430 protein-coding genes, 26 tRNA genes, 9 rRNA genes, 1 other RNA gene, 1 pseudogene, 7 riboswitches and 1 other annotated feature (2 of these 475 only partly in view) are annotated in these 461373 nt (G+C 37.8%); of the genes and pseudogenes, 109 read left to right on the forward strand and 358 right to left on the reverse strand.

The genetic code is table 11. From position 1 onward, the window contains the following. On the forward strand, positions 1-377 hold the 3' end of the coding sequence (locus tag NYE73_RS19920) for a site-specific integrase (RefSeq protein WP_259949764.1). Its footprint begins 787 nt before the window's first position; only the last 377 of its 1164 coding nucleotides appear in the window; its start codon lies off the left edge, out of view; the stop codon is at positions 375-377. A 146-nt stretch (positions 378-523) separates the two neighbouring features. Here NYE73_RS19920 and ssrA read toward each other — a convergent pair. The 17 genes from ssrA to secG all read right to left on the reverse strand — a co-directional run bounded on the left by ssrA (position 524) and on the right by secG (position 17728). Further along, positions 524-879, reverse strand: a transfer-messenger RNA (tmRNA) gene (ssrA, locus tag NYE73_RS19925). 194 nt (positions 880-1073) lie between these two features. Further along, positions 1074-1997 carry a DMT family transporter gene (locus tag NYE73_RS19930; RefSeq protein WP_131521159.1) on the reverse strand — a complete coding sequence of 308 codons (924 nt, stop codon included), beginning with the start codon at positions 1995-1997 and terminating at the stop codon, positions 1074-1076. A gap of 209 nt (positions 1998-2206) precedes the next feature. Continuing rightward, positions 2207-2515, reverse strand: a complete 309-nt coding sequence (locus NYE73_RS19935) for a Zn-ribbon domain-containing OB-fold protein (protein WP_259949768.1) — start codon at positions 2513-2515, stop codon at positions 2207-2209. Between the two features lie 3 nt (positions 2516-2518). Further along, on the reverse strand, positions 2519-3652 hold the full coding sequence (locus NYE73_RS19940; RefSeq protein ID WP_259949770.1) for a thiolase C-terminal domain-containing protein: 1134 nt from the start codon (positions 3650-3652) through the stop codon (positions 2519-2521). Next, positions 3649-5130, reverse strand: a complete 1482-nt coding sequence (locus tag NYE73_RS19945; RefSeq protein ID WP_259949772.1) for a class I adenylate-forming enzyme family protein — start codon at positions 5128-5130, stop codon at positions 3649-3651. Before NYE73_RS19945 ends, NYE73_RS19940 begins: the two co-directional genes overlap by 4 nt. Before the next feature lie 11 nt (positions 5131-5141). Next, the gene (locus NYE73_RS19950; RefSeq protein ID WP_259949773.1) at positions 5142-5618 is read right to left on the reverse strand and encodes a PPC domain-containing DNA-binding protein; all 477 of its coding nucleotides are present in this window, start codon (positions 5616-5618) and stop codon (positions 5142-5144) included. Next, positions 5611-6360 carry an SDR family NAD(P)-dependent oxidoreductase gene (locus tag NYE73_RS19955; protein ID WP_009373217.1) on the reverse strand — a complete coding sequence of 250 codons (750 nt, stop codon included), beginning with the start codon at positions 6358-6360 and terminating at the stop codon, positions 5611-5613. Before NYE73_RS19955 ends, NYE73_RS19950 begins: the two co-directional genes overlap by 8 nt. A gap of 14 nt (positions 6361-6374) precedes the next feature. Further along, positions 6375-7700 (reverse strand): TRAP transporter large permease, encoded by a 1326-nt coding sequence (locus tag NYE73_RS19960; RefSeq protein ID WP_259949776.1) that lies wholly within the window; start codon positions 7698-7700, stop codon positions 6375-6377. Beyond that, entirely contained in the window at positions 7697-8194 is a 498-nt protein-coding gene (locus tag NYE73_RS19965) for a TRAP transporter small permease (RefSeq protein ID WP_054549534.1), read from the reverse strand. Before NYE73_RS19965 ends, NYE73_RS19960 begins: the two co-directional genes overlap by 4 nt. 11 nt (positions 8195-8205) lie before the next feature. Beyond that, positions 8206-9231 (reverse strand): DctP family TRAP transporter solute-binding subunit, encoded by a 1026-nt coding sequence (locus NYE73_RS19970; RefSeq protein ID WP_066037103.1) that lies wholly within the window; start codon positions 9229-9231, stop codon positions 8206-8208. A 163-nt stretch (positions 9232-9394) separates the two neighbouring features. Further along, entirely contained in the window at positions 9395-10495 is a 1101-nt protein-coding gene (locus NYE73_RS19975; RefSeq protein ID WP_259949779.1) for a CdaR family transcriptional regulator, read from the reverse strand. A 45-nt stretch (positions 10496-10540) separates the two neighbouring features. After that, positions 10541-11881 (reverse strand): (Fe-S)-binding protein, encoded by a 1341-nt coding sequence (locus tag NYE73_RS19980; RefSeq protein WP_259949782.1) that lies wholly within the window; start codon positions 11879-11881, stop codon positions 10541-10543. Then, positions 11868-13283, reverse strand: a complete 1416-nt coding sequence (locus tag NYE73_RS19985) for an FAD-binding oxidoreductase (protein WP_259949785.1) — start codon at positions 13281-13283, stop codon at positions 11868-11870. The genes NYE73_RS19980 and NYE73_RS19985 overlap by 14 nt, the downstream gene beginning before the upstream one ends. Before the next feature lie 237 nt (positions 13284-13520). Continuing rightward, positions 13521-13985 (reverse strand): SsrA-binding protein SmpB, encoded by a 465-nt coding sequence (gene smpB, locus NYE73_RS19990; RefSeq protein WP_009373233.1) that lies wholly within the window; start codon positions 13983-13985, stop codon positions 13521-13523. A 71-nt stretch (positions 13986-14056) separates the two neighbouring features. Continuing rightward, complete coding sequence (rnr, locus tag NYE73_RS19995) at positions 14057-16528, reverse strand: ribonuclease R (RefSeq protein WP_048390899.1); 2472 nt, start codon at positions 16526-16528, stop codon at positions 14057-14059. A gap of 38 nt (positions 16529-16566) precedes the next feature. After that, positions 16567-17313, reverse strand: a complete 747-nt coding sequence (locus NYE73_RS20000) for an alpha/beta hydrolase (RefSeq protein ID WP_004228103.1) — start codon at positions 17311-17313, stop codon at positions 16567-16569. Between the two features lie 187 nt (positions 17314-17500). Continuing rightward, entirely contained in the window at positions 17501-17728 is a 228-nt protein-coding gene (secG, locus tag NYE73_RS20005) for a preprotein translocase subunit SecG (RefSeq protein WP_004228101.1), read from the reverse strand. Between the two features lie 205 nt (positions 17729-17933). On the opposite strand from secG, the gene NYE73_RS20010 reads away from it, so the two are divergent. The 7 genes from NYE73_RS20010 (at position 17934) to dltD (ending at position 25495) form a co-directional block, all read left to right on the forward strand. After that, positions 17934-19181, forward strand: coding sequence for a DUF5050 domain-containing protein (locus tag NYE73_RS20010; protein ID WP_259949790.1), 1248 nt, complete (start codon positions 17934-17936; stop codon positions 19179-19181). A 148-nt stretch (positions 19182-19329) separates the two neighbouring features. Continuing rightward, a complete protein-coding gene (locus NYE73_RS20015) occupies positions 19330-20976 on the forward strand; it encodes an alkaline phosphatase (protein ID WP_259949792.1) in 1647 nt (548 codons plus the stop codon). A 279-nt stretch (positions 20977-21255) separates the two neighbouring features. Then, positions 21256-21393 (forward strand): teichoic acid D-Ala incorporation-associated protein DltX, encoded by a 138-nt coding sequence (locus NYE73_RS20020; protein WP_004228095.1) that lies wholly within the window; start codon positions 21256-21258, stop codon positions 21391-21393. 18 nt (positions 21394-21411) lie between these two features. Then, the gene (gene dltA, locus NYE73_RS20025; RefSeq protein WP_259949794.1) at positions 21412-22887 is read left to right on the forward strand and encodes a D-alanine--poly(phosphoribitol) ligase subunit DltA; all 1476 of its coding nucleotides are present in this window, start codon (positions 21412-21414) and stop codon (positions 22885-22887) included. Then, a complete protein-coding gene (dltB, locus tag NYE73_RS20030; RefSeq protein ID WP_259949797.1) occupies positions 22884-24047 on the forward strand; it encodes a D-alanyl-lipoteichoic acid biosynthesis protein DltB in 1164 nt (387 codons plus the stop codon). Before dltA ends, dltB begins: the two co-directional genes overlap by 4 nt. A gap of 42 nt (positions 24048-24089) precedes the next feature. After that, on the forward strand, positions 24090-24323 hold the full coding sequence (gene dltC, locus NYE73_RS20035; RefSeq protein WP_016994756.1) for a D-alanine--poly(phosphoribitol) ligase subunit 2: 234 nt from the start codon (positions 24090-24092) through the stop codon (positions 24321-24323). After that, the gene (dltD, locus tag NYE73_RS20040; RefSeq protein ID WP_259949799.1) at positions 24320-25495 is read left to right on the forward strand and encodes a D-alanyl-lipoteichoic acid biosynthesis protein DltD; all 1176 of its coding nucleotides are present in this window, start codon (positions 24320-24322) and stop codon (positions 25493-25495) included. Before dltC ends, dltD begins: the two co-directional genes overlap by 4 nt. Before the next feature lie 402 nt (positions 25496-25897). Here dltD and NYE73_RS20045 read toward each other — a convergent pair whose 3' ends face one another. The 10 genes from NYE73_RS20045 to NYE73_RS20090 form a co-directional block, all read right to left on the reverse strand. Continuing rightward, on the reverse strand, positions 25898-26428 hold the full coding sequence (locus NYE73_RS20045; RefSeq protein WP_115673017.1) for a DUF6241 domain-containing protein: 531 nt from the start codon (positions 26426-26428) through the stop codon (positions 25898-25900). A 310-nt stretch (positions 26429-26738) separates the two neighbouring features. Then, positions 26739-28031 carry a phosphopyruvate hydratase gene (gene eno, locus NYE73_RS20050; protein WP_048390885.1) on the reverse strand — a complete coding sequence of 431 codons (1293 nt, stop codon included), beginning with the start codon at positions 28029-28031 and terminating at the stop codon, positions 26739-26741. Positions 28032-28033: 2 nt separating this feature from the next. Next, positions 28034-29575 carry a 2,3-bisphosphoglycerate-independent phosphoglycerate mutase gene (gpmI, locus tag NYE73_RS20055; protein WP_103118783.1) on the reverse strand — a complete coding sequence of 514 codons (1542 nt, stop codon included), beginning with the start codon at positions 29573-29575 and terminating at the stop codon, positions 28034-28036. Next, entirely contained in the window at positions 29568-30329 is a 762-nt protein-coding gene (tpiA, locus tag NYE73_RS20060) for a triose-phosphate isomerase (protein ID WP_048390882.1), read from the reverse strand. The genes gpmI and tpiA overlap by 8 nt, the downstream gene beginning before the upstream one ends. A 19-nt stretch (positions 30330-30348) precedes the next feature. Then, entirely contained in the window at positions 30349-31533 is a 1185-nt protein-coding gene (locus tag NYE73_RS20065) for a phosphoglycerate kinase (protein WP_026023505.1), read from the reverse strand. 542 nt (positions 31534-32075) lie between these two features. Further along, entirely contained in the window at positions 32076-33092 is a 1017-nt protein-coding gene (gene gap, locus NYE73_RS20070; protein ID WP_004228061.1) for a type I glyceraldehyde-3-phosphate dehydrogenase, read from the reverse strand. Positions 33093-33218: 126 nt separating this feature from the next. Next, a complete protein-coding gene (locus tag NYE73_RS20075) occupies positions 33219-34271 on the reverse strand; it encodes a sugar-binding transcriptional regulator (protein ID WP_048390878.1) in 1053 nt (350 codons plus the stop codon). Between the two features lie 175 nt (positions 34272-34446). Beyond that, complete coding sequence (locus NYE73_RS20080) at positions 34447-34569, reverse strand: hypothetical protein (RefSeq protein WP_004228055.1); 123 nt, start codon at positions 34567-34569, stop codon at positions 34447-34449. 261 nt (positions 34570-34830) lie between these two features. Beyond that, positions 34831-35064, reverse strand: coding sequence for a glutaredoxin family protein (locus NYE73_RS20085; RefSeq protein ID WP_048390876.1), 234 nt, complete (start codon positions 35062-35064; stop codon positions 34831-34833). Between the two features lie 52 nt (positions 35065-35116). Further along, positions 35117-36034 carry a DMT family transporter gene (locus NYE73_RS20090; protein WP_054549561.1) on the reverse strand — a complete coding sequence of 306 codons (918 nt, stop codon included), beginning with the start codon at positions 36032-36034 and terminating at the stop codon, positions 35117-35119. A gap of 122 nt (positions 36035-36156) precedes the next feature. Here NYE73_RS20090 and NYE73_RS20095 point away from each other — a divergent pair, with 122 nt between their 5' ends. Then, positions 36157-37527, forward strand: a complete 1371-nt coding sequence (locus NYE73_RS20095) for an aminotransferase-like domain-containing protein (protein WP_259949809.1) — start codon at positions 36157-36159, stop codon at positions 37525-37527. Positions 37528-37581: 54 nt separating this feature from the next. Here the strand turns inward: NYE73_RS20095 and NYE73_RS20100 are convergent, their stop codons facing one another. The 3 genes from NYE73_RS20100 to NYE73_RS20110 form a co-directional block, all read right to left on the reverse strand. After that, positions 37582-39855, reverse strand: a complete 2274-nt coding sequence (locus NYE73_RS20100) for a S9 family peptidase (protein WP_259949810.1) — start codon at positions 39853-39855, stop codon at positions 37582-37584. Positions 39856-40002: 147 nt separating this feature from the next. Next, positions 40003-40752: a TPM domain-containing protein gene (locus tag NYE73_RS20105; protein WP_259949811.1), complete on the reverse strand. Its 750-nt coding sequence runs from the start codon at positions 40750-40752 to the stop codon at positions 40003-40005. Beyond that, positions 40752-41333 (reverse strand): LemA family protein, encoded by a 582-nt coding sequence (locus tag NYE73_RS20110; protein WP_259949813.1) that lies wholly within the window; start codon positions 41331-41333, stop codon positions 40752-40754. The genes NYE73_RS20105 and NYE73_RS20110 overlap by 1 nt, the downstream gene beginning before the upstream one ends. Positions 41334-41466: 133 nt before the next feature. On the opposite strand from NYE73_RS20110, the gene NYE73_RS20115 reads away from it, so the two are divergent. Further along, positions 41467-42081 carry a spore coat protein gene (locus tag NYE73_RS20115; RefSeq protein ID WP_004228038.1) on the forward strand — a complete coding sequence of 205 codons (615 nt, stop codon included), beginning with the start codon at positions 41467-41469 and terminating at the stop codon, positions 42079-42081. Between the two features lie 51 nt (positions 42082-42132). Here the strand turns inward: NYE73_RS20115 and NYE73_RS20120 are convergent, their stop codons facing one another. The 4 genes from NYE73_RS20120 to NYE73_RS20135 all read right to left on the reverse strand — a co-directional run bounded on the left by NYE73_RS20120 (position 42133) and on the right by NYE73_RS20135 (position 45020). Beyond that, positions 42133-42855, reverse strand: coding sequence for an amino acid ABC transporter ATP-binding protein (locus NYE73_RS20120; protein WP_048390865.1), 723 nt, complete (start codon positions 42853-42855; stop codon positions 42133-42135). Further along, positions 42852-43562, reverse strand: a complete 711-nt coding sequence (locus tag NYE73_RS20125) for an amino acid ABC transporter permease (protein WP_004228035.1) — start codon at positions 43560-43562, stop codon at positions 42852-42854. The genes NYE73_RS20120 and NYE73_RS20125 overlap by 4 nt, the downstream gene beginning before the upstream one ends. An 86-nt stretch (positions 43563-43648) precedes the next feature. Next, positions 43649-44446 carry a basic amino acid ABC transporter substrate-binding protein gene (locus NYE73_RS20130; protein ID WP_004228033.1) on the reverse strand — a complete coding sequence of 266 codons (798 nt, stop codon included), beginning with the start codon at positions 44444-44446 and terminating at the stop codon, positions 43649-43651. Between the two features lie 499 nt (positions 44447-44945). Further along, a tRNA-Arg gene (locus tag NYE73_RS20135) sits at positions 44946-45020 on the reverse strand. A gap of 309 nt (positions 45021-45329) precedes the next feature. On the opposite strand from NYE73_RS20135, the gene clpP reads away from it, so the two are divergent. Next, positions 45330-45920: an ATP-dependent Clp endopeptidase proteolytic subunit ClpP gene (clpP, locus tag NYE73_RS20140; protein ID WP_004228025.1), complete on the forward strand. Its 591-nt coding sequence runs from the start codon at positions 45330-45332 to the stop codon at positions 45918-45920. Positions 45921-45974: 54 nt separating this feature from the next. Here clpP and NYE73_RS20145 read toward each other — a convergent pair whose 3' ends face one another. From NYE73_RS20145 to NYE73_RS20210, 14 genes are all read right to left on the reverse strand, one after another. Then, positions 45975-46232, reverse strand: coding sequence for an HPr family phosphocarrier protein (locus NYE73_RS20145; RefSeq protein WP_004228023.1), 258 nt, complete (start codon positions 46230-46232; stop codon positions 45975-45977). Between the two features lie 112 nt (positions 46233-46344). Further along, entirely contained in the window at positions 46345-47292 is a 948-nt protein-coding gene (whiA, locus tag NYE73_RS20150) for a DNA-binding protein WhiA (protein WP_004228019.1), read from the reverse strand. Between the two features lie 65 nt (positions 47293-47357). Continuing rightward, the gene (locus NYE73_RS20155) at positions 47358-48353 is read right to left on the reverse strand and encodes a gluconeogenesis factor YvcK family protein (RefSeq protein ID WP_054549565.1); all 996 of its coding nucleotides are present in this window, start codon (positions 48351-48353) and stop codon (positions 47358-47360) included. A gap of 4 nt (positions 48354-48357) precedes the next feature. Then, the gene (gene rapZ, locus NYE73_RS20160; RefSeq protein ID WP_054549566.1) at positions 48358-49251 is read right to left on the reverse strand and encodes an RNase adapter RapZ; all 894 of its coding nucleotides are present in this window, start codon (positions 49249-49251) and stop codon (positions 48358-48360) included. A 9-nt stretch (positions 49252-49260) separates the two neighbouring features. Continuing rightward, positions 49261-49728: an NUDIX hydrolase gene (locus NYE73_RS20165; RefSeq protein WP_048390859.1), complete on the reverse strand. Its 468-nt coding sequence runs from the start codon at positions 49726-49728 to the stop codon at positions 49261-49263. A gap of 348 nt (positions 49729-50076) precedes the next feature. Then, complete coding sequence (trxB, locus tag NYE73_RS20170; RefSeq protein ID WP_259949818.1) at positions 50077-51021, reverse strand: thioredoxin-disulfide reductase; 945 nt, start codon at positions 51019-51021, stop codon at positions 50077-50079. Between the two features lie 162 nt (positions 51022-51183). Further along, a complete protein-coding gene (locus NYE73_RS20175) occupies positions 51184-52707 on the reverse strand; it encodes a tetratricopeptide repeat protein (RefSeq protein WP_048390855.1) in 1524 nt (507 codons plus the stop codon). Positions 52708-52797: 90 nt separating this feature from the next. After that, on the reverse strand, positions 52798-53415 hold the full coding sequence (hisIE, locus tag NYE73_RS20180) for a bifunctional phosphoribosyl-AMP cyclohydrolase/phosphoribosyl-ATP diphosphatase HisIE (protein WP_048390853.1): 618 nt from the start codon (positions 53413-53415) through the stop codon (positions 52798-52800). Next, entirely contained in the window at positions 53412-54173 is a 762-nt protein-coding gene (gene hisF / locus NYE73_RS20185; protein ID WP_259949819.1) for an imidazole glycerol phosphate synthase subunit HisF, read from the reverse strand. Before hisF ends, hisIE begins: the two co-directional genes overlap by 4 nt. Continuing rightward, positions 54167-54799: an imidazole glycerol phosphate synthase subunit HisH gene (gene hisH / locus NYE73_RS20190; RefSeq protein ID WP_048390850.1), complete on the reverse strand. Its 633-nt coding sequence runs from the start codon at positions 54797-54799 to the stop codon at positions 54167-54169. Before hisH ends, hisF begins: the two co-directional genes overlap by 7 nt. Beyond that, entirely contained in the window at positions 54796-55395 is a 600-nt protein-coding gene (gene hisB / locus NYE73_RS20195; RefSeq protein ID WP_004227994.1) for an imidazoleglycerol-phosphate dehydratase HisB, read from the reverse strand. Before hisB ends, hisH begins: the two co-directional genes overlap by 4 nt. 4 nt (positions 55396-55399) lie before the next feature. Continuing rightward, a complete protein-coding gene (gene hisD, locus NYE73_RS20200; protein WP_259949820.1) occupies positions 55400-56674 on the reverse strand; it encodes a histidinol dehydrogenase in 1275 nt (424 codons plus the stop codon). A 42-nt stretch (positions 56675-56716) separates the two neighbouring features. Next, positions 56717-57352 carry an ATP phosphoribosyltransferase gene (gene hisG, locus NYE73_RS20205; RefSeq protein ID WP_048390844.1) on the reverse strand — a complete coding sequence of 212 codons (636 nt, stop codon included), beginning with the start codon at positions 57350-57352 and terminating at the stop codon, positions 56717-56719. After that, on the reverse strand, positions 57345-58517 hold the full coding sequence (locus NYE73_RS20210; RefSeq protein WP_054549570.1) for an ATP phosphoribosyltransferase regulatory subunit: 1173 nt from the start codon (positions 58515-58517) through the stop codon (positions 57345-57347). The genes hisG and NYE73_RS20210 overlap by 8 nt, the downstream gene beginning before the upstream one ends. Before the next feature lie 562 nt (positions 58518-59079). On the opposite strand from NYE73_RS20210, the gene NYE73_RS20215 reads away from it, so the two are divergent. Continuing rightward, complete coding sequence (locus NYE73_RS20215) at positions 59080-59283, forward strand: hypothetical protein (RefSeq protein WP_048390840.1); 204 nt, start codon at positions 59080-59082, stop codon at positions 59281-59283. Between the two features lie 93 nt (positions 59284-59376). Here the strand turns inward: NYE73_RS20215 and NYE73_RS20220 are convergent, their stop codons facing one another. From NYE73_RS20220 to NYE73_RS20290, 15 genes are all read right to left on the reverse strand, one after another. Beyond that, positions 59377-59919: an acyltransferase gene (locus NYE73_RS20220; protein ID WP_048390838.1), complete on the reverse strand. Its 543-nt coding sequence runs from the start codon at positions 59917-59919 to the stop codon at positions 59377-59379. A 5-nt stretch (positions 59920-59924) separates the two neighbouring features. Continuing rightward, positions 59925-60566, reverse strand: a complete 642-nt coding sequence (gene ppaX / locus NYE73_RS20225) for a pyrophosphatase PpaX (RefSeq protein WP_048390836.1) — start codon at positions 60564-60566, stop codon at positions 59925-59927. 13 nt (positions 60567-60579) lie between these two features. Next, positions 60580-61401: a prolipoprotein diacylglyceryl transferase gene (gene lgt, locus NYE73_RS20230; protein ID WP_004227978.1), complete on the reverse strand. Its 822-nt coding sequence runs from the start codon at positions 61399-61401 to the stop codon at positions 60580-60582. Between the two features lie 43 nt (positions 61402-61444). Continuing rightward, positions 61445-62380, reverse strand: a complete 936-nt coding sequence (hprK, locus tag NYE73_RS20235; RefSeq protein ID WP_004227974.1) for an HPr(Ser) kinase/phosphatase — start codon at positions 62378-62380, stop codon at positions 61445-61447. Positions 62381-62522: 142 nt separating this feature from the next. Then, positions 62523-62846, reverse strand: coding sequence for a cytochrome c551 (gene cccB / locus NYE73_RS20240; RefSeq protein WP_048390832.1), 324 nt, complete (start codon positions 62844-62846; stop codon positions 62523-62525). A 48-nt stretch (positions 62847-62894) separates the two neighbouring features. Beyond that, the gene (locus tag NYE73_RS20245; protein WP_004227970.1) at positions 62895-63737 is read right to left on the reverse strand and encodes a YitT family protein; all 843 of its coding nucleotides are present in this window, start codon (positions 63735-63737) and stop codon (positions 62895-62897) included. A gap of 163 nt (positions 63738-63900) precedes the next feature. Beyond that, positions 63901-65178, reverse strand: a complete 1278-nt coding sequence (locus NYE73_RS20250) for an EAL and HDOD domain-containing protein (protein WP_340815696.1) — start codon at positions 65176-65178, stop codon at positions 63901-63903. Between the two features lie 117 nt (positions 65179-65295). Further along, a complete protein-coding gene (locus tag NYE73_RS20255; RefSeq protein WP_048390828.1) occupies positions 65296-65943 on the reverse strand; it encodes a VTT domain-containing protein in 648 nt (215 codons plus the stop codon). A 249-nt stretch (positions 65944-66192) separates the two neighbouring features. Next, complete coding sequence (locus tag NYE73_RS20260) at positions 66193-67740, reverse strand: fatty acid--CoA ligase family protein (protein WP_048390826.1); 1548 nt, start codon at positions 67738-67740, stop codon at positions 66193-66195. 142 nt (positions 67741-67882) lie between these two features. Then, positions 67883-69817, reverse strand: coding sequence for an FtsX-like permease family protein (locus tag NYE73_RS20265; RefSeq protein WP_066037085.1), 1935 nt, complete (start codon positions 69815-69817; stop codon positions 67883-67885). Continuing rightward, on the reverse strand, positions 69789-70565 hold the full coding sequence (locus tag NYE73_RS20270) for an ABC transporter ATP-binding protein (RefSeq protein WP_004230460.1): 777 nt from the start codon (positions 70563-70565) through the stop codon (positions 69789-69791). The genes NYE73_RS20265 and NYE73_RS20270 overlap by 29 nt, the downstream gene beginning before the upstream one ends. A gap of 12 nt (positions 70566-70577) precedes the next feature. Next, positions 70578-71003 carry a hypothetical protein gene (locus NYE73_RS20275; RefSeq protein ID WP_048390821.1) on the reverse strand — a complete coding sequence of 142 codons (426 nt, stop codon included), beginning with the start codon at positions 71001-71003 and terminating at the stop codon, positions 70578-70580. 11 nt (positions 71004-71014) lie between these two features. Further along, a complete protein-coding gene (locus NYE73_RS20280; protein WP_048390819.1) occupies positions 71015-71998 on the reverse strand; it encodes a sensor histidine kinase in 984 nt (327 codons plus the stop codon). After that, entirely contained in the window at positions 71998-72702 is a 705-nt protein-coding gene (locus NYE73_RS20285; protein ID WP_004230457.1) for a response regulator transcription factor, read from the reverse strand. The genes NYE73_RS20280 and NYE73_RS20285 overlap by 1 nt, the downstream gene beginning before the upstream one ends. Before the next feature lie 100 nt (positions 72703-72802). Then, a complete protein-coding gene (locus NYE73_RS20290) occupies positions 72803-73795 on the reverse strand; it encodes a lipoate--protein ligase (protein WP_048390817.1) in 993 nt (330 codons plus the stop codon). A gap of 144 nt (positions 73796-73939) precedes the next feature. Between NYE73_RS20290 and yhfH the strand changes: the two genes are divergently transcribed. After that, positions 73940-74065 carry a protein YhfH gene (gene yhfH / locus NYE73_RS20295; RefSeq protein ID WP_004230455.1) on the forward strand — a complete coding sequence of 42 codons (126 nt, stop codon included), beginning with the start codon at positions 73940-73942 and terminating at the stop codon, positions 74063-74065. Positions 74066-74468: 403 nt separating this feature from the next. Here yhfH and NYE73_RS20300 read toward each other — a convergent pair whose 3' ends face one another. The 6 genes from NYE73_RS20300 to NYE73_RS20325 form a co-directional block, all read right to left on the reverse strand. Beyond that, positions 74469-76658, reverse strand: a complete 2190-nt coding sequence (locus NYE73_RS20300) for a YhgE/Pip domain-containing protein (protein WP_259949834.1) — start codon at positions 76656-76658, stop codon at positions 74469-74471. Positions 76659-76790: 132 nt separating this feature from the next. Next, positions 76791-77363 (reverse strand): TetR/AcrR family transcriptional regulator, encoded by a 573-nt coding sequence (locus NYE73_RS20305; RefSeq protein WP_009373269.1) that lies wholly within the window; start codon positions 77361-77363, stop codon positions 76791-76793. A 121-nt stretch (positions 77364-77484) separates the two neighbouring features. Continuing rightward, on the reverse strand, positions 77485-78009 hold the full coding sequence (locus tag NYE73_RS20310; RefSeq protein ID WP_004230451.1) for a FixH family protein: 525 nt from the start codon (positions 78007-78009) through the stop codon (positions 77485-77487). A gap of 3 nt (positions 78010-78012) precedes the next feature. Further along, positions 78013-79401: a sensor histidine kinase gene (locus NYE73_RS20315; protein WP_048390812.1), complete on the reverse strand. Its 1389-nt coding sequence runs from the start codon at positions 79399-79401 to the stop codon at positions 78013-78015. Then, positions 79398-80081, reverse strand: a complete 684-nt coding sequence (locus NYE73_RS20320; RefSeq protein WP_004230448.1) for a response regulator transcription factor — start codon at positions 80079-80081, stop codon at positions 79398-79400. The genes NYE73_RS20315 and NYE73_RS20320 overlap by 4 nt, the downstream gene beginning before the upstream one ends. Then, on the reverse strand, positions 80081-80929 hold the full coding sequence (locus tag NYE73_RS20325; RefSeq protein ID WP_259956430.1) for a YncE family protein: 849 nt from the start codon (positions 80927-80929) through the stop codon (positions 80081-80083). The genes NYE73_RS20320 and NYE73_RS20325 overlap by 1 nt, the downstream gene beginning before the upstream one ends. Positions 80930-81232: 303 nt before the next feature. On the opposite strand from NYE73_RS20325, the gene NYE73_RS20330 reads away from it, so the two are divergent. Continuing rightward, on the forward strand, positions 81233-82318 hold the full coding sequence (locus NYE73_RS20330) for a glycosyltransferase family 2 protein (RefSeq protein WP_112116627.1): 1086 nt from the start codon (positions 81233-81235) through the stop codon (positions 82316-82318). 179 nt (positions 82319-82497) lie between these two features. Further along, positions 82498-84960 carry a beta strand repeat-containing protein gene (locus tag NYE73_RS20335; RefSeq protein ID WP_340815698.1) on the forward strand — a complete coding sequence of 821 codons (2463 nt, stop codon included), beginning with the start codon at positions 82498-82500 and terminating at the stop codon, positions 84958-84960. Positions 84961-85099: 139 nt separating this feature from the next. On the opposite strand, the gene hemY is transcribed toward NYE73_RS20335, so the two are convergent. The 3 genes from hemY to hemE all read right to left on the reverse strand — a co-directional run bounded on the left by hemY (position 85100) and on the right by hemE (position 88661). Beyond that, positions 85100-86521, reverse strand: coding sequence for a protoporphyrinogen oxidase (gene hemY / locus NYE73_RS20340; RefSeq protein ID WP_048391734.1), 1422 nt, complete (start codon positions 86519-86521; stop codon positions 85100-85102). A 14-nt stretch (positions 86522-86535) separates the two neighbouring features. Continuing rightward, complete coding sequence (gene hemH, locus NYE73_RS20345) at positions 86536-87456, reverse strand: ferrochelatase (RefSeq protein ID WP_048391736.1); 921 nt, start codon at positions 87454-87456, stop codon at positions 86536-86538. Positions 87457-87611: 155 nt separating this feature from the next. Further along, entirely contained in the window at positions 87612-88661 is a 1050-nt protein-coding gene (gene hemE / locus NYE73_RS20350) for a uroporphyrinogen decarboxylase (RefSeq protein WP_048391738.1), read from the reverse strand. A 233-nt stretch (positions 88662-88894) separates the two neighbouring features. On the opposite strand from hemE, the gene NYE73_RS20355 reads away from it, so the two are divergent. Then, positions 88895-89413 carry an antibiotic biosynthesis monooxygenase family protein gene (locus tag NYE73_RS20355; protein WP_048391740.1) on the forward strand — a complete coding sequence of 173 codons (519 nt, stop codon included), beginning with the start codon at positions 88895-88897 and terminating at the stop codon, positions 89411-89413. 68 nt (positions 89414-89481) lie between these two features. On the opposite strand, the gene NYE73_RS20360 is transcribed toward NYE73_RS20355, so the two are convergent. Further along, positions 89482-90663, reverse strand: coding sequence for an ABC transporter permease (locus NYE73_RS20360; protein ID WP_066037078.1), 1182 nt, complete (start codon positions 90661-90663; stop codon positions 89482-89484). Beyond that, positions 90647-91396 carry an ABC transporter ATP-binding protein gene (locus tag NYE73_RS20365; RefSeq protein ID WP_066037077.1) on the reverse strand — a complete coding sequence of 250 codons (750 nt, stop codon included), beginning with the start codon at positions 91394-91396 and terminating at the stop codon, positions 90647-90649. Before NYE73_RS20365 ends, NYE73_RS20360 begins: the two co-directional genes overlap by 17 nt. A 104-nt stretch (positions 91397-91500) precedes the next feature. On the opposite strand from NYE73_RS20365, the gene NYE73_RS20370 reads away from it, so the two are divergent. From NYE73_RS20370 to NYE73_RS20395, 6 genes are all read left to right on the forward strand, one after another. Continuing rightward, positions 91501-91914 carry an HIT family protein gene (locus NYE73_RS20370; RefSeq protein WP_048391747.1) on the forward strand — a complete coding sequence of 138 codons (414 nt, stop codon included), beginning with the start codon at positions 91501-91503 and terminating at the stop codon, positions 91912-91914. A gap of 148 nt (positions 91915-92062) precedes the next feature. Beyond that, the gene (locus tag NYE73_RS20375; protein ID WP_259949846.1) at positions 92063-92599 is read left to right on the forward strand and encodes a tryptophan transporter; all 537 of its coding nucleotides are present in this window, start codon (positions 92063-92065) and stop codon (positions 92597-92599) included. A gap of 134 nt (positions 92600-92733) precedes the next feature. Beyond that, positions 92734-93129: a YtxH domain-containing protein gene (locus NYE73_RS20380; RefSeq protein ID WP_048391751.1), complete on the forward strand. Its 396-nt coding sequence runs from the start codon at positions 92734-92736 to the stop codon at positions 93127-93129. Between the two features lie 157 nt (positions 93130-93286). Further along, complete coding sequence (locus NYE73_RS20385) at positions 93287-93847, forward strand: HTH-type transcriptional regulator Hpr (protein ID WP_004230760.1); 561 nt, start codon at positions 93287-93289, stop codon at positions 93845-93847. Between the two features lie 205 nt (positions 93848-94052). Next, positions 94053-94598 carry a DUF3267 domain-containing protein gene (locus tag NYE73_RS20390; RefSeq protein WP_016992098.1) on the forward strand — a complete coding sequence of 182 codons (546 nt, stop codon included), beginning with the start codon at positions 94053-94055 and terminating at the stop codon, positions 94596-94598. A gap of 70 nt (positions 94599-94668) precedes the next feature. Next, positions 94669-94854: a hypothetical protein gene (locus tag NYE73_RS20395; protein WP_008173337.1), complete on the forward strand. Its 186-nt coding sequence runs from the start codon at positions 94669-94671 to the stop codon at positions 94852-94854. Between the two features lie 245 nt (positions 94855-95099). Here the strand turns inward: NYE73_RS20395 and NYE73_RS20400 are convergent, their stop codons facing one another. Then, positions 95100-95204 (reverse strand): YjcZ family sporulation protein, encoded by a 105-nt coding sequence (locus NYE73_RS20400; protein WP_004230765.1) that lies wholly within the window; start codon positions 95202-95204, stop codon positions 95100-95102. Positions 95205-95347: 143 nt separating this feature from the next. On the opposite strand from NYE73_RS20400, the gene NYE73_RS20405 reads away from it, so the two are divergent. Next, a complete protein-coding gene (locus tag NYE73_RS20405; RefSeq protein WP_048391754.1) occupies positions 95348-96328 on the forward strand; it encodes a peptidylprolyl isomerase in 981 nt (326 codons plus the stop codon). Between the two features lie 62 nt (positions 96329-96390). Here the strand turns inward: NYE73_RS20405 and NYE73_RS20410 are convergent, their stop codons facing one another. The 4 genes from NYE73_RS20410 to NYE73_RS20425 form a co-directional block, all read right to left on the reverse strand. Next, positions 96391-97695: a methyl-accepting chemotaxis protein gene (locus NYE73_RS20410; RefSeq protein WP_259949853.1), complete on the reverse strand. Its 1305-nt coding sequence runs from the start codon at positions 97693-97695 to the stop codon at positions 96391-96393. A gap of 165 nt (positions 97696-97860) precedes the next feature. After that, positions 97861-98796 carry a 3'-5' exoribonuclease YhaM gene (gene yhaM / locus NYE73_RS20415; protein WP_048391758.1) on the reverse strand — a complete coding sequence of 312 codons (936 nt, stop codon included), beginning with the start codon at positions 98794-98796 and terminating at the stop codon, positions 97861-97863. Further along, positions 98793-101681, reverse strand: coding sequence for an ATP-binding protein (locus NYE73_RS20420; RefSeq protein ID WP_259949857.1), 2889 nt, complete (start codon positions 101679-101681; stop codon positions 98793-98795). Before NYE73_RS20420 ends, yhaM begins: the two co-directional genes overlap by 4 nt. Before the next feature lie 4 nt (positions 101682-101685). Further along, the gene (locus NYE73_RS20425; protein ID WP_066037075.1) at positions 101686-102900 is read right to left on the reverse strand and encodes a metallophosphoesterase family protein; all 1215 of its coding nucleotides are present in this window, start codon (positions 102898-102900) and stop codon (positions 101686-101688) included. Positions 102901-103158: 258 nt separating this feature from the next. On the opposite strand from NYE73_RS20425, the gene NYE73_RS20430 reads away from it, so the two are divergent. Further along, the gene (locus NYE73_RS20430; RefSeq protein WP_036075853.1) at positions 103159-103344 is read left to right on the forward strand and encodes a YhzD family protein; all 186 of its coding nucleotides are present in this window, start codon (positions 103159-103161) and stop codon (positions 103342-103344) included. A 52-nt stretch (positions 103345-103396) separates the two neighbouring features. Here the strand turns inward: NYE73_RS20430 and NYE73_RS20435 are convergent, their stop codons facing one another. Then, complete coding sequence (locus tag NYE73_RS20435) at positions 103397-104179, reverse strand: enoyl-CoA hydratase (RefSeq protein ID WP_048391764.1); 783 nt, start codon at positions 104177-104179, stop codon at positions 103397-103399. Between the two features lie 138 nt (positions 104180-104317). Here NYE73_RS20435 and trhO point away from each other — a divergent pair, with 138 nt between their 5' ends. Further along, positions 104318-105289: an oxygen-dependent tRNA uridine(34) hydroxylase TrhO gene (gene trhO, locus NYE73_RS20440; protein ID WP_259949862.1), complete on the forward strand. Its 972-nt coding sequence runs from the start codon at positions 104318-104320 to the stop codon at positions 105287-105289. Between the two features lie 6 nt (positions 105290-105295). Here trhO and NYE73_RS20445 read toward each other — a convergent pair whose 3' ends face one another. Together NYE73_RS20445 and NYE73_RS20450 are read right to left on the reverse strand one after the other, a co-directional pair. Further along, positions 105296-105418: a hypothetical protein gene (locus tag NYE73_RS20445; RefSeq protein ID WP_255349860.1), complete on the reverse strand. Its 123-nt coding sequence runs from the start codon at positions 105416-105418 to the stop codon at positions 105296-105298. Between the two features lie 13 nt (positions 105419-105431). After that, complete coding sequence (locus NYE73_RS20450) at positions 105432-107081, reverse strand: FAD-binding dehydrogenase (RefSeq protein WP_048391767.1); 1650 nt, start codon at positions 107079-107081, stop codon at positions 105432-105434. Positions 107082-107485: 404 nt separating this feature from the next. Next, positions 107486-107727: a binding site (T-box leader), on the forward strand. Positions 107728-107887: 160 nt separating this feature from the next. Between NYE73_RS20450 and serA the strand changes: the two genes are divergently transcribed. The 3 genes from serA (at position 107888) to NYE73_RS20465 (ending at position 111014) form a co-directional block, all read left to right on the forward strand. After that, positions 107888-109501, forward strand: coding sequence for a phosphoglycerate dehydrogenase (gene serA, locus NYE73_RS20455; RefSeq protein WP_016992109.1), 1614 nt, complete (start codon positions 107888-107890; stop codon positions 109499-109501). 96 nt (positions 109502-109597) lie between these two features. Next, a complete protein-coding gene (locus NYE73_RS20460) occupies positions 109598-110101 on the forward strand; it encodes an RNA polymerase sigma factor (protein WP_233732853.1) in 504 nt (167 codons plus the stop codon). Next, entirely contained in the window at positions 110091-111014 is a 924-nt protein-coding gene (locus NYE73_RS20465; RefSeq protein WP_115674058.1) for a hypothetical protein, read from the forward strand. Before NYE73_RS20460 ends, NYE73_RS20465 begins: the two co-directional genes overlap by 11 nt. A 44-nt stretch (positions 111015-111058) precedes the next feature. On the opposite strand, the gene NYE73_RS20470 is transcribed toward NYE73_RS20465, so the two are convergent. The 5 genes from NYE73_RS20470 to NYE73_RS20490 form a co-directional block, all read right to left on the reverse strand. Then, complete coding sequence (locus NYE73_RS20470) at positions 111059-111847, reverse strand: HAD family hydrolase (protein WP_048391774.1); 789 nt, start codon at positions 111845-111847, stop codon at positions 111059-111061. A 132-nt stretch (positions 111848-111979) separates the two neighbouring features. Beyond that, positions 111980-112228 (reverse strand): DUF3006 domain-containing protein, encoded by a 249-nt coding sequence (locus NYE73_RS20475; RefSeq protein ID WP_048391776.1) that lies wholly within the window; start codon positions 112226-112228, stop codon positions 111980-111982. Further along, positions 112215-113402 (reverse strand): MBL fold metallo-hydrolase, encoded by a 1188-nt coding sequence (locus tag NYE73_RS20480; RefSeq protein ID WP_259949872.1) that lies wholly within the window; start codon positions 113400-113402, stop codon positions 112215-112217. The genes NYE73_RS20475 and NYE73_RS20480 overlap by 14 nt, the downstream gene beginning before the upstream one ends. A 69-nt stretch (positions 113403-113471) precedes the next feature. Continuing rightward, positions 113472-114818 (reverse strand): GntP family permease, encoded by a 1347-nt coding sequence (locus NYE73_RS20485; RefSeq protein WP_259949875.1) that lies wholly within the window; start codon positions 114816-114818, stop codon positions 113472-113474. Next, complete coding sequence (locus NYE73_RS20490; protein ID WP_103118804.1) at positions 114819-115958, reverse strand: glycerate kinase; 1140 nt, start codon at positions 115956-115958, stop codon at positions 114819-114821. Between the two features lie 165 nt (positions 115959-116123). On the opposite strand from NYE73_RS20490, the gene NYE73_RS20495 reads away from it, so the two are divergent. Then, entirely contained in the window at positions 116124-117221 is a 1098-nt protein-coding gene (locus NYE73_RS20495; protein ID WP_054548653.1) for a CdaR family transcriptional regulator, read from the forward strand. Positions 117222-117243: 22 nt separating this feature from the next. Here NYE73_RS20495 and NYE73_RS20500 read toward each other — a convergent pair whose 3' ends face one another. Then, the gene (locus NYE73_RS20500; RefSeq protein WP_259949878.1) at positions 117244-118749 is read right to left on the reverse strand and encodes a coproporphyrinogen III oxidase; all 1506 of its coding nucleotides are present in this window, start codon (positions 118747-118749) and stop codon (positions 117244-117246) included. A gap of 165 nt (positions 118750-118914) precedes the next feature. Between NYE73_RS20500 and NYE73_RS20505 the strand changes: the two genes are divergently transcribed. After that, positions 118915-119313 carry a hypothetical protein gene (locus tag NYE73_RS20505; RefSeq protein ID WP_054548655.1) on the forward strand — a complete coding sequence of 133 codons (399 nt, stop codon included), beginning with the start codon at positions 118915-118917 and terminating at the stop codon, positions 119311-119313. A gap of 50 nt (positions 119314-119363) precedes the next feature. On the opposite strand, the gene NYE73_RS20510 is transcribed toward NYE73_RS20505, so the two are convergent. The 4 genes from NYE73_RS20510 to NYE73_RS20525 all read right to left on the reverse strand — a co-directional run bounded on the left by NYE73_RS20510 (position 119364) and on the right by NYE73_RS20525 (position 122704). Next, complete coding sequence (locus NYE73_RS20510; RefSeq protein ID WP_259949880.1) at positions 119364-120275, reverse strand: copper amine oxidase N-terminal domain-containing protein; 912 nt, start codon at positions 120273-120275, stop codon at positions 119364-119366. 119 nt (positions 120276-120394) lie between these two features. Continuing rightward, positions 120395-121057: a ribonuclease H family protein gene (locus tag NYE73_RS20515; RefSeq protein ID WP_048391789.1), complete on the reverse strand. Its 663-nt coding sequence runs from the start codon at positions 121055-121057 to the stop codon at positions 120395-120397. Positions 121058-121198: 141 nt separating this feature from the next. Further along, positions 121199-121546 (reverse strand): YlbF family regulator, encoded by a 348-nt coding sequence (locus NYE73_RS20520; RefSeq protein ID WP_004230811.1) that lies wholly within the window; start codon positions 121544-121546, stop codon positions 121199-121201. Between the two features lie 15 nt (positions 121547-121561). Beyond that, positions 121562-122704, reverse strand: a complete 1143-nt coding sequence (locus NYE73_RS20525; protein WP_259949881.1) for a DUF445 domain-containing protein — start codon at positions 122702-122704, stop codon at positions 121562-121564. Between the two features lie 208 nt (positions 122705-122912). Here NYE73_RS20525 and NYE73_RS20530 point away from each other — a divergent pair, with 208 nt between their 5' ends. The 4 genes from NYE73_RS20530 to NYE73_RS20545 all read left to right on the forward strand — a co-directional run bounded on the left by NYE73_RS20530 (position 122913) and on the right by NYE73_RS20545 (position 126546). Beyond that, positions 122913-123116: a YheE family protein gene (locus NYE73_RS20530; RefSeq protein WP_048391848.1), complete on the forward strand. Its 204-nt coding sequence runs from the start codon at positions 122913-122915 to the stop codon at positions 123114-123116. Between the two features lie 171 nt (positions 123117-123287). Then, the gene (locus tag NYE73_RS20535) at positions 123288-123704 is read left to right on the forward strand and encodes a hypothetical protein (RefSeq protein ID WP_259949882.1); all 417 of its coding nucleotides are present in this window, start codon (positions 123288-123290) and stop codon (positions 123702-123704) included. A gap of 428 nt (positions 123705-124132) precedes the next feature. Beyond that, positions 124133-125452: a hemolysin family protein gene (locus NYE73_RS20540; RefSeq protein WP_004230815.1), complete on the forward strand. Its 1320-nt coding sequence runs from the start codon at positions 124133-124135 to the stop codon at positions 125450-125452. A 191-nt stretch (positions 125453-125643) separates the two neighbouring features. Then, positions 125644-126546: a cation diffusion facilitator family transporter gene (locus tag NYE73_RS20545; RefSeq protein ID WP_048391796.1), complete on the forward strand. Its 903-nt coding sequence runs from the start codon at positions 125644-125646 to the stop codon at positions 126544-126546. Positions 126547-126563: 17 nt separating this feature from the next. Here NYE73_RS20545 and NYE73_RS20550 read toward each other — a convergent pair whose 3' ends face one another. Both NYE73_RS20550 and NYE73_RS20555 read right to left on the reverse strand, forming a co-directional pair. Next, positions 126564-127301, reverse strand: coding sequence for an effector binding domain-containing protein (locus NYE73_RS20550; RefSeq protein WP_054548658.1), 738 nt, complete (start codon positions 127299-127301; stop codon positions 126564-126566). 65 nt (positions 127302-127366) lie between these two features. Continuing rightward, entirely contained in the window at positions 127367-128293 is a 927-nt protein-coding gene (locus NYE73_RS20555; RefSeq protein ID WP_054548659.1) for a helix-turn-helix transcriptional regulator, read from the reverse strand. A 555-nt stretch (positions 128294-128848) separates the two neighbouring features. Between NYE73_RS20555 and NYE73_RS20560 the strand changes: the two genes are divergently transcribed. Further along, positions 128849-129970 carry a response regulator gene (locus tag NYE73_RS20560; RefSeq protein WP_103118812.1) on the forward strand — a complete coding sequence of 374 codons (1122 nt, stop codon included), beginning with the start codon at positions 128849-128851 and terminating at the stop codon, positions 129968-129970. A gap of 48 nt (positions 129971-130018) precedes the next feature. Here the strand turns inward: NYE73_RS20560 and NYE73_RS20565 are convergent, their stop codons facing one another. Further along, entirely contained in the window at positions 130019-130666 is a 648-nt protein-coding gene (locus tag NYE73_RS20565) for a response regulator (RefSeq protein WP_054548661.1), read from the reverse strand. A 12-nt stretch (positions 130667-130678) separates the two neighbouring features. Beyond that, positions 130679-131794 carry a GAF domain-containing sensor histidine kinase gene (locus NYE73_RS20570; RefSeq protein WP_054548662.1) on the reverse strand — a complete coding sequence of 372 codons (1116 nt, stop codon included), beginning with the start codon at positions 131792-131794 and terminating at the stop codon, positions 130679-130681. A gap of 188 nt (positions 131795-131982) precedes the next feature. On the opposite strand from NYE73_RS20570, the gene NYE73_RS20575 reads away from it, so the two are divergent. Together NYE73_RS20575 and NYE73_RS20580 are read left to right on the forward strand one after the other, a co-directional pair. Continuing rightward, positions 131983-132408: a disulfide formation protein C gene (locus tag NYE73_RS20575; RefSeq protein WP_259949889.1), complete on the forward strand. Its 426-nt coding sequence runs from the start codon at positions 131983-131985 to the stop codon at positions 132406-132408. A 54-nt stretch (positions 132409-132462) separates the two neighbouring features. Then, entirely contained in the window at positions 132463-133302 is an 840-nt protein-coding gene (locus NYE73_RS20580) for an RluA family pseudouridine synthase (protein ID WP_048391809.1), read from the forward strand. Positions 133303-133344: 42 nt separating this feature from the next. Here NYE73_RS20580 and NYE73_RS20585 read toward each other — a convergent pair whose 3' ends face one another. Continuing rightward, entirely contained in the window at positions 133345-134175 is an 831-nt protein-coding gene (locus NYE73_RS20585) for an aldo/keto reductase (protein ID WP_281217497.1), read from the reverse strand. Positions 134176-134254: 79 nt separating this feature from the next. Next, on the reverse strand, positions 134255-134425 hold the full coding sequence (locus NYE73_RS20590; RefSeq protein WP_004230831.1) for a hypothetical protein: 171 nt from the start codon (positions 134423-134425) through the stop codon (positions 134255-134257). Between the two features lie 391 nt (positions 134426-134816). On the opposite strand from NYE73_RS20590, the gene NYE73_RS20595 reads away from it, so the two are divergent. Next, on the forward strand, positions 134817-135662 hold the full coding sequence (locus NYE73_RS20595; protein WP_054548665.1) for a VOC family protein: 846 nt from the start codon (positions 134817-134819) through the stop codon (positions 135660-135662). A 37-nt stretch (positions 135663-135699) separates the two neighbouring features. Here the strand turns inward: NYE73_RS20595 and trmL are convergent, their stop codons facing one another. After that, positions 135700-136173, reverse strand: coding sequence for a tRNA (uridine(34)/cytosine(34)/5-carboxymethylaminomethyluridine(34)-2'-O)-methyltransferase TrmL (gene trmL / locus NYE73_RS20600; protein WP_004230835.1), 474 nt, complete (start codon positions 136171-136173; stop codon positions 135700-135702). Positions 136174-136357: 184 nt separating this feature from the next. Then, positions 136358-137488: a tRNA epoxyqueuosine(34) reductase QueG gene (gene queG, locus NYE73_RS20605; protein ID WP_103118816.1), complete on the reverse strand. Its 1131-nt coding sequence runs from the start codon at positions 137486-137488 to the stop codon at positions 136358-136360. 59 nt (positions 137489-137547) lie between these two features. Between queG and NYE73_RS20610 the strand changes: the two genes are divergently transcribed. The 3 genes from NYE73_RS20610 to NYE73_RS20620 all read left to right on the forward strand — a co-directional run bounded on the left by NYE73_RS20610 (position 137548) and on the right by NYE73_RS20620 (position 140646). Further along, on the forward strand, positions 137548-138237 hold the full coding sequence (locus NYE73_RS20610) for a B3/B4 domain-containing protein (RefSeq protein WP_259949890.1): 690 nt from the start codon (positions 137548-137550) through the stop codon (positions 138235-138237). A gap of 15 nt (positions 138238-138252) precedes the next feature. Beyond that, positions 138253-138762: a hypothetical protein gene (locus NYE73_RS20615; protein ID WP_048391820.1), complete on the forward strand. Its 510-nt coding sequence runs from the start codon at positions 138253-138255 to the stop codon at positions 138760-138762. Positions 138763-139059: 297 nt separating this feature from the next. Continuing rightward, positions 139060-140646 carry a catalase gene (locus NYE73_RS20620; protein WP_259949891.1) on the forward strand — a complete coding sequence of 529 codons (1587 nt, stop codon included), beginning with the start codon at positions 139060-139062 and terminating at the stop codon, positions 140644-140646. Between the two features lie 42 nt (positions 140647-140688). Here the strand turns inward: NYE73_RS20620 and NYE73_RS20625 are convergent, their stop codons facing one another. Together NYE73_RS20625 and NYE73_RS20630 are read right to left on the reverse strand one after the other, a co-directional pair. Beyond that, positions 140689-141090 carry a cytidine deaminase gene (locus NYE73_RS20625; protein ID WP_259949892.1) on the reverse strand — a complete coding sequence of 134 codons (402 nt, stop codon included), beginning with the start codon at positions 141088-141090 and terminating at the stop codon, positions 140689-140691. 14 nt (positions 141091-141104) lie between these two features. Then, positions 141105-142010: a S66 peptidase family protein gene (locus tag NYE73_RS20630; RefSeq protein WP_259949893.1), complete on the reverse strand. Its 906-nt coding sequence runs from the start codon at positions 142008-142010 to the stop codon at positions 141105-141107. A gap of 121 nt (positions 142011-142131) precedes the next feature. On the opposite strand from NYE73_RS20630, the gene NYE73_RS20635 reads away from it, so the two are divergent. Continuing rightward, on the forward strand, positions 142132-143031 hold the full coding sequence (locus NYE73_RS20635) for a DMT family transporter (RefSeq protein WP_259949894.1): 900 nt from the start codon (positions 142132-142134) through the stop codon (positions 143029-143031). A gap of 20 nt (positions 143032-143051) precedes the next feature. Here NYE73_RS20635 and nagB read toward each other — a convergent pair whose 3' ends face one another. Then, complete coding sequence (gene nagB / locus NYE73_RS20640) at positions 143052-143765, reverse strand: glucosamine-6-phosphate deaminase (RefSeq protein ID WP_259949895.1); 714 nt, start codon at positions 143763-143765, stop codon at positions 143052-143054. Positions 143766-143951: 186 nt separating this feature from the next. Here nagB and NYE73_RS20645 point away from each other — a divergent pair, with 186 nt between their 5' ends. Further along, positions 143952-144698 carry an arylamine N-acetyltransferase family protein gene (locus tag NYE73_RS20645; RefSeq protein WP_112116655.1) on the forward strand — a complete coding sequence of 249 codons (747 nt, stop codon included), beginning with the start codon at positions 143952-143954 and terminating at the stop codon, positions 144696-144698. A 38-nt stretch (positions 144699-144736) separates the two neighbouring features. On the opposite strand, the gene NYE73_RS20650 is transcribed toward NYE73_RS20645, so the two are convergent. Then, positions 144737-145822: an S-layer homology domain-containing protein gene (locus tag NYE73_RS20650; protein ID WP_259420064.1), complete on the reverse strand. Its 1086-nt coding sequence runs from the start codon at positions 145820-145822 to the stop codon at positions 144737-144739. Between the two features lie 82 nt (positions 145823-145904). Continuing rightward, the gene (locus NYE73_RS20655) at positions 145905-146264 is read right to left on the reverse strand and encodes a VOC family protein (protein WP_048391834.1); all 360 of its coding nucleotides are present in this window, start codon (positions 146262-146264) and stop codon (positions 145905-145907) included. Between the two features lie 165 nt (positions 146265-146429). Here NYE73_RS20655 and NYE73_RS20660 point away from each other — a divergent pair, with 165 nt between their 5' ends. Genes NYE73_RS20660 through NYE73_RS20670 form a run of 3 tightly spaced genes read left to right on the forward strand, consistent with a single transcriptional unit; the run spans position 146430 to position 148540 of the window. Further along, positions 146430-147026, forward strand: a complete 597-nt coding sequence (locus NYE73_RS20660) for a TetR family transcriptional regulator C-terminal domain-containing protein (RefSeq protein WP_259420063.1) — start codon at positions 146430-146432, stop codon at positions 147024-147026. Then, positions 147027-147728, forward strand: a complete 702-nt coding sequence (locus NYE73_RS20665; RefSeq protein WP_259420062.1) for an SGNH/GDSL hydrolase family protein — start codon at positions 147027-147029, stop codon at positions 147726-147728. Positions 147729-147730: 2 nt separating this feature from the next. Then, on the forward strand, positions 147731-148540 hold the full coding sequence (locus NYE73_RS20670) for an SDR family NAD(P)-dependent oxidoreductase (RefSeq protein WP_259949897.1): 810 nt from the start codon (positions 147731-147733) through the stop codon (positions 148538-148540). 40 nt (positions 148541-148580) lie between these two features. Here the strand turns inward: NYE73_RS20670 and NYE73_RS20675 are convergent, their stop codons facing one another. Both NYE73_RS20675 and NYE73_RS20680 read right to left on the reverse strand, forming a co-directional pair. Next, entirely contained in the window at positions 148581-149255 is a 675-nt protein-coding gene (locus tag NYE73_RS20675) for an ABC transporter ATP-binding protein (RefSeq protein ID WP_048391842.1), read from the reverse strand. A gap of 2 nt (positions 149256-149257) precedes the next feature. Beyond that, positions 149258-150289 (reverse strand): ABC transporter permease, encoded by a 1032-nt coding sequence (locus NYE73_RS20680; RefSeq protein ID WP_259949898.1) that lies wholly within the window; start codon positions 150287-150289, stop codon positions 149258-149260. Positions 150290-150787: 498 nt separating this feature from the next. Here NYE73_RS20680 and NYE73_RS20685 point away from each other — a divergent pair, with 498 nt between their 5' ends. Continuing rightward, the gene (locus NYE73_RS20685; RefSeq protein WP_259949915.1) at positions 150788-150910 is read left to right on the forward strand and encodes a beta-lactamase family protein; all 123 of its coding nucleotides are present in this window, start codon (positions 150788-150790) and stop codon (positions 150908-150910) included. 378 nt (positions 150911-151288) lie between these two features. Here the strand turns inward: NYE73_RS20685 and NYE73_RS20690 are convergent, their stop codons facing one another. The 36 genes from NYE73_RS20690 to NYE73_RS20860 form a co-directional block, all read right to left on the reverse strand. Then, complete coding sequence (locus NYE73_RS20690) at positions 151289-151996, reverse strand: LytR/AlgR family response regulator transcription factor (RefSeq protein WP_131521058.1); 708 nt, start codon at positions 151994-151996, stop codon at positions 151289-151291. Between the two features lie 2 nt (positions 151997-151998). Beyond that, positions 151999-153375, reverse strand: coding sequence for a sensor histidine kinase (locus tag NYE73_RS20695; protein ID WP_259956432.1), 1377 nt, complete (start codon positions 153373-153375; stop codon positions 151999-152001). Further along, the gene (locus tag NYE73_RS20700; protein ID WP_131521057.1) at positions 153359-153511 is read right to left on the reverse strand and encodes a cyclic lactone autoinducer peptide; all 153 of its coding nucleotides are present in this window, start codon (positions 153509-153511) and stop codon (positions 153359-153361) included. The genes NYE73_RS20695 and NYE73_RS20700 overlap by 17 nt, the downstream gene beginning before the upstream one ends. Next, complete coding sequence (locus NYE73_RS20705; RefSeq protein WP_205445574.1) at positions 153511-154074, reverse strand: accessory gene regulator B family protein; 564 nt, start codon at positions 154072-154074, stop codon at positions 153511-153513. Before NYE73_RS20705 ends, NYE73_RS20700 begins: the two co-directional genes overlap by 1 nt. A 161-nt stretch (positions 154075-154235) precedes the next feature. Further along, the gene (locus NYE73_RS20710; protein WP_340815704.1) at positions 154236-154826 is read right to left on the reverse strand and encodes a hypothetical protein; all 591 of its coding nucleotides are present in this window, start codon (positions 154824-154826) and stop codon (positions 154236-154238) included. Between the two features lie 8 nt (positions 154827-154834). Further along, positions 154835-157216 (reverse strand): ABC transporter permease, encoded by a 2382-nt coding sequence (locus NYE73_RS20715; protein WP_259949902.1) that lies wholly within the window; start codon positions 157214-157216, stop codon positions 154835-154837. Further along, a complete protein-coding gene (locus NYE73_RS20720; protein WP_375543423.1) occupies positions 157209-158009 on the reverse strand; it encodes an ABC transporter ATP-binding protein in 801 nt (266 codons plus the stop codon). Before NYE73_RS20720 ends, NYE73_RS20715 begins: the two co-directional genes overlap by 8 nt. After that, entirely contained in the window at positions 157987-159828 is a 1842-nt protein-coding gene (locus NYE73_RS20725) for an ABC transporter ATP-binding protein (RefSeq protein WP_340815705.1), read from the reverse strand. The genes NYE73_RS20720 and NYE73_RS20725 overlap by 23 nt, the downstream gene beginning before the upstream one ends. Further along, on the reverse strand, positions 159821-160333 hold the full coding sequence (locus tag NYE73_RS20730; RefSeq protein ID WP_131521052.1) for a hypothetical protein: 513 nt from the start codon (positions 160331-160333) through the stop codon (positions 159821-159823). Before NYE73_RS20730 ends, NYE73_RS20725 begins: the two co-directional genes overlap by 8 nt. Positions 160334-160335: 2 nt before the next feature. Beyond that, positions 160336-160827, reverse strand: coding sequence for a MauE/DoxX family redox-associated membrane protein (locus NYE73_RS20735; RefSeq protein ID WP_131521051.1), 492 nt, complete (start codon positions 160825-160827; stop codon positions 160336-160338). Further along, positions 160824-161207 (reverse strand): MauE/DoxX family redox-associated membrane protein, encoded by a 384-nt coding sequence (locus NYE73_RS24735; protein WP_375543424.1) that lies wholly within the window; start codon positions 161205-161207, stop codon positions 160824-160826. Before NYE73_RS24735 ends, NYE73_RS20735 begins: the two co-directional genes overlap by 4 nt. A 102-nt stretch (positions 161208-161309) precedes the next feature. Continuing rightward, on the reverse strand, positions 161310-161630 hold the full coding sequence (locus NYE73_RS20740; RefSeq protein ID WP_259955591.1) for a hypothetical protein: 321 nt from the start codon (positions 161628-161630) through the stop codon (positions 161310-161312). A gap of 307 nt (positions 161631-161937) precedes the next feature. Next, positions 161938-162177 (reverse strand): hypothetical protein, encoded by a 240-nt coding sequence (locus NYE73_RS20745; RefSeq protein ID WP_131521049.1) that lies wholly within the window; start codon positions 162175-162177, stop codon positions 161938-161940. A 75-nt stretch (positions 162178-162252) separates the two neighbouring features. After that, positions 162253-163980, reverse strand: coding sequence for an asparagine synthase-related protein (locus NYE73_RS20750; protein ID WP_259949909.1), 1728 nt, complete (start codon positions 163978-163980; stop codon positions 162253-162255). Beyond that, positions 163977-164399, reverse strand: a complete 423-nt coding sequence (locus NYE73_RS20755) for a lasso peptide biosynthesis B2 protein (RefSeq protein ID WP_227744937.1) — start codon at positions 164397-164399, stop codon at positions 163977-163979. The genes NYE73_RS20750 and NYE73_RS20755 overlap by 4 nt, the downstream gene beginning before the upstream one ends. Continuing rightward, on the reverse strand, positions 164392-164652 hold the full coding sequence (locus NYE73_RS20760; protein ID WP_131521047.1) for a PqqD family protein: 261 nt from the start codon (positions 164650-164652) through the stop codon (positions 164392-164394). Before NYE73_RS20760 ends, NYE73_RS20755 begins: the two co-directional genes overlap by 8 nt. An 892-nt stretch (positions 164653-165544) precedes the next feature. Then, positions 165545-165625: transfer RNA gene (locus NYE73_RS20765), tRNA-Leu, on the reverse strand. A 47-nt stretch (positions 165626-165672) separates the two neighbouring features. Then, a tRNA-Cys gene (locus NYE73_RS20770) sits at positions 165673-165746 on the reverse strand. 8 nt (positions 165747-165754) lie between these two features. Further along, positions 165755-165829 (reverse strand) — tRNA-Gly (locus NYE73_RS20775). Between the two features lie 5 nt (positions 165830-165834). Continuing rightward, positions 165835-165909, reverse strand: a tRNA-Gln gene (locus NYE73_RS20780). A gap of 4 nt (positions 165910-165913) precedes the next feature. Next, positions 165914-165989: transfer RNA gene (locus NYE73_RS20785), tRNA-His, on the reverse strand. A gap of 35 nt (positions 165990-166024) precedes the next feature. Next, positions 166025-166100 (reverse strand) — tRNA-His (locus NYE73_RS20790). A 12-nt stretch (positions 166101-166112) separates the two neighbouring features. After that, positions 166113-166186: transfer RNA gene (locus NYE73_RS20795), tRNA-Trp, on the reverse strand. Positions 166187-166199: 13 nt separating this feature from the next. Next, positions 166200-166283: transfer RNA gene (locus NYE73_RS20800), tRNA-Tyr, on the reverse strand. A gap of 9 nt (positions 166284-166292) precedes the next feature. Further along, positions 166293-166368 (reverse strand) — tRNA-Thr (locus NYE73_RS20805). A gap of 13 nt (positions 166369-166381) precedes the next feature. Beyond that, positions 166382-166454 (reverse strand) — tRNA-Phe (locus tag NYE73_RS20810). Positions 166455-166469: 15 nt separating this feature from the next. Continuing rightward, positions 166470-166545: transfer RNA gene (locus tag NYE73_RS20815), tRNA-Asp, on the reverse strand. Positions 166546-166548: 3 nt separating this feature from the next. After that, a tRNA-Met gene (locus tag NYE73_RS20820) sits at positions 166549-166623 on the reverse strand. Positions 166624-166649: 26 nt separating this feature from the next. Further along, positions 166650-166725: transfer RNA gene (locus tag NYE73_RS20825), tRNA-Val, on the reverse strand. Positions 166726-166740: 15 nt separating this feature from the next. After that, positions 166741-166815: transfer RNA gene (locus NYE73_RS20830), tRNA-Glu, on the reverse strand. 24 nt (positions 166816-166839) lie between these two features. Then, positions 166840-166931: transfer RNA gene (locus NYE73_RS20835), tRNA-Ser, on the reverse strand. A 5-nt stretch (positions 166932-166936) separates the two neighbouring features. Then, positions 166937-167013 (reverse strand) — tRNA-Asn (locus NYE73_RS20840). 16 nt (positions 167014-167029) lie between these two features. Beyond that, positions 167030-167145, reverse strand: a 5S ribosomal RNA gene (gene rrf / locus NYE73_RS20845). Between the two features lie 112 nt (positions 167146-167257). Next, positions 167258-170185 (reverse strand): 23S ribosomal RNA (locus NYE73_RS20850). 182 nt (positions 170186-170367) lie between these two features. After that, positions 170368-171919: ribosomal RNA gene (locus tag NYE73_RS20855) — 16S ribosomal RNA — on the reverse strand. The 16S, 23S and 5S rRNA genes sit together here with 16 tRNA genes alongside, the layout of an rRNA operon. A 349-nt stretch (positions 171920-172268) precedes the next feature. Continuing rightward, positions 172269-173156: a nucleotidyltransferase-like protein gene (locus NYE73_RS20860; protein WP_016994017.1), complete on the reverse strand. Its 888-nt coding sequence runs from the start codon at positions 173154-173156 to the stop codon at positions 172269-172271. A gap of 149 nt (positions 173157-173305) precedes the next feature. Here NYE73_RS20860 and NYE73_RS20865 point away from each other — a divergent pair, with 149 nt between their 5' ends. Then, positions 173306-173656 (forward strand): YgzB family protein, encoded by a 351-nt coding sequence (locus tag NYE73_RS20865; RefSeq protein ID WP_048394737.1) that lies wholly within the window; start codon positions 173306-173308, stop codon positions 173654-173656. Positions 173657-173678: 22 nt separating this feature from the next. Here the strand turns inward: NYE73_RS20865 and perR are convergent, their stop codons facing one another. The 3 genes from perR to bcp form a co-directional block, all read right to left on the reverse strand. After that, complete coding sequence (gene perR, locus NYE73_RS20870) at positions 173679-174122, reverse strand: peroxide-responsive transcriptional repressor PerR (protein ID WP_004230508.1); 444 nt, start codon at positions 174120-174122, stop codon at positions 173679-173681. 121 nt (positions 174123-174243) lie between these two features. Next, entirely contained in the window at positions 174244-175188 is a 945-nt protein-coding gene (locus tag NYE73_RS20875; protein WP_048394740.1) for a D-2-hydroxyacid dehydrogenase, read from the reverse strand. Then, positions 175185-175661 carry a thioredoxin-dependent thiol peroxidase gene (gene bcp, locus NYE73_RS20880; RefSeq protein ID WP_048394742.1) on the reverse strand — a complete coding sequence of 159 codons (477 nt, stop codon included), beginning with the start codon at positions 175659-175661 and terminating at the stop codon, positions 175185-175187. Before bcp ends, NYE73_RS20875 begins: the two co-directional genes overlap by 4 nt. A 129-nt stretch (positions 175662-175790) precedes the next feature. Between bcp and NYE73_RS20885 the strand changes: the two genes are divergently transcribed. After that, positions 175791-177077: a glutamate-1-semialdehyde 2,1-aminomutase gene (locus tag NYE73_RS20885; protein ID WP_259951040.1), complete on the forward strand. Its 1287-nt coding sequence runs from the start codon at positions 175791-175793 to the stop codon at positions 177075-177077. Positions 177078-177212: 135 nt separating this feature from the next. Beyond that, positions 177213-178301 (forward strand): FUSC family protein, encoded by a 1089-nt coding sequence (locus NYE73_RS20890; RefSeq protein WP_048394747.1) that lies wholly within the window; start codon positions 177213-177215, stop codon positions 178299-178301. Between the two features lie 126 nt (positions 178302-178427). On the opposite strand, the gene NYE73_RS20895 is transcribed toward NYE73_RS20890, so the two are convergent. The 18 genes from NYE73_RS20895 to mutY all read right to left on the reverse strand — a co-directional run bounded on the left by NYE73_RS20895 (position 178428) and on the right by mutY (position 198256). Next, positions 178428-179462, reverse strand: coding sequence for a toxic anion resistance protein (locus NYE73_RS20895; protein ID WP_259951039.1), 1035 nt, complete (start codon positions 179460-179462; stop codon positions 178428-178430). A 22-nt stretch (positions 179463-179484) separates the two neighbouring features. Then, positions 179485-181116: a YceG family protein gene (locus NYE73_RS20900; RefSeq protein ID WP_259951038.1), complete on the reverse strand. Its 1632-nt coding sequence runs from the start codon at positions 181114-181116 to the stop codon at positions 179485-179487. Between the two features lie 95 nt (positions 181117-181211). Further along, positions 181212-182024: an HAD family hydrolase gene (locus NYE73_RS20905; RefSeq protein WP_054549028.1), complete on the reverse strand. Its 813-nt coding sequence runs from the start codon at positions 182022-182024 to the stop codon at positions 181212-181214. Positions 182025-182035: 11 nt separating this feature from the next. After that, the gene (locus tag NYE73_RS20910) at positions 182036-183136 is read right to left on the reverse strand and encodes a cysteine protease StiP family protein (RefSeq protein ID WP_259951037.1); all 1101 of its coding nucleotides are present in this window, start codon (positions 183134-183136) and stop codon (positions 182036-182038) included. After that, positions 183133-184491: a phosphoribosyltransferase family protein gene (locus NYE73_RS20915; protein WP_259951036.1), complete on the reverse strand. Its 1359-nt coding sequence runs from the start codon at positions 184489-184491 to the stop codon at positions 183133-183135. Before NYE73_RS20915 ends, NYE73_RS20910 begins: the two co-directional genes overlap by 4 nt. Then, positions 184472-185665: an HpcH/HpaI aldolase/citrate lyase family protein gene (locus NYE73_RS20920; protein ID WP_054549025.1), complete on the reverse strand. Its 1194-nt coding sequence runs from the start codon at positions 185663-185665 to the stop codon at positions 184472-184474. The genes NYE73_RS20915 and NYE73_RS20920 overlap by 20 nt, the downstream gene beginning before the upstream one ends. A 321-nt stretch (positions 185666-185986) precedes the next feature. After that, on the reverse strand, positions 185987-186562 hold the full coding sequence (locus tag NYE73_RS20925) for a TerD family protein (protein WP_016994007.1): 576 nt from the start codon (positions 186560-186562) through the stop codon (positions 185987-185989). Positions 186563-186596: 34 nt separating this feature from the next. Next, a complete protein-coding gene (locus NYE73_RS20930) occupies positions 186597-187178 on the reverse strand; it encodes a TerD family protein (protein WP_048394760.1) in 582 nt (193 codons plus the stop codon). 30 nt (positions 187179-187208) lie between these two features. Beyond that, positions 187209-187826: a TerD family protein gene (locus tag NYE73_RS20935; RefSeq protein ID WP_259951035.1), complete on the reverse strand. Its 618-nt coding sequence runs from the start codon at positions 187824-187826 to the stop codon at positions 187209-187211. Between the two features lie 277 nt (positions 187827-188103). Next, complete coding sequence (nikC, locus tag NYE73_RS20940; RefSeq protein ID WP_054549024.1) at positions 188104-189000, reverse strand: nickel transporter permease; 897 nt, start codon at positions 188998-189000, stop codon at positions 188104-188106. Positions 189001-189012: 12 nt separating this feature from the next. Then, a complete protein-coding gene (locus NYE73_RS20945) occupies positions 189013-190017 on the reverse strand; it encodes an ABC transporter permease (RefSeq protein ID WP_259951034.1) in 1005 nt (334 codons plus the stop codon). Positions 190018-190242: 225 nt separating this feature from the next. Then, positions 190243-191859, reverse strand: a complete 1617-nt coding sequence (locus NYE73_RS20950) for an ABC transporter substrate-binding protein (protein ID WP_054549023.1) — start codon at positions 191857-191859, stop codon at positions 190243-190245. 30 nt (positions 191860-191889) lie between these two features. Beyond that, complete coding sequence (locus NYE73_RS20955; RefSeq protein ID WP_259951033.1) at positions 191890-192870, reverse strand: ABC transporter ATP-binding protein; 981 nt, start codon at positions 192868-192870, stop codon at positions 191890-191892. Further along, positions 192845-193858, reverse strand: a complete 1014-nt coding sequence (locus NYE73_RS20960; protein ID WP_115674528.1) for an ABC transporter ATP-binding protein — start codon at positions 193856-193858, stop codon at positions 192845-192847. The genes NYE73_RS20955 and NYE73_RS20960 overlap by 26 nt, the downstream gene beginning before the upstream one ends. Positions 193859-194154: 296 nt before the next feature. Continuing rightward, the gene (locus NYE73_RS20965; RefSeq protein ID WP_311198649.1) at positions 194155-195900 is read right to left on the reverse strand and encodes an ABC transporter ATP-binding protein; all 1746 of its coding nucleotides are present in this window, start codon (positions 195898-195900) and stop codon (positions 194155-194157) included. Between the two features lie 179 nt (positions 195901-196079). Then, complete coding sequence (gene ntdP, locus NYE73_RS20970; RefSeq protein WP_004230486.1) at positions 196080-196631, reverse strand: nucleoside tri-diphosphate phosphatase; 552 nt, start codon at positions 196629-196631, stop codon at positions 196080-196082. Positions 196632-196949: 318 nt separating this feature from the next. Further along, entirely contained in the window at positions 196950-197129 is a 180-nt protein-coding gene (locus tag NYE73_RS20975) for a gamma-type small acid-soluble spore protein (protein WP_004230485.1), read from the reverse strand. A gap of 77 nt (positions 197130-197206) precedes the next feature. Then, on the reverse strand, positions 197207-198256 hold the full coding sequence (gene mutY, locus NYE73_RS20980) for an A/G-specific adenine glycosylase (RefSeq protein WP_048394777.1): 1050 nt from the start codon (positions 198254-198256) through the stop codon (positions 197207-197209). Positions 198257-198453: 197 nt separating this feature from the next. Here mutY and NYE73_RS20985 point away from each other — a divergent pair, with 197 nt between their 5' ends. Continuing rightward, entirely contained in the window at positions 198454-199440 is a 987-nt protein-coding gene (locus NYE73_RS20985) for a metal-dependent hydrolase (RefSeq protein WP_048394778.1), read from the forward strand. 36 nt (positions 199441-199476) lie between these two features. Here the strand turns inward: NYE73_RS20985 and NYE73_RS20990 are convergent, their stop codons facing one another. From NYE73_RS20990 to recX, 3 genes are read right to left on the reverse strand one after another with little or no spacing between them, the layout of a single operon-like run. Next, positions 199477-199746: a YfhJ family protein gene (locus tag NYE73_RS20990; RefSeq protein WP_048394780.1), complete on the reverse strand. Its 270-nt coding sequence runs from the start codon at positions 199744-199746 to the stop codon at positions 199477-199479. Then, on the reverse strand, positions 199747-200076 hold the full coding sequence (locus NYE73_RS20995; protein WP_036076977.1) for a YfhH family protein: 330 nt from the start codon (positions 200074-200076) through the stop codon (positions 199747-199749). Then, on the reverse strand, positions 200073-200876 hold the full coding sequence (gene recX / locus NYE73_RS21000; RefSeq protein ID WP_036219262.1) for a recombination regulator RecX: 804 nt from the start codon (positions 200874-200876) through the stop codon (positions 200073-200075). The genes NYE73_RS20995 and recX overlap by 4 nt, the downstream gene beginning before the upstream one ends. 205 nt (positions 200877-201081) lie before the next feature. Here recX and NYE73_RS21005 point away from each other — a divergent pair, with 205 nt between their 5' ends. From NYE73_RS21005 to rlmD (NYE73_RS21015), 3 genes are all read left to right on the forward strand, one after another. Next, positions 201082-201990, forward strand: a complete 909-nt coding sequence (locus NYE73_RS21005; RefSeq protein ID WP_048394782.1) for a TIGR01777 family oxidoreductase — start codon at positions 201082-201084, stop codon at positions 201988-201990. Positions 201991-202057: 67 nt separating this feature from the next. Next, complete coding sequence (locus tag NYE73_RS21010) at positions 202058-202882, forward strand: polysaccharide deacetylase family protein (protein WP_009371550.1); 825 nt, start codon at positions 202058-202060, stop codon at positions 202880-202882. 37 nt (positions 202883-202919) lie between these two features. After that, the gene (gene rlmD / locus NYE73_RS21015; protein WP_259951032.1) at positions 202920-204299 is read left to right on the forward strand and encodes a 23S rRNA (uracil(1939)-C(5))-methyltransferase RlmD; all 1380 of its coding nucleotides are present in this window, start codon (positions 202920-202922) and stop codon (positions 204297-204299) included. Between the two features lie 325 nt (positions 204300-204624). Here the strand turns inward: rlmD (NYE73_RS21015) and NYE73_RS21020 are convergent, their stop codons facing one another. Beyond that, positions 204625-205260 carry a hypothetical protein gene (locus NYE73_RS21020; protein ID WP_259951031.1) on the reverse strand — a complete coding sequence of 212 codons (636 nt, stop codon included), beginning with the start codon at positions 205258-205260 and terminating at the stop codon, positions 204625-204627. A 238-nt stretch (positions 205261-205498) separates the two neighbouring features. Next, entirely contained in the window at positions 205499-206683 is a 1185-nt protein-coding gene (locus NYE73_RS21025; RefSeq protein WP_259951030.1) for an MFS transporter, read from the reverse strand. Positions 206684-207054: 371 nt separating this feature from the next. Here NYE73_RS21025 and NYE73_RS21030 point away from each other — a divergent pair, with 371 nt between their 5' ends. Next, positions 207055-207240 (forward strand): SE1561 family protein, encoded by a 186-nt coding sequence (locus NYE73_RS21030; protein ID WP_016995373.1) that lies wholly within the window; start codon positions 207055-207057, stop codon positions 207238-207240. 40 nt (positions 207241-207280) lie between these two features. On the opposite strand, the gene NYE73_RS21035 is transcribed toward NYE73_RS21030, so the two are convergent. Further along, positions 207281-208081, reverse strand: coding sequence for a YwqG family protein (locus NYE73_RS21035; RefSeq protein ID WP_115674534.1), 801 nt, complete (start codon positions 208079-208081; stop codon positions 207281-207283). 188 nt (positions 208082-208269) lie between these two features. Between NYE73_RS21035 and NYE73_RS21040 the strand changes: the two genes are divergently transcribed. Together NYE73_RS21040 and NYE73_RS21045 are read left to right on the forward strand one after the other, a co-directional pair. Next, positions 208270-209808, forward strand: a complete 1539-nt coding sequence (locus tag NYE73_RS21040) for a fumarate hydratase (RefSeq protein WP_048394791.1) — start codon at positions 208270-208272, stop codon at positions 209806-209808. 272 nt (positions 209809-210080) lie between these two features. After that, a complete protein-coding gene (locus tag NYE73_RS21045) occupies positions 210081-211985 on the forward strand; it encodes a heavy metal translocating P-type ATPase (RefSeq protein ID WP_259951029.1) in 1905 nt (634 codons plus the stop codon). Between the two features lie 174 nt (positions 211986-212159). Here NYE73_RS21045 and NYE73_RS21050 read toward each other — a convergent pair whose 3' ends face one another. Both NYE73_RS21050 and NYE73_RS21055 read right to left on the reverse strand, forming a co-directional pair. Further along, entirely contained in the window at positions 212160-213077 is a 918-nt protein-coding gene (locus NYE73_RS21050) for a YihY/virulence factor BrkB family protein (protein ID WP_259951028.1), read from the reverse strand. Positions 213078-213099: 22 nt separating this feature from the next. After that, the gene (locus NYE73_RS21055; RefSeq protein WP_115674536.1) at positions 213100-213426 is read right to left on the reverse strand and encodes a YtxH domain-containing protein; all 327 of its coding nucleotides are present in this window, start codon (positions 213424-213426) and stop codon (positions 213100-213102) included. A 177-nt stretch (positions 213427-213603) separates the two neighbouring features. Here NYE73_RS21055 and NYE73_RS21060 point away from each other — a divergent pair, with 177 nt between their 5' ends. After that, a complete protein-coding gene (locus NYE73_RS21060; protein WP_004225580.1) occupies positions 213604-213825 on the forward strand; it encodes a DUF1128 domain-containing protein in 222 nt (73 codons plus the stop codon). 55 nt (positions 213826-213880) lie between these two features. On the opposite strand, the gene motB is transcribed toward NYE73_RS21060, so the two are convergent. Continuing rightward, on the reverse strand, positions 213881-214645 hold the full coding sequence (gene motB / locus NYE73_RS21065) for a flagellar motor protein MotB (RefSeq protein ID WP_048394798.1): 765 nt from the start codon (positions 214643-214645) through the stop codon (positions 213881-213883). Beyond that, positions 214629-215432 carry a flagellar motor stator protein MotA gene (motA, locus tag NYE73_RS21070; protein WP_004225583.1) on the reverse strand — a complete coding sequence of 268 codons (804 nt, stop codon included), beginning with the start codon at positions 215430-215432 and terminating at the stop codon, positions 214629-214631. Before motA ends, motB begins: the two co-directional genes overlap by 17 nt. A gap of 191 nt (positions 215433-215623) precedes the next feature. Between motA and NYE73_RS21075 the strand changes: the two genes are divergently transcribed. The 3 genes from NYE73_RS21075 (at position 215624) to NYE73_RS21085 (ending at position 217884) form a co-directional block, all read left to right on the forward strand. Next, positions 215624-216865 (forward strand): aminopeptidase, encoded by a 1242-nt coding sequence (locus NYE73_RS21075; protein WP_259951026.1) that lies wholly within the window; start codon positions 215624-215626, stop codon positions 216863-216865. 140 nt (positions 216866-217005) lie between these two features. Further along, positions 217006-217140, forward strand: coding sequence for a hypothetical protein (locus NYE73_RS21080; RefSeq protein ID WP_004225590.1), 135 nt, complete (start codon positions 217006-217008; stop codon positions 217138-217140). 180 nt (positions 217141-217320) lie between these two features. Further along, entirely contained in the window at positions 217321-217884 is a 564-nt protein-coding gene (locus NYE73_RS21085) for a beta-class carbonic anhydrase (RefSeq protein WP_004225593.1), read from the forward strand. Between the two features lie 72 nt (positions 217885-217956). Here NYE73_RS21085 and NYE73_RS21090 read toward each other — a convergent pair whose 3' ends face one another. Then, the gene (locus NYE73_RS21090; protein WP_054549012.1) at positions 217957-218544 is read right to left on the reverse strand and encodes a GNAT family N-acetyltransferase; all 588 of its coding nucleotides are present in this window, start codon (positions 218542-218544) and stop codon (positions 217957-217959) included. A 159-nt stretch (positions 218545-218703) separates the two neighbouring features. Beyond that, positions 218704-219528, reverse strand: a complete 825-nt coding sequence (locus tag NYE73_RS21095; protein WP_048394803.1) for a polyphosphate kinase 2 family protein — start codon at positions 219526-219528, stop codon at positions 218704-218706. A 199-nt stretch (positions 219529-219727) separates the two neighbouring features. Here NYE73_RS21095 and NYE73_RS21100 point away from each other — a divergent pair, with 199 nt between their 5' ends. Next, positions 219728-220441 (forward strand): hypothetical protein, encoded by a 714-nt coding sequence (locus NYE73_RS21100; protein ID WP_048394805.1) that lies wholly within the window; start codon positions 219728-219730, stop codon positions 220439-220441. A 29-nt stretch (positions 220442-220470) separates the two neighbouring features. On the opposite strand, the gene map is transcribed toward NYE73_RS21100, so the two are convergent. Beyond that, on the reverse strand, positions 220471-221226 hold the full coding sequence (gene map, locus NYE73_RS21105; protein WP_054549011.1) for a type I methionyl aminopeptidase: 756 nt from the start codon (positions 221224-221226) through the stop codon (positions 220471-220473). 162 nt (positions 221227-221388) lie between these two features. Then, positions 221389-221949 (reverse strand): energy-coupled thiamine transporter ThiT, encoded by a 561-nt coding sequence (gene thiT, locus NYE73_RS21110; protein ID WP_259951024.1) that lies wholly within the window; start codon positions 221947-221949, stop codon positions 221389-221391. A 134-nt stretch (positions 221950-222083) separates the two neighbouring features. Then, a riboswitch (TPP riboswitch) is annotated at positions 222084-222191 on the reverse strand. A 125-nt stretch (positions 222192-222316) separates the two neighbouring features. Between thiT and NYE73_RS21115 the strand changes: the two genes are divergently transcribed. Beyond that, entirely contained in the window at positions 222317-222640 is a 324-nt protein-coding gene (locus tag NYE73_RS21115) for a DUF4870 domain-containing protein (protein ID WP_054549009.1), read from the forward strand. Between the two features lie 55 nt (positions 222641-222695). After that, entirely contained in the window at positions 222696-222818 is a 123-nt protein-coding gene (locus NYE73_RS21120) for a hypothetical protein (protein ID WP_004225603.1), read from the forward strand. Positions 222819-222858: 40 nt separating this feature from the next. Here the strand turns inward: NYE73_RS21120 and NYE73_RS21125 are convergent, their stop codons facing one another. The 9 genes from NYE73_RS21125 to NYE73_RS21165 form a co-directional block, all read right to left on the reverse strand. After that, positions 222859-225939: an AAA family ATPase gene (locus tag NYE73_RS21125; RefSeq protein WP_259951023.1), complete on the reverse strand. Its 3081-nt coding sequence runs from the start codon at positions 225937-225939 to the stop codon at positions 222859-222861. Continuing rightward, positions 225936-227093 carry an exonuclease SbcCD subunit D gene (locus NYE73_RS21130; RefSeq protein ID WP_054549007.1) on the reverse strand — a complete coding sequence of 386 codons (1158 nt, stop codon included), beginning with the start codon at positions 227091-227093 and terminating at the stop codon, positions 225936-225938. The genes NYE73_RS21125 and NYE73_RS21130 overlap by 4 nt, the downstream gene beginning before the upstream one ends. A 140-nt stretch (positions 227094-227233) precedes the next feature. Next, positions 227234-228136: an SGNH/GDSL hydrolase family protein gene (locus tag NYE73_RS21135; protein WP_259951022.1), complete on the reverse strand. Its 903-nt coding sequence runs from the start codon at positions 228134-228136 to the stop codon at positions 227234-227236. Between the two features lie 31 nt (positions 228137-228167). After that, entirely contained in the window at positions 228168-229397 is a 1230-nt protein-coding gene (locus tag NYE73_RS21140; protein ID WP_004225611.1) for an aminopeptidase, read from the reverse strand. Between the two features lies 1 nt (position 229398). Next, positions 229399-230547, reverse strand: coding sequence for a DEAD/DEAH box helicase (locus NYE73_RS21145; protein WP_004225614.1), 1149 nt, complete (start codon positions 230545-230547; stop codon positions 229399-229401). Positions 230548-230762: 215 nt separating this feature from the next. Next, complete coding sequence (locus NYE73_RS21150; protein WP_066038221.1) at positions 230763-231464, reverse strand: aspartate/glutamate racemase family protein; 702 nt, start codon at positions 231462-231464, stop codon at positions 230763-230765. Continuing rightward, on the reverse strand, positions 231461-232693 hold the full coding sequence (locus NYE73_RS21155; RefSeq protein ID WP_257962114.1) for a carboxylate--amine ligase: 1233 nt from the start codon (positions 232691-232693) through the stop codon (positions 231461-231463). The genes NYE73_RS21150 and NYE73_RS21155 overlap by 4 nt, the downstream gene beginning before the upstream one ends. Positions 232694-232748: 55 nt before the next feature. Beyond that, complete coding sequence (locus tag NYE73_RS21160; RefSeq protein WP_259956480.1) at positions 232749-233798, reverse strand: C39 family peptidase; 1050 nt, start codon at positions 233796-233798, stop codon at positions 232749-232751. 150 nt (positions 233799-233948) lie between these two features. Then, complete coding sequence (locus NYE73_RS21165) at positions 233949-235445, reverse strand: class I adenylate-forming enzyme family protein (RefSeq protein WP_257962115.1); 1497 nt, start codon at positions 235443-235445, stop codon at positions 233949-233951. A 244-nt stretch (positions 235446-235689) separates the two neighbouring features. Between NYE73_RS21165 and NYE73_RS21170 the strand changes: the two genes are divergently transcribed. Next, on the forward strand, positions 235690-236283 hold the full coding sequence (locus tag NYE73_RS21170) for a metallophosphoesterase family protein (protein WP_048394823.1): 594 nt from the start codon (positions 235690-235692) through the stop codon (positions 236281-236283). A gap of 40 nt (positions 236284-236323) precedes the next feature. Here the strand turns inward: NYE73_RS21170 and NYE73_RS21175 are convergent, their stop codons facing one another. The 6 genes from NYE73_RS21175 to NYE73_RS21200 all read right to left on the reverse strand — a co-directional run bounded on the left by NYE73_RS21175 (position 236324) and on the right by NYE73_RS21200 (position 240008). Beyond that, positions 236324-238075: a methyl-accepting chemotaxis protein gene (locus NYE73_RS21175; protein WP_004225627.1), complete on the reverse strand. Its 1752-nt coding sequence runs from the start codon at positions 238073-238075 to the stop codon at positions 236324-236326. Positions 238076-238356: 281 nt separating this feature from the next. Then, positions 238357-238941 carry a DUF305 domain-containing protein gene (locus NYE73_RS21180; protein ID WP_004225628.1) on the reverse strand — a complete coding sequence of 195 codons (585 nt, stop codon included), beginning with the start codon at positions 238939-238941 and terminating at the stop codon, positions 238357-238359. Positions 238942-239043: 102 nt separating this feature from the next. Continuing rightward, the gene (locus tag NYE73_RS21185) at positions 239044-239232 is read right to left on the reverse strand and encodes a cysteine-rich CWC family protein (RefSeq protein WP_259951019.1); all 189 of its coding nucleotides are present in this window, start codon (positions 239230-239232) and stop codon (positions 239044-239046) included. 78 nt (positions 239233-239310) lie between these two features. Next, a complete protein-coding gene (locus NYE73_RS21190) occupies positions 239311-239508 on the reverse strand; it encodes a hypothetical protein (protein WP_048394825.1) in 198 nt (65 codons plus the stop codon). A gap of 12 nt (positions 239509-239520) precedes the next feature. Then, on the reverse strand, positions 239521-239730 hold the full coding sequence (locus tag NYE73_RS21195; RefSeq protein ID WP_004225632.1) for a hypothetical protein: 210 nt from the start codon (positions 239728-239730) through the stop codon (positions 239521-239523). A 44-nt stretch (positions 239731-239774) separates the two neighbouring features. Next, the gene (locus NYE73_RS21200) at positions 239775-240008 is read right to left on the reverse strand and encodes a hypothetical protein (protein ID WP_066038217.1); all 234 of its coding nucleotides are present in this window, start codon (positions 240006-240008) and stop codon (positions 239775-239777) included. Between the two features lie 133 nt (positions 240009-240141). Here NYE73_RS21200 and NYE73_RS21205 point away from each other — a divergent pair, with 133 nt between their 5' ends. Continuing rightward, positions 240142-240636: a L,D-transpeptidase family protein gene (locus NYE73_RS21205; RefSeq protein ID WP_048394827.1), complete on the forward strand. Its 495-nt coding sequence runs from the start codon at positions 240142-240144 to the stop codon at positions 240634-240636. A 39-nt stretch (positions 240637-240675) separates the two neighbouring features. Here the strand turns inward: NYE73_RS21205 and NYE73_RS21210 are convergent. After that, positions 240676-240975, reverse strand: a pseudogene (locus NYE73_RS21210) (DUF2935 domain-containing protein); the annotation flags it as partial. After that, a complete protein-coding gene (locus NYE73_RS24740) occupies positions 240966-241049 on the reverse strand; it encodes a hypothetical protein (RefSeq protein WP_375543421.1) in 84 nt (27 codons plus the stop codon). The pseudogene NYE73_RS21210 and the gene NYE73_RS24740, both read right to left, overlap by 10 nt. A 264-nt stretch (positions 241050-241313) precedes the next feature. On the opposite strand from NYE73_RS24740, the gene NYE73_RS21215 reads away from it, so the two are divergent. Then, positions 241314-242987, forward strand: coding sequence for a ribonuclease J (locus NYE73_RS21215; protein ID WP_054548998.1), 1674 nt, complete (start codon positions 241314-241316; stop codon positions 242985-242987). A gap of 44 nt (positions 242988-243031) precedes the next feature. Here the strand turns inward: NYE73_RS21215 and NYE73_RS21220 are convergent, their stop codons facing one another. Then, entirely contained in the window at positions 243032-243685 is a 654-nt protein-coding gene (locus NYE73_RS21220; RefSeq protein ID WP_066038216.1) for a hypothetical protein, read from the reverse strand. 211 nt (positions 243686-243896) lie between these two features. Between NYE73_RS21220 and NYE73_RS21225 the strand changes: the two genes are divergently transcribed. Further along, positions 243897-244286 (forward strand): helix-turn-helix domain-containing protein, encoded by a 390-nt coding sequence (locus tag NYE73_RS21225; protein ID WP_004225641.1) that lies wholly within the window; start codon positions 243897-243899, stop codon positions 244284-244286. A gap of 41 nt (positions 244287-244327) precedes the next feature. Here the strand turns inward: NYE73_RS21225 and NYE73_RS21230 are convergent, their stop codons facing one another. Beyond that, the gene (locus NYE73_RS21230; RefSeq protein WP_048394836.1) at positions 244328-245203 is read right to left on the reverse strand and encodes a radical SAM/SPASM domain-containing protein; all 876 of its coding nucleotides are present in this window, start codon (positions 245201-245203) and stop codon (positions 244328-244330) included. A 196-nt stretch (positions 245204-245399) separates the two neighbouring features. On the opposite strand from NYE73_RS21230, the gene NYE73_RS21235 reads away from it, so the two are divergent. Next, positions 245400-245813, forward strand: coding sequence for a hypothetical protein (locus NYE73_RS21235; protein ID WP_048394838.1), 414 nt, complete (start codon positions 245400-245402; stop codon positions 245811-245813). A 201-nt stretch (positions 245814-246014) separates the two neighbouring features. Here the strand turns inward: NYE73_RS21235 and NYE73_RS21240 are convergent, their stop codons facing one another. The 3 genes from NYE73_RS21240 to NYE73_RS21250 form a co-directional block, all read right to left on the reverse strand. After that, positions 246015-247418, reverse strand: coding sequence for a SpoVR family protein (locus NYE73_RS21240; RefSeq protein ID WP_066038215.1), 1404 nt, complete (start codon positions 247416-247418; stop codon positions 246015-246017). 44 nt (positions 247419-247462) lie between these two features. Then, complete coding sequence (yhbH, locus tag NYE73_RS21245) at positions 247463-248620, reverse strand: sporulation protein YhbH (protein ID WP_048394843.1); 1158 nt, start codon at positions 248618-248620, stop codon at positions 247463-247465. A 264-nt stretch (positions 248621-248884) separates the two neighbouring features. Then, complete coding sequence (locus NYE73_RS21250; protein ID WP_066038234.1) at positions 248885-250780, reverse strand: PrkA family serine protein kinase; 1896 nt, start codon at positions 250778-250780, stop codon at positions 248885-248887. Positions 250781-250992: 212 nt separating this feature from the next. Between NYE73_RS21250 and NYE73_RS21255 the strand changes: the two genes are divergently transcribed. Together NYE73_RS21255 and NYE73_RS21260 are read left to right on the forward strand one after the other, a co-directional pair. After that, a complete protein-coding gene (locus NYE73_RS21255; RefSeq protein WP_259951018.1) occupies positions 250993-251988 on the forward strand; it encodes a M23 family metallopeptidase in 996 nt (331 codons plus the stop codon). 262 nt (positions 251989-252250) lie between these two features. Next, complete coding sequence (locus tag NYE73_RS21260) at positions 252251-253945, forward strand: methyl-accepting chemotaxis protein (RefSeq protein WP_259951017.1); 1695 nt, start codon at positions 252251-252253, stop codon at positions 253943-253945. A 56-nt stretch (positions 253946-254001) separates the two neighbouring features. Here NYE73_RS21260 and NYE73_RS21265 read toward each other — a convergent pair whose 3' ends face one another. The 6 genes from NYE73_RS21265 to NYE73_RS21290 all read right to left on the reverse strand — a co-directional run bounded on the left by NYE73_RS21265 (position 254002) and on the right by NYE73_RS21290 (position 260044). Further along, positions 254002-254676: a hypothetical protein gene (locus NYE73_RS21265; RefSeq protein ID WP_054548995.1), complete on the reverse strand. Its 675-nt coding sequence runs from the start codon at positions 254674-254676 to the stop codon at positions 254002-254004. 137 nt (positions 254677-254813) lie between these two features. Next, positions 254814-256304: a sodium:solute symporter family protein gene (locus NYE73_RS21270; protein ID WP_066038212.1), complete on the reverse strand. Its 1491-nt coding sequence runs from the start codon at positions 256302-256304 to the stop codon at positions 254814-254816. A gap of 21 nt (positions 256305-256325) precedes the next feature. Further along, entirely contained in the window at positions 256326-257078 is a 753-nt protein-coding gene (locus NYE73_RS21275; protein WP_009374257.1) for an SDR family NAD(P)-dependent oxidoreductase, read from the reverse strand. Further along, entirely contained in the window at positions 257068-258819 is a 1752-nt protein-coding gene (locus NYE73_RS21280; RefSeq protein WP_009374258.1) for a methyl-accepting chemotaxis protein, read from the reverse strand. The genes NYE73_RS21275 and NYE73_RS21280 overlap by 11 nt, the downstream gene beginning before the upstream one ends. Before the next feature lie 105 nt (positions 258820-258924). Next, positions 258925-259010: riboswitch (cyclic di-GMP riboswitch) on the reverse strand. Between the two features lie 203 nt (positions 259011-259213). Next, on the reverse strand, positions 259214-259408 hold the full coding sequence (locus tag NYE73_RS21285; protein ID WP_004225659.1) for a hypothetical protein: 195 nt from the start codon (positions 259406-259408) through the stop codon (positions 259214-259216). A gap of 141 nt (positions 259409-259549) precedes the next feature. Beyond that, on the reverse strand, positions 259550-260044 hold the full coding sequence (locus tag NYE73_RS21290) for a YehS family protein (protein WP_048394854.1): 495 nt from the start codon (positions 260042-260044) through the stop codon (positions 259550-259552). A 186-nt stretch (positions 260045-260230) separates the two neighbouring features. Between NYE73_RS21290 and NYE73_RS21295 the strand changes: the two genes are divergently transcribed. Further along, positions 260231-260434: an alpha/beta-type small acid-soluble spore protein gene (locus tag NYE73_RS21295; RefSeq protein WP_004225662.1), complete on the forward strand. Its 204-nt coding sequence runs from the start codon at positions 260231-260233 to the stop codon at positions 260432-260434. 70 nt (positions 260435-260504) lie between these two features. On the opposite strand, the gene NYE73_RS21300 is transcribed toward NYE73_RS21295, so the two are convergent. Continuing rightward, a complete protein-coding gene (locus NYE73_RS21300; RefSeq protein ID WP_004225665.1) occupies positions 260505-261701 on the reverse strand; it encodes an MFS transporter in 1197 nt (398 codons plus the stop codon). Between the two features lie 302 nt (positions 261702-262003). Continuing rightward, a complete protein-coding gene (locus NYE73_RS21305) occupies positions 262004-263341 on the reverse strand; it encodes a trypsin-like peptidase domain-containing protein (RefSeq protein WP_259951016.1) in 1338 nt (445 codons plus the stop codon). 293 nt (positions 263342-263634) lie between these two features. Between NYE73_RS21305 and NYE73_RS21310 the strand changes: the two genes are divergently transcribed. Further along, on the forward strand, positions 263635-263955 hold the full coding sequence (locus tag NYE73_RS21310; RefSeq protein WP_069481407.1) for a general stress protein: 321 nt from the start codon (positions 263635-263637) through the stop codon (positions 263953-263955). A gap of 223 nt (positions 263956-264178) precedes the next feature. Here NYE73_RS21310 and NYE73_RS21315 read toward each other — a convergent pair whose 3' ends face one another. The 5 genes from NYE73_RS21315 to NYE73_RS21335 all read right to left on the reverse strand — a co-directional run bounded on the left by NYE73_RS21315 (position 264179) and on the right by NYE73_RS21335 (position 269240). Next, complete coding sequence (locus tag NYE73_RS21315; protein WP_259951015.1) at positions 264179-264838, reverse strand: zf-HC2 domain-containing protein; 660 nt, start codon at positions 264836-264838, stop codon at positions 264179-264181. Then, the gene (locus tag NYE73_RS21320; protein ID WP_259951014.1) at positions 264825-265319 is read right to left on the reverse strand and encodes an RNA polymerase sigma factor; all 495 of its coding nucleotides are present in this window, start codon (positions 265317-265319) and stop codon (positions 264825-264827) included. Before NYE73_RS21320 ends, NYE73_RS21315 begins: the two co-directional genes overlap by 14 nt. 264 nt (positions 265320-265583) lie before the next feature. Continuing rightward, positions 265584-266552 (reverse strand): tRNA dihydrouridine synthase, encoded by a 969-nt coding sequence (locus NYE73_RS21325; protein WP_259951013.1) that lies wholly within the window; start codon positions 266550-266552, stop codon positions 265584-265586. 307 nt (positions 266553-266859) lie between these two features. Then, complete coding sequence (locus NYE73_RS21330; RefSeq protein WP_259951012.1) at positions 266860-267843, reverse strand: bile acid:sodium symporter family protein; 984 nt, start codon at positions 267841-267843, stop codon at positions 266860-266862. 11 nt (positions 267844-267854) lie between these two features. Next, complete coding sequence (locus tag NYE73_RS21335) at positions 267855-269240, reverse strand: FAD-binding oxidoreductase (protein WP_112116704.1); 1386 nt, start codon at positions 269238-269240, stop codon at positions 267855-267857. A 225-nt stretch (positions 269241-269465) separates the two neighbouring features. Here NYE73_RS21335 and NYE73_RS21340 point away from each other — a divergent pair, with 225 nt between their 5' ends. Next, positions 269466-270191 (forward strand): FadR/GntR family transcriptional regulator, encoded by a 726-nt coding sequence (locus NYE73_RS21340; RefSeq protein ID WP_259951011.1) that lies wholly within the window; start codon positions 269466-269468, stop codon positions 270189-270191. Positions 270192-270412: 221 nt separating this feature from the next. On the opposite strand, the gene rlmD (NYE73_RS21345) is transcribed toward NYE73_RS21340, so the two are convergent. The 17 genes from rlmD (NYE73_RS21345) to NYE73_RS21425 form a co-directional block, all read right to left on the reverse strand. Continuing rightward, positions 270413-271780 (reverse strand): 23S rRNA (uracil(1939)-C(5))-methyltransferase RlmD, encoded by a 1368-nt coding sequence (gene rlmD / locus NYE73_RS21345; protein WP_259951041.1) that lies wholly within the window; start codon positions 271778-271780, stop codon positions 270413-270415. A 109-nt stretch (positions 271781-271889) separates the two neighbouring features. Further along, the gene (cydS, locus tag NYE73_RS21350; RefSeq protein ID WP_004225690.1) at positions 271890-272012 is read right to left on the reverse strand and encodes a cytochrome bd oxidase small subunit CydS; all 123 of its coding nucleotides are present in this window, start codon (positions 272010-272012) and stop codon (positions 271890-271892) included. A 13-nt stretch (positions 272013-272025) separates the two neighbouring features. Next, positions 272026-273051 carry a cytochrome d ubiquinol oxidase subunit II gene (locus NYE73_RS21355; RefSeq protein ID WP_259951010.1) on the reverse strand — a complete coding sequence of 342 codons (1026 nt, stop codon included), beginning with the start codon at positions 273049-273051 and terminating at the stop codon, positions 272026-272028. After that, positions 273048-274394 carry a cytochrome ubiquinol oxidase subunit I gene (locus tag NYE73_RS21360; protein ID WP_259951009.1) on the reverse strand — a complete coding sequence of 449 codons (1347 nt, stop codon included), beginning with the start codon at positions 274392-274394 and terminating at the stop codon, positions 273048-273050. The genes NYE73_RS21355 and NYE73_RS21360 overlap by 4 nt, the downstream gene beginning before the upstream one ends. A 12-nt stretch (positions 274395-274406) precedes the next feature. After that, complete coding sequence (locus tag NYE73_RS21365; RefSeq protein WP_004225696.1) at positions 274407-274529, reverse strand: hypothetical protein; 123 nt, start codon at positions 274527-274529, stop codon at positions 274407-274409. Between the two features lie 298 nt (positions 274530-274827). After that, positions 274828-275742 carry a diacylglycerol kinase gene (locus tag NYE73_RS21370; protein WP_004225701.1) on the reverse strand — a complete coding sequence of 305 codons (915 nt, stop codon included), beginning with the start codon at positions 275740-275742 and terminating at the stop codon, positions 274828-274830. Between the two features lie 72 nt (positions 275743-275814). Beyond that, positions 275815-276378 carry a thioredoxin family protein gene (locus NYE73_RS21375; RefSeq protein ID WP_048394872.1) on the reverse strand — a complete coding sequence of 188 codons (564 nt, stop codon included), beginning with the start codon at positions 276376-276378 and terminating at the stop codon, positions 275815-275817. Between the two features lie 157 nt (positions 276379-276535). Next, positions 276536-277963, reverse strand: coding sequence for an Asp-tRNA(Asn)/Glu-tRNA(Gln) amidotransferase subunit GatB (gene gatB, locus NYE73_RS21380; RefSeq protein WP_048394874.1), 1428 nt, complete (start codon positions 277961-277963; stop codon positions 276536-276538). 1 nt (position 277964) lies between these two features. Continuing rightward, complete coding sequence (gatA, locus tag NYE73_RS21385) at positions 277965-279428, reverse strand: Asp-tRNA(Asn)/Glu-tRNA(Gln) amidotransferase subunit GatA (protein WP_004225706.1); 1464 nt, start codon at positions 279426-279428, stop codon at positions 277965-277967. Positions 279429-279452: 24 nt separating this feature from the next. Next, positions 279453-279740 carry an Asp-tRNA(Asn)/Glu-tRNA(Gln) amidotransferase subunit GatC gene (gatC, locus tag NYE73_RS21390; RefSeq protein ID WP_004225708.1) on the reverse strand — a complete coding sequence of 96 codons (288 nt, stop codon included), beginning with the start codon at positions 279738-279740 and terminating at the stop codon, positions 279453-279455. A gap of 233 nt (positions 279741-279973) precedes the next feature. Next, a complete protein-coding gene (locus tag NYE73_RS21395; protein WP_048394876.1) occupies positions 279974-281113 on the reverse strand; it encodes a CamS family sex pheromone protein in 1140 nt (379 codons plus the stop codon). Between the two features lie 121 nt (positions 281114-281234). Beyond that, a complete protein-coding gene (gene ligA, locus NYE73_RS21400) occupies positions 281235-283238 on the reverse strand; it encodes an NAD-dependent DNA ligase LigA (protein WP_048394879.1) in 2004 nt (667 codons plus the stop codon). Between the two features lie 14 nt (positions 283239-283252). Next, positions 283253-285505, reverse strand: a complete 2253-nt coding sequence (gene pcrA / locus NYE73_RS21405; RefSeq protein WP_112116710.1) for a DNA helicase PcrA — start codon at positions 285503-285505, stop codon at positions 283253-283255. Between the two features lie 32 nt (positions 285506-285537). After that, complete coding sequence (locus NYE73_RS21410) at positions 285538-286227, reverse strand: heptaprenylglyceryl phosphate synthase (protein ID WP_054548982.1); 690 nt, start codon at positions 286225-286227, stop codon at positions 285538-285540. Between the two features lie 111 nt (positions 286228-286338). Beyond that, positions 286339-286659, reverse strand: coding sequence for a YerC/YecD family TrpR-related protein (locus NYE73_RS21415; protein ID WP_004225717.1), 321 nt, complete (start codon positions 286657-286659; stop codon positions 286339-286341). Positions 286660-286674: 15 nt separating this feature from the next. Continuing rightward, entirely contained in the window at positions 286675-287730 is a 1056-nt protein-coding gene (locus NYE73_RS21420) for a DUF3048 domain-containing protein (RefSeq protein ID WP_311198648.1), read from the reverse strand. A 68-nt stretch (positions 287731-287798) separates the two neighbouring features. Continuing rightward, positions 287799-289520, reverse strand: coding sequence for an adenine deaminase C-terminal domain-containing protein (locus tag NYE73_RS21425; RefSeq protein ID WP_054548980.1), 1722 nt, complete (start codon positions 289518-289520; stop codon positions 287799-287801). Between the two features lie 200 nt (positions 289521-289720). Between NYE73_RS21425 and NYE73_RS21430 the strand changes: the two genes are divergently transcribed. Next, a complete protein-coding gene (locus NYE73_RS21430; protein ID WP_053075731.1) occupies positions 289721-290146 on the forward strand; it encodes a YgaP-like transmembrane domain in 426 nt (141 codons plus the stop codon). A 106-nt stretch (positions 290147-290252) separates the two neighbouring features. Here NYE73_RS21430 and purD read toward each other — a convergent pair whose 3' ends face one another. From purD to NYE73_RS21585, 31 genes are all read right to left on the reverse strand, one after another. After that, positions 290253-291509 (reverse strand): phosphoribosylamine--glycine ligase, encoded by a 1257-nt coding sequence (purD, locus tag NYE73_RS21435; protein ID WP_257962133.1) that lies wholly within the window; start codon positions 291507-291509, stop codon positions 290253-290255. A gap of 81 nt (positions 291510-291590) precedes the next feature. Then, complete coding sequence (purH, locus tag NYE73_RS21440) at positions 291591-293117, reverse strand: bifunctional phosphoribosylaminoimidazolecarboxamide formyltransferase/IMP cyclohydrolase (protein WP_066038207.1); 1527 nt, start codon at positions 293115-293117, stop codon at positions 291591-291593. A gap of 112 nt (positions 293118-293229) precedes the next feature. After that, the gene (gene purN / locus NYE73_RS21445; protein WP_004225729.1) at positions 293230-293799 is read right to left on the reverse strand and encodes a phosphoribosylglycinamide formyltransferase; all 570 of its coding nucleotides are present in this window, start codon (positions 293797-293799) and stop codon (positions 293230-293232) included. Continuing rightward, positions 293799-294854: a phosphoribosylformylglycinamidine cyclo-ligase gene (gene purM / locus NYE73_RS21450; protein ID WP_048394892.1), complete on the reverse strand. Its 1056-nt coding sequence runs from the start codon at positions 294852-294854 to the stop codon at positions 293799-293801. Before purM ends, purN begins: the two co-directional genes overlap by 1 nt. Positions 294855-294938: 84 nt before the next feature. Next, complete coding sequence (purF, locus tag NYE73_RS21455; protein WP_054548976.1) at positions 294939-296363, reverse strand: amidophosphoribosyltransferase; 1425 nt, start codon at positions 296361-296363, stop codon at positions 294939-294941. Continuing rightward, on the reverse strand, positions 296339-298573 hold the full coding sequence (gene purL / locus NYE73_RS21460; RefSeq protein WP_259951007.1) for a phosphoribosylformylglycinamidine synthase subunit PurL: 2235 nt from the start codon (positions 298571-298573) through the stop codon (positions 296339-296341). The genes purF and purL overlap by 25 nt, the downstream gene beginning before the upstream one ends. Continuing rightward, positions 298560-299243: a phosphoribosylformylglycinamidine synthase subunit PurQ gene (purQ, locus tag NYE73_RS21465; RefSeq protein WP_048394895.1), complete on the reverse strand. Its 684-nt coding sequence runs from the start codon at positions 299241-299243 to the stop codon at positions 298560-298562. Before purQ ends, purL begins: the two co-directional genes overlap by 14 nt. Before the next feature lie 2 nt (positions 299244-299245). Then, complete coding sequence (purS, locus tag NYE73_RS21470) at positions 299246-299494, reverse strand: phosphoribosylformylglycinamidine synthase subunit PurS (protein ID WP_004225741.1); 249 nt, start codon at positions 299492-299494, stop codon at positions 299246-299248. A gap of 2 nt (positions 299495-299496) precedes the next feature. Beyond that, positions 299497-300207: a phosphoribosylaminoimidazolesuccinocarboxamide synthase gene (purC, locus tag NYE73_RS21475; protein WP_048394896.1), complete on the reverse strand. Its 711-nt coding sequence runs from the start codon at positions 300205-300207 to the stop codon at positions 299497-299499. A 128-nt stretch (positions 300208-300335) separates the two neighbouring features. Continuing rightward, entirely contained in the window at positions 300336-301631 is a 1296-nt protein-coding gene (gene purB / locus NYE73_RS21480) for an adenylosuccinate lyase (protein WP_004225746.1), read from the reverse strand. A 13-nt stretch (positions 301632-301644) separates the two neighbouring features. Beyond that, complete coding sequence (gene purK, locus NYE73_RS21485) at positions 301645-302769, reverse strand: 5-(carboxyamino)imidazole ribonucleotide synthase (RefSeq protein WP_004225748.1); 1125 nt, start codon at positions 302767-302769, stop codon at positions 301645-301647. Beyond that, positions 302766-303254 (reverse strand): 5-(carboxyamino)imidazole ribonucleotide mutase, encoded by a 489-nt coding sequence (purE, locus tag NYE73_RS21490; protein ID WP_004225751.1) that lies wholly within the window; start codon positions 303252-303254, stop codon positions 302766-302768. Before purE ends, purK begins: the two co-directional genes overlap by 4 nt. A gap of 207 nt (positions 303255-303461) precedes the next feature. After that, positions 303462-303560, reverse strand: a riboswitch (purine riboswitch). A gap of 93 nt (positions 303561-303653) precedes the next feature. Beyond that, complete coding sequence (locus NYE73_RS21495) at positions 303654-303848, reverse strand: NETI motif-containing protein (RefSeq protein ID WP_036076850.1); 195 nt, start codon at positions 303846-303848, stop codon at positions 303654-303656. A 140-nt stretch (positions 303849-303988) separates the two neighbouring features. Continuing rightward, positions 303989-304255 carry a hypothetical protein gene (locus tag NYE73_RS21500; protein WP_066038204.1) on the reverse strand — a complete coding sequence of 89 codons (267 nt, stop codon included), beginning with the start codon at positions 304253-304255 and terminating at the stop codon, positions 303989-303991. Positions 304256-304404: 149 nt separating this feature from the next. After that, positions 304405-304520 (reverse strand): 5S ribosomal RNA (gene rrf, locus NYE73_RS21505). Positions 304521-304631: 111 nt separating this feature from the next. After that, positions 304632-307559: ribosomal RNA gene (locus NYE73_RS21510) — 23S ribosomal RNA — on the reverse strand. 181 nt (positions 307560-307740) lie between these two features. After that, positions 307741-309292 (reverse strand): 16S ribosomal RNA (locus tag NYE73_RS21515). A gap of 423 nt (positions 309293-309715) precedes the next feature. Beyond that, positions 309716-311017 carry an NCS2 family permease gene (locus tag NYE73_RS21520; protein WP_004230532.1) on the reverse strand — a complete coding sequence of 434 codons (1302 nt, stop codon included), beginning with the start codon at positions 311015-311017 and terminating at the stop codon, positions 309716-309718. A 131-nt stretch (positions 311018-311148) separates the two neighbouring features. Further along, positions 311149-311250: riboswitch (purine riboswitch) on the reverse strand. A 209-nt stretch (positions 311251-311459) separates the two neighbouring features. Next, the gene (locus NYE73_RS21525) at positions 311460-312128 is read right to left on the reverse strand and encodes an MOSC domain-containing protein (protein WP_259951121.1); all 669 of its coding nucleotides are present in this window, start codon (positions 312126-312128) and stop codon (positions 311460-311462) included. 174 nt (positions 312129-312302) lie between these two features. Beyond that, positions 312303-313856: a glutamine-hydrolyzing GMP synthase gene (gene guaA, locus NYE73_RS21530; RefSeq protein ID WP_036076059.1), complete on the reverse strand. Its 1554-nt coding sequence runs from the start codon at positions 313854-313856 to the stop codon at positions 312303-312305. A 155-nt stretch (positions 313857-314011) separates the two neighbouring features. Continuing rightward, positions 314012-314113, reverse strand: a riboswitch (purine riboswitch). A 32-nt stretch (positions 314114-314145) separates the two neighbouring features. Then, complete coding sequence (locus NYE73_RS21535) at positions 314146-316329, reverse strand: DUF4129 domain-containing transglutaminase family protein (protein WP_259951120.1); 2184 nt, start codon at positions 316327-316329, stop codon at positions 314146-314148. Then, the gene (locus NYE73_RS21540) at positions 316326-317507 is read right to left on the reverse strand and encodes a DUF58 domain-containing protein (protein WP_259951119.1); all 1182 of its coding nucleotides are present in this window, start codon (positions 317505-317507) and stop codon (positions 316326-316328) included. The genes NYE73_RS21535 and NYE73_RS21540 overlap by 4 nt, the downstream gene beginning before the upstream one ends. Then, positions 317504-318448, reverse strand: coding sequence for an AAA family ATPase (locus NYE73_RS21545; protein ID WP_048395021.1), 945 nt, complete (start codon positions 318446-318448; stop codon positions 317504-317506). Before NYE73_RS21545 ends, NYE73_RS21540 begins: the two co-directional genes overlap by 4 nt. Positions 318449-318642: 194 nt before the next feature. Beyond that, positions 318643-319323 carry an ABC transporter ATP-binding protein gene (locus tag NYE73_RS21550; RefSeq protein ID WP_103118863.1) on the reverse strand — a complete coding sequence of 227 codons (681 nt, stop codon included), beginning with the start codon at positions 319321-319323 and terminating at the stop codon, positions 318643-318645. Beyond that, the gene (locus NYE73_RS21555) at positions 319320-320120 is read right to left on the reverse strand and encodes an ABC transporter permease (protein ID WP_054548854.1); all 801 of its coding nucleotides are present in this window, start codon (positions 320118-320120) and stop codon (positions 319320-319322) included. The genes NYE73_RS21550 and NYE73_RS21555 overlap by 4 nt, the downstream gene beginning before the upstream one ends. Next, the gene (locus tag NYE73_RS21560) at positions 320120-320572 is read right to left on the reverse strand and encodes a nitrous oxide reductase accessory protein NosL (protein ID WP_231595734.1); all 453 of its coding nucleotides are present in this window, start codon (positions 320570-320572) and stop codon (positions 320120-320122) included. Before NYE73_RS21560 ends, NYE73_RS21555 begins: the two co-directional genes overlap by 1 nt. Continuing rightward, on the reverse strand, positions 320569-321840 hold the full coding sequence (locus NYE73_RS21565) for a right-handed parallel beta-helix repeat-containing protein (RefSeq protein ID WP_241489960.1): 1272 nt from the start codon (positions 321838-321840) through the stop codon (positions 320569-320571). The genes NYE73_RS21560 and NYE73_RS21565 overlap by 4 nt, the downstream gene beginning before the upstream one ends. A 58-nt stretch (positions 321841-321898) precedes the next feature. Further along, positions 321899-322522: a nitrous oxide reductase accessory protein NosL gene (locus tag NYE73_RS21570; protein WP_054548895.1), complete on the reverse strand. Its 624-nt coding sequence runs from the start codon at positions 322520-322522 to the stop codon at positions 321899-321901. A gap of 205 nt (positions 322523-322727) precedes the next feature. Then, positions 322728-323048, reverse strand: a complete 321-nt coding sequence (locus NYE73_RS21575; protein WP_048395004.1) for a hypothetical protein — start codon at positions 323046-323048, stop codon at positions 322728-322730. A 159-nt stretch (positions 323049-323207) separates the two neighbouring features. Continuing rightward, positions 323208-324032 carry an ammonia-dependent NAD(+) synthetase gene (gene nadE / locus NYE73_RS21580; RefSeq protein WP_054548856.1) on the reverse strand — a complete coding sequence of 275 codons (825 nt, stop codon included), beginning with the start codon at positions 324030-324032 and terminating at the stop codon, positions 323208-323210. 18 nt (positions 324033-324050) lie between these two features. Further along, on the reverse strand, positions 324051-325511 hold the full coding sequence (locus tag NYE73_RS21585; RefSeq protein WP_259951117.1) for a nicotinate phosphoribosyltransferase: 1461 nt from the start codon (positions 325509-325511) through the stop codon (positions 324051-324053). Positions 325512-325823: 312 nt separating this feature from the next. Between NYE73_RS21585 and NYE73_RS21590 the strand changes: the two genes are divergently transcribed. Both NYE73_RS21590 and NYE73_RS21595 read left to right on the forward strand, forming a co-directional pair. After that, on the forward strand, positions 325824-326165 hold the full coding sequence (locus NYE73_RS21590) for a P-II family nitrogen regulator (RefSeq protein WP_016995352.1): 342 nt from the start codon (positions 325824-325826) through the stop codon (positions 326163-326165). A 14-nt stretch (positions 326166-326179) separates the two neighbouring features. Further along, a complete protein-coding gene (locus NYE73_RS21595) occupies positions 326180-327478 on the forward strand; it encodes an ammonium transporter (protein WP_016995351.1) in 1299 nt (432 codons plus the stop codon). Between the two features lie 179 nt (positions 327479-327657). On the opposite strand, the gene NYE73_RS21600 is transcribed toward NYE73_RS21595, so the two are convergent. Next, on the reverse strand, positions 327658-328158 hold the full coding sequence (locus NYE73_RS21600; RefSeq protein ID WP_048395000.1) for a methylated-DNA--[protein]-cysteine S-methyltransferase: 501 nt from the start codon (positions 328156-328158) through the stop codon (positions 327658-327660). Positions 328159-328252: 94 nt separating this feature from the next. Here NYE73_RS21600 and NYE73_RS21605 point away from each other — a divergent pair, with 94 nt between their 5' ends. The 3 genes from NYE73_RS21605 to NYE73_RS21615 all read left to right on the forward strand — a co-directional run bounded on the left by NYE73_RS21605 (position 328253) and on the right by NYE73_RS21615 (position 330782). After that, positions 328253-328984, forward strand: a complete 732-nt coding sequence (locus NYE73_RS21605; protein ID WP_016995349.1) for an ABC transporter ATP-binding protein — start codon at positions 328253-328255, stop codon at positions 328982-328984. After that, a complete protein-coding gene (locus tag NYE73_RS21610) occupies positions 328981-329733 on the forward strand; it encodes an ABC transporter permease (RefSeq protein ID WP_054548857.1) in 753 nt (250 codons plus the stop codon). The genes NYE73_RS21605 and NYE73_RS21610 overlap by 4 nt, the downstream gene beginning before the upstream one ends. 74 nt (positions 329734-329807) lie before the next feature. After that, positions 329808-330782, forward strand: coding sequence for a proline dehydrogenase family protein (locus tag NYE73_RS21615; RefSeq protein ID WP_048394992.1), 975 nt, complete (start codon positions 329808-329810; stop codon positions 330780-330782). A 44-nt stretch (positions 330783-330826) separates the two neighbouring features. Here NYE73_RS21615 and NYE73_RS21620 read toward each other — a convergent pair whose 3' ends face one another. From NYE73_RS21620 to NYE73_RS21665, 10 genes are all read right to left on the reverse strand, one after another. After that, complete coding sequence (locus NYE73_RS21620; RefSeq protein ID WP_048394990.1) at positions 330827-331438, reverse strand: response regulator transcription factor; 612 nt, start codon at positions 331436-331438, stop codon at positions 330827-330829. 16 nt (positions 331439-331454) lie between these two features. Beyond that, the gene (locus tag NYE73_RS21625; RefSeq protein ID WP_419776226.1) at positions 331455-332603 is read right to left on the reverse strand and encodes a sensor histidine kinase; all 1149 of its coding nucleotides are present in this window, start codon (positions 332601-332603) and stop codon (positions 331455-331457) included. 130 nt (positions 332604-332733) lie between these two features. After that, positions 332734-333765, reverse strand: a complete 1032-nt coding sequence (locus tag NYE73_RS21630; protein ID WP_054548858.1) for a fatty acid desaturase — start codon at positions 333763-333765, stop codon at positions 332734-332736. 109 nt (positions 333766-333874) lie between these two features. Next, a complete protein-coding gene (locus NYE73_RS21635; RefSeq protein WP_259951116.1) occupies positions 333875-334375 on the reverse strand; it encodes a GNAT family N-acetyltransferase in 501 nt (166 codons plus the stop codon). A 94-nt stretch (positions 334376-334469) separates the two neighbouring features. Beyond that, positions 334470-337901 carry a methionine synthase gene (metH, locus tag NYE73_RS21640; RefSeq protein WP_054548860.1) on the reverse strand — a complete coding sequence of 1144 codons (3432 nt, stop codon included), beginning with the start codon at positions 337899-337901 and terminating at the stop codon, positions 334470-334472. Continuing rightward, entirely contained in the window at positions 337894-339741 is a 1848-nt protein-coding gene (locus NYE73_RS21645; protein ID WP_259951115.1) for a bifunctional homocysteine S-methyltransferase/methylenetetrahydrofolate reductase, read from the reverse strand. The genes metH and NYE73_RS21645 overlap by 8 nt, the downstream gene beginning before the upstream one ends. An 89-nt stretch (positions 339742-339830) precedes the next feature. After that, a riboswitch (SAM riboswitch) is annotated at positions 339831-339931 on the reverse strand. A 99-nt stretch (positions 339932-340030) separates the two neighbouring features. Beyond that, positions 340031-341425, reverse strand: a complete 1395-nt coding sequence (locus NYE73_RS21650) for a protoporphyrinogen oxidase (protein WP_112116728.1) — start codon at positions 341423-341425, stop codon at positions 340031-340033. Between the two features lie 239 nt (positions 341426-341664). Further along, on the reverse strand, positions 341665-342957 hold the full coding sequence (locus NYE73_RS21655; RefSeq protein WP_048394980.1) for a globin-coupled sensor protein: 1293 nt from the start codon (positions 342955-342957) through the stop codon (positions 341665-341667). Positions 342958-343587: 630 nt separating this feature from the next. Then, positions 343588-344874: a tetratricopeptide repeat protein gene (locus NYE73_RS21660; RefSeq protein WP_259951114.1), complete on the reverse strand. Its 1287-nt coding sequence runs from the start codon at positions 344872-344874 to the stop codon at positions 343588-343590. Positions 344875-344946: 72 nt separating this feature from the next. Then, a complete protein-coding gene (locus NYE73_RS21665; protein ID WP_054548865.1) occupies positions 344947-345963 on the reverse strand; it encodes a YdcF family protein in 1017 nt (338 codons plus the stop codon). A gap of 184 nt (positions 345964-346147) precedes the next feature. Here NYE73_RS21665 and NYE73_RS21670 point away from each other — a divergent pair, with 184 nt between their 5' ends. Together NYE73_RS21670 and NYE73_RS21675 are read left to right on the forward strand one after the other, a co-directional pair. Next, positions 346148-346609: a hypothetical protein gene (locus NYE73_RS21670; RefSeq protein WP_048394976.1), complete on the forward strand. Its 462-nt coding sequence runs from the start codon at positions 346148-346150 to the stop codon at positions 346607-346609. Beyond that, positions 346597-346884: a DUF2653 family protein gene (locus NYE73_RS21675; protein ID WP_054548866.1), complete on the forward strand. Its 288-nt coding sequence runs from the start codon at positions 346597-346599 to the stop codon at positions 346882-346884. Before NYE73_RS21670 ends, NYE73_RS21675 begins: the two co-directional genes overlap by 13 nt. Positions 346885-346933: 49 nt before the next feature. Here NYE73_RS21675 and NYE73_RS21680 read toward each other — a convergent pair whose 3' ends face one another. The 4 genes from NYE73_RS21680 to NYE73_RS21695 form a co-directional block, all read right to left on the reverse strand. Then, a complete protein-coding gene (locus NYE73_RS21680; protein ID WP_048394973.1) occupies positions 346934-347302 on the reverse strand; it encodes an ion channel in 369 nt (122 codons plus the stop codon). 88 nt (positions 347303-347390) lie between these two features. After that, positions 347391-349016 carry an S-layer homology domain-containing protein gene (locus tag NYE73_RS21685; protein WP_259951113.1) on the reverse strand — a complete coding sequence of 542 codons (1626 nt, stop codon included), beginning with the start codon at positions 349014-349016 and terminating at the stop codon, positions 347391-347393. 109 nt (positions 349017-349125) lie between these two features. Continuing rightward, on the reverse strand, positions 349126-350292 hold the full coding sequence (locus NYE73_RS21690) for an endonuclease Q family protein (RefSeq protein ID WP_259951112.1): 1167 nt from the start codon (positions 350290-350292) through the stop codon (positions 349126-349128). A 72-nt stretch (positions 350293-350364) separates the two neighbouring features. Continuing rightward, on the reverse strand, positions 350365-350535 hold the full coding sequence (locus NYE73_RS21695) for a hypothetical protein (RefSeq protein ID WP_175400775.1): 171 nt from the start codon (positions 350533-350535) through the stop codon (positions 350365-350367). 181 nt (positions 350536-350716) lie between these two features. Here NYE73_RS21695 and NYE73_RS21700 point away from each other — a divergent pair, with 181 nt between their 5' ends. The 3 genes from NYE73_RS21700 to NYE73_RS21710 all read left to right on the forward strand — a co-directional run bounded on the left by NYE73_RS21700 (position 350717) and on the right by NYE73_RS21710 (position 352037). After that, a complete protein-coding gene (locus tag NYE73_RS21700; protein ID WP_048394966.1) occupies positions 350717-351295 on the forward strand; it encodes a TetR family transcriptional regulator in 579 nt (192 codons plus the stop codon). Positions 351296-351369: 74 nt separating this feature from the next. Further along, positions 351370-351723 (forward strand): DMT family transporter, encoded by a 354-nt coding sequence (locus NYE73_RS21705; RefSeq protein ID WP_048394965.1) that lies wholly within the window; start codon positions 351370-351372, stop codon positions 351721-351723. Continuing rightward, positions 351723-352037 carry a DMT family transporter gene (locus tag NYE73_RS21710; protein ID WP_259951111.1) on the forward strand — a complete coding sequence of 105 codons (315 nt, stop codon included), beginning with the start codon at positions 351723-351725 and terminating at the stop codon, positions 352035-352037. Before NYE73_RS21705 ends, NYE73_RS21710 begins: the two co-directional genes overlap by 1 nt. A gap of 81 nt (positions 352038-352118) precedes the next feature. Here the strand turns inward: NYE73_RS21710 and dapF are convergent, their stop codons facing one another. The 3 genes from dapF to NYE73_RS21725 are packed head-to-tail and all read right to left on the reverse strand — an operon-like array spanning position 352119 to position 354872. Continuing rightward, a complete protein-coding gene (dapF, locus tag NYE73_RS21715; protein WP_259951110.1) occupies positions 352119-352976 on the reverse strand; it encodes a diaminopimelate epimerase in 858 nt (285 codons plus the stop codon). A 52-nt stretch (positions 352977-353028) separates the two neighbouring features. After that, positions 353029-353820, reverse strand: coding sequence for a heme ABC transporter ATP-binding protein (locus NYE73_RS21720; protein ID WP_131522345.1), 792 nt, complete (start codon positions 353818-353820; stop codon positions 353029-353031). A gap of 5 nt (positions 353821-353825) precedes the next feature. Next, positions 353826-354872, reverse strand: coding sequence for a FecCD family ABC transporter permease (locus NYE73_RS21725; RefSeq protein WP_066038133.1), 1047 nt, complete (start codon positions 354870-354872; stop codon positions 353826-353828). 146 nt (positions 354873-355018) lie between these two features. Beyond that, positions 355019-355205, reverse strand: a riboswitch (cobalamin riboswitch). A gap of 153 nt (positions 355206-355358) precedes the next feature. On the opposite strand from NYE73_RS21725, the gene NYE73_RS21730 reads away from it, so the two are divergent. Further along, entirely contained in the window at positions 355359-355955 is a 597-nt protein-coding gene (locus NYE73_RS21730) for a biotin transporter BioY (protein WP_048394956.1), read from the forward strand. A 103-nt stretch (positions 355956-356058) separates the two neighbouring features. Then, entirely contained in the window at positions 356059-356628 is a 570-nt protein-coding gene (locus tag NYE73_RS21735; RefSeq protein WP_048394955.1) for a YdhK family protein, read from the forward strand. 42 nt (positions 356629-356670) lie between these two features. On the opposite strand, the gene NYE73_RS21740 is transcribed toward NYE73_RS21735, so the two are convergent. From NYE73_RS21740 to NYE73_RS21765, 6 genes are all read right to left on the reverse strand, one after another. Then, a complete protein-coding gene (locus NYE73_RS21740) occupies positions 356671-357372 on the reverse strand; it encodes a response regulator transcription factor (RefSeq protein ID WP_259951109.1) in 702 nt (233 codons plus the stop codon). Further along, positions 357350-358744 (reverse strand): sensor histidine kinase, encoded by a 1395-nt coding sequence (locus NYE73_RS21745; protein ID WP_181574612.1) that lies wholly within the window; start codon positions 358742-358744, stop codon positions 357350-357352. The genes NYE73_RS21740 and NYE73_RS21745 overlap by 23 nt, the downstream gene beginning before the upstream one ends. 483 nt (positions 358745-359227) lie before the next feature. Continuing rightward, complete coding sequence (locus tag NYE73_RS21750; protein ID WP_259951108.1) at positions 359228-359770, reverse strand: NADPH-dependent FMN reductase; 543 nt, start codon at positions 359768-359770, stop codon at positions 359228-359230. 63 nt (positions 359771-359833) lie between these two features. After that, on the reverse strand, positions 359834-360451 hold the full coding sequence (locus tag NYE73_RS21755; protein ID WP_004224402.1) for a nitroreductase family protein: 618 nt from the start codon (positions 360449-360451) through the stop codon (positions 359834-359836). A gap of 70 nt (positions 360452-360521) precedes the next feature. Continuing rightward, positions 360522-361505: a ring-cleaving dioxygenase gene (locus NYE73_RS21760; protein WP_259951107.1), complete on the reverse strand. Its 984-nt coding sequence runs from the start codon at positions 361503-361505 to the stop codon at positions 360522-360524. A gap of 50 nt (positions 361506-361555) precedes the next feature. Continuing rightward, on the reverse strand, positions 361556-361990 hold the full coding sequence (locus tag NYE73_RS21765) for a MarR family winged helix-turn-helix transcriptional regulator (RefSeq protein ID WP_004224400.1): 435 nt from the start codon (positions 361988-361990) through the stop codon (positions 361556-361558). A 152-nt stretch (positions 361991-362142) separates the two neighbouring features. Here NYE73_RS21765 and NYE73_RS21770 point away from each other — a divergent pair, with 152 nt between their 5' ends. Further along, positions 362143-364137, forward strand: coding sequence for a catalase (locus tag NYE73_RS21770; RefSeq protein ID WP_048394948.1), 1995 nt, complete (start codon positions 362143-362145; stop codon positions 364135-364137). A gap of 47 nt (positions 364138-364184) precedes the next feature. Here the strand turns inward: NYE73_RS21770 and NYE73_RS21775 are convergent, their stop codons facing one another. From NYE73_RS21775 to NYE73_RS21785, 3 genes are all read right to left on the reverse strand, one after another. Then, positions 364185-364649: a YusW family protein gene (locus tag NYE73_RS21775; protein ID WP_048394947.1), complete on the reverse strand. Its 465-nt coding sequence runs from the start codon at positions 364647-364649 to the stop codon at positions 364185-364187. Positions 364650-364754: 105 nt separating this feature from the next. Continuing rightward, the gene (locus NYE73_RS21780) at positions 364755-366962 is read right to left on the reverse strand and encodes a YcdB/YcdC domain-containing protein (protein WP_259951106.1); all 2208 of its coding nucleotides are present in this window, start codon (positions 366960-366962) and stop codon (positions 364755-364757) included. A gap of 128 nt (positions 366963-367090) precedes the next feature. Beyond that, positions 367091-368263, reverse strand: coding sequence for a glycosyl hydrolase family 18 protein (locus NYE73_RS21785; protein ID WP_412758724.1), 1173 nt, complete (start codon positions 368261-368263; stop codon positions 367091-367093). A gap of 604 nt (positions 368264-368867) precedes the next feature. Between NYE73_RS21785 and NYE73_RS21790 the strand changes: the two genes are divergently transcribed. Both NYE73_RS21790 and NYE73_RS21795 read left to right on the forward strand, forming a co-directional pair. Further along, the gene (locus NYE73_RS21790; RefSeq protein WP_048394944.1) at positions 368868-369287 is read left to right on the forward strand and encodes a hypothetical protein; all 420 of its coding nucleotides are present in this window, start codon (positions 368868-368870) and stop codon (positions 369285-369287) included. A 12-nt stretch (positions 369288-369299) separates the two neighbouring features. Continuing rightward, positions 369300-374390 (forward strand): DUF4132 domain-containing protein, encoded by a 5091-nt coding sequence (locus NYE73_RS21795; RefSeq protein WP_259951104.1) that lies wholly within the window; start codon positions 369300-369302, stop codon positions 374388-374390. 43 nt (positions 374391-374433) lie between these two features. Here NYE73_RS21795 and NYE73_RS21800 read toward each other — a convergent pair whose 3' ends face one another. Together NYE73_RS21800 and NYE73_RS21805 are read right to left on the reverse strand one after the other, a co-directional pair. Beyond that, complete coding sequence (locus NYE73_RS21800) at positions 374434-375165, reverse strand: hypothetical protein (RefSeq protein WP_048394942.1); 732 nt, start codon at positions 375163-375165, stop codon at positions 374434-374436. Further along, entirely contained in the window at positions 375158-376495 is a 1338-nt protein-coding gene (locus NYE73_RS21805) for an ATP-binding protein (RefSeq protein ID WP_259951103.1), read from the reverse strand. The genes NYE73_RS21800 and NYE73_RS21805 overlap by 8 nt, the downstream gene beginning before the upstream one ends. Before the next feature lie 149 nt (positions 376496-376644). Between NYE73_RS21805 and NYE73_RS21810 the strand changes: the two genes are divergently transcribed. The 4 genes from NYE73_RS21810 (at position 376645) to NYE73_RS21825 (ending at position 383339) form a co-directional block, all read left to right on the forward strand. Next, entirely contained in the window at positions 376645-377106 is a 462-nt protein-coding gene (locus tag NYE73_RS21810; protein ID WP_009374122.1) for a hypothetical protein, read from the forward strand. Between the two features lie 524 nt (positions 377107-377630). Then, on the forward strand, positions 377631-379379 hold the full coding sequence (locus tag NYE73_RS21815) for a methyl-accepting chemotaxis protein (protein ID WP_054548886.1): 1749 nt from the start codon (positions 377631-377633) through the stop codon (positions 379377-379379). Between the two features lie 136 nt (positions 379380-379515). Beyond that, positions 379516-382686, forward strand: a complete 3171-nt coding sequence (locus NYE73_RS21820) for a non-ribosomal peptide synthetase family protein (protein ID WP_259951102.1) — start codon at positions 379516-379518, stop codon at positions 382684-382686. Next, a complete protein-coding gene (locus tag NYE73_RS21825) occupies positions 382683-383339 on the forward strand; it encodes a 4'-phosphopantetheinyl transferase family protein (RefSeq protein ID WP_259951101.1) in 657 nt (218 codons plus the stop codon). Before NYE73_RS21820 ends, NYE73_RS21825 begins: the two co-directional genes overlap by 4 nt. Positions 383340-383418: 79 nt before the next feature. On the opposite strand, the gene NYE73_RS21830 is transcribed toward NYE73_RS21825, so the two are convergent. From NYE73_RS21830 to groES, 5 genes are all read right to left on the reverse strand, one after another. Further along, the gene (locus NYE73_RS21830) at positions 383419-384429 is read right to left on the reverse strand and encodes an ABC transporter substrate-binding protein (RefSeq protein WP_259420394.1); all 1011 of its coding nucleotides are present in this window, start codon (positions 384427-384429) and stop codon (positions 383419-383421) included. A gap of 10 nt (positions 384430-384439) precedes the next feature. Continuing rightward, on the reverse strand, positions 384440-385201 hold the full coding sequence (locus NYE73_RS21835) for an ABC transporter ATP-binding protein (RefSeq protein ID WP_259951100.1): 762 nt from the start codon (positions 385199-385201) through the stop codon (positions 384440-384442). Positions 385202-385205: 4 nt separating this feature from the next. After that, entirely contained in the window at positions 385206-386285 is a 1080-nt protein-coding gene (locus NYE73_RS21840; protein ID WP_054548891.1) for a FecCD family ABC transporter permease, read from the reverse strand. A gap of 353 nt (positions 386286-386638) precedes the next feature. Beyond that, a complete protein-coding gene (gene groL / locus NYE73_RS21845) occupies positions 386639-388270 on the reverse strand; it encodes a chaperonin GroEL (RefSeq protein WP_004224361.1) in 1632 nt (543 codons plus the stop codon). Positions 388271-388399: 129 nt separating this feature from the next. Beyond that, positions 388400-388684 carry a co-chaperone GroES gene (gene groES, locus NYE73_RS21850; RefSeq protein WP_004224358.1) on the reverse strand — a complete coding sequence of 95 codons (285 nt, stop codon included), beginning with the start codon at positions 388682-388684 and terminating at the stop codon, positions 388400-388402. Between the two features lie 171 nt (positions 388685-388855). Here groES and NYE73_RS21855 point away from each other — a divergent pair, with 171 nt between their 5' ends. After that, positions 388856-389620: a CPBP family intramembrane glutamic endopeptidase gene (locus NYE73_RS21855; protein ID WP_036075465.1), complete on the forward strand. Its 765-nt coding sequence runs from the start codon at positions 388856-388858 to the stop codon at positions 389618-389620. Positions 389621-389697: 77 nt separating this feature from the next. Here the strand turns inward: NYE73_RS21855 and tatC are convergent, their stop codons facing one another. From tatC to NYE73_RS21870, 3 genes are all read right to left on the reverse strand, one after another. Then, the gene (gene tatC / locus NYE73_RS21860; RefSeq protein ID WP_048394925.1) at positions 389698-390522 is read right to left on the reverse strand and encodes a twin-arginine translocase subunit TatC; all 825 of its coding nucleotides are present in this window, start codon (positions 390520-390522) and stop codon (positions 389698-389700) included. Between the two features lie 17 nt (positions 390523-390539). After that, positions 390540-390725: a twin-arginine translocase TatA/TatE family subunit gene (locus NYE73_RS21865; protein WP_008176991.1), complete on the reverse strand. Its 186-nt coding sequence runs from the start codon at positions 390723-390725 to the stop codon at positions 390540-390542. A gap of 165 nt (positions 390726-390890) precedes the next feature. Beyond that, entirely contained in the window at positions 390891-391526 is a 636-nt protein-coding gene (locus tag NYE73_RS21870; protein ID WP_004224350.1) for a redox-sensing transcriptional repressor Rex, read from the reverse strand. 253 nt (positions 391527-391779) lie between these two features. On the opposite strand from NYE73_RS21870, the gene NYE73_RS21875 reads away from it, so the two are divergent. Next, complete coding sequence (locus NYE73_RS21875; RefSeq protein ID WP_259951099.1) at positions 391780-393723, forward strand: ABC transporter ATP-binding protein; 1944 nt, start codon at positions 391780-391782, stop codon at positions 393721-393723. Positions 393724-394157: 434 nt separating this feature from the next. Here NYE73_RS21875 and tsaD read toward each other — a convergent pair whose 3' ends face one another. The 6 genes from tsaD to NYE73_RS21905 all read right to left on the reverse strand — a co-directional run bounded on the left by tsaD (position 394158) and on the right by NYE73_RS21905 (position 397834). After that, positions 394158-395174: a tRNA (adenosine(37)-N6)-threonylcarbamoyltransferase complex transferase subunit TsaD gene (gene tsaD / locus NYE73_RS21880; protein ID WP_048394920.1), complete on the reverse strand. Its 1017-nt coding sequence runs from the start codon at positions 395172-395174 to the stop codon at positions 394158-394160. After that, entirely contained in the window at positions 395174-395626 is a 453-nt protein-coding gene (gene rimI / locus NYE73_RS21885; protein ID WP_054548892.1) for a ribosomal protein S18-alanine N-acetyltransferase, read from the reverse strand. The genes tsaD and rimI overlap by 1 nt, the downstream gene beginning before the upstream one ends. Beyond that, the gene (tsaB, locus tag NYE73_RS21890; protein WP_048394916.1) at positions 395619-396326 is read right to left on the reverse strand and encodes a tRNA (adenosine(37)-N6)-threonylcarbamoyltransferase complex dimerization subunit type 1 TsaB; all 708 of its coding nucleotides are present in this window, start codon (positions 396324-396326) and stop codon (positions 395619-395621) included. Before tsaB ends, rimI begins: the two co-directional genes overlap by 8 nt. Next, entirely contained in the window at positions 396323-396772 is a 450-nt protein-coding gene (tsaE, locus tag NYE73_RS21895) for a tRNA (adenosine(37)-N6)-threonylcarbamoyltransferase complex ATPase subunit type 1 TsaE (RefSeq protein WP_048394914.1), read from the reverse strand. Before tsaE ends, tsaB begins: the two co-directional genes overlap by 4 nt. Before the next feature lie 180 nt (positions 396773-396952). Then, positions 396953-397291, reverse strand: coding sequence for a hypothetical protein (locus NYE73_RS21900; protein ID WP_048394912.1), 339 nt, complete (start codon positions 397289-397291; stop codon positions 396953-396955). A 467-nt stretch (positions 397292-397758) separates the two neighbouring features. Continuing rightward, positions 397759-397834: transfer RNA gene (locus NYE73_RS21905), tRNA-Asp, on the reverse strand. 209 nt (positions 397835-398043) lie between these two features. Here NYE73_RS21905 and NYE73_RS21910 point away from each other — a divergent pair. Further along, positions 398044-399108 carry a M24 family metallopeptidase gene (locus NYE73_RS21910; RefSeq protein WP_054548894.1) on the forward strand — a complete coding sequence of 355 codons (1065 nt, stop codon included), beginning with the start codon at positions 398044-398046 and terminating at the stop codon, positions 399106-399108. A 159-nt stretch (positions 399109-399267) separates the two neighbouring features. Here NYE73_RS21910 and rrf (NYE73_RS21915) read toward each other — a convergent pair. From rrf (NYE73_RS21915) to acpS, 23 genes are all read right to left on the reverse strand, one after another. Next, positions 399268-399383: ribosomal RNA gene (rrf, locus tag NYE73_RS21915) — 5S ribosomal RNA — on the reverse strand. 192 nt (positions 399384-399575) lie between these two features. Beyond that, a 23S ribosomal RNA gene (locus NYE73_RS21920) occupies positions 399576-402503 on the reverse strand. 181 nt (positions 402504-402684) lie between these two features. Further along, positions 402685-404236: ribosomal RNA gene (locus tag NYE73_RS21925) — 16S ribosomal RNA — on the reverse strand. Between the two features lie 198 nt (positions 404237-404434). Next, positions 404435-404508: transfer RNA gene (locus NYE73_RS21930), tRNA-Gly, on the reverse strand. 17 nt (positions 404509-404525) lie between these two features. Continuing rightward, positions 404526-404602 (reverse strand) — tRNA-Arg (locus NYE73_RS21935). Positions 404603-404624: 22 nt separating this feature from the next. After that, positions 404625-404710, reverse strand: a tRNA-Leu gene (locus tag NYE73_RS21940). A gap of 66 nt (positions 404711-404776) precedes the next feature. Further along, positions 404777-404849 (reverse strand) — tRNA-Lys (locus NYE73_RS21945). Positions 404850-404864: 15 nt separating this feature from the next. Beyond that, positions 404865-404939: transfer RNA gene (locus NYE73_RS21950), tRNA-Gln, on the reverse strand. A gap of 5 nt (positions 404940-404944) precedes the next feature. Continuing rightward, positions 404945-405020 (reverse strand) — tRNA-Asp (locus NYE73_RS21955). A 30-nt stretch (positions 405021-405050) separates the two neighbouring features. Further along, a tRNA-Glu gene (locus NYE73_RS21960) sits at positions 405051-405122 on the reverse strand. A gap of 1 nt (position 405123) precedes the next feature. Then, positions 405124-405200: transfer RNA gene (locus NYE73_RS21965), tRNA-Asn, on the reverse strand. Between the two features lie 91 nt (positions 405201-405291). Next, positions 405292-405753 (reverse strand): SprT family protein, encoded by a 462-nt coding sequence (locus NYE73_RS21970; RefSeq protein ID WP_115674575.1) that lies wholly within the window; start codon positions 405751-405753, stop codon positions 405292-405294. A 67-nt stretch (positions 405754-405820) separates the two neighbouring features. Next, complete coding sequence (locus NYE73_RS21975) at positions 405821-407992, reverse strand: Tex family protein (protein ID WP_311198642.1); 2172 nt, start codon at positions 407990-407992, stop codon at positions 405821-405823. 135 nt (positions 407993-408127) lie between these two features. Beyond that, entirely contained in the window at positions 408128-408913 is a 786-nt protein-coding gene (gene sigB, locus NYE73_RS21980) for an RNA polymerase sigma factor SigB (RefSeq protein WP_066038032.1), read from the reverse strand. Further along, positions 408891-409361, reverse strand: coding sequence for an anti-sigma B factor RsbW (gene rsbW / locus NYE73_RS21985; protein WP_016993413.1), 471 nt, complete (start codon positions 409359-409361; stop codon positions 408891-408893). The genes sigB and rsbW overlap by 23 nt, the downstream gene beginning before the upstream one ends. Next, on the reverse strand, positions 409361-409693 hold the full coding sequence (locus tag NYE73_RS21990; RefSeq protein ID WP_016993414.1) for an STAS domain-containing protein: 333 nt from the start codon (positions 409691-409693) through the stop codon (positions 409361-409363). Before NYE73_RS21990 ends, rsbW begins: the two co-directional genes overlap by 1 nt. Before the next feature lie 63 nt (positions 409694-409756). Continuing rightward, entirely contained in the window at positions 409757-410707 is a 951-nt protein-coding gene (locus NYE73_RS21995) for a PP2C family protein-serine/threonine phosphatase (RefSeq protein ID WP_048394289.1), read from the reverse strand. Between the two features lie 58 nt (positions 410708-410765). After that, positions 410766-411167, reverse strand: a complete 402-nt coding sequence (locus NYE73_RS22000) for an anti-sigma regulatory factor (RefSeq protein WP_048394287.1) — start codon at positions 411165-411167, stop codon at positions 410766-410768. 361 nt (positions 411168-411528) lie between these two features. Then, the gene (locus NYE73_RS22005; RefSeq protein WP_004232054.1) at positions 411529-411879 is read right to left on the reverse strand and encodes a type II toxin-antitoxin system PemK/MazF family toxin; all 351 of its coding nucleotides are present in this window, start codon (positions 411877-411879) and stop codon (positions 411529-411531) included. A gap of 4 nt (positions 411880-411883) precedes the next feature. Then, on the reverse strand, positions 411884-412147 hold the full coding sequence (locus tag NYE73_RS22010) for a hypothetical protein (RefSeq protein WP_004232053.1): 264 nt from the start codon (positions 412145-412147) through the stop codon (positions 411884-411886). Between the two features lie 301 nt (positions 412148-412448). Next, a complete protein-coding gene (gene alr, locus NYE73_RS22015; protein ID WP_066038031.1) occupies positions 412449-413570 on the reverse strand; it encodes an alanine racemase in 1122 nt (373 codons plus the stop codon). A 178-nt stretch (positions 413571-413748) separates the two neighbouring features. Beyond that, positions 413749-414807, reverse strand: coding sequence for a LolA family protein (locus NYE73_RS22020; protein ID WP_048394283.1), 1059 nt, complete (start codon positions 414805-414807; stop codon positions 413749-413751). A 124-nt stretch (positions 414808-414931) separates the two neighbouring features. Beyond that, entirely contained in the window at positions 414932-415285 is a 354-nt protein-coding gene (gene acpS / locus NYE73_RS22025) for a holo-ACP synthase (RefSeq protein WP_048394281.1), read from the reverse strand. 65 nt (positions 415286-415350) lie between these two features. Here acpS and NYE73_RS22030 point away from each other — a divergent pair, with 65 nt between their 5' ends. Then, positions 415351-415974: a rhomboid family intramembrane serine protease gene (locus tag NYE73_RS22030; protein WP_048394279.1), complete on the forward strand. Its 624-nt coding sequence runs from the start codon at positions 415351-415353 to the stop codon at positions 415972-415974. A gap of 60 nt (positions 415975-416034) precedes the next feature. Here the strand turns inward: NYE73_RS22030 and NYE73_RS22035 are convergent, their stop codons facing one another. The 8 genes from NYE73_RS22035 to NYE73_RS22070 form a co-directional block, all read right to left on the reverse strand. After that, on the reverse strand, positions 416035-416610 hold the full coding sequence (locus NYE73_RS22035) for a GNAT family N-acetyltransferase (protein WP_054549589.1): 576 nt from the start codon (positions 416608-416610) through the stop codon (positions 416035-416037). Between the two features lie 112 nt (positions 416611-416722). After that, a complete protein-coding gene (locus tag NYE73_RS22040) occupies positions 416723-418189 on the reverse strand; it encodes a PH domain-containing protein (RefSeq protein ID WP_259950597.1) in 1467 nt (488 codons plus the stop codon). After that, positions 418182-418661, reverse strand: coding sequence for a PH domain-containing protein (locus tag NYE73_RS22045; RefSeq protein ID WP_259950596.1), 480 nt, complete (start codon positions 418659-418661; stop codon positions 418182-418184). The genes NYE73_RS22040 and NYE73_RS22045 overlap by 8 nt, the downstream gene beginning before the upstream one ends. Positions 418662-418797: 136 nt before the next feature. Beyond that, positions 418798-420327 (reverse strand): DEAD/DEAH box helicase, encoded by a 1530-nt coding sequence (locus tag NYE73_RS22050; protein WP_259950595.1) that lies wholly within the window; start codon positions 420325-420327, stop codon positions 418798-418800. Between the two features lie 352 nt (positions 420328-420679). Continuing rightward, entirely contained in the window at positions 420680-421372 is a 693-nt protein-coding gene (locus NYE73_RS22055; protein ID WP_259950594.1) for an alpha/beta hydrolase, read from the reverse strand. A gap of 75 nt (positions 421373-421447) precedes the next feature. Further along, positions 421448-422815: a UDP-N-acetylmuramoyl-tripeptide--D-alanyl-D-alanine ligase gene (locus NYE73_RS22060; protein ID WP_115674570.1), complete on the reverse strand. Its 1368-nt coding sequence runs from the start codon at positions 422813-422815 to the stop codon at positions 421448-421450. Between the two features lie 11 nt (positions 422816-422826). Then, a complete protein-coding gene (locus NYE73_RS22065) occupies positions 422827-423906 on the reverse strand; it encodes a D-alanine--D-alanine ligase (RefSeq protein WP_048394267.1) in 1080 nt (359 codons plus the stop codon). Between the two features lie 223 nt (positions 423907-424129). After that, entirely contained in the window at positions 424130-424882 is a 753-nt protein-coding gene (locus tag NYE73_RS22070) for a hypothetical protein (RefSeq protein WP_048394266.1), read from the reverse strand. A gap of 353 nt (positions 424883-425235) precedes the next feature. On the opposite strand from NYE73_RS22070, the gene NYE73_RS22075 reads away from it, so the two are divergent. Then, positions 425236-426423 carry an FtsW/RodA/SpoVE family cell cycle protein gene (locus NYE73_RS22075; protein WP_036079404.1) on the forward strand — a complete coding sequence of 396 codons (1188 nt, stop codon included), beginning with the start codon at positions 425236-425238 and terminating at the stop codon, positions 426421-426423. A gap of 57 nt (positions 426424-426480) precedes the next feature. Here NYE73_RS22075 and NYE73_RS22080 read toward each other — a convergent pair whose 3' ends face one another. Next, a complete protein-coding gene (locus NYE73_RS22080) occupies positions 426481-426618 on the reverse strand; it encodes an Lmo0850 family protein (protein ID WP_004232019.1) in 138 nt (45 codons plus the stop codon). Positions 426619-426986: 368 nt separating this feature from the next. Between NYE73_RS22080 and NYE73_RS22085 the strand changes: the two genes are divergently transcribed. Both NYE73_RS22085 and cls read left to right on the forward strand, forming a co-directional pair. After that, entirely contained in the window at positions 426987-428147 is a 1161-nt protein-coding gene (locus NYE73_RS22085; RefSeq protein WP_115674569.1) for an MFS transporter, read from the forward strand. Between the two features lie 186 nt (positions 428148-428333). Continuing rightward, entirely contained in the window at positions 428334-429791 is a 1458-nt protein-coding gene (gene cls / locus NYE73_RS22090; RefSeq protein ID WP_048394260.1) for a cardiolipin synthase, read from the forward strand. Positions 429792-429840: 49 nt separating this feature from the next. On the opposite strand, the gene NYE73_RS22095 is transcribed toward cls, so the two are convergent. The 4 genes from NYE73_RS22095 to NYE73_RS22110 all read right to left on the reverse strand — a co-directional run bounded on the left by NYE73_RS22095 (position 429841) and on the right by NYE73_RS22110 (position 432806). After that, entirely contained in the window at positions 429841-430620 is a 780-nt protein-coding gene (locus NYE73_RS22095) for a M15 family metallopeptidase (protein ID WP_066038026.1), read from the reverse strand. Positions 430621-430769: 149 nt separating this feature from the next. Continuing rightward, on the reverse strand, positions 430770-431018 hold the full coding sequence (locus NYE73_RS22100) for a hypothetical protein (RefSeq protein ID WP_259950587.1): 249 nt from the start codon (positions 431016-431018) through the stop codon (positions 430770-430772). Between the two features lie 55 nt (positions 431019-431073). Continuing rightward, positions 431074-431835, reverse strand: a complete 762-nt coding sequence (gene yidC / locus NYE73_RS22105; protein WP_004232011.1) for a membrane protein insertase YidC — start codon at positions 431833-431835, stop codon at positions 431074-431076. A gap of 176 nt (positions 431836-432011) precedes the next feature. Continuing rightward, positions 432012-432806 (reverse strand): helix-turn-helix transcriptional regulator, encoded by a 795-nt coding sequence (locus tag NYE73_RS22110; protein WP_048394255.1) that lies wholly within the window; start codon positions 432804-432806, stop codon positions 432012-432014. Between the two features lie 505 nt (positions 432807-433311). Here NYE73_RS22110 and NYE73_RS22115 point away from each other — a divergent pair. The 3 genes from NYE73_RS22115 to NYE73_RS22125 all read left to right on the forward strand — a co-directional run bounded on the left by NYE73_RS22115 (position 433312) and on the right by NYE73_RS22125 (position 437133). After that, positions 433312-433962 (forward strand): LytTR family DNA-binding domain-containing protein, encoded by a 651-nt coding sequence (locus tag NYE73_RS22115; RefSeq protein WP_004232004.1) that lies wholly within the window; start codon positions 433312-433314, stop codon positions 433960-433962. A gap of 352 nt (positions 433963-434314) precedes the next feature. After that, on the forward strand, positions 434315-435835 hold the full coding sequence (locus tag NYE73_RS22120) for a succinate CoA transferase (protein WP_004232003.1): 1521 nt from the start codon (positions 434315-434317) through the stop codon (positions 435833-435835). A 155-nt stretch (positions 435836-435990) separates the two neighbouring features. Next, positions 435991-437133 (forward strand): MFS transporter, encoded by a 1143-nt coding sequence (locus tag NYE73_RS22125; RefSeq protein WP_066038025.1) that lies wholly within the window; start codon positions 435991-435993, stop codon positions 437131-437133. Positions 437134-437150: 17 nt separating this feature from the next. Here the strand turns inward: NYE73_RS22125 and NYE73_RS22130 are convergent, their stop codons facing one another. From NYE73_RS22130 to NYE73_RS22185, 12 genes are all read right to left on the reverse strand, one after another. Then, positions 437151-437459, reverse strand: coding sequence for a hypothetical protein (locus tag NYE73_RS22130; RefSeq protein ID WP_004232000.1), 309 nt, complete (start codon positions 437457-437459; stop codon positions 437151-437153). A gap of 499 nt (positions 437460-437958) precedes the next feature. Then, positions 437959-438240, reverse strand: a complete 282-nt coding sequence (locus tag NYE73_RS22135) for a GNAT family N-acetyltransferase (protein WP_009370656.1) — start codon at positions 438238-438240, stop codon at positions 437959-437961. Between the two features lie 228 nt (positions 438241-438468). Then, a complete protein-coding gene (locus NYE73_RS22140) occupies positions 438469-439383 on the reverse strand; it encodes a DUF1002 domain-containing protein (protein WP_048394252.1) in 915 nt (304 codons plus the stop codon). Between the two features lie 158 nt (positions 439384-439541). Then, the gene (locus NYE73_RS22145) at positions 439542-440399 is read right to left on the reverse strand and encodes a CvfB family protein (RefSeq protein ID WP_048394250.1); all 858 of its coding nucleotides are present in this window, start codon (positions 440397-440399) and stop codon (positions 439542-439544) included. Between the two features lie 29 nt (positions 440400-440428). After that, positions 440429-440848: a transcriptional regulator MntR gene (gene mntR / locus NYE73_RS22150; protein WP_004231993.1), complete on the reverse strand. Its 420-nt coding sequence runs from the start codon at positions 440846-440848 to the stop codon at positions 440429-440431. 122 nt (positions 440849-440970) lie between these two features. Beyond that, a complete protein-coding gene (locus NYE73_RS22155) occupies positions 440971-441267 on the reverse strand; it encodes a late competence development ComFB family protein (RefSeq protein ID WP_369700627.1) in 297 nt (98 codons plus the stop codon). Positions 441268-441437: 170 nt separating this feature from the next. Beyond that, the gene (locus tag NYE73_RS22160; RefSeq protein ID WP_066038024.1) at positions 441438-443561 is read right to left on the reverse strand and encodes a heavy metal translocating P-type ATPase; all 2124 of its coding nucleotides are present in this window, start codon (positions 443559-443561) and stop codon (positions 441438-441440) included. After that, on the reverse strand, positions 443542-443913 hold the full coding sequence (locus NYE73_RS22165) for an ArsR/SmtB family transcription factor (protein ID WP_103118897.1): 372 nt from the start codon (positions 443911-443913) through the stop codon (positions 443542-443544). The genes NYE73_RS22160 and NYE73_RS22165 overlap by 20 nt, the downstream gene beginning before the upstream one ends. Positions 443914-444055: 142 nt before the next feature. After that, positions 444056-446425: a penicillin acylase family protein gene (locus tag NYE73_RS22170; protein ID WP_259950585.1), complete on the reverse strand. Its 2370-nt coding sequence runs from the start codon at positions 446423-446425 to the stop codon at positions 444056-444058. Positions 446426-446882: 457 nt separating this feature from the next. Further along, complete coding sequence (locus tag NYE73_RS22175; protein WP_259950584.1) at positions 446883-447638, reverse strand: exodeoxyribonuclease III; 756 nt, start codon at positions 447636-447638, stop codon at positions 446883-446885. Positions 447639-447690: 52 nt separating this feature from the next. Next, positions 447691-448605, reverse strand: coding sequence for a UDP-N-acetylmuramate dehydrogenase (murB, locus tag NYE73_RS22180; RefSeq protein WP_048394238.1), 915 nt, complete (start codon positions 448603-448605; stop codon positions 447691-447693). 219 nt (positions 448606-448824) lie between these two features. Then, complete coding sequence (locus NYE73_RS22185; protein ID WP_004231981.1) at positions 448825-449130, reverse strand: winged helix-turn-helix transcriptional regulator; 306 nt, start codon at positions 449128-449130, stop codon at positions 448825-448827. A 359-nt stretch (positions 449131-449489) separates the two neighbouring features. On the opposite strand from NYE73_RS22185, the gene NYE73_RS22190 reads away from it, so the two are divergent. Then, entirely contained in the window at positions 449490-450017 is a 528-nt protein-coding gene (locus NYE73_RS22190; RefSeq protein ID WP_048394236.1) for a YceI family protein, read from the forward strand. Between the two features lie 34 nt (positions 450018-450051). Next, the gene (locus NYE73_RS22195) at positions 450052-450417 is read left to right on the forward strand and encodes a DUF2500 domain-containing protein (RefSeq protein ID WP_048394234.1); all 366 of its coding nucleotides are present in this window, start codon (positions 450052-450054) and stop codon (positions 450415-450417) included. A 31-nt stretch (positions 450418-450448) separates the two neighbouring features. On the opposite strand, the gene NYE73_RS22200 is transcribed toward NYE73_RS22195, so the two are convergent. The 3 genes from NYE73_RS22200 to NYE73_RS22210 form a co-directional block, all read right to left on the reverse strand. Beyond that, positions 450449-452809 (reverse strand): bifunctional 2',3'-cyclic-nucleotide 2'-phosphodiesterase/3'-nucleotidase, encoded by a 2361-nt coding sequence (locus NYE73_RS22200; RefSeq protein ID WP_112116763.1) that lies wholly within the window; start codon positions 452807-452809, stop codon positions 450449-450451. Positions 452810-453112: 303 nt separating this feature from the next. Next, the gene (locus tag NYE73_RS22205; RefSeq protein WP_004231976.1) at positions 453113-453739 is read right to left on the reverse strand and encodes an FMN-dependent NADH-azoreductase; all 627 of its coding nucleotides are present in this window, start codon (positions 453737-453739) and stop codon (positions 453113-453115) included. Between the two features lie 178 nt (positions 453740-453917). After that, positions 453918-454625 carry a DsbA family oxidoreductase gene (locus NYE73_RS22210; RefSeq protein ID WP_112116765.1) on the reverse strand — a complete coding sequence of 236 codons (708 nt, stop codon included), beginning with the start codon at positions 454623-454625 and terminating at the stop codon, positions 453918-453920. Positions 454626-454750: 125 nt separating this feature from the next. On the opposite strand from NYE73_RS22210, the gene NYE73_RS22215 reads away from it, so the two are divergent. Continuing rightward, complete coding sequence (locus NYE73_RS22215) at positions 454751-456130, forward strand: FAD-dependent oxidoreductase (protein WP_066038018.1); 1380 nt, start codon at positions 454751-454753, stop codon at positions 456128-456130. 41 nt (positions 456131-456171) lie between these two features. On the opposite strand, the gene NYE73_RS22220 is transcribed toward NYE73_RS22215, so the two are convergent. Beyond that, positions 456172-457098, reverse strand: a complete 927-nt coding sequence (locus NYE73_RS22220; protein WP_054549605.1) for a manganese-dependent inorganic pyrophosphatase — start codon at positions 457096-457098, stop codon at positions 456172-456174. A gap of 425 nt (positions 457099-457523) precedes the next feature. On the opposite strand from NYE73_RS22220, the gene NYE73_RS22225 reads away from it, so the two are divergent. After that, on the forward strand, positions 457524-458354 hold the full coding sequence (locus tag NYE73_RS22225) for a GNAT family N-acetyltransferase (RefSeq protein WP_259956452.1): 831 nt from the start codon (positions 457524-457526) through the stop codon (positions 458352-458354). Between the two features lie 109 nt (positions 458355-458463). Here the strand turns inward: NYE73_RS22225 and NYE73_RS22230 are convergent, their stop codons facing one another. Both NYE73_RS22230 and NYE73_RS22235 read right to left on the reverse strand, forming a co-directional pair. After that, positions 458464-459330 (reverse strand): MurR/RpiR family transcriptional regulator, encoded by an 867-nt coding sequence (locus NYE73_RS22230; RefSeq protein WP_103118902.1) that lies wholly within the window; start codon positions 459328-459330, stop codon positions 458464-458466. A gap of 316 nt (positions 459331-459646) precedes the next feature. Continuing rightward, positions 459647-460876 (reverse strand): MFS transporter, encoded by a 1230-nt coding sequence (locus tag NYE73_RS22235; protein WP_259950580.1) that lies wholly within the window; start codon positions 460874-460876, stop codon positions 459647-459649. 204 nt (positions 460877-461080) lie between these two features. On the opposite strand from NYE73_RS22235, the gene thrC reads away from it, so the two are divergent. Then, positions 461081-461373 carry the start of a threonine synthase gene (gene thrC, locus NYE73_RS22240; protein WP_004231969.1) on the forward strand. It continues 760 nt past the right edge of the window, so the window shows 293 of its 1053 coding nt (coding positions 1-293); the start codon lies at positions 461081-461083; the stop codon falls past the right edge of the window.

A 461373-nucleotide genomic window follows, 5' to 3' on the forward strand; every position in this document is an offset into this window, starting at 1 on the left:
TGGATGAAACGTCAATGTCTTTACTATTAAAATGGAAGTTCCAGCAAAGTAAGATTTATTTAGAAAAAGGCATTAATACATCTAATAAAAAACAACTCGTATTTAGCAATAAACATAACCGCTTCATTCAACCTGTTCAAACGCAAAAGTGGCTCCATAAAGTAATTGATAAATACAAGCTTCAGCCTATTACTACACATGGTTTACGCCATACCCATTGCTCATTATTATTTGAAGCGGGTGCAAGTATTAAAGAAGTACAGGAGAGGCTAGGACATACAGATGTTAAAACGACAATGGATATTTATACGCATGTAACCAAGAAAACCAAAGCTAGCACAATTGAAAAGTTTGATGCATACATCAATTCACGCTAATTCTTTGACCTAATTTTGACCTAGTTTGACCCTAAAAATGACCCAAAACCGTTTGATATCAGTTGAAAGTTTTTGAAATAAAAAAAGCGTCAAACCCTTGATATATCAAGAAATTTGACACTTTTTGAAACTATATTGTTTCCAATGTATGGAGACGGCGGGAGTCGAACCCGCGTCCAGAAACTCCAATACTTCAGCTTCTACGCGTGTAGTTTGCCTATTTACGATTCACGTAACATTATGCCGACAAACAGGCGTCCTGTACGCTAACCTGGAAATCTCTTGCCGATGACTCAGGTGGCACCATCGACCGTATCCCACTAAAGTTGGGCCCCACGTTCTCTACATGGGCGATAGAGAGGCAGAGCGCTTACGAGCTTACGCTGCGAAAGCTAAGTTTTGTTGTTTGCCAGTTATTATATAACTGTCGTTGATGACGGAGCCGAGCCCTCCGACGCGCGACCAAAGCTTGAACCATCCCTGTCGAATCCGTAACGTCCCCGGATATAATCCGGTTATAAACCGTTCGGACAACGCTGCATAAGGCAGGTTGTAAATGAACATCGTATGAGTAGATGCTCACTGGCATGTGTTACTATTATAAAATAAATAGCTTAAAACATCAAGTAGAGACACTTTATAAGTTGGATCAGCGTTCTTATAGAAGCCTTGGAAAAGTTGAGCATCTCTACTTTTCTAACATTCTAGTTTATCGCGATTTTTTTTCCTTTGAAGAAGTCTTTCCTCTAAATTGCTTGTACCGATTATAACGCCTGAAATAATAATTAAACTGCCGATAAATTGTTGCAGTGTAATGATTTCATGTAAAAATAAGGCCGCTCCAATGAGTGCGAATATGGTATTGAAATTCACAAAAATAGCGGATTCCGCTGCACCAATGTGTTTTATACATAAATTATATAGTGTATGTCCGATCGAAGTAGCTAAAATAGCGGACATGAAAAATACGAGCCATATGAAAGGGCTGAAGGATACAAAAGCCCCGTAGCTTCGAAGGCTTGTAGCGAATGTGAAAATTAATAAGAGTGATGAGCCTATGAGAAGCATCCAGCCTGTCATCAGCATGGGAGAGATGACTTCCGTGGCACGGCGAATTGCAATAAAGCTAAAGGCCTGCAAAAAGAATGACATAAAGACGAGAAAATCACCTAGCTGTAAATTCGTTAGCTCGGTAATGTCGTCCACCACTGCGAATAGCACGCCAACTCCACCAAGTGCAAAGCCAATTAATTTAGATTTTGTCATAACCGTGTCTTTAAATAATACGGCAATAAGTGCCGTGAAAAGTGGACTTAAGCCACTAATAATGGCTGTTTTCATGGCTGTTGTTTGAACGATGCCATATGCTAAAAAGACATGGTGACAAATGACGCCGAAAAAACAACCAATGAATATGTACTTAAATGGCATTCCTTTTACATAAAGCGGCTGCTTCGTTAGCTTTAAAATAATAAAAATCGTAATAGCTGCAAGAAAAATACGCGCCGTTTGTATCGTTAATGGATCGCCATTGGAAACAATTACTTTTAGCCATGTAACATTCATACCCCAAAGAAACATAACGAAAACTAAAATGGAATAAACCTTTGCATTTGCCAAGTCATCACCTCCTGTTTTATTCGATCGCAAGATAAGTAGCCTCTCTATGTTCAATGGGACATCAGGCTAACACCTGCAGCAGGACCCAAATTGAAATTTGCCTCAATAAAAGGAGCATTTATAATAAGTCTAGTAGACTATTCATAAGAAAGTAGGCCGCCAGGAAAGACATCGCCTTCCAAACAGCCTACCATACTTCATACTCATCCTTAAGCAGTTCTCACCTTTTGATAAATGTATGTTCCATCTTTCATTTCATCAAGCTGTACGGGGTCACCGATTTGGACATTTTCTTGAATGCGCACTGTTAGCTTGGCTGTTGAATCCTTTAGCTGTACTAGTGCCACAGTATACGGTGCCAAATGGGCATATTCTGCTGGTGCAATATGAATGACCGTAAAGCTGTACACGGTTCCCTCATCTGGGACTTCTCGTTCGTTTTTAATTTCTTGGCGGCAGGTGCTGCAATACACTTTTTTCGTTACTGATTCTACACCACAGCATTCATAAATCTTCATCTGCTACACCCTTTCTAATATGTGGACAACCGAATAAGAACCAGTGCCACCTAAATTTTGTGCAAGTGCTAATCGCGGTCGTTTTTCTAGCTGGTTTGGTGCGTGTCCGCGTAATTGTAGTACTAATTGGTAAAACTGTGCCACACCTGTTGCGCCAATAGGATGTCCTCTCGATAAAAGACCTCCGCTTGTATTAACAGGCTTTTCTCCGTTCACGCGCGTTTTTCCTTGCTCAATAGCAAGCCAACCTTCTAATTTCGGGAAAAAACCAAGCTCTTCAATGGCTAGCATTTCAGTCATGGAGAAGCAATCGTGAATTTCCACAACATCAATATCCTCAGGACCAACCCCTGCTTTTTCATAGGCTTGCTGACCTGAAATGCGAATCGCTGGTAATGATAATAAATCAATGGCATCCTGCATCATTGTCGGTCCTGAAGCCTGTGCAGATGCTACTATTTTAATATCCGATGGCTTACGAGATAACACAACTGCTGCTGCTCCATCTGTAATAGGTGAACAATCGAATAAACCAAGTGGATCTGTAATCATGCGTGCATTCATTATTTCTTCGAGTGTTGCTGGTTTTTGGAATTGGGCTAATGGATTTTGCAATGCATTCTCACGGTTTTTCAACGCTAATTTTGCTAAATGGGATTTATTTGCACCTGTCTCATGGAAGTAGCGGTTTGCGACTACGCCAAAAAATCCTGGGAAAGTTAGACCTGCATAACGTTCGTTTGTCGTCTGATCCATTGCAGAGTTAATAAATTGCGTGACAGTGGCGGTTGGGGCATGCTTCATTTTTTCTACACCGACAACTAAAACGCTTTCATATTCGCCACTTAATATACCTAAAATACCTTGTCGTAATGCAATACCACCTGATGCACAGGCACCCTCTAATTTGGCTGTAGGAATGGGTCCGAGCCCTAGGTCATTTGCTACGATCGCACCTAGAATTTCTTGATTGGCTAAGCTACCTCCCATATAGTTACCAACAAAAACCGCATCGATTTTTAAGTCTCTTGCCCCATCTAGCGCCTCTTTACTAGCAGTGAGCATTAAATCCTTCAATGAAGCATTTTCATTGTTACCGAACTTCGTCATGCTTACACTATGAACATATACCGTCATTGTGTCACCTCCATATGCTGTTTTACTAGCTCACGCTTTAATATTTTCCCGTAGGAGCTTTTTGGTAGGGCTTCTACTACGAAAATTTCTTTTGGCTTTTTAAAGCTCGCTAAATGTTGCTGACAAAGCTCGATTAAGGCATCATTCTCAATTTCCCCACGGCCGTTTGGCACGACATAGGCGATAATGGATTCGCCCCATTTGTCATCTGGAATACCAATTACACATGTTTCCTTGACGAATTCATGCCTGTTCAACACTTCCTCTACTTCTCGCGGATAGATATTTACACCACCTGAAATAATGACCTCCTTTTTACGGTCCACGATCGATAGGTAGCCATGCGCATCTAGCTTGCCTAAATCGCCTGTATGAAGCCAGCCATCACGTAATGTTTCAGCAGTCGCCTTTTCGTTATTCCAATAGCCTTGCATAATAAGCGGGCCCTTTGCCGTAATTTCGCCTATTTCTCCTACTGGACATTCATTGCCCTCAGCATCCACGATTTTCACATCAACAAATGGTCCAACTCTACCACATGAATCAAGGCGGGATGGTAAATCTTCGCGTGGCATCATCGAAATGCACATCGGTCCCTCTACTTGACCATAGGTTTCTACAAATTTTGTTCCTACTTTATCTAGTGCCTCTTGCAACTTAGCAGCAGCGATCGGTGAGCCTGCCATATTAATCGATTTAATGGTACGAAGCTTCTGCGGGTCGAACTGATCGTGCTGAATCATAAGGTTGACCATCGTTGGGACTAGGAAAATGATTGAAATACGGTCCTGCTCTAATAAATGAACAAATTGCTCTGGCTCAAATTTATCGTAAATAACTTGTGTTAAGCCATAGAGCCATGCCACATGACTTAAAAAGTTTGCCCCGTGTGTCAGTGGTGCGACGTGACCGAGCATATCCGTATAGTCAACCTCACACGCTATTGCTAAGGATAGGGCTCCACTAACCATATTGCGATGTGACAGCATAACACCTTTCGGATTACCTGTCGTCCCTGAAGTATACATAATGGCCATCGTATCATTTTCTTCCACTTCATTTTCATGGGACTGCCCTTTAAACTGTTTCACTACTAGCTCATACGGTTCTCCACAATAAAGAATTGGAAAGTCAATTTGTAGCGGATCAATTAATGATTTTTCACCAATCATCAGACTCATACCTGAATCCTTCACCTGATACTCATGTTCTTTCGGATGCAAGCGGTAATTAAGTGGGACTTTAATAAGACCATATAAAGAAACAGCTACATCAAGTTCTATATGCTCTAATCTATTTGACATTAAAATACCTACGCGCTCTCCTTTTTGTAAGTTAAGGCTTTTAAAATAAGCTGTTAGAGCATAGGCCCGTTCCATCAAATCGGCATAGGAAATCGCACGATCTTTGAATTTAACTGCTATTTTATCTGGATACGCTCGAGCCGATTTCAGTGCTAATTGGCCAATTGTACTCATTTATCTTCCCCCTATTCATCAAAATGAAAAATTAGAACCCCAAATTGTTGATCCTTCCGTCTTTTCGGTATCGCCTCTCTTAATGGATAGAGGATGAATTCGACTGTGATAGCGATTTCATTTTCTCCTTCAAGAAAATGACCACCAGTAAAATATTGATCACAATCGACAAAAGATCCATGGAAATGAATATCTAAATCATTCGTCTCCATATCTATCCCAATAAACCCTAAACCAGAAATAAGTTCGACCGGAGAGGTAGTTTGCCGTTTTGGTGAATAAACAATGGTCCCTTGCTTTTCACCTCTTTGAACTTGGACATAGGTAGCCTGCTTTAGGGATCCCATGCATTGAAATTGCCCTCCCTTTACCCCAAAGTGATTGCAAACCTCTTTCATCCCAGTAAATAAATCCGTTCCTGCTTTCAATCTTCCGATAATTCTATCCGTAGGTCGGTCATACAAAGCTTGCCAACGAGAATTATCCAATACTAATCCCTCCATCTACCTTTAACACCTGAGCAGTTGCATAGCTAGCCTCCCTCGATGCAAAGTATAAGACAGCACTTGCAATATCATCAGGTGTGCCGATACGCTTAATAACCTGCTGATCTAAATTGTATGGAACCCCTGTTGTAATACCTGTTAAGGTTGCGCCTGGTGCCACGGAGTTACAAGTAATATTAAGTGGGCCAAGCTCTTTTGCTACCCATTTCGTAAGGGCAATTACCCCTCCTTTTGATGCAGCATAAGCTGGACCTGATCGACCTGTACCATCTTCACCAGATGTAACACCACCGTTTAAACCTGAAACTGAGCTAATATTAATAATCCGACCATATTGAGCATCCTTCATATGTGGGTAAACACATGCCTGGGTAAACATAAATGTTGCTTTTAAGTTCGTATCAAGATCACGCGACCATTCCTCAAAAGTCATTGTTTCAATATTTTTGCGACTACATGTCCCAGCATTGTTCACCAAAATATGAATCTCTCCATACTTTTCAACTGTGCGATTGACTGTTGCTTTCACAAACTCTGCATCACGAATATCTCCTAAGCATTCTAAATAGCTGTCATGTGCTAGTTTTTCAATTGTCTTCTCACATGAATTTAAGTCAACTAAAACAACATGTACCCCTTGCTTTGAAAGCTGGACTGCAACTGCTTGTCCAATCCCACTTGCTGCTCCTGTAACAATCGCTACATCATCTTTTAATGTCATCATAGTTTTCCCCTTTGCTATTTAATATTTAATAAATCTGGTAAAAATGTTGATAGAGAAGGTATATAGGTTACAAGTAATAAAACGATAACCGAAGCAACAATAAACGGGACCACTCCTTTGGAAATTTGAATGATATTAGCCTTTGACATACTTGCTGCAACATATAAATTCAAGCCAACAGGTGGTGTAAATAAGCCGATTGCTAAGTTAATTGTCATAAACACGCCAAATACAGCTGGGTCTACATCGAGCATTAACATAATTGGAAGTAATATCGGGACGAATATATAAAACGCAGAAATGGCATCAATAAATGCACCCGCAATTAATAAAATAATATTTACTAGTAGTAAAATAATGATTTTATTATCTGTTAAACCTAAAACCGTATTTGAAATAGTAGAGGCGATTTGCTCTGTTGTGACAATATAGGCAAAGACAGAGGCGGCACTTACGATAATCATTACAACAGCTGTTTGTAACGCCGACTCAATAAAAATACGATACATCATTTTTATGTAGCCTTTTCGATGAATGAACAGTCCGACAATTAGTCCATATACAACCGCAATAACTGCTGCTTCTGTTGGTGTGAAAAACCCTCCATAGATACCCCCTAAGATAATGACAGGAATCATTAATCCTGGTAGTGCCTTTATAAATGCATCCCAACGTTCTTTTCCTGTACTTTTTTGCTTAGTTGCTTCCACAGAGTCATTAAAAATACCCTTTTGAATATCACGTTTGCGGACATACATCCCAGCAATAAACAAACCGATACCTACTAAAATACCTGGTATAACCCCTGCCATAAAAAGACGGTTAATTGTAATTGGGATTTGATCTCCTGCTACTACTGCAAAAATAATGAATGCAATCGATGGGGGAATAATAATACCTATCGCACCCGCACTCGCCACTAACCCACCAGCAGTTTCTTTACGGTAGCCGTTTTTCACCATTGCTGGAATGAGAATACCTCCAATTGCAGCAACTGTGGCTGGACCAGACCCTGAAATAGCAGCGAAGAAAATCGCTACTAATACCGTTACAAGTACAATCCCACCTTTACGATGTCCTACTAATGTTTGTGCAAAGTCGATTAAACGCTTGGAAATTCCGATATGGTCCATAATGACACCAGCTAAAATAAAGAATGGAATCGCTAATAGCGTAAACTTTGCCACGCTCGTATACATAATATCTGTTAGTGCCTCAAAACCAGATAGTCCTTGTGATGTAAATAGGACTACCATTGAGGATACCGCTAAGGAAGCAGCGATTGGTACCCTTAAAAATACGAGCAATATAAAGGAGCCAAAAAGTAATAATGCTATCATACGAGCTCATCCCCTTTCGCTCCATTCCCTTCATTACTCACTGCTTTATACTCTTCTAACATTGCTTGAACTGTACGAATTAAGCACAGTAATGCACCTAGTGGTAATGCCGAAGATAAAATCCACTGCGGCATCCCTAAGGCTGGTGTTGTTTGATTAATCTGCATTTGGAACAATACCATATCAATGCCGTAATAAAGTAATACTGCAAACAATACACCACTCGCTACTGATGAAATAATGACAATCGCCTTTTTTGTCAGCTTGTTCCCTTTATCGAACAATAAGGTAAAACCAAGGTGTGCGTATCTCCGCACACCTAATGCTGTCCCAACAAATGTAAGCAATACTAACAAATTAACTGTGATTTCTTCTGTAAAAGAAAGGGATAAGTTGACTAAATTACGAGAAACAATGTTTACAAATGTTATAAATGTAATCGCTGCAAATGTAACGCTTAATATAATCTCTTCAAAGTAGTCTAAGAATTTCATATGTTTCCCCCTTATGGCGTAAACGCTTTCAGTAAATCTTCTCCCCAAATATCTGTGTATTTATCATAAATAGGCTGAACAGCTTTTTTAAACGCTTCCAATTCTGCATCTGTTGGCGTATAAACATTCATTCCTTTAGCTTTTAAATCTTCAATTTGTGATGCTTCTTTTTCACGTGCAATTTTCACTTGATATGCAGCTGCCTCTTTACCTAGTCGATCAAATAATTCACGGTCTGCATCACTTAAAGAATCATAGAGCTTTTTATTCATACCTAACACTAATGGATCATATGAATAGTTCCACAATGTTAAGTAATCCTGAACTTCGTCTAGCTTTGACGAAGCAATAACATCAATAGGATTTTCTTGCCCATCAATCGTTCCTTGCTGCAATGCTGTAAACACTTCTGAGAATGTCATGGTTGCAGGATCTGTTCCTAATGAACGGTATAAATCTGTGTACATGGTAATACCAGGTATACGAATCTTTAATCCATTTAAATCTTCTGGTAGCTTAATTTCACGCTTACTATTCGTTATTTGACGGAAACCATTTTCTCCATAGCCTAAAGCTTGTACTCCCTTTTCAGCTAAAAGTCCCTTAAGCTTTTCTCCCCCTTCTCCATTAAACACTTTATCTACCTCTGAATGATCCTTAAGTAAAAAAGGTGCACTTGTCACACCAAAACGTTGATCTAAAATCGAATAAATAATCGTAGAGTTAAATGTTAAATCAATTGAACCCTTTGCTAAGCCTTCAACAGCCTTACCAGAATCTCCCCCAGATAATTGTTCATTCGTAAATACTTCAATTTTAATGCGACCATCTGTTTCTTTATCCATATCATCTGCCAGTTTTTTTGCTGCCTCATACCATGTTGATGAATCTGATACTGTGACAGACATTTTTAATTTATATGACTTTTCTTTATCATCAGCATCCCCGCTACTGCTACCACCACAGGCAGCTAGTATTGCTGATACGATCAAGAGCATAGCCAAGAGAAGATTTCTCCCTTTTAAAAATTTCCTCATAAAATATCCCCCTACTCTTTTTATATTAGATTCTATAATTATTTTATAATTCCGAAAAATCTAAATATATATTCTTAGGGGATAAAAAGTTACATGATAATTGAGTGATTTTTGTCTCTAATAAATAAAAAACATACAAATAACAGCATTTTTAAGTATTTAATTAGATGCTTTTTCTTTTTCGAAACAGCAAAATAGCAATCATTAATTCCAGTTTGTTTTCATTATTATTAATATCAATCTTTAAAAGCTTTTCTATTTTTTTTAAGCGATATTTTAATGTATTTTTATGAATATGAAGGGCATCAGCAATTTCCTGTAAGCCTCCTTTACTTTTTAGCCACATTTCTAGATTGTATATTAGTTCTTCTTCCTCTATTAAAGAACCAATTGTTCTGCCGATGAAATGGCCAACCTTTTGTTCATCAAGGTCGGACAATAGTAACTCTAATTTCAAATCCTCTTCAAATACTATTTGTCTATTTTCTATAGCAACTGTTAACGCTATATTTGCTTCATTATAGGATGCATTTAGCTCAAAGAAGGAATGTGAGTTGCCGACGCCTATAAATATATCGTCATCATATAGCTTTATCAGTTTACGGTTAAATGAATGAAGTGTTTGCTCTAAATGAATACGCGTTATGTTTGGGACAAGCAGCACTAGCTTATCAAAGCTCCATTGAAAAATATGTAATTGAGGATGGATTATTTGAATTGCTCGCAAATAATCCACCCCCTTCTCATCGATTCTCCTATTCAATTGAATAATAATAATTCTATTGTAGAGCTCTGTATCAATATTTAGCATTTCCGCTCGTTGCTCTAGCAACAATTGATTTACCTGGCCATTTAATAAATCTAGCAGGAAGAGCTCAAACATTTTGGTCTCTCGTTCTTTTTTACGGTGCATTAAAAAATCTTCCACAAAAAACTGTGTAATTTTCTGAACAAGCTTCCCGTATTTTTCTATTTCCACAGGTTGTCCAGTAACACCAATTACTCCGATTGATGTATCTTCAATAACTAATGGCATGACAAGACCCTCACGCACACCCTTCAATTGAACCGACAGTTCCTTCGTCATATGCATGACTTCTTTGTTTTTCATGGCTATTAAAGCACCCTCATGAAATTGATTCATCCTCGACATGTCTGTGCTGGCAATAATAAATCCATTATGATCGATTACAACAACATTTTGATCAATCAACTCACCAAGCTCTCTTACAATTTTTGTGCCAATTATTTGCAAATCAAACATTGTGCCACCCCCCATAAAGATTAATATACTGATTATGCCGAAAATTTAGTATATTTTAGCTATTTTACTACAGTTTTCTATGCTCTTGTAGATAAAATCAACAATATGTGCGGCTTGCATGCTTGCTTCTAGATTTTCTTTATGGATACCAGATTGAATTTGCAGCAAGCAACCAGGATTGGCTGTGACAATCACTGTAGGCTGTAGCGCCTTAATCGTAGCCATTTTTGTAGTTAAAATATTATCTGCTGATGCAGGCTGCAATAAATTATATATTCCTGCTGAACCACAACATGTATTGGCATTTGGCAGCTCTTTAAAGTGCACATTCGGTAGGGCCTGTAAAATCATTCTTGGCTCATTGAAGATTTTATTAACATTGCGTAAATGGCAGGAATCCTGATAGGTTACAAGAGTCTTGTTTACTTGTTGTGGCAAGGTTGCTAAATAATCCAGTAGCCCAGCTTTGACAAGCAGACTTGAAATATCAATTGTCTTCTTTGAAAATCGAACTGCTTTTTCACGATAGCGTTCATCACTATGTAAGTGCTTTTCATATTCCTTTAAGAAAGCACCACAACCACCTGCGTTATTAACAATATAGGTATAATCATCTGAATCAAATAACTCTACATTACGAATTAAGTTTTGCTTACCACGCTTTAGCTCACCACTATGCCCATGGAGAGCCCCGCAGCAACTTTGATTATCTGGAATAACGACATCAACACCAAGCAATTGTAGCAAGGACACCGTTTTTTCGTTTGTTTCCTTATAAAGTGTATCCATTAGACAGCCTGTAAAAAAGGCCACCTTCATCGAAGCTGTTTTTACCTTCTTTAATGGCTGTACCTTTTTAGCTACGGGTGGTAAAGATGCCTCCATTGTTTTTAAATGCTTTGGGAATAAATTTAAAAAGCCAATTTTCCGTACAGCTTTTTGTAGACCTGTTTTTTGATAAAGATGCACTAGACTAACTGCATGCTCCATATTTTTTTGCTTGACGAAAAGATGATTGAAAACAATTTTTCTTGTTGTTTTTTCTACGAAGGAAGATTGCTTCACTTCTTGTACGGCTTCACGGGTTTGCTCGATTAAAGCACCATACTGTACACCAGCTGGACATGCCGGCTCACATGCGCGACATCCTAAACATAAATCGAATGATTGTTCTACAGATGCATCGAAAGGTACAATCCCGTCACGTACTGCCTTCATCAAGGCAATGCGTCCACGTGGTGATTGTGCCTCATCCTGCTCCATGTGAAGATAGGTCGGACAGCTTGGCAAACAGAAGCCACATCTCATACAGTCGAGCAATAGATTTTCATCGACATGTGTCTGGAAGGATTGCTGCATTTGCTGTTGTACGTTAGTTACCACCATGTACCACCACTCTTTTCTTCGTTTCTTTAGCAAAGACTTTGCCAGGATTCATAATATGGTTAGGATCGAAAGTTTGCTTAATGTTTTTCATTACATTAATACCGATAGGACCAATTTTCCATTCTAAATAAGGTGCTTTCATTTCACCTACACCGTGCTCCCCTGTAATCGTGCCACCTAGCGACAGTGCTGCCTCAAAAATTTCCGAAAATGCCGCTTCCACACGGTGCATCTCCTCTTCATCTCGCAAGTCTGTTAAACATGTAGGATGCAAATTTCCATCCCCTGCATGACCAAATGTGGCAATATTGACATTGTACTTTTCGGATATATCATTGATTCTCATCACCATTTTGGCCAGCTCTGATCGTGGTACTGTGGCATCCTCTAAAATAACTGTCGGTTTTAATTTTGCTAATGCTGATAATGCGACACGTCTTGCTGTTTTAATTTGCTCCGCTTCCTGTGCATCTTTTGCAATTTGCGTAAAGAGAGCTCCATTTTCTTCAGCGATTCGTACCATTTCTTTGACATCTTGTTCTACTTGATGCATTTCACCATCCTGCTCAAGTAATAGCATTGCTTCTACATCTGTTGAGAGTCCAATTTTCATATACTGCTCGACGGCGCTAATTGTTTTTTTATCAAGAAATTCTAGCGTTACGGGAATGATTTTATTGGCAATAATACTAGAGACTGTTCTCGCTGCATTCTCTAAGGATTCAAAGTATGCGATGCTCGTCATTTTATATTGTGGCAACGGAATAAGCTTTAAAGTAATCGCTGTTACGACACCCAATGTTCCCTCTGCTCCAACAAATAATGATGTGAGGTCATAGCCCGCTACGTCCTTTGCTAGTTTGCCACCTGTTTCTAAAATATCCCCGTTTGGTAAAACAACTTGTAGACCTTTGACATAATCCTTTGTTACACCATATTTTAAGCCACGCAAGCCACCTGAGTTTTCACTAACATTGCCACCAATCGTAGAAATTCTCATGGAGCTTGGATCAGGAGGGTAAAATAAACCATGTGCTTCGACGAATGTACAAAGATTCTCAGATATAATGCCAGGCTGGACTGTAATCGTTAAATTTTCCTTATCGAAATTTAAAATTTGATCCATTCTATTAAATAAAATCACTACGCCCCCATCGTAAGGCACCGTTCCTGCTGCAAGATTTGTTCCAGAACCTCGCGGAATAATTGAAATTCTATATTCATTACATACTTTAATTACCTCTGCAATTTCCTCTGCATTCCCTGGTGAAATGACAAGATCAGGTAAGCGCTGAAAATTTGCCGTTGCATCATAGGAATATGCTAAAAGCTGTGCAGTTGAGTTTTTAATGTATTTTTCACCAACAATGTGCGTAATTTTTTCGATAACTGTTTTATTCATAATGCTCACCTCGAATTGAGATATTTATTACTACAATTTTAATTGTTAGAATTTTCTAAACATATGTCTTGTAAGATAAAAAAAGTGTAATAAATTTTAATTTTTTTGTGTTATAAGACCAAAAAAATAGAAGTTATCGGACAAATTCCAATCAACTTCTAGTATTTATACTATTCTTCCATAAAATATAAAAAGCTGATGAGAAAGTGGCACTTGCCTGCTTTCTCATCAGCCTTTTTAACGCTGGCGTTCCTTGAAGGCACGTTCCATCTCGCGTTTGGCTTCTTTTTTGCGCATGTCGCTGCGCTTATCGTAATCTTTTTTCCCTTTACCAATGCCGATTAGGAGCTTGGCGTAGCCATCCTTGATGTACATTTTCAGTGGAACGATTGTGTAGCCGTCACGTTTTACGGCACCGACTAGCTCGCCGATTTGCTTTTTGTGGAGCAGCAGCTTGCGGGTGCGTAGTGGATCGTGATTGAAGCGGTTGCCTTGTTCAAAGGCGCTAACGTGCATATTGTTGATCCATGCCTCACCATTGCGGACGCGGACAAAGGAGTCTTTCAGTTGAACTTTGCCTGCACGGATGGATTTGATTTCTGTACCTGTTAGGACCATGCCTGCTTCGATTGTTTCTTCGATGAAGTAATCGTGGCCTGCTTTTTTGTTTTGTGCTAATACTTTACCAGAACCTTTTGCCATATCTTTCACCCTCTACTTAAAAGGTTGAGCTTAAGCGAAAGCACCCTTTCAATGGATACTTTCGCTTAGGCTTATTTACGTTTTGTTTTTTTCTTTTTGCCTTTTTTGGCAATGCCCTCATAGAACTTTTGCTTTTGCTTCACGCGTTTTTTAGGACCTGGGCTTGAGTCATCTTTGCGACGTCCACGTGGATCACGGTCACTTTCGCGTCGTTCACCTTGCTTTGATGAGCTACGAGTTCCACGGTCATCCTCTTGACGACCACCTCTACGATTGCCACCACGTCCGCCTTTTTCCTCATCACTGCGTGTGCTTCGGCGACTGCGTCCACCTTTGTTATCGCTGTAATTTTTACGTGCATGAATAACAGTTGGTGCTGCTTTGCGTGTTCGTCCATATGAAGTTACCATTCCAACGATTTCAAAGTCAATGGATGACTCCTCAATAATGACATTTGCCACACGAACTGTCACTTCATCACCAATACGGAATTGGCGATTTGTTCGTTCCCCGATCATAATCATTTGACGATCATCGAAGCGGTAGTAATCATCTGTCATATTGCTAATATGGACAAGTCCTTCGATGGTGTTTGGTAGCTCCACGAAAATACCGAAGTTTGTAATGGATGAAACAATTCCTTCGAATTCTTCGCCAATTTTGTCGGACATATATTGTGCTTTTTTCAGTGCGTCTGTATCACGTTCTGCATCAACAGCACGACGTTCACGCTCAGATGTGTGGTCAGCAATTTCATCCATTGCCATACTCCACTGTGCTATGGTTTCTCTCGATGTATCCTTGTTAATTAAATACGTACGAATTAAACGGTGTACAACTAAGTCAGGATAACGACGAATTGGTGATGTGAAGTGTGTATAGAAATCCGTTGATAAGCCAAAGTGTCCAAGACTTTCTGGGTAGTACTTCGCCTGCTGCATTGAACGTAGGAGCATCGTTGAGATAACAGGCTCCTCTGGCATACCTTCAATTGCCTTCAAAACATCCTGTAATGCCTTAGGATGAACGGTATTACCAGTACCTTTAATTAAAATCCCGAAATTCGTGACAAATTCAAAGAAGCGTTGAAGCTTTTCAGGCTTTGGATCTTCGTGAATACGGTATAGAAACGGTACATTCATCCAGTGGAAGTGCTCTGCCACTGTTTCATTGGCAGCTAGCATGAAATCTTCAATTAATTTCTCCGCTACTGTTCGTTCACGTAATTCAATATCAACGGGCCATCCTTCTTCGTTTACGATCACCTTGGATTCTTTGAAGTCAAAGTCAATAGCTCCTCGCATTTCGCGTTTACGGCGTAAAATACCAGATAGCTCAGCCATGTTTTTAAACATTGGAACAAGTGGCTCATAGCGTTCAATTAGTGCCTCATCCTGCTCCTCTAAAATCTTGTAAACGTCCTTATACGTCATACGCTCAGTCGTTTTAATGACGCTTTGGAAAATTTCGTGTGCAACCACATTACCATTCGCATCAATAATCATTTCACAGGATAGTGTTAAACGGTCAACCTGTGGATTTAATGAACAAATGCCGTTTGATAAACGATGTGGAATCATTGGAATGACACGGTCTGTTAAATAAACACTTGTCGCACGATCGTAAGCTTCAATGTCAATGACCGAGCCTTGCGTTACATAATAACTTACGTCTGCAATATGTACGCCAAGCTTATACGTTCCATCTACATTTTTCGTTACGGTTACGGCATCATCTAAATCCTTTGCATCTGCCCCATCAATTGTCACAATCGTTTCATGACGTAAATCACGACGCCCTACTAAATCGGCCTCGGTAATTTCATCTGGTACACGCTGTGCAGCAGCAATGACTTCATCTGGGAATTCAGGTGGAATGTCATGCTTATATAATATGGATAAAATGTCCACACCTGGATCATTTTTATGCCCTAAAATTTTTGTAATATAGCCTGTGGCGGATTTTAAATCCTCTGGCCATGTTGCTACCTCAACAACAACCTTATGTCCATCGACAGCTCCTAATGTATCTCCTTTGGCAATAAAGATATCCATTGGTAGCTTTTTATCGTCTAGAACAACAAAGCCGAAGCCACGGTTAGCCTGGAATGTGCCGACAAAGCTTGTTTGACCACGCTCAACGACCTTTGTTACCGTCCCCTCGCGTCGATCACCAAATGATTCCTTTAAAACACGAATCAGAACGATGTCTCCGTTAATGGCACCGTTAATTTCATGCGGCGGAATGAACACATCATCCATGCCCTCGACATCAGGTGTCACGAAGCCAAAGCCCTTCGCATGTCCGATAAATTTACCTCTTAGTAAATTCATACGCTCTGGTAGGCCATAGCGATTGGAGCGAGAGCGTACAACTAAGCCTTGCCCCTCCATGCGGACAAGTGTTTTCACAAGCTCCTTGAACTCCTCCGCATCCTCAAAGCCGAATTCATCCTCGATTTCACCGACGGTTAGTGGTTTATAATCATCTTTGCTGAAAAAATCGAGTAAACGACTTTGTAGTGTATCTTTTTGGTCTTTCATACATATTCCCTCCTTCATGAGAAAATCCTATTTATTATTTATTGTGCCCAATTTAGGCTTTCTAAAAAGCGATAAATGTCCTCATGTAATTGATCTTTTTCTTGATCTAATGTAATAACATGTTTTGAGTTTTCATACCACTTGATGTGCTTTTCAAGTGACTCAGTTTGATTATATATAATGTTGGCAGATTCTGTCTCTATTACTTCATCATTTGTAGCTTGTACGACGAAAATAGGCGCGTAAATCATGTCAATTTCTTGACGAGTGCGAGCTATAAATTCTCGTAGCTGCTGTAGAGATGGCATGCCTTTGTCAGCAATGCTTGCAACTTCAGCTTCAATTTGCTCTTCCTGTTTCCCTTGGAACTTTTTATAGTCCCTTGCATATTTCAAGACACCCTCAAACATAACGTCGGTTGTACGCATTGTCATAGGGGCACACATTGTCACAATTCCTTTAACAGGATTATTTAATGCAACGTTTAATGCCATAACACCGCCTAATGAAAGGCCAGCAACGGCTATTTCCTGATAGCCAGCATCCTGTAACTGTTTGTAGGCGGCAATAACATCCTGCCACCAGTCTGCTGGACCTGTTGTGATTAGTTCTTCTGGTTCCACACCGTGACCTTTATAGTGAGGTGCTAATGTAGTATACCCTTTTTTCTCTAAAAATCTACCAAGCATTCGTACGTCTGCAGAGCTTCCTGTGAAGCCGTGTAATAATAAAACAGCACGTGGTCCTGCCTGAAAGAAAAATGGCTGTGATAATGATTTGTTCACTGTAAGCACTCCTTCATTCTAAAACACTTATACATACTATACCCATTCTCGTCATCCAATGATGCCCAGCGGATGACATTGGTTATTGCATTACCATTCATTTTTTACTCCAGAGAGAGAATTTACCATTTAACAATGATAAAAGAAAACGCCCAACCAATTCGGTTAGGCGATATATCTTCAACTATTAGATTTTTGTAATAGCGATTGCTAATAAAAAGAACACTATAGCTAACACAATTGTTGCACGGTGAAGGATTAAATCCATACCACGTGCTTTTTGCTTTCCAAATAGTTGCTCAGCTCCACCCGAGATGGCACCTGATAAGCCTGCACTTTTACTAGATTGAAGTAATACCACAACGATTAACGCTAATGATACGATAACTAATGAAACTAATACTACTGTATGCATTCACTGCACCTCCCGAACTTTGAAACATCACAACAGACTATATTATAACAAAAAAAGGTTGTGATGACAAACTTCGCTTTATGTTTTGCTGGAAATTTTCCGCCTCATGCTTCCATCCTTGTCGACTTATGCTACTATTTGTGGATGTCACTCCCTATAAATTAAATTATAATGGCAAAAATGAATTTTTTTGGAGGGTGGGAAAATGAATAAAAAAATAGCAGCGCTGCTTGTGCTATGCTGCATGATTCCGTTTCTTACTGCATGCTCAAGGGCCATTGACCTACTTCTTGAGGAAGAGGATGTAACAACTACGACCTTAGCAGAAGAAACAGAGAATGATATGAAGAAGCCAGAAAGTAAAGCGTTATCTGCCTCTTTTTCACCTAATGATCTTTTTTCAACCTCATTATTTAAGGATGATCCTGCCTTACTACAATTCACTAAAAAAGTCGAAAAACAAGTAGCAAAGTTTGAACAGCACTTTGAAGTCCCTTATACCGGGAAGCTAAACTTCGAAGATTTTGAGGTGCAGCTGAATGACTTAAATAGCCTGCTTTCTTTCGTTGATCCCTATACAGCTGGTTATTTTCTTACTTATGAATGGACGGCTTGGGAAACCGAGGATGGCTATTTGGTAGAGTTGTCGATTGATTACTTAACAGATGCCAAAAAGGAGCAAAAGGTCGATCAATATGTAGAGGCTTTTGCTGATCAGTATATTACGACAGATATGACAGATTTTGAACGTGCTAAAATCATTAATGATACGGTCGTACAATTAGCCACTTATACAGAACAAGGCTCTACTGAGGGACAAACGGTTTTTGAGCTGATAGACGAGGAAACTGCGGTATGTCAAGCCTATGCTCTACTAGCTTATCGCCTACTATTAGCATCGGATGTAGAAGCTAAATACGTATATGGCTATAGTGAGGATCAGCTGCATGCTTGGAATTTAGTCAGTATCGATGGCAATTGGTATCATCTTGATACAACGTGGAATGACGTGGATTCAGCGGAGCCTTATGCGATTTCCTATGAATACTTTTTAGTCAGTGATGAAAAACTAAGCCAAGATCATTTATGGGTAAAAGAAAATTATTTTACTGCTACAAATAACAATTATGATTTTATGCATGATATGTGGTATGCCAATACTGTGGATGATGTGATTTATTATAATAGTATCAATGATAATATGGTCTATTCCTATAATTTAGACACAAATGAAAACAATCAAATTACAGAAACGGCATGCTATTATTTAGCTACTTATGATGATTCCATTTATTGCAGTGACTATGACAATGCCGGTTATTTAACAAAAATTAATGTCCAGGACGGCTATGAAGAAGTCTTATTTGAAGATGAAGTCCTCAATTTGTACATTGAAGAAGACATTTTATATTATGAAACAATTGATGGCGCACAACATCAGGAAAATTTGTAATGCCCCAAAAGAATCTGTGTGACTTTTACACAGATTCTTTCCTTCCCCAATATTTACATAATTACCATATTCCATTAACAAACCTTTAACGCTAGCTTTACACCATTCCTTTACACTTACAATTGAATTCACCTAAAGGAGGAAAATCATGAAATACGCAAAAAAATGGACTTCATTGTTCTTAGCAGGTGCAGTGACTTTATCCGCAGTTAGTATCCCACAGCAAGAGGTACATGCAGCCGAAGTAAAGAAACCGACGAATGTCATTATGCTTGTGATGGATGGTAGCAGTAATAATGCTGTCACCCTTTCTCGCTGGTATAAAGGTGAAAGCCTAGCAATGGATGAAATTTTATCGGGTGCTATGCGCACATATTCTGCTGAATCTGCCATTACCGATTCCGCGCCTGCTGCGACAGCATTAGCAACTGGGCATAAATCGAACGATAAATATATAGGTGTGCTGCCCTCTGTGATCAACTCCCCTGGATTAACGCAAATCGCTAAGGAAGATGCCTTCCGACCTGTAGCCAATGTGCTAGAAGGAGCTAAACAGCAAGGTAAGGCTACTGGATTAATTTCTACTTCCGAAATTCAACATGCTACACCAGCTGGTTTTTCTGCACATGTCAACAATAGAAGTCAATATGGGGATATAGCAGAGCAGCAGGTTTATCAAAATATTGATGTTGTCTTAGGTGGTGGACTGGAATCACTATCACCAGGCACATCGAAAAACGCTCGTCAAGATGGCGAGGATTTAATCAAAGTTTTGAATGAAAAAAATTATGATCTCGTTAAAACGCGCGATGAGCTATTTAACAGTCAATCCTCAAAAATTTGGGGAAGCTTTGCGCCAAGTGCACTTGCTTATGATTTAGATCGTGCTAAAACAAGAGCATCTGAGCCTACACTTGCTGAAATGACAAATAAAGCAATCAATACGCTGAAAAAGGATGAGGATGGCTTCTTCCTCTTTGTAGAAGGTAGTAAGGTTGACTGGGCTGCACATGCCAACGATACTATTGGTATCATTAGCGATATTTTATCATTCGATGATGCAGTGAAAGAAGCGGTTGATTTTGCGAAGGAAGATGGTAATACTTTAGTCATCGCAGTAACTGATCATGGAAATAGTGGCATTACGATGGGGAACGCTAACACAACTAGTACCTATTCCAACATTCCAGTCTCTGCGTACATCGACCCGTTAAAAAAAGCTACAATGACCATTGAAGGAGCTTTAAGCCAACTAAAAGAAGATCGCTCGAATTTAGTTGAGGTCGCTGCTCTTTATGGCTTAGATTCATTAACAGAGGACGAGCTTAAAACATTACAGTCTGCTAAAGACTTAGGCAATGAAATGGTAAAAATGCTAGCCAATCGTGCAAACATTGGTTATACAACAGGTGGCCATACGGGCGAAGATGTATTCTTATATTCATTTGGTCCTTCTAAATTGACAGGATTAGTAGAAAACACTGATTTAGCCCATACAATGGCACGCTTTATGGGCTTTGACTTAAACACATTAACAAATGATTTATATGTGCCTGCAACGAAGGCATTTACGGAAAAAGGATTTACAACAAAAATTGACTTATCGAATAAAGAAAACCCAACATTTATTGCACAAAAAGCAGATGTTACAGTGAAAATTCCAGTCAATAAAAACACGATGATCTATGAACAAACTTCAACAAACACGGCAAAGACTCATACATTTGATACAATCAATGTCTACAATGGCTCTGAATTTTATGTATCTAAAAAAGTTATTAATGAAGTGAAATAAAAATAATAGCGCGAACATAAGTTGAGATTATTCCCTTATGTTCGTGCTTTTTTTACATAACTAAACCAGGCAATAATTTGTAAACTCTACATATCCCCCCAAAACCTTAAATTTACCTTAAATTAATCTTATGATTTACTGAATTCATCTTAATTCAGCAACATTTTTCTCCACATTCCGTCAAATCAGTGTTAAAAACATAAGGTAAGGATTTTTAACTAGTAAATTACTATTTTTTGAAAGTTTAATCCTATACTTTTTTTCATTGGAGGTGGACAAATGCAATCCATCAAAAATAATGAGTATCTACGCTTTATTGGCTTCACGTTGTTTTATTTGATTGTTTTGGTACTGTTGTTTCTTATACATGGCTTCCATGATATGAACGCTGGACCATTTATATATACGGAATTTTAAATAAAGGAGATTAAAAATATGTTAAGTATTTTGGCAGCTATTGAACGTGTGGCCCTCCAGCAGCCACAAAAAACTGCTTATCAGACTCACAATGCCTCCTTAACTTATAGTGAGCTTTGGCATTTATCGGATCGTCTTGCCGATTATTTAATGAAGCTTAAGTTGCGGAGACAACAGCCTATTGTCATTTATGGACATATGTCCCCCCTACAAATTGTTGCGTTTATCGGAGCTGTAAAAGCTGGCCATCCATATGTGCCTGTTGATTCGTCAACACCATCAGAAAGATTACAGCTCATTACAGAAGCTTCTGGAGCAGGTTTAGTATTGACAACAGAGCTATTACAGATGCCGTTGAACCTGCCAGTTATGGCAGTGCATGATATTCTGGATGCCTCCTCAAAGGACGTGATCCTATCATCCGCAACATGGGTTCGAGATGAGGATATCCATTATATTATTTACACTTCTGGTTCAACAGGTCAACCAAAAGGGGTACAAATAACAGCTCGTAATCTAACACACTTTGTTAGGTGGATGCAGGAACACTTCCCTTTACAGCAAGACGGCGTATTTTTAAATCAAGCACCTTATTCCTTTGATTTATCTGTTATGGATCTCTACCCAGCTCTTGTTGGTGGACACACGCTTTATGCGATTACACAGCAAGAAATTGCTAATCCAAAAGCATTGTTTGATTCATTAGCGATGTCAAATACTCGTGTATGGACTTCTACACCTTCCTTTGCCAAGATGTGTTTGATGAACAAAGAATGGGATCAAAAACTCATGCCTGCATTGGATACTTTTTTATTTTGCGGAGAGGTTTTACCGATAGCAGTATGTAACGAGTTAATGCTTCGTTTTCCACAGGCAACAATTTATAATTTATATGGTCCTACAGAAACAACCGTCGCTGTATCCTATGTAAAAGTAACAAAAGAGCTAGCAGCACACTTCGAACAATTACCGATTGCCCCTATAACGGAGCCAAACGTTTCTGTAGCAGAAGATGGAGAAATTATTATTTCAGGGCCAACCGTTAGCGCAGGGTATTTGGGAGCGCCTGAATTAACAGCGAAGGCTTTCTCGATCGTGGATGGCGATCGCATCTATCAAACGGGTGATATAGGCTATAAGCAGGATGGTTATTTGTTCTTTTCAGGTCGTAAGGATTTCCAAGTGAAATTACACGGCTATCGTTTAGAGATTGAAGAGATTGAAAAACAAATCAATAACCTGCCACCTGTTTCAAGTTGTGTTGTTGTACCTGTTTATAAAGAGAAGGAAATCATTTCTCTTAGTGCCCATATTGTTTTACGTGAGCCATTAACAGGAGCAGCCTTCAAAACGACAAAGCAATTGAAGGCACTTTTATCGGCGTACTTACCTGCCTATATGATACCGAAAACGTTTAAATATATGGACGCTTTACCACTAAATCCAAATGGTAAGGTAGATCGTAAAGGATTGGCGGTTATGGAGACAGTATGACGCCTTATGGAAATATAGCATTTTTTGTGATCATCGGACTTTTATTACTACCTACCATCCTCCTAGGGTTACGAGGCAAATCTTCGAAACGCTATAATCTTTTTGTTTCGGTCATTGTCTTAGCATTAATCTTCGGACATTCAATGAATGGGACCATCTCGCTCGTATTATTTACTGTCTTTCAGGTAGTACTTATTGTGGCTTATCAGCGTTACCGACTTCAGCAAAATAGCGGAACCATTTTTATAATAGCAGTGCTTTTATCCATATTACCCCTGATTCTTGTGAAGGTTTTGCCGATTCTCGGGTTACATCATGTATTTGGCTTCCTAGGTGTATCCTACATTACGTTTAAAGCGGTGCAAATGATTTTAGAAACTCGTGATGGCTTGATGAAAGAGAAAATTTCGGTAGTAGAGCTAGTCTATTTCTTATTATTCTTTCCTACCGTATCATCGGGACCTATTGATCGTTGGCGTCGTTTTACAAAGGATTTTCATACCGTACCTTCCTCGGAGGATTACCAAAAGCTGCTATTGAGTGGCATTAACTATATTTTTGTCGGCTTTTTATATAAGTTTATTTTGGCTTATTTAATTTACAACTACACGCTTATTTATTTGCCTAACCATACGTATAACTATTTGACACCCTTTCAGGGACAGCTAGCGTATATGTATATGTATAGCTTTTACTTATTCTTTGATTTCGCTGGCTACAGTGCATTTGCTGTTGGTGTGAGCCGACTAATGGGTATCCAAACACCGATTAACTTTAATCGCCCTTTCGCCAGCCGCAATATTAAAGATTTTTGGAATCGTTGGCATATGAGCCTTTCCTTCTGGTTTAGGGATTATGTCTATATGCGCTTTGTCCTTTGGATGACAAAGAAAAAATGGCTAAAAAATAAATTTGCTATTTCGTATATAGGCTTCTTTTTACTATTCTTTTTAATGGGTATTTGGCATGGTCTGGAATGGCACTTTGTGGTCTATGGACTCTATCATGCCCTATTGATTATCAGCTTTGATAAATTTGAACGCTGGAATAAAAAGCATAAGCGTTGGCCAAAAAATAAATGGACGCATGCTATTGGCGTAATCATTACGTTTCATGCTGTATGCTTCGGCTTTTATATTTTTTCTGGCACATTATTTTAAACAAAGGGCTATAAGAGCCTGTTCACTAAAGGAGAATTATTAATGGATCAACAACAAGTTTTAGAAATGCTAGTCGAGTTATGTGAAGATGAAATTATTGTAGAAAATCCAGATATTGATTTATTTGAAGAAGGTTTACTAGATTCGTTTGGGACAATTAATTTATTAGTTGAAATTGAAAACCGTTTTAATATTTCTGTCCCTATTACTGATTTCAATCGTGAAGAATGGAATACGCCTAATCGAATAGCAGGGAAATTAGCTGAAAGACAATGATCAAAAAAGGCTTTCTTTCTTTATTTATTGCATTTGCTCTTTTTACTGGCTTTGTCTTTTTTCCTAATGCTTGGATTAAAGCATGGATATCCAATGAGGATGTGGAGCAAGCCAAAACGAACATGTCTCCACTTGTATTTCAGGGCACATATTTACAGGAGCGAATGTTGCAGGAGCCTAATTCCATGCCACTTTATGGCTCCTCGGAATTAAACCGTTTTGATCCGTTCCATCCATACAATTATACGCGAGCAACTGATGCTCCGTATTCGACATTTATGATTGGGCGTGGAGGCATGCAGTCCATTACTCACTTCTTGAATTTCGCAGCACAAGAAAAGAATTTAAAGGATAAAAAAGTGGTCTTTATCATCTCCCCTCAGTGGTTTACAGAGAAGGGCATGGGTGAATTTCACTTTTCACCGAATTATTCCATGTTACATGCTTATGATTTAGCCTTTAATCAGGAGATGGATGCCAACCTTCGTAAAAGAGCAATGGAGCGCCTACTTGAATTTGATACTGTCAAACGAGATCGCCTCTTAAAGACCATGTACCAATATCAAATGTCTAACGGTAAGGAAAAACCAATTACTGGACGTATGGCCATGGTCGCGGGGCGTTTCCACAAGGAGTTACTAGAAAAGAAGGATTTATATTATTCCATTTTCCCACGTAAAGGTCATGCATTAAAAAGTAATGACAAGCTGATTGCCAATCAAAGCTTTGAGCAACAATTGCAGCATGCAGAGGCATATGGGGAGAAGCGTGTATCCAACGACTATATGATTGAAGATCGCGCCTATCAGCGACTTGTAAATGCTAAATTTTCAAAGTTTAAAGATATACGAAAAAAAGAGGATTATACAAACTCTCCTGAATATGAGGATTTCCAACTAGTTATCGATGTTTTAAAGGATGCAGGTGCCAAACCACTATTCGTCTCCATTCCAGTTAATGGCTATTGGTATGATTATAATGGCTATCCTGAGGAACGTCGTCAAAAGTATTACGATAAAATGGAGCAAGTATTAAAGGATGCAAAGGTTGCCTATGTTGATTTTTCAGATCATGAATATGATCCTTACTTTATTATGGATACGATTCATATTGCCTGGAAGGGCTGGGTCTATCTCGATCAAGAACTAGATCAGCATTGGTCACAGCCATAACAATAGTCAGGACAGTCTAATATTAGTAGACTGTCTTTTCTTATTATCGTAAGAGACCTTTTATGTAAAGCGCCATTTGCTCACTTATCTCATTTAGGTTTTTCAATAGCTTCACTAAATTGTTGAACCTGCTCTGTATGATCATTTGAAGCTACTTCAATTTGCTCCATGCTTTCCATAAGTGCTTGAATATTACTCGTAATCGTTTTAGAGAGGTTTCAATTTGTTCTGTTGCTGTAGCTGTCTCACTAGAAAGCTTCCTTACCTCTTTGAAACCTGCACCGTATTGGCCTGCCATGCCGCTTCACGTTAATCTTTTTTATATGTTAAAATGCCTCAAAGTTAATTCAAACTTTGAGGCATTTTTTGAAATTCGTCTATTTAGCTTTCGCAAAATGGTATTCAATATAAGTCATATTCTAAATTGTGTTGAATATAAGCTTGCTCTTCTGATGGAGTTAATAGACGAATTGCTTTCCCTGAAGCTTCTTCATCGCCGCCTTGCATTTCCCATATGGAATTGTGGTCGTCAACTGCATTTGAAAAATCACCCTTCGACCATCTTTCCAATATTGAAATGTAAAGCTCTTTATATTTATAATTGCTTTCTTTGGCTATAGCTAACAATCGGTCAACCTTTTCTTGTGTTATTTGCTCGTGACCCCATTTTATTTCCGCTTCAACCTTCTGATGAGACATACTATGAATGGTTTCGTTCATTTTGTGTTCTATTAAGTCATCTGGATATATTTCATTTTCTTTTTTTAGAACAGTTCCATCCTTAGAAGTTACTTCAACATATCCAGCGATTGTTTTTTCTTCCTCGGGAGTAGATTTATTCATATGCTCAGTGAATTTGATGTAACCAAATGCTCCACCGAAAATAATTAATATTACAATGATACTAATAACCGATTTGGTTTTTCTCTTCATGTTATTACCCCTCAGTAATTTTTTATCATTATGTAAATATGGTTGATATTAGTTAATTAGGTTAAATAATAACAGAATGTTGTAATAGGTTTCAATGAATAGATACTTAATGTCCACCGCTTTCGGTTGTTCTAATTGAATAAGCTTACTCTGTAATTAGATAAGTAACTAAAAAACCCCCAATCTACAAGTGTTTATCACACTTATAAATCAGAGGTTGAAGCAATACATAAGCCTAAATGTACAACATGGTTCAAATATAAAAGCTGTGTATTACTAAATTCAAAGTATTTTCTCTTCAATCAAATACTTATTTTAAGTTATAGAATGAATTTAAACCAAGATACTCTGCTGTTGAACCAAGTTGATCTTCGATGCGAAGAAGTTGGTTGTATTTAGCTACACGGTCTGTACGTGATGGAGCACCTGTTTTAATTTGACCAGCATTTGTTGCAACAGCGATATCAGCAATTGTCGCATCTTCTGATTCACCAGAACGGTGAGAAATAACCGCTGTGTAGCCTGCACGTTTCGCCATTTCGATCGCTTCAAATGTTTCAGTTAACGTACCGATTTGGTTTACTTTGATAAGGATGGCATTTCCTACGCCTTGCTCAATACCTGCTGATAATTTTTTCGTATTTGTTACAAATAGGTCATCACCTACTAATTGTACGCGATTGCCGATACGGTCTGTTAATAGCTTGTGTCCAGCCCAGTCGTTTTCGTCTAAGCCATCTTCAATTGAAATGATTGGGTATTTATTTGTTAACTCTTCGTACCAATCTACCATTTCCTCAGAAGTTTTGACAACACCTTCACCATCTAAGTGGTATTTGCCATCTTCTTTATTGAATAGTTCAGAGGATGCTACGTCCATTGCAAGTTTCACTTCGTCACCTGGTTTGTAGCCTGCTTTTTCAATCGCTTCTAAGATCACTGTAATTGCTTCTTCGTTAGAGCCTAGGTTTGGTGCAAAACCACCTTCATCACCTACTGCTGTGTTGTAGCCTTTTGCTTTTAGAACAGCTTTTAGGCTATGGAAGATCTCAGCGCCAATACGTAATGCATGACGGAATGATTCTGCACCAACAGGCATAACCATGAATTCCTGAATGTCTACATTGTTATCAGCGTGAGCACCACCGTTTAGGATGTTCATCATTGGTACTGGTAATTGCTTAGAATTGAACCCACCAAGATATTGATAAAGAGGTACATCTAAATAATCTGCCGCAGCATGTGCAACTGCCATGGATACACCTAGAATTGCGTTGGCACCAAGCTTGCCTTTGTTTTCTGTGCCATCTAGCTCGATTAAAGCTTTGTCGATGACTACTTGATCAAGAACAGAATAGTTACCTTCTAATTCTTCCGCAATAATTGTGTTTACATTTTCAACTGCTTTTAATACACCTTTGCCTAGGTAACGAGATTTGTCACCATCGCGTAATTCTACCGCTTCGTATTCACCTGTTGATGCACCTGATGGTACGATTGCGCGGCCAAATGCGCCTGATTCTGTAAATACTTCAACCTCTACTGTTGGGTTCCCACGTGAGTCTAAAACTTCGCGCGCATAAACTTGTGTAATAAATGGCATAATTAATTCTCCTCTTTTTCAATTAATGATTGTCCTGTCATTTCAGTAGGCTGTGACACCTCTAATAATTCTAACATGGTTGGCGCTAAATCGGCTAAAATACCACCATTTCTTAACATTATATTTGGTTTTGTCACAATTACTGGAACAGGATTTGTTGTATGAGCTGTCATTGGCTCACCTGCTAAAGTTAACACTTCATCAGAGTTGCCATGGTCAGCTGTAATAATAGCTGCGCCACCTTTTGCAAGGAGTGCGTCTACTACTTTCCCTAAGCATTCATCTACTGCTTCAATGGCTTTAATTGTTGGCTCCAGCATTCCACTATGACCAACCATATCAGGGTTGGCAAAGTTAAGAATAATGCCATCAAATTTTTCAGCCGCAATTTCTGCAAGTAAGGCTTCTGTCACCTCATAGGCAGACATTTCAGGTTTTAAATCGTATGTCGCCACCTTGGGAGAAGCAATTAAAATACGTTCCTCACCAGGGAATTTTTCCTCACGTCCACCACTCATAAAGAATGTAACATGTGGATATTTTTCAGTTTCCGCAATCCGCAACTGTGTTTTCCCATTCGTCGCTAATACTTCACCAATTGTATTTTTCAAGTTGTCATTTTCATAAGCAACCTGAGCGTTGACTTCATCACTATAGTGTGTGAAGGACACAAATTTTAAATTCTTTGGATGATTTGCAGATATAGCAAAGCCATCGAATGCTCCATTTGTAAAAACTGTTGACAGCTGAATGGCACGATCGGGACGGAAGTTAAAGAAAATCACTGCATCATGATCGCCAATTGTTGCTACTGGCTCACCATGCTCTTGAATGCTAAATGGGATGACAAATTCATCTGTTACCTCACGCTCATAGGATGCTGCTACACCACTTTTAGCACTTTCTGCTGTTTGACCGACGCCATCCACCAGTACATTGTAAGTCAGTGCCACACGATCCCAACGTTTATCGCGATCCATTGCATAGTAACGTCCATGAATAGAAGCAAATTGCCCTATGCCTATTTCAGCCATTTGCTTTTCCGTTTCTTCGATATAGTCTAATGCTGTTGTTGGACCAACATCACGACCATCTAAGAAGCCATGTATATAAACTTCCTCTAATCCTTGCTGTTTAGCTAGCTTTAATAGTGCAAACATATGCTCATAATGACTATGAACACCACCGTCTGATAATAAGCCCATAACATGTAGCTTTGACTGATGAGCTTTCACATGTGCTACTGCATCTAAAAAGGCTTGATTCGTGAAGAAATCTCCATCACGAATAGATTTATTTAAGCGTGTTAAGCTTTGATAGACGATACGTCCTGCACCGATATTTAAGTGCCCCACCTCAGAATTCCCCATCTGTCCTTCAGGTAATCCAACGGCTTCTCCCGCTGCTGTTAATGTCGCATGAGGAAATTGATGCCAATATCGATCAAAATTTGGCTTATTGGCCTGTGCTACTGCATTCCCGAATGTTTCATCTCGAAATGCAAAGCCATCTAAAATAATTAATGCTACTGGCTTTTTAGGCATTTGCTGCCGCCTCCAATAATGTTAAATAAGATTCTGGTTGTAAGCTTGCTCCACCAACTAAAGCACCATCAATATGTTCTTTGGATAAAAGCTCCTGAATGTTATCAGGCTTAACACTGCCACCATATTGAATGCGCACGGCATTCGCAGTTTCAGCATTATATAGCTCTTCTACTACTGCTCGAATCGCTCCGCATACTTGATTTGCATCGTCTGCCGTAGCCGTTTTACCAGTACCAATCGCCCAAATCGGTTCATACGCAATGACCATGTGCTCTACTTGCTGTGCTTCAAACCCAGCAAGTGCTGCTTTAATTTGGCCAGCCACTTTTTGCTCTGTTGTGCCTGCTTCACGTTCTTCTAGTGTTTCGCCACAGCAAATAATAGGTACGATAGTATGTGCAAGTGCTGCTGCTACCTTCTTATTAATCGCTTCATCTGTTTCATTGTAGTATTCGCGACGTTCAGAGTGTCCTAAAATGACATAGTCAACATCCACACTTGCTAGCTGTGCTGGACTAATTTCACCCGTAAAAGCACCTTCATTTTCATAGTGCATAGTTTGTGCACCAATTGCCAGCTCTGACTCACTAGCAACTTGCACAAGTGTAGGTAGGTAAAGAGCTGGTGCGCAAATAACAGCATCTACTTTGTCATTGGAAGGAAGTTTTTCTTGTACAGCATCTACAAACTGAATAGCCTCTTCAAATGTTTTAAACATTTTCCAGTTACCTGCAATAATTGGTTTACGCATCATTTTGCCTCCGATTAGCTTATTTATCGTTTAGTGCTACAATCCCTGGAAGCTCTTTGCCTTCCATTAATTCTAAGGAAGCACCACCACCTGTAGAAATATGATCCATCTTATCTGCTACTTCAAATTTTTCAACTGCTGCAGCTGAATCACCGCCACCGATTACTGTGTAGCCAGCTGTTGTTGCCATTGCATCAGCAACTGTTTTTGTGCCGTTTGCAAATTTGTCCATTTCAAAGACACCCATTGGTCCATTCCAAATGATTAATTTAGAGTTTTTGATAACTTCTGCATAGTTTGCAGCCGTTTTAGGTCCAATATCTAGACCCATCCAATCAGCTGGAATAGCATCTACATCAACGATTTGTGTTTCAGCATCCTGTGAAAATTCATTTGCCACAACAGCATCGACTGGCATATGTAATTGCACACCTTTTGCTTTTGCCTTCTCAATAAAGGACTTTGCTAGCTCAATTTTATCTTCCTCTAGCAATGATTTACCGATATCGTGGCCTTGTGCCTTAATAAATGTAAAGGATAAACCACCACCGATAATTAAGTGATCTACTTTTTCTAAAAGGCTTTCAATAACACCAATTTTATCTTTTACTTTGGCACCACCAATAATGGCTGTAAACGGATGCTCAGGGTTAGACAATGCCTTACCTAGTACATCTAATTCCTTTTGCATTAAGAATCCAGATACAGCTGGAATATGCTTAGCAATTCCTTCTGTAGAAGCATGAGCTCGGTGGGCTGCACCAAAAGCATCATTAACATAAATATCTGCTAGCTGAGCAAATTGCTGTGCTAATGTAGGATCATTTTTCTCTTCACCAGCATGGAAGCGTACATTTTCAAGCAGTAGAATATCTCCATCTTGCATGTTTGCAACGGCTTCTTCCACCGCTTGCCCAATGGATTCATCAAGCTTCGTAACAGGCTTGCCCATTAATTCCGCTAAGCGAATGCCAACAGCCGTTAAACGCATATCCTCTTTTACTTCACCTTTTGGACGACCTAAGTGAGAAGCTAGAATAACTTTAGCACCCTGCTCTACTAAATACTCAATTGTAGGAATAGCTGCACGAATACGCGTCTCATCGGTAATAGCACCGTCTGCCATTGGTACATTAAAATCTACACGTACAAAAACGCGTTGACCCTTAACATCAATATCTTTCATTGTTTTCTTATTTAACATGAAGAAACTCCCTTCAAAGTTTGTTTTAGTCTTACACCCTTGTGTTTTACCCATCTTGGCTCTACACCATGCTTACTAAATTGAATAGTCATTTTGGTAATTTTTCAGCGTCACTATCTCGTGTAAGTATGATTCTCCAACTTTTGATAATGAACCCTAATACTTGTTTTTATAGTAGCAAAAGTTAACTGTTATGTCTTGCAATCAACATGTATCAATTACGCCTCAGCGTAATTGCGTCCAGATTTTTTTGAACTTGCTCGAAACATTCCTCTTCAAAATCTGTGACATTCGCTGAGGCTTTTATCTTGATTCAGTCGGTGATTGAACACCAATGAATCAAGAGAGTCATTTGTGTAATCATCTCATTACCTATAGAGGTGGGGTTTTCTGCTGAATCTAGAAAAAAAGGAGTAAGGGTTATCCCTTACTCCCAATACCCTTGTATATTATATCTATTCGATATTATAAAGGCTATACTTTTTGTACATAAAAAGCAGTAATATGTCACACTTTTTACTCAAAATGTCGAAATATGATACTTATTTATGGTTTAAGCCTTGTTCAGCAATGTATAAAGCTAGGTCCATTAAGCGAGTAGAGTAACCAATTTCGTTATCATACCAAGCTAAAACTTTCACCATTTTGTTTTCTAACACCATTGTTGAAAGGCCATCTACCGTAGAAGAATAATGGTTACCGTTATAATCAATTGATACCAATGGTAGCTCATTGTAATCTAAAATGCCTTTTAATTCATTTTCAGAAGCTTCTTTTAATGCTGCATTAATTGTTTCTTTCGATACATCTGCTTTTAGCTCTACAACTAAGTCAACACATGATACGTTAGGTGTTGGCACACGCATAGAGAAACCATCTAGCTTACCTTTTAATTGTGGTAATACTTTTGATACAGCTACTGCTGCACCTGTTGTTGTTGGAATCATAGACACCGCTCCAGCACGTGCACGACGAGGGTCAGAGTGTGGGAAGTCTAGAATTCGTTGGTCATTTGTATAAGAGTGAATTGTTGTCATCATACCACGTTCAATGCCAAATTTCTCATCAAGCACTTTAGCTACTGGTGCTAGACAGTTAGTTGTACAAGAAGCATTGGAGATCACATCATCAGTTGCTGGGTTATAATCCTCATGGTTTACACCCATAACAAATGTAGGCATTGCGCCTTTTGCTGGTGCCGATAGAATCGCTTTTTTCGCCCCTGCTTCAATATGCTTGCCTACTTCTTCCATTGAACGGAATCGACCAGTACATTCAAGCACTACATCTACGCCTAATTCGCCCCATGGTAATTGGGCAGGATCTTTTTCAGCATATACTTTTACACGTTGACCATTTACTACGAAAGAATCTTCATCTGCATTGACTTCAGCATCATAGATACCGTGTACTGAATCATATTTCAATAAGTGCGCAAGCTGACCAGCATCTGTTAAGTCGTTTACGGCTACTACTTCAAATTCATCATGCTTCATTGCCTCACGAAATACTAAACGTCCAATACGTCCAAATCCATTAATCGCTAATTTTAATGCCATTGTTAATTCCTCCAATAATGTGTGATGTCTGTCTCTATGAATAGAGACATCAAAATTTACTTTATGCTCATTCAAAAAATGCTTTAGCACTTTCTGAGATCGAGTGACATGTTTACAACTTTGCCATCATTCAAGATGCTTATTTTCTATAGAAGATATTTTAGCAGCAATTGCTTTGGCCGCTGCTTCATCTGTTACAAATATGGTTTGCTTAGGTGCTACTTTGAAATAAGAAAGCATTGCATTGACCTTCTGTTTTCCTGCTGCAACAGCAATGACCTGCTCACTGTTTTGTACCTGCTCAAGCTGGATACCAATTGTCCGTATACGATGTACTATTTCTCCATCGGCATTGAAATAATAACCGAAAGCCTCACTCACAGCGCCTTTTTCCTCAAGAATTCGCAAATCCTCAGGAGATGAGTTGCGACGAATCGCCATTTCCTCTGCAGAGCCAATCCCATGAATGACGCAATCTGCTTGATCATAGAAGGCCATCATTTCTGTTACCATCGGCTCTGTTAGCATCGCTTGATAAGCTTGCTCACTTAAATGCTCTGGTAAAAATAAAGTACGGTATTGTGTTTCCATTTGCATGGCAAATGTTGCAACAAGTGTATTGGCCTGCATTTGCATTTCATGTCCAATCCCCCCACGTGCAGCTACAAAAGTGATATCCTTTTGTCCGTCTAAAGGATGTAAAAACTGTGCAAGTGAGGCAACAGATTTTCCACCAGTGACAGCTACAACTTGCTCATCAAAAGCAGCCGACATAAATTGCAATGCTGCTTCTTTGCCTAGCATGCTTAGGATTGTATGATCCTCATTGTAATCACCAGGAACTACGACTACACGTTGAATGCCAAAGTGGCTTTCAAGCACTTTTGCAAGCTGGGTTAAACCAGACCATTCATAAACGATAGCTCTTAATTTTTCAATGACTATATCACCATCATCTGTACATACCATACCCGACTTTTGCGCATCTAATAACCCTTGTTCACGTAAAATATCAGTTTCTTTGCGTATTTCTCTTTCTGTCATTTTCAGTGAATCAGCTAGTGTACGTCGCCCGATTGGTTGCATAAGTTGAACGGCTTGCAATATTCGATATCTTGCTTGCAGAAGCGGATACATTTCAGGAAGTAGCCTTTGCTGTGCCTCTGGAACAGTTAACATATCTATCTACTCCCCTAATTAATAGTGGTGGGTTTGTTTTTAACCCACTTAATTATTTTGTGTCCCACTTATGCTTTTATTATAATATGCATTGTTTTAAAGTGCAAGTAGTTGTATTGTTCTGGATAAAAAAAAGCCTCATAGCTCTAAAAACAGCTACAAGACTTTGTTGAACTTATTTAGTGAAAGATAAAATCGCATTCTTTTTAAAACCTTCTAAAGCTTTTGTTGCTTCAGTTTTATTTGTAAATTCAAAAATACGAACGTCCTTTTTCTCAAATACTGTAATAACCCACATTGTAAAATCTCCCTTCACATCATTCATTTTTGTAATATAACAACCACTAAAATTTGTGATACATTTGCTAAACTGTTTTATAACAACTTCTTACTTGATACCTATTCTACTCCGATTTTTAGGAAAAGAAAGTCTAATGTGAAGGTCTTCACAAACTGTTCAAATTCAAACCGCTTTCATTGAACAATTTGTGAATTGTGAGAATGACAGCTAATAATAAAGTCATTTATACCGTTAATAATTCTTTATACTTTCAGTAGATTAACTGCCTAATCGCTCCATTAACGTGGCATAATCTAAATGACCATACTGAATGACGACACCCTCTTTTTCAACTACCGGAATCATTAGCATATATTTTTCATGTATACGATCATCCTGCTCTATATCAATTATTTCAATATCAAATAGAACATCTTCCTGAACAAGCTTTAATGTCTGTAATCCTTCTACACATAAAGGACAATTCGCCCGACTAAAAAATTGAATCTTCATAGATAGCACCTCCTCCTTTATTATAAACGATGTGGCAATGTAGAAACGGCTACTATTCTTTGATGATGTTTATTTGAGCTGTCTTAGCATCCTTCTTTGTAATGGTTGTATTTTTGCCAACAATGACGGAAATCACGACAATCATTGCCACGACGATCGTAAACCAAGAGATGGATTCATTTAAAAATAGCGTAGCAAAAAGAATCATTAAAAATGGCTGTAAATATTGGATCTGACTAACTCTTGCAATACCTCCTAAAGCCATTCCCCCATACCAAGCAACATATGCTAAAAACTGACTGACAACAGCTAAATATAACAGGCTAACCCACGCTGTAAGAGGGGCATGTAGCATTTCCAAGGAAAATTGGGAAATGACAGGGACAATAAAAAAGGGAGCCGCCATCAAAATAGCCCAAGCAATCACCTGCCAGCTCCCTAATTCCTTCGCTAACTGTCCTCCTTCTGCATAGCTAAGACCTAATATTACAACTGCTGCTAATAATGCTAGATCTGCCATATGTAATTGGCCTAAGCCTAAAAAGCTAGCATAAATAATAACGGCTATAGCCCCAATAACACTCGATAACCAAAACTTAAATGAGGGACGTTCACCTGCTCTGAATAAAGCAAAGCCCGCAGTCGCTAAAGGTAAAAGTGCTAATTCTACCGCTCCGTGAGAAACTGGTAACCTTATCATTGCCCAAGATGTAAGTAAAGGAAACCCTAATACAGCGCCAAAGGATACTATTATCAAGCTTTTAAATTGTCTAGCAGTCGGTAGTCTTTCTTTTCTTACAAGTAAAACAATGGCTACGATGAACGCCGCAATGACAGCTCTCCCCAATCCTACAATCGTCGCTCCAAAATATGGTACAGCTGTACTTGTTGCGGGTAACGTTAGACTAAAGCAAATTACGCCCACAAATCCTAACAGCAAACCTATTTTTTCTTTTCTTTTATCCTGCATGTTCTCATCCTTTCATTTTCCTCTCCATCTGTCCCTGGTATAATCCATAGTAAGTGGCGCTATCTCAAAAATAAACAGAATTTTCTACCAACTGTCCTGGTACAGATAAAGGAGGAAGGATGATGATTGCAAAATATTTAGAAGTTGTAGAGGACATTAAAGAGCAGCTTGCTAATGGTGTGCTCCTTGCAGGCAGTAAACTACCTTCCGTTCGACAACTGTCTGAGCAATTTTCCTGCAGTAAAAATACAGTGATAAGAGCGTATAATGAATTAGAAAAGGAGCATCTTATTTTTTCCAAACCCAAAAGTGGCTATTATGTTGTGAATAACATAGAGCAACCAACTACAAACCAACAAGTTATTGATTTTTTATCAGCTGGCCCAGACAAAAGCATTATGCCCTATATTGAATTTCAGCATTGCATCAATCAAGCTATTGACACATATAAAGAAGAATTATTTAGTTATAGTGATCAGCTAGGGCTTTACTCGCTGCGTGTACAATTGGCTAAGTATCTACAGGACTTACAGGTCTTTACTGAACCTGATCGATTATTTGTTGTCTCGGGCTCACAGCAAGCATTACATTTACTAGCGGCAATGCCTTTTCCGAATGGTAAAAATAATATATTAATAGAACAGCCTACCTATTTTGGTTTTATAGAATCTGTCCATCTGCAACAAGCTACAACTTTTGGGATTGATTTAACAATGGAGGGCATTGATTTAGATCGTCTTGACTATATTTTTCGCAATAATGACATTAAGTTTTTTTATACTGTGCCGAGATTCCATAATCCTCTTGGTCATAGCTATACAAATGACGAAAAAAGAAAGATTGTGGAATTAGCAGAAAAATATGATGTTTATATTGTGGAGGATGATTTTTTAGGAGATTTAGATCCTAATAAAAAAGCGGATCCGTTTTTTTCTTTTAATCCCACTGGCAGGGTTATTTATATTAAAAGCTTTTCAAAGGTATTTCTTCCGGGTTTAAGAGTAGCGACAGTCGTCCTTCCCACTATAATGACAAATCATTTTCTACGTTATAAATTTAGTGCTGATTTCAATAGCTCTGTGCTCTCGCAGGGTGCCTTAGACATTTATTTAAAAAGCGGTATGTTTAATAGTCATATTAAAAAGATTAAAGAGCTTTATGTAAGAAAAATGAGCGTTTTACAGGAGGCTTGCGAATCATTACTTCCCACCTCTACTAACTATACGAAACCAGTATCAGGCTTTTATCTTTCCGTTGTTCTTCCTGATAATGTAAGTGCTAGGCAGGTGGTTCATTTATTAAAGGAAAAAAATATATTGATGGATGACGCTGCTAGAATGTATCTACCAGAATTTAAAAAAGATAATCTTATTCGTTTAAGTATTTCTCAGGTAGATGAACCATTAATTTATACTGGTATTGAGGAACTAGCACTGTGCATTTCATCATTTGAACGTAAAATGCGCTATCCAAATCCCATTCACCTATTGTAATAAAAAAAGGCATTGATTGTGAGCAAGCTACACATCAATGCCTTTCGTTTTAAATTATTTTAAATGACTATCGAAGAATTTTACCATGGCATTATAGAATTCAATTCTATTTTCTTCATTTGCAAAGCCATGTCCTTCATTATCTTTTAGCATGTACTCTACATCCACACCTCTAGCGCGTAAGGCTTCCACAATTTGATCGGATTCTGCTTTGTTTACACGTGGGTCATTTGCTCCTTGTGCGACAAATAATGGTGTTTTGATTTTATCTGCATGGAAAACTGGTGAAACAGCAGTTAACAATTCTTTGTCTTTCTCTGGATGACCTACGCGCTCATAAAACATGTTACGCATAGTTTCCCAGTAAGGAGGGATGGTATTTAATAATGTAAATATGTTAGATACCCCTACATAATCAACTGCAGCAGCATATAAATCAGGTGTATACGTAATACCCGCTAATGTTGCATAACCACCAAATGATGCCCCATAAATACCGATGCGATCAGGGTCTGCAATGCCTTGGTCAATTGCCCATTGGACACCATCAGTGATGTCATCTTGAATCTTCAGACCCCATTGCTTATTACCAGCCTGAAGGAATTCTTTACCATATCCAGTTGATGAACGGAAATTCACCTGTAGCACTGCATAGCCACGATTAGCTAATAATTGTACTTCTGGGTTGAAGCCCCACATATCACGTGCCCAAGGCCCACCATGAGGATTGACAATAAGAGGGAGATCTTTTGCTTCTTTATTTTTCGGTAAAGTTAAATAGCCATTAATCGTTAAGCCATCTCGGCTCTTATATGAAATTGGATGCATTTCTGCCAGTTCATTCGGATTTAACCAAGGGCTTAAAGTGGCCAACTCGGTTAATTCATCTGTCGTAGAATCGTAATAATAATATTTTCCATAGACAGTATCACTTGAAACACTCACAATAAATTTGGTCATTTCTTTATTGTAATCATTGATACCAAGCTCACTTTCATGCACATTCAGCTTGCTTTGGATTTTACGGAAAAGCTTTTCAAAGTTCTCGTCAAAGAATTGGTAATGTGGTTTATCTGTTATATACGCACCATATAGCAATTTATCGTGTTCGGCACTATATAAGACACCAGAAACATCTACTTGATCATTAGACATAATTACTTCTTCATTACCTTTTAAGTCGTATTTCACAACTTCTACTTTGTCTCTACCTTTGTTAGATGTAGCGTAAATGTATTGATTGTCTTTTGAGAAAGCTAGTGGCATTACTTCATCTCCAGCTTCCATTTCAATAAATGGCTTGAATTCATCCTTTTCAGAATCTCGATAAAGGATCGTTCCTTCCACACCATCTGAGGCTACGGCAATTCGCACATTTCCATTGCGATCGGCTAGCCAGCTCGTAATATTACCCGGATTTTTTGCAACGTGAGTTGTTTCCCCAGTCTTTACATTCAACTTGTAGACATCAAAAACTGTTGCATCTTCCTTATTCATCATGATAAGAATTTCATCTTTAACACCCTGTAGGCCACTTAATATCCCAACTGTGACATTTGGATATGGCGTTAGATCTTTTTCCTCAGAGCCATTAAATGTTGTAGAATAAATATGGAAGTTTTCATCTCCACCTTTATCCTTTACGTAGAGTAAATTATTATCCTTCCAGTAAAATCCTGCAACGTCTCGATCTTTTGAATTGGAAACACGAACAGGCTCACTATCATCATTCATCTTTTTCACGAAAACATTCGCTCTGTTCTCCCAAGCAGAGGAAAAAGTAATGTAATTGCCATCTGGCGAAAGTTCATAACCAAAATTACCAGGATTTTTCATAAAGTCTTCAACTGAAATTTCCTTTACACCTTCATGATTGGAACCATTTTTTATTTGTTTTGCATTGTTTAATATTTTTACTGCATCTTTTTTTGAAATTGCTTCTGTATTTAATGATAAGCCATTAAATAAACCAATCTTATTGGCCTTCTCTAAATAGTCAGCAAGTGAAGCTTCTTTTTCTTCTTTATTTAACGCTCTAACTAAAATACGAGCCGCTTCATCACGTTTAATTGTCAAACTTAAATCTGTGAATTCTCCAGCCTTGACCCATTTATCAATAATTTGTTGACGCATTGAATCTGAACCGTGCTGGAATGTTAAAGTTGTTACAGCTAAATTCAAAAATTCCTGCGCTGACACATGTTCTTCTTGTGCTGTTACTGTGCTATTAGTTTCATTTGCAGCACGGACTTCTTGCATTGTTGCAGGAATAACTACAGAGGTTGTTAAAATAATTGCTAACGATGCAGATAAAAATCTTTTTTTCAAAATGATTCCTCCCTATATCAGTTTACGCTATATCGTTTGTCGATATATTTAAATTATAACAATTCTAGCATTATTGTCAATAATTGAGAGGTTTTTAATTAAGCCAAAATGAAAGCGAACTATATAGAATAGTTCGCCATACCTCTATTAAAATTTCCTGCTTGCTCCCCCACCAGCAGAAGATCCGCCACCAAATCCGCCAAAGCCCCCTCTACTCGAATGTCCTCCACCAAAACTTCCTGGATAACCGCCATAGCCTCCAGAGCGAGGACCTCCGCCGCCTTTCGAAAAGAATGAATAGATAATAATAACAACGATAATGATTAGGATAATTAACCAAGTGGGTATGTCATCCTCTTCTTTTGTTTGCTCTGGCAAATCACCGTTCCAATTATACTCTTGGGCAACAGCGCGGAAAACTTCAGAATAGGTTGCTTGAAAAGCTTGGTCTAGATTACCAGCACTTGCTGAGGGATAAAATGCATTATCTAAAATGCGTCCTAATTTACCATCTGGTAATGCTCCTTCTAGTCCCTGACCCACGGCAATTACAACGTCGTTATTTCCTTCCCCTTGACCTAAGGTAGCTAAAATTAGGACACCGTTATTTTTATCCTTGTCACCAATGCCCCATGACCGAATCAATTTTGTCGCATACATTTTCGGCTCTTGTCCATGAAGACTATCAACTGTGACTACCATGATTTCAGCACCCGTGCCTTGATCCAACTGCTCAGAATATTGATTTATCTCTTCTTTGACATTCGCAGAAATTACATTGGCAAAGTCATGTATATACGTATTTTTCATCGGTGATGGCATCGTTGCTTCTGCTAGATTCGAGAAAAAAAGAAGCAACGAACAAACGATGATCATCTGTACAATGCAACGTTTCATTATTGTGTACCCGATTGACTAAAATCGATAGATGGTGCTTTGTCCGCTCCTGCTGTGGCTTTAAAGTATTCTTTTTGTTCAAAGCCAAACATCCCTGCCATCAAATTCCCCGGGAAACGTTTAACATGTTTATTGAATTGCTGCACCTCATTATTGTAATCCTCACGTGCTACTGCCAGACGATTTTCTGTACCTGCTAGCTCATCCATTAACTGGCGGAAGTTTGCATCTGCCTTTAAGTTTGGGTAATTTTCTACAACTACTAGTAAACGACTAAGAGCGCCAGTTAAAGCATCATTGGCAACAGCTTGCTCCTCTGGTGAGCTTGCACTTCCCATTTGTGCACGTGCCTCCGTAATATTCGCTATCACCTCTTGCTCATGATTCGCATAGCCTTTCACAGATTCCACTAGATTGGGAATCAAATCATAGCGACGTTGGAGCTGATTTTCAACTTGTGCCCATTTAGAATCAACATTTTCCTCGGCTGTCACCAGACTATTGTATTTAGGTATAAATAATAAGGCGATTACAACAAGAATGATGACAATTATTCCAATTGGTCCAAGTAACTTTTTCAATTTTAATCCTCCTTGACTTGCTTTTCCTTCTATCTTTAGTCTACATTTTTACCTTTACATTTATACCGTATGAAATTGAATTGACACGACATACTAAATACTGCAACAAAAAATTATTGAGGAGGCGTTTTTTTTGTCACAATCGTTTTACAATGAATCATCAAACCAAACAAATTTAAATCAACAACATAGCCTAAATCATGGTGGACATGAAATGATGGACATGCATGAAACAATTGGCGAAATTATTGCAGGTATGAACCAAGCGATTATTTTGCGTCCCCATGTAAAAGATCCTGAATTACTCAACATTTTGGATCGCCAATATAATTTCACTCTTGGTATGTACAATACGATCGTAGAGTCCTTTAAAACAGGACACGATCCATCTGTTCCAACAGGACGCTACCAAATGGAAACAGGAAATGATTTCAAATATGGCCTAAATCCTGGTCAACCAAAAAAGCCGATGCAAAACGCTAATGAAATTAATGATGAAGCTATTTCTGGATTTTTACTTGGAGCTCAAAAAGGAGCAGCGAAATGTATGACAACTGCTGCGTTGGAGACAACAAACCCTGTAGTTCGTCGCGTTGTTGCGGATAGTATTCCTAACTGTATTGAAATGGGATACGAATTATCCATTTATCAAAATAAACACGGCTATTATCAGGTGCCTCAGTATTCCCAACAGGATATGCAAACGATGCTGAATGCATTCGACACAACATCTAATCCCCTTCATTAAATAAGAACAGCACAAAAAAAGCGAACGAGCATGTCGTTCGCTTTTTCAGCTTTATAATACTTTTCCTAAAAACGCTTTCGTACGGTCGCTTTGGGGATTGCCGAATAGTTCCTCTGGAGACCCTTCTTCTACAATATAGCCCCCATCCATGAAGACTACTCGATCACCTACTTCACGAGCAAAGCCCATTTCATGTGTCACAACTACCATTGTCATCCCTTCAGCTGCTAGATTTTTCATAACATCTAGCACCTCTTTTACCATTTCAGGGTCAAGTGCTGAAGTTGGCTCGTCAAATAAAATAGCTTTTGGCTTCATTGCTAAGGCACGAGCAATCGCCACACGTTGTTGCTGACCACCTGATAGCTGCTCAGGATAATTATAGGCCTTGCTGTCGAGCCCGACCTTTTTTAATAGCTCATGTCCTAAAGCTTCTGCGTCTGTACGATTCATTTTACGAATTTGCATAGGTGCCATCGTGACATTATCGATAACTGTCATATGCGGGAATAAGTTAAATTGTTGAAACACCATACCCACTTCAGCGCGAATTTCATTGATATTCGTTTTAGGATCATTAATTTTTACATTTTCAATATAAATAGCACCATCCGTTACTTCTTCTAACATATTGATGCAACGGAGAAATGTACTTTTTCCTGAACCAGACGGCCCAATAACACAGACAACTTGTTTTTCTTGAATTTCATAATCGATTCCTTTTAATACTTCAAGCTTGCCAAAGTATTTGTGTAGGTTTTCAATTTTTATCATCTAGCTTCCCGCCCTTCTACCTTAGCTTTACGAGGGACATAGCTATTGCTAAATCGTTTCTCGATAAATGCTACAATCTTCGTTACACCATATGTCAACACTAAATATAATAATGCTGCAACGATATACGGTTCCCAGAAGCGGAAGCTTGCACCAGCTACGACCTTACTAGCGTATAAAATATCTGGTGCTGCAATTACAGTTACGAGTGAAGAATCTTTTAATAATGCAATAAATTCATTGCCCAATGGCGGAATCATACGTCTAAATGCTTGAGGTAAAATGACCTTACGCATCGCTTGGTTATGCGTTAATCCAAGAGAGCGAGCAGCCTCCATTTGCCCTTTTGCAATACTTTGAATCCCTGCACGGAAAATTTCCGCATTATAAGCAGCACAGTTTAAAATAAGCGCTGTAATCCCTGATACCATATAACCTAAAGAATGACCAAAAATTGTTGGAATAACTGCTAAGTGAATTAACAAGATTTGTACAAGCATCGGTGTTCCACGGAATAAATCGATATATAGTTTAGATGGCCAATAAATCCATTTTTTACTCGATAATTTTCCAAGGCCTAAAAATAGTCCTAATAGAATACCGCCAAAATAACCACTAAGTGTCAAAATAAGTGTTACGCCAATACCTCGTATAAACATATCTCGGTAGTTCCAGACAATGTCCCAGCGTAAGTCAAAGATGTCCATCCGAAAACCCCATTCCCCTTTAAATTACAATTAATAAATGAGCTGTTAGCACAGTTACTATGTTAGTAGCATCATTTCATTCATTTTTATTGAAAATCAATGCCTGTAATTTCTTTTAATTTACCGTTTTCTTTAATCTTTTTAAGACCTTCGTTTAATTTATCTAGCAATTCTTTATTCCCTTTTTGAACCATGAAGCCATAGTATTCTTTTTCGAATGCATCATCTTCAATTACTTTTAGTTTTTGATCTGGGTGAGCTTTGATATATTCATAAACTACTGCATTATCTCCGATAGCTGCATCAACATTACCATTTAGCATCTCTTGGATAGCGATTGGCTGACTTTCAAAAGCCATAATATTTGTACTTGCTTCCCCTTGTAGCTTTTTCGCTGCCATATGACCAGTTGCATTGATTTGTACAGATACTTTTTTATCTTTTAATTCATCAAGAGATTTAATCTTTGAATCTTCTTTCACAACAATTAATAACTGAGACTCATAATACGGTTCTGTAAAATCAAATGATTCTTTACGCTCTTCCGTAATTGTGATTCCAGAAGCACCGATATCTGTTTCACCGTTCTTAATTGTTTGGAACACTGGCTCCCATCCAATATTATTCCACTCAACCTCAAAGTCCATCTCATCTGCGATAGCTTGTAGAATATCGACATCAATCCCTACAATTTTCCCTGAATCGTCAACAGATTCAAATGGTGCAAAAGTTGCCTCAGTACCTACTTTGTAAACTTTTTTGCCATCTCCACCATCTTCTGAAGATGAGCTACCTGAAGATGCATCATCTTTTGTACCACAACCTGCAAGTGCTAATGTTAAAGCTGCAATAATCATCAGTAACATCCAACCTGTTTTTTTCATTGTATTTCCCCCTAGTTCGATAATTTTCCGAATTACGTATTATTTTTCGCAATTCGGAAATGTTAGACTATTAGGTCAATTATATTAACATTATAGTATTTAGACAACAACTTTTCGCATAAAATTAAATATTTTTTCATATAAATTTATAATAAATTCATATAATTTGAAAAAACATGTATAAATAACAAGAAAATTAACCTAAAACTAATATATATACAATAAGAACCATGCCAAATTTCGATAAATTTAGGCAAAAAAAAAGAATCCCCTCAGATAGGATTCTTTTTTTTCGACTATTACTAGTCTCACGTACAGTATGTTCACTAAAAAATAATTTGGAGTTGTTGCTTTTTTGAAGGTTTGAAAGGAATAAATAGGGGAATAATGCCAACTAGGACAGTATTCCCTTTATTCTTCCTCTCGATCTCCAGTAAGCAGGCTGCTAAACTACTTATTAGGAGATGAGCTATAACAGTATATCAATTGATCAGTAAAATGGCGCCCTCGGAGGGAATCGAACCCCCAGTGCAAGAACCGGAATCTTACGTGTTATCCATTACACCACGAGGGCAAAAGACACAAAAAAAAAGTACTCACTCTAGGCTTACGAAAAGCATGATGTAGATAACCCTCATTTTTGAAGCATACCTGCAAAATAGTGTCCTGTACTTTAAACCTTATAACCTTAATCATTATACAAGCCTATCCTATATAATTCAACCATAGAATGCAAAAACAATTTATTTTTTTTAATTTCACTTTAGCAGGGTTAATATTTGACCTTCCCTGACTATAATGTGTATGATAAGGATACAGCTGAAATACAAAGGAAAATTTTCAGCAAAGGTATTCGAATTTAGCTTTTTAAGGAGGATTTAACATGAATTTAATTCCTACAGTTATTGAACAAACTAGTCGTGGTGAGCGTGCATATGACATTTATTCACGTCTACTTAAAGACCGTATTATCCTTTTAGGAAGTGCTATTGATGACAATGTTGCTAACTCCATTGTCGCTCAGCTTCTTTTCCTACAAGCAGAAGATCCAGATAAAGATATCTCTCTTTATATTAACTCACCTGGCGGATCCATTACGGCTGGTATGGCTATCTATGACACAATGCAAATCATTAAACCACAGGTACAAACAATTTGTATTGGTATGGCTGCATCAATGGGTGCTTTCCTACTTGCAGCTGGAGAACCCGGTAAACGTTTTGCCTTACCAAATGCTGAAGTCATGATTCACCAACCACTAGGTGGTGCACAAGGTCAAGCGACAGAAATTGAAATTGCTGCTAAACGTATTCTATTCTTACGTGAGAAATTAAATGGCATTTTATCTGAACGCACTGGTCAACCACTTGAAGTCATTGCAAGAGACACAGATCGTGATAACTTCATGACTGCTGAACGTGCAAAAGAATACGGTTTAATCGATCATATTATGCACCGTAGCGATAATAAATAAAAAATAGAAGGCATCACAGAATTGCTCTGTGATGCCTTTTGTATTTAATGAATGTTAATCTTCATTTTCAATAATTGTTGCCAATGCTGTAACCGCTTGCTCAGCATCGTTACCTTCACTGCTTAAAGTCACTTCGGTACCTTTAGCAACTGCTAAGCTCATAACACCCATAATGGATTTGGCATTTACTTTTTTCTCATCTTTTTCTAGAAAGATATCAGCACTAAAACGATTTGCTTCTTGCACAAATAGTGCTGCTTGTCTAGCTTGTAGTCCTAATTTTAATTTAACCTGGACTCTTCTCTCAATCATTCTCAAAACTCCCCTTCACTACCGTTCGTCTATTAGTTTTATCTTACCTTACTTACTGGCAAAAGAACAATAAGCGATTAGCATGACATTCATACCTGAAAAGTATGATAACTTAACCACCTATTTTTTCACCACGCCTTAATGCATCCGCAATCTCATCAATTTTTCTCAATCGATGGTTAACACCTGATTTACTAACCGTTCCACTAGATACCATTTCACCAAGCTCTTTTAATGTCACATCTTGGTATTCAACACGGAGACGTGCTATTTCACGAAGCTTCTCCGGTAGTTGATCAAGACCAATTGAATTTTCAATAAATCGAATATTCTCAACCTGCCGTAATGCTGCTCCAATGGTTTTATTTAAATTGGCAGTTTCACAGTTCACAATACGGTTGACACTATTACGCATATCTCGCAAAATCCGAACATCTTCAAATTTCATCATAGCCTGATGCGCTCCAACAATATTAAGGAAATCTGAAATTTTTTCTGCTTCTTTTAAGTAAGTTACAAAGCCTTTTTTACGTTCAATTGTTTTGGCATTGAGTTCAAATTCATTCATCAAATCCATTAATGCCTCACCATGTTCTTTATATAAAGAATAAACCTCTAAATGATAAGCCGATGTTTCTGGATTATTGACGGAACCTCCTGCTAAAAAGGCTCCTCTTAAATAAGCTCTTTTTTGGCCGCTCTTTTGAATGAGCTTTCTTGAGATAGTATGGTTAAATTGAAAGTCGTCTGAGATGATTTCTAAATCAATTAATAGCTCACGCGCTCCTTCTCTTACACGGCATATATACACATTATTTTTTTTCAATCGCATTTTCTTACGAACAAGTAATTCAACATTGTACGGATACAATTTTTTCATAATCGTATATAGTCTTCTGGCAATTGCAGCGTTTTCGGTTTGCACGTCTAAGCTTAGTTGTTTATTTGCAAAGGATAATGAACCATTCATACGAATTAGGGCAGAAACTTCTGCTTTCATACAATGATTGTCCGCTTCTATTTGTGTCAATTCTTTTTTTGTTTCAGAAGCAAAAGACATATCACGCCCCCCTTTCAATCATGATTTCTATGTATATGTTCATCTTACCATATACAATAAAGCCATTATGTTTCTATTATTGGTCCTCTTACTTTTTGATGGTAAATATCAGCATAATCTACCAGCCATTCTGCAACATTTGTAGCATTATGTCGAACCGTTCCATCAGGTCGAATTGTAGCAATGTCTCGTTTGATAACTTCTAAACCCATACTTTCAAGCTTTGCTACGTCAAATGTTACTGGTTCCGCTCTTTCTTCTTTATACAGTTCTTTTACAGGGTTAGGGAGTTCTTCATCATTTACTAAAATGGAATCGATAAAATCATGGCCAACATGCTTATGTATGGCTGTTACATGATCGCCTGCTGTATAAGAAATGGTTTCACCCTTTTGTGTCATTAAATTACAAACATATATTTTTCTTCCTTTAGCCTTAACAACTGCTTCACCTATTTCCTTAACAAGCAAATTCGGAATAATACTTGTATATAAGCTTCCTGGTCCTATTAAAATATAGTCTGCACGAAGTATTGCACGAATAGCTTCTGGCAACGGTTGCACATTTTCAGGTACTAAAAAAACGCGATTAATGCGTTTCGTCGCTGTCGGGATTTTTGATTCTCCCTCGATAATTGAACCGTCCTCAAGCACAGCATGTAAGGTGATTTTTTTATTAGCTGCTGGAATAACTCGACCATGAACTTTTAAAACCTTTCCCATCTCACTGATAGCATGATTGAAATCACCAGTAATATCAGTAAGGGCTGTAAGCATTAAATTCCCTAAGGAGTGACCTCGTAAGTCTTCAGATGCCGAAAAACGGTATTGAAACATTTGCTCTACAAGGGGCTCAATATCTGATAATGCTGCAATCACATTACGTACATCGCCAGGCGGTGGGATATCGTAATCATCACGTAAACGACCTGAAGATCCACCATCATCTGCTACTGTTACAATAGCAGTAATATCAAATGGGTGATGCTTCAGACCGCGAAGTAACGTGGAGAGCCCTGTGCCACCACCAATTACCACAAGCTTTGTTTGCTTTTTCCCCATTCACTCATTCCTTTCTACGATTAATATCACGATGCGTAATAACCGTATTTTCCTTGCCCGCAAAATATGCACCAAAAAATTCTGCTAATGTCACGGAGCGATGCTGGCCCCCAGTACAACCAAAAGCAATAACAAGCTGTGATTTACCTTCTTGTCGATAGAGAGGAATCATAAAGTCTAATAAATCCGTCAGTTTTTGTATAAGGATTTGCGTATCTTCCAACGCTAACACATAAGAAGATACCTCTGTTTGAAGACCCGTTTTTGGACGTAGCTCCTCCACATAGTATGGGTTTTTAAGAAAACGAACATCAAACACTAAGTCCGCATCAATCGGCATACCATGTTTAAAGCCAAAGGACATAATGTTAACGGTAAAAATAGTATCTGCCTCACTTGCAAATTCTTTTACGATTTTTTCACGTAATTGCTTTGGTTTCATGTTAGATGTGTTATAAACAAAATTGGCACGACCCTTTACTTCAGATAAAAGTACTCGTTCCTGTTTAATTCCATCTAGAGGTAAACCATTCACTGCTAATGGATGTGCACGTCTCGTTTCTTTATACCGTCTGACTAATGTGGCATCATCTGCATCTAAAAATAAAATACGAGCAACAATATCGCCTTCTTTTAGTATATGGTCTAATGCGCCAATTAGAGCATCAAAAAAGTCTCCTCCGCGCATATCCATTACTGCTGCAATTCGGGTACTGTTTTTACCAGAATCTCTTAATAAGGTTAAAAAAGTTGTAAGTAACGCAGGTGGTAAATTATCAATACAGTAATACCCTAAATCCTCAAAGCTTTGAATAGCTACTGTTTTCCCAGCCCCAGACATTCCTGTAATAATAACCAATTCATGTGTACTTTGTTGGCCTTCAACCACCACTGTCATGCAACTCCTTTATTGTTCTTTTGAAATTTGTATTTTCTGATGAAGTAATTCAAAATTCGTTGTATAGTCAAACGTGCCATACTGAATGCCTGATTGCGAAACAGCAAATTGTAAATTAGTTCGATCTCCTTCAGCCATTGGCAAATGTGCTAAATCCTCTACTGGGTGCCATGCAAGTTTGCCTTCTCTTGTTTCTTCGAATGGTACTCCATCTACATCCTTTGCAACAAATGTATAGAGCATCCATTCATCCACTACGTCATTGTTTTCTTTAATGATCATCGTATAAACACCCTTTAAATGAACATGTAAAGGTATGACGTTTGTCTCTTCTTGAAACTCTCGAATAGCAGCCTCGAAGATTGACTCGCCACTCTCCATTTTCCCTCCTGGAGCTACATACCAGCCTCGTCTTGGTTTCTGAAGTAATAATACTTTACCGTCTTTTACGGCAATTAAATTTGCAATTCTTTGCATAGGCACACCTCTAATCACTTTTGCATTCTACTCTTCATTATAACAAGACCTTGTAAGTTTTGTCCTCATTTACAACTCTTGTACGCAGACAATTAACAATTTAGTTCTATTCAAAGATAACCATTTCATCTTGGGCGAAATTTACGTTTATCGTGATATTATTATTTGATTTTTTACACATAAAAAAGTAGGTTGCTCCCACCTATTGGAGGCGGAAACAACCTACTAAACAAAATAAAAGGGGGATTGCTAATTACATTTTTAATCATACACCTTTTATATGTCATTCAAGTTACAGCAATATTAAAACCACATTAAAATTGTATTTTTTTCCTTAAAATAGCCCTATTAGGCATTAATTTTCTCTAATAGCTCTTCTACATAATGTTGAACAGCTTGCGCGGCAATACTACCGTCACCAGTTGCTGTTACAATTTGACGAAGTGATTTTTCACGAACATCTCCAGCTGCAAAGATACCTGGGATTTTTGTTTCCATCGTTTCGTTTGTCAAAATATAGCCAGCCTCATTTAAAATACCTAATGACTCAAATGGTTTCGTTAACGGAAGCATACCTATATAGACGAAAACACCATCTGTAGCAAATTCAGATTCTGTACCATCGACAGTTGATTGTAGTGTTACACTGCCAACTTTACCATTCGCTTCATTGATTTCTTTTACAGTTGCATTCCAAATGAAATCAATTTTTTCATTGGCAAAGGCACGATCTTGGAGAATTTTTTGTGCACGTAATTTATCACGACGGTGGACAATTGTCACTTTATCAGCAAAGCGAGTTAAATAAACACCCTCTTCAACAGCTGAATCTCCGCCACCTACGACAACTAGATTTTTTTGTTTAAAGAATGCTCCATCACATACTGCACAGTAGCTGACACCACGGCCACCAAGCTCTTTTTCACCAGGCACACCCATTTTTTTATACTCAGCACCAGTGGTGATAATAATGGCACGTGTTTTATATTCTTTTGCACCTGATTTAATTGTTTTATATTCTTCTCCATCGATGACTTCCGTTACATCACCATAGGCATATTCAGCACCAAATTTTTTAGCATGCTCAAACATTTTTGTAGAAAGCTCTGGTCCTAAAATTGTCTCAAAACCTGGGTAGTTTTCTACTTCTTCAGTGTTTGCCATTTGTCCACCAGGAATGCCACGTTCAATCATTAAAGTAGACAAATTTGCACGAGATGTATAAACAGCGGCAGTCATCCCAGCAGGACCTGCACCAATAATTACTACATCATAAATTTTTTCTTCCGACATAAATACTTCCCCCTAAACAGAATACTTTTTATCTTCATTCAACCAATACATATAACGTCATCTATAGAAGAAGATCAATGACGCTAAGGAAAAATTGGTGATAGCGTTAGTATGTTCATCGTATGTGAAAGTATAAAGTTATTCAACTATGTTGCTCACACATTAATCATGACTGTTTGGCAAAAACGTTAAGATTTCGTCAATATACTTTGATAAAGTAGATACAGAAACTCCATATTGCTGCGCAATTTCCTTTTTTGTCACTTTAAGCATTTGTGAAGATCTGAATAAATAATCATTTGCTCCTGCAATTGCTGTTGGATTTGTAAAACGATAATTTTCTATTAAAGCTTGTTCACATAGCACAAACCACATTTGAAACAGCGGTACAATTAATGATGATAGCTTTCCATATTGTTCTAATAAAATTTCTGAGACCTGTACTGATCGTAAAAAGCTTGCTTCTACTTTATTTTTCTTATCAAATTCATGTCCAAGTGCATAAGCTAAAAACAATTTTTCAAAAGAGCCTAATTGTTCAATATTAATCCATTTCGGATGGGCGATAATTTCTTGCTTATGCGCTGTACCTTTCAGTAAAAATAAACCAAAAATGCGCTCACTCGTATAAGTGCTCTCTAATTTTTCAACGATAAAATCACGATCATGCTCCAATGCATCAAGTCCAAATTCATTTTCTTGTTGGCGCCAAGGTTCGAAGCCCTCTTTGTCTGGGTCTAGCTCTAGAAGCTGATCCCACGCACTTTTCGAAATCTCCTCATGACCTGAGAAATAAGCAGCATGTGACAGCCAAAAGTAAAATCCTGCATCTCCTACATAGCCTCTCTTTTGCATGCTGCGCAACCATTTATAGGCTAATTCATATTGGCTGATTAAGGCTAAGGTAGCACCAAGTTTATAACGATGCTCCCAAGTATAGGGTTGAATTTTAACAAGAACATTTAACAGTTCTTGTAAATCATCTTCATTTTTTTCATAATACGCAATTACCGTTAAATTGCATAATGCATGTAGATTGCCCTTATTTTCACGTAGCACTGTATGCAAGAGAGCCTTTGCTTGCTCTTCTTCTCCAACATAAAAATAAGCGAGTGCTAGATTATTATAGGCTGACCAAAATGCTGGTCGATCTTCAATTAAATCTTCTAAAATAGTAATAGCTTCAGGAAAATCTCCCTTTTCCATACAACGACGAGCTTGCTCCTGACGATATAAATCCTCACCAGAGCCTTCAAGCTCTTCAAAATCATCTTGCTCAAAAGCGACAAACTCTAATATTTCTGCTGCTTCATCGGCATAAGCACCCTCAGGTTCTAGCTTTAAATATTCTTCTGCAAAGCGTTTTGCATCATGCATGATTCCTACACACCCTGATACTTCTGCCATGTAAAATATGATTTCTGGATTATCTGGATCAATTTGATAGGCGCGACGAAGTAGGTCATACGCTTCCTCAAAACGTTGACCTTCTAACTCTACTATGGCTAACTGCAAGATAATCATTGGATCGTCGGGACTTAAATCTACCGCACGCTGTAAATATTTATAGGCTTTATTCATTTGTCCACTGTTCATTGCTTGAATTGATTTCTTATAATAATAGTCGCCTGTTGGAATGAACGACACTATATTCGATTGAGTCTCATTTTGACGTTTCTTTTCCAATATATTTCCTCCGAAACAAGAAATAAGGAACGTATTCTACGTTCCTTTACACAGTAACTCCTATTATACCACACAATCAATAATATGCTGTTATTTCTCCTCGTGACGTTTTTCCAACACATGCAGAACATCATAAATGCTTACTTTTTGTTCTTGTAATAATACGAGTAGGTGATAAATTAAATCAGCTGCCTCCCATTTTACTTCCTCAGCATCTCGGTTTTTGGCACCAATGACCACCTCTGTTGCTTCTTCCCCAACCTTTTTACAGATTTTATCAATGCCCTTATCAAATAAATATGTAGTGTACGCTCCTTCTGGCATTTCCTGCTCTCGCTTTTCGATGACACGAGCAAGTTTAGAAACGATGTCCACAGAGCCTACCTTCTCTTTTTGCTGAATAACCTCAGTGAAGCAAGAAATTGTCCCATTATGACATGCTGGCCCTGTCGGTAGAACCTCCACTATTAAAGCATCTTGATCGCAATCCGCTTTGATTGAAACCACCTGTTGTGTATGGCCACTTGTTGCTCCCTTATGCCAAAGCTCTTGACGGGAACGAGAATAAAACCAAGTTTCCCCTGAGTCAATTGTTTTAGCTAATGACTCCTTATTCATATAAGCTACTGTTAATACCTCTTTTGTATTGGCATCTTGTACTACAGCTGTAACAAGACCTCTCTCATCAAATTGAATGTTCTCTATCATCTTACTGCCACTCCTTTTGCACGTAAGTATTCCTTTACTTGCGCTACACTTGTTTCTTTATAATGGAAGATAGAGGCTGCTAGTGCAGCATCTGCATCTACCTCTTGTGCTAATACTTCGTAAAAATGTTCGGCATGTCCCGCTCCACCACTAGCAATCACAGGGACTGTCACAGCTTCACGCACTGCTTTGGTTAAGGCTAAATCAAAGCCTGATTTTTCTCCATCTTGATTCATACTTGTTAATAAAATCTCACCAGCTCCTAAGCGTACAGCCTCTTTGGCCCACTCAATGGCTGACCAAGGGGTTTTGTTGCGACCACCATGTGTATAAACCATCCATGTGCTATCTTCCTCACTATAGCGAGCATCGATTGCTACAACAATGCATTGTGCGCCAAAGTAATCAGAGCCTTCCTGTATAAGGGCAGGTCTTTCCAGCGCGGATGTATTCACTGAAACTTTATCAGCACCCGCTCGTAAAATACGCTTCATATCATCCAACGTACGAATACCTCCGCCAACAGTAAAGGGTATGGCAAGCGTAGCCGCTGTTTGACGAACCACATCTACCATCGTTTCTCGACCTTCATGTGATGCAGAAATATCTAAAAATACAAGCTCATCTGCTCCTTGTTCATCATAGAACTTCGCAAGCTCCACTGGATCTCCTGCATCACGGATAGAGACAAATTGTATACCTTTTACAACACGACCTTCTTTCACATCAAGACATGGAATAATACGTTTTGTTAGCATGCCTTCACACCTTCCAACCATTGCTCTAATAAATAAACACCTAATTCCCCTGATTTTTCAGGGTGAAATTGCATGCCAGTCACAGAACCATTCATCACAATACCAGGTACTTGAATGCCGAAGTAATCAGCATAGGCAACAAGCTCTGATTCTACGATATCTGTTGCATAAAAGGAGTGAACAAAATAGACATGCTTCGCTGATACTTCATTGTGTAACCATGCAGGACGATTTGTCACAATTAGTTCATTCCACCCCATATGTGGTACTCTGTATGCTTGGCCCTCTTGGCTACCACTAAAGCGTTTAATACACCCCTTGAAAAACCCTAGCCCTTTTGTTGGGGTTACTTCATCACTTTGCTCGAATAATAATTGCATACCTAGACAAATTCCTAAAAGTGGACGGTTTTCTCTTTGTGCCTTCTGTAAATATTGATCTAAGTTTGTTTCAGCTAAACGCTTTCTGGCATCAGGGAATGCACCCACCCCTGGTAATAAAAGTGCGTCAGCTGTATCTAATGCCTTCTCATCAGCAGTTATAATAACTTCACAGCCTAGCCTTTTTAATGCCTGCTCCACACTAAATAAATTACCCATTCCATAATCAATGACACCTATTTTCACGTCAACAGCCCCTTAGTCGATGGTACGCCTTTAACACGCGGGTCAATTTCCACTGCGGCATCAATCGCACGTGCTAATGCTTTGAAAATTGCCTCAATAATGTGATGTGTATTCTGTCCATAAGGTACAATTACATGAACGTTCATCCTTGCCTCAAGGGCAAATTTCCATAAAAATTCATGCACTAATTCTGTATCAAACGTTCCTACTTTTTCTTTTAATGCTGGCACACGGTACTCTAGATGAGGTCGATTCGAGCAATCGACCACTACCTGAGCTAGTGCGTCATCCATCGGTACAAAGGCGTTACCATAGCGTTTTATGCCTTTTTTATCACCAAGTGCTTCTCGAACAGCCTGTCCTAATACAATACCAAGGTCCTCTGTTGTATGGTGATCATCAATATAAGTATCGCCATTTGCATGTATTGTGCCGTTAAATAGTCCATGCTTAATAAATAAGTCAAGCATATGGTCCATAAACCCCACGCCTGTTTGGATATCTGCCTTGCCTTCACCATCTAAATCAATTGCTACAGAAATTTGCGTTTCATTCGTTGTACGCTCTATCTTTGCATATCGTTTCTTTTCTGTCATCGTCCTATTCCTTCTCCCATCCACGTGATTCCACTGCACGAGCATGGCCCTCTAAGCCTTCCATACGCGCTAAACGTGCAATTTTTGGTGCGTTGTCTCTCCAGGTTTTTTCACTATAGTAAACAATACTTGATTTTTTCACAAAATCATCAACATTTAAGCCACTCGCAAAACGAGCCGTACTATTAGTTGGAAGTACATGATTGGTCCCTGCAAAATAATCACCAACTGGCTCAGAACTATACCGACCTATAAAAATACCACCAGCATGTCTTATTTGCTCAACTAACGCCTCTTCATTTTCCATCACAATTTCTAAATGCTCTGGTGCTAATGAATTAATGGCTTCCACTGCATCTGCCAATGTTTCAGCTACATAAATTACCCCAAATTTCTCTATGGAAGCACGAGCTACTTCTTGACGCGGTAAGTTCAGCAGCTGCTTCTCTACTTCCTCAGCTACTTTTTTGGCTAATTGCTCTGAGGTTGTGACAAGAATTGAACAAGCTAGTGGATCATGCTCTGCTTGTGATAAAAGGTCTGCAGCAATTTCATCAGGATAGGCTGTGTCATCAGCCAGCACAGCAATTTCACTCGGTCCCGCAATCATATCAATGGCTACTTCTCCAAATACCTCACGTTTGGCAAGTGCCACATAAATATTTCCTGGACCTGTTATTTTATCGACTGGGGAAATTGTTTCCGTGCCATAGGCAAGTGCAGCTATTGCTTGTGCCCCACCAACTTTATAAATCTCATCAATCCCTAAAAGGTGAGCCGCCACAAGTACACCTGCTGGTAGTTTCCCATTTGGCCCTGCAGGTGAAGTAATAACAATACGTTTCACCCCTGCAACCTGCGCTGGTATTACATTCATCAAGACTGATGAAGGGTAGGCAGCTGTACCACCTGGAACATATAGTCCTACTGCATCTAAAGCTGTTACCCGTTGGCCTAACCAAGAACCATCTCCCAGTTCTAGGTGATACCCTGAACGTATCTGTTGTTCATGATAAAAACGAATATTTTCTGCTGCTTCCGCTAAGTCTTTATATAGTTGAGGATCGAGTTCACTTACTGCTTCTTGTATTTCTTCTTCAGAGACACGTAAATTTTTAGGGACATAGCCATCCCATCGCTCAGTATAGGTGCGTAACGCCGCATCTCCCTGTGTCTTAACATCCGAAAGCACTTGTCGTACAACTTTTATTTGTTCTTCATTTCCTCCTTCAAGTGGTCTTTTTAAGGAAATGCCTTTTTCAAGCTTTGTTATTTTCATAGGATTAATCCCCTTTAGTCCTTCATATGTAGCTACAAATGATTACTTTTTCTGCTCATTTACACATTTCTTTAACCGCCTCACAAGATCAATAATACGCTCACCTTTCATACGATAACTTACAGGATTTGCAATTAATCGAGAAGAGACAGCCGTAATAAATTCATATTCTACTAAGCCGTTCTCTTTTAATGTACGACCTGTAGAAACAATATCGACAATTCGATCAGCTAAGCCAATCATTGGTGCTAATTCAATAGAACCGTTGAGCTCGATGATTTCCACTTGCTCTCCAATGCCTTTGTAGTACTTCATGGCAATATTCGGATATTTCGTAGCAATTCTAGGCGCAATCTCATTCATGGAGGTGTTTGGTAGGCCTGCAGAAGCGATATAGCAATTACTAATTTTCAAATCAAGTAATTCGTGCACTTCTCGCTGTTGCTCTAACAATACATCCTTACCAGCAATACCAATATCAGCAACACCATGTTCAACATAGACAGGAACATCCATTGGCTTTGATAAAATAAAGCGAATTTTTTCCTCTGGTATTTCAATCATTAATTTACGTGACATTTCTACTTCTTCTGGTAAATTAAAACCTGCCTCTAACAACATTTGATATGCCTCTTCAAAGATTCTTCCTTTGGGCATTGCAATCGTTAATTCATTCACCGCCAACTTCCTCCTGTCCAACTACCACCACTTCTGTAAAGTATGCTAAAAAGGCCGCCTCATCGACTAGACTACTACGTAACTGCAAAGTAGCTAATTTTCCTGCTGCTCGTAAATTTTTAACCTTTAGTAAAGCTTCCTCAAATTGTTCTTCTTCAAAAAGAACAACTGTTGCTTCCTGTCGTTTCACTGATTGCCCGTTTAATGTTTCTAATAAACGATCCACACGAATACTAAATCCTGTAGCACCAACCTTTGAACCAAAAACTTCTAACAAGCCATCATAACGACCACCATTTCCTAATAAAAAGCCACTTCCCACAGCAAATACTTCAAATAGCATACCCGTGTAATAACTCATATGACTCGAAAGTGTGAAATCGAAAGCTACATAATCAGCTAAATCAGCCATTTCAAGTAGTTGAGCAAGTTGTTGCATATATTCTAATGCATCATTTTTGCGGACATATTTTTCAATATCTCGTATATCTCTGACATTCATGGCTTCTTCAATAAATTGTAAGAGGGCATCGGATTTAGCTTTAGGCAGATGAAATGACTCTACTGCTTCTTCAAACCCTACGTAATTTCGTTGGACAAGCAATGTTCTAAGCGTTGTTTGCTGTTCGATACTCTCTGTGTAATCTTGTAAAATGCAATTTAATATACCAGCATGTCCAATTGTGATTTTAAACTCTTCCAATTTAAAATGCTTTAATAGCTCCATTGCTGTTACAATAACTTCTGCATCAGCAAAAACTGATTGATCACCTATTAACTCAATCCCCATTTGATCAAACTCAGCAGGCCTGCCTCCCTCTGCTTCCTGAGCTCGAAAAACGCTTGCAAAATAGGCAAGACGTAGTGGGATCATTTCCTTTAATAGTTTCGATGTAGCTACTCGAGCAATCGGTGTAGTCATGTCAGGTCGCAGCACTAACGTATTTCCTTGGCTATCCACTAGCTTAAATAAATGAGCATCAGCAATCGCTGAAGCCTTCCCCACTGTATCGAAATACTCCACCGCAGGCGTTTTAATAAACTCATAACCCCTTTTATATAAAAAGTCTCTGCCCGCATGTCTAACTGCTTCAACTTTCTCATAGATTTGCGGGAATGTATCGCGCATTCCAAGTGGCTTTTCAAACATTTTTATCGACGACATATGGACACTTCCTTACATTTCACTTTAATTCACTAGAGTATTAGAGAATTAGATTATGAAAGAATTTTAACTTATTTCATTAATACAGTCAACGATATCCTTATTAATTATCGAAATCTTTAAATACTTATTATTCTGTTAATTATACACATTGAATTGCAAAGACTTCCAAAAAAAGCATGACTCATTTTACTTATAATTTGACAAAATACTTTAGTGACAATGAGAATATGTCTAAATTGTGACAAACCAATTTTTAATCACTTTAAGTATTCGCTAAAAATTGATAATGATTCTCTCTTAACAAATCATTGATAAAAATAAAGAGTTTTCAATAGAGTATTCTCAATATCGAAATCCAATAATTATATCTATATAATTATTTTTAGCCAATCACTTAAAATGATTCTCAATCTCATTATCATCAATAATACTTTTATATCAATACATTTATTGATTATTACTCTCATTCTATTTTACTTTTTACATTTCAAAAAACTTAATATAGAATAGCATTAATAACAAAAAGAACCACATACACTACGCATTGGAGGGATTTATTATGGCATGTCCATTCGTACAAATTAGTGAGCAAATGATCGTTAGTATTTGTAAAGGCGAGTTTTATCCTGGTGACAAGGTAACACTTCACACAATTGAAGACATTGATGGGACTGCAATTAAATCAACTTTTGTTGAAACAACTTGCTTAGGTGATCATGACACTTGTGAATTCAAATCAGATTATGACGCAGCTCATGCTTAAACAGTAAAAGCTACTCCAAAAACTAGTGTTTTTGGGAGTAGCTTTTTATGCAAAAAACTCACGAAGTATATCACTATACTACGTGAGTTTTTATTATTTCTTTGGTGTACACCACTCTACAGCCTCATTACGTTTGCGCTCAGCCATTTGTTCAGCAGTATATATTATTCGCATTGGATTACCCCCTGCTAAACAGCCTGCTGGCACATCCTTATGTACAAGAGTGGCAGCTGAAACAATGGCACCATCACCAATTGTTACACCTGGTAAAATAGTTGTATTTGCCCCTATCATTACTTCTTTTCCGATATGAACATCACCTAAGCGATATTCCTCTATTAAATATTCATGCGCTAAAATGGTTGTATTAAAACCAATCACAGTATTGTCTCCAATGAAAATACGTTCAGGAAACATGGTATCTGGCATGACCATTAAGGCTAATGACGTTTGCTTACCAATAGTCATGTTTAAAAAAGTACGATATAGCCAGTTTTTCACACGTAAAAATGGTGTGAAGCGTCCAACTTGAATGACAATGAAACACTTCATCACCTTCCAAAAGGACACCGTGTCATATATATTCCAAAGTGAATTGGCTCCTTCGACACGGTAACGTTCTGTCTTACGCGCCATCTACCTTACCCCTCTTTCACAATATCAAATAAATCTGACATATGCTGCAACATATATTCTGGTTGATACTGCTGTAAGTAAGCCTCTCCCTTAATTGCCCAAGCAACACCCGCTGCTCTTACACCAGCACGATGTCCAGCTTCAATATCGTGCGAATTATCACCAATCATAATCGCATAGTCTTTTTCTATCCCTAATCGTTCCAACGCAAGCAATACTGGCTCTGGATCAGGCTTCACATTGTTCACATCATCTGTACCAATACGCACATCAAATAGATGCGTTGCACCAAGAATAGCAAGTCCACGATCGATGGTCTCATTACGTTTCGTCGAAACAATAGCCAATTTTATACCTTGAGCTTTTAACTGCTCTAGAGTTGACACAACATCAGGATATTGGCTGACTAGGTCATCATGGTGTGCAATATTCCAAGCGCGATACATCTCTATCAAATCGTCTTCTTCACCTGGTGCAATGTCATTAAATGTCTGTTTCAATGATGGACCAATGAATTTCAGGCAATCTTTTGGCGAATATTGCCCGGGAAATCGCTCATTTAATACATGCATAAATGTTTGAATGATTAAATCATTTGTATTTAGTAAAGTCCCATCGAAATCAAATAGTAGTGCCTTAACAGCCATCTTTTACAACCCCTTATTTATTATCCAAGTATTTTACGGCTGGTTTCACCTTTATTCTACGATAAATAATTGCACCTAGACCAACTACAATACCGATAATGGATACAACCTGTGCTGAACGTAAATCTCCCACTAAGTAAAGGCTATCTGTGCGCATTCCTTCGATATAGAAACGACCAATTGAATACCAAATTAAATAGCTAAAGAATATTTCTCCACGATGTAAGTTCACTTTACGCAAAACTAATAGAATAATAAGCCCAATTAGGTTCCAAATCGATTCATATAAAAAAGTGGGATGAACATATGAACCTAATTCTTCAATATACATTTGATTAATAATCCAGTCTGGTAGCATTAGGTTTTCTAAAAATGCTTTCGATACCTCGCCACCATAGGCCTCTTGGTTCATAAAGTTGCCCCATCGACCAATAATCTGGCCGATTAAAATACTAGGTGCTGCAATATCTGCTACTCGTAAAAAGCTTACATTTTTTATACGAGTATATATGTAAGCTGTGACAAATGCCCCGATGAGTGCACCATGGATGGCAATACCACCATTCCATATCTCTATGATTTTGCCTGGATTTTCGCTATAGTAATCCCATCGCATTGACACATAGTAAATACGTGCACAGATAATGGATATAGGAACTGCCCATAATAATAAATCTGCAAGAAAGTCTTCAGGCAGACCTCGCTTAACGGCCTCTCTTTGCCCAACAACATAAGCTAAAATGATTCCCGACACAATCAGCAATCCATACCAACGAACTGGAATTGGTCCTAAATGAAAGGCAATCGGGTCAATTTGCAATAGTAATAAATCCATCTTCTACTCCTCTCAATATGTCATGAACAATGTTGTTCGCTTTTTAATCGTCTAACACATCATTTGATGAAATCACTTCATCTAAACGTCTTGAAAATTCCTCTGCCGCATTGACGCCCATTTTCTTTAAACGATAGTTCATCGCTGCCACTTCAATAATAACGGAGACATTGCGTCCAGGTCTTACTGGAATTGTTAGTTTTGTTAGTTCCGTGTCAATTATTTTCATTTTTTCTTCTTCTAAGCCCAATCGATCATAAACTTTTTGTGGATCCCATATTTCGAGCTCAATGATGAGGGTAATACGTTTATAGGGGCGTACTGCACTTGCACCAAAGAGTGTCATAATGTCAATAATGCCAATGCCTCGTATTTCCAATAAGTGCTCTAACAAAGGTGGAGGGCTTCCAATTAATAGGTTTTCTGATTCTTGACGAATTTCAACACAATCATCAGCAACTAAACGATGACCCTTTTTTACAAGCTCAAGTGCTGTTTCACTTTTACCTACGCCGCTTTTACCGATTATAAGCACACCAATGCCATACACATCGACAAGTACTCCGTGTGCTGCTGTCATTGGAGCTAAGCGCCCCTCTAAGTAGTTCGTCAATCTACTCGAAAATTTGGTTGTTGTCATATGTGTTTTAAACACAGGTACATGCTTTTCGTTTGAGGCCTGAATAAGTTCCTCTGGTACTTCTAAATCTCTAGAAATAATAATAGCAGGTGTATCCTGTGAACAAAGTAAACGCATACGCTCAAGCTTAACATCCGCTGGTAGCATTTCAAAAAAGGAAAGTTCAGTCTTGCCAAGCAATTGTACACGATTTGCTGGATAATGAGTAAAGTATCCTGCCATCTCAAGCCCTGGTCTTGAGATATCACTTGTCACAATTGTCCTGCCTATTCCTTCTTCACCAGCTAATAACTCTAATTTAAATTTCTCCATAACATCTCTTGTTAATACTACGACCAATGAAAAAGCCTCCAATCAATGGATAAGGTTCATCTTATTTTAGCATGTCTATGTGTAAAAGAAATGTATTTACTCTCAATACAGCGTTTACTTGCACTAAAAAAACTAGCGGCTCTCCAGCCCGCTAGTTTTTAAAAAGCAATTATTTTTGAGTTGCTAACCATTTAGCAACAGCTTCAGCATCTGCACCTTTTACTAATCCTGCAGGCATGCCGTTTTTACCATTATTTATAATATCTAAAATTTCTGATTCAGACAAACGTGAACCTACATCATTTAATGCTGGACCATTTGCACCTTGTAGCTCGCCACCATGACAAGTAACACAAGATTTCATCGCTATTGCTTCGCCATCTGGCTCTGTAGCAGTCTCATTACCATTATTTGATGCAGTTTTATCTCCGCCGCCACATGCTGCTAAGAAGATTGCTGATCCGAACACTAATGTTAACATTGCTTTTTTCATTAGTACCCCTCCTCATAATAAATACCTTACGCCGCCATTATACCAAAATTATGCACGTTTGAAACCTTCTCCTAATACCTCATATGCATCAGAAACGATAACAAACGCTGATGGGTCAACGCTTTTAATGAGTTGTTTCAGCTTTGTGAATTCTGTTTGATAAACAACAACCATCAGAACTGGTCGTGCTTCTCCTGTATACCCTCCAATTGCTGGTAACTTCGTTACACCACGATTAATTTCAGCATAAATGGCTTCCCTTACCTCATCTTGTTTCAATGTAATGATATAGACCATTTTAGACTGACTAAAACCTAGCTGAATAATATCAATCGTTTTTGTGGTAACATAAAGTCCAATCAGAGCATACAAACCTTTTTCTAAGTCAAAAACAATTGCTGCACTAATTGCGATAACGCCATCTATTAACAGCACACTTGTTCCAAGCGACAATCCTGTAAACTTCGTAATGATTTGCGCCAGTAAATCAGTGCCACCAGTTGAAGCATTCCCCTTAAAGACCAGTCCTATTCCTAGGCCAACAACAATTCCACCAAAAAGAGCACCCAATAAAGGATTATCAGTCCACGGCTCCCAGCTATTTGTTAATAAGACGATAAAAGGTAATGTAATTGTCCCAATAAAGGATTTTATTCCAAATTTTTTGCCCAATAATAAAACACCAGCAATAAAAAGCGGAATGTTAAATGCATACTGAACAATTCCCGGATTCCAACCAAATAAACCATGCAAAATCGTACTTATTCCACTTACCCCACCTGAAGCGACTTGATTTGGTAATAAAAAGACATTAAAACCAATAGCAATTATTGCCGCTCCTACAATGACATACACATACTCCACAATGCTATCTCTCACATCATGTTTCATTTCCCCACGCCCACTTCAACTATCAGAATTTTTTAAAGACGAGATGATTATAGCAAATACTTTTAGCATTGAGAACTTCATCATGATGAAGGGATACTAGATTGAGGAAGGTATAAAATAAGCTATCTTACAGTATTCAATAAGATAGCTTTGTTGATTTGGTTTAAAATGATTTTTCTGCCCATTCGATGGCTTCATAATATAAAAGATCAATGTCAACTAACTGAATATTCAACTGTACAGCTAGCTCTTCTAATCGTGGCCAATCAAGTTTACTTAACGCAATACTAAACTCCAAATATGGGGTCATTTCCGTTTCAAAGCCTAAAATGGTATTCGTAATAGCCTCTGAGAATGGTAGCTGCTGTAAAATAACATTCATCGGTCTTTGAAGTAATGTATCAATTAGAGAAAACATGCCGACTAAAAAATATTCTGAGAAATTCTTTTTATAAGCAAGCTTAGCTAGTTTTTCACAAACCTTAGCTCGGAATAAAGACGTACACATCACTTCTTTAAAAAGATCAGAATCAGCATCAATATCAATTTCACGCATGGCCAATAAATAAATCCATTTTCGTAAATTGGATACGCCCAATAACACAATCGCTTGCTTGATGGAGCGCACTTTAGATTTAGAACGTTTAGATGAGTTATTAATCATTTGCAATAATTTGTATGTCAATGAAATATCACGTTCAATATTTTCCGCTAACAAATGAATATTTGGTTCTTCCTCTTTTAGTAAAGAGATAATGTGAATATATTGAATCGCATTTGCTGGAATGTCTGTTGCTCGTATTATTTGCGGTTGTTCAAAAAAATAACCTTGAAATAAAACATAGCCTGAGGATTTAGCGACTTCAAATTGATGACGCGTCTCTACCTTTTCAGCGAGCAAATGAATATGTGGAAATTTCTCCTTAACTTTATTTTCGATTTCCATTCTTTTTACGATGGAAGAAGCTAAAAAATCCACCTTAATATAATCAATTTGTTCAAATAATTCATCATAAACTTCCACCTGATCATCCATCATAAAATCATCCAAGGCAATTTGAAACCCCTGTTTTTTTAGCTCAATTACACGCTCCACTAATTGAGAGGTAAGTGGAACATCCTCTAATATCTCAATCACTACCTGTGAGGGATTTAAAAATTCATGTATAGAGCTCATCAATAAGTTTTCAGTAAAATTAACAAAGCCAGGCTTACCTTTCGTTACCTCTTCAAAACCAATTGAAAGAAATGAGTTCACAAGTACATCAATCGTTGCTGCATCTGAATCGACCATTGGAAAGGCATTTACACTTTTGCTACGGTATAACAATTCATATGCAACGACTTGCTCATGAAGATTAAATATAGGCTGTCTGCCAATGAATACTTCCATTCCATTGTCCCCCATTTCTCCATTTTCTAGTAATTTATAGTATAACATTTTTTACGACCTGATGCTTATACTTCAAGCTAACTTAACATGCCAACTTGGCTTTTTCAGCAAATAATAAAGAAAGGACAGTCCCTGTGATGATGAATCACTTAAGGACTGTCCATATTATTTACCGACTTTGGATTTTATTGCACCGATCACTGCAGGCACAACTGATATAAAGATAATCAGAATCAGTACAACTGAGAAGTTATCTTTAATAATTGGAATATTCCCAAAGAAGTAACCTAATAACGTACAACTGAATACCCATAAAATTGCACCAAAAATATTATAAAATAAGAAATAACTATATTTCATTTTACTTGCACCCGCCACAAACGGGATAAATGTACGAATAAATGGCATGAAACGTGCGATTACGATCGTTTTCCCACCATGTGTATTAAAGAATTTTTCAGCTGCTTCCATACGCTCTTTCTTAACAACTCTACCGAGGAGGCTCTTTGGCGGAATAGATGTCCCTACCTTATGTCCAATATGATAGTTCATCGTATCTCCCAAAATAGCTGCAGCTAAAAATACAGGGATTAAAATCCACATATCGAATGCGCCCATTGCCGCAGCTAATGTTCCACTTGCAAATAACAAGGAATCACCAGGTAAGAATGGGAAAATAACAACCCCTGTTTCTACAAAAACAATCGCAAATAAAATAAGATAGCTCCAATTGCCAAAATCACGAATAATTTCTTCTAAATGCACATCGATATGCACAATAAAACTTATTAACTCCTTAATGAGTTCTAACATGTTTTTGTATGCTCTCTTTCAATAGTATTTTTACCTAAAAGCTTTGACGTGGCTTCACCTCAAAGGGTTCCAGTTTTGTACGTCTTTTTACATTACTTCCTCACTATATGACAAGCTCTTGAAAAGTATGTAGAAGATTTCACAAGTTTGATTTTATCACTTACAGACATCTACTCTCAACTGATTTTACTATTATACGAATAATGTACAAAAAAAGAGCTACCATTTTTCAATAGTAGCTTTTCTCGTTTAAACTTTTTCTTTTAATGAGCGTCTTAGTATTTTTCCTGTTGTGTTTTTTGGTAGTTCATCCAGTATTTCAATTACTTTCGGAACCTTATACTTCACCATATGTTTAGCACAATAGGATAGTAGATCGTCTGTTGTAGTAGCAGCCACTTCTTTCAACACAACGTAGGCATGTACAGCTTCCCCTAAGTTAGGGTCTGGGAAGCCTACCACCGCTGCCTCTACAATATTATTATGGGCAAACAGCACTTCCTCCACTTCCCGAGGATAAACATTAAAGCCCCCTACAATAATCATATCCTTTTTGCGGTCAACAATGTAAAAATACCCTTCTTCATCTACCTTTGCTAAATCTCCTGTATAGAGCCAGCCGTCACGAATCGCCATCGCCGTTTCTTCAGGCATTTTATAGTATCCCTTCATCACATTTGGACCACGTACAATTAGCTCTCCAACTTCGCCCACAGGTACTTCCTGACCATTAACATCAACAACTCTATTCTCGACATTGCTAATGGATGTTCCAATAGAGCCAGCTTTACGATCACGATCTAATGGGTTAAAACATGTCACGGGTGAAGCTTCGGATAAGCCATAGCCCTCTGACACACGCACATTAAATTTCTGTTCGAAATTATGTAGTAGCGCAACAGGCAAGGAGGCACCACCTGAAATAGCTAAACGAATTGTCGAGAAATCTTCAGGATTGCCCTCAGGTAATTGGTACAAGAAATTATACATAGTAGGAACACCAGCAAATACCGTTGCTTTTTGCTCTCGTGCTAAAGCGAAAATTTCGCTAGGGCTAAAGCGTGGTGCAAGTAAAACTGTTGCCCCACTTAATAAAGGCGCATTCACCACTACCGTTAAGGCAAATACATGGAATACAGGTAGTGTCGCAATAACACGGTCCTCTGCATTAATGCCTAAATAATGCGCAACATCACGTGCATTTGAGTACACATTGCCATGTGTCAGCATGGCTCCCTTTGGACTACCTGTAGTTCCTGAAGTATATAAAATAATAGCATTGTCATCCTCTGCAACTTCAACAGGTTGTAAAGATTGAGTGGTTTTGGCGATTACATGTGTAAATAAATGTGTTTTTTCTTGTGCTTGTGGTGATAAAGCTGCCACTTTTTCCGCTATATCTGGTGTGGTTTCACAAACTATAAATGTTTTTACCTGTGGAAATGCTTGTACACCTTTTTCAACCAAGGGTAGCAACATATCCAGAGCAATGACTGCTTTTACATCTCCATTATGCAAAATGTAAGAAATTTCATCCGGTGTATAGATTGGATTAACAGGTATTGCTGTTGCCCCTAAGCGCATTGTTGCATAGAGTGCAATTAAGTAGTGTGGCGTGTTGCCGAGTAAAAACGCCACATGATCCCCTTTTTCAACGCCTAAATCTTGTAATCCTTTTGCAAAGCGGCCAACTGTATGCTCAAATTCCCCGTAAGTCGTATCTTTCCCCATAAAATGATACGCAACTTTTTCAGGTTGTTCTGCTGCCTGTTGACGAACACGTGAAACTAAATTCAATTACACCATCCCCTTATCGTATAAAATGAATCGTTATTCAGTAATATTATATAAGAAATATATCTAAAAAACAATGAGTCTTTTTATCTCATGTCATAAATTACGTTAAATAATTCATTTTTTTCTCTTTTAAACCATTACTTCATGAGCGAATATGGGAGATATAGCGCCATCGAATTAAATAAAAATAAACCACTTGTATTAATACAAAAAAGCCAAAAGCAAAGAATACTTCTTTTACAATCGATATATTCGCAATGTCCCTTAAAATACCTTGAACCATTAGAAAAGCAAAGGCACTATGCATCATCGCAACACCCCAAGGTAAAAAGAATTGGGGAAACAAATGGCGATTAACTAGCTTTTTTAACTCTGTATCTGTTAAACCCATACGTTTTAATACATCAAATTTACGCTTTTCACGTTCGAGGGATGTATGCAATTTAAAATAGATAAAGCTACCAGCCGCAAGTAAAAATACAGTGGCTACTAAAACACCCACTAATGTAAATAATGAGTAGGTAGCTAGTATATAAGAATAATTTAATCCTGCATTTTCAAAGTAAAAAGGGCTAAACTTATCCTTTTTAATAAAATATAAATTGGATTCTAGATGATCGATATCCTTACCAATATCCTTCGTTTCCATCCATTGAGGAATAACAAATGTAAATAGATGATAGCTTGGTTGAATAATGTCTTGATCGGAAATCGGATGAATAAGCTTCGCGAAGTCTTCATCACTAATGACAATCGAATTGACACTGACAATCGAGCCTGGAAACACTATTTTTGGATAGACACTATCAATAGTGAGCGGTATATTGTTTTCTTCTAAAACAGTATGCACAACTCGATCTTTTAATTTTTTTAGGGAATCCTCAGAATAAGGAATGAATACTGCCTCACCTGCTTCCAAATTCAATAATGGATAACTGTAGGAAGAAAGCAGGACGTTCATATCGGACTCTCGAAAAACCTCCACTTCATTTCGAGTGAAAGAGGAGGTTTGCTTCACAACAATAAAACGGGATAGCTGATAAGATAAACCTTTCTCCTCTAATTGCAGCCTTAAAGAATTGATATGCTCCCGTTCATATGGATTATCGACATCCCCTTTATAAACCAGCCCGAGTGGATTTAATCGATCATATTGCGTTGTGTAGGAGGACATTGTTGCTAAAACACCAACAGATAAAAATGCAAGTGTCGATACCATCGTCACAACGAAAAACATTTTCACGTTATCCATCATTATATGCGTTTGTTCTGCTAGCGATAGTAGACGGTAGCGTTGCCAATGATATTTGCGTTTCCCACGTGCTAAATCTAAAAAACAAGGTACAGAATCACTGAAAAAATAATAGGTGCCAAATGTTGCGGAAAATGGTATTAACAGCGTTAGCCCAATTAGTGATGTATGTCCGACAACAAACGCGAGAATATACGTCGTTACAATTAAAGCAATACCATAGAAAGCTCGTATTTTGGAATACGTTGTTAAGCTATTTAAATAATCACTGCCTTTTATAAGATCTCGTAATTTTCTCTCTCGTGTAAAATACACACTAATAAAGGAAATGACGAAAAATGCACTTGTGAAAACACCAATCGTTAATAAAAATGGCTCCCATGAAATATAGAGTGGTAAATCTTCTAAATGTAAAATTTCCCGAACAATCATAAAAAAGAATTTTGAAAAGGAGAAACCAAAGACAATACCTACAATAATGGAGCCTGTTCCAATAATCATTGTCTCTAAAAAGACAAGTTTATTCATCTGACGTTTTTCCATTCCCAAGTGCAATAAAATAGCAAATTCATGTGATCGGGCCTCTAAAAAAGCACTCATGGAATAATATAAAAAGAATAATGTAAACAGGACGAGAACAATTTCAGCCCCCACCATCCCAATGAGAGACATCTCCCCTAATATCCCACGTTCAATATCAGGGTGAAACATCAGCATGGAATAGATAAAAAATACAGCCACAGAAAAAAAGCTTGCCATGAAAAAGGCGCCATATATCCGGCTGTTCCGCACGACATTACGGTAAGCGAATTGTCGAAAGGTCACCTACTTGCCCTCCTCCTAGTAAGCTCAAAACATTTAAAATACGTTGGAAAAACATCTGACGGCGGTCATCTCGATAAATTTCATTAAAAAATTCACCATCTTTAATGAATAACACTCGATCACAATAACTTGCTGCAATTGGATCATGCGTGACCATCACGATTGTCGTTTGTTTATCCTGATTCACCTTTGTCAATAGTTCAAGCACATCACGTGAAGAATTTGAATCTAAATTACCTGTAGGTTCGTCCGCTAAAATGAGACTAGGATTATGAATAAGCGCACGACCAATTGCTGTTCTTTGTGCCTGTCCCCCAGATATTTCATTTGGACGTTTATGAAGGAAGGAAGTTAAATCTAGCTTTTCTACAATACTTGCCAGACGCTCCTCCATTACCTCTAGGGGCTGTTGATCTAACGTTAAGGGCAACACGATATTTTCCTCGACCGTCAGCATATGCAAAAGGTTGAAATCCTGAAACACAAAGCCAAGCTGTCTTCTTCTAAAATAGGCAAGCTCTGTTGCATTCAACTTATGTGGATTCATTCCATCTAAAATGATTTCTCCACTAGTTGGTTCATCGATGGTCGAAATAATATTCAACAATGTCGTTTTACCGCTTCCTGAGGGCCCCATAACAGCTAAAAACTCGCCTTCTTCCACGTCAAAGCTCAATTGATTTAATGCACGATGCGTTACTTTACCTTCGTACACTTTTGTCACATCTTTAATTTGTAAAATAGGCATACTTCATTCACCTTATTTCTTCATTAATTCTAAGGATTGAGGTAAAAGCCACTGTAAAACGACCTCAAAACCAATGTGAAAATGAGGCTCTGTTAAAGCCAGTATTGACTCTTCCTCTACTAAACTAAAGCAATGCTCCCCAATAATTACATCCCAAGCATCCATTTCTCCCTCTACGATTTCCCCACATACAGTATAATACCCACTATACATAATCTGTTGACCGTCTACAGGAAAAGCATTCAATAATGTTGGTTGCTGTAAGTTTAACCCAAGGCTCTTTGAAAAATGCAGTAGTTCTTCATCTAACTTTTCATTTGCCAGGATAAAATTTTGATAGGCTAATGGATCTCCCGCTTGCAGATGTGTCATATAAAGCGCATTTGTTTTCTCCTTATCGATTGTTAGTTTCCAATCTTCTATACGTACCTCTACCATCCTAGTGCCCCCTAATTTGTAAATGTTACTGTCACAATCGTCCCTTTTCCTACCTCTGATGTAATAGCCAGCTCATGCCCTAGCTTTTCACAGATTTCTTTGGCTAAATAAAGGCCCATTCCAGTTGATTCACCTGTTTTCCGCCCATTTTCGCCAGTAAAAAAGGCTTTCGTAACACGAGAAAGATCGGAAGCTGGAATCCCAATACCCTCATCACAAATCGCAAGTTGTACATAGTCATCCTTTTCAATGGCAGAAATAACAATTTTTTTATTGGCTTCAAACGTGTATTTCACTGCATTGGTGATAAATTGTCCAAGAATGAAACGAAGCCATTTTGAATCACTGGCAACAATTAGATCGTCGTCAATATGAATTTCCGGGAAAACTCTTTTCGTAATAAATAAACGTTTATTTTCATTAACAGTTGCAGTTACAATACCTTTTAACGCAACTCGCTCTACTTGCATATCATCCTCAAAATTTTCTAGGCGTGCATTAACAAGTACCATGTCCAATCCTCTACGCAAGCGATCGATTTCCTCCTGAACATTCTTTTTATCAAGAGGTCGGTCATCTTGTAATAATAATTCAATCACTGAAATAGGTGTTTTCATTTGATGGACCCACTGGTTCATAAATTGATCATGCCTTTTTTGACTTGCATATAAAGCATGCAGCTCATGTTGATAAAGTCGATACAATTCATGCATATACTTCTCAGTTTGTATAGCTTCTGGCGTTTTTGCATTTTTTTGTAGCACATCCTCCATTGCTGATGGAAGCTGAGTTATCTTCAATAAGTAGCGTTGCCGCATTAAATAGCGGACAAGTAAAAAAGATGCTAATAGCACAAGGCTAATACAAAAAGAATAAATAGCCGTATCAATATTTCGAAAACCGTCTAGTGCATAGATAACCATGATGAAGCCAACTAATAAGAGCTGGAACACAATAAATGATGCATAATCACGTAAAAAAAGCTTCCAGCCCACTATAGCTCACCTGCACTTAATATGAATCGATAGCCTGCACCACGTACCGTTTCGATTGTTGACGATATATGATAATCCGCTAACTTTTTTCGAACTCGGGTCATATTCACATTCAAAGTGTTTTCATCGACAAATGCTTGATCGTCCCAAAGCTCCTCTAACAATTGCTCACGCGAAACTACTTTCGGTGCATTGCCCATCAATAGCTCTAAGATGATACATTCTTTTTTCTGAAGTGGAATTTCTAAATCATTTTTATGTAGCTCCATTCTTTCTAAATGAAGTACAAGCTGTCCTTGCTTGATTGTCCGTTCTTCTTGCCTTGCTGCATATTCACCATATGTACGGCGTAGATGACTACGGATTTTAGCCAACACAATTTCGTAGTTAAAAGGCTTTGTAATAAAATCGTCGCCCCCATTTTCAAGTGCAAAGATTTGGTCCATTTCTCCTGAGCGTGCAGAAATGAAAATTATCGGACATGTTGTATGCTGACGTAGCTGGCGACACCAATAATAGCCATCATAAGCGGGTAAATTTATATCAAGCAGCACCATATGTGGATTAAATGCTGTAAATTCTTCTATAAGATGATCAAATTCTTGAATTGTTGCAACTTCGTATTGATATTTTCTAAGCGTTTCCGCTAGTAATGATGCAATCTTGACATCATCTTCAACTATGAATATTCGATGCTTTTCCATATCAACACTCCTTTCTTTCTATATTGTATCAAAAAAAGGTTCGACGACATAATTGTCAGCGAACCTTTAGGCTAAAACATTACATGAAACCGTATTTTCCTTAATAAATTAATTGTAAAAAGTCCTCAGTTGAAATTCCACCAAAATATGTAGGGATATCAATGTCTGCTAATGCCTTAGCAATTGCAGCTCTGTCATAGTTTGTCCCAACTAAGCGCTGTTCTATATCAGCCATATCACCGACACCAAAGAAATCTCCAAAAATATGCACTTCTTCCATCACACCATGATTTACTTCTAGACGAATATCAATGCCTCCTGTTGGGAATCGGTGTGTTTTTTGAATATTAAAGCGAGGTGATTTCCCAAAATTCCACTCCCAAGTTTGATAGCGTTCCTCTGATAGCTTGTGGATATTTGCCCAATCATCTTCGGTTAGCTCATAATAACGAATATTTTCTTCCCCGCCAAAAATGGATTTTAAAATTTCAAGGCGGAATTCCTCAACTGTCATTTGCTCTTTTAAAAACTCTGAAATGTTTGCTACTCGTGAGCGAATTGATTTAATACCTTTTGATTCGATTTTATCCTTTTTGACCTTTAAGGCTGAGACAACCGCATCGATTTCTGTATCAAACATCAATGTACCATGGCTGAACATACGTCCTTTTGTAGAGAACTGAGCATTTCCTGAAACTTTACGTCCCTCTGCTAGTATATCATTACGTCCTGAGAGCTCTGCATTCACACCCATTTTTGCTAGAGCGTCAACGACTGGTTGCGTGAATTTTTTATAGTTCATAAAGCTATCGCCATCATCATTTGTAATAAAGCTGAAGTTAAGATTGCCTAAATCATGATAAACAGCACCACCACCTGAAAGACGGCGCACAACAATAATGCCATTGTCCTCTACATAGTCTGTATTGATTTCTTCAATCGTATTTTGGTTTTTACCGATGATGATAGACGGTTGATTAATGTAGAAAAGGAGCACTGGCTCTTTCTCAACGTCCATTGTTTTTAACAAATACTCCTCAATAGCAAGATTAATGCGTGGATCATGGATCCCTTTATTATCAACGAAAATCATAGTTCACGTTTCCTCCTTCACAAAATATCCATATTTATTTTACCGTAAATTAGGCATTTTGTGTTGACGAAAAGCATCTGTTATAATACACTAGAAAATATCAAAACAGTAATAGTACAGATGAACTTAAAGGAGGAGTCCACAATGTTAGAAAACGTAGTTGAATTTTTCAAGAATTTACCTGCTAAGCAATGTACTGAGTGCGGTGAAAAAATGGAAGAACAAAGCGAATGCTACAGCAACACTTGTGAAAAATGTAACCACCTATAAGCATTTGCCTATTCTGATATAGTCATATACGTGCCCCACACGTAGCAATCATGACACCCTTCATCATATTTTGATGAACCCTTAATTAAATCTCTTACACTTACAAAAAACAACAGCTGATACGCTCATATCAGCTGTTGTTTTTATGTTGTTGAAAAAGACAATCACTAGCAGTGAAAGACATTTTGGCAAAGTAAGGGGTTTTCTTTCTGCCAGCGCCTAGAGTGAGCAGCTCACTACTCGCCCTTAGAAAGCACGTAGCCTGCAATGGAATCCATACTCTTTTTCATAAAATTTCTATAGATTGCTTTGTTTTCATTTATGTCATGTGAGGCTGAAGAATTATTACATAACCCCAATAAACAACAAAGCACTCACCGTACATTAGGTGAGTGCTTCATGATTAGTTTTCTTCAGCTACTTTAGAGTAACGTTTATTGTGCAGTAGCATAAAGTAACCAAATGTGATCGCTAAGAATGCTACTAAGAAGCCAGCTAGAACTCCATAGTTTTGCATTAAGAATGACGTATCACCAGTAGAAATACTTGATTTAAATGCTTGAACTGTATATGTCATCGGTAATAGCTTGTTAAATACTTGTAATGGTGAAGGTATTAATTCTAATGGGAATGTACCTGCACTTGTTGTTAATTGTAAAATTAGTACAACAATTGCCATGAAACGACCAGGGTCACCAAAGATCGAAACAAGCATTTGGATTAAGGCTAAAAATACATAGCTTGTTAATAAGGCTGTTAAAATAAAGTAGCCCATGTTATTCACTTCGAGGCCTAGACCCCATTTGACAATAACTACTGTTAGTAATGTTTGCACTAAACCTACGACTGCTAGTACAGTCACTTTACTTGTAAACCAAGATGCCCCGTTTTTAGGACGAATAGCAGGTTCAACAAGTGGGAACACAATTGAAATTAATAATGCACCTACGAATAAACCTAGAGAAATAAAGTACGGTGCAAAACCTGTACCATAGTTAGGAACATGGTTTACAGACTCTTTTTCAACTTCAACTGGACTACCTACCATATCATACGTGTCTTGATTTGCTTTAACTTCATTTGCTTTTTCACTAGCCTCACCTAATTTACCAGATAAAGTAGCTGTACCATCTGCAAGCTCCGTAGAACCATCTGCTAGTGTTGCAGATCCTTGTGCTAGCTCACCAGATTTTGAAGCAAGTGTTGAAGTACCTTGATTTAATGTTGTTGTACCATTCGCTAATTCATTTAAACCAGATGCTAATGTTTTTGAACCTGTTACAGCTGTATTCACACCTGCATGTAGTTCACCTAATTTTGCAGCTAATGTAGCATTACCTGCTTGTAGACCTTTTGCACCTTCCAATAAAGCATTACTTTTAGCTGTTAATGCATTCGCACCAGCTAGCACTTCTGCTTGACCTGCTGCAATTTGAGTTGCCCCAGAGCTTACTTGATTGGCACCAGCTTGTAATTTTTCTGTACCAGCTGATAAGGATGTTAAACCGTTATGCACACTAGCACTACCTGCCTGCAGTTCCGCTAATGTTTGTTTCAACGCTGCTGCTTGCTCTTCAGGCATTGAAGCCATCATCGTTTGTAATTGATTTGATAGAGCTGTAATGCCTGCCTCTACTTTTGCAGATCCCGCTGTTAATTGAGTTGCTGCACCATTCAATGCACCGGCATTCTCAGCAATAGATGCTGCACCTGCACTAATTTGCTGTTGTTTGTCGTTTAAAGTGTTTAAACCAGCACCAACTTTTGCAACACCTTGTGTATATTGTGATAACCCCTGTTCAAGGCTCGTTGCTCCATTTGCAGCTTGCTGTGCACCCTGTTGTAATTGAACAGTACCATCTTGTAGTTTGACTAAACCACTAGATAAGTCATTCGCGCCTTTTGCGGCATCTCCTGCACCTTTTGTTAATTTATCAGTACCATTTGATAGTTCAACTGTGCTCGATGCTAGTTGCTCCAGATATCCTTTTAAATCTTTTGCACCTTTCGCTACTTTTTGTGCACCCTCATCTAGCTTATTTGAGCCATCTGCAGCTTCTGTAAAGCCATCTCCAAGTGTTGCAATGGAATCAAATAATTTTTCAGCATAAGTCGCTGATACTTGAGAATTTACTTCAGCGCGTACACGATCCATTGCAGTCTCACCAATTTGAGCACCAAGGAAGTTCAATCCCTCGTTTGGAATGTAGTTCATTACTAATTTTGATGGTTTGTCATCTAATAGTGTTGTTGCATGTTCAGAGAAATTTGTTGGAATTTCTAAAATCATATAATAGTCACGACTATTTAAGCCTTTTTCAGCTTCATCTTTTGAAACTTCTATAAAGTTAAATTGCTCGCTATCTATCAATTTATCGACCAAGGTATCCCCTAAGTCTAATTTAACGCCATCCATCTCAGCACCAGTATCCTCATTAACAACAGCTACTGGAAGATTAGGAAGCCCCGCATAAGGATCCCAAAACGCCCATAAAAACATACCCGCATACATTACTGGAATAAATAATACAGCAATGATTGACACAAGCATTTTTCTTGTTTTAAAGATCTTCAGCCACTCAGCTTTAATCATATAATATCCTCACTCCTAAACTATTTGACCGAAAACGTCATTTGGTCATTTTCATTCAAAAAAAATAATCAACCTCGACAAATTGCAAAAAGAGCACTTGATTCAATACTTATACAGCTGTATTTTATCGAATCAAGTTAAAATCAAACCTCGAAAGATAGTTTCCTTAAAAAGATTAAGAATCTTTTCTTCAGGGATTACATCACCATGTAACTCATGCCAATCGACAACAAAAGCAAGATATGCCTTCAGCAATAAGTAACTAACTAGCTCCGCATCACACTCTCTAATTTCACCTTTATTAATACGTCGTTGTATTAACTCTGCGACATACGATAAGATTTCAGTCTCGATACGTAGTAGCACCTGTTTAACTGCTGGTGTTCGTAATTCTTTTTCTTCCTCGATTAGCTTTGCAAATAAAAGATGTTTTTCTCGGAACTGTAGCATTTTCATTAAAGCATTATGCGCATTATCCATAAAGCTTGCTGATGCATCCAACACTGCATCTGCTTCCGCTTTCATCTCTCGTACAAGTGACATTGCGATCTCTTGAAATAAAATTTCTTTATTTGCAAAGAATGTATAAATCGTACCTTTACCGACATTGGCGATTTTAGCCACTTGCTCCATTGTTGTTGCCTTGTAGCCAAACAATGTAAAAGATTTTGCAGCTGCTTCAAGAATTTCCTGCCTACGATCCATTAGTAACATCCTTTCTAGTTAGGTTATGTACATCTCTCGTACACTTCAATAAAAATGACCAGAAAACCATTTCGGTCATCTGGTCATTATCATATTCCTATTTCAAAAAAATTGCAAGCCTTTAATGATGATTTTTTTCATCTTTTTTCTCTTCCTCATGATCCATATCATCTGAAGTGTCATTATTATGATCCATCATGTTATTATCCATGCTGTTATTGGCTTTTTCATCCTCTGGGACAACCTTTGTCATATCAGGGCTTCCAGCAATAATTTGTTGCTTTGGCATATTATGAACACCGTTAGCTGTTGTATGTGCATACATATAATACACACCATCATGATCAAAAGTAGTCGTTGCTTTATATACACCGTCTTGCTCTAATTTCCCATCAATCATTTGTCCTTCATCGCGTTTTCCTGATTCCCAAACTTCAAATTCTACTACAGCATCATCGACATTTTTTCCACCTTGTTCAACATGTGCTGCCAGCTCAATCGTTTCATTGAGTGCTACTTCTTTTGGTGTTAAAATTTCAACTTCTGGGATCTGTGGTACTTCTGGTTCTGGCAATGCCTCTTTTTTTTCTCCACATCCTACTAATAATGTAGGGACTGCAATTAGCGCAAATAACCACTTTTTCATCTTTTAATCCTCCATTAATGGCAACCGTATCTTCACGGATGTGCCTTTTTCAACAACACTTTCAATTTCTAACGTTCCCTGTAACTGTTTTAATAACTGTTCAACAATCGATAAACCTAGTCCACTACCACCGTCCGCACGACTTCGAGCTTTGTTAACACGATAAAATCGTTCAGTGACATGGGTTAAATCCTCGACAGGAATACCAATTCCATAATCCCTAATGGTAATTTGTGCACTACCAGCCTTTTCAGCAGCAACAATTTCCACCTTAGAATTTTCATGCGAGTAATTAATCGCATTTTCAACAATGTTAATAAAAATTTGTTTTAGTTTTACTTCATCCGCTTCAATAATTAGGGCATCATCTACATCTAAATATAAAGTTATGTTCTTTTTATTTGCTTGATGCGTTAAGATTTTTTGAACCTCTCGTAATGTTTCACCTAACGGAATTGGATATAAATCAATGTCAGTTTGTTCATTTTCTGTTCTTGCCAGTTGAAGTAATTCGTTTGTTAAGCGTTCCATGCGATTGGCCTCACGGACGATTAGCTGAATGGTTTCTTCTTTTTGGCCTTCTGTGATGATGCCATTTTGCATGGCTTCGCTATAGCCCTTTACATAGCTAATTGGTGTTCGTAATTCATGCGAGACTGTTGCCAAGAATGTTTTTTGTGCTTCATCCTCTTGCTGAATGGCCTCTGCCATTTTATTAAAGGTACTAGATAATTTACCGATTTCATCTCGTGAATTGACAGGTACACGAGTCTCATAATTCCCATAGGACATCTGCTCCACTGCAAGCTGTAAATCGTTTAATGGTCGCATAATATGTCGAATCCCTTTATAAATTAAATAGCTAACAACTACTAAAAATATGAAGGCACTAATAAACAATAAAATAACGCCACTATTTGCCAATTCACTAATTTTGGCCAGTGGGAAATAAATATAAATAATACCTTCTAATCGATTTTGATCAACAAGTGGTACAACCACCGAAATAAGTTGTCGATCAAAGCGAGGCTCGTACCCAATTTTTTGTACATACTTTCCTGCCAATAATTTTTGTCTTTCCTCAGGACCAATCAATGTCTCATAATCGATATCAAATGGAACACAGGCACTTAATTCACGAGGATTCCTTACCGCAAATATATTCAAATTGGAATAATCATTAAATTCTTCAATATCTGCAATAAATTCATCCGTTACCTTGCCATTGTCATACATTGTTTGTAGCTTCAATCCAACTTCGACCATTGTATCTTCTGTATCTTGTACATATAAACGTTGATATAAAAAATTTGTGAGAACATACATAAAGACGACGGTAATAATTAAAAAGGCGAAAATTAACAACCAAATGCGCGTGGCAATTTTTTTCATTCGCCAGGATCAAAGCGGTAGCCCACACCCCAAACGGTTTGAATATGCGAAGCCGCATCCTTTCCAAGCTTTATTCGTAAAGTTTTAATATGTGTATCTACCGTGCGTGTTCCACCTACATAATCAATATCCCAAATGCGTTCTAATAATTGCTCTCTCGAATAGGCATTTCCTGGATTTTTCATAAATAAGTGTAAGAGTTCAAATTCCTTTAAAGTAAGTGGAATACTCTTTCCATCAACGGATACTTTTCGTGCTATTTCATCTATTTTAATAGAGCCAAAAATTACGTACTTTTGCTGTAGTTCTGTAATATTTGCACCACTTCGTCTTAATACAGCATAAATTCTGGCTACGAGTTCATCATGTGTAAATGGCTTAACAATATAATCATCTCCGCCAAGTGTAAGACCTTTCACTTTATCCTCATTCGCATCACGTGCAGTTAAAAAAATAATCGGCACATTGGACATAGCCCGAATACTTTGACAAACAACAAAACCATCCTCATGTGGCATCATTACATCAAGTAATACTAAATCTATATTTTCACGCACTATTACATCGTAAGCCTCAGTTCCACTAGCGGCAGTAAATGTCTCTATATCAGAGTTATTGAGCATCATTTCAATTAAATTACGCATATCCTGCTCATCATCAACTATTAATACAGTTGTCATCATTGTTCCTCCCTTACTAACAGCTGAAAAGCACCTTTCCCCACATCAACTGTTTTTTCCTTCTGGCCATCTTTTATAAAATACAATGTGTGATCATCATAGCCAGCGACAACAATATAATCTTTAAATTGATCCACTACAAATGGATTTGCCCCAACCTCTTGCTGCCATTTGATATGGCCATCAAAGTCAGCCACATATAACTCGTTGTGACCATGACTTACAACAAGAATAGCATCTTTGGTCTTTTTTATTCCTACTGGCATCAAAGGCATGTCAATCTCTCCATGCAGTTGACCTGTAGTCAAATCATATTTTTTAACAGAACTATTTGGCTTACTTCCTTCCCCATGACCGCCTACCCATAGCTCATGTTTTTCTTCTAGAACAACTATTCCATGTGCAGACTTTTGAATCGGCCACTCTTGCTCAATTTTTAAATCCTTCATATTTAATACAGATAACTTTGTATCTTTAAAATTAATAACATATAGTTTATCCCTATACGATGTCATTGACATTGGATAATTGCCAAGTTGTTGTGAAGCTAGCTGATTGCCTTCTTGATCAAAGCTTGTCACTGTATTGGTTTTACTATTCGTGATAAAAAATTGCTTGATGTTGTCATCGTAGTATACATTGGTCGTACCAATCTCTACTTTTTTTGAATAGAGCTTTTCTCCGGTGGATATTGTATAGACGTCGATGTTATTTAGTTGGTGTCCATATAATAAAACTTGGTCATCTCCTAATAATATGGCCCCTGAATAAGCCTTATCAAATAACCATGTCGCAAGCATATTCCCATCCTCATCAATAAAATCTAATGATGGCTCTTGTATGTTCAATGAAGCTATAAAACTTCGTTCCCTTTCAATGGGTTCATATGACTTTTCAGCGCAACCCGCTAACCATATAATTTGTAGTAACGAAAAAATGAAGAATGCCCATTTTTTCAACTTTATCACCTCTGCCCCTTTACTATACTTCACAATTGTGAAATTCGGGTGAAACTTGGAAGGTAAATTTATGACAAACCATGAAAATACATTTCACATATCAGGCGCGCAATTCTTCTAACAGTTCAATCATCCAACCAATATTTCCGTCCTTACATATATTACAAAGATAATGGTAAGGAGGAATAGAGTATGATATCCATTAGCTTATGTATGATTGTAAAAAATGAAGAAGATGTTATTGGTCGATGTCTTGACTCTGTCAAAGATATAGTAGATGAAATTAATATTGTTGATACGGGATCAACAGATAGTACAAAGCAAGTGGTTGCACAATATACAGACCGAATTTTTGATTTTAAATGGATACATCACTTTGCAGCAGCACGAAACTTTTCCTTTCAACAAGCAACAAAAGAATACATCCTCTGGCTTGATGCTGACGATGTTTTTTTAGAGGAAGACCGCCAAAAATTAAAGGCACTCAAAGCATCTCTTACTTCCGACATTGATGCTGTTTCTATGAATTATCATTTAAGTTTCGATCATGAGGGAAATGCAGATGCCTTAATAAGAAGATATCGCCTTGTCAGGAGGGAAAAGCAATTTCAATGGATTGGTGCAGTTCATGAATATTTAGAAGTTTGTGGTATGTTGTTTGATAGTGATGTTGCTGTCAGCCATTTACCGTTAACCCATGATCACTCCCGCAATATTACGATTTATAGACAACTGATTGAAACGGGAGAAACACTATCACCACGTGATACATTTTATTTTGCTAATGAATTAGTAGATCATGGCCTGTTTGAGGAAGCTATTTATTATTATGAATTATTTTTAACGTCCAAATTAGGGTGGATTGAAGATAACATACGTGCCTGCTTAAAATTAGCTGATTGCTATTCCCATTTAAACGATAAAGAAAACAATTTCAGCGCTATACTACGAAGCTTTGAATACGATATCCCCCGACCAGAAGCCTGCTGTCGCCTAGGTTATCACTTTATGGAACAATCCAGAAATTACGAAGCTATATTTTGGTATGAGCAAGCTCTAGTGATTAAACAGAAGCCAAATGCGCCCTTTCAAAACAAAAGCTTTTCTACATGGCTACCCCACTTACAGCTCTGTGTTCTTTACGATCGCTTACAACAATATGAACTAGCCAATGCCCATAATGAATTAGCGGGCTCGTTTATTCCGAATGACCCAAAAATTCTACACAATAAAGAATATTTCAAGCGTATTTTAACAATCAATCAAAATGACTCTTAAAAAATATCTATCACCATCTAAAAAGTTTCGTCTCCTATTCGCAGGATAAACATCCAATTATCTTAAATACAGTTGCAACGAATCTATAAATAACTCTCTATTTACAAGTAATTAATAGTTATGTGTCTACCTCCCTTATCATTCATCAGAATACGATATTTGAGAGAGGAGGTGAGATTATGCATTTTGGAAATTTTATAGATAGAGTTTGCAGTAAGTGTCATTCATTTCCTTGTTGTTGTAAAACTGGTCCTATTCCAAGTTGTCCAATTTGGCCAGTGAAACCTACAGGACCGACTGGGGGGATAACTGGACCTACAGGTAGTACAGGTGTGACTGGCGCTACGGGGGTAACTGGCGTTACTGGGGCTACTGGCGCTACCGGCGTTACTGGCGCTACCGGCGTTACTGGCGCTACTGGCGCTACGGGTGTGACCGGCGCTACTGGCGCTACTGGCGCTACCGGCGTTACTGGCGCTACCGGCGTTGCTGGGGCTACAGGTGAGACCGGCGCTACTGGCGTTACTGGTTCTACGGGTGTGACCGGGGCTACTGGTTCTACTGGTTCTACGGGTGTATCCGGGGCTACTGGCGCTACTGGTTCTACTGGAGTAACCGGCGCTACTGGCACTACTGGTGTAACTGGGGCTTCCGGTGTTGCTGGGGCTACTGGCGCTACCGGCGCTACCGGCGTTGCTGGGGCTACGGGCGAGACCGGCGCTACTGGTTCTACGGGCGTTACTGGAGTAACCGGGGCTACTGGCGCTACCGGCGCTACCGGCGTTGCTGGGGCTACGGGTGATACCGGCGCTACTGGCACTACTGGAGTAACTGGGGCTACCGGTGTTGCTGGTTCTACGGGCGTTACTGGTGTAACTGGGGCTACCGGCGCTACCGGCGTTGCTGGGGCTACGGGTGAGACCGGCGCTACTGGCGTTACTGGTTCTACGGGTGTGACCGGCGCTACTGGTGTTACTGGTTCTACGGGTGTAACTGGGGCTACTGGCGCTACTGGTTCTACTGGGGTAACCGGCGCTACTGGCATTACTGGGGTAACTGGGGCTACGGGTGATACCGGGCCTACTGGCGCTACTGGGGTTACTGGTTCTACGGGTGTAACCGGGGCTACTGGCTTGACTGGTGCAATCGGACCTACTGGCGCTACTGGGGTAACCGGCGCTACTGGCTTGACTGGCGCAATCGGACCTACTGGGGTAACCGGGGCTACCGGCGTGACTGGTGCAATCGGACCTACTGGCGCTACTGGGGTAACTGGGGCTAGCGGTGTTGCTGGTTCTACTGGCGCGACTGGCGCAATCGGACCTACTGGCGCTACTGGCGCTACTGGCGTTACTGGCGTTACTGGAGCTACGGGCGCTACTGGGATTACCGGGGCTACTGGCTTGACTGGTGCAATCGGACCTACTGGCGCTACGGGTGTGACCGGCGCTACGGGTTCTACGGGTGTAACCGGGGCTACTGGCGCTACTGGGGTAACTGGGGCTACCGGTGTTGCTGGTTCTACGGGCGCGACTGGCACAATCGGACCTACTGGCGCTACTGGGATAACCGGGGCTACTGGCTTGACTGGTGCAATCGGACCTACTGGCGTTACTGGTTCTACGGGCACTACTGGCTTGACTGGTGCAATCGGACCTACTGGCGCTACTGGGGTAACTGGGGCTACCGGTGTTGCTGGTTCTACGGGCGCGACTGGCGCAATCGGACCTACTGGCGTTACTGGTTCTACGGGCACTACTGGCGTTACTGGCGCAATCGGACCTACTGGCGCTACTGGGGTAACCGGCGCTACTGGCTTGACTGGTTCTACGGGTGAGACTGGGCCTACTGGCGCTACTGGGGTTACTGGTTCTACGGGTGTAACTGGGGCTACCGGCGTTACTGGTGTAACTGGCGCTACCGGCGTTACTGGTGTAACTGGCGCTACCGGCGTTACTGGTGTAACTGGCGCAATCGGACCTACTGGCGCTACTGGGGTAACCGGCGCTACTGGCTTGACTGGTTCTACGGGTGAGACTGGGCCTACTGGCGCTACTGGCGTGACTGGTTCTACGGGTGTAACTGGGGCTACCGGCGTTACTGGTGTAACTGGCGCTACCGGCGTTACTGGTGTAACTGGCGCTACGGGTGCTACTGGGCCTGCGTTTTCTGAAGGATTCTCTGCCTTTAAAAACACGTTGGCTGTTAGTGGATCTACTTCAATCACTAACTGGAGTGTTGCTTCACCATACTTTACAACACCTGCTTTCAATCCAACAACTGGGATATTCACTGTACCAACTACAGGTAGGTATTCCTTTGAAGCAACCATTAACTACTCCACTGCTGCGGCTATTACCGTTACTTTAGGAGCAGGAATAAACCCTTCATTTGCAATTAGACAAAATGCTACTACAAATTTAATTAGTGGCTTGTTCCCTGTACTAAATGTCAATGTGGCGCTTGTATTAACTTTACGCGCAGTTCTTGGAAATGGCACAATCACTTTAGCAGGAGAAGTGAATTTAAATGCTGGAGATACGATTGATTTGTTCTATGAAGCAAATGGATTGACTATCTCTCTTACACTAGGCGGCGCTAACTCTGGTGGTATTGTTTGGTCATGTCATCGAATTTCTTAGAGTTAGGACATTAATCAGCAATACAGCTCTTAGTAGAAATAGCAAACCACAAAATAGTGGTTTGCTATTTCTTTTTCATGTAACAATATAAAAAATAGTACAAACATTGATAATAAATGTTTGTACTATCTGATTTGCATTACTTGAACATTTCCATTAATACTTCATTCGCAACCTGTTTACCTTGCTGTACACATTCCGGAATTGATATTCCTTCAAACGAGCTTCCTGCAAGCTTTACAGTTGGAAAATGTTCTTGTAATTCTTGTTTGATACGAAGGACTTTCGCCTCGTGGCCAACTGTATATTGTGGCATCGCATTTTTCCAACGTGTTACAACCGTTGTGACAGGTGCGCCATCGATACCAATCGTTTTCTGTAAATCCTGTAGCACGGTTTTTTCGATCTCCGTATCCGATAAAGCCACAATCGCTTCGTCGCCCACTCGACCAATATAACTGCGTAATAATACAAAATCCTTTGGTGAAGTACCTGGCCATTTTCGATTCATCCAAGTGCAGGAAGTAATTGAAAAATCACTATTTCGAGAGACATAAAAAGAAAGTGCATCTAAATCACCGAGTTGTTCCTTTTTAAAGGCCATTGTAACGGTTGCAATAGTAGCAGCCTTCATTGTGCCCAATTCATGTAATAGACTTAACTTACTAAACATTTTTTCAGCCATATTAAAGGGGGTGGCAATAATAACAGCATCTGCTTTGATATGTGAAAAATTATTGAGCATCACCTGAACTGAACCATCCTTGCCATGCTCTATTTCCTCTACTTTGACACCCTTCATCACTGTCCCCGGAAGTAGTGATTCTTCTATACTTTCAATGAGTGTTTCAAGGCCATTGCTAAAGGTTTGAAAGATACCTTTATTTTCAGCTATGTGATGATTGCTTAAGAAATTCGTGCCTGACTTCTTCATACCAATCAGCAAACTACGATATTGTTGTTCTAAACTATAAAGCTGTGGGAAGGTTGAGCTCATACTTAACTGCTCAATATCCCCTGCAAATGTACCTGCTAGTAGGGGCTCTACTAGATTTTCCACTATCTCAGCACCAAATCTTCTTCTAAAAAAAGCGCCTAACGGTTGATCGTCATCCTGTGTAGAACGGGGAATGAAAAAGTCCCCCGCCGCACGAACTTTACCACTTAGTGAGAACAAGCCTGAAGTTATGAATGAAGAGATATGCGGTGTCTCTCCAGATAAGAGATGACTAGGTATTGGATATAACTGACTACCAACAGCTATATAGTTTGGACCCGCATTACTTGTTAATAGTTTCTGTTCGATCCCAAGATCCTTTGCTAAATCATTGACATAGTTTTCACGATCAAAAAAAGATTCTGGCCCACGCTCAATAATAAAGCCATCTTTTCTTAGAGTTTGAATTTTTCCGCCAAGACGTAATGACGACTCGACAAGTACGATATCTAATGGCAATTCTTTTGCGCTTGCTTCTTTTTGCATATAGAACGCAGCTGTAAGGCCTGTAATGCCACCGCCTACGACAACTACCTTTCGTCTTTTCTGAGTCACCAACATCATCACTTTCTTTTCGCTTAGCTTAATTTTTTATGAATCGCCTCTACCATCGCATCAATAAATAAAGGATGTGTATTTGGCATCGCTGGACGATAGTATTTTGCACCAAGTTCATCACAAACAACTTTACATTCAAAATCGTTGTCATACAACACTTCTAAATGCTCTGTTACGAAACCTACTGGTGTATAAACAAATGAACGGAAACCTTTTTCTTCGAATAGCTCACGTGTTAAGTCTTGAACATCTGGACCAATCCAAGGCTCTGGTGTTTGGCCTGCTGATTGCCAGCCAACCTCTACATTTTTTAAACCAGTCGCAGCTTGAATAAGACGAGCTGTTTCAATTAGTTGATCTTCATATGGATCACCTAAGTTTTTAATTTTTTCAGGCAATGAATGTGCTGATACAATTAGACAAGCTGTCTCACGTTCTTCTTCTGACATTGCATTGAATGTCTCATTCACTTGTTGTTTCCAGTATTCTATGAATTTGGGCTCGTCATACCAAGATTCCACAGAAGTTATCTTTAAGCGACCTCCTGCGGCCTCTTCAGCACGACCATTATAAGACTTAATTGAGAAAGTAGAGAAATGAGGAGCTAAAACAATAGAAACCGCTTCTTTTATGCCCTCCTCCACCATTTGCTCTACTGCATCTTCTATAAATGGATGAATATGTTTTAAACCAATAAACAATTTATATTCTACAGCATCCTGTACTTCGTTCAAACGTGTACATAATGCTTCAGCTTGTGCTTGTGTTGCCGCAGCTAATGGGGATAAACCACCGATTGCTTCATACCGGCTACGCAAATCTTCTAAATGCTCTGCAGAAGGTTTACGTCCATGACGAATATGCGTATAGTAAGGTTCAATATCTTCTTCTTTATAAGGTGTTCCATATGCCATTACTAGTAAGCCTTTAACTTCTTTCATTACCTTTTCACCTCTAAAATTGTTTTATGTTTTTCATACATTATGTGATAAAAAGAAGCTGCCCAATCTTGATTGTTGGACAGCTCCTTTTCTACATTGAAATTAAAATTCCCTATGTAGAAAAGGACATATTATTCACGCTTGATTGACTTCCATTAAGAACGAGCTTGAATTTGTTGAGCACTATATTCATGAATAAGTGTTGTAAGACGTTTTAAGACATCTGGGTCAACCTCTGGGAAAACACCATGACCAAGATTAAAGATATGACCTGGCATTTCTAGACCTTGATCAATAATATCTTTCGTTCGTTTTTCAATAACTGACCAATCTGCAAGTAATAGGGATGGATCTAAGTTTCCTTGTACAGGCTTGGTAATACCATTGGCACGTGCATCTTTAATCGGTAAACGCCAATCTAAGCCCACAACATCTATCGGTAAATCATTCCATTCCTTTGCTAAATGGCTAGCACCCACTCCAAATTGAATTAATGGTACATTTTCTTTTTGCAACTCTGCAAAAATACGAGTCATAATCGGTTTAATAAATACACGGTAATCCTCTACATTTAAGGCTCCAACCCATGAGTCGAACACTTGGATAGCTTTTGCACCAGCTTTAATTTGAGCCGTTACATCTGCAATAATCATGTCAGCGAGTTTATCCATTAAAGCAAACCAAGCTTGAGGTTCAGATACCATAAATGATTTTGTTTTATTATAGTTTCTTGAAGGACCACCTTCAATCATGTAGCTTGCAAGTGTGAATGGGGCTCCAGCAAAACCGATTAGAGGTACATTTAATTGCTCTTCTGCAAGTAACTTGATTGTTTCTAATACAAATGGTGTATGCTCTTTAGCATTGAATTCACCTAATTTTTCTACATCCGCTACTGAACGAATAGGATTTGAAATAACAGGACCAACACCTGCCTTGATTTTCACATCTATCCCAATTCCAGGGAGAGGTGTGACAATATCTTTATATAAAATAGCAGCATCTACATTGTAATTTTCTACAGGTAGACGAGTGACATACGCACATAGCTCAGGTTGATGTGTAATTTCCTCTAAGGAATACTTTTCTTTAATGGCACGGTATTCTGGCTGAGAACGTCCTGCCTGACGCATATACCAAACTGGTGTATGTGCGGTCCTTTCTCCACGTGCAGCACGTAGAAGTGTATCATTAAAAGTTGTCATGAATAGTTCCTTCCCCTCGTTAAATTCTTACTATAAAAAATCGCATGTTTATTCCTTTATTATTGATATCCGTTTCCAATAGTAAACGCTTCCTCTGTTATTGTATAGTTTTCCTAGTGAAATGTCATAAAATTGTTCTTTCTCGGCATATTCTTTTTGAGCGGAGCGTTAGACTTACGCCAGAAAGGGTATAATCACGCTATATTAGTAAGATTCATAAGGAGGATAAATTCATGTATATTTATTTAACTTCTGGTACTGGCGATTTTTTGGAACAGGTAAAAAATAAGTATCCTAATGAACATATGATTTTAATTCATGGGGAAGGTAACTCTGTACTGATACATGAAACAGAAGGAAAAACAGTATTTGCGACACCTCGTAAATTTGAAGTGCTAGATTCAGTAAATGATTTAGAGGAACACGGTTTCTTTGTTTTCAACAATATTCCTGTAACAGATGAAGGAAGACCAGTTTTCGAGCATCGCTTTTTAGAACGTTCACGCGCTATTGAAAACGAGCCTGGCTTTGTTGCCTTCCGTTTATTAAGGCCTATCAAGAGTGATACTTACATTGTCATGACTCAATGGCATGGACCTCATTCATTTGACGCATGGAAGAGCTCTAAAGCCTATGAAACTGCCCATGCTAGAAGAGATGATTCAACTGGGATACGCCAGCAAAACATCTTCTCAGCAGCTTCTTATGTAACAACCTATAGTGCTATACCAAAAGAAGAAGATTCACAATAAGTTTAAATAATTAAAAGCTCATTTATCCAACAATATCATTGGTAAATGAGCTTTTTAGTATTCTATTTCTACTTTGAAACCTTCGACGTTAATTCACTAATCACCAAAACAATGATAAAGGCAATATAAAACATTGGTTGTGTCATAGCACATAAGCCCACAACAATAGCTTGTGTAATCATGGCTAAACGCACAATTTGCTTCACAGCTAGTTGACGAGCATGATCTGGTAACGGATAGAGCATGTCCATTCGAAATTCGCCACTGGATAACAGAGCTTGTTTTAACTGAATAGTTGTCGCAAAGCTGAGTGCACCTGCTACAATCCATGTAACGACAGGAATATCTACAAATGCTGCAATGATTGCTGAAATAGCAGTAAGGCGTACCCATAAATAGAAATGGTCATCTGTTCGAATAAAGGTACGAAATACCAAGTACTTTTGAGCATTTTCCTTACCGTATGGTACAAATTTATAGAGCCAGTCCATCCAGCTTCGACGGCGAATGCTACCGTGTAAATGAGGTACATCTGTAAAATAATTTGCAAAACGATAGAAGCTCATCATACGATTCTGTTCAAGCTTGACAAAATGCTCATACGGCACTGGTTCACCAACTGATTTTTTACTAAAGACCATCATATAAACAACACTAATAACTGTCGCGATTACTGCTAATAACAACTGTGCATGGAGCCCCATATAAATAGTAGCTGCAAAAATGACAGCTCGGATAAACCTATCCACCCAAACCATCTGCCCTCGTTCACTATAACGATAGCTGAATTCTCCTCGAACACTTAGATATTTCAACACAATAGTAAGTAAAAATATTGTCCATATTTCGACCGTTGTTAATTCAGTCACGGCTTTTAATAAAGGGATACTAACAATATAGACAATCGCTACAATCCACACCTGAGACCAAAACGTCCAAGCCAACGCCTTGCTGAAGTACAAAGACATCTTTGATTCTAAAGGTAATAAGTATACTTGATCTGGCTCTCTCAACAATGTAGTCGGACGGCTAAAGGCCAATAAAATCCCGATGATAACAGCTATCAGGACTTCTGCTGGAAAGTCTGTTTGAACAACTTTCAGCCATTCGCTATATTGATAGCCCCCTGCTCCTATTAGAAATACAAGTACGATAGCAATATGCCCTGTAAAAATAAATTGCATATATTTTTGTACTTCTCCTATATAATGCATGAAGCGAGAGGACCATACATCACGCAAGTTCTTCATGGTCCCGCTCCTTTGTCATAGCAATATAGAGGTCATCTAATGTCGCATACGGCATAGCAAATGATTGACGTAAATCAGCCATTGTTCCTTGTGCTCGAACTCTTCCTTCATGCAATAAGATAATGCGATCACAATGCTTTTCAGCTGTTGATAGAATATGTGTAGACATTAATATAGAAGCGCCTTCTTTTTTCTTTTCATCCATTTGATCTAATAACGATTGAATACCTAATGGATCCAATCCCACAAAAGGTTCATCAATAATATATAGACTTGGATTCACTAAAAAGGCACACATAATCATAACTTTTTGACGCATTCCCTTTGAAAAATGTGAAGGGAACCAATTTAATCTTTTCTCCATTCGAAATTCTTTTAACAGTACCTCAGAACGAGCATCGAGTGTTGCTTTGTCAATACCGTAAGCCATTGCAGTTAATTCTAAATGCTCTCTTAATGTTAGCTCATCGTATAATACAGGGGTTTCAGGAATATAGGAAAAGGCTGTACGATACTTGTCCGTATCTTCCTTTAATGTTACACCATTTAGACGAATGTCCCCTTCCTTTGGCAACATTGTTCCTATAATATGTTTAATCGTTGTACTTTTCCCAGCTCCATTTAAGCCGATTAAGCCAACTAGTTCACCTTCTCCAATCGTAAAAGATAGATCTTTAATAACAGGTTTTCTTGTATAACCACCTGTCACATGTTGTACCTCTAATACTGACATATTCTCACTCCTCTTCTTGTATTATATTTTATCAAAAATTAGCAAATGATACAGGTTTGAGTATGATAGAATGTACTTACATATACGTTAAGGGGGAAATTCTTATGAGCGATTGCCTATTTTGCAAAATTATTGATGGTTCCATTCCAAGTACAAAAATTTATGAAGACGATCATGTCTATGCATTCACAGACATTTCACCTGTTGCAAAGGGCCATACACTATTAATTCCAAAGCATCACTGCAAAGATTTATTTGAAATGCCAGAGGAAGTGGCTCGTAATCTATATGCTGTGGCACCAAAAATTGCAAATGCAATTAAAGCAGCATTTCAGCCGATTGGTTTGAATACCATTAATAACAACGGTGCTGCAGCTGGACAAACTGTTTTCCACTACCACTTACATTTTATTCCGCGTTACGATGAAAAAGAAGGGCTAGGCTTAATTTGGCAAACACAAAAGTACTCACCAGAGCAGTTGTCAGAAGTAGCAGAAAGTATTAAAGCCAATCTATAAGCCATTTGTAATATATTAACATCTGAATGTTCAGAATGCTGTATTGCAAATTTTTAAAATTTAGCGTACAATCACAAATAAGTTTCGCTAGCGGTCAAGAGGACACGTTAGGAGACAAATAGATTAGCATAGTCGAGGAGAGATTCAAATGAATACAAAGAATTTAGTATTAATGGCACTGTTAGTAGGTGTCGGTGCTGCACTTTATGTGGTTACACCAGGAATGGTGAATGGAATGAAGCCTGATTTTATGTTAACCATGATGTTTATTGGTATTCTATTATTCCCAACAGTGAAAGAAACGTTCCTACTTTCTCTTTCAACAGGGGTGCTTTCAGGTTTATTTACAACATTCCCAGCAGGTCTAGTTCCAAATATTATTGATAAAGCTGTTACTGGTTTTGTATTTTTAGCTGCTTTAATCATTCTCAAAAAACTGGCAGGTCATTTCGCCGTATCTGCTGTCTTAGTTGGCTTGGGAACAATTCTTTCAGGAACTGTCTTCTTAGTAGTAGCGCTTTTTGTGTTTAATGCAAATGTTGGCGCGACGTTTGCGATGCTATTTATTGGCGTTGTCCTTCCAGCTGTCGTATTTAACGTTGTTGCGTTTGCCGTTATTTATCCAATTGTTTCAAAATTAGTGAAGCGCTCTAAATTCAATACAGCTATTTCTCAAATTTCATAAATAAACACTTTAAATAATCAAAAGAAACTAAACTGTGACGGTCAAATCACTCGTTTAGTTTCTTTTTTCTTTTTGTATTGGTGCATTTCATGGTTTAATAGTAAATAAACATGACTAGAAATGAGGTATCTAATATGAAAGCAAAACCATTTTTACTTGGACTAACGACAGGAATTATCGGTGGGACAATCGCTGTACTTTTCTCCACGCCACAATCTGGGCAACAGCTACGTGCTTCTGTTAAACAAAATGTTGACCAAACAAAGGGTATGCTCCTTGATGTAAAACAACAAGTAGGAACTGTTAAACAATCTGTTAACACATTAACAAATGAAGTAAAAAATAATATCCCACAAATAATAAATGATTTAAAGCAAACAATTACGACTTTTACTGAAGAAATCGAACCAACGAAAAATAATTTACAACAAGAATTAGATGCTTTACAGAATTCGATAAGCGAAATCGAGAAAAACATTGCACAAATTACAGAAAATAAGAAAAAACCTCAAGAAAAAGTTAGCGACTAAAGTCCTTATCAATAGTTAGATAATCTGTATTTTTATCAAAAACTATTGCTATAATATTATTTTTTAGCCACTTTTCAATTTTTTAATTTTTCTAACTTTAAACTTTTTTCCTTTACTGCTATAATATTTTTAAAAATGTGAAAGAAAGCAGTAGGTGATGGCTTTGTCAGAGGAATTATATACACAAAAAGAAGCGATGCTTTATAGTCAAAGAATCGCACAGTTATCAAAAGCGCTGTGGAAAGCGGTTGAAAAGGATTGGCAACAATGGATTAAACCTTATGATTTAAATATTAATGAACACCATATTTTATGGATTTCATACCACTTAAAAGGCGCTTCCATTTCTGATGTTGCTAAATTTGGCGTGATGCATGTTTCTACAGCATTTAATTTCTCCAAAAAATTAGAAGAGCGTGGCTTTCTTAAGTTTTCCAAGCGTGATGACGATAAACGTAATACGTATGTTGAACTTACAGAAGCTGGCACAGAGCTCATTATAGAGATGAATAAAAACTACCATAATACGTATCATTCCGTACTGGAAGGATCATTAGCATTAAAAGATTTATATGGCCGTTTCCCTGATTTTTTAGATGTAATGGCTGTTATTCGTAATATCTATGGTGAAGATTTCATCGATATTTTCGAACGCTCTTTCCAACATTTCCGTGATTCCTTTGACACACTAGAAGAACGCACACCTGTAAAAGGATAAGACGAAGCTTCAAACTGCACATAATTTTTCCTGCAATTATTTATAAGTTGAACATAAATGAGTTATACTACTGTTCATTCAGGAATGAGTCATGTGAAAGGAGGTATTTCAGAAATATTTCTGAAGTACCTCCTTTTTCTTGCATTCTAACATAATTCAATTTACATTAAATAGGACACTTCCTATTCGGAGTTGATAAAAAACCATGCATTGCTGGAAAATTTTAAATTTAGAACATCATTACGGTACTACGCGTATTATTATAATGGGTGTCATTACTTTTTTATTGGTCTTTTCTGTTTCGTATGTAACGTTTAATTTATTTAATGAAGAGCATTATACAGATCGACTATTCTGGCTCTTTGTGATAGCTGTGCTAACACTTTATCCCATTCACAAATTTTTGCACTTTGTGGCCCTATTTGATTTACGCCAACATTTAAAATTACGTGTACGTAGTCAGTTTTATATAATTCCTGTTTTACACATGCGAATTCGAGAGCCATTATCTAAAAATCGATACATCTTAGCATTACTTACGCCTTTTATCGTTCTAAATACTAGTATTATAGTTGGAACATGGCTTTTACCAGCCTATACCCATTATGGGACATTGCTGTTAGCCTATCACTGTAGTCTATGCCTGATTGATATCCTTTACGTAAAGTATCTCTTGAATTCACCTAAAAATTCACAAATAGAGGAAACACCTAAAGGCTATGAAATTTTAGTTCCACCGACCGTTCACTAAATTGCTTGTACTTGTTTTTTATTGACGTTCTTTGTTATGCTATTACTATTGAAAGAGGGGAGGAATAGACTTGCTATTAATGATTGTAGTTCTATTCTCGGTATTCTATTTATTTCAAATTAACCGCATGACATATGCTCTATGCATGCGACGTGAAATTCCCGAAGAAAACCAACCAAAAATATTCCGAACTATAAATATACTTATTACTATCCTACTTGTCTCATTCTACATTGAAATTTTATATGCAGTTTAACAGAAAATTCCATTACGCCAAGGCGTAATGGAATCTAAATTTTTTCGGGCTTTTTTGAAAAGCCCCTTTCAAAACATGTGCACCATCCGCGCCCGTCCGCACGCTTGAAGATAAGTCGAGCCCCCCATGCAACAACTTTTACTAATCAAATAAATTGTTTAGAACCTAAGGCATGCGGCGCGAATGTCTAACATTGTTAAGAAAAGCTAAGAGTTAAAGCTCTTAGCTTTTCGCGGTTTTATTAATTAGTATAGGAACGCTGCACCAACGATAATTAATAAAATAAATAACACAACTAATAAAGCAAAGCCTGAGCCGTAGCCACCGCCACCGTATCCTCCGTTGCCCATAACTTCACCCCCTTTCTTTTCTATATCCTATGCGCTTCAAAATTTGAAATATAGGCAATACTCAAGGGGGAACCATTTTGTTTTTAAAACGTTTATGTTATAGTAAAAAATGGACGAAACCATGTTAGGAGAGAATATCCACTATGAAAAAGACAGTTTTATCTTTAACTTTAGCTGCATCTGTATTAGCGCTTGGTGCTTGTAGCGGCGGAGACAGCAAAGCAATCGTTACTTCTAAAGTGGGCGATATTTCAGTAGCTGATTTTAATGAAAAGGCAAAAGCTTTAACAGGCTCATATGTAATGCAGCAAATGGTGACTGAAAAAGTTTTAGCTGACAAATATGAAGTAACAGATAAAGAAATCAAAGAAGCGTATGACACAACTGCATCACAATTTGGTGATGGCTTTACACAAGCGCTTGCTGAAAGTGGTTTAACAGAACAGGGCTTTAAAGATTCTTTACGTGTTCAACTTCTTCAAGAAAAAGCTTTAAAAGATCAAGCCATTAAAGAAGAAGATGTGAAAAAATACTACGAGCAAATGAAAACAGAATTAAATGGTCGTCATATTTTAGTAGCAGATGAAAAAACAGCAAAAGAAGTAATTGAAAAAATTAAGGGTGGCGCTAAGTTTGAGGACGTTGCAAAAGAGTACTCAACAGATACTGGCTCTGCTCAAAAAGGTGGAGAGCTTGGATGGTTCTCTGTAGGTTCAATGGTAGATGAATTTAACGATGCCGCTTATGCTCTTGAATTAAATACATTAAGTGAACCAGTAAAATCTAGCTTTGGTTACCATGTAATTGAAATTACGGACAAGCGTGATGTAAAAGGTGTTGGTTCATTTAAAGACGAAGAAGAAAACATTCGTTCAACTATGTTAAGTAAACTGAACCAAACTGGTGAAGCTCAAACGATTCTTAAAGATATCGTTGCAAAAATGGCTAAAGATGCCGATGTGAAAACATCTGATAAAGATTTAAAAGAACCGCTTAAATTCTTTACAACAACAAGTGAAGAACAAGCAAAAGCAGCTGAAGAAGCAGCTAAAAAAGCTGAAGAAAATGCGCCAAAAGAGGATTCCGAAGATAAAGCAGAAGATACTGACAAGGAATCTAAATAATTAGAGTCTAGTATATAACAAAAGAGAAGCACCCTGATACATCAGATGCTTCTCTTTTTACTCTATTTTACTTTAAATTGGCTAATTTCAGTTTGTAGGTCATTTGACATTGTCTGAAGAACATTTGCAGCACTTGCTATTTCCTCATTAGAAGCACTTTGTTGCTCGATAGATAAAGCAATATGCTGTATGCCCGAAGATGTGCCATTTGCTATGCCAACGACTTCTTTTACAGCCTCATCTGTTTGACTAGCTTTCTCATTGACACGCAAGACAATATCCTTTACCTCCGTTGTACGATGACTTATCTGTTGCAAATATACGACTATATTTTTAAAGGTATCGCCTGTCTGTTCAACAGACTCACGGCCTTCCTCCACAAACTGTGTACCGCTATTAATAGCATAAACAGCACTGGAGGTTTGGTTTAAGATATCATCCACCAATGTTCGAATATTATCTGCAGCCTTTCCAGATTCCTCTGCTAACTTTCTTACTTCATCTGCCACTACTGCAAAGCCTTTTCCAGCCTCTCCTGCACGAGCTGCTTCAATAGATGCATTTAATGCAAGCAAGTTTGTTTGATCTGTAATACTTGTAATCAACGCTACAATCGTACTGATTTCCTTCGATTTTTCGCCTAAAGCATTTACAACTGCAGTTGACTGATGAACAGATTCATTAATGGTATTCATTTTTGCAATCGTTTGCTCAATTAACTGTAATCCTAAATCAGCCTTTTGGTTCGTTTCATTTGCTATTGAGGCAACTTCCTGAATAGCAGAAGATGCATGATCCATATCTTTAGTAATTAAATGTGCTGATTCAGATAATAAATCCATTTGCCTTAATTGTCCTTCTGCACTGGAGGCAATTTCCCCAATGGCACCCGAAATAGTTTCAACTGTTTGACTGCTTTGTTCGGTAATCGTTGTAAATTCCTTTGTAAAGGTTGATACATCTGTCGATGCTTTATTCGTCTTTTCAATGACCGTCCCAATTTGTTCTAGCATATGATTAAATTCAGTCGATAATTGACCAATTTCATCTTTTAATCGATCATCAATACGAACAGTTAAATCGCCATCAGCAGCCTGGGTCATAGCATTTAACACACGCTTTACACGCCTTAAGACAATATACCTTGTACATAACGAAATAATTACTGTGCCAATAAATAACGAAATAAATGTATTAATGGCAACCCCAGCACTTCCATTCAAATGCACTACCTTCTCGAATTGACGACTAACAAATTCTGAAATATGGGAGCTAATAAATAAACTTATGCCGATAGCTAGTATCATTTTGAAAATTAAACTTTTCCAAAGCTTAATTTTCCGTGAAAAAAGTCCCTCTGTATCCATTACTTTTCCCCATTCCTATAATTTCTCTCTCTATTCTAAATTAAATATTCACATTGGTACAATAGTTAGGTACTACAATTAAATATATGAATACTTAGACTCAGAGAAATTAATAACGAATAGCTAGACAGCAACGTTAGTTTATGGGACGATTGATATTGCTTTTTAAATAGTAGGCTTATAGAATGAACGATTATCAAGTGGGAAGAGTCTCTCTGTAAATTCGCCCGGTGTCGTTTTACCTAATGCCCTTGTTAACATATTCATCTTTGCATCAATGTTATCGATATAATGCAAAATTTCTGCTTCCTGAATCATAGGTTTTTTCGGGCTACCCCACTCTTCTTTCCCATGGTGTGACAATACCATATGCTGCAACAGCATGACTTCTTCACCTTCAATTTCAAGCTCACTAGCAATCTTAGCAATTTCATTTACCATAATCGTAATATGACCTAATAAATTGCCCTCCACTGTATACATTGTGGCAACTGGGCCTGATAACTCTACAACCTTGCCTACATCATGTAAAATAATTCCAGCATATAATAAGTCACGATTTAATGTTGGATATAGGTCAGCAATGGCTTTACCTAGTTTGAGCATGGAGACCATATGATCTAATAAACCTGATGCATAGTCATGATGATTTTTAGTCGCTGCTGGAAAAACTAAAATAGCCTCTTGATGTTTTTTAATTGCTGCTCTTGTAATCCGTGAGATATTAGGGTTTTTAATGTCAAAGAAAAATTGCGTTAATTCTTCATATAGTTGTTCTTTTGGTGTTGCAGAGGATGGCACTAAATCGTGAATAGCAATTCCTTCCTCTGGCTTAGCAACACGGATAGATTTAATACGCAATTGATTCTTTCCTCTATAGTCATGAATCTCTCCGCCAACACGTACAATGGCTTCCGCATGGTACATCTTTTCATGATCCTCATTCGTATCCCATAGCTTTGCCTCTATATCCCCACTCTTATCTTGTAATATTAGCGACATAAATGGCTTCCCAACGGTTGTAACCCCTTTTGTCGCTTGTTTTATTAATAAAAATTGATCAACTACTTCTCCAACTTGGAGCGTCGTAATCCCTTTCATGTTGACGCCACTCCCCTTTCATTTGCTAATGCTCCTATATCGACAATCTGGTTTTTTTGCCAATAGTTGAGCATTGTGTCATGACAAGTAAAATATAAAATTTGACGTTCATATCCTACTTCTTTCATTAATTGTACCATTTTGTCTGTGCGGTTTCGATCAAAATGGACAAAAGGATCGTCGATAATCATTGGAAATGGTGCAGCGCTCACTAGGGTTTTTGCTAGAGCCATTCGCAATGCAATATAAGCTTGCTCTTTGGTAGCCTGGGACAACTCCACCATTTGATAACGTATCCCTGCAGCATCCTGCGCTACAAAATAACCATCCTCATGAATCGAAATTTTGTCATAGTTTCCTCCTGTTAGTAAACGGAATATAGCATTTACCTCTTCAAGGACATGAGGTAATTTTTCTTCACGAAGACGGAATAGGGTTTCATGAATAGCTGTCGCCACCGCTTTTTTAGTTGCCCACTGCTCAATTAACTGCTGCAATTCCGTTTTCTCCTGCTCAAACTGTTGAAGTAATTGACCATACTTTTCATCATTTAATAGCTGTTCTTTTTCCATTAGCAAAGCAGCACGTTGTTCCAGACATTGATCAATTTCTAGTTGCAATGATTGCTGCTCTTGTTCTAAAGCACATATGCGTTCGCTAACAGAGTCCTCAATCAGATTTTCCTTCTGTTGAAGATCGAGTGAAGATAATTGAGCCTGGACGGTTTGCAATTCTGTCTCAATTTTTCTTCTCTGTTCAAATTGCTCATGCATTTCATAATAAGCCTGTTCATTTTGGATCTTTGCTTCTTTGAATAGCTCGTACATTTCAGCAGTATAACGATCCATTCTTGATTGTCCACCTTCTATTTTTATTTGAACGCTGGCTAGCTGATCTTTTGCATGCTGTGCTTGTTGCTGTTGCTGTTGTGCTTCAAGGTAGGCTGTTCGTAAATGCATATAAATTTCATGTTCATTATAGGCTCCCTCTAAAACCCGTTGAAGCTGCTCATAAATGTTGTTCTTTTCTACCTGCGTTTCTTGCAACAGACTTGAGGTACTGTTTCTTTTAGCTGCTAATTCTTGTACACCACGAATACGCATAAATAATTCGGGCATTAGCGATCTGGCTATCGTTCCTTGTAAGCGATAACGCTTTAAAAAATGTTGGAGCGTTTGAGTGGCCTCTTCACTCTCTACCTCCGTTAGTTGAATTTTATATTCAAGAGAAGTATATTGCTGCTCCTTCTCTTTCTGCTGTTCATTGATGTGCAACCAGCGATCTTCATATCTTTGCTTCTTTGCAAGAACTGCTTGTACTGTCAATTCCTCTTGCTCTAACTCCCGTAGGAGGATGCTATGCTCTTTATTAGTAGGTTCATTTGCTTGCTTAACATATCGAATAAACAAAAAAGTTAGCAATGATAAAACTGCTCCAATTAGAATTACAACTATGTTTTTTTCAAATACACCATAAGCAAACGACATGAAGCAAATCAGTAGTACAAGCCAGATAAAGTCATGAGGCTGCTTCTGCTTACTGCGTTGCGATTTGGCAGAACGTAGTTGCTCAAGCCTCCGCTTTTGTTGAGGCCATTGTGCTAAAATATGTTCTTCCTCACTTGTTAATGACTCACGCATTAGCTGTTGCTTCTGTTTGGCTATTGCATCTAATTCTAGGTGTACTTGCTCTAGTGAACGTAGATGAAATTTTAGCTCTTCCTCCGCCTCCTCTAATTTACTTAATTGAAGCTGAAATTGTTGCTCCTGTTGGAGTGAAACTGTTTCGTTCAAAAGATTTTCTTGTGCTTCTTTCTCTGTTACACCTAGTAAACGAAACTGTGCTTCAATTTCTTGTTCGAGCAAAAATAGATCATCCTGTAAATTTTGCTCTTTCACCATTAGCTGATGCCACGTTGCCTCTTTTTGCATAAGGTAAGCCATTTCATTGACCTTTTGCTCATCCACTGTTGCAAGTATTTTCTCCTGCAATATTTGATGCTGCTCCTTTAATTGCATCAGTTGCTGACTTTCATGTAACAAACGATCCTTTACCTGCTCATACCGTCTGATACCCTCTGATGGAAACTGAACATGTTGAAAATTGGTCATTGTCTGTTGCAATGTCTGTTGCTGCTTGAGGAGAGGGAGTGCTTGCTTTTGAATAGTTAATTGCTGCCATTGTTGCTGTTGCCGTTTTTGCGTACCAAATAGCTGTTCTAAATTTTGCTCAAGTAATTGTAATTGCTGTAATTTATCCTCAAAGGTTTGAATCTTCACCTGTTCCTGTTTAATTGTCCGCTCAAGCTGCTTTAGTTGTTCAATCTTTTGATTAATCAATGGCACTTTACCTGTCTTTTTAAACAGCTCACTAGCCTCTTTATCCATTTTCTTTTCAAGTGCGGATAAATACTGAATACCTGTTGTACCTGAGGCAAGTAGCAAATGGGTTAGCTCCTCTTCAGACATTTTTTCAATACCTTGTAGTTCATGCAGCGAAAAAGAAAAAATGGCTTCAAAGGATGCCCTAGAATATCCATATAAAAGCTTTACTAACAACTCATCTTGCCCCGTCGTTCCATCCTCTAGGTAGACAGTAACATCACCAGCAGCCTTTCCTTTCACACGTTCAACTGTACATTGACCATAAATAGGGTGTAAAAGTGTCAGCTGACCTCCATATTTTGTTGAAATTTTCGGCTCATATTTGCGCTGTATCTGCTGCCTTGTTGGGAAACCAAAAAGCATTTGTAGTATAAACTGCTGTATCGTCGTTTTTCCTGCTTCATTTAATCCATAAAAAATAGTGACACCATCATTTAACGAAATGGAGATATTTTCATGCTTACCAAAGCCATAAATTTGGATTTTCTGTATTGTCAGCATGTAATCACGCCCTTTGAATTTCTTCTGCTAATAATGTCTGTGCACGATGGGTTAAGTTCTCAATATCCTTTTCACTAAGTGGCTCTATCAGCCTCGCACCACCAGCATATTGGTACAAATCTTTTAGAATATCCTTCCATTCATTACTGTCCCATTGTTCCATTAAGCTCACAACGGATTGAGTTGTTGCTGTATGCTCATAAAATCTCGCTGCCTTTTGCAACACCATCTTTTGTACCCAACACATTGGGTCAATACCTTCCTCAGCCTCTCGAATAGTCTCTAACCATGCATCTACTGTTGCATGTTCAAATAAAGCTTCCGTTTGTTCGTCAATATTTTGCAAATGAAGCTCTACTACCGATGCGCCATACTTCTTCCTATTAGCTGTAATAGCTTCTGCACATCTCTTCAATAATTCATTGGCGTGTACCACATTCGTACAATCCACCTCAATGGTGCTATAAACAACAGCAGAGGTAGAGATAAAATCAAGCTCAGTCGATGTTTTGGATAGCGTCACATCATAAAAGCCTTTCATTCCTTGTTCTTTACGATGTCGACTTTGAATATTGCCTGGATAAACAATTGGAGGGTTTTGATGTAAAAGCTGTCGTTTATGAATATGGCCAAGCGCCCAATAATGATAGTTCTTTTCAAGTAACTGTTGTTTTGTAAAAGGGGCATACACATCATGTGTTGTATTGCCTGCCTCACTGCCATGAAGCATACCAATATGAATGGCATGCTGATCATGTGCAGTTGGATAGCTTTCAATAACAGATTCCTTTAAATGACGTTCAGGATAGCTAAAACCATATATATTCACTTGTTGACCCCGTATTTTTAATTGAACTACACTCGTTTCAGCTGGTAATTCATAGACATTACTTGGTAAAGAAAAGCGTGTCCATGTACCATTTAAATGATCATGATTTCCGTAGCTCACAATGACAGGGATATTGTGTTGAAAAAGCTTCTCCATTGCATCTTGAAATCTTCGTTGTGCTTGCAAGCTACGATTTTCACCATCATAAATATCCCCAACAATTAGTAAAAAATCAGGTTTTTCCTGAATCGCTTTAAGGATAATTTTATCAAACGCTTCAAAAGTGCTTGACCGTATTTTTTTTAAAATGGGTTCGGGTAGACCAAATAAGCCCTTAAATGGACTATCTAAATGTAAATCTGCCATATGGAAAAAACGAATTGCTGACATCCAATCACCTCAAATAGTAGATAATTCTCTCTTTAGTACAAAACCAAAGTAATAATATGTTGTTTATTCAAAACCGAATATTTGTTCTATTTTATCATAACTCATGTTTGATGAAAAATGCTATTACGAAAAAAACAACATTGCCTTACTTTTTCCACAATTTTCGTAATTTATCAAAAAATTCACTAGTTTTACCGTGAAGTTTATAAATCTTCTATGTATAATAGAAATATATTCAAGTAAAAGGGTGGGGTCTGTATGGAGAATTATCGTTTTACAGCTTTTGAAAAAACAGGGGAAACATTGTTTGATGAAACTTGGACTTTTGAAAATGATGAGGCTGCTAAACTAAATGGACAACAACAAATTGAGGAAAAAGGTGTTGCCGATAAAACTCATCGTCTTGTAAACGCTTCAGGTAAATTAATTTTATTCCATGTTTAGTGGCTAATAAAAGGCACGTAGTCAATGGTTTGCTACGCGCCTTTTATTATTTTTATTTGCCTACAAAGACAGGCGTTCTTTTCTCTACAAATGCATGAATGCCCTCGACATGATCTGTTGTTTTACGCATTGCAGACTGGCCCTCAGCCTCTAATGCTAAGATATTTTCTAGCTGTGGCATATTTTGTGCATGTAGAATTTTTTTCGTTGTAATCATGGAAGAAATCGGGGATGCAAGCATTTTCCCCACCACCTGATCTGCCATTGCAAATACAGTGCCCTCTGGTGCAATATAATCAATTAACCCTGCATCTAATGCTTCTTTTGCTGTTAATACCTTTCCCTCCCATATCATTTGTTTCGCTTTAACAGTACCTACACGCTCCTTCATGAAGAAATGACCGCCCCCATCTGGAATCAGTCCAATTCCAATGAAATTCATAGCAAGTTTACTATTTTCACAGGCTACAATAATATCTGCCCCTAGTGTTAGACTAAATCCTAAACCTGCTGATGCACCATGAACCGCTGCAATCACAATCATTGGTAGCTGATAATATGCCTTCACGATACGTGTCAGATAAACCATTGCCTCATCAATATTCAGTGGTTTGCTTTCATCTAGCATTGCTTTTATATCACCACCCGCAGAAAAGACCTTTCCTTCTCCACGAATAACAAGCACCTGAATATCTTTTTCCTGCTGTAGAGCCTCAAAGCATTCTGCAAGTTCACGCATCATGACATCATCCATTGCATTCATCGCCTGTGGACGATTCAATGTTAAGGTTGCTCGACGCTCTAATTTTTCTAATGTAATCGTTGAAAATTCCATCTCTATAACCCCCAAATATGAATAGTCATTCACTATGTATAATTCGTGTTTTTTTAGAAAACTCCTTCTCTCTAAGCAAAATTGCTCCTGTTATGCTATATTAAAGGACGAATATCGAGATAAAGGTGGTAATGTATTTTGACACAAAAAGACTATCGTGTATTACTTTATTATAAATATATTACGATTGAAGATCCTGAAGCGTTCGCAGAAGAACATTTAGCATTGTGTAAAGAGATAGGGCTTCTTGGTCGTATTTTAGTAGGTTACGAAGGTATTAACGGAACTGTATCAGGTACCATTGAGCAAACAGATGCTTACATGAATCATATGAAGGCAGATGCTCGTTTTAGCGATATGATGTGGAAAATTGATGAGACTGAAGGGCATACCTTTAGAAAAATGCATGTACGTCCTCGTCGAGAAATTGTTCACCTCGGTTTAGAACAGGATATCAATCCGTTAGAAATCACAGGTGATTATTTAACACCTAAAGAATTTATGGAACAGATGCAAGATGACAACACCGTGGTTATCGATGCCCGTAATGACTATGAATATGATCTCGGTCATTTCCGAGGAGCTGTTCGACCAGATATTGAAAACTTCCGTGACCTACCTGCTTGGATGGAGGAACATAAAGAAGATTTTGCAGATAAAAAAATCTTAACTTATTGTACAGGTGGTATTCGCTGCGAAAAATTCTCTGGTTGGCTAAAACGCGAGGGCTATGGTAAGAGCGTAGGTCAATTACACGGCGGTATTGCTACATATGCGAAGGATCCTGAGGTAAAAGGTCAATTATGGGATGGTCAAATGTTTGTTTTTGACCGCCGTCGAAGTGTACCGATTAATCAGGTGGAACATGTTATTGTTGGGAAGGATTATTTCACCGGGGAGCCTTCTGAACGATACACAAACTGTGCAAACCCAGCGTGTCATAAGTTAATGCTTTGTGAAGAAAAACATGAGGCATTTTACATGCGAAGCTGTTCAGATGATTGTCGCCGTGCAGAACGCAACTTTTTCGTGGAGGAAAACGGTTGGACAAAGGAACAGGTTGAAGAACAAATTGCTAAGATTGCAGAGGTCCAACAATCAAATTGTTAATCCATTTCATAATTTAATCAAGGTGCGCATTGCTGTTGGATTTCTGCTCAAAACTTCAGCATAGTGATCTACTCCAACATTATCAATCCATTTAAAAAGAGCATCGTTCATCAAAACGATGCTCTTCATTCATTTATGCACTTTATCCTTGCCCTAAATAACGCCCTACCTGGCGTCCACTAAATAAACAACCACCAACAAATGTCCCTTCTAAAGCGCGGTAGCCATGGACGCCACCGCCACCGAAACCACTTACTTCACCAGCAGCAAATAACCCAGGAATTGGCTGACCGTCCATGCCCAAAACAGCGCCATTTAAATTTGTTTGTAAGCCACCTAAAGTTTTCCTTGTTAGAATGTTTAAGCGAACAGCAATTAAAGGCCAATTTTTGGTATCTAAAATTTTATGTGGCTTGGCAACACGCACCCATTTATCCCCAATATAATTTCTTGCTCCATGAATAGCGTTTACTTGCAAATCCTTTGTAAACTTATTGTCCATTTCCCGATCTCTTGCCAAGATTTGCTCTTTAATCTTCATGAAATCAAGTAGCTCATTTCCAGCAAGTTTATTCATTCCATCTACAAGTTCCTTTAGATCATGTGCAATCACAAAATCCTCTCCGTGATTTTTAAAAGCTTGGATAGGAGCAGGTGGGCCTGGTAAAATGCGTTTTAGAACATCGCCAATGCTTTTGTTTGTTAAATCTGGGTTTTGCTCCGAGCCAGATAAAGCAAATTCTTTCTCAATAATTTTCTCCGTTAAAATAAACCAGGAATAGTCATAACCTGTTTTTTGAATCGCCTCTAACGTACTGAGTGTATCAAACCCTGGAAAGTTGGGTGCATGAAAACGATTCCCCTCTGCGTCAAACCACAGGGAGGAGGGACCAGGCAATATCCGAATTCCATGGTTGGGCCATATTGGATCCCAATTTCTTAAACCCTCTGTGTAATGCCACATGCGATCACGGTTTACAATGCGTCCCCCAGCATGTTCCGTGATCTCTAGCATTCTTCCGTCAACGTAAGCTGGTACACCACATACCATATTTTTGGGAGGGGTACCTAATCGAGCAGGCCAATTTTTTCTCACTAAATCAAAATTTGCCCCAATACCACCACTTGCCACAATCACAGCTTTAGCTTCGTAGGAAAATTCACCGATTCCTAATCTCGAACTTTTTTCACCTCGATTAATAAAGGTTTCAGCTAGCACCGTTCCGCTAATTCCTATAATCTTCCCTTCTTGCTGCACAAATTCATCCACACGATGTCTTGGCTTGAAGTCAATGAATCCTTCTTTCATAGCCTGTTTTACTTTATCTACAAATGGCTTTACAATGCCAGGGCCTGTTCCCCAGACAATATGAAATCTAGGTACTGAATTGCCATGCCCTCCTGCCAATGAGCCTCCCCGCTCTGCCCATCCAACAACAGGGAAAAACTTTATACCTTTTGACTTTAACCAGTCGTATTTTTCACCTGCAGCAAAATCGACATATGCTCTTGCCCATTTATACGCCCAGGAATCCTCATCTTCTAAACGATCAAAGCCTGCAGTTCCTTGCCAATCCTGCCATGCAAGCTCCTTACTATCTTTAATTCCAAGCCTTCTTTGCTCTGGAGAATTTACTAAAAATATTCCTCCAAAAGACCAATATGCCTGTCCTCCGATTGAATTTTCAGGCTCTTGATCTACTAAAAGAACTTTTTTCTTTGCATCAATTAATTCACAAGCTGCGACTAGTCCTGCAAGACCAGCACCGACTATTGCAACATCGTACTTCATTCTTACACCCCCAAATCAATCATCCTTAACTAACATTCTTCTCTCACAGTCTGTTTACCTTCTACTTTTTATATTTTTGTCTAAAATGTGACAAACAAAAACGTTCGCTTTCTTAGAACAAATTCATGGATAATTAGCATAAACCCTCTATTTTATTCCATTTAATTCCCATATAATTTTCAATGCTAAAACTACACAGAAACCTGATACTATCGGACTTTTCAAATATCGTTAGCGCTTTCATTGTATTCCCCAAAAAGACGAACAATACAACAGTATTATATAAATAATATTCGTTTTTAGTTATTTTTCAGACTTTTGAAGTCAGTATTTTTAAAGTTTTTAAGAAATATCGTTGACAAAGGTGAACAATAGGGATTATGATGTTAACAAATTTAATCATAAAAAATATAACGACGGAGACACACTAGTCGCAAGAAAATCCAAAGAGAGCTGATGGTTGGTGCAAATCAGTGATTTCTACGATAATAGTTCCACTCCTGAATAGATAGGCTGAACAACTTAAAAGTATGCTTATCCGTCTCATGCACGTTACGCATATAGCTAAGACTGCCAGAATAAATTTTCCAGCAGTGATTAAGGGTGGTACCGCGAACCAAAGTTTATACAGCCTTTCGCCCCTTACAACACACTAACTGTGTTTGTAAGGCGTGGAAGGCTTTTTATATTGTCTTCGATTTAGAAAGGAGATTGTTTGTATGCTGTAAGATGTTCGAATTTTACAAATTTCAGACTATCGTAGATAAAGCCATAGCCAATAATGATAAAAAAAGGAGCTAATTATAATGACTACTGCAACAAAAACAAGAACTATTAACGTATTTATCGCTGATCCACTAAGTGAGGATGGTATTTTCCCATTACGCCAGGAACAAGATTTAGATTTAAACATTATTGTAGACACAGGTTTAGCACCAGAAGAATTAATCGCTAAAATTGCTGATGTAGATGTATTACTTGTTCGTTCTCAAACAACGGTAACACGTGAAGTAATTGAAGCAGCTAAAAGCTTAAAATTAATTGGTCGTGCTGGTGTTGGTGTCGATAATATTGACCTTGCTGCTGCTACAGAACACGGCATTATCGTGGTAAACGCACCAGATGGTAATACTAACTCAGCTGCCGAACATACAATTGCGATGATGACTTCACTTGCCCGTCATATTCCACAAGCTTTTAATACATTAAAAAATGGCAAATGGGATCGCAAATCTTTTGTTGGCGTGGAGCTAAAAAATAAAACTTTAGGCGTTGTAGGTTTTGGTCGAATTGGTGTTGAAGTAGCTTATCGTGCTAAGGGTCAACGTATGAATGTTATGGCATACGATCCTTTCCTAACAGATGAACGTGCCAAAGAATTAGGTGTAACAAAAGCAACGGTTGAAGAAATCTGTGTAGCTGCAGATTTCATTACAGTTCATACACCACTTCTACCTGAAACTCGCAACCTTATTAATAAAGATAAATTTGCGATGATGAAAGATGGCGTACGTATTATTAACTGTGCACGTGGCGGTATCATCAATGAAGACGATTTATATGATGCAATCGTAGCAGGTAAAGTGGCTGGAGCAGCTCTTGATGTATTTGTTTCTGAACCAGCAACAGATCATAAGCTACTGACTTTACCACAAGTTATCGCAACGCCTCACTTAGGAGCATCTACAATCGAGGCACAAGAATCTGTAGCGGTTGACGTATCAAATGACATCATTAAATTTTACAAAACAGGTACTGTAACAAATCCAGTAAACATGCCATCTATACCTAAAGAGCTTCTTGCACAAGTTGAGCCTTTCTTTGAATTAGCTGAAAAACTTGGTTCATTCCTATCACAAGTGACAACAGAGCCAGTCAAAGAAATCAATCTATCTTATGCAGGAGAAGTAGCAAACTATGATGTTCGTCCATTAACTTCAAATGCGTTAAAAGGTTTACTGTCTAAAAATCACGGTAATCATGTCAATGATGTGAATGCTCGTTACTTATCTGAACGTATTGGTATGAAAATTAATGAGCACAAAACAACAACAGCAAAAGGCTTTACTAGCTTAATTACGATTGAAATTATTACTGCTAACGAAACACATACTGTAGCGGGTACACTATTAAACGGTTTAGGTGCACGTATTGTAAAAGTAGAGGACTATGTTGTAGATGTCATTCCACAAGGTCACCTTCTTTACATTAAAAATACTGACAAACCAGGTGCAATTGGCCGTGTAGCAACAAAGCTTGCAGAAAAAGAAATCAATATTGCAACAATGCAGGTTGGTCGTGCACAGGTTGGTGGTACAGCGGTTATGATGTTAACGGTTGATAATGTTGTAACAGAAGAAGATTTAGTTTTTGTGGCACAGCTTGAAAACATTGATGAGGTAAAAGCCATTAACCTATAATTAATAATAGCAAGAAGCAGGGAGTCTCTACTCTCTGCTTTTTATTTTGGGAAAATGATACTTTTCTATGAGTTCTTCGTCATTAAAGAAAAGGAGGTGTTCAGCTTGAACATAGAAGAAATATTTTACTTACATAATCACACCATTTTTAAATACTTATATTACTTACTAAATGATGAAAAATTAGCGGAGGATTATACACAGGAAACCTTTGTCCGTTATTTGAACCATCACCAAACAATAAAAGAAGGAGCCGATCTCGCTTGGTTGCGGTGCACTGCACGCAACCTTGCCTATGATCATTATCGTCGGAAAAGGATTATTCAGTTTGTCCCTTTTTTACAACAGCATGAAGAACAAGCGTCACCTTCTCCTCATCAATGGCTGATGCAACGAGAAGATGCCAAGATACTGTATCTTGCAATTCGAAAACTAAAAATTACCTATCGTGATGTGATCATTCTGCGCAAAATAGAGGGGCTTTCCATCGAAGAAACCTGCGCTATTCTTGGCTGGAATGAGGGGAAAGTAAAAAACACATTAAAACGAGCACTCATCGCATTAAAAAAACAGTTAGGAGGTGAGATGGATGAAGAATGATAAGAAGACATGGCAACACTTAGATGATTTAATGTTATCTGATCAGCAGCAAAAAAAATTATTACGCAATATGACAGAGCCCTCAGTAATTAGTAAACAAACTACTGGAAATGGATGGAAAATTCCTTCTGTGTCAGTGCTATTTATAGTAGTTCTTTCTTTATTAATTTTAACTTTTGTTCAACGTCCGACTGATTCTCCTATGACAATGGATTCCTCCAAAGCCATCCAACGTGTCTACTTAAAGGAGAATCTGAACAAGGATACCTTTATAGCAAAGGATTCTTGCCTTTATGTTCCTCAGCAATGCTATGCTCATTCAAAGGCTATCACACAGCTACAACAGAATTGGGACAACGCTTCTCCTATAACAATATCCGCTAGTCAATGGAAAAGTGGTACTATCTATGATATTTTGATTCTCTATAATGACCGTACACAAGAGAAATGGAAGGTACTCAATAACAAGATTTTCTTCAATGTTGAAACCCAGCAAGCCTTTCTGATTGAAGAATCAATTGACTCTCTACGCTATTTTTATGATGAGAAGCGGTCGACGAAACTTATTTTAGGGAACATTTTCATCCTACTTATGCATTTCATCCTATGGATTGCTAAAAAAAGAATGCCTTATACAGAACGTCGCTTTTTCGCTGCGACAGTTGAGCATGCTATTGCCAATGCCATCATGCTCGTGTTGTTTGGAGGTATTTCATTTGGTATCTATCTTGTCCACCATACAATTCATGCAACAATTATTTATGGCCTTTTCTCACTCTACTCCTTTATGCAAATCTATTATCGTAAAAAGGCTGGTGAACCTAAGGGTTACTTAATTGCTAGCGCTCTTGTTCAGCTTTGTATAGCGATAGCTTTTACATGTTTATACCTTGGACTGAATGTCTATTTTTAATAAAAAAATGTACTGACTCCATGAAGGGTCAGTACATTTTTATACTATAGCTTATTTACAAGCTCCAACAACGCTGTCAAAGAATCCACCTCATAGGTAGGTGTCACAGCCCCGTTGGCGATATTGCTTTCACGATTAATCCATACATTGCGCATTCCCACACGAGATGATCCTAAAATATCAGTATTAAGATTGTCGCCAACCATAATTGCCTCGTCCGCTGTAATACCTGCTTTCTCCATCACAAACTCAAAAATAGATGCGTCCGGCTTACCTTTACCAAAGTCACCTGAAATAATAATATGATCAAAATATGGGGCAATTTCTGGTGTGATTTCTAGCTTTAAATTTTGCAAACTTGGTGCGCCATTTGTAAGCAATACAAGCTGATATTTTCCTTTTAATTCATCTAACACTGCAAAAGTATCTTCGTATAAAAATGGCGCTACTTTACGCTCGGCTACAAAGCGCTCTCCTAGCTCCTCTCCAAACGCTGTATCTTCAATACCAAGAGCAGCTAACCCTTTTGTCCAAGCCGCTGCACGATAGCTAGGAACAATTTCCTTCATTTTTTGGAAGGAGTCCGTCGAGTCGTCAAACGTTCCCCAAAGTCCTTCAAATGGATTGATACCAATTAATACCGTATAATCATATGTTTCATAACCCTCATATAAAGCACGTGCCTCTCGGCGAACAGCTTCCTCTAGCTCAGTAGGATTCACATTATGTACTGTTGCTGCATAGTCACATGTTTTTTCAAATGCAGTTTTGACTGATTTTTTATCCCATAGTAGTGTATCATCTAAATCAAAAATAATTGTATTTATCGACATTTTTGTCCGCTCCTAGCTCCCGATTAATACTACTATTTTAGCATATTTTCAAAATATTTAGGATAACAATTTAAGTACAATTCATGTATCTAAAAACAAGCTGTACGTCAAATCTTCACAGCTTGTCATGTATTAATTATTTTTATTTCGTAAACGATTCATTAAACTCTGAAGGTCTGCTCTTTTTTGTTGTGTTTCTTCTTTTAAAATTTCAATATGGTAAATACCATCTTTTTCTTCTATCTGAACACGATCACCTACTTGCACAGGCTTGTTCATGGCTGACTGTGAAATAATGAGTTGTTCCTCTTCTGCTGGAAACTTTAAGAAAACCGCATAGCCATCTTCAATACGGTCCAATGTGTATTTACTCAAGCTCACTTACAAGTTCCCCTTTCTCATTCCGTAATTGCGCAGCATCTCCAGCATTTAACCAAATTTGTTTAGTTGTCCATTTCAAATAATTTTGCCCTTCCCGTGCATTGGTCCCACTAGTAATATAAATCGTTTTCCCTGGCTGTAAAGAAAGATTAGGGAAATTATAAACTTGATGCCCTTCAATTGAAATAAGCTGCCAATCTTTTAAAGATACTGCGTGTTGTCCACTATTTTTAATTCCTACAATTTCAGTAACTAGATCCTTACTAACGATTTCAATAGCTGTTGTCGGTTCTTCTTTAGATAGTATATTACCAGTTTCTACACTAGAAGTTTCCTTACCGTTCACCGTATAGTTTACCCCATCTGTGGACACCGTAATCGTTCCTAAATCCGCGGTGGCATATATTTTACTACCAATAGCCTGCAAACGGTCCACAATTTCTGCATGTGGATGTCCATACTTATTATCCTCTCCATAACTTAATATCGTGACCTCTGGTTTTACAGCCTGAATGAACTCCTCTGAGCTACTTGTGTTAGAGCCATGATGTCCAGCTTTTAAAACTGTTGCTTTCACATCATACTGCAACATTTCCTTTTCTAATGCCACTCCCGCATCTCCTGTCAATAAAAAAGAGACATTCCCATAAGTCATTTTTAAAACAATGGAGGCATCGTTATTGTCTGTAGCCTGATCATTGGCATTTAAAACTTTCACATTTACATTCTTATCAAATTCGATATCATCACCGATTTTTGGCACATGATAAGGAATATTTTTTTCATCGATACGTGTCAGCATCTCTTCAAAGGTTTGCGATGTATGTACTTTTCCCGAATCATAAAATTGCTCAATCGTCATGTTATCTAATACAGGAATAAGCCCTCCAATATGATCAGCATCTGGGTGTGTTGCTACTACAATATCAAGCTTATCTATCCCAAGTTCTTTTAAATAAGAGACAATCTGTTGCCCTGCGCCCTTCACTCCCCCATCTATAAGCATCGTTTTACCACTTGGTGATTCGATCAGTATAGAATCCCCCTGTCCTACATCAATAAAATGAACCTGCATTTCATGACCAGCTGTTACAGGAATTTTCTCTGTCTTGACTGCCTCGGTACAGCCGGCTAATAAAAAAATACAAAGGAGTAATACTATTATTTTTTTCATCTACTAACTTCCTTTCTATTCTCCTATTATACAAAAAGAGAGCTAGCCATGGGCTGCTCTCCTTTTACTTTAAACAAATATCCACCATAAAATCATCGTAATAATAATAGTCACAAGCCCTTGGAGTAATGTGGCCACCGTTTGGGCTTTATAGGCTTGTGTTACTTCCATACCACTATACTGCGTAATCACCCAAAAGAAGCTATCATTCACATGGCTAACTGTCATTGCTCCTGCACCTATTGCCATCACCACTAATGCTAATGGTACCGCTCCATCAATCCCCAATGTCACAAGCATTGGGGCTACTAAAGTAGATGTAATCACAAGAGCTGTTGTGGAAGAACCTTGAGCCGTTTTCAACGCTGCTGCTACTATAAACGGCACAAGAAGGAATAATGTACCTGAGGCAAACATACCTAAATCCATTTCTTGAAGCATTTCTCCAACACCAGCATTTTTTATAACAGTTCCAAACGAACCACCAGCCCCTGTTATAAGTAAAATTGGTGCTGCTTCTTTTAGACTTTCGCCAATCCAACCTGTTAATGTCGTTTCATTGACTTCAGGTAATAATAAAAAGGCTGCTGCTACACCTAAAAATAAGGCCACTGTTGGAGAACCTAAGAATTTAAAGATGGTATTGAAAGTCGATTCCGTATCACCAACTAATGCTGCTATAGAACCCAAACCAATTAACACAATCGGCAGAACGATTGGTAAAAATGCTTTAAATGTTGAGGGCATTTTACCAAAGGATTTAATGACTTCCTCATAATCTAATGCCTCTACCTCATCTTCAGGAACGCGAATTTTTGTCGCCACTTTTACTGACCATAGATAACCTACGAATGTTGCTGGTATCGCGACTAGTAAACCAATGACAATGACTGTTCCTAAATAATCAGCTGCGCCAATATTTCCTGCTGCTGCAATAGGCCCTGGAGTTGGTGGTACTAATACATGCGTCGCAAATAAGCCAGTTGCTAAAGCTACTGCCATAGATGCAATCGTAACATTGGCTCGCTTTGCTAATGATTTTTGCAAGCTGGATAAAATAATAAAGCCAGAATCACAAAATACTGGTATGGATACGATATAGCCAATTAAAGACATCGCTAATTGTGGACGTTTAGGTCCTACAATTCTTAACACTACTTCTGCCATTCGATAAGCAGCACCTGATTTTTCTAATATTAAGCCTATAATAGTACCAGCAATAATGACTAAACCAATACTTGTCATTAAGCCTCCAAATCCAGTATTAATGCTTTCCACTACTGTCAATAATGGCATACCTGAAGCAATTCCAACGAAGAAAGCACTAATTAATAAAGCTAAAAACGGATGAAGCTTTAACTTAGCTGTTCCTAAGACAACAAATAATACCCCTATTAATATAATAATGAACAACATCTAGACATCCCCCTTTTGTAAGTAACGCTCTATCATTCTTTTAGTTTTTAACCGAATAAAGTGTGCAGGTTCTTGCATTGCCTGCTGCACATCAATCTCCTCATCTACCAATGACTCAACAACTGTAAAATACGCTTGTAATGCTGCATTTGCCTTGGTATCAATTCCTCCAGACAGCAGCATCGCCTCTACATTCGCTTGCTTTGCAGCTTTTGCTACACCTAATGGTGCCTTACCATGTAATGTTTGAAGATCAGATTTTCCTTCACCCGTTATCACTAACTGTGCTTCTGCTAAATGAGCCTGAAGTTGTACAGCGTCCAGCACAAGGTCAATTCCTGCATGGAAGGTTCCTTTTAAAAAAGCGATTAATGCGCCCCCCATTCCCCCAGCGGCTCCAGCACCTTTATAGTCATGTAATCGTATAGCAAATTGAGCTTCAACAATATCTGCAAAATGCTTTAAACAACGATCAAATTCAGCGACCTGGTGTTTTTGAACACCCTTTTGTGGACCAAAGATGGCAGTGGCTCCTCGTTCACCAATAAGCGGATTATCCACATCACAGGCAATCGTAAATGTTGATTCTGCTAATCTAGTGTCTAGTAGACTCATATCTATGACATCTAATTGCATAAGGTTAGAAACACCAGCCTCAAGTTCCACCCCTTCCGCTGATAATAACCGCACACCTAATGCTTGTAACATACCAGTACCCGCATCATTTGTAGCACTCCCACCAATGCCAATAATAAATTTTCTAAAACCTTGATCAAGTGCGGCTTTAATTAATTGTCCTGTGCCATAAGATGTAGCAAGTTCAGGATTTTTCTCACTTTCTTGTAACAGCATAATACCAGATGCTTGAGCCATCTCTATTACACAGGTTACTTGATCGCCCAGTACACCATATTGAGCCTGGATAGCTCTTCCCAATGGATCAAGCACAGTTGCTGAGCAATATCGGCCATCTGTAGAGGCAATAAGTGAGTGCAGTGTACCTTCACCACCATCTGCCACTGGTAGTATAATTGTTTCAATTGAATGATCCACATCTAAGATTCCTTTTTGCATTGCCTTTGCTACTTCAACTGCTGACAGAGTACCCTTGTAGGAATCTGGACTAATGATAACTTTCATGATATACCTCCACTTATGTCGTCCATTGACATTTACGTAAATTTTCATATCCCTAAGTTAAGCGCTTACAATTTATTATAATGACAATAAATTCAGAAAACATTATAATAGGTGTACAATTTATCTGTCATATAACAGGCTGTTTTTTATGCGAGGTGTATAAACATGTTGACAAAAAAGTTAGCAGAAGACATCGTCCATCAAACGATGTTGCGCTTGCGTCACAATATTAATGTTATCAGCCCAAGTGGAGTCATTTTAGCTTCTGGGGATAAAATGAGGGTGGAAAATATTCATGAAGGTGCACTATACGTAGCACAGACAAAAGAGACTCTAATTATAAATGAGGAAAATATAGCACTTTATCCAAACACAAAACCAGGCATCAATATGCCAATTATGTACCAAGATGAGGTTGTAGGTGTTATAGGTATTACAGGAGATTCAGAGGATATGCTTGAAATTGCTAATCTCGTTCAACTCACAACAGAGATTATGGCCCATCAAGCGATTGTTGAATCTAAAAGCGAATGGCAACGAAAGAATAACGATTACATATTTGAAGCACTCGTTCATGGAAGTAAGCTAGACGGAACCTTAACTGAACGGATTCAGAAATTACCATTTGCTCTTTCTGGCCCTTTTCAGGTGATTTTAGTGAGCTTAAATGAAGCATCCTACGCAGAAAATACAATACCCTTCTTTTTTGAGGATCTATTTTACAAACAGCCTATTCTTGCTGGTCATAGCCAATTACAGGAATACTATATCCTACTAACAAGTTGTATGGAGCAAAATTGCCGTCCTATTATAAAAGCACTGCGTAAGCAGAAGCAGAAACTTCCCTCCCTTCAAATTGGTGTAGGGCCTGTGGTTCAACATTTATCTCAGCTTCCCTATAGCTACCAAGGTGCCAAAACAGCTCTAAAATTTGCTGCAATCAATAATGAATTGACTTTTTTTGAAGATGTCGAGTTATATTCCCTTTTTAAACCTCGTGAATCGGAGGAGGTACAAGCATTTTACCGTCGTGTACTCAAAAATTTAGACGCTAAACAATTGGAAACATTACAATCGTTTTTTGATTGTAATTTACAGCTAAAGCATTGTGCTCAGCAATTGAATATTCATCGACATACACTTACTTATCGTTTAAATAAAATAAGGGAATTAACAGGCTATGATCCGCAATACTTTGAGGATGCTGTTCTGCTAAAAATGGCCTGTACATTACGAACACTACAAACAATGAAGGCAATCTGAACAGATCAGATTGCCTTCATCATTAAGCCTTATATAATTCATTTAAAAATTCTATTTTCTTCCCAATAGCCTCTTCAAAGGTCATGATATAGGCAGCAGGATCTTTCGGATTATGGAATTGTGTAATTCTCCCTGTTTCGGGATGAACAAATTTTGAGGATGCCCCACAGCCAATTCCTAAGATTGTCTGCACTTCTTCCATAATAACGATATTATAAATACTTTCTTCTCCCGCTTTACTATAGCCGACATTTTCTAAATTACCTAAAATATTTTTCTGACGATATAAATAGTATGGAACATAATCATTTTCTTTTGTCCAAATTCGTGCCATTTCCATCATTTCAGCTACCGTATCACGGTCGGCTACTTTGTATTTATCCTTATTACGCGTCATCTCTGAAGCACGTTTAAATGATAGCGTATGAACAGTTAAAGACTCTGGCTGCATTTTTGCCGATTCCTCTAATGAATGTTGGAATTCTTCAATCCCTTCATTCGGTAGCCCAATTATAAGATCCATATTGATATTGTTCATACCTGATTCTCTTGCAAGCCAAAACTTATCAATGGTTTCCTGGACTGTGTGATGACGACCAATTGCTTTTAATGTTTCATCAGTATAAGATTGTGGATTTACACTAATACGATCAATACCCCATTTTTTTAGTACTTCTAATTTTTCTGGTGTGATGGTATCAGGTCTTCCTGCTTCAACTGTCACCTCTCGAATTGTTTCAGGGTTAGGGAATGATTCATACATCGTTTGATATAAGGCATCCATTTCATCGGCCTCAATTGAAGTCGGTGTACCACCACCCCAATAAATGGAGGTGATTTTCATATCATTGTCCTTCAGCCATTTGCCCATTTCGCGCAATTCAATATGCAAGCCATCTAAAAAAGTCGTAACACGCCCTTGCTTACGATTACTACCAATCGCATAGGCTGGGAAAGTGCAATATGCACATTTGGTAGGGCAGAATGGAATACCAATATAAACACTGATTTCTTGTCCAATGGCATCAAGATCAGGAATGGTCACTAGTTGTCGGTCCACAATTTCCTTTAATAGTCCAACTTTTTCCTTTGATAAGCGGAAATCTCGAATTAATAGATCAGCAATTTCTTGCTCACTTTTACCTTCTTTTCTAAATTTATGATACAGCTTTGTTGGGCGTACACCCGTTAAAATCCCCCATTGCTGATGCACTCCAGTATGCTGTTCAAGAACATCTAAAAATACATGTGACAATGCACGTTTTATGCGAATATTTAGCTCACGATCTGTTGCCGGGGACTCATATTGAATACTGTACTCATTCGTGTATTGCTTACCATCTACAATCAAGTTTGCTTTTGTAGAAATGGAAAAATCGTCTCCAGTCTGATAGTCAAATGTAGCAGACATATCTGCTCCCATTGGTTCAACCTTCAGCTTGGAATCCTCAAAAAATAAATTCGCAATATGATTTAATACGCGAATCCAATCTTCAGGATATTTTTGATCTATATGAATAATTTTCATTTCGTTTCGCTCTCTTCTTTTATATATTGCAGATTTAAGTTTAACAAATTTCTATGACTATAAGCAAAATAACAATTAGAATCTATAAAATAACAGAATATTCAGTTTAAATATAGACAAACTATTTTTTTGTCATTATAATTTTCAGAAAAGGTGGTGTCGAGAATGTTTATTTTAAAAAATGACAATTATACATCTGTTTCGAGCTTTATTCATCAAGTAGAAGTAGCATTCCACCATTTTGATTTAGAGCGCTGTGACGAAAAAACATTATATGTCACGGTAAAACTTAATTACGGCACACATAAAGTACTTTGTGATTTTATTTATATTATTGATCAACAAGAAATCTATGGCGCTATTTCAATTAACAAGCATTATGAAAAGACAAGGGTATTTATTCAACAGCATTTTCAGCAATTTTTATTGTATTCAGATGAAATGGTATTAGCTAAAAACTTCATGAGTACAATATCCTTTAAACAATGTCTCCAACAATTTGCGAAAAAGTATCCAGCCTTTATTTCCTCAAAGAACCATTACGCTCTAGCAATGGCTGAGTAACCACAAATAAAAATAGTATGCCAAGCATTGTTGGCATACTATTTTCTTAATTATTTTAAATATTCATCCACAAATTCAACAGGTACATATGTCTTTGTATTTTTTAAAGTCGGTGCGACTGTTAGTGTACGTAATGCCTTATTATAGCCAAATGTTTTTTCACCGCGAGTAATTGTGTAAGACATATTCCCTTTTGAAAGGATTGCCCCCTTGCCTGTAGAATCCACTTTGAAGCCAAGCTTTTCAGCGATCACACGTAATGGCACCATTTTTGTACCAGCTACTTCATAAGAATCTGATGCGATAATATTATCAATTTCTTCATTTATTGGATTCTTAGTAGTTGAGGAATCATCGTCCAGTACAATTACTTTAGATGGTGTTGTTTGAGCTGGGATACTTTTAGTAGAGGCCGTATAGAAAACAATCAGATGCTTCTCTGCTAAATCTTTAGCGTCCACCTTTTCACCTTTTTCATTGAATAGCTCTGTTTCTTTCCCAATATTTAATTTTAAAATATCATACGTATTAGTTAAATCTTCAAAGAAATAATCCACTTCTACAAAACCAACTTCTTCTGTTTCAACGATGACAACCTCTGGATTGAATTGTGGTGGATAAATATATTTTTGCGGTTTGTTAGCAAAGGTATAAGCTAATACTTTATCACCCTTTTGTAGCTCCACGTTCTTCCCAGTATTGTCGAACACGAGAGTATCTTTAGTAATTTCTAATACATTTGTTTGCTCGCCTTCTTTTACTGTGTAATATGTAATATTTTCCTCAATACGAACATCTTCCACAGTACCACGAGTATCATTAAAAATGTGTACGGGATCAATTTGTATTTGTGGAACCTCCGCTTCTGTAGATTGCTGCTCATTTGCTGAAGCTACCGGTACAAGGGCACTTCCAAATAATAATGCAGACATAGCTGCAGGTGCTATTTTTTTCATGTTCATAAAATCTCTCCTTATTGTTTGGATTCATAGTAGTAGTAGTTTTAAAATGGAAAAAGTTTCAGTGCAAACCGAGGATTTTATGAGAAAGAGGTGGCAGTATCTACTGCCACCTCTTATTCCTATTCTTTAACAATCTCGCTCAAACCAGTAATATCGATGCCATTTAAAGCTTGAGTAGCAAGGCGATCTGCTTCCGAATTATCCTTACGTGAAACAAGCTGGTATTCGGCTTGAATGTGAAGTTGCTCCAGCTTAGCATCAATTTTATCTGCCCAGCTTGCTAGTTCTTTTTCCAATGCTGGCCATTCCCCATTCAGTTGATTGATGACCACTTGTGAATCTCCTATAATACGCACAGGCAAATGGTGGACATTTAAAAGTTCTAGTTCTACTAAGGCTAAATAAAGCGCTGCATACTCTGCCTCGTTATTTGATTTCAATTCAGACGAAAAGGCATTCCTTCTCAATCGTAAAGGTTTACCATTTTGTTCGTAATAAATGGCGCAGCCTAGTCCTGCTTGCCTTGTCCCACGATCAAAACCTCCATCAAAATAGAGCGTAATATTATGAGGCTCTGTATCAATTTCCTTTAAATATGCTTTTAGCTCTTTAAGTGACCAATTTGTATCTTGCCGATCCATACAATGTAGCGATTTTACCCTTCCCGTTCTTTCCATATCCTCTGCAAGTAAAAGTGCTTGAGCTGCAGGCATTTCAGCTGAACGTAAAACTGTTGTTGCTCCTTTTGGTGTTTTATAGGTCCATTCAATGATGACATGCATATTCATAACCTCCCATACTCTTTAACTGGTACATAAAGCAAAAACGTGTACCGACCAATAGCGGATACACGTTTTCCTCTCACTTGTTATATGTGCAATTCCTAGAAAAATTATTCCTTTTTAAATTGCGATTATCACCTATTATTGAATTCCTTCATATAAACCTTGGATAGGTTTTATTAAAATGCGATTTACTTCTTCGATTACTTTACTTACCTTCATTTCTGCCTCAAGCATCGTTGAAATTTTTTCATTTTGCTGTGCAAGCTGTGCCGCTTTTTGTGCATAGACAAGCTCATCCTCCAAAATATCCTCACCAGCTAATTGCTTTTTCTGTAATTCGATTTGGATTTTACGGAAGTTTTTAAAGACATTTAATGCCTCTTCATCATTTTTAACAACTTCAACAGCAGCTTTTAACGCTTCAAATTCTGGAATCTTACGGAAAGTTGCTTCTAGCGCATTAATGTCATTATAAATATTAATCATTCATACAATCTCCTTTTAAATAAAGTAAACAATCAAGCCTTGCACAATCCCAATCAATCCACCAAGCACTGCACCTAATACAGTAATCATTTTAAACTCACGTTTTGAAATACCTAATACAAGCTCCTCTAATTTCTCTACTGGGAATGAGTCAACCTGCTCTCGCACAACCTCTTGTAAGTTTAAACGTTTTAGTACATCCTCAAGTTTTTCCTCTGCCTTCACAAAAGCTTTTTCTATAGCTTGTGGAATCACGGTATACTTCGCCCAGTCATTTCCTTCTGACCAATAATAAGAAATCGGTTGATTTAAACGTTCAGAGATTGCTAATTGTTCTTTCACGTACACTTGTAATTTCGATAAAATGGGTTCAAATTGAACATCTTGCAAAAAGTCCATAGCTGGTCGATCTTTAAGTTTTTCCCATTCCTGTGAAAATATTTTTGTTAGTAATGTTGTTGTTCCTGGTGCTTGTAAAAACTTCACAAGCTCACGTTGAACTTTCCCAACTAATGAAGAGGAATCACCTAAGAACATATTGATCATGCCGCCTAGAGACCCTTTTGATGATAAAAAGTCATCAATCATTGCCTTTATCGTCATTTCACCTTCTGGTGATAAAAAATAATCCTCGCCTTTTTCTAAAATGTGCTGAACTGCTACTGGAATTTTAGCATCAATTGTATTTTGGATATCATCTGATAGCAGCGTACGAATTGATTTTGTTGATAGTGTATTCTTTACCGACGAAAATTGTCCCTCAACAATTGCTTCAACCTTCTGTTCAATAGTAGTAGGTAGATGAGCAAACCCAGCTAAGTTTAGCCAATCCTGAATTGTTTTGTCGTTTGTAAAGATTGTTTCTTCAACTTTTGTTTGCACAAAGTGTTCTACTTTGTCTTGAATATCCTTAGAGAAAAACTTTTTTCTAAATGTTTCAGGCGTTAGTAAATAATTAACTACTGTAAGACCCAGCTGTTTAGCTAATTCATCACGTCGTTTGGGTATAAGGCCTGGTGTAAACGGTACACGCCAATTTTTAATATATATCGCTTTATATGGACGAAAAAGCATTTTAATGGCTAAGTGATTTGTAACGCCCCCAATTGCAGCCCCAATGATAGCCATAAAAAGTAATGTCACTATAAAATTATCCATCAGTATCCTCTCATTTCAATTGTATTCAAGATTGGCGTATTTTGTCGCCTTCTGCACTCATTATAGCAGAGCAATGATTTTCAACGAAAGAAATACCCCTTTAGAATTTCAATCTCATCCTATTTACTTCTATGAAAAGTGAATAGTTGCAAAAATACCTTTATACTTGAATAATATGACTACATACTATAAGAAGCGAGGTTTGATGATGATTCAACATTTCAGTTTTAAACCACTATTTGAAAACACGCAACTACCTGGGTGGTCTATTTCATTTTTTTATCAACGAGAACGATACCAAGCGGAATATTTAAAGGACGGTACAATTGAGTGGATAGGAGCCATTCCATCAGACGAGGAGGTTGTTAAAAAAATGATACATGAACTTATGCTGTTTCATGTATACGATTGAATTTGATAGTCAATTTTTCGTTGTGATCCCGTATAAAAATACCTATATTTACTATTAATAGCACGCCATTTAAGCTAATTATGTTGAATCCTGTTGAAATTTGTATATTTTTCTTATACATTTATGATATCAGCTTAATAGTAAATGTTTTTTATGCAGGGGGCCATTTCAATGAGTAAAGTCACACTTTCGGATGACTTAAATAGCTATAATTCAAAAGCGTTAATTCGTGTAAAAGTAAAAGAATTTTTTTCAGAATTTTCCGCTAAAATATTCGAATTAGTGGATGAAGCGGGTGCTGTTAATAGTAAGAAATTCGAGGAACTTTCTGGCTATAAAAGCGACTTTTACAATGAGTATTGCAGTCAACTAAAGGGCTTCTTTGATTTTTCTACTAGCTCTTTCGGCAAGAAATCGATTAAAACGTTCTATTTAACGTATAATAACAAGAACTATGTTTTAACACAGCAAGGCATAACGGAAAAAGCACCTGTATCTATCGCTCCGTTTACAGGTGAAATACCTTTAAAGGAAACGGTTCATGATGTTGAAAAAGCGTGTTTAAAATTACGCTTCCAGCAAGAATAAATAGGTCAAACATTTAGAAAGGGGGAGTCTCAAATGATGATTGAGACTCCCCCCTTTCTATAAAAAATAATTCATTTAAAAAAATCCGCAAGCTAAAGCACTCTTGAGATTTTTGACGTGTCGTATTATATGAGATGCAAAATGCTTCTTTCCCTAAACAAACTATCTTTGATCTTTCTAAAGTTAGCATATAGCCATGGTAATTACAATCTTTTGGTATTTGAATCTAGTTGCATTTTTTCAAAAGATCCATGAAAAACAAGTGAAAAAGTTGTTGTCAATATTTGTGTTTTTCTTTTAAATAATTTATGATTGAAACATCCAACAATTTTTTAAATCATAGGAGGTGTACACTTTGTTTACTTCCCTCATTCGGGCGGGAACAAAGGAATTATTTGGACGGAGACATATTGGAGATAACCATTAGGTTGGCGGCATTCGCCCTACTAATTATAATGACTGGATTTTTCGTTGCAACTGAATTTGCAATCGTAAAAGTGAGATCTACCCGCATTGATCAATTGCTCGCGGAAGGGCATAAAAAAGCGAAAAATGCAAAACGTGTTGTTTCAGATTTAGATGAGTACTTATCTGCATGCCAGTTAGGTATTACCATCACTGCACTTGGTTTAGGTTGGTTAGGTGAACCTACATTTGAAATCATTTTACACCCAGTGTTTGAATTTCTAAATTTGAATGGTAGTATTACATCTATCCTTTCATTCATACTTGCATTCTCAATCGTTACGTTTATGCATGTTGTTATTGGGGAATTGGCGCCAAAAACATTAGCCATCCAAAAAGCAGAATTTGTCACATTAAACTTTTCTGGCCCATTAATTATCTTCCACAATATTACGTATCCCATCATTAAGCTATTAAATGGCTCTGCCCGTGGTTTAACAGGTCTTTTCGGCTTAAAAATGATGTCAGAATCAGAAGTTGCTCATACAGAGGAAGAGCTGCGTATGATTTTGTCGGATAGTTTAAAAGGTGGAGAAATTAATAACTCAGAATATGAATATGTTAACAGTATTTTCGAGTTCTCTGATCGTCTTGCAAAAGAAATTATGGTTCCTCGAACTGAAATTGTCGGCATAGAAAAAGAGCTAACAATTAAAGAAGTGTTTGATTTAATGGGTGTTGAGCAATATACTCGTTATCCAATTCTGGATGGAGATAAAGATCATATTATTGGATTAGTTAACATGAAGCATTTATTAACCGCTTACATTAAAGATCCTAAAAATGGTGATAAGCCAGTCATTGATTATATGCAACCTATTATTCGAGTGATGGAAACAACGCAAATTAACGATCTATTACTAAAAATTCAACGTGAACGTATTCATATGGCCATTTTAATGGATGAATATGGCGGAACATCTGGTTTAGTGACGATTGAAGATATTATTGAGGAAATTGTCGGCGATATTCAAGATGAATTTGATGAAGACGAAATCCCGGAAGTACAAGAAATTGCAGAAAATCATTTTATTTTAGATGCTAAGATGCTTCTTGAAAATGTAAATGATATGCTTGGTACTGACATAGAAGATGATGATATTGATACTATCGGTGGTTGGTTCATGACGAAGCGTTTTGATGCAGTCGAAGGTGACAGTATTGAAGAGCAAGGTTTTGAATTTATCGCAAAAGAATTAGATGGTCACCATATTTTATACTTAGAAGTTCTGAAATTACCTAACAGTGATTTATCAAATGAATATGACGCAGTCATTGACTAAAATTGAATTGATTTGCCATACTTGTCGTGGTACTATTAGAAGCACGCTTGTATAATCTAGGCTATAAATATGATCTTTTCTTCACACCTTATATAGGTGGGAGCAACGACCGTAATAAATAGATGAAACGACTCCCTTTTTAAAAGGGGGTCGTTTTCTAATGTCCGAAAGTTTTGCGAGGAGGAAACAAAATGGAGCTCTATACAAATTTACGTCAAGGGGAAAAAGGTGCATGGCTATCCATTGGTACATATCTAATCCTAAGCTCTGCTAAGCTTACAATAGGCTACATTGGTACATCTGAGGCCCTAAAAGCAGATGGTTTAAATAACACAACTGATATCATTGCTTCCATCGCGGTACTGGTTGGTTTACGCATTGCCCAAAGACCACCTGATTCCAACCACCAATACGGACATTTACGAGCTGAGACTGTTGCCTCTTTAGTCGCATCGTTCATTATGCTTGTTGTCGGTCTCCAAGTATTAGTTAGTTCCCTAAAAAGCTTGTGGGAGCCCACTGGTACAACACCTTCACTGTTAACAGCCTATGTAGCAATAGGTAGTGCAGTTGTCATGTATGTGGTTTACCGCTATAATTTAGCACTATCTAAAAAAATAAAAAGTGCCGCTGTTAAAGCTGCTGCCTTTGACAATCGCTCTGATGCACTTGTCAGCATCGGTACAGCCATTGGTATTTTTGGAGCCATTTTCGGCTTTCCGATCATTGATTCACTTACAGCTCTCATTGTTGCCCTTTTAATTATTAAAACAGCAGTAGAAATTTTTTGGGAAGCTGTTCAAAGTCTTACAGATGCATTTGATATTGATGAAGTTGAAACGTTATCGGTCTTAATCCGTAACGTGGACGGGGTAATGGAGCTTTTAGACTTTAAAGGACGTGCCCATGGCAATATGTATTTCATCGACGTAACTGTCACAGTAGATCCTTATTTAAATGTCTTTGAAAGTCATCGCATAACCGAAGAAATCGAACATACCATTATGCGTGAAAATCGCTTTTGTCAGGTTCTTGTGCATATTGAGCCACATATCATTCCTCCGCAAAACGAAGAAAAGTCTCCTACCAATTGATTGGTAGGAGACTTTTCTTATTTAATAGCTATATAAATATCCACTTGTGATTCATGTGGATTAGCGCATCGTTCATCATACAGTTCAAAGTCGCCTGTATATGTTCGTTCAACTTTAGAATTTGCAAACCATGCCCAAATCTCTTGCCAAGTTTGAATGACAACTTCAGGCATCATGCCTTTATCAGATGTAAAAACTAGATACTTAGCTGCTGGAATCTTTTTTACTACTAAATTAGCTTGAATGTCATCATTATTTACTTCTACACCTAGTGTAAGAGTATAATTACCATTCACATCCGTCTCATAGTCTGAATACAAACCATAGACATGACCATTTTTTCGCTCGGCTATTTGGTCCGTAATATTTTGCTGATAAAAGTGATCCCATAATTGCGGAATTTTAGCTTGCTCTGTTATTTCATTGGCATTACTTGTTTGAGTTGAAATACCCACGATGTTAAATGAGTTTAATTCAACTACTTTTGGTTCTCGCCACTCACATTTTCTCCATCGCTTTAAATTTGGCAAAAAGGAAGTCAGCATATTACGTGCTTCATTTTCTGGCATACCACCTTCCATAAGATGCGGTACACAAATTTCAATCATTTCGTCTACTGTTAACTGGGGTTGTTTAAACTCCCCCCCCTCGTAACAATATGTACAATAATCCTGACTTTTTTCCCCTTCTTTTTCAGTACCCAATAATGCCTCTTCTACTAAAGGCATACCGCAGCTTTGACAATAGCTTTGCATCGTCATTCCACCTTTCGCTTTATTTGTACTTACTATAGCAAAGGAAACCTGACAACTGTCTGTCATCAATTATTTAGATTTTTATATAATTGAACAATTTCTAAAGCTCGTTTTTGAATAATATCTCTTATATAAAGTGGTTCCATAATTTTAATGCGATGCCCAAAGCTTAACAAGAAACCATAAAGCCATTCATCTTCGGGTATAGATATATGAATCATGGATTGTTCATTGTCTATATGTTCTGCACCAAAGGATTCCTCCACTAATGTTGTAATGTCTTTATCAAAAGAAATGACTAAATCGACTACGTTTTGTGGTCGATGCCATTCTTTACCCCAAGGGAGTTCACTTAAATTCACTTCCTTACGCTCAAAGGTAGAATCAGCTTGAAGCAAATGTTTCATTCTCGCAAGCTTAAATAAACGAAAGTCCTTTCTTAATGTACAATAGCCATACAAATACCATATCTTCCCTTTTTGAACAATTGTATGTGGTTCGACTATTCGGCTTGTTTGTTCACCATAAGTAGTAGAATAATGAAAGCTTATGCAACGATTATTCTCTATAGCTGTCTTGAGCGTCGTAATAAGCTCTTTAAAGAGAGCGTTTGGTCCCCATGGACTAAGATCAACAAATAGATGGTCCATCGATTGTTTTACATGATCATCAGCAATACTCGTTATTTTCTCGAGCACGGCTTCAGCGTGGGAATCTTCATAGGTAGTCAAAGCACTTTTAATCGCAATAGAAAGTGATGTGAGCTCATCCTTCGTCAACACTTGCCTATCAACACGATAACCATCGATTAAACTAATGCCACCATTTACACCTTGCTGACTAATAACAGGTACACCAGCACAGCTCAATGTTTCAATATCTCGATAAATGGTACGAATCGAAACATTAAATAACTCTGCTAATTCCTGTGCCTTAACCTTTTTACGGTTGATTAATATCATCGTCATGGTTAGAAGTCTTTCTAATTTCATGGTAAAATCTCCTTTCTTGCCATCCCATTATTCCTATATATACTTCTATTTTAATTAATAACCTATCTTTTTAAGTATTTTTTAAGTACTTTTTGAGTATTTTTTAAGACAAATGTACTATAATAACGCCTAATTATTGTTACAACAATTATACTATTTTAACAATAAAAGAAAAAACAAGGCTTATGCCCATATGCAACTTTCATTAACAATACTATGTTGTTTCATTTTTGTATAAGAATAGTTTGATTTTAACGCCTAAGCAATTATTTCAATTCTCTTAACACAAACTAAAAAACTTTTATCTTCTATATAATGAACGGCGAAATTTTCTTTGAATGGATTTGACGCGATGCGACAAACACATCGGGATTCATTGACTCTCACCCGTGAAAGAACTACACCATAAATTGCTTTTTTCTGGCATCAAATTTTTAATAGAAAAGTTGAGTGATTTTCACTTTTCTTGCCCTTCACTATATATAGGAAGCCTTTTCACCCAAAATGAACTAGAGTTTAATGTTTTTAATTTAATTGTATAAAGGAGAGTTTGATGTGATTCGAGCCGTTTTAATAGACAATGAACCGTTAGCTTTACACTATTTTCAAAATAAACTACATGCCTTTCAACAAATACAGGTGATGCAAACCTTTACAAGCGTAGAAGTATTTCTGAATGAACTACCAACTATGGAATTTGAGGCTATCTTTTTAGAAGTAAAACTTCAGGAATTATCAGGACTTGAAGTTGCTGATATTATCAAAACGGAACGCCCACAAGTCAGTGTAATTTTCATTACCGCCTATCATGAATTTGCATTACAAGCCTATGAAATTGGCAGTCTCGACTATGTATTAAAGCCTATCAGTCATGCCCGTTTAGAAAAAACTGTAGCCCGTATTGAGCATGAATTTTCCATTCAGCAAATGCTTCAACAGGCTACACAAACTGTCTTAAATGTACAATGCTTCGATCAATTTGCCGTCTATAGTAACAATAGTTTAGTGGCATTTAAAACAGAAAAGACAAAAGAATTGTTTGCTTATTTTATTTTGCATCCAAATATACCGATTCATCGAGATTATTTAATTGAAATTCTATGGCCAGATTTAGATTATGTACGAGCCAAATCAAATCTTCATACAGCTCTATCTTATTTAAGGAAAACTCTAAATACAATTGGCTACGAAAACTGTATTGTCTTTTCAAATAAATACTATATCTTCGAAAAGCCAAATATCGTATGTGATTTATACGATTTTCAAAAACTTCATGAGGATTTTTCAAGACTTGAATTTCCTTCTATTTCTTTGATTAATCAATGTCTTTCTATTTATAAGAATGGCTTATTTGTTTTTGATGATTATGAATGGTCAACTGCCTATAAAGATAAATTAATGAAATCATACATAGAGCTATTAGAAAAAGGGTTTCAAACAACGGTCTTTTCAGATACTGAAAGAGCTATGGAATTTTTACATGCATTAATAGAGTATGATCCCTATAATGAACAAAAACTTGAGCACTATTTATATACGTTAATACAGGCAGGGCTTCATGAACAGGCACTCAAAATTTTCCAAACATATACGCAAAGACTAGAGGAAGATTTAGCACTAACACCTAGCTCTACATTATTAGAGATATCTAAAAAATTATTTGTTCAACATAAATAATGTAAAAAACGGCGAGTGCTTCTAAGTGAGTAGAAGCTCGCCGTTTATTTATATCCCACTACCTTCAGTTAGCCCGTGCTTAACAGCATACAGTGCTGCCTGTGTACGGTCTTGTACCTGTAGCTTTGTAAAAATATTCGAAATATGGGTTTTCACCGTCTTTTCTGTGACAAATAGTGAGGATGCAATTTCCCGATTACTCTTTCCTTTTGTAAGCTCTGCTAGCACATCCTGCTCACGAGGTGTCAGCGGATTTAATAAATGGGGTGCATTCTGAGACTCCTGGCGATCCATTTCAAGCGTTGACGTTGCTTCAGGATGTAGAGTGTTTTCACCACGCATAATACGACGAATGGATAAGACCAATTCATCTGGCTCAATATCTTTTAACTGATAGCCTGCCGCTCCTGCCTCCATTGCTGGAACCACATGATCTCGATCAGAAAAGCTAGTAAGCATTAAAATTTCTATTTGTGGAAACTTCGCTTTGATGCGTTTAGTCGCCTGGATGCCATCCATTTCAGGCATGACTAAATCCATTAAGATAATATCTGGTTGAATGCTTTCTGCTAATGCAACAGCTTCGTGCCCATTTTTGGCCTCTCCAACAACCTCAATATCCTTTTGTGTCTTTAAGAAAAACAGTAGTCCTCTACGCACCACGTGATGATCGTCTGCAATTAATACACGTATCATGTCCTCTCCCCCTTAATATGGCAAGCGGATTAGCAGCTCCGTACCTTTGCCAATTTCACTTACCCAGTCGGCAGTTCCACCAACTGATTTTGCACGATCCTTGATAGATTGTAAGCCCATTGAAAGCAACTTTGTATTGTTGTCAATGACAAAGCCCCGTCCCTCATCACGAATAACCAACAAAATATCTGTTGATGTAACAGTAATATACAATGCTGCCTCTAGTACACCTGCATGGCGACGTACATTATTTAACGCCTCTTGGGCTACGCGAAATAATGTTTCTTCAATACGTGAGGGAAATTGCAATACGCCTGAAACCGTAACATGTAGTTTTAAGCCAAGCATTTCAGCGTATACTTTCATGGCCTCAAGTAAACCATTTTCCAATCCTTTAGGTCGCAATTGCCAAATTAACGCACGCATCTCTGTAAGTGCATCTTGTGTTAAATGCTGAATCTCTTTAAATGTTTCTTTCACTTCGCAATCATCCGTCATTTCAATGCCAGCCCTAGCTGTTAACGTAACCGAGAATAGTAGTTGATTAACTGAATCGTGTAAATCACGAGCTAGGCGATTACGTTCCTTCACAAGCGCCATTTCCTGCTCCTGCTTTGTCAGTAAAATTCGCTTAATAGCTGAACCCATCTGAAAGGCAACTGATTCTAATAAAGCAAGCTCCTCCTCTGAAAAGCGTACTGTATCCTTAGATGCAACATTTAATACGCCAAAACGTTCTTGTCCAGATTGAAGAGGTACTGTCGCATGATGCGTGATTCCTTCATGATCCCCAACATTTGCAGCTATGGCACTTTCAATACGCTGACACTCGATAATATTGGAGGCTTTTTTTAGCTCTTCATTACGATAACGCGATACACACCAACAACCGCCCTTTTTTAAATAATGGCAATTGTTATATTCCAATGCCTCTGGTAGATTTTCATGGACAACTAGTTCTGAACGCCCCTTTGCATCAATAAAAAAAATCCAGCCTGTTTCAAAATTGGTGCCATTTAAAAATTTGATGAGCGCACCTTTTAGCATTGTGACAATTTCAGTTTCTTCATTTAATAGTTCAGCAATCTCTTTTAAAATACTGATATTGGAATGCTCATTCTCCCTCACGAAAACACCTCTTCTTTAGCATTACTATTGTTAATGATACCATTAAGCTATTGAAAGCGTCTGCTTCCACCGTTCATACTTTAGACTGAAATTCATCACATACCTTATTTTGTGTAAGTTGATTTACATATAAAACTAGAACCACTATAATCGAACAAGGACATGGTTTTATGAAGGGAAGATTGAATATGTCTAAAAAAGAAGAAAATGGCTTATTATTTATTTGGATTGTTTCTGCTATAGCAACACTAGGTTCGTTATATTTTTCTGAGATTCGTCATTATGAACCTTGTAAATTATGTTGGATTCAACGTATTTTTATGTACCCAATTGTTATAATGACGACAGTAGCATTTATACAAAAAAATGCACGTATTGCTGTCACAACAGCTGTATTTTCTGTGGTTGGCGGCTGTATTTCACTTTACCATTACGGAATTCAAAAGCTTAGCTTTTTAGCTGAAAATGCCCCCTCCTGTGGCGCAGTTTCTTGTACAGGACAATATATTAATTGGTTAGGCTTTATTACTATTCCGTTTTTAGCATTAACTGCATTTATTTTAATCGCAGAGGCAAGCTTTTATTTAATCAAAGCTTCTAAAGCTGCAAAATAATCGGAAGACCGTGTTCTACCTTTGGAATACGGTTTTTTCTACGGAGGAAGATCTATGTTTCATTATGAAATTGCTGAAGATAACTTAAGTGTGGAAGAATTGCTACGTAATCATTGGCGACTCGGTAAAAAACTCGTTCATGAATTGCGTATGGCCAAAGCCATCACATTGGCAAATGATGAGCTGGTTCAATGGAATACACCTTTACAAACTGGAACAGTAATCAAATTTACGTTTCCTGTTCCAACTTCTAGCTACAAACCAACACCTGTATGTGCTATTGATGTAGTCTATGAGGATGACCATTGTTTAATCGTATCAAAGCCAAAAGGTATGGCAACACATCCTAATGATGCTCGTGATACACATACATGTATGAACCATGTCATGGCACATATCAAAGAACAGGGTGGCATTTATGCTGAACATGTTCATCGTCTTGATAAAGGGACACAGGGCTTATTACTAGTAGCAAAGCACCCTTTAGCAAAGTCCATTTTCGATCGAATGATTGAGGAAAAAACCATTATTCGTACGTATGCAGCAGAGGTGCAAGGTAACTTACGAACGTCTTCTGGAACGATTGCTGAACCAATTGGCAAAGACAGACACCATGCCACAAGACGTGTTGTGTCCAAAACTGGGCAGCATGCTGTAACACACTATGAAGTGGTGGCGCGTTACAAAAATTCCTGTGTCGTTCATCTCATACTTGAGACTGGGCGAACACATCAGATCCGTGTGCATTTAGCCTATATTGGCCATCCAATTATTGGGGATACAATGTATGGTGCACGAGAAACAGTAAGTGATGACTACGAACTACATGCCATTCAATTAGAATTTGACCATCCTTTTTTAAATAAACGTATTATCGTCAAGGACGAGCAATAAGAAAAATCCCGCCTCTATAGGAGTGCGGGATTTATTCTTTTTTTAAAAATCAAATTTAAAATGATCAGGATCTTGTCCAAATCGTTGGTTACGATTTAATGTTGCCATTTTCTCCATTTGATCTTGGGTTAATTCAAAATCAAAAATCTGTGCGTTTTCCTCAATTCGGCTCGGTGTTACGGATTTGGGAATAACGAGTGTATCATTTTGTAAATGCCAACGCAGTACTACCTGAGCAGGGGTTTTATCGATTTCTTTCCCAATCTCCATTATGGTAGGATCAGCAAGTACACCACCACGTCCTAGTGGAGACCATGCAGTAACAGCAATTTGGTGTTCACTACAAAATGCCCTTAATGGCTGCTGTTGTAAATATGGATGTACCTCCACTTGATTAACCATCGGTGCAGTATTTGCCTTAGCCAATATTTTTTCTAAATGATGCTCATGATGATTCGATACACCTGTTGAGCGAATTAATTTTTCATCGTAAAGGCGCTCAATAGCTCGATATGTTTCTTCAAATGTTTCAGGGACAGCCCAATGTGTTAAATATAAATCTAGGTAATCCATATTTAAATTCTTTAGCGAAACCTCAAAAGCACGTAATGTTGCATCATATCCTTGGTCATTATTCCATACTTTTGTTGTAACAAAAATATCTTCACGACGAATGCCTGAATGACGAATAGCTTCTCCTACTTCTACCTCATTCCCATATAAGGATGCTGTATCAATAGCTCGATAACCGTATTGAAGTGCTTTATCAATAGCCTGTAATGTTTCCTCACGTTCTGTCATTTTGTAAACACCTAAGCCAAAACGAGGCATTTCTACACCATTTGATAATGTTTTCGTTGATTGTAAATTCAAAAAGCACAACCCCTTTCTTATCCTCGTTCCATTATACAAAAAATTGGATTTAAGAAAAATAAAGCGGCTGGTTTATATACTACTTTTTCTTCTGTTCAACATCTTCCAATTGAATTGGATCAGCGATTCGCTCATCCTCCGCAAGCTCTAGACCATCACGTAAATGCTCCATCTGCTTGCCCAAATCTTTTAATTCTTTCATATCTCTCACCATTGTCCCATTTTCAATATTTGGCACCTTTTTTTCCATACTAATCACCTCACTTTTAGTTTTCCCGATATCAAGCTGTTTGAACCATTTCTGACATATTTTATTCTGCTATGTCGTTTCATTTTTAAAGTAGATAGGCTATACTAAAAAGAGATTTCTTTATAACATGAGGAGGGTTACTTCCATGAAATTATTATTAATCATTGGTGTAACAGTTGCTTTCTTAACAGCTATTTTCACTGCTGGATACGAAGGCGACTACAAAGCTGACAAATAATATCTCAAGAAAATCACTAAGCTTTTCGAAAAGCTTAGTGATTTTCTTTTTTTGTGGAACAATAGAAATACTTGACTTTCCTTTATTTTTAAAATAAACTAACTTACATAAAGTAACTTAATGAAAAAAGATAACTATTTGGAGGTATTCAAAATGCATTTTCATGAAAAACCAAACACCTATGTAACGAATGTTGAAATAAAAGTGAGTGATTTACACCGCTCTTTAACCTTTTATCAAGAAATTATTGGCTTTAAAGTGTTACAACAAGATTCACATAAAGCTATGTTAACTGCCGATGGAGAAACAGCTCTATTAACTCTTGTTCAGCCTAAAACCGTAGAAGATAAGCTTAGCATGACGACAGGACTTTATCACTTCGCCCTATTATTACCTAGTCGACGTGACTTAGCTAATGTTATTTCTCATTTTCACGAAAAAGGTGTGTACCTTGGGGCTTCTGATCATGCTGTAAGTGAAGCACTCTATTTAAATGATCCTGATCATAATGGAATCGAGATTTATGCAGATCGTCCTGAAAGTGAATGGACATGGCATAACAATCAGGTGCATATGGTGACAGAACCACTCAATATTCGTTCTATTTTAGAAGAGGGCGATGGCAACTGGCTTGGTCTGCCTGCTGGCACAGTAATGGGCCATATTCATTTATCGGTCTCTAACTTGGCTGAAGCCGAGCAATTTTATACAAAGGGATTAGGTTATGATATTGTCACACGCTACGGGTCCCAAGCATTATTTATTTCTACAGGCCGTTACCATCATCATATCGGCTTAAATACTTGGCACTCAGAGAATGCACCAAAGCTTGGAAAAAATCAAGTTGGCTTAAAAACGTTCTCATTGCGTTTAGATAACGAAGAACAAGCGGCAACTATGAAAGATAATCTTCGTGGTATAGGTGCACCCGTTACGGAAATCGTCGGAGGGTTCCAAACAGAGGATCCTGCGGGGAATGTTGTGTTATTAAAGTTTTAATATTAAAAAGCAGTTCTCACAAGCGGAGAACTGCTTTTTAATGTAACCCTGGATATCCTTGTTGACGTAATGCCTCATAAATAACAATTGCAGCGGTATTGGACAAATTAAGTGATCGCACATGATCACTTTGTGGAATACGTAAACACATATCTCGGCGTTCATAAGCAAAGTCCTTCGGCAAACCTGTAGTTTCTTTTCCGAACATAAAATAAATATCTCGGTCTTGATCACTAAAATCATTTTTCGTAAACGGCTCATCACTGTATGTTTCGATTAAATAAACATCTCCATTTTTAGAGTACTCTATAAAATCCTCAAGTGAATCATGATAGACAATATTTACACTATGCCAATAATCTAAGCCCGCCCGTTTCAGCATTTTATCATCCGTTGAAAAACCTAGCGGACGAATTAAATGGAGCGATGTATTAGTACCCGCACAGGTACGTGCAATATTCCCCGTATTGGCTGGTATTTCTGGTTGATATAAAACGATATGCAATGGCATAACGACACACTTCCTTATTAAAAAATTCTTTAAGATGACTCTTTAAAAAGTTAACGAAGCCTTCCTCTTTTGGAGCGACTCTTCTCACAATTAGAGCGGATCCGCTCTCAATCATAGGAACTCCAAGCAATTGATTTCATCCCTACATTAAACTGTAGTTAGTCAATTGCTTCTACATCCAATACTACTTAAAAAACTGCAACCCTTTATAAATTTCACTTCGCACTTCTTCGTCCTGCTCTGTAGCTTCTGCTTCATGTAAGGCAGTTTGTGCAGTATCTCCGCCAATCTTACCCAAAGCCCATGCGGCTGTGCCTCGAATGACAGGACGGTCATCTTTATGAAGTAGAGCAATCAAATCTGGTATGGCGGCTTCCTCTTTAAAATGAGCAAGTGCCAAGATGGCATTACGCTGGATAGGCTTTTTTCCACGCCATGAGCCTGAAACATGACCAAATCTCCCCTTAAACTCTCGATTAGTAATCGTTAAAAGCGGTGTCAATAATGGTTTGGCTAGCTCTGGATCTGGTATAAATTCTTCATGTATCCAATTAATTTTCCCTTTATTTTTAGGACATACTGTCTGGCATGTATCACAGCCATAGAGTCGATTACCGATATGACTACGAAACTCATCTGGTAATGTACCCTTCGTTTGAGTCAGAAAAGCAATACAACGCTGTGCATCCAATTGTCCACCTTGAATTAAGGCTCCCGTTGGACAAACATCCAAGCACAGTCGACAATCTCCGCATTCATCCTCCATTGGCTTATCTGGCGCAAATGGAATATTTGTAATGAGCTCTCCTAAATACACATAGGAACCAAATTCAGGCGTTATAATCGAGCAATTTTTTCCGCTCCACCCAATGCCTGCACGTTCAGCTACCGCCCGATCTACAAGGGCTCCTGTATCAACCATTGATTCAATACGTACACCTTTGACATGTTCCTCAAGCCAAGTGGATAATAGCTTTAAACGCTCACGTAATGCTGTATGATAATCGACACCCCATGAAGCACGGCAGAAAATTCCACGTCGCGCACCCCTTTTACCAATTGGTGCATTTTGCATACGTGAAGGGTAAGCCACAGCTATCGCTACAATACTCTCTGCTTCATCTAGTAATTGAAGGGGTTCTGTACGTTTTTGAATATCACTTTCTTCAAATCCAGACTGATAGCCAAGCTCCTGCTGGCGACGCAATCTGTTTTTTAATTCTGTAAAGGGAGCTGCTGTTGTAAAACCTATTTTATCAACACCAATGGACATCGCATATGCCACAAAATCACGTTGCAGGTCGTGTATGTTCATTTTATTTCCAACTCCTTACATGGTACAATATTAGAAATAGATAAAGTAGGTGATGTTCATTGGAAATTTCCATTAACCCAACTCTATTAACACAACATCCCGAGCTAAAAATCGGCATTATTCATTATACCAAAATTGTTGTAGCAGAATCCCCTCAAATGATTAAAGGGCGTATGCAATTGTATCAGGAAAATCTTTTTCTTGAAATGCAGGAACTTCCTGTAACACAGCGTGAGGGGATCGCAGAATGGCGACAAATTTGGAAAAAGCTTGGTGCTGATCCAAACCGCTATTGTCACTCAGCAGAAAGCCTTATGCGTCGAATTAGTAAGCAGAACTATTTAACGCCAATTCATTCAGGTGTTGATTTAAATAATTTCTTTTCACTTCAATATGAAATGCCAATTGGGCTATATGATGTTGCTCAAATCAAAGGGTTTGTAACAATTGATCTTGGTCATGACGAGATTGGTTATGAAGGTTTGAATGGGCGCTTTAACACATTAGAAAATATTCTGTATAGTCGTGATGAGGTAGGAGCATTTGGCTCACCTTTTGTTGATTCTAAACGCACAGCTGTCACAGAGGAAACAACTGATGCGTTACATATTTTTTATTTCCGCCCTTCCTTAACAAATGATGCAGCGAATGAACTGCTAGCGTCAGCTGGGAAAATGTTTAATCAAATTCATGGCGGACATTATCAAATCGCAATTATATCAAATGATGTACCATCTATAACACTATAAAAAGGACGTGTTTTCGTGATTAATCTTGCAGAAGCTGTTAAACTAAAAAGTATTTTAGGAAAGAAAACTCAAGAGCTAGTAAACGAACTACATCGCAGTGCCTTTGTAACAGTTGAAAAGGGACAAGCCCCTAAAACAAGTAATCGAGCACTCCCCCTTATTGAAGCTGACTTAGCCCAAGTTCGTCTAGATACTCGTACATTAGACCGCCTCGTTTACGAAGCAAACATACAAAACACAGTAGACTTTAAAGGTCAAAAGCTAGCACTAGTAGAAGCCATCGAACTAGCAACACAACTTCGTGCCGAGGCTGATATGTGTAAAGATTTCAGTATGCGAGAAAAAGAGAGTGTAAGATTTGGCTATGGCGAAAATACAATGTTATATGAAATTGCTTTGTATGAGCCAGATGAATATAGAGAACGAGCTACAAAGCTTGAAAAAGATGCACATAAGCTATCTAATCTTATTAATTCAAAAAATTACAGTATTCAAATTAACTTTGACGATTCCCGTTATTTCTAGACTCGGGACGGTGAGACTCCAACCCGAGTTGGATGTGCTGTTTTCAAATCTAGCTTTTCAGCTAATTAGTTAAAAACCAATAACAAGTTACCTGTTACTGTATGACCGATGACTAATGACCAACTATAAGCAATGGCCATACTCAAAACAACTTGATTCCATTTGAAAACGCCATCCAGGGCTCTCCTACATTTATGTATGGAGAGCTTTTTTAAGTAGTTCAAAGGGATAATTTGGATGACTAGTTTGCCCCTTTCAAGGACAAAATGGAAGTATCTATAGGAAAGGGGTCATACTATGACACAGCAAGATGATGCAACACATGAGCAAGATATGACATTGACCAACAGACAGGGACATCCAATTACCAACAATCAAAATTTGCGAACAGTCGGTAATCGAGGTCCTGCAACATTGGAAAATTATGATTTTCTAGAAAAAATGAGTCATTTTGACAGAGAGCGAGTTCCAGAACGGGTTGTGCATGCTCGTGGAGCTGGAGCACATGGGTATTTTGAAACCTATGGTGTTGTTGGCAATGAACCTATCTCTAAGTATACACGTGCAAAAGTCTTTCAGGATAAAGGAAAAAAAACACCTGTCTTTGTGCGTTTTTCAACTGTTATACATGGTGGTCACTCCCCAGAAACATTGCGTGATCCCCGCGGTTTTGCAGTAAAGTTTTATACAGAGGATGGCAATTGGGATTTAGTGGGCAATAATTTAAAGATCTTCTTTATTCGTGATGCGCTCAAATTTCCAGATATGATTCATGCTTTTAAGCCTGATCCCATTACTAATATTCAAAACGTTGAACGTTTTTTTGATTTTTGTGCTAGCTCACCAGAAACCTTCCATATGGTAACATTCGTTTACTCTCCTTGGGGGATTCCAGCAAATTATCGTATGATGCAGGGCTCTGGGGTTAATACGTACAAGTGGGTGAATAGTGAAGGCAAGGCAGTCCTTGTCAAATATCATTGGGAACCGCTACAAGGTATTAAAAATTTAACACAAAAAGAAGCAGAGGAAATCCAACAGAAAAATTTCAATCATGCTACACAAGATTTATATGATGCTATCGAACGTGGAGACTTCCCCGAATGGGAGCTACATGTTCAAATTATGGAGGATGGTTCACACCCTGAGCTTGATTTTGATCCATTGGATGATACAAAACTTTGGCCAAACGATCAATTTCCATGGTATCCAGTTGGCAAAATGGTGTTAAACAAAAACCCTGAAGACTATTTTGCTGAGGTGGAACAGGCTACTTTCGGGACAGGGGTGCTTGTTGATGGCTTAGACTTCTCTGATGATAAAATGTTGCAAGGTCGTACTTTCTCTTATTCTGATACACAACGCCATCGTGTAGGCGCCAACTACTTACAGCTTCCAATTAATGCACCAAAAAAACGTGTAGCGACCAATCAACATGGTGGGCAAATGATGTATAAGCGTGATTTGGCACCTGGACAAAATCCACATATTAATTATGAGCCATCCATGCTGAATGGATTAAAGGAAGCAACACAAGCTGGTAAAGAATATACACCATACATTGAAGGGAACCTTGTTCGTGAATCGATTGATCGTCAAAGTAATACGAAACAGGCTGGTGAAACTTATCGTAACTTTGAACAGTGGGAACGCGAAGAACTTCTTAAAAATTTAATACGTGATCTATCGGTCTGTCATGAGGATATTCAAAATGCCATGATTGCTTTGGCACAAGAAGCCGACGAAGAATATGGTCGCTTACTCAAGGAAGGTTTGCACAACGCTAAAAAAGATTCCTCTGCATCAAAACCACTTGGCAATATCAATGGTGATCAAGCACCTCAAGATGCCATGAATAAAGGACACGATGCTGAGCCTTATTAACGAAGCTAAAAAGACATTACATTTTTTGTAATGTCTTTTACTTTATTGTTCATATGCTTTATACCAATGATAAGGTTGAATTTCCTTTAATGATTTAAATACCAATTCTCCATCTGCATTCGTAATCGCTGCCATTACATTTTCTCCCCAATAAAAAAGTCTTTCCTGACAGACTCCACAGGGTGTCAGCACTACAAATTTAGATGTTTCATCTTCCCTAGCAACACAAATCGAATGCGTAACTTTTGTATTCAATTTATGTGCCTCTAAAATAGCACCTGTTTCCATACATAATTCAGTAGCAGCATTCATTACCTCGGGTGCGACACTTGTTAAAATTTGCCCATCCGCGGTATATAAGGCTGCAGCTCCTCCCCATCCAGTGGGATATCTTTTTTCTGCTAGTGCAACCGCAGCTTCATACAGTACTTTTTCAATATCCATATTTCCTCTCCCTATCATACATGCACACCTGGTAATATTTTCAAAATCTTTTCCTGTGCGTCTAAAATTGCCCCTGTTCCTAATGGAATGGCTATATTCGTTGTTTCATGTCCGAACTTAAAACCTGCCACGACTGGTATTCCTAAATCTGCAAAATACTCCTTCATTAACGAATGAAGTGCTTCTTCATCAGATCCTGTCTGTGTAAATGAACCAATGACGACTCCTGCTAATTGCTCAAATTTCCTTGCTTGTTTTAAATGCTGAAGCATTGAGTCAATAACTGGAATTGTTTCATTTACATCCTCTATTAATAAAATCCTACCTTCAGTTCTTACTTCAAATTTGGTACCTAGTGTGCTGACAAGACGATAGAGATTTCCTCCGATCATTTCACCACGTGTGATGCCCCCAGCAATCGTTGTTAGCGGAGAAATTGCCTCTGTATACTGAATTTCCATAGGGGAAAATAGCTGTAAAAACATTTTTTTTGATAAATCATCCATCTTATTAGCTGACATCAGCATTGGCCCATGAAATGTCACCATATTGGCATACTCATTAATCGCACAATGTAAATATGTAACATCAGAAAAGCCCCAGAAAATCTTAGGATTTTCTTCTATTAAAGCATAATCAATTTTATCAGCAATTCTGGCAGAGCCATAGCCTCCCTTTACACAAAAGATTGCTTTCACTTCTGGGTTTTTTACCATCTCATGAAAATCAGTTAGTCTGATTTCATCACTTCCTGCCAAATATTCATGTTTTGCATGAATCGTATCACCCACAATATAGCGAAGACCCAATTCGTCCAAAAAAGCTACTGCTTCTCCTAGTTTTTCAGGCTCTACAAGACTTGAAAGTGCAACAACACCGACTAAATCTCCCTTTTGTAAACATGGTACGGTACTTTTCACAGTTATTCCTCCTCTTGTTGTCCTTATTTTAGCATAGCAAAACTTCAGAGGCATTGATTATTGCTATACTGACTGCCTATAATTAACTTTACTATTCAATTAATAAAGGGGTTAAAGCATCTTGAAAATTCCACCATATCTATTATTAGTACTCGCAACTCTTTTATGGGGTGGTAATTTTGTTATTGGACGTGCCGTTAGTGAAGATATCCCTCCCCTAACACTTGCCTTTTTACGCTGGTGCGTCGCATTTATTATCTTTTTTCCCATTGCATTTCACCAATTAAAACGTGAATGGCGGTTACTGAAAAGACATTGGTTTATTGTCATCATTCTTTCATTAACAGGTGTTACAGCATTTAACACACTTGTTTACATTGGATTACATTACACAACGTCCATTAATGCATCTTTAATGAACTCTTCTACGCCCATAATGATTTACATACTTTCCTTTATTTTTTTGAAGGAAAAACTATCAAAATATCAGTTAATAGGGACCGTTCTATCACTGAGTGGAGTTGCCTTTATTATAATGGGTGGCTCTTTTACAAGGATTGTCGATTTTACTTTCAACAAAGGGGATTTAATTGTAATCGCAGCAGTATTATGTTGGAGCATATATTCATTGCTCATTAAACAATATGCAACTCGCTTACCAGGGCAGTCTACCTTTCTAGTGACGATTGGACTTGGGGCTATGATGTTATTTCCTTTTTCTCTCTATGAAACACTGTCTAGTGCAACAGCAATTCATTGGGAATGGTCAACCTTTGCTGCTATTTTATATGTTGGTATTTTTGCCTCCATCATTGCTTTTCTCTGCTGGAACAGTGGTGTTATACAGCTTGGAGCGAACAAGGCAAGTATTTATTTAAATTTCATTCCTGTTTTTGCCTCCATTTTTGCCGTCCTTTTTCTTGATGAGAAATTGCATTCATTTCAGCTTATAGGTGGACTAGCGGTTGTTGCAGGAGTTATTTTATCAGGAAAAACAAATAAGCGAAGACTTCAACCCTAAGAAGTCTTTGCTTATTTTTGCTAATTCGTACCACCATAAATTACTGTAACATTAGGATGGTTTAATAATTGGCTTGCTGGGAATTCTTCTGTAATATGACCACTTTTCAATTTCTCAATCGCCGCGAGCTTTTTTTCACCAAAGGCAATGAGAACGATTTCCTTTGCCTTCATTATGGAGTGGATGCCCATTGTAATGGCATGTGTTGGTACTTCAGACGGATCATCAAAATAAATAGCATTTTCTGTTCTTGTTGACTCTGTTAGCTCCACAATATTCGTCTTGGCATCAAACGATGTGCCTGGTTCATTAAAAGCAATGTGTCCATTTACACCGATACCTAGAAGCTGTAAATCAATGCCTCCTGCTTCTTCAATGCGCTTATCATATGCAGCACATTCTTCAGCTAAATTGGCTGCCTGTCCATTTGGCAAATGGACATTTTTCGGCTGTATATCCACAAAATTAAATAAATTCTCATGCATAAATGTAAAGTAGCTTGCTGGACTTGATTGCTCAATGCCAACATACTCATCCAAGTTAAAAGTTTGTACTTCCTTAAAAGATAAATGGCCAGCTTGGTGTCGTGCCACTAATTCTTTATACATGCCTACAGGTGATCCACCAGTTGCTAAACCTAAAACACTATCAGGTTTCTCTTGTATTTGTTTTGAGAAAATAGTAGCTGCCACTTCACTCATTTCCTCATATGTATTCACTTCTATCCATTTCATTCTTTATACGATACCTACCTTACCATTAATATTATTAACTAATATGTAAAATATTTCACTTTATAGTAGCTAATATATTAATCTTACTAGTTATTTAGCTATTTTTCTATCATTTCCTACTTCAGTTTATGCGTGTAATCTAAGACTATTTCGGTTATGTTATTAATAAGGAAGTGAGGCGATTTTATGAATGAACAGATTCAGCACTATTTACAGTATATTCAATTTCAAGGAACGTTAGAGCCATCTATTCAACTACTTGGACAACTACAAACTAAACATCTATTAACCATTCCCTATGAAAATTTAGATGTTGCCTTGAATCGTGGTATCTCCTTCGCTATTCCTGATATATTTAAGAAAATAATTATTGATAAACGTGGTGGCAATTGTTTTGAATTAAATATCTTATTCAGCTGGCTTCTACGAGAGCTTGGCTTTTCTGTCACCAATCGTTATGCCCAGTTTTGGCGCAACGTAGCGGAAAATACCCCTCCAGAGGAAATTCCTATGCATCAATTATTACTAGTAAATATGAGTGGGCAATACTATATCTCGGATGTAGGTGTCGGTGCATTAGCACCCTGTAAACCAGTGCCACTGATTGCTGGCTATCAACACCGTGAAGGTAAAGAGTTATATAAAATAGATTATGATGAAGCGAATGGTTGGATGCTGTTGGAACAAGCTAAACATAGTTGGCGTTTGCTTTATAGTTTTCACGACGATGCCAATGATGCAAAATTTGCACCACGACTTTCCAAGCAAAAAAATAAAATTGCTATGATTCGAACCATTGGTGGCCGTCATACCATGATGAACAACGAATTTAGAATTTATGAAGGACAATCTTTAACTACCTATACAACAAACACTGAGAAGGAATGGCTGCAAGCTCTACAGCGTTTTTTTCATATCTCTGTACAACAATAAGGAAAGCAAGTCCATCGGTGGCTTGCTTTCCTTTCACATTATTTCATTGTCCTATTGAGCAATTCAAACACAACTATGTCATTGTGTAGCTCTTTAACTAAACCTATATCATCTACAAAGTAATAAGTTTTCACTACATCACTAAATTCTGACCTTTTCTCGACTATAACCACGCCCGTATATTGCACATCACCAGCTTGTACCGTACCATCAGTAGATTTTACAGTTACTCGTTCCCCTGCAGAAACCCCTGGATCATCTTCATGTAAAACAACACCTATTCTAAGTGGAAGTTCTATATATAAATCATAATGTGTGTTAGCTTCACTAGCAATGGCTTGTCCGTATGCACGATCATGACCATATAAAAGCTCATCAGAGATAGTTTGTCCTGTACTTACATTTTTGACTGTCCATACATCATTTTTACCGTCGTGTTGCTGATATTGATAGTTTAAAGTATAACGCTTATTGTCACTTAAAGAATAATAGGCATACGTATATTCAAATGCGGGGTCCCTTAGCAAGTTAGGTTTAGAAAGAGTCATTGCTCTCGCTAAAAACGCTGAGAAATGGGCGCGTGTAACAGGGTCATTAGGTTTAAACGAACCATTCTCATAGCCCCTTACTAAATGATTATGGGCCAGTGTTAAAATTTCTTTATAACCTGGTGTCTGCTTACTCACATCTGTAAAATAATAAGGATCTGAACCTTTTAATTGAAAGGCCCTATTTAGCACAATCGCCATTTCCCCCCTAGTAAGCGGTGCATCTGGATGAAATTTATGGGCAGTATCAAATATACCTTTATTTTGCACAGCCGCAATTTCTTTATAAAATTTATGAGTGGTTGTTACATCTTGATAGTTTGGATTTTGCACATGGATCGTGTTTAATCCTAAAGCACGTGTTAGCATTACAGCTACTTGTGCTTTCGTAATAAAATCATTCGGCTTGAACAAGTTAGTCGAATACCCTTTCGCAATATCCTGTTCTACTAAATAATGAATTTCCGTCGTTAATGTATCATCCGTTAGATCGATAAAGCTGGCTGCCTGCACTTCCTTCGGTAATATACCAATCGTTATCAGGATCAAACATACTAGCTTCAATATGTTCTTCACATTATCCCTCCTCCTTCGATTTTATACCCATAAAGACGTACCCATATGCTTAAAATGAAAAAAGCCTCTATTAAAAGAGACTTTATTCGTTATTTTTATATTGAATTAATCCAATTCCTATTCCAGTCGGATCGACCAAATAAGCTAGATAGAAATCATCAAACGCCATTTTGTCACGCAAAATAGTAGCACCATTGTGTTTTGCCTGTGCAATGACTTCGTCAATTGCCTCCACTTCAATTTGAATTCTTGTACCATGCGGAAAATCGCTTGGTCCTTTACCAATGCCACCATTAATTCCAGCTTTGTCTTCATTCCCAGTCATAACTGCCCAATAATCCCACTTTGGAGCTGCCACCTCCCAGCCAAACACTTTACTATAAAAAGCTGCCGCTTTCTCCGGTTCCTGACTATTTAATTCAAAGCCAATCACTTTTCCCATACATGTACCCCCATAACAAATAATTCAACAATTAATTGGAATTCCCTTCCTGCAACTTTAGAAATTTGACAATATTCCAAATAAAAAATTTATGTATTTAATTAGTTAGAAAATTATGTATAATTAAATTAGAACGATTGTTCAAATCATTAAAGGAGTACAACATTGAGTAAAAGACGCTATGACAGTGACAAGGCAAAGATTGAGATTATCAAACATGCCATCCAATTATTTTCTCAACATGGCTATAATCAGACATCTGTTGGTGATATTTCGAAAGCCTCTGGTTATAGTAAAGGACATATTTATTATCATTTCGAAAATAAAGAAAAGTTATTTGTGCTTTTGGCGCAGCAATCGATGAAAAATTGGCATGACAAATGGTTGCAACAAGAATCTTCATACACCACATCAACAGATAAATTGTATGGTATGGCCATGCATGTCCTCTATGAGTATCAAACACCCTTACTAAAGTCAGGTCAGGAACTGGCATCTAATCCCAAATCAAGTCCTGATTCAATACAACAGTTATACAATTTAGCTATTACACCAATGAATGCTTATCGAGCAATTCTTCAAGAGGGCATCGACCAAAACGAATTTGTTCATGGCAATGTAGATACATGGACCGTCTTACTTGGCACATGGCTAGGTGGATTATGTCAGCTGACCAATACTCATAACTTGAAATCATTAGAACCACTCTTTCAACAGGCAATAACGATTTTCTTAAAAGAAATTAAAAAAGGTGGGGTTTAAATGAAAGTAGGTTTAATAGGTGATAGCTTAACAGAAGGTCGTCCAGGCGTTTCATTTTATGATCTCTTGAAACATCAATATCCCCATATTTCATTCGATAATCTTGGAAATCCAGGCGAGACGATTAAAAGTTTATTTACTCGCTTGGAAAAAATGCCGCTCCAATCTTCCTATGATCTCCTTATTCTTTGGATAGGCGTCAATGACGTCTATTCAAAATTATTAAAGGTGCAAGCACAGCCTGTGGCGAAGGATCACATTGAATTCGAAGAATACTGCCTTAAGGTATTAGAGAAAGCACATGACGCTTCCAAAAATGTTGTATTAGTATCTCCAGCATTAGTAGGAGAAGATCTTCAAAATCCCTCTAACAAAGAAATAACACAATTAACGTCTGTTATGGAGTCTATTTCAATGAAATCTGGCAATGTTTATTTTGTAAATATGCAAAATCTCTTTAAAGATCATTTAGAACATTTGGAGTGCTCAGGCTTTATTAATACGAATGTAATAAGAGTCCTACTGGATGTTTTATTTTACAAAAGTCCTTTACGTATCGATAAATTATCTCAAAAAAGAGGGCTACATGTAACTTTAGATGGTGTTCATTTGAATAGTAAAGGTGCTGATTTAGTGGCACAGCAATATAGCTCTATCATTGAACTTTATAAAGTCGAAGGAGACAAAATCGGGAGGTCCTAAAGATGAGAAAGATTGCTGTTGTTACTGGCGGTGTTTCAGGGATAGGAAAGGCTATTTGCCAAGAATTAATTGCTCGACATATATTTGTCATTATTGCTGATATTCAAGATCATGAGGGTCGTGTGTTAGAAGCAGAGTTAAATAAGGATATCGCCAATGTAAAATTTGTACATTTAAATGTAACCGATTATAAAAATGTAACTTCTGTCATTCATGATGTATTTGAAGAATTTCACCGTATAGATTATCTGTTTAATAATGCTGGTATCGCTATGTATGGGGAGATGGGTGAAATGACTATTGAGGATTGGAAGGAAATTATGGCCATTAATTTATGGGGTGTCATTTATGGGACTCAAATAGGCTACCCACTTATGAAAAAACAAGGTTTTGGTCATATCGTCAATACCTCCTCTGCTGCAGGGTTAGGACCTTCTCCTTTTTCTACTGCATACGCTACTACCAAACATGCTGTTATAGGACTAACAACCTCTCTACACTATGAGGCTGAGGAATTCGGGATTAAGGTGAGCACTCTATGTCCAACGATTGTGGATACACCAATTTTCGATAATGCAAAGGCGATTCATATGGATAAATCCATTATCACCAAACAATTAAAGCAGCAAAAAATGATCTCACCTCAGCGAATTGCAAAAATGGCTATAGAGGGTGTTCATCAAAATAAGCCTATCATTTGTCCAATGCCAATGCGCAAAACACTGGATGTTGTTTTTACTATTTTTCCTTTTTTACACAAAGCGTTAATGAGAATCGTTTGTAAAGTGAGTCGTAATGCACGTTTAACCTAATGTTTCACAAGGCTCCCTTCTAATGGGAGCCTTGCTTATTTTATAATACGACACCATCGCTCATTTTAATAATACGATCTGTATATGCCAACATTTCTTCGTCATGCGTCACTAATAATGTTGTTATATTTAAAGTTTTTGTTAATGTTCTTAATAACAACATAATCTCTTTAGAGCGCTGTGAATCTAAACTAGCCGTTGGTTCATCAGCAAACAATACTTTCGGTTGATGAATAATAGCACGTGCAATTGCTACACGTTGCTTCTCTCCCCCTGACAAGGAGGAGGGATAGGCAGTTTTACGATGTTCCATTCCAACTAACTCCAATAGCCGATTGACTTCATATTTCTGTTCATTCTTTTTTAATGGAGATTCAGCTACATCTAGCATTAATAGCAACTGTTCCTCCACTGTCAAAAATGGAACAAGGTGAGCAAATTGAAAAACAAAACCGAATTTACTTGCACGTAATTTTCGTACCTGGTCGGTTTTCATCGTCGTAAGATTCTGCTCTTCAAATAACACTTGCCCATCTGTTGCTGGTTGTAGTCCTGCAGCGATCGTTAATAATGTACTTTTCCCAGAGCCAGAAGCACCTACCAATGCTGTAATCTCTCCTTCATTTAAAGAAAGATTGATGCCCTTTAAGATCTCTTCCTCGACTTCACCATTCTTAAACGTTTTTCGTACTTCATCAATTGTAAATAACGTCATGATTAAGCCTCCCCTTGCTGTATTGCTTGTAACGGTTCAATTTTTTTAATTTGCATTCCTGACAAGGTCGCACCAATAAAGCCTATGAGGAGGAATACAACGGATAACTGTGTTGTAGTGCCTATTGTTAAAGTGAATGGCATCCCCTTAGGAGCAACTATATTAAATAGCTGGCTAAGACTGACAGATACCACAAGTGAAAAGATTGTAATAATAGCCATCTGTGTCCAGATCATTTTAAATAGCTTACTTGTTTTTAATCCAATCGCTTTTAAAATGCCATACAAGCCAATTTTTTGCACATTCATCATATAGAAGAAAATAGCAAACAACATCCCACTAATGACAACTAAGAACCATATAATCATATTTAAAGATAATTGTTCCGCATTATAACTAGGGATAGTATTGAGAAACTCTTTATTGCTATATGCTTGCAATCCCTTAATATCATTTGGCTCACTATTTGGTACAAAAATTAATTGTTTATCAGCTACCCGATACATCTCCTGATAAGCCTCTTCACTAATATAAGCAACGGGAGCATGACTATATTTTTTTTGCTCTACAAAACCTTTTACAATGAACTTTCCATTGTATTGATTATTCGTTAATATATCTCCAACCTGTATTCCTTTATCTTGTAGTGAGCTATCCAAAAGCACCTCGTCTTGATGCACATTGCTAAAAAGTGTAGATTCCGTTGATGTCACAAAGGCTACACTTTGTTGTTTATCATCCTGATCATTTAAAAAGCCCATCTGGATCGAAAAAGCTACTGCCTCTTTTTCTTTACTTATGACATTCTGCTGTAGATCGCCATCGATTCTTGAAAGATTAAATGTGCCATCTGCATCCTCAGCCATGTAAAATTGTCCCTTCGGTAAATCCTTAATTAAAGCTGCATTATCCTGTGACAGACCATTTGCTAAACCCGAGATAATAAACGTTAAAAAACTAACTAGGAAGATAATGGAGCCCAAGATTAAAAACCGTACTTTATTCTTCTTCATTTCTTTCCAGGCAAGATTCATCACTAACCCCTCCATTTCTTTGATTACTCCTAGCTTAAAATTGTTAAATGAACAGAGCATGAACTAATCGTAAAAATTTAGAGTCATATAAAAAGCCGCTCTATAAAGGCATTTTTATCCCATAGAGTGGCTTCTTTTTTGAATCTTATTTATCTTTACTTGCTAAAATCTTTTTTGCTAACAAAATTTCTCCTACTATAAATAAGTTGATATTTTTAATAACAATTATATATTTTGTAAAACTTATAATAAGGTTTGTTTAACAGATTACATAAATCAAAAGTTATATACACGAAAAATTTTCAAGAATTTCTTTATTTCTACCCTTGTTATTGTCATAGTGTCTATAGTAATTTTGGACGTAATAATCATAGTAATCTATTGGAAGTATGGCTGAAAAAATCGATCAATTTTTATTTACAAAAGGTTACGGTTTGGCAGACACTGATTTACCTAATAGCCCAACCACACTCAGAAACATTCACTGCTGTAGCGATCATGCAACTAGAAGAAAAAGGACTTTTAAACCTAGATAATCCAATTTCACAATACTTTCCGGACTTTCCGAATGGAGGGTCTATTCAAATAAGTCATCTCCTATCTAAGTCGTTTCCGTCATAGCACGGCTCAATGACGAGAAGTTAACAGTGATTGTTCTTAGCAACGAGATGACAGTGAATTCTAAAAGAATCAACCCTCATTTTACTTCCATCGTTCTTCAGCAGCCAATTTGGATATGGGAAGAATAATAGAACTATTTCATTATTATAATACAGTGTTTAATGGTGATTAGAATAGTATCTTTAAACATTTCTTATCCGTAGTAGTATAGATTGAAGCAACAGAGTATATAGCACATTTAACAAAGGTTGTTTCACACATTTATAAGGAACGTCTAAAGCAAAAGGATTGCGAGTTCAGTCATACAAAATAAACTCACAATCCTTGTTATATCGATGAAAAAGTAAGCATAAGTTTTTTTACTAGGTGGATGTCTAACTATTTTAACCCCTTTATAAGTCGTGCAGAGGCAAAGCAAGTTTCACCATTTTTGAAATATACAACTCGTTCCTTATGATCTACAAATTCAATGTTTTGTTTATTCACAATAAAAGCCTTATGACATTGATACATCGATGTATGTGCTTCCTTAAAATCCTTTAAGCGACCATAAAACTCAATATGCTCATTTTCTAAATGTAATATAATTTTATGTAATTTTGGGGATGCCGCAAAAAAGTATATATCCTGAATTGCAATATTCCTTGTATAACCATTTGCTCTTATTTGAATCTGTGAAGGTGATTGTTGTTGGCCAATTTGTATATACTTTTCATATGCAACTTTTAGTGTTGTTAATATTTTTTGCTGTAACATACCTGTGTGATCCTTAATAATAAAATCTAACGCAGCAATTTTATACATAAACGTTAAATAGGTCATTTCTGCATGGGTTGTGACAAATATAATACTGCACAATGGGTCACGTTGGCGAATCATATCCCCTAACATAAGCCCTGTCACCTCATGGTTCAAATCAATATCCAAAAAATAACAATCTGCTTTTTCATATGTAATGACTTCATTAGGGTTTGTAGTTGTAAGTACAATTTCAATCCCGTTCCCTTCCATCATAGCATAGTTTTTAATGGTTTTTTTGATATGCTCTAATTGTACAACATTATCTTCACAAATAATCACTTTCATATTTACACCCCCTCCTCCTCAATAAACAACTCTTGTATAAATAAATTGCCATTTATTTTTGTATTTAAACGAAGTTTTGGAGATGCATCTACCATTTGACGTAATATAGATAAGCCCAAGCCTCGCTCCTCTCCTTTTGTCGAGAAGCCTTCTTTGAAAATTTCATGCACTTTTAACTCATAACTTTTATTGGATGAAAATGTATTCATACATGCAATTAACACAGCTTTTTCCATTCGAATAAATGCTAATCGAATCCAAGGCTCTGTAGCATGTTTACTGGCTTCAAGCGCATTGTCCAATAGTATGCCGCACATACGATTTAATTGAATCTCATCCAATGCTATTCTATCGATTTTTTCGACAATCTCAATGTACATTGGAACGTGAAACGTTTGCGCTTGAATAAGTTTTGTTGTTAAAAGTCCTTTTAAACTAGCTATATTTAAACAGTTAAGCATCGAAAAGGATATTTCATGCGCTTGCTCTTTCTTTTCAGTTTGTAAAATATGTCGATAAAAATAGGTTTCTAGTTCTGAGTAACTTTTAGAATCTATAAAATGACGCATTGATGTTAAAATATTCATATAATCATGTTTAAATTGACGCATATCTCTATTAATTTCTTCAAGCGAAGACACATATGAATTAAATTCTTCTAATTCCATTTCCTTTTGTTTAATATGTATGTTCTTAATAGCTAAGTAAACAAAGAAACCAATAATAATGATAAAGATCATCAAATAAATCACAAAAAAGAACAAATTATGTTGGACACTTTTGATAAACGATGTACCATCCATCAACACAATATCAGTATACATAAAGACAATCGTCATAAGCATCAAGGGAATCATTGCAGGTATAATGTATTGCTTAAACACATACCATCTAACAAAATAATCGAATAACTTTATGTAGACAAGCACCAATATAAATAGGATACTCATCGAAAAAATGAGTTGTACCAATGGAGAAGTGATGATAGCATCCATGCCATTCGATAAATGATACACGACAAGCGAAGAAATATGATCTGCCAAAACAACTAAAACAATCGTAAACAGCACATGGGCCACATTCCGCCAACGCTTTGTTTGCTGGTAGACGAAGAAACTTTCCACTAATAGGATGTACGCCATAGCATAGACACCTATAAAAGCAAACAACACTACTGATGGCGAAACTATTAATAAAGAAATCTTCAATATCATTTTTTTTGTTATTGCAATGCTAAAATATAACGGTAAAATACTTAATATCAAAAATTGATAAATAATCAAAGTTAAATAGGATATACTCCACATACGAATAACATGATCCTTCCAAAATAACATATAATCAATATCTATCTTAGAATATTTATGTATTTTTTTCAAATTTATTGAAATTTAATTCTTGTGGCAACTCCTCTTCTCCTAAAGCTCCCCAACACATATAAACAGAGCTAAAGTCAGCCAATTTAACGAATAAATTATATAAATAATCAATAATATTGTCGATAATAAATTTCATTAATGAGATCCTCCTATTTTTGCAATAACCACTAAAACAATCCCCTTCAAAAATCCTGCTACGAAAAATACACTTATGGATGTTGGAAAAATAACGAGTAGTCCCCCCAACACAATAAGTCTGCTATACAGTTTTTTAAACAAAAATGTTCGATGAGCTTCACCCTGTACTTTTGTTTTTTTAGAACTCACTGGACCAATAAACAACAAGATGACAGCTCCTAGCAAAAACGCCCCCCAAACAACGAGTGAAGTGATAGGCAATGCTACAGCTAGCCATGTGATGAACGGAAATGAAATACAACTAACAATAAGACACGTTTTAAATGATGAACAATGCGCACCATATGCTACTTGACGCACCAATAGAAATCCAATTTGAACCAGTAACATTCTCCAAAATAAACCGAACGCTATAGCTATACCGTAAATAATCAAAAATTTTTTTAACTCGCTTGTAACAACACGAAATCCATACACTAATTTAATTTTATCTAACTGTGTTAACGGTCTTCTATGTTCAAAAAAATCTACTAGCATTTCCTCTTTTGCAGTAAATTCCATCTCATCACCTCCTTGATCACTAGTATAAAACATGTAACATCAAAATAGTTAAAAATATCCTAAAAAGTATATTTTTAAAGATAATCGCCTATTTTCAATCTTCTCTTTTACATAAACGTTCAAAAAAAGAACGTAAGCGTAAAGTGCCACTTAACGTTCCCTTAAATAAGTTTTTCTGTATATGCTTTATAAACTGCTTCTAAATAATGAGATGTTCCAAAATATGCATTAATATGTCTAATCGATTGCTCTATCTCTGTATTTGTAAATTTTTGAGAGTTACAAAGAAAGTCAATGGAGTGACCCTTTGCCAATTCCATGAGCACATTCATTTCTAACATATTCAATCCGCCCAATCGTCTTGTATCAACTATTTCTATTGAGTCTCCTTCAATGATATGAACTAGTTGTTCTATCGTCATATTTTTATTTATTACCTTACAATTCAAGATATTATTTGTGTAGTAATGAATCTCTCCAATATTTTCATCTGTCATAAAAACAATTTGGCATTTCATTGTTTCGAGGTTTTTTAAATATGGTATATAGTGAACAAAATGCTTATAAGATGTGTCAATTAACACAACATCATATTTTTTATTGGCATTTATCCTTATGACAACCTCACTCAACAAGTTAATGGTATCAACTACCCAAGACGGTCTATACATAGTGAACATATTTTTTAAAAGCTCTTGCATAAGCGTGTAATCTGAATGTACTAAGATATACATTATTCTGTTATCTGACACGAACATTTCTATATAACACTCCGTTTTACAAATCGAGCAATATATAGTCGACAACATACTAAAATAATCATCGCTGTACCTATACTTGAACTAAATATAAATAAGAAATCCCATTCTATTGGCCCATCTGCGTCAATTTGCATGATTAACTTTGTTAAAAACATGCCACTTGTTAATCCAAGTAGTAAACCGATAGTGACAACAAAGAGAACTTCAGACCAAATAACCTGTTTTAATTCTTTTGGGGCAAGCCCGATTAAACGTTGTGTATTGTATTGGTCTCTTCTTTTAAAGATTATATGAAAAATCGTTTGCACTAGACCAGTACAACTCGCTACTACTAAAGCAGTCAAAATGAGCATGAACATTGCCCATCGTTGATAAAACCATTCCGAGGCTTGCTCTAAAAGAACAGCTCGCTCCACAATTTTTAACGTTGGCCAATCATGAATCGTCTGTTGGAGATCGTCTAATGTTGTGCCATTACCTAAAGTTAAATGGATTTTATCAATTGTTACAACATCTTTAATCAAAGGGGAATTCCAATCAACAAAAAGTTGTTTATATTTGTTTTCAGTTGGAACAATTCCAGTAATTCTTAAACGAATGACTTTTTCATTTGACCGTCTATCTAAGTAATCGCCTTCTAAAACATCGCCTATTTTTAAATCATACTTATCAGCTACATCATCTGTAATTTCAACTCTATCTGCTCCACCAAAATCTTTGGCAAAATAATTCAGATTAACACCATTATTAGTGAGAAAAGAACTACCCTTACTATCTAATTGTATTTCTTTTATTGAAATTTTTTTTCGCAATAACTCTATATCATTATAAGAAATATTTTCAAAATAAGGATTATCAATCGCTACTTCATACGGATAGGTTTTTTCAATCGTTGTTTCCTCGGATTGTACAATAGATTTCAAAAATGTACCATTAAACGTAATAATCATAATCAAAATCGCTAATATACAAACAACAGGAACATAGTTACTTAAATTAGGGATGAATTGAATTTTTACATAGTGCGCTTTGTTTCCTAAATAGCGATGAATCCAGGAAGAATATTTTTTCAATGTGTATACTATCATATATGGGAATAAAAAGAATAGACAGCCTATGATACATACACTTCCAGTAAAAATGAGAATAATTGATTGAATTGCATCATTTTGCAAAATACCTTGTGCAAGAATAAGTAATGACATCACACCTACTATAAAAGTAAGTACGGTCTTCCATTTCGTCCAATGATATGATTTAAACTCATAATTTCTTTTCATTGCTAAAGGTAATATTTTAGTTACCCTCGCTACTTGAACAAACACAAACATGTAGAGTAAGAAATAAATAGCAAGTAAAATTGCTGAAAAATAGACAACAGGAATGTTAAAATGGGCTTGTGGTAAGCCAACCATCTCAACCAAAGATGGGACAACGAATTTTAGCAACAAAAGGCTACTGATTGTGCCTGTCCCCACACCTATTAGTAATATGATAGTCGATTGATAGTTGACAATCTTTTTTAGTTGCCCTGTCGTTGCTCCCATTGTTCTTAAAACGAAAAATTGGGCTTGTAAACGACTAAATAATAATGAAAAAGTGGACTTCAATAATAGACCACTAATAATGATAATACTAAACACTAACATCATGATGAAAACGAGTAAGGAATTTAAATTTGCTTGTACCCAGTCCGTTTCTTTCGTTATATCTACACGTATATTTGGGAAAAATTGATGTAATACAGTAGCTGTCTGCCACACATCCGTTGTTTTAATCATGACAAACAAGCCTTTTACATCCGATGGAATACTACTTACAATTTTCAAAGAATCAATGTCCATATAGAGAATAGGCGCATCTTCTCCATATTCGTTAGGAGATAGCACTCCTTTTATAAGAAACGGCTTACCATTTACCATAATTGAATCTGTAACAGACTTATTTAATGTTTTTGATAACGAATGTGAAATAATAACTTCGTTATCTTTCGGTATGTCGTTCAAATGGTAAAATCCTTTTGTTAAATGCCCATTTGTAACACCTAATGTATAGGCTCCTTCAATCTTATCAATAGATGTAAATTGTAGTAAAATCGGTTCCACAAGCTCGACTTCTTCTAAAGTTTTAATCTGATTAAAACTTTCTTTCGTAATCCATTGACTAGACTCTTGACTAGATGAAAGGTTATAACCAGCAGAAATATCCACATCCCCATACAAGTTACGAATATTGTCTTCCATTTCTGTTCGTGCATTTTCAACATAGATCAACATTGTTGCAATTAAACAAACAGCGAGTGCTACAACTTGTATGGCAATGATTACTTGTATTTTAGCAGCTCTACAAAGTTTCCAAGCAATATTCTTTAAATCATACATTGAGATAACTCCTCTGTATGTTTTTAAATTTGTCAAAAATCATCGATAAATTATCGCTATTTACTTGATTGATATAACTATCTACTAATTTCCCTTTATGAAAGAATAGTACACGATCAGCATAAGTCGATACATGTGGATCATGTGTTACCAATATAATTGTTTGATTTGTTAGATTTTTCAATTGAACAAGTGTTGTTAAAATATCATTAGTTGTATTCACATCTAAGGCCCCTGTTGGCTCATCTGCCAGTAATAATAGCGGATTGGCAATAATCGCTCGTGCTATAGCCACTCGTTGTTTTTGCCCACCAGATAATTCATGTGGTTTCTTCACAGCTAAATCACTAATTGACATTTTTGTTAAAACATCTTTCACCTTTTGCGCAATTTTTTTAGAGTCCTCATCTAGCAAAATTAAAGGCAGAGCCACATTATCTGATACCGTCAATTCATCTAATAAGTTAAAATTTTGAAATATAAAACCTATATTTCGTTTTCTAAATTCCGATGCTATCGGTTCTTGAAATTGCTCAATCATTGGTACACCTTGAAACATTAATTCCCCATGTGTAGGTTTGTCTAAAGCAGCTAAAATATTAAGTAATGTACTTTTCCCTGAACCACTCGTACCCATTATTGCTACGATTTCGTTTTGGTAAATTTCACAATTGATTGTATCTAGTGCTTGTACCATAAAATCCTTTGACTGAAATTCCTTTGACACATTTTTCATCACTACTAATGGGGTTTCTTTCATATTTTGTGTCTCATGTAGTTTCAACGGTTTCATGAAAATGCTCCTTTCGCTCATACCATTTGGATTGGGCTTGATGCATACGATAAAATAATCCTTTATTATTTATTAATTCATCAAAAGTACCAATTTCTTCAATTTTCCCCTTATCCATTACGATAATCTTATCTGATAATTTCGTGGGTCCGATTCTATGTGTAATCGTAATCGTTGTTTTATCATCTGTCATGCTATCAAATAATTCAAGTGTTTTTAATTCTGAATGAGGATCTAATGACGCTGTAGGTTCATCCAACAAAATCAAACTAACATCCTTCATTAGCGCTCGTCCTAAAGCTATTTTTTGCCATTCTCCCCCAGATAGATCAATTCCGCCATCCATTTCTTTAGATAAATAAGTATCTAAGTCAACATTATGGATTGATAATTTATGTCCCAATCCTACTTTTCTTATGACATCCCATATTTTCTGGTCATTCTCCATGTCATCTACATTGCCAAAACCAATATTTTCTCTTAAGGAATACATATATTTAGGGAATGTTTGAAAAACAACAGCAACTTGTTTATGTAAACTAGATTTATCAATGTCGGTCATATTTTCTCCATTTACTAAAATCGTTCCTTCTGTCAAATTGAATAATCCTACTAAACAATGGGCGAGTGTTGTTTTCCCTGAACCGTTTCCACCTACAATCGAAATTTTTTCTCCTCTTCGTATTGAAAAGTTCAATTTTGAAAAAGCTGAAATATCAGAATAAGGATAGTTGAAAGTGCCATTTTTAATATCAATCGTTTCAATAGAATTAATTTCTTCTCTCTTTTCGTCATCAAAATGTTCTATTTTCAACAACTTGATTAATGCATTATTATAAATAGCTGCTTCAAAAATAGAAGCTATATGTGCACCAATTTGAGCAAAAATGCCCTGTAAAGTAATTATAGCTGCAGTTAACGCCACATAACTCCCTATTGTTAAAGCGTTCTCTACTAGTTGATAAACAAAGAATACAGATACACCTGTATTGATAACTCCTACAAATAGTATCATCACTGCACTATTTTTCAGTTCCCACTTTGTCACTTCAAGTCTCTTGTTCATCGTATAAAAATAAAGTTTTTTCCATTTTTCCAGTAAATAATCACTCAATGTATACACTTTAATTTCCTTTAAATAGCTTTTGTCAAAAAAAAGGGATTCTGTATAAGAAAGCTCTCTTTCTTTAAATACAACGTTTTTTTCAACTTTATAATTTTTAAGTTTGCTAAAAAAAACAATGACAACCCCGGGAATTGTTGATAAAAGCACAGTTAAAGGTAATGTCCAATGAATAGCCATTAAAATCGCAAAAACTGAAAATAACGAAAATACACTTGTAATGATCTGCAAAAAAGAATATGTTGTACCTAACCCATTTCCTTCCAATGCTTTGGCTGCCAGATTCACTTGATTGTAAAAAAAGCTAGACTCAAAGTTTTCTAAAGAAACGCTAGTTACTTTTTTGTTTAACATCGCTTTAAATAAATAATTCACTCTTAAAGAAATTTTTCGAAATAGATAATCTTGAATTTTTCCAGATAGTTGTCCAAATAGACTAAGAAACGTTATTGCTACAAGGAGAACTAACACAAACCCCAATTCATTAGGAATTTTCTGCACCACCGTTAGTTGATCTATCAACCTTTTCTGTAGCAAAATTTCTAAAGGTAACATAATAGAAGTTATTATGCTTAAAATAGTTAAAAAAAGAAATATGCTCTTTTGTTCTCTCCAAATATTTTTCAAATAAAAATACTGTGAATAGAAAAAGTCTCTAACAGGTCGATCTTTCTCATGGAATTTTAATTCATTCAACTTCATAGTCATTCACATCCAAAAGATTTTCTAAACTTGCGATTCCTTTCTTCTCTACTACAAAATTATTAGTATTCAAAACTAGATACATTGGAAAGACATCTATTTTTAACTGATTAGAAAGAATTTCTTCTTCTATAAAATAAATATATTCATCCTCTAAATAGCTCAGGTTATCCCGATTTTCTATCGTATCCGTTGCTATAAAAATATACTTTTCTTTTTTAACAGGAATTAAAAAATTGAGTTTTTTTAATGTTGCTTTACAAGCAGAACACTGACTATCAATAAATACTAAAGTCTGCACATTAATCTCATTCATAATATCTTGAACTTTAACAGATTCAAATTGTTTATTCTTCAATGGAATCAACGGAAAAACGTTTTTTTCCATCGGTCCCCATTTTTCTACATTTAGCACTCGTCTAGTTCTTAATGAAATCAAAATGCTAAGCATTAATACACAAGAAATGATGACGAAAGCATAATAAATTTCCATGTCCATCGTTACACCACCTCTACGTTTCTTCTAATAATTATTAAAGTGATGAACCATAAAAGAACAGGTACGAGATAAAATATATTGCCAAAGTCAAGTATATTCATATTACCTTTATCAAAATAGAGTAGTGGCACTATACTGAAAAACATGCATAGACTTTGTATTAAGCCACCCAGTCCTGTCTTAGTTGGAATTAAATTGCCGAAACATTTACAGTCCTCTTCTATCTTATTAATAAGTGCATACGAATTAATAATTATAAAGAGTAAGATTAAAGATAAGGCACTAATATAAAGTATAGGGTGAGCATAAATAAACAAACTGACACCTATTACAATTTCAAATAATGGGAATAACAATGCCAAAAATGTAATTAAAATATCATTGATAGGAATATACTTTAAAAAAAACTGCTTTGTATTTGAATGTGAGATTAATTTAGAAATCCCAGAAAGTATCAATACTAAAGCAGAACCATAACAAAAAATATAAATCATAGTATCTCTCCTAAAAAAATTAAGAAAGTTAATGTGAATTTCACATAATTGTATCCTAAATTTTTTATATTTATATTGATAGGTATGTTTTCAAAACAACCACAGTTACGTGTCTTTCCTCCTTTAGAAGGTTTAAACAGTAAAAAAAGATTGAACAATTGCAACATTACAGCGGTCATACATATGTAAATATTCACAAATTGAATTAATAAGGAGATACCTACAAGCACATCTAAACTCACTAAAATGCTTACGAATATCGGAGATATTGTTATTTTTTCATTTATCGCCACGTAATAATGATAAATTTTAAAAACTTTATTGAATCCGTTTTTTAGAAAAATAATTGCTACAACCAGATAAACAATAATGATATTCAGTCAACTCCTTTTCTTTCAAGCCACTATTAAAATCCTTTAATATACAAGGATTTTAATAGTAAAATACACACAAAATTTTATATTGTTTCAAAGAGATTTACCTTATGAAGAAAAATTCATTATATCTTCCCAATAATATTTTTCACCCATATATAGTAATACTGGAATTTCTTCAATTTGCAATTGATTTAATTTCATCAAATGTTCGACTTTTATCTCGTTATCGTTTTCAAATAACACTTTTATCAAAATAACTTCTCTCTTTTTTGAAATTCTACGATAAAAAGCATTCAAAACATATAAGTTATCAAAAATGTTATTTTCATCCGAAATCAAATATGTTCTTCCCTTTTCCAGGAAATCTATTTGCTCAATCTGTATAAATCTCCGCTGAAAATCAATGCAGTTTCTTAATTTTGTCAAATTGTAAAAAAAGAAAATCAAAAATACAATCCCGAAAATTAGTGTCATACTTTATTTATCAGTTAGAAAAATATGAAAACGTTCATTTCACATTTTGTAGGAGTATTGTGCTATTACTATAGGGCAAATTTAGTTTTTGTATTTATTTTCTGCTATAGAACCATAACGATTCATCGTAGACTCTTCACCAAAACCTGTTCTTGACTATACATTCCTGTTACAACTTTTATGTAATAAAAAAGTAGAACATTAATTACAGTTAACATCGAAATAAATAAAATAGTTTTGGTATTAACCTATTTATAAGTTAGCAGTCATCTTTTTCTGCAGAACAACTAACCGTTTCAGTCTTACAAACGTAACATATATTTACAACTCCAGGACCATAACATGGTTCGGTTCTATATTTACGTCTTCTATAACTACCTTTTACAGCACCTGTTTCATCAAAAAATGGCAATTCTTTACCCCAGCCACATTGACCTTTAATGATTTCCGAACTATTTCCACTATCTAAAAGCATTGGTTTGCTATATGTCATTAACATAATTATTTCCTCCTGCAACCCTTAGAAATAGCACAATACACCTACACTAACAGCCTCCTTATTAATATTGATTCATTACACTTCTTGCATAATCCATACTTCAATGGAGAACAGTAATAAAAAAGCCTCATCTATCAACAAACCATTTCTCCACTTATATAAATTTTCTTCCCAAAACTCTTCGGAACAAAGACCTAACTTTGAGACAACTAAAGGTGACTTTACATTAGAATAAATTGAATTCCAATTTTTCCTTATACTCTTTAATGTATGAGCAATGTGTGATGTTTTATTTATACGCAGTCGAATACTGTCAGGTAACTTATTTTTCTGAGAGTCTCTTAAAATTTTTTTCGTGTAGAAAGGATCAAAGAGAATATGACTAGGGATTTTAATCATAAAAGAAATTAACTCCCTATCTAAAAAAGGATGTTTTATATCCACACCATAAAAGCCACCTATCGCCCTATCCATATAATGATTGGCTTTTGCATTTAACATTTGATGCAATAAATTTCTAGCATGATTCCGTTTATTTTTAGTTGTTCTACTAAAAGGATGTGGTTGAATGATGTACTCACGTAATCCTTTAAAAGCAGACATATTTGTATACATACAATATTTAGTTAAATCGCCGAACATATCCTTTATTTTTCCTTCTCTAACGTAATCTCTTAATAAATACGGCGGATTCGTTAAAAGTTGGTCACCACCATAACCTGTTAGGATACTATATGTATTATTGTTCACACTTGACTCTATTAAGGGAGAAATAAATTCACATGTAGGAGCAGTAGCATACGGTTCGTCAAAACGTAATATATTATTCCGAAGATCTTCATACATCAATACTGAATCATAATTTAGAAAAGTACCTTTAGAATTATATTGTTCTAATAATTCCGTTATATATGCACTTTCATCGCATTCCTTTAATTCATCAAAAACAACGCTTACCGAATTAATTTCTCCGTATCTATGCCCCAATCGTTTTGACACATTAAAAATAGTAGTTGAGTCTAAGCCACCGCTTAATAACACCGTATTTCGCTCGCTTTTCCGTACTCTCCTCAAAACTGCTTTGTTCAAAATACTTTCGAATTCTTCAATTAACGCTTTCCGATTTATAGTTGTCTCCTTCATCATCCATTTATCAGAAAATAATTCATCATAATTCACATAGTTTATTAGGTTAATTTCCTTATTTTCATAAACAAACATATTCCCACTCGGTAAACGCAAGATCTCTTTATATGGCGTTAAATAGGAATCAACAATTCCTTTTGCATTTAGATATTCTTGAAAGTAAACACCGTTCAACTCAGGTGTATTTAGATAACTTTTCAATAGAAAGATATCGCTCGCAACTACTAATTTTGTATCGGTTTTTAAATAAAAGAGCCTTTTTACCCCCAAGGTATCTCTACAGGCCATTAATGTTAAATTCTTTTTATCAAATAGAACAAATGAAAACTCGCCATCTAAACGCTTCACAAAATCCAAACCAAATGTGTTATAAAGGGAAATTAAATTAGTGAGTAATTCTTGCTCAGTCCAATCAACATTTTCATATACACCATGATTCAAAATATTGTATATCACAATGTCTCCCACTATTAATACATCATTATTTTCAAAAAACACATATGGGGTCGTATTTTGAGCATATGCTGCTTTCAAAACAAAGTTCTGTGAGGATGTGTTGAAATAATTTACTTTTGATTTACTGTTGATCTTAAGATGTCCATTTTTATCCACTTCTCCCTCCGAATTATACATAAATTCAAACACATACCAATTCACCTAAGTTCAACTCCCTTCATATACGAGTTTGAATCTATAATCACTTTCAACGAATCAAGATTTTCCATTTCTTCAAATAGATTGTGGCCCTGATATTGAATCCAGGCATGTGCCTCTAAGGGAAATTTTTTTATCCCTATTACCATGTTTACTGGTATACCATACTTAGATTGAAGTATCTTATAACCAATTAACGTTTTGTGTATACAATCTGCTTTCCTAGGATACCAACAGCAAACTTGGTCTAAAAGAATAAACCACTCCAAAATCTCTTCAGAATTCTCCTCAGTAAAAATCTCTTTAGAACCCTCTATAGTATATTTTTTTATATAGCGTCTAAAGACTTCATCAAAACCTTTTCTCCGTATTTGGAAATCTAAAAATATTAATTCTTTGTATAAATATAAAATATTATACAAATTTAATTAAACCTCCTTTTGACAACGAATTTAAAAATCCATCTAAATCCTTTTGAATAATTAAAATATCTTCATTTGTCCTTTTAGCTATTAATTTGGAAATATCAGAGACTATTGGTGTTTTATCAAACTCTTCCCAAATAAATGAACTAAATTTATCTAGTGCGTAAATTTGATTCGTATAAATATTAATAATTAGATATTCATCCTCTTCTTTATAGGAAAGAAGATACTTTGATTTTTTTACACGCATCCCTTTTACCACTTCCTCCTCTTTTACATTGTGAACAATCCTTTAATACTGTTCCTGTATTACTACTATACACAGTCATAAGCTCTAACAGTCTCTTTACTCTTATCATCTTCTTTCTTCCACATAACCGTATTTTTTCTACTTACTCCATTACGTTTATGATTATATAAATGTAGTGGAGTAAAATGACAACTCTTGTGCTATCGATTACATCCACATCAAGTCCATCACTCAACACATATATAAAAACTGCACCTTCTAGTTGATTGTTAACTTTCAATCAACTAGAAGATGCAACTCGTAGGGTTTTATTGGTCCATGAAAGATCTTAAAAATAGAAATCTAAAAATCAATGTATAAAAGAAAATATTCTCTCTCCACCAAAGTTCAAAAAATTATTGATGTTGAAACAGATGTCTTTGTCTTTTACCTAAAATCTATAGGATAAACCTATTCTTTTCAGGCGTCTAAAATGGCACAACCTTTATAGAAAAATATTGTAAAGATATTTATTACCCTCTAAAGCCCTGTAAAATTTGTAAAACAAATTTACCTGTTTTACATAAACATAACTGCTTAGTCTATCATAGCGAACGTTCTGACACACAATGTTTTATCACATAAAAAAACAAGAATGCTAATATAAACATTCTTGTTTTAATTATGTTTCTAATGATTCCTTTGGAGATTCAAACCCATGAGTAACTTCTACGTTAAAACTCATACTATTCTCTTCCAATGAATTTTCTATACTTTTTTTATTCTCGTTGACCTTTTCTTCAAAAAGAATCCTTCTCTTTCTAAACCTGTTGCAATTCCCCTAATATAAAAAGCTCATAAACCCTGTTATATCAAGATTTATGAGCTTTCTTAATTTTTATTAATTTGATGATACCGGTGGTCGGGGTCGAACCGACACTCCAAAGGAACACGATTTTGAGTCGTGCGCGTCTGCCAATTCCGCCACACCGGCATAATGGAGATAAAAAAAATCGGATAAACCGATTAACAGTTAAAATATGGAGGCGGCAACCGGATTTGAACCGGTGATAAGGGTGTTGCAGACCCGTGCCTTACCACTTGGCTATGCCGCCGTCATACATGGAGCGGAAGACGAGGTTCGAACTCGCGACCCCCACCTTGGCAAGGTGGTGTTCTACCACTGAACTACTTCCGCAAAAATGGCTGGGGTACTAGGATTCGAACCTAGGCATGACGGAATCAAAATCCGTTGCCTTACCGCTTGGCTATACCCCAACAATGGGGCGACTGATGGGAATCGAACCCACGAATGCCGGAACCACAATCCGGTGCGTTAACCACTTCGCCACAATCGCCATTGTATTATGATGTTTATTAATTTTATATTAGATGGGGCGACTGATGGGAATCGAACCCACGAATGCCGGAACCACAATCCGGTGCGTTAACCACTTCGCCACAATCGCCATAAAATTAATTGGCAGGGGCAGTAGGAATCGAACCCACACCAAAGGTTTTGGAGACCTCTATTCTACCGTTGAACTATGCCCCTAAAATAATAAAACTGGTGGAGGGGGACGGATTCGAACCGCCGAACCCTAAGGAGCGGATTTACAGTCCGCCGCGTTTAGCCACTTCGCTACCCCTCCGGGAAAATCTGGTGCCGGCTATAGGAATCGAACCCACGACCTACTGATTACAAGTCAGTTGCTCTACCTGCTGAGCTAAACCGGCAAAAAAAACAAGATGGGTCAGGACGGAATCGAACCGCCGACACTTAGAGCTTCAATCTAATGCTCTACCAACTGAGCTACTGACCCATATTTTAAAATAAATGGCGGTCCCGACCGGGATCGAACCGGCGATCTCCTGCGTGACAGGCAGGCATGTTAACCGCTACACCACGGGACCATTTGGTTGCGGGGGCTGGATTTGAACCAACGACCTTCGGGTTATGAGCCCGACGAGCTACCACTGCTCCACCCCGCGATAATACTATAATGTTGTAAAAATAATGGTGGAGGATGACGGGCTCGAACCGCCGACCCTCTGCTTGTAAGGCAGATGCTCTCCCAGCTGAGCTAATCCTCCATCTGGGTATTGAATTGGTGACCCCTACGGGATTCGAACCCGTGTTACCGCCGTGAAAGGGCGGTGTCTTAACCACTTGACCAAGGGGCCATCGTTTGGAACACATCAAAGTGCTGGCGGAGAGTAAGGGATTTGAACCCTTGAGACAGTGTTAACCGCCTACACGATTTCCAATCGTGCTCCTTCGGCCACTCGGACAACTCTCCAAGAATGGCTCCGAAGGCAGGACTCGAACCTGCGACAACCTGATTAACAGTCAGGTGCTACTACCAACTGAGCTACTTCGGAATAATTTTAGTATATAGCCTAGCGACGTCCTACTCTCACAGGGGGAAGCCCCCAACTACCATCGGCGCTAAAGAGCTTAACTTCCGTGTTCGGTATGGGAACGGGTGTGACCTCTTTGCCATCATCACTAGACTATTTGAAAGACAATACTTATTATAACATATATTATAAAAATTACAAGTATATTCTAATATTTTATTCTTTCAAAACTGGATAAACGGTGCATTGAATGTTTCAAACTTTTTTGGTTAAGTCCTCGATCGATTAGTATTCGTCAGCTCCATGTGTCACCACACTTCCACCTCGAACCTATCTACCTCATCGTCTTTGAGGGATCTTACTTACTTGCGTAATGGGAAATCTCATCTTGAGGGGGGCTTCATGCTTAGATGCTTTCAGCACTTATCCCGTCCACACATAGCTACCCAGCGATGCCTTTGGCAAGACAACTGGTACACCAGCGGTGTGTCCATCCCGGTCCTCTCGTACTAAGGACAGCTCCTCTCAAATTTCCTACGCCCACGACGGATAGGGACCGAACTGTCTCACGACGTTCTGAACCCAGCTCGCGTACCGCTTTAATGGGCGAACAGCCCAACCCTTGGGACCGACTACAGCCCCAGGATGCGATGAGCCGACATCGAGGTGCCAAACCTCCCCGTCGATGTGGACTCTTGGGGGAGATAAGCCTGTTATCCCCGGGGTAGCTTTTATCCGTTGAGCGATGGCCCTTCCATGCGGAACCACCGGATCACTAAGCCCGTCTTTCGACCCTGCTCGACTTGTAGGTCTCGCAGTCAAGCTCCCTTGTGCCTTTACACTCTACGAATGATTTCCAACCATTCTGAGGGAACCTTTGGGCGCCTCCGTTACCTTTTAGGAGGCGACCGCCCCAGTCAAACTGTCCGCCTGACACTGTCTCCTGCCCCGCTAAGGGGCATGGGTTAGAATTTCAATACAACCAGGGTAGTATCCCACCGACGCCTCCTTCGAAGCTGGCGCTCCGAGATCTCTGGCTCCTACCTATCCTGTACAAGTTGTACCAAAATTCAATATCAGGCTACAGTAAAGCTCCACGGGGTCTTTCCGTCCTGTCGCGGGTAACCTGCATCTTCACAGGTACTATAATTTCACCGAGTCTCTCGTTGAGACAGTGCCCAGATCGTTACGCCTTTCGTGCGGGTCGGAACTTACCCGACAAGGAATTTCGCTACCTTAGGACCGTTATAGTTACGGCCGCCGTTTACTGGGGCTTCAATTCGCAGCTTCGCTTGCGCTAACCACTCCTCTTAACCTTCCAGCACCGGGCAGGCGTCAGCCCCTATACGTCACCTTACGGTTTTGCAGAGACCTGTGTTTTTGCTAAACAGTCGCCTGGGCCTATTCACTGCGGCTCTCATGCGCTTGCACGCTCAAGAGCACCCCTTCTCCCGAAGTTACGGGGTCATTTTGCCGAGTTCCTTAACGAGAGTTCTCTCGCACACCTTAGGATTCTCTCCTCGACTACCTGTGTCGGTTTGCGGTACGGGCACCTCTCACCTCGATAGAGGCTTTTCTTGGCAGTGTGAAATCAGGAACTTCGTCCATACGGACTCGCCATCACAGCTCAACGTTACAGTGTGCGGATTTGCCTACACACACGCCTTACTGCTTGGACGCGCACAACCAACGGCGCGCTTACCCTATCCTACTGCGTCCCCCCATTTCTCAAACGGTGAGGAGGTGGTACAGGAATATCAACCTGTTGTCCATCGCCTACGCCTATCGGCCTCGGCTTAGGTCCCGACTAACCCTGAGCGGACGAGCCTTCCTCAGGAAACCTTAGTCATACGGTGGACGGGATTCTCACCCGTCTTTCGCTACTCATACCGGCATTCTCACTTCTAAGCGCTCCACCAGTCCTTCCGATCTGACTTCAACGCACTTAGAACGCTCTCCTACCACTGACATCGTAGATGTCAATCCACAGCTTCGGTGAATCGTTTAGCCCCGATACATTTTCGGCGCAGCGTCACTCGACCAGTGAGCTATTACGCACTCTTTAAATGATGGCTGCTTCTAAGCCAACATCCTGGTTGTCTGTGCAACGCCACATCCTTTTCCACTTAACGATTACTTTGGGACCTTAGCTGGTGGTCTGGGCTGTTTCCCTTTTGACTACGGATCTTATCACTCGCAGTCTGACTCCCGTGTATAAATATCTGGCATTCGGAGTTTGTCTGAATTCGGTAAACCGGGATGGCCCCCTAGTCCAAACAGTGCTCTACCTCCAGTATTCTCATCACGAGGCTAGCCCTAAAGCTATTTCGGAGAGAACCAGCTATCTCCAAGTTCGATTGGAATTTCTCCGCTACCCACACCTCATCCCCGCACTTTTCAACGTGCGTGGGTTCGGGCCTCCAGTAAGTGTTACCTCACCTTCACCCTGGACATGGGTAGATCACCTGGTTTCGGGTCTACGACCACGTACTATTTCGCCCTATTCAGACTCGCTTTCGCTGCGGCTCCGCCTTCTAAAGCTTAACCTCGCACGTAATCGTAACTCGCCGGTTCATTCTACAAAAGGCACGCTATCACCCATTAACGGGCTCTAACTACTTGTAGGCACACGGTTTCAGGATCTCTTTCACTCCCCTTCCGGGGTGCTTTTCACCTTTCCCTCACGGTACTGGTTCACTATCGGTCACTAGGTAGTATTTAGCCTTGGGAGATGGTCCTCCCGGATTCCGACGGAATTTCACGTGTTCCGCCGTACTCAGGATCCACTCAGGAGAGAACGAACTTTCGACTACAGGGCTTTTACCTGCTCTGGCGGACCTTTCCAAGTCGCTTCATCTAACTCGCTCTTTTGTAACTCCGTATAGAGTGTCCTACAACCCCAAGAGGCAAGCCTCTTGGTTTGGGCTCTTCCCGTTTCGCTCGCCGCTACTCAGGGAATCGATTTTTCTTTCTCTTCCTCCAGGTACTTAGATGTTTCAGTTCCCTGGGTCTGCCTTCAAGACGCTATGTATTCACGTCAAGATACTACGCGATTAAACGTAGTGGGTTCCCCCATTCGGAAATCTCCGGATCAAAGCTCACTTACAGCTCCCCGAAGCATATCGGTGTTAGTGCCGTCCTTCTTCGGCTCCTAGTGCCAAGGCATTCGCCGTGCGCCCTTAATAACTTAACCAAGTTATTAAGCCTATAAAAAACTTAAAAAAATAAATGTGTTTGTTACAATTTCAATGTCGTTTTATCCAGTTTTCAAAGAACAAGTTTTGAAGTGTTTCATTCAGATAGAATGAACCTTCAAAACTGAACGCAAAACGTAATCTTACAAACCCAAGGTTTGTATTCCGAAATAATCCTTAGAAAGGAGGTGATCCAGCCGCACCTTCCGATACGGCTACCTTGTTACGACTTCACCCCAATCATCTATCCCACCTTCGGCGGCTGGCTCCAAAAGGTTACCTCACCGACTTCGGGTGTTACAAACTCTCGTGGTGTGACGGGCGGTGTGTACAAGGCCCGGGAACGTATTCACCGCGGCATGCTGATCCGCGATTACTAGCGATTCCGGCTTCATGTAGGCGAGTTGCAGCCTACAATCCGAACTGAGAACGACTTTATCGGATTAGCTCCCTCTCGCGAGTTGGCAACCGTTTGTATCGTCCATTGTAGCACGTGTGTAGCCCAGGTCATAAGGGGCATGATGATTTGACGTCATCCCCACCTTCCTCCGGTTTGTCACCGGCAGTCACCTTAGAGTGCCCAACTAAATGATGGCAACTAAGATCAAGGGTTGCGCTCGTTGCGGGACTTAACCCAACATCTCACGACACGAGCTGACGACAACCATGCACCACCTGTCACCGTTGCCCCCGAAGGGGAAACTATATCTCTACAGTGGTCAACGGGATGTCAAGACCTGGTAAGGTTCTTCGCGTTGCTTCGAATTAAACCACATGCTCCACCGCTTGTGCGGGCCCCCGTCAATTCCTTTGAGTTTCAGTCTTGCGACCGTACTCCCCAGGCGGAGTGCTTAATGCGTTAGCTGCAGCACTAAGGGGCGGAAACCCCCTAACACTTAGCACTCATCGTTTACGGCGTGGACTACCAGGGTATCTAATCCTGTTTGCTCCCCACGCTTTCGCGCCTCAGCGTCAGTTACAGACCAGAAAGTCGCCTTCGCCACTGGTGTTCCTCCAAATCTCTACGCATTTCACCGCTACACTTGGAATTCCACTTTCCTCTTCTGCACTCAAGTCCCCCAGTTTCCAATGACCCTCCACGGTTGAGCCGTGGGCTTTCACATCAGACTTAAAGGACCGCCTGCGCGCGCTTTACGCCCAATAATTCCGGACAACGCTTGCCACCTACGTATTACCGCGGCTGCTGGCACGTAGTTAGCCGTGGCTTTCTAATAAGGTACCGTCAAGGTACAGCCAGTTACTACTGTACTTGTTCTTCCCTTACAACAGAGTTTTACGATCCGAAAACCTTCTTCACTCACGCGGCGTTGCTCCATCAGGCTTTCGCCCATTGTGGAAGATTCCCTACTGCTGCCTCCCGTAGGAGTCTGGGCCGTGTCTCAGTCCCAGTGTGGCCGATCACCCTCTCAGGTCGGCTACGCATCGTCGCCTTGGTGAGCCGTTACCTCACCAACTAGCTAATGCGCCGCGGGCCCATCCTATAGCGACAGCCGAAACCGTCTTTCAGTCTTTTACCATGAAGCAAAAGAGATTATTCGGTATTAGCCCCGGTTTCCCGGAGTTATCCCAAACTATAGGGTAGGTTGCCCACGTGTTACTCACCCGTCCGCCGCTAACGTCAAAGGAGCAAGCTCCTTTTCTGTTCGCTCGACTTGCATGTATTAGGCACGCCGCCAGCGTTCGTCCTGAGCCAGGATCAAACTCTCCATAAAAGAAATTTGATTAGCTCAAATTGTTTTGCTGGCATCATGTTTGATGTCCAAAATTTTTGTTTTGTTCACTAACCGAAGCTAGCTACTTAAAACTTTATTGATTACGTTTTGCTTGTTCAGTTTTCAAGGTTCATTATTTAAGTCGTTTTTCAGCGACTTCTTTATATTAACATCTCATTCAAAACATGTCAACAACTTTTTTAAAAAAGTTTTTTGTGTTTTTCTGAGTTATTCGTTTATGTCTTAGCGACAATTAATATAATACAATACTAAGATATTATTCGTCAACTACTTTTCTAAAAAAATATCGAGGTATTTTTTAGATACCTCGATTACAAGCATACTACAGTCATTGCCCCATTTCTAGAGCATCTTTATTTACCTTGTAATGACGGTGAAATATCCTATCATTTTTCGCTGCAATGGGTTCAATTTGAATATAGCCTTTATCCACTAGATACTCAACAAACACTTCTAAATCCACTGAGTAGTTAACAAGTTCATGATGATCATGTAATTCCTGAATAGTCCACATTTCTTTTGTTTGCATGACTTCTAATATATGCTGTGCCCCATCTCGTGTACGAGAGTGGATTAAAAACTCACTTGCTAAAAACAATAATTCTAAGCGCTTTTCTATTGGCTCATTACTTGTCACTAGCTCTTCATACAGCTTATAGATGGCTGGCTCGATTTTTTTCACCTGTGCCCAAACAGTTACTTCAGGATACAGGCCACTATCGATAATAGATAGGCGGCCTAGATGATGTAGCGAATCCACAACATGATTATAAGCATCTAAGTAACTTCCTTTATCAAAGTATTCTTTCCCCTCCAAATAGCGACGAATTAACTTTGAAAATTGAATACCTGTTTTAATTTTACGACCACTATACGGAAATTCCTGCAATTCTATTTTTAGTTTATGCAGAAATTCATTCCGATCAAATAATACTCTACCGAAGAATATCCAATCAACAACCTTTCTATTTGAACCGATGAGTAACCATTTTCGAATTAATTTCTCCGTAACAGTATGTAGAGCGATTTTATTTCCTTCATATAAGTAATGTTTTGAAAAGACTGGTTGCTCTGCTTCTTTTACGATAATGAGTAAAACCGTATCAAATGTATCTGTAACGTTACTTTGTTCTTCACGCTTTTCCACTAAAATTACGCCTAATGTATTCGACTGACTCGCACGTTCTTGATATATCGGACGCAGTACTTGCTCCATGTTCAGCCCTCCTTTATTCATATAGGTTGTTTTGTTCCGTTAAAAATTCGACATACTCTAAGAGTATTCCTTCTTTCATTCAGTTCAAAGCTAAAATACTTTGCCCTTATATGTTATAGTAGATTTTAGATTGGGAGGCAAGATGAAATATGAAACCTTATAAAAGTAAAATTAATAAAATTCGTTCATTCGCATTAGCACTAATCTTTTTTGGTTTTATTGTCATGTACGGAGGCATTTTCTTTAAAAACAGCCCGATATTAGTTTTAATTTTCATGTCACTAGGTGTTCTTTGTATTATCGGTAGCACAGTTGTATATGCGTGGATCGGATTACTGTCAACAAGAGCTATTCAAGTAGAGTGTCCTAATTGCCATAAACATACAAAGGTTTTAGGCCGAGTAGATATGTGCATGTACTGCAATGAGCCATTAACACTTGATCCTACTCTAGAAGGTAAAGAGTTCGATCAATCCTATAATAAAACAAAAAAATCCTAGCCCTTTTTAAGAGCTAGGATTTTTATTGTACTTTAGCAGTAGCAACTTTACATGATGGACAAGTGCCGTATATCTCTAAGCGATGCGAATGCACATCAAAGCCTGTTACCTGTGATGCAAAATGCTCTATTTCGTCGAGTCCAGGATAATGGAAATCGACGATCTTACCACAGCATTCACAAATCATATGGTAATGATCGTTTGTCACGAAATCAAAGCGACTTGAAGCATCCCCGTAAGTTAGCTCTTTCACAAGACCTACTTCACGAAATACACGCAGGTTGTTATAAACAGTCGCTACACTCATATTAGGGAACTTACCCTCAAGAGCTTTATAAATTTCATCGGCAGTAGGATGTGCCATTGATTGAATTAGATATTCCAAAATAGCATGACGCTGAGGAGTAATACGTACACCAGTTGTTTTCAACGTGTCCAGTGCATCTTGTAAATGCGTTGCAGACATCGTCATGCACCTCTTCCATAAGTATTATTAATTTATAATTGTTATAAATAGTGTATCCAATTCGTACTACTTCGTCAACAATCACACATTGCTTATCCTCAATAAATCAATGGTTTTTTCCTTAATATCCTCTTGATAAATCCATAACATTTTCTAAATCCGTGTCACCCTTTAGCCATTTTGTTAGGCTTGGCTTGAAAATTTCTAAGCTACGCTCAACATAACGAGAAGAATGACTGGATACATGAGGTGATACTATAACATTTGGTAATGTCCATAATGGATTGTCGGATGTCAGAGGCTCCTCTTCAAATACATCTAAAACTGCGTGTCCTATTTGCTTTCTTTCAATCGCTTGAATGAGTACGTTTTCATCAACTAAATTACCTCGACCAAAATTCATGAAGATCGCATTGTTTTTCATCGCAACAAAATGCTCTTCTTTTAATAAATGGGTCGTTTCTGTTGTTTTTGGTAATACAGAAATAACGATATCTGCAAGAGGTAGTGCTTCTTTCAAATTGGTAAAACTAATCATCGTATTCATATAGGCCGCTTCTTTACCAGAGCGGTTACAGCCAATTGTTGTAACACCAAAAGCTTGCAATAAACGCCCAACTTCCGAACCAATGGCACCTGGCCCCAAAATAAGTGCCGTACTATCTCGTAATTCCGTTTGTTGTGTTTTTTTCGACCATTCATTTTTCTTTTGCTGCTCATACATCCAAGGCAAAGCTCGTTTAATGGCTAAAATATGAGCAAGAATCGATTCAGCCATAGGCGTTTTATGAATGCCACGAACATTTGAAACTAGAATCCTGCGTTCAATAATAGCCTGAGCTGGCATTTTTTCTATACCTGCCGATGCAACAAAAATCCATTTTAGCTTTGTAGCAGATTGAATACTCTCTTCTGTTAAATCTTCACCATATGTAACTAATACATCCGCTTGTTGAAGCTCTTCATTTGATATGCTCTTTTCAAAGATAAATTCAAGCTGTGGAAATTCTGCTACTAATGGTTCTCGTAAATCTGGTCTAGGTTCAAATGTAAAATAGATTCTCATTGTTTTGCCTCCTGTTCTGCTAAATAAGCATATACTTCTTCAATATGATTTTTCACTCGAACTTTGCGCCAAGCTTTTACAAGCTTCCCCTCAGCATCAATTAAAAACGTTGAACGCTCTATGCCCATATATTCACGTCCATACATTTTCTTTAAAACCCATACATCATAAGCTTCAGCAATAGCATGGTCCTCATCCACTAATAATGAAAATGGCAAACCATGCTTATCAATAAATTTTGTATGCTTGCTTGCGTTATCTGGGCTAACACCCAGAACAACAGCATTTAAATGACTGAAGTCCTCAAACTTATCGCGAAAATCACATGCCTCCGTCGTGCAGCCTGGTGTCATATCCTTTGGGTAAAAGTATAAAATAACATTTTTTCCTTTAAAATCAGCTAAATGCACCATCTCGCCCTTTTCGTTCAATAGAGAAAAATCCGGCGCTTTTTGTCCTTCTAGTAATGTCATACAATCTCCTCCTCTGTAGGTCCTATTTTACTCTAAGTAACAAATCAAGTCATATCTCTTAATTTCTTTGGATTTCTTACACCGATAGGTCTACAATAGATTACGTATAAAAAGTTAGGAGGCAATTCTATGAATCATGCAAAATCTGAAGCAATACATGAAGAGGCATTACAGCATATTGTTGGTGGTGTAAACAGCCCTTCTCGTTCATATAAAGCAGTAGGTGGCGGTTCTCCTGTAGCCATGGCGCGAGGAAAAGGCGCTTATTTTTGGGATGTAGATGGCAATCGTTATATCGACTATCTAGCAGCATATGGTCCAATCGTTACTGGTCATGGTCATCCTCATATTGCAAAGGCCATTACGCACGCAGCTGAAAATGGTACATTGTTTGGGACGCCGACTGAGTATGAAGTTACTTTCGCAAAAATGTTAAAGGAAGCCATTCCGTCGATGGATAAAGTACGTTTTAACAACTCTGGTACAGAAGCTGTTATGACAACGATTCGTGTGGCACGTGCCTATACAGGACGTACAAAAATCATGAAATTTGCTGGTTGCTACCACGGGCACTTTGATTTAGTATTAGTGGCTGCCGGATCAGGTCCAGCAACATTAGGAACACCAGATTCAGCGGGCGTGACAACTTCGACTGCTGAAGAAGTTATTACTGTACCTTTTAATAACCCTGAAGCCTTTACAGAAGCCATGGATAAATGGGGCGAGGAGATTGCAGCTATTTTAATCGAGCCAATAGTAGGAAACTTCGGTATCGTTGAACCAAAGCCAGGCTTTCTTGAATTAGTACATGCTACAGCAAAGGAAAAAGGGGCCCTAACGATTTATGATGAGGTCATCACGGCCTTCCGCTTCCACTATGGTGGCGCTCAAAATTTACTTGGCCTAACACCTGATCTAACTGCACTTGGTAAAGTTATTGGTGGTGGTTTACCAATCGGTGCTTATGGCGGACGTAAAGAGATTATGGATACTGTGGCACCCCTCGGCCCAGCATACCAAGCGGGTACGATGGCTGGAAATCCTGCATCTATGCAAGCTGGTATTGCTTGCCTAGAAGTTCTACAAACACCAGGTATATACGAGGAAATGGATAGATTAGGCGCAATTTTAGAAGAAGGTGTTTTAGCTGCTGCTAAAAAACATGGCGTAACCATCACGTTAAATCGTCTTAAAGGAGCGCTTACTATTTACTTTACAGATGTGAAGGTAGAAAACTATGAGCAAGCTGAAAGCTCTGATGGTGAAATATTTGGGCGCTTCTTTAAACACATGCTTGAGCAAGGTATTAATCTAGCTCCTTCTAAATATGAAGCATGGTTCTTAACAACTGAGCATACAGAAGCAGATATTAAGGAAACAATTGAAGCAGTAGATATTGCGTTTTCTCAATTATAATCTTGACAAGAAAAAGGCGACTTGCAAGTAGAAGTCGCCTTTTTCTTATTCATCCATGCAAATCTATGTATTTTATGAGCACTTCCTTCTATAATGTAAAGAAGCTAAAAAATATTAGACAGAAAGGACATCTTTATGAAATTAGGTGCCCGTGTATTTAAAACTGGTGTAGCTATCGTATTTGCATTATTTATTGCAGAGTTGTTGAAACTACCTTCACCTGTTTTTGCTGGAATTGCAGCTATTTTTGCTATTCAGCCTTCTATTTATCGTTCTTACCAAACCATTGTGGAGCAAGTACAAGCGAATATTATAGGTGCGACAATTGCCGTCATTTTTGGCTTGCTTTTTGGCCACCATGTCGTTGCCATTGGTATAGCTGTCATAATAGCTATCGGTTTAATGTTAAAGTTTAGACTCGAAAAATCACTTTCGCTAGCGTTGGTATCAGTTGTAGCTATTATGGAATTTCAAGGGGATGACTTTTTAACATTTGGTTTGATACGCTTTGTTACGATATTAGTTGGGGTATTAGCAGCATTTGTCGTAAATCTTGTGTTCTTACCACCTAAATACGAGGTAAAACTATTTCGCAAAATTTATATTTTACAAGATGATATTATTCGTTGGACACGACTGGCTGTACGGCAAGCTTCTGAGCATACATCCACAAAAACAGCATTAAGTAAGTTTAAAAACCGTATGCTACGAGTGGATACGCTGTATGATTTATATAAGGAAGAGCGTAATTACTTTAAAAATAAAAAATATGTCAAAGCTCGCAAACTAGTAGTCTATCGTCAAATGATTTTAACTTCCAAGAAAAGCTTGGAATTGCTACAGCGTTTGCATAATCACGAAAATGAATTAGCTCAGCTCCCCACCCAATTTCATTTAATGATTCAGGAGAGACTTGATTCCTTGCTAACGTACCATGAGCAATTGCTCTTAAAATATACAGGGAAGCTTAAGCCTGAGCATTCGGAGTGGAGTAAAAGCATTGACTATGTCCAACGTAATGAGCTGATGGAAATTTTCATCAAGCAAATCAACTTTGCTCGTGAAGAAGGCGATACGGAGTTTTCTAGCTATCACCTACTCTATATTTTATCGCGTATTTTAGATTATGAGGAAAACTTAGAACATCTTGATACACTTATTGTTTCTTACCAAAGCTATCATGGACATGAAATCAATGTAGAATTTGAAGAAGAATTCATATAGCTAACATTTTGGCGACAGATTACCTTGATTCAGGGGGATTTTGATCACCCATTGAATGAAGCTAAGTCTGTCGGCTTTTTTTTATACAAAAAACCTCCAAGTAGTAATCTACTTAGAGGAAAGGAGCTAAGAACGCAATGTTAGCAATTGTTGCTCTGCTTGTTGGCGTTTGACCATTTGTTCAGCACGTAAATGCTGATAATTGGCAATGCCTGATACAATAGTATCCCACATTTCTTCAAGAGTCTTGGTAGTGCTGGATTGTTGAGCCATGGCAGTACTTAATTGCACCGCTTCCTTGCTAGCTCCCCCAAATTGCCTCATACGATCTTCAAAGGCAGAGGCTGATTGACTTTGTAATTGTTGACGTCTTTCATTAACTGCATTCATCAAACCCATTTTAAAAACAGGAATGGTTTTAACAAAAGCCCCATTAATTTGTTCTATCAATTCACTGTTACCATTACGTAGCATATCGATTTGAGGGGCTGTGATAATAGCCACCATACGCGATTTTTCTAAGTCATCTATTTTTTGCTGGAGCATCTCTGCAATACCTTGCAAACGATTTAGCTCCATTTTCGCCAGCTGATTTCCTGCTTCACTCTGTTTTTCATACATCGGAATCAATGTTGTTTGGACCTCATGAAGCTTCATGTCAGTTGCTACGATATACTTTTCTAGCTCAAGATAGTACATGAGGTCTTCTTGATATAAGCGTGCAAGTACTCGGTTATCCTTCGCTAATTCCTCTTCCATCAGTACAAATTGATAATGGATTTTCTCAATATCTCTCCCCAGTCCATTATATTTCGTAAATAAATCGCCATCATTTTTGGTCTTACGTGCAAACAGCTTTTTAAAAAAGCCCTTTTGCTCTGTAAAATCTTGTTTGTCGAATGTCTGCATAAGGGCTTCAAGCTGCTTAAATAATTCATTTGATTCGAAAGTTGTTGACTGGGTGATGATGGCTAAAATTTGATCTGCAAATGTAGCTAATTTTGTAGACGGCTCTTTTCCCAAAGCTAATAGCTCTATCTGATTTTTTATATTGATTTGATTGGCAATTTGCCGTACCTCTGCATGATCCCTTAACTGTTCTTTGAAGGCTTCTGCTGTTTCCAGTGTCAGCTGCTTCAGCGTCAACGAGTTATTCGACATTCGTGCCGCCTCCTTCCTATCATCAGAAAAAACGATTAAAGAGTTTTTTTATGATTTTGTCGGGTGCAGTTTTCTGTGGCTTTGGTTCTTCATAGTGCAAGTCAAACAGCATATGCTCTAAACGGTGTACATCATAACTATCCTCTTGCAAATGCTTTTCTAAATCTAGTTGTCCTGTCGGATTATAAAAAACAATATCCACACCAAATCGATTTAAAAAGGCCAATAACGCTATATCTTCACGTGATAAAGCTGGTTGTTGAGGTGCTTGGTATAATACCAGCTTCGGTACCTCTTGGGAATAGTCAAAGCTTTGTAGTAATCTTAGGATCTCCTGTGGAATCATCGACATTTGTTTAAATAAAAATAACTGTAAATCATATAAGGTCTCATTTGGCTGCTGTTTCAACATGGGCTGCTCACAGGAAGTTTTTATCGTGTGTGCAATCGCACGCTGTAGCTCCAATGTTAACTCACCGTATTGCCACCAATCACTTTGCATAATACGCTCTACTGATAGTTCTCCATTTACTAGGCAATGCTTATAGTGAAAGTGGAAATTCGCTCTACTCATTGGTGCATAGGGGAATTTCTGGACAAAAACAGTTTGCGGATTTGCTAATAACTGATGCATATAATACCAGTATTCTTCCCGTCTGCTCGAAACCCCACTAATTTTGGCAAATATGACTGGAATGACAATCTCATCCCCAATTACTTCAAACTGTGGTCGAACCAAAGCTTTCTCTTTTGCATAAATAAAAATATCATCATATGTCATCCGTAATGTTAAGGAGCGTGGCATAAAATCTTTAAACTGCCAAGGCTTATAGACACCTGATTGCTGATCATGCATTAATTGCTCAAAATGCTGACTAGATCGATATCCAACCGTTGCCTGCCGGTCACGCAACTTATCAGGAAATGGCTGTAAAGTTGTTTGATTGGCGTACGCATATGTGATAGAGAAAGTATCATTAGGATCAATCTCAGCAAATTCATCTATTTTAGCTGGATGAAAAATTAACACATCACAACCGAGCTCCATTAATAACAATAAGAAATAGCGCTGACTTAGAGTTGCTTCCCCATACCAAACTACTTTAGGAAAATCATCTGTTGGTTTCATGGATTTTGTCCATAGAATCCAATGGTTTTTTAGCCATTTCACCATATCAATTAAAAAACGGCGAAAGTCATTTGCTAGCAAACCTAACGATTGCTGTTTTTGAAAGAGCTCTACTACTTTAATGGTTGCTAACTGTAAATGGCGATTCATTACACTGTCATCATGCTTAGGAATTAATTGATAACCATACATCATTGCCACTAAACGATTAATAGATAGACCTTGTGGAGTTTGTTGATGCTGCGAAAGGATTGTTTGTATTGCCTGAAAGTCTTTTGGTTCAATATGTTTATTTAATTCTTCACTTAAAATATGGATGTTAGTGTTCTGTGACAATGTAAATAATGAATTGAAATAATCATCTTCTTCGATTGGTACGCCCAATACACGAACAGCAATTCTACTAAAGCTCACTTGCTGCTCTGTTGTTTCATAAAATGCACGATCCTTTGGTGAATCTTGAAACGCCTGTAGCCAATCATCAGGATGACGCTCCAACACTGATTTAATTGTGATTGTTTGCATACAAACGCACCTCCTAAAAATCATCCTCAGCCTATGCTAAAGCATTCATTTGTCATAGGACGTCTCACCTAATGACAACAAAAATATTTGAACATCTATACGATCGTTTGTTGTGATGCCATCTGTAAAACTGTTTCCAATAAATTCTTTGTAAATGCTTCACCATTGTGAGGCGAGTAAGTTGTATTTTGTAAAAATTTTGGCTGTTTATCCTTTAAGTCTCCATGATTTGGTGTAAAACCTAAATCAGCCATTGCAAGCATGCCATAATCCATAATAGAATCACCTGCTGCTATATGCACATCGTATGTACAGAACTCTTTTATATATTCTATAGCCGCTTCCTTTGTCAGCACCTTGGGCATAAAATACAATTTTTTTCCTTGTAGCAGAACATGCCAACCATGCATATCAAACTCTTGAATCATCGCTTGTAATTCATCGTATGGTAAAATATCAATATCTACATGATGTACATAAAAAAGCTCATCTATATACAGAGATCGTTGTAGCCATGTATCAGATTTAATTGTCTGAAAAAGCTTTAGCATATCCATACGAGGGATCGAGGAATCTTCAATACGTCTAGATAATGTTTGTGTCCATTTTTCATATGGCTGACCCTTTTCTACTATTGTACCCCCATTGCTTGTAATTGCAAAAGCAGGGCATAAATCATGAATAAAATGGATTCTTTTATATTGATGTAAAGCTCTTGTCGTAACAGGTACAAATAAAGTATGTTGGTGTACCTGTTGCAATAGGGGTGCTGTTGCCTGTGTCATCATACTCATTGCTGTTTCGTCCTTGTGTTCAACGACGATTGTCTCTGTAGCTGGCGGAAACATCTCCATCATGCGTTTAGAATAAATAAGGGTTCTATCTAAATCAGATGTAAATAATATCATCATATTCTCCTCTATAATTCTTTGATCAAACCACAACATGCATAGGACATATTCGAATACTCTTCAATCAATACATTTTTTTCCTGCGCTAATAATAAAATATGTTTCAATTCATGCATGTACTGTGGATTAATTAAAATCTTCCAAGGTATTCTTCTCAGCAAAACTCTTGTCGTTTCCCCAACACCTGGCTTAATGAAATGAATATTATCAATACCAAAATCTCGTTGAATTGTTTGCACGGACTTCATACCCTCCCAAGTAATTGGAGAGATTTCTTGCTCTTGAATTTGTTGCACAATTTTACTCTGTACTTGTTCAAAACATGTGACGATACGCTCTATGTACAGATTGGAGACATCTATTGCCTCTAATTCTTTGTAGTATTTTGCACCATGAAAATCGTTTGCATCCATAAACTGCAAATTTAATACCGTTCTACTTACTAATCCAGATACAGTGGAATTTAAACAAGCAGATGGTATTAAAAAATCCTCACGAGTTCCATAAATAGCTGCACAATGGCCAGGATCAGCCAAAACAGCTAAATCGGCACTTAACTGTTCTTGATATTGTAAATTAAACTTTTGGCAGGATTGAATTAATTCATTGGTAATTGCCCCTTTTCCTGTCCAACCATCAATAAATTGCAGACTTCCTAGAGGATGCTGTGTCAAAATATAACGAATTGCCGTTTCATCAAACCCACGACCTCGCAGTATAGAAATGGAGTAATGTGGAACATTCACATGATAATGCATGGCTATATACCGTTTGATTAAAATACCAATGGGTGTACCTGCACGAGCTAAACTCACAAGAATTAAATTTTCTAATCCTCTTTTTTCAATGATTTGCTCTGCCACTACTCCAACGGCGATTGCTATTCTTTCTGCATGAACATCTAGCGCTTTATAAAAAAGATTCATGTAGGTATCCGATGGTTGCTTCTCCACTGGCAGCATTTCCGAATAATGTATACCCGATTGAATGAGTTGTTCACGTTTCTCATTATCCATTTCAAGGAATGCACTTCCAATATCACGCAATAAAAAAATAACGTCCTCTGGTGCATAACTCCCCATTTTATCTGGCTGCAAAGTCGATATCATCGTTCTACCTCCAATTCATGCATACTAATTACATATACTTTGGCGTTAGTGGCTTCTTGTAATGCCTTTACCACACGAGCAACTACCTCTTTACTTGCTATACGTTCCACTATGAAAAAAAGTTCCGTGTAAGACTGGCTTTGAAGATTATATAAAAAATTAGTGACCCCGTTATTTTCTGGACTTTCAAAGGCTATTTTATCGTTAATCGTATATCCTAAATCATCCGTACAATAGATTGGACTACGAGTAGTTGACTGAAAATAAACATCATTTCCTAAATAAGAGGCAATTTGCATAGGAACATACATGAACTCACCCGAGCCAATAACAAGCGCTGGTCCATTTGTTCTTAGCTCTTGTAATTGCATAGCAATAGCTTGTATCGTTTGCTTTTGGTCAACATGCTGTTTTGACGTGAGCATAAATCTCCCTGTTGCTAGCAAATAGGGGTACTTATTTATTAACCCATTCTCCGCAACAGAACGATAGAATTTGCGATCAACAGATACTTGAATCGGACAAATGTCCATATCTCGTGCAACCTGTGTTAGTAAGTTTGGTTGTGTACTGGTTAAGCTTGGAATGCCTGAACAGCTAAAATTCCCACACATAATGGAGATGAATTCTATAGAGATACCCCATTGTACTTCTAATTGCTGAAAGATTGTTTGCTGCTGTTGGGAACGCCAATCTAAAATAGATAGTACCGCATATTGTCTCACTAAAGGAAATTTCTGTATTAAAGTCTCAATAATATTAATGACCGTATTTCCAGTAGTAATCTCATCATCAATTAACACAATGCGCTTAGTTTGCAGTAAAAATTCTGGTTCCTCCGTATAAATTCTATGGCTTGTCGCATGTGAATGTTCTTCTTCAAACGTAACAAATGGCTCAAAATCGGGCAACACTTCACGTGTTGTGTGGATATACATAGCATTCGAGTGAAAGGCATTAAATACTGCGTGTCCAAGTGCTGTTGCTGTCTCAGCAAAGCCAATAAACAATGTTTCATCCGTTAATTCTAGGGTTCCTTCTATGGATTTTTGTACTTCATCCAAATTAGCTCCGTCTTTTAAAGCTGTAACGACAGACGAAGCCATTACCTTTTGTCCCGTAAGATGCTGCTGATACATCATTGCTAAAAGAGTTCCTGTCAGTAAAGGGATTTGCGGACGGACAGCCAAATGTTTGCCTAGTACCGTGCTTACAAACAAAAATTGTCTCTTCTTATTAATCCGAGCCGCCATTCTAAACAAATCGGTTAGCGCAAAATTATGGGGATTGTAGGTAATTTCAATATCAATTGAATAATTCGGTAAAATGCTTAATTTACTCATTTGTTGTTGCATATACACTACCACCTATTTCAGACTGTAATAAAAGTGAGGCAAAATCGACAGATTCATGATAAACACCATAGACATGAGCCTGTTTTAAAATCCGTTGTGCCCATCTCATATGTGGCTTAATTTCATTCATTTTATTAGCATAGTGACTTTTCATAACACCTTTTTGTCCATCATTATTTTCTATAATACTTAGCGCATCTAAGTATTCCTCATACGAAATAGCATACAGGGCATGCACAACACGGATATGGCTCGGATGAATAATTGTTTTTCCCACTATGCCATTTTGTTTATCCATTAAAACTTCTTTCATTAATCCATCTAAACAATCGTCTAATAACGCTTTCCTTGTATCAAGCGCGCCTTTCTCACTAAATGGTGTCACTCTAAGCGCGGGCTTTAATACACGCTGATTATTAAAATACTCCCACACAGGCCCAGAAATAATAAAACCATCTTCCTCACGACCTAAGATATTGACAATATCTGCAATACAATCTCGTATGACACTAATATCATAAATGGTAGAATCCATACGCCTGCGAATTCCGTAAATACCACAAAAATCGGTAGCACCAATTCGTACATTTAATACACGGGCTTTGTATTGATGTAGAACCGCTTTAATGTCTAATAACGCTTCCATGCGAGATTCCTTATATAGTACCTCACGACTTTCTAAAATTGGCATACCATATAAAATTAAATCATTTTCTAAAATGGTTTGTTCAAGCAACTCGAAATAACGGGCACCCTGTTCTGCTGTAAACTTTGGAAAGACATAGCCAGTTAATATTTCTTGCTTTTTCCCTAAAACAGTTGTTAGCCTTTGAAATTGCTCAACATGACGTACTCGAACAAAAAGTAAAGGGAGCTCCTGAAGTAATAGCTGTTTTTGCTGATAGAGTGCATATAATTCACTAATATCCTCTATCAGCTTAGCTTCACAATCTACTAACTCTGCATCTCCAACTGCATCCTCCAAATCAATGACAAGTGATGTGAGTTCCTTATATTTTTGTGATCGGATCAAGCTCACAATCGTAGGCATGGAAGCTGGCATATACAAAGTCGCACCTAGGGCATATGACAAAATATCCGCCGCTTCCCATTTTGTAAACGGCTGTGGCTTCTTATAAAAAATCATCTCTGCTTCTGTTGCAAAATGTTGCATCTAATCCTCTCCCCAGTAACTATGCCTTTTGTGAAAAAAGCACTGTATCAGCCTGTTCCATACAGACTAATACAGTGCCTTGTTTACACTGCTGTTTTCTTCTTCAACTTGTAAATAACAAATGTCAATAAGAATGCAGCTATTAAAATAATAACGAAAATTTCATGCGAAGGATGGTAGCCCCAATATACTAACACACATTTTCAGTGTATTATGATAAGCCCTTGTTACATCTACTAGTTTAAAAACTGTGCATATGTATTTAATATCTCATTTAATACATCCACATCAGATCCTCCACCATGCACCAATGTCCCATAGTTACTGTAGGCCATATGCATTGATTAAAGCAGCTAGTCCACCCTGGTAACCTGAACCTACTGCAGCAAATTTCCACTCACCATTATGTCGGTACAGCTCACAAAATACTACAGCCGTTTCAATACTGAAATCTTCACCTAAATCGTAACGCAATACCTCTGATCCCGACTCTTCGTTCGTCAATCGTACATAGGCATTTAAGACTTGCCCGAAGTTTTGATGACGTCCCTCGGCATCGTAAATAGTAACCGTCACTACAATTTTTTCAATTTGAGGTGATACTTGCTTTAAGTTGACAAGAATTTTTTCATCATCCCCATCCCCTGCACCTGTACGATTATCTCCCGTATGGACAACAGACTGGTCTGGGCTGGCTAGATTATTATAGAAAATAAAGTCCTGTTCATTACGACATTTACCTGAAGCATCTAGTAAAAATACAGATGCATCCAGGTCAAAGTCTTGTCCACCATCAAATTGCTTTACATCCCAGCCTAAACCAATGCCAATGCTATTTAAGCCTGGATCTTGCTTTGTTAAATCAATACGTTGCCCTTTACTTAATTGTATAGCCATTCAAAAATCTCCCTTTCTGTCCAAAGATGAAATTTTAGTTTACACTTAAGCCATAATCATTACATAAAGCAGCTAAGCCACCTTGATAGCCTGCACCAATCGCATTAAATTTCCATTCTCCGTTATGACGATATAATTCCCCTACAACAATAGCTGTTTCAATACTGAAGTCCTCGCCTAAATCATAGCGAATAATTTCTTCGTTGGAAGCAGCATTCATAATACGAATATAGGCATTAGACACCATACCGAAGTTTTGACTGCGAGACTCTGCATCATGAATGGTTACTGTGAAGGCTAGTCGCTGAACATGAGCAGGTACTTGAGTTAATGCCACTTTCACCACTTCATCGTCACCTTCGCCTACACCTGTTAAATTATCGCCTGAATGCTCAACTGAACCATTGCCACCTGTAGTGTTGTTATAAAAAATAAAATCATTTTGATCTGCAACTTTACCTGTATCAGCAAGTAAAAACACAGAGGAGTCTAAGTCAAAATCATGACCACCATCATATTTATTTGTATCCCAGCCTAAACCTACAACCACATTCGTTAATCCTGGATTTGTTTTAGTTAAATCTACCTTTTGACCTTTTTGTAGTGAAATGCCCATAATTTTTATTCCTCCTATTTAGTCAATTATTTATTGATATCTTCGAACAACGTCGCCAAGCTTTATGTCATTTGTTCCCGTACCAACCGCAGCAAATTTCCATTCGTTATTATGACGGTAAATTTCTCCACATACTAACGTCGTTAAATTCGAATAATTATCAGTTAAATTATAGCGAATTAGTTCGCTTCCTGTCCTGTCATCATACACACGAATATATGCATTATGAATCATACCAAAGTGTTGATTGCGACCTGCCGCATCATAAATGTTTACAACAAACACAAGCTTGTTATATTGCGAAGGTACAGACGATAGTTCAATTGTAATTACCTCATCATCACCATCACCATCACCTGTTAAATTATCACCTGAATGTCGAACAGAACCGCAGCTACTTGTTAATTTTCCGAAATAAACAACATCGTCACCCGCTACAACCTTATCATCTTGTAACATTAATACCGAAGCATCACAGTCGATACTTCTGCTACTGCCACTATTTCTGCTAGAAAATAAACCACCTAAAAAGCCGCCACTTTTCTCTTGGCCTACAGGGTCCCACCCTAAACCAACTTTAATTTTATTTAATCCTGCGTTACCCTTTGTTAAATCAACTCTTTGTCCTTTTTGTAAATTAATCCCCAATTCTAACACCCTCCTAAAATATGTATTTCAGTCGAAAGATTTTATGGTAAGCAATAATCTACTAAGCTAAAAGATTTCTACTTAAATTAAGTCTAAAATAACGTGACAAAAAATTCAATTAATGGCTCCAAAAAGGTGTTTTCTCTTATTTTTGAAAGCCCCTCACGTCTTTTTCTATATTATAAAACGTTTTTGTAGTAAAAATGTTCCTTTTATATCCAATGGTCCAAGCAGCTAAAAAAACCTTCTAACTTGTAGAAGGCTATTGTCTTATTTACTAACTTTTCATTTTTGGATCAAGTGCATCTCGTAGTCCATCACCCATTAGATTAAAGCCTAAAACTGTTAACATAATAGCTAAACCAGGGAAAATCATCGTCCACGGAGCATTTAATAAGAACTTCCGTGCATCCGCTAACATTTTTCCCCATTCTGGTGCTGGAGCTTGAGCCCCTAGCCCAAGAAAACCTAATGCTGCCGCTTCAATAATGGCTGTCGCAATTGCTAGTGTTCCCTGTACAATTATTGGGGTTATGGAATTCGGCAAAATATGCGAAAATAGAATTCGTGCATCACGCATACCAATTGCTTTTGCCGCTACTATATATTCCTCTTCCTTGACACTTAAAACCTTAGAACGGATTAAGCGCCCAAAATTCGGTACGTTAATAATAGCAATGGCGATTAATGCATTTTGTAAAGATGGACCAAGCACTGATACTACTGCAATCGCTAGTAGCATACTAGGGAAAGCTAGCATAATATCAAAAATACGTGAAATTATCGTATCGATCCATTTTCCATAATAACCTGCAATGATGCCAAGTAAACTACCAATTATCACGGACAAAATAACAGAGAAAAAGCCTACCCATAGCGAAATCCTTGCACCGTGAATGATCCTGGAAAAAATATCCCGTCCAAAATCATCCGTTCCAAACCAATGATCAGCGGATGGTGCCAGTAAACGCTTCGTTAAATCTTGTTCATTGATGCCCTGTGGTGCAATGAACGGACCAATGACAGCTAGTATAATAAAAAATATAACAATTCCTGCTCCAACAAGGGATACTTTACTCTTTTTAAAACTACGCCACCCTTCGAGCCATGGACCTACTGCCTTTTCTCGAACTGGTGATACTTCTTTTTTTATATCGATTGCTCCAGTCATCATTGCAACTCCCTTCTATTTGTATTTAATCCGTGGGTCGACTACTGTGTACAGTAAATCCACGATTAAGTTAATCATGATGAAAATAAATGCAACGACGAGAATACCTGATTGAATAACGGGATAATCCCTGAAGCCAATCGCATCATAAATATAACGACCAATTCCTGGCCAACTAAAAATCGTCTCTGTTAAAATGGCACCACCTAGCAGTAATCCAGTTTGTAGACCAATTACCGTTAACACAGGAATAACTGCATTCTTTAATGCATGCTTATAAACAACAATAAACATTTTTTGTCCTTTTGCTCTTGCAGTCCTTACATAATCTGAACGCATAACTTCCAGCATGGAGGACCTTGTGATTCTGGCAATGATAGCCATCGGAATCGTTGCAAGTGCTACTCCTGGTAATATTAATCGTTTTATAACTTCGATGAATTGATCAAAGCGGCCTTGAATAAGCGTATCCAATAAATAGAAATGGGTTATGGCGGTAATTGGATTTCGCACATCTTCTCGACCAGATGTAGGCAGCCATCCAAGCTTACTACTAAATGTCCATTGCTCCATCAATCCAAGCCAGAACACGGGTACAGATACACCGATTAACGCTATAATCATTGCTGTATAATCAAACCAAGAATTTTGGAACCACGCAGAAATAATGCCAGCATTCACACCAATAACAATCGCAATGATCATCGCAAATAGTGCAAGTTCGGCCGTTGCTGCTAAGTATGGGAAAATTTCTTCTGATACAGGTAGTTTCGTACGTAGGGAAACCCCTAAATCTCCCTGAAAAATACCTGCTAAGTAACTAAAATATTGTGTATACCAAGGCTTATTTAATCCTAAACTTGCGTTTAACGCCTCGACCGCCTCTTTTGTTGCCTGTTGTCCTAAAATAACTTGTGCTGGATTTCCAGGAATTGCCCGTATCAACATAAAGACGATAAAAGTCATTCCAAGCAAAACTGGGATTAGTTGAAGTAAACGTCTCCCCATATAGTGAAGCATTTTCATCACCTCTCTATGATTTTCATAATCTACTGTGAAGTCTTTATATACTGTTGAAAGGTTGAGCCTTCACTAAACGGTTTTGAATGTTTAGTTGAATTCTTTCATACAGGAAATAATCATTATCTTTACTTGAAAAGAATCTGCGAGATTTCCACGGCTTACCCGCAGAAAAGCAAGCAGATTCTTCACATTCCTTTGTTCAATTAAAAATGATGAAATTTACTATTGAATATCTACTGCATCTAAACGGTCAGAACCAGTAGGATGCGCAATGTAATTTGTAACTTTCTTGTTAGCAGCTAAAATTGGAATAGAGTGAGCAAGTGGAACCCATGGAGCATCCTCAGAAATAATTACTTGAGCTTGCTTATAAAGTTCATTACGCTTGTCTTCATCAATCTCAGTTTGAGCAGCTGTTAATATCTTGTGTAATTCTGGATTATCATAGAACGTATAGTTATTAGAACCAATATTATCCCCGTCTAATAACGTGTATAGGAAGTTATCAGCATCCCCATTATCGCCTGTCCAGCCAAGTAGGAATGCATCCGCTTCACCGTTTTGAGCTTTTTCTAAATACGTAGCCCATTCAAATGACACAATTTTAGATTTAATACCCACGTCTTCTAAGTTCTTTTGAATCGCTTCAGCCACTTTTTGTCCGTCTGGCATGTATGGACGTGGTACTGGCATTGCCCATAGCTCAATTTCCTTGCCATCGTAGCCTGCTTCAGCAAGTAATGCTTTCGCTTTTTCAGGATCATACGTATAGCCTGTCACTTCATCGTTATAACCAGAAATTACTGGTGGCATTGGGTTTTTCGCTGGCTCAGCTAGCCCTTCATAAAATGCATCTACTAATGCTTGTTTATCAATTGCATAGTTGACTGCTTGACGCACTTTTACATTATCAAAAGGAGGACGTGTAACAGTTAAACCAAGGTAACCAACGTTCATAGATGGACGTTCGATTAACTGTAAATTAGCATCACCTTCGATTGTTGCTTTATCAGATGGGCTTAAGCCATCAGCTACATCAATATTGCCTGCTAATAAATCATTTAAACGTGCTGAGTTTTCTGGAATAGAACGATAAATTACTTTATCTAATTTAGGATAGCCATCAATATAGTAATCCGGGTTTTTCTCAATTGTGATTGAATCATTACGTACCCAGCTAACAAATTTGAATGGACCTGTTCCTACAGGATTTGCAGATAAACTTTCTTCATCTGCTTCAAATGCTGTTGGAGAAGCAATTGCAAATGGAGACATTGCTAAATTTTTCAGGAATGGTGCTTGAGGTTGACTTAACTTAAAGACAACTGTGTAGTCTCCCTCTGCAGTTACTGATTCAATTACTTGCTTATCACCAACGACAAATTGCGAGCTAAAGTAAGGGTGTTTATCTGCACCTGTTTTCCAACGTTCAATATTTTTAACAACAGCCTCAGCATTGAAATCTGTGCCATCATGGAATTTCACACCTTCTTGTAGCTGGAAAGTATACGTTAAACCATCCTCTGATGCCTCCCATGATTTAGCTAAGCCTGGTTGAATTGTGACATCTCGCTCTCCAAAGTTTACAAGTGTTTCATAAATATTAGCTGTCACCGTGAAGGATTCACCGTCTGTAACAACAGCAGGGTCAAGTGCTACAGAATCTCCACCACGACCATACACTAAAATTTTTGGTTCTCCACTGCTAGCTGTATCGCCACCAGTTGAAGTATCTTTACTACCCGTATCCTTAGTATCTGAGCCGCCACATGCTGCTAAGATTGTCGAGAGAATAAGGAGTAGCATTACACCTAAAGTCCAAAACTTCTTTTTCTTCATCGAATTTCCCCCTATGAGTTTTTATATCATTTAATGTTGGAGTGCCTCGTAAAGATGGCAAGCAACATAATGACCTGGTTTCACTTCTTGCATTTTAGGTACTACCTGTGAGCACTGATCCATTTTAAACGGACATCTCGTATGGAAAGTACAACCGCTTGGCGGGTTTGAGGCACTTGGAATATCTCCAGAAATGATGATCTGTTCCCGTTCAAACGTAGGATCTGGAACAGGAACCGAAGATAAAAGTGCTTGTGTATATGGATGAAGCGGTTCAGCATATAAATCCTCACTCGCTGTCAGCTCAACTAATTTACCTAAATACATAACGCCAACTCGATTACTAATATGACGCACAACCCCTAAATCATGGGAAATAAAAATATAAGTTAGCCTTAAATCCTTTTGCAGCTTTTGCAATAAATTCAAAACCTGTGCCTGGATGGATACATCAAGTGCAGATACGGGCTCGTCCGCAATAATTAAGCGTGGATTGGTCATCAGGGCTCTAGCAATGCCAATACGTTGCCTTTGCCCTCCACTAAATTGATGCGGATAGCGTTTGATATGATATTCATTCAATCCAACAATCTCAAGTAGCTCCAACACTTTTTGTTTTCGCTCTTTGGCATTACCTATCCCATGAACAATAAGAGGCTCCTCTAAAATTTTGCCGATGTTATGGCGAGGATTTAGTGAGGCATAGGGATCCTGAAAAATCATTTGAATATCTCTACGTGCCTTCCTCATTTCATTGTTGGATAATTCTGAAATCATTTTGCCTGCGAATTCTATCCTGCCTCCAGTTGGCTCTAGTAAACGCATTAATAAGCGACCCGTTGTGGATTTACCACAGCCTGATTCGCCAACAATTCCTAATGTTTCTCCTTCAAATACTTCAAAGGAAACATCATCTACAGCCTTTACATCCCCGGCATGTGAATTAAGGACTCCTTTTCGAATCGGAAAATATTTTTTTAACCCCTCAACCTTTAATAACGCTTTCGACACGTTGCTCCACCTCCTGTTTTTCTAGTAAAAAACATCTCGATTTATGATTCTCTGCTGCTTCAAATAAAGGTGGTGTTTCCTGTAAACAACGTTCCATTGCATATTGACATCGTGCTGCAAAACGACAGCCTACTTGAATACTTCCTGGTTTCGGTACACTTCCAGGAATGGAGTATAAATTTTCCTTTTTATAACGCATGTCAGGTACTGATTGAATGAGTCCTTGTGTATAGGGATGTTTAGGATTAGTGAAAATTTCATGAATCGGCGCCTCTTCCACTATTTGTCCTGCATACATAACAATCACTCGCTCACAGGTTTCCGCGACAACCCCCAGATCATGTGTAATTAACAACACAGCTGTATTCAATCGTTTATTTAAGTCTTTCATAAGCTGTAAAATTTGGGCTTGTATTGTAACATCCAATGCAGTTGTAGGCTCATCTGCAATTAATACTTGAGGATCACAGACAAGTGCCATTGCAATCATCACACGTTGACGCATACCGCCAGACAGCTGATGTGGGTAGTCCTTTAGCAATTCCTCAGCACGTGGTAGACCCACCAATTTCATAATTTCAACCGCTCTTGCAAACGCTTCCTTTTTCGACCATTTTGGATTATGGATTAATATAGCTTCCTTTAACTGGTCACCAATCGTGAACAAAGGGTTTAGCGAAGTCATTGGCTCTTGGAAAATCATTGCAATGTCTTTTCCACGTATTTTTTGCATTTGCTTATCCGTACATTTAGCAATATTTTTGCCATCTAGCAAAATTTCTCCACCCGTTATTTTACCTGGTGGTGATGGAATTAATCCCATGATGGACAGCGACGTAACACTTTTACCACTTCCCGATTCTCCTACAATCCCTAAAATTTCTCCTTCATGGACAGAAAAATCGATATCGTCTACAGCAGGAATTTGCCCATTATCTGTGAAAAAGGTTGTTTTCAAACCTTTTATTTCTAGTAGTTTTTTCCTCATGTGTAACGCCCCACCCTACCTATATTTTACTTAAATGTATAATAATATTAATAGAATACTATAACTTTCGTTAAATTCCTTATTTTCAGATAATTCTAACTAAAATTCCTTACTCTTTCAATCATTAATATTCTGCAAATTACATAGAATTTCTACAATAATCGCCTTCCATAATAATAAAATCTTATAAAGAGATAATTTTTTACATTTTTCAAAAAAAAATAGCCTTCCATTTTCGAATAAATGAAAGACTTTTTTTGAAAAAATTTCTTAAACCGTGTAATTTTCGGAAAATTTTAATCTAAGTGCTGTACTTGGAATAAATTATAATATGTTCCTTGACTGTCCATTAACTGTTCATGTGTTCCACTTTCGATTAATTGACCATGATCGATGACGAAAATCTTGTCAGCATGGGTAATTGTAGAAAGACGGTGCGCAATAATAATAGTTGTTCGTTCATGGGCAAGCTTGTCTAATGATTCTTGAATCAGTGCCTCACTTTCCAAATCTAATGCAGAAGTAGCCTCATCCAGGATTAGAATCGGTGGATTTTTTAAAAATACACGCGCAATAGCAACTCGTTGTTTTTGTCCGCCAGAGAGCTTTACTCCTCTTTCTCCAACCTTTGTGTCATAACCATTAGGTAGACTCATAATAAAGTCATGGGCATTTGCCGCTTTCGCTGCTTCGATGACTTGTGCATCTGTTGCATCTGGTCTCCCCATTAAGATATTCTCTTTGACAGAATCACTAAAAAGTATATTATCTTGCAGGACAATACCAATTTGAGATCGTAAAGAATGTAAAGTGACATCCCGTACATCTTTTCCATCAATGGTCACTTGCCCGCTTGTTGTATCATAAAAGCGAGGAATTAAACTGATAATCGTTGACTTACCACCACCACTCATCCCTACAAAGGCAACAGTCTCCCCAGGATTTATCGTTAAATCGATAGCATCTATAATAGGTGAGCCAGTTTCTTCATATTGGAAGGATACATTGTGAAAGCGAACCTGCCCATTTGCACGTGGGAGTTCACCAGCATAGTCCTTATCCTTGACTTCATAAGGCTCATCTATTAAATCGAACATTCGATCCATTGAAGCGATTGACTGTGTTAAAGTTGTGGACGAGCTAACAAGTCGACGAAGTGGGCCATATAAACGTTCAATATAAGCAATAAAAGCAACCATTGTTCCAACTGAAAGTGACCCATTTATTACTTGATAGCCCGCATAGGCTATAACTAGTAATGGTGCTACATCTGTAATGGTATTCACGACAGCAAATGATTTTGCGTTCCACTTTGTTTGATCAAGCGCTTTTTCTAAAAACTCACCGTTTGCTGAATCGAACAATTTTTGTTCATGCTTTTCTAAAGTAAAGCTTTTAATAATGCTCATACCAGCTACACGTTCATGTAAATAGCTTTGTACACCTGCAAGTGCTTGAGAACGTTTCCGTGTCAAATCTCTCAATTTGCCAAAGAAGTATTTCACACTGAAAGCATAAAATGGAAATGCGATCAACGCTACTAGTGTTAGCTTCACATCCATGGTTAGCATAATGGCAATCGCAATTACAATCGTCGCCAAATCTAACCAAACATTCATTAACCCCGTCATGACAAAGGTTTTTGTTTGTTCAACGTCATTAATTACCCTTGAAATAACATCCCCTGCCCGTGTATTGGCATAATACCTTAAGCTTAAACGCTGTAAATGTGCATAAATTTCCTTACGAATATCAAATAGTACCTTGTTGCTTACGTGTTGTGCAAAATATTGTCGATAATACTCAATAGGTGGACGGATAATAAAGAACACAATAATAGTTCCACCTAGCCAATAAAATAGTTCTTTTGTTTTTTCTACATCTGTTAAGTCATCTGTTGCAATAATATCGTCTAGCACAATCTTAATGAGCAGTGGAATAAATAGTGGAATAGCAAATTTTACTATACCAATGATAATCGTTAAAATAATTTCCCATGTATATGGTTTAACAAAGCGCATATATCGCTTAATGCTTCCCAATTTATCATCACATCCTTACAAAAAGAAACAGACAATCGAAGATGAATGCCCTAAGTATTATAGCAATATTTTGATTAAAATACAGTTATGATGACTTTATAGCGAACTATTTTACCTTTGCCTTAACAACACTCTGTCCCCTCCAATAAAAAAACACCTATTAGTTAAACTAATAGGTGTCATGATTGATCATCTGACTGCATATCAAGCTGGAACTTGTAACGATTTGTCCAGACATCGATGAAATCGGGTGCAAATGGTCCTCTTTTTTGTTGAATCCAGCTTATTAATTTATCGACATTGCGCTTTAAAATCTTATCTATGACATCAGGATAAGACATTTCCTTACGATGGAGCTCATATTCATCCTCGTCTAAAAGGGTATAAGACATGTCAGGAAAAACTTTAATATCTAAATCATAGTCGATATATTTAATGGCATTATTATCGAAAACAAATGGTGAGCTTAGATTGCAATAATAATACACACCGTCTTCACGTAGCATACAGATGATGTTAAACCAGTGTTCCGCATGGAAGTAGCAAATAGAGGGCTCTCTCGTTAGCCATGTACGACCATCGGATTCTGTCACAAGTGTCCGTTCATTCGCACCGATTACGATATTTTTCGTTCCTTTTAAAACCATCGTTTCTTGCCAAACACGGTGGATACGGCCATTGTGCTTATAACTATGTATTTGTATCGTTTCTCCTTCTACCGGTAATGCCATTTTGTTAGCCCACCTTTTCGTCTATGCTACCTAAATCTAGCAGTCTCTAGTATATTATAGCAATGTGTACGCGAAAGGTGTAGTTAGAAAACCACAAATTTCACTACGCTATTTTGAATTTGTATAAAATTTAGTCAATTATAAGCGAATTTTATTATAATGTCAGCTTTGATGGGATTTTTTAGTTAATGCCATAGAGAATTTCCTTTTAAGCGGACGATTTACTTACCTAAACAATTTGAAAGGGGCTGTCTTTTTCATCTTTTCGGATTTAAGACAACCCCTTAGAGGTAAATGCAATTATGCAGTTACAAAGTGTTACTCACCTAGATCTTGGTTAGTTTTTGAGAAACGGCCAGAAGCTGGAGCTTTCTTTTGCTCTGCTTTCGCATTTTGCTTTTGCACTTCATTTACGTCCGTTTCATAACCAAACTCTTCACTTTGACGTTGCATGTTTTTATTCGGTTGGAAATTTTGGTTGTTTTGTTTTTTCATCATTCATTCACCTCCACGCTAGTTATTGTGTACGGAGGTGATGACTTTTATGCTCATGAATCAATGATTTTAAGAAGGATTTATTTTCCTGCTGTTTGCTTTTTTACTTCATCCCAAATTTTTAGCATAGGCACAGGCATCGGTAAGAGTTCTATTTGCTCACGATTTAGCCAATCACCTAGCTCAGTCGATTCGCATTTTATATAATAGCTATTTAAATGCCAAGTTAAATGTGAAAAAACATGTTTAAATGTAAGTAATTCATGTTTGGCTTGGACAATTACTTTATATTCCATTGTAAAGTTTTCTACCGAAGATTGGCTTGTATCAATCATTGGAAATTGCCATAGATTAGCTAGCAGGCCTTGCTCAGGACGTTGTTGCATTAAAAATTGTCCTTTGTCATTTTCATATACGAGAACATCATATGTGAGATGCTTCATTTTTATCTTTTTTGATTTGACAGGTAATTTTTCTGGTTCTCCCTCATTAAAAGCTGTGCAATACTCTCTGACTGGGCATAATAAACATTTTGGAGAGGTAGGTGTACAAATAAGTGCACCCAGCTCCATTAAGCCCTGGTTAAACGATGAAGCATGATCAGGATCAATTAGTTCCTCAACCGCACTTTCGAAAATTTTCTTCGTTTTGGGAATAGCTATATCTTCATGTATATCAAGCACTCTACTTAGAACCCGCATAACATTACCGTCAACTGCATGTTCAGGCTTATTATAGGCAATACTTAAAATAGCACCTGCAGTATAGGGACCAACACCTTTTAATTTAGATATTTCATGGCGATTGTCAGGTACTATACCACCGTAATTTTCTATAACCTCACGAGCACCTGCTTGTAAATTGCGAGCACGAGAATAATAGCCAAGACCTTCCCAATGCTTTAATAAGTATTCTTGGGGTGCTTCCGCAAGCAAATCTAATGTTGGAAAACTTTCCATAAAGCGATTGTAATAAGGAATAACTGTGTCGACACGTGTCTGTTGTAGCATCACTTCAGATACCCAAATTTTATAAGGATCTGTTGTGTGTCTCCACGGTAAATCACGCTTCTCTGTGTTAAACCAGTCAACTAATGATTGTCGAAATTCTGTTACATATGGGTAATTCACAGTGACCTCCGTTGTTTTTACGATTTAATTTATGATGAAAAGGGTATACAATGAAGAAAAGAATATTCGTGGAAGATCGACAATAATCGTCGCTTACGCACGAGTGTCAGAATATTTCAATATACCTTTTATTATGTTCGAAATAAAGTTGTATGCACATTGTACTCGATTTTAATGCATACTAGGAGTGGATATTTTTGGATTCAGGTACACATTTCGTTATGGGTATTGCCCTTGGCGGTCTTGCATTAGCTGACCCTGTAGTAGCCAATCATTCAATGACTTTTACAGCAGTAATGGCAGGTACAATTATTGGCTCACAAGCTCCAGATGTCGACACTGTGTTAAAACTACGTAATAACGCCATCTATATCAGACATCATCGAGGAATTACACACTCACTACCAGCTGTAGTTTTATGGCCAATTTTAATTACAATTGTTTTATCACTGATTTTGCAAGATGTGAATGTGTTACATTTATGGCTTTGGACATTTTTAGCTGTTGCACTTCATGTTTTTGTCGATATTTTTAACGCGTATGGTACACAAGCAATTCGACCTTTCTCTCGAAAATGGGTTGCGTTAGGTGTCATTAATACCTTCGATCCCATCATTTTTACCTTACATTGTGTAGGTATTGTGTTATGGGCATTTGGCACAAATCCAGTATGGACATTCAGTATCATGTACGTGGTTATCGTGATTTACTATATTTTGCGTTTTGCTGTGCAAAAAGCAGTAAAAAACGCGGTGCATCATACTATTCAAGATGAAGAATATGTCATTGTAGCACCTACTATGCGCTTCTTCCACTGGCGAATCGCAGCAAAGTCCAAAACTCATTATTATGTTGGCCGTGCTTATGGAAGGACTGTTAATATTTACGATAAATTCGAAATTAAGCCTTTGCCTAAAACTGCGCTTGTAGATGCTGCAATGAAAGATCCTAACTTAGCTGCATTTGTGTCTTTCTCTCCTATGTATCGATGGGAGATTTCCGAGCTTGAAAACGGCCTAATAGAATTAAGGTTAATCGATTTGCGTTACCGTAGTGACAATCGCTATCCTTTCGTTGCCGTAGCACATTTAAATGATGCGAATGACATTATTACGTCTTACACAGGCTGGATCTTTACAGAAGATAAGCTCCAGAAAAAACTACAAATTGGTGCGAGTAATTAAGCAGTAAACCCTGACCAATATTGGTCAGGGTTTTTATTATTGTACCATGTCATCACTAGCATCTAGTAAATGTATATACTTCGGATTGCGCCCTGCAAAAGCATGTAGTTTATCACCATAGCTAGCAATTAATTGACGAACAAGATTTTCTGTATACTCTGCCCCACGATAATCATACCCTGCTTTCGCGGCAGTTGATTCAAAGTCACTCCATAACAACTCCACCCAAACCTGTGCCCGTCCAACAGACATCTGAGGATTCTTTGCAAGTAACTCTTGTGTTAGTTTCTCAATTTTTTCATCCATTTATTTGCCCACCTTTACTGGTGAAAGGATAGATACTGGTAGTGCCTCTTGGTACTTGTCTCCGCCTAAACGATGACCCCAAGCAAAGCGTCCCTTCAAATAATCTACTTGGAAAAACTCATTATCTGAACCATCAATACGATACATTTCTCCTGGAACGATTGTATCAAGATCCACTAAATAAGCCGCAGCCATTAAAGCTTTGCGTTCATAAACAGCAAACTCATTGATGATCCCTAGCTGTTCTGCCTTTCGAGCTTTCTCTTTTAGAAAAGCAATTTCCTCTCGCAATTCATGTTCAGACATAGCTGCATAATTTTTTTCACTCATTCTTCATTCTCCTTCTCTTCTATAAAACGATCTATTACTTCTATAGGAAAACCCTTTTGATAGAGCGCCTGTTTAACCTTCATTTTTAGCTCATAACCAGTATACTTCGATACGTACTTTTTCCAAACTTTTTCGCCTTGAGCATCAAGTAGCTGCTGCCAGTTGTCATCATCCTGCCCTATCTCAACTTGGCTAAGCACCTCTTCTACAATCGAGAAAGCATACCCTTTTCTTAATAAGTAATCCTGAATTTTGGTCTTAATCTGTGTTGGGGTCTTCTTGCTCTCCGCTCGAACAATTTTCTCTGCCAGTTGCTTCGCCAGTTTTACTTGTTCCTCAAAACTATATGTAGCAAGCACCTCATCCTGCAAGTTTTTCTCAATGCCTTTTTTGATCATGTCTTGTCTAATGGCTCTTGGTCCTTTTTTCATAGTAGCTTTCTTTGTATCAAGCAGAGCCTTTGAATAGTTTTCATCATTAATAAAGCCATAGGATTTTAACTTTTGGATTGCCTCTAACACTACAGCTTCTCCAAATTCTAAGTTGAGCAGTTTTTTCTTAACCTCATGCTCACTTCGCATTTGATATGAAAGGAAGTTTAACCCCTTATTAAATGCCTTACGTATCTCATCTTCATAGGCAATCTCTTGAATTTCGAATTCATCGAGCACTTTTCCCTTTGTTAAACCAAATTGAATGAGAATGGCTTCATCAACCGGAAAAGCATACTCTTCATTTAAATAGATATTATAGCGTTCAGGATTGTTTTTTTGACGTGCAATTTTCGTAATCATACGCATAGCAAACACCTCACTATTATCATTATAGCATTTCTTTATGGGGGATCTGACAATTAGCACGGTTAATTTCCCTATGTTCGCGGGCATTCTCTTCCCTTCCACGGGTAAACTTTCTTCTCTGCAATTAATGCCTAAAGATGTTTACTTTTTGGTTACATGATAAACTTAAAAGTAAGCGTTTTATTCGAGAAAAGAGGTGCTTGTTATGAAAATAGTGATTGCAGGTGGCACTGGCTTTGTTGGAAATGCTCTTATACAGCTATTGCAGCACAACGGACACGACATTTTTGTCTTAACGCGTCATAAGTCAAAGCTAGAAAATGGCGTTCACTATGTTCAATGGCTACATCAGCAGGAGCAAGCTTTGGAAATCTTTGAAGATGTAGATGCCTTTGTGAATTTAGCAGGTGTTTCATTAAATAATGGTCGTTGGACAAAAAAGCAAAAGAAAGTTATCTATTGGAGCAGAATGAATGCCACATTAGAGATTATACGTATAATGGACATGCTCACGATAAAACCAAAAGTCCTTGTCAATGCTAGTGCGGTTGGTATATACCCAACTTCCACACAAGCCATCTATGATGAAGATTTTACGGATTACGCAACTGATTTTTTAGGCACTACAGTCCACGATTGGGAGCGACATGCGAAACGAGCAGAAGCATTAGGTATTCGTGTGGCTCTTGCACGCTTTGGTGTCATTTTAGGTAGAAATAGTGGCGCACTTCCACCAATGCTATTGCCCTATCAAATGCATATAGGTGGAACGATCGGCTCTGGAGAGCAATGGCTTTCATGGGTACATATTGAAGATGTAGCACGTGCTATTTATTTTGCTATTACAAATGAAAATATTCATGGACCATTTAATATAACAGCCCCGCATCCTATGAGAATGAAGGAATTTGGTCAAACGATTGCCGAAGTCATGGGCAGACGTCATTGGCTGCCTGTTCCTAGCTTTGCGATGCGTTTAGCTCTCGGCGAACAAAGCACACTTGTTTTAGAAGGACAACAAGTGCTACCAACCCTATTAGAACAACAACATTTTATATTTAAATACCCTTATTTAAAGCAAGCACTTGAAAATTTGTTAAAGGCTCAAAATTAGAAAAAATTAAGTTGGATAATTTTTTTAGTAATTACGCATTCTAATGAAAAAGAAAGGATGCGTTTTTATGTGGAAACAACATATTGTTGGTGCGGTAATTGCTACTTTTATTATTGCCGCAGGAATTAGCTTTAATCCATTTTTTGCTGCTGGTTCTGATGAACACCATTGGGGCTTTAAACGTGCTAAAAACGGTGAGCAGGCAGAGGCAGGAGCACAGCTCGATCAGTTACTTGACAAATATGGTGCGATTTATAAAGGGAAGGCAGATAAAAAAATTGCCTATTTAACATTTGATAATGGCTATGAAAACGGCTTTACTGAAAGTATTTTGGATACATTGAAAAAAGAAAATGTACCTGCTACTTTCTTTTTAACAGGCCATTACTTAGACAGTGCAAGCGACTTAGTGAAACGCATGGTGAAGGATGGTCATACTATCGGGAATCACTCATATGGTCACCCTAATATGGCTCGACTTTCACCTGATGGCATGCGTGCAGAATGGCAAAAGTTCGATGGCAAGTTACGTGAATTGACAGGCATCGATCGTACAACATATGCTCGTCCACCTGAAGGAATTTTTAATGCAAAAGTGCTAGAGGTGGGCAATGCAGAAGGTTATCGTCATATTTTCTGGTCTGTGGCCTTTAAGGATTGGATGAAGGATGAGCGTCGTGGGGCAGATTATGCTTATAATGCACTTATGGAACAACTGCATCCTGGTGCCGTTATTTTAATGCATACCGTAGCACAGGATAATGCGGAAGCATTACCAATGTTTATTGCAGAAGCTAAAAAGCAAGGTTATACGTTCTTATCGCTTGACGATTTAGTATTAGAATATGAAGATTTCCCTGTTGCTTTGCAATCGCCTGCTCCTTCGCTATAATGGGGAGATGACAATATAGAGCAGGGACGTGGAACGTTTGACGCAGCAAACAACAATGACCGTGGGACAAAAATTCCCACTAACAATAAAAAGGCTAGGCATTAATGGTGAAGGTGTAGGTTTTTATAAACGTAATGTGATATTTGTAAAAGGAGCCATTCCTGGTGAAGAGATCACAGCTCAAGTAACAAAAACACAACGTAATTTTGCTGAAGCAGAGATATTAGCCATTCGTAAAGCTTCAAAACATCGTCAGGAAGCACCTTGCCCAGTGTACAATGAGTGCGGGGGCTGTCAGCTTCAGCATATGACCTATGAAAAACAGCTAATAGAAAAGCGAGACATTGTTATACAAGCATTAGAGCGTTATGCCAAACCTTTACTCGAAACAATTGAAGTGAGAAAAACACTTGGCATGGATGATCCTTGGCATTATCGTAATAAAAGCCAATTCCAAGTACGTAAAGAAGGCAAGCGTGTTTACGCAGGTTTATTTGCTGAAGGAAGTAATAAGCTGTTAAACATTAATGATTGCCTTGTTCAGCACCCAATTACTTCCAAAATCACCGTTGCCACTCGAAAAATTTTGCAAAAGCTAAATATCACTATTTACGATGGTCGTACGCTAGATGGTTTAGTGCGTACGATTGTTGTACGTACAGGTATTCGTACCGGGGAGACACAAGTCGTTCTTGTCACAACAAGGAAAGAAATCCCTCATTTAGCTGAATTGATAACACGTATTAAAAAAATTGATCCGAGTATTGTATCCATTGCACAAAATATTAACCGTGAAAAAACATCGTTAATCTTCGGTGATGAAACTGTTGTACTTGATGGCAAAGAAACTATTCATGAAGAGCTTGGCGAATTGGCTTTTGATTTATCTGCCCGCGCCTTCTTCCAACTAAATCCAAAGCAAACAGTTCATCTTTATAATGAAATTAAAAAGGCTGCTGCTTTAACGGGAAAAGAAACAGTGGTTGATGCATACTGTGGCGTTGGCACAATTGGATTATGGTTAGCGGATAAAGCGAAGGAAGTTCGAGGAATGGATGTCATTCCTGAAAGCATTCAGGATGCTCGTAAAAATGCTCGAAATCATGGCTTCAAGCATACGAAATATGCAGTCGGTACAGCGGAAAGTGTTCTAGCGAAATGGCGTAAGGAAGGATTTACTCCTGATGTGATTACGGTAGATCCACCACGTACAGGACTAGCACCTGAATTTATTCGAACAGTCCTTAAACTAAAACCTAAACGTTTTGTTTATACCTCCTGTAACCCATCCACTTTGGCAAAGGACTTACAACAATTATCTAAGCTTTATCATGTTGAGTATATTCAGCCTGTGGATATGTTCGCACAAACGGCGCAGGTGGAATGCGTTGCAAAACTTGTTTTAAAAAACAAATAGTATGAAAAGGACGTTTCCCTAGGAGACGTCCTTTTTCTAATGCACAGCACAAGCTGCCTGGTGGATGATGGATGGTCCAGAAAAGTCGATACCTTAACCAATAACCCAGGTTTTAAATGATTATTAAATGTTAAATTTTCAGCTTTTATTCAAAGAACTTTCAAACGTAAGATTTGTACTTTCACCTTTTACCTTTGAGCTTTCAAATCAGTTTAGTTGAAAGTTACCATTGGAGTAAGGCATGTTTTACGTTTTAACTCGCACACATGCCTTGAAGCGCGAGCGACTTTTCGTTTTCCATTTTCGCTAGGACATGCAAATCTTTTTAACCTTGTACTTCAATAAAGGTTGTGGCATTCGACTCTGATAAGACAGCGTCCACCTCTGATTCAAATTCTTCAATTCGATTGCTCAATTTCTCAATTTGTTGTTTAACATTTAGGGGATCAATGATTTCAAACTCATTTCTTTTCATAAATGTTTCGGTATGTAATTTGACTTCCTCTGGTGATTGTTTATCTTTATTGCCCAATATGTTAATTAAATAGGTTTCCAGCTTTGCAGGTAATGCATCATTTTCTTTGGCAACCGTATTGATAGCTGAACGATGCTGATGCTGTATAACTTCTAGCAAATTCTTTTCGTATTGAATGGATTGTTTCCGTTCAATTGCCTCCGCTACAGTCATTTCCTCTTTGCCCACCAACACCTTTGTGTTTGCATTGGACTGCACAACTAGTGCTTTTATTTTATTTCGATAGGAAATTAAACCTAGCACTTTATCATAGGATGCTTGCATTTGTTTTTCATATTCAGGAATGTCTACACCATTAATTTTACGATTGCTTTTTCGATTAGCTACGACTGCACTAACCTCATTTGTTGCTGCTTCAATTCGCAGAGTCAGCATTTTTAATTCTGTTAAAGCACGGTGGATAGATAGTTTTTTCATTTCTGTCATGATAAAAACCTCCTTTTTAAGCAAGTGTTCTTTTATTATAAATAGAAAGATGGATAATGTCCAAAAATACCCATTTTCTTTTTTATTGCTTTCATTAGATCATGTCTGTATAATAATTTTCTAGGTGCCAAACCTATGTAACTTGGACGGAACATCCTTGTTACGCAAAAAACGCCATAACAGCACGGATTTGCTGGGCGTTTTTTGTTTTTTGAGCGGGAGATGAGCCCCGCTCTTTTTATTTTGCCATCGTTGGTTGTTGATGCTTGCGGCGTCCAAATATAAATAAAATGATTGCAACGACTAGCAAAAGCATAGCCACAAGTAAAAGAAAGCTATAATTTTTTACATATTCTAAATAAACTCCACCTAAAAATGGACCTGTTAAGCTACCAATACTTAAAGCAATTCCGCAAAGTAAATTCCCCGTAGGCAGTAGCTCCTTTGGTGTCAAATCAGCCATAAATGTAATCCCTAAAGAAAACATCGAGCCAACCAGCGTACCCGTTAAGAAAAATGCGACAGCCACAGCGAATTGTGAATGCTCTAAAAAGCTTGCAATCGCAAAAATAATTGCGCCACCAAATGACCCAATCATCAAAATATTCCTTCTCCCTACTTTATCTCCTAGTGCACCAAGCGGTACTTGCGTTAAAATACCACCAAATGTAAACACAGATAAAATGATAGGAATCATGCCGACTTCAAAGCCCTTGCGTAGTGCATAGACAGGAAACAAGGCATTTAGTGAAGACTCCAGAAAACCATAAACAAATGGACCTAAAAAAGCAATCCACCCAAATACAATAGCCATTTTATACCGTTGCCATCCTCTGGCATTTAAATCACCTGTTAAACGCTCAGGCTTTTCATTTTGTAAGAGAAATACAAAGGACCATGCAAAGAGGCACATTATTGAAGATACGATAAACGGTAGCGCTTCAGCAATTTCAATGAGCTTCACCATAAGTGGCCCAACAGCAAAACCTATGCTAAATGATAAGCCATAAATGGCCATCCCCTTCCCTAAGCTTTTATGATCTGCAGTACTAGTAATCCATGTTTGTGTGGCATAATGCAAGGCATGATCGCCTACGCCAATTAATAAACGAAGGACAAACCAAAAGGTCACACTTTTCCATAGAGGAAATGCAAGTAAAGACGCAAAAACTAGTGCTCCACCAATTAAAATAATCGGTTTATAGCCCCACCTGCGTAAGGGCTGCTCGATAAATGGTGAAATCAGTAATGTTCCTATGTATAAGCCTGTTGCATTCAAACCATTCAATGCAGAGGATACCCCATCACGTTCAAATATTATCGAAATAAGCGGTAATAGCATCCCTTGTGAAAAGCCTGATATGGATACAATTACTACTAAAATGGTAAATCTTTTTTTGCTGTAATCTGAGAAGTACGTCATTTTTCCCTCCACTATCTAGTCATTCTTCCAAAGAACAGCATACCAAAAAGCCTTAGCGCTCACCACATGTGATTTTACGCTAAGGCTTAACTAATACTTATCCTCATTTAATTGTATAAACACGATTTTCGGCTTTTGAATATTACCGATTACTTGTTTAAACTCCCTCCTTTTCGAGTTAGCGTTGCAGATGACTTTTTCCAATCAGCTCCTTTACTTTATCTTAAAACAACTTTAACATACATCCTCAATATTGTAAATATTCTGTTTATTGTTTTTTAAAATTAATCTCTTAGTCCTAGGTGTTTCCCTAAACATTGAAATTTAAGCTCAAATCGGCTACGATGAAAGGGATGAAATGAGGTGTACGAATGTCAAAGCCAATCACTGATAAAGAGCAACAAGTAACCTATTTAAAAGAGCGTCTGGAGATGTTTTTAGAAGTATTAGATGCCCTTGATCCTGAAACAGCTGAGTTAGAAGATATTGATCGCTTAATCCAAATGATGGATGATTTAGAGGACAAAATGGAGCAATTTCATGCTCGTGAACAATAATGAATAAAAAACAAGCGAGCATCGTGTGCTCGCTTGTTTTTTAATGGCAATCCCAATTATAAAGTACCTTGCTAAAATCTTTATTCATTAACTCTTCCTCTGTGATAAAGAAATTGCCAACGCCACAATCGCCCCAAAGAATATTGTCGCCGACACTATCAATCTGTAACAGCAAAATGATTGAATCTTTATAATCTCCATATGCTCGAGGATCCTCTTGCGTAAAGAATGGATACCCTCCAATTTTATGACCATCACCAGTCATAGCATCGTAGAAGCTGTCTTCTAATGCTTCGTCATCCTCCAAAGCTGTTAAGATGCTAGCATACTTTTCATTGCTTCTAAAATCATCAATCGACATCGGCTCAACGCCTGTAGTAAAGGATAATGCCATTTCACGCTCGACAGGAAAATATAATTCTTCATCATCTATTTCTATAAAAGAAAAATCTTGAATAAGCTGTGCTTCATCTTGTATAACTTGTTCATGAAATATTACACGAAAGCCTTCTTGATTTTGTCCATTATCAAAATCCATTCCTAAAACATCGTCATAACCATCAATATAAAACTGCAATATTCCCTCTTCTGGGAAATTGGGTAAATGCATAGGAACCTCTGCAAAGTTAATTTGAGCTAATAGCTTTAACGGTTGTCCCTTCATGTTTTTTGGATAGTCCATTCCCAATGGGAAATAAGGATCTCCTGCAAACTTACTTTGAAATAAAGTTGTTTTACTTATTTCCGTATTAACCAATACAACAGGCTTCATTGTCCCTTCTATTAATGGTCTATATTGCTCGAATGCTTCGGGTAATTCAAGTAAAGTTTTAGCAGTCATGCAAGTTCCTCCTAATATTGGATTTATTCTATTTTAGAACAAACGTTCTATAAAATCAATACTCTCCTTCTATATTATTAAAATATGTTTTAATTTAGCGGTCTCAGATAAGGACTCTTTTTTTCATTAGTTGAAAAGAGTATAATGTAACGTGGAAATAATCAATTTTTCTATGGGGGGCAATACCAATGAATCTACAAAATTTGGAGAAAAGTCTTTACGATTTAATTACTGAAACATCTACGAATTTACCTAAGGATGTACGTCGTGCTATTAAAAAAGCAAAAGAAGCTGAGAATGCTGGTACTCGTGCAGCAATGAGCTTAGACACAATTGCAAATAATATTATTATGGCAGAAGATAACGTGTCACCAATTTGTCAGGATACAGGGCTACCAACTTTCAAAATTTATACTCCTGTTGGCGTAAACCAATTAGAAATTAAAGCTGCAATCAAAAAAGCAATCAACGATACAACTGCAGATGCTAAATTACGTCCTAATGCGGTGGATTCATTATCTGGTGCAAACAGTGGTAATAATCTTGGTGATGGTTTGCCAGTAATGAAATTTGAGCAATGGGAAAAAGATTACATTACAATCAAGTTAATTCTCAAAGGTGGCGGCTGTGAAAATAAAAACATTCAATACAGTCTACCATGTGAACTAGAAGGTCTTGGTCGTGCAGGGCGTGACTTAGATGGTATTCGTAAATGTATTTTACACTCTGTATACCAAGCACAAGGTCAAGGGTGTTCTGCTGGTTTCATTGGTGTAGGTATTGGTGGAGACCGTTCTTCGGGCTATGATTTAGCAAAAGAGCAATTATTCCGCCATGTTGAAGATACAAATCCAAATGCAGATCTTGCTAAGTTAGAAGAGTATGTTGTTAAAACGGCTAACACATTTGGTATCGGTACAATGGGCTTTGGTGGTGAAGCAACATTATTAGGCTGTAAAATTGGCGTAATGCATCGTATACCTGCCTCTTTCTATGTATCAGTAGCATATAATTGTTGGGCTTACCGACGTATGGCTGTGGACATCGATCCTCAAACTGGCGAAATTTTGAATTGGCACTATCAAGAAGGTGAAAAAATTACCTTCAAAGAGAATGAAGTAGCTGCTACAACAGAAGATACAACTACAGATGTAGTAGAACTTACTGCGCCAATTACTGAAGAACAAATTCGTTCATTAAAAGTTGGAGATGTCGTTTCTATTACTGGTCGTATGTATACTGGCCGTGACGCAATCCACCATCATTTAATGAGCCACGATGCACCAGTTGATTTAAATGGACAAGTTATTTATCACTGCGGACCTGTAATGGCTAAGGATGAAGAAGGCAATTGGACAGTGAAAGCTGCTGGCCCAACTACTTCAATTCGTGAGGAGCCTTATCAAGGCGATATCATGAAAAAATTCGGTATCCGTGCTGTTATTGGTAAAGGTGGAATGGGACCAAAAACATTAAAAGCGCTTAATGAGCATGGTGGCGTTTACTTGAATGCAATTGGTGGAGCAGCACAATACTATGCGGACTGTATTAAAGGCGTTGATGGTGTTGATTTAATGGAATTCGGTATTCCTGAAGCTATGTGGCACTTAAATGTTGAAAAATTTACAGCAGTTGTAACAATGGATTCACATGGTAACTCACTACATGCAGATGTGGATAAATCATCATTAGAAAAACTTGCTCTGCATGCAGAAAGAGTCTTCTAATTAAATAATAGATAGCAGTAGTAACTCATTTTATTGCACAATTTTGTAAGGCACAGAATATTCCTAGTGAATAGACTGTGCCTTTTTCAATCCTTTCGCAAATTGTTTAAAAATCTCCATCAAACTTCCTACTTTATTTTTATAAATTCCTTTGTTATAATAATTCTAAACAAAAGAGATGGTAATTGAAATCCATTTTCAATTGAATAGCTCAATACAACGCTAATTTATAAAGGTTTTGATATTGATTTTCATTATCAGGAGGGATAAAGATGGAATACTCTAATCGAGAAAAGATAAACATAATTGAGAAAATAAAAGAACATGCAGAATTAATTGCTGCATTAATGGCTGGAATTTTCATCTTACTAGCATGGCGTTTAGACACAAGTGGACAAACAACAGCTTCTGTTCTACTATATTTAATTGCCTTTTGTGTAGGTGGTTTCGCGAAAGCAAAAGAAGGCATTGAAGAAACCATAGAAGAGCGAAAGCTAAATGTTGAGCTCTTGATGGTATTAGCTGCAATTGGCTCAGCTGCAATTGGCTATTGGACAGAGGGGGCCATCCTAATATTTATTTTTGCAGTAAGTGGTGCACTTGAAACTTATGCGATGAATAAAAGTCATCGCGAAATTTCTGCACTTATGAATTTACAGCCAGAAGAAGCTTGGTTAGTGCGTGGCGGATTTGAGCCTATGAAAGTATCAGTTTCCACATTACAAATCGGGGATCATTTATTGATTAAACCGGGCGAACGAATTCCAGCAGACGGCATTATTTTTAAAGGCCAATCTTCTATTGATGAGTCAGCTATTAGCGGTGAGCCACTGCCAATCTCAAAAAGCGAAGGAGACGAAGTTTTTGCAGGCACAGTCAACTTAAATGGTGCTATTACTATGGAAATGACAAAGGCGAATTCAGAGACCCTTTTCCAAAAAATTATACAGCTCGTTCAAAGTGCCCAAAGTGAAAAATCTCCCTCTCAACAATTCATCGAAAAGTTTGAAGGGACTTATGTAAAATTTGTTTTACTTGGTGTTGCCATTATGATGGTTCTTCCCCACTTCTTACTCGGCTGGGACTGGACAACAACCTTTTACCGAGCAATGGTGTTATTAGTGGTTGCTTCACCTTGTGCACTCGTTGCCTCCATTATGCCTGCAACACTCGCTACTATATCAAATGGTGCAAAAAATGGTGTGCTATTTAAAGGTGGTTTACATTTAGAGCATCTTAGTGTGTTACGTGCATTGGCGGTCGATAAAACAGGTACTTTAACGCAAGGAAAACCAGTTGTTACAGATTTTATTGTCCGTGATGGAGTAGAACGTGAGACGGCTCTAGCAATTCTTGCAGGAATTGAATCTCAATCCAATCATCCCCTTGCCCAAGCGATTACCTCCTACGCTAAGGCTGAAGGAATCGACATACTGCCACAAGCAACAATTGAAGATATTCCTGGCTGGGGTATTAAAGGAACGATTCAAAACAAGGAGTATCAAGTAGGCAAACCAGAGTTTGTTGATGTACAACTTGCTAACAGTTTTGCAAATAGTGCTGTAACTAAACTTGCAGCAGAGGGAAAAACAGTTATTTTCATTCGCGATCAACATGGTATTGTTGCATTAACAGCATTAAAAGATACTGTGCGCTCTGAAGCTAAGAAAGCTGTTACATTATTAAAAGAGCTTGGTATTCAAGTGGTGATGCTTACAGGTGACAACGAAAAAACAGCGAAAGTTATCGCGAAAGAGGCTGGCGTTACTGAATACGTCGCAGAATGTCTGCCAGAAACGAAGGTAACTGAAATGAAACGCCTACTTACACAACATCAATTTGTTGGCATGGTCGGCGACGGTATTAATGATGCACCTGCATTGGCTACCGCAACTACTGGCATTGCTATGGGTGAAGGTACAGATGTGGCGCTTGAAACAGCGGATGTCGTGCTAATGAAAAATGACTTATCAAAAATCGCCTATGCTGTTCGTTTATCACGTAAAATGCAACGTATTGTGAAACAAAATATTTTCTTTTCTATCGGGGTTATTATCTTATTAATCGCCTCTAACTTTTTACAAGTTGTCGACTTGCCATTAGGCGTAATCGGGCATGAAGGTAGTACAATTCTAGTTATTCTAAATGGTTTACGTATGCTCAATAAAAATGTTTAACATCAAGTAAGCCTCAGCATAATTGAGTCCAGCTTGCTTGAAGCTACTCTTCCTGTGACATGCGCTGTGGCTTTCATTGAATAATTGATGCATTTAATCAGGTAAAATCAAGTAAAATAGCCTCGCTACTCTTTATGAGTTTAGCGAGGCTCTTGTTAATAAATGATCATTTCCTTATCGACGAATTTCCTTTTGAAGTGCTCTTTTCTGCATTGTAGCATTTAATACGCCACCAAAGATTAAAATGATTCCCGTAAAATATAACCAGAGCATTAAAATAATGACGCCACCAATACTACCGTATGTAGCAGAATAATTTGCAAAATTATTAATATAAAAAGAGAAACCATATGTGACTGCTAACCAAGCAAGCGTGGCAAATAACGCTCCTGGCCATACGCCCATTATTTTCAAACGAGGACTTGTATTTGGCACAAACCAGTAGATGCCCATTAATACGATGAAAATCAATAATGGCGGGATTGACCATCTTAATCTATGCCAAACTGATTCAAATTGCTCCTCTATTCCGACGATTGAGAATAGGAAATGTCCAATTTGCTGACCAAAGACCGGTAATAAGAGCGCAACGGCAATAACAATAACGAGAGCGATTGTAAAAACAAGTGATAAACCCCTATCTAATAGGCCTGCTCTCCCTTCTGTATCATAGGCTTTATTTAAAGCACGAAGTAATGCATTAATGCCTTTAGATGCAGACCAAATAGTACCTAAAACCCCAATGGACAGTAAACTACTGTTGCGATTTGTTAAAATCTCATTCAGTGTATTTTCAATCAGCTTATACACTTCATCAGGTAAGATATTCACTAAAAATGAATAGACCTGAGTGGTTTCTAAGTTAAGATATGGTAATAGCGTCACCAAGAAAATAAGTAAGGGGAAGAACGATAGTAAAAAGAAATAAGCCAATTGTGCAGCAAGCGCAGATATTTCAACTCGCTTGAGCCGACCTATTAAATCTTGGATAAAGCCTTTGGATGTCATAATATCAATCGCTCCCTCCTCTGGAGAAACAAACGATTTTACAAACCCAAAAGCGTTATGCCATGTTGCTTTATTCTTTTCCATACAATTCCTCCTAAAACGACCTTTACTCCTTATGAGGTAAAGTAAAGGCTGATTTCGTATCTTCAATCATTCCCTGTATCGTGGAAGGTAAATCCTTAAATTCATCCACCTTTTCAGCAATTGTGTTGACATTATCTGACACACTTTCACAAAGCACCTTTGCCGCGAGTACTTTTTCCTCTACCAAAACCTGCAATTCTTCTCGATTTGCTGCATAGTATGAGATGGCTTCCTTCATCTTTTTTGTTGAGGCAATTGTTTTTTCTCGTGTAGCCCGATCTAACATACTTAATGCTGCTCCTACTGCTGCTCCTGCTACAATAGATGCTAATAATTTACTTTGACCCATATTAAAACCCCCTGCTTGTATAGTTGCATATTCCCTATTATTTCATAAATAAACAGTCTTCTGCACTTATTCTACCCAATAACAGTCTATTTTTAAAGCAATGCCCAAATACGGAGTTGACATTTTTTTTATTCAATGAAATGATATGTGCGAGGATGACGAAAGGTAGGGTAAAAAATGGATTTATCAGTTCCATCTAAAGAAAACGTTATGTATATGGTTGATCAAATGAAGGACAAGCTTCGTATGGTGAATGTCGATGCAATGAAATCAGAAAACTTCGATGAAGCAAATTATGAAGATTTAGTGTATCTATATGAAATGGTTATGAAGAGAGAAACTTTTAGTCCAAGCGAAATGCAAGCGATTGTTGCTGAATTAGGATCTTTACGTAAATAGGTAAAACAAAAAGCTATTAGCTCAAGACATTTGTCTGCTGCTAATAGCTCTTTTATTACGGTGTAGTCTTTGTTTCTGAACCATCCTCTGTAACTAATGGTTGAATTAAAACTTCTACACGACGATTCTTTGCGCGTCCTTCGGCTGTGTCATTTGGTGCAATTGCACGATACTCACCGTTTCCTTTTGCACTAAAGCGCGTAGGATCTAACTGGTCATTACTTTCAATAAGAAGATTTAAAAAATTCGTTGCACGCAAAACAGATAGTTCAAAGTTTGATGAGAAATTCGGACCTGCTGGTACATTATCTGTATGACCTGTGATGACAATATTTCGAGCTGGATCAGATACCAGCATAGTTGATAGCTCTTTGGCAATAGGGACATACTCAGGTTTAACTTTTGCCTGCCCTGGGTCAAATAAAATACTATCGCGGATTGTCACTAGTAATCCCTCATCCGTCATTTCTGTGGCAAACTGATCTTCCATTTCATTGACTGCAATAAAATTATCCACACTATCTTTTATTTCAGCTAACTCCTGTTGATCCTTTAAATAGGCAGAGTTTTGCTGTGGCGTTTGGTCGCTATCCGCATTCGGAGTAGGGACTGGTGCAGGTTGCTCTAGAAAACTAGTTCCACCATCAAAGACTTGACTAAAAACTGCCGACATTCTTTCTAGCTTTTCTTGATCGACTGAACTTGAGGCAAACAAAATAATGAACACGGCTAGCAGCAAAGTTAAAATATCTGCGTATGGCACTAACCAAGATTCATCAATATGTTCATCATGCTTTTTCTTCTTAGCTTTCTTTGCCAAGGCCACCCGCCCCGCTTTCACCAGAAATTTGACGACGTTCTTCCATCGTTAAGTATGATGATAGTTTCTGTTCAATTACACGTGGAGCCTCCCCTTCTAATACTGAAAGGATACCCTCAATCATCATTCTCTTTTGTTTTACCTCTAAAGCAGATTTACGTTTTAGCTTGTTCGCAAATGGATGCCATAAAACATACCCTGTAAAGATACCGAGTAATGTAGCCATGAAGGCAGCTGAGATAGCATGTCCTAGCTTTTCGATATCATTCATATCAGCCAATGCGGCGATTAACCCTACTACTGCACCAAGAACCCCTAAAGTAGGTGCATATGTACCTGCTTGTGTAAAAATAGCTGCTCCACTAGTATGTCGCTCTTCCATCGCTTCTACTTCTTCTGTTAAGACATCACGTATGTAATCAGCATTTTGACCATCAATTGCTAATGTAAGGCCATTTTTCAAAAATGGATCTTCAATCTCTGAGGCCTTACTTTCAAGTGCTAATAGCCCTTCGCGACGAGCTAAGTCAGCCCATTGTGAAAACATTTTAATAATCTCTATATCATTTGCTAATTTTGTTTCTTTAAAAAGAATCTTAAATAGCTTCGGCACACGCTTTAACTCCTGCATAGGAAAGGCAATTGTTACTGCGGAAATAGTACCAAAAATGATAATTAGGATAGCTGCTGGGTTATAAAATGCAGATAAACTTACACCCTTCATTACCATCCCTGTTAATAGTGCTACTAAAGCAAGTATTAACCCTATAATCGACGACTTATCCATTCTAGAACCTCCAAATCTACTATCTAATGTTATTTCGTCTTTTTTTCCATATTTTAAATATATATATTCCTAGTATAAATGTATTTCATATATTTTTCGATGTAATTAATGCTTTTTATTCACATTTCGACCATTTTTGATTATATTGAATTAAGAATATTACACTTAACTGTCTTAAATTGAAAGGGGATATGATTTTGTTATTATCGTTTGACACAAAATTACTAAAATATGCCGAGTTAGCGGTGAAAGTAGGAGTAAATATCCAAAAAGATCAGTATCTTTATATAAGCTGTTCGACTGATAACCTAAAACTCGCACAAATAATTACTAAAATTGCCTATAAAAATGGTGCAAAACAAGTTTTTGTCGATATATCCGATGATGAACTTGTACGTGCTCGCTATGAAGGGGCACCAAAAGACTCATTTGATTTCTTCCCACCTTGGAAAGTGCAGGAACGTGAATGGTTAGCTGAACATGGTGCTGCTTTCTTAAGCATTAGCTCACAAAATCCAGATTTATTAAAAGGTATTGAGCGTGATAGAATCATGGCATTCCAAAAAGCATCTGGCCAAGCACTTGCCAACTATTATCAATGGTTACAAGCAGATAAGTTTAGCTGGTCTGTCATTGCTGCTCCATCTAAAGCTTGGGCAGCAAAGGTCTTTCCTCACCTTCCAGAAGAACAGCAAATGGATGCATTATGGGAAGCTATCTTTGCAGCCACACGTATAGACGTTGAAAATCCTGTTGAAGCTTGGCATACACATGATCAGGAATTACATAGCAAAGCTGATTATTTAAATGCAAAGCAATTTAAGTCACTACACTATACTGCACCAGGCACAGATCTAACAATTGAGCTGCCTCCACACCATGTGTGGACAGGGGGTAGTAGTATAAGTACACAAGGCCAAACATTTATGGCCAATATGCCTACTGAAGAGATTTTTACAGCACCGTTAAAAACAGGTGTTAATGGTTATGTATCAAGCACTAAGCCTTTAAGCTATGGCGGCAATATTATAGATAATTTCACACTAACATTTAAAGATGGTCGAATCATTGACGTCAAGGCACAGCAAGGCCAAGAAATTTTAGCTTCTCTTATTGAAACAGATGAAGGTGCTCATTACCTTGGTGAAATAGCATTAGTACCACATCAATCACCTATTTCACAATCCGACCTATTATTTTACAATACATTGTTTGATGAAAATGCATCCAATCATTTTGCCATTGGTAGTGCATATGCTTTTTGCATTGAGGGCGGCAAAGAAATGACTTCTGAGGAACTAAGCGCGCATGGTCTCAATCAAAGCTTGACACATGTAGACTTTATGATTGGCTCTACCAAAATGAATATAGATGGAATAACACATGATGATCAAATAGACCCAATATTCCGTGATGGAAATTGGGCATTCTAAATAATCCATTCCTACTAATAGTATTCTAGGCTAAGTATGTTAAGGTTGTCATAAATTATCCTTAGATTTTCCTAGTAACCTATTGTATAATTGTTTTAGGGAATTTTAGTAGATCATTTAAGTAGAGAGGAGCTCTAATAATGTTCATTACAACTGTTCTTGGCTTTTCAGCAGTTTTATTAATTTCAACGGGATTCTTCATCCACTACCTACAAGTTGGTTTAGATAGCAAGTCTTCAGTAACTGTAGATCCAAAGCCAAACGAAAAATTTTAATGTGTAAAAAACAGCTACTATTTATAGGTAGCTGTTTTTTTATAGCTTACATGTTATTTCATCTACTAAATCGTATGAAACTGCTCCTTTATTGTAAAAATTATCTGAATAAAGTCTTTATTGTTTGCATATTGAAAATTTTGCTCTACAATATTTTTTGTAAGGAAGGGAGCAATATTCATGACAATGTTACAAGATATTCTAGAATTTAACAAAGAGTTTGTACAAGAAAAAAAATATGAGCCATTCATCACTACGAAATATCCTGATAAACGTATTGTTGTTTTATCTTGTATGGATACTCGTCTTGTAGAGCTTTTACCAAAAGCGATGAATTTGCGTAATGGCGATGTAAAAATAGTGAAAAGTGCTGGTGCGTTAGTGAGCCATCCTTTCGGTGCAGTTATGCGTAGTTTATTAGTTGCTGTCTACGGCCTACAAGCTGATGAAGTGTATGTTGTTGGACATTATGACTGTGGTATGAGTGCGGTTGATCCTGACGCCATGCTTAGCGAAATGGTACAACGAGGCATCGATCCAGAAACAATCAAAATGTTGGAATATTCTGGTTTTGATTTGAAAGAATTTTTACGAGGTTTCGGTGATGTAGCAACAAGTGTTAAGAAAAGTGTCGATACAATTCGTAATCATCCATTAATGGTAAAAGACGTACCTGTTCATGGTTTAATAATTGATCCAAATACAGGTCATCTAGATTTAATTGAAGATGGAAATAAACAATAAAATTATTTCTTCATACATTAATAAAAGAGCAAGTGCCTATCCTCTCTATGTGGAAGATAGGCACTTATTTTTCTATTCATCCTCTAAACGTGCATACATATAGTGATCTACCCAATGACCATTGATATACAGTAGCTTTCTTAGCAGACCCTCCTGCTGAAATCCAGCCTTCTCTAATACACGCATGGAGGCATTATTTTGTGTCGATACGTAGGCCTCTACACGATGTAGACCAATTTGTTCAAATGCAAATCGGACCACCATATTCACAGCTTCTGTGACAATGCCCTTTCCAACATAAATCTCATCCATCGCATAGCCAACAAATGCACTCGAGTACGGTAAGCGTTTGACAGCATAAAGTGCAATATGCCCTATTAGATTATTTGTACTATGCTCAAAAATACCAAAAGTAAATTCACGCTTAGACTCCATTAAATAGAGACTTTCTTGAATTTTTTTGTATTGAGCATCGACTGTATAGTATTCAGGTCTTTGCAGTGGCTCGTATATAGACCAAAAGTATTTATTACGGCTTACGAGACCCGTTAAACTTCGTGCATCTTTTTCTTGGAATGTGCGGATGTAGCATTTTTCCCCCTTTATTGTTACCACATTCCCACCCTTTTTTCTTAATAGATTCCAAATTTTAAGCACCATTTCTCCACACTAGCCTTCCAATAAAAATCAATACGTTTCTCTTTGTTTCATTGGCTACAAGCCATAATTGCAAACCCTATTTAATTTCATTGTATGTAAAAAAACAGGCTGCTACAACCAAAACAGCTTATGTCTTATTGTCATAGCAGCACAATTCAATTATTTAGTTTTTTGTTCTTTCTTTTTCTCGTTTACTATTTCTAAGCTGGAGGAATCAGCATCCTCTAGTTGAGTATTGTCTAACACATTTGTTAAATGAAGACCACGTCTTTGAGCCTCTCGTTCAATGTGTGCAATAGTTTCCTGTAGCACCTGAACACGTGCATACTTTTTGTCATCTCCAGCGACTAAGACCCATGGTGCATCTTTTTTATCTGTCTTTTCAAACATCGCATTTGCTGCTTCAATATACTGAGGTGTTTTATCTCGATTGCGCCAATCCTCGGCTGTTAACTTCCAAGATTTATAAGGGTTTTGTTCACGTTCTTTGAAGCGTTTTAATTGCTCCTCATCTGAAACATGAAGCCAGAACTTAATAATTATGTAATCTCCAGCAGTTAAAATCTTCTCGAAATTATTAATTTCTTCATAAGCACGAGACCATTCATCCTTTGTTGCGAATCCTTCGATGCGTTCTACTAGTACGCGGCCATACCACGAGCGATCAAAAATAGCGATTTGCCCATGTTGAGGCAATTTTCTCCAAAATCGTTGTAAATAATTGTAGCGTAATTCATGAGCTTGAGGAGCAGAAATAGGATGTACAACATAACCGCGGGGATCGACACGTTCGATTAATCGTTTAATAGCGCCACCTTTACCAGCTGCATCCATTCCTTCAAATACCAAGATCAAGCCAATCTTGTTTTTTAATAAAAATTGTTGTGCGTTCAACATTTCATATTGGAGTACTTTTAATTTCTTTTTATACATCTTTTTGTCTAGTTCAACAGTTAGATCTAGATTTTTCAAATTTTGTGTCATGAAACTTCACTCCTTTTATTTGGCTATTCTTATTGTACTAAAGAAATATATGGATGCCTATCAGACATGGTAAATTGTAGGTATTAATGGTAAAACAACACGATACATTGTTGGAAATTTCCGTTATAATAAAAAAAGTGACAGTACTATACTTATTTGTCTTTTCCCTATACAATCTAACACGAAGGGAGAGGAAAACATGCCTCGGTTTATCTTGATGACAATCTCTTATCTTGTCTCAATCATCCTAACCTTTTCATCCTTTTTCGTGAACATCAACGGTCAATCTTCGCTAGAAATCGCTAATCGTTTTTCTGTTGTATTTGCACCAGTTAGTGTAAGTCATGTAATTTGGATTATCATTTATTTTTTACTCGGTTATTGGTTAGTTATGAACATGAAAAAGACAACTTTGAAACAGTCTGCGCTTTTTAGTTGCATAAATATATTACAAGCATTGACGATATATGTCTGGCACCATGAGTTATTTATTGTTTCTCTTGGCATTACATTACTCTTAGTCTTGTATTTGTTTATGTTGTATAATACGTACCCTCTTCAGGACAAATCCTTGTTTGGTCGTATTCCTTTCTCTATTTATTTAGCATGGATGACATTTATTTTTATCACAAATACAAGCTTTACGTTAACGGCTTATGGTTGGAACGGCTTTGGTCTTAGTACGCCTCTTTGGGCAGTGATTTTACTTACTTTAGGAGGAGCCATTGCGCTACATATCCGTTTCCATCACTTTGATGTTATGTATCCAAGTGTTTTTATTTGGGCTTATATTGGAATCGCCATACATAATGGTTTTGATGAGCTACTTGTTACTACAGCCGCTTTATTTTTATGCGGTGTTCTCTTTGTTGGCATTTTATTTATTAAAAAAAATCCTGCCTACCAAAAATAAATTGGTTAGCAGGATTTTTTCATTACATCCTATTCTTCGTCTAATGACGTTAAGATAATTGGTTTATCTTTTGTTACAATGACTGAATGTTCGATTTGAGCTACAAGTGATTTATCAGGCGTCACGAATGTCCAGCCATCACCTGCTTCTACGATATGCTCTGCCTTTGCTGAGATAAATGGCTCAACCGCAAGGACCATACCTTCTTTCATAATAGTAGAATCCCATGCATCGTAATAATTTAAAATATGGTTTGGTTCATCATGTAAAGATTGACCTAAGCCATGACCTGTTAAATTCATAATAACAGTTAACCCATTAGCATTTGCCTCGCGTTCAACAGCTTTACCAATTTGATTTAATTTAGATCCAGCCTTTACCTTTGTCATTGCTCGATCAAAGGCACTTTTAGCAACACGGCAAAGCTTTTCTTTGTCCTCATAGCCATCACCCACAACAAATGAAATACCTGTGTCAGCAAAATAGCCATTTAAAGAGCCTGAAACATCAATATTTACGATATCTCCCTCTTGAATAACACGCTTTCCTGGAATACCATGTGCTACTTCTTCATTGACGCTAATACATGTATACCCTGGAAAATCATATTCTCCCTTTGGTCCTGAAATAGCGCCAGCCTCTGCAAACATGCGACCAGCAATTTCATCAAGCTCAAGTGTTGTAACACCTGGTTTTGTGGCAGCTTTCATTGCTTCGCGAATTTCAGCACAAATGCGTCCTATTTTTTTAAAAGCTTCAATCTCTTCTTGCGTTTTTACAATCATGTATAACGTCCCTTTCATCTAATATCTATTCTTTAATATAACATAACTTTTTATGCGTATAACGATAAACGCTTTAAATATTGTATGCTTTCCTACTTTGCAAAGTGCTAAAAGAGTTATTCACGACAAAAAAGTCCCTCCACTCATGTGAAGGGACTAGCGTTAAAATTTTCTTTGCATTAATTGGGGAGCGGCTGTGAATAAAAGAACACCAACGACAGCCGTTAAAATGGTTGCTGGTAGCATATATGTACCATTGTAGATGATGGAATAGATCCATGCATTCTGGTCACCCGCATATTCGGCAAAAAATACAGCACCAGCAATTGTATGTGCTGTGTATCGTAAGAAGCCCGCGAAAACGGTACCTATGATTATATAAAGTGCCATTTTTGTTTTGTTCATATGTTTAGCAGCGTCTAACACTGGTCCACGTACAACCGCCGCTAATCCTACAACAGTAAAAGCAACACCATAATCTAGTAATCCTTGTAGCCAGTGCACGATATAAGAACCAAACATTGTTTGCATAACACCCACAAGTAGTCCCGTAGTAAGACCAGCTACTAAGCCCCAGCGAAATGCTATTAACATAATTGGTACCATAACAAGACTAACTGAGCCGCCTTGTGCCCATACTTTAAAGGAAACCTGATCCAGTACGAGACCTATCGCTGCAAAAATCGCAATCTCCACTAGCATTAATAGTCTTTTTTTGTCCATACATATTCTCTCCTTTGTTCCGATGTAGGATACAAGAGCAGGAATAGAAAAGCGCTGATATGTCTCTTTCTGACACCTTTTTTCCTTTACGGACGAAAAAACGATGTCAGGACAGAGCCTCACATCGTACAAGTGTCGGTTTCTATCCACATCCCTACGCAAGCGTTAACTTACAGGTTCGAAGAGTCAAGGCATTACGTGCCCAGTCTCAGCTGACATCATCAGCTCCCCTTGTGGTCGTTACATCTGAATTTATTTGAACACTCTCATTGTACGCAAAGGATTGAAGGATTACAACCTTCCATACATCATTTTTTTGAAACTTTGCTGTTTTTCATGCGTAAATATTTAAAAAGGAGGTACAACTATGGAGAATCAAAAAATTTTAGCTGCCTTTAGTTATCTTAGTATTTTCTTCGCCCCTTTTATCGTTCCATTAATTGTATATTTCGTGACTAAAGATAGTGATGTAAAAAAACATTCGATTCGTGCACTTGTCTCTCATTTAGTTCCTTTTGTTTTTGGCATCCTGTTCTTTATTGTCTTTGTTTTTTCCACATTTAGTTTAGATCCAACCTCCAGTAATAATACAGTGATGATTATTTGGTTTGTTTCATTCGCCATCTATGCTCTCGTCTCACTAGGTATTGTGATTTGGAATATAATTCAGGCTGTTCGTGTTATCCGTTAATGTTTTATTTTTAAGTGAAACAGGTAGTAGTAATTGTAAAAGGAGCTGTTTTGGGATGAAAGTATCAAACGTTGTAAAAACTGCCGTTAAGTTAGCACCTATTGTTATTCCTATCGTAAAAAAAGTAATGGCTGCAAAAAAGGGCACAACGCCTACAACCACAACTCGAAAAAAATAAAACGGAGGCGTATTCCTTTTAGAGGAAATACGCCTTCGTTTTATTTCACTTCAAAATGGGTTTGACTATGGCCATTTAATGTTTTTTCCACATGTAAAACTGCTGGCATCGCAGATTTCAATTCAGGCACATGCGAAATAACGCCAATCATACGACCAGAATCCTGCAAATCAATTAATGTATCGATTGCTTTATTTAGTGATTCCTCATCGAGCGAGCCAAAGCCCTCATCAATAAACATCGTTTCAATATGAATATTACCTTGGTAGCTTTGAATCACATCTGCCATCCCCAATGCAAGGCTCAACGAAGCATTAAACTTTTCGCCACCTGATAAAGTTTTGACATCTCGTAATTGATCTGTATAAGCATCATAAACATCAAGACCAAGGCCACTTTGCTTCGCATGCTTTTCTAATCTATCTGAACGTCTAAGCTCAAATTGACCGTTTGATAAATGATACAGACGTATATTGGCAGCTTCTGTAATTTGATCTAAGTAGTTAATTTGTATATAACGCTCAAAGGATAGCTTTTTCGAATTTTGTCCATTTAATAATCCATAGAGCTCCTTTACTCGTCCTGCTTCTTGTTCAAGTAAATGAAGCTCTTTCGCTATTTCTTCCACCCTTTCACTAAAGCCTTGGCATGCTTGTATAAAGCCATTCATCTGTTGCAAACGTTTAAATGCTTCCTCATAGGAAATTCGCTGCTGTTCTACTCTTGCTTCCATCGCCTCTAAATCTTGCTTCTCTTTTCCTTGAAGGTATGTAGCCCCTTCGGTAATCTGAATTTGCAACGTGTGTACTTGTAAAGCATAGTCGCTACATGCTTTTCGAAGTGCATCCAATTGTATGGCACTCCGTTTAGCAGTTGCATAAGCCTCATAGCTTTCGAAACCTATTTCTTGCATATCTGCTGAAAATTGCTGAAGCTTTTCATTCATTTTAAGCTGTAATTCCTCAAAGGACTGTTTGGCAATTTCTACAGTTAGTGTTGCATTGCTAGCTGCTTCCTTTGCTGCATGCAAATTTTCTTGACTCACTTGCCAACTTTTTTGAAGCTCTTCTTTCTGTTTACTAACTTCATTTAGTTGTTGCTTTAATTGCTGTAAAGTTGGTAAATTAGGGGGCATCTGCTTAAGTTGTTCGTCTACAACCGCTTGTAATTTTGTCCATTCTTTTATCTGCTCTGCTAAATATTGCTCTAGCTTCATATGCTTATTTCGTAGCTGCTCTATTCGGTCATGCTGATGCTTTATTTTTAATCGCACATCAGCTAATTGATGTTGAATAATTTTTAATGCAGCAAGCTCTTGTTCCACTTCATGTAGAGTAGCGGTGATCTGTGGTTGGTCTTCTTGTTTAATATGCTGAGCCTCGAGTTGTCGCCATGTATCTTGAAGAAGTTGCTGCGCTGATGCTAAAAATGCCTCTTTCTCTAAATACTTACGCTCGTCTGATGATGCCTTCGCTCTTAATGCTTCCACTTGAGCAAGCTCAATAACTTCCAGTTGCTCATTGTGTGCTTTCTGATGTGTCATACTACCACAAACAGGACAGGGTTCTCCTTCCTTCAGTTGTTCTGCTAAAATACTAGCTTGACTCGTCAGCCATCGTTGCTGCAAAAGTTGAAGTGCCTCTTTACTTTCTTGATAGAGACTTTCTGAAGCAACTACATCCTGCTTAGCTAAATCTACGGCATGTTTATATTTATCCGCTTGCTTGATTAAAGCAACCTGTTCCCGTAGTTTCGGTAATTGTTCTAAATAGCTTTCATAGGGTTCAACCTGTTTTTCATAGCCTTCTAATGATTGAGAAAAATGCTGTAATTGCTCTTGTTCATTTTCCAAAAGTTTGACGTTATCATTTACTGCTCGTTTTGCATTTTCAGCATATTGCTCCGCTATTTGCAGCTGCTGTATATTGTTTTCATAGGCTTCAAATTTCGGTAAAAGCGCTATCATCTGCATTTCCTGCTGTAAGATTTGCTGTCGTTCAGATTCTTTAGCCTGCTCTATCTCATATTTTTCTTGCGCTTCTTGCAACTTTTCTTGTGACTGCTGTTGCTTAACCTTTGCTTGTTGAAATGCTATCTCTTTAACATTCAGTTCAGCACGTAAATCCTTGCATTGTTGTTCGAGCAGCACCAGTCGCTCTGCTTGTTCTGCTAAAGCAATCTCCTTCTCCTTTGCTTGGTATAAATCCTGCTGTTGTAAAAGCATTTGTAGCCGTTGCTGTCGATTAGCTTGTTCATCAAATTGCTCATTTAGCGTTTTTGCTAAGCGATAATATTCCTGCTCTTTTTGATGAAGGCTATACGCTTCTTCATAGTATGACTGTTCATCTTCTCCACATTTCTTATAGTAGCTAAGCTCCTCATCAAGTGCCTCTGTCAGTTGATGTAAATTTTCCGTATTATCAGCAATCACTGTGAATAAAGTGGAAGAACGTTGTGGTAAGGCGCCCACAATTTGACCAAGTAAATGTTCTTTTAATTGTTTGGCACGCTCAAGATCACTTTCTGCTTCTTTACGCTTGGCATCAAGCTTTTTTGCCATGACACCGAAACGATCTGTTTTAAAGATTTTCCGTAAAATTACTTCTTTATTTGTTGAATCAGAGGTTAATAGTTTTCTAAATTCACCTTGAGGTAGCATGACAATTTGGCTAAATTGATCTTTTGTGAGACCTATGATTTCCTGCACTTTCTTATCGACTTCAAGCGTTTGCTGTTTCTCTACAATGCTATAATCTAGCTTTCCGTCTTTTACTTCTGCTAGCTCTATTTTCTTTCCAGTAACCGTTTTATTTTTTTCTTTAATATGACCTGGCTGTCGTACTATTTGATAGACTTTTCCATGCATTTCAAAGACGAGTTCTACAGCTGTATAAACTTCATCATGTGCAAAGCCGCTTCTTAGTAAAGCTGTATCCTGCCGGTCCTCCCCACTACCTGATCCGTAAAGAGCATAGCAAATAGCATCGAAAATGGTTGTTTTACCAGCACCAGTTTTTCCAGAAATGGCAAACAATCGATGCTCCCCTAGCTCTTGAAAATCAATTACTTCCGTGTCTTTATATGGACCAAACGCTGTAATTGTTAACTTTAAAGGCTTCATTTTACAGTCTCTCGCTCCTCATCTAATAACTCCTGTAACATCTCTGTGAATAGGCGTTCCGTATCTTCATCAGGCTGAATGCCAATAATATTGGTGAAGAATGAACGGAATAAATCAATATCTTCTAGTTTTTCAGCTTCTACTACTTGTAGTTCACGTGGCATATCTTGTCTTAGTACCTTCCGCTCCACATGCATAGCGTGCGGAAATACACTACGAATACGTTCCATCGGTGAAGTCACAGATATTTTATCCGTCAATCTAACAAATACATAATCCTCACTTGGTGTGAGCGTTAATAACTCCTCTAATTGACCTTCTACTACTCGTAGATCTCTTCTTGGCACAAGCTTTCTTTTACTTACTATGGTGTTACCTTGCTCATCTAATTCGATGATTAAAAATCCTTTCTCATGTAAATGCTCAGATAACGAGTACTTTAAGATAGAACCTGCATAGCGTATGGTTTCGTTTAAAACAAAATGTGCCTTATGTAAGTGCCCAAGCGCCGTATAGTGAAAAGGTTTGAATAAAGCTGCATTCACACAATCTGAGCCTCCAATGGAAAGGGGTCGCTCGGAATCACTAGTATTTGCTTCCTCCTCACCATACTTCGTCACAAAGGCATGTCCAACAAAAACATGACGCTTACTTGTGTCCATGTCTTCTGTAATATGCTCAATAATTTTTTGCATGGCTTCTTGATGAGAACGGATTGATTCATCTTCAAAGATGTTGCGAATAGCAGCTGGCTCTGCATAGGGCACTAGGTGAAAATGTACTTCACCATGTTGATCATTCAAAACAATAGGTGCATGATTTTTTGTAAATTGGCCCTTAATATATAAACCACTATCACTCATTAAACGGCTACCAAAATTTAAACGACCTGCACTATCATGATTTCCTGCCACTGCTAGAACAGGAATCTTCTTCTCTAATACTATTTTCGCTAATACATCATTTAGTAAATTAACTGCCTCAATAGGAGGCATCGAACGATCGTATAAATCACCTGCGATGATAATTACATCTGGTTTTTCCTCATCAATCGCTTGTATAAATTGTTGAAGAATATAATGTTGATCTTCTGTCATATAGACACCTTGAACAAGCTTTCCTAAATGCCAATCTGCTGTATGAAATATTTTCATTCTAGTACCTCCTAGTCTTCTCTATATTTTAGCATGACTATTCCCAATCTAGTGAACACTAAAGGTTTAGTAGTTCTAGCCAAAATTGGTTTTCATAGAAAAAAGCATCTTATAAGTAAGATGCCTTAGATACCTGTTATTTAGATGTATTTGATAAATGCCTTATATCCCGGGAATCCCTGAATTACGTAAGTCATACGAGGAGATTGATGTTGTGTCACATTTTGCTTCTGAGGCTTTGCTGATGATTGTTGCTTTAGGATTTCCTCAAATGACTTGGGATTTGGCTTTGGCAATTCTGCTGAAGAGATGTTTAAAGCATCACTACCACTATAAACTTGTAAAAATGAGTTAGCCATTTGTCGATAGCCTTCAATATTTGGATGAACATCAGCACTATTTGGTAAGTAGTTGGTTGCATTCAATCCAAAGGCATCATAGACATTTATATAAGCTGCGCCAGCTTGCTCTGCTTGTTGTTGTAAAATCGTATTTAATCTAACTAGCTGGGCATTGGTTCCTTCTTTTTGCGTCGGATGAACTGTTGGATAAGCAAAATAATACCCTATAACATAGATTTTTGCTTTAGGCGCACGTTCTTCTAATTCATCCAAAATCGATAGCATATTTTTTCTTGCCAAATTTAAAGCGTAATCTGCCTGAAGCTGTGAAAAAGCTAAGGTCCCTGCATTTGGGTTTACCTGGACAAGACGTAATAAATCATTAGCCCCTGCTGAAATTGTAATAAGCGTCGCATTTGCTAATAAATTTTGCGCTTCCTCAGATCGTATTCGTTCTAATACATCTGCCGTAGTAAAGCCAGGAAAAGCAAGTTCTTTTGTGTAAAATGATAATTGATCAATCGAACTTAATTTCATGGCAATCAAATCACTATACCCTACATCAATTTCTTTGTAGGGTGTTTGACCTGCTGCTAAGGAATCGCCAATAGCCACATAGGTTTCTGTTTGAGCAAAAGCAGATGAAACACAAATTGTCATGAATAATACTGTCATACCTAGCAAGCTACATAATCGTTTCATCTGCTTCCCTCTTTTCTTATTGACTAAAAATTTAAAATGCCCAGCTACCCTTGCGGAAAATTGGCTCAACTGTACCATCTGGTAAAATACCATCGATGTCCATTTCTCCACTGCCAATCATGAAGTCTTCGTGTGTCACAGAAATATTGGCACCCAATGCTTCAAGTTGACCGTTTTCTAGGTCTCTACCACCCTCTAAGCAAGTCGGATATGCCTCACCAATAGCTAAATGGTTTGAAGCATTTTCATCAAACAGCGTATTAAAATATAAAATTTCCGACGCTGAAATTGGTGACTCGTGAGGGACAAGTGCTACTTCACCTAAGTAGCTTGAGCCTTCATCCACTTGAATAAGCTCTTGCAATAAATCATGTCCTACTTCTGCCTCTGCCTTAATAATTTTGCCCTCTTCAAATGTTAATTTAAAGCCATCGATGATATTGCCCTGATAGACTAATGGCTTCGTATTACTAACATAACCGTTTACACCTTGTTTCATTGGCAGTGTATAAACTTCTTCTGTTGGCATATTGGCCACAAAGACATTATCTTCTGGTGTTTTACTACCACCAGTTAGCCATTTATGTTGTGGTGCTAAAGCGATTGTTAAATCTGTACCAGGTGCTGTATAGTGAAGCTTTGCATACTTTTTATTATTTAAAAGCTGTGCACGAGATTCTAAATTAGCTACATGCTGACGCCAATTATCAACTGCATTGCCTTCTCCAATATGAACCGTTTTAAAGATAGCTTCCCATAATGCAGGTACTTGCTGCTCCTCTGTTAATTGAGGGAAAACCTTTGCTGCCCATTTAGCTGAAGGAACTGCTACGATGGACCAAGCAATTAAATCCTTCATGACTGCATTGCGATAGTTTTTCAATGCTGCCCCTGATACTTTTTGATGTGTTGCTAGTCTGTCTGCTGGAATTCCTGTTAGCTTATCAGGATCTGCTGCATCAATCCATAATAGAGCTCCTTTACGTTCAATCAGTTCATCACGCATTTTCACAACCCATTCAGGGAAGCGATTAAATTCCTCATCGGATGCATGCTCAAAATAAGCACGATCCAATTCATCATCGGAAAAGTTTACATGAACACGGCCTGCCCCAGCCTTGTAAGCCTCTTTTACAACTAAACGGGCAAAATCTAAAGCATCCACAGATGTATTGACTAATAAGTACTGGCCTGGTTGGATATTCACCCCCACTTTTACTGCAAGCTCTGCATATGCCTGTAATTTCTCTTCAAATGTCATACTATTTCCCTCGCTTCTGTCCAATTGTTTTAGAATTACCTTCAATCAGCTCGCCATCATGCCATATTTTTTGCACAGGCTTGCCCGGAATTTCCCTTGTCCATTTTTTATAGGTTTTTTCATCACGATAAGATAATAAGGTTAATACTTCACCATCAGCTCCAGCACGCCCAGTACGACCAGAACGATGCAAATACTGTTCAATTGTTCGTGGGACATCAACATGAATAACATGTGTTAAACCTGCAATATCTAAACCACGAGCTGCAATATCTGTTGCAATTAAAATACGTGCATCTCCTTTACGGAATGCATCTAACGCTTTTTTACGTTCTTCTTTCTTCATATCAGAATGGAGCGTGACAATCGGTGCTGAACGGTATTGTAGTTTTGTTTCCTTCATTAATAATTGATCGATATTATTAACAAAAGCCAACGCTCTTAAACCCTCTGTATGGGAAAGTCGGCGCAGGAAATCCGTTTTATCACGTTCTTCTACCTTCACAAAAGAATGGACAACTTTACCGACCTTTAACATGTCCTCAGGCTTTATTTTAAAACGCAGTGGCTCAAACATCATACGACTTGCCACTAATTCAATTTCCTCTGTAATCGTAGCCGACACAACAACAACTTGTCGGCCATAGGCAGAACCTTCGATAAAGGATTTGATTACAACACGGTATTCACGACTTAGTAATTGATCACATTCATCTAAAATAACTGTTTCGACTTCTTTGAGTTTTAATTTTCCTGCTCGTGCTAATTCGTTTAAACGCCCAGGTGTGCCAACAACAATCGTTGGCTTTTTCTTCAACTTTTCAATTTGACGAGCAGAATTGGCACCACCAATCAGCTGTTGAACAGTGATGTCTGTTCCAGCTGTCCACTCACGAATAACTTCTACGATTTGCATAGCGAGCTCTTGCGAGGGAGCTACAATCAGTCCTTGTGTTTGCTTTTTTGCCCCATTCACTTTATTTAATAATGGTAAGACATATGCTAACGTTTTACCTGATCCTGTTGGTGATTCCGCCACAATATCTTTGCCTTCAAGCATAGCTGGTATCATTTCATCTTGAATTTTCATGGGTGTTTCAAAGTTCCATTTTGCTTGTAGTTCTTCTTTTAATAAATTTATGACTGACATGTTATTTCCCACCTTCTATCTACTTGACACTAGTTTAACACACTCCGTAGGTTCCTACTTTATATGTACGTAAGCAATTGTCTAATCGTTTCAAGAGAACATTGCTTCCTTTCATAAAAAATCTGCTTCACTCAACACGGAAAGTAAGCCTGTCCACAACTCTTTCAAGAATTGTAGCTTACCCGTGAAAAGCAAGCAGATTCTTTTCAATTCAACTAATCGACTAATTCATAACCACAAGCTAAAATGGCACATTCAGCTAAAACGATTAATGAATCAATATAAATGTCACTTAGCTTTAAATCTCTGTTTACAACAGATAGCTCTGTACAACCTAATACAATTCGATCACAATTTAGTGCTAGCATCGCCTCTTCTATCGGTTGCCAATCTTCTAGCGTAACATCCTTCCCAGCCTTGACATAATCATAAATGATCGACATCACATAGGATCTCATTTCATTATCTGGAACAACTGGTGTAATACCAAACTCCTCAAGTGCTTCCTGATACATCCGTGATGTTAACGTGCCTGTTGTTGCTAAAATACCTACTCGCTTTGCTCCTAAATCAGCAGCACGCTTCGCTGTTTCGCGAATCATATGCAAGACAGGTATAGGAGAACCCTCTTCAATTTCTTGATAAAACGTATGCGCCGTATTACATGGGATCGCTATTATGTCTGCTCCTACCGAAGCTAGTTTTTTTGCATCCTCAATAATGACTGGAACTGGATTATCCTTTGTATTATCTAAAATAAAGGCCGTACGGTCAGGAATATTTGTATCATTATCAATAATGGTATGTAAATGATCCTGATCTTTTTGTGCTTTCGTACGTCTTACAATCATTTCTCCTATAAACATTGTTGCAAGTGGACCAACGCCACCAATTATACCTAAAGTTTGTTTTTTCATGTGTTAGACAGACCTTTGTTATTAAAATATTTCTTATAGCTACGATAAAAGCTTAAATTATCAAGCGTGACATTCAACCAACGTTTTGCATTCATATCCTTATAATTAAAAATAGAATCTGTAGCCATACCTTGACGAATTAAACTTTTCGCCTCCATTACTAGTTGTTCATTTTGAACATATTTGAAAAGCACACCATTCGGTACAATTGTCCAAAGATGCTTGTTCCTCACATATGTTAGTTGTTGTTTACTTCCTCGAACATAATCGTTCGCTACATACTGCATTAAATTAAAGCCACTGGCCGTCACATAATAATTGGAAAGTTCATTATGTAATTCAATACTCAACAATTTATATTGACCATCACGATCATCATATTTCATATCAAATGTGGCAAAGCCTTTGAATTGTATCGCTTCAAGGAATAGCTTAACATTATCCATTAATTCCTGATGATAGGTTGTCATAATCGCTACATAACGTCCTATCCCTTCTGGAGAATGCTCTTCTAAAATAGGGTTTCCTACGGCAAGAAGTTTTGCCTTCCCATCTTGTCCTATATATGCATTAACAACACGCATGTTAGCGTCTTCACCTGGTATATATTGTTGAATCATCAGATCATCACGATAAGCTGATTCTTTATAGATAGCACGTAATATACTGTCCTTTTCGTCCTTATCATATGCAATATATACTTTTTTCTTACCAGGAAAAATACAAGTAGCATATTTTGTCATATTCATGGGCTTAATGACAACTGGATAATCAAATGGCATGTTGTAGTCTTCATAATCATTCACCGTGCATACATGTGTAGCAGGGTATTGAAAACCAAATTGTGCACATAGCTCATACATGCTTTCACGAGTTAAAAGTTGATGCGCAAGTGTGGCGTCTACATAGGGAACTAGAAAATCCTCTGCTAACTCTTCTTTGTGTTCTACGATTCTTTTGACATAAAATTCATCACAGGCTAATAGCAGTAATTTTTTGTCTCGGAACTCCTCCGCTATGGCTTTTAGGGCGGTCACAAATCTTTCTTCGATATGAAGTCGCGGTATCTCGCGAAAAGTCCATAAGTCACTTTGTTGAATTTTTTCCATGTTCGTATGGTTTAGTGCAAGTGGCTTCACACCATAGGCTTCGTAAAATGCTCTGGCCATGCCATAAGCATTCATTTCATCTCCAAGTAAAACAGGTAAAAAAACGTGCTCAATGGCCATTCTACTCAACTCACTTTTACTTTTTTATTAGTGTAACATACTAATGATTTATAGCTTATTTATGAACAGCTACAGCTTGTTTGCCTAATTCCTGATAACTTTTGAAAAATTGATCGACATTGTAAGTAACATACCCTTTTAAAGGATCCATTACGACTACCTTATCACCTAAATGTCCCGTTAAGACGACTGCATGTAAGTTCATAAAAGCATCATGTCGAGTCGTTTCACCTGTATAAATCCAGCCTCTTTCTGCTTTTCGTTTAGGCTTTGATAAATCTAGCGTTACCCATGTCACGACAGGAATACCTTCACGCACAAGCTGTAAAATGTCATCCTGTGAGGCGTTACTCATATTTTTGACATGTAAGCCAGCTTGTTTATCTGTAATAACTGCCTCAGCCGCTTTGACAATTGGAGCAGCAAAAACATACATGCCACGAGCTTTATCACGAGGATTACCTGCAAAAGCTTCATTGGGATTTGGTCCAAAACGTTGATTGCCTACTGTTCGTATTTCTTGCTTTGGTAAATACTTGTCAGTCATTTCGAGCTTCGACACATTCATTCCAAAATAATTTAATACGGCTGTAAGTGAAGTAATTTCACAGCCATGTGGCAGCTCGGGGTTTTGCATGACAACAGGGACATCTAACTCCTGATCGTCTCTTAAAAAGTGTGTTTGCAATCGATAATAGGGCTTTGTTGTATCGTAAGTGAAATTCTCGATTGTTGTATACCCATTATTTGTCGTACTATTTTCAAGTGTCGTTGCCGCAATTGCATATTCTCTCCCTGCCTTTAGCTTCGAAAATATAGCTTCTCCCTCTTCTGAACCAATCGCTTCTTCCACTACATCACCTGTTTGTACATCTGTAACCGTAAGGAAAAGATTTGGAATAGGTGCCCCGCTATTAAATTCTACTGTTAAAACCGTTAATTGATTTTTTTGTTCAGCACCTTGCCAAGAAAATGGCTGACAGCCTGAAAGTAACATAATAATCAAAATGCCAATAAGTAAAAGGCGTTTATACCCCGTCCACAAGACAAATTCCGCTCCTATTCTAAGGCGAAGAGCAGCCTCTTCGCCATTCTCATTATTCAATTTGTCGTAGACTCTATTATACGATACTTTCATAGCCGTTCCTATTTTATCTTTATTTAGTAACTATTTTTTGTACTAATAGCGAGTTACACAAGACAGTGAACCCCAAAAATCTGGATAGCAATTATGCCAAAGGATAATTGAACTGTCTTAAATTGTTGTCACTTTCGGCCGTAATGTATGCTTTAGTACCTTCCCCGAGGCATTTCGTGGCAATTCTATTAAAAATTCAATTTCATAAGGTACTTTGTATTTGGCAAGTCGTGTTTGACAATAGGATAGTATCGAATTTTCATCAAGAGACTTCCCTTCCTTTAACACAACAAATGCTTTTGGTACTTCTCCATATACTTCATGTGGCAATCCAACCACTGCTGCTTCTAAAATTTCCGGCATTTGATATAGAACTTCTTCTATTTCGATTGGGTAAATATTTTCTCCACCACGAATAATCATATCTTTTTTTCGATCTACAATATATAAATAGCCTTCCTCATCAAAGCGTCCTAAATCGCCTGAGTACAACCAGCCATCCCTAATCGCTCTTGCTGTTTCCTCTGGATTGCGTAAATAGCCCTTCATTACTTGTGGTCCTCTTACGCATATTTCGCCCACCTCTCCAGCTGGTACGGTCTTTCCTTCACTATCAACTACACAAACCTCTGTCTGTGCTAATGGTTTTCCAACTGAGCCAATTTTCGTCAATGCATCCGTATCTAATAAAGAGGTAGCTGCAGGTGAATTTTCAGTTTGACCATAAAGATTTTGAACCTTTACATTTGGAAATGCTTCTTTCACTTGCTTTACAAGCTCATAAGGCATCGGGGCAGCACCGTAACATAGTAAACGTAAATGATTAAAGCTATGTTCCTTGAATCCAGGAGTATTTAATATAATGGTATACATAGATGGAACACCAAAGAAAATTGTCGCCTCAGTAGCTACAATTTGAGCTAACGTTTTAGTTGGTGAAAATGCTTCTTCAATGACCACTGTTCCCCCTCTATAAAACATAGGCATAGCAAATACATGAAGACCTGCACAATGAAACAAAGGCGTACAAATAAACATTTTGTCCCTGCTAGACATATTCATAGAAGACGACCAAATATCTGCTGTAGCCACGATATTCTGATGCGTTAGCATGACGCCTTTGGGTTTACCTGTTGTTCCCGACGTATACATGACCACTGCCGTATCGTCAGCCTCTAATTGCACAATTTTTCTAGCACGATTATCATATTCAATTATGTTTTTCATTTCTTGAAATCCGATTGTATGTTGGAATGAATAAGAAACGTCCTCTAATACCTCTGTTAATCTTTCATCAAAAATTAAGCCCCTTGCTTGAGAATGATTAAAAATAAAATCAACCTCAGGAGCAGCTAATTTAGTGTTAATTGGCATCACAATAAATCCAGCTAATTGGACACCTAAATATGCGATTAAAAATAAATCTGAATTGAGCGTATATAGGGCAATCACATCATCCTTTTTAAAATCTTGTTCCTGCAAGTAAGTCGCAAATCTTTCTACACGTTGGTAAAAATCATGATAGCTTATTGCCTTTCCATCATACAATGTTGCAATTGCATTTGGTTGTTGCCTTGCATAGTCTTCAAGAATATCTGTCATAAACTTCGTCATTATAAGCCCTCCATACTTTCATTTTATTATTATTAAATAAACAAGAATGGGAAACTATTAAACTTCTTAAAATTCTGAAAATTACGATTATATTTTATCAAGCAATGTATTTCTTGGCAATTTTTCCACACATTCAAAATATGTAGCTGAAGTAACGAAATATTCTTAGACATTTTACTTTTCTAGTAATTTCTATTAGGTGTATGATACTTGTACGATTATTATTAGGAAAGGCCGGGTTTAAATGCTTTATGCACTTTTAGGAGATTTACATTCTAATATAGAAGACACTAAAGCTGTTCTAGCTCATATTCAACAAACAGCAGAGGAAGCAACAATCATTGGGTTAGGGGATTTATATGAATGCACTGTTAGTAAGAAAAAGGCACAAACCATATCTGGCTTACCTTTGCAAAAGGCGGCCATAGTAGAAAGTGAATTTGAAAAACTGCTAACCTTCCCCTCTATTCGAGGCAATCAAGAAGAACGTATTACTCAGGTCACTGGCATTGAACGTTTTAAAGCTTTACCAGAGACAATAGAGATTGATGGAGCCACGCTTATGCACGGACATCAATTTAGGTGGAATGTAAGCTGGCAACCGACTTTCCCACACTTTCAAAAACCATTATTTTTCTTCGGGCATAGTCACGAATCAGGTCTTTATCATCAACAAAAAAAGCTGCCGATTCGTATTCGCTACGGGCAACCAATTGCTTTACAAGACAAACAATATGGTGTGAATGTAGGCTCTGTTATCAATCACCGTGAATGGTGTCTTTATGATAGCCAAAAGCGTACAGTGACATTTATGTGTGTTCCACCTATTAATCTATAAAAGAGCAAGCTAGTATGTAGACTAGCTTGCTTTCCATTTTTTAATGAATATATTGCTTTTTCTCACTCAATAAAATTTCCTTTAACTCTTTTAATTTTTCAATTACAACATACGATTCATCCGTAATTTCTTTCAGGTATTTTTCAGCGCCCGTTTTATTGCCTACATTGTACTCACGCACTGCTTTTTTTGCTATATCATGCACGTGAATAAATGGTTGTTCTAACTCTGCGTAGACACGCTCATCACCTAACAGTTTCTTTCCTGTGCCGTAGTACCATTCGCCAAGGCGTGATTCTTTTGGAGACCCTACATCCTGCTCCGTCATCGTTTCAAAGCCTAGTAGCAAATTGTAGATTTTCCATCTCCACAATAGGTGATCGGTAATAGCTAATTCAATAATATCCTCTTGGCTAATAATAAAGTTTTTAGAAATTGTTGTGGATCGGTATCCATCAATCATTTTACTTAATTTATAAATGGCGGAGCCCATATCAAAAACGATTACCTTACTTTTTTGCATGCTCTCTGTAATTGTATGGTTACGTTCAGAAATAGTAGTAGCAGATTGTGCCTGTACCTTTGTCGTTGTAGCTATTTCCTCAAAGCGCGCCCCCTGCTGCTGTAAGTTTTTATTTAGCTCAGCTAGCGTCTGTGATATATATAAGGTATCTGTAACACCTTGATGTAAATCTTGGGAAAATTGAGTCGTTAATGAACTAATATTATGGGTAATATGAAGTAGCTCCTGTATATCTGTATGTATAGATTTGACAGATGTACTTGTATCATCAGCAAGTTTCCGAACTTCCTCTGCAACAACCGCAAAACCTTTTCCTGCTTCTCCAGCACGAGCGGCCTCTATTGATGCATTTAAAGCCAACAAATTTGTTTGATCTGCTATTTTTTTTATTAATTCCATTAATTTCGCTACACTATTTACACGCTCAACTAAACGCCTAATATCTTCCTGCATTGATTTATGGCCTTCATCGGTTGTCTGTAAAATAGATGATACTTGTTGTAATGATTCCAAATCCTGATTTAATTTTTTAAAGGCATGCTTTGTTTGCTCTGAAATATCACCCACTGATGTGGCAATTTCTTCAATACTTTCGTCTAACTCATGCATTAATTGATCTGCTGCAACAATCTCCTGTTGCTGAATCTCCTGAAATTCAATCAGTTCCTTAATGGTGTCTAACTGTGTATTATAAGTAATTATTTCACCTAATCCATTTACTACAGATCCTGCTTGAATTTCAATATAGGTCTCCAAAATAATTTGTTGATCAATTGTTACTAAGCTATCGTAAGACAATAAAACATCCAGCATTTTTTCTTCATCACGAGATAGTTCTTTGACAATAAGTGGAATGATTAATTGATTAATCAGTGTATAGGCAGATATCATCCAATTCGGTAGTACACCAATTCTTGCATGAACATAAGCAATTTTACGACGCTTAAAGACATAATCTAAATCTAATTCATCATCAAATAAGCTAATAAAATGTGTATCAAATAATCCTTTTAAGCGCTCTACTGTCGAATGTGTATTGATGACATGATTAAACTCTGGGATTTCCAGTAGACGAGCATAAAAATTATCGAGTATATGCTGTCGATTATTCTCATAAATTTTACGTAAAAACCCAACAGATTCTCTTCTAATTCTAGATAAAGCAAGGAAATCCAATTTTTCTTTAAAGCGTTCATTTGTTTCGATGTCTGAATTTTTCGTAGCCGAAAAATAATCATAACTTTGATTAATCTTCTTCCTTTTGAACATAGCTCCCACTCCTAGTTGTATTCAAGTAAATTAAAATTACCAATATTTTAAAGCCAATTATAGATTTCTCTTCATTACCTTCAACTAATAAAACATATATATTTTACCAACAATAGAATGACAAAAATAGATTCTCATTTAATTCTTTACACTTTATTATTTTTTCGTCCACTTTATTGACAATTTCTTATTTTCTTAGTTAAACACTGTCTTTACGCAGAAAAAGCGCTAAAATCCTGATTGATTTAGCGCCTTCTTCCCATATAAACTTCTCGTTAGTGCTAGCACTCGCAATCGCAATTTTGTAAACTATCCAGTAGCTTTTCCATGGCTTCTAGTTGCTCACACAGCGTTTGAATCATGCAACGTAGGATTGGAATTAACTCTTGACAGATGCAGAATCTAAGCACATTTTGTGCCAGTCGTATACCACCCTGATGATGGACAATCATTTCCCGAAGATAATTGATATTAATGCTATTAGAGACTGGTGGAGCACACATTGCATTGAACATAGCTTCTGTAATTTCTTTGTAAGCACACATATACTCGTATAATTCATACTCTGAATTTTGTACGACACAACATCGATTTTGTATCGCTTCAAGACTCTCAACCATTTCTGTATGTGTGCGAATGATTTCTAAGGCGAGATTTTGCACAGGTATATTCGTTGTATAACGTAAAACATTTTCAGACATTTGTATTGCTGCAACTTGATGAGGGATGATTTGCTTAATAAAATTTTCTGAGATACTACAAGTAATGGTTACATAGGTCATACCCTGCATCATTTTTTTGAGGATTCGCTGATATTCCTCTAAATATGCCTTTGTCACATTACTGAGTTCAATTGGTTTAGCCATTAGACACACTCCTTTCAGAGTAATGTATGCCTGCTAGGTTGTTGTGCGATAGACAATTGTACCAATTGCTCAATTTTTACCAACCTTTATCATCGTAAAAAACTATACTTCCTCTTTCTTATATGTAGCTATGCATGTTGAACAAATGCATAGATTTGGCTCTCTTTGCACTGTAGTTAACAGGGTTTCTGGAATGCTAACTGTCATACACCAGCACTCTTTTTCACCTTTTGCCACGCCACAATGGTTTTCGCCTCCGCATAATGGACATTTCATTTCTCCAGTTGACATGCTTTCACAACTCCTTTATTTTTCATCATTGTAAAATAAAAAGGGAAGAGCGCTAAATACCTTGCTCCTCCCAAAACTTTAATGTTGATGCTTGTGTATATCTTGTTTTACCTCTTCAATGTCAGTGTCACTATAAATAGATGTTCCACGTCCGCCACTTTTTGCTAGCAGGGCCTTCACTTCATTATAGGATAATCCTGCCTCTGCATTTTTTTGCTTCACTTCGTTAATATTTGTGCCTGCAGATGTAAACTGGATGTCTTTTTCACGATTCATCATTTTTACCTCCTATAATTCATCTGGCTGCATTTCAATTAATTCGTCGCCTTCTCTTTTTACACGCTTATTGAGTTCCTCTATCGGAATGGCATCTACAGTTTGCATATCCTCATGCAGATCGAAAAGACTAATCGTATCTGATTCAACCATGTCAGGCTTGTCCTTACTATTTAAATTCATGAACATTTTCTTTTCATGTGGTATTTTTTCGATGTCCATTCTGTCACACTCCTTTTCCTATAATGTGTGTAATGCTGAACAGATTATGTGTCTTTCTCTTTCGCACTTTTATCAATTCGATGATACTCAGCTTTTTGAATAACTCGTACATGTTTTGTGTGCAGTTCATGGTATATCCCCCTACTATCCGTAAAGGAGATATATTGATCACGTTCATTTTTCACTAATTTTTCTGCCTCTTGTTGCGATTCAATAAAAATGAATCTTCGTACATAATGTACCTCATCAAAAAAATACGTAATTTTAAATTCCTTCATCTTTATGCCCCTTAATCCTGAATGTCACCGCTTATTCTGTCCAGAAACTGAAAAACCTTGCATTCCTAAAATTACATAAAACATCTGATGCATATAGTAGAGCAATAAACCTTTGCATTGGAGGGAACAATAATTGATTCATACTGTCAAAGCTGGTGAAACCCTTACTCAAATTTCTCAAGATTACCGTACATCTTTGGCATCCATTCTCGCTGCTAATCCAGGAATTCAGCCTGATCATCTTTTCATGGGTCAACAAATCGTCATCCCTGGCTTGCCTGAGCCCGACACAATTCCTTACCGTATTGAGATATCTACCAACAATCGCTGGCTCCGTTTATATAGAGACAATATCCTTCAAAAACAATACCCAATTGCAGTTGGACGCATGCTTCACGAAACACCAGTAGGTAGTTTTATGATCATCAATAAAGCGCCAAACCCTGGTGGTCCTTTTGGCACGATGTGGATGAGTCTTTCTAAACAACACTACGGAATTCATGGCACAAATGATCCTAGCTCTATTGGGCATGCTGTTTCACATGGGTGTATCCGCATGCAAAATCGAGATGTTGAAGAGCTAGCCAGTATTGTGCCAATAGGTACAGAAGTAGTGATTCATCCCTAACTTAAAAGGCTATCTAGTTAGTTTAGATAGCCTCTTGTTTTACTTATCTTGTTCTCTAGCCTGTGCGAGCTTCGTTAAATAGTATTGCTCCTCACGCCACATATGATCCGCCATAGGAGCTGTAAATGCACCTAGCACCTCTGCACTTAGCTCCATCTCTTCTAGCTCTCTTAAAAATGTTTTAAATAATGTCATTTCAAGCTCAACATCTTTACTAAAGCGTTTTAAAGCAGGAAAGGAATTCATATTCGTACGTAAATAGCCTGTTAATTCAACAGCCTTTAAATAAAATTGCTCAAAGTGTTGAGCAAACTCATGGCTCTTTTGCTTCAAACGCTTCTATGGGCTCTTTGAATATCATCCTTTTCTGAGGGATAGAGGGCGTCATGAATAAATTGAGCGTGGTTTTGCATGATTTCTAGCCAAAATCTATGCTCGAAAATGGCATGTTGCACAAAATTTGACAAAGGTCTACCTCCTCTTATCTTGATTTTAGAGAAATAAACTAAAAAACTTCCCTCGAGCTGTCTTTGCTTTCTGTTATCTCCCCATTCTATTCTTCGTGCTATACAATTAGTCTTACTGTAAATTTCGTATAGGATGAAATGCTAAAAGCTATACTACCTATGGCAAAACCATTTAGATGGCTTTATTTAAAACTATAGGAGGGAAATACGTTGTCAACAAGTAAACAGCTATTATCCATATTCGCCCTAGGTGGGATAAATGAAATTGGTAAAAATATGTATGTAGTACAATATGCAGATGACATAATTATTATTGATTGTGGAGCAAAATTTCCGGATGAAACCCTGCTCGGAATTGATTTAATCATTCCTGATATTACGTTTTTACTTGATAATAAGGAGAAAATTAAGGCATTAATTGTCACACATGGACATGAGGATCATATTGGTGGAATTCCCTATTTATTAAAAAAATTAAACGTCCCTGTGTATGCTACCCGATTCACCCTCGGACTTATTGAGTTAAAGCTTAAGGAACATAAACTTTTAAGAGAAACGGATTTAATTGAAATTCATGCTGATTCAGCACTACATTTAGGACAAATCGATATTAGTTTCTTTAGAACCAATCATAGTATACCCGATTGTTTAGGAATCGTTTTAGCTACCCCTGAAGGAAATGTTGTCCATACGGGAGACTTTAAATTTGATCTAACGCCCGTTAACAATCAGTTTGCTGATATTCATAAAATGGCTGAAATCGGTTCAAAGGGTGTGCTTGTCCTTATTTCAGAAAGTACAAATGCAGAAAGACCAGGTTTGACCCCTTCTGAGCAACTTGTAGGGCATCATATCGAGGAAGCCTTTTTACATGCTGAACGAAAAGTAATCATCTCAACCTTTGCTTCAAATGTTAATCGCATCCAACAAATCGTACATGCTGCAATTGCCACCAATAGGAAGCTAGCTTTAGTAGGGCGTAGCATGGTCAATGTCGTTGATGTCGCGATTGAACGAGGTTATTTATTTGTACCAGAAGATCTGTTAATTGATGCACGAGAGGTCAAATACCTCCCACCAGAAGATGTCGTGGTCCTCTGCACAGGTAGCCAAGGTGAGCCTCTAGCTGCACTAGCAAGAATAGCAAATGGTAATCATCGTGAAATTAAGGTTTTACCAGACGATACAGTCATTCTTGCGGCTTCACCAATCCCAGGTAATGAAAAGGGCGTTTCTCGCATTGTAGACAATTTATTTCAGCTTGGTGCTAAGGTTATTTATGGTTCTTCCAGTCATACAGGTATGCATGTATCAGGACATGGTCATCAAGAGGACTTGAAACTTATGCTGACGTTTATGAAGCCTAAATTCTTCATCCCTATTCATGGTGAGTATCGTATGTTACATCAACATCGTTTATTAGCAGAATCTATTGGCGTTCAAAAGGGACATACATTTATTATGAAAAATGGTGATGTAGTTGATATTGAAAATTCAAAGGCAAGGCAGACACGGAAAATTCCTGCTGGGGATACCTATGTTGATGGGATTGGCATTGGTGAGGTGGAAGGTATTGTCCTCCGTGATCGCAAGCAACTTTCAGAAGACGGAATGCTTGTTATTGTGTTGACACTCAATAAAGCTGACGGAGCTTTTATTTCAGAACCCGATACCATTTCACGTGGTTTTGTTTATGCTAAAGATTTCGAGGCACTGTTAACTAAAGTCAATGTGCTTACCAAAGAAATCGTCAATGAGCTTCAAGAAGAGGGCAGACAGCAAATACATGTCCTTCGCCGAGAAATTAAAAGAGCTGTTGGACAATATTTATTTACCCAAACAAAAAGAAAGCCCATGATTTTACCAATTATTATTGAAATTTAACAAGTCGGTGCAAGGATTGCCCAATCCATTTGCACCGACTTATGTTAATTGCTCAACCTTTGAAAGGAATCATTTAAGAAATCTCCATTATAAACCTTATGTAACATATCAGCATATAAATATTGGAGCTGTTCAAAGCTATGATGTAAGTTTTTTGAATGCTGATTTACTTGTTTTGATACATTATCGAAATACTGTGGAAGTTTTTCTACCGCTGTGACTAAAGAATCTTTATTCATTAATAAATGTTGAATAGCGTTTAATAGTTGAGCTGCTCTATGCTGTATATCAAGAGGAGGTAATTCAATTATTATACGAAGGATATGACGCCTCTCTTTATTTATTTGATACCATTTAAAAAAGTGAAATAAATAGTCACTAACAACAATGGATTCATTTGGAATAATGGCAATGATATCATGACCGATGCACACAGCTTTTTTACATTGATAAATAATGGTTTCCTTTAAATTTAATTTGTTGAGAAGAATGCTTTTTGCAGGTACCAGTGACAAATTTAATGAATCAACCGTGTGATCAATCTTTGGCACTTGACTAGCATCATCATCTACCAATAATTTCAAAAGTGTTGCTTTGGTGATAAAAGGAGTACCTTCCCTAGTAAAACATTGATCGTTCAAAATTAAATGACCAATTTGGACTTTTGCTATTTCTTCTAAAAAAAACTGCTTCACCATGTATGAACCCTCCAATCCTCTGTCCCAATTAATACCCTAAATACAATCTTCATTAACGCATACCTAGTTATTTATTTAGGTCATTTGTCTGGATAAAAGTATTACTCTAAAGATTGTACCATTTTAATGTAACTTTTTCTCTATTATACCACTATAATAGTATAGTCATTTCCATTGTTTTTCACTAGCTTTTAACATAGAGGTGAATCATATGTCAGATTTTTTAAAGCTAGTAGGTGAACAACTTCGGATTATTCGATTATCTAAAGGACTTAGCCAAGAAGAAGTGGCTGAAAGAACAGGGAAGTTAGGTTTCAGTAAAGGAAGAGTTTCCAATATTGAGCATGGACAATCTAATATTACCTTAAGTACTTTGGAAACAATCATGAAGGCATTAGACATTACCCCTGAGGAGCTATTTAATTTTCAAAAATTATCTGGCGTTACTGATATTGAGGAGAAAAACCTCATGCTAGACATTCATCGCTCATTATTAAGAGAACGAAATTTAGACGAGGTAAAATATGTAGTTCGTATAACGAAGGATTTTTTAGATACGATTGATTCTCAATCAAAGAAAAACAGCTCTAACGGTCAATGACCATTGGAGCTGCTTTTTTATTTCAAAGTAACTTTTAGTAGCTACATACCAAACTTTTGACGATAGCCACATTTTCTACATAATTCTTCCACAGCTTCTCTTCTCGAGAAGCCTTCAACAATCTTATTGGCACGCTCCCCTTCTACAATGTCGGAGAAGGATTTTTCATGTACATTTCCTAAATTAATGACACCTTCCCCATCCAAACAGCAAGGTACTACGGTACCATCCACCAATATAGCTGCTTGACTACGCAGTGCATGGCAAAAACCCTTACCTTCATCCTCTGGCTCTAGGAGACTTGGCCATCTAAACTCATGATCCTGATTTAAATATACATGAGGCGCAATTTTTACCCCTTTACCAGGTTCTACTTTTTCTTCTATACGATAATCAAGATGATACTCATTTTCTAATATTTCTAAAGTCTCGCGGTTGCGACGAGCTGCAACATCCGAAACATGATCCTGTTGTAGATTCCATAAACGATAGGAAATAATCGTATTGTATTCCCTAGAATCTCGCACAAAATCCAATATATCCTCTAAATATTTTTCACGATTTTCAGAGCCTTCATGCCCATCAAAGCTATGCAACGAGAAATTAATTTGACGTAATGCTGGCTTTCCTAATATTTTCTCGCGATTTTTTTTGATTAGCGTACCATTCGTTGTAATATTGACTTTGAATCCTTTTGCATGGGCAGCGTCTAATAGCTGATCAATTCTTGGATGTAGTAATGGCTCTCCTTTCACATGCAAATAAATATATTTTGTATGTGGACGAATTTCATCTAATATTTTATTAAATTGTTCGACTTTTATAAGCCCCTTTGCACGCGCTGTAGGTGGACAAAAACTACATGCTAAATTACAAACACTCGTAATTTCTATATAAACCTTTTTAAATGTTCTCAATGTTGCTTCTCCGTTCCCATTCACTAAATAATCAAATCTCATTCATTTTAACAAATTTATTGGATAGATAGCAAAAATCGTTGAGCTTCCCTCTGGACACTCCTACCTTTTCTCTAGGTAACATGGCTACACGTACAGGTGGGTTCAAGAAGCGCTAATATCTTAATAGTAATAGGAAAGGAAGGGAGGAGAAACGATGTCTGGTTTTAATTCTAAAAAATTTTATGGACCTGACGAACCTGAGCAGGAATCCTCTAACAAACAAGGGAAAAATCATATAACAATAAACTTCACATTCAATATAGGAAATACAGATTTTCACTTTGAGCAACGTGCAGAAGGCGGAGGCCAAATCAATCATGATGTAGGCACAAATGCCAACCAAGGTGGACAAAATGCTAGTAACGGTAGTCACACACGCAACGTCAATTCGCAATTTGCTGACGGTAATGGAAGAAGTGGTATTGCTGGTAATAATAATGACGAGGCTGGTGGGCAACAAGGCATTAAAGTACGGGATAGTCTTGTCATTGAAAGTGATATTCATTCATCCTCTAACCATAGTGAAAGTAATGAAGAAACTGATGTATTAACTGAAGAAGATGAGTAGATTGGTTTCAAAAAGATCATGTCAGTAGCAAAAAAAAGGCCATTTTACACGAAGGGGCTCTGTGCTCTGCCACTGGAAAGCAAGTAGCCTGCAACCGATTGTTGACATTTCACAAAAATACTATTGATGGTTTTGTTTTTCAACACGATGAAAAAACTTCTATCTGCTTGATGGTACCCTCAACAGATAGAAGTTTTTTTATTATACATTGCGTTTATAATTTTTTGTGCCGTCATATGAATAGAGCATCGGCTTTTTATCGACATAGGTTTCTAAATGAACAGGACGTCCCCATAGCTGGTAAATATAAGGTAATACATTTTCTAAATAGTGTGGATCTAACTCCATCCCTTCATAGCCATGAACTAAATATAGCTCGCCATTCCGCAAATAATCACCATTTTTTACCACAATATATGGGAAGCCTCCGTTTACACGCATGGATACAAGTTGATCGCGAACCATCTCGTGATCCTTATCCGTTATACGGTATTCATTCCCTTTCTTTTGGAACAAGTACAAATCTTCACGCTTCGCTAAATCCTTTGTTAAATAGTTTCGAATAAAGGAAATATCTGATTCTACCTCTCTTACCTCAAAAATCTTTTCACGTCCCGTATTTGGCAAAACACCTAACCGTTTCATTTCCTCGGTAGGATTATTATAGCGATTTTCAATATCCTCGAAAATTTTAATCCCAAGATAATATGGATTAATCGATGTTTTGGAGGGCTGCACAACCCCCGCATTTAATTTGGCATATTCGATAGTTTCAGCAGTAGTTAACTTTAGCTCCCGCATGATTCGTTGATGCCAGAATGAGGCCCAACCCTCGTTCATTATTTTAGTCTCTAATTGAGGCCAAAAATAAAGCATTTCCTCTCGCATCATTGTTAATATATCTCGTTGCCAGTCTTCCAATTCACGGCTATGTTCCTCTAAGAATAACAACAGGTCCTTTTCTGGCTGAGGAGGAAATTGCTTTAATCTGCGTCGAATTGGTTTATAAACTTTTTCTTTTTCTTCTATACTCCATAAATCATCATACGGTGATTTTGTTGGTGTTTTTTCCTCCTCAAGCTCATCCTCCTCACTCCAGGATAGCTTTGGTCTTAAAATTGATGGATCAATATGTTCTTGAATAGCTAAAACAGCATCTAAAAACTGCTCCACCTCATCCTTGCCATACTCTCTCTCATAGCCAGCTATTCGCTCCGCAGTTGCGGTCATACTTTCTACCATATCTCTTCTTGTATTAGAAAAACGTATATTATTTTTGAAGAAATCGCAGTGTGCTAGAACATGGGCAATAATCAATTTATTTTGGGTTAAAGTATTGGTATCGAGTAAAAATGCATAGCAAGGATTTGAATTAATGACAAGCTCATAAATCTGACTAAGTCCTAAATCATATTGAAGCTTCATTTTATGAAATTGTTTACCAAAGCTCCAATGGGAAAAGCGCGTGGGCATACCGTAGGCGCCAAATGTATAAATAATATCTGCTGGACAAATTTCATAACGCATTGGATAAAAATCTAAGCCAAAGCTTGAGGCAATTTCGGTAATTTCATCTATTGCACGATGAAGCTCTTTTGTGTCCATTTTACGCCCCCTCCTTTGAACGTGGTGCTGAGGATACTTCCATGTTACTCTTCACTTTTCTTGAAAAAGCTCTTTAAGGCGTCATACACATCGCCTTTTTTTCTCAAAATATGGTATCTGAATTTAGGATCATCAATTTTTTTATACGTATACATAAGCGTTGAGAATCGGTTATGCTGATTCACCTCACCATAGCCAAACATGCTGGATACATCCATTAACTCTCCTACTAGCTTCAAGCACTTTTCATTGTCCATCGATATATTTTCACCATCTGAAAAATGGACAGGATAAATATTGTAGCGAGACGGATGATATTTATCCTGAATTAATTCCAATGCCTTTTTATAAGCTGAAGAACAAATGGTTCCTCCACTTTCACCCTTTGTAAAAAACTCCTCTTCTGTGACAACCTTTGCCTCAGTATGATGAGCAATAAATTCAATTTCTACTGTTTCATATTTTGACCGTAAAAACTTCGTCATCCAAAAGAAGAAGCTTCTCGCACAATATTTTTCAAATGCGCCCATTGAGCCACTTGTATCCATCATGGCGAGCACTACTGCTTTGGATTCTGGTTTCTCCACTTCATCCCATGTTTTAAAACGTAAATCGTCATTGTGGATTGGCGTTATTTCTGCTTTCCCATGCATCGCATTGCGCTTTAATGCATTTAAAATGGTACGCTTTTTATCGACATTACCCATGAGTCCCTTTTTTCGAATATCATTAAACTCTATTTTTTCTGTTTTAATATCTGCCTTTTCTTTTTGCTGTAAATTAGGTAACTCTAATTCATGAAATAAAACATTTTGAATTTCCTCAATACTGACTTCCGCTTCATAATAATCTTGGCCAGGCTTGTCACCCGCTTCTTTTCCTTTACCTGGAGCCTGATTGGCCTTACTGCCATCCCGCGCTACTACATCTCCAACACTACTATCCCCTTGTCCCTGCCCTACATGCTTAGAGTTATCATAGTTATATCGAATTTTATATTCATCAAGTGACCGAATTGGTATCTTAATAACCTCGCGACCATTGGACATCACAATACTTTCTTCGCTAACTAAATCAGGTAAATTATTTTTAATCGCATCTTTCACTTTTTCCATATGGCGTTGTTGGTCTTGGTGCCCTTTACGATGGAGGGACCAATTTTCCTGAGAAATGACAAAGCGTTTATTTTCGTGTTCAGTCATTTTTATCCTCACCCATCTATCAAATTCGCTTTTTCTATACTATGCTTGTGAGCTAAATTTTTGAACTTTTTTCATAAAATCAATTGTATATCTATCAATCACGCCTCAATGGGTCCAGATTTTTTTCGACCATGCTCTAAAGTTTCTCTTCAAAGTCTCGGACATCCTCTGGGGCTTTTTGTTGATAAATCTCTCCTCCTGATAATAAAAGGAGTGCCCTAAAAATGGGACACTCCTATCTGACTTGGAACAATGAACATCAAGTTATCGATTGAGCAAACTTCCTACATACTGTAGCAACTCATTTGCTGATGTTGTATTATAGCCATGTTCATCAACAAGCCTTGCCACAACCTCATTAATCTTCTTCAGTTGAGATTCATCTGGCATTTTAGAAGAAGTAGTAATTTTAACGACATCTTTCAAATCTGCAAATAATTTCTTCTGAATGGCTTCTCGCAATCTTTCATGAGAATTATAATCAAAACGTTTACCTTTTCGTGCATAGGCAGAAATTCGAATGAGAATCTCTTCACGGAATGCCTTTTTAGCATTTTCTGAAATGCCAATTTGCTCCTCAATCGAGCGCATTAATTTTTCATCTGGATTCATTTCTTCCCCAGTAAGTGGATCATAAATTTTATTTTTATTACAGAATGCCTCTACATTATCAAGGTAGTTATTCATCAACGTTTTTGCAGATTCCTCATAGGAGTACACAAAAGCCTTTTGTACTTCATTTTTAGCAATTTCATCATATTCTCTACGAGCAACCGCAATGTAATTCATGTATTTTTCACGATCCTCTTGAGAAATGGATGCATGCTGATCTAACCCATCCTTCAATGCTCGTAAAACGTCTAATGCATTTATCGATGGTATCTCTTTGCGGATAATAGCAGAAGAAATACGATTAATAATATAGCGTGGATCAATACCGTTCATGCCTTCATTCGGAAACTCTTTCTTCAGCTCCTCTAAGTCAACGGAATTAAATCCCTCCACATTTTCTCCGTCGTACAAGCGCATTTTTTTAATTAGATCCACACCTTGTTTTTTCGGAACTTCCAAACGAGTGAGAACCGAAAAGATTGCTGCGGCCTTTAAAGCATGCGGTGCAATATGGACATGGGACATATCGCTCTCTTTTATCATCTTTTCATAAATATGCTCTTCCTGACTAACTTTGAGGTTGTAGGGAATTGGCATAACGATAATTCGAGAATGTAATGCCTCATTCTTTTTGTTCGAAATAAATGAACGATACTCTGTTTCATTTGTATGAGCAACGATTAACTCATCTGCACTAATTAAAGCAAATCTTCCTGCTTTGAAATTTCCTTCCTGCGTTAATGATAATAAATTCCATAAGAATTTTTCATCTAGTTTTAGCATCTCCTGGAATTCCATCATTCCTCTATTAGCCTTATTCAGCTCCCCATCAAAGCGGTAAGCACGAGGATCCGACTCTGAACCAAATTCACCAATTGTAGAAAAATCAATACTTCCTGTTAAATCTGCAATATCCTGTGATTTAGGGTCTGATGGTGTAAATGTCCCTATACCCACACGTTTATCTTCTGAAAAAGTAATACGTTCAATCATTACATTTTCAATGCGTCCATCGTATTCCTTTTCAAGACGCATTGTATTTAAAGGCGATAAACTTCCTTCAATTCTAATCCCATATTCCTCAAAGAACTCATTACGCAAATGATGTGGAATTAAATGGAGCGGATCTTCATGCATTGGACATCCCTTAATTGCGTAAACTGCACCTTCATCAGTTCGCGAATATTGCTCTAATCCGCGTTTTAGTAAGGTAACGATAGTTGATTTACCACCACTAACTGGTCCCATTAATAATAAAATACGTTTTCTAACATCTAACCTGCGTGCTGCTGGATGGAAATATTCCTCCACCAGTCTTTCAATTGCTGTTTCAAGCCCAAAAATTTCTTGTCCGAAAAATTTGTACATTTTTTGCCCATCGCGTTCCTCTACACCAGAACTTTTTATCATATTGTAGACGCGTGAATGGGCTGTTTGAGCAACTTCAGGTCTTTCCCTAATGATGTTTAAATAATCTGCAAATGTCCCTTCCCACTTCAGCCTGTTTTCTTCTTCGCGATAGTTTTTCACTTTATCTAAAATGTTAATAGCCTTCCCTCCATTCAGGGCTTGATTTATAACATAGTATGAAGTTAATGGCATGATGATACCATTACTTTTTCTTTGATGAAGTTTCTTCTTATTATTTCTATTTTTGGGGGCAAAAAAATTGCCGATATATCAACTGTTTTCATACATAGAACCTTACTGAATGAAGATAAAAATTTCGGTTATTCTAACGTTAGAAAGGAGGTCCATCATTGCATCGCCATTTTATATTTCTTTTCACATTTTTATTTTTAGGGATTATGCTGTACCCTTCTGCCTCTTTTGCAAAGGAGGATCTTACAGAAGAAGAAATTTTACAGCAGCGTATGTCCTATTATGTACAATTCGATGAATTACTCATTCCATGGCATTTTTTAGCTGCTATCGATCAATATGAAAGAAACCTACAATCAGTTCGTAAAGACATCCCTAAACGAGAAGGCTATTTGGCTATTCAATTTTCTGATGAATACTGGTCAGGTGCATTAAATCCTGTAAAGGAAGACACTTCTCCTGAGACAATTAGCTATTTCGGAGGAATGGGCCTTGACGGTAATCATGATGGAATCGCTAGTCCAAAGGATGATGAGGATGTCATTTTTTCGATGGCTAGTTATTTAGGGAAATTTGGAACAACAGATGAGGATTTTAAATTAGCATTATGGGAATATTACGGAAGCGAAGAAGCAGTCAATCAAATATTTACCATCTCCACATTGTACAGACATTTTAAAACTATAGAACTTGATGCACATACCTTCCCGCTAAATATCCGCTCTGATTACAGTTACAGGGGCACTTGGGGCGCCAATCGTGGTTGGGGTGGACGCCGTATTCATGAGGGAACTGATATTTTTGCCAGCTATGGAACGCCTGTATTATCTACCTCTTATGGAATAGTGGAGGTAAAAGGATGGAATCAATTTGGTGGCTGGCGTATTGGTATTCGCGACAATCATAATTCCTACCACTATTATGCCCACCTCGGTAGCTATCATAAGGAAATTGAAGTAGGTACAATTGTAAAACCTGGTACTGTTCTTGGCTATGTTGGAAGCTCTGGCTATGGAAAAGAAGGTACATCTGGCAAATTCCCTCCACATCTTCATTATGGTATTTATAAATTTAATGGAAGAACCGAATGGGCTTTTGACCCTTATCCTTCCCTTCTACAGTGGGAGCGCAAGGCGAAAAGTCAAAAACAATAGAGAATCCTTTACTTATGGCACTTGAAGCATTTTGCTTCAGGTGTATTTTCTTTCTACTTAGGAAATTCTACATAAATATATAAATTAGTCGTTAGATATCTATATATATTTAACTATAAACAAAAGGAAAATAATTATATCATTGTACTAAAAAACTATTTTTAAATATTTCTATCGAAAGGCTTATTAATACGCATAATTAGTTATAAAATAATACTTGTGTTGAAAAAATTTCTCAATGAGATAGTAAAGGGATGGGAAAATGAAAGGCATTATCAAGTTTAAAACACTTAAAACACGAATTTTAAGTGCATTTATTCTTTTGTTAGTTTTAGTAGTTAGCTTTACAACCTACACTTACAATTCCAATACAAATATGGAAAAACAGGCAAAAGATTTAGTAAAAGAAGATTTAGTTGTTTTAAATGCAAGTAAAAATTTAGCACTCTCTATGAGTGTCCGTCTATCTGCAGCGTTAAATTATGTGTTGACAGGCGACGAAAAATACAAAGAATCATTTGATGAGTATCGCAAAATGGCTGAGGAAAATAATGCTATTCTAGACAAATATGAAAAATCAGATGAACGCGATCAACTTGTAGCAATCGCTCGTGATTGGAGTACCCTTGTCAATACAGAGGTATTTGATATCTACCAAAAGGGCAATAAAGAATTAGCTTTAGAAAATTTAATGGATACACATGAACTCGTAACGAAAGTGCGATATGGTTACGAAAAACTGGCAGATGAACGCGCTAAAGCCATTACAGATGTCGGTAATGATGTTGTATCAACTAGCTCTGAGAATCGAACAATTGGTATCGTCTTTAGCTTGATTCTAACTATAGCTGGTATTCTAATTGCCATTATCACAGCCAGTACCATCTCTAAACCTGTTACAGTAGTAGCCGACCGGATGAAAGAATTAGCAGATGGAAATTTGCAACTAGAGCCTTTGCCTATAAAAACACGAGATGAAATTGGAACGTTAATGGTAGCAGCCAATGACATGAACGAAAAATTCAAACAAACGATCCAGTCTATCTACTCGGTTTCTGAAACAGTAGCAGCTAGTAGTGAAGAACTTGCTCAATCATCGAATGAGGTACAAGCAGGTACTGAGCAAATTACAGTAACGATGCAAGAGCTGGCATCTGGTACAGAAACACAAGCATCTACCACAGGTGATTTGGCAGAAACAATGACAGCATTTAAGCGTAGCATTCATGAAACTACACAAGAGGGCATTGAATTAAGCGAACATTCTAGTCATGTTCAAAAATTAACGGTTTCAGGGAAAAGTTTAATGGTGCAATCTACCAAACAAATGGCTACAATAAATGAAATTGTATTAGACTCTGTGAAAAAGGTAGAAAATTTAAATGAACAGTCTGCTGAAATATCCAAGCTAGTGTCAGTTATCGATGATATTTCAAACCAAACAAATTTACTTGCATTAAATGCAGCAATCGAAGCAGCACGAGCAGGTGAGCATGGCAAGGGTTTTGCTGTTGTGGCAGATGAAGTCCGAAAGCTTGCTGAGCAAGTACAGTTCTCTGTCACGGATATTGCAACAATTGTCCAGCGTATTCAAGGTGAGACTGGCAATGTAACATCTGCCCTTCAGACTGGCTATGAGGAAGTAAAAAGAGGAACAGCACAGCTCGATGAAACAAATGAAACATTTGAAAAAATTTCTGATGCTGTTGGGGATATGATTGTTAATATTTCAACGATTTCAACGAATTTAAATCAGCTTGCTCAAAATTCGGAAACCATTAATGCTTCTATTGATGATATGGCCTCCATTTCACAGGAATCCGCTGCTGGCGTTGAGCAAACAACAGCAACTGTTGAGGAAACCGCCGCTACAATGGATGAAATCGCTAGAAGTGCAAATCAGCTTGCTGGAATGGCCGAAGAGTTAAATACGCAGCTACAGCAATTTAAAATTTAATCATCTAAACAACAAAGGCTATCTCAAATTTTTCTATTTTGAGACAGCCTTCTCTCTTATTGCCAATGACTTATTGGCACTCGTTCCAGTTCATGACGTTTAATAATAACACTTATCTTTTGAAACCATTTCTCACAAAGCTCTATGGCTTCTTTATAGTCATCCTCCTCTTTTGATATGGGATCTTCACTATTATCCATGAACATATATTCTTGAATAGGCTCTGATAAATGATCTACTACTAACTTTAGCGATAGCTGTGAAATTGTATCTTCTTCTACCTCCTCTTCTTCTATTTCATCTGCTTCAGCAAGTAAGGAACCACTCATTAGATGATTCTTTGTTCTAACCGTAAATACTTCATCTTCCATAATGGCAACCTCATATATTCTGTTAAATGGAACCTCTATAATTTTTAGTTCTTCGTCTAAAGCTTCTCTTCGGGCGAAAATAAGCATGTTTGTCTGTTCATTTAACAGTAAAGCATTTAAAGCATCATTGGAAACTGTACATTGTGTATGAGGAATAGCCATTATCTCCTCCTCACTAGCTTCCGTCATGGCTGTCAAAGTTTGTATGGCAATGTAACGCTCTTTTAAATAACGGATACTCCCTAGACCGACTAAAGCCAGCCCGATTAAAAAAAATAGTTGCTTAATAATGACTAATTCAATGGCATTTGCTAGATAAAGATAGACAATCCCTAATAAAATGAAGAAAATATTTTTCATCCAATTCCCGCCTTTATCAAGATAATCACTAGAAAAATTCAGATGATGTACTAGCAATAGTATTCTTGATTCTATCGTTTCATTCTAATAAAAAACACGAATTCATTGAACTTTACAATGAATCCGTGCTTTTGCTTTTAACGACCTATTAGCTCTTCTTTACTACTTACGTCGTCTAATGTTTTATCTTTTTCTATTTTATGCATCTCAAGAACATGCTCAGATGGCGGAACGAGTAAGCTCACCACGACAATTGTGATACCAGTTATAACAACACCTGAAAATACAGGAGCCTGCCATAATTCATTTAATAGACCTATGAAGCCTTCTGATTGGATTGTCAGACTAGGTACGAATGTTAGTGATGTCACAATGTAATAAACTAAGCCAACGGAAATACTTGCCCAAACTGCTGGTGTACTGACACGTTTCCAAAATGGTCCTAAAACGATTGGCCAGAATATTGTTACGAATATAATATCCCAAGCTAAATAAGCTAAATCAATTACTTTTTGGAAGCTTACAGCTAGCACTAAACCTAATAAAGCACTAGCTAGAATAATAGATCGTGAAAATCTTAATAGCTTCTTAGGATCAGGATTACGATTAATAAAATCTAAATAAATATTCTTTGTGACAATCCCTGAAGTCGCTACATAACATGCAGCTACTGTAGACATCCCCATGGCTGCCATGGCTGTTAAGAAAATAGCTGCTAATAAAGGAGGAAAATAACCTTGTGCAAAGGTAAGCATCAATGTTTCTGGGTTTGTGCTTTCAGGATAAATAGACTTAAAGGCTTCCCCTAGCATCCCTGGAATCCAGCTTATTGCAATGACAATAATACCAGCAATAATCATGCTTCGTTGTGCCACCCGTGGACTTTTTGCAGCAGCTACCCTCTGCCCAAGGTCAACTGCAGGGATATCTCCAAGTGCTAGTACAAGATACAAAGTCCAGAATTCTGCTCCTGCCTTCTCAAATAATGTACTGATATTCCACCACTCGGGATTAAATGTAACATCTGGATAGTAAAACAAAATAAAAATGGTAATACCCAAAATACCTGCCACTGCAAGCGCACCTTGTACGATTTCAGTATAGGCAACTGCCCATAAACCACCAATAACTGAATAAATAGCCGTTAGCGATACAAATAGAAGCGCCGCAGGTATAAAATCAATTTGCAACAATTGCTGAATAATATACGTTCCACCAACTGTTAACGCCGCTGCATTAAAAACTCCAAAAGCAATTGCCATAACAACCCCTGTATAGGCTCCTAGCTTTTTACTGCCATAGCGTAAACCGTAGTAATCTGCTAATGTCCAGCCCTTTAAACGTCGTAATGGCTTTGTCCAAATGAGTGCTCCAAGAATCATACAAGTCCCTAAACCACCCATTGTTGCCGAACCTTCAAAGCCACCACTTGTATAGCCAGAGCCTACCGCTGCAAAAAAGAAGGGAGCTGCTAATAATGCAGCGACTAAACTACCCGTGACAACGGATAAAGGCATGCTCCAGCCAGCAACAATTAAATCCTCGGCTGTGTTGACACGCTTATAGCCTTTATAGCCAATATAATAGATAAATAATAAGTATAAGCAAAAGATAATAATATTTAACATTATTTACTCCTTCGTTTTCCATTAACCGTTCATTACGACCCCACCATTTGGCGTTAAAATTTGACCTGTATAGAAGTCAGCATGATTAGAGGCTAAAAATAATACACTTTTCGCAATTTCTTCTGGTTGCGCTAAACGTTTTAATGGATATTTTGCGGATTCTTCCTCCACATAGTTATCGCCAAACTCTTGTAGAATGTCCGTAAATGTTCCACTAGGAGCAACTGCATTGACAAGTATAGAAGGTGCTAATTCTCTTGCTAAAGCCTTTGTAAAAGCATTAATAGCACCCTTCGCAGCTGAATAATGCGTGAATTCTTCACAACCCAAGCTACCAATATCAGATGAAATATTAATGATTTTTCCTGTATTACGTTCCTTCATTCTTTTAGCTGCTTCACGGCAATTATAGAAACAGCCATATAAATGAACTTTAATCATACGATCCCACTGCTCATCCGTTAAATCTGTAATGCTGGAACCCTGTGCAAATCCAGCGTTATTTACAAGAATATCAAGATTCCCAAGATGCTCGTCCATAAATTGATGCATCGCTTGTACTTCTTGAGAGTTAGAAACATCTGCGTGGAATATTAAAGCTTTCACACCCAACTTTTCTGCTTCTGCACGTACAGCTTCTGCCTCTTGCTCATCCCCAATATAATTAATTAAAATATTGGCTCCATGTTGCGCAAAGCCTAAAGCAATTGCTTTACCGATTCCTTTACTAGAGCCTGTAATTAAAACATTTTTTCCTGTAAAATTAATGTCCATTATGATCATTCTCCAATTTGAATTTTGCCACTAGACCTTGCAGCTCTTCTGCTGTTTTGCCCAGTGATGAAGAGGCATCCTTTACTTCCTGCATGGTAGATAATTGCTCTTGTGTAGAATTCGAGACATTTGAAGAGAACTCTGCTGACTGCTCTGCAGATTGTTTAATATTATTAACAGATGCCGCCACTTCTTCTGAGGATGCAGAAATTTGTTGTGAGGCTGCTGAAATTTCACGTATTTGGCTAGCTACTTCTTCTGAGGAAGTAAGAATTTCTTTAAAGATTTCGCCTACTTCATTAGTAAATGCCATCCCTACCTTAACATCCTCTTTACCTTTCTCCATAACCGTGATAGAAGCGTTTGAATCAGACTGAATAGAACTAATTAAATTGTAAATTTCTGTTGCTGATTGAGAGGATTGTTCAGCTAAGCGTCTCACTTCATCCGCAACAACGGCAAAGCCTTTACCATGTTCACCTGCTCGTGCCGCTTCGATCGCAGCATTTAATGCTAATAGATTTGTTTGATCGGCAATAGCAGTAATTAAGCTAACAATTTCACTTATTTTTTTTGTATTAACATGTAGTCCATTAATGGTTGTACCTATTTGTTCAACAGAATCATTAATTAACTCCATTTGAGCAATAACTTGTTGTACAACTTCATTGCCTCGTTCAGAAGCCTGTGATGCTGAAATAGAGGATTCCGCAGCTACATTTGCAGAATCAGCAATTTGCTGAATACCTGTTGCAGTTTCTTCCATAGCAGCAGCTGTTTCCTCTGTCATGGTCATCGAGGCCTCAGCATTTTGTGTAATTTGATTCATGTCTAGTGCAATATTTGTTGAGCTGTTATAAGTTTCACCAGCATGTACCGTTAATTGATTGGCTGCTGAAGAAACGTGATTGGATGTATTGCGTATGTTTAAAATAATATGTTGCAAATTAGCCACCATTGTACGAATGGATTCAGATAATTTACCAATTTCATCCTTCGATGTCTCTAAATCCACATCTATTAATTCACCATTTGCCACTTGATTGGCAACGTTCACTACTTTTTTCAGTGGCTTTAATAGTCGATCTATAATTATGTAAACTAAAACTAATAAAATTAAAATGCCGATAATGGCAATGACAATTTGCTTAATCACACTTGTTTTAATAATCGTATTGATATAATCAGCGGAGTAATCAATCCCTAATAGGGCAATCAGTTGGCCATTATCATCTTTAATAGGACTAAAAACCGTTCTCCAAGAACCAAAAGGATCCTCGAATATATCAGTTACCTCTGTACTATTATTTTCAATAGCTAATTTTGCTGTTTCTACATGTTCATCCGCTAAATCAGTAAAAATTTCACCGGCTTCATATACTTCATTTAGATTAGAGGTATAGCCAATTGGATTGACGCCACCCTCATCCTTGACATCCCAAATATAACTCCAGCTCATAATACCTTGCTGGTCCTGAATCATATCAAGTTGCTTTTGGATCTTTGTAAACTTTGCGTTTGTTTCCCCTTTTTCGGACAGCAAATCTTTTACTTCATCACTGTCTAAGTTCATAGCTGTTAATAAACCAACACTTTTTAATTCTTGCTCCAAATCCACATTCATCCGATTATTCAATTCACTAATACTTTGCGTCGTAATAATAGCGATAAGCAGTAATACAACGATAGAGACTGTTAGTAAAAGCTTATTTTTTAATGATGTGTTTTTTAACAACTTCATTTCCCCTTTTCCTCCTTTGAACTTTACTTGCAAAAAAATGCCTATTTCAAAAGAAATAGGCATAAAAGAACAAAAACTAGAATGAGAATGATACAACTAGCACTCTTTTGCAACTCAGCCGCCATAGCATTTATTGCCTTAGACCTGTAGCTTTGCGTCTTTACTTTTCAGTAAATTTGCCTATATTTCCCTACCAAAATTAACACAGTAGGTAAAAGTAGTCAATGCTCTCTACTTAAAACATACATATTTTATACTAGCTGTTTCTTCATTAATAATTATATAAATTACTTAATTATGATTCATCTATTGAACAAAATAAAAACAGCTACAACCTCAATTAGCGTTGTAGCTGTCCACTTTCAATTCACTTACCCCTAAGTGTTTGAATAAATTATACGTTTTGTGTGACAAGTAATACGGATGGTATAAAGGATAACGCAAACATAGCGATATACCATACGGAAGTACGACGTAATGAAAAGCGTACTTTTTTTCGTTCCGCATAAAAAATATCTAACATAACTGCAACAATAAAAGGCATTGTAATACATGCAATAGCTACTAATAAGATGTCAAAATAAATCATACAAGCACCCCTTTGTCTGTGAACATTTTTCATCTTTTTTGTGAACATTTTGTGATAATTTTATTGTACACATTTTCGTCACAAATTGTCAACGAGTTTTAAAGAAAAAAATGGCACTTTATGATTGATATCCATTGTGCATTATGCTCTATATTTATATGTTAGGCCCCTTAAAAAATTTCGTACGAATGAATCGCCACACTCTTTATAATTACGATGACTTGGATTTCTTAAAATAGCACCTAATTCACCTTTTGTAACTTTAATGCCGCCGTCATATAAAATCTCAAGCATCTCCTCAGTTGTTAAAGCTAAAGCAATTTTTACTTTCTTTAGCAGCATATTATTTGGGCTTTCTTTACCTGACACAGGTAAAGGTCCAACAGCCTGTCCTTCTCTTGGTTTCTGAGGCCCGCGTTTAAAAGTAATTAATCCATTTAAAAATGCCTCTAACATTTTATTATTACATTTGATGTATTCCTCTGGCGCTTCTTCCTCATCATTAATCTTAATCAGCATATTTAATACTTCTTCCTTTGAATAATCCATGCCACCAAGTTTAAAAATTTCTACCATATCTACATTTTTTATATCGAACGCATAGCGTAAACGAATTAAGATATCATTATTTGTCATTTATATGTTCCTCCTTTAATTAACCTTATATAGTAAAGAGCCAGGCTTAATTATAACAGAGAGTTTGCTGATTATTGCTAGCTTTCCACAAGTTGTTGTTGTTAGCAAATAGCGTGTGCATTTCCTACTTTTTAAATGTATGAAAAATTTAATCGCAACCATTCTAAGGTCAAGGAGGTGAGAACAATGGCTAACAATAACCGCAGTTCAAATAAACTTCTAGTACCTGGAGTACATGAGGCTGTCAATCAAATGAAATATGAAATTGCACAAGAGTTTGGCGTTCAGCTTGGGCCAGAAGCATCTTCTCGCGCAAATGGTTCCGTTGGAGGAGAGATTACAAAACGCCTTGTTGAAATCGCTGAAAAACGTTCAAAAGGTTTATTATAATTAAATACTAATAAGAAAAGAACGAATCCCATTTACATAATTGGAATTCGTTCTTTCGTGCTCTATAAAATTATGCTGTTTGCAATTCCTTCCCTGAGCTCTTAAGCGTTAGCATAACGATAAAGGAAATACAATACAGTGCTGCTAAGTAAATCATCACGACAGTCATATCGTAGCTTTGTAAAATAAAGCCTACAAAGATTGGTGAAAACCCACCTATAGCTCGTCCAAAGTTAAAAATGGTGTTTGTTGCTGTACTGCGAATTTGTACTGGATAAAAGCTACTAATTAATGCACCATACCCTGCAAACATTCCATTAGAGAAGAATCCTACAACCGCACCGCCTACTAATATCGCTACTGCACCTGTTGCAAACGAGTAAAAGAATACAGCACATGCAGAGGCTACTAAAAAGATCCCGAATGTTCGCTTTGCACCAAAACGATCCATAAATCTACCAAACGTCAGCATTCCAATGATCATGCCAACTGCGGTACTAATTGTCCACAATGCTGAGCTTGAAACCGATAAACCTTGCGATTTCTGTAACATCGAAGGTAGCCAAATCATTAGACCATTATAGCCTGCAATTTGAACAGTTGCCATTAGAATTAGGGAGAGTGTTGTCATGGTGATACGAGGTGAAGCAAATAATTGTGCTAATTTCCCGTTCTCTTGCTTATTATTTTGTTGTTTCTGCGCTGCTAACCATTCTGGTGATTCATCAATATTTTTACGTACGATAAAGGCAAAAATAACTGGTAGTAATCCTACAAAGAATAATGCACGCCACCCTAAAGTTGGTAAAATAATAGCACTTAATAAAGCGGCTAAAATTACTCCATATTGTGCACCTACACTGACATAAGAGGATGCTCTGCCTTGTTTATTCTTTGGCCAAGCCTCCGCCACAAGCGCCATCCCAATACCATATTCTCCGCCAGCACCTAAACCAGCGATAAATCTATAAACATAAACTTGTTCAATACTTGTTGCTACTCCTGTTAAGGCCGTTCCGATGGCAAACAAAATAATCGTATACGTAAACACTTTTACTCGACCATATTTATCTGCTAATACACCGAAAATAATACCACCCAGTAGCATCCCAATATTCGTGATAGATGAAATCAATCCACCTGTTGCAAGATCAATATTAAATTCTGCAATAATCATTGTCATAGCAAAGGAAATAAACATAATGTCCATTCCTTCTAGCGTTAGCCCTGCCACTGAAGCAACCACGGTTTTTTTACGATAATCCATTCTTTTTAGCCTCCATTTTCTAGTTGTCGATCTCTTTTAGTGAATGGATTATAGCTGTCTTGTCCATTCTCTTTTGAAGCCTCACGGGACTTCCTTTAAAAGAGGAGTACGGAACAATAATAAAAGCCCTTCCGTCACAGAGGACAAAAGGGCATGACAAAGCAAAGATATTAGCTTAAAAATATCACATAGCCCTTTTCAGCCTCTCTGGACCGTATTAAAGGATTTATATATCGTTCATTTATACCGTTCTACATTCTATAAGATTACGGAAGAAAAAGCAATGGTCGAATAGTGGAAATTCAACACGGTATTTCTATAAAGTTTTGAGCAAACTGATAAATTAGATTGGCAGGTACAGCCAAATTAAGGTTTTGACCATCATCGAAGCCTGCTGTAATCAGACCAACCAATCGCCCATGCATATCCAATAAAGCACCACCTGAACTGCCATTTGATATAGCGGCTGTAAATTGAATCATAGACATTTGCCGAATATCACGAAAACCCGAAACAATCCCATCAGAAACTGAGTTAAACAATCCTAACGGACTGCCAATCGCCACAATTTTTTGACCTCGAACTAATTGTCCATCCATTTTTACAGGTAAAGGATGGCTTATTCTGTCTACCTTCAAAATAGCCAAATCATGCATATCATGATATTTCACAAATTGATGGGTAATATACTCGTTGGTATCATTTTCATAGAGCACAGAATAATATTTTCCACCACCCACAACATGCAGATTTGTTAAAATATATCCATCTTGGTGGAGAATGACACCAGAGCCATAGCATAAAACCTTGTCATCCTCCCCGAAGGTCTTAATCATCACAACAGATGTGGCTAAGGAGGCTAATTGCTCATAGCTCCACTCCTCCGTCGCATTCGTTTTTTGAGCAGGAATGTTCAATTGTCTTGAAGTACTTTTAATAGGCAATGTTATTTCTTTTTCATAGAAATGTCGACACATATGTAAGGTAGGTGACGCTTCTATTATAGGGTACAAATTGGCAATATCTCCTTTGGGATTCATGTAACAAATATCGCACCCCAGTGACGATAAGAAATATAAAAATAGTAATTCATGCTGCGTAATGTCACCTATAAAAACAATTTTGGGGGAAGTTGGATTTTCCTCCGAAAAAATTTGTGGTAAATAATAATCCATCCAATACAAAAATTTAACTGCAAAATTTTTTAACAACGTTTCATTAGGATAAGGCTGATTTTCTTTAAATAGTTGAATCATCTGTTTAAAGCTTAGCTTTTTTGTCCATTCAAGTTGATCACTCGCTAATTTACTGCACAAAGATAGCTTATACAGTAATTGCGGGTTTTCAGCAGCAGTCTGCCACATTCTCCAACTTTCCGACAATCTATCTACATCTTCCTTATTACGAATGACCTCAAGCTTATGCAGTCGTAAATAAAAAATGCTTTGCTTGGAGAAATACTCCTCCATTTTTAGAATCTCATCTTTATAAAAATCTACAGAATCAGGTATACCGATATATCGTAGAAAAACAACTTCCTTCGTAAGAGAATGTTTGTTGTGATTAATTTGCATAAACTCCTGAAAAGTATTTGCTGATTTATTGTATTTAATTTTTAACGGTCTAGTTGTCACAATCATCTTCATACAACTCCTATAAGCTCTTCATTACATATAATGGTACTTATATACAATTCTCTGATGTTTCTCTAAATCCTCTATTGATTGCAAACAAAAAAGCCCGACTCTATAAAGAATTGGACGTAGCTTTGGAATAAAGATTTAGAATAACAACTTCCAATGTTTTTGAGTTGTTCATTAGTATTCAATTAGTTGTTAATGCCACTCTAACATAATTAAAAACTAAAAAGATGTTTTATTCATTCAATATAGTGGAATAGATTGAATGTGAACATATATAGGAGGGATCAATAATGACAGTCAAATTGACAGTAGAAAACGTAGTACAGGCGAAACAAGAAGTGGAGAAATTAGAAGCGCAAGGATATCTTCGAGATAACATTTACATCTTTGCGCACTATGAAGAACGTGAAGATGATATTAACGAAGCACTCGGGACTGAAGAAGCTGGTATTAGCGAGCAAGGGTTCCTGACTTCTATGAAGAACCTGGTGAATTCCCGTGGAGATGAACTCCGCAACAAGTTAGCTTCTGTCGGCTTAAGTGAATCGGAAGCTGCTCAATTCGAGAAGGAACTGGATACAGGTAAATTGGTCATAGTTGCCAATAAGTAAAAACAAACCCGGGAATCCAATCCTGGGTTTGTTTCATTTTAACCTTCGTCTCTGTATTCAAGATAGCCTTTCAACTATTGTCAATGATCTGCTCGAGGAAATTTTCTTCTTCTTCATTAAAGAGTCTTCTTTAACAATATGGTCCTATTCATAAAGAATGATAATTTTCCTTATTACGGAAAAGCACCCGATAATAGAATAACTAAATATGATTTCCATCAGATTATTTCTCCCAAATTAATACTGCACGTTCTAAAACGGAATCCCAAGAATCCTTTCCTCCAGGAACCATCTCTTCTGAATCAAATTCCACATAATATACCGCATCGTTATTTCCACTTTCAGGTAGAACAAAGGTATCTTCTTGTCCAAGTCTCTTTTCATCATCAATCAGGTTTCTCGAAGGCGAATCAGCCACTGTTTTTGTATAATAAATAAAACTCACAATCTTTTTCTCTCCATCAATTTCAATTCCCATAGGAAACGTTCCGTGAACACCTGCACGGCTTTTGCCATAATATCGGGAAACCAACTGATGATCATTTTGTCTTTCGATTTTGATCAAATCTTCCGAATAAGGAATAACCGTTTCAAAATAGAAAACAGACAAATAGGTCCCCAATAAAATAAGTGCCGTTATGAAAACCGAAGTAATGGAAATGATCACTTTTTTCTTACGCCATTTTTTACTGATCTCTTTAAATTGAAAAGCCTTATTTTCTGCCGGGATATAAAGTTCCTGTTTCATGGTTTCATATTCTTTTTGACATTTTTCACAATGCTGTAAATGTTCGTCTACCATTTCTTTTGTATCTTCACTAACTACCTCATCAACATACAGAGGTAAAACATCTTGAATAATTGTGCATTTAATCTCTTTCATAATTCATCGCCTCCATATACTCGATAATTTGTTTTCTCGCTCTGTAAAAGGTAACCCTTGCCCACCCTGCACTTTTTCCAAAAAGACGTCCTATCTTTTCAAAAGGTAATTCTCCAAAAGTACGTAATGAAAAGACCTCCTTATATGGCTCATTCATCGAGTGAAGAAACTGATGAACCATGAAGGCATCTTCTTCATTCATCAAATGCTTTACAATTTGCACTTCCATACTTGATTCTTCTACTGCACCTGAATCTACTTGTCGTTTCTTTCTTTTGTAGTGTGAGAAATATGTATTTTTCGCAATTGTAAAAAGCCATGCTCGAATATCCTTAGAATCATCAAATTTTTTTATTGCTTTTAATGCCTTAAAAAATGCTTCTTGTGTTATTTCCTCGGCTATGCGCTCATCGTGACTTAATGATAGGATATATAAATAAACTTCTTTAAAGTATTCCTGATAGATTTCCTCAAAGTCCACCTATTTTCACCCCTTTCACTTATATAACTCTTAGAATTTAATTACGTTACAAAAATATGTTATTTTCGATTACCAATCTACAAATGATTCAGGGGCGATATTGTTATTTTCACAAACATAAAAACAAGAGCCCCCTAGCATCTGACAAAACCTCAATAGCGATAAATTGAAAGGAGCAAAGAAAGGGAAATCTCATCCTCAAATCTTTGCTCCTATTTCTACTGTTATTTACTTGACTTTATTGGTAGTTCCATCATTTCATTGTCATTCAATATTGTTTGATTCAAAGTTGTCCAGTAATACACGCACTTCATCCGTTGATTTTGTGTTCATCAATTGACTTCTTAATTCACCAGCTCCTCGGAATCCTTTGACATAAATTTTGAAGAAGCGATGAAGTCCTGCGATGGAACGTGGTAGTTCTTCCGCGTATTGATCTTGAAGATCAAGCTGCAGTCTTAAAAGATTAAGATACTCTTTACTGCTATGCTCTTTTGGCTCTTTTTCAAAAGCAAAAGGATTTTTAAAAATACCTCGTCCAATCATCACGCCATCAATCCCGTATTGTTCAGCTAGTTGGAGTCCCGTTTGACGGTCAGGAATATCTCCATTGATCGTCAGTAGCGTATTAGGTGCAATACGGTCACGAAGTTTTTTGATTTCCGGAATAAGCTCCCAATGCGCATCTACTAGGCTCATTTCCTTTCTTGTTCGTAGATGAATCGAAAGGTTCGCAATATCCTGCTTTAATATATGCGTTAGCCAATCCTCCCACTCATTTACATCCTTGTAGCCAAGCCGTGTTTTCACGCTAACAGGCAGTCCCCCCGCTTTTGCTGCTTGAATTAATTCTGCGGCCACATCTGGTCGGAGAATAAGGCCACTCCCCTTCCCTCTTGATGCTACATTCGGTACAGGGCAGCCCATGTTAATATCAATGCCTTTAAAACCTAGCTCTGCCATGCCAATACTCATTTCACGGAAATATTCGGCATTATCTCCCCAAATATGTGCCACCATTGGCTGCTCATCTTCTGTAAAGAGCAAACGACCGTGCACACTTTTCTTTCCCTCTGGATGACAGTAGCTATCCGAATTTGTAAACTCAGTAAAAAAAACATCTGGTCGACCTGCTTCACTTACAACGTGACGAAAAACAACATCCGTTACATCTTCCATCGGTGCAAGCACAAAAAAAGGCCGTGGTAAATCGCGCCAAAAATTATCTATCATGTTAATTCCAAATCCTCTCACTATGGACATATTGATATATTTACCTCATTACCTAATAGAGGTAGAAGCATTATTTATCAAGAGCTAATGTAAAAATCAACAATGTTTATTTTAACGAAAATCAGTCCTAAATGGTATTTTAACAAACAAAAAAGTAGATGGTATAGATTGTTTCTACCTCATCTACTTTTATTATACCTAATTTTCATTTCTATATTTTTTCGAATGGATCCATTTGTGAGGTGGATTTAAACAAAATAGATAATATGACTGCAATACTATCGGGTGGAACTCAAATATTTACTTTCTATATTTGAGTTCTGCCGTTATCTTCTTGCATCTGTTTATTATACTGTACCTCTGGTTTCTCTGGTTTTTTCGACCAATAGGTAGCGAGAATCGGACCAGAAATATTATGCCAAACAGCCCCAAGTACACTAGGTAGGGCCGCTAAGGGACCGAAGTGGGCAGTGGCTAACGCTACACCCAGACCAGAGTTCTGCATTCCAACTTCAATTGAAATAGCTCTTCGATTGCTTTCATCGAGGCCTAATACACGAGCTGTTATATAACCAAATAACAATCCGAATGCGTTATGAAGCACTACAGCTGCAAAAATAATGGAGCCTGCCGAAGCGATGGTATCGACATTACCAGCAACAACAGCAGATACAATAATCATAATAGCAACTACTGAAATAAGAGGAATCACATTAATACTTTTTTCTACGATTTGAGGAACAACTCTTCTGATAACTATCCCTAGGATAATAGGGATAATAATTACTTGAATAATTGAAGTAAACATCGCTATGGGATCAACTGGCATCCATTTACCCGCAAGTAATAATAGTATAAGTGGTGTGGCAATTGGAGCTAATAATGTCGAAAAGGATGTCATTGTGATGGACAAAGGTACATTTCCTTTAGCTAAATACACCATGACGTTTGAAGCAGTTCCACCTGGTACAGATCCAAGAAGGACTAGCCCTGCAGCTAATTCTGCAGGCAAGTTCATTATATAAGCAATTAAAAAAGCGGAAAGTGGCATGATAACATATTGAGCACATACACCAATAATGACTGGTACTGGATTCGTGATAACCAATTTAAAATCAACTGCTTTTAACGTCAGACCCATGCCAAACATAACAATGCCTAGCAAAATCGTGATATACCCGCCAAATATTAAAAAGGGTTCTGGAGCTATAAAGGCAATAACAGCAATACAAATAACCCATATAGCAAAGTATTTTCCAGCAATCGTACTAATCGCTTCTAAAATTTTCATATTTCCACTCCCTATATTTTTATTTTCAATATTTTATTCGGATTGAAAAGTGTGTCAGGGTCAAGTGCTTGTTTAATCTTTTCCATCACTAGAAGTGCTTTACCGTGTTCTTTCTCTTGATATTTCTGCTTACCAATGCCCACACCATGTTCTCCTGTGCAAGTTCCTCCTCGTTCCAGTGCATACATCACAATCAACTCATTTAATTCATCAGCTTTCTTTATTTCCTTTGGATCATTCATATCAATCATTAATAGTACATGGAAATTTCCATCACCAACATGTCCAACAACCCCACCTGTAAGCGCTAACATATCAAGTGCTTCTCTTGCATGTTCAATAGCACCTGCTAACTCGGATATCGGTAAGCAAACATCGGTTACCATTAGTTTTTTTCCTGGGTGTCCGTGGACATAGGCGTAAGCTAAATTATGGCGAGCTTCCCATAGCTGATTTCGGGCTGCATTATCCATCTCAAATTCAATATTTTTGCAATTATGAGCCGCTACAATCTCTTTCATAAATTCTACATCCTGCCTTAAGCCAGCCTCATTTCCCTCAAATTCCAAAAATAAGGTTGGTTGTTCCTCATAAGCTGTTTGACTATACAAGTTCACTTGTTTCATTGAAGGTTCATCTACAAGTTCAACTCTTGCAATGGGAATTGCCGCTTGTAGAATACTCACAACTCCTTCCACAGCATCATTCACTGTTTCGAAGGACGCTCTAGCAGCCATGACACATTCAGGAATACCATAAACTCTTAACGTCAACTCAGTAAAACAACCAAGTGTTCCCTCTGACCCAACAAAGAGACCGTTTAAATGATAGCCCGATGAAGATTTCTCTGCTAAATTTCCTGTATGAATCACTGTTCCATCTGACAGAACAACCTCTAAATCTCGAACTTGATCGCGCATAGTTCCATATTTAACAGATGTTGTCCCACTAGCATTTGTTGCGGCCATTCCTCCAATTGTCGCATCTGCTCCTGGGTCTACGGAGAAAAATAATCCATATTTCTTCAACTCTTTATTCAATTGAGAACGTGTCACCCCTGGTTGAACTTTCACAAGAAAGTCCTTCTCTCTAACTTCTACTATTTTGTTCATGAGTGAAAAATCAATTGTTATCCCATGATTATAAGGAATCACATGTCCTTCTAAGCTTGTTCCTCTTCCAAATGGCACTATTGGTACTTTGTATTGATTTGCTATGTTCATTATCTTACTCACTTCTTCTGTCTTTGTCGGAAATACCACAATATCGGGTAGACAGGCACTATGATAGGATTCATCACTGCTATGCTGTTCTAAAATCGTTTGATTGATTGTCACTTCAATTTCTGGAAGAACACTTCGTAGGGCCATCACTAATTCTTCATTTGTAGTAATCATTTTTTCCTTCCCCTTTTGCTCTCATAGTATTTGGATGGTTTAATTAATAATTTTATATGTCATACCAATTTTCTATATTCTTAAAATTGGTCCAACCTTTTTACATTGTACTAAATATTCAGAAAATATCAACTATTATTTTTTTTCGTAAATTGATAAACATGCTGTATTTCTGTATGATTAAAGCGTTTATAGTACTATGTATTTAAGGTGGTGAGATAGGTAATGCCTCAACCAAAGAAAAAAGCGTATCAAGTAATTGTTGATCAAATAAAGGAATATTTTTTAAATGGTGAATTACAGCCTGGGGATAAACTCCCGACAGAAAGAGAATTAGCGAGTCGTTTTAATGTCAGTCGAACATCGGTAAGAGAGGCACTTCGAAAGCTTGAAATAAAGGGATTTATTGAAATTAAACAAGGCAGTGGTAGCTTTATTAAAACAGCAGAGTCCCATACTTTAGGTGAAGAACTTTCCTCTACAATTATTAATACTGAAAAAAAATTAATTTATGAAATGTTGGAGCTTCGCCAAGCACTTGAAGTGGAGTGTGCCTTTTTAGCTTCACGACGAGCTACTTCTGTAGACTTAGAACGAATTAGCCAAGCATTAGACATGATGGATCAAAGTAAAAATGATGTAGAATTAGGAATTCAAGCAGACCTAAGTTTCCATCTTAATATTGTACTCGCCTCACATAATTCAATATTTTTACAACTGTTCCAAACCCTTAGTGAGCATATGCAAGACACAATCCGAGCTACCCGCAGACAACGCTTGGAAGATCCAGAACGAACGCAAGAGACTATCGATGAACATAAAAAAATTTACTTAGCCATCGCTTCTGGAGATGCGAACCAAGCTAAGCAACTCATGGAAAACCATATCACGCAAATAAGACGAGAATTGACAGAGTCACTTTTAAGTCATATTGGAGAAAAAAACAATTAAAACTAGAGATACACAATTATATATAGTTTATAAGTGATGAGATGTTCTGAATGGTTTTTGTCAGTGGGAATTGGCTCAATTAGTGAATGTATAAGATGGATGAAATTACATCGAAAAAAACTCGGATTCGTATTTGATCGAATCCGAGTTTTTATTGATTTTAACTGAAATCCGTCCTAAAACGGTAATTTTTATATTGTATAGATGAGTTTAGTAATGTGTTACACATTTAACTTAAGCCATGCCACGGCTTCACAATGTGTGGAGTGCGGGAACATATCCACTGGCTGGATTTCCTGCGTTTGATAGCCGCCATCCTCTAAAATGCGAAGATCGCGTGCTAGTGTGGCTGGGTTACAGGATACGTAGACCACTCGTTTTGGTCGTTGCTCTAGAATAGTAGTTAGCAGTGCTTCATCGCAGCCTTTGCGTGGTGGATCAACTACTAGTACGTCTGCTTCCTTGCCTTCTTTATACCATCTTGGGATAACTTCCTCTGCTGGGCCTGCCTCAAAATAAGTATTTGTAAAACCATTAAGCACTGCGTTGCGTTTGGCATCTTCAATCGCTTGTGGGACAATTTCCACGCCCATGACAGCCTTTGCTTTTTGAGCAAGGAATAAAGAAATCGTACCAATTCCACAATACGCATCAATGACACGTTCATCTCCCTGTAAGTCAGCATAATCTAATGCTTGCTTGTAGAGGACCTCTGTTTGCTCTGGGTTGACTTGATAGAAAGAACGAGCAGAGATTTCAAAACGTACATTACCAATTGTATCAATAATAACGTCTTTACCCCAAAGGTTGATTGTGTCATCACCAAAAATAACATTGGTTTTCTCACTATTCACATTTTGCATAATTGATGTAACGTTTGGCACTAGCTTTTGGATTACTGCAATAGCAGCCTCTTTTTGTGGGAACTTTTTCTTTTTCGTTACAAGGACAACCATGACTTCTCCTGTTGCTCGTGCTTTACGGATAACGACATGACGCAACATGCCTTCATGTGTATGCTCATTGTAAGAGCGAACACCTAACGTTGCTAATTCCTTTTTCAAGCCTGCAAGAATAGCATCTGCTTCTCCTGTTTGAATTAAACAGCGATCCATATCCACAATGCTATGCGTTTTTGTTTTATAAAAGCCGGCAATCGCTTGTCCAGCTTCATTTTCAGAGAAAGGAATTTGTGCTTTATTACGGTAGTGCCAAGGTTCTTTCATACCTTTTACTGGGTGAACAGGTGCATGAATTTTACCAATCCGCTGCATCACATTGCGCACCATATTTTCTTTCCATTTTAGCTGCCCCTCATAGGATAAATGCTGTAATTGACAGCCGCCACACTGCTTGAAGTAATCACATGGAGCTTCAACACGGTCTGGAGATGGCTTGATAATATCTATTACCTTTGCAAAGCCATAGTTTTTTAATGTTTTTAACACATGGATTTCGGCCGTTTCGTTTGGCAGTGCGCCTTGTATGAATAGTGGATAACCTTCAACCTTTGCGACACCATTGCCATCATGCGTTAGATCTTCTATATAAACTGAAAGTCGTTCATTTTTTTTCACGGGTGCTGACATTCGTACATCCTCCATTTCAATCTCCTTATTGTAGCATGTGTTGGCGAATGAAAAAAGAACAAGACTTGGCTGTTGCGCGTCTCTGCTAATTAACTTGAAAAAAGAGTCGCTATTCGCGACTCTTTTCCTGCTCTTTTGTAATATGATAATCCCTTGGTGCCCACCAAAATGCACACAAGATCCCAAGAATGACGACAATAAAAGGTGCATAAAAAATTAAAAAACTTTGCATATGTGCTTTCCTCCTATGCGTGATTGTCTTCTTTTCCTGTCACATATTTTTTATTGAATAAGAATAGTTTCATCAATAAATAAAGTGAAGGAAGAAGAAGACACAGTCCTAAAATAAATGCGATAACTAAAGCGATCGCCATTTGTGTGCTTGTAAAGCTATCGTAAATGGTTAAATACGGATACAGTAGGTATGGATATTGAGCAATTCCATAGGCAAAGAAGGCTACGGCAAATTGAGCAATCAGGAGCCCAACTGCAAGTCCGTACTTTTTACGCATGGCAATGAGTACGACTGTGACAATAAATAAGACAGCTGAAATCGCAAACATCCACCATAAATTTACCATATGACTGTAGCTCTCTGGGTTGATGGATTTCATTTCATACATAATGCCAAGCGCACTAATCATTAGCGGTGCTGCCCACACAAGAGCATATTTTCTCATTAGTTTCGTTGCTTCGCTATCATTTGCTTTATGCGCGTACCATGTTAAAAATACGGCTGAAATATACAATACCGCAGCGATACTTAGTACCACAATGCTCCAAGCAAATGGACTTGTATATAAAGTCCAGTAGTTCAGCACAGGCTGCCCATCAATTACATCAACATAGCCTCCACCGGCAATGGCAAAGACAACGGATAAAGAAGCGGGGATTAATAAACCTGCTACACCATATGTCAGTGTATATCCGATATGGCCTCGTGTACCATACGATTCAAAGGCATAGTAGGAGCCTCGAATTGCCAATAGTACAAGCGAAATACTAACGGGCACAAGTAAAACCGTTCCGTAATAAAAAGCGGTTTGCGGGAAAAATCCTACGATTCCTACAAAGAAGAATACTAAAAAGACATTGGTAACTTCCCAAACAGGCGATAAATAACGTTTAATAATATTTGTTAAAATATGATTCTTACCAATAAGTAGGCTATATGCATTAAAGAAGCCAGCACCAAAATCAATCGATGCGACAATGACATAGCCAAATAGGAATATCCATAATACTGAAATACCTAAAATCTCTAACGTCATAGGATGTCACCGCCTTTTTCAGAGTGGCGATCTTCAATCTCGCGTTCGATTGGGTTCTTTTTAAACATTCTTACCAATACGACAATACTTCCCACTGCTAATACTGCATAGACTCCTGCGAATAAAAGCAGCATTAAATCCACATGGTCGCTCGTCGTAGCTCCTTCAGGTGTACGCATTAGTCCATAAAGTATCCATGGTTGACGTCCAACTTCGGCAAGCCACCAACCTGCTTCAATCGCGATAATTGATAGTGGTCCTCCCGCTACGATAATCCATCTATACCATCGTGAATGAATAAACTGCCAGCCCCGTGCTTTCCCTACAACATAAAGTAATGAAACTAGCATCATAAACATACCAATGGAAACCATGATATCAAAGAGATAGTGAATATAGAGTGGCGGTAGATCCTCTTCCTCAAATTGATCTAAGCCGATTACCTCTGCTTTAGGATTAAAATGTGCAAGAATGCTTAAAGCATACGGAATTTTGATAGCATATTTAACTTCTTCTCCATCTAAGACACCAAATAATACAAGAGACGCCTTACCTTCTGTTTCAAAATGCCATTCTGCTGCTGCTAGTTTTTCGGGTTGATATTCAGCTAAGTATTTTCCTGAAAAATCTCCAATCACAGCGGCTGCTATGGAGAAAATCAAGCCAATTTTCATTAGTAAAAGTAGTGATTTTTTATGGTATACATGCTTCGAGCCTTTTAACATTCTAAATCCTGCAATAGCTGCTAGCACAAATGCCGATGTCATGTACGCTGTCACAAGTACATGTGCAACCTTCGTTGGCATGGCGGGGTTAAACATTGCAAGAAAAGGTTGAATATTAACAAGTTCTCCGTCTACGATATCAAATCCTCTTGGTGCGTTCATAAAAGCATTAACAATTGTGATAAAGACTGCTGACATCGATGCTCCGACAGCAACAGGGATTAACAGAAGCATATGCTTTTTCTGACTATCAAAGCGATCCCAAGTATATAAATAGATGCCCAAGAATATCGCCTCAAAGAAAAATGCAAACGTTTCCATAAAAAGTGGTAACGCAATTGTTTGACCAGCGAGTTGCATAAAATTAGGCCACAATAATGATAGTTGTAAGCCGATTGCGGTTCCAGTTACCACGCCGACTGCTACAGTAATGACAAAACCACGGGCCCAACGTCTTGCCATTAAGATATAATGTTCATCATTCTTTTTATACCCAGTCCATTGAGCAATCATAATCATTAACGGGACACCCACACCAATTGTTGCATAAATAATATGGAACGATAATGTTAACTCCGTTAATGCTCGGCTCCAATAGACCGCTGATTCATTAATCATCTCATTGCCCCCTTAACTTCCAAATATTCTTCCAAGAATAGAAAGTAGCATAATGATTGCAACACCAAAGCTTAGCCATATAAGCTTCTTTTCTTGTGACTTATACAAAGGCAACACTTCCTTTCCCTTATCCATACCCCCATTTTCCACTATTCCAACGAAAAAAACCTTAATAACGGACCGAAACTTCAGTCTATTATTAAGGTTTCAAATTTTGTTCAAGTAATATACGCACATTTGCCAAACATTTTTCTAATTTCATTCACATTCTTACTTCTAAAGCTTAGTTTATGGGATTTAGCCAGTTTTATTCTAATGATGGAATTTTAATTTGGAGCGGCCTCTCCTTCTTTGAGAGCACTTCAAGCAAGCAATCAAAAAAATACAAAATAAAGCTCATCCACAATAAAATCGGATGAGCTTTTCGGGTTCATTAAATACGGTCTTCCTCTCGAATATCTGCGAGTGGAACAAAGATTTCGATGTGACGCTTTAGGTTTTCAAATGTAGCAGGAGCGTCTCCGCCATATTCGCCATCGAGGTTAAGGTGGACCTCATTTTCTGTAGTAACTTTGACAACGCTAGCTTTTTTGTAGATGACACGATCATCATTTAAATGTTCGCCTCTTAGTGCCATGGCTGCTAGTTGAATAAATTCAGGAAGACTTACCTTCTTTAGCACTATTAAAGTAAAGTAACCATCATTAATGCTTGCATCAGGAGCTAGTTTTTCAAAGCCGCCTACTGAATTCGTTAACCCACATAGGAACATCATAGCGTCGCCATCAAATACTTCGCCATCATATTCAATGCGCATATGTGAGGCTTTGATGGATGGAATCATCTCAACTGCCTTTACATAATAGGCTAACTGACCAAGCATTGTTTTCATTTTGCTTGGTACTTCGTATGTTAGCTCTGTAATACGTCCGCCAGCAGCAATATTGATGAAATAGCGTTCGCCATTTAAGAGACCAACATCCACTGGCAATGTGTCGCCTTGAATAATAATGTCTACTGCCTCTTCAATATTTCGAGGGATATGCACGGCACGGGCAAAATCATTTGTAGTGCCCATTGGAATTAGACCAACTTTCGGACGGTTTTCAAATGGACTTACACCTGAAACAACTTCATTTAATGTGCCATCTCCACCAACTGCGATGATGATATCAAAACCGCGTTCTACCGCATTTTTTGCTGCAAGCGTTGCATCGCCTTCACATGTTGTTGCGTGACAGGATGTCTCATAGCCTGCTACCTCTAGTTTTTCCAACACCTCTGGTAGATGTTTCTTAAACACTTCGCGTCCAGATGTAGGATTATAAATGATTCTTGCTCGTTTCATAACATACCTTCCTGCTTCATAAGATTCTACTTCATTCAACGATTTGTACGTTGAAATGTTGCAATACTCTTGTTATTTTTGTAATGCTTCTGTTACTTGCTTCTTAAAGTCCTCATAAACAAATGTCCAATATGTTTGATTGGAGATATTTTCTTCACGAATTTCTGCATAAAGAGCCTTTTGTGCCTCTTCAAATGTTGGATCTTCTTTATCTGGTAAGCTTGCTCGTTTCGTTACGACGAACTCTTGTAATTCTGGTGCGCGTGGTCCCCATTTTCCAATCACTTCTCCAGCATCATCTAATAATAGATAAACTGGAATTGCACGACCACCGTTTGTTAAATAACGATCAATTAGTTCTGTATCAGCATCACGGAAAACGGTACGCATATCTAATCCTGCCGCTTCAGCAATACGGCGAATAATTGGATTATTTAACATTGCGTCTCCGCACCAATCCTCTGTAATCGTTAAAATTTTAGGTTGTTTTTCTTTTAATAACTCAATAAAATCATCGTTTGTTGGTACTTCAAAGCCATCATAAATACGAAAGCTTTCTTCTTTTAACGTCGTCATGTTCTCCATATATTGCTGTATTGATATAGCTTCATTAAAATACTGTTGTTCTGTTTTCATTGGCTCGTCCCCCTTATTACTGTCTATTCTATATTTTGCTATGAATACTCTTTTTAAACAACTATTAAGTTTCGCAAAATGCAAATTTGTTACATTTTTGAAAATTAATAGCCGAGGGAGCAATGAAGCTCTCTCGGCTATTATGTTACAACGAGTATTATCGTTTGGCAATTTCTTGTTGTAATAATTTATTAACCATTGGTGGGTTAGCTTGACCTTTTGTTGCCTTCATAATTTGACCAACTAAGAAGCCAATCGCACGGTCTTTACCATTTTTGAAGTCCTCGATAGATTGAGCATTGTTATCTAAAACTTCTGTTACGATTGCTAGTAATGCACCTTCATCAGAAATTTGCACTAAGCCTTTTGCTTTCACAATATCCTGTGCAGATCCGCCATTTTCTACTAATTCAGCAAATACTTTTTTACCGATCTTAGAAGAAATTGTACCGTCTGTGATTAATTTCACCATTTCAGCAAGGTTTTCTGGTGTTAATGCAGTATCTTTTAGATCTTTTTGCTCTGCGTTTAAATAAGCAGAAACATCTCCCATTAACCAGTTAGCAGAAAGCTTAGCATCTGCCCCATTTGCTACCATTGCCTCAAAGAAGTCTGAGATCTCTTTAGAGATAACAAGAACTCCAGCATCATAAGGTGTTAAACCTAGTTCTTCAACATAGCGTTTTTTACGAGCATCTGGAAGCTCAGGAATTTCAGATTTTACACGCTCTAACCATGCATCATCAATTGAAAGACGAACTAAGTCTGGCTCTGGGAAGTAACGGTAATCGTCTGTTCCCTCTTTAACACGCATTAAAATTGTTTTACCTGTTTTTTCATCAAAACGACGTGTTTCTTGCTCAATCACGCCACCAGATAATAATACATCTGCTTGACGTAATTCTTCATGCTCTAAACCACGACGAACATAGTTGAAGGAGTTCAGGTTTTTAAGCTCTGTTTTTGTACCAAATTCTTCTTGACCATAAGGGCGAATAGAAATATTGGCATCACAACGTAATGAGCCTTCTTCCATCTTACAATCAGATACGTCAGTATATTGAATAATCGATTTTAATTTTTCGAGATATGCATATGCTTCGTTTGGTGTGCGAATATCTGGCTCAGAAACGATTTCAACAAGCGGTGTTCCTTGACGGTTAAAGTCAACTAGTGAATGGTCACCAGCATGTGAAAGTTTACCAGCATCTTCTTCCATATGAAGACGTGTGATACCGATACGTTTTGTATAGCCGTCTACTTCAATATCAATCCAACCATTTTTACCGATTGGTTTATCGAATTGTGAAATTTGATAAGCTTTCGGATTATCTGGATAGAAGTAGTTTTTACGGTCAAACTTTGTTTCTTGTTCGATTTCCATATTGAGTGCAAGTGCTGCACGCATAGCGAAATCTACTACATTTTTGTTCAGGACTGGTAGGACCCCAGGATAGCCTAAATCGATTACTGTTGTATTTGTATTTGGTTCAGCACCAAAGTGAGCTGGTGCTGGTGAGAAGATTTTTGAGTTAGTCTTCAACTCAACGTGTACTTCTAAACCAATGACTGTTTCAAAGTTCATGTTATTTTCCCTCCCACATTTGAGGAACTTCTTTATGGAACTCAGTTGCTTGTTCAAAAGCATGAGCCACACGGTAAATAGTTGCTTCATCGAAATATTTACCAATTATTTGTAAACCTAATGGTAGGCCGTTTTCAAAGCCACAAGGAATTGAAATCGCTGGTACACCTGCTAAGTTCATCGGGATTGTTAAAATATCGTTTGCATACATTGTCATTGGATCATCAACATTTTCACCAATCTTGAATGCTGGTGTTGGAGCTGTTGGTCCAATGATAACATCAAAGTCTTCAAATACTTTATCGTAGTCTGCTTTGATCAATGTACGTGCTTGTTGTGCTTTTTTGTAGTACGCATCATACGTACCTGCACTTAGTGAATAAGTACCTAGCATGATACGTCGTTTTACTTCATCACCAAAGCCTTGTGCACGTGTTTCTTTGTAAAGGTCCATTAAATTTGTAACGTTTTCTGCACGGAAACCATAGCGGATACCATCGAAACGAGATAAGTTAGAAGACGCTTCAGATGAAGAAAGGATATAGTACGCAGCTAGTGCATATTTCGAGTGAGGAAGTGATACCTCTTCTACAGTAGCACCTAAGCCTTTTAATACCTCTAATGCCGCAAGCACTGATTGACGAGCTGCTTCACCAACGCCTTCACCAAGGAATTCTTTTGGCACAGCGATACGTAAGCCCTTAACATCACCAGTAAGAGCTGCAGCGTAATTTGGCACCTCAACATTCGCAGAAGTCGAATCATTTGGATCTAATCCAGCGATAGCTTCTAGTAATAGCGCATTATCTTCAACATTGCGTGTAATTGGTCCAATTTGATCTAGAGAAGATGCGAATGCAACGAGACCAAAACGAGATACACGACCATATGTAGGTTTCATCCCTACAACACCACAGTAAGCTGCAGGTTGACGGATTGAACCACCTGTATCTGATCCAAGAGAGAAGGGTACTTCACCAGCTGCTACAGCTGCTGCAGATGCACCTGAAGAACCTCCTGGTACGTGGTTTAAGTTCCATGGATTTTTTGTTGTTTTATAGTATGAGTTTTCGTTTGAAGAACCCATTGCAAATTCATCCATGTTTAATTTACCAACTGTAATCATGCCAGCTTCACGTAGCTTGTTGACAACAGTTGCATCATAGATCGGCATAAAGCCTTCTAGAATTTTAGAGGCACATGTTGTTTCTAAGCCTTCTGTTACGATGTTGTCTTTCACACCGATCGGTAGACCGAATAATGGTCCACGCTTTTCAAATGGTACTTTATCCATTTCAGCAGCTTGAGCAGTTGCTTTTTCTTCGTTTGAAGCAAGGAATGCTTGTACATCGCCATCAAGCTTTGCAATACGCTCGTATGCTTCTTTCGTTAAGTCAGCGATTGATAAGTTACCCGCTTTAATTTCTGCTTGTAACTCCTTAGCTGAACGTTCAAATAGCGTCATGAGGAATCCTCCTATGTTTTAGTATTACATGATAGCTGGTACTTTTACTTGACCATCTTCTTGTTCTTTTACGTTTAACATCATTACTTCGCGGTCTAAACCTTTTACTGCTACGTCTTCACGCATTACATTCACTAATGGTAAAACGTGCGTTGTTGGTTCAACATTTGTTGTATCCAGTTCATTTAACTGCTCCGCAAAGTCTGTAATTTTACCAAGCTGTTCAGCAAATTTCTCTGCTTCTTCTTCTGTAATTGCAAGACGTGCTAAATTTGCCACGTGCTTTACTTCTTCTTTTGTTAATTTAGCCATTTTTCACACCTCCGAATACTTGTTCAATTCATTGTTTTTATTGATAACAATAGGGTTGAATAAAGTTAACCATGCCAATAATCATAACATTTTTCATTTTAAAAATCACAACTTTCACTAAAAATATAGAAACTTTCACTACTATAACAAAGTGTTGTCTCTATCATCCTGTTGAGTTCCTCTATTTCAATCCATTACCATAAAAAATATAGTCACCACAAAGGCTGACTATATTAATCATAGACATGCACGTAAGGGTCCTTGTCATTGGCCTTTTTGATGATTAATGCCTCAGGACCATTCACTGAAGTAACACTTACTTCCACATGAATATTATCAAATTGATTGATTAAAATCCCTGTTAAATATTGCGTAAACCCTATTATCTCTGCTTTGCCGAAAAATTGGATTGGGATTTCAATCGAAAGGTTTTGTATTTGTTTATTACGATAGAAACCAGTTCCGATCACACTTGTATAGTTAGAAAAATATTTATCAACATCTTGTTTGAAGTTCTTGAAGTTATTGTTGACATCTCGGTATACATCTTGTGAATCATCTGTCGGGAACAAGACGTAATTTTCATCTATACCTTCCCAATCAGCGATGCTGTTCTGCCCAGCTTTTGCTACACCATAGCTAAAGTATGTCCCTGGAATAATTTGATTACGGGCTTGCTGCTTAAACAGACCGACCACAATCGGTACATCCTTTAACTCTTCACGTGAACGTAAACGAGAAACGATTTCAGCAGCCATTTTTTTGCCCTGCTCAATAAGAGTAGACTCTGAAATTGGTTCCTCGTAATATTCACCATACTGTTCTTTTTGATAGTAATAGATAGAATTTAAGGCAAGACCGATTGAAATCCCGCCTAGTTTCACTTTATTATCCTTCGTTTTTGTTAAGTAGTTTTGCTCTACAATATGGGATAAATAAACTGGAGCCTTTGTTGCTCGCTCCTCAGGTGTCATTGTGTCTGTTGTCGGTGGATTTAATCCATCCTCTGTTTGTGAACTACGAGCAAGCCAAGAGCTTACTGTACTTTCAGCTAAATATTGACCTTCTTGGAAGTAGTAGTTTTCTGTGTCGAACTCGTTTTGAGATAAACGCATTAAACCTGATTCAACTTCCTTCATATCATATTTCGTATAAATGTTAGATACCACTAGACCTCTACTTGCACTCTCTTTATAAGGGATAAGCGTCTTATAATAAGATTCATCAATTTGTATGCTTGGAATAATTGTTGTTTCAGCTTTTTCTTTCTGTTGCGTTTCCTGTGTAAGCTCTGTCTCCTTCTTGTCAGAAGGCACACAGCCGACTAGCATTGCAGCAGCTACGATTGCTGGAATGAGTCGAAAAGACTTCATTATTTAGTGCTCCTTTACTAATAGTCAATTTTAGGTCGACGAATCTACTCGACGCCTTGTTGTAACGGTTGTGCACTCAACATTGCCTCCTATTCATAAAAGGGAGGATATCATGCACTTATTAAATGAGGTTAAGTTGTTCAATTAAGTTATCTTCAGTCCAAACTTCGATACCCAATTGCTCAGCCTTTGTTAGTTTAGAGCCTGCATCCGCACCTGCGATCACTAGATCTGTTTTTTTGCTGACACTACCCGTGACTGTACCACCTAACTCTTCTATTTTCGCTTTTGCTTCGTTGCGTGTCAATTGCTCAAGTTTACCAGTTAAGACAATTGTTTTACCTGCAAAAGGACTATCACCTATCGCTACTTCTACTTTTTTACCTTTGTATGTCATATTCACGCCTGCTTCAGCAAGACGCTTAATGACTGCTCGTGCATCTTCATTTGAGAAATACTCCACTAACGATGAAGCCATTTTATCTCCAATTTCATAAATTGCCACAAGCTGCTCCTCTGTTGCAGCCATCACTGCTTCCATTGAACCAAATTCCTCTGATACGATTTTGGCTGCTTTTTCACCAACATGACGAATTCCTAGTCCAATTAATAAACGCTCCATCGAATTTTCCTTCGATGCTTGAATGGCATTTACTAAATTAGTTGCTGATTTTTCGCCCATACGCTCCAATTCCACAAGCTGCTCTACCGTTAAATGATACAGGTCAGAAACATCATGTATTAAATCTGCACGTAATAATTGCTCCACTACTTTATCCCCAAGACCGTCAATATTCATCGCGTTTCGAGAAACAAAATATTTTATGCTTTCTGCAATTTGCGCAAAGCAGGCAGGATTTACACAGCGCAGGGCAACTTCGCCTTCAATCCGAATCAATTCACTATCACAAACAGGGCAATTTTTTGGCATGACAAAAGGGACTGAATCTTCAGGACGTTGTTCTATTAGCACACCCACAACTTGAGGAATAATGTCACCAGCTTTTCGAATAATAACTGTATCGCCAAGACGAATATCCTTATCTCGAATTAAATCTTCATTGTGTAAAGAAGCACGTTGAACCGTCGTTCCTGCTACTTGTACGGGAGTTAAAATCGCCGTAGGAGTAACAACACCTGTACGACCTACTGTTAAATCAATATCAAGTAACGTTGTAACAACTTCCTCTGCGGGAAATTTGTAGGCAATCGCCCAGCGTGGACTCTTTGCTGTATAACCTAGTTCATCTTGCTGAGCATAACGGTCAACTTTAATAACAATTCCGTCAATCTCGTAAGCTAATTTTGGACGATTTTCTGTCCAATGTTCTATAAAGGCCATTACCTCTTCAATAGTAGAGCATCGTTGGCGTTCTTTATTGGAAGGGAAGCCTAAGCCTTCTAAATAATCAAGCATTTCTGCATGACCGTCGATACCATATACTTCACCGTCTCCGCCAATGGCATAGATAAACGTTGATAATTGGCGACTGGCCGCAATTTTAGGGTCTAACTGACGTAATGAGCCAGCAGCAGCATTCCGTGGATTAGCAAACAACTCCTCACCATTGTCTGCACGTTGGGCATTTAAGTTTTCAAAGGATTTTTTTGGCATATACGCCTCACCACGTACTTCAATCGTAATGGGTTCCTTTAAACGAAGGGGAATCGCACGGATTGTCTTTAAATTGGCGGTAATATCTTCTCCTACCACACCATCTCCTCTTGTAGCCCCTTGTACAAACATGCCATTTTCATATTTTAATGAAATAGCTAAACCATCTATTTTCAGCTCACATACATATGAAAATTGATCTCCGATAGCCTGACGCACTTTACGATCGAATTCTCGTAAATCCGCTTCATGAAAAGCATTTGAAAGACTAAGCATTGGGTAATCATGCGTCACTTTTTTAAAACCTTCTACCACTGCTCCACCAACACGCTGCGTAGGAGAATCGGGGTAAATAAGGGATGGGTTCGCTTCTTCTAATGCAATCAGTTCCTGTAATAGCTGGTCATAGACACTATCTGCTACGACAGGTTTATCTAACACATAATAGGCATAACCATATTCATGCAGTAATTTATTTAACTCCGCTATACGCTGTTCTATTTCGTTCATTTACGTTCCTCCGCTTACGCTTTTTCAATCGGTGCAAATTGAGCAAGTAATCGCTTTATACCAATTGGTTGTGGGAATGCGATATCAAGCTCTGTACTATCACCTTCACCTTTTACACTAACAACCATACCTGTTCCCCATTTTTTATGAATCGCCTTATCTCCAGCTTTCCATCCAAATTGATCTCCCCCCGTTGCTTGTAAACGTGCTGTGGCAGGTTGTGTTTGCTGAATAGCACCCAGCGTACGCTTTTGATGGCCACCGGTTGAACGATTGTTAGTAGCAAATGGTACTGTTGATGTTGTCCCTGCCTTAGAAATTGACTCTGTAATATCTTGAGAAATTTCACCTAAAAATCGGGATGCATTATTAAAGCTTGAACGACCAAAAATCGTTCGGCTTTGGGCACATGTTAAATATAGACGTTCCTCAGCACGGGTCACACCTACGTACATAAGGCGGCGTTCCTCTTCCATTTCTTCTTGATCGTCTAGTGAGCGGGAATGTGGGAAGATGTTTTCCTCCATACCGATAATAAAGACAACTGGGAACTCTAAGCCTTTAGCTGCATGCATCGTCATTAAAATAATATTGCCTTTAGATGCATCCTCTTTGTCGAGTGCATCAATATCAGCTATAAGGGCTAAATCTGTTAAAAAGGCAATTAAGCTTTTATCATCACTGCGCTCTTCAAAAGCCTTTGTGACAGATAAAAACTCTTCAATATTTTCTAAACGGCTTTCTGCTTCAATTGTTTTTTCGTTTTGTAACATTGCTCGATAACCCGATTTATCAATAACTTGCTCCACAATTTCAGTGACAGATAGATATTCCTGCATTTGTGTAAAGCCTTTAATCATGGCATAAAATTGCTCAGCCGAATTTGCTGCTTTCCCTGATAATCCCATGAAAACAAGATCATTCATCGCGTCAAAAATCGAACGATCCTGATCTATCGCATAACGTGCCATTTTTTCAAAGGAAGTTGCACCAATACTGCGCTTTGGCTCATTAATAATACGTGCTAGTGATAAATCATCATCATTATTAGCAATAAGTCGTAAATATGCTAGTAAGTCCTTTATCTCTTTTCGATCATAGAACTTTGTTCCACCTACTATTTGATAGGCCATATTGGACTTAACAAGTACTTCCTCCATTACACGAGATTGAGCGTTTGTACGATATAAAATAGCAAAGTCATCAAATGAACGATTTTCTTTTTCAATTAACTGTTGAATCGTTTGTACAACAAATTGCGCTTCCTCCTGCTCGTTATAAGCTTTATATAGTGCAATCTTTTCACCTTCTGAATTTTCTGTGCGTAATTCTTTTGGGTAACGTGTTGTATTATTTTGAATGACGTCATTGGCTGCCTGTAGGATGCGTTTAGTTGAACGATAATTTTGCTCTAGCATAATCACCTTTGCAGTTGGATAATCCTTTTCAAAGGATAGGATATTCCCAATATCTGCACCACGCCAACGATAGATAGACTGATCGGAATCACCTACAACACAAATATTTTTAAATTTCTTTGCTAGTAACTGTACAAGTAAATACTGAGATTTATTGGTATCTTGATATTCATCGACATGAATATATTGAAATTTATTTTGATAATATTCAAGCACTTCAGGTACACGTTTAAACAACGTAATCGTCGTCATAATCAAATCATCAAAATCAAGGGATTGGTTGCGGCGTAATCTTTTCTCATAGCCTTTATAGACACGTGCAACTGTTTGTTCATAAGGATTCTTATCATTCATTTGGCCTGCGTAATCATCCGCTGCTATACACTCGTTTTTTGCTGCACTAATAGCATTTAAAATTGCTCGTGGCTCAAAACGTTTTGGGTCAATATTTTCTTCCTTCATCACATTTTTGATGACTGAAAGCTGATCCGTAGAATCTAAAATAGAGAAATTACGAGAAATGCCTAGTTGATCGATATTACGACGTAAAATTCTTACACACATAGAGTGGAAAGTAGAAACCCACATACTATCGCCCGTACCATTACCAAGAATGCCATCAATACGTTCACGCATTTCTCGTGCTGCTTTATTTGTAAATGTAATCGCTAAAATTTTAGAAGGATATACTTCCTTTTCGATAACTAGGTAAGCAATACGATGTGTTAAAACTCGTGTTTTTCCTGACCCAGCACCTGCCATAATGAGTAATGGTCCTTCAGTTGTTTTAACTGCTCTTTCTTGTTCAGGATTCATGCCTGCTAGTAAATTTTTTGTTAACTGTTCCATTTCGCACCGCCTTACAAACATTTGTTCTAAAATTATAACGTATTTTTAACAGCCTTAACAGTCGCAAGTGCAGCTTTTAAATCTTCGTAAATAATATTTCCAACTACTACCGTATCTGCAACGCGTGCCATTTCCTCTGCTTGCTTTACAGATGTTATGCCACCACCGTAAAAGAGTTTGGTATGCTTCAGTTCGTTTTTCACAGCACTAACTACCTCTAGATTGCCATACATTCCACTGTACTCTAAATAAAAAACAGGCAGTTTAAAGAAATTCTCTGCCATGCGTGCATAAGCTACCACGTCATCAATTGTTAAATCTGTTTTCGCACCCGTTACATGGGCTACTTTACAATCAGGATTTAAAATACAATATCCTTCCGCTACTAATTCATCCCATACCATAATATCGCCGTATTCTTTAATAGCCTCATGATGTAAATTTTTAATCCATTTTGGATCATCACTATTTAATACCGTTGGGATGAAATAATAGTCGTAACCTGGTGTTACCGCATCGATCGTAGAAATTTCAAGTGCTATCGGCACCTCAAAACGACGCACTCGAACAAGTAAATCTAATACCCCATCCAACGTTACATTATCTGTTCCCCCAACTAAAATAACATCTGTCCCAGACTCGCAAATTTTTTCTAATGCTTCATCGGAAATGTCCTTCGCTGGATCTAGCTTGAACACATGTCTCCATTCTAAATAATCCATCTATATTTACCACCTATCATTTTCTATCTATTCGTTTACAAGTATAGCTTATGATTCACGACAAAAAAATGAAAAAGACCGAGTAGAACTTCTACTCAGCCTTTTTTCAGACTATTCTTTTGGTGCTTGGAATGGTTTTTCATCTGGATACAAACGACCTAACATTTCATCATATGTATCATTCCCATAATCGAAGCAGCGACGCACGCGCGAAATAGTTGCAGTACTTGCCCCTGTTTCCTTTTTAATGGATTCGTAGGTTTTCTTTAATCGTAATAAATGTGCAACCTCAAAGCGTTGTGCCAACGATTGAATTTCACTAATCGTACATAAATCATCAAAAAACTTATAGCATTCCTCGATGTCCTTCAACTCTAACACTGCTTTAAATAATTGATCTGTTTGATGCCCCCGAATTTTTTCGATTTGCATACAATTTTCCTCCCTTTAAGGCTGCGTTTTCACCATTGCATGTAACCCTGGCGAAGATGGTACGAAATGAACCCACGACTTTCCTGGTACAAGCTTTACAGGATCCCCTGTTTGCTCTACAGCCATTGGTATTCCATTAACATTAGCCCATTTGACTTCCCTCAAATAGCCATTTTGAAATACATACGCATTTCCACCAGACGTTAAATCAATTGCTTGGCGACCAATATCATCAATTGTTTGGTGATCCATTTCGAAAAATAGAACATTTGCTAATGACACTGTTTCGCCTGTTAACATATCTTTTGTGTCCACGCTAGCCGATTGTCGTTCATAGTGATTAGTTTGATGATTATACACATACGCGTTATGGAAATCTTCATTATTTCCGTAATAAATGTCAACTTGACTTGTTTCAATACCTATTTTACCACGTTCATCTGGTTCATAAAAAGCCTGAAGTACTTTTTCACTGTAATTCATTGAAGCGCCTACCATTTCAGCACCTTTTAGAATGTTTTCTGATGTAATATAGGAATTGTGTGGCGCAACGCGGTCGTTAGAACGTTTAAACAGAATACCATCATAAGCCATACCGTTGATATTGTCGACGATACGATGATCAAGCATTGTTTTCGCCTCAGGACTATAGCCATGTGCTACATAAAAGGCATCAAATCCCTTGGCCATATCGATAAAATAAGAGCGTGCACTACGAACTGGCCCAATATTTTCAGGCAGTTCACTTTGGTATACTGCTAAAAAGCGTGTCACATTACCTTCTGCAAGCATTTCATAAGTGATATCCGCCGCAGCTAAGCCTGATTGTGGACGTGCCGCTGGATGATTATTAATGGTTACGATAATTGGTCGCTGTGTAATTTCTTCTTGTACAGCCTCCCCAGTAAGTGGTGCAACAAATGCTGGTTGTTGCACAGGCTCCTCCACTACTGCTTCTTCCTCTACAATTGGTTCATCATCCTCTTTGACTTTTGGTGTATCCTTTGAACATCCCCCGATTACCAAAGCACTAAATGCAAAAGCAATCCATAATTTTTTCGATTTGAACACAAGCATATCTCTCCTTTGAACAATTACAATATTTGTAATTGTTTAAACAACTGAAACACTTTCATGAATTAGCGCATAACAGCAGGTAATAATAACTTATTCTTCATCACATCGAAAATTCCTTGTGGTGTTATACGAATATATGGTAAATGAGTAGATTGTAAAAATAATAATGTATAAATGGCATCTCCTAATTGATAGCCTCTATCTGCTAAAGCTTGTTTTAAAGCCTTTTCTTTCTCTGTTAAAGTGAATACATCTCCATCATATAAAAGTCCACCAATTGTTAATGGTATGTCCGCTATAACTTCTCCTTTTTCGACGAGAACAATACCACCATTCATTGCCTTCATTTCTTCGAAGGCTTTAATCATATCGTCTTTATTTTTTCCAATTAACAATATGTCACCAGTGTTGGAATAAGAGGATGCAAAGCCTTGGACATCCGTTGCAAATCCTTTAATCATTGTATTTACATGCCAGTTGCCTTTTCGGTTAATGAGCATTAAATAGCACTCATCATGATTTGCCAATGGCCCTTCTTTCGTAATTAAAGAATTATAAGGCTTTGTAATCACATCATTAACTAATTGAATCCCAAACGGCATAGAAAACTGGAAATCCTGTGAATCTAATGAGAAATCTAAATCTAAAGCTGGGATGGCAGAATAATCAATTGTCGCCATTCTATGCACACGATCCCCATTACGCTTCAACCAGACACCCTTTGATAAAACACTTTCTGGAACAGGATGATATTCATCTTGTAAAATATTGAGTGAAGCAAAACGCCCTGTTGCGATAAAACCATGTAAATTAGACATGTTGTAATAACGTGCTACATTATAGGAAGCCATTTGATAAGCATCAATAGGAGATACCCCTGCATCTAAAGCTACTTGAATGCATTTATCCATCACACCATCCTCATGGAATGAAGGAGTTGAACCGTCTGTTGTCATCATTAAATGATCAAAGATTGGAAGCTCTTTTTCTACTATTCCTTTTAGTAGATGTGGTAAATCTGGTCGTATGGAAGAATGACGTAAAGTTACAGCATAGCCCTGCATAATACGACGCTCTACCTCTTCTACTGTCATTGCCTCATGATCACCATCAGCACCAAGCAGTTTCATTCGTGCCAATGTTCTTTCTGAAGCTCCAGGGAAATGACCTTCAATTTTTTTTCCCAGTCCCTTAGCCATTTGCATACGATAAAGCATTTGATCGTCGCCATGCAACAGCTTAGGCCAGCCTGTCAACTCTCCACCAAGTAAGACATCACTTCGCTCTAACCACTCTAATATAGAAGTATTAGAGAAAACCTCTTCTTCTTGCTCCAATTCAGTTTGTGAGTCAAAGCGAGTCCACCAATAAAAAGAAAAAGGTAGCTTTTTCAAACTCTCTAAAATTGAAAACGCTTTCTTATTTTCTAAATTTAAAACAAAGCTTAAATTATCCGAAATAAAAGTTGTTGTCCCAAGCTGACCACAAAAATCTGCAAATGACTGTGGATGATAAAGCTGGAATGGGTGTACATGTGGCTCAATATAGCCAGGTACGATTGTTTTTCCTGTACAATCCACCACTTCTGTTCCTTCTAATAAAGGAGGCATTCTGTCACCAGCATAGACAATGCGATCTCCCAAAATCCAAATGTTCCCTACTATGAATTGCTTTAACATACTATGCAAATAACGTGCATTCTTCAGCACGATATCTGGTGCCTTTTTCCCATCGATTACTGCTAATTGTTGACGTATTTTTGTTATTTTCCATACTGGATCCATGCTATTCGCTCCTTCCTAAATTACGTAATTTTTCATTGTGTAAATCCAACTTGAAATCACATACTACTACTGCATAATCGCATATTTTCATAAAAATTATGCTTTATGCAATCATCTTGTTTCAATCGTAACACAGCACTTTCATAAAGCAAAGTGCACCTCGCTTATTTTTTCCACAATGACTAAAGGAGGAAGTAATGATGATGCAGCAAGCAAATTTAAGCGAAAAGAACGCATTTTGTCGTTTTGCCATGGGGACAAGTTTAACCGCATTTGGTATCGCTAAAGTTTCTAGAAATCCTAATTGTACAAAAGGTCGATTAATGATTGCATTAGGTGCCATGAAAATGGCTGAGGGACTTTTTAAATATTGTCCAACGAAAGCAGTTTTAAGCTCCAATATGCAGAATGCCATGAACACCTCTATGCAAAGTATGTTCAGCGGGCAAAATTCTATGTCTACTGAACAAATCGATAAGCTCATGAAGGATTTTTCCTCTGCTATAGCTGGTAATTCTTCAGGTTCACAAGCTACTGCTTCAAAACAATCTAACACCAGCACTTCAACTCAAAATTCCTCAAATAGTAGCGATTCTTCAACGAATAAAGCTCAGAATCCTTCTTAGTCAAAGGAGCCGTCCCAATCTATTATTGAGACGGCTCTTACCTCTTACGTTTTGAAACAACAAGAGGTTTCAAAAGACGATAAAAAATATTTAGTGAAAATAATAATTACTTAAACGTACGCCAGCCAATATCTTTACGGAAGAAAAAGTGATCCCATGTTTCCGTTGCAATACCTTCATAAACCTTTTCCTGTGCTTCTTGTAAAGTAGCTGCTTTTGCACCAACTAACAGTACACGTCCTCCATTACCAACGAATTGACCGTCTACTAATTTTGTACCTGCATGGAAAACTGCATGTGATGTCGAAAGTGCCTCTAAATTCGGTAATACCTTACCTTTTTCAACGTCTCCTGGGTAACCCTCTGCTGCAATGACTACACCAAGCATTGCTTCTTCTGACCATTGTAAATCAAAAGGCTGTTCATCCATTAACGCCATCATAAATGCACCAAAATCTGAAACCATACGTGGCAATACAACTTGCGTTTCAGGATCACCAAAACGAGCATTAAACTCTATGACCTGAGGACCTTTATTCGTTAAAATTAACCCTGCGTATAAAATACCTGTAAAGGAAGCACCATCTGCCTCCATCCCTTTAACAGTTGGTTCTACAATAGTTTGAAATGCAATATCTACTACCTCTTGTGGGATTTGTGGTACTGGTGAATAAGCACCCATACCTCCTGTGTTTGGTCCTTTATCACCGTCATAAGCTCGTTTATGATCTTGTGCAATAACCATTGGATAAATTTGTCCTTTGTGCACAAAAGACATAAAGGAGAATTCTTCACCGTCTAAAAATTCCTCAACGACAACACGTGAAGAGGATTCACCAAAACGTTGGTTTCCAATCATATCCTCTACAGCTTCAATCGCTTCTTCCTCTGTCATTGCCACAACGACGCCCTTACCAGCCGCTAAACCATCAGCCTTAATGACAATAGGCGCCCCTTGTTCTTTAATATACGCTATTGCTTTTTCTGCTTCAGTAAATGTTTCATGTGCTGCTGTAGGAATATTGTATTTATTCATAATTTCTTTCGCATAGGATTTACTGCTTTCTATTTGAGCAGCAACTTTTGTAGGACCAAAAATACGTAAACCTCTAGCTGTAAAGAAATCGACAATGCCTTCAGCAAGCGGCTGTTCTGGGCCAACAAATGTTAATGCAATATCATTTTCCTTGGCAAATTGAGCGAGACCTGCGAAATCCATTGTATCAATAGCAACAACTTCTACTTCGCCTCGCATCCCATCATTTCCTGGCGCTACGAATACGTTGTTCACTGATGGAGAGATGCTAAATTGTTTAGCGATTGCATGCTCACGGCCACCGCTTCCGATTACTAATACATTCATTTTAGAGAATCCTCCTCTTTGTAAGTAAAACCGAGATGAACCAACATCTCGGTCTGTTTAGATTTCTATATAATTCTACAATTAATGTTTAAAATGACGTACGCCTGTGAATACCATCGCAATGCCGTATTCATTTGCTTTATCAATGGAATCTTGATCTTTAATGGAACCACCTGGTTGAATAATTGCTGTAATTCCTGCAGCTGCTGCCGCCTCCACAGTATCGCTCATTGGGAAAAATGCATCCGATGCTAATGCAGCACCTTTCGCTTTTTCTCCAGCTTGTTCAAAGGCAATTTTAGCTGCACCTACACGATTCATTTGCCCTGCACCAACCCCAAGTGTCATTTGAGAATCTGTTACAACAATCGCATTGGATTTCACATGTTTGACAACAGACCAACCAAGTTGCAATGCTTCCCATTCTTGCTCTGTTGGTTCACGATCTGTCACCACTTTAATATCCGCATTGCCAAAGCCATAACGATCTGGCTCCTGTACAAGAAGGCCACCCTCAACTGATACTACATTGAATGAATCTTGTTTCGCTTGCTCGAAAGGAATTGTTAGTAAGCGGATATTTTTCTTTTTCGTTAAAATATCTAATGCTTCTTGTGAGAAAGCAGGTGCAATAATAATCTCTAGGAAAATATGACTTAGCTTCTCAGCAGTTGCTGCATCCACTTCCATATTTAATGCGATAATACCGCCAAAAATAGATGTTGGATCTGCTTCATATGCTTTATCGAATGCTGCCTCTAACGTGACACCAGTGCCAACACCACATGGATTCATATGTTTCACCGCTACAGCAGCTGGCATTTCAAATTCTTTTACAATTTGCAATGCTGCATTACCATCTTGAATATTATTGTAGGATAACTCTTTACCATGTAATTGTGTAGCATAAGCTAATGAAAAGTCAGAGCCAAGACGCTTTTGGTAGAAGGCCGCTTTTTGGTGAGGGTTTTCGCCATAGCGTAAATTTTGCTTTAATTCATATGTCATCGTTAAGCTCTCTGGGAACTCTTCTTCAGTCAGGTAGTTCGAAATATAAGAATCATAAGCGGCTGTGTGACGGAAAACTTTCGCAGCTAGTTTACGACGTGTTTCAATTGTTGTGGCACCGTCTGCTTTAAGTTCCTCTAATACTGTTGCATAGTCATTGCTGTCCACGATTACTGTTACATATTGATGGTTTTTTGCAGCAGAACGTAACATTGTTGGACCACCGATATCAATGTTTTCAATTGCATCATCCCAAGTTACATTAGGCTTTGAAATTGTTTCAACAAACGGATAGAGATTCACACAAACAATTTCAATTGGTTCAATTCCATGCTCATTCATCTGTGCTTGATGAGAGACATCATCAAACTTTCCTAATAGACCACCGTGAATCATTGGGTTTAAAGTTTTCACACGACCATCTAAAATTTCAGGAAACTTCGTTACTTCATCTACTGCTGTTACAGCTACCGCATTATCCTGTAACATTTTTTTTGTACCGCCAGTTGATAAAATTTCATAACCTAATGCTACTAATTCCTTTGCAAATTCTAAAATACCATCTTTATTGGAAACACTGATTAATGCACGTTTTGTCACAACAATATCCTCCTAATTTTTATCGTGCTGTCCACGACTGACTTGCTTCAATAGATTAATAGAGTTAGGTCTTACTTGTTGAGTAGGATTCTCGACCTAACTCCCTCTTCAGTTACTGTAATAATTGCTGTAATGCCTTTGTATATAATAAATGCTCTTGTTTGTGAATTTCAGCTTCTGTTGCCTCGCGATTTCCTTCAATGACAGGTACCGCTGCCTGAGCGATAATTGGTCCAGTATCCATTCCTTCATCAACAAAATGCACTGTTACACCTGTTATTTTCACACCATGATTAATGGCTTGTCCAATAGCGTCCTTTCCAGGAAAGGCAGGCAATAGGGACGGGTGAATATTAACAATTCGCTGTGGAAAGGCTGCTAATAATACGTCACTGATTAAACGCATATACCCAGCAAGCACAATCCATTTCACATCGCACTCATGTAAAGCTTCGATAATAGCTGTCTCATATGCTGACTTCGAGACAAACTCTTTTGGATTCAATGCTAACACTGGAATCCCAAAGTTTTCAGCACGTGTTACTACAAATGCTCCAGGCTTATCTGTGACCACTAGTGCGACCTTTGCATGGAGTTCACCACGTTCAATGGCCTCTTGAATGGCTTGAAAATTGCTACCGCTACCTGACGCGAACACGGCTATTTTTGTTGGTGCAGTCATTACACTAAACTCCCATCATGTGAGCCATTAAATACTACTCCGTCACCTTTAATAACACGTCCGATTGTATAAGCCTTTTCACCATTTGCTTCAACTGCAGCAATTACTTTATCAGCTTCAGTTTCTGGCACAGCTATTACAAAGCCAATACCCATGTTAAACACATTATATAAATCTTTATCTTCTAGCTGACCTTTCTCTTTTAGGAATTCAAAGATACGTAATACAGGCCAAGAACCTAAGTCGATTTCCGTTGCTAGTCCCTCTGGCATCATGCGTGGTAGATTTTCATAGAAACCGCCACCTGTAACATGTGCACAGCCATGTACATCTGCTGCCTTTAAAGCTGCTAGCACAGGTTTAGCATATAGCTTTGTTGGCACTAGAAGCGCCTCACCGATTGGGCCTAGATCTTCATAGCCTTCTACAATAGCATCCACAGCATATTGATGATCTGCAAAGACAATTTTACGCACTAAAGAATAACCGTTTGAATGTACACCACTTGATGCAATTCCAATAAGTACATCGCCTTCTACGATTTCTTCACCTGTCACGATAGCAGACTTTTCACACGCGCCTACTGCAAAGCCAGCTAGATCATATTCATCTTCTTCATAAAGACCAGGCATTTCCGCAGTTTCTCCACCTATTAGAGCCGCACCTGATTGCACACAGCCATCTGCAACACCTTTGACAATTTGTTCGATTTTTGCAGGCTCTGCTTTTCCAAGAGCTACGTAATCTAAAAAGTACAGCGGTTCTGCTCCTTGAGCAACAATATCATTTACACACATTGCTACACAGTCCACACCGATTGTATCGTGCTTGTCTACCATGAAGGCTAGCTTTAGCTTTGTTCCAACACCATCTGTCCCCGAAATAAGAACAGGTTCTTTAAGATTCAGTTCTGACAAGTCAAACATGCCACCAAAACCACCAAATGTCCCCATTACACCTAGACGGTTCGTACGTTCAACATGAGACTTCATTCGTTTTACGGCTTCATAGCCCGCTTCAATATTTACACCTGCTTGTTCATATGCCTTTGACACGCAGAGTTCCTCCTTATCATCCAAGTCGCCTAAGTTTCCTAGATAGAAATGACTGTAAGACACTAATTTGTTGCGATGTTGTTCTTAACGTAATAATTCTTTTTCATGTGGCAAAATCGTATCCGGGAAAATCTCTGTTGGATATTTGCCTGTAAAGCATGCAAGACAAAGTCCTCGGTTTTCATCTTCGTATGGTCGTGCAATTGTTTCTACCATCCCCTCAACAGAAAGGAATGTCAGAGAATCTGCACCAATTGCTTCACGAATTTCATCTACATTATGACTAGAAGCAATTAGTTCTTCATGCGTTGATGTATCAATGCCATAATAACAAGGGTTTGTCATCGGCGGTGATGAAATCACAACATGAACTTCCGCTGCACCAGCATCTTTTAGCATTTTGACAATGCGACGAGATGTTGTACCACGAACGATAGAATCATCAACCATTACTACTTTTTTTCCTTTTACGACTTGAACAACAGGTGAAAGTTTCATTTTCACACCACGTTCACGTAGCTCCTGTGTCGGCTGAATAAACGTACGACCAACATAACGGTTTTTAATAAGACCTAATTCATAAGGGATTCCACTTTCTTCTGCAAAACCAATCGCTGCGGAAATACTTGAATCAGGAACACCTGTTACAACATCTGCTTCAATATGCGCACACTCACGAGCAAGCTGTTTACCCATACGTTTTCGTGCCATATGAACGTTAATACCATCAATATCCGAATCAGGACGTGCTAAATAAACATATTCCATCGCACACATCGAACGTTTCTCCATATCAGCAAAACGATCTGATTTTACGCCCTCATCATTAATAATGATTAATTCACCTGGTTCTACCGAACGAACGAATTCTGCACCAATTAAATCGAATGCACAAGTTTCAGAAGCTACCACCCAGCCATCTCCTAGTTTTCCAAGAGATAATGGACGTAAACCATGTGGATCACGTGCAACAAGCATTTCATCCTTTGTCATAATTAAGAAAGAATAGGCACCCTTTAAAAGAGATAGGGCATTTTTCACCTTCGCACGGAATGGTGAATGCGAACTTTTCTTAATAAGATGCGCCAACACTTCTGTATCAGAGCTAGAGTGGAAAATGCTACCTTGTCGCTCTAGATATTGCTTTAAATGTGTCGCATTGACTAAGTTACCGTTATGGGCAATTGAAAGGCTACCAGTTGAGGAGTGGAATAATAATGGCTGTACATTTTCAATACCGCCACCACCAGCAGTCGTATAACGAACATGCGCAATAGCTGCTTTGCCGTTCACTGCTTTTAATTTATCTTCGTTGAAAACATCATTAACTAGTCCTTCGCCTTTCACCGCGCGAAGATGCTGTCCGTCTGAAACGACAATTCCAGCGCCTTCTTGTCCACGGTGTTGAAGAGCATGAAGCCCGTAATAGCTAAGGTGCGCTGGACTTGGGTTACCCCAAATACCAAACACCCCACATTCTTCGTTTAAGCCTCTGAGTTCAGCAAGCATGGGATTGCTCCTTTCCAATTAGAACGGAATTCCTCCACTGTACCTTCTACAAGCACACCTTTGTCCCCGTTGATTTTCACAAGTGCATCGTTTGTTACGACACCAATTTTTTGAGCATCTTTCATGATTTCTACAAATGCTGCAGCATTTTCTTCTTTAACTGTAACAACAAAACGAGATTGACTCTCACTGAATAGCGCGGTTGTTGCAGAGCCTGTTAATGTTACATCCACACCAAGACCTTTAGCGCCAAATGTTGTTTCAGCAATCGCCACAGCTAGACCTCCCTCTGCTACATCATGCGCAGATTGAACAAGGCCTGCTTTAATCGCCTTTAATAAAGATTGCTGACGTGTCGCTTCAACCTCTAAATCAATAGCTGGCGCTTTCCCTGAAATAACACCATTATTTAAAAGTTTTTGAAGCTCTGAACCGCCAAATTCTGTTTTTGTCTCACCAATAACAAAGACAAGATCTCCTGCTGCCTTTACATCCTGTGTCGTTACATGTGCTAAGTCTTCAATAAGACCAACCATACCAATTGTTGGCGTTGGATACACCGCTTCGCCTGAACGCTCATTATAAAGAGAAACGTTACCTCCGATTACTGGAGCATTTAATGCCGTACAAGCTGCCGAAATACCATCTGCAGATTTTTCAATTTGCCAGAAGATTTCTGGTTTCTCTGGATTACCGAAGTTTAAGCAGTCTGTAATCGCAAGTGGCGTGCCACCAGTTGCCACGATATTACGAGCTGCTTCGGCTACTGCGATAGCACCACCCACTTCTGGATCTAAATAGATATAACGTGAGTTACAGTCTGTTGTCATTGCCAACCCTTTATTTGTGCCACGTACTCGAATAACAGCAGCGTCAGAGCCTGGTTTAACAACTGTTGATGTACGTACCTGATAATCATATTGATCGTATACCCATTCTTTAGAAGCAATTGTCGGTGCTTTTAATAAAGCAATGAGTGTTTCTTTGTAATCAGTCACAGCAGGTTCAGTGTTTTCGATTGCTTGGAACTGAGCATAGTATGCAGGTTCTGCAGATGGTTTATGATAAACAGGTGCATCTTCTGCTAATGCGTCTGCAGGTACCTCTGCAACTACTTGTCCTTTGTGTAGCAGACGAAGCATTTTATCATCTGTAACGCGACCAATCGCTACTGCATCTAAATCGTATTTATCGAAAATCGCTTTAATTTCATCTTCGCGACCTTTTTTCACAACTAAAAGCATACGTTCTTGAGACTCAGACAACATCATTTCATACGCTGACATTCCTGTTTCACGCTGAGGCACTAAGTCTAAGTTCATTTCTACACCAGAACCAGCCTTTGAAGCCATTTCTGCTGAAGAAGAAGTAAGACCAGCTGCACCCATATCTTGAATACCAACTAGAGCATCCGATTTTACAACCTCTAAACAAGCTTCAAGTAAAAGCTTCTCCATAAATGGATCTCCAACTTGTACCGCTGGACGTTGGTTTTCTGATTCCTCAGTTAATTCCTCAGAGGCGAATGTTGCACCATGAATACCATCACGGCCTGTTTTCGCTCCAACATACATCACTGTATTACCTACACCAGCAGCAATGCCTCGTTGAATATCTTTATGATCAATTAAACCGACACACATAGCATTCACTAGAGGATTACCTTCATAGCAAGGATCAAATTGAATTTCGCCACCTACTGTTGGGATTCCGATACAGTTACCATATCCTGCGATTCCCGCTACTACTTCTTCAAATAGATATTTACCACGTGCTGACTTTAATTCACCAAAGCGTAACGAGTTTAACATAGCGATTGGACGTGCACCCATTGAGAAAACGTCACGGATAATACCACCGACACCCGTTGCAGCCCCTTGATAAGGTTCAATTGCAGATGGATGGTTATGCGATTCCATTTTAAACACTACTGCTTGTTCGTCACCAATATCAACAATACCTGCACCTTCACCTGGTCCTTGTAATACCTGTGGACCTTTAGTAGGGAATTTACGTAGTACTGGCTTTGAATTTTTGTACGAGCAGTGTTCAGACCACATTACTGAGAAAAGACCTGTCTCTGTCCAGTTAGGTAGACGTCCTAAAATACCTTCTACCATTGCAAATTCTTCGTCTGACATCCCCATTCCAGCGTATAGCTTCTCATCTTTAATCTGCTGTGCTGTTGGCTCAAACTTAGTTGTTGACATGATTTTCCCTCCACTGCTTCACGATTGATTTAAATACTGCTAGACCGTCTGCGCCGCCCACCAGTGCATCAACAGCTCGCTCTGGGTGTGGCATCATCCCTAATACATTGCCGCGCTCGTTTATAATCCCTGCGATATCTTCTAAAGAACCGTTTGGATTGTCACCTGAGTATGTGAATACGATTTGATTATTATCTTTTAGTGATTGTAAAGTTTCCTCGTCACAGTAGTAGTTACCTTCACCATGTGCGATTGGAATATTGATGATTTGACCTTGCTCATATTGATTTGTGAATAATGTATTGTTGTTTTCAACTTTAAGCTGCACTGTACGGCACATAAATTTTAAGTTTTTATTGCGCAATAAAGCTCCTGGCAATAAACCTGCTTCCGTTAGGATTTGGAAGCCATTACATACACCTAATACAGGTTTACCAGCATCTGCTGCCTTCTTAACTTCTGTCATAATGTTAGATTGATTAGCCATTGCACCACAACGAAGATAATCCCCATAGGAGAATCCTCCAGGTACTAATACACCATCAAAACCACTTAGATCTGTTGCTGTATGCCATACATATTCTACTTCTTCACCTAGCTCGTCTTTAATCGCATGATACATATCGATGTCACAGTTTGACCCAGGGAATACGAGTACTGCGAATTTCATGATTAAATAGCCTCCTCGACTTCGTAACGGTAGTCTTCAATTACAACGTTCGTTAAAACCTTTTCACACATTTCTTTTACTAGAGTATCAATGTCACGTTCTGAATCTTTAATTGATAGTTCAAGATATTTACCGATACGTAAATCTTCTACTTCACCGTAGCCCATCTTAGCTAAAGAACCTTGTACTGCAGAGCCTTGAGGATCAAGAATACTCTCACGTAATGTTACATAGATTTTTACTTTTTTCATTGTTATTTGCCTCCGAGTCTAGAAAGTATAATAGTATAAACTTCAGTTAAATTACCAAGGTCACGACGAAAAACATCTTTGTCTAACTTTTGCTTCGTTGTTGCATCCCAAAGTCGGCATGTATCTGGTGAAATTTCATCTGCCAATAATACATGACCATCCATATCACGGCCGAACTCTAATTTAAAATCAATCAATGTCACATTGACATCTGCAAAGATCGGCTGTAGCACTTTGTTAACGGCTAATGCACCATCATAAATAGCTGTTACTTCAGTTGGTGTGGCAAGTTCAAGAACATCAATATGTTCTGTCGTAATAAGTGGGTCGCCTAAATCATCGTCTTTATAATAAAATTCAACGATTGGTCGTTTTAAAGGTGTCCCTTCTTCAAGACCTAGACGCTTTGCTAAACTTCCAGCAGCAATATTACGAACAACTACCTCAATCGGAATAATTTCTACTTTTTTTACAAGTTGTTGTGTATCGGATAATCGTTTTACGAAATGTGACGCAATTCCGTTAGCTTGTAATTTTTCGAAAATTAATGAAGTAATGCGATTATTTAAAATGCCCTTACCTTCAATTTCCTCTTTCTTTTCACCATTGAATGCTGTTGCACTATCCTTGTACTCAACAAGTAGCACATTTGGCTCCTCTGTTGTGAACAATTTTTTTGCTTTACCTTCATACAAAAGTTGACCTTTAGTCATTTCGTTTTCCCCCTGATATTATGAGATACGCTTGTAATAATGTTCAGAATTGAACCGTATCTCTACGATTCAACTCTGAAACTTTTACTGGTGGCTCTAACATTTATTATTAGATGGCTAAATAAATATTAGTTAAGTCCTAGTCGTTCAAAAATCATATCAACATGCTGTAAGTGGTAGTTGTAATCAAAACAATCATCCAACTCTTCTTTTGTTAAATAAGATGTGATTTTTTCACTTGCATCGACTAATGTACGGAACTGAACTTGCTCGTCCCAAGCCTGCATTGCTAAAGGTTGTACTGTATCATAAGCTTCTTCACGTACTAGTCCTTTATCAATCAATGCTAGTAAGATGCGTTGAGAATAAATAAGACCAAATGTACGATCCATATTACGTTTCATGTTCTCAGGGAATACTGTTAAGTTTTTCACAATATTACCGAAGCGATTTAGCATATAGTTAAGAGTAATTGTTGCATCCGGTAAAATAACACGCTCTGCAGATGAATGTGAAATATCACGCTCATGCCATAAAGCTACATTTTCATAAGCAGTCACCATATAACCTCGCATTAAACGAGACATACCAACCATGTTTTCAGAACCGATTGGATTACGCTTATGTGGCATTGCAGATGATCCTTTTTGTCCTTTTGCAAAAGCTTCCTCCACTTCACGTGTTTCAGATTTCTGTAGTCCACGAATTTCTGTTGCGAATTTTTCAATTGAAGTAGCGATTAAAGCTAATGCACCTAAATACTGAGCATGGCGATCACGCTGTAAAGTTTGTGTGGAGATCGGTGATGCTGCAAGTCCTAATTTATCGCAAACATATTGCTCAACACGAGGATCGATATTGGCATATGTTCCAACAGCTCCAGACATTTTTCCTGTTTCAATTACTTTGGCAGCTGCTTCAAAACGTTCAAGGTTACGCTTCATTTCCTCATACCATAAACCAAGTTTCAAACCGAAAGTTGTTGGTTCAGCATGAACACCATGTGTGCGTCCCATCATAACTGTATGTTTATGTTCTTTTGCCTTAGTAGCAATAATATCAATGAAATTTACTATATCTTTTCGTAAAATATCATTTGCTTGTTTGATTAAATAAGAAAGTGCTGTATCTACTACGTCCGTAGAAGTTAAACCATAATGTACCCATTTGCGCTCTTCTCCAAGTGTTTCAGAAACAGCACGAGTAAAGGCTACAACGTCATGACGAGTTTCTTGTTCAATTTCTAATATACGATTCACATCAAATGAAGCATTTTCGCGAATTTTAGCAACATCCTCTTTAGGGATATCTCCTAACTCTGCCCATGCTTCACAAGCTAAAATTTCAACCTCTAGCCAAGCTTGGTATTTATTTTGTTCTGTCCAAATTGCGCCCATTTCGGGTCTTGTGTAACGTTCAATCATCGCGTATCTCCTTCTATTCTGACCAAATGCCAGAACTCTCGATTTGTTGTAGTGTAGCTTCTAAGTCTTTTGTCATAATCGTCACATGGCCCATTTTACGGTTGACCTTAGCTTCAGCTTTCCCATAAAGATGTATGGACCATTCAGGATATTTAGCAATTGAGTTACTGAGTGGCACGACATGTTGCCCTAATACATTGACCATAATGGATGGTGCCCATAGTTGTGGCTTACGTAACGGCCATCCACAAACAGCACGAATATGCTGATGGAATTGTGAAACATTACATGCTTCAATTGAATAGTGACCAGAATTATGAGGTCTTGGTGCTAATTCATTGATAACAATACTACCATCTTCTAATACAAACATTTCTACCGCTAGCGTTCCTACTAAATGTAAATAATCTGCAATTTTCAAAGCTTCTCGTTCTGCAGCTTGAGCTGTGCTTTCAGTTATGCGAGCAGGTACTATTGTCTCGTGAAGAATATGATGAACATGAATGTTCTCTCCAACTGGCTGACAATACGATTCACCATGACCATTTCTTTGAACAATGACCGATACTTCCTTTACGAAAGGAACAAATCCTTCTGCAATACATTGCGAATGCGTGAATAATTCTTTCGCTAAAGGCAAATCTTCAGTTGATTTTAAAAGCTGCTGTCCCTTGCCATCATAACCACCTCTTGCTGTTTTGACTATACAAGGATAACCAATCGAATCAATATTGGCTACTAATTCTTCATAAGTTTTTGCAACAATATATGGTGCTACTGGGCAACCAGCTTTCACAATAGCTTCTTTCTCTGTTATACGGTTTTGTGTAATACGTACCAACTCTGCTCCTTGAGGAACATAAGCCATTTGTGATAAACGCTTTAAGCCTTCATAATCAATATTTTCAAATTCATATGTGATAATATCACTTACTTCTGCAAGTTCTTCTAAAGCAGCTTCATCATCATATGGAGCTACAATGCGAATATCTGCAACCTGCCCACAAGGTGAGTCCATTGCTGGTTCAAGAACAGCCACTTTAAAACCTGACTCCTTTGCAGCAAGTGCCATCATTCGACCAAGTTGCCCTCCGCCTATAATGCCTATCGTTTGTCCAGGATAAATAATCTTCGTCACACTAAGTCACCTGTACTTTCTAATACTTGCTGCTTTGTTGCTTCACGTCTAGCATCTAATTTATTAGCAAGCTCCGCATCTGTTGTTGACAAAATTTGAGCTGCAAGTAACCCTGCATTAGTCGCTCCTGCTTTGCCAATCGCTACAGTAGCTACAGGTACGCCACCAGGCATTTGAACGATGGATAATAGTGAATCAAGTCCATTAAGTGCACGGGATTGAACTGGTACACCGATGACAGGTAATGTTGTTTTAGCTGCCACCATTCCTGGTAAATGTGCAGCACCGCCTGCTCCAGCAATAATTACTTGTATTCCTCGCTCGCGAGCTGCCTCTGCATATTCAAACATTAAATCAGGTGTACGATGTGCTGATACAACTTTCTTTTCGTACGGTACTTGTAATTCATCTAAAATATCACATGCATGTTTCATTGTTTCCCAGTCACTTGAACTACCCATAATGACACCGATTTTCGGATTCATAAATTGTCGCTCCTTTTAAACGATAGAAAAATGATCAATTATTTATTGTGCTAGCCTCTATTTTGAATAGCTACTGCAATTCTTATTACAAAGAAAATCCCCAAATAAACTACTCTCTACCAGTACACGTGAAAGCAGTTTACTTGAGGATTATTCGGACAAGATCGTCTCCATGTACATAGCTGTACAAAGACCTTCTCACCATACGCCAAAAGTGCTTTCCCGCATAGTCCAGCATTTACGGTGCCGGGTAGAGACACTAGAGCCAATCCTCTAGCATATATGTGGGATCTATTTGTTTTTCCTTCTCACATTTTAACAAGGGATTGTCTTATCGTCAATCCAAAAATGCGAACATTTTTTATTAGGTGAAAAAAAACGTTCGGTTTTTAGTCAAAATCATTCAATATCTTGAGCAGGTATACCTTTAAACTGAATTTTTTGGCGCAAATAAGCTGGCTCACCATCTACGATATGAAAAAGTGGCTCTTCTTTTCGTCCTATGACCATAAAGCCATCTTTCCGCATTCTTGCCAAGCAATCCTCGATTGACTCGTTTTCCTGTACCTCATACCAAATTTGCTTTTTTCCCAACTTTTTCTTCCTTTCCATTGTACATATTCATTCACAACCAATTTGTAATTCATTATACCTTTTGTTGCTTACAGAAGTATGTAAGAACTTAAATAAATAGAAAAAACTGCAGAATTCCTCTCCGCAGTTTTGATGAATGCTCATGGAACAAAAAATGCCTTTAAATAGATACAAAAAAATAATAGCAGTAGGAACAAATGAAGGACAACAAGAACCATACGATATCCTTTGATGCCAAATAGGGCACTGGTGATGCCTAAACCACCTAAAATAAACGGCATAAACATATTTACACGATAGAGAAATGTAAAAAAGTTTCCATACCATTTGGTTGAATCATAGCCAAACATAAAGAATATAAGTAGTAGACTTGAGATCGAAATCGCAGAAAAAATGTTCTGCCTCATTTTGATTCCTCCATTATTAAATCCAGAATGTATCTAGGCGAAAGAAATTTCCTTTAAATCCACTTGTAAATATTAAATATATTATAGCATTTTATGAATAGTTCACAAAATAAAAAAAAGCCATGGAATACATCCATGACTTTTTAATTGCCTAGCGACGTCCTACTCTCACAGGGGGAAGCCCCCAACTACCATCGGCGCTAAAGAGCTTAACTTCCGTGTTCGGTATGGGAACGGGTGTGACCTCTTTGCCATCATCACTAGACTATGGTCGACCTTCCATACACGGCGTATTGCTGTGTCTAGAAGCTCTCTTTTTAGAAAGATTTGCTCTTTCAAAACTGGATAAACGGTGCATTGAATGTTTCAAACTTTTTTGGTTAAGTCCTCGATCGATTAGTATTCGTCAGCTCCATGTGTCACCACACTTCCACCTCGAACCTATCTACCTCATCGTCTTTGAGGGATCTTACTTACTTGCGTAATGGGAAATCTCATCTTGAGGGGGGCTTCATGCTTAGATGCTTTCAGCACTTATCCCGTCCACACATAGCTACCCAGCGATGCCTTTGGCAAGACAACTGGTACACCAGCGGTGTGTCCATCCCGGTCCTCTCGTACTAAGGACAGCTCCTCTCAAATTTCCTACGCCCACGACGGATAGGGACCGAACTGTCTCACGACGTTCTGAACCCAGCTCGCGTACCGCTTTAATGGGCGAACAGCCCAACCCTTGGGACCGACTACAGCCCCAGGATGCGATGAGCCGACATCGAGGTGCCAAACCTCCCCGTCGATGTGGACTCTTGGGGGAGATAAGCCTGTTATCCCCGGGGTAGCTTTTATCCGTTGAGCGATGGCCCTTCCATGCGGAACCACCGGATCACTAAGCCCGTCTTTCGACCCTGCTCGACTTGTAGGTCTCGCAGTCAAGCTCCCTTGTGCCTTTACACTCTACGAATGATTTCCAACCATTCTGAGGGAACCTTTGGGCGCCTCCGTTACCTTTTAGGAGGCGACCGCCCCAGTCAAACTGTCCGCCTGACACTGTCTCCTGCCCCGCTAAGGGGCATGGGTTAGAATTTCAATACAACCAGGGTAGTATCCCACCGACGCCTCCTTCGAAGCTGGCGCTCCGAGATCTCTGGCTCCTACCTATCCTGTACAAGTTGTACCAAAATTCAATATCAGGCTACAGTAAAGCTCCACGGGGTCTTTCCGTCCTGTCGCGGGTAACCTGCATCTTCACAGGTACTATAATTTCACCGAGTCTCTCGTTGAGACAGTGCCCAGATCGTTACGCCTTTCGTGCGGGTCGGAACTTACCCGACAAGGAATTTCGCTACCTTAGGACCGTTATAGTTACGGCCGCCGTTTACTGGGGCTTCAATTCGCAGCTTCGCTTGCGCTAACCACTCCTCTTAACCTTCCAGCACCGGGCAGGCGTCAGCCCCTATACGTCACCTTACGGTTTTGCAGAGACCTGTGTTTTTGCTAAACAGTCGCCTGGGCCTATTCACTGCGGCTCTCATGCGCTTGCACGCTCAAGAGCACCCCTTCTCCCGAAGTTACGGGGTCATTTTGCCGAGTTCCTTAACGAGAGTTCTCTCGCACACCTTAGGATTCTCTCCTCGACTACCTGTGTCGGTTTGCGGTACGGGCACCTCTCACCTCGATAGAGGCTTTTCTTGGCAGTGTGAAATCAGGAACTTCGTCCATACGGACTCGCCATCACAGCTCAACGTTACAGTGTGCGGATTTGCCTACACACACGCCTTACTGCTTGGACGCGCACAACCAACGGCGCGCTTACCCTATCCTACTGCGTCCCCCCATTTCTCAAACGGTGAGGAGGTGGTACAGGAATATCAACCTGTTGTCCATCGCCTACGCCTATCGGCCTCGGCTTAGGTCCCGACTAACCCTGAGCGGACGAGCCTTCCTCAGGAAACCTTAGTCATACGGTGGACGGGATTCTCACCCGTCTTTCGCTACTCATACCGGCATTCTCACTTCTAAGCGCTCCACCAGTCCTTCCGATCTGACTTCAACGCACTTAGAACGCTCTCCTACCACTGACATCGTAGATGTCAATCCACAGCTTCGGTGAATCGTTTAGCCCCGATACATTTTCGGCGCAGCGTCACTCGACCAGTGAGCTATTACGCACTCTTTAAATGATGGCTGCTTCTAAGCCAACATCCTGGTTGTCTGTGCAACGCCACATCCTTTTCCACTTAACGATTACTTTGGGACCTTAGCTGGTGGTCTGGGCTGTTTCCCTTTTGACTACGGATCTTATCACTCGCAGTCTGACTCCCGTGTATAAATATCTGGCATTCGGAGTTTGTCTGAATTCGGTAAACCGGGATGGCCCCCTAGTCCAAACAGTGCTCTACCTCCAGTATTCTCATCACGAGGCTAGCCCTAAAGCTATTTCGGAGAGAACCAGCTATCTCCAAGTTCGATTGGAATTTCTCCGCTACCCACACCTCATCCCCGCACTTTTCAACGTGCGTGGGTTCGGGCCTCCAGTAAGTGTTACCTCACCTTCACCCTGGACATGGGTAGATCACCTGGTTTCGGGTCTACGACCACGTACTATTTCGCCCTATTCAGACTCGCTTTCGCTGCGGCTCCGCCTTCTAAAGCTTAACCTCGCACGTAATCGTAACTCGCCGGTTCATTCTACAAAAGGCACGCTATCACCCATTAACGGGCTCTAACTACTTGTAGGCACACGGTTTCAGGATCTCTTTCACTCCCCTTCCGGGGTGCTTTTCACCTTTCCCTCACGGTACTGGTTCACTATCGGTCACTAGGTAGTATTTAGCCTTGGGAGATGGTCCTCCCGGATTCCGACGGAATTTCACGTGTTCCGCCGTACTCAGGATCCACTCAGGAGAGAACGAACTTTCGACTACAGGGCTTTTACCTGCTCTGGCGGACCTTTCCAAGTCGCTTCATCTAACTCGCTCTTTTGTAACTCCGTATAGAGTGTCCTACAACCCCAAGAGGCAAGCCTCTTGGTTTGGGCTCTTCCCGTTTCGCTCGCCGCTACTCAGGGAATCGATTTTTCTTTCTCTTCCTCCAGGTACTTAGATGTTTCAGTTCCCTGGGTCTGCCTTCAAGACGCTATGTATTCACGTCAAGATACTACGCGATTAAACGTAGTGGGTTCCCCCATTCGGAAATCTCCGGATCAAAGCTCACTTACAGCTCCCCGAAGCATATCGGTGTTAGTGCCGTCCTTCTTCGGCTCCTAGTGCCAAGGCATTCGCCGTGCGCCCTTAATAACTTAACCAAGTTATTAAGCCTATAAAAAACTTAAAAAATAAATGTGTTTGTTACAATTTCAATGTCGTTTTATCCAGTTTTCAAAGAACAAGTTTTGAAGTGTTTCATTCAGATAGAATGAACCTTCAAAACTGAACGCAAAACGTAATCTTACAAACCCAAGGTTTGTATTCCGAAATAATCCTTAGAAAGGAGGTGATCCAGCCGCACCTTCCGATACGGCTACCTTGTTACGACTTCACCCCAATCATCTATCCCACCTTCGGCGGCTGGCTCCAAAAGGTTACCTCACCGACTTCGGGTGTTACAAACTCTCGTGGTGTGACGGGCGGTGTGTACAAGGCCCGGGAACGTATTCACCGCGGCATGCTGATCCGCGATTACTAGCGATTCCGGCTTCATGTAGGCGAGTTGCAGCCTACAATCCGAACTGAGAACGACTTTATCGGATTAGCTCCCTCTCGCGAGTTGGCAACCGTTTGTATCGTCCATTGTAGCACGTGTGTAGCCCAGGTCATAAGGGGCATGATGATTTGACGTCATCCCCACCTTCCTCCGGTTTGTCACCGGCAGTCACCTTAGAGTGCCCAACTAAATGATGGCAACTAAGATCAAGGGTTGCGCTCGTTGCGGGACTTAACCCAACATCTCACGACACGAGCTGACGACAACCATGCACCACCTGTCACCGTTGCCCCCGAAGGGGAAACTATATCTCTACAGTGGTCAACGGGATGTCAAGACCTGGTAAGGTTCTTCGCGTTGCTTCGAATTAAACCACATGCTCCACCGCTTGTGCGGGCCCCCGTCAATTCCTTTGAGTTTCAGTCTTGCGACCGTACTCCCCAGGCGGAGTGCTTAATGCGTTAGCTGCAGCACTAAGGGGCGGAAACCCCCTAACACTTAGCACTCATCGTTTACGGCGTGGACTACCAGGGTATCTAATCCTGTTTGCTCCCCACGCTTTCGCGCCTCAGCGTCAGTTACAGACCAGAAAGTCGCCTTCGCCACTGGTGTTCCTCCAAATCTCTACGCATTTCACCGCTACACTTGGAATTCCACTTTCCTCTTCTGCACTCAAGTCCCCCAGTTTCCAATGACCCTCCACGGTTGAGCCGTGGGCTTTCACATCAGACTTAAAGGACCGCCTGCGCGCGCTTTACGCCCAATAATTCCGGACAACGCTTGCCACCTACGTATTACCGCGGCTGCTGGCACGTAGTTAGCCGTGGCTTTCTAATAAGGTACCGTCAAGGTACAGCCAGTTACTACTGTACTTGTTCTTCCCTTACAACAGAGTTTTACGATCCGAAAACCTTCTTCACTCACGCGGCGTTGCTCCATCAGGCTTTCGCCCATTGTGGAAGATTCCCTACTGCTGCCTCCCGTAGGAGTCTGGGCCGTGTCTCAGTCCCAGTGTGGCCGATCACCCTCTCAGGTCGGCTACGCATCGTCGCCTTGGTGAGCCGTTACCTCACCAACTAGCTAATGCGCCGCGGGCCCATCCTATAGCGACAGCCGAAACCGTCTTTCAGTCTTTTACCATGAAGCAAAAGAGATTATTCGGTATTAGCCCCGGTTTCCCGGAGTTATCCCAAACTATAGGGTAGGTTGCCCACGTGTTACTCACCCGTCCGCCGCTAACGTCAAAGGAGCAAGCTCCTTTTCTGTTCGCTCGACTTGCATGTATTAGGCACGCCGCCAGCGTTCGTCCTGAGCCAGGATCAAACTCTCCATAAAAGAAATTTGATTAGCTCAAATTGTTTTGCTGGCATCATGTTTGATGTCCAAAATTGTGTTCGTTCACTAGTAAAACTAGCTACTTAAAACTTTATTGATTACGTTTTGCTTGTTCAGTTTTCAAGGTTCATTTACTAGTTACACTAAGTAACTTTTTATAATTTAACATAATGTTAACTCGTTGTCAACTGTTTATGTTAATATTTTTTAAGTTGTTCGTTTATTTCGTAACAACGTGTTTAAATATATCATCATAAATTTAAGTTTGCAAGTGTTTCATTAAAGTAAAACTATTCGCATTATTTAAAACCGAGTTTCTTCTATATAAATGTAAAAATAATACCTTCTTTTATTTTGGATCAACTCAATAAAAAACACCTTTAATTGTTAGCAACTTACTAACAATTAAAGGTGTCTGTTTAACTAACGTACCCAAATGAAGTATGCAAGGAAAACAAAGAATAGACCATACATCATTGGGTGAATTTCTTTTTTACGACCTGCTAATAACATTGTAATTGGGTAGAATACAAAGCCGATTGCAATACCAGTAGCAATTGAATAACCAAGTGGCATCATTAATACTGTAAAGAATGCAGGTACTGCTATTTCGAATTTGTCCCAATCAATTAAGCGTAAGGACGATACCATTAGTACCCCTACGATTACTAAAGCTGGAGCAGTAACTGCTGGTGTTACCACTGCAAGTAATGGTGAGAAGAATAATGCAACTAAGAACAGTACTGCTGTTACGACTGCTGAAAATCCTGAACGAGCGCCTGCAGCAACTCCAGAAGTTGACTCTACGTACGCTGTTGTTGTTGACGTACCAAATAAAGAACCGATAGTTGTTGCTAGTGCATCTGCCATTAAGGCACGTCCTGCACGCGGTAATTTATTATCTTTTACTAAACCTGCTTGTGTCGCTACAGCCATTAAAGTACCAGCTGTATCAAAGAAATCAACAAACAAGAATGTTAACACTACTACTAAAAACTTCACGTTAAATAATGTACCGAAGTCACCAAGTGGTTCTAGTGCTACCATGAATGTAGAATCTACACTTGGAATAGCTGATACAACGGCTGTCGGAGGATCAATGATACCTGTGATCATCCCAATAACTGCAGTAATCACCATTCCTAAGAAAATACCGATACTGCGCAATTTAATAATAAGAATAACTGAAAGAATAATTCCGAATACCGCTAATAATGTAGCGCCTGTGAAACTTCCTAAAGTGACTAAAGTAGCTGGGCTATCGACAATGATCCCTGCTCCTTGTAAACCAACAAAAGTTATAAATAAACCAATACCTGCAGAAACTGCATATTTAAGTTGTACTGGTATAGCATTAATAACAGTTTCGCGGATACCAGTTAAAGATAAAATAATAAAGATAATCCCTGAGAAGAACACGCCTGTTAAACCAGTTTGCCACGGAATACCGTATGCTCCGACTACAGTAAATGCAAAGAATGCATTTAACCCCATCCCAGGAGCAAGTGAAATCGGAAACTTCGCGAAAATCCCCATAATCAAAGAACCGACTGCTGCTGCTAAAGCTGTTGCTACGAAAACAGCACCTTTATCCATCCCTGCATTTTCTAGAATACCTGGGTTAACAGCTAGAATATATGCCATTGCAAGGAAGGTTGTAATACCGCCTATTATTTCGCGGCGATAATTAGTTCCTAATTCATCGAACATGAAATATTTTTTCATTATCAAAAAATCCTCCGTGTGGTCGTCTTCAATATCGAAAACAAAAAAGACACGCTGACTACTCTACTAGTCGCATGTCTACGATATATTTCATCACAATTAGTGTGTGAAACAAATTAGTGTTTATACATTTATGTATAAACCTAAATCGTAGTCAAGTTATTTACGGTAACTTGGTAGAAACTCACGGGCCTTATCCCCGACATTATACGACGACGTATTTAATTTACATTCGTAATATATCATTTCGTTTTTTAGATTTCAACCCTATTTCCGAACATTTTTCTAAAAAGAAATACGAAAGTTCGTGTAAAATTCTTATTTAATGTTCAGGTTCTATTAAATGTATTACTAAAGAGGCTTTGTACTGAACATTTCAGCAATTAGTTTAAAGAAAAAATCCCCTAGAAATTCTAGAGGATCCTTCTTTTGAACGTATGTTTTAACTCATCACTTTTCTTTGCAAGACTTGAATTCTTTTTTCTAATTTTTCTTTCCAATCTTCTGCTAATGCATCTACTGCTTGTATTTGTTTCATAGCGATTGCATCATTGTTTTTGAAGTACACTTCATTGCAATACAAAACAGAGATACGTGCAGGATGCTTTTCTACAAGCTCAATTGTTGAATCTGCACAGATTGTCCCTTCTTCAAGTACACGCGCAAGGAAACCTGTATAGCCTGTTTCGATTAAACGTTTGAGTAATGTGTTTGCCTCGGTATATCTATCAATCGTACTACATGGAATACGTCCCTGTGTAATTTGAATGACAGCATCTCCAATTTTATAAATATCACCAATACAAACATCTGATTCTAACATATTTGTTACGGTTAAATTTTCGCCAAATGCAGCAACGGGTAACGTTTTTCCAAGTTCCTGTTCCCATTGTATGTAATGCTCCGCAGGATATAAACAAACTGCTCGATCAGGGCCACCGTGATGTTTTTTATCTGCCACTTCATCCCCTTCAAAGCCTTGAGAGGACAAATAAACTTCTTGCACTCGTTGCTTTTCAATCCCTGTAATCATTGAACGTCCTTTACTATCAACCAATTCTTTTGGCATCCCAACCGTTAATGTATAAATCATTGGTTTATTTTTCTCCATTTAAATCCCCCCTAATCTGAATAGTATAATTTCTTGTGCATTCATTTAGTTTACTACATACAACACTTTACCAGCAATTGTTGCAGTTGAGATACTTCATTAAGCCATAAATTCAGAAGGAAATAAATCAAAAAAAGCCCTAAAAACCTCTCAGGGCTTTTAGGGCTTTTGCTATTATTCCCACTCAATCGTTGCTGGTGGCTTAGATGTAATATCATACAGAACGCGGTTCACGTGTTTTACTTCGTTTACAAGGCGGACGGAGATTTTCTCTAGTACATCCCAAGGAATACGTGCCCAGTCAGAAGTCATACCGTCGATAGATGTAACGGCACGGATACCGATTGCATAGTCATACGTACGAGCATCGCCCATTACACCAACTGAACGGATATCAGGTAATACCGTAAAATATTGCCAAATGTCACGATCAAGGCCAGCTTTTGCAATTTCTTCACGTAGAATGAAATCAGATTCGCGAACGATTTCTAATTTTTCTTCTGTTACTTCACCAAGCACACGGATACCTAATCCAGGACCTGGGAACGGTTGACGCCAAACGATTTTTTCGTCTAGTCCAAGCTCTAAGCCTAGCGCACGTACTTCATCTTTAAATAAAGTTTTCAGTGGCTCAATTAGTTGGAATTGCATATCTTCAGGAAGACCACCAACATTATGGTGTGATTTGATTGTTTGTGCAGTTGAAGTACCAGATTCAATAATATCTGTGTAAAGAGTTCCTTGTGCTAAGAAATCCATACCTTCAAGCTTAGATGCCTCTTCATCAAACACATAAATGAATTCATTACCGATAATTTTACGTTTTTTCTCTGGATCAGAAACCCCAGCAAGTTTGTCCATGAATCGTTTACGTGCATCAATTTTAATAAGATTCATGTCAAAGTCTTCTGTGAATGTTTTCATTACTTGTTCAACTTCGCCTTTACGGTTTAAGTTGTGGTCTACGAACATACAAGTTAATTGATCGCCTATTGCTTTATGGATTAACACCGCTACCACTGATGAGTCTACACCACCAGAAAGAGCACATAATACTTTTTTATCGCCAACGATTTCACGAATTTTTGCAATTTCAAGCTCAATGAAGTTTGCCATTGACCAATCGCCTTTCGCTTCACAGATGTCGAATACGAATTGACGTAATAGATCATTACCATATACAGAGTGACGTACTTCTGGATGGAATTGTACAGCATATAGTTTACGTTCAACGTTTGCCATTGCAGCAATCGGACAAGATGCACTAGTTGCGATGACTTCAAATCCAGCTGGAACTTCTGTTACATGGTCACCATGGCTCATCCAAACGATTTGTTCTGTAGGTAATTCACCAAATAATTTGTTTGGTGTTGTTACTTGAATTTCGGCTTTACCATACTCGCGTGTTTCAGCACCTTCAACTTTACCGCCGTTTGTATGGGCCATTAATTGCATACCATAGCAAATACCTAAAATCGGTAAACCTAATTCGAAGATAGCTGGATCCACATGAAAGGCATTTTCATCATAAACAGAGTTTGGACCACCTGAGAAAATAATACCTGTTGCGTTCATATCTTTAATTTCTTCTGCAGTTACCGTATGTGGATGTAATTCACTGAAAACACCAAATTCACGAATACGACGTGTAATTAATTGGTTAAATTGGCTACCGAAGTCTAGTACAACGATTTTTTCTTGCTCTTTTAATAAAGGGCTAGCTGTCAAAATTTCCACCTCTTCTATTATTTTTAAAGGATTTTTCATGTGTTCAAAGAAAAACGCGAAGAAAGTAAAAAAACTTTCTACGCGTTCATAAGCTCTAGAATATTGATAAAGGCGAATGCGTAGCAAAGTAAAGTGATTTACTATACTTTTCACCTAACGAAAACATCCGCCTTCATAGAGAAATCATTTAAGGTGATTTCGTAGAAACATCCGAACCCTATTATCGAACTTATATGAAAGCAATCCTTGCATTTAATTTTTTTCATTTTACTCTTTGTCTACGTTAAAATCAACTGATAGTGCGATTGATTAAATATTCCCAACTTTCTTTCAGCTTCACAAAATCAACATCTTCTTTGTCTTTCCCATAAATATGTTGCTCGTAAACTACCGTCAGCTTTTGCATTTCATCTGTTTCTAATGCTGAATCTACACGCTCTGCGAATGCACTTAACGTTTCTCCATCTTTTCTGCGCAAACCAATACGGGATAATTGCTTCAGTAAAACATGGTAGGAAGAATCGAAATTTGACCAATCCGCTACTTTTTTACGGTATGCTCGAACATGCATCTTAGGAATCCACGTTTTACGCTGTAAGAATAAAGAAATACCTGTGATTATTAATAATACAACAATTATCACCCAAACATAGGCAAACTTTTTCATCCATAACCACATTGCATCAAAGCTAAATGTTGATTTTGTCTGTTCCTTCTCGGTTACCTGTTCTTGTGGTTGTGGCTGCTCGGGTTTTCGTTCTGGCTGCGCCACTTCCTCCTCATCAGACGTATCTAACGGAATATCATAATCGATGTTAACATTCCCAGAAAAGCCGATTGTAGGCTCAAACTCCATCCATCCCGTTCCAGGTATAAAAGCTTCTACCCATGAGTGCGCATTGTCATTCGTGATGCGATATTCGCGTAATCCATCTGACACAGGTCCTGCAGTCCCAGGTGCAAAGCCTTTCACCCATCGAGCTGGGATTCCTACTGAGCGTAAAAGTACCACCATTGAAGTGGAGAAATTATCACAATACCCAACTTTTGTATCGAACAAAAATTGATCGACATAATCCTGATTTTCACCAGGAATGGCAGCTTGCGTTTTATCGTACTTAAAACCATTTGTTCTAAAATAACTTTCTACAGCCTTAATTTGTTCATAAACCGTATCTTTCTTTTGCGTTATTTCAGACGCTAAGTCCCTTACACGCTGAGGAAGTTGGTTAGGTAACTGCAAAAATCGATCAAAGGAAGAATCCATTGTTTCAAGTGTTGCTGGATATGACAATTGGAGCTGCTCCATACTATAAACAGGCTCACTATAAGACAATGAATAGTTTGATAATGATTTCGATTCCCCTACCTGTTGTTCTATATTCATTCTTTCAGTCTGCTCATCTTGAATAAATAAAGTGGAATCTTGAGCCGAAACAGAAAGCATACCATATGTTTGAATTAAAAATGGCATTGGAACAGCAATATCTAATTGAATCTGACGTTCACTTTCGGGCGGCCCTACTTTTAAAGAAGTCAGAATGGGTGTATTTGACTCATAAACATTTTTCCCAAAGTTCCCCTCTGAAACAATCCAACCTTTTGACGTATACGTATCTTTTGTTTCAATACGCCAATAATGACGATCACGGGAAGAGGCAGTGAATATTAAAGTATTATCTCCTTGGAACGGACCACCTAACTGACTATCATCCTGGCTATAACCAACTGATTTTTGACCATTTCCATTTCCGTCTTGTCCAGTAACCCCTTGGATAAACGGCACCGGATCTGCCCATGTTGGCCCAGTCTTTGGTAAAAAGTATGCTACAGAACTAACGAGTAATACAGATACTAGCATGGGAATAACAATTTTCCATTTCTCCATTACCGTACTTGTAGTTTCTACTTGAAGCCATAGGCGCTTGACAAAAAGAACACCTGTCATGATTAATCCTAAAACAACAACTTTTACAATTGCCGCTTTACCGTCATAGTCACTAAATGTATCCAAAGTAGCAATAAAGAATACCGTCATGGCAAAGAAGTAGAATATATTTTTTCGCACCGAAACCCAATGGTGAATTAAATAGACCAGCATCCAAATCAATACAAGAAATAACACTGTTCTGAAAACATCTGAAACCTGTCCAAAGTCACCTGTTAGAATCGTGGCCATGTTCCCTCTCCATTCAGCCAATAAAAAAGGCAATGTATCACCAGATAATACAGGACTAGGGCTATAGATAAAAACGACAAACCAGGTAATATAACCAAACTTCACTAATCCTGATAATAAAGGATGTACGCGGAAAAGACTTAGCGCTAAAGACATACCGATAAACACTAAGAAAAGATGCATCCCACCTGTATTCGTTAATTGCATAATGGGAATAAGCCATTCACGCAAAATGAAAAATACAATAACATAAGCTATGGCTAATTCTAAAAATTCTCCTAATGATTGCTTCACGGTCTTATCACCTCCGTGAATAAATGATAGAAATCTGCTGGATTTACATAAATAACTTGTATATGTTTATACCGCATCGCAAGCTCAGATTGCACTGGTTGCTGCTTTGCCACTACAAAACAAATACAGCTTTTCACTATATTCGCAAGAGTATGTAGGAATTCATCTGAAACATCACTTGTCACATAAAGCAGTGTTGCAACTTGTTTAAAGGCTTGTTGGTCATGAAATCGAAACTTGACATTCTCTGTAGGTTTTATCGCAGCTAAATGATACATGACTTGATCTAAATGCTTGTCACCCTGTATAGCTGGGAATACTTTCGTCATTGCTCCAGCAGAAATAAATGATAAATCTCCTCGTTCCTGAACGATCATTTGTAGCATTGAAGCTACTAACTCTACTTTTTCTTCAAACATCGAGGATTTTGTAGCGTCTAGCACTAACATTAGTTCAGATGATTGTCGATCCTCAAATTCCTTAGACTGTAACTTTTGTGTACGTGCAAATGATTTCCAATGAATCCACGAAAAACGATCTCCTGGAACGTACTCTCGTAATCCAACAGCCATCGATGTGTCCTTCACAATAGAGTATGGAGACATCATCAAGCCAACATCATATTTTGTTTGAAGCGCAGCATATTTCATCTCTTGTACTCTTGGGTAAACTAAAATAGTTTGTTCCTTTTCTGCTACGACAACCTTTTTAGCCCAGCCAAAAAAATCATAGAAAACAATTGTAACACCTAGGTAACGATGTTCACCACGTGGCATATTTTCCAATTCATATTGCCAGCTAAAGGTTTTTTTAAATCCAACGAACTTAATGGCATTCGCATTTTGTATTTTAGCTTGCACTAATCCCTCACTATCCACAAGTTCCTCCATTACGATATAGGCAAATGGAAAACGTGTTTTACGTTCTATCGTAATAAGCACCTTCGCTGATTGACCTCGTTCTATATGAATCGGGTCAATCTTGCGTTCGATTAGTAAAATATCTTCTCTAACGACAAAGAAAATGAATGCATATACTAAAAATGGGCTAACCGTAAAAAATACAAACCAGCTCACAAACCCACCTTGGAACATTGCATAACAAAATGTTATGATCATCAAGAAAGCGATTAATAGGAAATGTTTACTTTTTTCTACAAAAGCTTTCCATTGCCTCATTGTTCTGCAAACCTCTTTGTCGGAACTGGTGTTTTAGCAATGATCCGCTGGATAATTTCGTCTGCTGTCACGTTATCATAGCGTGCATCTGGTTTTAAAACTAAACGATGATTAAAAACAAATGGCACTAAATATTGAACATCATCAGGGGTAACATAGCTTCGTCCTTTTAAAAATGCGTAAGCTTGAGAAGCTTTCATTAGCGCTATTGTGGCACGTGGACTCACACCTAAATAGACATAATTATTTTCTCTTGTTAGGGTAGCAAGCTCCACCATATAATTTTTAACAGAATCTTCTACATACACACCTTGAACAAGTTCCTGTAATTCGATTAATTGCGCTACCGATAATACTGCTTCGATTTTTTCAATGGCTTTACCATTCTCAGCTCTTCGTAAAATTTCAACCTCTTGCCCCCTAGATGGATAGCCCATTTTTATCTTTAAGAGAAATCGATCTAGTTGTGCTTCAGGTAAAGGATAGGTACCTTCATGTTCAATCGGGTTTTGTGTAGCCATCACAAAAAATGGCTGATTGATCATCAGCGTTTTCCCATCAATTGTAACAGAAGCCTCTTCCATCCCCTCTAACAACGCTGATTGAGTTTTCGGTGACGTTCGGTTAATTTCATCGGCTAATACAACATCCCCCATGATTGGCCCTGGACGAAATTCAAACTCCATTGTTTTGGGATTATAAATAGAAATACCGACTACATCTGATGGCAATAGATCTGGCGTAAATTGAATACGCTTAAATTGTGCATCAAACGATTTTGCAAGTGCTCGCACCATCATTGTCTTTCCTACTCCAGGTACATCCTCCAATAAAACATGTCCCCTTGCTAATAATGCGACAATACTGAGCTCAGCAACTTCTCTTTTACCAATCATTACCTTTTCTATATTTTCTAAAACATTCTGTATTTGAGCATTCATTAATCGAAAAGCCTCCCATTCCATCAAGCAATTGTGTGAATTGCAAGCAAACTTAATCTAAGCATAGCGAAATCTGTCTTGTAAAACAATTATCTGAAACTTCTACTTCCTACGAACATTCATAAAAAAGGCTTGTTTGATAACATCCAAACAAGCCTAATCCTTATTATATAACGTCATTAACCATTAGAATGTTACAAATTCAATCTTTTTAACCATATTTCTTCTAAAGATGTAGAATTTTCTTGCAAGAAAATTTCAGATATCGCCCCAGAAATGATAATTTCACCTTCATGTAAAACTAATACATCATCTGCTATTTCTTCAGCAAAAGATAGCAAATGAGTAGAGAAGATAACGGTATTGCCTTTTTTCTTCTCCTCCAACATCATGTTTTTCAACTGTGCTATCCAAAAGGGATCTAGACCATTCGTTGGCTCATCTAAAATTAACAATGACCCGTTACCAAGTAAGCTCTGGGCTAGGTTTAGCCGTTGGAGCATCCCTTTGGAAAAGTGTTTAGCTCTTTGCTTCCGAACATCCCACAAGGAAACACGCTTCAGTACATTCTCTTGCTCATATTTATCTACTTGTTTTAAAGATGCCAACAGCTCTAATATTTCAGCTGCAGTTAGCATAGTTGGAAAGTTTACATCATCAGGCATAAAACGGATTGTTTGTGGTTGATGCCATATTATTTCACCAGATTGCTGTTTCTCTTGACCCGTTAACAAACGAATCAAAGTACTCTTTCCAGCCCCGTTTCCTCCAACCAATGCAAGAATTCGACCAGCTTGCAGCTGAAAGGAGGCTTCTTTTAATCCTCTATCATTTTCATAAACCTTAGCTACATTTTTTCCCTCTAACAGAATCATCGCCGCTCCCCCTCCTTTAACAGCTTCGTAGCAAGCATTAACGGTAGTACAATCCAGAGTATTGTTATTATTCCATACCCCACCTGACCAAGCGGTGATAAGTAAAACCTCGTTACATCATAAAAGGCTGGACCAAGCACACTAGCTTGATTACTAAATATAAAATAGCCGAAGCGCAGCCATTCTACTGGATTAATATGTATCGTTATGATGATGAGCTTTTGTAAAAGATGCCCTGAAACAACTGCACCTATCGCCATTAAAGCATAAGAAATGAGCAATAAAAGAAAGGACCATACTACAAGTGATAATGCAAGTGCAAATAATCTTGTTTTTGCAAATACCCCTAGCAAGATTCCTAAAGACACAAAGATAATAATACATAATAGCGTAAGAATAACTAAAACAATTGGTAACCGTACCCCACCTAGTAACCCACCTACGGTTAATACAAAACCAAATGCCACTACTATTACTAATAAAAACGCAAGTACCGTAGCTACATATTTGCCTGTAATATATTGCTTCCGCTTCATAGGGTATGTTTTTAATAACGATAACCAACCTGATTCTATATCACCAGCTATACTCATACTACCAATGGTGAGGATAAATAGCGGCAGCAGAAATAATAACACACTTAAAAATGATGCAGTTTGACGTGTAAAGCCTTCAATATCTGGTAAAGCCATTTGTTGAATGACGACTATGGCAACGAAAACAAACGCAAACAGAAAGGCTACTAGTTGCATCCATCGACTTCTTAAAATCTGCTTCAGCTCTATTTTTACAAACATCACTCATGAATCCCCCAATTCAATGTCAGCAAATCACGATAGGCAAATAGTTGACCTTCTTCTTCATCATTCATCCATTCTTTGGCTTCGTCTTTTGTAGCAAATGCAATAACACCATAGTTCATCGGCGTCCAATAATTTTTGTTGTACACATAAATCGCTTTATAAACGTCAATCCATTCATTCGTTGCTTTATTTTTAATATAGGCTGCTCCCACTTCACCATCGCCATTTAGCTCAATGTAATCCATTAAGCATCCAATATCATCAAAAATCTCATAGTCTCCATTTTTCAAAACAATTTGCCCTGCGTATTCATTATGAACAATACTCATATTACAAACTTCACAAACATCTGTTTCACTATTAATTTCACGTGGAAGGTATGTTTTTTCACCACAGCCTACTAAAATAACGCCACATATAATTACTATCATTATCCATCTAGTCACACTCGTATCCCCCTTTTCCAAAGCCATAAACTTCCCATAAACACGATAAAACCAATCACTAATTGTAAGATATTTAATGAAAACTCTATCTCTTTCATATTGCTCAGTAATTTTGGTTCATTATCTACCAGTAGATTTCGTTCTGTTTTATTAATCTGTTGATCTAGTGACGTCAGGATAACAACGCTTGGTGATGCCACAAAAAATTGATAAACCGGCTGTCTCACCATCCATTGTCCAAAACTTGACACAGCCACATATGGAACATCTCCAAAACCATCACCTGTAACATCTAGCCCTGTATAATCATCATAAAAATTATGAATTAAACGTAACCCCCGATTGTCTGACCTTGCTGTTAATATATTGCCTGTAAACTGATTATCCATAATGATTGAACGCTCATCGACTTTTGTACATTCTAATGCAGTTTGATTCATCTGAAAGCGATTTTCTTGTATTTGAATCACTGAACTCTTCTGCAACGCTACCCCTACACGATTATGTAGAAAGCTATTTTCTCTTACCATTGCCTCCTGTGTGTCATACATCATAAGTCCATAACTATTGAAGCCATTATGAGCACTAATTGTATTACTACTTATTTCTAAATTAGTAGTCATCATCACCATAAGACCTGTAACATTCTGTAAATATGTATTGAACAACACCTTCACATTACTTGAATACATAAAATGTGTTCCATAACGGCTATTTGTTACCTTGTTTCGCTGTACATCTATTCGCGTCCCTTCTTCAACATATATACCATCCTGGACTTGTTCGATCGTATTTTGATCGATCACGACATCTTCACTTTTAAAAATCGCAATTCCATTTCCTTTTTCAGCAAAGTGAGATTCATTTCCAATGATCCTATTTTCTAAAATTCGAATATGCCTTGATTGTTGAAGATATATACCAACTCGGATATCTTTTAGTTCAATAGCTCTTAGCTCTAAATTATCCGCCTCATTAGCAACAATTCCTTTATTTTTTGCTGTTATCCTTATATTTTCTATAGAAACATTCGATACATGTTCAATTTTTAATACAGGTTCATCATTTTGAGCATAAAGCTCAGTCCCTTTTTGTCCGTACAGTTTGATCGGTTTCTTCACCGTGAAATTCCCTTGGTAACGACCAGCAGGAATATGAATACTATCTCCAGCTTTTGCTTGATCGATAGCATATTGAATATCAAATTCTGCATACGCCGTTTGACTTGTCATGAGAAAAAATAAAAAGAACAACATGATTTGCTTCATCACTTTCCACCTCCTCATTCAGCAAGAAAAGACTAGAGGATTTCCCCTAGTCTATGATTTAATGACCGTGCCCTTCTTGATTCATCTCATTCGAATGCATAGAACCGGATGCATCTTTTTCATCCTCAGCCTTTTTTTGCATCATTTTCTTACGTCTCTCCAATGCATCATCTTTAATTTTTTGTAGTTCCTCCACATAAGCTTTCGAATTTTCTTGCATATATTTATCTGCTTCAGCCTTGTCCACGAAATAAATATAGCCCCAGTTCATCGGAGATTTCAGCTCTGTTTTTATAATTGTTACATCTTCAATCTTTGCCCAATCTTTCGACACAAAATCACGTACAAATTTTTCGTTTTTTTCTTCATTAGCAACCTCTGCATTTAATAAACAGCCAATATCGTCATAAAAAGCGATTGTTCCATCTTCTTTTATTGCCTGTGCTGAAAATACACCCATATCATGGTCTTTCATATAAACTTTCATATTACACATTTCACAAGTTGTCTCTTCTTCTGGCTCTTGTAACCGTGTATCTACTAATGAAGCAACTTGCACGGTTTCTGATTCATTTTTCGTAACTTCTTGCTCAATTTCCGTTTCTTCTACCTGTTTTTTTTCGCTACCACAAGCTGCAAGTACAAATAATAATATTAGTGCAGGTAACCATAATTTTTTCACAACTTTATCCTCCAAGTTTAGTTTTTTGTTGCCACCTCCTACATTACAGATTAGTTGTGAAATTAGTTAAAAATCGCTGTGAAGAAATGGAAAAATTACCTTGAACATTCCATGAACATCTTCACTTCAAATATTTTGATTTTAGTACTTTCATTTACTTCCCCTCAAAAATAAAAACTCTCCACACTGATGTGGAGAGTTTGGCTTATATGGAAGAACGGTAACTATTGAGACGCTTCTTTTGTTTGTTTAAACGACTGAGCTTTAATGCCGTCTCATTTAATTCACGGCGAATTTCCAAATCACTAGCGCTATCTATATGGATAGGTGTAATCGGTTGCTGCTGTTGTGAATTAACAGAAATAGTTGTTGAATTGTACGTCTTCTCTTTATTTTTTTGTAATCTATTCCGAAATTGCTTTTGTGGATTTTGCCCAAAGTTATGGCTGAGATCACCAGCATGTAAATACTGTTGTTCCTGCCGAAAAACACTACTTGTCGTTGCACTCACTCTAGAAGTCCTCATAAAAAGTTACCCTCCCCTACATTTTATTATCCTTATAGGTAATTATATCGACATTATATGCTGACAATTAACAACATAGAACCATAATACATAAAAAAAGAGCGAAAAGAGCTATTTTTAAAAGTGAAACCACTTTCTTTATAACCCTTTTCGCTCATCTTACTTCCAAAAATCATCAAATATTGTAATTGGCATATGACGTTTATGTTGGGAACGCAAATAATACCCTTCTAATCTTTGGCGAGGTTCTTCTGGAATTTCTTTCCCCTCTAAATAATCATCTATTTGATCATACGACACACCTAGCGCCACTTCGTCTGGCAATGAGGGACGATCTTCTTCTAAGTCTGCTGTAGGCACCTTTTTATAAAGATGCTCAGGGCATTGAAGTTCTGCTAACAATTGCTTTCCTTGTCGTTTATTTAAACGAAAGATTGGCATTAAGTCTGCTCCACCATCACCAAACTTTGTATAGAAGCCTGTAATAGCTTCCGCAGCATGATCTGTTCCTAATACAACCGCTCCATTCATTGCAGCAATTGAATATTGGACCTTCATACGCTCACGAGCCTTTTCATTCCCTTTCACAAAGTCATTCAGCTCAACCCCCGCATTTGTTAGAGCTCTCACACTAGCATCCACTGCGTCTTTTATATTTACTGTATAAACCTTCGTTGGCTTTATATAATCAATGGCATCTTGGCAATCCTGTTCATCAGTTTGTACGCCATACGGTAATCGTACAGCGAAAAACGAATACTTCATTTCTCCCTCTTCTGCATTTAATTCATCAATAGCCAACTGCGCTAGTTTTCCTGTTAATGTTGAATCTTGACCACCAGAAATACCAAGAACAAAACCTTTTACAAAACTATAGCGTTTTGCATATTCCTTTAAAAAATCAATTGATTTACGTATTTCCCTCTGTACATCAATGTTAGGCAGTACGCGTAATTCCTCAATAATTTGTTGCTGTAAAGTCATTGCACCCGTCACTCCTTTTTACATTCGTTTAACCATCGCATGCACTTCTTCAATATTACGCATCTTATTATCCCAGCATTTTTGACTGAGATCGACCGGATATTCTTCAGGATTCATCGCACGCTTATATTCATCCCACAACAGCTCTAAATTCTCCGCCGCGTAATCACGCATTTCCTCTAATGTAGGGTTTTGATAATTGATCGCTCCATTTTTAATAACATGCTGATGTAAATTTTTTGCTTCAAAATTTGTGACAAACTTTGAGACAAACGTATGAATCGGATGGAACATTTTGATACGTTCCTCAGCTTGAGGATTTTCATCGTGCATTGTGATGTAGTCTCCTTCTGCCTTTCCATTCTTTTTATCGATAATACGATAGACATTTTTCAAGCCTGGCGTTGATACCTTTTCCGCATTAGCTGAGATTTTTATTGTATCTTCAAGTTGCCCTTCGCTATTCTCGATAGCCACCATTTTATATACTGCACCTAACGCAGGCTGGTCGTAAGCTGTAATAAGCTTTGTACCAATTCCCCAAACATCCACTTTTGCTCCTTGAGCTTTTAAATTTAAGATGGTGTATTCATCTAAATCGTTTGAGACAATGATTTTGGCATCATGGAAGCCTGCAGCATCCAACATACGACGAGCTTCTTTTGATAAGAAAGCAATATCGCCGCTATCTAAGCGTATGCCAATAAAGTTAATTTTGTCTCCTAGCTCTTTAGCTACTTTAATTGCAGTTGGCACCCCTGATTTCAATGTATTATAAGTATCTACCAAAAACACACAATCGCGATGACGTTTTGCATAAGCATGGAATGCATCATAATCATTTTTATAAGCTTGTACTAATGCATGGGCATGTGTACCAGAGACAGGAATTTTAAAAAGTTTACCTGCTCGAACATTACTTGTGGAAGCAAAACCACCGATAAACGCGGCACGCGTTCCCCAAATAGCAGCATCCATCTCTTGTGCACGCCTTGTACCAAATTCCATTGCCACTTCATTTTTAATAATTTGCTTGATACGGCTAGCCTTTGTAGCAATTAATGTTTGATAGTTAACAATATTAAGTAAGGCTGTTTCAATTAGCTGCGCCTCTACTAATGGAGCTACAATTCGGACGATTGGTTCATTAGCGAAAACAAGTTCCCCTTCTACCATGGAATACATTTCTCCAGTAAATCGGATGTTCTTTAAATACTGAATAAAGTCATCTTTATAACCTACTTCATCACGTAAATACGCAATATCCGATTCACTAAAACGAAAATCACGTAGATAATCAAGCATTCGCTCTAACCCAGCAAATATGGCATAGCCATTACCAAAAGGTAATTTTCTAAAATACAATTCAAAAACCGCTTTTTTATTATGTATGCCATCCGCCCAGTAGGATTCTGCCATATTGATTTGATATAAGTCTGTGTGTAGCGCTAAGCTATCATCTGCATAGTTTGATCTCAAAAGAAACCCCTTCTTCCGCTTTGATAATTAGTCCTAGTATACACTATATACCCAAATTCTTGCGTATTACATTCCCTCTTGTAGATGTTAGGTTTTCTAACATAAATAGTCAGAAAATTTAGAACTGTACACATTTTAGACACAAATTTTAGTACCGCTTTCATTCCCTTTATAAAAACCTTTTTTCTAAAATACTTCGAGACTAGAAATATTCCATGTAAACTAACCTTACATAGAATTCAAAAAAACAATTGCACTGTTTTTAATACCGTTTTAACATGTAAATTAAATTTACGCAAGGAGCTGGTACTCATGAAAAAAATTGAAGCAATCATTCGTCCTGAAGTTTTTGGAGCTGTTCGGGATGGTCTTGCACAGGAAGGAATTGCAGGGTTAAGCGTTTCTGAAATCGCTGGTTGTGGTCGTCAGCTAGGTCGAACAGGACTCTTCCGCGGCAATACGTATGAAATTGAATTTTTACCTAAATTAAAATTAGAAATGATTGTAGACGATGGCAAAGTTGATGCCATTGTAGAGATTTTATTGCGTGAAGCAGCAACCGGTAAAGTTGGGGACGGGAAGATTTTCATTTATCCAGTAGAACAAGCAATTCGTATCCGAACAAAAGAAGTCGGATCGATTGCAGTAGAATAAAGGGGGCGATATAGATGGATGAAGTACTATTATCTGTTAATTTAATTTGGGTGATGCTTGGCACTATTTTAGTATTCTTTATGCATGCAGGTTTTGCTATGGTTGAGGCTGGATTTACCCGCTCAAAAAACGCAGTCAATATCATCATGAAGAATTTTCTTACCATTTCTCTTGGTGGAATCGTCTATTTTTTATGTGGCTATGCCATTATGTTCGGAGACTCAGTAGGTGGCATTTTCGGCACAAGTGGCTTTGCTTTAAAAGGAGTAGATGATCTTTCTTTCTTTATCTTCCAAACGATGTTTGCTGCAACTGGAGCAACTATTTTATCGGGGGCTGTTGCAGAACGTACTAATATTTTCGCTTATGTTGGAGTTATTATACTTATGTCTTTAGTTGTTTATCCTGTAGTAGGCCACTGGGTTTGGAGTGGTCAAGGTTGGTTAACAGATTTAGGTTTTGTTGATTTTGCTGGCTCGACAGTTGTCCACTTAACAGGGGCTGTTGCAGCATTTGTCGCAGCAGTTATGGTTGGACCTCGACTAGGCAAATATGAAAATGGGCGAGTAAATGTTATTACAGGACACAGCATTCCATTAGGTGCATTAGGCGTATTTTTACTTTGGTTTGGTTGGTTCGGCTTCAATGGCGCTTCTACTTTAGCTGCTGATCCAGAGCTAGTTCCTAGCGTTATTGCTAATACGTTTTTTGCAGCTGCAGCTGGTGTCGTTGCCACTGCTTTCTATACAAAATTTCGATACGGACATATCGATGGCTCTCTTACATTAAATGGTGCATTAGCTGGGCTTGTAGGGATTACTGCTGGTGCAGCGAATGTCAGCATTTTTGGCTCACTTATCATTGGTTTAATTGCTGCCCCTTTACTTGTGGAAGGTGTACGCTTCCTAGAGTGGAAGCTAAAAGTTGATGATCCTGTTGGAGCAATTGCTGTTCATGGTATTTGTGGTATTTGGGGAACACTGGCAGTTGGCCTCTTTGATATTGGTGGGCAAGGCTTATTTTATGGTGGGGGTTTTGGTCTATTAGGTATTCAAGCAATCGGCGTTATTGCAACTATTGCTTGGGTTAGTGTATCTGTAGCTGCAGGTTTATTGATCATCAAAGCATTTGTCCCATTACGAGTAACAGCTGAAGAAGAAATTGCTGGATTAGATGTAATGGAACACGGAACGCCTGCCTACGAATACCAAGATATTTTCAAAAGCTCCGCTGTGCGAGGCGAAACCTTCGCTCATCGTTTAACACATTTCGGTAAAACGCAGAACAATGTTCAAGAAGAACAACATGTATAGCTAGTTCATCTGCTCCTTTATCTTTGGATAATGGGGCAGATTTCTTTTGGTGCACTCCTACATGTGAAACTGTTCGTTTACAGAGAAAGAAGATTACTTTGTTTGAAGTGATCTAATCCATAGAAAAAGCGCTCTTTCCATTATTTCGCAAGAGACTAACATTTACCGCTTCACTCGTTCTATTCCTTCTCTAACTCAAGTAAAAATTGTTTCATAGCTAAGCCGCTTCTGAAGCCTGTTAATTGACCATTTTTGCCAATAACCCGATGACATGGAATAATTGCCAGGATTGGGTTTGCTCCAATAGCAGTCCCCACCGCTCGAACCGCTTTGGGATTACCAATGCGTTGAGCAATATTTCCATAAGTTGTTGTTGTACCATAGGGTAATTCTTTTAATGCATCCCACACTGCTAATTGAAATGCTGTCCCTTTCACATGAATTGGAAGATTAAATTCAATAAGTTCCTTCTTAAAATAGGCTGTTAACTGCTCTTTATATGGGAGCAACTTTTCTGAATTCTCTTCAAAACAATATCCTTTAAATGGTTTTATAGCCCACTCCTTTACTTCATCGAATGCTGCATTTGGTGTACCTATATAAACAAGTCCTTTGTCTGAAGCCACAACATACATATCGCCTTGTGCATATGTTAATGTATCGAAATACAATATTTCCATTCCCAAATCCCCTTCTTTCTTTTATTTCAACACCATCTTCCAGTCATTTCATGCTACAGTTATTTTACTGACTAAAGTAAAGGAGTTTCAATAGATGAATATGTTATATGAACCTGCCATTCACTTTCAACAAGTTCATTTTTCAGTAAATGACAAAATGATATTAAAGTCAATTACTGGGTCATTTCCGAAAGGGCAAATCACCACTCTCGTTGGCCCCTCTGGCGCTGGTAAAACAACATTACTTAAATTATGTAATGGCCTTCTCTCACCATCAAATGGGCATATACTCGTCGATAATCAACCTATTTCTACATATGATCCAACAGCTTTAAGAAGGCATGTTGGTATTGCTTTACAGGCAGCTCCTATGATAGCAGGTACAGTGTTAGAGAATCTTGCACTTCCCCGTACACTGCAAGGACAAAAACTTTTGCAGCAGGAGGCTATTCAATATTTAGAGGACGTTGGGTTAAACGAAAGCTTCCTGCATCAATCTACAAATGATCTATCAGGCGGACAACGTCAAAAGGTATCCATCGCTCGAACACTTATCAATAAATCCTCTATTTTATTATTAGACGAAATAACGTCTGCCTTGGATCGTCAATCCGTACAGGATATTGAAAAATTGATTGTCACCATTAACAAAAAATACAACGTTACCATGATTTGGATTACCCATAATTTGCAACAAGCGCTAACGATCGGTCACTATACATGGGTTATGATGAATGGGGAGCTCGTTGAAACTGGTAAAAGTTCATTACTCGATGCACCAACAAATCCACGTGTTGCCGAGTTTGTACAGGGGGTAAACAAATGACATATACAGCCTTATCACTGACATTAATTTTTGTTTGTATCCCTTTACTATTATCCAAAATATTAAAATTAGACCTTGAAAAAGATACGCTTATTGCAACATTACGCTCCATCATTCAATTGCTTGCTATCGGCTATATATTAAAATTTGTGTTTGATGCGGATAGTTTTAGCTATATTCTCCTGATGGTAGCACTAATGATTATCGTGGCCACGTTAAATGCACGAAAAAAAGGAGCAGGTATTAAAGGAATCACCTGGAAGATAGCACTAACTCTTGTCATGATAGAAATAATTACACAAGGTGTTTTGCTAGGCTTTCATATTGTTCCAGCAACCGCTCAGTATATCATTCCCATTAGCGGGATGCTAATTGGTAATTCCATGGTGCTATCCATTTTATTCTTAAATCGTTTTACAGCTGAAATTATTAACAATAAGGATCAAATGGAACTAATACTATCCCTGGGTGGCACACCAGAACAGGCTATTCATCGTCAATTAATTAATGCCATAAAAGCTAGTATGATTCCTACGATTGAGAGTCAAAAAACAATCGGGCTAGTACAGTTACCAGGTATGATGAGTGGTCAAATTATTGGGGGAGCCGACCCTATTCATGCAGTCCAATTTCAACTTTTAATTATCTTTGCTCTCTTAACTACTGCAACATTATCCAGCGTTATGATTGGCTTTTTAAGTTATCCTGCACTATTTAATGAACGTATGCAATTACTCGAAATGAAATAATTGTTAGGCTGAATGTAATATAGTTTAAAAAATTTATGTTATACTAAAAAGAAAATGCAGTTAGGAGAATGACCATGTTATTACGCGATTTTTTCATCCACTTATCTGAGAACCAACTATTAAACAGTGCTGCAAAGAAATATGGCCTAAAATTAGGAGCACAAAGTGTAGTAGCTGGTACAAATATCGAAGAAACAATTGCAAGCATTAAAGAACTAAATGCACATAATATTTCTTGTACAGTAGATAACCTAGGTGAATTTGTTTCAAGTAAAGAAGAAGCGACTGCTGCTAAAGAAAAAATCCTTACTGTGATCGAAGCTATTCACGAAAATGGTGTAGCGGCACATATTTCATTAAAGCCATCTCAATTAGGCTTAGATATTGATGTTGATTTTTGTTATGACAATCTGTATGAGATTGTAGAAAAAGCCGCTTCATACGATATCTTTGTTAACTTTGATATGGAAGACTATGGACGTCTACAAACTTCCTTCGATATGGTGGAAGAATTATCGAAAACATTTAATAATGTTGGTACAGTCATCCAATCATACTTTTACCGTGCAAAAGATGATATTGAAAAATTTAAGGACTACCGTTTACGTATCGTAAAAGGTGCTTATAAAGAGCCAGTTGAAGTAGCCTATCAAGATAAATTAGATATTGATTTAAACTTTATTGAGTTGATTGAATATCACCTACTAAATGGTAAATTTACATCAATCGCAACTCACGATCACAATATTATTGCGCACGTAAAACGCTTTGTAGCTGATCATAATATTCCACTTGATAAATTTGAATTCCAAATGCTATATGGTTTCCGTACAGATATGCAAAAAGAACTTGCAAAAGAGGGCTATAACTTCTGTGTGTACGTTCCATTCGGTGAAGATTGGTACGGCTATTTCATGCGCCGTTTAGCTGAGCGTCCTCAAAACCTTAATCTTGTCACAAAACAAGTATTTACGAAAAAAACGAATACTGTTCTTGCAGTAGCAGCAGGTGCATTCGTTCTTGGCCGTTTAACTAAACGTAATAAGTAAAAAAATGAGAACCTTTTCGGTTATGATGCGAAAAGGTTCTCATTTTATTTATTCCATCCTTTTTCTTTAAAGCGTGCAATGGCCTCAATTCGATTGCCGACGTTTAGTTTTTCTAAAATCGTCGAAATATAGTTACGAACTGTGCCAGCAGACAAAAACAGCTCAGCAGCAATTTCCTTTGTCGTCTTGCCCTCTGCTACAAGTGTCAGAACTTGACTCTCTCGCTCCGTTAAAGGATTTTCACTATCATCTTCATAGACAAAATCAACGAGCTCTGGCGCATAAATGCGTTTACCGTCCATGATTGTACGGATTGCGCTCACTAACTCCTCTATAGGGCTATCCTTTAATAAATAGCCTCTGACACTCGCTTTTCTAGCACGTTCGAAATAACCAGGTCTAGCAAATGTAGTTAAAATAATGACTTTACAACCTGAGCCAGTGCTATGCATTTCTTCTGCTGCATCTAGTCCCGTTTTCACTGGCATTTCAATATCCATAATACAAATATCAGGCTGATGCTCTTCCACAAGCATCAATGCTTCCTCACCATTTTTTGCTAAGCCAACAACCTCCATATCCTCCTCCATACTAAGTAAAGAGCGAAGCGCGCCTAATAGCATCCCCTGATCTTCAGCAATCACAATTCGTATCATGTCACAATCCTCTTTTCTATATGTTCTTCAGATTGTCTTTGACATTCTGATGCGTAATAGCTACTGGGATAGTTACCGTTAATGTGGTGCCCTCAACACTTTCAATTTTGAAGGACCCATTAATAAACTCTAAACGTTCCCGCATTCCTTTCAATCCATTACCAGTTCTCCAGGCTTGTTTTTTCGTAATGCCCTGTCCGTTATCTCGCACTACTAAGTAAACTTCTTTAAAATTTTGATGGAAAGCAATTTCACATTTTGTTGCTCCACTATGTTTGACAACATTATTAACCGCCTCTTTTAAGCACATAGATAAAACATTCTCTACAAGTGGTGGAACTTGCAGTGCGTTTTTATCCCCCTCAAAGACAAACTCCATTTCAGCTGCCTTTAGTATTTGTGAAATACGCATGATCTCATCTTCAAATTTTGCCGTGCGCATATCTGAAACTAATTCCCGAACCTCTTTTAAAGCAATACTAGCCGTCTGGCGTATATCCTTAATCTCAATCAAGGCCTGCTGGGGATTTCGTTCAATCAGCCTAGAAGCTAGATCACTCTTCAAACCAATCATGGACAATTTTTGTCCTAATGTATCATGCAAATCTCGAGCTATTCTTTGTCGTTCTTCAAAAACAATTAACTCAGCAATACGTTCATTGGCTGTTTCTAACTGTCCCTCTAAATTTTCACGTTTATTTTTGGAATAAAGCGTTAGCGGTAAAAGGACAACAGCTAAAATAGTTAATACAACGAAAGGCAACTGCGATAAAAATAGGTTGAGCTCTACAAAGAATCCAGCACCAGTTGAAATAACTGTAAAGCCAATATGTAGACCATACATAATATAAAAGCCGACGGGTCTTCGGATATTGCCAATAAAAAATGCTGTAAAAATGGACAAATAGACATAGCCATACAAGATGGTCATAATAATGTTTATGACCATTTCAAAGCTAATCCACATATAAACTAAACCGCTTTTCGAATTCATGGCAAATCGATAGAAGATAAAATAGAGCATTAAAAATGTAATGCCTATCGATATTTCGATATAAGATGATTTCCTAAAAATGAAGAAAAACGGTAGGAAACAAAAAATTATCCACAAATATACACTGAGCATCGGACTATTCGGAATAATACTATGCCATTTCCTCAACATAATCTCACGCTCTTTCCTACTTTTCCCTTATTATAACAAGAAAATTAAATTTATGCCTGTACATGCTTTGACCCATATTCTTCTCTTTACATAAAACAGCCATCTCTCTTGCAGAGATGGCTGTTATCAACTAAGCGGCAATACTGCCTCTTGCTTTACGTTTTATAATTTCATTTACTTCTTTAAACGTCACAAATTTACCTTGATCTTCATCATATAACTTGTAACGTAGTGATTCTAAACTCGTACGTAAAGTAATCGTTGTTGCCATGTGTAATGGCGGTGTCTCATTGTGTGCCTTTTCAAGATTATAATTAGGTACACGAGGAGCTAAGTGATGTACATGATGGAAGCCAATATTCCCTGTTACCCATTGTAAAAGTTTTGGCAATTTATAATAGGAGCTTCCTTCAACTGCAGCTTTCACATAATCCCACTCTGAATCGTGTTCAAAATAAGAATCTTCATACGTGTGCTGGATGTAAAATAACCAAATTCCTAAAGAACCTGCAATAAATAAAGTAACGCCTTGCACTAATAAAAACGCTTGCCAGCCCATGAAGAAAATTAAAGCAGCACAAATTCCCACAATGACAATATTCGTTAAAATTGTATTGAGACGTTCCTTCTTCTTCGCATCCTTACGATTAAAACGATTTAAGACAAGAACCATATAAAGTGGGCCTAATCCAAACATCACAAATGGATTACGATAGAAGCGGTACCATAGACGTTGCCCTTTTGAGGCTTGCATATATTCTTCAACTGTCATCATATCAATATCACCGATACCACGCTTGTCTAAGTTTGAGCTTGTTGCATGGTGAATTGTATGTTCACGTTTCCATTTTTCATAAGGGAATGATGTTAGCACCCCAGTAAAAAATCCAACCCAGTCGTTTGCCTTTTTACTTTTGAAAAATGAGCCGTGTGTACAATCATGAAAAATAATAAAAGTTCGTACGACAAAACCTGCTGAAATAGCACTTAAGCCGACTGTTAGCCAAGGTGATACATCCACTAACAAGTAACCAGCCACCCATAATGCAATTAACGGTACAATTGTATTTATAATCTGAAAAACACTTTTACGCGTATCTGATTTGGCAAATGGCGCTACATCTTGGCGTAACTTTTTTGTTTTTTCTTTAATAGTTGCCATCTTTTACTCCCTCGTTTCTTTTTTTCTTATGACCTCATCATAAAACAAGAGTACAAGTCAGTAACAGACGCAAACATCACAAAAAGGATATGACATTTGTCATATCCTTTTATGATTTCGGTCCAGTCAAATGAAGTTGATAGAACACAAGGTCTAGCCATTGTTCAAATTTATAGCCTGCATTTTTAATGGTTCCTGCATATTCAAAGCCTAATTTTTCATGTGCTTTAATACTACCAATGTTTTCTCCATCAATACCAGCAACAAGCGTTTTGACACCATTTTCTTCAGCGATCGCTATCAGCTTGTTCATGAGCTTTTTCGCAATCCCTTTTTGATAATGTTCTTTATGCACATAGACAGAGTGCTCCATTGTATATTTATAACCTGGGTAAGGACGGAATTGACTATAGGTAGCAAAGCCAGTGACAAGCCCATTATCCTCAAATACAAGTAAAGGATTATCAAATGCTTGTTGCTCCCTAAACCACTGTACTTTTTCATCTAAAGTTTGTATGTCGTATCGATAGACAGCCTTGCTTGTTAAAATAATATCATTATAGATAGCCAAAACCTCGGGAATATCTCTTTCTTCCATGAATCGTATCATTCTGCTCACTTCCCTTAACCAAATGTTTTCTTCTATAAAGGAACAGAGATAGACAGTCATTGAATAGACTATCTATCTCCTCTTATTTTATGCCTTAAACATTGAAGTAGCGAGCATCAGGATGAGCAAAAACGATTGCAGATACAGATGCTTCAGGCTCCATCATAAAGCCTTCTGTAAGATGGACACCAATATCCTCAGGTTTTAATAGGCCGAATAGTTTCTCTTGATCCTCCAAGTTAGGACATGCAGGATATCCGAATGAAAAGCGTTGACCTTGATATTTTGCAGCAAAACGATCTCTCATAGTGAAATCTGTTGCATCAGGGAAGCCCCATTGGTCACGAATTTCCTGATGCATACGTTCAGCAAAGCCCTCTGCTAATTCTAAAGCAGTCGATTGCAAGGCATGACTTTCAAGAAATTTCCCAGCCTCTTTTAACTGGCGTGCTTTAGCCATAACTCCTTGACCTGCTGTTACAACCATGAGTGCAATATAGTCCATTTCACCGCTCTCTACCGTTTTTAAGAAATCTGCAAGACATAAAAATGGTTCAACCTGCTGACGAGGGAAGGTAAAACGTTCAATTTCTGTCTTACTATCAGCAGGATCATACACAACGACATCATCACCATCTGCTTGAGCAGGGAAAAATTGATACAAACCTGATGGCTTTAATAGATCACTTTTTAAATAATCATCTACTAAATCCTTGAGCTCTGTTGCTCTTGAATCGCCCGCATCAAGCAATTGCTGGACTTGACCTTTCAAGCCTAAATGGTGTCCTAGTAATGTACGCATATTAACATAAGGATATAAATGAGATACAGAATAGTCTTTTTTCACATGACGTCGTAAATCAGCTGGTAAAAATACTGGCGCTCCTTTTACTGTTCGTGCAGGCTTTATTGTTACCTCTTTTGCCGGACGAGCAGCTCGTTTTTCATCGGCCGCTAAACGTTTTTGACGGGATTTTTCAATTTCTGCTAAGAAATTTTCACGTGTCCCTTCACCCATTAATAGATTCGCTTGCTCTAAGCCTTGCATAGCATCCTTTGCATAAATAACAGGACCACCATATTCATCTGCAATTTTTGTTTCAGTAAAACGACGTGAAAGTGCAGCACCACCTACTAAAATAGGTACATCAATTCCCGCCTCTTTAAAATCCTGAGCAGTAATAACCATCTGTTGCGCTGATTTTACGAGTAAACCTGACAGCCCAATAAAATCAGGTTTTTCCTTACGAATCGCTTCAATCAATTGGGCAGGGGTTACTTTAATGCCCAAATCGACTACCTTATAGCCATTATTACTTAATATAATATCAACAAGGTTTTTCCCAATATCGTGAACATCGCCTTTTACTGTAGCAAGTACCATTTTCCCTTTTCCAGCACTCTCTTCATCCTTCTCCATGAATTGCTCTAAATGAGCAACTGCGGCCTTCATCACACCTGCTGATTGTAAAACCTCTGCTACAATGAGTTGATTATCATTAAATAATCGACCTACCTCAGCCATGCCCTCCATTAAAGGACCATTAATTATATCAAGTGGGGCCTCGAAGATTTCCCGTGCAGCGTCCAAATCCTCAATTAGCCCTTCTTTTGTACCTTCTAATATATAGTAAGCTAAACGACCTTCAACCGTTTTTGGAATATCAGCTTCCGTTTTTTCCTTCTTTTTATCTCGATAAAAATCTGTAAACACTGCTAATGTTTCATCATTTGTATTAAAGAGCAGGTCATTTGCGAGTTTGATTTCCTCTTCAGGGATGGATGCATAACGCTCCAATTTCTCTGTATTAACAATGGCATAATCTAAGCCCGCCTGTGTACAATGATAGAGATAAACAGCATTCAGTACTTCACGACCAACAGGTGGTAAGCCAAATGAGATATTACTTACGCCAAGTACAGTCAATGTCTGCGGCAATTTTTCTTTGATGAGACGAATGCCTTCAATTGTTTCTAGCGCTGAACCAATATACTGCTCATCCCCAGTTCCTACAGGGAACATTAATGGGTCGAAAATGATATCCTCTGGTGCAATCCCCCATTTTTCCGTTAAAAGTTGATAGGAGCGCTCGGCAATTTCGAGCTTTCGATGACGGTCAACCGCCATCCCCTTTTCATCTATCGTTCCAACAACTAATGATGCACCATATTTTTTCACGAGTGGTAATACTGCATCAAATCGTTCTTCACCATCCTCTAAATTAATAGAGTTAATGATGGCTTTCCCTTGTGAAAACTTTAATGCTTCCTCAATTACTTTTTCATCAGTTGAGTCAATCACAAGAGGCACCTTAACCTTTTTTACAACCTCCTGCATAAATCCACGCATATCGGCTAATTCATCGCGATCAGGGTTGGCTAAACAAATATCAATAACATGTGCACCATTTTTGACTTGAGCACGTGCAATCTCTGCGGCCTCCTCAAATTTCCCGTCAATGATTAAATTCTTAAATTTACGAGAGCCGATTACATTTGTTCTCTCCCCAATAAATAACGGACGCATAGAATCGTCATACAATAACGGTTCAATTCCTGATACCGCATGACCATGTGTTTTTTCTGGTAATTGACGAGGTTTTTCATCTTTTAAGATCTCACGAATGGCTGCAATATGAGCGGGTGTCGTCCCACAACATCCACCTACAATATTAAGCCAACCCTTTTCTGCAAAACCTTTTAATTTTTGCGATAGCGATTCTGGTGATTCATGATAACACCCTTCTTCATCTGGTAAGCCAGCATTTGGGTAACAGCTAATATAGCCTGTTGAAAGCTCTGCTAATGAACGAATGTGATCCGTCATAAACTCAGGTCCCGTCGCACAGTTTAGGCCAACTGATAATGGTTTAATATGCTCGATCGAAATATAAAAGGCATCAATTGTTTGCCCTGCAAGCGTTGTACCCATCGGTTCTATTGTTCCTGAAATCATGACAGGTAGCTCTTTTCCCGTTGATGCAAAAGCGCGCTTTACGCCAAGTGTGCCTGCTTTGACATTGAGCATATCCTGACTTGTTTCTAATAACAAAACGTCGGCTCCTGCCTCAATTAAAGCTTTTGCCTGTACATAAAAATTTTCCTCTAGCTCTTCAAATGTAATACCACCTGTTACTGATAACGTTTTTGTTGTTGGCCCCATAGCCCCTGCAACAAAACGTGGCCAATCCGATGTGGAATAACGATCCACTGCTTGTCGAGCAATTTCCACTGCACGCTTATTAATTACTTCTGCTTTTGTGCCAAGATCATATTCATTTAACACAAGAGGCGTCCCACCAAATGTATTTGTACAAATAATATCTGCGCCTGCCTCTAAGTATTTATGGTGAATTTTTTCAATAACATCTGGTCTAGTAAGCACAAGATTTTCATTACAGCCATCAAGTTCCTCGCCACCAAAATCCTCTGCTGATAAATTTTCATTTTGTAGCATTGTTCCCATTGCGCCATCAAGAATTAAAATACGTTTCTCTAGTTGCTCTTCAATCGAGTGCTTAGCCATGTATACTTACTCCTTTTTTCTGTTCATCCAATTGCTTTATATATTTCATCAACTCTAGTGTCACATCGTAACGTAAAAATGGTGTAATAAGGTAAATCCCATTGAAATATTGCGTAGCCACTTCTACTAATTCTTTGGCAATAGCAATCCCTTCCAATGTTGCCTTTTCTTTATCTTCTCCACATGCTTTCATTCTTGTTAAGGCATCTTCAGATAATTTGATACCTGGCACTTCATGATGTAAAAATTCAGCGCTTTTATAACTCGTAACAGGCATAATACCGATGTAAATTGGAGCTTGTAAATGCTTTGTTGCCTCATAAATCTCTACAATTTTCTCTATCGTATATACTGGTTGAGAAATGAAGTAGTCTGCCCCATGCTCAATTTTCTTCTCCAAGCGTGTCACAGCACGATCTAACACACGGACGTTTGGATTAAATGCAGCAGCAACTGAAAAATTTGCTTTTTTACGAAGTGGCTTACCTGAGAAAGAGACCCCTTCATTTAATTGCTTAATTAATTGGATTAGCTCCATGGAAGATACATCATAAACACTTGTCGCACCTGGGAAATCTCCTACTTTTGTTGGATCACCCGTAACGGCCAACACATCATGAATACCTAAAGCATTTAACCCCATTAAATGAGATTGTAGACCAATTAAATTACGGTCTCGACATGTAATATGAGTTAGTGGGCGTACACCATGTGAGCTCTTCAACAATGCGCCCATTGCAATATTGCTAATACGTGGAGAGGCCAATGAATTGTCTGCCATCATAACTACATCTGCACCTGCATCATATAATTGCTTTGCTCCTTCAAGGAACCCATCAATCTCTAAATGTCTAGGCGTATCCAACTCTACTATGACAGAACGTTCACGTTTAACTTTTTCATGAAGAGGCTCATACTTTGTTGGCTCCGCTTCCCGAACAATCTCAATCTTTTTAGGCTTCGCAAGCTTCTCCTGAACCGGTGATAACTCTTCTAAATACTTCTTTGCTGCTGCAATATGTTTGGGTGTTGTACCACAGCAGCCCCCTATTAAACGTACACCTTGATCACGCAATTCAACAGCCGCTCGACCAAAATAATCAGCTTCTGATTCATAAACGACACGCCCATCCTCTAAGTCCAGAAGTGATGCATTTGGATAGGCCGACATAAATGCCCTATTAGGAAGTTCTACACCTTCAAATGCCTGAATTGTATGGTGTGGACCTAGTCGACAATTGACACCAACAATATCAGCACCTAGAGCTTCAAGCTCATGGAGAGCATTATTTAAAGACATCCCATTTTGTAGAACACCGGGCTCATGCATAGAAACTTGTGCAATAATCGGCAATTTTGTTTTTTCTCGTAGCATCTTTAAGGTTGCTGTTAATTCTTCAAAATCATAATAAGTTTCAAGTAAAAGGCCATCTGGATTCCCTGCAAGTAAGACTCTTGCTTGTTCTTCAATAGTCGCTAATATTTCATCCAAGGTTGCATCACTTTTACGAATTCCCCGAATACCACCAATTGTTCCTAAAACAAATTGACCGCCATCAGCCGCTGCTCGTTTTGCGATGGTGATAGCAGCTTCATTAAATTGTTGGACACGTGATTCCAATCCATAGCGAGCTAATTTAATGGCATTTGCACCGTACGTATTCGTTTGAATGATGTCAGCACCAGCCGCAATATATTCTCTATGAATCTTTTCAATTAACTCGGGTCTCTGAACATTCATTTCCTCATGGCAATACTCCAATCCATAGCCATATAGCACTGTGCCTATTGCACCGTCTGCCGTCAATACATGCGTTTTTAACCTTTCAAGCAATCCCATAAAATTAGCCTCTCTTCCTATGTCTCTATATAATAAAAAGCCTTCTTTCATAAAAAAAGAAGGCTTTAACGATTCATCATTGTTGTTCCTTCTCATCTTCGACTCAACGGTCTTCTGGATTTAGCACCTGACAATAAAGTTGGTTGCTGAAGCTTCAATGGGCCAGTCCCTCTGCTTCTCTTGATAAGAATTAAGTATGAATTTTTTAAATAATTAAAAGAATCATATCGTTTACTGACGAATGAGTCAAGACTATTTCACATAACAAAGTTTTTTTCCACTTAAAACCTTAGAAATTGGCAAGTTCCTTTGCAAGCTCTTCACCAATTTTTTTCCCGTTTTGAATGCAAGCACCAATACCTACGCCAAAATACGAGCACCCTGCAATCGATAAATTAGGATATTTCTCATGTAATTCTTGTAGTAATCCTTGTAATGCTTCACGATGCGCTAGATCATATTTAGGCATTTGATCAATCCATTTTGTTACATTCACAACGGTTGGCTGCTCCTCTATTCCTAGGCTCTTTCTCACATCTTCTAAAGCAACTGCTGCCAATTCTTCATCCGTCATGGCGCGTAGTTGCTCATAGGCTGGATTGATGCTCTTATAAAAGAGTCGCACAAGTAATTTATTTTCTTTCGATGTATGCTTCCATTTACGACTAGTCCAAGTTGCCGCATTACAAGTTACGTCTGAATTATGGGAAACAATATAGCCCGTTCCATCTGCTGGCAATTTAGCGTCTGGCACATCAAAACCTAAATAGATAGTAATCGCTGACGCTGTCGTAAATTGGTCAAAATAGCGGTTTAAAGATTCATCCTGTAGCAGATTTTGTACAGTATCGTTCGGTAATGCTAAAACGACATAATCTGACTCAATAATTTCACCATTAGCTAAGGAAATTGTGTAGTTCTTATCTTGTTTTTGAACATTTAGTGTAGTAACACCCTTGATAATTTCTACATCGGATAAGGTTTGTTCAAGTCGATCAATTAAAGAAGATAAACCATTTTTAAAGGATATAAATTTTTTGTTCGCTGCTTTAACAAATTGCTCACGATTCGCATCAAAGCCTTTAATAATACTTCCAAAATCATTCTTATAATCAATTAAATACGGTAAAGTAGAGCCAATAGAAAGCTGATGTAAATCTCCCGAATAAACACCTGCAAGGACTGGTGCAATTTGGTTTTTCACCAGTTCCTCTCCTAAATAGTAAGTTAAAAATTCACCAATTGAACTTTCCTTTGTGAAGCCATTGTTTGGCAATGTTAAATCCTTCAACGCTTCTTTTTTTCCCTGCTCGGAAATAAGTGTACTTTCCTCTAAGGATGCTACACTCATCGGTATTCCGAAAGTTGAATCTGCCGGAATAGCATGTAACTCATTATTCGTATAAATATAAGAAATACCTGTTTCGTTGTAAACTAATTCCGCCTCAAAATCAAGCTCCTGCACGAGTTCCATAACGCCTTGATGACGGGCTACAATAGAATCAGCACCCGTTTCCATGATGAAACCTTGTTCATGTGCTGAATATAATTTGCCTCCTAAATATGTATTTTTTTCTATAAGCACTAGACGAACATTTAAATTATGTTCCTTCACTTGACGTTGCAAATAATGCATTGTACATAGTCCTGTAATACCGCCGCCTAAAACAACAACTGTTTTCATCATAACCGCCCCTATTATTCATTCTTTCTACAGTATAATCCTTTTTTCATTGAAAATTACGTAAACCCTTTACAAATTTAGCAAAAATAGAGCTATTTCATCAGTGAAATAGCTCTTACTTTCTGAATCTCTATAAAATTGATCCTCTATAGCGATAACTTCACAACAAACATTTAAATAGGTACTATAGTGTTTATTACGTCTAAAAATATGAAAAATAGAATGTAAATGTTAGTAGTCTATCCTTTTAAATTTTGCGCAAAGCTCGCTAATTTTTCAGCTGAATTTGTTACCTCAGTAAATGAAGTGCCTAATTCACTTAATATGCCTACAATTGCTTGTATTTTTGTTGCCATACACTCATTTTGATCTTTTGCTTCTGTCATGGCTCCCAATATACTCGTAAATTGGCCTTCAGTTTGTAACATATTTTCTTCACCTGCTGCAACTTCATCTTGAATGTTGGTCAAAGAATACTCTAATTTCTCTGTTCGTTCACCTGTCTTTTTCAATAACAAAGCCACCGCTGTAACAGATTCTTTTGTCTGAATTGATAATTTACGTACTTCATCGGCCACTACGCTAAAGCCCTTTCCCGCTTCCCCAGCACGTGCTGCTTCAATTGCAGCATTTAAAGCCAATAGATTCGTTTGATTCGCAATATTGGTCACAACACTCATAATTGTTTCCATTTCCTTAGACATACCTGATAATTGTTCAATATTTTCTTCTATATCATGAAGAGAATGACTAATATTGAGCATATTTTGTGATTGATTTTTTAAACGCTCGCGACCCTCAAGTGCTTGGTTTTCAGCCAGTGTAGACACATCGAGTGATTTTTTTGCCAAATGTTTAATTTCGTCAGATTGCTTACTTAAGCAGCAAAATGAATTATTGGTTTCCTGCGAGATAGCTGCAAGTGCTTCCGAAGAATCTACAATCTGTCGTTCAATCGCTTCTTTTTCATGAACCATTTTTTCTTTCAGTTGTTCCACAGTGTTTTCAAAAGCTTCTAAAACGAGTTGTTGCTCAAAATTACAAATTTTCGATATAGCTCTGATCGTATTAAATTGATCTTGTGGAAATTCTATATTTTTTTCGACTAAATCAATAAATGATATCGATAAATCTTGGAATGCGCAGATATACCACTGTGTTCTAAGCCCAATGTGGACATGCACCTTTGCAATTTTTACACGCCTTTGGTAATACATCTCATCAATGGTTCCGTTAAACATTTCAATAATATGTTGCCGTAATGTTACTTTAAGCTTTTCTACAGAACTATGATGACTGATAATATCTACCAAATGATGCTCTGTTCCAATCATGTTGTAAAAACGGTTTACGATGTGATCTACATTATCCATAACTATTGGCTGGAAAGCTTTTAAATATTGTAAGTCGTTCTTCGTTAAGTTCAGCATTTCAATTTGCTTCGCCATCGATTGACGAGAGGACAAATCCATTTTCACTGTGTATTGCTGTAAATCCAATACCTTCGTCTTTCTTTGTTTTTGAAAAATCACACATCTTCCCTCTTTCATTCCGTTTACTTTCATCAGGCTGAGAAACATCAAATCCCTTTTAACATATTGATGGATACACGAAAAAATACCGATAAAATCTGATTAGTCAGATTTAATGGTTACATTCGATAGCGCAATTCCGTATGACAAACTTCCTCCAAAAGTATGTCGGGTACCCATTTGCTCAATTTATCCTAAGGTCATTTGCTCTCAGCAAACAGATATAGTCCCTACATGACTAACAGTAAATTATTTACGTATGCTTCTTTTCAAAATCACTCATTTACATTAATCATTTTATAAATGACTGTCAATCTTATTAATACCATTTTTTTACACAAAATGTATAAAAAGTCCTTGTTGTTAAATAAAGCGTAATAAACTATAAAAAAGCTACCACAATATTATTGGGTAGCTTTTTTAACTATTTTTTTGTTTATTATGCTTACTTGCTTTATATTTATTCTACTTTTTTATCGATCATCTTCAAATTTCACTATACTAATATTTTTTATCCTCAATCATGATCTATCTAAATACTCGTAAAAAGCAGTATGATTTAGACTAAAATACCCATATACCCTAGCATTATAAATCATTCTAAAAGCCTATGTTTTTTTAACACTAAATTTACAATCCTTTAAGTTCCTGTAATATTTTAGCCGCTTCTTCGGATCCTGCATCTGCCGCGAGTCCATACCATTTAATAGCTTCTTTCAGATTTCTATCTAACCCTGTATCTTTATTAAAAATATGCCCCAATTGTAGCTTGGCTTCCACATCTCCTTGAAGTGCAGCCTGCTTAAACCAATGAATACCTTTTTCGAGATTGCGTATTCCTGCCAGACCATTACTCCATATATAACCTAAATCATAAAAGGCGTCTACATGATATTGCTCCGCAGCTCTTTCATACCAAAGCAGACCACGATTGACATCTTTCGCTTGGCCTAAGCGCCCCTCTAAATAAATTCCACCAAGTCGATATTGTGCTTCCACATACCCTGCCTCAGCTGATTTTTTATAGGCGTTAAAAGCTTCTTTCTCATCTACCTCAACGCCTAACCCCTGCTCATAAATTATTCCTAACGTAAACATTGCCTCTGCCACATTCTTTTGTGCAGCATAATCAAACCATTTTTTTGCTAATATATAATTCGTTGCTACGCCCTCGCCATTAAAGTACATATCTGCTAAATTATTGGCAGCATCCGCATGTCCCTGCAAAGCTGCTTTTTCATAGTATGAAAAGGCAAGGGAATAATTTTCCTCCATACCTATGCCCCCAAAGCAAAAATTCCCAAGCATATATTGAGCATCTGTATTTCCCTGGGCAGCGGCTAGCTCAAACCATTTCAATGATTTTTCAGGTTGAAAATGTTTACCCTCTCTAGAATTATAGTATTCACCCAGTTGATATTGGGCATCCCCATCCTGCTCTTCAACCGCTTCTTTATACAAATCAATAATGAGCTCATGATCTAAGTTCTCTTCATCTAGAGCAGCAACTTGTTCATCTTGATGGCGAAAATACCACTCTACAATATCAAGCACATCATCTACTACTTCTATACTGTTTTTAAACTTTTCTAGCGAAGAAATTTGCCAAATGAGTATATAGATAGGCTGTGGAATGGCATCGCGCAAGACATCATCATATTCTGCCAACAGCGTTAATACATTCTCCTGTATCGATTGAGATTGCACTGTATGGACAATCTGTAAATGACGTTGTTGCTGTTCTTTTAATAACCCTCGTACTACTTGATACAGTATTTTCTGCAAGGCTGTTAGGTTAACTTCAGCGAATGTAAGTAATTTTATATTTTGAGCAAACCACTGATCTTGAGTTTGTGTAAGATTTTGTAGGGAAATTATTCGTTCTTTATTTCGCTTGGCTAAAATTTGCTCGTACATTATTTTCCTCCCTTGCACACTATGTAAAAAAACTGCCTTACCACTATTATATGGAAGACAGTTGAAGTTTGGTTACACATATGCTCTCAATAGTAAGCCTACGAATAGCGTAATAATTAAAAATACTGTGACATGGGTCCATTTATACATGGCTAATAAACCTATAAATTCTCGTGTGAATGCATTAGGAACATAGTAAAAAGCAGTTTTTGAACCAATCCCCTCGGCATCTAATGCTGCTTTCCTAGCATAAATACTTGCGCGAAACACATGGAAATTATTCGTAACAAAAATGGAACGATAGTTCTCTCCATGAGAATGGTGGTCCATTATTTGCTTTGAAAAGATCATATTTTGTTCTGTATTGGCTGAACAATCCTCCATAATTATCTTGTCAGTCGGAATATGATGTACTTCTATTAGGTATTGTTTCATTGCATATGCTTCTGATACCTTTTCATCATTTCCTTGACCACCAGAGACAATGATATAAGGCTTCATCTCATACTTTATATATTGCTTTACTGCTTCATCTAAACGGCTTGCTAAAAGTGGAGGTACTCTATCGCCAATTAATCCTGAACCTAATGCAATAATGTAATTTGGTTTATAACGTATTGGTGTAAGAAGATACAATATTGAATAAGCAAGGACACTAGTGTATAAGAACATTGTATAACCAAAAATCAAAAACGCATAGAAGAAAAGAATATGCCAAAATACATTTTCAATTTCAATAAAAATGACGAATACATACCATAACATCATAATAACAAAACTTAGCCCTAATATGGCTAACATTAAGTTACGGAATTTGCGTCCTTCCTTTTCCAATAATACTTTACTATTGAAAAACATGGCTATTGATAAAATAAACATAATACTTGGAAAGCTTCCTAATATAATGAATATCCCCATTTCAGAAATAATCCCCTGATCATTTGGTAGCAATAAAGGATAATGAATAATAAACGCTCTGACAATATATATCCCTATCACGCCAAGGGCTACAACGTTGAGAAAGCGCCTTTTTTCTGTTAGGTACAAAATGATAAAAATGGTAAGGAAGATTGATAAAGTTAGTAGCATTTTTTCACTCCTTCCTATTGCATAATTTCTACAATCATTACATCTGCCACTATTTGTCCATATTTTTTGATATAGCTTAATTTTTGAAAGCGTTTGTTTTATTTTTTAATATAGTTCATGTAATATTACTATATAAGAACTAGTTTATGATTAAATTAAAAATTATATTGGAGGAATGTATGTAATGAAAAAAATTCTTGCCGCTCTTTTTGCAGCGACACTGATATTTTCGACTGTTGGTGCAACATTATTTATTTCTGATACACCAACGGCAGAAGCTAAATCCTATAAATCGGGTAAAAAGGGCTTCTCTAACAATAATAATAGCTCGAATATCCAAAAGTCGGATACTACTAAAGATCAAAACAATGCAACAACAAATAAAAACAACTCAACATCTACTAATAAAGCAGATACTACTAAAAAAGGTGGTTTTTTCTCAGGTGGTCTGATGAAAGGATTAATGCTTGGCGGACTTGCTGGATTATTATTCGGTAGTCTATTTAGTGGTATGGGTATACTGGGGAATATTTTAGGTTTACTTATTAATGTGGCAGCAATTGTTGTTATTGTGATGCTTGTTGTGAAGATAATAAATATGTTTAAAGATAAAAAGCGCAAAGAGGAAGCACAATGGCACAAATAATCAACGAACAAGATATTATTAATGCTATTTGTTTATCTCAAGCCTACTATCAAAACATTCGCCCTGAGGATGTTCTTGTTGAATTAACTTACGAGGATGATGTAGGTTTTGGTGCAGAGGTCGAAGTCAACGGTCAAATCGAGGTGCTTAATACAGCAGCCATGATTGGTGCCTTACGTGTTTGGATCAAGGATGTTCTACACGGTGATCCATTCTCGACAGGGATTGAATTAGTTTTAGATGACGAAGAAGGCATTATTGCCAAACTATCATAAAAAAATAGCAGTACAATGAATCGTCCAAAAAATTCGTTGTACTGCTATTTTACTTTTTCAAACGTTTTTTAACCTCTTCTTTTTCTTCTTCATTCAGAGAAAAATCTACGATAGAGCGTCCCAGCATTAATAACATGATAAACATTACTCCTGTACCAACAATTAAATAAATCATTGTAAATACTTTAGAATAAGCCGTTGTTGGATATAGTCCTGTTTCGACTCCAGTTGGAATTAAGCTCACTACAGCAAAATACATGGCATCCAACCAGTACCATCCTTCTGTCCCCTTGTAGAATAGAGTTCCTGATAGAATGATTAAAAATAGTGTAGTAAATAATGATAGGAACTGTGGACGTTTAAAGGACCTCCACAGTCCTTTTCCTAATCTTTTAGCAGATAATATAAATGACAGCATCCCATTCTCCTTTATTTAGATAGACTATACTTCGTTTTTTACGAAAACATCAAAAGGTAGAGGAGACAATCCCCCTACCTTTTAATGATTATTGAATGAGTAGCTGACTAAGATTGGTAAATATTTTAGCTGCTTGACCTCTTGTTGTGACAGCCTCAGGTGAAAATTTCCCTCCATCCCCGGTCACGATTCCTAATTCATACAGCATTGTGATTGCACGTTTGGTTTCTGCATTATATGAAGCGACATCTACAAATGGCACATTGCCTTTTGCAATATACGGCTGATTAGATTGCTGTTCATAGGCGCGATGAATCATTAAAGCTAATTGAGCGCGTGTCACAGGGTGTCCAGGCTTAAATTTTCCATCTGTTCCTTTAATAAGACCATGTACATATGCTGCCGCAATTTCTGCCTGTGTTGCTGCATCATAATTTTCGATATCAGTAAATGGTGCTTTTTCTTCTGTAGTTAAGCCAAGGCTTCTTACAAGAATAGCTGCAGCTTGGGCACGTGTTACACTACTCTCAGGTCTAAATGTCCCATCAGTATAACCGTTCATTATACCTATATTTGCAGCTGTTTGAATATAATCTTTTGCCCAATGATTCTGTGTATCTGTAAAGCTAACTGTTCCTTGCGTAGTGAAAGTTACTGTAGGATTTTGAACACTTTCATTACCAGCAGCATCAATTGCTTTGATAGATACATTGTAGGTTGTATTTTCTATTAAATCTTTGAGCGTAATTGTAGTAGTGTCAGCATTTAATGTTGAAGTTAATTTTCCATTCACATAGACAAGGTAATTTGCTACGCCTACATTATCTGTCGCTTCTTGCCAGCTAACCTTAACAGTTGTACGATCTTTTACCTCTACTCCAATAGCCTGCGTGACATCCCATAAAGAGCTTGTTTTAATGATTGGTAAAAATGCTTCATTTGCTACTGCTAAATAACCAGCTTCACTTAAATGAATATTTTCAGGGTTTGGTAGATAGTTGGCAACATCCTTTGCAACAACATCATATGTAGGAACAAAAATAGCGCCCGCTTTTTCAGTAGTTGTTTTAATTGTTGCATTCAATGTAGCTAATAACAAATTAAATTGTTTTTGTAAGTTCTCACTATAGTATGGGAAGGAATTATAATAGCCCATTACATATACTTCAGCTTGTGGATTAATCTTTTTGATTTCAGATAGAATAGTAGCAATGTTCGATACAGCTTCTTTAGTAGCTTTTATGATAGCCACAGTGTCAATTCCCGTTGCTTGAGATTCTTTTAATATTGGCAATAGATCATTTGCCCCAGCTGTTAATGTGATGATTTCAGCTTCTTTAATAGAAGCCCGTAACTTTGCCTGTTCGTCTGTATAGCCAAAACCAGTCACTGTTTTTGCAACATCATTTTGTAGATCAGCTAAAACATTTTTAGTTGTGTAGCCTGACATAGCAAAGCCCTTATTAAAGGAAGTAAGGAAGCCGTCTTGCTGTAATGCCTGTGCAATAAAATCGGTATAGCCTAATCCAATTACACCTACTTCATTCATCCCATGTGCTAATGAATCACCAAGTGCCACATAATCGGTTTGTACAACCCAACTTGGTGCTATATGGTCACCCTGTCCTTCTTCTGCACTAGCTGCTACAGGTATAGCTAATTGCAAAGCCAATACACTTGAAGCTAAAAAACGAAATTTCTTTGATAATCGCATTTACTCTCTCCTCTACTTATAAAATAGTCGTTATTTTCACTATTTTACTAGAGGAACAATAAAAATAGGTTAAATTACAACAATCTTTTTGAAACATTTCATTTTTTATCTAATCAACCTGTATCTTTCCATAAATCCCACCACCACCAACTTCAATGGCTAATTGACCCGTTCTCGCTAAATCGATTAAATGGGCTAGTTTATGTGGCACAATTTGTTCAAGCTGGTCGATTGTTACACGATGCAAAATATTCATTTCTGTACCAAATGCTTCGATTAAATGTTCCATCATTTTAGGACCAATACCTGGAATGAAATCAAGTGGTATCTGATGAATATAAGGTGGTCTATTTCGTTTATTGGGAAAGTCTTCAGATAGCTCCTGTATACGGGTAGCTACTCCCTTTATAATTTGAGTACTCCCACATTCTGTACAAATGGTAGCCTCTTTACTTAGCTGTTGACTACATTTTGCACAAACTGTTTGATGATATTTGCCAAGCAAAGGGTTTAGGCCATAATTGGCTATTACCGCTCGTCCCTCTTGCTCATGCAGGGCCATTTTTAATTCTGTAAAATTCGCTTCTGCTAATCGTAACTTTTGATACTCTCGTGCTAATTTCCCAAGCGAATGTGCATCAGAATTGCTAACGAATGTATATGCTTGTAATTCTTTAATATGACTTACCATATTTGTATCAGAGCTTAAACCTAATTCAATACCATCAATAAGCTGCGGATCAAAGACTTCAGTTAAACTTCGACGAACCCCTTTGCCAAACAAGCTTTTAAATGGTGTAAATACATGTGCAGGAATAAAAATACCTCCCAATTCATGCACCTTTTGCTGCAAGGTCTGACCATCACAATAAATACGCTGTGAACTTAAATGGATATTCTTCATATGTTGTGACATCCATTCTGAGAACAGCTTCATGAGCTCTAGTGTAGGAAAGTAAGCAAGCACATGAATAGGACCCTGACAATGTTGATCATAAATTTCGATCTCTGATCCAGGAATTAAAGTTGTTTCCTGAAATCGCAGACCACCTTCTTTAAGTTCTTGCAGTTCTCCGTGTTCAATCATCCTCACCATTTCTTCGATTACTTCAGGTGAGTGACAGTCAATGATCCCAATGATGTCTAATCCCTTTCTTGCACTAGCCGTCTCTAAAATTCGTGCTAATGTTAACGTTTTACTGCCAGTAATTTTCACTGCCCTTCCACTAGAAGTACGTCCAATATGAATATGTAAATCAGCATAGAATTCATTCAATTCAAACACTCCTTTAAATACATTCTATAAAACGAAAATGCCTTACATTACTGCAAGGCATTTCTCACTTCATTATGATGGATGATTTGTAGTAGTGCTATTATTTGACTCAAAAGCGCCAGAACCGTGTGATGGTGTGGAGGAAGCATCATAGGCAACTAATGTTACACCAATCTTTTCTTCAAGCTCATTAATTTTTTCTAGTTGCTGCGGGTCTAATTGTGCAAACTTAATTTCTTTCATGGTCATCAATCCTTTCAATTATACAATTCCCCGAAATATAGAAAATATACTCCTTCGCATAATTGTGGAATTACAAACGAACATTGGATAATAAAAATGACTGATAATCAGTCATTTTTATTGACATTATTTTTCTTATTCTATAACATAATAATTAAGTAAGGCAAAAGTGAGGGATTGCATGTCAAAAGAAGAAAAAATTATTCAAGCTGCCATTGAGGTTTTTCGAGAAAAAGGTATAGAAAAAACAAAAGTTTCAGATATCGTTAAAGCTGCTGGGATCGCTCAAGGAACATTTTATCTTTATTTCCCATCACGCCTTTCTGTTATGCCTGCTATTGCAAAAAATATGGTAGAAAGAATTATTGCTACCTTAGATGAAGGTATTTCAAGTCATAAGCCCTTTGAACAGCAACTTGAAGAGGTTGTGGAAATGGTTTTCTTAATCACGAAAGATTATGGAGATATCGTTGCACTTATTTATGCAGGTATTGCGCAAACTGAGCATTTAAAAGAATGGGAAAATATATATGCACCCTATTATGACTGGATGAGTCATTTCTTATTATCTGGCCAGCAACAGGGAATGATACGTGATTCAATTGACCCAACACGTTCTGCTAAACTGATGATTGGTCTAATTGAATCTGCTGCTGAACAAATTTATTTATTTGATGATAGCAAGGACGAAACAATGAAATTGCTCAAGCTTGAGCTTATAGACTTCCTATCTCACGCACTTGGCCTACGTCACCCATAAAAGTGACGTTCTCTTTTACCTCGAAAATGACTGAATGTCAGTCATTGTATTACCTAATAGAAAGGATTTTATTGATGAAAAAAGAATGGATGTACGTCGTTTTAACAAGTTTATTTGAATTGCTTTGGGTATTTGGCTTTAACGTAGCAAGCTCATGGTGGCATTGGATAATTATTGTGACAATCATTGCTATAGATTTTCATTTCTTATCGAAGGCTTGTGAGAGCTTACCTACTGGTACAGTCTACGCTATTTTCGCTGGAGCAGGTGCAATCGGTACCACATTAATGGATATTTTCATTTTCGAAGGAGAATTTAATGCCATTAAAGGACTGTTCATGATTATTTTATTATTAGGTGTGATTGGTCTAAAATTAGCGGATAATTCCTCTAAAGAGCAGATGCAAACGAAAGGAGAGAATGTATAATGGGTTGGATACTTATTATCTTAGCTGCATTGTCTGAAATTATAGGTGTGGTTGGCTTACGCTTCTATAGTCAGCATAAAACATTACGAAACTTAATGTTATATATTGGTGGTTTTGGTGTGTCTTTTGCCCTTTTATATGCATCCTTCAACTATTTGCAGTTAAGCATTGCCTATGTTGTTTGGGTAGGAATTGGTACTGTTGGAGCTGTACTCGTAAATATCATTTTCTTTGGCGAATCTAAAAATCTATCACGTATTATCAGTATCATAGCAATTATCATAGGTGTAGCAGGCTTAAAAGCAGTATCTTAATGGCTTTACAATATAGGACGCCACTCTTAAATCGGAGGCGTCCTGTATTCATTTATTTAAAATGGCATGAAATGGGAGTAATTAAGATAAAAATTCATAAATACCATCCGCTATAAATTCTGCAGGTCCACGCATCCAGATATGGTCATTGTCAGCCCATCGAATGACTAAGTCACCGCCCCTAAGTTGGACTACTATCTCTTCTTCCTTCTGACAAAAACCATTTAATATAGCAGCCACTACCGCTGCACAAGCACCTGTCCCACATGCCTCTGTTATACCCGAACCTCGTTCCCAAACGCAGCATTTTAATGCCTTCTCATGAACAACCTCTACAAACTCAACATTGCAACGATAAGGAAATCTCATATCGTTTGCTATAATACCGCCTAATGTTCTTAATGGTGCTTGCTCGATCGCATTCACAAAAACTACGGTATTGGGATTGCCCAAAAACAAAGCTGTTACTAAAAGAGATTGTTGGGGTAAAGGAAATATTTCATTGATGACAAGCTCATTTGGGTTTCCTAACATCGGAATGTCTTTGCGCAATAAGAGAGGTTTGCCCATATCGACAATCACTTCTATTACACGATTGTCTTGCACCACTACCTGTGCCAGCATAATCCCGGATTTCGTTTCAATCGTAATTAGCTCTTGTCGTACAATATGACGTTCAAAAATATACTTAGCAACACAGCGAAGACCGTTACCACAATTTGTCCCCTCAGATCCATCTTTATTAAATACACGCATACCACAGTCAGCAATTTTAGAGGGTTGGATAATAATCAATCCATCTGAGCCAATACCAGTATGGATATTGGCCATTTTTTGAGCCAATTCACAAAAGATATCTTCCTTGTAATCATGTTGGAAAAGATCAAGGTAGATATAGCTGTTACCAATACCATGCATTTTCGTAAAGGCTATTTGCATACAGTCACTCCTTAAAGGATGTTTTATGTATCTAATAGAAGATGACACTTTTCTATATTTGGCTAAACCCCTTCGTGAACTGTTCAGGAACATATGTAAGATACGGCTTCCCTGTCATAGGATGTATTTGAATATCCGCAAAAACACCAAATACATCTTGCAGCACTGTTGGCGTAAGTACTTCCTCTGGTGTACCATGACAAACTATTCGCCCTTGCTGTAAAACGTAAATTTGATCGCAATACATAGCAGCAATATTCAAATCATGTAAAGCTGCTACTACGGTTAAATGCAAAGTCTGAATTAAATCCATAAGTTGAAGTTGATGTTGAATATCTAAATGATTCGTCGGCTCATCTAATATTAATATCTGTGCTTGTTGAGCGAGTGCCCTTGCAACCATGACACGTTTTTTCTCGCCACCAGAAAGCGAACTAAAGCTTCGTTTCTCTAAATGCGATATGCCCGTTTGTCTAAGAGCCTCTTTAACAATTTGAAAATCTTTCTCTTGATCAAGCTCTAACAGCTTTTTATGTGGGGTTCTTCCCATACTGACTAAATCATGCACAGTGAAATCAAATAATACGGGTGTCTCTTGGCTTACAACAGCCAAATTTTTCGCAATTGCTTTACTTGATTGCTTTAATATATCTTGCTCATTTAATACTACTGATCCACTTTCAGGTTTTAGGAGACGATACATATTTTTTAACAATGTTGATTTTCCGCTCCCATTAGGACCAATTAATCCAACAAATTGCTTTTCTTTTATTTGAATGCTTACATCATGCAGTATACGCTGATCGTAAATGGAGAATGATACTTGTTTCGCTTCTAATGTCATGGAAGTTAATCTCCTTCACCGAAAGAATAGTTGTTACGACGGAGAAGCCAAATGAAAAATGGTCCTCCACAAAAAGCTGTAATAATACCAATTGGCATTTCCTGAGGAGCAATAATAATTCGAGCAAAGGCATCTGCCCATACTAAGAATATTCCACCTATTAAAGCACTGATAGGTATTACGTATTTATAGTTTGAGCCCACAATTAAACGCACAATATGGGGAATAATCAATCCCACAAATCCTATAGAACCACTAACTGCGACAAGCACACCTGTTAATAGAGATACTAGTAGTATTAACTGAATACGGAATTGCTGAAGATTAACGCCTAATGTCACTGCCGCCTCTTCTCCTAGTAATAATAAATTTAAATTGCGATAGTGTAGCCACAGTAGCCCAAATACAACCAAGAATACGAAAGCTGGAATCACAATATTATTCCATTTGGCTCCAGCTAAACTACCTAGCATCCAAAACATAACAGCCTTTAAGGCCCCTTCTTGCTTTGACATCATTAAAATAAAGTTAGAGATAGCCGTTAAGATAAAGGACACAGCCATGCCTGCCAATAGCAAGCGGAAAATAGAGACACGTCCCCCAACACGTGATAAGAAAAAGACAAGTGCAATGGCAAGTAATGAACCAAGGAATGCGGATACTGAAAGAGCGTAAATACCTAAAAATGAAAAGGCTCCTAAAATAATCACAGAAGTAGCTCCGACAGCTGCCCCTGAAGAAATCCCTAGAATATACGGGTCTGCAATAGAATTACGTACTAGTGCCTGAATGGCTGCCCCTGCAATAGCTAACCCCGCTCCTACTATCGCAGCTAGCAAAACACGAGGTGCTCTTATTTGCCAGATGATGATTTCCTGAGAGCGACTCCAATCTTGCTCGATCGAATTTTGTATAAAAGGAATTTTAGAAAGAATAACTTTCCATACATATAACGGTGTAACTGAAACTGAGCCAACCATTACAGCAAAGGTCATTGAAACAATTAATACCATGAAAAGTACGAAGGAAAATAACATAAATTTTTTATTCATCTGTTTTAAACTCCTACTGAATATTGATGAATGAAGCAATAAAAAAAGGTATCCCATGCGAAAATGCGCATAGAAATACCCAAGATTAAACAAAGTCAGAAAAATATCCAGCTATTGTCCGTAATTGCTTGCATCCTCGTGGGCATTACAGGTATTACTAAATGGCAGGTCTCCTGGCTTCGATTCACTATCCTATAATTGCCTTCCCATTCTTAAACAGTGGCAAATCATATTATAGGATTCCTCGTTACAGTTGCGGGACAGCGTCGGACTTCCACCGACTTCCCTTTTAAGTGACATTCAAAATGTCACACCAATAGTATTTGAAGTTATAAAATTGTGACGGTTCTATCATACATTTTTATAGATAGATAGTCTACTTCAATTTAATTCAGCAATTGCGTTAACTTATATAAATAATAAGGTTTACACAAATACATTCGTTTTTTACACTAGCAGTAATAACTTATAAAACGAGGTGAAATCATGGCAACTGTTACACAACATAGTCACCATAAGTTAAGAACTGTTGACATTACCTACATTGGATTATTTACAACGTTAATGATGGTGGGTGCTAATATCACTTCCTTTGCACCTTTTATGGTAGTTGGTGGTGTACCCATTACGCTTCAAACCTTCTTTGCAATTTTAGCAGGGCTTATTCTTGGTAGTAGAAAAGGTGCGCTCGCCTGCACAATTTATATGTGCGTAGGATTGGCAGGAGCTCCTGTCTTTGCTCGTTTCGGGGGTGGAATTGGCCAAATTTTAAGCCCTACCTTTGGGTTTATTATTACATTTATATTTGCGGCATTTGTTGCGGGGTTAATCGTAGAACGAAGCGGAACAAAGAAAAGTTTTATCGTAGCTGCTTTGGTAGCAACGGCTATAAATTATTTGATAGGAACAAATTGGATGTTTTTTGCCTATAAGCTATGGGCAAGTGCGCCAGAGAATTTTTCATATAAGCTCGCTTGGCTTTGGATGATTCCTCCACTACCAAAAGATATTATTTTAGCTATTTTTGCTGGTATCTTCGCCCATAGATTACAAAAAACATTGAAGATCATGCCCATTCAATAGCATCTCTCCCCGCCAGACTAGAGAAATGTTTTTCATAGGTTATATCCATCGTTTCTGCACATTTATTTGCTACATTAGGAGCACATAGTGAGGAGGATATCATATGAAATTCAATAAAAGATGGTCAGTCGGACTATTATCAGTAGTCGCTCTAATTAGTTTATCGGCTTGTACAGAGGATCAAACAAAACCTGCGTCCACTTCTAATGAAGCTGCTGAAGAAATGGATCATTCTACAATGAACCATTCAAGTTCTGGCGAAGTACCAGTAACGTTAAAAAAAGCTGAAAATCCGAAATTTCCTATAGGAAGCACAGCCATTATTACAGATGGACATATGGAAGGTATGAAAGGGGCCGAAGCAACAATAGTAGGTGCCTATACTACAACTGCCTATGTTATTTCCTATGAGCCTACATCTGGTGGAAAGCGAATAGAAAAGCATAAGTGGGTAATTCATGAAGAATTAATTGACCCACAAGAAGCACCACTGGCTCCTGGAACAGAAGTAAAAACGGACGCAACACATATGGAAGGTATGGAAAATGCGACTGTCCTAATTGACGAGGCTGTGCAAACAACTGTATATATGGTTGATTATACTTCCACTACAAGTGGTGAAGCTGTAACAAATCATAAATGGGTAACAGAAGAAGAGCTTAGTCCAAAATAATAGAAAATAACCTCTACCTTCAATTCTGGTAGAGGTTATTTTCTAGCTTTTATGTTCCATTTGCTTTCTCTTTGCAGACTTATGCCATTTATAGCCGATGCCCCAAACGGTTTGCAAGTAATCATCCGACGGAAAACCACTTTTTCTTAATTTTTCTCGTAAATTACGTACATGTGAATCAATGGTACGATCTTCAATCGTTACATCATATCCCCAAACGGCATGTATAAGGTGTTCTCTAGAAAATGCTCTATTTTGATAATCTAAAAATAGGGCAAGCATGGCAAATTCCTTTGGTGTTAATGGAATTGCCTTATGCTGAAAATATACTTCAAAGGACTCTCTATCTAAACAAAGTCCTTCAAAGTTAATCACTTTTTCTTCAGATATCGTTCTTCTTAATACAGCATGTATGCGTGCTAACAATTCTTCCTCATCAAAAGGCTTTAAAACGTAGTCATCAGCACCAAGATTTAAACCTTTTACAATATCAGCGTGTTCTCCTTTTGCAGTAAGCATAATGATAGGAACATCCCAAAACTTCCTAATTTCCTGGCAAACCTGCCACCCATCCATCTCTGGCATCATAATATCCAAAAGAACTAAATCCACATGCTCTTCTTCTAAAAAATGCAATGCCTCTTGTATAGAAGACATTGCTCTACAATTAAATAGTGGTTCCAAATAAAGGGTTAATAAATCTAACATTCTTGGTTCATCATCAATGCATAAAATCGTTTTCATTCATTTCTACTCCTTTAAATGATAATTCAAAAGTAGTCCCTTTATTTATTTCACTTCTAACCTTTATTTCTCCCCCATGTGCTTGCACTAGCTCCTTGACAATAGCAAGCCCAAGTCCAGATCCACCTAAAGCACGACTACGTGATTTTTCCACTCGATAAAACCGATCAAAAATATACGGTAAATCCTTCTTTGGAATTCCTTTCCCTGTGTCTTCAACGATGATGCTTAAAATTCCACTGTCTTTTTTTACAGTGACTGTAGTCATATCTCCTGGTGTACAATAGATTAATGCATTATTTAATAGATTAATCAGGATTTGCTCAAGTCTTGCTTCATCTGCACATAGTGTTAAGCCATTATCACAACGTACAACCAAATAGATACCTTTATCTTGAAAAGCGGGACTTAATTTTTCTTCAATGCTTGTAAAAAACGGCTCTAAATGTAAGCAATGTTTTTCAATTACAAATGAGTTTTCATCCATTTTCGCTAAATCAAATAAATCTTTGATTAATCTAGAAAGTCTATTTGTTTCTTCTATTATAATAGCTAAATACTTTTGACGATCTTGCCCTGTTAAATCCCGTTTAGCAAGAATGTCTGTATAGCCTTTAATAAAAGTTAGCGGTGTACGAAGCTCATGTGCAATACTTGATAAAAACTCCTTACGCTCTTGCCTTAGATGATTTAAATCATTGGATAAAAGCTGGATAGCATTTGATAAATCCCCAAGCTCATCTTTTCCATTCGTAGAAAGAGCAACTGTAAAATCACCCTTACTCATTTTCAATGTAGCCTCTTTCATTTGAATAAGTGGCTTAGCCAGCTTACGAGATAGAACAACAATGACTGCAATACTGACTAGACCAGATACAATACCCACGATGAGAAAATGCTTATTCAGCCGTTTCATTAATGCATGGATGGAATCGGTATTTTGAAACATAAATACATAGCCAATCGTTCCTTGCTGATTTTGAATAGGGCTTATAGTCGCAATTGCTTTAACTTCTTGCCAATTGTCTTGTAAAACCCTTCCTTCATAAGGTATTTCCCCCTCTATTTCACGAATCAGATCACTGATTTCTTGATGTGGCTGTGAGGATGCAAGGATTGTCCCGAAATGGTCAGTCACCACGACATCTGTACTTGCTTCTGATTCCATAAGAACGACATGTGCTAGTGTTTCATTATTGAAGTTCTGTTCTAATATAGTACGATGTGAATTTCCTCTCGCTTGTAAACGCTCTAGTTCCTCTTCCACTCTAGAATTCGTCAGGGAAACATGCAAAAAAAACATCATAAAGGTTTCAATACAAAACAATGTGATGAAGAAGATAATGCCCAGCTTTAATGATAATTTTCTCATCCGTAACCACCATTTTAGAATTTCTTAAAAGTATATCTTGAAAGTGTGAAGATTTCATGCAGAAGTAGCATCTTTCCAAACAAAAAATGCCCATAAGTATATTGTATACCTATGGGTCATAGTATTGAACATTCATTAGAATTTGTATGAAAAAGGCTTGCCGTTTCACAAGAATTACCATCTTAGCAAAGATTTTATGGGTAACTAATCACTTCTCCAAGTGCCTATCCTTTCTCTAATGGGCTATTTTATCCGTTACTGCTAATATGAAAAATAATCTCTTGATGTATGGTTGATTGGAGAGGAGCTAGCGTCACAGAGTAGACCCTAGAGCGAACGGAATTGAGGGAAGCGGCATCGGACGCTAGCGGAACCGAAATCAACCATTCGCCTTAACAAAAGAGCTTTTTTTGCTAGTGACATCCTCTTTTTTTCAACAATATAACCCATAAGTATATTGTATACTTATGGGTTATATTTTAATTAAACGTATTTTTTTACCCAACTTAAGAAATTATCAATAACTACGTCAAGGAATTTCACTGTACCTTCATCAGTTAAATTGCCTTCTTCATCAAATTTAGTGTGAACAGCACCAATATAAACGTCATTACCGCTAAGTAATGGTGAGTTAATGCCTGGAGAGAATAAAATATCACGTAAATGTAATTGTGCTTTTACAGTACCTAAGTTCCCCATTGATGCACCCATAATGATAGATGGTTTGCCAATCATTACTTTATCTACACGAGATAGCCAATCAATAGCATTTACCATAACCCCAGGAACTGTACCATTATATTCAGGTGTAACCCAAAGTACAGCGTCTGCAGCTTTTACTTTTGCTTTAAAATCAAGAACTGCTTGTGGAGCCTCATTTTCAATATCTTGATTATACATTGGTAGGTCCTTTAAGCTTAATACTTCAAGATCTAACTTTTCTGTATAACGTTTTTGAATAAATTGAGCTAATTGCATATTATAAGATTCTTTACGGATACTACCTACGATTGCTACTACTTTCATGATGTTTCCTCCTAAATGTACATTATTCATAGTATTTGTATAGCTATTGTATTTTATGCCATTTCAATAATAAATGGCAAATTCTTCAACTGGCTTGCGATACCCACGTAATCGACGACTGCTTTCTTTTTCTTTCCCAATAGTAATCATTAAGGCTATTTCATGTGTTTCTGGCACATTGAAAAGCTCACGCATTTTCTGATTATCAAAGCCAATCATTGGGCAAGTGTCCCAACCCCGATTTTTCGCAGCTAGCATGAATAACATTGCAGACAGAGAAGCATTACGAATGGCTTCATCTTTCATGAATCCTTCACCGCGATCCTCATAAAATCTTGTATTCTCTGCTACAATATCCTCTAGTTCACCCGCTGTAATTATGCCTAAATCCACCATGCCCTGACTTAACTCAGCAGTATTTTTATATGCTTCCTTGTCACCTAGTACAAGAATTACACCTGAAGCTGAATGTACTTTATATTGACCATATGCTGCCTCTCTCACCTTTTCTTTCATATCCTCATCCAGCACAACAATATAATTAGCATGCTGTAAGTTAAATGCTGAAGGGGCAAGCTTAACATCCTCCAAAATAGGGCGTATATCTTCTTCCGTCATTTTAACGTCCTTGATAAAATTATTAGCAGAGCGACGCTTATCAATCAGCTTGGAAAATTCCATTTTTTTATCCCCCAATACAGTTATGTATACATCCAGTGGGGCTTTGCTTTCCCAACTGGATGAAATTGTGTTACTCATATTCTTTATCGAACATAATGGAACTTCTTACAGTGTCAATCGGACGAACAAGACTTTCAATCTGTTCACGTTTTGGTTCTAAAAATGGTGGTAATGACAGTTTTTCTCCTAATGTTTCATATGGTTCATCGCCCATAAATCCTGGACCATCTGTAGCCAATTCAAATAAAATCTGCGGAGCTACTCGTGCATACAATGATTCAAAGAAATGACGATTTACATAGCCAGAAGTGTGGAAACCAAAACTTTCGAAACGTGCAGTCCATTCATCTAATACCGAACGATCCTCTACACGAAAGGCAGCATGGTGAACAGTACCAAAACCTTGACGAGCAACGGGCAACACTGTGTTGTGCTCGACAATAATCTGGGCGCCATTTCCTCCCTCGCCTACTTCAAATAAATGGAAGTCTCCTTCATCTGCAATCTCTGTAAAAAGCATTACCTTTTCTAAAACATCCTTAAAGTATTTAAAATTAGCGACACGGACAAAAACTGGTCCTAAACCTGTAATGGCATACTCAAGAGGGATGGGGCCATTCTGCCAAGGCGTACCTGCCGCCACACCTGTATTGTGCTCATCAGAAATTAACTGATAGTGCTGATCATCAAAATCTACGAAAGATAGTGTTTTCTTACCAAACTGTTCTTTCATACCTGTATGCTTCACATTTAAACGGTCAAAGCGCTTTATCCAATAATCTAAAGCAGCATCCGTTGGTACACGTAAAGAAGTCTTTGAAATTTCATTTGTACCATGTACACCTTTTGGGATATTAGGGAAATCAAAGAACGTCATATCTGTACCCGCACTACCCTTATCATCTGCAAAGAATAAATGGTATGTTTGAATGTCATCCTGATTCACTGTTTTCTTTATTAAGCGCATTCCTAAAACATAGGTAAAGAATTTATAATTTTCTTCAGCACTACTTGTGATAGCCGTTACATGGTGTACACCTTTTAAATGATTCATAGTATGCTCCTCCTATATATCTCGATATCGAGATATATATTTAAATTTTTTTATTGGTTAGTGGCGTTCTTGCCAACTTTTTTAAGTGATAAAATCATGTTGTCCAGCTCCTGGGCTTCCAATACTTCAAATATCTCATTTATTTTCTGTTCATGCTTAGGGAATATTTCCTCCATCAAAACCTGTCCCTCAAGCGTTAGTAATACGTACGTAACACGACGATCTCTTGGACATGCCTTACGGTACACATAGCCCTTTTGCTCGAGCTTATCAATCACATAAGTAATACTACTGCTTGCAATTAATATTTTTTTACCAATCATTTGAACTGGTTGTTCTCCATGGTGATACAAAAATTCAAGAACCGAAAATTCAGTTTGATTTAAATCGAATTGAAGTAAATCTCTTCTAGTTGCATCTTGAATCGTTTGATATGCACGGAACAAGACCGTAAATGCTTTTAAGTTACGATTGTTTTGCTTCATACGACTCCCTCTTTTTACTTCGAATTTAATTATCTCTAATTCGAGATAATAATAACATATACATTTTTAAACAGCAAACAATTTGTTTCTTTATGTTTGCCATCTTTTCGTTCGGGTAGAAGGTAGTTGTAACTTATAAAGGAGGATTCTAAATGAAAAAAGATGTCAATCAAAAACAACAACAGCTAGAAGCATTCCGAGTAAGTGATAAAGATCAACCTCTCACAACCAATCAAGGATTAAAAATATCGGAAGATGAACATTCACTAAAAGCAGGTGAGCGAGGTCCCACTTTACTAGAGGATTTTCATTTCCGTGAAAAAATGACTCACTTTGACCATGAACGAATTCCTGAACGAGTAGTACACGCACGTGGCTCAGCCGCTCATGGAATTTTTGAAACATATGAATGCGCAAGTGATATTACAAAGGCTCAATTTTTAAATGGAAAAGGCACTAAAACCCCTGTTTTTGTCCGCTTCTCTACCGTTGCCGGGTCTAAAGGCTCTGCAGATACTGTTCGTGATGCACGCGGCTTTGCTACTAAGTTTTATACACAAGAGGGCAATTATGATTTAGTTGGAAATAACATACCAGTATTTTTTATTCAAGATGCTATTAAATTCCCCGATTTTGTACACGCTGTAAAGCCCGAACCAAATAACGAAATACCACAAGCACAAAGTGCCCATGATACTTTTTGGGATTTCATTGCAAATAATCAGGAGTCTGCTCATATGGTTATGTGGCATATGTCAGATAGATCGATTCCACGAAGCTATCGAATGATGGAGGGCTTTGGTGTTAATACTTATCGCTTTATCAATGCCGAAGGAAAAGCCCACTTTGTTAAATTTCATTGGAAACCTGTACTTGGGGTAAAATCATTAGTATGGGATGAAGCACAAATCATTGCTGGAAAAGATCCCGATTTTCACCGCAGAGATTTATGGGAATCCATTGAACGTGGGTATTTCCCAGAGTGGGAGCTTGGTGTGCAACTTATTCCCGTTGAAGATGAATTCAAATTTAGCTTCGATATTCTTGATGCCACGAAAATATGGCCTGAAGAAGAAATTCCAGTACGCATTCTTGGGAAAATGACCTTGAATAAAAATGTGGATAATTTTTTTGCAGAAACGGAACAAGCCGCATTCCATGTCGGGCATGTTGTGCCTGGCATTGATTTTTCAAATGATCCTTTATTACAAGGTCGTTTATTCTCCTACACCGATACACAGTTAATACGACTGGGAGGACCTAATTTCCATGAGCTTCCTATTAATAAACCAATTTGTCCATTTCATAATAACCAACGAGATGGCTATGGCCGACAAACCATTAATGTGGGACAAGTTAGCTACCATAAAAATTCCTTAGCCAATAATACACCACATCCTGTTTCTGAAGCAGATGGTGGATATAAGCATTATGAAGAAAAAGTTGAAGGGCATAAAGTACGTGCACGTAGTGAGAGCTTCAAAGACCATTTTTCTCAAGCAAGATTATTCTGGCTTAGTATGACAGATATTGAGAAAAAGCATATTATCGATGCCTTTAGCTTTGAACTTGGCAAAGTAAAAAATAAAGCGATTCGAAAACAAGTTGTAGACATGTATGCTCATGTCAGTTACTCACTTGCTTCAGCTATCGCTGAGCGTATTGGTATAGTTCCACCTGTAGAAGTGGAAGTACCACATATTCAACAAACTTCTCCTGCTGTTAGCCAAGTAATCAATGCAAAGGAAAGTGTCAAATCTAATAAAGTAGCTGTAATTGTTACAGAAAATAGTAGTGAAAAATTAAATGAACTTATTGCTACATTTTTAAGTGAAGATATCGTAGTTGAACTAGTAAGTAATAAACAAGGCATAGTAAGCGGTTATGAAATTCACGAAACATTTGCTACTACCTCCTCAGTTCTTTATGATGGGGTTTATGTTACAGGAGCCTTTCAGAATTCCTATGAACAAGCAAAAGCAGAACAGTTTATTGAACAAGCCTATCAGCACTGTAAAACAATAGGTTATACGGAAAATGTTTTATTTTTACAGCATATAGCCAATAAACATGGGGTTGCAACCGATCCAAAATCTTTTGTTCATGCCCTTGCTAAACATCGACATTGGGTACGAGAATGTAAATGAATGTAAAGCCAGCTAACTGATTAAATCAGCTAGCTGGCTTGTTTTTATTATTTAATTCGTTTAAATTCCTTTTCATTGCCGTCTACAAATTCGACATCCACTTCAATGGATTGATAGTTATCTTCAATATTGAATACTTTGATTACTTGATCAATCACTTCATCATTAGATGTTGTAGAATCAAAATTCAACTGCTTAAATAACGGCTCTAATTTAGTATAAGCTTCATCGCCCTGCAGTTTTTCATTTTTTCGATCATCTTCTAATTTTGCTTCTATTCCTGTTTTTTTATCCTCATATTCTACCTCATAAGACTCCGTTGCAGAGTAATCAACATCTAAAGAAAACTCTAAAAAATTAAATGTCACTTGGTCAGTTGGCGTCTCACCCGTCTGTTGAGTAGCATTCTGATCTGCTGGAGCATTTGCAGGCACATCTTTTACCTCATCCTTATTACAGCCGTAAAGAATAACAGTCATTAAAGAAATCACTAAAATAAATTTCAATTTCAATTTATTCACTCCTTTCTTTACATATTATTTCCCCATTCTTCTACAAACTAACCTAAAAAGGGCATCTCCTACAAATAAGGAGATACCCTTTTCATGGAATGCGACTTAATAATAGAAGTTACGATCCACTTTATTTTCTTGAATAGCTTTTGCTAAACGAACTGTTGACACAGCCAAATCGGCATATGACACACTCTTGGTAGCATTAAAGTTATTTTGCTGTGTATCAATCAGCCCCATCCCATTTGCTATTGCTATATAGCCTGTATACGCTGGATCAATAGAAGCTGCATCCGCAAAGTTTAATTTGTAAATATCCTTATACTTTGCAACATTCTCCAATTGCATTGCTTTAACAGCCCATACTGCTAGCTCTTGACGAGTCAATGTTTCATCCAAAGCGAATTGGTTTGCTGGCTGTAAAATTCCCATTCTTACAGCTTGTTCAACCACTCCATATAATGGATGGTTTTTATCGATATTGCTGAAGGTTTGCTTTTCACCATCGCCACTACCAAAATGGCCATATGTTAAAGATTTTAGTAGAATCTTTAATGCTTCTCCCTTTGTCACAGCAGCATCAGCATTAAAGTTTGCTATATCTTTTATCTCTAATACATTTTGATGTAGAAGATAATTTAATTCATTGGCTGCTGTTGGGTGTGAAATAGATTGCTTTTCTTTTGAGCCATCTACCTCATACAACCATTCACCAGTAATTGCATCAATTTGATTAACTAAGCTACCGTTGTAAGTTGGAGCATAGACTAGATCATAATGTTGTTTACCTTCAGTATCCTGCTTTACATATTGTAGTTGTAATGTAAGGGCCTTACTATAGGCTTCTTTTGCTTTATCAGCAGAGATTACTTGACTAAGAGAAGGCCAGTTATTAATCTCTTGTTTATTAACATTCAAAGAACGTAATGATCCATCAGAGCCAATACCTACGTTTATTTCATCTCCAACAACCGCAATCCCGTTTACGATGCGTGGGAAGGAGAAGTAATAATCTTTACTATAATCATCATGTACAGGATTATCAATTGGCATCGAATACTCATGTAAATAGGATGGAGCCCATTGCTTTAAGTATTCAACAGCCTTTGCTAATGCCGCATCCTTAGAGAGGGTAGTTGTTTTGTCAGTGTTGATAAAATCTCTCATAATATCGTGATACTGCACGATATCGCCTGTTGCCTTATTAATTTCTAAAGAGGTACCAGACCCGCCATTATTGTACATATACATGTAATTTACTGTATAAACCGTTTCACCATTGTCATTTTCTCTTTCGTCAACCATATCAATAGTGAGCTTTGCCTTGTCTTCATCGACTTTTAATAAATTTTCAGCGAATTCCTCAACCTCTGCTACTGTCATACCGCTTTTTCTTGGTGGTAATTGCTGTGAGGATATTTTCTCAGCGCTTTTCGTCTTTGGAACTTGTGTAGAGAAGCCATTCGTTGTTTGCCATTGACCTGTTAAAGCATGTACACCATTAAATCCTGTTGCTGGCATATAGACAAGCTTCACATTACGTTGATCGCTAAAATAGTCAACGTAATAACGAAGTTCAACTGCTAAGTTATCACGTACTTGTGCAACAATTTCTTCCTCATTTTTTTTCTGGCTTGAGCTATCAAAGGTTGCTTTACCAATTGATTCTGTATTTTTATACATTCCTGTTATTTGACCATTAGCAAGAACATCTATAGTGATACTTTGATCGCCAATAAGCACTCCATTATAGGTTGGTGAATAAACAAATGAGTAGGTAATAGGTTGTGATAATGGACGATTAATGACATTGTAATAACCGAAGCCATCTTCACGGAGTTTATAGTTCTCTATTTTCGCAAATTTTCTTAGGAAGTCATCTGCAATTTTTTTTGCTTCAGTCTCTGAATATTTTGCGGGATATACTGCTTCAGCGATATTAGCTGGCTGATAATAGAAATGTTCTAACTCTAAATCTTCACCTTTAAATGTAAAACCACCATATACATCTTTACCATTTACCGTTTTATGGAAGTTTAAATCATAACGGACCGTTGTATCATCTCTAAAGAAATGACCGCCTCCAGAATTAAACTCATTATCAGCTACAAATTTGAACTCTTCAGGGAATAGTGCACGTAATTTGTTAATTAGCATACCTTTTGTCACTTTCGTCTCTGAGGCAGCCAACTGTATTGCAATACGCTCTGAAGGCTCTTTCACATTTGCAGAAGCTTGTGAAACGGGTGCTAGAATACCAACAGAAAATGCAGTAGTGGTTAAAATAATACCTAACTTTTTAAATTTACCCAAAATATACCTCCTAAAATACTATTTACCATAATTATAATATATTTACCCATAATTAGAAATGAATTTTACAGATAATTTCCTCTTCGAAGAAAATACATTGGGCAATCCGTCCTTTTTTCTTCATTTTCTCATTTCTTTACCACATCAAAATTGGCACCAATTAACACCCAGTTCTGAGGGAATGGTAGTCCTAATTTCCAATAACCAATACCACGAAGGTTATATTGTTTAATGAGATTGAATTTAGCTTGAATAGATCTAGCATCTTCAAACCATACCATATGCGCCCTACCTTGCTCATCATAGTATTCAAAAAATGGTGCTTGGGCTCTCCAATCATACTGAATTGCTGCATTATAACGTTTAGCAATTTCAATGGCTCGCTGTGGACTAAGCGCTTCTGCATACGGTCCCCCCTGAACAAAAGGTAACGTCCAATCGTAGCCATATAAATTTTGCCCTAACATAATTTTGCTTGCAGGTATTTCACTCACCGCATATTTTACAACTGCTTCTACCTCTGGGAGAGGTGAAACGGCCATTGGTGGGCCAGCTGAATATCCCCATTCATAAGTCATGAGTAAAACAAAGTCCACGATTTCCCCATGTGCTCTATAATCATGTGCCGCTGTCCATGGTCCTCGTTCACTATCACTTGTTTTAGGAGCTAATGCTGTAGACACTGTATATCCTTGAGTGTGAAATTTTTCTACAGCTCTTCTTAAAAAATTGTTATAGGCTTGTCGTTGATCTGCTGGCAAATTTTCGAAGTCAAAGTGGATATCTTTAACATCCCCAAGTCGCTTTGCTTCTGCAAGAATATTATCAAATAATAAATCTTGAACAGCTGTACTTTGAAAAATATCTCTCGCTAATTCACCACTAAAACTAAAATTCTCCAAATTAGAAATAACCATTGCCATTGATGCTCCCGTATCATTTGCAATTTGTGTCACACCTTGGCTTGGTGGCCTCTGTAAAGTACCATCACGCCTAGCCTCATAGCTAAATAAAGCTAAATATGTTAAATTAGGACCCGCTTCCCTCGCTTGATTCAAGAGTGCTTCACTAACTGATGTTCCTCTCGGCTCTAAATAGGCTAAAGTTTCTGCCCTTGTTTTTGGTGGCTGTGGGATATATAATCTCGTTCCAACTGCTAATGGTTGATTTGGATTAATGCCATTTACTTGTGCAAGTGTTACATAATTAATACCGAAACGTTGGCCAATTGACCATAGGCTATCACCTGGCTGTACATAATAAAAGCTTCCGACAATCGGGATTACAAGAGCTTGCCCCACAACTAAACGATTTGGCTCTGGAATTTGATTGGCATCTATAATGCTCTGAACCGTAGCCCCATACGCCTGTGCAATTCCCCATAAAGACTCGCCAGCCCGTACAACGTGTATTTGAATGATTTTGCCTCCTTCTAGCTTTATAAAATCATACCTATAAAGCTTATGAAATCAGAGATGAAAAGATGTCTCTTAACAACTCCACAAAAGTACACCACTATTTAAAGCAAATAAATAGTATGCTATATTATGTCACCTATTTAATACTAATGAGAATAATCTTCGTTTACGAGATTTCATGAAAGAATGTTCTTTTAAATACGTATGTCTAAAAAGTTACCTGAGTAATATATTCTGCTTCTTCACCGTTATTAGAATAAAAAAACGCAAAATGATACTTATCTTGATAACAATAATCGTACAAACGTTCTACTTTCCGCATAATCTTCAGTAAATTTTTACCCACTTTCTACCCTACAAATCAGTTGTAGCAGGCTACTTTTGATAACACTTTTCCCAAATTTTTTTACGCAACTAGCGTCATATGCCTTATTCTTTTCCCTGTTCTCACTCTTGTATAATGAAATTATTGTAAGGAGGTGTTAGATTGCGTTTATTTTACCAGCAAAAAGTAATCGGTAAGAAGTCTCGTAAACTTGAAAAAATTTCATTTTCAATTGAAGAGCCTGTCATAACGTTACAAGATTTACTTGTTCAGCTTGTTACACAGCAGGTTCAACAATTTAATGAGAAAATGGTAGATACACCACTTCATGTTTATTTATCGGATCAGCAACTAGAAGAAGCTGCTCAATATGGCAAAGTACATTTTGGAGAAAAGAAAAAGGATACTGTACAGTCAGTGGATCAAGCTATTTCCACAATGCTTCAAGCCTTTCAGGACGAGCTGTTTTTAGTCCTTCATAATGAAGAATCTTTAGATTCTCTTTCTACACCATTAAACATACAGGAAGACGATGTCTTTACATTTATTAAACTTACTATGCTTGCAGGACGAATTTGGTAAGGAGGGATTTATATGACACTTTCACATGAACAAAAAATACATTTTCAAAGTATAGTTGATTCTGCACCTATAGCAATACAGCCTTTAGCAGCTGCACTGTTAAAATACATGGACAATAGAGATTATGACATTGAAACGCTTATAGCTGCTCAGCAATATTTATCACTTGAAGAACTATTTAGTGGACCATTATTTGAAGTGCTTACCATGTTTTCTTCACAAGAACGTGCACTTAAGATCAAGAAACTAGCATTACGCTTTGATGCTACAATGTTCCAAAGAGGTGTTTTACGTCGATCTTTTCGTTCTTCTCAACCAGTGCAAGACCATCTGTTTCAATGTTTACAATTAATAGAAGAAATGCTGACATTTGAGGAAATTACTTTGCAGGAGTTGTTAACGAATCATCGTCAATATGAGCATGGAACCTATCCAAGCTATAGCTCCTATGTCTTAAAGAATGAAAATACAAAAGTAATGGGTTTTAATGTCTTTGAGCAGTTGCTTGCTGAAGAACTATCATTAGAAAACCCGTCAATTGAAGAAGCAGTAGAAGGTATTTTATTTGATGAACATCAAAGTAGCTTTTTCGGCCATCCATTCATTCGAGGTATTTTTAAATCAAGTAATCATCGGATGCATGATGCCCTTGGCAAACTCTTATTAGCAGCTGCACGACAAGAAGGTTTACGACAGGCAATAGTAGAAAATATTGACCATGGCAATCTTGATGCACAACTCAACATGATGAAGCTTATTCAGGAACATCGCCTAACACGCTTCTCCTCTGTAATTCGAGCAGTCGATACTTGGATGGGACTTGGCTATAATAGTTTCGAAAATCAAAAAATAACAGAGGAAGTTCTTGCATTAGCCATCCAAGCAATCGAAGAAGACAGCTTTGTTGAGCAACTGTTAACGAGTGAACGTACAATTGATATCTATGTTGCATTATGGGCAACTGCTACAAAGGACTATACGAAATTAAATGACCTTGTAACAATACTCTTAAAACGTGATAAACATATCCAACTTACAACGCTTGCCTTTTTGAAAAACTTATCGAAAATTTCCTTCACAGCGCCATTTGTAAAGGATTTAATCTTATCAACAAAAGATATCGAGTTGTTTGCCTTTGCATGGGGCAATTTTCTTTATGCTAATCACCATATTAATAGTGAGTATGCAAGAGACAATGAATGGGCGCAAATCCTTCAAACCTTCATGCAAGAAAACACACAGTTACAAGGGATTGAATACCTTTTATTTGAACAGCTTGAGTGGGCAAAAAGTGAAATTACGAAAGACGGACTTAACATTACAGGCAAACCTCTATCCTTTGTCCATGTCCATTTGTCATTAGAAGATTTAATTTCAACACAAATTATTTTAGCCCATCATGTACAAGACGAGGCATTATTCCAACGAATTATTGAGCATGCAGATTCTTACTCACCATCTAGCAGAATCGGCCTACTGAATATTTATTGTCTAGAACCTGTCACACAAGGTCAACGCGAATTTTTATTTAATTCTTTACGAGATCGTAGTTCCATTAATCGTTCTCTCGCGTTAAAAAAAATACGTGCTTTAACACCAACAGAAGAAGAAATAGCAAAGATTGAAGATCTTTTAGCAAATAAATCAGGTGCACTTCGTAAAGAGGCTATTTCACTCTTAAAAGTTCAGGCACAGAATAATCTGTTACAAAGTGCTGAAAGGCTGTTAAAAGATAGTAAGCAGTTAAAGAGACTTGGAGGGCTTGAATTACTATTAGAAGCCTCTAAGCGACACAACTTAGCAAGCGAGCAAATTACAGCTTTATGCTCCTTATTACCAAAAGTAACTAAAAACGAGCAAGTTTTGTTAGAGCAATTAATTACAAGGGATGTCCCTGAGTATAACGAGAGTAATGGCTTTGGCTTGTATACGCCACATCCCCCTATTCAATACGGCTGTATTTCGGATGGAGCCATTCAAATGAATGGTGTAGAGCCTTGGCAACAGCTTGCTCCACTTTATGTACAGGCACCTACACCTTTTGAAAAATTCTTTCAATATGATGTTGATAAATTATTATCTAAGCTAGAGCAGCTTATTCAGGTTTTAGATCAACATGCTGAACTAGAATATGAAACATACCAATGGAATGACACTCCCATTAGCACTACATTAGGACAAAGATATAGTGTAATGGCAACTAAATCGGATAATCAACGACATGCTAGTCTTGATGCTTATCCTATCCCCGAAGAAATTGTTCAATGGATGAAGACAGCATTATTTAGTAATGAGGACTTAGCCTATTTTAATTTTTACCATAATCTATCAGAATACCCTGCTGCTCATGATCTTTCCGAAGCAGCTCATACACTAATCAAACCGTTCTTCCAATACAAAGATTTAAAAGTACGTGTTGCGCAATTTAATTCCTTGAAATATGACGATACAATTCAACAGATTTTCTCAGTGCTATCCCAAGACATCGACAAAATCTCAGGTGATACAGTGCTGCATCAGGAAGCACTTTCATTACTCGAAAAGCATGCACCCGAATTTAATCGCTTCGAACAGGCAGTAGGCATAATGTTACAGATATTCAAACAAATCCCTGCTGATCAGTGGCAACTTGATGTTCGAGAGAAGGGTTATTATTACTATCGTTCCACTTCTACTATTATCGATTTAGATGTCGTTGAGTCATTCGTTGATCGATGCTGGTCTGATTACTCAACCTATGGTGAATATGTCAAAATGCTAGCTGTTAATGAAGAGCTAACAAAGCGTATGAAAAATGCAAGCTATAGCCCAAACGTCTACAATTTATCTTTGTTCCAATATTTAGACGCCATGAAAGTTGGTTTATTTACGCAAGATCACTTATTTGAAGCCATATTTACCAACACGCTCGCTTCAGAAATATTTAATGAGCCAACTAAGTTACAAGAACGCTATCAACAATCGTTTGAAGATTTAACAGATTTCTTTGCTATTCGTGAACAAGCGATTGATCGTATTTTAGCCATAGAGCTAAAACGTGGTGATACGCCTACTGCTGTAACAAAGCTTGCTAGTAGCATTTCTTATTTTGAGGGTATTGATTATTTCTTACAGATTCTACAGGCACTTGACGGAGAAAAGCTTGCGAGAGGATATATTTGGCAGGCAGAAACGAAAAAGGATGTATTCTCCCGATTGCTAACTAACTGTTACCCCAAAAAAGAAGAAACAGCGCAGCAATTAAAAGAAGCTTGGCAGAAAACAGACATTTCTAAAGAACGATTAATTGAAGCAATGATGTATAACCAGCATTGGATAGACCTTGTAAGTGAAGTGATTGGCTGGGATGGACTAAAAGAATCAGCCTGGTATTTTATTGCTCACACCACAGATTCTTTATCCGACTTTGCCAAAGATCAGATTGCCCTTTTCTCTAGCATCACTGCTGAGGATTTCCGTGATGGTGCATTCGATTTAGCTTGGTTCCAAAGCGCCTATCAAACACTTGGAGCTAAGAAATTCAAACTTGTTTATGATGCTGCAAAATATGCTTCTGAAGGAGCCAACCATCGTCGGGCACAGCTTTATGCAGATACAGCTATCGGTAAGCTCAGTCCAAAACCGTTAATGCAAGAAATTCAAGATAAACGCAATAAAGATAAACTGCGCGCACTTGGTCTTATCCCTTTAATAAAATCCGATGACAAAGACGCCCTGACACGCTATCAATTTATTCAACAGTTTTTGAAGGAAAGTAAGCAATTTGGTGCTCAACGCCGCGCAAGTGAGGCTCGAGCAGCAAGTATCGCTCTAGAAAATTTAGCGCGCAATGCAGGGGATGGAGAAGCCACTCGCTTCACATGGCGTATGGAGTTATCTGCCTTTAACGATATGAAGCATTTATTTAAAGCACAACAAATCGAGCAAATTACAGCCCATCTACAAATAGAGGATGATGCCTCTGTAGCTATTATTGTTGAAAAGGATGGTAAACGTCTAAAGAACGTTCCTGCTGCATTAAAAAAGCATGCTGATATTGTAACCTTGCAGGAAGCCCGAAAAGACTTACAAGAGCAATATAAACGAGCACGCCCAGCGCTTGAGCAAGCAATGGAATTAGAAACAGTATTTTCGGTCGAGGAGCTCATTCATTTATTAGCTCATCCGATTCTAGCTCCGCTGTTACAAAAACTACTATTTATTAGCGATAATTACGTTGGAATGCTGACATCAGAAGGTTTACAGCTTTTATCGGCTGACGTTGTGAACCTTGCTCCTACGTCCTCTATAAAGATTGCTCATCCTTACCATCTTCTAGAGAGCGGTCAATGGAGACAGTGGCAATCCTATATGTTCGAGCACAACATTAAACAGCCATTTAAGCAAGTGTTCCGTGAGTTATATCTCATCAATGCTGATGAAAAAGCACAGAAACATTCATTGCGCTATGCAGGGCATCAAGTAAATCCTTCACAAACAGTAGCCCTGTTGAAAACACGTGGCTGGCAAATCAGCTATGAAACAGGACCACGTAAAGTATATTATAAGGAAAATATTGTGGCATCCTTGTATGCACAGGCAGATTGGTTTACGCCAGCAGAAATTGAAGCACCTGCAATCGAAGGTGTTTACTTCTATGATCGACTAACAGGCAAAGATATCGTTTTAGATGATATTCCAGCTGCGATATTCTCTGAGGTTATGCGAGATATTGATCTTGTTGTCAGCGTAGCTCATGTTGGTGGTGTAGACCCTGAGGCAAGTCATTCTACTGTTGAAATGCGCAGCATTATCGTAGAAGAATTGGCTAAATTATTGAAGCTAAACAATGTGGAAGTGAAAAAACAACATGCCCTCATAGAAGGTAAGCTAGCAAGTTACTCCTTACATTTAGGAAGTGGTGTGGTGCATCAAATAGGCGGTTCCATGATCCCAATTATTGCTGTCCCATCTCAGCATCGTGGACGAATTTTCTTACCGATGGTGGATGATGATCCACGGACGGCTGAGATCATGTCCAAGCTCTTATTACTATGTGAAGATACAAAAATTAAAGATCCAGCTATATTAACTCATATTCGAAGCTATGAGCAAATGCACTAACGTACTCTAGATAAAAACAGGTGACTCCATTCGTCACCTGTTTTTACTTTATATCTGTTTTAATCATTTCAAACAATAGCGGTACATTCGTGCCACGATGCAATGAATGACAGCCTTCCATTAAAAATGACCAACTTTTCTTTATTTTTTCCCTATAAGACAACTCTGAACTAACTGGGAGATAGGTGCTTAAATATTCCTCAATCGTGCATGTCAGATTGTCCATAAATTTATCTGCTTTTTGTATTTTTTCTGTTGGGATTTCATTGCGCTCATTCCATAAGACATGTTCTAAATTCGTAGAAAAATAAAATAATTGATAAGGTACTTTCATACGGTTAATGCTAAAGTGGTCGTTGGCAATCAAAATTCTAGCATTCTTAGCCTTCATATCATTGCGTTGTTCTATTTGTTCTTTGCGTTTATCTGACTTCACTAAAATAGCATCCTCTGTATAAAATAAGTTTTGCTCGATACGCTCATCTACCTTGACGCACTCTGGTGCGATAAAGCATCCATCTGCATCTGTAATATGAACAACCGCTGTTAAATCATTGGCTAAAAATTTATATTTTTCAAGATAGCTTTGAATCACTCGTACAACACTGTTTTTAATATTCGGTATTCGTTTGTGCGCATCCCACTTTGTTAAGATATCTTCTCGTTGTACATCAAAACGTATTGTGGAGTTCGCAAAATGAGCATCTAAATAATCCTCTAAAATAATTTGCTCCGTCTGCCCTTCCACAATAATCAAAAGTACTTTTTTAGTCATGTTGAACACCTGCTTTACGAAAAGCCCGCTTTATTTTAAATGTTTTAGTTTCCTTATATATCTCTTCCTCTTGCCCGCCAAGCTGGATAGCACGTAAATAGACATCTCTAGCGTTATTCACTTCTTTGATACCTTTTAGCTGCATATAACGGTGATGTTCATTTGTTGTCGTAAACCATAAATTTTTAATAGCTAGCACCTCTAACACACGTAGATTATGGGAAGTAAAAATAAGTTGCCCTTTTCCATCCTCATCTATCACTGTTAACAACTCACCTAACAAATATTCAAATACACCTGAATCTAATTCATCAATAACCACGCATGCATTCGGATTATTGTATACAGCAATTAATACACTAAGAATAGAAATGATCTTTAAAATTCCCTCTGACTCTGTTCGTAGCGGTAATTCCTGCTCCCCGCGCTGAGACAAAAATTCAAAACGAATTCCTTGCTCGCCACTGTCCATCATTTGCTTTGTAATGATATTAATTTTAATCGTCAGACCAGGAATAATTGCTGAGAGCACTTGATTACTTTGTTCAATAACTTCACATAATGCATAGAATGCATCCTCTGGTAATAAAGCTGGTCCATTTAAATCATAAGGAATAAGACCTCTTGTTTTCTCTAAATGAATACTGAATGGCATCATCCGTTCTTCAAATAGTGGGGCAATATTTTGAGTATTAACAACATGTAAGTCTCGACTAAAATCAACAGCAATATTTTGTAGCAACTGCATTTCTAGCTCAGAAAGCCGTTCCTGTAATAATGTCTTTATATCTTTATGGAATAGAAATGACATATATTGTTTTCTTGCTAACTGTTGAATAACCAGTAATTGAATTCGTGCTTGTTCACTCAAATCATCCAGTTTCGATTGACGAATTTGTACATCCCTCTCCGTCACAGCCACTAAAATCTTTGATCGCTTCCCTTTCGTGTTTTCTCGATAGGTAAGGCGCTCCAACGTAGTATATAGTCGATGTTGATCCTCCTGTAGCTCCACATAGTAATTCACAAAAAATGTACCGAATTGATTCTGAACTAGAAATTCTACATCCATGCTAGCTGTTTGCTCTCCTGCCAATATAAGTCGCTTCTTTTGAGAGGGCAACTTCACTTCAGCAAGCCATCCTGATAGAAGTGTCTTCAATAAACTAAATGCATCTACAATGGTTGTCTTTCCAGAGCCATTTTGTCCATATAGGCCAACAACATTCGCTTGTAGAAATGTCTCAAAATTTACTGTGAGAACAATTTCACCCTGTCGTACATTTCGTAAATTTTGTATGTTTATTTTTTTTATCTTAATAATTGCCATGTGCTAAACATCCTTTTAGCTTTTTCCCTTATTATAATGAAAATCGTTTTATTTTATAACAAATTCGAACTTAAGCATCCATAGCCTATAGCCTATGACAAAAATCGTAATAGGCATATGTTAGAAAAAATGAAGAAAGGTGTGTTTCATTGGTTTATCCTAGATTAGCCCCTGATGATTTTAACAGTCAATTTCGCCCAGGTATGAAAATATGGGTAACACTCCCTACTGGTACTTATTCAGGTACATTAATTCGGACATTCGGAACTGGAGGAAGAACTGCTGAAATTCAGTTAGATAATGGTCAAATAGTGACTGTGGATGTTAGTCAAATCACTGCTGCAGGTACAGGAACACCTCCTGGTAGTTCCTATCCGCCGCCATACCCACCACCATATCCACCATATCCGCCTCAACCTTATCCACCGCGTCCATACCCACCACAGCCTTATCCACCGCAACCTTATCCGCCACGTCCTTATCCACCACAGCCTTATCCACCGCAACCTTATCCGCCACGTCCAGGGGGGCAATATCCTGGTTTCCCACCACCATTAATACCAGGACTCCCTAATATTTTACCGGGCATATTTGGTAATCCGCGGCCTTAGCAACAATAGAAAAGGTTATTTCTTTATTTAAGAATAAAGAAATAACCTTTTTTCATTTTATTCCCATAACAATAATCATCAAATTCCTTTACATATAAGTCATGACAAAATAAGTAAAAAGCCCTAACAAGGAATTGGAAATTGGTATTTCAGCCAAATTTTTAATCAACTGAAAATAAGTTAGATCTGAGCATACTTCTTTTTTATACTAGGAAATATATAGCTTTTTGTAAAAATTTAACCTAACCTAAAAAATATATAGACTAAAAAACTATATATCATCATTTATTTATAGAAATCATGACTTGAAATAGTAAGTTTTCTGGGTTGTGAATCAATTTTTTTGGCAGTATAGTAGTTAAATGATAGGGGATAAATAGATTATTTTGCATTTATAAATAGTTAACACGCATCTGGACTTCTACGAATAACATCAACATCTTCAATGTGTAGTACATTGACTAAATTATCCATTTATAGTCCTTAGCTTGAAATATTTGCTATATCATATTAGGAGGAAAAGCATGAAAACACGCAAGAAGCAGCAAATGTCTATTAGTAAGAAATTAACTGCAATAGTAGTGAGTATTTTATTATTATTTGGATTAGTTACTTTAGGTCTTTCTTATTATATAGTAAGAAATAGTAATTTAACAGACATGAATCAATCTCTTTCTGACAAAGGCATGATCCTAGCCAAAACCATTGATATTACTACACTAAAATCGATATTAGAGAATCCTACAAATAGTAACCCTGATGCTCTACGATTAACTAGTGAAATGGATGCAATCAATGATAATTCAGATAGCATTACCAATCTATTTTTAATTACAGTTAACGGTGAAAATATTAATGCACCTGTTCTATCATCTAGTATACTTGAACTAGGGGCAGAGTATAACCAAGATATGATTGCAATGGGTTTATCTCCAGATTTCCTAGCAAGAATTAAAGAAGTCTTTGATACAAAAAAAGCAACAGCAACAGATATTTATAGCGATGAATATGGTAGCTATAAAACAGGCCTTACACCAATCTTGGATGAGAATGGGAATATGCTGGCTGCTTATGCCATTGACTATGACGTATCAATGGTAACAGGAAAAGCGATGTCTGAAGCCCTATGGACTTTATTAGTAACGGTTATTTTCTTAATTGGTTCATCCATTGCTGTTTACACTCTTTTAAGAAAAAAATTAACACCAATTCAACAACTTTCCTTACAATCTAAAAAAGTCGCAGAAGGTAATTTAGAGCTGGAACCATTACCAGTTACTTCAACAGACGAAGTAGGAATGCTCACACAAAATTTTAATTCTATGATCGATAACTTAAAAAATGTTATTAAGAGTACAACGATTGTTTCTGAGCGTGTTTCAAACACAGCCAATGTTTTATCTGTAAATATGCAAGAAGCTTCCGATTCATATAATAATGTAGCATCTTCCATGCAGGAGATTGCAAGTGGCGCTGATCTTCAAGTACAAAAGGCAAAAGAAAGTACAATTACCATTGAAGAAATGAATATTGGTATTCAACGTATTGCCATGACGTCCAATCAAATTTCAGAATCCTCGATTTTAGCATCAGAGGAAGCTGAAAGAGGGAATGAATCGACAAATAAATCTGTTGCACAAATGAATGCTATTAGCAAAGCTGTTAATCAATCTGCAGCTTCTGTTAAATTACTTGGCGATCATTCTAATAAAATAGAAGAAATCGTAGGAATCATTACAGGGATTGCTTCGCAAACCAATTTACTTGCATTGAATGCGGCAATCGAAGCTGCACGTGCTGGGGAGGCTGGTAGTGGCTTTGCAGTGGTTGCTGATGAGGTACGTAAACTTGCAGAGCAATCTGAGGCATCTGCAAGAGAAATTTCTACACTTATTTCTCATATCCAGCATGATACAAACGAATCTGTAAATATCATGGTTCACGCTGTAGAAGAAGTAGATCATGGTATTGTCATGATCAATGATTCGGAAAAATCATTTAGCCAGATTTTAACTTCCATTCACCATGTGACAGGGCAAATTCAAGAGCTTTCTGCAACAATTGAAGAAATGGCAGCTGGTATGGAAGAAGTAACATCTGCTGTAAAAGATATGGAAGATTTTTCAGTCAATTCAAAGGACAATACAAGAGCAGTAGCAGCAACTTCTGCCTCTCAATTGAATACAGTACAACGAGTTTCTGAAGAAGCTCAAGTATTATCCGAGCTATCTGATGAATTAATGAATGTTGTTAATACCTTTGTAGTGAAATAAAAAATGAAAGGGCTGCCCTTATTAAGGAGAGTTATGTCCGTTAGTTTCTCACAGATCGATTCACTACTGTGGACCTAATGACGATAATCGCTCCTTGATAGGTGTCGGCCCTTTTCTAAAATAGGAGTTGTCATAATTGAATAATAAAAGAGAATTTGATGTACACCCATCACAGAATAATACGCTTTCTTTTGACCAACAAACACTTCAATCCAATAGTACACAATTATTAAACAGAGAAGACTTACTCGCATATCAAACGTTAAACCGTACAATAGCTGACTACGATCAAAACACCACAATACCTGACGTATTTTATCAGGCAGCACAAAAATTTGAGGAACGAATCGCATTATCCTATGAAGGTGGAAAACTTACCTACCGTCAGCTAAATGAACAATCCAACCAAGTTGCTCATATGTTAGTTGCCAACGGTCTACAAAAAGGAAACTATGTAGCGATAGTTATGGAACGCAGTAAAGAAACCGTCATTAGTTTGTTAGGTATCCTGAAAGCTGGTGGAGTTTATGTCCCCATTGATCCAAGCTATCCAAAAGAACGTTGTCAGTACCTATTAAACGATACAGGTGCTCCATTTATCATAACGAAAAACGAACATACAGCTCTACTGAATGATTTTATACATAATGATTCCCAAACACGCACAGTGTTCACAATCAACCAAATGGAGCAAGGATATTCACAGGAAAATATCCAATGTGAAATTCTTCCATCTGATTTAGCCTATATTATTTATACATCTGGTTCAACAGGTAAGCCAAAAGGCGTCATGCTTAAGCATGAGGCTGTCATTAATTTAATAACAGATAATCAACGAATCTACCATTCAACTAAAGAAGATGTTTATTCCCAGTTTATTTCTTTTAGTTTTGACCCTTCTATAACAGAAACCTTTACTGCTTTATTTTCAGGTGCAAGACTTCATATGCTTACAAGTATAGAGCGTTTGTCCATTGAGGCATTTGCTGATATGATCGACCGTGAGCAAGTAACGACCGCTACTGTTCCAAATGCTTTCTTTACACAGCTAGCTACACATTTACCAGTAAGCTATAGAAAAAAGCTTTCGACATTAAATTATTTATCTGTAGGTGGTGAAGCCCTATTGCCTGCCATTGTTCAAAAATGGCAAGACAAATTTGGACTCTCTACAGAAATTATTAATGTGTATGGACCAACTGAATGTACAGTATTGTCCTCCTATTTTAAGGTGAAAAGTCAGATAACAGACATGCAATCTAGTATCCCTATTGGTAGACCAATCGCCAATTATGAAATGTACGTTATTAACACGGACGATCAGCTATGTCCCGTTAATGTAATCGGAGAATTATGTATTGCTGGTGCTGGTTTAGCAGCAGGTTATTTACATCAGCCTGAAAAAACAGCTGAAGTATTTGTACCTCATCTCTTAAAGCCAGATCAAAAAATGTATCGAACAGGTGATTTAGTTCGACTATTGCCAACTGGTGTCATTGAATTTGTTGGACGTAAAGACTCTCAAATTAAAGTAAGAGGCTTCCGTATTGAACTTGGTGAAATCGAAACAGTATTGAGCAATCATACGAGCATTCAGGAAGCCGTGATCATTGCAAAGAAAATGGCTGATGGGAATAATCATTTATTTGCCTACTATACGGTGGCAAGTGGGATGCAGCTTGAGGAGAATCTTTTAAGGGACTACTTAGCAAATCTTTTACCAGATTATATGGTGCCAGAGCAATTTATTGAATTGCAAGAAATGCCATTATCCCCTACAGGAAAAATTGATCGAAAACACTTAGCTTCATTGGAATTAACTTTATCACGCAGTACTACATATATTGCCCCAGAAAATGATACACAGCGTATGCTTGCTACTGCATGGGAATTTGTACTCGGTATTGAGCCAATTGGCATTCACGATAACTTCTTTCATATCGGAGGGCATTCGCTAAAAGTGCTCGAGATTCTTGTACAAGTGAAAAAACATATACCATTCTTAAAGATTCAGGATTTCTTCCAATATCAAACGATTGCTGAACTGGATCATTATATTCGTCATTATCAACCAGAAGCGATTGAAGATCAAGACGAGCCAGCTAACAGCATTGTATTCAAGGACTTAATGGAGCCTAGTCCTCTAAAAGTCTCCCAAAATGTGAAGCCCTTGCCAATGACATCGGTATTACTAACAGGTGCTACAGGTTATTTAGGTAGTCATGTATTATATGAGCTATTAGCAACAACAACTGCGCACATATTTTGCCTTATTCGACCAAGCACCCAAACTACGATTGAAGATAAACTAAGAGAGAGTATGCAATTTTATTTTGGCAATACTATTGCTCAGCAGATGAAAGATCGTATTACTGTTATCCAAGGTGACTTAGGGAAGCAACGACTACACTTATCTGATAAAGATGAAAAAATCATTATGAAAGAAATTAATGCTATCATTCATTGTGGTGCAGATGTACGTCATTTTGGTGCAGCTGATCATTTTAATAATGTCAATGTGAATGGAACTCGCTACTTGCTTGAAATAGCCAAACAGAAACCAGGTGTGCATTTCCATTATGTATCGACAATTGGCATTCCAGAGGAGCTAGCCGCCATACAATGGGGACCAAATGAAGCAAAAGGTACCTTCAATTACAATGTAAAGCTTGATAATGTTTATACTCAAAGTAAGCTAGAAGCAGAAAACCTTGTTCGAAACGCTGTACAGGATGCAATCCCTGTCTCCATTTATCGTGTAGGAAATTTAAGCTGTCATTCTGAAACAGGTAAATTCCAACGTAATATCGATGACAATGCCTTTTACCGTATGATTAAATCAATGCTTTATTTAGGTAAAACACCTACCGCACAATGGCATGTTGACTTCACACCAATCAATTATGCTAGTCAGGCAATTGTTTCTTTGGCAAGCCAGCCAGCAACCAACGGCCATGTCTTCCATTTATGTAACCCTGTATCGCTTACTTATTTAGAATTAATCGATATGCTTAAGGAAATTGGTTATGACCTAACAATTGTGTCAACACAAGAGTATACAGATTGGCTATTAAATGGTGATCATTCAAAAGATGTACAGGAATATTTATCGTTAGCCATTGCGCAGCTTGAAGGTGATGGAGCAAGTGACTCCCCATTTATCTTCAATTGCAAAAAAACGATAGAATTTTTAGCTCATACCAAGATTGAATGTGCGGCACCAAATAAAGCCTTTATTTACAGAATGATTCAATATGGCATTGATACAGGCTACTTTCCTGAACCAAAACAAGTCAATATAAGATGATAAAACAAACTATACAGTTATTTGCACTTCCTCTAGGAGTACAGTTAGCACCACCAGAACGGGATGCTTTCCTTAAAGTACTCCCTTTTGAGGTGCAAAGAAAAGTTCAGCAATACAAGCACTGGCAGGATCAGCAAAGAGCGTTGCTAGGTAGCACTCTTATTAGATGGGCACTCCTTCCCTATATAGATGACGTTCTGTTACAACTAGCTCATAATGAATTTGGGCGCCCTTATATTGCAGGACACCCTCATTGGCGGGGAGATTTTAATCTCTCTCATTCTGGGGATTGGGTAGTGTTAGCAGTCACCACTATCGGACGAGTCGGCATTGATGTTGAAGAAATAAAGCCAGTGAGTGAAGATATGATGATATATGCGCTTTCTGAGACAGAGCGTCAATTGGTCTCTCATCAGCCTTTACATGTTTTTTATGAGTTTTGGACTTTAAAAGAGGCTCTTTTTAAAACAGGCTTATTGCCAATCCTATCGCCATATTTGCTTGATACCACCAACATAAAAAAAACAAGGAAAGACCTTTTTACCCAATTACTCTATCTCGATCCGCAGCATCCTGTATCCGTCTGCTGGAACAATGAAAATTCTAAGTTAATAACCACAATATTAAATAAAGAGCAGCTTCTACAGCCATAACAATAATTATTCCTCCGTATTAAGAAAACGCTGCCCTAACGTGTCATTTATTCGACCCGCTAGGACAGCACTTTTTGTTTTATTTAAATAAGTCTGGGTACATTTCTTTTGCTAATGCTTCCATTCCATCAATTGTGTTATAGCCATAGCCAAACATGTAATTGTAATCTACAATATACATTTGTTTATTTTTAATAGCCTTCATGCTTGATAGTTTAGGATTCGCATAAATTTCTTCACGTACTTTTGTCAAATCAGAACCGTCCCAGTTAGGAAGAATTAATACATCTGGATCTGCTGCAATTAATGTTTCAACACTTACATCGCCTGTTTCATCTTTAAAAATATTATCTAATTTAACCATTTTGAATGCATCATTAAAGAATGTTTCATCGTGTGCTGGATAAACAAAAAGCTCTTTTGGATCATTTGTATGCAAATAGGCAAATGTTTTTTCTTCTTTTATACTTTCTAATTTTGAGGAAATATCTTGTTGTCGACCTTTTAATTCTTTAATAAAGCTATCTGCTTTGTCTTGAACATTAAAAATTTCACCAATATTCTTTATATCTTTATAAATAGAATCATACGTGCCGCCTGTTACGGATGACTCTAAAACATATGTTTTTACACCCATTTCATTAAGCGAATCTACTGTCCCTACTCCCCATTCAGCATTATCAAATAAGCCACCACGACCAAATACTAAATCAGGATCAGTACCTAATGTAACCTCTTTCCCAACATATTCATCACTTAAAATATTTAGCTTTGCATACTCTTCTTCAACAGCTTTATCAACTGCACCAAAGTTTGCACCAACACCAACGATTTTATCGCTTAATCCTAAATGTAATAATAATTCTGCAGCTGGGCGTGTATTTGCCATAATTCTTTCTGGTGCTTTATCAAATACTTGATCTTTCTTTTCCCATGTTGATCCACCTTCAGCCTTTGAAAAGTTCTCAATTGTCAGTGGATAATGCTCTTTTGTTTGTGTTTCCTTAGATGTATCTTTTGATGTGTTACCGCAGGCTGTTAATGTTAATAAAGCTGCTAAACCAATTCCTAATAATAATTTTTTCTTCATGTTTTTCCTCCTACAGTCCATATGCAAAGCCTAATCCATTCGTCACTGGATTAGTAAACGTTTGACATTTGATATGATATAAAGCTTCTATTGTTTCTGGTGTTAAAACTTCTTGGGGTGTACCATGTGCATAGATTTCACCATCTTTTACTGCATAAAGATAATCACAGTAATGTGCTGCCATTTCTAGATCATGAAGAGCTGCTAAAACACCGATGTTTAAACTTTTTACACAGGATAGTATTTCAATTTGATAACGAATATCTAAATGATTTGTTGGTTCATCCAAAATCATAAATTTAGGCTGCTGGGCAATCGTTCTAGCTAAAATAACCCTTTGCTTTTCACCACCAGATAGTGAAAGAAAACTGCGCTCTCTATAAGATTGTAAATTCGTTCTTGTCAATGCCTCTTCTACGATGTCAAAATCCTTTTGGTTATCTGACTCTAGCATTTTTTTATGAGGTGTTCTACCTAAGATCACCATTTGTTGTACCGTTAAATCAAAGTGCATTTCATTGAATTGTCCAACTACACCTAAGTGTTGAGAAATCTTTTTTTCGGCGCTTTTTAAAACATCTAAATCATCTAAGAAGACCATCCCTTTTTGAGGTACTAGGCTTTTATAAATGCTTTTCAGTAAAGTTGATTTTCCGCATCCGTTTGGTCCGATTAAGCCCACAAATTGTTGCTTATTCACATGAATGGATACGTTTTTTACGATTTCCTTTTTGCCGATTTTTACTTCTATTTCCTTTGCTACTAATTCCATTGTTCTACCCTCCGAAGTTGTAACCTTTTTTTACAATCATATAGATAAATAATGGTGACCCAATGACAGAAGTAATAATACCAATCGGTAATTCCACATTTTGGATTAACGTTCTAGACAGAATATCAGCCCAAATCATGAAAAGGCCTCCTAAGAGCAATGTTCCTAACATTAATCGTTTGTGATCTGCCCCGAAAATACCTCTTGTGATATGAGGAATAATTAAACCAACAAAACCGATCATACCTGCATAAGCGACCATCGTTCCTGTAATAAGCGAGGTAAGAATCATATATAATTTACGATAAGCACTTAAATTGATCCCTAAGGTGATAGCTGATTCATCTCCAAGTAGCATTGTGTTTAGCACACGATGTTGGAAAAGGAATAATGCAGCTCCTAGTACAATCACGATTGTTAAAATTGGTGTTTTGTCCCAGCTGGCAGATGCTAAACTCCCCATAGACCAGAACGTAACAGTTTTAATGCCCTCTGCATTATTGGCAAAAAAGATGATAAGGCTTGAAAACGAACTACATAATGCACCGATAACAACCCCTGATAAAACCAATTTTACTGAGGTTGCTTTACCTCCAATGCTGGATAAGATAAGCACTGCCATAGAGGTAATCATCGCCCCTGCAAATGCACCAAAGGCTACTCCAAATTGTGCTAACAATGCACTACTCCCAAAACCAACTAGAATAGCAAAGGTTGCACCTAATGACGCTCCTGAAGAAATACCAAGTATGTATGGATCAGCAAGCGGGTTTTGGACAACTGCCTGCATGACAGCCCCACACAATGCAAGACCGACACCAATTAATAAGGCAAAAACCACACGTGGCATTCTGACCTGTAAAATAATATTCAAGTAGGATTCACTTTCCACACTATCAAGGGTGCCAAGTTTTCCATTGGATATAGTATGTAGCAAAATATCCATCGATTGCTTGAAAGGAATACTGACTTGTCCTATTGATACAGAAAAAACGGCAGATATTAAAATGGAGGCTATTAAAAGCAAGATAATAACATAATAAATATTGCCCGTCCCTATTCTGTTAGCTTCCTGTTTATTCAAGATTTCACCTCTATCTATTTAACTATTAATCAATGATAACGATTATCATTTTCATTTGTATTGTAAGTGATAATCCATTGAAAAACAACAGGAAAATTTTTAATTATAGATTATGCATACATTCAGTAAATAAATATTCCACTACTGGCGGGTTTTAATTCGCTAAAATTATTGTTCCGATAGAAATTAAAACAGCTCATTGTAAATTCCGGATATTATATAGCGAAGAAAATTTAAGGATTTTTATTTAAACTCTGTTCTAATAAAAAATCAAAATAAAAAACCACTTTCCATAAAATTATGGAAAGTGGTCATATTTACTTAAAAGATTGTGCTTTAGTTTAAGCTAAATCTTACATCATTCCTGGCATACCGCCCATGCCGCTCATATCTGGCATTGCTGGTGCTGCTTCAGGGATATCTGCTACAACCGCTTCTGTTGTTAAGAATAGGGCTGCAACTGATGCTGCGTTTTGTAAAGCTGAGCGAGTTACTTTTGCTGGGTCTACTACGCCTGCTTCCATCATGTTTACCCATTCGCCAGTTGCTGCATTGAAACCAATGCCAACTTCTTCACGTTTTAGACGATCTACGATAATTGAGCCTTCAAGACCAGCATTATTAGCAATTTGACGAACTGGTTCTTCTAAAGCACGTAGAACGATTTTCACACCTGTAGATACGTCGCCTTCTACTGCTTCAGCCGCTTTTTCTACTGCTGCATAGACGTTTAGAAGAGCAGTACCACCACCTGATACGATACCTTCTTCAACAGCCGCACGAGTTGAGTTTAAAGCATCCTCAATACGAAGTTTACGCTCTTTCAGCTCTGTTTCTGTTGCAGCACCAACCTTGATAACTGCTACACCGCCTGCTAATTTTGCAAGACGTTCTTGTAATTTTTCTTTATCGAACTCTGAAGTAGTTTCAGCAAGTTGTGCACGAATTTGACCAATGCGTGATTCAATTGCGTCTGCTCCGCCTACACCTTCAACGATTGTTGTGTTGTCTTTTGTTACAACAACTTTTGCTGCACGACCAAGTGCAGAAATATCAGCGGATTTTAGGTCTAAGCCTAATTCTTCTGTAATCACTTGTCCACCTGTCAGGATAGCAATATCTTCAAGCATTGCTTTACGTCGATCACCGAAACCTGGTGCTTTTACTGCTACAGCATTAAATGTACCACGAAGTTTGTTCACAACAAGTGTTGCAAGAGCTTCACCTTCTACATCTTCAGCAATCATTAAAAGTGGACGACCTTGTTGCACCACTTGCTCTAATAATGGTAATACTTCTTGAATGTTTGTAATTTTTTTATCAGTAATTAAAATGTATGGGTTATCAAGAACCGCTTCCATTTTATCTGTGTCAGTTACCATGTAGTGAGAAGCATAACCACGATCAAACTGCATACCCTCAACTACATCTAACTCTGTTGTGAAGCCTTTTGATTCTTCAATTGTAATAACTCCATCGTTACCAACGCGTTCCATTGCTTCAGCGATTAGTTGTCCAACTTCATCATCTGCAGCAGAAATAGCAGCAACTTGTGCAATTTCTTCCTTATTGCTTACTGGGCGAGAAATAGCGTGTAATTCAGTAAGTGCTGCAGCAACTGCTTTATCGATACCTTTACGGATACCTACTGGATTTGCGCCAGCTGTAACGTTTTTCAAGCCTTCACGAATAATTGCTTGAGCTAATACTGTTGCTGTAGTTGTACCATCACCAGCGATTTCGTTTGTCTTAGAAGCAACTTCTGCTACTAATTTTGCTCCCATGTTTTCGTATGGGTTTTCTAGTTCGATTTCTTTAGCGATTGTCACACCATCATTTGTAATAAGTGGTGAACCGAATTTTTTTTCTAAAACAACATTACGTCCTTTTGGTCCTAATGTTACTTTTACTGCATTTGCTAATTTATCTACACCTTGTAACATTAATGAACGAGCGTCTTCTGAGAATTTAATATCTTTTGCCATGAGAATTTACCCTCCTGAAATGGAATATTCGTTAAGCTTCTTCAATATATTTATATCAATTTCACCTTATTGTCACATTTGTTATGCAAACAATAAGTATTCACCTTACGTAAGGTGCCTTTAAAGTTCTTATTCAATAATTGCAAGAATATCGCTTTCGCGTAAAATTAGGTATTCATTACCTTCAAATTTAACTTCTGTGCCAGCGTATTTAGAGAAAATAATGCGGTCGTCAACTTTAACGTCAAGCTCTACACGTTGCCCGTTCTCTAATACACGACCTGTCCCAACTGCTACTACTTTACCTTCTTGTGGTTTTTCTTTTGCAGAGTCAGGTAGTACAATACCGAATGCAGATTTTTCTTCTACCTCGATTAGTTCAATTACAATACGATCTCCTAGTGGTCTTAACAAGTGAAACAACCTCCTAATAATTAAATAATTGTTGATATTTATTAGCACTCTATATCAATGAGTGCTAACACAATTATTATGATAATCAATCACTCTTTTTTTTGCAAGTCAGAACTTCAAAAAATTTTGTTTTCTTTCCATATTCCTCTACAATAGAAAGGAAGCATATGAATGGAAAGGATTTTGACTGTGACTAATTCTCAAAAAGTAACGAAACATAAAAAAACAGCCCTGTATGTTTTGCTGATTTATATCTTGATGCAAATCTCTAGCAGATGGTTGCTCTTACCGTTCCATAAGCTCATCATGAAGGTAACTGGTTTAGCTTCTGAACAAGCGGCTCCTATTACTCAAGGTTGGTATATTGCACTAAGTTTTGCAGTAGCGCTCATTTTAAGCTTAATCCTTACATCTCGAGATAAAGCATTTTGGAACATTTATCAAGGAAAAAAAGAAACGATACCTCTTACAATTGTGTGGGGAATCATCGGCTTCTTCCTAGTGTTCTTTGGACAAATGATTGGTGCAGCTATTGAGATGGCTGTTTTCGGTATTGAAGGAGGCTCACAAAATACTGCAGATATTGTCGCGATAGCTAAAGGTGCTCCCATCGCCATATTAGCAATTGTTGTATTCGGGCCAATCTTAGAAGAATTCGTCTTCCGTAGAGTGATCTTTGGCTCGCTTGTCCAAACAACAAATTTCTGGGTGGCAGCAATTGTGAGTGCCATTTTCTTTGCGATTATCCACTTCGACTTCTCACATATCTTGCTTTATACCATTTGTGGTTTAATTTTCGCCTTTTTATATCACAAAACAAAGCGCATTTGGACGTCTATTATTGCACACGTCATGCTTAATGGATTTGTGACACTTGTACAATTCTATGCGGAACCATTGCAAAAGTTTCTTCAAGAACTCGAAAAAATGCAATAAATTTTTGTAAAGCGATTGTAAGATGCAAAAATAACACAAAAGCTCGGTGTCCCATTTAGGGCACCGAGCTTTATTTATTACTGTTGATTCAATTCTTCTATTTGTCGTCGTTGCTGCTCAAGTGCTTCTTCAATCTGGCGCTTTTGCTCCGCTTCCTGTTCTTCTTTTAATCGAATCTCTTCGGATTTAAGATATTTCTTATAGCCAATTCGTGAAATCATAATACTAATTTCATACAAAATAAACAGCGGAACTGAAACCATTAAATGCGAAGCCAACTCAGGTGGTGCAATAATCGCAGCACATACAAATAAACCGAAGTACGAGTATTTACGAATACGAATTAGTAATTCCGGACTTAATATGCCAATTCGTGAAAAGAATAAAACAACAATTGGCAACTGGAAAAGGAAACCGAACGGTATTGTAAGCTTAAACAAGAATGTAAAATACTCATGTATACCAATGGTTTGCTGTATCTCCAAATCATTCGATAAATTCATCATGAATTTGATGACATATGGGAATAGTAAAAAGTACGAAAAAGATAACCCTGCAAGAAACAATAAAAATGAATACGGAATATAGCTTAGAGTTGCTTTACGCTCTACTTCCCTTAATCCAGGGCTAATAAACGACCATAATTGATACATCAACACGGGTGATGAAAGAATAAATGCAATTATAAAAACAACTTGTATATAAATTGCAAGTGGTGTGACTACATCAAATGCATGAAGCTCTATATTATATTTGGCTCCAGTCATTTGAAGGTATTTTACAAGTGGCTTTGCGACAAAAAAGGCGCCGGCCATAGCTAGAACAAAGAAAACGGCAACAATGAACAGCCGTTTTCTTAATTCTTCTATATGCTCAATGACAGTTAGATCTTTTGGATTCATTCCTCAAACATCCTAACTTACTTATCTAGTTCTTTCTTTTTCTTATCATCATCATCTTCGTCGGCTAAACCTTTAGTAGCATTTTTGAATTCACGTAGTGTTGAACCAAATGCCTTACCAAGCTCTGGTAACTTTTTAGGACCAAAAATTAGTAACGCGACAACTCCGATAATAATGAGGCTCATAGGACCAATACCACCCATTACAGCCACCTCCTCTTTATATCCATCATTTTAACGCATATTTCGCCATTTTGCTAACTAATTATATGTGAAAGTTTTTCGTCACACTCACTGATTTGACCTCATTTTATTTAAATTATCTATTTGACAGAAACGGTGAATTACACTAAAAAATATGTATGGTTTTCACTCTTCCTGATTACGAATTAAATAAATAAGCGCTTGCAACTCTACCGATAAATCGATGGTTAAAAGCTGCATTCTATCAGGTACTGTTAATCGCTCTGGCGTAAAGTTTAAAATTCCCTTTGCATTCATGGCTGCTAAGCGATCCGCCATTTTTTGAGCGGAGCGTGGTGAAACGGTTAAAATAGCAAGCTCTGCACCGTATTCTGCATATTTTTCTTCCAATAAATCTGGATGAAAAACCGGAATGTTACTGATCATTTTGCCATCCTTCGGTGCTTTTGAATCGAATGCTACCACAATATGTGTATTATGGTTTTTTTGAAAATTATATTTTAATAATGCACTGCCTAAATTCCCCACACCAATTAACGCTACTTTTGTCGTTTCATGTTGATCAAGCGTCTGGCTAAAAAATTGTAATAGATGCTGCACATCGTAGCCATAACCTTTTTTCCCAAGTGCACCAAAATAAGAAAAATCACGGCGAATAGTTGCAGAATCTATTTTCATCGCTTCACTCAATTCCTTCGACGAAATACGTTCCATACCTTCTTGTGCAAAGTTTTGAATAAATCGATAGTAAAGAGGAAGTCTTTTTGTAGTGGCTTGTGGAATTTTTAATTCTTGTTTCAAACTTTTTCCTCCTTATGATGTACCTCCATCAATTTTACTGTCTTTAACTACTAATTTTAATACATTCATCCTTAACAATATACAACATTTTTGCAATCCCCTGCTGTATTTCTCTTTAGTTAATGGCGCCTTATACGCAGCTAACTAAAAAGAAATCGTTTCAATCTTACATGACTGCTAGGAATAAGTAAAGCACGGACATTGCATGCAAATCGTTCATCCATTACACTAAGGTAGAATTGAGGTGTCAAGAATGATTGTTTTACAGGTCAATCAACTAACTAAATCCTTTCTTGCAGATGAAATTTTAAGTGGTGTTAAATTAGAAGTTCAACACCGTGACCGTGTTGCCTTAGTAGGACGAAACGGTGCAGGTAAATCTACTTTATTAAAAATAATTGCTGGTCAAATGTCTTATGATTCAGGTGATATCATTATCCCAAAGGATATTCAAATAGGCTATTTAGAGCAACATGCAGGATTAAACTCTACGCTAACAATTTGGAATGAAATGATGACTATATTTGAATCTCTTTTAGCCCAAGAACAGCTGCTACGCTCACTTGAACAACAAATGGCTGATCCTACTGTCTATGAAAACCCTACTATGTATGCGAAAGTTATGTCGGAATACGATCAATTACAGCATACGTTTAAAGATGCAGGTGGCTATCAATATGAATCAGACATACGGTCAGTCCTTCATGGTATGCAATTTTATTCCGAAGACTATGACAAACCCATCAGTTCCTTATCTGGTGGACAGCGCACACGTTTAGCACTTGCTAAGCTCTTACTTAGTAAACCAGATCTTTTAATTCTCGATGAGCCAACGAACCATTTAGATATCGAAACACTATCTTGGTTGGAATCCTATTTAAAGGGCTATGAAGGCGCTATTTTAATTGTTTCCCATGACCGCTACTTCTTAGACCAAGTCGTTTCTATTGTCTACGAAGTATCTCGTCATCGCGTTACCAAATACCCGGGTAATTATAGTGCATATTTAGATGAAAAAGCTAAAAATTATGAGCGTGATGTCAAACTCTATGAACGTCAGCAAGATGAAAAGGCCAAGCTAGAGGATTTTATCCAAAAAAATATTGCACGTGCTTCTACAACAAAAATGGCACAAAGTCGACGTAAAATGCTTGAACGTACCGAGTGGATGGAATCGCCAGATGGTGATGAGAAATCCGCTAGTTTCGGTTTCACGATTGAACGTCAAAGTGGAAATGATGTTTTATCTGTTGATGAATTAACGATAGGTTATAACGATCGTACCATTTCTAGTGGGATAAACCTCCGCACTTTTCGTGAGGATCGTATTGCCCTTGTTGGCCCAAACGGAGTTGGTAAATCGACATTATTAAAAACAATTGTAAAAGATTTATCCCCTCTTGGAGGTAGTATTCGTTATGGTACGAATGTACAAATCGGCTACTATGATCAAGAGCAAGCAAAGCTATCGAGCAATAAGAGTGTCCTAAAAGAATTATGGGATGAATGGCCACTCATGAACGAAAAAGATATTCGAACTGTATTAGGGCGTTTTCTTTTTAGTGGTGAAGATGTGGATAAAGCTGTATCCTCTTTATCGGGCGGTGAAAAAGCACGCCTTGCACTCGCAAAGCTAATGATGCAAAAGGCTAATTTCTTAATTCTAGATGAGCCTACCAATCATTTGGACTTAGATAGCAAAGAGGTATTAGAAAATGCCTTGATTGATTATCCAGGTACGCTTCTATTTGTCTCACACGACCGCTACTTCATTAATCGTATCGCAACAAAAGTGGTGGAGTTATCTGGAACGGGTTCATTTGAATATTTAGGTGACTACGATTATTACGTTGAGAAAAAGCAGGAACTATTGGAGCTAGCACAAATGAAGGCTGCCTCCCAACCACAAGTACAGCAAGACCTACCTGATAAAACCTCTACATCAAAAATTGATAAAGAAGCAAAAAAGCGTGAACGTCAAATTAGACGTACGATTGAAGATTTAGAAAGCAAGATGCAAGAAACATCTGCTATTGTTGCAAGACTAGAAGAAGCTCTTTGTGACTCTGCCATTTTTACCGACCATGAAAAAATTTCAATGCTTCAAGCAGAATTAGCAACTGCTAAAGAACAGCATGAGCTATTAGAATTAGAATGGCTTGAGTTAAATGAAGAACTTGAAAATATTAGTATGTAAATGATGTAAGCCATGTGAAAGGTCACATGGCTTTTTCTTTACTTGTCTTCATTTTTCATATATATTGGTCAAGTGCTATTTTTCGACAAAAAATGCCCACAGTTTTATTCACACTACAAATCTAGTAGTACCAACATATCAACAGAGTTTTCCACATTGTCCACAATGAAAATTTATTTTATCCACATTCTATCGTATAAAACCAGCTACTATATATTGAATAATCACAAGTTATACACAAGTTATCAACAATTTGTGCATAAGTACGCGTGTTCGCCATTTAATTCGCTCCTTTACCTGTGGATAATTTTCTGAAAAATTTGTCAATTGTGATGCCTCTACTGACTATTCCCTTAGCACGGTTCTTTTTTATCAACAATTATTCGACAATTAAAAAAAGAGATATCTAAAAATATAGATACCTCTTTCTTACACTATACCCAGGATTTTAACTCCATTCCTGGACGTCCATTCATCATTAAGTTTCCTCGAATACCAGCCTCAAACATCGGCATAGCTGCTGCGCCAATCATTGCCGCATTATCAGTACACAATTTAAGCGGCGGTACAAAAAACGGGATACCTTCCTCTTCAAATACAGTCTCCAAAGAAATTCGCAACCCCTTATTTGCTGCTACACCTCCAGCTGCAATAACCTGTTTCACCTGATATTCGCGAGCAGCACGTAATGTCTTAGCAGTCAGTACTTCAACAACACTTTCCTGAAAGCCCTTGGCGACAGCTGCTGGTGAAATAGCTTCACCTCGTTGATCCATATTATGTTTATAATTGATGACAGCTGATTTTAAACCGCTAAAGCTAAAATCATATGAATCCTCTTCCAACCATACTCTTGGAAAAGGAACAGCCTCTCCTTCCTCATGAGCAAGACGATCAATATGTGGCCCACCAGGATAAGGTAAATTTAAAACACGCGCCACTTTATCATAAGCTTCACCAGCTGCATCATCTCTTGTTTCACCAATGACCTCAAAAGAGCCATGTTCCTTCATATAGACAAGCTCTGTATGACCGCCTGAAACTACTAGTGCTAATAAAGGGAACTCCATCGGCTGAACAAGCGCATTGGCATAAATATGCCCTGCAATATGATGCACACCTACAATTGGTAGGTTATTCGCAAAGGCAAAAGCCTTCGCTGCATTAATGCCAATCAACAATGCCCCTACAAGACCCGGACCCTCTGTAACAGCAACCGCATCCAAATCTACCGGCTTTAAATTTGCTTGAGCTAATGCTTCTTCAATTACCATCGTAATTTGTTCAACGTGATGGCGTGATGCAATTTCAGGAACAACGCCACCAAATCGCTTATGACTCTCTATTTGAGAAGCAACAACATTCGACACGATTTCATGACCATTTCGTATAATCGCTGCAGCTGTTTCATCACAGCTTGATTCTATTGCTAATATCAATCCATTATTCATTATAAATTCACCCACATGACAAGGGCATCCTCCCCGTTATCCGTATAATAGCCTTTCCGTATACCACCATCTTGGAATTGGAGCTTACGATAAAGATTTTGTGCAACTGTGTTCGTTACTCGTACCTCCAATGTCATAACCTCCATTCCATGTAAACGAGCTATTTGCATTGCCTCACGCATTAATCCCTCGCCTATACCTCGTCCACGAGCTGCCTCAATAACAGCTACATTCGTAATTTGGGCTGCATCTATAACCATCCACATCCCGCAAAAACCAATAATACTTCCACTTGCATCAACAGCCAGCACATAATGGGCATACTGATTTTCATGTACTTCATAGTAAAAGGAATCCAACGTCCAAGGTACAGGAAATGAAGCTACTTCAATTTCATAAACTGCTGGTACATCATCAGAAACCATTTTACGATAAGTTACATCACTACTCATGTTCTTTCTCCTTCTGTTCTTTCAGCCAATTTGCTTCAGCCTCTGCAATTCGTTTATATTGTGGGACAAAGTGATGAGTAGCTTCAACACTCGGTAATTCCACTTTAGTTCCTACACGAATAACTTCCGTTGCACGTGGCAAGTCAAGACTAAAAGGTGCACGAAAAGCGTTATCGCCAAGCTCCTCTACAATGTTATCCCAAAATAAGCCCACATCTGTTCCTACAAATAAAATAGGTGCATCTAATGCCCTTAAACGCTCTAATAAATCAGCGATATGTGCATGATGATCCTCCACAAGAGCCTCTAGAGTCACTCCTTGATAAACAGCTGTATAAACATTATCTCTTCTTGCATCAAAAATTGGACAAATTAATCCATTATAAAGGGTAGCATTTGCAGCTAATGCTTTTAAGCTAGAGACACCAACTAAAGGTATCTGTAATGTCCATGCTAGGGTTTTCGCTAATGTTACACCTATACGGACCCCTGTATACGAACCTGGCCCTTCAGACACTGCAATAACATCCAAGTCGCCTGCCTTCAAACCTGCTCTTGCTAATACCTCTTCAATAGCGGGCATTGCGCCTGCTGAATGTGTTAATTTTATATTTTGTACCAGCTCAGCTACCACTTTTCCATCCCTCACAATAGCAACGGAAAGTGGTGTATTCGCTGTTTCTATTCCTAACCAAATCATTTCATTAGCTCCTCACATAGTGCCTCATAGCGTTCCCCACTAGGTATTAACACAAATCGTCGTTCATTGTCTCCGATTCGATAAATCTCTATCGCTAATCGATTCCGTGGCAAATCCTGTTCTATTAAATGCGCCCACTCTACCACTGATACTGCATCTCCATAAAATAATTCATCCCAACCAAGGTCCTCGTCACTTTCAGCCAAACGATAAACATCTAAATGATTGAAGGGTAAACGTCCTTCATACTGTTTAATGATTGTAAATGTTGGACTGTTGACCGTTCTTTTCACACCAAGCCCTTTTGCTAAGGCCTTCGTAAACGTTGTCTTGCCTGCACCCAAATCTCCTTCTAATGTAATTGTATCTTGAGCTTCTAGTAATTTTGCAAGTGTCACGGCAAAACGCTCTGTATCATCAACTGAATTCATGATTATTTCATACATTCTCATTTTTCCTCTCATCACTACATTACCTCTAGTTTACCTAAACTAGCGAAAATGTTCAAAGCATCCAATATCATTATATCCTACATAGATTATCTTCGTTAAAAAGCCTAATTTTATGACATAGGTAGGCATTTAAATAAAAAAACACGCCTTCTTTTACAAAGACGTGACAACTATTTATCTGTTTGAATGACCTTTCACTGCTATGATTTCTTTGCCAATTAGTTTATCATCCTTAAATTTTACTATATAGGCCTGTGTCATCAAGATTTCATCATTCCAACGATATTCATTATTTTTGATTTTTTTACCTGCGCCGCCTGCTGCTTCTACTACCTCAATATATGACATATCATTTTTTAATTTCTCAAATTCTACTTCGTTCATATTTTTTTGCCAGTGATACGCATTTGATTCTTCAATCTCCATAATAGGATCTCCACAGCCTACCATCATTATCATGGAACCAATAAGCAAAGGGAAATAAATACTTTTAAAAGAATAATCTTTGCTCATATAAACACCTCCGTAGCCAATCCGATTACATCTACTTTTTTACCCCTAATCTTTATATTAGAAACATCTCTAATTTTACCTTATAGAAACGCTATCATTTATCGGTAATTTTTACTATTTTTAGATAATGTTAAATATATGAAATTCGCTATGTTTATGGCTATATTATCGATCATTTCACAGCGATTTAAGCCATTTTTTAGATACACTTGATATGTTTTAGGGAAATAGATGTTGTTTATGAAATAATAAAGGGAAGTTGGTCTCAAATACTTCACAAAATGTTATGCTTTTAGCCTCTGTGTTTCTACTAGGCAGTGTTGATCCTTTCGACATTATTCATTTGTCATGTAATTTCTACTTAATTTACTGATAAACTCCTGAAAGATGAATTGGATCCATACTCCAATCACATACAAAAAAGTCCCTATGATGTAAAATCATAAGGACTGTAATATCAATTTAAATGGCGGTCCCGACCGGGATCGAACCGGCGATCTCCTGCGTGACAGGCAGGCATGTTAACCGCTACACCACGGGACCTCTTTAAGACATTTATAAATATATCATAGAAAATATAGATATACAATATCTTTTTTCACATTTTTTTAATATATTTTCCAACACTCTTTAATCTAGGATAGAGGTTATCCTGCAATGCATTTTCCACATAATCAACATCTAATTTCATATAAGCTCTAAACATGATGCAAATTTTGCAGTATATTTAACTTTGAAGGGGGAAACATAACATGTCAAAATTAGAACAATTACAAGCAGCCTTACAGCTCCACAATACCGATGCAATTATTATCACAAATGCTCAAAATCGTCGCTATCTAACAGGTTTTACAGGTAGTGCAGGTACAGTTATTGTAACAAAGACACGCGCACTTTTATTAGTAGACTTCCGCTACACTCAGCAAGCAACAAATCAGTGTGACACCTTTGAAGTACTAGAGATTGATCGCAACCATTTATATGAAACCATTCAGGAAATTCTTGAACAGGAATTAATTCAAACTGTTGGTTTTGAGCAACATCATGTAACTTATTTTAGCTATCAATTAATGAAGAGCAAATTGACAGCTATATTAAAACCAATGCCTACTATTGTAGAAGATTTACGGATGATTAAAACACCAGAAGAAATTGAAATAATTAAGAAAGCAGCATGGATTTCCGATGAGGCGTTTAATCATATTCTGACATTCATCAAACCAGGTATTTCAGAACTTGAGATTGCCTATGAATTAGAGTCTCATATGCGAAAAAATGGTGCAACAGGTGCAGCCTTCGATATGATTATTGCTTCTGGCCATCGTTCAGCACTCCCACATGGTGTAGCATCCTCTAAAATAGTGGAGCAAGGTGACATGTTGACAATGGATTTTGGTGCTTACTACCGAGGTTATCGTTCTGATATGACAAGAACGATTGCTGTTGGAGAACCATTAGAGCAATTAAAAGAAGTATATCAAATAGTTTATGGTGCCTTACAGCATGCCCTTTCCAATATGAAGGCTGGTATAACTGGACAAGAGGCCGATAGTTATTCACGAGACTACATTACTAAAAAGGGATATGGACAAAATTACGGACACGGTGCAGGACATGGTATAGGCTTAGATATCCATGAAAACATATTTATGTCTACCATATGTAAAGACATGTTAGAAGAAAATATGGTACTAACTGTCGAACCGGGTATTTATATACCTAATGTAGGTGGTGTTCGAATCGAGGATGATGTTATCGTTACAAAAGAAGGTGTGGAAGTCATCACTCACTCTCCTAAGGAACTCATTATTTTATAGCCCATTAAAGTGATGTTTTATATGGAGATATCATTAAAGAAGTTTAGCTGCTTACTTTGATATATAACAAATGTTTTAAAGAGTAAGTACAATAAATTCTTTGTACTTACTCTTTTTATAAAAGAAAAAACAGCCAACACACAGCTGACTGTTTTGTTTGCCTAGCGACGTCCTACTCTCACAGGGGGAAGCCCCCAACTACCATCGGCGCTAAAGAGCTTAACTTCCGTGTTCGGTATGGGAACGGGTGTGACCTCTTTGCCATCATCACTAGACTTATGCGACCTCCAATACACGGCGTATTACTGCGTCAGCTGCTCTCGTTCAATCAGTCACGTACAGAAGTACGCTCCTTCAATCACTCGTTTGCTTCCTTGTACTACTTGTGTCTTGAAGCTCTCTTTTTTTGTTGAAAGATTTATTCTTTCAAAACTGGATAAACGGTGCATTGAATGTTTCAAACTTTTTTGGTTAAGTCCTCGATCGATTAGTATTCGTCAGCTCCATGTGTCACCACACTTCCACCTCGAACCTATCTACCTCATCGTCTTTGAGGGATCTTACTTACTTGCGTAATGGGAAATCTCATCTTGAGGGGGGCTTCATGCTTAGATGCTTTCAGCACTTATCCCGTCCACACATAGCTACCCAGCGATGCCTTTGGCAAGACAACTGGTACACCAGCGGTGTGTCCATCCCGGTCCTCTCGTACTAAGGACAGCTCCTCTCAAATTTCCTACGCCCACGACGGATAGGGACCGAACTGTCTCACGACGTTCTGAACCCAGCTCGCGTACCGCTTTAATGGGCGAACAGCCCAACCCTTGGGACCGACTACAGCCCCAGGATGCGATGAGCCGACATCGAGGTGCCAAACCTCCCCGTCGATGTGGACTCTTGGGGGAGATAAGCCTGTTATCCCCGGGGTAGCTTTTATCCGTTGAGCGATGGCCCTTCCATGCGGAACCACCGGATCACTAAGCCCGTCTTTCGACCCTGCTCGACTTGTAGGTCTCGCAGTCAAGCTCCCTTGTGCCTTTACACTCTACGAATGATTTCCAACCATTCTGAGGGAACCTTTGGGCGCCTCCGTTACCTTTTAGGAGGCGACCGCCCCAGTCAAACTGTCCGCCTGACACTGTCTCCTGCCCCGCTAAGGGGCATGGGTTAGAATTTCAATACAACCAGGGTAGTATCCCACCGACGCCTCCTTCGAAGCTGGCGCTCCGAGATCTCTGGCTCCTACCTATCCTGTACAAGTTGTACCAAAATTCAATATCAGGCTACAGTAAAGCTCCACGGGGTCTTTCCGTCCTGTCGCGGGTAACCTGCATCTTCACAGGTACTATAATTTCACCGAGTCTCTCGTTGAGACAGTGCCCAGATCGTTACGCCTTTCGTGCGGGTCGGAACTTACCCGACAAGGAATTTCGCTACCTTAGGACCGTTATAGTTACGGCCGCCGTTTACTGGGGCTTCAATTCGCAGCTTCGCTTGCGCTAACCACTCCTCTTAACCTTCCAGCACCGGGCAGGCGTCAGCCCCTATACGTCACCTTACGGTTTTGCAGAGACCTGTGTTTTTGCTAAACAGTCGCCTGGGCCTATTCACTGCGGCTCTCATGCGCTTGCACGCTCAAGAGCACCCCTTCTCCCGAAGTTACGGGGTCATTTTGCCGAGTTCCTTAACGAGAGTTCTCTCGCACACCTTAGGATTCTCTCCTCGACTACCTGTGTCGGTTTGCGGTACGGGCACCTCTCACCTCGATAGAGGCTTTTCTTGGCAGTGTGAAATCAGGAACTTCGTCCATACGGACTCGCCATCACAGCTCAACGTTACAGTGTGCGGATTTGCCTACACACACGCCTTACTGCTTGGACGCGCACAACCAACGGCGCGCTTACCCTATCCTACTGCGTCCCCCCATTTCTCAAACGGTGAGGAGGTGGTACAGGAATATCAACCTGTTGTCCATCGCCTACGCCTATCGGCCTCGGCTTAGGTCCCGACTAACCCTGAGCGGACGAGCCTTCCTCAGGAAACCTTAGTCATACGGTGGACGGGATTCTCACCCGTCTTTCGCTACTCATACCGGCATTCTCACTTCTAAGCGCTCCACCAGTCCTTCCGATCTGACTTCAACGCACTTAGAACGCTCTCCTACCACTGACATCGTAGATGTCAATCCACAGCTTCGGTGAATCGTTTAGCCCCGATACATTTTCGGCGCAGCGTCACTCGACCAGTGAGCTATTACGCACTCTTTAAATGATGGCTGCTTCTAAGCCAACATCCTGGTTGTCTGTGCAACGCCACATCCTTTTCCACTTAACGATTACTTTGGGACCTTAGCTGGTGGTCTGGGCTGTTTCCCTTTTGACTACGGATCTTATCACTCGCAGTCTGACTCCCGTGTATAAATATCTGGCATTCGGAGTTTGTCTGAATTCGGTAAACCGGGATGGCCCCCTAGTCCAAACAGTGCTCTACCTCCAGTATTCTCATCACGAGGCTAGCCCTAAAGCTATTTCGGAGAGAACCAGCTATCTCCAAGTTCGATTGGAATTTCTCCGCTACCCACACCTCATCCCCGCACTTTTCAACGTGCGTGGGTTCGGGCCTCCAGTAAGTGTTACCTCACCTTCACCCTGGACATGGGTAGATCACCTGGTTTCGGGTCTACGACCACGTACTATTTCGCCCTATTCAGACTCGCTTTCGCTGCGGCTCCGCCTTCTAAAGCTTAACCTTGCACGTAATCGTAACTCGCCGGTTCATTCTACAAAAGGCACGCTATCACCCATTAACGGGCTCTAACTACTTGTAGGCACACGGTTTCAGGATCTCTTTCACTCCCCTTCCGGGGTGCTTTTCACCTTTCCCTCACGGTACTGGTTCACTATCGGTCACTAGGTAGTATTTAGCCTTGGGAGATGGTCCTCCCGGATTCCGACGGAATTTCACGTGTTCCGCCGTACTCAGGATCCACTCAGGAGAGAACGAACTTTCGACTACAGGGCTTTTACCTGCTCTGGCGGACCTTTCCAAGTCGCTTCATCTAACTCGCTCTTTTGTAACTCCGTATAGAGTGTCCTACAACCCCAAGAGGCAAGCCTCTTGGTTTGGGCTCTTCCCGTTTCGCTCGCCGCTACTCAGGGAATCGATTTTTCTTTCTCTTCCTCCAGGTACTTAGATGTTTCAGTTCCCTGGGTCTGCCTTCAAGACGCTATGTATTCACGTCAAGATACTACGCGATTAAACGTAGTGGGTTCCCCCATTCGGAAATCTCCGGATCAAAGCTCACTTACAGCTCCCCGAAGCATATCGGTGTTAGTGCCGTCCTTCTTCGGCTCCTAGTGCCAAGGCATTCGCCGTGCGCCCTTAATAACTTAACCAAGTTATTAAGCCTATAAAAAACTTAAAAAATAAATGTGTTTGTTACAATTTCAATGTCGTTTTATCCAGTTTTCAAAGAACAAGTTTTGAAGTGTTTCATTCAGATAGAATGAACCTTCAAAACTGAACGCAAAACGTAATCTTACAAACCCAAGGTTTGTATTCCGAAATAATCCTTAGAAAGGAGGTGATCCAGCCGCACCTTCCGATACGGCTACCTTGTTACGACTTCACCCCAATCATCTATCCCACCTTCGGCGGCTGGCTCCAAAAGGTTACCTCACCGACTTCGGGTGTTACAAACTCTCGTGGTGTGACGGGCGGTGTGTACAAGGCCCGGGAACGTATTCACCGCGGCATGCTGATCCGCGATTACTAGCGATTCCGGCTTCATGTAGGCGAGTTGCAGCCTACAATCCGAACTGAGAACGACTTTATCGGATTAGCTCCCTCTCGCGAGTTGGCAACCGTTTGTATCGTCCATTGTAGCACGTGTGTAGCCCAGGTCATAAGGGGCATGATGATTTGACGTCATCCCCACCTTCCTCCGGTTTGTCACCGGCAGTCACCTTAGAGTGCCCAACTAAATGATGGCAACTAAGATCAAGGGTTGCGCTCGTTGCGGGACTTAACCCAACATCTCACGACACGAGCTGACGACAACCATGCACCACCTGTCACCGTTGCCCCCGAAGGGGAAACTATATCTCTACAGTGGTCAACGGGATGTCAAGACCTGGTAAGGTTCTTCGCGTTGCTTCGAATTAAACCACATGCTCCACCGCTTGTGCGGGCCCCCGTCAATTCCTTTGAGTTTCAGTCTTGCGACCGTACTCCCCAGGCGGAGTGCTTAATGCGTTAGCTGCAGCACTAAGGGGCGGAAACCCCCTAACACTTAGCACTCATCGTTTACGGCGTGGACTACCAGGGTATCTAATCCTGTTTGCTCCCCACGCTTTCGCGCCTCAGCGTCAGTTACAGACCAGAAAGTCGCCTTCGCCACTGGTGTTCCTCCAAATCTCTACGCATTTCACCGCTACACTTGGAATTCCACTTTCCTCTTCTGCACTCAAGTCCCCCAGTTTCCAATGACCCTCCACGGTTGAGCCGTGGGCTTTCACATCAGACTTAAAGGACCGCCTGCGCGCGCTTTACGCCCAATAATTCCGGACAACGCTTGCCACCTACGTATTACCGCGGCTGCTGGCACGTAGTTAGCCGTGGCTTTCTAATAAGGTACCGTCAAGGTACAGCCAGTTACTACTGTACTTGTTCTTCCCTTACAACAGAGTTTTACGATCCGAAAACCTTCTTCACTCACGCGGCGTTGCTCCATCAGGCTTTCGCCCATTGTGGAAGATTCCCTACTGCTGCCTCCCGTAGGAGTCTGGGCCGTGTCTCAGTCCCAGTGTGGCCGATCACCCTCTCAGGTCGGCTACGCATCGTCGCCTTGGTGAGCCGTTACCTCACCAACTAGCTAATGCGCCGCGGGCCCATCCTATAGCGACAGCCGAAACCGTCTTTCAGTCTTTCACCATGAAGCAAAAGAGATTATTCGGTATTAGCCCCGGTTTCCCGGAGTTATCCCAAACTATAGGGTAGGTTGCCCACGTGTTACTCACCCGTCCGCCGCTAACGTCAAAGGAGCAAGCTCCTTTTCTGTTCGCTCGACTTGCATGTATTAGGCACGCCGCCAGCGTTCGTCCTGAGCCAGGATCAAACTCTCCATAAAAGAAATTTGATTAGCTCAAATTGTTTTGCTGGCATCATGTTTGATGTCCAAAATTTTTGTTTTGTTCACTAACCGAAGCTAGCTACTTAAAACTTTATTGATTACGTTTTGCTTGTTCAGTTTTCAAGGTTCATGTCATCGCCCTTTTGGACAACTATTTAAATTTACCATACAACCAAGAGGTTGTCAATACTTTTTTGGAGCGGGTGATGAGAATCGAACTCACGACATCAGCTTGGAAGGCTGAGGTTTTACCATTAAACTACACCCGCATATATTTTCTTAAAAATGGCGCGCCCGGCAGGAGTCGAACCCACAACCTTCTGATCCGTAGTCAGACGCTCTATCCAATTGAGCTACGGGCGCATATGAAATTAATTAATTGACTTGGTGCGGCCGAGAGGACTTGAACCTCCACGGGGTTGCCCCCACTAGGCCCTCAACCTAGCGCGTCTGCCGTTCCGCCACGACCGCATTCAATTAGTAACTTTTTTATTATACTATGATAATTCAAAAAGTCAACTCTTTTTCTTAAAGAGATGAGCCATGAAGGACTCGAACCTTCGACCCTCTGATTAAAAGTCAGATGCTCTACCAACTGAGCTAATGGCTCGAATTAAGAAATGAATGGCTGGGGTACTAGGATTCGAACCTAGGCATGACGGAATCAAAATCCGTTGCCTTACCGCTTGGCTATACCCCAATAAGTGGCGGTCCCGACCGGGATCGAACCGGCGATCTCCTGCGTGACAGGCAGGCATGTTAACCGCTACACCACGGGACCAAAATATTATTTACATTAAATTATGAAAAATGACCCCTACGGGATTCGAACCCGTGTTACCGCCGTGAAAGGGCGGTGTCTTAACCACTTGACCAAGGGGCCATGGCTCCGAAGGCAGGACTCGAACCTGCGACAACCTGATTAACAGTCAGGTGCTACTACCAACTGAGCTACTTCGGAATAATTCATGTTATGTTGTCGTCGTTATCTTGTCGACTTTTACTATTATAGGGACAACTCAACAAAACGTCAACTATTTTTTAAACTTTTTTTACTCTACTAATTTTAATTTCCCCAAACACTTACTGCAACAATACTTTTCAACATTCATTTTTATTTTCCGTATATATAATTGGTGGCAATTGACACAAGTATATTTATAGCGTCGTCGTTGTTTTTTAACTGTAGCTTTCGGGACATGTAAAACTGCGCAAAATCGAGGGGCATCTACTTTCCTTAATAATTCTCTAAAATCTTTATCTCGATGCTGATACCCTTTACCTTCAATATGTAGGTGATAATGGCATAATTCGTGTAAAACAATACCTTGAATCTCTTTCAAACCGTATAACTCATAGGCTTTAGGATTAATCTCAATATTATGGGATTGTAAAAGATATCGTCCTCCCGTTGACCGTAATCTCGGATTAAAGTAGGCTTGATGCAGAAAAGGCCTCTGAAAGTTTTCTAAAGATAAGCGACGAACAAGCTCTTGTAATTCTTGATTGTCCACAGTAATCACCTCTAACAACAAGAATACCACACTGCGTAGTATAGACAGTGTGGCAAAAATTTAGTACTCAAACTAATGCTTGATTTTTAGGAGGAAGCATCGTTAAAGAGATACGCCCTTTCGTTACATCTATTTGTTCAACCCAGACAGTTACAATATCCCCAAGTGCCACAACTTCTAATGGATGCTTTATACGTTTATTTTGGAGTTTAGAAATATGCACAAGTCCATCTTGCTTCACGCCAATGTCAACAAATGCGCCGAAATCTACTACATTTCTTACCGTCCCCTGCAATTCCATACCTACTTTTAAATCTTCCATTTTTAATACATCAGTCTTAAGCAATGGTTGTGGGAATGCATCACGTGGGTCACGACTAGGTTTCATTAAGGTATCCACGATATCTTGAATTGTCACAACTCCTACTCCAAGCACATCACTTAATTTTTGGATATTTAGTGCTGCAATAGCATCCTCTGCCTTCTGTGTCCCTAACTCTTTTTTATCTATTTGAGCCTCTGCTAATATTTGCTCAGCAAGGGCATAGCTCTCAGGATGAATACCTGTAGCATCAAACGGATTTTTTGCTTCTGGGACACGTAGGAAACCAATAGCTTGTTCATACGTTTTGGCGCCTAACCTTGGAATCTTCTTTAATTGCGCACGTGTAGTAAATTGACCATTTTCCTCTCGCGTCTTTACGATATTCTCTGCAACAGTTTTTGATAGACCCGAAACATATTGTAAGAGTGATGATGAAGCCGTATTTACATCTACACCAACTTGGTTAACAGCTGTTTCTACTATAAAAGATAGCGATTCATTTAATTTTTTTTGAGAAACATCATGCTGATACTGACCTACACCCACAGCTTTTGGTTCAATTTTCACTAACTCTGATAAAGGATCCTGTAAGCGACGTGCAATGGAGACAGCACTACGTTGTTCAACCTGTAAATCAGGAAATTCTGTACGTGCAATTTCAGACGCTGAATAAACAGACGCCCCCGCTTCATTGACAATCACATAGGCTATGTCAGTAGTAAGTTCATTTAATACATCCGCGATAAATTGTTCTGTCTCTCGAGATGCTGTACCATTACCAATGGCAATTATACTTATTGGATACTTTGCCAAAATTCCTTTTACAATAGCTTTGGATTTTGCCACATCTGGTTTCGGTGGATGTGGGTAAATAGCTGTAACCTCAAGCATTTTCCCAGTTTCATCTACAACCGCTAGCTTGCAACCTGTACGGTAAGCTGGATCAACCCCTAAAACATATTTACCTTTCATAGGTGGTTGTAGCAATAGGTTACGTAAATTTTCGGAAAAAATATGAATAGCCTGTGCCTCAGCTTTTTCTGTAAGCTCGTTTCGTAATTCCCTTTCAATTGAAGGCTGAATTAAACGCTTGTACGAATCCTCGATTGCTAGTTTAACTTCTGCAATAGCAGGAGACGAACCAGTTGCAGGTATCCATTCTTTCCACATAATCATTAATACTCGGTCCACCGGCACATGAATAGAAACCTTTAAGATTTCTTCTTTCTCTCCTCGGTTTATTGCTAAAATACGGTGTGGTACAATGCGACTAACAGGCTCTTCATATTCGTAATACATTTCAAAAACATTTTTCTCGTCGATTTCTGTATTTTTCACAGACGTCACAAGAATTCCATCTTTCCATGAATAAGCTCGGATTTTTTCACGAATAGAGGCATCGTCCGCAAAACGTTCTGCTAATATATCTCGAGCTCCTATCAGGGCTTCTTCCGTATTAGCAACTTGTTCGTTGTCCACAAAGTCAGTTGCTAATTGCTCTAATGCATCATCACTAAATGCTAACAGGAGATCTGCAAGAGGCTCTAAACCTTTCTCTTTTGCAATCGTCGCCTTTGTACGTCGTTTTTGCTTATATGGTCTATATAAATCCTCAACACGTTGTAAGATTGTTGCAGAAAGAATAGCCTGCTCTAATTCTGGTGTAAGCTTTTCTTGCTCTTGGATTAATCGTATAACTTCTTCTTTTCGTTGTTCAAGTTGCTGTATGTAGTGATAACGATCTTCTACAGCTTTAATTTGCACCTCATCGAGTGATCCTGTAACCTCTTTTCGATAGCGCGCAATAAATGGTACCGTATTTCCCTCTTCTAATAAGTTAATAACAGCTTCTACTTGCCCTGGTTTGACTGCTACATCCTTTGCAATGAGCTGTAACATTTGCTTTTGCTCCACATCATCACTACCTTTTTCTTTTCATTTTACCATTACACTTTACTAAAAATGCAAAAAAATAGTCTACTCAGACGAATATGAGTAGACTATTTCCATTCATTTTAAAGGTATTTTTCATTAAACACCCATGAAAGATTAGAGCGAAACACCGCCACTTGCTAGAATAGCCTCTTGTAATTTCTTTATTGCTTTCCTTTGTATCCTCGATACATGCATTTGAGAAATCCCTAATCGTTCTCCAGCTTCTTTTTGACTAAGTTGCTCTAGATATGTAAGCTGAATAATTTGTTTTTCCCTCTCATTCAACACAACCAGCGCCTCTGAAACAATCATTCGTTTATTGGTCATTTCATAGCCATCGTCTTCCCTGCCCAAAATATCGAATAACGTGACTGTACTACCGTCTGAGTCTGACTCTATCGAATGGTCCATAGAAAGAGCTTGATAACTACGGCTCATTTCCATAGCTTCTAGTACCTCTTCCTCTGCTACTTCTAATCGTTCAGCAATATCTTTAATGGATGGAGAACGCTGTAATTCAATTGTCAGCGCCTCCACAGTTGATTTAATCCTCGGCCCAAGTTCCTTTATACGTCTAGGCACATGCACATCCCATGTTTTATCACGTAAAAAACGTTTGATTTCCCCAACAATTGTTGGCACGGCAAAAGCTTCAAAACTACGACCAACATTCGGATCAAAACGTCTTATTGCACCTAACAATCCCAGCATCCCTACTTGAACAATATCATCATAATAAGATTTACCATTCGAATATTTACGAGCTATAGATTCAACTAGATATCGATAATGAATCACTAAATTGGTTTGTGCTTCATCATCCTCCGTTGACTGGTACAATTCAATCCACTTAAGTACATCTTCTTTAGATGAAGATTTATGTAGTGATTCTTTCGACATTTTTCTCCACCTGCTCCCTAGTGACATACTTTGTCATGAAGACAGTTACGCCACCATCGTTATTGATCATCACCTCATCCATCAAAGTTTCCATTAAATAAAGTCCCAAACCACCTTCTCTTAGCCCTGCAATACTTTCTTCAGGATGATACGGCCCAATCTTAGACTTAATCTCTTCAAAATTAAAACTATTGCCGTAATCCGCAATCATCATTTCCATTTTATTGTCGTACAGCGCACACCCGATGACAATTTCACCCTCTTCTTCGTCTTTATAAGCATGGTGAACAACATTTGTCACAGCCTCACTTGCTGCAATTTTTAAATCTTCAATATCATCATAATTAAAGCCAATCCTACTCGCTAAGCCCGAGACAGTTAATCGAATGACACTGACAAATTGCGGTTTAGCAGGAACTCTAATTTCAATATAGTCAAATTCCTTCATTATCTTAATTCCACCTTTTTATCAGTTTCGATATCCATCAAATCACTAAGACCAGTAATTTCAAATAATCTTTGTAACCTATTCGATAAACCAACGAGCTTTACTTTACCATTTTCACGTAATGCTCTTTTATAAAAGGCAACAAAAATCCCAAGTCCTGTACTATCCATGTAATTTACCTTTGATAGATCAAGCTCAATTTCTAAACCCTCTGTAATCTTTACAGCTTCTAATTCGTCTCGTAATCCTGAAGCAGTAAACGTATCAATCTCACCCTCAACAAAGCCAAATAATTTATGATCAATTTCTTTAAAATGTATCGTTACGTCCATATAGCACACCTCCACCATATTTGTTAGACTATTTTCTCTACCCTGTTCAATTTAAACTTAAACCTATTTTTTTAAAATAACTACAGTAAAATCATCAAATAGTTTAAAATTTTGCACTCTCTCTATTTCCTTATAAAGGAGCTGACACAATTGCTGGGCAGATAAATGTCTATTTTCTTTTATTAAAGTTGTGATTACCTCTCGCGAATTTAATTCTTCTTTCACTCTAAATTCTGTCACACCGTCGGTCATCATAATAATCAAATCATTCTCTTCTAACACAATTTCATGAAACGTATAGTTTGTTTCAGACAATACACCCAATAGTAAACCTTTAGCCTCTAAGGTAAAGAACTGATCGTTCTTTGCACTATAATGTAAAGCTGGTTCATGGCCTGCCGAAGCATAAGAAAAAATGTTTTGCTCTACATCTAAGCAGCCATAAAACATCGAAACAAACATACTGTCATCCACACCTTTTTCTATTACCCTATTAATAACTTCTAAAACATATGAGGGATCTTTATATGCATATACTAATGTTTCAAGTCCATATTTCACCATCGACATACATAAAGCAGCAGGAACTCCTTTACCGACAACATCTGTCACAGCCACACTCAAATATTCTTCTCCATCATGAAAAAAATGTACATAATCGCCGTTCATTTTTCGAATAGGTACTGAAATCATACCTATATCAATATTTTGCATATTCGGCACATAAGTTTTCAACAATGTTTTTTGGATGTTTGTCGCTATTTTCATTTCCATTTCATATTCAGCTTGCTTTTGAAGTAAACTTTGATGCTCTCTATGTGCCATTCCATAATGCACCATTACTTCAATCAAAAAATCATAAGCAGGCTGTGATTCGTTCATTTGATTCGGAAATATTTGTTCTACAGCATTTTTATGAATGCTAATAACATCCTCGGGAGAAATATTTTTTTGAATTAACTGACGTGTGAAGTTCTGAGCGATATATAAATTTCTTTCTGTTTGGTTGACCATATAATCTGCTAATATTTTTTTATACTGAGCTTCTAATTGTTTCAGTTTTCTTCACGTCCTAACGCAACCATTTTTCCGCTCTTATCGTTGTTCCCTCTCCAACGACAGATTGAATATCTAAACTATCCATCAATCGTTTAACACCTGGCAAACCAGCACCTAGCCCCCCCGAGGTGGAATAACCATCCTCCATTACTTTACGAACATCTTTAATACCAGGCCCTTGATCTGTTGCAACAACAACTATTTTCTTTTCAGTATCTGCTTCAACCCTTTCAATTGCTATGATACCTATACTTGCATATAAATAAATATTTCGTGCTAATTCACTAATTGCCGTGGTGATGCGGGCTTGATCAACAGTGCCAAATCCAAGTGCTTTTGCTTCATTGCGCCCCAGTTGTCTAGCTGCAACAATATCCCACTCTGTAATAATTTCAACCGAAGACCTATATGTCACTGCTGTCCCTCCATTTCCTTTGGAGTTATACTCTTACACTTTTATTCAAACTGCTTGCCATCATTTAAAATGAATGAATTGCCTCTATAAATGGAATATTCTATGTAAATTTTCATATACCTTTTAAGAATTTTTTCAAAAATCTATTTTTATTAAAAATCTTGTGTATATCTTAAAGCTTTTTGTAACATTTATCAATTACACCTTGGCTTAATTATTTCAGGTACTTCATCTTTCGTAGCAAAATCGCTTGCTGAGCAAGATCTATCGTAATTCAAATTATGGTAAAGACATTTCAAGGATATAAGACAAAAAAGCATCGAGATATCATAATCTCGATGCTTCTATACACATATGTATATCAAAATTTAACTAGACCTAAACTAATCATCAACGCACCATCAACTTTTTCCATCACAGCATGATCCAGTTGCGTAATACGATCCGTCAATCTTGACTTATCAATTGTCCGCACTTGTTCTAGCAAAATAACCGAATCACGTTCAAAACCATACTTTTCAGCATTGATTTCAACGTGTGTCGGTAACTTTGCCTTTTGAATCTGTGCAGTGATAGCTGCGATGATGACAGTCGGACTAAATCGATTGCCAATATCATTTTGAATAATCAGCACCGGCCTAGTGCCTCCTTGTTCAGAACCTATTACCGGTGATAAGTCTGCAAAAAAAACGTCACCACGTTTTACATTCAAAGTGTCATCCCCCGCTAACGAGACGCTCCACCATATGTTGTGCTTCATACTCTGCATGCAAGCATTCGCTCGCAATCATTAAATTAATATGAGACATTTCAACATATCCTTTAATCATAGCTTCCCGTATTTGATTTGGTTGCTCCTGCATTAAATTTTTGCGCGCCAAAATACGCACAAAAGATTCACCTTCAATTACTTCCTTTGTTTGTAGAAATAGTCTGTCTTGAACAGCAATTGTAGCTTCTCTTAACTTTTTCTCGTACACAGCAAGCACCTCCAACGGAACCATACACTTTTCATTACTTCCCATTCTATCATTGAAAGATATTGTTGAAAAGACATGAAATGACAAAATATCTGACAATTTGAAGTACAAATTGTAAAAATATGTTGGTTGTCGAAGGTATATGCTGAATAATTATTATTGCAATGTGTTTTCAAATATGAGCCATTACTATGTTTTGGAAAAGAAATAAGTTCTCCAGTGCTAATTTATTTACCAAATTCAACTTGGAACATTGCTCATGACATTACATTGAGATTTGACTTATTCTAATGAAAGACAACTAAAGATATGTTCTAGGAACTCTTGTTGTTATAATGCATGGTATTTCATAATTAATTGTTTCGAGCTTTGTTGCCCATTCATCGATCGATACTCCAGTATTTCCTTGTCGACCAATGAGTGTTACCTTCTCACCTATATCATATGCTTTTGGTAGGGCAACCATACATTGGTCCATACAAATTCGTCCAACAATCGGCATTCTTTGTCCATCAATTAAAACCTCTTGTCCACCTAACTTGCGAATCACGCCATCTGCATAGCCAATTGGAATTGTTCCTATCCACATATCTGTCGGAGCAACATATGTAGCTCCATAGCCAACTGGATCACCTGATTTTATTTGCTTTACATGAACAAGTTCACTTTCAAGCGAGAACGCTGGTAACAAGGGAAAAGGTAATATACTTTTCACATATGAAGAGGGTGATAATCCATACATCGAAATACCAAATCTAACAGCATCATATTGTAAATGCGGATCTTTTACTAATGAGGCGGCTGTATTAGATGCATGAACAAGTCGCGGCTTATTAGGTATTACAGCTAAACATTTCTCAAAAAATTGTACCTGTTGATCAAAATGTAGCGTATCCTCTTCATCAGCTGTCGCAAAGTGTGTAAATATTCCATCCAGCTCCATGTGATCTGTAGACTGTATTGTTTGATAGAGCTCTAATAATTCCTGCTCTGAGCGAATACCTATTCTACCCATTCCGCTATCTATTTTTATATGAAGTCGTAAAGGAAGCGCTTCATCTACTAAAAGAGAAGCAGCTTGCTGAATCCAATCATCGGCAAATGCCGTAAGTATAATACGTTGCTGCGCTGCATAAGGAGCAAACGAAACTGGAGATGCACCTAATATTAATATGTCTGGTTCTTCAAAATGTGCTCGAATATGTAATGCCTCATCGGGCGTTGCCACTGCAAGTACTGTGGCACCAGCTTTAAGAGCTGCCCGTGCAACGGCTACATCTCCATGACCATACGCATTTGCTTTTACTACAGCGATAATTTGAACATTAGGTCGTAAAAATTCTTTTAAGTTTTTTACATTTTGTTGAATTGCTTGTAAGTCTATTATTGCTTTTGTTGGACGAAAAAACTGCTGTGTCTTCATAAGAATACCCTCTTTATTTTTAATTAAAACATTATGTAGGACATACATATTGCAAAGTATGTCGATTTAGCTTGTACACACAAAGTTTTAGTTTTCGGATGAGCCTATACTTTATAGGTTCATTTTAATTATCAATAAGCTACAGCCTCCGTATTCCAGAAGGCTGTAGCCAGAAAAGTTACTTCATACTACTTATCGTCATAGATGTAGCAACTTCAATCATTTCTTCTCGCGTTAATTTACTTGATGCTACAAAGAATTCAACGCCATCTTTTTCCCAACTAATTGATGTATCTGTAATAGCACCAATTGTATAGCCTAAATCAACTGGATCACCAGGTGACGATACAGGCAACATTGAATTTTCCTTCATTACTGGTTGCTGCATAACAGTAAATGCCTTTTCACCATCGTATGTTAAGATTACTCGTTCCATTCCACTTTCCTGCACAACTTTTTCATTCGCTAATTGTGCCCAATTTACAACAGGATAATGTGTTTGGAATTCTTGATATTCAACTTCTGCTCCAACAGCTTCCTTATCCTCATTATCTTCTTGCCCTTCTTTTTCGGCAGGTGTAGCTTGTTCACCTTTCGTGTTATCTTTATCAGTGAATTGCTCAACTGCATACTCTTTTGCAGCATGTTGTACACCTAGCTTAATTTTCTTAAATGTGATTTTGATTTGCTCTTCTTTCACATCATTCATAATAACTACTGAGGTTGGCAATAAAGTTTTCTTATCTACTGTTATAACCTGATGTGGCATACTGTTCTTATAGCTATTTCTAGTAGCCGCTTCAAATATATATGCTTTTTCTTCTTCTTTCATGACAAGATTTTTATCTTCTGCTAAATCTTCTGCTAGCGCTCCAATTAGGTATGCCTGACTATTTTTCTTTGGCCAATCACTTTGGAATTTATACATTTTGTTTAATGTCGGTGTTACGACAAAAACACCATCAGCATTACGTACAATCATTTGAGAAACATCTTTCCCACTTTCAACTACTTCTACTCGATAGAAATCAGGTTTTGTGTGCCATACTGTTACATCATAATTTCTAGGTTCCCCACCCGATTTAATTTCCATCGATGCATTTAATTCATAACCATTCGTCTCTGCCCATTTACCATTCACTTTCTTCAACACTTTTTCCTGTGAGGCTGCACCACATGCCGACAGAAGTAATATCGTACAAAGTAAGACGAGCCATTTAACTATACGGTTGCCCACGCTTTCACCCTTTCTTCTTTCAAATCCACTACGACAATATATGAACCGTATTTGTCAGTTATGTCATTTGAAGAAAGGGCAATATATTTAAATTTACATGCAATCCTTTTAGACAAGTTAAGTACTATTCTAATAAGATTACTTGAGCAGCTGCGTATTGCTTAGAATGCGTAATACTAACAAATCCATTGACAAGTTCATCCTTAAAATATAAAACAGGATTGCCAGCTGCTCCTTTTAACACTTCCAAATCATGAAGCTTACATTGTTCCCCAAGCCCTGTTCCCAGAGCCTTCGAAAACGCTTCTTTTGCAGCAAATCGCCCAGCTAAAAATTCTATTTTGCGAGTTTCCGAATAACCATCAAATATTTTTTTTTCATTTATCGTTAAAATGCGGTCTTTAAATTTATCTGTTCGTTTCATAGCCTTTGCAATACGATCAATCTCTACAATATCGAGGCCAATTCCCTTAATCATGTGAACCTTCTCCTTTACCTATTTCCAACAAGGCATGTATAATAATTGTAAATTGAGGTGGAGCCATGTTTAGTAGAACGGAAAATTTTAAGCAATATACAAAGTATTACCCTGTTGTTTCAACTTTAATAGCAATAAATCTTACTCTTTATGTATTGTCTCTCATACCCAGCATAGGAACACTCTTGTGGAATTATGGAATCCAAGCAAATTTCCTGATTCAAAGTGGTGAATGGTGGCGTGTTTTCTCTGCCATGTTTTTACATGCAGGTTTTATGCATGTGTTTTTTAATATGTTTTCCTTATATCTCTTTGGACCAGAGCTAGAAAAAATCGCAGGGAAAGCACGTTTCATTACAATTTATTTAGTATCAGGTATTGTAGGCAACATGGCAACCTATATATTCTATGATAGTAGTTATGCGAGCCTTGGTGCAAGTGGGGCTATTTTTGGAATTTTTGGTGCATTTGGGGCATTAGTTTACTATACTCGACGTACAATGCCCATGCTTCGTAAGCTCATTTTACCAATCATCGTCATCAGTGTCATTATGACCTTTCTCCAACCAAATGTGAATGTCTTTGCTCATTTAGGCGGTTTAGTAACCGGATTTATCCTTGGACTTGTCTATTTACATCCAAAAAGAATTTTAAGTTGGCGCAAACAAAAGATGGCTGGTAGACCATAACATTAAAAAGAGGAGCTGCTCACCTATAGAGCAGCTCCTCTTTCCTTACAATGACCTCCATTATAAAACCACTGTAGCTTCATTTGACATCTTTATTTTTTTCCATTCAGTTGCTGTTAAACCATAAACAACCTGATCTACGTAGTGATCATATAGCCACTCAGCATCCCTTAAACGCCCTTCTTCATGAAAGCCCAATACCTTTGGGATTGTACGACTACGAATATTACCAACTGCAACACGCACTTCTATACGATTTAACTTTAAATAATTAAAGGCAAAATCAATCAATGCTTTCATGGAATTCGTAACGAGCCCCTTTCCTACAAATTCATTCCCTAGCCAGTAGCCAATACTTGTCCATTTATGTTGCCAGTTGATTTGGTGATAACCAATAACACCGGCAAGCTTTCCATCATAGTAAATCCCTGCTTGTATGCCATTGTGATCAGCATATTGTTGCATAGCATTTTTTACGAATTGCTCAGTATCCTTTACTGTTTTGACATCATCTACAAAGGGCAACCATTCACGTAATGTATCCCTTGAACGGTCAGTTAAAGCGAATAACTCTTCTACATCACTTAAATCCAAAAGCTTTAAATAAGCGCTTTCATTAATGTCATATTTAAACAATGTCTCCACCCCTTTTGTTCTATTTATTTTTATTATAAACAGCATCTCTATTTATTTATAGTTAAAAAAGCTAATCCTTCCATAAAATTGAAAGGATTAGCTTTTTAGTTCATTAATGTTCGTACCATGTTAAGATCGTCTCGGCATCTTGTTGCTCTAAGCTGGAAACACTCCCCGTTGTACCAGTTGCTCCTGACATGACGGTTGCTTTTACAGACATAACATTCTTTCTTTTTTGAAAGTATGATTGTGTACTTTCAATAGATTGAATTCGCTTCTTCTCCATGATTAACGTAATTCGACTAAACACTCGATACTGCATAGCCAGTTGCTTGCCATCTATTTGATAGCCTGCTGTTTTATGTTGCCAAATACCAAGTAACATTGTTAATGGAATTAACAGCAACGACAATAGCCCGTATGGATAAAAGAAATAGATAGATGCACCGATAATCGGAACTAGCCAGAAAAAATCAATGCGATAAAAAAATGGTCTTGCCCTTTTTGGTGAGCGAGTAAATGTAGGCTGCCAATTCATTTCTGGGAAAAGCTGTTCTAATGTTTGCATACAATCCGGCTTCTTAATAAGTGGAAATAGCGTAATTTTTTTATCATTTCCATTTTCACCATTACCACCAGCACTTTCAACAACCACTGTAGCATAACCTGTTAACTGACGTATTGGATTTTCCACAATACGAATTGCCTGAATTCGATTCAACGGCAAAGTAATACGCTTCTTTTCTAACAGTCCCTTTGTGATAATCAACTTTTCTTCCTCAATGCGGACAGTATAATCATAATAATTTATCAGTGTGATAACCACTGATACAATCCAAGCAACAATTAAAACAACCATCACCGTCAATGCCACTAAAAATGCGCCGATTTTCACGAAATCAGCTAACTCATGAAATACAGTTTCATAAGGAATAATGTCGGAAAATTGTGAAGCAACGGCTGCAAGACCTGATAACACAACACCAATTCCACCAGATGTTGTTGCTAATACTAGTAAATCTCGCATGGACATATGGTAAATCATCGGAGTTGGTATAGCTTCCTCTACAACCTGCATTTGATCCTGTTGTTGAACTGCTTCGTTTTTAGCATGTCGCATTTCTAATTCAATAACATCTGCTGCTGCTTTGCGAATGGCTGTCAGCTCAACCTCAGGTTTTCCTCCTTTACTACCAGCAGTCTCCACCTGAACTTTCACTAAACCAAAAATGCGATGGAAAACACCTTCATTGTAATTTAAACTTTGTATACGTTCAAAAGGGATATAACGTTTCTTTTTAACAAACAATCCATATGTCACACGCAACTCCCCATCTTCAAACCAGTAAACAAATGTCCGCCACTTTATGATTCCTCCCACGAGCGCAAGAAGTGCTGCAACTCCCCATACACCGAAAAGTAAAATGGTTTCAAAAAAATGATCACTACGAAAATTCAAAGAAAAATTAAAGCCGTTACTTATGATAATAATGGCAATTGGTAATATCATACTTTTCAATGCTTTTACACTCGTTATAATTGCAGACACTGGGTGTAAACGATTAATTTCCTTAGACATCATCTTCAGCCACCCTTGCTAAATCAGAAATACGCGCACGCAGTACGTCTGCTTCATCCATAACAAGTGCAGGAATCGTATGTACAGTTGCAGCTGTAGAAATAGAGATATTACCTAAGTCGTATTTTTTTAATATCGGCCCTTGTGTTGTATCAACATGTTGCACACGTACCATTGGAATTAATGTGCGTTTCACAACAAATAAACCATGTTGTACTTCGATTTCATGCTCTCGAACTTCATAGCGCCATCTCTCCCATCTTATTTTCGGGAAAATAAAGATAGATAATATCGCACTTAGTAATACAATTGCACACGCTATGAAGTAAATAAATGAAGGCCATTCAAAATAATAAGTACCATAGCTTACAAGTCCTGCTACAACTAACAGCAACAATGTTTGTATGACTCCATATAAACGCCACACGGTTAGCCCTTTACGAGAAATTTGATGAATCGGTTGTGCTCTCATTGTCGTTCCCCCTCTTTCTTCATTAGGTGTATACGAATTCACCCACCTTTTTGTTTCAACTATAGCCGAAAAAAAACCTTACAGCCATCATGACTGTAAGGTTTACTATAAAAAATTAAGTGTATTTCTTCTAAAATTATCCTTCGTGACGTCTTGGAGAACGAGAACGACCTTGTCCACCTTCACGACGTCCGCCTTCACGGCGTCCACCCTCTCGGCGGCTACTGCTACTGCTACTGCGACGCTCTCCACTGCGAGCATTGTCACGACGTCCTCCACCAAAGCTACGGTTTCCACGGCCACGATCACCGCCACCACGATTATTGCTAGAACGTTCACGACGCATTGGTAATGGACGTTCTTCTGTGATTGTTACTGGTGTATCGTCTGGCTCTCTTGTTAATGAACGTAGAGCAGCTGCAACAACATCAACAGCATCATGATTGTCTAATAATTCTGCTGCAAGTGTACGGTAATCACCTAAATTGTTATTAGCAATAAGACCTTCCAGTGTTTCAACAGCTAAGCGTTGTTGACCTTCTAATGCTTCGTCCGTTGTTGGTGGGCGAAGAGGTGTCATCCGTTTTTTCGTAGTTTCTTCTACAATACGTAAGTAACCCATTTCACGAGGTGTTACAAATGTTACGGCAAGACCTGATTTACCTGCACGACCTGTACGTCCAATACGGTGAACATATGATTCAGGATCTTGAGGAATATCAAAGTTATAAACATGTGTTACACCAGAAATATCAAGTCCACGAGCGGCTACATCAGTCGCAACAAGGATATCGATTTTATTTTCTTTAAACTGACGTAATACTGAGATACGCTTCGCTTGGCTTAAATCACCATGAATACCTTCAGCTAAATAACCACGAATAGATAGTGCCTGTGCAAGCTCATCTACACGACGTTTTGTACGACCAAAAATAATTGCAAGCTCTGGTTGGTGTACATTTAATAAACGAGATAAAATATCGAATTTTTCACGTTCAGCAGACTTAACAAAATATTGATCAATGTTATCAACAGTTAGTTCTTTAGCTTTAATTTTTACAATCTCTGGATCACGCATAAATGTTTCTGCAATTTTACGGATTGCTGGTGGCATTGTTGCTGAGAACAGTAATGTTTGGCGCTCAGAAGGTACGTTTTCTAAGATTGAATTAATATCATCAATAAAGCCCATGTTTAACATTTCATCTGCTTCATCCAATACTAATGTTTGAACATCTTCTAATTTTAACGTACGTCGATTAATATGATCAATAATACGACCTGGCGTACCAACAATGATTTGAGGTCTATTTTTCAGTGCACGAATTTGACGGCCTATTTCTTGACCACCGTATACTGATAATAATTTTACGCGTTTGTCATAGCCAATTTTATAAAGTTCTTCTGAAACTTGAATTGCTAGCTCACGAGTTGGAGCAATGACTAATGCTTGAATATTAGGGTTTTTTGGATCGATTTTTTCAATTAGTGGAATCCCGAAAGCGGCAGTTTTACCAGTACCTGTTTGTGCTTGACCTAATACATCACGGCCTTCAATCGCAAAACGAATAGTACCTTCTTGGATTGGTGTTGCTTCTTCAAATCCCATACGCTTTACTGAGCGTAATGTAGATTCGCTAATATTTAATTCTGAAAAATTTGTCAAACTTCTCAATCTCCTTTTTTTCCTTTTAAGTTGACAAATGGTTACATTTTCAGATGAAGTTGTCGGCAAATTCGAGCCTGTGTAGTGGAACGTTTCCGTTACTTAAAAATTTTCTCTACATGATAGTCCATATAGAGCTCTCTTATATGAAAAGGAAAGCCCGGTCTTTACCGAGCGGTTCGATTCTGTCGTAATTTTTCACTTTAGAATAAAACCGTTGTGTTCAAAAAAAAGTACTCTTCAACCAAATATGAAGAGTCTTCGCACAAAATGTATCCATTGCTTACACTAGTCTAACATGGCTTTAAATCCTATGCAACGATAACGCATGAGTCGTAATAATCTGACTACTTTATTTACCTTTTAAAAACATTAAAACCTGTGGAAACCATTCAGAGCAATCTTCCTCAAAACATATATGGTGCTTGCCATTATCAGAAAAATACAAAACCTTGTCTGTAGAGGCTAATTCATCAAAAAGAAATTGAGCCGTATGATAAGGCACTATCCCATCCAACTTCCCCTGCACAATATATACAGGAATTTGAATATGCCGATAATACGGCTCCACCATTCTTACCAACTTCATAAATTCTACTGTTGAGGCAAGTGGCACATTGTTAAACTTCTGATGGTATCGTAGATAGAGTTCGTTATTAGTTAAATTATGGTGATAGGCTTCAGTAGCTAACATTTTAAAATCTTTGACTAGCTGTTTAGGGCTCACATACTTTGCAGCAGCACTTAGTAATACAAGCTTTTTCACTTTATAGCGTTTAGCTAAATATAGCGCTATAATTCCTCCCATTGAAAAGCCAACAACGATTACCTCGTCAACTTTTTTTGCCAACGATCGGAAAGCTAATTCGGCATCCATTAACCAGTGTTTCGCCTTAAAACCACTCATATGTAATTCTTCACCATGTCCAGACAATGTTGGCTCTTCAATTATCCAACCTGTATGTGAACGTAAATAACTTGTGAATGGCTTCACCTCATATGGTCCACCTGAAAATCCATGAATACATAGCACACCTACTGACAAATTCTTCACCTCATTTAACAAAGATAAACCTACACAAATAAATCGGTGAGCGTTTCTCTCACCGATTCATTGCTACTATGACGTAAATGCCTTTAAGATTGTCTCTAATTTCATACCACGTGAACCTTTAAGTAAAACAATAGATGATTCATTCGCTTGTTTTAGCTTTTCAATAATAGCCGTATAATCATCTTCTGTATACAATAAACGTTCAGCCTCAAAGCGCTCTTTTAATATTTTGTAAAGATATAGCATCCGAGGGCCAAACAAACAGACATAATCAATTTCATCCTCATTAATATGCTCAACCAGACCCTCATGGAAACGTTGCTCATTTGGTCCAAGCTCTAGCATATCTCCTAACACAAGCCATTTTTCAGGTCGAATAGTTGATGTAGCCATAAATTGAATTGCAGCTTTTACAGAGGTTGGAGCTGCATTATAGGCATCATTGATAAATAGAGCGCCATTTGTTCCTAGTACCTGTTGCATCCTCATATCAGTTAATACGACATGCTCTAAGGATGTACGTATTTGTTCATTGCTTAAACCTAGCTTATGAGAAATTAACATGGCCACAAGTGTATTTTTTACTTGATGCTTGCCAAGCACTGAAATAAAGAAATCACCCTCGATCATACCGTGTGTAGTGAAGTGGCTGCCATCAGCGTTAGCATGAATATTGTCAGCGTATAAAAGATTATTGGATTCTAACCCGAACGGCACTGACTGTAATTGCTGTTCTTTTGCCACTAATTCCTTGAGCAAAGGTTCATCACCATCATAGAATAATAGACCATCTTCTTGCATTCCTTGAATAATTTCAAACTTAGCTTTTGCAATACCTGCACGTGACCCCAAATCCTGCATATGGGCCTCACCAATGTTGGTAATAACCGTCATATGTGGACGAGCAAGCTTCGTTAAAAACTCAATTTCACCAAATCCACTCATGCCCATCTCAAGGACAGCCACATCTGTATCTTCATCAAGCTGTAAGATAGTAATAGGCAAGCCCAATTGATTATTAAAGTTCCCGATCGTTTTTTGTACTTTAAAGAATGGAGCTAGTGTTCCCGCTAAAATATCCTTTGTTGATGTCTTACCATTTGAACCTGTAATGCCTATAAATTTTGCTTTATGTTCATTACGATATGCTCTAGCCATTTCTTGCAAAGCTAATTCTGGATCATCCACAAACAACAACGGGTAACCTTCTGGTGGATTCGGCTCATCCTTTTGCCAAAGAGAAGCTCCGGCACCTTTCTCAAATGCCTGCATTACAAACTTATGCCCATTTGTATGCTCACCACGAAATGGAACAAATAGGTCTCCTTGTTGAATTGTTCTTGTATCAATAGAAATTCCTGACACAACAGTGTCACCCAAAGCCGCCATATCCTCATTTAACCATGCAGCTAATTGTTTTAAAGTTTTTTTCACGATAATCCCACTCAGTCTTTTTTATAGTGGAGCTGTTGTTTTTCTTCATAGCGTTCAATTGCTAGGGTAATTAAACGGTCAATCAGCTCTGGATAACTCACATCTGTATGCTGCCATAATAATGGATACATACTTACAGGCGTAAAACCTGGCATTGTGTTTACTTCATTAATGTAAACGTTATTTTCAGTTGTTACAAAAAAGTCCGCACGAACTAAGCCGCTACCATCTATAGCCTTAAATGCACGCTTTGCCAGTTCTTTTAAGCTTGCCACAGTTTCTACTGGAAGCTCAGCTGGAATAATAAGTGCTGTAGAACCGTCCTTATATTTAGAATCATAATCATAAAAATCAGTAACGGGTTTAATTTCTCCTGGCACTGATACTTCAGGATAGTCATTTCCTAACACCGCTAGTTCAACTTCACGAGCGACAATTCCCTGTTCAACAACGATTTTACGATCATATTGTAAAGCAACCTCAATTGCTTTTACCAATTGCTCGCGATCTGTTGCCTTGCTAATCCCAACACTTGACCCTAAGTTTGCAGGCTTCACAAACATTGGCCAATTCAGGTTATTTTCACAGCGTTCAATGATTGCGTGTTGCTCATTCTTCCACTCACTACGAATAAAATACGTATAGGGCACTTGAGGTAATCCAGCAATTTCAAATAATTGCTTCATTACCACTTTATCCATTCCAGCAGAGGATGCCAATACACCATTTCCTACATACGGTAAATTTAGAACCTCAAGTAAACCTTGCACTGTTCCATCCTCACCATTCGTACCATGTAACAATGGGAAAATGACATCAAACTTTACCTCATTGCCATTTTTATCAAGCAAAAAATCAGTGATATTATTTTCTAAAATTGTAGTATTATCACCAAATTGTAGTTCTTCTATTGCACTGACGGGTTTTTCTAAACGCTCTCCACGGCGCCATTCCCCGTCAGTTGTAATGAAAATCGGATATACTTCATACTCCTCGAAATTCAAAGCTCCTGTGACTGCACGTGCTGTCGATAACGACACTTCGTGCTCCGCTGACTTTCCGCCGTATAATAAACCGATTCTTTTTTTCATTTTTGTGCCCTCCACATACTTCTTGAGTACTATTAGTTTATCATGAAACGTCTTGACAAATGACATAAAAATCTCACCGTATTTTTAACGGTGAGATTTTGCGTGTACATTTCTTCGATTATGCCCCAGCATCAATACTTCCTGCTATTAAATTGTACAGGAATAATGCAACATAAATATTGTCTACCAACATCTTAGTTCTTTGATTGCGTCACCATGAAGTTTAAATAATATAGATTAATTCATCATGCTCTGTTTTTAAAATCGTATTTAAGTCATCCCAAACTTCGTCAGGAAAAGAATATTCAGACAGATTGCGAACTTCTATTCCATACGCTACTTTTGGTTTCTCAATCCGATACAAAGATAGTAACGCTCCATCTTTCGCAAAGGATCGGTAAGAACGTAAAAAATCTGGTGATATAGCGGGAATACTCGCTTTTACTTTTCGACGCCAAAATCCAGTGCTGCGTTCCTTTTCACGAATTAAACTATTAAAAACATTGGCAACCAATAAATCCGAATCACTTAAATGACGAAAATAAATTTTAGTCATTTTCTCTAAGTCTGAAGAATAATAGACGAATCTATTTTGTAATTTATTAAAAAATGCTGACGTAATTGGTTCTTTCTTGTGACTTATGTACAGCAATTCTCCTTGTTCCATCGGTGTTAAATGATCTAGCCTCTTCTCGTCCATAAAATCTACCCAGCATAATTCTTTAGATTCAGCAGATTTTTTCACAAAACGAGGAACATCTTCTTCTAATACATATTCAAATTGTGTATGCATATTAAAAGAACCGTCTTCATAGGAATGTTTTAATAACAGTAAGTGATGTAGTGGTTCAAGTGCAGCCACAAATTGCGAGAATTTTAACCCGCTAAATATAACAAATTTATCGACATCATTCATATGAACATAAATATGATACATAAAATCATCAGCTGACTTTAATTTTTTAGCCACAACCATCACCCCATTCTTCACTACATTATAAGACTAAACATGATTTTTTTGAAACATTTTATGTTAATTGTCGTCACTACTATATACGCAGGCATAAAAGTAATTTTTGCGTTATAATTAGGAATGTTAAACATGCATTTGCATATAAAGTTTAGATTACTCAATGAGTTCAAGTATTTGCTTAAAATTCCATTGACAATATTCAAAGCAAATTGCAAGCTTATCAATAGATATGAGCTATTTTCACACCACTGCTGGTTATTAATTTGCTTTCTTCTTTGACCAATTATAAACGAAATAGGGAGAATCGCATCACATTTACTCATATTGAGATACTATTTTAATTTTAGGTGGCTTTTATGGAAAATAAACGAAATTTCGCAAATCGTTTTGACTGGACACTTGCATTTATACTCTTCACTTTTCTAGTCATTAGTTTGTTAGCTATTGCATCTGCCCAAACTTCAGGACAATATGGCATTAACTACGTACCAAAACAAATGCAATGGTATGTGATTGGTGCAGTAATTATTGGTATAGTCATGTTTTTTGAGCCAGATCAATATAAAAAAATGTCATGGTATATGTATGGAGCAGGGATTGCCTTACTGGTACTGCTTATTTTTATGCCAGAAGGAGAAGGTCAAATCGGTGCACCCGTTAATGGTGCTAAAAGTTGGTATCATACGCCGATTGGAAATATTCAGCCTTCTGAGTTTATGAAAACTTTTTACATTTTAGCACTAGCTCGATTAATTAGTAAGCACCATGAAATTTATTCATTACGATCAATTAAAACAGACTTTTTGCTACTAGGTAAAATCGCTATCACCTTAATCGTACCATTAGCTATTATTTTAAAGCAGCCTGACCTAGGCTCAGCACTTGTATTCTTTGCCATTACGGCAGCACTTATCATTGTAGCAGGGATTTCTTGGAAAATCATTCTACCAACATTTTTAGGTGGCATGGTAGCAGGCGGTACCCTACTGTGGATGGCACTCTATATGCAGGACTTTCTAGAAAAAACATTTGGTTTTAAGGCCTATCAATTTGCTCGTATTTATTCTTGGCTAGACCCCTATTCCTATTCATCCAGTGATGGCTATCATTTAATTACCTCTTTAAATGCCATTGGATCAGGTGAAATTTTTGGTAAGGGATTTAGAAATCGTGAAGTATATGTAGCTGAAAACCATACCGATTTCATTTTTACAGTTATCGGCGAGGAATGGGGCTTTATTGGCGCTAGTATTGTTATTTGTATTTTCTTCTTATTAATTTATCATTTAACAAAGACAACCCTATTACTGAAAGATCCCTTCTCGACCTATGTATGTGCTGGGATTATTGCTATGATTACCTTCCACGTTTTCGAAAATATTGGTATGACTATTCAATTATTACCTATCACAGGTATTCCACTTCCGTTCATTAGCTACGGAGGAAGTTCACTTATGGGGAATGCTTTAGCGATTGGGCTAGTCTTTAGTATGCGATTCCATTATCGAACATATATGTTTACCACACATGATGAAGATGAATAAATATAGAAAAAGGGAAGTCTCGCGTATTGAGACCTCCCTTTTTCTATTGGAAACGAGTTAAGCTTGAACTTGCGGAGTTTGCGTTGGTGGTGTTAGCACTTTTAAAAGTTCTAGTCGAGACTTTGTTACAGTGGCTGTTACACCCAACTTAGATAAATTCGAAACAATCTTTTTCAAATCTACTTCTTTTGTCATACATTCCACCTCAATCTTTCCTCGATTTTATATAACGTTTTATTTACGAAAAAGTTTCATTTTTCTACGAGTATGATGTCTGACAAATTTATCATACCATTTAACTTCCCTTTAAAATTTTTCAATTTTGTTACATTGTAAATTTTTCACATCATCAAACTTTTCCATCAAACATATTTAAATTACCCAAAATGGCTACATTTTATTCAAAAATCAGAACATAGATTTAAAAAATCTAAAATGCTTCATTTCTTTCTTTACTAAATTGTTCCACTTTATTCAAGCTTCCCTTCCCCTATTGTTGTAATCGCAAGAACAAGAGAGGTAGAATATACATATTGAAATATCGTATGAAAGCAGGGAACTGTATGAAAAAGGCTATTTTACTATTGATGTCTGTTCAATTCCTCGTTTATCTAGGGTTCGGCATTATTATTCCCGTCTTACCAGAGGTAATTGTGCAGCAAAATTGGCATGATCTCCACGTGGGTGGTTTATTGACCGTTTATTCACTTGCAAGTTTTTTCACAGCACCGTTATGGGGGATGCTATCAGATAAGGTAGGGCGAAAACAACTAATCCTTACTGGTCTAATTGGCTTTAGCCTTAGTTTTGTTATTTTTTCACTATTTATAGATAACCTAGCTATATTGTATGTTTCACGTATTATTGGTGGTTTATTTTCAGGTGCATTATATACAGCAGTAACAGGATTTATCGCCGATATATCTAGTGAAGAGGATCGCAATAAGTATATGGGCTTTATGGGCATGTCCATTGGTCTTGGGTTTATTTTTGGTCCAGCAATCGGGGGAATGCTAGGCCATTATAGCTTGCAGTTACCGTTTACTGCATCAGCATCATTAATTGCACTATTATTTATTTATGCAAGTTTCGTCCTAAAAGAACCTAAAAAACGAAAAGATTCAAATAAACGTGCTATAGTGCCAAAGGGTGCTGCAACAATGTTACAATTCCGTGTGCGCTATCTATTTATGTTTTCTTTTTTAGTAACTTTTATGCTAGCTGGCGTAGAGGCTACATTTCAGCTATTTCAAATCGAAAAAATTCACATTACACCATTACAAATTGGTTACTTGTTCATGTTTAGTGGATTTGTCGATGCTGCTATTCAAGGAGGGGTCGTTCGACGCATAAAAAATGGCAGTGAAACGACATGGTTAATCGGTGCACAAATTGTAACTGCTATCGGCATGCTTTTATTTACATTGACAGCTAATCTTTTTATCGCTGGGCTTGCCCTTTGTGTCTTTACAGCAGGTAATGCACTTGCAAGAACATGTGTTGTATCACTCTCCTCTAAAGAATCTGGAGGACAATATGGAACTGCCGCTGGACTGTCCTATTCAATGGATAACTTAGGACGTATTCTTGGTCCACTCTTTTTTACATGGTTATTTACCGTACAAGCAAGTCTTGGTTATTATATTTCGGCTGCAATAGCCATTTTTTCTATAAGCCTAATCTTTATATATAAGGCATCCCGTAAATCATTACGTCTTCCGTAAAATATAGTAGGTTGCATTTTATGAATTTCTAACTATTAGAGAATTACTAATTAAACCATGCGGATTATTCCTATATATCAAAGGGATAATCCTTTTCCATGCTATCTAGCCATTTCATATCTTCTTTCCGCATTTGAAGTAGGCTATACTAAGTATGTTATTAACAATACAAAGGCAGGTGTAGAAATGAGCATTTTTACAGATATAGAATATTTAGTTCCTTTAACTTTGTTTTTTAATATTTTATTAGCCATGACCATCATTTTCTTAGAACGTAAAGATGCTACCTCTACATGGGCATGGATCCTCGTGTTATTTTTCCTGCCATTAGCTGGATTTATTTTGTACTTATTACTTGGAAGACAATTACGAAGAAAGCACCTATTCCGTTGGGAAGGACGCAAGGATATTGGGATTGATAATCTGATTACCTATCAGATGGAAGCGATTCGTGATGAAACGTTTGAGTTTCGTATTGCGAATGCAGAAAATTATCAAGAGATGATTTATATGCACCTCAGAACAAACAATGCGGTCTTAACACAGGACAACCATCTGGATATTTTTGATGATGGTGCCGATAAGTTTGAGCAGCTCCTTAAAGACATTGAAGCAGCTAAAGATCACATTCACATCCAGTATTATATTTTTAGACTTGATGACTTAGGTACACGTATCGTCAATGCATTGATAAAAAAAGCAAAGCAAGGTGTTAAGGTGCGTCTTCTCTATGATGAAATGGGATCACGTAATGTTAAAAGACGCCATTTTAAAGAGTTGCTGCATGCTGGTGGTGAAGTAGAAGTTTTCTTCCCATCCATTTTGCCACTTCTTAACCCTCGTTTAAATTTTAGAAATCACCGAAAAATCGTTGTCATTGATGGTCGAATTGGCTATATTGGTGGTTTTAACGTCGGTGACGAGTATTTAGGTTTACAAAAAAAGTTTGGTTATTGGCGAGATACACACTTACGTATTGAGGGTAGTGCCGTACATCCTTTGCAAACACGCTTTTTACTCGACTGGAACCAAGCTAGTGCACAACAAAAAATGGGGTACTCTGATCGTTACTTCCCTGCCATCCCGAAAAAAGGTGATGTGGGTTTACAGATTGTTTCAAGTGGACCAGACTCAGACTGGGAGCAAATAAAAATCGGTTACTTAAAGCTTATTAATATGGCTCAAAAATATATTTATATTCAAACACCATATTTCATCCCAGATGTTAGTTTTTTAGACGCCATTAAAATTGCCACCTTGTCAGGCATCGATGTACGCATAATGATTCCTAATAAGCCTGATCACATGTTTGTATATTGGGCTACTTATTCTTATGTGGGTCAATTATTACGTGCTGGAGCCAAAGTCTACATCTATGAAAAGGGCTTTATCCATGCTAAAGCTATTATTATTGATGACGAGGCTTCCTCTGTCGGAACAGCGAATATTGATGTACGAAGTTTTAGTCTAAATTTTGAAGTCAATGCCTTCATATATGATGCAAATATATCGCACCAATTGGCAGAACTGTTTGAGAAGGATATTTTTGATTGTACGGAATTAACATGGGAAATGTATAAAAACCGTTCAACACTGATTAAATTTAAAGAATCTATTTCCCGTCTATTAACACCCATTTTATAAAAATAAAAAGGAAGAGAGCCTGTTCACAGAATGGCTTCTCTTCCTTTTATTATTTTACGCCTAAATATTCTTCCAACGTAATGTTTTTCTTTGTTATCTCTTTTGCAATCTCTTTGCCCACATAACGATAGTGCCATGACTCATACATATAACCTGTTATCGCTTCTTTGTTTTGAGGGAAACGCAAAATAAAGCCATACTCCTGTGCATGTGCAAATAGCCATTGCCCTGCTGGAGTTTCCCCAAACTCTTCTGTCAGCCACACATCTTCTTTTCCACGCTCTCCTATATCAAACGCTAAGCCTGTTTGATGTTCTGAGTAGCCAGGACGAGCACTATATCGATCTGCCGCTGCCTGTCCATCACGTTTAACATAGTTATCATAAAGGGTTGTTTGATATTCAAAAGATCGGTAGCCACTAAATGCAACTAAATCAAATCCTTGCTGCTTGGCAGCTGCTAACATTTGATTTAACGCTTCTCGTGCTTCTGGATTTTCTTCAGGTGCAAAGGTAGATGGAAGCGGATAAATTTTATTAGCTAACAGAATTCCATTGATATAGGTTGGTTCCGTAGGTAATGTTTGATTTGGGAGATATCCATTTTCGTCTGGTTGTTGCTCTGGCTTTGCAGGAGTTTCAGTATTGTCTGGTTTCTCTGTTACAGTAGAATCTTGTTCAGTTGTTTTGTTTGTTTCTGTTGTTTTTGGCTGCTCATCAGATGCACTATTTACTTGATTATTTTTATAGTTATAGACTACAAAAATTGCTACAATTAACGCGATAGATATGAAAGCACCAACGATAAGCGGAAGACGATTGTTTTTCACTCTTTATACCCCTTTTAAAATATCAGGTATCTAAAAGGATATTTAAAGCATTTCACCTTGAAAATACCTATTTTATTGTATTACTAGTTATAATCTTATTTTAGCACTGTTCACATTTTCAGGTGTAAATTTCCCACGTAAATATTCAATTAATCTGTTAGAACGATGACAAATACTACTATAGATGCAATTGCGAAAAAAATTGCCACATACTGCATCCATTTTGCTTCTTTTACATAACCTTGCTCTTTAAAGCTTTTTGCTCTAAACCCATTTGATAAGGCAAACATGATCGTCATTGCAAGTACAGCAAAATTAAATTTCCCCATAATAATAAATACAAGTGCTGCAATACTAAAAATTGCGACAAGAATAGATGATAGCCATTTTTTGTTCATCTTGCTGTCCTCCTAAAAAAATCGAGGCAGCAAAGGCGCCTCGACATCAATCAATTTATTTTTTTGCTTTCTCAGGATGTTCCGAATAATATTTACGCCCAATATATGTTTGAATAATCAACAATGCACCACTGACAGACCAATACAAAGGCAGTGCTGCCATAGAAGACATGGAGATAAAGACAATCATAATTGGTGAAATATAAATAAACATTTTCATCTGCGCTTTTTGTTGCTCTGGTACCGTCCATAAAGATACACGAGCCTGGATTAGGTAAACAATCCCAGCAACAATAGTCATCACGATATCAGGTGAACCTAAGCTAAACCATAAAAACTCATGGGATTTAACATCGGCAGAATACAAGATCGAGAAATACAGACCCATAATAATCGGCATTTGAATTAACATCGGTAAACAACCCATATTAAGTGGATTAATGCCATGCTTTTGATATAGAGCCATCATTTCTTGTTGATATTGCGTTTGCTCTTCTTTTGTCTTAGCTTCCTTCATTTTTTTCTGAACGGCTTCCATTTCAGGTTTAAAAGCATCCATCTTCGTTTTCATTAATTGCTGTTGACGATAGTTTTTTAGCATAATCGGCATTAATACTAAACGAATTAGAACAGTAATCGCAATGATTGCTAAACCATAGCTCCCTGAAAAGATATCATTCCCGAAAAACTCCAATAAAAATTCCATAGGTTTTACAAAGATACTATAGAAAAAACCTTCTTTGTTTTGCACAGCTTGACAGCCACTAAGAACAAAAACGGCAATACCAAGCATTGAAAATAGCTTCAAATTTTTCATTTTTCCACCTACTATTATTTATCAACTACTGTGAAGTATACCTTATAGGGTCTCTCTTTATCAAATAGCAAGTGCTACTTATTCCTTAAGCTGGTTCCTCAGATGATTCATCAAAAAAGATGCGAGCTTTAGCAACGCTAATATGTTCGCACCTTCTCATTTTCTATGCTCAAAATCTACACATTTTGTAATTCAGCTTCTGCCATTTCAAAACGATAAAATTCATGATGAAGCTCGTCTCTAAAATGTTTTGGCGTAACTCCAGTATATTTTTTGAAAATACGAGTAAAATAACTTTGATTACAGAAATGGAATTGATCTGAGATAGAAGTAATACTTTTGTTTGTATGTCGTAAGTAGTATTGTGATTCTTCTACACGTCTAACATTTAAATACTCAACCAATGTAATGCCCACATGTTCTCTAAAAATACGTGATAAGTGACTAGTACTTATATGAAAGTTATTTGCTATACTTTCAACAGTTAAATCATTTTCAAGCTCGTCATTTATATACATTATCACTTTGTTAACAGTTTGATGTCGGAAAGTCGGTTGTTTGCGATCTGCAATAAAGTAAACAAAGAAATCAATTAAATCATCAGCAAATTGTAAAAACTCTGCGTCTTTCATTTGATTTTCTATCATATCGTTACACGCAATATTGAAAGCAAATGCTTTTTTCGAAGGTACTTGATTGTCCAGCAATTTACGAGCAACAATTGATGACAAAACAGAAAAATAACTTCGAACGATTTTAATGACCTGTTTGCCAAAACGAATTGAGAGAATATCAATTAACTCATGCAAAGATTTTTTCGCTTTTGCAGATTCTAAATGGTAAATTTCAAAAATTAATTTCGACTCAATATTAAAAAATTCTTCGACACCGATATATTGATTAATATTATCGATTTCTTGGAAGTATCTTTTGGATATCGTTTCTGACATAGAATGTTGATGTAGTTGCATAATCTTCCCCATCTTTCCTCAGAGTGCACGAATTGCATGACAATATTTGACACCAATCCCGACGAATTAAAAATAAGAAAATAGTATTTACTTATTCAATATAAGAACTGAGTCCTATTTCACAAATTTTATTAACAAATAAATCAAAAATAACCCTACTAAAACACCAGATATAAAAAAAATAGACTATACAGTGAATTTTACCATATTCTGCGATTTCCTTTCAACCACATTTTAATTGCTACTCTAGTTCTAATTTATCACATATGCATAGTAGAAACCTCGTAAACTTATTCCTAACAATTAAATTTTACCATATACATATCAAAATAAATTAGTCATTTTATAAATTTATTTACAAATTATACAAAACAACTTACATCATTCTAATGGATCATTCGACATTTTTCTATTTTATTCCTAAATCTTCTCTATATAATTTATATGAATATGTAGTAAAATAGATGATAATACTATTTTTAAAAGTTTAGACGAGGTGTTTAAAGTGGATCCAAAACAAATAGAAGAGATCATGGAAATTATTAAGGAATTCTTCCCTGAAAATACGTCCATCGCTATCTCTGATACAAATGAATATTTGTATTACCAACCAAGCAAGAAAGTTGATTTAAAAATTAAACCTGGTGACCCTATCAAAGAAGGTTCAGCCGCACACAAAGCATTAAGCTATGGTCAAAAAATCAGCTCTTATATCGAACCTGATGTATTCGGTGTCGCTTATTATGGCATGAGTATTCCTTTAATGGAGGAAGGCGAAACAAAAGGAGCTATTACTGCTATCTTCCCGCAAAAACCATCAGCATTCTTAACTAACTACATTACAATCAAAATTGATGATTGCTGGTACCCAATCAAACATGATCAAGTTATTTATTTAGAAACACAACTCCGTAAAACATTTGTTAAAACAATGACACGTGAAGGTTATCACCGTTTAAACTTAAGTGATCTAGAGCTATTTTTAGCACCTGACTCATTTATTCGTTGTCACCGCTCTTATATCGTTAACATTGACTACATCGATGAAATTCAACCAGATTCACACTCAACGTTTTTATTAATTATGAAAGATGGTACACGTATTCCTGTTAGCCAACGCTATGCAAGCTATTTCCGTCGTTCTTTAGGTTTCTAATTTGTATGAACAGCGAGCAATTTTTATAATTGCTCGCTGTTCTTTTTTGCGCACAAATCCGCCTCATTTACCTCAACATTTAACTATTTTTGCACTATTTTTAATATAGAAAACAACTAAATTTATACAGCTCTACAATAAAACGTTTTCTCTGTCGAAAAATCATCTTAATGCTCGATTTTCCTTTTTTTACTCAATTTAATGCTAATTCTAAAGTTTTTGTGACAATTTGGTGATAGTATTATTCAAATGGTTGGAGTCATACTACAACTGAATAAACAGAAAATTCTTAAATGTTTTTTCTAGTTTTGTAATCGGTTTCCATCAAAATTATTTAGGGGAGGATTTTTTTATGGATGCAAATGTTCAAAAACGCCTAGGTTTAAAAGAACTTGAGAGTAAAATTGTAACTGCTGAAGAAGCAGCAGCACTTATTTCTAATGGTGATGTAGTTGGGATGAGTGGTTTTACTCGTGCTGGGGATGCAAAAGTTGTTCCAATGGCATTAGTTGAGCGCGCAAAAAATGAAGAATTCAAAATTGATGTATATACAGGTGCATCATTAGGACCAGAAGTAGATAAGTACTTAGCAGAAGCTGGTGCCATTCGTAAACGTGGACCATTCCAGGGTGATGCGGGTATCCGTAATTTAATTAATTCTGGGGATATCTTATATGTAGATGCTCATCTTTCTCATAATGCTGAGCTAGTGCGCCAAGGAATTATCGGACCAATCAAGTATTTAATTCTTGAAGCGGTTGCTATTACTGAAGATGGTTTAATCATTCCAACAAACTCTGTAGGTAACTCACCTATCTTTGCAGAATATGCAGAAAATATTATTATCGAGTTAAATATCTCTCATCCAGAAGCTTTAATCGGTATCCATGATATTTATGTACCTGGAGAACAAGGTAAACGTGAAGCTATTCCAATGACAGATGCTATGCAACGCCTTGGTGATATTGGTATCAAAGTAGATCCAGCTAAAATTAAAGCAATTGTTATTTCTGAAGAGCCAGATGCTCCTTCATTAATCGTACCTCCAGATGAAGAAACACAAACGATGGCAAACATTTTATTAGACTTCTTCCGTGATGAAATTAAAGCGGGTCGTTTAACAAATCAATTAATGCCATTGCAATCTGGTGTAGGTTCTGTAGCAAACGCTGTACTTGATGGCTTTGCAGATTCAGAATTTGAAGATTTAATTGTTGCATCTGAAGTACTTCAAGATGCTGTATTTAACTTAATCGATGCTGGTAAAGTTAAATTCGCTGCTGCAACTTCAATCACACTTACTGAAGAATTACAGCAAAAAGTTTATGGTAATTTAGAAAAGTATGCTGATAAAATTTGCTTACGTCCACAAGAAATTTCTAACCACCCTGAGCTTATCCGTCGTTTGGGTCTAATCTCAATCAACACAGCTCTTGAGTTAGATATCTATGGTAACGTTAATTCGACGCATGTTTCTGGTACTCGTATGATGAACGGTATCGGTGGTTCAGGTGACTTCGCACGTAACGCACGCCTTGGTATTTTTGTTACAAAATCATACGCAAAAGGTGGAGCAATTTCTTCTATCGTGCCAATGGTATCTCACGTTGACCATACAGAGCATGACGTTGATGTTATCGTTACAGAACAAGGTATTGCTGACTTACGTGGTCTTGCACCAAAAGAACGTGTACCTTTAATTATTGAAAACTGTGCACACCCAGATTACAAAGAACAATTATGGGATTACTATAACCGTGCAGTTGAAGCAACTGGCAACCACCAAACTCCTCATCTGTTAGAGGAAGCACTTTCTTGGCATGTAAATCTTGCTAAAAACAAAACAATGAAAAAAGAAGTTGCAAAAGCTTAATTATTAAATTCTCTACGTCTAATAAGTTAATACTTATTAGACGTTTTTTATACGTGAAAGCAAAAAACAAGTGAGAAGTATTATCGATTGGAAGATGCTATAATAGGACTATATTAATCTTATTGACTATAATGTTCTATTTCATCGGAGGAACCATGAAGAAATTTATCTATGCTATTATTTTCTTTTCGTTTTTCGACCTTTTTACCCAGCTTCCTGTTATGAGTACTTATGCTGAGTCTTTAGGTGCATCGGCATTCCTCACTGGTCTTGCAGTGGGCATGTATTCGCTTTCCAATACATTCGGTAATATCATTTCTGGCTTCTTAACGGATCGCAAAGGACCTTTCATCATACTCATAATAGGTCTTCTAACAACAGGTCTATCATTAACATTTTATAATTTAGTAGAAGAGCCCATTGCTCTATTAATTGTACGTTTTATCCATGGCCTTGTTGCAGGCTTCATTGTTCCTGCTGCCTTTACATTTCTAGCGAACGCTACAGAGCAGGAAAAAAGAGGTAAGGGCAGTGCTATTTCTGGCGCCTTTGTTGGTATTGCAGCCATTATAGGCCCTGCATTTAGTGGCATTTTAGCTAGCCGGACAAGTGTACCATTTGTTTTCAATATCACAGCAAGCTTTATGCTTCTGCTAGGTATCCTTGCGTTCTTTATATTGAAAGCAAATCAAGTAAAAAAAGAGAAGGCTAAACCAAGTAATTATATTCCGATCAGTGTCTTTTTTAATAATACAGGAACATTAAAAGCCTTTTTAGGAGCCTTTTTCTTAATGTTTTCTCAAGGGGTTATTGCGTATCTACTCCCTCTTAAAGTATATTCCTTAGGCTTCGACTCTCGTTTAAGCGGCACTTTAATGAGTACATTTGGTATTATTGCAGTTCTTGTTTTCCTATTACCTACTAATCGTATTTTTGATAAGGTTAATCCACTCAAAACATTGTCTTTTGGTATAGGTTTAATGGGAATAAGCCAGCTATTAATTAGCCAAGCAAATTCTAGCTCTTTACTCTATACAGCAATGGCTTGCTATGGGATCGGATTCGGTTTCCTATTCCCTTCAGTAAATTCGCTGCTAATTGACTCTACAACTGCTGAAGTACGAGGAAAAGCTTACGGTTATTTCTACGCGTTTTTCTCTCTAGGAGTAGTTATAGGCTCTTCTTTATTAGGTTGGCTATCACTTGGTACTGTCAGTGGCTTTGCATTTACTGGCTTTGTATTATTGCTCTTTGCAGGCGCAATTCTTATCCCACACAAAAGACCTTCTCATGCTTAGATGAGAAGGTTTTTTGTTTACTTTTCCTTTTCTTGAATTTCTTCATTATAGAAATGAACACCAGTATGTCCTCCACCTTCAGCTACCATTTCATTCGAGGCAATTTTAGTTGGTGAAGTACCAGCCTCTGTTGCTACCTCTGTAGCTACACGTTCTGCAATATTGTCATGCATATCAGGACCTGTAGTAAGATACGACTCTAATTTTGCTTTCATACTATTAAACATTGTTAGTGCTTTATCACGATTCTCTTTTTTACTGAAATAAGATGCTGCTAGTCCTGCTAATCCTGCAACGACAACACCTGTTCCTTTTCGTTTTGCCATAGTTTATAACCTCCTAAAAATATAGAAACTAGCTCTGTAGTATAGTTTTTCCCTATTCTTAAAAGAATAAACATTATTTTTTTATACCCTCTAGCATATATATTAATGTATGGATAAATACTTGCCCTTTTATCTAGTAAAAACTCCGTCAATCCATTGTAGTTCGTCTAGTTTTTAATGCAGACAATCTCACTCTATTTCCTATTAAAGCCCAGTTATCGTACCCTTATTTTTAGCATTCGTCAAAATTTTGTAACTATTTATGATTATAAAAGGCAAGTAAAGGGAATTAATGAATTAATACTAAAATAGGAGAGTGGTTAAAATGAAAGATTTCGATTTAGCATATGATTGGATAGATATGGCTTCATTAATTGGCGGGGCTGGCTTCTTAACAGTACTAATTTATAGTGTCATTCTATTATAAGGAGCTATTTACATGATTTGCTCTAGCAATTAAAAGGCAATCCGCTTAATTAAAAGCAGATTGCCTTATTTTTTATTGTTTTACATCATTGTATGCATCTGACTTTTCAAATGCTGCCACCACATAGGAACAAACGGCCTTCATTTTATAACCATTTTCGCGTGCATACGATGCTGCTTGATCGAGTAATTGTTTGGCCACACCTTGACCACGGAGCTTATCAGATACATATGTGTGATCCATTACCATTACTGAGCCATTTTGCTGCCAAGTAATTTCTGCTAGTTTTTCCCCTGCTTGCTCATTCAAAAATGCAAACTTATTTTCTGCTAATTGTTGTAATTGGAATTCCATTTCTCACCACTCCTTTTATTCATAGTACCATAGCTTTTTATATTTTCACAAAATTTGTGTACGCTTCTTTTATCAAATCAGCGAAGCTATGTCCAGATATTCGGTTAGCTTTCCTATGTCGAAAACATCACACTTCAAAATCTTTCACTTGTTGCATCAAAAAAAATCTGTACACCTTCTCTAGCAAAGTGAGAAGGTATAACAGATTCCTTTCTATCAACTATAAATTTAGTTAAACCATGAAGAAATAGTATCTTTTAAATTAGCAAAAAAGCTTTTTACGCTTTCCCAGAAACCTTTATCTTCCATAAGTGAGCCGAATTTTTCTTGGATTGTATTACTGATATCATTTAATTGATCAGACCATTTACTAAAATCAATGTCCAACTTGCTTATTTTATCCATTAGATCCACTAGCAATTGACGGTCCTTTTCACTTAAATTAATTTCAAGCTTACTTAATTGCTCTTCTACAATTTTCTCCACATCTTCACGTGTTGCTGGCTTTAGCTCTGCAATTTGCTTTTTAATTTCTGTCAGTAATTCCGCAACCTTTGCATCGTCTACCCCTGCAGATTCTGCAATGGATGTTGCTACTGATAATTCTTCGTTTGCTACATCTGTACGATCAATATCCAGTGTTTCCCCTGTAGTGACCTCATATGCCTTGTAAATACCTACTAATGCTGAATGCCCTGTAACGGCTTTCGGTGCAGCTACTTGTACGGATGCATCCTGAATTCCTGCTGTTAACATCGCATTTGCGTACATCTCTGAAGTTACCTGCGTTATATTTGATGGTGTGACAATTTGTATTACTAGACCCTCTCCTGCTTCTCTGCGTGTAATCTTTGCAGAAGAGTACATACGTGAGCTTGAATTACTATCTTTAATGTATTTTACTAGATCCTCACCAGACACAGTAATTTCTTCAATTTCAGGTTCTTCGCTTACTTTTAATGATTTTTTTACAGACTCTTTTTCAGCCTCAGATAAATTTGCTCCATACACGACGATCGGTACGCCTAGTTTTTCATCAATTGCTTTTGGAGGCGTATTGTCAGATGCAAATCCTGTTGCTGGTGCCATCACTCCAAATACTAACATTGTAGCAGTTAGTATTTTAATCCATGTTTTTTTCAAATCGTGTGACCCCTTTCGCTAAAACTTCATAATTAGCAAGTATAATGTATGCCACTATACAATAATTAGTACGAAAAAAAGACGAGAAGGTTTCAAGGATGTCTCTCGTCACTTTTCCTGTTGTAAATGTTTTGCTAGCTAGTCAAACAAACCATCCTTTAAATTTCTTCAGTCCAACCGTCCTGTTGTTTCACTTTACCAGCTTTCATTAACGTTCCTAAGGCACGTTTAAATGCCCCTTTACTCATATTAAACATTTCTTGAATCTCTTCAGGAGACGATTTATCACCAAATGGCATTTTACCGCCCACATCCTGTATATACTTTAATATTTGTTGCGCATCATTTGAAAGACGCTCATGTTTTCTTGGTAAAAGTGAGCCATTCATGGAACCATCGTCTTTTACATCAATAATACGTACAACTACATCTTGTCCTAATCGAGGCTCATTATTTCGCTCAGACTCATGCACAAAAATACGGTAAGGAACCTCTACACCTAGCAAAAATGTCCCGATCGGTAACAAACGATATGGGCGTGCTTGGATATTCTTATTGTGCATATCTTCAAATGCACCTTCATATAGCTCCGAAATTTTTTCCTCTGTGGCTAAACGACCAAATAAATCACCGTTACGATCTGTACGTAGTGTCATAAATAAATGATCGCCTGGTTCTGGCCATACCTCTTTTAATGCAGGTAAATCTTCTGCTCTTACTAATACTTCACGAGATGTACCAATATCCACAAAAGCACCTTCACGTTCCACTACTTTCAAGACACGTGCCCAGCCGTATTCACCTTGTGTAAAAGCTGGAATAGCCGTTGTTGCAGCCAAATCTCCACGACGGTCTGCAAATAAAAATACTTCAAGGCGGTCACCTACTGTTAGTGGCTCTGTTACCTCTGAAGCATTTAAAGGTAGTTCTTCAACTCCATTTGTTAAAATCCATTTTGATGCTTGTTGTTCTAATACCGTTAATGTAACGACTTCACCTGATTTTAATGCGTTCATATTGTCTCCCTTTCCTTCACACCATCATTTTAAAGATTGTGCTGTGTCTTAGATGCCTCTAATTTTTTCACGATGTCTGGATTTTCTTCCATTACTTGCACAAGATCTGCAATACGATCGATTGAATTCCAACTTAAATGATGTTCAATTCCCTCTACATCATCATAAATACGTTCTTCATCCACACCAATCATTCGTAAAAACTGCTCGAGCAATTCATGACGCTGCACAAGACGCTTTCCGAGCTTATCCCCTTTAGGCGTCAATGTCAGTCCACGGTACTTTTCATAAACTAAATAACCATCTTTATCTAATTTTTGAACCATTTTTGTAACAGAAGAAGGAAGAACAGATAATGCTTCAGCAATGTCAGACACTCTCGCATATCCCTTGTTGGCAATTAATAAGTATATTTGTTCGATATGGTCCTCCATACTAGGTGTTGGCATATCCTTTTCCCTCTCTTTCCTTTTCTTACTCTCTAGTTTACTACAAGCTTGGCTTAAAAGTTAACTGAAAATACATAGCCTAGAAAAACACTTCCTATACAACTTAAATAGAGCCTCTTCTATTAAGAAGTAGGCTCTATTTTGTGTCGAGGATACTTATTTACCACATGTAACGCATGAATAATCTCTTTATTAATACGCTCAATGTTTCCAGGAGTATTCATTTCTTTAAATGCCTCATCTCTAGCTTCCATAGATGTAACATACTTACTTGGCAATGCATTTAGTGTAAGTGCCACCGTGTCTAATTCACAGATTTCGCATTTACAAAATGTTTGATATTCTGGTCCTCGTAGTAAAAAGCTTACTAAACCACGCACAATTTCTTCTGTAACATTTACTAAAATAGGATCTGACATATTCAAACTTTCGCCTCATTTATATTTAATTGTTACATTACTCCTGAAACTATAATAGCCTTAAAAAAAGTCTTTTTCAAGAATCACAAGTAGCATCTATTCACATAAAATCCCTTGTGTCAAAGCAAGATTAATTTCCTACCTTTTCAGATTGTTCTACACCTTACTTACTACTTTTTTGCTCTAATTAGTCTTAATGAATTAAACACAACTAATAGTGTCGCACCCATATCGGCAAAAATTGCTATCCATAATGTTAACCAACCAGGTATGACAAGTAGCAATGCAATTAATTTTAAAACTAGGGCAAATATAATATTCTCTTTAATGATACGTAATGTTTTTCTGCTCAATCCAATAGTGTAAGGAAGCTTCGTTAAATCATCACCCATTAAGGCAATATCTGCTGTCTCAAGAGCTGCATCCGTTCCTGCTCCACCCATGGCAATTCCTACATTTGCAGTGGCCAATGCTGGTGCATCGTTTACACCATCTCCAACCATTGCTACAGCACCAAATTGTTTACGTAAATCCTTAATCGCCTTTAATTTTTCTTCTGGTAACAAGCCAGCGCGCACATCTGTCATCTTTAATGAAGTAGCAATGGCTTGCGCAGTAGGCTCTGCATCGCCTGTTAACATCACCATATGCTTTACTTTTAAGGCATTTAATTTGTTCAATACATCCTTGCTTTCATGACGTAATTGATCAGCAATTGCAACCAGTCCAATAAGTTGATTATTCGAAACAGCTGCTACTACTGTTTTACCCTGTTCTTGCAGATTCTTAACCTGACTTTCTATATTTTGATCTACAGAAGTTAATGAAGTAGCCCATTTCATGCTACCTACATAAATAATCTGATTATCAACGGTAGCATAGGCACCTTTTCCTGTTACTGATTGGAAATTTGTTGGTATTAGCTCAGATAATTTTTTATCGTGTAATCTATTTAAAATTGCTTTAGCTAAAGGGTGCTGTGACTGTTTTTCTACCGCTGCCACTAGTTGTAACACATAGTCCTCTGACCAGTTTTCAGTCGTTACGATATCTGTTACTGCTGGCTGCCCCTTCGTTAATGTTCCTGTTTTGTCAAAGGCAACAGCTTCAATATGTCCTAGCTGCTCTAAATGAACACCACCTTTGATCAGTACACCTTGCCTTGCTGCATTACCAATGGCTGTAACAATGGCGACGGGCGTAGAGACGACCAGTGCGCAAGGACATCCTACCACTAAAACAGCTAGCCCTTGGTAAATCCAATGCTGCCAATCACCTACTATTAAAGGTGGAATTACAGCTACTAAAAAAGCAATAACCATAATCGCTGGTGTATAATACTTTGCAAAGCGATCTACAAATTGCTGAGAAGGTGCCTTTTCTGCTTGTGCTTCTTCCACTAGATGAATTATTTTAGCGATAGTAGTATCTTCTACACGCTTTGTCACACGTACTTCAAGAGCACCCTCTTCATTTAAAGTCCCAGCAAATACTTCATCATTTACTGTTTTATTTACGGGAATCGACTCACCTGTAATAGCTGCCTGATTGACTGCAGACAACCCACTAATGACTATGCCATCCATCGCAATCTTTTGCCCAGGCTTTACAATCAAAATATCTCCTATTTCTATATCCTCAGTAGGTAACTCAACCTCATGGTAGTGTTCACCGTGGGCTCTTTTGATAATCGCTGTTGGTGGAGCAATATCCATTAATTGACGAATAGATTGACGTGCCTTATCCATTGAATACGCTTCAAGTGCCTCACTCACAGCAAATAAAAATACGACAACTGCCGCTTCTTCCCATTCACCGATAATAGCAGCTCCAATGATGGCGATTGTCATAAGCGTCTTCATATCAAATTCAAAGCGAACTAAATTACGGAAGCCTATTTTAAAAATACCCACTCCACCCACAAGGATAGCTATAATGAACATGGAAATCGGTAGCGGGCTCGATTCCCCATTCATACCCGCAAATAGATAACCTAGAATGACAAAAAGCAATGAAATTCCTGCTAAAACGTTTTCCTTTTTACGATAAAAAGGTGTAGTATTTTCAAGTGCTTTTGCTGCCGATTGTGTAACCTTAATGCCATCAAAGGCACCTGCTTCTTCAATTTGGTCTACACTAATAGCACCGATTACTGTAATTTTAGAAGCACCAAAATTCACTTGTGCATCCTGTACTTCTGGTATAGCCTTTACGTTTTTCTCAAACTTTGCAGCACAACTAGCGCAAGATAAATTTTGCAATCTGTATTCTTGTTTAATTGGTGTCGTTGCCATTCGCAATCCCCTCTTTCGCATGTTCGTAGGCAATTGTTACAATTTGATATACATGCTCATCCGCTAAAGAGTAATACATTTGCTTACCTTTGCGGTGTGATCTCGCTAAATTATTATCTTTCAAATATCGTAAATGATGGGATGCTGTAGCAACTGAAGAACCAATAATAGTTGCAACATCACAAACACATAGTTCATCTTCCACCGTTAAAGCATAGGCAATTTTAAGTCTAGTTTCATCAGATAACGCTTTTAAAAATTTGGCTACACCTGATAAATCAGGCATTTGTTGTTTCACCTTTGTGACTGCTTCTTCATGTACATGCGTCACCTCACATATTTCTTTCGGCATTTTTCTCACCTCATTCAAATATTTGTTTGATTGTTTTCAATGTAACATATTATTCCATCATATTCAAACGAATATTTGAATGTTAGGATGTATATCCTTCAATAAAAAAAGTTAGCGCACTTTCTGTACGCTAACTCTTTTATTACTTCGCTATTAATTGTAATGTTTTCCCTTTTATCTCTTCCTGTTTAATAAATGTTTGATGGTAATCACCATTTGCCCAATCCAGCACCTGATCTTGATACCAATCAGATTTTACATGACCACTTTGACCAGGACCAACAATATGATAGGCTGAGCTTAAATCACCTACATCTACCACAAAACGCCAAGATGCACCGTGATCTACATTACCAGCTAAATCATTATCTGCTGCTTGTACGGTAACTTTTGATCCACCAATAGGAACCTTTTTAGCATTAAAATAGGCTGCAAGAATAGGCGATGCACTTCCTAGTGTATGGTCAAAAGTAAGCTGATGGTAATCACCCCATTGCCATTTCGAGGAATTTTTTCCGAATTGATCTTCTAATTGTGCAATTGTTAGCTCAAATGCCTTGTATATGGTTTCATCAATGCCACCCTGCTCCTCAATCCAAATGCTTTTCTCTCCAGAATAGGCTGTACGTAAGAGCTGGTCTGTAATATTAAACTTCCCATACATGATGCCATACATATCTTCAGGCATTTGATCTTTAAACAAAACTTCCTGTAGCTTAATCATTAATGTATGGAACACAAGTGGTGCACCTGATTCCTTTGCGTCCACCATATCCCACTTCTCTAGCATGGTCATAACCTCGGCATACTTCCCATCCTGATCTTTTTCTTTTAAAGATGTTAATAAATCAGGCAGAAATTCTCTTGCGTAGAGGTTGTGCTGATCCATTTGCAAAGCCATCATATCTTCTACTGTAATCGCATCATTTGCCTCTAACACTTCTTTAATTCTTTCAAAACGATAAGGTTGCGCCCAGAAATCAGTTATGTGATAAGGGTAGTCCTCTCCTATTACTTGGTTATTTGCCGTTGCAATAAAACCTTCTTTTGGATTCACTAGAGTTGGTAATTCACCCCATGGGATAAAGCCCTTCCAGCCATAGTCACTCGAATCACCTGGAACTGGTAATTGGCCCTCACCTTGCTTACGAATAGGTATTTGACCATTAGCTTTATAGGCAATCGTACCGTCTTTTGATGCAAATACAAAATTTTGTGCTGGCGCTTTAAAGTCTTCTAATGCTTTTTCGAAATCACCCCAAGTTTTTGCCTTATTAAAACCAAGCACTGCTCTTAGTTCAGCTGTCGGTTGTAGTGCTGTCCACTGCATCGAAAATTGTGCGGTTGGCTCTGTATCTTTAAAAGCTAAATCTGTCATTATAGGGCCGTGACGTGTAACAACGACTTCAAAATCTACCGTTTCTCCATCTTTTACCTTAATTGATTCGTCGCGCACCTCTGCTTGTTCCCACTTTCCATCGTATCGAAATTGTGTTGGATTATCTGGATTTGGTATTTCAATATATAAATCCTGTACATCTGGACCCACATTGGTTACCCCCCAAGCAATTTCATCATTATGGCCTAAAATAATACCTGGAATCCCTGCAAAGATAACGCCACTAACGTTTTGCTGTGGTGATTGCAGATGCATTTGATACCAAATAGATGGGGTGCTTAACCCTAAATGTGGGTCATCTGCTAAAATAGGCGTTCCTGATTTCGTTTTATCACCTGAAACTACCCAGTTATTACTTCCGTTAAATTCGTTTGGTAGCATTTCCGCACTGAATTGCCCAGCTACTGCTACAGGATTTTGGATATTGGCCTCGATAATCGCCGAAGCATTTTCTGGATATTTAATAAATAATTCTTTTGCCTTTTCTTCATCAAAATTCTGTAGTGCCCAATGACGAAAAGCTAACGTATTCCAATTTCCACCCAGATCATAGGCCATATATTTTCCAATGGTTAAGGAATCAACAACTGTCCACTCCTCGGGTTCATAGCCTAACAAAGCGAATTCATAGCTTAGTGTATTGCTTTCCTTTGCCTGTGCAATAAAAGCATTTACTCCTTCGGCATACCATTCAAGTACTTGTTTGCTTTCGTCATCATAGGCAGCTAATGATTTCTCTGCAGCATCTCGTAAGCTAAATGTACGGAAATGTTTGTCAGTATTAATCGTTGCTTCTCCAATAATTTCAGATAGTCGACCACTTGCCTGCCTTCGTGCCAAGTCCATTTGAAATAGTCTATCCTGTGCTTGGACATAACCTTGTGCACGATACAAATCAGCATCTGTTTTGGCAAAAATATGCGGAACCCCTTTTTCATCTCTCGTGACTGTCACATCCTGATCCAGAATAGTAACAGCTAATTCACCATCAATCACCGGCTTAGATTTATTCATAAACCATGTAAATCCAATAAAAGCCACAAGAGCCAAAGCAGCTATTATCCCAGCTATGACAATGAGCCACTTTTTCCAATTAAACTTTCTCTTCCCCACTGAATAACCCCCTTTTTGCACTATATTCCCGTACTACCTTCCCAAACCCGCTTTGAAACGCAAAATTTTTTAGCGAAATTTCTTATTTTATGTATATAAAATTGTCTCTAAATACAAAATTTTATATTTATCCGCTATTAGAATAGTATAATCAATAGGAATTATGAAGGCTACTGAGTAATGTTAAAAATTCGTATGTTCATAGAGGTATAATGATTCTATAGAGTATATTTTCTTTTATCTTCTCTCGTGGAGCGGACTTATATGGTGGAAGCGGATTCCCACATGATTGGAGCGTTCTTCCCTACTTTAGGGCGGGTTCCCATGTGATTGTAGCGTCTACTCCTCACTTTGAAGGTACCCCCTGGCATTGCCAAATCTCACATTTTTAAAAGTCACCTTATTAAGTTACAAATACAAAAAATCGTATTTCCATTTAGAAAATACGATTTAAGTACTAGCATTGTAATTGCAATTCAATTGGACAATGATCACTGCCCATAATGTGTGGGTGAATTGTTGCGCTTTCAATTTGTTCCTTCAATTGATTGGATACAACAAAATAATCGATACGCCAACCAATATTACGTTCACGCACTTTATTCATATAGGACCACCATGTGTAGTGGTCAGTTTCCTCGGGATGCTTGTATCTAAAAGAATCTACAAAACCGCTTCCCAATAACGCTGAAAATTTTGCTCTCTCTTCATATGTAAAGCCCGAATTTCCAATATTAGATTTTGCATTTTTTAAATCAATTTCCGTGTGTGCAACATTTAGATCACCACAATAAACCACTGGCTTCTGACTATTTAGTTCTTGTAAATAGCTAGCTAAACGATCCTCCCATTGTAAACGTAATGGTAACCTCGCTAAATCACGCTGTGCATTTGGAGTATAAACATTTACTAAATAGAAATTCTTATATTCTAATGTTATAATTCTGCCTTCATCCTGAGAATCTTCGGCGCCCACCCCATACTTAACAGACAATGGCGTGTGTTTCGTGAAAATTGCTGTTCCAGAATACCCTTTTTTCTGCGCGTAATTCCAATACTGCTCATAACCTTCGATAGAGAGCTCAACTTGTCCAGCCTGACATTTTGTTTCTTGGATACAAAAGAAATCTGCATCTATTTGATGAAAGAACTCTAAAAAGCCTTTACCTAGACATGCTCGTATCCCATTAACATTCCATGATATAAATTTCATTTTATCCACACTCCTAAAAAAACGCCCTTCGGCTTATGCGAAGGGCATCCTATTATAGATCGTCACCAACAATTTTGACTTCCGTCTCTAATTCAACGCCAAATTTTTCTTTCACTACACGTTGAACCATTTGGATTGTCTTAATATAGTCTGAAGCAGTAGCATTTCCTTTGTTGACAATAAATCCTGCATGCTTGGTAGAGACTTCAGCATCACCAACACCTTTACCTTGTAGGCCACTATCTTGAATAAGTTTTCCAGCAAAATGACCAGGTGGGCGTTTAAATACACTTCCAGCAGATGGATATTCTAAAGGCTGTTTTGATTCACGTTGGAAGGTTAAATCAGCAATCTTCGCATCAATTTCCTCCTGTACGCCAACCGCTAATTGAAATTCAGAGGACAGCACATAATAACCCTTTTTGGCAATAATGCTTTGTCGGTATCCTAGCTCAAGGTCTTCTTTACCTAATATTAAAATGTCCCCTTCTTTTGTTAACACCTTCGATGAAACAATAATATCTTTAATCTCACCGCCATAGGCACCTGCGTTCATAGCCATTGCTCCGCCAATTGATCCAGGAATACCACATGCAAATTCAAAACCTGTTAAGGATGCTTGCGCTGATAGCTTTGATACATCTTTGATCAGTGCACCACTTTGAGCATATACATGCTCACCAGTAATACGAATCTCATCTAAGCGTGAAAATGTTACAACGATTCCTCTATGACCGCCATCTCGAACAACCATATTAGATCCGTTACCTAACATTAATAAAGGAATATTATTTATATATGCATAGCGAATAACGGATGCCGCCTCTTCTTCTGTTTCAGGAAGAACAAAAACATCTGCTTTGCCACCTAATTTTGTCATTGTGTATTGCTGTAATGATTCATTTAACTTAATATTGGCAGGATTAATACTTTTTGCTAAATCCATCGCCCATTGTTCTTTTGTCATGAGAGCTAATTCCTTTCTAACGTCCTTCTTACTCTACACCAGTATGGATTTACAACCCCAATTTGACAAGTAAAATGAAGGGTATTTTTATCTCATATTAAAAGACAGGTAAGACCTGTGCAGAGATGATGAATATTATAAAGAAAATTGACAGTCATTCCAAGTGTCGTTTTTAGGACACTATTTCATTGTATTATCTAGTAAAATAATCCATTCACCCTAGAGCCAACTACTTGCCCATGTTTCGATATTGCGGATAGCACCTTCAAGTGCCTGACCTTTATCTGTTAATGAATACTCAACGCGTACCGGTACTTCTGAATATACTTTACGTTCAACAAGCCCCTCTTTTTCAAGCTCCTTTAAACGTTCTGATAATAAACGTCCACTGACAGGTAGTGCAGATTCGATTTCATTAAAGCGCTGTGGTCCATCTAGTAATTGATATAATATTAACCCTGTCCATCGTTTTCCGATTAAATCCATTGCTTTAGCTAAACGAGGACACAAAGTTGTCTCATTCATAATTTTTCACCTCTATGTAACTATTGTAACGATTAATGCACTAAATGTAAATTTGAAGTAACTTATTTACGTAAAATAATCTATTAACTTTTATATATTTAATTACAAATAGTAACTCACAATTTCAATGTTGGACATATCTAACAAGGGAACATAAAATGTCTTAGACTAAACGCTATCTTAATAAAATGCACATATTTCCAATAATATGCCTATTCGATTTTAAATATGTTCTGTTTCATGTTCACAGATTACACTTTTATAGAGGGAAATACTTCCACATTTATAAAAAACTCATTGAATATGCGATTTGTTTACTTTATCATTCGTTGTAGAATGCTGTTTTAGGAGGTTTTCAAATGAAAAAATATGCTATTGATTTCAGTCATTCAACGATCGGGTTTTCCGTAAGACATATGATGATTTCTCGTATTCATGGTACGTTTGAATCGTACAGCGGTGAAATAGTTACATCCAATATCGAACAAATGCAGGATGCAAACATTTCTATCACGATTACAGTGGCTAGTGTCTCCACCAAGAATCATGATCGTGATGTCCACCTTGTGTCTCCTGACTTTTTTGATGCAGACGTCTATCCAAAAATAGTATTTACCTCTACATATATTGATAAACTTGATGATAAAAATTTTGCTATTCATGGTGATTTAACCATCAAAAACATAACAAGACCTATCGTATTTACAACAGTATATACAGGAAAAGGTGTGAATCCATGGGCACAAGAAGTTTTTGGCTTCCAAGCTAAAGCCCAAATTGATCGTCGTGATTTTAATCTAGTCTACAATACCTTTTTAGAAACAGGTGGTGTATTGATTAGCGATGAAATAGACGTGATAGTAGATCTTGAATTAAATCCTCTTTAAGTATTGTTTCTACCTTAAAGAAAGGGAGGAATTTATGTTTTGGTTTGATAATGATTTTTTATTTGGCTCTGCTTTTATTACCATCATCTTCTTTATTGTTTTTGGGAGCATAGCCTTTATGATTGTAAACGGTATTATCACTTGGTCTAAAAACAACCGTTCACCAATATTAACGGTACCCGCTAAGGTTGTGACAAAGCGTACGAATATACGTGGGGGATCTAACAATTCTGGGGCATCTACGTCCTACTACGTTACGTTTGAAGAGCAAAGCGGAGAACGGCATGAACTAAAGATGAATGGCTACGATTATGGTCAGCTTGTAGAAGGTGATCTTGGCATTTTAACCTATCAAGGTACACGGTATCATTCATTCAACAGACATAAAAAAGGAGAGTAGCGATTATCGTTACTCTCCTTTTCCTATTCTTTTATTTAATTAAATATTTAGCAAATCCAGCTTCTGTATCTTCTAAATATTCAATACCACTACCTGCTGGTATGAACTTTTGTGCATCTTTTGCAGATAGGTAGATAACCTTTGTATTGGCTGGGAACGGTACAAATGACCAGTTATTATCCGCAGCTGGGTTAATTGTTTTATTCGCCATAATATAATCTACAACAGCTTGTCGATTTTCATAAGCATAGTTAGTTATGTTAGAGCCTTCTGCATTTTTAAATGTCGCCCCATATGATCCACCAACACGATAATTGTTTGTAATGATGATGAATTCTTGTTTTAAATCGATTGGTTTACCATTATATTGTACATTCTTAATACGATTTGCCTTTTCATCAGTAAGATTACCGCGGCGGTCATATTTTGCTGGCGATGTGACATCAATTTGATATGTTAAGCCATCTAACACATCAAAGTTATAAGAACGTGCTTCTGCATCGATAATATTTTGCTCTTCTGTTTTAGTCGGATCAATTGTTGCGAAAATACCAGCAGCCATCTCTAACCACTCGATTGCTTGTGCGCCTGTCACTTTAATCGTAGCAACAGTATTGTCATAATGATAAATGTCGGCCATATTTTTAATAGCAAGCGGTCCTACAGGAATATTTGTATAATCTAATGGATTATTACGTGATCCTGCTTTGAAAGGTGCTCCTGCTGAAAGAATTGGTGTCTTTTCATCAGCCGTACCCTTTAGCTCTTGTTCGATAAACCATTTTTGAGCTTGTGTTACGATTTGAATGGATGGATCATCTTGCACCATTGAAAAATAACTATGGATTGGTGCAGTTGTTTCTCCAACAGGCTGACGGATATACGTTAATGTGCCATCATGTGCCTCTTTAATAGCCTCTAAAACCGTTGTGGATGGTTGTAAACCTTCTTGCTTGATCGATTGCAATGAACCTTTACCATCTACCACTACCCACTCAGATCCTTGTTGTTCTAGTTTTAAATCAATTACACCAAGATGACTACCATAGCTACCTGCCATAACAGTAGGAACACCATGAATTGTACCCTTTTCTTGGTCAACATCTTTCAAATCCTTATAGTCACCAGGGAATGTTAAATGAGAGTGTCCTGTAATTAAAGCATCAATACCATCAATTTCTGCTAATTGGTAACCAACATTTTCAGCACCCTTCACATAAGTATCTTCACCGATACCTGAATGTGACAGAACGACAATCACGTCTGCTCCAGCCTTTTGCATTTCTGGTACTACCTCTTTCACAGCTTCGACTGGCTCTTGCATTTCAACTTTACCTGCTAAATGAATGGCATCCCATTCAACAATTTTCGTTGGAACAATCCCTGTTACACCAACTTTAAGTGTATGTTTTTTACCTGAACTGTCTACCACTTCTTTATCAAGAATGACATAAGGTGTAAACATACGTTCTTTTGTTTTTGCATCATAGGTATTAGCATTTACGACTGGATACTTTGCATCGTTTAATACTTCATCTAAAAAGTCTAGACCATAATTAAATTCATGATTTCCTAAAGTTCCACCATCGTATTTCAATGCATTAAGTGCAGCAATAGCTGGATGAACTTCACCTGGCTTTAAAACACTTTCTAATGCTTTATATGAGCCAAGTGGTGTGCCTTGAATTAAATCACCATTATCAAATAGTAATGTGTTTGGATTTTTAGCTCTTGCTTGCTCAATTAGTGTTGCTGTATTAGCTAACCCAAGCTCTGATGATGGAGCATCTAAATAGTAATTGTAATTAGCTAAATTGGTATGAATATCTGTTGTCCCTAAAATCTGAAGATCAACTGATACACCAGTTGAAGGTGCTTTGTATTCTGCTACAAAGCGCTCCACAATACTCTCCATCTGTTCCTTTGTCACATAGTCACGAGGACGAATAGTATTATCCTCAAATGCTTGTAAAATGTTTGCTGCAACAGCATTCGCTAAATCTTGTTTATATGCCGTTGCAATTTGATCTGCATCCTTAAATTGCTCTAAAACTTTGAGGGAAGCGTTTTCACTAACAAGTCCACGAGCAGAGATAACAAATGCTTGCTGACGTGTTAATTTGTCATCTGGGCCAAATGTCGTTGCTGTTTTCCCTTTAATAAGTTTTAATTGAACAGCTTTTTCTACATAAGGTGCTAAATCCTTAGAGACATCGTTAAAGGCAAGCGAAGAGCCGTCACCCATCTCTACATCTAAATTTTCTACTAATTCTTTTACATAATCTGCGCGTGTTACATCATTGGAAGCAGCATCAGCAGAAATTCCAAATGGTATAAACGCGAAAAGGACTAGTAACGTCGCCAAGAAATTAGTTATTAATTTCTTATTCATACAACAACCTCCTTAATAATCTAGTATTTTCCTACAAATTCTATTATATTAAAACCATTCTAATTTTTACTGAATATATAGTCCTAATTATATGTATTTTTAAAAGAATGGTTAATTACTTTCCCTCCAAATCATAGATTTCTACTATTCTTTATTTTTCTATTAAATAGGATGTTAGTAAATGTAAATTCAAAATAATTAGTTACTGTCAATATGTCCGACCTCCATACCACACCATACATCTGTTAACAAAATAAAAAAAGTCCTCCCAAAATTGAGAGGACTTTTAATAAAAAATAATTTTTATGCATTCACAGTTTGTAGTGATTGAGCAACCTTTTTCACTTCTTCTAGGCCATTTGCAATAATTTCTTGCGCTTTATCTGGTGAAGCATTGTGACCTTCAATAATCACTTCTTCAATAACTTTCATCCCGAATACGCCACCTACTACATTTTTAATGTAGTTTACTGACATTTCCATTGGTTGAGCTTCAGGTGATGAATAGTAGCCACCACGAGCATTTAAAATAATCGCTTTTTTGTCAGTCATTAAGCTAATTAATTGACCATTTTCGCCATATTTGAATGTGAATCCTGCTTGGTATACATAGTCAATAAATGTTTGTAAAGGTGCTGGAATTGTTAAGTTCCATAGTGGGAATGCAAATACAACTAAATCAGCAGCAGTTAATGCATCCATTGCTTTTTGTTTTGCAGCTAATAGACGTGATTCAATGTCTGTTAACTCTCCACCATTTTGTACTTTACCAAAAGCATTGAAAAGATCTTGGCCAAAATAAGGCATATCTTCTGCAAATACATCAAAAGTTGTTACGTTGGCACCTTGTACATTTTCCATGAAAGTATCATACATTTTTGTTGAAATACCGTCTGGACGGTTGTTAGCTTTTACTACTAAAACGTTCATTATATAAAATCTCCCTTAAATTTCAAAATCTAATATCTCGAATTCAAGATATGTGTTTATCTTAAAAAATTTCATCTAAAATGTCAATGCTACTTGCCTCAGACTTTTGACTGAAATATTCTATCTTTCATCCATTCTAACAAGAGGAGTTGAAAGCCTTACTCCTCTCTCTAGTAAGCTAAAATTTACAGTTATCGTCAGTACAAATACCCGCATCACCTGTGCCAGCCATCTTTAGCGATGGTTGTAAGCCCTCTTCTTCAGCAACTTTACGCAATGTATCCTCAAATACCTCCTGCGGTTGTGCACCTGAAATACCATATTTACGGTTTAAGACAAAGAACGGTACCCCTCGTACACCAAGCTGGAGACCTTCTTGAATATCCGCTTCTACCTCATTTTTATAAACATCATCAGCAAGAACCTTTGCAACTTCTTCACGCTCTAGGCCCACTTTCTCAGCTATCTCTAATAAAACATCATCTTGACCGATACGCTTTCCTTCAATAAAATGACTGTGTAAAAGTGACTCCACTAGAGCTGTAACATCTCCCTGTTGTTCAGCCCATTTTACAAGCCGATGTGCTTTTAGCGTATTCTCTTCCATCAAATTGCTAAAATCGTAGTTTAGCCCTACTTCTTTCGCACGCTCTGTTACACCCACTGTCATTTCCTTTGCCTTCTCTAAGGACATTCCATATTTCTTTGCCAATGATTCATAGACAGTACTATGCGAATCTATTGGAGTAGTTGGATCTAGTTGGTAGCTTTTATAGACAAGCTCCACCTGCCCCGAATAGCCAGTATCCTCAATCGCTTTCTCTAATTGTTTTTTACCAATATAACAAAATGGGCATACATAGTCAGACCAAATTTCAATTTTCATTTCATACTCACTCCTTTTGCTACATTGTAGCGATAGTTGAAATCACAAGGCAATTTTAATGCCTCACTGCATAAATTTTCAAGTTCTTCTACATACTGAATACAAAAACAATGTGAGGTTTCTATATGACACAATCTCTTTGGCTTGCTACAACTGAGTCTGTCTCTTTATCTTCTCTTACTTCCTCAACAACATGCGATGTATGTATAATCGGTGGTGGCTTAACTGGTTTATATACTGCCTATACTTTAGCAAAAGCAGGTGTGGATGTAGTTCTTCTCGAAGCAAATACCCATTTTGGTCACGGTACGACAGGGCATTCAACAGGAAAATTAACAGCCCAACATAGCATTGTCTATGCAAATCTTTTAGAAAAATTATCTTTAGAAGAGGCACAGCTTTATTATCAACTGAATCAACAAGCCATTGATAAAGCTAGACAAATACTCCCACCAGACAGGGTTCGTTCGGTGGATTCACTGTTATACTGTCAAACAAAAGAAGGCTATGCACAATTATTAAAAGAATGGAATGCCTATAAGGTTTTAAACATTAAGTCTAACCTTACCTCTGACACAGAGCTCCCATTCCCTATTACAAAAGCTTTATGTATGACACAACAAGCACAAATAAATCCTGTTGAAGTAAGTAATTTTCTTGCGAAAGAGGCGCAGAAGATGGGCGCAAAGCTTTATGCAAATACCCGTGTTCAGCAATTAAACATACCACAGAATAACTTATATACCGAAAAAAATATGTCGGTTCAATATAATAAACTTATTTTATGTTCACATTATCCCATTGAAGCATTTAAAGGGCTTAAACTTTTTAAATTATCCAATAGTCGCTCCTATATGGTTGCTAGTAAAACCTCTGAGACTATGCAAGGTCAATATTTATCAGTTGATTTTCCTTCCCGTTCGATACGGACTGCCACGATCAATCAGGAAAATTATTTAGTCTTAGGAGGGGCGAATCATATCGCTGGCGAGACCGTTCATACTGAGCCATATTATGAGGCCATTTCCAATGAAATGAAGGAGCATTTTGAACAACAGCCACTTTATCGATGGTCAGCCCAGGATATAGAAACACCTGATATTGTCCCTTATGTTGGGAGAATTACAAACTCCTTACCTAACGTATTAATTGCCACTGGCTATCGAAAATGGGGAATCTCCAATTCCTTTGTCGCAGGTGATATCTTATCGTCTCTTTTAACAGGCTCAAAGATTGAAGAAGGTGCTATCGCTCTTTATTCACCATCACGTACTAAATTCGGTGCCCAATTCATGCAAATGCTGAAAGTAGGAGGCTTTGTTGCCAAGGAATATATAGCTGGGTATATGAGGAATGCCACTGCTCCAACCTGTACTCATTTAGGCTGCAAAACAAAATGGAATGAAGCTGATGAAACATGGGATTGTCCTTGCCATGGTTCTCGTTTTAACGCTAAGGGTGAGGTGCTTGAAGGCCCTGCTGTACAGCCATTAAAACTTGATTAAAAAAAAGAGGCTGTCTAAATAGACAACCTCTTTTGTATTTTTTATTTTAGAGCTTCTGTTAATACTGGAACAATTTGTTTCTTACGAGAAACAACACCTGGTAATACAACACGGTTATTGATAAGATCAGCACCGAATCCTTTTGCTGCTGCTTCTGCTACTTGCCCTATTGCAACTGCTGTTGAATCATTATTTAAAATGTCAGTCACAACGAAGAAGAATAGATCTAAGCCATTTTCTGCAACATTTTTATTGAGTAGGATTTCTAACTCCTCTTGACGATTAAGAACATCATTAACATCAACTGCATTAACTTGAGCTACAACAGATTTGTACTCACCAAATTGGAACTCTTTTGCATCTAATGATAATAAATCTTCTAATGATTTATCAGATAAATCAGCACCTGCTTTTAGCATTGCTAAGCCATACTCTGCAATTTCCACACCAGCAATTTTTGCTAGCTCTTCACCAGCTTTTACATCTTGCTCTGTGCAAGTCGGTGATTTGAATAATAATGTATCTGAAACAATTGCAGATAACATTAAACCAGCAATGTTCGCAGGAATGTCTAAACCGTTTTCGCTAAAAATTTTCTTAAGAATAGTAGCCGTACAGCCTACTGGTTCTGCACGATAATATAGTGGATCAGCTGTTTGGAAGTTGGCGATGCGGTGGTGATCAATTACCTCTGCAATTTGCACTTCCTCAATACCGTCAGCCGATTGTTGGAATTCATTGTGGTCTACTAGAATAACTTTGTCCGCTTCACCAACTACAGAAGAGATTAAACGAGGCGCTTCAAAGCCAAATTTATCTAATGCAAATTGAGTTTCATTATTAACATCTCCAAGACGTACCGCCTCAGCTTCTTCACCAATTTGCTGTTTTAAATAGGCATATACAATTGCAGACGTGATTGTGTCTGTATCTGGGTTTTTATGTCCAAAAACTAATACTTTACTCATTGAATTAATTCCTCCTAAAATGGCACTTACATTTATATTTTATTTTATCATACCTTATAGCCTGACAAGTGATAAAGTGAAACTTTGGAACAATTTCGCCTCAGCGTATTTGCCATTGACCTTCACTCTCGAAATAACATACAGGCTTAATTGCGGTTAACCTGTATTATGCAAATATAATGATAGCGCTCTAAATACATACTTTTCAAATAAGATATCTATATTATAACTAGCTTAAGTTGCTATGTATACTTTTAATAGGTCTAATTACTTCTATAAAATTCTCTATTTTTACCAACCTATTTTTAACATTCAATAGTAAAAATGCCTCTTTTTTATAAAATAATTAGTTTATATAGATATTTAGTTGGGTTTTCATATTTAAGTCATCATAATTTTATGCTATCATCAGGTAGTCTATATTTTTGGATATTCAGGAAATGGGGATTACGATGACGAAGAAGATAGAAAAAAAGTACATTCCTTTAGCTAACTATTTTGATGTAGCTTTACAACAAGAAATTACTTTATCCTTTGGTGAATTAGAAAACATTATGGGACAAGCATTACCGAACGCTGCCTACTTAAATAAAAGCTGGTGGAAAAAAACTAAGCCCCCTCTCTCACATTATTTATCATGGACAAATGCAGGCTATTATGTCATTGATGTTAAACTAGGTTCTAGTGTATCTTTCTCACGTACGCAAATGAAGTCTACCGAAAACAACACTTCTAATAGTGAGGAGAATTCATCTGCATACATAATACGAGGAATTGAAGCATCTGATGCTAGATCATTCATTCATTTACAAGAGGAGATTTTTCAAGAAACTGACTTCATGTATAATGTTCAAAACGAGCTAGATCTCACTGTCCAACAACTTCGTAAAAATTTAACCTATTGGAAGCAATTAAAAAACCGTACTATACTACTTTGTGTACTAAACGGAATTTTTGCGGGTTATGCGGTTATTCATGGATATAAACAATCAAAAGCTAGACATGTTGCCTCTATTCGTTTAGCTGTGAAAGAAGAGTATCAGCAAAAAGGTATTGGCTCCGCACTGATGAAAGCTGTTGAAAGTTGGTCTAAACAACATGATATTTCCCGTTTAGAGTTATCTGTTATGGAGCATAACAATGTAGCTTTACACCTCTTTACAAAGCTAGGATTTCATCAGGAGGGCATTCGAAAAAATGCCATTAAATTAAATGATACTTATATTAATGAATATAACTTGAGTAAAATTCTATAATTCACTTTTCCTAGATGTCTAAATACTATTTGGACATCTTTTTATATAGAAAATTTCAAAAAAATACGCATAGATAGTGTGTTTCAACAACTATCTATGCGTATTTACATTAAAATACCTGCTTTTCTCTAATAGCATCTAAGAATAATACATTACTTTCTACTTGCTCATACAATTGCTGATATTTATCATAGTGGTCTTTATCCTGGCTTATCATTTCCTCTATCAACGCATGCAAAAATGAAATCAAGACTGGGGCAATGTCTAGAGAAGAATGATTCTTGGTACCGAGGGTAAATAATGCACTGGCATATTCTCGAATAGGCGAAAATGCAGAACCTGTAATGGCAATAATTTTCACTTTCTTTACCTTTGCAATTTCAACAATCGTTTTAATATCCACAATCTGTTTATCAAAAGATAGTACAATTAAAGTCGTATGTTCGCCCATACTGTTTATTTGATTCACTAAATCATCTGAGTCTAAACGAAGCTGCTTAATATTAGCACGAAGTGTTTTCAATGTATTAGATAGCCAATTTGCAACAGATGCATTGTGACGAGTACCTAGAATATAGATATTGTCTGCTTCATGCATCCATTTTGAGCATTTTTGGATCTGCTGATCGTTAATCAAATGAATTGTTTCTTGAATATTTTGGCTATCTCGTTGCATCACCTTACCAAAGCTAGAATTAGTCAGCTTCTTAGCAGTATATGTAGGCTGTAGATTTGCACCTACATCTTGAGACATTATAAAGCCTCTAACTTGCTCTTGTAGTTCTACATACCCTGACAAATCCATAGCATAACAAAATCGAATCACGGTTGATTCACTTACATTAGCCAATCTGCCAACCTCTGCTGCTCCATTAGCAATTACTGTTGTGGGATTATCCATTACAAATTGTGCTACTTTACGCTGGCCCTTTGACAGCCTTACAAACCTTTTCTTTATATCTTCATGAATACTCATTCCTAACAACCTTTCTTTCAATGACCTTATCACGAACGGGAGATTGTTTCCTACTGACTCAAAATTCGATTAAAAATACAGTATCACGATTACAATTTGAATACAATGACTTTTCTGAAAAATCTTCATCGCATTAACCTGCTAATAAAACAATTTGATTTACTCTTTAACCATTTTATATTGATTTGTCATTTTAACAAATAAATCAGTAAAATCGAATAAAAATTAATAAAAGCTAATTTTTATGTATTATTTAAGCGAAATCAGACAAAAACGTCCTGGATCAATTCTTTGATCCAGGACATTCTATTTCATACTATTCTAATTCAAGCTGCTTCGTTTCCTTACCAAGGAAGATGACCCCTACAACACCGATAATAATCGCTCCACAGAAAATGGCAAAGATAAAACCTATATCATAGCCTGCCGTTAATAAAAACCCAACGAGCAACGGCCCAAAAATACCACCAATTCGTCCAACCGCTGCTGCCATACCAGCACCTGTTCCACGTATAACCGATGGGTATTGTTCGGGTGTATAAGCATATAATGCTCCCCAAGCCCCCAAGTTAAAGAAAGATAAAAGCATCCCTGAAGTTAGCAATACGGCTAAAGTATCTGCATTTCCAAAAATATAAGCACTCGCTGCAGTACCAATTAGATAGGAAACAAGGACAAATTTACGCCCAAACTTTTCTATAAACCAAGCGGCTGTAAAGTAACCTGGTAATTGAGCTAAAGTCATGATCAAAACATATTTAAAGCTTGTAATCATGTCAAAGCCCTTCCCTACCATCACACTTGGCAACCATAAAAACATGCCATAATACGAAAATACAACCGTAAACCATAATAGCCACAGCATAAATGTAGAACGAGCATACTTTTTTGACCAAACCTCTTTCATATTTTGACCAATGCTCCGTTTTTTCGCTTCTTCCTTCACCGTAAATTGAGGTGAATCTGGCAAATGCCAACGAAGATAAATAGCATAAAACGCTGGAAGTGCTGTTAGTATAAGGGCTACTCGCCATCCCCATGTGGGAATAACAAAATACGAAATAATTGCCGCTATTAACCAACCTGCTGCCCAAAAGCTTTCAAGTAATACAACCACACGACCTCTTTCTTTGGCAGCCACACTTTCAGATACAAGTGTTGAAGCTACAGGCAATTCTCCTCCTAGCCCCATCCCTACTAAAAACCGTAAAATTAAAAATGCAGTTAATGTTGTTGTAAAAGCGGATAAACCACTTGCAATAGAAAAAAGGACAAGTGTCCACATAAATATTTGCTTGCGACCTACTTTATCAGCAAACACACCAAAAAAGAGAGCTCCTACAGCCATCCCGATAGAATTTATACTACCAATCCAACCAGATTGACTTGGTGATAGTCCCCACTCAGCGGCCAATGCTGCAATGACAAAGGATAATATACCAACGTCCATTGCATCGAAGAGCCACCCAACCCCCGCTACACCCAATAACTTATTTCTGGAAATGGATTGCTGAGGTTTCTTTGTTACTACTGTATTTATTGTCATTCTAACCACCTGTCTTTACACATGACTTTACATTACAAGATTACTATACAGTTGTTTCAAGAAAGTGACAAGTACTATTCAAATTACCGAATTGTTTCGACAATTAATGAAATGGTATTGAAATAATAGTGCTATTTGCGTTAAAATGTCTTTTATACAAAAACAACTGTTCTTTCTATAAGAACAAAAGGAGATCGTTACGTTATGTGGAAAGGCCTTATTGAAGAATATAAACAATTTTTACCCGTAACTGAAAATACACCTGCTTTAACTTTAAACGAAGGCAATACGCCTCTTATACATTTAGTGAACTTATCTAAGAAACTAGGCATTGAGCTTTACGGAAAAATTGAGGGTGCAAATCCAACTGGCTCATTTAAAGACCGAGGAATGGTATTTGCTGTTGCAAAAGCTATCGAGGATGGAAGTCAATGCGTTATTTGCGCTTCTACAGGAAATACTTCCGCTGCTGCGGCTGCCTATGCAACTCGTGCAGG

It is taken from the genome of Lysinibacillus sp. FSL K6-0102 (assembly GCF_038003545.1).
GTDB lineage: Bacteria > Bacillota > Bacilli > Bacillales_A > Planococcaceae > Lysinibacillus > Lysinibacillus capsici.

Bases quoted from the DNA above. Each gene is read 5' to 3' on its own strand.
- NYE73_RS19935 (WP_259949768.1), bottom strand. From the start codon at position 2,515: ATGAAGATTTATGAATGCTGTGGTGTAGAATCAGTAACGAAAAAAGTG.
- NYE73_RS19940 (WP_259949770.1), bottom strand. From the start codon at position 3,652: ATGACGGTATATGTTCATAGTGTAAGCATGACGAAGTTCGGTAACAAT.
- NYE73_RS19945 (WP_259949772.1), bottom strand. From the start codon at position 5,130: ATGAGTACAATTGGCCAATTAGCACTGAAATCGGCTCGAGCGTATCCA.
- NYE73_RS19955 (WP_009373217.1), bottom strand. From the start codon at position 6,360: ATGATGACATTAAAAGATGATGTAGCGATTGTTACAGGAGCAGCAAGT.
- NYE73_RS19960 (WP_259949776.1), bottom strand. From the start codon at position 7,700: ATGATAGCATTATTACTTTTTGGCTCCTTTATATTGCTCGTATTTTTA.
- NYE73_RS19965 (WP_054549534.1), bottom strand. From the start codon at position 8,194: ATGAAATTCTTAGACTACTTTGAAGAGATTATATTAAGCGTTACATTT.
- NYE73_RS19970 (WP_066037103.1), bottom strand. From the start codon at position 9,231: ATGAGGAAATTTTTAAAAGGGAGAAATCTTCTCTTGGCTATGCTCTTG.
- NYE73_RS19975 (WP_259949779.1), bottom strand. From the start codon at position 10,495: ATGTTTGATTTGCAAATAATTGGCACAAAAATTGTAAGAGAGCTTGGT.
- NYE73_RS19980 (WP_259949782.1), bottom strand. From the start codon at position 11,881: ATGGTGGTAACTAACGTACAACAGCAAATGCAGCAATCCTTCCAGACA.
- NYE73_RS19985 (WP_259949785.1), bottom strand. From the start codon at position 13,283: ATGAATAAAACAGTTATCGAAAAAATTACGCACATTGTTGGTGAAAAA.
- smpB (WP_009373233.1), bottom strand. From the start codon at position 13,985: ATGGCAAAAGGTTCTGGTAAAGTATTAGCACAAAACAAAAAAGCAGGC.
- rnr (WP_048390899.1), bottom strand. From the start codon at position 16,528: ATGAAAGACCAAAAAGATACACTACAAAGTCGTTTACTCGATTTTTTC.
- secG (WP_004228101.1), bottom strand. From the start codon at position 17,728: ATGCATACAGTAGTATTAGTTTCATTAGTTATCGTATCATTAGCGTTA.
- NYE73_RS20010 (WP_259949790.1), top strand. From the start codon at position 17,934: ATGAATAAAAAAATAGCAGCGCTGCTTGTGCTATGCTGCATGATTCCG.
- NYE73_RS20015 (WP_259949792.1), top strand. From the start codon at position 19,330: ATGAAATACGCAAAAAAATGGACTTCATTGTTCTTAGCAGGTGCAGTG.
- NYE73_RS20020 (WP_004228095.1), top strand. From the start codon at position 21,256: ATGCAATCCATCAAAAATAATGAGTATCTACGCTTTATTGGCTTCACG.
- dltA (WP_259949794.1), top strand. From the start codon at position 21,412: ATGTTAAGTATTTTGGCAGCTATTGAACGTGTGGCCCTCCAGCAGCCA.
- dltB (WP_259949797.1), top strand. From the start codon at position 22,884: ATGACGCCTTATGGAAATATAGCATTTTTTGTGATCATCGGACTTTTA.
- dltC (WP_016994756.1), top strand. From the start codon at position 24,090: ATGGATCAACAACAAGTTTTAGAAATGCTAGTCGAGTTATGTGAAGAT.
- dltD (WP_259949799.1), top strand. From the start codon at position 24,320: ATGATCAAAAAAGGCTTTCTTTCTTTATTTATTGCATTTGCTCTTTTT.
- NYE73_RS20045 (WP_115673017.1), bottom strand. From the start codon at position 26,428: ATGAAGAGAAAAACCAAATCGGTTATTAGTATCATTGTAATATTAATT.
- eno (WP_048390885.1), bottom strand. From the start codon at position 28,031: ATGCCATTTATTACACAAGTTTATGCGCGCGAAGTTTTAGACTCACGT.
- gpmI (WP_103118783.1), bottom strand. From the start codon at position 29,575: ATGCCTAAAAAGCCAGTAGCATTAATTATTTTAGATGGCTTTGCATTT.
- tpiA (WP_048390882.1), bottom strand. From the start codon at position 30,329: ATGCGTAAACCAATTATTGCAGGTAACTGGAAAATGTTTAAAACATTT.
- NYE73_RS20065 (WP_026023505.1), bottom strand. From the start codon at position 31,533: ATGTTAAATAAGAAAACAATGAAAGATATTGATGTTAAGGGTCAACGC.
- gap (WP_004228061.1), bottom strand. From the start codon at position 33,092: ATGGCATTAAAATTAGCGATTAATGGATTTGGACGTATTGGACGTTTA.
- NYE73_RS20075 (WP_048390878.1), bottom strand. From the start codon at position 34,271: ATGTTAACTGTTCCAGAGGCACAGCAAAGGCTACTTCCTGAAATGTAT.
- NYE73_RS20080 (WP_004228055.1), bottom strand. From the start codon at position 34,569: ATGTGGGTTATTACAGTATTTGAGAAAAAGGACGTTCGTATTTTTGAA.
- NYE73_RS20085 (WP_048390876.1), bottom strand. From the start codon at position 35,064: ATGAAGATTCAATTTTTTAGTCGGGCGAATTGTCCTTTATGTGTAGAA.
- NYE73_RS20090 (WP_054549561.1), bottom strand. From the start codon at position 36,034: ATGCAGGATAAAAGAAAAGAAAAAATAGGTTTGCTGTTAGGATTTGTG.
- NYE73_RS20095 (WP_259949809.1), top strand. From the start codon at position 36,157: ATGATTGCAAAATATTTAGAAGTTGTAGAGGACATTAAAGAGCAGCTT.
- NYE73_RS20105 (WP_259949811.1), bottom strand. From the start codon at position 40,752: ATGAAACGTTGCATTGTACAGATGATCATCGTTTGTTCGTTGCTTCTT.
- NYE73_RS20120 (WP_048390865.1), bottom strand. From the start codon at position 42,855: ATGATAAAAATTGAAAACCTACACAAATACTTTGGCAAGCTTGAAGTA.
- NYE73_RS20125 (WP_004228035.1), bottom strand. From the start codon at position 43,562: ATGGACATCTTTGACTTACGCTGGGACATTGTCTGGAACTACCGAGAT.
- NYE73_RS20130 (WP_004228033.1), bottom strand. From the start codon at position 44,446: ATGAAAAAAACAGGTTGGATGTTACTGATGATTATTGCAGCTTTAACA.
- clpP (WP_004228025.1), top strand. From the start codon at position 45,330: ATGAATTTAATTCCTACAGTTATTGAACAAACTAGTCGTGGTGAGCGT.
- NYE73_RS20145 (WP_004228023.1), bottom strand. From the start codon at position 46,232: ATGATTGAGAGAAGAGTCCAGGTTAAATTAAAATTAGGACTACAAGCT.
- whiA (WP_004228019.1), bottom strand. From the start codon at position 47,292: ATGTCTTTTGCTTCTGAAACAAAAAAAGAATTGACACAAATAGAAGCG.
- NYE73_RS20155 (WP_054549565.1), bottom strand. From the start codon at position 48,353: ATGGGGAAAAAGCAAACAAAGCTTGTGGTAATTGGTGGTGGCACAGGG.
- rapZ (WP_054549566.1), bottom strand. From the start codon at position 49,251: ATGACAGTGGTGGTTGAAGGCCAACAAAGTACACATGAATTGGTTATT.
- NYE73_RS20165 (WP_048390859.1), bottom strand. From the start codon at position 49,728: ATGCAAAGAATTGCAAATTTAATTGCCGTAAAAGACGGTAAAGTATTA.
- trxB (WP_259949818.1), bottom strand. From the start codon at position 51,021: ATGTCGGAAGAAAAAATTTATGATGTAGTAATTATTGGTGCAGGTCCT.
- hisIE (WP_048390853.1), bottom strand. From the start codon at position 53,415: ATGATAGAGAACATTCAATTTGATGAGAGAGGTCTTGTTACAGCTGTA.
- hisF (WP_259949819.1), bottom strand. From the start codon at position 54,173: ATGCTAACAAAACGTATTATTCCATGTCTTGATGTGAAAGAAGGTCGT.
- hisB (WP_004227994.1), bottom strand. From the start codon at position 55,395: ATGACAGAAAAGAAACGATATGCAAAGATAGAGCGTACAACGAATGAA.
- hisD (WP_259949820.1), bottom strand. From the start codon at position 56,674: ATGAAAATAACAAAGCTTGAAAAAGGCATTTCCTTAAAAAGACCACTT.
- NYE73_RS20210 (WP_054549570.1), bottom strand. From the start codon at position 58,517: ATGTCGTCGATAAAAATGTTTGAAAAGCCACTTGGAATGCGCGATACA.
- NYE73_RS20215 (WP_048390840.1), top strand. From the start codon at position 59,080: ATGGCATGTCCATTCGTACAAATTAGTGAGCAAATGATCGTTAGTATT.
- NYE73_RS20220 (WP_048390838.1), bottom strand. From the start codon at position 59,919: ATGGCGCGTAAGACAGAACGTTACCGTGTCGAAGGAGCCAATTCACTT.
- ppaX (WP_048390836.1), bottom strand. From the start codon at position 60,566: ATGGCTGTTAAGGCACTACTATTTGATTTCGATGGGACTTTACTAAAT.
- lgt (WP_004227978.1), bottom strand. From the start codon at position 61,401: ATGGATTTATTACTATTGCAAATTGACCCGATTGCCTTTCATTTAGGA.
- cccB (WP_048390832.1), bottom strand. From the start codon at position 62,846: ATGAAAAAAGCAATGTTAACATTAGTGTTCGGATCAGCAATCTTCTTA.
- NYE73_RS20245 (WP_004227970.1), bottom strand. From the start codon at position 63,737: ATGAAACATGATGTGAGAGATAGCATTGTGGAGTATGTGTATGTCATT.
- NYE73_RS20250 (WP_340815696.1), bottom strand. From the start codon at position 65,178: ATGTTATACTATAAATTACTAGAAAATGGAGAAATGGGGGACAATGGA.
- NYE73_RS20255 (WP_048390828.1), bottom strand. From the start codon at position 65,943: ATGTTAGAACTCATTAAGGAGTTAATAAGTTTTATTGTGCATATCGAT.
- NYE73_RS20270 (WP_004230460.1), bottom strand. From the start codon at position 70,565: ATGCCTATTTTACAAATTAAAGATGTGACAAAAGTGTACGAAGGTAAA.
- NYE73_RS20275 (WP_048390821.1), bottom strand. From the start codon at position 71,003: ATGGTAGAGGTACGTATAGAAGATTGGAAACTAACAATCGATAAGGAG.
- NYE73_RS20285 (WP_004230457.1), bottom strand. From the start codon at position 72,702: ATGGAAAAGCATCGAATATTCATAGTTGAAGATGATGTCAAGATTGCA.
- NYE73_RS20290 (WP_048390817.1), bottom strand. From the start codon at position 73,795: ATGATTTTCGTTGATAATAAAGGGATCCATGATCCACGCATTAATCTT.
- yhfH (WP_004230455.1), top strand. From the start codon at position 73,940: ATGTTAGAAAACGTAGTTGAATTTTTCAAGAATTTACCTGCTAAGCAA.
- NYE73_RS20300 (WP_259949834.1), bottom strand. From the start codon at position 76,658: ATGATTAAAGCTGAGTGGCTGAAGATCTTTAAAACAAGAAAAATGCTT.
- NYE73_RS20305 (WP_009373269.1), bottom strand. From the start codon at position 77,363: ATGGATCGTAGGCAGGAAATTCTTGAAGCAGCTGCAAAATCTTTTACA.
- NYE73_RS20310 (WP_004230451.1), bottom strand. From the start codon at position 78,009: ATGAAAAAGTGGTTATTTGCGCTAATTGCAGTCCCTACATTATTAGTA.
- NYE73_RS20315 (WP_048390812.1), bottom strand. From the start codon at position 79,401: ATGAAAAAAATTGCCACGCGCATTTGGTTGTTAATTTTCGCCTTTTTA.
- NYE73_RS20320 (WP_004230448.1), bottom strand. From the start codon at position 80,081: ATGACAACTGTATTAATAGTTGATGATGAGCAGGATATGCGTAATTTA.
- NYE73_RS20330 (WP_112116627.1), top strand. From the start codon at position 81,233: ATGATATCCATTAGCTTATGTATGATTGTAAAAAATGAAGAAGATGTT.
- NYE73_RS20335 (WP_340815698.1), top strand. From the start codon at position 82,498: ATGCATTTTGGAAATTTTATAGATAGAGTTTGCAGTAAGTGTCATTCA.
- hemY (WP_048391734.1), bottom strand. From the start codon at position 86,521: ATGATGTTGGTGACTCAGAAAAGACGAAAGGTAGTTGTCGTAGGCGGT.
- hemH (WP_048391736.1), bottom strand. From the start codon at position 87,456: ATGAAAGAAGTTAAAGGCTTACTAGTAATGGCATATGGAACACCTTAT.
- hemE (WP_048391738.1), bottom strand. From the start codon at position 88,661: ATGACAACTTTTAATGATACACTTCTACGTGCTGCACGTGGAGAAAGG.
- NYE73_RS20355 (WP_048391740.1), top strand. From the start codon at position 88,895: ATGTATATTTATTTAACTTCTGGTACTGGCGATTTTTTGGAACAGGTA.
- NYE73_RS20360 (WP_066037078.1), bottom strand. From the start codon at position 90,663: ATGAAGAACTTGCGTGATGTATGGTCCTCTCGCTTCATGCATTATATA.
- NYE73_RS20365 (WP_066037077.1), bottom strand. From the start codon at position 91,396: ATGTCAGTATTAGAGGTACAACATGTGACAGGTGGTTATACAAGAAAA.
- NYE73_RS20370 (WP_048391747.1), top strand. From the start codon at position 91,501: ATGAGCGATTGCCTATTTTGCAAAATTATTGATGGTTCCATTCCAAGT.
- NYE73_RS20375 (WP_259949846.1), top strand. From the start codon at position 92,063: ATGAATACAAAGAATTTAGTATTAATGGCACTGTTAGTAGGTGTCGGT.
- NYE73_RS20380 (WP_048391751.1), top strand. From the start codon at position 92,734: ATGAAAGCAAAACCATTTTTACTTGGACTAACGACAGGAATTATCGGT.
- NYE73_RS20385 (WP_004230760.1), top strand. From the start codon at position 93,287: ATGGCTTTGTCAGAGGAATTATATACACAAAAAGAAGCGATGCTTTAT.
- NYE73_RS20390 (WP_016992098.1), top strand. From the start codon at position 94,053: ATGCATTGCTGGAAAATTTTAAATTTAGAACATCATTACGGTACTACG.
- NYE73_RS20400 (WP_004230765.1), bottom strand. From the start codon at position 95,204: ATGGGCAACGGAGGATACGGTGGCGGTGGCTACGGCTCAGGCTTTGCT.
- NYE73_RS20405 (WP_048391754.1), top strand. From the start codon at position 95,348: ATGAAAAAGACAGTTTTATCTTTAACTTTAGCTGCATCTGTATTAGCG.
- NYE73_RS20410 (WP_259949853.1), bottom strand. From the start codon at position 97,695: ATGGATACAGAGGGACTTTTTTCACGGAAAATTAAGCTTTGGAAAAGT.
- yhaM (WP_048391758.1), bottom strand. From the start codon at position 98,796: ATGAAAGGGATTACGACGCTCCAAGTTGGAGAAGTAGTTGATCAATTT.
- NYE73_RS20420 (WP_259949857.1), bottom strand. From the start codon at position 101,681: ATGCTGACAATACAGAAAATCCAAATTTATGGCTTTGGTAAGCATGAA.
- NYE73_RS20425 (WP_066037075.1), bottom strand. From the start codon at position 102,900: ATGTCAGCAATTCGTTTTTTCCATATGGCAGATTTACATTTAGATAGT.
- NYE73_RS20430 (WP_036075853.1), top strand. From the start codon at position 103,159: ATGGAGAATTATCGTTTTACAGCTTTTGAAAAAACAGGGGAAACATTG.
- NYE73_RS20435 (WP_048391764.1), bottom strand. From the start codon at position 104,179: ATGGAATTTTCAACGATTACATTAGAAAAATTAGAGCGTCGAGCAACC.
- NYE73_RS20445 (WP_255349860.1), bottom strand. From the start codon at position 105,418: ATGAAGAGCATCGTTTTGATGAACGATGCTCTTTTTAAATGGATTGAT.
- NYE73_RS20450 (WP_048391767.1), bottom strand. From the start codon at position 107,081: ATGAAGTACGATGTTGCAATAGTCGGTGCTGGTCTTGCAGGACTAGTC.
- serA (WP_016992109.1), top strand. From the start codon at position 107,888: ATGACTACTGCAACAAAAACAAGAACTATTAACGTATTTATCGCTGAT.
- NYE73_RS20465 (WP_115674058.1), top strand. From the start codon at position 110,091: ATGAAGAATGATAAGAAGACATGGCAACACTTAGATGATTTAATGTTA.
- NYE73_RS20470 (WP_048391774.1), bottom strand. From the start codon at position 111,847: ATGTCGATAAATACAATTATTTTTGATTTAGATGATACACTACTATGG.
- NYE73_RS20480 (WP_259949872.1), bottom strand. From the start codon at position 113,402: ATGAAAAAAATAATAGTATTACTCCTTTGTATTTTTTTATTAGCCGGC.
- NYE73_RS20485 (WP_259949875.1), bottom strand. From the start codon at position 114,818: ATGTTGTTCATTATTATATTAATAGGGGTATTATTTGTTGTCTTAGGA.
- NYE73_RS20490 (WP_103118804.1), bottom strand. From the start codon at position 115,958: ATGAAAGTTATCATTAGTCCAGATTCCTACAAGGGTACTCTGTCAGCA.
- NYE73_RS20495 (WP_054548653.1), top strand. From the start codon at position 116,124: ATGTTGACAAAAAAGTTAGCAGAAGACATCGTCCATCAAACGATGTTG.
- NYE73_RS20500 (WP_259949878.1), bottom strand. From the start codon at position 118,749: ATGAAAATTATTCATATAGATCAAAAATATCCTGAAGATTGGATTCGC.
- NYE73_RS20505 (WP_054548655.1), top strand. From the start codon at position 118,915: ATGTTTATTTTAAAAAATGACAATTATACATCTGTTTCGAGCTTTATT.
- NYE73_RS20510 (WP_259949880.1), bottom strand. From the start codon at position 120,275: ATGAACATGAAAAAAATAGCACCTGCAGCTATGTCTGCATTATTATTT.
- NYE73_RS20515 (WP_048391789.1), bottom strand. From the start codon at position 121,057: ATGCATGTCATCATTGAATGGACCTATAAAACACCAAAAGGAGCAACA.
- NYE73_RS20520 (WP_004230811.1), bottom strand. From the start codon at position 121,546: ATGATTAATATTTATAATGACATTAATGCGCTAGAAGCAACTTTCCGT.
- NYE73_RS20525 (WP_259949881.1), bottom strand. From the start codon at position 122,704: ATGGATAATTTTATAGTGACATTACTTTTTATGGCTATCATTGGGGCT.
- NYE73_RS20530 (WP_048391848.1), top strand. From the start codon at position 122,913: ATGATTCAACATTTCAGTTTTAAACCACTATTTGAAAACACGCAACTA.
- NYE73_RS20535 (WP_259949882.1), top strand. From the start codon at position 123,288: ATGAGTAAAGTCACACTTTCGGATGACTTAAATAGCTATAATTCAAAA.
- NYE73_RS20545 (WP_048391796.1), top strand. From the start codon at position 125,644: ATGGAGCTCTATACAAATTTACGTCAAGGGGAAAAAGGTGCATGGCTA.
- NYE73_RS20550 (WP_054548658.1), bottom strand. From the start codon at position 127,301: ATGCAAAGCTATTGTCAAAGCTGCGGTATGCCTTTAGTAGAAGAGGCA.
- NYE73_RS20555 (WP_054548659.1), bottom strand. From the start codon at position 128,293: ATGAAATTAGAAAGACTTCTAACCATGACGATGATATTAATCAACCGT.
- NYE73_RS20565 (WP_054548661.1), bottom strand. From the start codon at position 130,666: ATGATACGTGTATTAATTGCAGACGATCATCACGTGGTGCGTAGAGGA.
- NYE73_RS20575 (WP_259949889.1), top strand. From the start codon at position 131,983: ATGTCTAAAAAAGAAGAAAATGGCTTATTATTTATTTGGATTGTTTCT.
- NYE73_RS20580 (WP_048391809.1), top strand. From the start codon at position 132,463: ATGTTTCATTATGAAATTGCTGAAGATAACTTAAGTGTGGAAGAATTG.
- NYE73_RS20590 (WP_004230831.1), bottom strand. From the start codon at position 134,425: ATGGAAAAAAAGGTGCCAAATATTGAAAATGGGACAATGGTGAGAGAT.
- NYE73_RS20595 (WP_054548665.1), top strand. From the start codon at position 134,817: ATGCATTTTCATGAAAAACCAAACACCTATGTAACGAATGTTGAAATA.
- trmL (WP_004230835.1), bottom strand. From the start codon at position 136,173: ATGCCATTGCATATCGTTTTATATCAACCAGAAATACCAGCCAATACG.
- queG (WP_103118816.1), bottom strand. From the start codon at position 137,488: ATGAACATACACGACCTGCAACGTGATTTTGTGGCATATGCGATGTCC.
- NYE73_RS20620 (WP_259949891.1), top strand. From the start codon at position 139,060: ATGACACAGCAAGATGATGCAACACATGAGCAAGATATGACATTGACC.
- NYE73_RS20625 (WP_259949892.1), bottom strand. From the start codon at position 141,090: ATGGATATTGAAAAAGTACTGTATGAAGCTGCGGTTGCACTAGCAGAA.
- nagB (WP_259949895.1), bottom strand. From the start codon at position 143,765: ATGAAATGGATAGAAGTGAATACATATGAGGAAATGAGTGAAGTGGCA.
- NYE73_RS20645 (WP_112116655.1), top strand. From the start codon at position 143,952: ATGAATGAACAGATTCAGCACTATTTACAGTATATTCAATTTCAAGGA.
- NYE73_RS20655 (WP_048391834.1), bottom strand. From the start codon at position 146,264: ATGGGAAAAGTGATTGGCTTTGAATTAAATAGTCAGGAACCGGAGAAA.
- NYE73_RS20665 (WP_259420062.1), top strand. From the start codon at position 147,027: ATGAAAGTAGGTTTAATAGGTGATAGCTTAACAGAAGGTCGTCCAGGC.
- NYE73_RS20670 (WP_259949897.1), top strand. From the start codon at position 147,731: ATGAGAAAGATTGCTGTTGTTACTGGCGGTGTTTCAGGGATAGGAAAG.
- NYE73_RS20675 (WP_048391842.1), bottom strand. From the start codon at position 149,255: ATGACGTTATTTACAATTGATGAAGTACGAAAAACGTTTAAGAATGGT.
- NYE73_RS20680 (WP_259949898.1), bottom strand. From the start codon at position 150,289: ATGAATCTTGCCTGGAAAGAAATGAAGAAGAATAAAGTACGGTTTTTA.
- NYE73_RS20685 (WP_259949915.1), top strand. From the start codon at position 150,788: ATGCAACTAGAAGAAAAAGGACTTTTAAACCTAGATAATCCAATTTCA.
- NYE73_RS20690 (WP_131521058.1), bottom strand. From the start codon at position 151,996: ATGAAAGTGATTATTTGTGAAGATAATGTTGTACAATTAGAGCATATC.
- NYE73_RS20700 (WP_131521057.1), bottom strand. From the start codon at position 153,511: ATGAAATTTATTATCGACAATATTATTGATTATTTATATAATTTATTC.
- NYE73_RS20705 (WP_205445574.1), bottom strand. From the start codon at position 154,074: ATGGAATTTACTGCAAAAGAGGAAATGCTAGTAGATTTTTTTGAACAT.
- NYE73_RS20715 (WP_259949902.1), bottom strand. From the start codon at position 157,216: ATGTATGATTTAAAGAATATTGCTTGGAAACTTTGTAGAGCTGCTAAA.
- NYE73_RS20720 (WP_375543423.1), bottom strand. From the start codon at position 158,009: ATGAAACCGTTGAAACTACATGAGACACAAAATATGAAAGAAACCCCA.
- NYE73_RS20730 (WP_131521052.1), bottom strand. From the start codon at position 160,333: ATGGACATGGAAATTTATTATGCTTTCGTCATCATTTCTTGTGTATTA.
- NYE73_RS20735 (WP_131521051.1), bottom strand. From the start codon at position 160,827: ATGATTTATATTTTTTGTTATGGTTCTGCTTTAGTATTGATACTTTCT.
- NYE73_RS20745 (WP_131521049.1), bottom strand. From the start codon at position 162,177: ATGTTAATGACATATAGCAAACCAATGCTTTTAGATAGTGGAAATAGT.
- NYE73_RS20760 (WP_131521047.1), bottom strand. From the start codon at position 164,652: ATGCGTGTAAAAAAATCAAAGTATCTTCTTTCCTATAAAGAAGAGGAT.
- NYE73_RS20860 (WP_016994017.1), bottom strand. From the start codon at position 173,156: ATGGAGCAAGTACTGCGTCCGATATATCAAGAACGTGCGAGTCAGTCG.
- NYE73_RS20865 (WP_048394737.1), top strand. From the start codon at position 173,306: ATGAAACCTTATAAAAGTAAAATTAATAAAATTCGTTCATTCGCATTA.
- perR (WP_004230508.1), bottom strand. From the start codon at position 174,122: ATGTCTGCAACGCATTTACAAGATGCACTGGACACGTTGAAAACAACT.
- NYE73_RS20875 (WP_048394740.1), bottom strand. From the start codon at position 175,188: ATGAGAATCTATTTTACATTTGAACCTAGACCAGATTTACGAGAACCA.
- bcp (WP_048394742.1), bottom strand. From the start codon at position 175,661: ATGACATTACTAGAAGGACAAAAAGCGCCGGATTTTTCTCTATTGAAC.
- NYE73_RS20885 (WP_259951040.1), top strand. From the start codon at position 175,791: ATGAATCATGCAAAATCTGAAGCAATACATGAAGAGGCATTACAGCAT.
- NYE73_RS20890 (WP_048394747.1), top strand. From the start codon at position 177,213: ATGAAATTAGGTGCCCGTGTATTTAAAACTGGTGTAGCTATCGTATTT.
- NYE73_RS20895 (WP_259951039.1), bottom strand. From the start codon at position 179,462: ATGTCGAATAACTCGTTGACGCTGAAGCAGCTGACACTGGAAACAGCA.
- NYE73_RS20900 (WP_259951038.1), bottom strand. From the start codon at position 181,116: ATGCAAACAATCACAATTAAATCAGTGTTGGAGCGTCATCCTGATGAT.
- NYE73_RS20905 (WP_054549028.1), bottom strand. From the start codon at position 182,024: ATGATATTATTTACATCTGATTTAGATAGAACCCTTATTTATTCTAAA.
- NYE73_RS20910 (WP_259951037.1), bottom strand. From the start codon at position 183,136: ATGATATCGACTTTGCAGCCAGATAAAATGGGGAGTTATGCACCAGAG.
- NYE73_RS20915 (WP_259951036.1), bottom strand. From the start codon at position 184,491: ATGCAACAACAAATGAGTAAATTAAGCATTTTACCGAATTATTCAATT.
- NYE73_RS20920 (WP_054549025.1), bottom strand. From the start codon at position 185,665: ATGCAACATTTTGCAACAGAAGCAGAGATGATTTTTTATAAGAAGCCA.
- NYE73_RS20925 (WP_016994007.1), bottom strand. From the start codon at position 186,562: ATGGCTATACAATTAAGTAAAGGGCAACGTATTGATTTAACAAAGCAA.
- NYE73_RS20930 (WP_048394760.1), bottom strand. From the start codon at position 187,178: ATGGGCATTTCACTACAAAAAGGTCAAAAGGTAGATTTAACTAAAACA.
- nikC (WP_054549024.1), bottom strand. From the start codon at position 189,000: ATGATGACTGGAGCAATCGATATAAAAAAAGAAGTATCACCAGTTCGA.
- NYE73_RS20945 (WP_259951034.1), bottom strand. From the start codon at position 190,017: ATGCTTCACTATATGGGGAGACGTTTACTTCAACTAATCCCAGTTTTG.
- NYE73_RS20950 (WP_054549023.1), bottom strand. From the start codon at position 191,859: ATGAAGAAAAAGAAGTTTTGGACTTTAGGTGTAATGCTACTCCTTATT.
- NYE73_RS20960 (WP_115674528.1), bottom strand. From the start codon at position 193,858: ATGAGGAAAAAACTACTAGAAATAAAAGGTTTGAAAACAACCTTTTTC.
- ntdP (WP_004230486.1), bottom strand. From the start codon at position 196,631: ATGGCATTACCGGTAGAAGGAGAAACGATACAAATACATAGTTATAAG.
- NYE73_RS20975 (WP_004230485.1), bottom strand. From the start codon at position 197,129: ATGATGAAAAAACAAAACAACCAAAATTTCCAACCGAATAAAAACATG.
- NYE73_RS20990 (WP_048394780.1), bottom strand. From the start codon at position 199,746: ATGGATGAAAAAATTGAGAAACTAACACAAGAGTTACTTGCAAAGAAT.
- NYE73_RS20995 (WP_036076977.1), bottom strand. From the start codon at position 200,076: ATGAGTGAAAAAAATTATGCAGCTATGTCTGAACATGAATTGCGAGAG.
- recX (WP_036219262.1), bottom strand. From the start codon at position 200,876: ATGCGTATGATTACGAAAATTGCACGTCAAAAAAACAATCCTGAACGC.
- NYE73_RS21005 (WP_048394782.1), top strand. From the start codon at position 201,082: ATGAAAATAGTGATTGCAGGTGGCACTGGCTTTGTTGGAAATGCTCTT.
- NYE73_RS21010 (WP_009371550.1), top strand. From the start codon at position 202,058: ATGTGGAAACAACATATTGTTGGTGCGGTAATTGCTACTTTTATTATT.
- NYE73_RS21020 (WP_259951031.1), bottom strand. From the start codon at position 205,260: ATGACAGAAATGAAAAAACTATCTATCCACCGTGCTTTAACAGAATTA.
- NYE73_RS21025 (WP_259951030.1), bottom strand. From the start codon at position 206,683: ATGACGTACTTCTCAGATTACAGCAAAAAAAGATTTACCATTTTAGTA.
- NYE73_RS21030 (WP_016995373.1), top strand. From the start codon at position 207,055: ATGTCAAAGCCAATCACTGATAAAGAGCAACAAGTAACCTATTTAAAA.
- NYE73_RS21035 (WP_115674534.1), bottom strand. From the start codon at position 208,081: ATGACTGCTAAAACTTTACTTGAATTACCCGAAGCATTCGAGCAATAT.
- NYE73_RS21040 (WP_048394791.1), top strand. From the start codon at position 208,270: ATGAATCTACAAAATTTGGAGAAAAGTCTTTACGATTTAATTACTGAA.
- NYE73_RS21045 (WP_259951029.1), top strand. From the start codon at position 210,081: ATGGAATACTCTAATCGAGAAAAGATAAACATAATTGAGAAAATAAAA.
- NYE73_RS21050 (WP_259951028.1), bottom strand. From the start codon at position 213,077: ATGGAAAAGAATAAAGCAACATGGCATAACGCTTTTGGGTTTGTAAAA.
- NYE73_RS21055 (WP_115674536.1), bottom strand. From the start codon at position 213,426: ATGGGTCAAAGTAAATTATTAGCATCTATTGTAGCAGGAGCAGCAGTA.
- NYE73_RS21060 (WP_004225580.1), top strand. From the start codon at position 213,604: ATGGATTTATCAGTTCCATCTAAAGAAAACGTTATGTATATGGTTGAT.
- motA (WP_004225583.1), bottom strand. From the start codon at position 215,432: ATGGATAAGTCGTCGATTATAGGGTTAATACTTGCTTTAGTAGCACTA.
- NYE73_RS21075 (WP_259951026.1), top strand. From the start codon at position 215,624: ATGATTTTGTTATTATCGTTTGACACAAAATTACTAAAATATGCCGAG.
- NYE73_RS21080 (WP_004225590.1), top strand. From the start codon at position 217,006: ATGTTCATTACAACTGTTCTTGGCTTTTCAGCAGTTTTATTAATTTCA.
- NYE73_RS21085 (WP_004225593.1), top strand. From the start codon at position 217,321: ATGACAATGTTACAAGATATTCTAGAATTTAACAAAGAGTTTGTACAA.
- NYE73_RS21090 (WP_054549012.1), bottom strand. From the start codon at position 218,544: ATGGTGCTTAAAATTTGGAATCTATTAAGAAAAAAGGGTGGGAATGTG.
- NYE73_RS21095 (WP_048394803.1), bottom strand. From the start codon at position 219,528: ATGACACAAAATTTGAAAAATCTAGATCTAACTGTTGAACTAGACAAA.
- NYE73_RS21100 (WP_048394805.1), top strand. From the start codon at position 219,728: ATGCCTCGGTTTATCTTGATGACAATCTCTTATCTTGTCTCAATCATC.
- map (WP_054549011.1), bottom strand. From the start codon at position 221,226: ATGATTGTAAAAACGCAAGAAGAGATTGAAGCTTTTAAAAAAATAGGA.
- thiT (WP_259951024.1), bottom strand. From the start codon at position 221,949: ATGGACAAAAAAAGACTATTAATGCTAGTGGAGATTGCGATTTTTGCA.
- NYE73_RS21115 (WP_054549009.1), top strand. From the start codon at position 222,317: ATGGAGAATCAAAAAATTTTAGCTGCCTTTAGTTATCTTAGTATTTTC.
- NYE73_RS21120 (WP_004225603.1), top strand. From the start codon at position 222,696: ATGAAAGTATCAAACGTTGTAAAAACTGCCGTTAAGTTAGCACCTATT.
- NYE73_RS21125 (WP_259951023.1), bottom strand. From the start codon at position 225,939: ATGAAGCCTTTAAAGTTAACAATTACAGCGTTTGGTCCATATAAAGAC.
- NYE73_RS21130 (WP_054549007.1), bottom strand. From the start codon at position 227,093: ATGAAAATATTTCATACAGCAGATTGGCATTTAGGAAAGCTTGTTCAA.
- NYE73_RS21135 (WP_259951022.1), bottom strand. From the start codon at position 228,136: ATGAAACGATTATGTAGCTTGCTAGGTATGACAGTATTATTCATGACA.
- NYE73_RS21140 (WP_004225611.1), bottom strand. From the start codon at position 229,397: ATGACATTTGAAGAGAAATTACAGGCATATGCAGAGCTTGCAGTAAAA.
- NYE73_RS21145 (WP_004225614.1), bottom strand. From the start codon at position 230,547: ATGTCAGTCATAAATTTATTAAAAGAAGAACTACAAGCAAAATGGAAC.
- NYE73_RS21150 (WP_066038221.1), bottom strand. From the start codon at position 231,464: ATGAAAAAACAAACTTTAGGTATAATTGGTGGCGTTGGTCCACTTGCA.
- NYE73_RS21155 (WP_257962114.1), bottom strand. From the start codon at position 232,693: ATGGCCATTGAGCACGTTTTTTTACCTGTTTTACTTGGAGATGAAATG.
- NYE73_RS21165 (WP_257962115.1), bottom strand. From the start codon at position 235,445: ATGACGAAGTTTATGACAGATATTCTTGAAGACTATGCAAGGCAACAA.
- NYE73_RS21170 (WP_048394823.1), top strand. From the start codon at position 235,690: ATGCTTTATGCACTTTTAGGAGATTTACATTCTAATATAGAAGACACT.
- NYE73_RS21175 (WP_004225627.1), bottom strand. From the start codon at position 238,075: ATGTTCAAAAGGAAGAAGATTAATCAAAGTTATGATTATTTTTCGGCT.
- NYE73_RS21180 (WP_004225628.1), bottom strand. From the start codon at position 238,941: ATGGCTAAACCAATTGAACTCAGTAATGTGACAAAGGCATATTTAGAG.
- NYE73_RS21185 (WP_259951019.1), bottom strand. From the start codon at position 239,232: ATGTCAACTGGAGAAATGAAATGTCCATTATGCGGAGGCGAAAACCAT.
- NYE73_RS21190 (WP_048394825.1), bottom strand. From the start codon at position 239,508: ATGAATCGTGAAAAAGACATCCAGTTTACATCTGCAGGCACAAATATT.
- NYE73_RS21195 (WP_004225632.1), bottom strand. From the start codon at position 239,730: ATGGACATCGAAAAAATACCACATGAAAAGAAAATGTTCATGAATTTA.
- NYE73_RS21200 (WP_066038217.1), bottom strand. From the start codon at position 240,008: ATGAAGGAATTTAAAATTACGTATTTTTTTGATGAGGTACATTATGTA.
- NYE73_RS24740 (WP_375543421.1), bottom strand. From the start codon at position 241,049: ATGCAAAACCACGCTCAATTTATTCATGACGCCCTCTATCCCTCAGAA.
- NYE73_RS21220 (WP_066038216.1), bottom strand. From the start codon at position 243,685: ATGGTGAAGCAGTTTTTTTTAGAAGAAATAGCAAAAGTCCAAATTGGT.
- NYE73_RS21225 (WP_004225641.1), top strand. From the start codon at position 243,897: ATGTCAGATTTTTTAAAGCTAGTAGGTGAACAACTTCGGATTATTCGA.
- NYE73_RS21235 (WP_048394838.1), top strand. From the start codon at position 245,400: ATGTCTGGTTTTAATTCTAAAAAATTTTATGGACCTGACGAACCTGAG.
- NYE73_RS21240 (WP_066038215.1), bottom strand. From the start codon at position 247,418: ATGGACACAAAAGAGCTTCATCGTGCAATAGATGAAATTACCGAAATT.
- yhbH (WP_048394843.1), bottom strand. From the start codon at position 248,620: ATGACTGAACACGAAAATAAACGCTTTGTCATTTCTCAGGAAAATTGG.
- NYE73_RS21260 (WP_259951017.1), top strand. From the start codon at position 252,251: ATGAAAGGCATTATCAAGTTTAAAACACTTAAAACACGAATTTTAAGT.
- NYE73_RS21265 (WP_054548995.1), bottom strand. From the start codon at position 254,676: ATGAAAAATATTTTCTTCATTTTATTAGGGATTGTCTATCTTTATCTA.
- NYE73_RS21270 (WP_066038212.1), bottom strand. From the start codon at position 256,304: ATGTTAAATATTATTATCTTTTGCTTATACTTATTATTTATCTATTAT.
- NYE73_RS21275 (WP_009374257.1), bottom strand. From the start codon at position 257,078: ATGGACATTAATTTTACAGGAAAAAATGTTTTAATTACAGGCTCTAGT.
- NYE73_RS21280 (WP_009374258.1), bottom strand. From the start codon at position 258,819: ATGAAGTTGTTAAAAAACACATCATTAAAAAATAAGCTTTTACTAACA.
- NYE73_RS21285 (WP_004225659.1), bottom strand. From the start codon at position 259,408: ATGATTTATTTTGACATCTTATTAGTAGCTATTGCATGTATTACAATG.
- NYE73_RS21290 (WP_048394854.1), bottom strand. From the start codon at position 260,044: ATGACAAATAATGATATCTTAATTCGTTTACGCTATGCGTTCGATATA.
- NYE73_RS21295 (WP_004225662.1), top strand. From the start codon at position 260,231: ATGGCTAACAATAACCGCAGTTCAAATAAACTTCTAGTACCTGGAGTA.
- NYE73_RS21300 (WP_004225665.1), bottom strand. From the start codon at position 261,701: ATGGATTATCGTAAAAAAACCGTGGTTGCTTCAGTGGCAGGGCTAACG.
- NYE73_RS21305 (WP_259951016.1), bottom strand. From the start codon at position 263,341: ATGATTGTGACAACTAGACCGTTAAAAATTAAATACAATAAATCAGCA.
- NYE73_RS21310 (WP_069481407.1), top strand. From the start codon at position 263,635: ATGACAGTCAAATTGACAGTAGAAAACGTAGTACAGGCGAAACAAGAA.
- NYE73_RS21315 (WP_259951015.1), bottom strand. From the start codon at position 264,838: ATGAAAGAGATTAAATGCACAATTATTCAAGATGTTTTACCTCTGTAT.
- NYE73_RS21325 (WP_259951013.1), bottom strand. From the start codon at position 266,552: ATGATAGATAATTTTTGGCGCGATTTACCACGGCCTTTTTTTGTGCTT.
- NYE73_RS21330 (WP_259951012.1), bottom strand. From the start codon at position 267,843: ATGAAAATTTTAGAAGCGATTAGTACGATTGCTGGAAAATACTTTGCT.
- NYE73_RS21335 (WP_112116704.1), bottom strand. From the start codon at position 269,240: ATGATTACTACAAATGAAGAATTAGTGATGGCCCTACGAAGTGTTCTT.
- NYE73_RS21340 (WP_259951011.1), top strand. From the start codon at position 269,466: ATGCCTCAACCAAAGAAAAAAGCGTATCAAGTAATTGTTGATCAAATA.
- rlmD (WP_259951041.1), bottom strand. From the start codon at position 271,780: ATGTCAGCACCCGTGAAAAAAAATGAACGACTTTCAGTTTATATAGAA.
- cydS (WP_004225690.1), bottom strand. From the start codon at position 272,012: ATGCAAAGTTTTTTAATTTTTTATGCACCTTTTATTGTCGTCATTCTT.
- NYE73_RS21355 (WP_259951010.1), bottom strand. From the start codon at position 273,051: ATGACGTTAGAGATTTTAGGTATTTCAGTATTATGGATATTCCTATTT.
- NYE73_RS21360 (WP_259951009.1), bottom strand. From the start codon at position 274,394: ATGATTAATGAATCAGCGGTCTATTGGAGCCGAGCATTAACGGAGTTA.
- NYE73_RS21365 (WP_004225696.1), bottom strand. From the start codon at position 274,529: ATGGATAAGGGAAAGGAAGTGTTGCCTTTGTATAAGTCACAAGAAAAG.
- NYE73_RS21370 (WP_004225701.1), bottom strand. From the start codon at position 275,742: ATGAAACGAGCAAGAATCATTTATAATCCTACATCTGGACGCGAAGTG.
- NYE73_RS21375 (WP_048394872.1), bottom strand. From the start codon at position 276,378: ATGAAAACAGAACAACAGTATTTTAATGAAGCTATATCAATACAGCAA.
- gatB (WP_048394874.1), bottom strand. From the start codon at position 277,963: ATGAACTTTGAAACAGTCATTGGTTTAGAAGTACACGTTGAGTTGAAG.
- gatA (WP_004225706.1), bottom strand. From the start codon at position 279,428: ATGACGCTATTTGAACGTTCAGCTAAGGAGTTACAAGCAGAAATTAAA.
- gatC (WP_004225708.1), bottom strand. From the start codon at position 279,740: ATGGCTAAATTAACAAAAGAAGAAGTAAAGCACGTGGCAAATTTAGCA.
- NYE73_RS21395 (WP_048394876.1), bottom strand. From the start codon at position 281,113: ATGAAGTCTTTTCGACTCATTCCAGCAATCGTAGCTGCTGCAATGCTA.
- ligA (WP_048394879.1), bottom strand. From the start codon at position 283,238: ATGAACGAAATAGAACAGCGTATAGCGGAGTTAAATAAATTACTGCAT.
- pcrA (WP_112116710.1), bottom strand. From the start codon at position 285,505: ATGGAACAGTTAACAAAAAATTTACTAGCAGGCATGAATCCTGAACAA.
- NYE73_RS21410 (WP_054548982.1), bottom strand. From the start codon at position 286,227: ATGGATTATTTAGAATGGAGACATGTGTTCAAGCTAGATCCAGCGAAG.
- NYE73_RS21415 (WP_004225717.1), bottom strand. From the start codon at position 286,659: ATGCAAATCGAAAAAATTCGGGGGCATCAAACAGATCAATTATTTAAA.
- NYE73_RS21425 (WP_054548980.1), bottom strand. From the start codon at position 289,520: ATGGATCCAGTATGGAAAATAACAAAAATACGTCAACAATTAGCAGTA.
- NYE73_RS21430 (WP_053075731.1), top strand. From the start codon at position 289,721: ATGATGCAGCAAGCAAATTTAAGCGAAAAGAACGCATTTTGTCGTTTT.
- purD (WP_257962133.1), bottom strand. From the start codon at position 291,509: ATGAATGTATTAGTAATCGGAAGCGGTGGCCGTGAGCATGCAATCGCT.
- purN (WP_004225729.1), bottom strand. From the start codon at position 293,799: ATGACTGCACCAACAAAAATAGCCGTGTTCGCGTCAGGTAGCGGTAGC.
- purF (WP_054548976.1), bottom strand. From the start codon at position 296,363: ATGCTTGCTGAACTCAGAGGCTTAAACGAAGAATGTGGGGTGTTTGGT.
- purL (WP_259951007.1), bottom strand. From the start codon at position 298,573: ATGTCAACAACTAAGTTTGAGCCAACAGCACAGCAGATTAAAGATGAG.
- purQ (WP_048394895.1), bottom strand. From the start codon at position 299,243: ATGAAATTCGCAGTACTCGTATTCCCTGGGTCAAACTGTGACATCGAT.
- purS (WP_004225741.1), bottom strand. From the start codon at position 299,494: ATGAAAAAAGTAAAAATCTATGTAACATTACGTGAGAGTATTCTTGAT.
- purC (WP_048394896.1), bottom strand. From the start codon at position 300,207: ATGACTAAAGGTCAACTTTTGTATGAAGGTAAAGCAAAAAAATTGTTC.
- purB (WP_004225746.1), bottom strand. From the start codon at position 301,631: ATGATTGAACGTTACACAAGACCCGAAATGGGCGCAATTTGGACAGAA.
- purE (WP_004225751.1), bottom strand. From the start codon at position 303,254: ATGAATCCGAAAATCGGTGTCATTATGGGTAGTTCAAGTGACTGGGAA.
- NYE73_RS21500 (WP_066038204.1), bottom strand. From the start codon at position 304,255: ATGAGGCAGAACATTTTTTCTGCGATTTCGATCTCAAGTCTACTACTT.
- NYE73_RS21520 (WP_004230532.1), bottom strand. From the start codon at position 311,017: ATGAAAAAATATTTCATGTTCGATGAATTAGGAACTAATTATCGCCGC.
- NYE73_RS21525 (WP_259951121.1), bottom strand. From the start codon at position 312,128: ATGGAGAAAAATAAACCAATGATTTATACATTAACGGTTGGGATGCCA.
- NYE73_RS21540 (WP_259951119.1), bottom strand. From the start codon at position 317,507: ATGAGGCAATGGAAAGCTTTTGTAGAAAAAAGTAAACATTTCCTATTA.
- NYE73_RS21545 (WP_048395021.1), bottom strand. From the start codon at position 318,448: ATGAATGCTCAAATACAGAATGTTTTAGAAAATATAGAAAAGGTAATG.
- NYE73_RS21550 (WP_103118863.1), bottom strand. From the start codon at position 319,323: ATGATTCTGTTAGAGGGAAAAAATGTAGCTAAGGTTTATGAAAATGAT.
- NYE73_RS21555 (WP_054548854.1), bottom strand. From the start codon at position 320,120: ATGTTTGTAAAAATAGAGCTGAAGCAGATTTTAAGAAGTCGATGGATG.
- NYE73_RS21565 (WP_241489960.1), bottom strand. From the start codon at position 321,840: ATGAAGCAAATCATGTTGTTCTTTTTATTTTTTCTCATGACAAGTCAA.
- NYE73_RS21575 (WP_048395004.1), bottom strand. From the start codon at position 323,048: ATGAGGACTTCTAGAGTGAGTGCAACGACAAGTAGTGTTTTTCGGCAG.
- nadE (WP_054548856.1), bottom strand. From the start codon at position 324,032: ATGACTTTACAGCAACAAATTATTGAGGAATTACGCGTACTGCCTAAC.
- NYE73_RS21590 (WP_016995352.1), top strand. From the start codon at position 325,824: ATGAAAAAAATTGAAGCAATCATTCGTCCTGAAGTTTTTGGAGCTGTT.
- NYE73_RS21595 (WP_016995351.1), top strand. From the start codon at position 326,180: ATGGATGAAGTACTATTATCTGTTAATTTAATTTGGGTGATGCTTGGC.
- NYE73_RS21600 (WP_048395000.1), bottom strand. From the start codon at position 328,158: ATGGAAATATTGTATTTCGATACATTAACATATGCACAAGGCGATATG.
- NYE73_RS21605 (WP_016995349.1), top strand. From the start codon at position 328,253: ATGAATATGTTATATGAACCTGCCATTCACTTTCAACAAGTTCATTTT.
- NYE73_RS21610 (WP_054548857.1), top strand. From the start codon at position 328,981: ATGACATATACAGCCTTATCACTGACATTAATTTTTGTTTGTATCCCT.
- NYE73_RS21615 (WP_048394992.1), top strand. From the start codon at position 329,808: ATGTTATTACGCGATTTTTTCATCCACTTATCTGAGAACCAACTATTA.
- NYE73_RS21620 (WP_048394990.1), bottom strand. From the start codon at position 331,438: ATGATACGAATTGTGATTGCTGAAGATCAGGGGATGCTATTAGGCGCG.
- NYE73_RS21625 (WP_419776226.1), bottom strand. From the start codon at position 332,603: ATGTTGAGGAAATGGCATAGTATTATTCCGAATAGTCCGATGCTCAGT.
- NYE73_RS21630 (WP_054548858.1), bottom strand. From the start codon at position 333,765: ATGGCAACTATTAAAGAAAAAACAAAAAAGTTACGCCAAGATGTAGCG.
- NYE73_RS21635 (WP_259951116.1), bottom strand. From the start codon at position 334,375: ATGATACGATTCATGGAAGAAAGAGATATTCCCGAGGTTTTGGCTATC.
- metH (WP_054548860.1), bottom strand. From the start codon at position 337,901: ATGGCTAAGCACTCGATTGAAGAGCAACTAGAGAAACGTATTTTAATT.
- NYE73_RS21645 (WP_259951115.1), bottom strand. From the start codon at position 339,741: ATGGGATTGCTTGAAAGGTTAAAAACGCATGTATTGACGGCAGACGGT.
- NYE73_RS21650 (WP_112116728.1), bottom strand. From the start codon at position 341,425: ATGAAAACAGTTGTTGTTTTAGGCGGCGGTATTACAGGACTATGTACA.
- NYE73_RS21660 (WP_259951114.1), bottom strand. From the start codon at position 344,874: ATGTACGAGCAAATTTTAGCCAAGCGAAATAAAGAACGAATAATTTCC.
- NYE73_RS21665 (WP_054548865.1), bottom strand. From the start codon at position 345,963: ATGCTACTAACTTTATCAATCTTCCTTACCATTTTTATCATTTTGTAC.
- NYE73_RS21670 (WP_048394976.1), top strand. From the start codon at position 346,148: ATGAAAAAAATTCTTGCCGCTCTTTTTGCAGCGACACTGATATTTTCG.
- NYE73_RS21675 (WP_054548866.1), top strand. From the start codon at position 346,597: ATGGCACAAATAATCAACGAACAAGATATTATTAATGCTATTTGTTTA.
- NYE73_RS21680 (WP_048394973.1), bottom strand. From the start codon at position 347,302: ATGCTGTCATTTATATTATCTGCTAAAAGATTAGGAAAAGGACTGTGG.
- NYE73_RS21685 (WP_259951113.1), bottom strand. From the start codon at position 349,016: ATGCGATTATCAAAGAAATTTCGTTTTTTAGCTTCAAGTGTATTGGCT.
- NYE73_RS21695 (WP_175400775.1), bottom strand. From the start codon at position 350,535: ATGAAAGAAATTAAGTTTGCACAATTAGACCCGCAGCAACTAGAAAAA.
- NYE73_RS21700 (WP_048394966.1), top strand. From the start codon at position 350,717: ATGTCAAAAGAAGAAAAAATTATTCAAGCTGCCATTGAGGTTTTTCGA.
- NYE73_RS21705 (WP_048394965.1), top strand. From the start codon at position 351,370: ATGAAAAAAGAATGGATGTACGTCGTTTTAACAAGTTTATTTGAATTG.
- NYE73_RS21710 (WP_259951111.1), top strand. From the start codon at position 351,723: ATGGGTTGGATACTTATTATCTTAGCTGCATTGTCTGAAATTATAGGT.
- dapF (WP_259951110.1), bottom strand. From the start codon at position 352,976: ATGCAAATAGCCTTTACGAAAATGCATGGTATTGGTAACAGCTATATC.
- NYE73_RS21720 (WP_131522345.1), bottom strand. From the start codon at position 353,820: ATGACATTAGAAGCGAAACAAGTATCATTCTCCATTTACGATCAGCGT.
- NYE73_RS21725 (WP_066038133.1), bottom strand. From the start codon at position 354,872: ATGAATAAAAAATTTATGTTATTTTCCTTCGTACTTTTCATGGTATTA.
- NYE73_RS21730 (WP_048394956.1), top strand. From the start codon at position 355,359: ATGGCAACTGTTACACAACATAGTCACCATAAGTTAAGAACTGTTGAC.
- NYE73_RS21735 (WP_048394955.1), top strand. From the start codon at position 356,059: ATGAAATTCAATAAAAGATGGTCAGTCGGACTATTATCAGTAGTCGCT.
- NYE73_RS21740 (WP_259951109.1), bottom strand. From the start codon at position 357,372: ATGAAAACGATTTTATGCATTGATGATGAACCAAGAATGTTAGATTTA.
- NYE73_RS21745 (WP_181574612.1), bottom strand. From the start codon at position 358,744: ATGAGAAAATTATCATTAAAGCTGGGCATTATCTTCTTCATCACATTG.
- NYE73_RS21750 (WP_259951108.1), bottom strand. From the start codon at position 359,770: ATGAAAGTAGTAGCAATCGTAGGTAGTATCCGTAAAGAATCTTATAAT.
- NYE73_RS21755 (WP_004224402.1), bottom strand. From the start codon at position 360,451: ATGGAATTTTCCAAGCTGATTGATAAGCGTCGCTCTGCTAATAATTTT.
- NYE73_RS21760 (WP_259951107.1), bottom strand. From the start codon at position 361,505: ATGAATCATTTAAAAGGTGTACACCATGTAACGGCTATCACAAGTAGT.
- NYE73_RS21765 (WP_004224400.1), bottom strand. From the start codon at position 361,990: ATGAAGCAAAACAATCGTAACTTAAAAGCATTTACGGTCTTGTTCCGT.
- NYE73_RS21770 (WP_048394948.1), top strand. From the start codon at position 362,143: ATGAAAAAAGATGTCAATCAAAAACAACAACAGCTAGAAGCATTCCGA.
- NYE73_RS21795 (WP_259951104.1), top strand. From the start codon at position 369,300: ATGACACTTTCACATGAACAAAAAATACATTTTCAAAGTATAGTTGAT.
- NYE73_RS21800 (WP_048394942.1), bottom strand. From the start codon at position 375,165: ATGACTAAAAAAGTACTTTTGATTATTGTGGAAGGGCAGACGGAGCAA.
- NYE73_RS21805 (WP_259951103.1), bottom strand. From the start codon at position 376,495: ATGGCAATTATTAAGATAAAAAAAATAAACATACAAAATTTACGAAAT.
- NYE73_RS21815 (WP_054548886.1), top strand. From the start codon at position 377,631: ATGAAAACACGCAAGAAGCAGCAAATGTCTATTAGTAAGAAATTAACT.
- NYE73_RS21825 (WP_259951101.1), top strand. From the start codon at position 382,683: ATGATAAAACAAACTATACAGTTATTTGCACTTCCTCTAGGAGTACAG.
- NYE73_RS21830 (WP_259420394.1), bottom strand. From the start codon at position 384,429: ATGAAGAAAAAATTATTATTAGGAATTGGTTTAGCAGCTTTATTAACA.
- NYE73_RS21835 (WP_259951100.1), bottom strand. From the start codon at position 385,201: ATGGAATTAGTAGCAAAGGAAATAGAAGTAAAAATCGGCAAAAAGGAA.
- groL (WP_004224361.1), bottom strand. From the start codon at position 388,270: ATGGCAAAAGATATTAAATTCTCAGAAGACGCTCGTTCATTAATGTTA.
- NYE73_RS21855 (WP_036075465.1), top strand. From the start codon at position 388,856: ATGGAAAGGATTTTGACTGTGACTAATTCTCAAAAAGTAACGAAACAT.
- tatC (WP_048394925.1), bottom strand. From the start codon at position 390,522: ATGAATCCAAAAGATCTAACTGTCATTGAGCATATAGAAGAATTAAGA.
- NYE73_RS21865 (WP_008176991.1), bottom strand. From the start codon at position 390,725: ATGGGTGGTATTGGTCCTATGAGCCTCATTATTATCGGAGTTGTCGCG.
- NYE73_RS21875 (WP_259951099.1), top strand. From the start codon at position 391,780: ATGATTGTTTTACAGGTCAATCAACTAACTAAATCCTTTCTTGCAGAT.
- tsaD (WP_048394920.1), bottom strand. From the start codon at position 395,174: ATGAATAATGGATTGATATTAGCAATAGAATCAAGCTGTGATGAAACA.
- rimI (WP_054548892.1), bottom strand. From the start codon at position 395,626: ATGAGTAGTGATGTAACTTATCGTAAAATGGTTTCTGATGATGTACCA.
- tsaB (WP_048394916.1), bottom strand. From the start codon at position 396,326: ATGATTTGGTTAGGAATAGAAACAGCGAATACACCACTTTCCGTTGCT.
- tsaE (WP_048394914.1), bottom strand. From the start codon at position 396,772: ATGTATGAAATAATCATGAATTCAGTTGATGATACAGAGCGTTTTGCC.
- NYE73_RS21900 (WP_048394912.1), bottom strand. From the start codon at position 397,291: ATGAGCAAAGATTATTCTTTTAAAAGTATTTATTTCCCTTTGCTTATT.
- NYE73_RS21910 (WP_054548894.1), top strand. From the start codon at position 398,044: ATGTCAAAATTAGAACAATTACAAGCAGCCTTACAGCTCCACAATACC.
- sigB (WP_066038032.1), bottom strand. From the start codon at position 408,913: ATGTCGAAAGAATCACTACATAAATCTTCATCTAAAGAAGATGTACTT.
- rsbW (WP_016993413.1), bottom strand. From the start codon at position 409,361: ATGAAGGAATTTGACTATATTGAAATTAGAGTTCCTGCTAAACCGCAA.
- NYE73_RS21990 (WP_016993414.1), bottom strand. From the start codon at position 409,693: ATGGACGTAACGATACATTTTAAAGAAATTGATCATAAATTATTTGGC.
- NYE73_RS21995 (WP_048394289.1), bottom strand. From the start codon at position 410,707: ATGGTCAACCAAACAGAAAGAAATTTATATATCGCTCAGAACTTCACA.
- alr (WP_066038031.1), bottom strand. From the start codon at position 413,570: ATGAAGACACAGCAGTTTTTTCGTCCAACAAAAGCAATAATAGACTTA.
- acpS (WP_048394281.1), bottom strand. From the start codon at position 415,285: ATGATTAAGGGAATTGGCCTCGATATTGTAGAGATTGATCGTATTGCA.
- NYE73_RS22030 (WP_048394279.1), top strand. From the start codon at position 415,351: ATGTTTAGTAGAACGGAAAATTTTAAGCAATATACAAAGTATTACCCT.
- NYE73_RS22040 (WP_259950597.1), bottom strand. From the start codon at position 418,189: ATGTCTAAGGAAATTAATCGTTTACACCCAGTGTCTGCAATTATAACG.
- NYE73_RS22045 (WP_259950596.1), bottom strand. From the start codon at position 418,661: ATGAGAGCACAACCGATTCATCAAATTTCTCGTAAAGGGCTAACCGTG.
- NYE73_RS22065 (WP_048394267.1), bottom strand. From the start codon at position 423,906: ATGAAAAAAAGAATCGGTTTATTATACGGCGGAAAGTCAGCGGAGCAC.
- NYE73_RS22070 (WP_048394266.1), bottom strand. From the start codon at position 424,882: ATGGTTGTGGCTAAAAAATTAAAGTCAGCTGATGATTTTATGTATCAT.
- NYE73_RS22075 (WP_036079404.1), top strand. From the start codon at position 425,236: ATGGAAAATAAACGAAATTTCGCAAATCGTTTTGACTGGACACTTGCA.
- NYE73_RS22080 (WP_004232019.1), bottom strand. From the start codon at position 426,618: ATGACAAAAGAAGTAGATTTGAAAAAGATTGTTTCGAATTTATCTAAG.
- NYE73_RS22085 (WP_115674569.1), top strand. From the start codon at position 426,987: ATGAAAAAGGCTATTTTACTATTGATGTCTGTTCAATTCCTCGTTTAT.
- cls (WP_048394260.1), top strand. From the start codon at position 428,334: ATGAGCATTTTTACAGATATAGAATATTTAGTTCCTTTAACTTTGTTT.
- NYE73_RS22100 (WP_259950587.1), bottom strand. From the start codon at position 431,018: ATGAACAAAAAATGGCTATCATCTATTCTTGTCGCAATTTTTAGTATT.
- yidC (WP_004232011.1), bottom strand. From the start codon at position 431,835: ATGAAAAATTTGAAGCTATTTTCAATGCTTGGTATTGCCGTTTTTGTT.
- NYE73_RS22110 (WP_048394255.1), bottom strand. From the start codon at position 432,806: ATGCAACTACATCAACATTCTATGTCAGAAACGATATCCAAAAGATAC.
- NYE73_RS22120 (WP_004232003.1), top strand. From the start codon at position 434,315: ATGGATGCAAATGTTCAAAAACGCCTAGGTTTAAAAGAACTTGAGAGT.
- NYE73_RS22125 (WP_066038025.1), top strand. From the start codon at position 435,991: ATGAAGAAATTTATCTATGCTATTATTTTCTTTTCGTTTTTCGACCTT.
- NYE73_RS22130 (WP_004232000.1), bottom strand. From the start codon at position 437,459: ATGGCAAAACGAAAAGGAACAGGTGTTGTCGTTGCAGGATTAGCAGGA.
- NYE73_RS22135 (WP_009370656.1), bottom strand. From the start codon at position 438,240: ATGGAATTCCAATTACAACAATTAGCAGAAAATAAGTTTGCATTTTTG.
- NYE73_RS22145 (WP_048394250.1), bottom strand. From the start codon at position 440,399: ATGAACGCATTAAAATCAGGTGAAGTCGTTACATTAACGGTATTAGAA.
- mntR (WP_004231993.1), bottom strand. From the start codon at position 440,848: ATGCCAACACCTAGTATGGAGGACCATATCGAACAAATATACTTATTA.
- NYE73_RS22155 (WP_369700627.1), bottom strand. From the start codon at position 441,267: ATGTCAGATCCTATTTTAGTAAATGTTACAGAAGAAATTGTGCGTGGT.
- NYE73_RS22160 (WP_066038024.1), bottom strand. From the start codon at position 443,561: ATGGCAACGACACCAATTAAACAAGAATACAGATTGCAAAATTTATCT.
- NYE73_RS22165 (WP_103118897.1), bottom strand. From the start codon at position 443,913: ATGCCGAAAGAAATATGTGAGGTGACGCATGTACATGAAGAAGCAGTC.
- NYE73_RS22175 (WP_259950584.1), bottom strand. From the start codon at position 447,638: ATGAAATTTATATCATGGAATGTTAATGGGATACGAGCATGTCTAGGT.
- murB (WP_048394238.1), bottom strand. From the start codon at position 448,605: ATGACAAAAGAACAATGGGCGATGGATTTAGCAAAAAGTATTAATCCT.
- NYE73_RS22185 (WP_004231981.1), bottom strand. From the start codon at position 449,130: ATGAATGAGACAACTTTGTGTCCTCGTTTAGCTAAAGCAATGGATTTA.
- NYE73_RS22190 (WP_048394236.1), top strand. From the start codon at position 449,490: ATGAAAAAATATGCTATTGATTTCAGTCATTCAACGATCGGGTTTTCC.
- NYE73_RS22195 (WP_048394234.1), top strand. From the start codon at position 450,052: ATGTTTTGGTTTGATAATGATTTTTTATTTGGCTCTGCTTTTATTACC.
- NYE73_RS22200 (WP_112116763.1), bottom strand. From the start codon at position 452,809: ATGAATAAGAAATTAATAACTAATTTCTTGGCGACGTTACTAGTCCTT.
- NYE73_RS22205 (WP_004231976.1), bottom strand. From the start codon at position 453,739: ATGAACGTTTTAGTAGTAAAAGCTAACAACCGTCCAGACGGTATTTCA.
- NYE73_RS22210 (WP_112116765.1), bottom strand. From the start codon at position 454,625: ATGAAAATTGAAATTTGGTCTGACTATGTATGCCCATTTTGTTATATT.
- NYE73_RS22215 (WP_066038018.1), top strand. From the start codon at position 454,751: ATGACACAATCTCTTTGGCTTGCTACAACTGAGTCTGTCTCTTTATCT.
- NYE73_RS22220 (WP_054549605.1), bottom strand. From the start codon at position 457,098: ATGAGTAAAGTATTAGTTTTTGGACATAAAAACCCAGATACAGACACA.
- NYE73_RS22230 (WP_103118902.1), bottom strand. From the start codon at position 459,330: ATGAGTATTCATGAAGATATAAAGAAAAGGTTTGTAAGGCTGTCAAAG.
- NYE73_RS22235 (WP_259950580.1), bottom strand. From the start codon at position 460,876: ATGACAATAAATACAGTAGTAACAAAGAAACCTCAGCAATCCATTTCC.